The organism is Mesorhizobium sp. WSM4898, from assembly GCF_029625845.1.
Classification (GTDB): domain Bacteria; phylum Pseudomonadota; class Alphaproteobacteria; order Rhizobiales; family Rhizobiaceae; genus Mesorhizobium.
In genome coordinates this window covers 169,761-605,094 of the sequence record NZ_JARTVQ010000003.1, presented here as the reverse complement: position 1 = coordinate 605,094, position 435,334 = coordinate 169,761, and the positions used below count along the sequence as shown (strand labels likewise).

At 63.2% G+C, this 435,334-nt stretch carries 433 protein-coding genes, 4 tRNA genes and 9 pseudogenes (1 of these 446 running past the window's edge); 235 read left to right on the top strand and 211 right to left on the bottom strand.

Annotation, left to right across the window (positions count from 1 at the left end; all coding sequences use genetic code 11):
* The 16 genes and pseudogenes from P9228_RS17705 to P9228_RS17630 form a co-directional block, all read left to right on the top strand.
* Positions 1 to 79, top strand: a pseudogene (locus P9228_RS17705) (elongation factor Tu); the annotation flags it as partial.
* A gap of 111 nt (positions 80 to 190) precedes the next feature.
* The gene (locus P9228_RS17700; protein WP_278054585.1) at positions 191 to 1,984 is read left to right on the top strand and encodes a hypothetical protein; all 1,794 of its coding nucleotides are present in this window, start codon (positions 191 to 193) and stop codon (positions 1,982 to 1,984) included.
* Between the two features lie 253 nt (positions 1,985 to 2,237).
* Positions 2,238 to 3,782, top strand: coding sequence for a hypothetical protein (locus P9228_RS17695; RefSeq protein ID WP_278054951.1), 1,545 nt, complete (start codon positions 2,238 to 2,240; stop codon positions 3,780 to 3,782).
* A 98-nt stretch (positions 3,783 to 3,880) separates the two neighbouring features.
* The gene (locus P9228_RS17690) at positions 3,881 to 4,366 is read left to right on the top strand and encodes a group II truncated hemoglobin (protein WP_067321502.1); all 486 of its coding nucleotides are present in this window, start codon (positions 3,881 to 3,883) and stop codon (positions 4,364 to 4,366) included.
* Between the two features lie 210 nt (positions 4,367 to 4,576).
* On the top strand, positions 4,577 to 4,966 hold the full coding sequence (locus tag P9228_RS17685; protein ID WP_245475479.1) for a metal-dependent hydrolase: 390 nt from the start codon (positions 4,577 to 4,579) through the stop codon (positions 4,964 to 4,966).
* Between the two features lie 36 nt (positions 4,967 to 5,002).
* Positions 5,003 to 5,078: transfer RNA gene (locus P9228_RS17680), tRNA-Trp, on the top strand.
* Positions 5,079 to 5,435: 357 nt separating this feature from the next.
* Complete coding sequence (secE, locus tag P9228_RS17675) at positions 5,436 to 5,639, top strand: preprotein translocase subunit SecE (protein WP_066989573.1); 204 nt, start codon at positions 5,436 to 5,438, stop codon at positions 5,637 to 5,639.
* A 27-nt stretch (positions 5,640 to 5,666) separates the two neighbouring features.
* Entirely contained in the window at positions 5,667 to 6,191 is a 525-nt protein-coding gene (gene nusG, locus P9228_RS17670; RefSeq protein WP_066989575.1) for a transcription termination/antitermination protein NusG, read from the top strand.
* Between the two features lie 159 nt (positions 6,192 to 6,350).
* Positions 6,351 to 6,779 carry a 50S ribosomal protein L11 gene (gene rplK / locus P9228_RS17665; RefSeq protein ID WP_059189557.1) on the top strand — a complete coding sequence of 143 codons (429 nt, stop codon included), beginning with the start codon at positions 6,351 to 6,353 and terminating at the stop codon, positions 6,777 to 6,779.
* 4 nt (positions 6,780 to 6,783) lie between these two features.
* The gene (rplA, locus tag P9228_RS17660) at positions 6,784 to 7,482 is read left to right on the top strand and encodes a 50S ribosomal protein L1 (protein WP_066989577.1); all 699 of its coding nucleotides are present in this window, start codon (positions 6,784 to 6,786) and stop codon (positions 7,480 to 7,482) included.
* Between the two features lie 420 nt (positions 7,483 to 7,902).
* The gene (rplJ, locus tag P9228_RS17655) at positions 7,903 to 8,421 is read left to right on the top strand and encodes a 50S ribosomal protein L10 (RefSeq protein ID WP_278054579.1); all 519 of its coding nucleotides are present in this window, start codon (positions 7,903 to 7,905) and stop codon (positions 8,419 to 8,421) included.
* Between the two features lie 54 nt (positions 8,422 to 8,475).
* Positions 8,476 to 8,856, top strand: coding sequence for a 50S ribosomal protein L7/L12 (gene rplL / locus P9228_RS17650; RefSeq protein ID WP_066989581.1), 381 nt, complete (start codon positions 8,476 to 8,478; stop codon positions 8,854 to 8,856).
* A gap of 265 nt (positions 8,857 to 9,121) precedes the next feature.
* Entirely contained in the window at positions 9,122 to 13,258 is a 4,137-nt protein-coding gene (gene rpoB / locus P9228_RS17645) for a DNA-directed RNA polymerase subunit beta (protein ID WP_278054576.1), read from the top strand.
* Positions 13,259 to 13,404: 146 nt separating this feature from the next.
* Positions 13,405 to 17,601: a DNA-directed RNA polymerase subunit beta' gene (gene rpoC, locus P9228_RS17640; protein WP_066989905.1), complete on the top strand. Its 4,197-nt coding sequence runs from the start codon at positions 13,405 to 13,407 to the stop codon at positions 17,599 to 17,601.
* A gap of 76 nt (positions 17,602 to 17,677) precedes the next feature.
* Positions 17,678 to 18,343 carry an O-methyltransferase gene (locus P9228_RS17635; RefSeq protein ID WP_278054575.1) on the top strand — a complete coding sequence of 222 codons (666 nt, stop codon included), beginning with the start codon at positions 17,678 to 17,680 and terminating at the stop codon, positions 18,341 to 18,343.
* Positions 18,344 to 18,418: 75 nt separating this feature from the next.
* Positions 18,419 to 19,501: a WG repeat-containing protein gene (locus P9228_RS17630; protein WP_278054573.1), complete on the top strand. Its 1,083-nt coding sequence runs from the start codon at positions 18,419 to 18,421 to the stop codon at positions 19,499 to 19,501.
* 18 nt (positions 19,502 to 19,519) lie between these two features.
* On the opposite strand, the gene P9228_RS17625 is transcribed toward P9228_RS17630, so the two are convergent.
* From P9228_RS17625 to P9228_RS17615, 3 genes are all read right to left on the bottom strand, one after another.
* Positions 19,520 to 20,449: a Gfo/Idh/MocA family oxidoreductase gene (locus P9228_RS17625; RefSeq protein ID WP_278054571.1), complete on the bottom strand. Its 930-nt coding sequence runs from the start codon at positions 20,447 to 20,449 to the stop codon at positions 19,520 to 19,522.
* 98 nt (positions 20,450 to 20,547) lie between these two features.
* Complete coding sequence (locus tag P9228_RS17620) at positions 20,548 to 20,829, bottom strand: transcriptional regulator (protein ID WP_066989908.1); 282 nt, start codon at positions 20,827 to 20,829, stop codon at positions 20,548 to 20,550.
* An 86-nt stretch (positions 20,830 to 20,915) separates the two neighbouring features.
* Entirely contained in the window at positions 20,916 to 21,155 is a 240-nt protein-coding gene (locus tag P9228_RS17615) for a hypothetical protein (RefSeq protein WP_164747370.1), read from the bottom strand.
* Positions 21,156 to 21,293: 138 nt separating this feature from the next.
* Here P9228_RS17615 and rpsL point away from each other — a divergent pair, with 138 nt between their 5' ends.
* The 38 genes from rpsL (at position 21,294) to P9228_RS17425 (ending at position 49,405) form a co-directional block, all read left to right on the top strand.
* Entirely contained in the window at positions 21,294 to 21,665 is a 372-nt protein-coding gene (rpsL, locus tag P9228_RS17610; RefSeq protein WP_006202128.1) for a 30S ribosomal protein S12, read from the top strand.
* 62 nt (positions 21,666 to 21,727) lie between these two features.
* Entirely contained in the window at positions 21,728 to 22,198 is a 471-nt protein-coding gene (gene rpsG / locus P9228_RS17605; RefSeq protein WP_041003106.1) for a 30S ribosomal protein S7, read from the top strand.
* Between the two features lie 29 nt (positions 22,199 to 22,227).
* Complete coding sequence (gene fusA, locus P9228_RS17600; RefSeq protein ID WP_278054568.1) at positions 22,228 to 24,318, top strand: elongation factor G; 2,091 nt, start codon at positions 22,228 to 22,230, stop codon at positions 24,316 to 24,318.
* Positions 24,319 to 24,419: 101 nt separating this feature from the next.
* On the top strand, positions 24,420 to 25,595 hold the full coding sequence (gene tuf, locus P9228_RS17595) for an elongation factor Tu (protein WP_066989565.1): 1,176 nt from the start codon (positions 24,420 to 24,422) through the stop codon (positions 25,593 to 25,595).
* Between the two features lie 66 nt (positions 25,596 to 25,661).
* On the top strand, positions 25,662 to 25,970 hold the full coding sequence (gene rpsJ / locus P9228_RS17590; RefSeq protein ID WP_006205468.1) for a 30S ribosomal protein S10: 309 nt from the start codon (positions 25,662 to 25,664) through the stop codon (positions 25,968 to 25,970).
* Between the two features lie 94 nt (positions 25,971 to 26,064).
* Complete coding sequence (gene rplC, locus P9228_RS17585) at positions 26,065 to 26,781, top strand: 50S ribosomal protein L3 (protein ID WP_067321479.1); 717 nt, start codon at positions 26,065 to 26,067, stop codon at positions 26,779 to 26,781.
* Positions 26,781 to 27,401, top strand: a complete 621-nt coding sequence (gene rplD / locus P9228_RS17580; protein WP_278054566.1) for a 50S ribosomal protein L4 — start codon at positions 26,781 to 26,783, stop codon at positions 27,399 to 27,401. The genes rplC and rplD overlap by 1 nt, the downstream gene beginning before the upstream one ends.
* Positions 27,398 to 27,691, top strand: coding sequence for a 50S ribosomal protein L23 (locus P9228_RS17575; protein WP_278054565.1), 294 nt, complete (start codon positions 27,398 to 27,400; stop codon positions 27,689 to 27,691). Before rplD ends, P9228_RS17575 begins: the two co-directional genes overlap by 4 nt.
* 22 nt (positions 27,692 to 27,713) lie before the next feature.
* The gene (rplB, locus tag P9228_RS17570; protein WP_040970375.1) at positions 27,714 to 28,547 is read left to right on the top strand and encodes a 50S ribosomal protein L2; all 834 of its coding nucleotides are present in this window, start codon (positions 27,714 to 27,716) and stop codon (positions 28,545 to 28,547) included.
* A gap of 16 nt (positions 28,548 to 28,563) precedes the next feature.
* Positions 28,564 to 28,842 carry a 30S ribosomal protein S19 gene (rpsS, locus tag P9228_RS17565; RefSeq protein ID WP_006205463.1) on the top strand — a complete coding sequence of 93 codons (279 nt, stop codon included), beginning with the start codon at positions 28,564 to 28,566 and terminating at the stop codon, positions 28,840 to 28,842.
* Between the two features lie 2 nt (positions 28,843 to 28,844).
* Entirely contained in the window at positions 28,845 to 29,234 is a 390-nt protein-coding gene (gene rplV, locus P9228_RS17560; RefSeq protein ID WP_066989594.1) for a 50S ribosomal protein L22, read from the top strand.
* The gene (rpsC, locus tag P9228_RS17555) at positions 29,234 to 29,956 is read left to right on the top strand and encodes a 30S ribosomal protein S3 (RefSeq protein ID WP_066989596.1); all 723 of its coding nucleotides are present in this window, start codon (positions 29,234 to 29,236) and stop codon (positions 29,954 to 29,956) included. Before rplV ends, rpsC begins: the two co-directional genes overlap by 1 nt.
* A gap of 27 nt (positions 29,957 to 29,983) precedes the next feature.
* Positions 29,984 to 30,397, top strand: a complete 414-nt coding sequence (rplP, locus tag P9228_RS17550) for a 50S ribosomal protein L16 (RefSeq protein ID WP_027170364.1) — start codon at positions 29,984 to 29,986, stop codon at positions 30,395 to 30,397.
* Between the two features lie 12 nt (positions 30,398 to 30,409).
* On the top strand, positions 30,410 to 30,610 hold the full coding sequence (gene rpmC / locus P9228_RS17545; RefSeq protein WP_278054556.1) for a 50S ribosomal protein L29: 201 nt from the start codon (positions 30,410 to 30,412) through the stop codon (positions 30,608 to 30,610).
* Positions 30,611 to 30,621: 11 nt separating this feature from the next.
* Positions 30,622 to 30,861, top strand: a complete 240-nt coding sequence (gene rpsQ / locus P9228_RS17540) for a 30S ribosomal protein S17 (RefSeq protein ID WP_040970380.1) — start codon at positions 30,622 to 30,624, stop codon at positions 30,859 to 30,861.
* A gap of 81 nt (positions 30,862 to 30,942) precedes the next feature.
* Positions 30,943 to 31,311: a 50S ribosomal protein L14 gene (gene rplN, locus P9228_RS17535; RefSeq protein WP_006205457.1), complete on the top strand. Its 369-nt coding sequence runs from the start codon at positions 30,943 to 30,945 to the stop codon at positions 31,309 to 31,311.
* Positions 31,312 to 31,323: 12 nt separating this feature from the next.
* Positions 31,324 to 31,638: a 50S ribosomal protein L24 gene (gene rplX / locus P9228_RS17530; RefSeq protein WP_059188493.1), complete on the top strand. Its 315-nt coding sequence runs from the start codon at positions 31,324 to 31,326 to the stop codon at positions 31,636 to 31,638.
* Positions 31,631 to 32,209, top strand: coding sequence for a 50S ribosomal protein L5 (rplE, locus tag P9228_RS17525; RefSeq protein WP_095777622.1), 579 nt, complete (start codon positions 31,631 to 31,633; stop codon positions 32,207 to 32,209). Before rplX ends, rplE begins: the two co-directional genes overlap by 8 nt.
* Positions 32,210 to 32,235: 26 nt before the next feature.
* Positions 32,236 to 32,541 carry a 30S ribosomal protein S14 gene (gene rpsN, locus P9228_RS17520; RefSeq protein ID WP_059188495.1) on the top strand — a complete coding sequence of 102 codons (306 nt, stop codon included), beginning with the start codon at positions 32,236 to 32,238 and terminating at the stop codon, positions 32,539 to 32,541.
* A gap of 12 nt (positions 32,542 to 32,553) precedes the next feature.
* Positions 32,554 to 32,952 (top strand): 30S ribosomal protein S8, encoded by a 399-nt coding sequence (gene rpsH / locus P9228_RS17515; RefSeq protein WP_278054553.1) that lies wholly within the window; start codon positions 32,554 to 32,556, stop codon positions 32,950 to 32,952.
* Between the two features lie 113 nt (positions 32,953 to 33,065).
* A complete protein-coding gene (gene rplF, locus P9228_RS17510; RefSeq protein WP_067321468.1) occupies positions 33,066 to 33,599 on the top strand; it encodes a 50S ribosomal protein L6 in 534 nt (177 codons plus the stop codon).
* 88 nt (positions 33,600 to 33,687) lie between these two features.
* Positions 33,688 to 34,050, top strand: a complete 363-nt coding sequence (rplR, locus tag P9228_RS17505; protein WP_066989604.1) for a 50S ribosomal protein L18 — start codon at positions 33,688 to 33,690, stop codon at positions 34,048 to 34,050.
* Positions 34,051 to 34,178: 128 nt separating this feature from the next.
* Entirely contained in the window at positions 34,179 to 34,748 is a 570-nt protein-coding gene (rpsE, locus tag P9228_RS17500) for a 30S ribosomal protein S5 (protein WP_027046810.1), read from the top strand.
* A 25-nt stretch (positions 34,749 to 34,773) separates the two neighbouring features.
* Positions 34,774 to 34,971 carry a 50S ribosomal protein L30 gene (gene rpmD / locus P9228_RS17495; RefSeq protein ID WP_278054552.1) on the top strand — a complete coding sequence of 66 codons (198 nt, stop codon included), beginning with the start codon at positions 34,774 to 34,776 and terminating at the stop codon, positions 34,969 to 34,971.
* Between the two features lie 23 nt (positions 34,972 to 34,994).
* On the top strand, positions 34,995 to 35,468 hold the full coding sequence (gene rplO / locus P9228_RS17490) for a 50S ribosomal protein L15 (RefSeq protein ID WP_067321465.1): 474 nt from the start codon (positions 34,995 to 34,997) through the stop codon (positions 35,466 to 35,468).
* Between the two features lie 283 nt (positions 35,469 to 35,751).
* Positions 35,752 to 37,092, top strand: a complete 1,341-nt coding sequence (gene secY / locus P9228_RS17485; protein WP_066989608.1) for a preprotein translocase subunit SecY — start codon at positions 35,752 to 35,754, stop codon at positions 37,090 to 37,092.
* The gene (locus tag P9228_RS17480; RefSeq protein WP_278054551.1) at positions 37,089 to 37,679 is read left to right on the top strand and encodes an adenylate kinase; all 591 of its coding nucleotides are present in this window, start codon (positions 37,089 to 37,091) and stop codon (positions 37,677 to 37,679) included. The genes secY and P9228_RS17480 overlap by 4 nt, the downstream gene beginning before the upstream one ends.
* A 224-nt stretch (positions 37,680 to 37,903) precedes the next feature.
* Positions 37,904 to 38,272, top strand: coding sequence for a 30S ribosomal protein S13 (gene rpsM / locus P9228_RS17475; RefSeq protein ID WP_278054550.1), 369 nt, complete (start codon positions 37,904 to 37,906; stop codon positions 38,270 to 38,272).
* A gap of 127 nt (positions 38,273 to 38,399) precedes the next feature.
* The gene (gene rpsK / locus P9228_RS17470; protein ID WP_006205444.1) at positions 38,400 to 38,789 is read left to right on the top strand and encodes a 30S ribosomal protein S11; all 390 of its coding nucleotides are present in this window, start codon (positions 38,400 to 38,402) and stop codon (positions 38,787 to 38,789) included.
* A 99-nt stretch (positions 38,790 to 38,888) separates the two neighbouring features.
* Positions 38,889 to 39,899, top strand: a complete 1,011-nt coding sequence (locus P9228_RS17465) for a DNA-directed RNA polymerase subunit alpha (protein WP_059188661.1) — start codon at positions 38,889 to 38,891, stop codon at positions 39,897 to 39,899.
* Positions 39,900 to 40,003: 104 nt separating this feature from the next.
* Positions 40,004 to 40,435: a 50S ribosomal protein L17 gene (gene rplQ, locus P9228_RS17460; RefSeq protein ID WP_066989613.1), complete on the top strand. Its 432-nt coding sequence runs from the start codon at positions 40,004 to 40,006 to the stop codon at positions 40,433 to 40,435.
* Positions 40,436 to 40,625: 190 nt separating this feature from the next.
* The gene (locus P9228_RS17455) at positions 40,626 to 42,119 is read left to right on the top strand and encodes a DegQ family serine endoprotease (protein ID WP_095825450.1); all 1,494 of its coding nucleotides are present in this window, start codon (positions 40,626 to 40,628) and stop codon (positions 42,117 to 42,119) included.
* Between the two features lie 44 nt (positions 42,120 to 42,163).
* Positions 42,164 to 43,471, top strand: a complete 1,308-nt coding sequence (locus P9228_RS17450; protein ID WP_278054549.1) for a replication-associated recombination protein A — start codon at positions 42,164 to 42,166, stop codon at positions 43,469 to 43,471.
* Between the two features lie 206 nt (positions 43,472 to 43,677).
* Positions 43,678 to 44,508 carry an aspartyl/asparaginyl beta-hydroxylase domain-containing protein gene (locus tag P9228_RS17445; RefSeq protein WP_067321452.1) on the top strand — a complete coding sequence of 277 codons (831 nt, stop codon included), beginning with the start codon at positions 43,678 to 43,680 and terminating at the stop codon, positions 44,506 to 44,508.
* A 122-nt stretch (positions 44,509 to 44,630) separates the two neighbouring features.
* Positions 44,631 to 45,617 (top strand): RluA family pseudouridine synthase, encoded by a 987-nt coding sequence (locus P9228_RS17440; protein ID WP_278054548.1) that lies wholly within the window; start codon positions 44,631 to 44,633, stop codon positions 45,615 to 45,617.
* A 41-nt stretch (positions 45,618 to 45,658) separates the two neighbouring features.
* Positions 45,659 to 46,534 carry a DMT family transporter gene (locus P9228_RS17435; RefSeq protein ID WP_067321630.1) on the top strand — a complete coding sequence of 292 codons (876 nt, stop codon included), beginning with the start codon at positions 45,659 to 45,661 and terminating at the stop codon, positions 46,532 to 46,534.
* Between the two features lie 10 nt (positions 46,535 to 46,544).
* A complete protein-coding gene (locus P9228_RS17430) occupies positions 46,545 to 47,336 on the top strand; it encodes an ATP12 family chaperone protein (protein WP_278054547.1) in 792 nt (263 codons plus the stop codon).
* Between the two features lie 179 nt (positions 47,337 to 47,515).
* A complete protein-coding gene (locus P9228_RS17425; protein WP_067321442.1) occupies positions 47,516 to 49,405 on the top strand; it encodes an MFS transporter in 1,890 nt (629 codons plus the stop codon).
* A gap of 77 nt (positions 49,406 to 49,482) precedes the next feature.
* Here P9228_RS17425 and P9228_RS17420 read toward each other — a convergent pair whose 3' ends face one another.
* Entirely contained in the window at positions 49,483 to 49,677 is a 195-nt protein-coding gene (locus tag P9228_RS17420) for a DUF2735 domain-containing protein (RefSeq protein WP_067321438.1), read from the bottom strand.
* A 308-nt stretch (positions 49,678 to 49,985) separates the two neighbouring features.
* Between P9228_RS17420 and P9228_RS17415 the strand changes: the two genes are divergently transcribed.
* Positions 49,986 to 51,026: a glutamine synthetase beta-grasp domain-containing protein gene (locus P9228_RS17415; protein ID WP_066989630.1), complete on the top strand. Its 1,041-nt coding sequence runs from the start codon at positions 49,986 to 49,988 to the stop codon at positions 51,024 to 51,026.
* Between the two features lie 240 nt (positions 51,027 to 51,266).
* On the opposite strand, the gene glnA is transcribed toward P9228_RS17415, so the two are convergent.
* Both glnA and P9228_RS17405 read right to left on the bottom strand, forming a co-directional pair.
* Positions 51,267 to 52,676, bottom strand: a complete 1,410-nt coding sequence (glnA, locus tag P9228_RS17410) for a type I glutamate--ammonia ligase (protein WP_278054546.1) — start codon at positions 52,674 to 52,676, stop codon at positions 51,267 to 51,269.
* A gap of 60 nt (positions 52,677 to 52,736) precedes the next feature.
* On the bottom strand, positions 52,737 to 53,075 hold the full coding sequence (locus P9228_RS17405; protein WP_006205430.1) for a P-II family nitrogen regulator: 339 nt from the start codon (positions 53,073 to 53,075) through the stop codon (positions 52,737 to 52,739).
* Between the two features lie 346 nt (positions 53,076 to 53,421).
* Here P9228_RS17405 and P9228_RS17400 point away from each other — a divergent pair, with 346 nt between their 5' ends.
* Together P9228_RS17400 and P9228_RS17395 are read left to right on the top strand one after the other, a co-directional pair.
* Complete coding sequence (locus tag P9228_RS17400) at positions 53,422 to 54,948, top strand: NAD(P)H-hydrate dehydratase (protein WP_278054532.1); 1,527 nt, start codon at positions 53,422 to 53,424, stop codon at positions 54,946 to 54,948.
* Positions 54,945 to 56,948: a hypothetical protein gene (locus P9228_RS17395; protein ID WP_278054531.1), complete on the top strand. Its 2,004-nt coding sequence runs from the start codon at positions 54,945 to 54,947 to the stop codon at positions 56,946 to 56,948. Before P9228_RS17400 ends, P9228_RS17395 begins: the two co-directional genes overlap by 4 nt.
* 4 nt (positions 56,949 to 56,952) lie before the next feature.
* Here the strand turns inward: P9228_RS17395 and waaF are convergent, their stop codons facing one another.
* The 3 genes from waaF to P9228_RS17380 form a co-directional block, all read right to left on the bottom strand.
* Positions 56,953 to 58,020, bottom strand: coding sequence for a lipopolysaccharide heptosyltransferase II (waaF, locus tag P9228_RS17390; RefSeq protein ID WP_245459033.1), 1,068 nt, complete (start codon positions 58,018 to 58,020; stop codon positions 56,953 to 56,955).
* Between the two features lie 12 nt (positions 58,021 to 58,032).
* Entirely contained in the window at positions 58,033 to 58,809 is a 777-nt protein-coding gene (locus P9228_RS17385; RefSeq protein WP_245322435.1) for a glycosyltransferase, read from the bottom strand.
* Positions 58,810 to 59,219: 410 nt separating this feature from the next.
* Complete coding sequence (locus P9228_RS17380) at positions 59,220 to 60,752, bottom strand: acyl-CoA carboxylase subunit beta (protein ID WP_127403587.1); 1,533 nt, start codon at positions 60,750 to 60,752, stop codon at positions 59,220 to 59,222.
* 398 nt (positions 60,753 to 61,150) lie between these two features.
* Between P9228_RS17380 and P9228_RS17375 the strand changes: the two genes are divergently transcribed.
* Complete coding sequence (locus P9228_RS17375) at positions 61,151 to 62,599, top strand: DEAD/DEAH box helicase (protein WP_127403586.1); 1,449 nt, start codon at positions 61,151 to 61,153, stop codon at positions 62,597 to 62,599.
* Positions 62,600 to 62,664: 65 nt separating this feature from the next.
* Here the strand turns inward: P9228_RS17375 and P9228_RS17370 are convergent, their stop codons facing one another.
* Entirely contained in the window at positions 62,665 to 63,654 is a 990-nt protein-coding gene (locus tag P9228_RS17370) for an alpha/beta fold hydrolase (protein ID WP_067321419.1), read from the bottom strand.
* A gap of 163 nt (positions 63,655 to 63,817) precedes the next feature.
* Positions 63,818 to 64,663 carry an SDR family oxidoreductase gene (locus P9228_RS17365; RefSeq protein ID WP_066989643.1) on the bottom strand — a complete coding sequence of 282 codons (846 nt, stop codon included), beginning with the start codon at positions 64,661 to 64,663 and terminating at the stop codon, positions 63,818 to 63,820.
* Between the two features lie 193 nt (positions 64,664 to 64,856).
* On the opposite strand from P9228_RS17365, the gene P9228_RS17360 reads away from it, so the two are divergent.
* The 5 genes from P9228_RS17360 to P9228_RS17340 all read left to right on the top strand — a co-directional run bounded on the left by P9228_RS17360 (position 64,857) and on the right by P9228_RS17340 (position 68,935).
* Positions 64,857 to 65,891 carry a cysteine synthase A gene (locus P9228_RS17360; RefSeq protein WP_278054526.1) on the top strand — a complete coding sequence of 345 codons (1,035 nt, stop codon included), beginning with the start codon at positions 64,857 to 64,859 and terminating at the stop codon, positions 65,889 to 65,891.
* Positions 65,891 to 66,634: an alanyl-tRNA editing protein gene (locus tag P9228_RS17355; protein WP_095825444.1), complete on the top strand. Its 744-nt coding sequence runs from the start codon at positions 65,891 to 65,893 to the stop codon at positions 66,632 to 66,634. Before P9228_RS17360 ends, P9228_RS17355 begins: the two co-directional genes overlap by 1 nt.
* Positions 66,635 to 66,680: 46 nt before the next feature.
* A complete protein-coding gene (sseA, locus tag P9228_RS17350) occupies positions 66,681 to 67,532 on the top strand; it encodes a 3-mercaptopyruvate sulfurtransferase (protein WP_095825443.1) in 852 nt (283 codons plus the stop codon).
* A gap of 5 nt (positions 67,533 to 67,537) precedes the next feature.
* Complete coding sequence (locus P9228_RS17345; protein ID WP_095825466.1) at positions 67,538 to 68,101, top strand: GNAT family N-acetyltransferase; 564 nt, start codon at positions 67,538 to 67,540, stop codon at positions 68,099 to 68,101.
* A gap of 366 nt (positions 68,102 to 68,467) precedes the next feature.
* On the top strand, positions 68,468 to 68,935 hold the full coding sequence (locus tag P9228_RS17340) for a DUF1203 domain-containing protein (RefSeq protein WP_095825442.1): 468 nt from the start codon (positions 68,468 to 68,470) through the stop codon (positions 68,933 to 68,935).
* A gap of 509 nt (positions 68,936 to 69,444) precedes the next feature.
* Here P9228_RS17340 and ald read toward each other — a convergent pair.
* On the bottom strand, positions 69,445 to 70,560 hold the full coding sequence (ald, locus tag P9228_RS17335) for an alanine dehydrogenase (protein WP_067321621.1): 1,116 nt from the start codon (positions 70,558 to 70,560) through the stop codon (positions 69,445 to 69,447).
* A gap of 213 nt (positions 70,561 to 70,773) precedes the next feature.
* On the opposite strand from ald, the gene P9228_RS17330 reads away from it, so the two are divergent.
* Positions 70,774 to 71,247, top strand: coding sequence for an Lrp/AsnC family transcriptional regulator (locus P9228_RS17330; RefSeq protein WP_059188527.1), 474 nt, complete (start codon positions 70,774 to 70,776; stop codon positions 71,245 to 71,247).
* A gap of 106 nt (positions 71,248 to 71,353) precedes the next feature.
* Here the strand turns inward: P9228_RS17330 and P9228_RS17325 are convergent, their stop codons facing one another.
* Positions 71,354 to 72,013 carry a 5-formyltetrahydrofolate cyclo-ligase gene (locus P9228_RS17325; protein WP_095800688.1) on the bottom strand — a complete coding sequence of 220 codons (660 nt, stop codon included), beginning with the start codon at positions 72,011 to 72,013 and terminating at the stop codon, positions 71,354 to 71,356.
* A 175-nt stretch (positions 72,014 to 72,188) separates the two neighbouring features.
* Between P9228_RS17325 and P9228_RS17320 the strand changes: the two genes are divergently transcribed.
* Both P9228_RS17320 and P9228_RS17315 read left to right on the top strand, forming a co-directional pair.
* The gene (locus tag P9228_RS17320; protein WP_278054522.1) at positions 72,189 to 73,454 is read left to right on the top strand and encodes an NAD(P)/FAD-dependent oxidoreductase; all 1,266 of its coding nucleotides are present in this window, start codon (positions 72,189 to 72,191) and stop codon (positions 73,452 to 73,454) included.
* 129 nt (positions 73,455 to 73,583) lie between these two features.
* A complete protein-coding gene (locus tag P9228_RS17315; RefSeq protein WP_278054521.1) occupies positions 73,584 to 75,554 on the top strand; it encodes a bifunctional 2',3'-cyclic-nucleotide 2'-phosphodiesterase/3'-nucleotidase in 1,971 nt (656 codons plus the stop codon).
* Positions 75,555 to 75,583: 29 nt separating this feature from the next.
* On the opposite strand, the gene P9228_RS17310 is transcribed toward P9228_RS17315, so the two are convergent.
* Positions 75,584 to 75,880 carry a hypothetical protein gene (locus tag P9228_RS17310; RefSeq protein WP_095827660.1) on the bottom strand — a complete coding sequence of 99 codons (297 nt, stop codon included), beginning with the start codon at positions 75,878 to 75,880 and terminating at the stop codon, positions 75,584 to 75,586.
* A gap of 259 nt (positions 75,881 to 76,139) precedes the next feature.
* Between P9228_RS17310 and P9228_RS17305 the strand changes: the two genes are divergently transcribed.
* From P9228_RS17305 to P9228_RS17230, 16 genes are all read left to right on the top strand, one after another.
* Complete coding sequence (locus P9228_RS17305) at positions 76,140 to 76,274, top strand: hypothetical protein (protein WP_259979787.1); 135 nt, start codon at positions 76,140 to 76,142, stop codon at positions 76,272 to 76,274.
* Positions 76,275 to 76,379: 105 nt separating this feature from the next.
* Entirely contained in the window at positions 76,380 to 76,670 is a 291-nt protein-coding gene (locus P9228_RS17300; protein ID WP_278054517.1) for a Dabb family protein, read from the top strand.
* 70 nt (positions 76,671 to 76,740) lie between these two features.
* A complete protein-coding gene (locus tag P9228_RS17295; protein WP_278054516.1) occupies positions 76,741 to 77,616 on the top strand; it encodes a VOC family protein in 876 nt (291 codons plus the stop codon).
* Positions 77,613 to 78,455: a 3-deoxy-8-phosphooctulonate synthase gene (gene kdsA / locus P9228_RS17290; RefSeq protein WP_278054514.1), complete on the top strand. Its 843-nt coding sequence runs from the start codon at positions 77,613 to 77,615 to the stop codon at positions 78,453 to 78,455. The genes P9228_RS17295 and kdsA overlap by 4 nt, the downstream gene beginning before the upstream one ends.
* A gap of 79 nt (positions 78,456 to 78,534) precedes the next feature.
* A complete protein-coding gene (locus tag P9228_RS17285) occupies positions 78,535 to 78,900 on the top strand; it encodes a PRC-barrel domain-containing protein (protein WP_066989666.1) in 366 nt (121 codons plus the stop codon).
* Between the two features lie 391 nt (positions 78,901 to 79,291).
* Positions 79,292 to 80,566: a phosphopyruvate hydratase gene (eno, locus tag P9228_RS17280; RefSeq protein ID WP_278054511.1), complete on the top strand. Its 1,275-nt coding sequence runs from the start codon at positions 79,292 to 79,294 to the stop codon at positions 80,564 to 80,566.
* Between the two features lie 166 nt (positions 80,567 to 80,732).
* On the top strand, positions 80,733 to 81,056 hold the full coding sequence (locus P9228_RS17275) for a septum formation initiator family protein (RefSeq protein WP_066989670.1): 324 nt from the start codon (positions 80,733 to 80,735) through the stop codon (positions 81,054 to 81,056).
* Positions 81,057 to 81,234: 178 nt separating this feature from the next.
* Positions 81,235 to 82,281, top strand: coding sequence for a pyruvate dehydrogenase (acetyl-transferring) E1 component subunit alpha (gene pdhA, locus P9228_RS17270; protein ID WP_067321386.1), 1,047 nt, complete (start codon positions 81,235 to 81,237; stop codon positions 82,279 to 82,281).
* 13 nt (positions 82,282 to 82,294) lie between these two features.
* Positions 82,295 to 83,686, top strand: coding sequence for a pyruvate dehydrogenase complex E1 component subunit beta (locus P9228_RS17265; RefSeq protein ID WP_127248193.1), 1,392 nt, complete (start codon positions 82,295 to 82,297; stop codon positions 83,684 to 83,686).
* A gap of 18 nt (positions 83,687 to 83,704) precedes the next feature.
* On the top strand, positions 83,705 to 85,069 hold the full coding sequence (locus P9228_RS17260) for a pyruvate dehydrogenase complex dihydrolipoamide acetyltransferase (RefSeq protein ID WP_278054508.1): 1,365 nt from the start codon (positions 83,705 to 83,707) through the stop codon (positions 85,067 to 85,069).
* 16 nt (positions 85,070 to 85,085) lie between these two features.
* Entirely contained in the window at positions 85,086 to 85,511 is a 426-nt protein-coding gene (locus tag P9228_RS17255) for a hypothetical protein (protein ID WP_278054507.1), read from the top strand.
* A complete protein-coding gene (locus tag P9228_RS17250) occupies positions 85,508 to 86,146 on the top strand; it encodes an SGNH/GDSL hydrolase family protein (RefSeq protein ID WP_278054505.1) in 639 nt (212 codons plus the stop codon). Before P9228_RS17255 ends, P9228_RS17250 begins: the two co-directional genes overlap by 4 nt.
* A 26-nt stretch (positions 86,147 to 86,172) precedes the next feature.
* A complete protein-coding gene (gene lpdA / locus P9228_RS17245) occupies positions 86,173 to 87,618 on the top strand; it encodes a dihydrolipoyl dehydrogenase (protein ID WP_278054504.1) in 1,446 nt (481 codons plus the stop codon).
* Between the two features lie 102 nt (positions 87,619 to 87,720).
* A complete protein-coding gene (locus P9228_RS17240; RefSeq protein ID WP_067321367.1) occupies positions 87,721 to 87,978 on the top strand; it encodes a GlsB/YeaQ/YmgE family stress response membrane protein in 258 nt (85 codons plus the stop codon).
* Between the two features lie 130 nt (positions 87,979 to 88,108).
* Complete coding sequence (gene lipA, locus P9228_RS17235; RefSeq protein WP_066989925.1) at positions 88,109 to 89,074, top strand: lipoyl synthase; 966 nt, start codon at positions 88,109 to 88,111, stop codon at positions 89,072 to 89,074.
* A gap of 7 nt (positions 89,075 to 89,081) precedes the next feature.
* A complete protein-coding gene (locus tag P9228_RS17230) occupies positions 89,082 to 89,558 on the top strand; it encodes a type II toxin-antitoxin system RatA family toxin (protein ID WP_278054503.1) in 477 nt (158 codons plus the stop codon).
* On the opposite strand, the gene P9228_RS17225 is transcribed toward P9228_RS17230, so the two are convergent.
* Both P9228_RS17225 and P9228_RS17220 read right to left on the bottom strand, forming a co-directional pair.
* A complete protein-coding gene (locus tag P9228_RS17225) occupies positions 89,555 to 90,037 on the bottom strand; it encodes a CinA family protein (protein ID WP_278054501.1) in 483 nt (160 codons plus the stop codon). The two genes, P9228_RS17230 and P9228_RS17225, sit on opposite strands and share 4 nt — an antisense overlap.
* Positions 90,034 to 91,251, bottom strand: a complete 1,218-nt coding sequence (locus P9228_RS17220) for a bifunctional 2-C-methyl-D-erythritol 4-phosphate cytidylyltransferase/2-C-methyl-D-erythritol 2,4-cyclodiphosphate synthase (RefSeq protein WP_278054499.1) — start codon at positions 91,249 to 91,251, stop codon at positions 90,034 to 90,036. Before P9228_RS17220 ends, P9228_RS17225 begins: the two co-directional genes overlap by 4 nt.
* Before the next feature lie 139 nt (positions 91,252 to 91,390).
* Here P9228_RS17220 and dusB point away from each other — a divergent pair, with 139 nt between their 5' ends.
* The 8 genes from dusB (at position 91,391) to hflX (ending at position 101,575) form a co-directional block, all read left to right on the top strand.
* Entirely contained in the window at positions 91,391 to 92,419 is a 1,029-nt protein-coding gene (gene dusB / locus P9228_RS17215; RefSeq protein ID WP_278054497.1) for a tRNA dihydrouridine synthase DusB, read from the top strand.
* Positions 92,416 to 93,558, top strand: coding sequence for a nitrogen regulation protein NR(II) (locus P9228_RS17210; RefSeq protein WP_066989706.1), 1,143 nt, complete (start codon positions 92,416 to 92,418; stop codon positions 93,556 to 93,558). Before dusB ends, P9228_RS17210 begins: the two co-directional genes overlap by 4 nt.
* A complete protein-coding gene (gene ntrC, locus P9228_RS17205) occupies positions 93,555 to 95,015 on the top strand; it encodes a nitrogen regulation protein NR(I) (protein ID WP_278054496.1) in 1,461 nt (486 codons plus the stop codon). Before P9228_RS17210 ends, ntrC begins: the two co-directional genes overlap by 4 nt.
* 119 nt (positions 95,016 to 95,134) lie before the next feature.
* Positions 95,135 to 97,426 carry a PAS domain-containing sensor histidine kinase gene (locus tag P9228_RS17200; RefSeq protein ID WP_095825427.1) on the top strand — a complete coding sequence of 764 codons (2,292 nt, stop codon included), beginning with the start codon at positions 95,135 to 95,137 and terminating at the stop codon, positions 97,424 to 97,426.
* The gene (locus P9228_RS17195) at positions 97,416 to 98,777 is read left to right on the top strand and encodes a sigma-54 dependent transcriptional regulator (protein WP_066989715.1); all 1,362 of its coding nucleotides are present in this window, start codon (positions 97,416 to 97,418) and stop codon (positions 98,775 to 98,777) included. The genes P9228_RS17200 and P9228_RS17195 overlap by 11 nt, the downstream gene beginning before the upstream one ends.
* 156 nt (positions 98,778 to 98,933) lie before the next feature.
* On the top strand, positions 98,934 to 99,797 hold the full coding sequence (locus P9228_RS17190) for a D-amino-acid transaminase (RefSeq protein ID WP_067321352.1): 864 nt from the start codon (positions 98,934 to 98,936) through the stop codon (positions 99,795 to 99,797).
* 143 nt (positions 99,798 to 99,940) lie between these two features.
* Entirely contained in the window at positions 99,941 to 100,186 is a 246-nt protein-coding gene (gene hfq, locus P9228_RS17185) for an RNA chaperone Hfq (RefSeq protein ID WP_066989720.1), read from the top strand.
* Entirely contained in the window at positions 100,187 to 101,575 is a 1,389-nt protein-coding gene (gene hflX, locus P9228_RS17180; RefSeq protein WP_278054494.1) for a GTPase HflX, read from the top strand.
* 8 nt (positions 101,576 to 101,583) lie between these two features.
* On the opposite strand, the gene mazG is transcribed toward hflX, so the two are convergent.
* Together mazG and P9228_RS17170 are read right to left on the bottom strand one after the other, a co-directional pair.
* Positions 101,584 to 102,408 carry a nucleoside triphosphate pyrophosphohydrolase gene (gene mazG, locus P9228_RS17175; protein WP_095780474.1) on the bottom strand — a complete coding sequence of 275 codons (825 nt, stop codon included), beginning with the start codon at positions 102,406 to 102,408 and terminating at the stop codon, positions 101,584 to 101,586.
* Between the two features lie 82 nt (positions 102,409 to 102,490).
* On the bottom strand, positions 102,491 to 103,675 hold the full coding sequence (locus P9228_RS17170) for an amino acid aminotransferase (protein ID WP_278054491.1): 1,185 nt from the start codon (positions 103,673 to 103,675) through the stop codon (positions 102,491 to 102,493).
* 187 nt (positions 103,676 to 103,862) lie between these two features.
* On the opposite strand from P9228_RS17170, the gene P9228_RS17165 reads away from it, so the two are divergent.
* The 6 genes from P9228_RS17165 (at position 103,863) to P9228_RS17140 (ending at position 107,934) form a co-directional block, all read left to right on the top strand.
* Positions 103,863 to 104,384, top strand: coding sequence for a sigma-70 family RNA polymerase sigma factor (locus P9228_RS17165; protein ID WP_278054489.1), 522 nt, complete (start codon positions 103,863 to 103,865; stop codon positions 104,382 to 104,384).
* On the top strand, positions 104,381 to 105,154 hold the full coding sequence (locus P9228_RS17160; RefSeq protein ID WP_278054488.1) for an anti-sigma factor: 774 nt from the start codon (positions 104,381 to 104,383) through the stop codon (positions 105,152 to 105,154). The genes P9228_RS17165 and P9228_RS17160 overlap by 4 nt, the downstream gene beginning before the upstream one ends.
* A gap of 37 nt (positions 105,155 to 105,191) precedes the next feature.
* Positions 105,192 to 105,908: a Bax inhibitor-1/YccA family protein gene (locus P9228_RS17155; protein ID WP_066989741.1), complete on the top strand. Its 717-nt coding sequence runs from the start codon at positions 105,192 to 105,194 to the stop codon at positions 105,906 to 105,908.
* Positions 105,909 to 106,115: 207 nt separating this feature from the next.
* The gene (locus P9228_RS17150) at positions 106,116 to 106,991 is read left to right on the top strand and encodes an aldose 1-epimerase family protein (protein ID WP_278054485.1); all 876 of its coding nucleotides are present in this window, start codon (positions 106,116 to 106,118) and stop codon (positions 106,989 to 106,991) included.
* Positions 106,992 to 106,994: 3 nt separating this feature from the next.
* The gene (locus P9228_RS17145; RefSeq protein ID WP_127240453.1) at positions 106,995 to 107,405 is read left to right on the top strand and encodes a hypothetical protein; all 411 of its coding nucleotides are present in this window, start codon (positions 106,995 to 106,997) and stop codon (positions 107,403 to 107,405) included.
* Between the two features lie 136 nt (positions 107,406 to 107,541).
* The gene (locus P9228_RS17140; RefSeq protein WP_095825420.1) at positions 107,542 to 107,934 is read left to right on the top strand and encodes a GFA family protein; all 393 of its coding nucleotides are present in this window, start codon (positions 107,542 to 107,544) and stop codon (positions 107,932 to 107,934) included.
* Between the two features lie 23 nt (positions 107,935 to 107,957).
* Here P9228_RS17140 and P9228_RS17135 read toward each other — a convergent pair whose 3' ends face one another.
* The gene (locus tag P9228_RS17135; protein WP_278054482.1) at positions 107,958 to 109,475 is read right to left on the bottom strand and encodes a winged helix-turn-helix domain-containing protein; all 1,518 of its coding nucleotides are present in this window, start codon (positions 109,473 to 109,475) and stop codon (positions 107,958 to 107,960) included.
* A gap of 202 nt (positions 109,476 to 109,677) precedes the next feature.
* On the opposite strand from P9228_RS17135, the gene P9228_RS17130 reads away from it, so the two are divergent.
* The gene (locus P9228_RS17130; RefSeq protein WP_067321326.1) at positions 109,678 to 109,914 is read left to right on the top strand and encodes a hypothetical protein; all 237 of its coding nucleotides are present in this window, start codon (positions 109,678 to 109,680) and stop codon (positions 109,912 to 109,914) included.
* Positions 109,915 to 110,041: 127 nt separating this feature from the next.
* Here the strand turns inward: P9228_RS17130 and P9228_RS17125 are convergent, their stop codons facing one another.
* The 11 genes from P9228_RS17125 to P9228_RS17075 form a co-directional block, all read right to left on the bottom strand.
* On the bottom strand, positions 110,042 to 110,953 hold the full coding sequence (locus tag P9228_RS17125; RefSeq protein WP_127240454.1) for an agmatinase: 912 nt from the start codon (positions 110,951 to 110,953) through the stop codon (positions 110,042 to 110,044).
* A 137-nt stretch (positions 110,954 to 111,090) separates the two neighbouring features.
* The gene (locus tag P9228_RS17120; protein WP_278054479.1) at positions 111,091 to 111,699 is read right to left on the bottom strand and encodes a chloramphenicol phosphotransferase; all 609 of its coding nucleotides are present in this window, start codon (positions 111,697 to 111,699) and stop codon (positions 111,091 to 111,093) included.
* Positions 111,700 to 111,765: 66 nt separating this feature from the next.
* Positions 111,766 to 112,587 carry an MBL fold metallo-hydrolase gene (locus P9228_RS17115; RefSeq protein ID WP_127325303.1) on the bottom strand — a complete coding sequence of 274 codons (822 nt, stop codon included), beginning with the start codon at positions 112,585 to 112,587 and terminating at the stop codon, positions 111,766 to 111,768.
* 1 nt (position 112,588) lies between these two features.
* Positions 112,589 to 113,383 carry a TatD family hydrolase gene (locus P9228_RS17110; protein ID WP_127325304.1) on the bottom strand — a complete coding sequence of 265 codons (795 nt, stop codon included), beginning with the start codon at positions 113,381 to 113,383 and terminating at the stop codon, positions 112,589 to 112,591.
* On the bottom strand, positions 113,383 to 114,930 hold the full coding sequence (metG, locus tag P9228_RS17105) for a methionine--tRNA ligase (RefSeq protein WP_127325305.1): 1,548 nt from the start codon (positions 114,928 to 114,930) through the stop codon (positions 113,383 to 113,385). The genes P9228_RS17110 and metG overlap by 1 nt, the downstream gene beginning before the upstream one ends.
* Before the next feature lie 134 nt (positions 114,931 to 115,064).
* Positions 115,065 to 116,120, bottom strand: coding sequence for a DNA polymerase III subunit delta' (locus tag P9228_RS17100; RefSeq protein ID WP_278054475.1), 1,056 nt, complete (start codon positions 116,118 to 116,120; stop codon positions 115,065 to 115,067).
* Positions 116,117 to 116,791: a dTMP kinase gene (gene tmk / locus P9228_RS17095; RefSeq protein WP_127248207.1), complete on the bottom strand. Its 675-nt coding sequence runs from the start codon at positions 116,789 to 116,791 to the stop codon at positions 116,117 to 116,119. The genes P9228_RS17100 and tmk overlap by 4 nt, the downstream gene beginning before the upstream one ends.
* A 72-nt stretch (positions 116,792 to 116,863) precedes the next feature.
* The gene (locus P9228_RS17090; protein ID WP_278054472.1) at positions 116,864 to 118,042 is read right to left on the bottom strand and encodes a D-alanyl-D-alanine carboxypeptidase family protein; all 1,179 of its coding nucleotides are present in this window, start codon (positions 118,040 to 118,042) and stop codon (positions 116,864 to 116,866) included.
* 83 nt (positions 118,043 to 118,125) lie between these two features.
* Positions 118,126 to 119,394, bottom strand: coding sequence for a septal ring lytic transglycosylase RlpA family protein (locus P9228_RS17085; RefSeq protein WP_067321299.1), 1,269 nt, complete (start codon positions 119,392 to 119,394; stop codon positions 118,126 to 118,128).
* 1,313 nt (positions 119,395 to 120,707) lie between these two features.
* Positions 120,708 to 121,487 carry a hypothetical protein gene (locus tag P9228_RS17080; RefSeq protein ID WP_278054469.1) on the bottom strand — a complete coding sequence of 260 codons (780 nt, stop codon included), beginning with the start codon at positions 121,485 to 121,487 and terminating at the stop codon, positions 120,708 to 120,710.
* Between the two features lie 112 nt (positions 121,488 to 121,599).
* The gene (locus tag P9228_RS17075; RefSeq protein WP_278054467.1) at positions 121,600 to 122,334 is read right to left on the bottom strand and encodes a hypothetical protein; all 735 of its coding nucleotides are present in this window, start codon (positions 122,332 to 122,334) and stop codon (positions 121,600 to 121,602) included.
* Between the two features lie 80 nt (positions 122,335 to 122,414).
* Here P9228_RS17075 and P9228_RS17070 point away from each other — a divergent pair, with 80 nt between their 5' ends.
* Positions 122,415 to 122,666: a helix-turn-helix transcriptional regulator gene (locus P9228_RS17070; RefSeq protein WP_278054948.1), complete on the top strand. Its 252-nt coding sequence runs from the start codon at positions 122,415 to 122,417 to the stop codon at positions 122,664 to 122,666.
* 24 nt (positions 122,667 to 122,690) lie between these two features.
* Here P9228_RS17070 and P9228_RS17065 read toward each other — a convergent pair whose 3' ends face one another.
* Entirely contained in the window at positions 122,691 to 123,134 is a 444-nt protein-coding gene (locus P9228_RS17065) for a thermonuclease family protein (RefSeq protein WP_278054466.1), read from the bottom strand.
* A 189-nt stretch (positions 123,135 to 123,323) separates the two neighbouring features.
* Between P9228_RS17065 and P9228_RS17060 the strand changes: the two genes are divergently transcribed.
* Genes P9228_RS17060 through P9228_RS17050 form a run of 3 tightly spaced genes read left to right on the top strand, consistent with a single transcriptional unit; the run spans position 123,324 to position 124,133 of the window.
* Positions 123,324 to 123,620 (top strand): hypothetical protein, encoded by a 297-nt coding sequence (locus P9228_RS17060; protein WP_278054465.1) that lies wholly within the window; start codon positions 123,324 to 123,326, stop codon positions 123,618 to 123,620.
* Between the two features lie 5 nt (positions 123,621 to 123,625).
* On the top strand, positions 123,626 to 123,925 hold the full coding sequence (locus P9228_RS17055) for an FxLYD domain-containing protein (RefSeq protein ID WP_278054464.1): 300 nt from the start codon (positions 123,626 to 123,628) through the stop codon (positions 123,923 to 123,925).
* A gap of 1 nt (position 123,926) precedes the next feature.
* Positions 123,927 to 124,133: a hypothetical protein gene (locus P9228_RS17050; protein WP_278054462.1), complete on the top strand. Its 207-nt coding sequence runs from the start codon at positions 123,927 to 123,929 to the stop codon at positions 124,131 to 124,133.
* A 210-nt stretch (positions 124,134 to 124,343) separates the two neighbouring features.
* On the opposite strand, the gene P9228_RS17045 is transcribed toward P9228_RS17050, so the two are convergent.
* Positions 124,344 to 124,763, bottom strand: coding sequence for a hypothetical protein (locus P9228_RS17045; RefSeq protein WP_278054461.1), 420 nt, complete (start codon positions 124,761 to 124,763; stop codon positions 124,344 to 124,346).
* Positions 124,764 to 125,013: 250 nt separating this feature from the next.
* Between P9228_RS17045 and P9228_RS17040 the strand changes: the two genes are divergently transcribed.
* On the top strand, positions 125,014 to 125,313 hold the full coding sequence (locus P9228_RS17040) for a helix-turn-helix transcriptional regulator (protein WP_278054459.1): 300 nt from the start codon (positions 125,014 to 125,016) through the stop codon (positions 125,311 to 125,313).
* 660 nt (positions 125,314 to 125,973) lie between these two features.
* Positions 125,974 to 126,132, top strand: coding sequence for a hypothetical protein (locus tag P9228_RS17035; RefSeq protein ID WP_278054458.1), 159 nt, complete (start codon positions 125,974 to 125,976; stop codon positions 126,130 to 126,132).
* Between the two features lie 27 nt (positions 126,133 to 126,159).
* On the opposite strand, the gene P9228_RS17030 is transcribed toward P9228_RS17035, so the two are convergent.
* From P9228_RS17030 to P9228_RS16990, 9 genes are all read right to left on the bottom strand, one after another.
* Positions 126,160 to 127,704 (bottom strand): Ig domain-containing protein, encoded by a 1,545-nt coding sequence (locus P9228_RS17030; protein WP_278054457.1) that lies wholly within the window; start codon positions 127,702 to 127,704, stop codon positions 126,160 to 126,162.
* A gap of 13 nt (positions 127,705 to 127,717) precedes the next feature.
* A complete protein-coding gene (locus P9228_RS17025) occupies positions 127,718 to 128,368 on the bottom strand; it encodes a hypothetical protein (protein ID WP_278054456.1) in 651 nt (216 codons plus the stop codon).
* Between the two features lie 53 nt (positions 128,369 to 128,421).
* A complete protein-coding gene (locus tag P9228_RS17020; protein WP_278054455.1) occupies positions 128,422 to 128,676 on the bottom strand; it encodes a hypothetical protein in 255 nt (84 codons plus the stop codon).
* Between the two features lie 71 nt (positions 128,677 to 128,747).
* Entirely contained in the window at positions 128,748 to 129,056 is a 309-nt protein-coding gene (locus tag P9228_RS17015) for a hypothetical protein (protein ID WP_278054454.1), read from the bottom strand.
* The gene (locus P9228_RS17010) at positions 129,053 to 131,299 is read right to left on the bottom strand and encodes a hypothetical protein (protein WP_278054453.1); all 2,247 of its coding nucleotides are present in this window, start codon (positions 131,297 to 131,299) and stop codon (positions 129,053 to 129,055) included. Before P9228_RS17010 ends, P9228_RS17015 begins: the two co-directional genes overlap by 4 nt.
* Positions 131,300 to 131,302: 3 nt before the next feature.
* A complete protein-coding gene (locus P9228_RS17005; protein WP_278054452.1) occupies positions 131,303 to 131,719 on the bottom strand; it encodes a hypothetical protein in 417 nt (138 codons plus the stop codon).
* 20 nt (positions 131,720 to 131,739) lie between these two features.
* Positions 131,740 to 132,357 (bottom strand): hypothetical protein, encoded by a 618-nt coding sequence (locus P9228_RS17000; protein ID WP_278054451.1) that lies wholly within the window; start codon positions 132,355 to 132,357, stop codon positions 131,740 to 131,742.
* Positions 132,358 to 132,780: 423 nt separating this feature from the next.
* Entirely contained in the window at positions 132,781 to 133,938 is a 1,158-nt protein-coding gene (locus P9228_RS16995; RefSeq protein ID WP_278054450.1) for a hypothetical protein, read from the bottom strand.
* 98 nt (positions 133,939 to 134,036) lie between these two features.
* The gene (locus tag P9228_RS16990) at positions 134,037 to 134,360 is read right to left on the bottom strand and encodes a hypothetical protein (protein ID WP_278054449.1); all 324 of its coding nucleotides are present in this window, start codon (positions 134,358 to 134,360) and stop codon (positions 134,037 to 134,039) included.
* A 53-nt stretch (positions 134,361 to 134,413) separates the two neighbouring features.
* Between P9228_RS16990 and P9228_RS16985 the strand changes: the two genes are divergently transcribed.
* Positions 134,414 to 134,611, top strand: coding sequence for a hypothetical protein (locus tag P9228_RS16985; protein ID WP_278054447.1), 198 nt, complete (start codon positions 134,414 to 134,416; stop codon positions 134,609 to 134,611).
* 92 nt (positions 134,612 to 134,703) lie between these two features.
* Here the strand turns inward: P9228_RS16985 and P9228_RS16980 are convergent, their stop codons facing one another.
* The 5 genes from P9228_RS16980 to P9228_RS16960 all read right to left on the bottom strand — a co-directional run bounded on the left by P9228_RS16980 (position 134,704) and on the right by P9228_RS16960 (position 137,340).
* Positions 134,704 to 135,690, bottom strand: coding sequence for an AAA family ATPase (locus tag P9228_RS16980; protein ID WP_278054446.1), 987 nt, complete (start codon positions 135,688 to 135,690; stop codon positions 134,704 to 134,706).
* Positions 135,683 to 136,618: a toprim domain-containing protein gene (locus P9228_RS16975; protein ID WP_278054444.1), complete on the bottom strand. Its 936-nt coding sequence runs from the start codon at positions 136,616 to 136,618 to the stop codon at positions 135,683 to 135,685. The genes P9228_RS16980 and P9228_RS16975 overlap by 8 nt, the downstream gene beginning before the upstream one ends.
* Positions 136,619 to 136,792: 174 nt before the next feature.
* A complete protein-coding gene (locus tag P9228_RS16970; protein ID WP_278054442.1) occupies positions 136,793 to 136,975 on the bottom strand; it encodes a hypothetical protein in 183 nt (60 codons plus the stop codon).
* Positions 136,975 to 137,154, bottom strand: a complete 180-nt coding sequence (locus P9228_RS16965; RefSeq protein WP_278054440.1) for a hypothetical protein — start codon at positions 137,152 to 137,154, stop codon at positions 136,975 to 136,977. The genes P9228_RS16970 and P9228_RS16965 overlap by 1 nt, the downstream gene beginning before the upstream one ends.
* Entirely contained in the window at positions 137,155 to 137,340 is a 186-nt protein-coding gene (locus P9228_RS16960; RefSeq protein ID WP_278054438.1) for a helix-turn-helix domain-containing protein, read from the bottom strand. It abuts the gene before it with no gap.
* 117 nt (positions 137,341 to 137,457) lie between these two features.
* Between P9228_RS16960 and P9228_RS16955 the strand changes: the two genes are divergently transcribed.
* The 7 genes from P9228_RS16955 to rimO all read left to right on the top strand — a co-directional run bounded on the left by P9228_RS16955 (position 137,458) and on the right by rimO (position 144,408).
* On the top strand, positions 137,458 to 138,069 hold the full coding sequence (locus P9228_RS16955) for a hypothetical protein (protein ID WP_278054436.1): 612 nt from the start codon (positions 137,458 to 137,460) through the stop codon (positions 138,067 to 138,069).
* A gap of 98 nt (positions 138,070 to 138,167) precedes the next feature.
* Positions 138,168 to 139,223: a site-specific integrase gene (locus tag P9228_RS16950; RefSeq protein WP_278054434.1), complete on the top strand. Its 1,056-nt coding sequence runs from the start codon at positions 138,168 to 138,170 to the stop codon at positions 139,221 to 139,223.
* 97 nt (positions 139,224 to 139,320) lie between these two features.
* A tRNA-Ser gene (locus P9228_RS16945) sits at positions 139,321 to 139,410 on the top strand.
* Positions 139,411 to 139,569: 159 nt separating this feature from the next.
* On the top strand, positions 139,570 to 139,968 hold the full coding sequence (locus P9228_RS16940) for a hypothetical protein (RefSeq protein ID WP_278054432.1): 399 nt from the start codon (positions 139,570 to 139,572) through the stop codon (positions 139,966 to 139,968).
* A gap of 1,643 nt (positions 139,969 to 141,611) precedes the next feature.
* The gene (locus P9228_RS16935) at positions 141,612 to 142,019 is read left to right on the top strand and encodes a DUF930 domain-containing protein (protein ID WP_066989790.1); all 408 of its coding nucleotides are present in this window, start codon (positions 141,612 to 141,614) and stop codon (positions 142,017 to 142,019) included.
* Positions 142,020 to 142,295: 276 nt separating this feature from the next.
* Positions 142,296 to 142,955 (top strand): TerC family protein, encoded by a 660-nt coding sequence (locus P9228_RS16930; protein WP_067320072.1) that lies wholly within the window; start codon positions 142,296 to 142,298, stop codon positions 142,953 to 142,955.
* 139 nt (positions 142,956 to 143,094) lie between these two features.
* Positions 143,095 to 144,408, top strand: a complete 1,314-nt coding sequence (gene rimO / locus P9228_RS16925; protein WP_278054429.1) for a 30S ribosomal protein S12 methylthiotransferase RimO — start codon at positions 143,095 to 143,097, stop codon at positions 144,406 to 144,408.
* A gap of 70 nt (positions 144,409 to 144,478) precedes the next feature.
* Here the strand turns inward: rimO and P9228_RS16920 are convergent, their stop codons facing one another.
* The 8 genes from P9228_RS16920 to P9228_RS16885 all read right to left on the bottom strand — a co-directional run bounded on the left by P9228_RS16920 (position 144,479) and on the right by P9228_RS16885 (position 152,766).
* Complete coding sequence (locus P9228_RS16920; protein WP_278054427.1) at positions 144,479 to 145,546, bottom strand: BMP family ABC transporter substrate-binding protein; 1,068 nt, start codon at positions 145,544 to 145,546, stop codon at positions 144,479 to 144,481.
* Between the two features lie 51 nt (positions 145,547 to 145,597).
* Entirely contained in the window at positions 145,598 to 146,518 is a 921-nt protein-coding gene (locus tag P9228_RS16915; RefSeq protein WP_278054425.1) for an ABC transporter permease, read from the bottom strand.
* Positions 146,518 to 147,630 (bottom strand): ABC transporter permease, encoded by a 1,113-nt coding sequence (locus P9228_RS16910; protein ID WP_278054946.1) that lies wholly within the window; start codon positions 147,628 to 147,630, stop codon positions 146,518 to 146,520. Before P9228_RS16910 ends, P9228_RS16915 begins: the two co-directional genes overlap by 1 nt.
* A complete protein-coding gene (locus tag P9228_RS16905; protein ID WP_278054423.1) occupies positions 147,627 to 149,204 on the bottom strand; it encodes an ABC transporter ATP-binding protein in 1,578 nt (525 codons plus the stop codon). The genes P9228_RS16910 and P9228_RS16905 overlap by 4 nt, the downstream gene beginning before the upstream one ends.
* 214 nt (positions 149,205 to 149,418) lie before the next feature.
* Positions 149,419 to 150,396 carry a quinone oxidoreductase gene (locus tag P9228_RS16900; protein WP_278054421.1) on the bottom strand — a complete coding sequence of 326 codons (978 nt, stop codon included), beginning with the start codon at positions 150,394 to 150,396 and terminating at the stop codon, positions 149,419 to 149,421.
* A gap of 41 nt (positions 150,397 to 150,437) precedes the next feature.
* Positions 150,438 to 151,256 (bottom strand): phosphatidylcholine synthase, encoded by an 819-nt coding sequence (gene pcsA / locus P9228_RS16895; protein WP_066989933.1) that lies wholly within the window; start codon positions 151,254 to 151,256, stop codon positions 150,438 to 150,440.
* Complete coding sequence (locus P9228_RS16890; protein ID WP_278054419.1) at positions 151,253 to 151,867, bottom strand: DUF1326 domain-containing protein; 615 nt, start codon at positions 151,865 to 151,867, stop codon at positions 151,253 to 151,255. The genes pcsA and P9228_RS16890 overlap by 4 nt, the downstream gene beginning before the upstream one ends.
* Before the next feature lie 11 nt (positions 151,868 to 151,878).
* Positions 151,879 to 152,766, bottom strand: coding sequence for a DUF2182 domain-containing protein (locus P9228_RS16885; protein ID WP_278054418.1), 888 nt, complete (start codon positions 152,764 to 152,766; stop codon positions 151,879 to 151,881).
* Between the two features lie 98 nt (positions 152,767 to 152,864).
* Here P9228_RS16885 and P9228_RS16880 point away from each other — a divergent pair, with 98 nt between their 5' ends.
* Positions 152,865 to 154,076 (top strand): UbiH/UbiF family hydroxylase, encoded by a 1,212-nt coding sequence (locus P9228_RS16880; protein WP_278054417.1) that lies wholly within the window; start codon positions 152,865 to 152,867, stop codon positions 154,074 to 154,076.
* Positions 154,077 to 154,301: 225 nt separating this feature from the next.
* Positions 154,302 to 154,625, top strand: coding sequence for a heat shock protein HspQ (gene hspQ / locus P9228_RS16875; protein ID WP_066989816.1), 324 nt, complete (start codon positions 154,302 to 154,304; stop codon positions 154,623 to 154,625).
* 78 nt (positions 154,626 to 154,703) lie between these two features.
* Here hspQ and P9228_RS16870 read toward each other — a convergent pair whose 3' ends face one another.
* Positions 154,704 to 155,333, bottom strand: a complete 630-nt coding sequence (locus P9228_RS16870; protein WP_095777677.1) for an invasion associated locus B family protein — start codon at positions 155,331 to 155,333, stop codon at positions 154,704 to 154,706.
* Between the two features lie 287 nt (positions 155,334 to 155,620).
* Between P9228_RS16870 and P9228_RS16865 the strand changes: the two genes are divergently transcribed.
* The 4 genes from P9228_RS16865 to mgtE all read left to right on the top strand — a co-directional run bounded on the left by P9228_RS16865 (position 155,621) and on the right by mgtE (position 162,289).
* A complete protein-coding gene (locus tag P9228_RS16865; protein ID WP_278054415.1) occupies positions 155,621 to 157,441 on the top strand; it encodes an extracellular solute-binding protein in 1,821 nt (606 codons plus the stop codon).
* 41 nt (positions 157,442 to 157,482) lie between these two features.
* Positions 157,483 to 158,163: a DsbA family protein gene (locus tag P9228_RS16860; RefSeq protein WP_278054413.1), complete on the top strand. Its 681-nt coding sequence runs from the start codon at positions 157,483 to 157,485 to the stop codon at positions 158,161 to 158,163.
* 495 nt (positions 158,164 to 158,658) lie between these two features.
* Positions 158,659 to 160,548: an ABC transporter ATP-binding protein/permease gene (locus P9228_RS16855; RefSeq protein ID WP_164746761.1), complete on the top strand. Its 1,890-nt coding sequence runs from the start codon at positions 158,659 to 158,661 to the stop codon at positions 160,546 to 160,548.
* 376 nt (positions 160,549 to 160,924) lie between these two features.
* Positions 160,925 to 162,289, top strand: a complete 1,365-nt coding sequence (mgtE, locus tag P9228_RS16850) for a magnesium transporter (protein ID WP_095800726.1) — start codon at positions 160,925 to 160,927, stop codon at positions 162,287 to 162,289.
* 52 nt (positions 162,290 to 162,341) lie between these two features.
* Here the strand turns inward: mgtE and gor are convergent, their stop codons facing one another.
* The 3 genes from gor to rpiA form a co-directional block, all read right to left on the bottom strand.
* Positions 162,342 to 163,730 carry a glutathione-disulfide reductase gene (gene gor / locus P9228_RS16845; protein ID WP_067320039.1) on the bottom strand — a complete coding sequence of 463 codons (1,389 nt, stop codon included), beginning with the start codon at positions 163,728 to 163,730 and terminating at the stop codon, positions 162,342 to 162,344.
* A gap of 115 nt (positions 163,731 to 163,845) precedes the next feature.
* Positions 163,846 to 164,481, bottom strand: coding sequence for a DUF2059 domain-containing protein (locus P9228_RS16840; protein ID WP_095777683.1), 636 nt, complete (start codon positions 164,479 to 164,481; stop codon positions 163,846 to 163,848).
* Positions 164,468 to 165,199, bottom strand: coding sequence for a ribose-5-phosphate isomerase RpiA (gene rpiA, locus P9228_RS16835; protein ID WP_095777684.1), 732 nt, complete (start codon positions 165,197 to 165,199; stop codon positions 164,468 to 164,470). Before rpiA ends, P9228_RS16840 begins: the two co-directional genes overlap by 14 nt.
* A gap of 153 nt (positions 165,200 to 165,352) precedes the next feature.
* On the opposite strand from rpiA, the gene P9228_RS16830 reads away from it, so the two are divergent.
* Both P9228_RS16830 and P9228_RS16825 read left to right on the top strand, forming a co-directional pair.
* Positions 165,353 to 166,033: a phosphoglycolate phosphatase gene (locus P9228_RS16830; RefSeq protein ID WP_095800727.1), complete on the top strand. Its 681-nt coding sequence runs from the start codon at positions 165,353 to 165,355 to the stop codon at positions 166,031 to 166,033.
* Between the two features lie 126 nt (positions 166,034 to 166,159).
* Positions 166,160 to 166,234, top strand: a tRNA-Val gene (locus tag P9228_RS16825).
* A gap of 84 nt (positions 166,235 to 166,318) precedes the next feature.
* Here P9228_RS16825 and P9228_RS16820 read toward each other — a convergent pair.
* Positions 166,319 to 166,489 carry a hypothetical protein gene (locus P9228_RS16820; RefSeq protein WP_164746760.1) on the bottom strand — a complete coding sequence of 57 codons (171 nt, stop codon included), beginning with the start codon at positions 166,487 to 166,489 and terminating at the stop codon, positions 166,319 to 166,321.
* Positions 166,490 to 167,133: 644 nt separating this feature from the next.
* Here P9228_RS16820 and P9228_RS16815 point away from each other — a divergent pair.
* Positions 167,134 to 167,820, top strand: coding sequence for a Crp/Fnr family transcriptional regulator (locus tag P9228_RS16815; protein ID WP_067320180.1), 687 nt, complete (start codon positions 167,134 to 167,136; stop codon positions 167,818 to 167,820).
* Between the two features lie 16 nt (positions 167,821 to 167,836).
* Here the strand turns inward: P9228_RS16815 and P9228_RS16810 are convergent, their stop codons facing one another.
* Positions 167,837 to 172,111 (bottom strand): cytochrome P450, encoded by a 4,275-nt coding sequence (locus tag P9228_RS16810; RefSeq protein ID WP_278054409.1) that lies wholly within the window; start codon positions 172,109 to 172,111, stop codon positions 167,837 to 167,839.
* A 119-nt stretch (positions 172,112 to 172,230) separates the two neighbouring features.
* Positions 172,231 to 174,015, bottom strand: coding sequence for an adenylate/guanylate cyclase domain-containing protein (locus P9228_RS16805; protein ID WP_067320029.1), 1,785 nt, complete (start codon positions 174,013 to 174,015; stop codon positions 172,231 to 172,233).
* A gap of 409 nt (positions 174,016 to 174,424) precedes the next feature.
* On the opposite strand from P9228_RS16805, the gene P9228_RS16800 reads away from it, so the two are divergent.
* Positions 174,425 to 174,682 carry a PepSY domain-containing protein gene (locus tag P9228_RS16800; RefSeq protein ID WP_066989847.1) on the top strand — a complete coding sequence of 86 codons (258 nt, stop codon included), beginning with the start codon at positions 174,425 to 174,427 and terminating at the stop codon, positions 174,680 to 174,682.
* A gap of 113 nt (positions 174,683 to 174,795) precedes the next feature.
* The gene (locus P9228_RS16795) at positions 174,796 to 175,266 is read left to right on the top strand and encodes a hypothetical protein (RefSeq protein WP_127248248.1); all 471 of its coding nucleotides are present in this window, start codon (positions 174,796 to 174,798) and stop codon (positions 175,264 to 175,266) included.
* Here the strand turns inward: P9228_RS16795 and P9228_RS16790 are convergent.
* Complete coding sequence (locus P9228_RS16790) at positions 175,258 to 177,132, bottom strand: murein L,D-transpeptidase (protein WP_278054407.1); 1,875 nt, start codon at positions 177,130 to 177,132, stop codon at positions 175,258 to 175,260. The two genes, P9228_RS16795 and P9228_RS16790, sit on opposite strands and share 9 nt — an antisense overlap.
* A gap of 344 nt (positions 177,133 to 177,476) precedes the next feature.
* Here P9228_RS16790 and P9228_RS16785 point away from each other — a divergent pair, with 344 nt between their 5' ends.
* Entirely contained in the window at positions 177,477 to 177,878 is a 402-nt protein-coding gene (locus P9228_RS16785; protein ID WP_066989852.1) for a rhodanese-like domain-containing protein, read from the top strand.
* A gap of 53 nt (positions 177,879 to 177,931) precedes the next feature.
* Here the strand turns inward: P9228_RS16785 and P9228_RS16780 are convergent, their stop codons facing one another.
* Positions 177,932 to 178,840 carry an alpha/beta hydrolase gene (locus P9228_RS16780; protein ID WP_278054404.1) on the bottom strand — a complete coding sequence of 303 codons (909 nt, stop codon included), beginning with the start codon at positions 178,838 to 178,840 and terminating at the stop codon, positions 177,932 to 177,934.
* Between the two features lie 47 nt (positions 178,841 to 178,887).
* On the opposite strand from P9228_RS16780, the gene P9228_RS16775 reads away from it, so the two are divergent.
* The gene (locus P9228_RS16775; protein WP_067320018.1) at positions 178,888 to 179,340 is read left to right on the top strand and encodes a MarR family transcriptional regulator; all 453 of its coding nucleotides are present in this window, start codon (positions 178,888 to 178,890) and stop codon (positions 179,338 to 179,340) included.
* Positions 179,341 to 179,359: 19 nt separating this feature from the next.
* Here the strand turns inward: P9228_RS16775 and P9228_RS16770 are convergent, their stop codons facing one another.
* On the bottom strand, positions 179,360 to 179,971 hold the full coding sequence (locus tag P9228_RS16770) for a pyridoxamine 5'-phosphate oxidase family protein (RefSeq protein ID WP_278054402.1): 612 nt from the start codon (positions 179,969 to 179,971) through the stop codon (positions 179,360 to 179,362).
* An 84-nt stretch (positions 179,972 to 180,055) separates the two neighbouring features.
* The gene (locus tag P9228_RS16765) at positions 180,056 to 180,409 is read right to left on the bottom strand and encodes a DUF971 domain-containing protein (RefSeq protein ID WP_066989863.1); all 354 of its coding nucleotides are present in this window, start codon (positions 180,407 to 180,409) and stop codon (positions 180,056 to 180,058) included.
* A gap of 193 nt (positions 180,410 to 180,602) precedes the next feature.
* Between P9228_RS16765 and moaA the strand changes: the two genes are divergently transcribed.
* From moaA to P9228_RS16705, 12 genes and pseudogenes are all read left to right on the top strand, one after another.
* Positions 180,603 to 181,598, top strand: a complete 996-nt coding sequence (gene moaA, locus P9228_RS16760; protein ID WP_278054399.1) for a GTP 3',8-cyclase MoaA — start codon at positions 180,603 to 180,605, stop codon at positions 181,596 to 181,598.
* A 53-nt stretch (positions 181,599 to 181,651) separates the two neighbouring features.
* Positions 181,652 to 182,137, top strand: coding sequence for a hypothetical protein (locus P9228_RS16755; protein WP_278054397.1), 486 nt, complete (start codon positions 181,652 to 181,654; stop codon positions 182,135 to 182,137).
* A gap of 113 nt (positions 182,138 to 182,250) precedes the next feature.
* Positions 182,251 to 182,607, top strand: coding sequence for a hypothetical protein (locus P9228_RS16750; protein WP_067320009.1), 357 nt, complete (start codon positions 182,251 to 182,253; stop codon positions 182,605 to 182,607).
* 122 nt (positions 182,608 to 182,729) lie between these two features.
* A pseudogene (locus P9228_RS16745) lies at positions 182,730 to 183,539 on the top strand (DMT family transporter); the annotation flags it as partial.
* Positions 183,525 to 184,058 carry a molybdenum cofactor guanylyltransferase MobA gene (gene mobA / locus P9228_RS16740; RefSeq protein WP_278054944.1) on the top strand — a complete coding sequence of 178 codons (534 nt, stop codon included), beginning with the start codon at positions 183,525 to 183,527 and terminating at the stop codon, positions 184,056 to 184,058. The pseudogene P9228_RS16745 and the gene mobA, both read left to right, overlap by 15 nt.
* Positions 184,055 to 184,570, top strand: coding sequence for a molybdopterin-guanine dinucleotide biosynthesis protein B (gene mobB / locus P9228_RS16735; RefSeq protein ID WP_095780505.1), 516 nt, complete (start codon positions 184,055 to 184,057; stop codon positions 184,568 to 184,570). Before mobA ends, mobB begins: the two co-directional genes overlap by 4 nt.
* Positions 184,571 to 184,723: 153 nt before the next feature.
* Positions 184,724 to 185,509 carry an ABC transporter substrate-binding protein gene (locus P9228_RS16730; RefSeq protein WP_066992755.1) on the top strand — a complete coding sequence of 262 codons (786 nt, stop codon included), beginning with the start codon at positions 184,724 to 184,726 and terminating at the stop codon, positions 185,507 to 185,509.
* A gap of 79 nt (positions 185,510 to 185,588) precedes the next feature.
* Positions 185,589 to 186,305 carry an ABC transporter permease gene (locus tag P9228_RS16725; RefSeq protein ID WP_066992752.1) on the top strand — a complete coding sequence of 239 codons (717 nt, stop codon included), beginning with the start codon at positions 185,589 to 185,591 and terminating at the stop codon, positions 186,303 to 186,305.
* Positions 186,302 to 187,126 (top strand): ABC transporter permease, encoded by an 825-nt coding sequence (locus P9228_RS16720; RefSeq protein ID WP_066992749.1) that lies wholly within the window; start codon positions 186,302 to 186,304, stop codon positions 187,124 to 187,126. Before P9228_RS16725 ends, P9228_RS16720 begins: the two co-directional genes overlap by 4 nt.
* A gap of 117 nt (positions 187,127 to 187,243) precedes the next feature.
* Entirely contained in the window at positions 187,244 to 188,113 is an 870-nt protein-coding gene (locus P9228_RS16715) for an NAD(P)-dependent oxidoreductase (RefSeq protein ID WP_278054393.1), read from the top strand.
* A 6-nt stretch (positions 188,114 to 188,119) separates the two neighbouring features.
* A complete protein-coding gene (locus tag P9228_RS16710; protein ID WP_127847382.1) occupies positions 188,120 to 188,824 on the top strand; it encodes a DNA alkylation repair protein in 705 nt (234 codons plus the stop codon).
* 67 nt (positions 188,825 to 188,891) lie between these two features.
* Positions 188,892 to 189,464, top strand: a complete 573-nt coding sequence (locus P9228_RS16705; RefSeq protein ID WP_066992741.1) for a DUF3299 domain-containing protein — start codon at positions 188,892 to 188,894, stop codon at positions 189,462 to 189,464.
* A gap of 42 nt (positions 189,465 to 189,506) precedes the next feature.
* Here the strand turns inward: P9228_RS16705 and P9228_RS16700 are convergent, their stop codons facing one another.
* From P9228_RS16700 to P9228_RS16685, 4 genes and pseudogenes are all read right to left on the bottom strand, one after another.
* Positions 189,507 to 189,998: an Lrp/AsnC family transcriptional regulator gene (locus P9228_RS16700; RefSeq protein ID WP_066992738.1), complete on the bottom strand. Its 492-nt coding sequence runs from the start codon at positions 189,996 to 189,998 to the stop codon at positions 189,507 to 189,509.
* A 108-nt stretch (positions 189,999 to 190,106) separates the two neighbouring features.
* A pseudogene (locus P9228_RS16695) lies at positions 190,107 to 190,812 on the bottom strand (uracil-DNA glycosylase family protein).
* The gene (locus P9228_RS16690) at positions 190,752 to 191,363 is read right to left on the bottom strand and encodes a glutathione S-transferase (protein WP_095780510.1); all 612 of its coding nucleotides are present in this window, start codon (positions 191,361 to 191,363) and stop codon (positions 190,752 to 190,754) included. The pseudogene P9228_RS16695 and the gene P9228_RS16690 overlap by 61 nt, the downstream one beginning before the upstream one ends.
* 117 nt (positions 191,364 to 191,480) lie before the next feature.
* Entirely contained in the window at positions 191,481 to 192,104 is a 624-nt protein-coding gene (locus P9228_RS16685; RefSeq protein WP_278054388.1) for a thermonuclease family protein, read from the bottom strand.
* 75 nt (positions 192,105 to 192,179) lie between these two features.
* Between P9228_RS16685 and P9228_RS16680 the strand changes: the two genes are divergently transcribed.
* Complete coding sequence (locus P9228_RS16680; protein WP_278054387.1) at positions 192,180 to 193,700, top strand: HAMP domain-containing sensor histidine kinase; 1,521 nt, start codon at positions 192,180 to 192,182, stop codon at positions 193,698 to 193,700.
* Here P9228_RS16680 and P9228_RS16675 read toward each other — a convergent pair.
* Positions 193,697 to 194,710 (bottom strand): nicotinate-nucleotide--dimethylbenzimidazole phosphoribosyltransferase, encoded by a 1,014-nt coding sequence (locus P9228_RS16675; protein WP_278054385.1) that lies wholly within the window; start codon positions 194,708 to 194,710, stop codon positions 193,697 to 193,699. The two genes, P9228_RS16680 and P9228_RS16675, sit on opposite strands and share 4 nt — an antisense overlap.
* 161 nt (positions 194,711 to 194,871) lie before the next feature.
* On the opposite strand from P9228_RS16675, the gene P9228_RS16670 reads away from it, so the two are divergent.
* Positions 194,872 to 195,102 (top strand): DUF1289 domain-containing protein, encoded by a 231-nt coding sequence (locus P9228_RS16670; RefSeq protein ID WP_066992723.1) that lies wholly within the window; start codon positions 194,872 to 194,874, stop codon positions 195,100 to 195,102.
* A 28-nt stretch (positions 195,103 to 195,130) separates the two neighbouring features.
* Positions 195,131 to 195,835 (top strand): TIGR02281 family clan AA aspartic protease, encoded by a 705-nt coding sequence (locus P9228_RS16665; RefSeq protein WP_127324421.1) that lies wholly within the window; start codon positions 195,131 to 195,133, stop codon positions 195,833 to 195,835.
* 72 nt (positions 195,836 to 195,907) lie between these two features.
* On the opposite strand, the gene dusA is transcribed toward P9228_RS16665, so the two are convergent.
* Positions 195,908 to 196,906, bottom strand: a complete 999-nt coding sequence (dusA, locus tag P9228_RS16660) for a tRNA dihydrouridine(20/20a) synthase DusA (protein ID WP_278054383.1) — start codon at positions 196,904 to 196,906, stop codon at positions 195,908 to 195,910.
* A 429-nt stretch (positions 196,907 to 197,335) separates the two neighbouring features.
* Between dusA and P9228_RS16655 the strand changes: the two genes are divergently transcribed.
* The 3 genes from P9228_RS16655 to P9228_RS16645 are packed head-to-tail and all read left to right on the top strand — an operon-like array spanning position 197,336 to position 199,485.
* Positions 197,336 to 198,397: a glycosyltransferase family 2 protein gene (locus P9228_RS16655; RefSeq protein WP_066992717.1), complete on the top strand. Its 1,062-nt coding sequence runs from the start codon at positions 197,336 to 197,338 to the stop codon at positions 198,395 to 198,397.
* The gene (locus P9228_RS16650) at positions 198,372 to 199,064 is read left to right on the top strand and encodes a class I SAM-dependent methyltransferase (RefSeq protein ID WP_278054382.1); all 693 of its coding nucleotides are present in this window, start codon (positions 198,372 to 198,374) and stop codon (positions 199,062 to 199,064) included. Before P9228_RS16655 ends, P9228_RS16650 begins: the two co-directional genes overlap by 26 nt.
* Positions 199,042 to 199,485 carry a GtrA family protein gene (locus P9228_RS16645; RefSeq protein WP_127241036.1) on the top strand — a complete coding sequence of 148 codons (444 nt, stop codon included), beginning with the start codon at positions 199,042 to 199,044 and terminating at the stop codon, positions 199,483 to 199,485. Before P9228_RS16650 ends, P9228_RS16645 begins: the two co-directional genes overlap by 23 nt.
* A 3-nt stretch (positions 199,486 to 199,488) precedes the next feature.
* Here P9228_RS16645 and P9228_RS16640 read toward each other — a convergent pair whose 3' ends face one another.
* The gene (locus P9228_RS16640; protein WP_245322431.1) at positions 199,489 to 200,112 is read right to left on the bottom strand and encodes a hypothetical protein; all 624 of its coding nucleotides are present in this window, start codon (positions 200,110 to 200,112) and stop codon (positions 199,489 to 199,491) included.
* Positions 200,099 to 201,262 carry a hypothetical protein gene (locus tag P9228_RS16635; protein WP_278054379.1) on the bottom strand — a complete coding sequence of 388 codons (1,164 nt, stop codon included), beginning with the start codon at positions 201,260 to 201,262 and terminating at the stop codon, positions 200,099 to 200,101. Before P9228_RS16635 ends, P9228_RS16640 begins: the two co-directional genes overlap by 14 nt.
* Positions 201,263 to 202,317: 1,055 nt before the next feature.
* Between P9228_RS16635 and P9228_RS16630 the strand changes: the two genes are divergently transcribed.
* The 3 genes from P9228_RS16630 (at position 202,318) to P9228_RS16620 (ending at position 209,246) form a co-directional block, all read left to right on the top strand.
* Entirely contained in the window at positions 202,318 to 205,911 is a 3,594-nt protein-coding gene (locus P9228_RS16630; protein ID WP_278054378.1) for a DUF5801 repeats-in-toxin domain-containing protein, read from the top strand.
* 74 nt (positions 205,912 to 205,985) lie between these two features.
* Positions 205,986 to 207,731, top strand: a complete 1,746-nt coding sequence (locus tag P9228_RS16625; protein ID WP_245322438.1) for a type I secretion system permease/ATPase — start codon at positions 205,986 to 205,988, stop codon at positions 207,729 to 207,731.
* Positions 207,732 to 207,878: 147 nt separating this feature from the next.
* Positions 207,879 to 209,246, top strand: coding sequence for an HlyD family type I secretion periplasmic adaptor subunit (locus P9228_RS16620; protein WP_278054377.1), 1,368 nt, complete (start codon positions 207,879 to 207,881; stop codon positions 209,244 to 209,246).
* 89 nt (positions 209,247 to 209,335) lie between these two features.
* Here the strand turns inward: P9228_RS16620 and P9228_RS16615 are convergent, their stop codons facing one another.
* Positions 209,336 to 209,638 carry a DUF982 domain-containing protein gene (locus P9228_RS16615; RefSeq protein WP_278054376.1) on the bottom strand — a complete coding sequence of 101 codons (303 nt, stop codon included), beginning with the start codon at positions 209,636 to 209,638 and terminating at the stop codon, positions 209,336 to 209,338.
* 295 nt (positions 209,639 to 209,933) lie between these two features.
* Here P9228_RS16615 and P9228_RS16610 point away from each other — a divergent pair, with 295 nt between their 5' ends.
* On the top strand, positions 209,934 to 211,391 hold the full coding sequence (locus tag P9228_RS16610) for an NCS1 family nucleobase:cation symporter-1 (RefSeq protein ID WP_067319942.1): 1,458 nt from the start codon (positions 209,934 to 209,936) through the stop codon (positions 211,389 to 211,391).
* Between the two features lie 419 nt (positions 211,392 to 211,810).
* On the opposite strand, the gene P9228_RS16605 is transcribed toward P9228_RS16610, so the two are convergent.
* Entirely contained in the window at positions 211,811 to 212,092 is a 282-nt protein-coding gene (locus P9228_RS16605) for a hypothetical protein (protein WP_127217328.1), read from the bottom strand.
* 246 nt (positions 212,093 to 212,338) lie between these two features.
* Here P9228_RS16605 and P9228_RS16600 point away from each other — a divergent pair, with 246 nt between their 5' ends.
* A complete protein-coding gene (locus P9228_RS16600; RefSeq protein WP_095825380.1) occupies positions 212,339 to 213,592 on the top strand; it encodes a serine hydrolase domain-containing protein in 1,254 nt (417 codons plus the stop codon).
* Between the two features lie 573 nt (positions 213,593 to 214,165).
* Here the strand turns inward: P9228_RS16600 and P9228_RS16595 are convergent.
* From P9228_RS16595 to tpiA, 5 genes are all read right to left on the bottom strand, one after another.
* Complete coding sequence (locus P9228_RS16595; RefSeq protein ID WP_067319938.1) at positions 214,166 to 214,705, bottom strand: DUF1697 domain-containing protein; 540 nt, start codon at positions 214,703 to 214,705, stop codon at positions 214,166 to 214,168.
* A 17-nt stretch (positions 214,706 to 214,722) separates the two neighbouring features.
* Positions 214,723 to 216,360 (bottom strand): CTP synthase, encoded by a 1,638-nt coding sequence (locus tag P9228_RS16590; protein WP_082953678.1) that lies wholly within the window; start codon positions 216,358 to 216,360, stop codon positions 214,723 to 214,725.
* Between the two features lie 249 nt (positions 216,361 to 216,609).
* Positions 216,610 to 217,734 carry a L,D-transpeptidase gene (locus P9228_RS16585; protein ID WP_278054375.1) on the bottom strand — a complete coding sequence of 375 codons (1,125 nt, stop codon included), beginning with the start codon at positions 217,732 to 217,734 and terminating at the stop codon, positions 216,610 to 216,612.
* A 213-nt stretch (positions 217,735 to 217,947) separates the two neighbouring features.
* Positions 217,948 to 218,472, bottom strand: a complete 525-nt coding sequence (gene secG / locus P9228_RS16580) for a preprotein translocase subunit SecG (protein ID WP_095825378.1) — start codon at positions 218,470 to 218,472, stop codon at positions 217,948 to 217,950.
* Between the two features lie 161 nt (positions 218,473 to 218,633).
* Complete coding sequence (gene tpiA, locus P9228_RS16575; RefSeq protein ID WP_278054374.1) at positions 218,634 to 219,401, bottom strand: triose-phosphate isomerase; 768 nt, start codon at positions 219,399 to 219,401, stop codon at positions 218,634 to 218,636.
* A gap of 144 nt (positions 219,402 to 219,545) precedes the next feature.
* Here tpiA and P9228_RS16570 point away from each other — a divergent pair, with 144 nt between their 5' ends.
* The 6 genes from P9228_RS16570 to lexA all read left to right on the top strand — a co-directional run bounded on the left by P9228_RS16570 (position 219,546) and on the right by lexA (position 225,802).
* Positions 219,546 to 221,438, top strand: coding sequence for a peptidyl-prolyl cis-trans isomerase (locus P9228_RS16570; protein ID WP_278054373.1), 1,893 nt, complete (start codon positions 219,546 to 219,548; stop codon positions 221,436 to 221,438).
* Entirely contained in the window at positions 221,435 to 222,445 is a 1,011-nt protein-coding gene (trpD, locus tag P9228_RS16565) for an anthranilate phosphoribosyltransferase (protein ID WP_278054372.1), read from the top strand. Before P9228_RS16570 ends, trpD begins: the two co-directional genes overlap by 4 nt.
* 1 nt (position 222,446) lies before the next feature.
* Positions 222,447 to 223,262: an indole-3-glycerol phosphate synthase TrpC gene (gene trpC, locus P9228_RS16560; protein ID WP_278054942.1), complete on the top strand. Its 816-nt coding sequence runs from the start codon at positions 222,447 to 222,449 to the stop codon at positions 223,260 to 223,262.
* A gap of 2 nt (positions 223,263 to 223,264) precedes the next feature.
* On the top strand, positions 223,265 to 223,744 hold the full coding sequence (gene moaC / locus P9228_RS16555) for a cyclic pyranopterin monophosphate synthase MoaC (protein ID WP_278054371.1): 480 nt from the start codon (positions 223,265 to 223,267) through the stop codon (positions 223,742 to 223,744).
* 1 nt (position 223,745) lies between these two features.
* Entirely contained in the window at positions 223,746 to 224,951 is a 1,206-nt protein-coding gene (gene glp, locus P9228_RS16550; protein WP_278054369.1) for a gephyrin-like molybdotransferase Glp, read from the top strand.
* A 116-nt stretch (positions 224,952 to 225,067) separates the two neighbouring features.
* A complete protein-coding gene (gene lexA, locus P9228_RS16545) occupies positions 225,068 to 225,802 on the top strand; it encodes a transcriptional repressor LexA (RefSeq protein WP_066992799.1) in 735 nt (244 codons plus the stop codon).
* On the opposite strand, the gene P9228_RS16540 is transcribed toward lexA, so the two are convergent.
* Complete coding sequence (locus P9228_RS16540) at positions 225,786 to 228,242, bottom strand: ComEC/Rec2 family competence protein (RefSeq protein ID WP_278054367.1); 2,457 nt, start codon at positions 228,240 to 228,242, stop codon at positions 225,786 to 225,788. The genes lexA and P9228_RS16540 overlap by 17 nt on opposite strands.
* Before the next feature lie 102 nt (positions 228,243 to 228,344).
* Here P9228_RS16540 and gltX (P9228_RS16535) point away from each other — a divergent pair, with 102 nt between their 5' ends.
* Positions 228,345 to 229,769, top strand: a complete 1,425-nt coding sequence (gltX, locus tag P9228_RS16535) for a glutamate--tRNA ligase (RefSeq protein WP_278054365.1) — start codon at positions 228,345 to 228,347, stop codon at positions 229,767 to 229,769.
* Positions 229,770 to 229,950: 181 nt separating this feature from the next.
* Entirely contained in the window at positions 229,951 to 231,279 is a 1,329-nt protein-coding gene (gene gltA, locus P9228_RS16530) for a citrate synthase (protein ID WP_067319906.1), read from the top strand.
* An 87-nt stretch (positions 231,280 to 231,366) separates the two neighbouring features.
* Here the strand turns inward: gltA and lpxB are convergent, their stop codons facing one another.
* From lpxB to P9228_RS16465, 13 genes and pseudogenes are all read right to left on the bottom strand, one after another.
* Positions 231,367 to 232,548, bottom strand: coding sequence for a lipid-A-disaccharide synthase (gene lpxB / locus P9228_RS16525; RefSeq protein WP_278054362.1), 1,182 nt, complete (start codon positions 232,546 to 232,548; stop codon positions 231,367 to 231,369).
* A complete protein-coding gene (gene lpxI, locus P9228_RS16520) occupies positions 232,538 to 233,440 on the bottom strand; it encodes a UDP-2,3-diacylglucosamine diphosphatase LpxI (RefSeq protein ID WP_278054941.1) in 903 nt (300 codons plus the stop codon). Before lpxI ends, lpxB begins: the two co-directional genes overlap by 11 nt.
* Entirely contained in the window at positions 233,427 to 234,263 is an 837-nt protein-coding gene (gene lpxA, locus P9228_RS16515) for an acyl-ACP--UDP-N-acetylglucosamine O-acyltransferase (RefSeq protein ID WP_095800874.1), read from the bottom strand. Before lpxA ends, lpxI begins: the two co-directional genes overlap by 14 nt.
* Before the next feature lie 15 nt (positions 234,264 to 234,278).
* On the bottom strand, positions 234,279 to 234,740 hold the full coding sequence (gene fabZ, locus P9228_RS16510) for a 3-hydroxyacyl-ACP dehydratase FabZ (protein ID WP_095800760.1): 462 nt from the start codon (positions 234,738 to 234,740) through the stop codon (positions 234,279 to 234,281).
* Positions 234,733 to 235,788: a UDP-3-O-(3-hydroxymyristoyl)glucosamine N-acyltransferase gene (gene lpxD / locus P9228_RS16505; protein ID WP_278054360.1), complete on the bottom strand. Its 1,056-nt coding sequence runs from the start codon at positions 235,786 to 235,788 to the stop codon at positions 234,733 to 234,735. The genes fabZ and lpxD overlap by 8 nt, the downstream gene beginning before the upstream one ends.
* 78 nt (positions 235,789 to 235,866) lie before the next feature.
* On the bottom strand, positions 235,867 to 238,239 hold the full coding sequence (bamA, locus tag P9228_RS16500) for an outer membrane protein assembly factor BamA (protein ID WP_278054359.1): 2,373 nt from the start codon (positions 238,237 to 238,239) through the stop codon (positions 235,867 to 235,869).
* Between the two features lie 218 nt (positions 238,240 to 238,457).
* Positions 238,458 to 239,600, bottom strand: a complete 1,143-nt coding sequence (gene rseP / locus P9228_RS16495; RefSeq protein WP_278054357.1) for an RIP metalloprotease RseP — start codon at positions 239,598 to 239,600, stop codon at positions 238,458 to 238,460.
* A gap of 103 nt (positions 239,601 to 239,703) precedes the next feature.
* On the bottom strand, positions 239,704 to 240,519 hold the full coding sequence (locus P9228_RS16490; RefSeq protein ID WP_095800762.1) for a phosphatidate cytidylyltransferase: 816 nt from the start codon (positions 240,517 to 240,519) through the stop codon (positions 239,704 to 239,706).
* 10 nt (positions 240,520 to 240,529) lie between these two features.
* Positions 240,530 to 241,261: pseudogene (locus tag P9228_RS16485) on the bottom strand (isoprenyl transferase); the annotation flags it as partial.
* A gap of 20 nt (positions 241,262 to 241,281) precedes the next feature.
* Positions 241,282 to 241,836, bottom strand: coding sequence for a ribosome recycling factor (gene frr, locus P9228_RS16480; RefSeq protein ID WP_278054356.1), 555 nt, complete (start codon positions 241,834 to 241,836; stop codon positions 241,282 to 241,284).
* 88 nt (positions 241,837 to 241,924) lie between these two features.
* The gene (pyrH, locus tag P9228_RS16475; protein WP_067319888.1) at positions 241,925 to 242,647 is read right to left on the bottom strand and encodes a UMP kinase; all 723 of its coding nucleotides are present in this window, start codon (positions 242,645 to 242,647) and stop codon (positions 241,925 to 241,927) included.
* Between the two features lie 150 nt (positions 242,648 to 242,797).
* Positions 242,798 to 243,907, bottom strand: a complete 1,110-nt coding sequence (locus P9228_RS16470) for an aldo/keto reductase (protein ID WP_278054355.1) — start codon at positions 243,905 to 243,907, stop codon at positions 242,798 to 242,800.
* Between the two features lie 29 nt (positions 243,908 to 243,936).
* Positions 243,937 to 244,464: a nuclear transport factor 2 family protein gene (locus P9228_RS16465; RefSeq protein ID WP_067319881.1), complete on the bottom strand. Its 528-nt coding sequence runs from the start codon at positions 244,462 to 244,464 to the stop codon at positions 243,937 to 243,939.
* Between the two features lie 115 nt (positions 244,465 to 244,579).
* Here P9228_RS16465 and P9228_RS16460 point away from each other — a divergent pair, with 115 nt between their 5' ends.
* On the top strand, positions 244,580 to 245,506 hold the full coding sequence (locus P9228_RS16460; protein WP_278054353.1) for a LysR family transcriptional regulator: 927 nt from the start codon (positions 244,580 to 244,582) through the stop codon (positions 245,504 to 245,506).
* A 27-nt stretch (positions 245,507 to 245,533) separates the two neighbouring features.
* Here the strand turns inward: P9228_RS16460 and tsf are convergent, their stop codons facing one another.
* The 5 genes from tsf to P9228_RS16435 all read right to left on the bottom strand — a co-directional run bounded on the left by tsf (position 245,534) and on the right by P9228_RS16435 (position 250,177).
* Positions 245,534 to 246,454 carry a translation elongation factor Ts gene (tsf, locus tag P9228_RS16455; RefSeq protein WP_278054350.1) on the bottom strand — a complete coding sequence of 307 codons (921 nt, stop codon included), beginning with the start codon at positions 246,452 to 246,454 and terminating at the stop codon, positions 245,534 to 245,536.
* A 119-nt stretch (positions 246,455 to 246,573) separates the two neighbouring features.
* On the bottom strand, positions 246,574 to 247,353 hold the full coding sequence (gene rpsB, locus P9228_RS16450; RefSeq protein ID WP_059188654.1) for a 30S ribosomal protein S2: 780 nt from the start codon (positions 247,351 to 247,353) through the stop codon (positions 246,574 to 246,576).
* 259 nt (positions 247,354 to 247,612) lie between these two features.
* Positions 247,613 to 247,891 carry a DUF4031 domain-containing protein gene (locus P9228_RS16445; RefSeq protein WP_067319872.1) on the bottom strand — a complete coding sequence of 93 codons (279 nt, stop codon included), beginning with the start codon at positions 247,889 to 247,891 and terminating at the stop codon, positions 247,613 to 247,615.
* 64 nt (positions 247,892 to 247,955) lie between these two features.
* Entirely contained in the window at positions 247,956 to 249,251 is a 1,296-nt protein-coding gene (locus P9228_RS16440; protein WP_127247944.1) for a hypothetical protein, read from the bottom strand.
* 95 nt (positions 249,252 to 249,346) lie between these two features.
* A complete protein-coding gene (locus P9228_RS16435; RefSeq protein WP_095800769.1) occupies positions 249,347 to 250,177 on the bottom strand; it encodes a cell envelope integrity EipB family protein in 831 nt (276 codons plus the stop codon).
* A 138-nt stretch (positions 250,178 to 250,315) separates the two neighbouring features.
* Between P9228_RS16435 and P9228_RS16430 the strand changes: the two genes are divergently transcribed.
* The 3 genes from P9228_RS16430 to P9228_RS16420 all read left to right on the top strand — a co-directional run bounded on the left by P9228_RS16430 (position 250,316) and on the right by P9228_RS16420 (position 252,880).
* Positions 250,316 to 250,780: a RidA family protein gene (locus P9228_RS16430; protein WP_066992618.1), complete on the top strand. Its 465-nt coding sequence runs from the start codon at positions 250,316 to 250,318 to the stop codon at positions 250,778 to 250,780.
* Between the two features lie 12 nt (positions 250,781 to 250,792).
* On the top strand, positions 250,793 to 251,521 hold the full coding sequence (locus P9228_RS16425) for a glycerophosphodiester phosphodiesterase (protein WP_278054346.1): 729 nt from the start codon (positions 250,793 to 250,795) through the stop codon (positions 251,519 to 251,521).
* Positions 251,522 to 251,665: 144 nt separating this feature from the next.
* The gene (locus tag P9228_RS16420; protein WP_278054345.1) at positions 251,666 to 252,880 is read left to right on the top strand and encodes a GNAT family N-acetyltransferase; all 1,215 of its coding nucleotides are present in this window, start codon (positions 251,666 to 251,668) and stop codon (positions 252,878 to 252,880) included.
* 21 nt (positions 252,881 to 252,901) lie between these two features.
* On the opposite strand, the gene P9228_RS16415 is transcribed toward P9228_RS16420, so the two are convergent.
* The gene (locus P9228_RS16415) at positions 252,902 to 253,066 is read right to left on the bottom strand and encodes a cytochrome oxidase subunit III (protein WP_095800772.1); all 165 of its coding nucleotides are present in this window, start codon (positions 253,064 to 253,066) and stop codon (positions 252,902 to 252,904) included.
* A 157-nt stretch (positions 253,067 to 253,223) separates the two neighbouring features.
* Here P9228_RS16415 and P9228_RS16410 point away from each other — a divergent pair, with 157 nt between their 5' ends.
* Together P9228_RS16410 and P9228_RS16405 are read left to right on the top strand one after the other, a co-directional pair.
* A complete protein-coding gene (locus P9228_RS16410) occupies positions 253,224 to 253,652 on the top strand; it encodes an HIT family protein (protein ID WP_066992609.1) in 429 nt (142 codons plus the stop codon).
* A gap of 373 nt (positions 253,653 to 254,025) precedes the next feature.
* Positions 254,026 to 254,958 carry a phosphatase PAP2 family protein gene (locus P9228_RS16405; RefSeq protein WP_278054344.1) on the top strand — a complete coding sequence of 311 codons (933 nt, stop codon included), beginning with the start codon at positions 254,026 to 254,028 and terminating at the stop codon, positions 254,956 to 254,958.
* A gap of 237 nt (positions 254,959 to 255,195) precedes the next feature.
* Here P9228_RS16405 and clpA read toward each other — a convergent pair whose 3' ends face one another.
* Both clpA and clpS read right to left on the bottom strand, forming a co-directional pair.
* The gene (gene clpA, locus P9228_RS16400) at positions 255,196 to 257,661 is read right to left on the bottom strand and encodes an ATP-dependent Clp protease ATP-binding subunit ClpA (protein WP_066992605.1); all 2,466 of its coding nucleotides are present in this window, start codon (positions 257,659 to 257,661) and stop codon (positions 255,196 to 255,198) included.
* A gap of 6 nt (positions 257,662 to 257,667) precedes the next feature.
* Positions 257,668 to 257,994: an ATP-dependent Clp protease adapter ClpS gene (clpS, locus tag P9228_RS16395; RefSeq protein WP_041000825.1), complete on the bottom strand. Its 327-nt coding sequence runs from the start codon at positions 257,992 to 257,994 to the stop codon at positions 257,668 to 257,670.
* Between the two features lie 89 nt (positions 257,995 to 258,083).
* On the opposite strand from clpS, the gene P9228_RS16390 reads away from it, so the two are divergent.
* Complete coding sequence (locus tag P9228_RS16390; RefSeq protein WP_156751000.1) at positions 258,084 to 258,260, top strand: hypothetical protein; 177 nt, start codon at positions 258,084 to 258,086, stop codon at positions 258,258 to 258,260.
* 10 nt (positions 258,261 to 258,270) lie between these two features.
* Here P9228_RS16390 and P9228_RS16385 read toward each other — a convergent pair whose 3' ends face one another.
* Positions 258,271 to 258,600, bottom strand: coding sequence for a phasin family protein (locus tag P9228_RS16385; RefSeq protein ID WP_066992785.1), 330 nt, complete (start codon positions 258,598 to 258,600; stop codon positions 258,271 to 258,273).
* Between the two features lie 288 nt (positions 258,601 to 258,888).
* On the opposite strand from P9228_RS16385, the gene P9228_RS16380 reads away from it, so the two are divergent.
* Positions 258,889 to 260,343: a D-alanyl-D-alanine carboxypeptidase gene (locus P9228_RS16380; protein WP_278054343.1), complete on the top strand. Its 1,455-nt coding sequence runs from the start codon at positions 258,889 to 258,891 to the stop codon at positions 260,341 to 260,343.
* A gap of 41 nt (positions 260,344 to 260,384) precedes the next feature.
* On the opposite strand, the gene P9228_RS16375 is transcribed toward P9228_RS16380, so the two are convergent.
* The 3 genes from P9228_RS16375 to P9228_RS16365 form a co-directional block, all read right to left on the bottom strand.
* On the bottom strand, positions 260,385 to 261,083 hold the full coding sequence (locus P9228_RS16375; protein WP_278054342.1) for a molecular chaperone DnaJ: 699 nt from the start codon (positions 261,081 to 261,083) through the stop codon (positions 260,385 to 260,387).
* A 123-nt stretch (positions 261,084 to 261,206) separates the two neighbouring features.
* A complete protein-coding gene (locus P9228_RS16370) occupies positions 261,207 to 261,644 on the bottom strand; it encodes a DUF1489 family protein (RefSeq protein ID WP_127247950.1) in 438 nt (145 codons plus the stop codon).
* Positions 261,645 to 261,783: 139 nt separating this feature from the next.
* Positions 261,784 to 263,187 (bottom strand): L-serine ammonia-lyase, encoded by a 1,404-nt coding sequence (locus P9228_RS16365; RefSeq protein WP_127247951.1) that lies wholly within the window; start codon positions 263,185 to 263,187, stop codon positions 261,784 to 261,786.
* Positions 263,188 to 263,354: 167 nt separating this feature from the next.
* Here P9228_RS16365 and P9228_RS16360 point away from each other — a divergent pair, with 167 nt between their 5' ends.
* A complete protein-coding gene (locus tag P9228_RS16360) occupies positions 263,355 to 264,074 on the top strand; it encodes a DUF599 domain-containing protein (protein ID WP_095825359.1) in 720 nt (239 codons plus the stop codon).
* Here P9228_RS16360 and P9228_RS16355 read toward each other — a convergent pair.
* The 5 genes from P9228_RS16355 to P9228_RS16335 all read right to left on the bottom strand — a co-directional run bounded on the left by P9228_RS16355 (position 264,047) and on the right by P9228_RS16335 (position 268,090).
* Positions 264,047 to 264,844, bottom strand: coding sequence for a YdcF family protein (locus tag P9228_RS16355; protein ID WP_095825358.1), 798 nt, complete (start codon positions 264,842 to 264,844; stop codon positions 264,047 to 264,049). The two genes, P9228_RS16360 and P9228_RS16355, sit on opposite strands and share 28 nt — an antisense overlap.
* Before the next feature lie 82 nt (positions 264,845 to 264,926).
* Positions 264,927 to 266,492: an amidase family protein gene (locus tag P9228_RS16350; protein ID WP_278054339.1), complete on the bottom strand. Its 1,566-nt coding sequence runs from the start codon at positions 266,490 to 266,492 to the stop codon at positions 264,927 to 264,929.
* Positions 266,492 to 266,950: a GNAT family N-acetyltransferase gene (locus tag P9228_RS16345; protein ID WP_095800779.1), complete on the bottom strand. Its 459-nt coding sequence runs from the start codon at positions 266,948 to 266,950 to the stop codon at positions 266,492 to 266,494. The genes P9228_RS16350 and P9228_RS16345 overlap by 1 nt, the downstream gene beginning before the upstream one ends.
* Positions 266,951 to 266,957: 7 nt before the next feature.
* Positions 266,958 to 267,245, bottom strand: a complete 288-nt coding sequence (gene gatC / locus P9228_RS16340) for an Asp-tRNA(Asn)/Glu-tRNA(Gln) amidotransferase subunit GatC (RefSeq protein ID WP_066992584.1) — start codon at positions 267,243 to 267,245, stop codon at positions 266,958 to 266,960.
* Between the two features lie 137 nt (positions 267,246 to 267,382).
* Entirely contained in the window at positions 267,383 to 268,090 is a 708-nt protein-coding gene (locus P9228_RS16335; RefSeq protein WP_278054336.1) for a metal-dependent hydrolase, read from the bottom strand.
* Between the two features lie 107 nt (positions 268,091 to 268,197).
* Between P9228_RS16335 and ruvX the strand changes: the two genes are divergently transcribed.
* Positions 268,198 to 268,680, top strand: a complete 483-nt coding sequence (ruvX, locus tag P9228_RS16330) for a Holliday junction resolvase RuvX (protein WP_278054334.1) — start codon at positions 268,198 to 268,200, stop codon at positions 268,678 to 268,680.
* Here ruvX and P9228_RS16325 read toward each other — a convergent pair.
* The 3 genes from P9228_RS16325 to P9228_RS16315 form a co-directional block, all read right to left on the bottom strand.
* A complete protein-coding gene (locus P9228_RS16325; RefSeq protein WP_066992578.1) occupies positions 268,622 to 268,963 on the bottom strand; it encodes a DUF6105 family protein in 342 nt (113 codons plus the stop codon). The genes ruvX and P9228_RS16325 overlap by 59 nt on opposite strands.
* Complete coding sequence (locus P9228_RS16320) at positions 268,963 to 269,523, bottom strand: hypothetical protein (protein WP_127240657.1); 561 nt, start codon at positions 269,521 to 269,523, stop codon at positions 268,963 to 268,965. Before P9228_RS16320 ends, P9228_RS16325 begins: the two co-directional genes overlap by 1 nt.
* A gap of 152 nt (positions 269,524 to 269,675) precedes the next feature.
* Positions 269,676 to 271,304, bottom strand: a complete 1,629-nt coding sequence (locus P9228_RS16315) for a DNA alkylation response protein (protein WP_127240658.1) — start codon at positions 271,302 to 271,304, stop codon at positions 269,676 to 269,678.
* A 182-nt stretch (positions 271,305 to 271,486) separates the two neighbouring features.
* Here P9228_RS16315 and P9228_RS16310 point away from each other — a divergent pair, with 182 nt between their 5' ends.
* Genes P9228_RS16310 through dprA form a run of 4 tightly spaced genes read left to right on the top strand, consistent with a single transcriptional unit; the run spans position 271,487 to position 275,496 of the window.
* Positions 271,487 to 272,452 (top strand): aspartate carbamoyltransferase catalytic subunit, encoded by a 966-nt coding sequence (locus P9228_RS16310; RefSeq protein WP_095777744.1) that lies wholly within the window; start codon positions 271,487 to 271,489, stop codon positions 272,450 to 272,452.
* Complete coding sequence (locus tag P9228_RS16305; protein ID WP_067319817.1) at positions 272,449 to 273,735, top strand: dihydroorotase; 1,287 nt, start codon at positions 272,449 to 272,451, stop codon at positions 273,733 to 273,735. The genes P9228_RS16310 and P9228_RS16305 overlap by 4 nt, the downstream gene beginning before the upstream one ends.
* A gap of 55 nt (positions 273,736 to 273,790) precedes the next feature.
* On the top strand, positions 273,791 to 274,372 hold the full coding sequence (gene plsY, locus P9228_RS16300; RefSeq protein WP_067319814.1) for a glycerol-3-phosphate 1-O-acyltransferase PlsY: 582 nt from the start codon (positions 273,791 to 273,793) through the stop codon (positions 274,370 to 274,372).
* The gene (dprA, locus tag P9228_RS16295) at positions 274,369 to 275,496 is read left to right on the top strand and encodes a DNA-processing protein DprA (RefSeq protein ID WP_095825355.1); all 1,128 of its coding nucleotides are present in this window, start codon (positions 274,369 to 274,371) and stop codon (positions 275,494 to 275,496) included. Before plsY ends, dprA begins: the two co-directional genes overlap by 4 nt.
* A 33-nt stretch (positions 275,497 to 275,529) precedes the next feature.
* On the opposite strand, the gene P9228_RS16290 is transcribed toward dprA, so the two are convergent.
* The 4 genes from P9228_RS16290 to P9228_RS16275 form a co-directional block, all read right to left on the bottom strand.
* Positions 275,530 to 276,675, bottom strand: a complete 1,146-nt coding sequence (locus P9228_RS16290) for a hypothetical protein (protein ID WP_095800784.1) — start codon at positions 276,673 to 276,675, stop codon at positions 275,530 to 275,532.
* A gap of 100 nt (positions 276,676 to 276,775) precedes the next feature.
* Positions 276,776 to 276,961: a hypothetical protein gene (locus P9228_RS16285; RefSeq protein WP_066992556.1), complete on the bottom strand. Its 186-nt coding sequence runs from the start codon at positions 276,959 to 276,961 to the stop codon at positions 276,776 to 276,778.
* A gap of 183 nt (positions 276,962 to 277,144) precedes the next feature.
* On the bottom strand, positions 277,145 to 277,684 hold the full coding sequence (locus P9228_RS16280; protein WP_067319800.1) for a J domain-containing protein: 540 nt from the start codon (positions 277,682 to 277,684) through the stop codon (positions 277,145 to 277,147).
* Between the two features lie 471 nt (positions 277,685 to 278,155).
* Positions 278,156 to 278,231: transfer RNA gene (locus P9228_RS16275), tRNA-Lys, on the bottom strand.
* A 284-nt stretch (positions 278,232 to 278,515) separates the two neighbouring features.
* Here P9228_RS16275 and P9228_RS16270 point away from each other — a divergent pair.
* Positions 278,516 to 278,971, top strand: coding sequence for a BA14K family protein (locus P9228_RS16270; RefSeq protein WP_095777749.1), 456 nt, complete (start codon positions 278,516 to 278,518; stop codon positions 278,969 to 278,971).
* 67 nt (positions 278,972 to 279,038) lie between these two features.
* On the opposite strand, the gene P9228_RS16265 is transcribed toward P9228_RS16270, so the two are convergent.
* The 16 genes from P9228_RS16265 to P9228_RS16190 form a co-directional block, all read right to left on the bottom strand.
* On the bottom strand, positions 279,039 to 279,518 hold the full coding sequence (locus P9228_RS16265; protein ID WP_067319793.1) for a DUF6882 domain-containing protein: 480 nt from the start codon (positions 279,516 to 279,518) through the stop codon (positions 279,039 to 279,041).
* 32 nt (positions 279,519 to 279,550) lie between these two features.
* Positions 279,551 to 281,044 carry a glycerol kinase GlpK gene (gene glpK, locus P9228_RS16260; protein WP_278054325.1) on the bottom strand — a complete coding sequence of 498 codons (1,494 nt, stop codon included), beginning with the start codon at positions 281,042 to 281,044 and terminating at the stop codon, positions 279,551 to 279,553.
* A gap of 90 nt (positions 281,045 to 281,134) precedes the next feature.
* A complete protein-coding gene (locus P9228_RS16255; protein ID WP_127247986.1) occupies positions 281,135 to 282,865 on the bottom strand; it encodes an ABC transporter substrate-binding protein in 1,731 nt (576 codons plus the stop codon).
* 77 nt (positions 282,866 to 282,942) lie between these two features.
* A complete protein-coding gene (locus P9228_RS16250) occupies positions 282,943 to 283,230 on the bottom strand; it encodes a DUF2160 domain-containing protein (protein ID WP_067319787.1) in 288 nt (95 codons plus the stop codon).
* A gap of 3 nt (positions 283,231 to 283,233) precedes the next feature.
* A complete protein-coding gene (locus P9228_RS16245) occupies positions 283,234 to 284,142 on the bottom strand; it encodes a carbohydrate ABC transporter permease (RefSeq protein ID WP_066992537.1) in 909 nt (302 codons plus the stop codon).
* Position 284,143: 1 nt separating this feature from the next.
* The gene (locus tag P9228_RS16240; protein ID WP_066992534.1) at positions 284,144 to 285,010 is read right to left on the bottom strand and encodes a sugar ABC transporter permease; all 867 of its coding nucleotides are present in this window, start codon (positions 285,008 to 285,010) and stop codon (positions 284,144 to 284,146) included.
* Positions 285,011 to 286,078, bottom strand: coding sequence for an ABC transporter ATP-binding protein (locus tag P9228_RS16235; RefSeq protein ID WP_067319784.1), 1,068 nt, complete (start codon positions 286,076 to 286,078; stop codon positions 285,011 to 285,013).
* 10 nt (positions 286,079 to 286,088) lie between these two features.
* Positions 286,089 to 287,168, bottom strand: coding sequence for an ABC transporter ATP-binding protein (locus P9228_RS16230; RefSeq protein WP_278054323.1), 1,080 nt, complete (start codon positions 287,166 to 287,168; stop codon positions 286,089 to 286,091).
* A 39-nt stretch (positions 287,169 to 287,207) separates the two neighbouring features.
* Positions 287,208 to 288,734 (bottom strand): glycerol-3-phosphate dehydrogenase, encoded by a 1,527-nt coding sequence (glpD, locus tag P9228_RS16225; protein ID WP_278054321.1) that lies wholly within the window; start codon positions 288,732 to 288,734, stop codon positions 287,208 to 287,210.
* 126 nt (positions 288,735 to 288,860) lie between these two features.
* Positions 288,861 to 289,628, bottom strand: a complete 768-nt coding sequence (locus tag P9228_RS16220) for a DeoR/GlpR family DNA-binding transcription regulator (protein WP_066992523.1) — start codon at positions 289,626 to 289,628, stop codon at positions 288,861 to 288,863.
* A 111-nt stretch (positions 289,629 to 289,739) separates the two neighbouring features.
* The gene (locus P9228_RS16215; RefSeq protein WP_278054320.1) at positions 289,740 to 291,167 is read right to left on the bottom strand and encodes a pyridoxal-dependent decarboxylase; all 1,428 of its coding nucleotides are present in this window, start codon (positions 291,165 to 291,167) and stop codon (positions 289,740 to 289,742) included.
* Between the two features lie 92 nt (positions 291,168 to 291,259).
* Complete coding sequence (locus P9228_RS16210) at positions 291,260 to 291,991, bottom strand: peptidase (RefSeq protein WP_095800788.1); 732 nt, start codon at positions 291,989 to 291,991, stop codon at positions 291,260 to 291,262.
* Positions 291,992 to 292,021: 30 nt separating this feature from the next.
* Positions 292,022 to 292,816, bottom strand: a complete 795-nt coding sequence (locus tag P9228_RS16205) for a transglutaminase family protein (RefSeq protein WP_278054317.1) — start codon at positions 292,814 to 292,816, stop codon at positions 292,022 to 292,024.
* 20 nt (positions 292,817 to 292,836) lie between these two features.
* Complete coding sequence (locus P9228_RS16200) at positions 292,837 to 293,778, bottom strand: alpha-E domain-containing protein (RefSeq protein ID WP_066992511.1); 942 nt, start codon at positions 293,776 to 293,778, stop codon at positions 292,837 to 292,839.
* A gap of 232 nt (positions 293,779 to 294,010) precedes the next feature.
* Positions 294,011 to 295,423, bottom strand: a complete 1,413-nt coding sequence (locus P9228_RS16195; RefSeq protein ID WP_066992507.1) for a circularly permuted type 2 ATP-grasp protein — start codon at positions 295,421 to 295,423, stop codon at positions 294,011 to 294,013.
* A 168-nt stretch (positions 295,424 to 295,591) separates the two neighbouring features.
* Positions 295,592 to 295,828 (bottom strand): Lrp/AsnC ligand binding domain-containing protein, encoded by a 237-nt coding sequence (locus P9228_RS16190; protein WP_066992504.1) that lies wholly within the window; start codon positions 295,826 to 295,828, stop codon positions 295,592 to 295,594.
* A 278-nt stretch (positions 295,829 to 296,106) separates the two neighbouring features.
* On the opposite strand from P9228_RS16190, the gene P9228_RS16185 reads away from it, so the two are divergent.
* Positions 296,107 to 296,526 (top strand): DUF4864 domain-containing protein, encoded by a 420-nt coding sequence (locus tag P9228_RS16185; RefSeq protein WP_066992501.1) that lies wholly within the window; start codon positions 296,107 to 296,109, stop codon positions 296,524 to 296,526.
* Between the two features lie 6 nt (positions 296,527 to 296,532).
* On the opposite strand, the gene tgt is transcribed toward P9228_RS16185, so the two are convergent.
* The 7 genes from tgt to coaD form a co-directional block, all read right to left on the bottom strand.
* Entirely contained in the window at positions 296,533 to 297,663 is a 1,131-nt protein-coding gene (gene tgt, locus P9228_RS16180) for a tRNA guanosine(34) transglycosylase Tgt (RefSeq protein WP_278054313.1), read from the bottom strand.
* Positions 297,656 to 297,925: a hypothetical protein gene (locus P9228_RS16175; protein ID WP_095780556.1), complete on the bottom strand. Its 270-nt coding sequence runs from the start codon at positions 297,923 to 297,925 to the stop codon at positions 297,656 to 297,658. The genes tgt and P9228_RS16175 overlap by 8 nt, the downstream gene beginning before the upstream one ends.
* Positions 297,915 to 299,003, bottom strand: a complete 1,089-nt coding sequence (gene queA, locus P9228_RS16170) for a tRNA preQ1(34) S-adenosylmethionine ribosyltransferase-isomerase QueA (RefSeq protein WP_095825318.1) — start codon at positions 299,001 to 299,003, stop codon at positions 297,915 to 297,917. Before queA ends, P9228_RS16175 begins: the two co-directional genes overlap by 11 nt.
* Positions 299,003 to 299,452 carry a DMT family transporter gene (locus P9228_RS16165; protein WP_095780558.1) on the bottom strand — a complete coding sequence of 150 codons (450 nt, stop codon included), beginning with the start codon at positions 299,450 to 299,452 and terminating at the stop codon, positions 299,003 to 299,005. The genes queA and P9228_RS16165 overlap by 1 nt, the downstream gene beginning before the upstream one ends.
* 11 nt (positions 299,453 to 299,463) lie before the next feature.
* The gene (locus P9228_RS16160; protein WP_066992487.1) at positions 299,464 to 299,976 is read right to left on the bottom strand and encodes a peptidylprolyl isomerase; all 513 of its coding nucleotides are present in this window, start codon (positions 299,974 to 299,976) and stop codon (positions 299,464 to 299,466) included.
* A gap of 29 nt (positions 299,977 to 300,005) precedes the next feature.
* Positions 300,006 to 300,503 (bottom strand): peptidylprolyl isomerase, encoded by a 498-nt coding sequence (locus tag P9228_RS16155; RefSeq protein ID WP_245322426.1) that lies wholly within the window; start codon positions 300,501 to 300,503, stop codon positions 300,006 to 300,008.
* A 167-nt stretch (positions 300,504 to 300,670) separates the two neighbouring features.
* Entirely contained in the window at positions 300,671 to 301,171 is a 501-nt protein-coding gene (gene coaD / locus P9228_RS16150; protein WP_095780560.1) for a pantetheine-phosphate adenylyltransferase, read from the bottom strand.
* A 193-nt stretch (positions 301,172 to 301,364) separates the two neighbouring features.
* Here coaD and P9228_RS16145 point away from each other — a divergent pair, with 193 nt between their 5' ends.
* Positions 301,365 to 301,517, top strand: coding sequence for a hypothetical protein (locus tag P9228_RS16145; protein WP_082953674.1), 153 nt, complete (start codon positions 301,365 to 301,367; stop codon positions 301,515 to 301,517).
* Between the two features lie 48 nt (positions 301,518 to 301,565).
* Here the strand turns inward: P9228_RS16145 and gyrA are convergent, their stop codons facing one another.
* Complete coding sequence (gyrA, locus tag P9228_RS16140; protein WP_067319763.1) at positions 301,566 to 304,361, bottom strand: DNA gyrase subunit A; 2,796 nt, start codon at positions 304,359 to 304,361, stop codon at positions 301,566 to 301,568.
* Between the two features lie 187 nt (positions 304,362 to 304,548).
* Complete coding sequence (locus tag P9228_RS16135; RefSeq protein ID WP_278054310.1) at positions 304,549 to 305,379, bottom strand: AraC family transcriptional regulator; 831 nt, start codon at positions 305,377 to 305,379, stop codon at positions 304,549 to 304,551.
* An 84-nt stretch (positions 305,380 to 305,463) separates the two neighbouring features.
* Between P9228_RS16135 and P9228_RS16130 the strand changes: the two genes are divergently transcribed.
* The 3 genes and pseudogenes from P9228_RS16130 (at position 305,464) to P9228_RS16120 (ending at position 307,121) form a co-directional block, all read left to right on the top strand.
* Complete coding sequence (locus P9228_RS16130; RefSeq protein WP_278054309.1) at positions 305,464 to 305,994, top strand: hypothetical protein; 531 nt, start codon at positions 305,464 to 305,466, stop codon at positions 305,992 to 305,994.
* Positions 305,995 to 306,026: 32 nt separating this feature from the next.
* Positions 306,027 to 306,400 (top strand): annotated as a pseudogene (locus P9228_RS16125) (VOC family protein).
* 91 nt (positions 306,401 to 306,491) lie between these two features.
* The gene (locus tag P9228_RS16120) at positions 306,492 to 307,121 is read left to right on the top strand and encodes a MarC family protein (RefSeq protein ID WP_066992466.1); all 630 of its coding nucleotides are present in this window, start codon (positions 306,492 to 306,494) and stop codon (positions 307,119 to 307,121) included.
* 17 nt (positions 307,122 to 307,138) lie between these two features.
* On the opposite strand, the gene P9228_RS16115 is transcribed toward P9228_RS16120, so the two are convergent.
* The 3 genes from P9228_RS16115 to P9228_RS16105 form a co-directional block, all read right to left on the bottom strand.
* Positions 307,139 to 307,564 carry an OsmC family protein gene (locus tag P9228_RS16115; protein WP_095777762.1) on the bottom strand — a complete coding sequence of 142 codons (426 nt, stop codon included), beginning with the start codon at positions 307,562 to 307,564 and terminating at the stop codon, positions 307,139 to 307,141.
* A gap of 104 nt (positions 307,565 to 307,668) precedes the next feature.
* On the bottom strand, positions 307,669 to 308,067 hold the full coding sequence (locus P9228_RS16110; RefSeq protein ID WP_278054306.1) for a DUF2306 domain-containing protein: 399 nt from the start codon (positions 308,065 to 308,067) through the stop codon (positions 307,669 to 307,671).
* A gap of 34 nt (positions 308,068 to 308,101) precedes the next feature.
* Positions 308,102 to 308,620, bottom strand: coding sequence for a single-stranded DNA-binding protein (locus P9228_RS16105; RefSeq protein WP_067319755.1), 519 nt, complete (start codon positions 308,618 to 308,620; stop codon positions 308,102 to 308,104).
* A 144-nt stretch (positions 308,621 to 308,764) separates the two neighbouring features.
* Here P9228_RS16105 and P9228_RS16100 point away from each other — a divergent pair, with 144 nt between their 5' ends.
* The 10 genes and pseudogenes from P9228_RS16100 to P9228_RS16055 form a co-directional block, all read left to right on the top strand.
* A complete protein-coding gene (locus P9228_RS16100) occupies positions 308,765 to 309,193 on the top strand; it encodes a cupin domain-containing protein (RefSeq protein WP_347404303.1) in 429 nt (142 codons plus the stop codon).
* Between the two features lie 44 nt (positions 309,194 to 309,237).
* The gene (locus P9228_RS16095) at positions 309,238 to 309,552 is read left to right on the top strand and encodes a metalloregulator ArsR/SmtB family transcription factor (protein ID WP_127242267.1); all 315 of its coding nucleotides are present in this window, start codon (positions 309,238 to 309,240) and stop codon (positions 309,550 to 309,552) included.
* Positions 309,549 to 310,040: an SRPBCC domain-containing protein gene (locus tag P9228_RS16090; protein WP_278054304.1), complete on the top strand. Its 492-nt coding sequence runs from the start codon at positions 309,549 to 309,551 to the stop codon at positions 310,038 to 310,040. Before P9228_RS16095 ends, P9228_RS16090 begins: the two co-directional genes overlap by 4 nt.
* A 23-nt stretch (positions 310,041 to 310,063) precedes the next feature.
* Entirely contained in the window at positions 310,064 to 310,669 is a 606-nt protein-coding gene (locus P9228_RS16085; protein ID WP_066992448.1) for an ATP-dependent Clp protease proteolytic subunit, read from the top strand.
* Positions 310,670 to 310,750: 81 nt separating this feature from the next.
* A complete protein-coding gene (locus P9228_RS16080; RefSeq protein WP_245466679.1) occupies positions 310,751 to 311,017 on the top strand; it encodes a hypothetical protein in 267 nt (88 codons plus the stop codon).
* 750 nt (positions 311,018 to 311,767) lie between these two features.
* On the top strand, positions 311,768 to 314,689 hold the full coding sequence (uvrA, locus tag P9228_RS16075; protein ID WP_278054302.1) for an excinuclease ABC subunit UvrA: 2,922 nt from the start codon (positions 311,768 to 311,770) through the stop codon (positions 314,687 to 314,689).
* A gap of 35 nt (positions 314,690 to 314,724) precedes the next feature.
* Positions 314,725 to 315,189 (top strand): GNAT family N-acetyltransferase, encoded by a 465-nt coding sequence (locus P9228_RS16070; RefSeq protein ID WP_095825316.1) that lies wholly within the window; start codon positions 314,725 to 314,727, stop codon positions 315,187 to 315,189.
* Between the two features lie 30 nt (positions 315,190 to 315,219).
* Positions 315,220 to 316,023: a DUF72 domain-containing protein gene (locus P9228_RS16065; RefSeq protein WP_095825315.1), complete on the top strand. Its 804-nt coding sequence runs from the start codon at positions 315,220 to 315,222 to the stop codon at positions 316,021 to 316,023.
* Between the two features lie 207 nt (positions 316,024 to 316,230).
* On the top strand, positions 316,231 to 316,485 hold the full coding sequence (locus P9228_RS16060) for a hypothetical protein (protein ID WP_066992433.1): 255 nt from the start codon (positions 316,231 to 316,233) through the stop codon (positions 316,483 to 316,485).
* An 87-nt stretch (positions 316,486 to 316,572) separates the two neighbouring features.
* A pseudogene (locus P9228_RS16055) lies at positions 316,573 to 316,758 on the top strand (GGDEF domain-containing protein); the annotation flags it as partial.
* A 150-nt stretch (positions 316,759 to 316,908) separates the two neighbouring features.
* On the opposite strand, the gene P9228_RS16050 reads toward P9228_RS16055, so the two are convergent.
* Positions 316,909 to 317,085: a hypothetical protein gene (locus P9228_RS16050; RefSeq protein ID WP_082953673.1), complete on the bottom strand. Its 177-nt coding sequence runs from the start codon at positions 317,083 to 317,085 to the stop codon at positions 316,909 to 316,911.
* A gap of 354 nt (positions 317,086 to 317,439) precedes the next feature.
* Positions 317,440 to 317,773: pseudogene (locus tag P9228_RS30990) on the bottom strand (ATP-binding cassette domain-containing protein); the annotation flags it as partial.
* Between the two features lie 264 nt (positions 317,774 to 318,037).
* Between P9228_RS30990 and P9228_RS16040 the strand changes: the two are divergent.
* Positions 318,038 to 318,430 carry a hypothetical protein gene (locus tag P9228_RS16040; RefSeq protein ID WP_095800800.1) on the top strand — a complete coding sequence of 131 codons (393 nt, stop codon included), beginning with the start codon at positions 318,038 to 318,040 and terminating at the stop codon, positions 318,428 to 318,430.
* Between the two features lie 96 nt (positions 318,431 to 318,526).
* On the opposite strand, the gene P9228_RS16035 is transcribed toward P9228_RS16040, so the two are convergent.
* Entirely contained in the window at positions 318,527 to 319,234 is a 708-nt protein-coding gene (locus tag P9228_RS16035; RefSeq protein ID WP_095800801.1) for a purine-nucleoside phosphorylase, read from the bottom strand.
* A gap of 176 nt (positions 319,235 to 319,410) precedes the next feature.
* Positions 319,411 to 321,987 (bottom strand): PAS domain-containing sensor histidine kinase, encoded by a 2,577-nt coding sequence (locus tag P9228_RS16030; RefSeq protein WP_278054086.1) that lies wholly within the window; start codon positions 321,985 to 321,987, stop codon positions 319,411 to 319,413.
* Between the two features lie 208 nt (positions 321,988 to 322,195).
* Here P9228_RS16030 and P9228_RS16025 point away from each other — a divergent pair, with 208 nt between their 5' ends.
* On the top strand, positions 322,196 to 322,906 hold the full coding sequence (locus P9228_RS16025) for a flagellar biosynthetic protein FliO (protein ID WP_067319739.1): 711 nt from the start codon (positions 322,196 to 322,198) through the stop codon (positions 322,904 to 322,906).
* Between the two features lie 84 nt (positions 322,907 to 322,990).
* On the opposite strand, the gene dksA is transcribed toward P9228_RS16025, so the two are convergent.
* Positions 322,991 to 323,407, bottom strand: a complete 417-nt coding sequence (gene dksA, locus P9228_RS16020; protein WP_040972254.1) for an RNA polymerase-binding protein DksA — start codon at positions 323,405 to 323,407, stop codon at positions 322,991 to 322,993.
* 255 nt (positions 323,408 to 323,662) lie between these two features.
* Between dksA and P9228_RS16015 the strand changes: the two genes are divergently transcribed.
* The 4 genes from P9228_RS16015 to P9228_RS16000 all read left to right on the top strand — a co-directional run bounded on the left by P9228_RS16015 (position 323,663) and on the right by P9228_RS16000 (position 327,423).
* Entirely contained in the window at positions 323,663 to 324,166 is a 504-nt protein-coding gene (locus tag P9228_RS16015) for a histidine phosphatase family protein (protein ID WP_127241220.1), read from the top strand.
* 63 nt (positions 324,167 to 324,229) lie between these two features.
* On the top strand, positions 324,230 to 325,693 hold the full coding sequence (locus tag P9228_RS16010; protein WP_278054297.1) for a YcjX family protein: 1,464 nt from the start codon (positions 324,230 to 324,232) through the stop codon (positions 325,691 to 325,693).
* A complete protein-coding gene (locus P9228_RS16005) occupies positions 325,690 to 326,769 on the top strand; it encodes a TIGR01620 family protein (RefSeq protein ID WP_095825310.1) in 1,080 nt (359 codons plus the stop codon). The genes P9228_RS16010 and P9228_RS16005 overlap by 4 nt, the downstream gene beginning before the upstream one ends.
* 126 nt (positions 326,770 to 326,895) lie before the next feature.
* On the top strand, positions 326,896 to 327,423 hold the full coding sequence (locus P9228_RS16000) for a hypothetical protein (protein ID WP_278054939.1): 528 nt from the start codon (positions 326,896 to 326,898) through the stop codon (positions 327,421 to 327,423).
* A 68-nt stretch (positions 327,424 to 327,491) separates the two neighbouring features.
* Here P9228_RS16000 and P9228_RS15995 read toward each other — a convergent pair whose 3' ends face one another.
* Positions 327,492 to 327,758 carry a hypothetical protein gene (locus P9228_RS15995; RefSeq protein ID WP_278054295.1) on the bottom strand — a complete coding sequence of 89 codons (267 nt, stop codon included), beginning with the start codon at positions 327,756 to 327,758 and terminating at the stop codon, positions 327,492 to 327,494.
* Between the two features lie 273 nt (positions 327,759 to 328,031).
* On the opposite strand from P9228_RS15995, the gene P9228_RS15990 reads away from it, so the two are divergent.
* Positions 328,032 to 329,867: a monovalent cation:proton antiporter-2 (CPA2) family protein gene (locus tag P9228_RS15990; RefSeq protein WP_067319730.1), complete on the top strand. Its 1,836-nt coding sequence runs from the start codon at positions 328,032 to 328,034 to the stop codon at positions 329,865 to 329,867.
* Positions 329,868 to 329,877: 10 nt separating this feature from the next.
* A complete protein-coding gene (locus P9228_RS15985; protein ID WP_127216236.1) occupies positions 329,878 to 330,426 on the top strand; it encodes a DUF924 family protein in 549 nt (182 codons plus the stop codon).
* Between the two features lie 64 nt (positions 330,427 to 330,490).
* Here the strand turns inward: P9228_RS15985 and folK are convergent, their stop codons facing one another.
* From folK to folP, 3 genes are read right to left on the bottom strand one after another with little or no spacing between them, the layout of a single operon-like run.
* On the bottom strand, positions 330,491 to 331,003 hold the full coding sequence (gene folK / locus P9228_RS15980) for a 2-amino-4-hydroxy-6-hydroxymethyldihydropteridine diphosphokinase (RefSeq protein ID WP_127216235.1): 513 nt from the start codon (positions 331,001 to 331,003) through the stop codon (positions 330,491 to 330,493).
* The gene (gene folB, locus P9228_RS15975; protein WP_066992392.1) at positions 330,987 to 331,346 is read right to left on the bottom strand and encodes a dihydroneopterin aldolase; all 360 of its coding nucleotides are present in this window, start codon (positions 331,344 to 331,346) and stop codon (positions 330,987 to 330,989) included. The genes folK and folB overlap by 17 nt, the downstream gene beginning before the upstream one ends.
* 2 nt (positions 331,347 to 331,348) lie before the next feature.
* Positions 331,349 to 332,200 (bottom strand): dihydropteroate synthase, encoded by an 852-nt coding sequence (gene folP / locus P9228_RS15970; RefSeq protein WP_278054292.1) that lies wholly within the window; start codon positions 332,198 to 332,200, stop codon positions 331,349 to 331,351.
* Between the two features lie 84 nt (positions 332,201 to 332,284).
* Between folP and P9228_RS15965 the strand changes: the two genes are divergently transcribed.
* Both P9228_RS15965 and P9228_RS15960 read left to right on the top strand, forming a co-directional pair.
* On the top strand, positions 332,285 to 332,905 hold the full coding sequence (locus P9228_RS15965) for a DUF922 domain-containing protein (protein WP_278054290.1): 621 nt from the start codon (positions 332,285 to 332,287) through the stop codon (positions 332,903 to 332,905).
* Between the two features lie 220 nt (positions 332,906 to 333,125).
* Complete coding sequence (locus tag P9228_RS15960) at positions 333,126 to 334,613, top strand: MDR family MFS transporter (RefSeq protein ID WP_278054289.1); 1,488 nt, start codon at positions 333,126 to 333,128, stop codon at positions 334,611 to 334,613.
* Between the two features lie 5 nt (positions 334,614 to 334,618).
* Here P9228_RS15960 and P9228_RS15955 read toward each other — a convergent pair whose 3' ends face one another.
* The 3 genes from P9228_RS15955 to P9228_RS15945 form a co-directional block, all read right to left on the bottom strand.
* Complete coding sequence (locus P9228_RS15955) at positions 334,619 to 335,650, bottom strand: NAD(P)/FAD-dependent oxidoreductase (protein ID WP_278054288.1); 1,032 nt, start codon at positions 335,648 to 335,650, stop codon at positions 334,619 to 334,621.
* A 93-nt stretch (positions 335,651 to 335,743) separates the two neighbouring features.
* Positions 335,744 to 336,064 (bottom strand): 2Fe-2S iron-sulfur cluster-binding protein, encoded by a 321-nt coding sequence (locus P9228_RS15950; RefSeq protein WP_066992377.1) that lies wholly within the window; start codon positions 336,062 to 336,064, stop codon positions 335,744 to 335,746.
* Between the two features lie 107 nt (positions 336,065 to 336,171).
* Positions 336,172 to 336,540, bottom strand: coding sequence for an Hpt domain-containing protein (locus P9228_RS15945; protein WP_066992375.1), 369 nt, complete (start codon positions 336,538 to 336,540; stop codon positions 336,172 to 336,174).
* Positions 336,541 to 336,830: 290 nt separating this feature from the next.
* Here P9228_RS15945 and P9228_RS15940 point away from each other — a divergent pair, with 290 nt between their 5' ends.
* Together P9228_RS15940 and P9228_RS15935 are read left to right on the top strand one after the other, a co-directional pair.
* Positions 336,831 to 343,034, top strand: a complete 6,204-nt coding sequence (locus P9228_RS15940; protein ID WP_278054285.1) for a kinesin — start codon at positions 336,831 to 336,833, stop codon at positions 343,032 to 343,034.
* Positions 343,035 to 343,140: 106 nt separating this feature from the next.
* Positions 343,141 to 343,741: pseudogene (locus P9228_RS15935) on the top strand (3'-5' exonuclease).
* A gap of 33 nt (positions 343,742 to 343,774) precedes the next feature.
* Here P9228_RS15935 and P9228_RS15930 read toward each other — a convergent pair.
* The 4 genes from P9228_RS15930 to P9228_RS15915 form a co-directional block, all read right to left on the bottom strand.
* Positions 343,775 to 344,365, bottom strand: coding sequence for an ABC-type transport auxiliary lipoprotein family protein (locus P9228_RS15930; protein WP_095800812.1), 591 nt, complete (start codon positions 344,363 to 344,365; stop codon positions 343,775 to 343,777).
* An 88-nt stretch (positions 344,366 to 344,453) separates the two neighbouring features.
* The gene (locus tag P9228_RS15925) at positions 344,454 to 345,827 is read right to left on the bottom strand and encodes an MlaD family protein (protein WP_278054281.1); all 1,374 of its coding nucleotides are present in this window, start codon (positions 345,825 to 345,827) and stop codon (positions 344,454 to 344,456) included.
* 14 nt (positions 345,828 to 345,841) lie between these two features.
* Positions 345,842 to 346,660, bottom strand: coding sequence for an ABC transporter ATP-binding protein (locus P9228_RS15920; protein WP_067328403.1), 819 nt, complete (start codon positions 346,658 to 346,660; stop codon positions 345,842 to 345,844).
* 1 nt (position 346,661) lies between these two features.
* Positions 346,662 to 347,849: an ABC transporter permease gene (locus P9228_RS15915; RefSeq protein ID WP_278054279.1), complete on the bottom strand. Its 1,188-nt coding sequence runs from the start codon at positions 347,847 to 347,849 to the stop codon at positions 346,662 to 346,664.
* Between the two features lie 76 nt (positions 347,850 to 347,925).
* On the opposite strand from P9228_RS15915, the gene dgcA reads away from it, so the two are divergent.
* Complete coding sequence (dgcA, locus tag P9228_RS15910; RefSeq protein WP_278054277.1) at positions 347,926 to 348,909, top strand: N-acetyl-D-Glu racemase DgcA; 984 nt, start codon at positions 347,926 to 347,928, stop codon at positions 348,907 to 348,909.
* On the opposite strand, the gene P9228_RS15905 is transcribed toward dgcA, so the two are convergent.
* Together P9228_RS15905 and P9228_RS15900 are read right to left on the bottom strand one after the other, a co-directional pair.
* The gene (locus tag P9228_RS15905; RefSeq protein ID WP_095825302.1) at positions 348,880 to 350,094 is read right to left on the bottom strand and encodes an MFS transporter; all 1,215 of its coding nucleotides are present in this window, start codon (positions 350,092 to 350,094) and stop codon (positions 348,880 to 348,882) included. The two genes, dgcA and P9228_RS15905, sit on opposite strands and share 30 nt — an antisense overlap.
* A 142-nt stretch (positions 350,095 to 350,236) precedes the next feature.
* Positions 350,237 to 351,064: a UDP-2,3-diacylglucosamine diphosphatase gene (locus P9228_RS15900; RefSeq protein WP_127217192.1), complete on the bottom strand. Its 828-nt coding sequence runs from the start codon at positions 351,062 to 351,064 to the stop codon at positions 350,237 to 350,239.
* Between the two features lie 117 nt (positions 351,065 to 351,181).
* On the opposite strand from P9228_RS15900, the gene P9228_RS15895 reads away from it, so the two are divergent.
* The 3 genes from P9228_RS15895 (at position 351,182) to P9228_RS15885 (ending at position 355,774) form a co-directional block, all read left to right on the top strand.
* Positions 351,182 to 351,961 carry an SDR family oxidoreductase gene (locus P9228_RS15895; RefSeq protein ID WP_127243305.1) on the top strand — a complete coding sequence of 260 codons (780 nt, stop codon included), beginning with the start codon at positions 351,182 to 351,184 and terminating at the stop codon, positions 351,959 to 351,961.
* A gap of 161 nt (positions 351,962 to 352,122) precedes the next feature.
* Complete coding sequence (locus tag P9228_RS15890) at positions 352,123 to 354,444, top strand: NADP-dependent malic enzyme (protein ID WP_067328387.1); 2,322 nt, start codon at positions 352,123 to 352,125, stop codon at positions 354,442 to 354,444.
* A 121-nt stretch (positions 354,445 to 354,565) separates the two neighbouring features.
* Entirely contained in the window at positions 354,566 to 355,774 is a 1,209-nt protein-coding gene (locus P9228_RS15885; protein ID WP_278054275.1) for a DUF2865 domain-containing protein, read from the top strand.
* Here the strand turns inward: P9228_RS15885 and gltX (P9228_RS15880) are convergent.
* Positions 355,692 to 357,065 carry a glutamate--tRNA ligase gene (gene gltX, locus P9228_RS15880; protein ID WP_278054274.1) on the bottom strand — a complete coding sequence of 458 codons (1,374 nt, stop codon included), beginning with the start codon at positions 357,063 to 357,065 and terminating at the stop codon, positions 355,692 to 355,694. The genes P9228_RS15885 and gltX (P9228_RS15880) overlap by 83 nt on opposite strands.
* 715 nt (positions 357,066 to 357,780) lie before the next feature.
* Here gltX (P9228_RS15880) and P9228_RS15875 point away from each other — a divergent pair.
* Both P9228_RS15875 and P9228_RS15870 read left to right on the top strand, forming a co-directional pair.
* The gene (locus P9228_RS15875) at positions 357,781 to 361,572 is read left to right on the top strand and encodes a vitamin B12-dependent ribonucleotide reductase (RefSeq protein WP_278054273.1); all 3,792 of its coding nucleotides are present in this window, start codon (positions 357,781 to 357,783) and stop codon (positions 361,570 to 361,572) included.
* A 158-nt stretch (positions 361,573 to 361,730) separates the two neighbouring features.
* Positions 361,731 to 362,102: a VOC family protein gene (locus tag P9228_RS15870; RefSeq protein WP_278054272.1), complete on the top strand. Its 372-nt coding sequence runs from the start codon at positions 361,731 to 361,733 to the stop codon at positions 362,100 to 362,102.
* A gap of 231 nt (positions 362,103 to 362,333) precedes the next feature.
* Here the strand turns inward: P9228_RS15870 and P9228_RS15865 are convergent, their stop codons facing one another.
* The 4 genes from P9228_RS15865 to P9228_RS15850 all read right to left on the bottom strand — a co-directional run bounded on the left by P9228_RS15865 (position 362,334) and on the right by P9228_RS15850 (position 366,039).
* Positions 362,334 to 362,816 carry a DUF2314 domain-containing protein gene (locus P9228_RS15865; protein WP_278054271.1) on the bottom strand — a complete coding sequence of 161 codons (483 nt, stop codon included), beginning with the start codon at positions 362,814 to 362,816 and terminating at the stop codon, positions 362,334 to 362,336.
* A 138-nt stretch (positions 362,817 to 362,954) separates the two neighbouring features.
* Positions 362,955 to 364,115, bottom strand: a complete 1,161-nt coding sequence (locus P9228_RS15860) for a GH25 family lysozyme (protein WP_278054269.1) — start codon at positions 364,113 to 364,115, stop codon at positions 362,955 to 362,957.
* Between the two features lie 212 nt (positions 364,116 to 364,327).
* Positions 364,328 to 365,113, bottom strand: a complete 786-nt coding sequence (locus tag P9228_RS15855) for a phosphodiester glycosidase family protein (protein ID WP_095800824.1) — start codon at positions 365,111 to 365,113, stop codon at positions 364,328 to 364,330.
* 53 nt (positions 365,114 to 365,166) lie between these two features.
* On the bottom strand, positions 365,167 to 366,039 hold the full coding sequence (locus tag P9228_RS15850) for an undecaprenyl-diphosphate phosphatase (RefSeq protein ID WP_278054266.1): 873 nt from the start codon (positions 366,037 to 366,039) through the stop codon (positions 365,167 to 365,169).
* Between the two features lie 187 nt (positions 366,040 to 366,226).
* On the opposite strand from P9228_RS15850, the gene P9228_RS15845 reads away from it, so the two are divergent.
* Positions 366,227 to 367,138 carry a hypothetical protein gene (locus P9228_RS15845; RefSeq protein ID WP_278054265.1) on the top strand — a complete coding sequence of 304 codons (912 nt, stop codon included), beginning with the start codon at positions 366,227 to 366,229 and terminating at the stop codon, positions 367,136 to 367,138.
* A 40-nt stretch (positions 367,139 to 367,178) separates the two neighbouring features.
* Here P9228_RS15845 and P9228_RS15840 read toward each other — a convergent pair whose 3' ends face one another.
* From P9228_RS15840 to P9228_RS15830, 3 genes are all read right to left on the bottom strand, one after another.
* Entirely contained in the window at positions 367,179 to 367,391 is a 213-nt protein-coding gene (locus P9228_RS15840; RefSeq protein ID WP_067328366.1) for a hypothetical protein, read from the bottom strand.
* 153 nt (positions 367,392 to 367,544) lie between these two features.
* The gene (locus P9228_RS15835) at positions 367,545 to 367,940 is read right to left on the bottom strand and encodes a GFA family protein (protein ID WP_278054938.1); all 396 of its coding nucleotides are present in this window, start codon (positions 367,938 to 367,940) and stop codon (positions 367,545 to 367,547) included.
* Between the two features lie 129 nt (positions 367,941 to 368,069).
* On the bottom strand, positions 368,070 to 368,318 hold the full coding sequence (locus tag P9228_RS15830) for a ParB N-terminal domain-containing protein (protein WP_066995224.1): 249 nt from the start codon (positions 368,316 to 368,318) through the stop codon (positions 368,070 to 368,072).
* Between the two features lie 144 nt (positions 368,319 to 368,462).
* On the opposite strand from P9228_RS15830, the gene P9228_RS15825 reads away from it, so the two are divergent.
* The 4 genes from P9228_RS15825 to P9228_RS15810 all read left to right on the top strand — a co-directional run bounded on the left by P9228_RS15825 (position 368,463) and on the right by P9228_RS15810 (position 373,234).
* Positions 368,463 to 370,103 carry a N,N-dimethylformamidase beta subunit family domain-containing protein gene (locus tag P9228_RS15825; protein ID WP_278054263.1) on the top strand — a complete coding sequence of 547 codons (1,641 nt, stop codon included), beginning with the start codon at positions 368,463 to 368,465 and terminating at the stop codon, positions 370,101 to 370,103.
* Position 370,104: 1 nt separating this feature from the next.
* A complete protein-coding gene (locus P9228_RS15820; RefSeq protein ID WP_278054261.1) occupies positions 370,105 to 371,487 on the top strand; it encodes an aspartate aminotransferase family protein in 1,383 nt (460 codons plus the stop codon).
* A gap of 224 nt (positions 371,488 to 371,711) precedes the next feature.
* Entirely contained in the window at positions 371,712 to 372,209 is a 498-nt protein-coding gene (locus P9228_RS15815; protein ID WP_278054259.1) for a GNAT family N-acetyltransferase, read from the top strand.
* Complete coding sequence (locus tag P9228_RS15810; RefSeq protein ID WP_278054257.1) at positions 372,206 to 373,234, top strand: histone deacetylase family protein; 1,029 nt, start codon at positions 372,206 to 372,208, stop codon at positions 373,232 to 373,234. Before P9228_RS15815 ends, P9228_RS15810 begins: the two co-directional genes overlap by 4 nt.
* 1 nt (position 373,235) lies before the next feature.
* Here P9228_RS15810 and P9228_RS15805 read toward each other — a convergent pair whose 3' ends face one another.
* The 3 genes from P9228_RS15805 to P9228_RS15795 all read right to left on the bottom strand — a co-directional run bounded on the left by P9228_RS15805 (position 373,236) and on the right by P9228_RS15795 (position 376,184).
* Positions 373,236 to 374,504 (bottom strand): cysteine desulfurase-like protein, encoded by a 1,269-nt coding sequence (locus tag P9228_RS15805; protein WP_278054255.1) that lies wholly within the window; start codon positions 374,502 to 374,504, stop codon positions 373,236 to 373,238.
* 36 nt (positions 374,505 to 374,540) lie between these two features.
* Entirely contained in the window at positions 374,541 to 375,608 is a 1,068-nt protein-coding gene (locus P9228_RS15800) for an aldo/keto reductase (RefSeq protein WP_067328473.1), read from the bottom strand.
* 117 nt (positions 375,609 to 375,725) lie between these two features.
* On the bottom strand, positions 375,726 to 376,184 hold the full coding sequence (locus P9228_RS15795) for a hypothetical protein (RefSeq protein WP_278054254.1): 459 nt from the start codon (positions 376,182 to 376,184) through the stop codon (positions 375,726 to 375,728).
* Between the two features lie 383 nt (positions 376,185 to 376,567).
* On the opposite strand from P9228_RS15795, the gene P9228_RS15790 reads away from it, so the two are divergent.
* Entirely contained in the window at positions 376,568 to 376,732 is a 165-nt protein-coding gene (locus P9228_RS15790) for a DUF1127 domain-containing protein (RefSeq protein ID WP_082954041.1), read from the top strand.
* Positions 376,733 to 376,783: 51 nt separating this feature from the next.
* On the opposite strand, the gene P9228_RS15785 is transcribed toward P9228_RS15790, so the two are convergent.
* Entirely contained in the window at positions 376,784 to 377,287 is a 504-nt protein-coding gene (locus tag P9228_RS15785) for a DUF1993 family protein (RefSeq protein WP_067328353.1), read from the bottom strand.
* A gap of 145 nt (positions 377,288 to 377,432) precedes the next feature.
* On the opposite strand from P9228_RS15785, the gene P9228_RS15780 reads away from it, so the two are divergent.
* A complete protein-coding gene (locus P9228_RS15780) occupies positions 377,433 to 378,482 on the top strand; it encodes a DUF1176 domain-containing protein (protein ID WP_278054251.1) in 1,050 nt (349 codons plus the stop codon).
* Here P9228_RS15780 and P9228_RS15775 read toward each other — a convergent pair whose 3' ends face one another.
* The 6 genes and pseudogenes from P9228_RS15775 to P9228_RS15750 form a co-directional block, all read right to left on the bottom strand.
* Complete coding sequence (locus P9228_RS15775; RefSeq protein ID WP_127248025.1) at positions 378,483 to 379,373, bottom strand: alpha/beta fold hydrolase; 891 nt, start codon at positions 379,371 to 379,373, stop codon at positions 378,483 to 378,485.
* Positions 379,374 to 379,405: 32 nt separating this feature from the next.
* Entirely contained in the window at positions 379,406 to 381,025 is a 1,620-nt protein-coding gene (locus P9228_RS15770; protein ID WP_278054249.1) for a molybdopterin-binding/glycosyltransferase family 2 protein, read from the bottom strand.
* Entirely contained in the window at positions 381,022 to 381,726 is a 705-nt protein-coding gene (locus P9228_RS15765; protein ID WP_127216062.1) for an XdhC family protein, read from the bottom strand. Before P9228_RS15765 ends, P9228_RS15770 begins: the two co-directional genes overlap by 4 nt.
* A 6-nt stretch (positions 381,727 to 381,732) precedes the next feature.
* Positions 381,733 to 382,071, bottom strand: a complete 339-nt coding sequence (locus P9228_RS15760) for an XdhC family protein (RefSeq protein WP_278054247.1) — start codon at positions 382,069 to 382,071, stop codon at positions 381,733 to 381,735.
* Positions 382,072 to 382,140: 69 nt separating this feature from the next.
* Positions 382,141 to 382,329 (bottom strand): annotated as a pseudogene (locus tag P9228_RS15755) (VWA domain-containing protein); the annotation flags it as partial.
* A gap of 3 nt (positions 382,330 to 382,332) precedes the next feature.
* On the bottom strand, positions 382,333 to 382,827 hold the full coding sequence (locus tag P9228_RS15750) for a flavin reductase (RefSeq protein WP_067328468.1): 495 nt from the start codon (positions 382,825 to 382,827) through the stop codon (positions 382,333 to 382,335).
* 179 nt (positions 382,828 to 383,006) lie between these two features.
* On the opposite strand from P9228_RS15750, the gene P9228_RS15745 reads away from it, so the two are divergent.
* Positions 383,007 to 384,071 (top strand): branched-chain amino acid ABC transporter substrate-binding protein, encoded by a 1,065-nt coding sequence (locus P9228_RS15745; protein ID WP_278054245.1) that lies wholly within the window; start codon positions 383,007 to 383,009, stop codon positions 384,069 to 384,071.
* Positions 384,071 to 385,087: a P1 family peptidase gene (locus tag P9228_RS15740; RefSeq protein ID WP_278054244.1), complete on the top strand. Its 1,017-nt coding sequence runs from the start codon at positions 384,071 to 384,073 to the stop codon at positions 385,085 to 385,087. Before P9228_RS15745 ends, P9228_RS15740 begins: the two co-directional genes overlap by 1 nt.
* 15 nt (positions 385,088 to 385,102) lie before the next feature.
* Here the strand turns inward: P9228_RS15740 and P9228_RS15735 are convergent, their stop codons facing one another.
* Positions 385,103 to 385,360, bottom strand: coding sequence for a DUF2171 domain-containing protein (locus P9228_RS15735; protein WP_278054242.1), 258 nt, complete (start codon positions 385,358 to 385,360; stop codon positions 385,103 to 385,105).
* A 66-nt stretch (positions 385,361 to 385,426) separates the two neighbouring features.
* On the opposite strand from P9228_RS15735, the gene P9228_RS15730 reads away from it, so the two are divergent.
* The gene (locus tag P9228_RS15730) at positions 385,427 to 386,077 is read left to right on the top strand and encodes a hypothetical protein (RefSeq protein WP_347404294.1); all 651 of its coding nucleotides are present in this window, start codon (positions 385,427 to 385,429) and stop codon (positions 386,075 to 386,077) included.
* Positions 386,078 to 386,130: 53 nt separating this feature from the next.
* A complete protein-coding gene (gene purB / locus P9228_RS15725) occupies positions 386,131 to 387,438 on the top strand; it encodes an adenylosuccinate lyase (RefSeq protein WP_278054240.1) in 1,308 nt (435 codons plus the stop codon).
* Between the two features lie 36 nt (positions 387,439 to 387,474).
* Here purB and P9228_RS15720 read toward each other — a convergent pair whose 3' ends face one another.
* Positions 387,475 to 388,287 carry a VOC family protein gene (locus P9228_RS15720; RefSeq protein ID WP_095780610.1) on the bottom strand — a complete coding sequence of 271 codons (813 nt, stop codon included), beginning with the start codon at positions 388,285 to 388,287 and terminating at the stop codon, positions 387,475 to 387,477.
* 198 nt (positions 388,288 to 388,485) lie between these two features.
* Here P9228_RS15720 and P9228_RS15715 point away from each other — a divergent pair, with 198 nt between their 5' ends.
* Complete coding sequence (locus P9228_RS15715; RefSeq protein WP_067328331.1) at positions 388,486 to 389,043, top strand: alpha/beta hydrolase; 558 nt, start codon at positions 388,486 to 388,488, stop codon at positions 389,041 to 389,043.
* A gap of 12 nt (positions 389,044 to 389,055) precedes the next feature.
* On the opposite strand, the gene P9228_RS15710 is transcribed toward P9228_RS15715, so the two are convergent.
* Together P9228_RS15710 and P9228_RS15705 are read right to left on the bottom strand one after the other, a co-directional pair.
* Positions 389,056 to 389,829, bottom strand: coding sequence for an HpcH/HpaI aldolase/citrate lyase family protein (locus P9228_RS15710; protein WP_095779612.1), 774 nt, complete (start codon positions 389,827 to 389,829; stop codon positions 389,056 to 389,058).
* Between the two features lie 101 nt (positions 389,830 to 389,930).
* Entirely contained in the window at positions 389,931 to 390,251 is a 321-nt protein-coding gene (locus P9228_RS15705) for a DUF1476 domain-containing protein (RefSeq protein ID WP_066995175.1), read from the bottom strand.
* Positions 390,252 to 390,526: 275 nt separating this feature from the next.
* On the opposite strand from P9228_RS15705, the gene purC reads away from it, so the two are divergent.
* The 4 genes from purC (at position 390,527) to P9228_RS15685 (ending at position 392,873) form a co-directional block, all read left to right on the top strand.
* Positions 390,527 to 391,321 (top strand): phosphoribosylaminoimidazolesuccinocarboxamide synthase, encoded by a 795-nt coding sequence (purC, locus tag P9228_RS15700; RefSeq protein WP_040969563.1) that lies wholly within the window; start codon positions 390,527 to 390,529, stop codon positions 391,319 to 391,321.
* Positions 391,322 to 391,388: 67 nt separating this feature from the next.
* Positions 391,389 to 391,628, top strand: coding sequence for a phosphoribosylformylglycinamidine synthase subunit PurS (gene purS, locus P9228_RS15695; protein ID WP_066995172.1), 240 nt, complete (start codon positions 391,389 to 391,391; stop codon positions 391,626 to 391,628).
* 110 nt (positions 391,629 to 391,738) lie between these two features.
* Complete coding sequence (gene purQ, locus P9228_RS15690; protein ID WP_067328327.1) at positions 391,739 to 392,407, top strand: phosphoribosylformylglycinamidine synthase subunit PurQ; 669 nt, start codon at positions 391,739 to 391,741, stop codon at positions 392,405 to 392,407.
* A gap of 55 nt (positions 392,408 to 392,462) precedes the next feature.
* Positions 392,463 to 392,873 (top strand): hypothetical protein, encoded by a 411-nt coding sequence (locus tag P9228_RS15685; protein ID WP_278054238.1) that lies wholly within the window; start codon positions 392,463 to 392,465, stop codon positions 392,871 to 392,873.
* Between the two features lie 157 nt (positions 392,874 to 393,030).
* Here the strand turns inward: P9228_RS15685 and P9228_RS15680 are convergent, their stop codons facing one another.
* A complete protein-coding gene (locus P9228_RS15680; protein WP_095827990.1) occupies positions 393,031 to 393,273 on the bottom strand; it encodes a DUF1127 domain-containing protein in 243 nt (80 codons plus the stop codon).
* A gap of 94 nt (positions 393,274 to 393,367) precedes the next feature.
* Here P9228_RS15680 and P9228_RS15675 point away from each other — a divergent pair, with 94 nt between their 5' ends.
* The 4 genes from P9228_RS15675 to P9228_RS15660 all read left to right on the top strand — a co-directional run bounded on the left by P9228_RS15675 (position 393,368) and on the right by P9228_RS15660 (position 398,024).
* Positions 393,368 to 394,777, top strand: coding sequence for a PLP-dependent aminotransferase family protein (locus P9228_RS15675; protein ID WP_278054237.1), 1,410 nt, complete (start codon positions 393,368 to 393,370; stop codon positions 394,775 to 394,777).
* Between the two features lie 153 nt (positions 394,778 to 394,930).
* Positions 394,931 to 397,162, top strand: coding sequence for a phosphoribosylformylglycinamidine synthase subunit PurL (purL, locus tag P9228_RS15670; RefSeq protein ID WP_095800845.1), 2,232 nt, complete (start codon positions 394,931 to 394,933; stop codon positions 397,160 to 397,162).
* Positions 397,159 to 397,683 (top strand): hypothetical protein, encoded by a 525-nt coding sequence (locus P9228_RS15665; protein WP_067328318.1) that lies wholly within the window; start codon positions 397,159 to 397,161, stop codon positions 397,681 to 397,683. Before purL ends, P9228_RS15665 begins: the two co-directional genes overlap by 4 nt.
* 107 nt (positions 397,684 to 397,790) lie before the next feature.
* The gene (locus tag P9228_RS15660) at positions 397,791 to 398,024 is read left to right on the top strand and encodes a BolA family transcriptional regulator (RefSeq protein ID WP_023674714.1); all 234 of its coding nucleotides are present in this window, start codon (positions 397,791 to 397,793) and stop codon (positions 398,022 to 398,024) included.
* A gap of 19 nt (positions 398,025 to 398,043) precedes the next feature.
* Here the strand turns inward: P9228_RS15660 and P9228_RS15655 are convergent, their stop codons facing one another.
* Together P9228_RS15655 and P9228_RS15650 are read right to left on the bottom strand one after the other, a co-directional pair.
* Entirely contained in the window at positions 398,044 to 399,243 is a 1,200-nt protein-coding gene (locus P9228_RS15655) for a ZIP family metal transporter (RefSeq protein ID WP_278054236.1), read from the bottom strand.
* Entirely contained in the window at positions 399,240 to 400,361 is a 1,122-nt protein-coding gene (locus P9228_RS15650) for a multicopper oxidase domain-containing protein (RefSeq protein ID WP_127241474.1), read from the bottom strand. Before P9228_RS15650 ends, P9228_RS15655 begins: the two co-directional genes overlap by 4 nt.
* 292 nt (positions 400,362 to 400,653) lie before the next feature.
* On the opposite strand from P9228_RS15650, the gene grxD reads away from it, so the two are divergent.
* Together grxD and P9228_RS15640 are read left to right on the top strand one after the other, a co-directional pair.
* Positions 400,654 to 400,989 (top strand): Grx4 family monothiol glutaredoxin, encoded by a 336-nt coding sequence (gene grxD, locus P9228_RS15645; RefSeq protein WP_066995148.1) that lies wholly within the window; start codon positions 400,654 to 400,656, stop codon positions 400,987 to 400,989.
* Positions 400,990 to 401,181: 192 nt separating this feature from the next.
* Positions 401,182 to 402,381 (top strand): multidrug effflux MFS transporter, encoded by a 1,200-nt coding sequence (locus P9228_RS15640; RefSeq protein WP_278054936.1) that lies wholly within the window; start codon positions 401,182 to 401,184, stop codon positions 402,379 to 402,381.
* A 23-nt stretch (positions 402,382 to 402,404) separates the two neighbouring features.
* Here P9228_RS15640 and P9228_RS15635 read toward each other — a convergent pair whose 3' ends face one another.
* From P9228_RS15635 to P9228_RS15600, 8 genes are all read right to left on the bottom strand, one after another.
* Positions 402,405 to 402,815 carry a hypothetical protein gene (locus tag P9228_RS15635; RefSeq protein ID WP_278054234.1) on the bottom strand — a complete coding sequence of 137 codons (411 nt, stop codon included), beginning with the start codon at positions 402,813 to 402,815 and terminating at the stop codon, positions 402,405 to 402,407.
* Between the two features lie 78 nt (positions 402,816 to 402,893).
* On the bottom strand, positions 402,894 to 403,721 hold the full coding sequence (locus P9228_RS15630) for an inositol monophosphatase family protein (protein WP_127248038.1): 828 nt from the start codon (positions 403,719 to 403,721) through the stop codon (positions 402,894 to 402,896).
* Complete coding sequence (gene ttcA, locus P9228_RS15625; protein ID WP_278054231.1) at positions 403,718 to 404,605, bottom strand: tRNA 2-thiocytidine(32) synthetase TtcA; 888 nt, start codon at positions 404,603 to 404,605, stop codon at positions 403,718 to 403,720. The genes P9228_RS15630 and ttcA overlap by 4 nt, the downstream gene beginning before the upstream one ends.
* 187 nt (positions 404,606 to 404,792) lie before the next feature.
* Positions 404,793 to 405,410, bottom strand: a complete 618-nt coding sequence (gene rpsD, locus P9228_RS15620) for a 30S ribosomal protein S4 (RefSeq protein WP_066995136.1) — start codon at positions 405,408 to 405,410, stop codon at positions 404,793 to 404,795.
* 408 nt (positions 405,411 to 405,818) lie between these two features.
* Positions 405,819 to 406,001 carry a DUF3008 family protein gene (locus P9228_RS15615; RefSeq protein WP_066995133.1) on the bottom strand — a complete coding sequence of 61 codons (183 nt, stop codon included), beginning with the start codon at positions 405,999 to 406,001 and terminating at the stop codon, positions 405,819 to 405,821.
* 59 nt (positions 406,002 to 406,060) lie between these two features.
* Positions 406,061 to 406,861 carry a glutamate racemase gene (gene murI, locus P9228_RS15610; RefSeq protein WP_067328310.1) on the bottom strand — a complete coding sequence of 267 codons (801 nt, stop codon included), beginning with the start codon at positions 406,859 to 406,861 and terminating at the stop codon, positions 406,061 to 406,063.
* 106 nt (positions 406,862 to 406,967) lie between these two features.
* A complete protein-coding gene (locus tag P9228_RS15605) occupies positions 406,968 to 407,582 on the bottom strand; it encodes a DUF805 domain-containing protein (RefSeq protein WP_278054229.1) in 615 nt (204 codons plus the stop codon).
* Between the two features lie 78 nt (positions 407,583 to 407,660).
* On the bottom strand, positions 407,661 to 408,500 hold the full coding sequence (locus tag P9228_RS15600) for an RNA methyltransferase (RefSeq protein WP_067328305.1): 840 nt from the start codon (positions 408,498 to 408,500) through the stop codon (positions 407,661 to 407,663).
* A gap of 203 nt (positions 408,501 to 408,703) precedes the next feature.
* Here P9228_RS15600 and P9228_RS15595 point away from each other — a divergent pair, with 203 nt between their 5' ends.
* The 4 genes from P9228_RS15595 to P9228_RS15580 are packed head-to-tail and all read left to right on the top strand — an operon-like array spanning position 408,704 to position 411,450.
* Positions 408,704 to 409,915 (top strand): NADP-dependent isocitrate dehydrogenase, encoded by a 1,212-nt coding sequence (locus P9228_RS15595; RefSeq protein WP_278054226.1) that lies wholly within the window; start codon positions 408,704 to 408,706, stop codon positions 409,913 to 409,915.
* Positions 409,916 to 409,918: 3 nt separating this feature from the next.
* Positions 409,919 to 410,656, top strand: a complete 738-nt coding sequence (locus P9228_RS15590; RefSeq protein WP_067328299.1) for a hypothetical protein — start codon at positions 409,919 to 409,921, stop codon at positions 410,654 to 410,656.
* Position 410,657: 1 nt separating this feature from the next.
* Positions 410,658 to 410,876 (top strand): hypothetical protein, encoded by a 219-nt coding sequence (locus P9228_RS15585; protein WP_278054224.1) that lies wholly within the window; start codon positions 410,658 to 410,660, stop codon positions 410,874 to 410,876.
* Positions 410,869 to 411,450: a demethoxyubiquinone hydroxylase family protein gene (locus tag P9228_RS15580; protein WP_278054222.1), complete on the top strand. Its 582-nt coding sequence runs from the start codon at positions 410,869 to 410,871 to the stop codon at positions 411,448 to 411,450. The genes P9228_RS15585 and P9228_RS15580 overlap by 8 nt, the downstream gene beginning before the upstream one ends.
* Before the next feature lie 10 nt (positions 411,451 to 411,460).
* Here P9228_RS15580 and alaS read toward each other — a convergent pair whose 3' ends face one another.
* Together alaS and recA are read right to left on the bottom strand one after the other, a co-directional pair.
* Positions 411,461 to 414,130, bottom strand: coding sequence for an alanine--tRNA ligase (gene alaS, locus P9228_RS15575; protein WP_278054220.1), 2,670 nt, complete (start codon positions 414,128 to 414,130; stop codon positions 411,461 to 411,463).
* Positions 414,131 to 414,398: 268 nt separating this feature from the next.
* Positions 414,399 to 415,499 (bottom strand): recombinase RecA, encoded by a 1,101-nt coding sequence (gene recA, locus P9228_RS15570; RefSeq protein WP_067328293.1) that lies wholly within the window; start codon positions 415,497 to 415,499, stop codon positions 414,399 to 414,401.
* A gap of 280 nt (positions 415,500 to 415,779) precedes the next feature.
* On the opposite strand from recA, the gene P9228_RS15565 reads away from it, so the two are divergent.
* Both P9228_RS15565 and P9228_RS15560 read left to right on the top strand, forming a co-directional pair.
* Positions 415,780 to 416,718, top strand: coding sequence for a carbohydrate kinase family protein (locus P9228_RS15565; RefSeq protein ID WP_278053990.1), 939 nt, complete (start codon positions 415,780 to 415,782; stop codon positions 416,716 to 416,718).
* 49 nt (positions 416,719 to 416,767) lie between these two features.
* Entirely contained in the window at positions 416,768 to 417,685 is a 918-nt protein-coding gene (locus P9228_RS15560) for a pseudouridine-5'-phosphate glycosidase (protein ID WP_127240416.1), read from the top strand.
* A gap of 3 nt (positions 417,686 to 417,688) precedes the next feature.
* On the opposite strand, the gene P9228_RS15555 is transcribed toward P9228_RS15560, so the two are convergent.
* Positions 417,689 to 418,012 (bottom strand): TfoX/Sxy family protein, encoded by a 324-nt coding sequence (locus tag P9228_RS15555; protein ID WP_066995104.1) that lies wholly within the window; start codon positions 418,010 to 418,012, stop codon positions 417,689 to 417,691.
* An 89-nt stretch (positions 418,013 to 418,101) separates the two neighbouring features.
* Here P9228_RS15555 and P9228_RS15550 point away from each other — a divergent pair, with 89 nt between their 5' ends.
* Positions 418,102 to 418,599, top strand: coding sequence for a GFA family protein (locus tag P9228_RS15550; RefSeq protein ID WP_278054219.1), 498 nt, complete (start codon positions 418,102 to 418,104; stop codon positions 418,597 to 418,599).
* An 8-nt stretch (positions 418,600 to 418,607) separates the two neighbouring features.
* Here P9228_RS15550 and P9228_RS15545 read toward each other — a convergent pair whose 3' ends face one another.
* From P9228_RS15545 to P9228_RS15510, 8 genes are all read right to left on the bottom strand, one after another.
* On the bottom strand, positions 418,608 to 419,126 hold the full coding sequence (locus P9228_RS15545) for a DUF2199 domain-containing protein (protein ID WP_127240413.1): 519 nt from the start codon (positions 419,124 to 419,126) through the stop codon (positions 418,608 to 418,610).
* Positions 419,127 to 419,513: a Fe-S cluster assembly scaffold SufA gene (gene sufA, locus P9228_RS15540; RefSeq protein ID WP_127403312.1), complete on the bottom strand. Its 387-nt coding sequence runs from the start codon at positions 419,511 to 419,513 to the stop codon at positions 419,127 to 419,129. It abuts the gene before it with no gap.
* 108 nt (positions 419,514 to 419,621) lie between these two features.
* A complete protein-coding gene (locus P9228_RS15535) occupies positions 419,622 to 420,014 on the bottom strand; it encodes an SUF system Fe-S cluster assembly protein (protein ID WP_095779637.1) in 393 nt (130 codons plus the stop codon).
* 5 nt (positions 420,015 to 420,019) lie between these two features.
* Entirely contained in the window at positions 420,020 to 421,261 is a 1,242-nt protein-coding gene (locus P9228_RS15530) for a cysteine desulfurase (protein WP_278054216.1), read from the bottom strand.
* A gap of 102 nt (positions 421,262 to 421,363) precedes the next feature.
* Positions 421,364 to 422,644 carry a Fe-S cluster assembly protein SufD gene (sufD, locus tag P9228_RS15525; RefSeq protein WP_278054215.1) on the bottom strand — a complete coding sequence of 427 codons (1,281 nt, stop codon included), beginning with the start codon at positions 422,642 to 422,644 and terminating at the stop codon, positions 421,364 to 421,366.
* A 25-nt stretch (positions 422,645 to 422,669) separates the two neighbouring features.
* A complete protein-coding gene (gene sufC, locus P9228_RS15520) occupies positions 422,670 to 423,425 on the bottom strand; it encodes a Fe-S cluster assembly ATPase SufC (RefSeq protein WP_278054214.1) in 756 nt (251 codons plus the stop codon).
* Positions 423,426 to 423,451: 26 nt separating this feature from the next.
* Positions 423,452 to 424,969, bottom strand: coding sequence for a Fe-S cluster assembly protein SufB (sufB, locus tag P9228_RS15515; protein WP_278053981.1), 1,518 nt, complete (start codon positions 424,967 to 424,969; stop codon positions 423,452 to 423,454).
* 238 nt (positions 424,970 to 425,207) lie between these two features.
* Positions 425,208 to 426,368, bottom strand: a complete 1,161-nt coding sequence (locus tag P9228_RS15510; RefSeq protein ID WP_127248400.1) for a cysteine desulfurase family protein — start codon at positions 426,366 to 426,368, stop codon at positions 425,208 to 425,210.
* 247 nt (positions 426,369 to 426,615) lie between these two features.
* On the opposite strand from P9228_RS15510, the gene P9228_RS15505 reads away from it, so the two are divergent.
* On the top strand, positions 426,616 to 427,290 hold the full coding sequence (locus P9228_RS15505; RefSeq protein ID WP_066995082.1) for an alpha/beta hydrolase: 675 nt from the start codon (positions 426,616 to 426,618) through the stop codon (positions 427,288 to 427,290).
* 29 nt (positions 427,291 to 427,319) lie between these two features.
* Here the strand turns inward: P9228_RS15505 and P9228_RS15500 are convergent, their stop codons facing one another.
* Both P9228_RS15500 and P9228_RS15495 read right to left on the bottom strand, forming a co-directional pair.
* On the bottom strand, positions 427,320 to 428,201 hold the full coding sequence (locus P9228_RS15500) for a phosphatase PAP2 family protein (RefSeq protein WP_206520502.1): 882 nt from the start codon (positions 428,199 to 428,201) through the stop codon (positions 427,320 to 427,322).
* Positions 428,202 to 428,207: 6 nt separating this feature from the next.
* A complete protein-coding gene (locus P9228_RS15495; protein WP_278054211.1) occupies positions 428,208 to 429,851 on the bottom strand; it encodes a glycosyltransferase family 39 protein in 1,644 nt (547 codons plus the stop codon).
* 338 nt (positions 429,852 to 430,189) lie between these two features.
* Between P9228_RS15495 and tyrS the strand changes: the two genes are divergently transcribed.
* Positions 430,190 to 431,443 carry a tyrosine--tRNA ligase gene (tyrS, locus tag P9228_RS15490; RefSeq protein WP_278054210.1) on the top strand — a complete coding sequence of 418 codons (1,254 nt, stop codon included), beginning with the start codon at positions 430,190 to 430,192 and terminating at the stop codon, positions 431,441 to 431,443.
* A 9-nt stretch (positions 431,444 to 431,452) separates the two neighbouring features.
* Here tyrS and P9228_RS15485 read toward each other — a convergent pair whose 3' ends face one another.
* Positions 431,453 to 434,863 carry a DUF3971 domain-containing protein gene (locus P9228_RS15485; RefSeq protein WP_278054208.1) on the bottom strand — a complete coding sequence of 1,137 codons (3,411 nt, stop codon included), beginning with the start codon at positions 434,861 to 434,863 and terminating at the stop codon, positions 431,453 to 431,455.
* A gap of 97 nt (positions 434,864 to 434,960) precedes the next feature.
* Between P9228_RS15485 and P9228_RS15480 the strand changes: the two genes are divergently transcribed.
* Positions 434,961 to 435,334 carry the 5' portion of a peroxiredoxin gene (locus tag P9228_RS15480; RefSeq protein ID WP_095779635.1) on the top strand. The gene runs 94 nt beyond the window's last position, so only the first 374 of its 468 coding nucleotides appear in the window; it begins with the start codon at positions 434,961 to 434,963; its stop codon lies off the right edge, out of view.

Genomic DNA, 435,334 nt, shown 5'->3' with positions numbered 1-435,334 from the left:
GGAAGAGAAGCTGCGCTTCGCCATCCGTGAAGGCGGCCGCACCGTCGGTGCCGGCATCGTCGTCACCATCAAAGAATGATCGATCCGGCACTTGCCGGCTCGACAAGGAAAGGGCGGTCTTCGGGCCGCCCTTTTTCGTTTACTTGCACAGTGCAGCATAAATGCAGCACGGTTGCTTCGAAGCTATTGCATGCACCACTGCCGCAATTATTATCGATTGCGGCAGGGGGCGTTGCCAATCATGATTTCGGGGCATCATTTAAACTGCACATCAAGATGGTTTCGCATACTGGTTCGCCGGGCACCGGTGCTTGCTATTGTGGTGGTGGCCTTTGCAGCAAAGGCCGATGACGTCCTCATACGGGCATGGCCCGATACGTTCATTTTGAACGGCCCGTCTTCCGACGGCTTTTCGGACATGCGGTTCATCTTTGCGCGTAGCAGTGCAGTCGGCTGTAAGACCAATTGTCCGGAATGGATTTCAGCGGAAGGCGCCATCACTGCCGACACGCCGGCTCTGCTCAAGCGAGTGCTGAAAAAGCTCGGCATCCGCAAACTGCCGATCATTGTCAATTCCCCTGGCGGCGATGCCGACGCCGCACTTCAACTTGGTCGCATCATACGGAAGAACGGGCTCGACATCGCGATCGGCAAGACCGAGTTTTCCGATTGTTGGCCGGGAACGGAGGGCTGCGGGGCCAGCTTCGGCAAGGGCGTTGCCTATTTCGGCGTGGCGTCTGATGGCGGCGCCATGTGCAACTCTGCATGTCCCCTGATGTTCGCAGGTGGCGTTCGCCGCGTAGCCGGTGGCTGGGCCTATCTGGGTGTTCATCAGATCACCACCACTTGGTTCCCCTCCACAAGGCATTTTCGAACCACCTATAAAACCATTCGGGGCAAAAGATATCAGGTCACAACGGAGACCGTCACCGAAGGCCGAAGCTACAAGACCTATAAGATGAGCAAGGGGTTCGCGCGGAAAATCTCGGCCTATTTGGCAGAGATGGGCGTGGGGCAGGGTGTCCTCGACAAAATGAAAGCCACGCCGGCGAGCGACATTCAGCGGATCACCCTCCACGACATGCTAACGATGAAACTGGCCACCAGCACAGACACCGTGGAGCTGTTCACCGGAGTGATCCTGTGCATGGGTGACAAACCGGCTCCGAATTGCCGGGAAATAGCGGAGGATGCCCGGCCGGCCGCTGTAACGACGGCAAAGCCGGCACCTTCTCGACAGGCGGAAGCTCCATCTTCCAAGCCAGCCAAAGCCCCGACTGCCGTGCCGTTTCGAGGAGCGGCAGGAAATGCGGCGCCGGAGATGCGCTTCGTGGTCGTTCGCGGCAGCGATCCGCTCTGCGATCCCGACTGCCCGGAATGGATTTCGGCGGAAGGCGCGATCACCCCTCGAACCCCGCAAAAACTTCGCCAGTTGCTCGCCGCGCTCGACAACCCGCGGCTCCCCGTTGTGATCAGCTCACGAGGCGGCGACTTGTTCGGCGCCTTGGCCGCAGGGCGGCTTATCCACGAACGCAAGCTAGACGTCGTCGTCGCCCGCACCAATATCCTGGGTTGCAACCCGCCCGGGGCAGGCTGTCTGGACGACAATGGCGCCTATGTCGGGCTGATCAGCCAATTCGGAGTGGAGTGCGATTCAGCCTGCGCACTCATGCTCGCCGGCGGCGCTAGGCGGCTGGTCGACCCCAAGGCGCGGCTCAGCGTGTCCTCGATGGGACAGAAGCGGATTGTCGAAGCCTATTTGGACGAGATGGCGATCAGCCCAGGCCTGTTCGCAGCGATAGATCAGAGTTCAGTCGAGCGTCAGCTTGAACCCGATATAATGCTCAAGGTCGGGCTGGTGACCGGGCCGGACACATCGGACACGCTGACTGGCCCCGCCATTTGCAGGTCCTCGCCAAAGCCGGACAATTGCCGGCTCCCGCCCTCTGCCAACGCCCAGGCAAAGACGCCGCCAGAACTTTAGCGTAGTCGCGACGAAGGTCGAGGCAGCAGCCGTCAGGCTGGCATTGCTCGCACCCTCTTCAATTCTATTTGCAAGCATCGTCGCCGTAACTAGTATGGGTTGGACCGAGGGCTTGGCAGGCGTGATTTCCGCGTTCCTTTCAAAGGGTATTTCGTGGCCGCTAGGGCTGGTTCGGCTCGGGCTGGCCATCGCTATTGGGCTTACCGCGTTTGCCGCCGCAGCGAAGGAAACGCCGCCGGATTACGGCCCTGCCATGCGCTTCGTCGTGGTGCGCAGCAGCGCGCCAGGCTGCGAGCCGAACTGCCCGGAATGGATTTCTGCCGAAGGCAGCATCGAGGCCGGCACGCCGGCGCGGTTCAAGCGCCTCTTGAAGACGCTCGGCGGCCGGCAACTGCCGATCGTCGTCAATTCTCCTGGAGGCAATGTCGACGCCGCGCTCCAACTCGGCCGTACGATCCGTAAGAACAAGCTCGACATCGCCGTGGGCACTACGGGGTTTTCCGGCTGCTCGCCCGAAATGAAGAACTGCCGGGACAATGACAGTAAGAACACGCCGTATTCCGGCATCGCCTACGACAGCGGCGCCATGTGCAATTCCGCATGTCCCCTGATGTTTGCCGGCGGCGTCCGCCGTGTGGTCGGCGAGTGGGCTTTTCTCGGGGTTCATCAGATCACCACGACATATCACAGGGAAAAGCTGCTCTACCGCACCACCTACAGAATTGTGAACGGCAAGAAGAAGGTCCTCAGCACCAAGGTCGTCAGCCGCAAGAATGCCGGCAGCTACAAGACCTACGAGATGAGCAAGGCGGTCGAGAAACGGCTGTCCGGTTATCTGAAAGAAATGGGTATTGGGCAGGGCGTGCTGGACGTGATGAAGGCGACGCCGGCAAGCGACATAAGGCAGATCGAGCCCGACGATATGCTGGAGATGAAGCTCGTCACCAGCCTCGATTCTCTCGACCTGATGACCGAAGCAGCCATATGCCGGCGCGATCCGGTGCCAACGAGCTGCCGCGAGATACCGGCCAATGGCAAGGCCAAGCCGGCCGAGGTGGCGGCGGTCGCGGCCAAACCGGCCTACAGCCAGCCGGCGGAGGCAGCATCACCGCCAAAGCCGCAGCAGGAAATGCGTTTCGTCCTCGTTCGCGGCAGCAATCCGCTCTGCAACCCCGACTGTCCGGAATGGATTTCGGCGGAGGGAACGATCGTTGCCGGCACGCCCGACAGGCTGCGCGAGCTGCTGGACAAGGTCGGCGGGCGCAGGATGCCCATCGTCCTCAACTCACAGGGCGGCGATGTCCAGGGCGCGCTCGCCGCCGGCCGGCTGATCCGCGAGCGCAGATTGGATGTTGCGGTCGCCCGGACGGATTTTCTCGATTGCGATCCCGGCACGGCAGGGTGCGTCTCCAAGGACAACCTTCATAATGGTCTCACTGTTGAAGCCGGCGCCGAATGCGATGCAGCCTGCGTGCTGATGATCGCCGGCGGCACCAGGCGCTTGGTAGGCACCGATACGCGTTTCCTGGTGCATTCCATGGGCATGGAAGACAAGGTCCGGTCGTATCTTGAGGAGATGGCGATCGGCTCGGGCTTGTTCGTCGCGATGCAGTCGGCCCAATCCGCCAAGCACAGGGAGCTCAGCCAGGACGAATTGGCGGGGTTCGGGCTCACCACCAGCCGCCAGTCGGTAGACGCTCTGACGGGCGCCACTATCTGCAAATCTTCGCCAAAACCCGATAACTGCCGGGTTCTGCCGTCCGCCAACGCCGAAGCGGAATCGCCGGCCAAGCTTTAGCAGCATTCGGCGCCATGCCAGCACTGGCCATGGAGGCGGGTTGAGCCGGCTCCGAGCTTCCCGCTATCCTTCTAGGCTCAAACGTAGGAGGACCGGAGATGAGCGAGGGCGTCCCGACTTTGTTCGAATGGGCCGGCGGCAGCGAGGCGCTCAACCGGCTGACGCAGATCTTTTACAACAGAGTGACCTTGGACCCGATCGTCGGTCCGGTGTTCAGGCACATGTCGCCGGACCATCCGGCGCATGTCGCCGCCTTCATCGGCGAGGTTTTCGGCGGGCCGAAGACCTACAGCGAACGGCATGGTGGCCACCGCGAGATGGTCAGGCATCATCTCGGCAAGCATCTGACCGAGGAGCAGCGCCGGCGCTGGATCAACCTTCTGGCGGACGCGGCGGACGAAGCCGGCCTGCCGGACGATCCCGAGTTCCGTTCCGCCTTGATGGGCTATGTCGAGTGGGGGTCGCGGCTGGCCAAGATTAATTCCAATCTCGGCGAGACTTGCGACCCTGAGACCGAGCCAATGCCAAGCTGGGGCTGGGGCGTGCCGGGCGGGCCTTACAAGCCGCCGGCCGGGAAATCGTAGCCGAAGATGCTGGGTTTCTGCAAAATTCCGAAAAGATGACGCCGCAAAGACACCGCAGGGTCGTTGCATCAATGTGAGACGACCTTGCATGCTGATTGCCCATCTCCCATCGGGCTATATTCTGGGAAGGCTCGCGCGAAGACGGCGACGGGAGGCATCCGATGTGGTGGCTGCCGCAATGCTCGGCAGCGTGTCATCCCGGACATCGACATGCTCTATTTTTACCTGATCGATGGCGGTCGCACGCACCATCATGCCTACATCACGCATTGGCCGTTGTTCTGGGCCACGATCGGGACGGTGAGCGTGTCGGTCGGTCGGTTGTTGGGGTCGCGGCGTCTGCCGTCGATCGCCATCTTCTTAGCCGGAGCCATGGTGCATATGGCGCTCGACACGGTGGCATCGCCGATCATGTGGTTGGCGCCGTTCAGTCATCGCCCGTTTGAGCTCGTGGCGGTTCCGGCCAGCCATGGGAACTGGGTCCTGAACTTCGTTCTGCATTGGACTTTCGCGCTTGAACTCGTGATCTGCGCATGGGCCCTGGGGCTTGGATGGCTGCGATCGGCGCTTCCGGCCGACGCGTCTCAAAAGGGCTCTTGAGTTCTCATCGGCTTTGTGAAATAGCAGCGCCCGTATACGGGCATAGCTCAGTTGGTAGAGCGGCGGTCTCCAAAACCGCAGGTCGTAGGTTCGAGCCCTGCTGCCCGTGCCACCTCCCATGGCAGACTGAAGGTGGGTGCGCTCCGCCGTTGAAAACCGGGGGCGGCTTGCCATATAGCGAAAACTGGGGCATAAGGCCCCGCATAGCCGGGACGGAACGACTGGATGGTTCCGAGGCGGCGCTAAAACATAAAGCGGAACACTTGCCACTTGCGTGGACCAAGAATCGGTTTTATGTAGACTGAACAGACACGCGACGCGTGGAGCTGGGAAGCCGGCTTTACGCGTCTGATTTGCGTGGGCGAAATGGTGGTGCTGATTCGGCGCCGGCACGAAGTCCAGGCGGCACGTCCCGGCCAGCGGGATCATCCAGGAGACCCGGCCAACGGGTCTTGAAGACAGGCGGCAGATGGCTTCGAAAACCACAAACCCTTTCACCTTTCTCCAGCAGGTTCGCGCGGAGACGGCCAAGGTGACATGGCCCTCGCGCCGCGAGACTATGATCTCGACGGTAATGGTCCTGGTTTTTGCGCTCATCGCCATGATCTTCTTCTTCACCGCCGACATAGCCATGGGCTATGCGATCGAGTGGATTCTGGGCCTCGGACATTAAGTTCGGCGATTACGGAGAGGTCGTGAAATGACGCGGTGGTACATCGTCCACGCTTATTCGAACTTCGAGAAGAAGGTCGCCGAGGACATCGAGAACAAGGCCAAGCAGAAGGGCCTGTCGGGCGAGATCGAGCAGATCGTGGTGCCGACGGAGAAGGTCGTCGAGATACGCCGCGGCCGCAAGGTCGATGCGGAACGCAAGTTCTTCCCCGGTTATGTGCTCTTGAAGGCCAACCTGACGGACGCCGTATTCTCGCTGGTCAAGAACACCCCGAAGGTCACCGGCTTCCTCGGTGACTCCAAGCCCGTGCCGATCACTGAAGCCGAGGCGCAACGCATCCTGAACCAGGTTCAGGAAGGCGTCGAGCGTCCGAAGCCGTCGGTCACCTTCGAGATCGGCGAGGCGATCCGCGTCTCGGACGGTCCGTTCGCGTCGTTCAACGGCTTCGTCCAGGAAGTGGACGAGGAGCGGGCGCGCCTCAAGGTGGAAGTTTCGATCTTCGGGCGCGCGGTGCCCGTCGATCTCGAATTCGGACAGGTCGAAAAGGGCTGATCCGAAGGTCCCCGTCCGAGAGGCGAAGGGATCGGCGGCGCGAAGGAATGGCGCTGCCATGAGCGGGTGGGAGGCGAATGCGGCTTAGCCGGCCGCTGGAACCGCACCACCAGACTGCAACCGCCGGTTATCCCGGCATGAGAAAAGGCAGGAATAGAGATGGCTAAGAAAGTTGCAGGCCAGCTCAAGCTCCAGGTTGCCGCGGGCTCGGCCACGCCGTCGCCCCCGATCGGCCCGGCGCTTGGTCAGCGCGGCATCAACATCATGGAGTTCTGCAAGGCGTTCAACGCGCAGACCCAGGAACTGGAAAAGGGCTCGCCCATCCCGGTCGTCATCACCTACTACCAGGACAAGTCGTTCACCTTCGTCATGAAGACGCCGCCGGTGAGCTACTTCCTGAAGAAGGCCGCCAACCTGAAGTCTGGTTCGAAAGAGCCGGGCAAGGTCAAGGCCGGCACGATCTCGCGCGACAAGGTGCGCCAGATCGCCGAGCAGAAGATGAAGGACCTCAACGCAAACGACGTCGAAGCGGCCATGCGCATGGTCGAGGGCTCCGCCCGCTCGATGGGCCTGGAAGTGGTGGGCTAAGATCATGGCAAAGATTGCAAAGCGTGTTGCCAAGAGCCGTGAAGGCATCGACCCGAACAAGGCCTATGCGCTCTCTGAGGCGCTGCAGCTGCTGAAGGACCGGTCCACGGTGAAGTTCGACGAGACGGTCGAGGTCGCGATGAATCTCGGCGTCGATCCGCGCCATGCCGACCAGATGGTCCGCGGCGTTGTCAACCTGCCGAACGGCACTGGCCGGTCGGTGCGCGTCGCCGTGTTCGCGCGCGGCGACAAGGCCGAAGAAGCCAAGGCCGCCGGCGCCGATATCGTTGGTGCCGAGGACCTCGTCGATATCGTCCAGAAGGGCACGATCGATTTCGATCGCTGCATCGCTACTCCGGACATGATGCCGCTGGTCGGCCGTCTGGGTAAGGTGCTCGGCCCGCGCGGCATGATGCCGAACCCGAAGGTCGGCACCGTGACCCCCGATGTCGCGGCCGCCGTCAAGGCCTCGAAGGGCGGCGCCGTCGAGTTCCGCGTCGAGAAGGCCGGCATCGTCCAGGCCGGCGTCGGCAAGGTCTCGTTCGACGTCAAGGCGCTGGAAGAGAATGTGCGGGCCTTCGCCGATGCGGTGAACAAGGCCAAGCCCGCCGGCGCCAAGGGCAACTACGTCAAGAAGGTGTCGGTCACCTCGACGATGGGTCCCGGCCTCAAGCTCGACATCGCGACGCTCGCCGCGTCGTAAGCGTCGTCTGGCCGGCTTCAGGCCGGTCGCTAGAGCATGATCCCGAAAAGTGGATTTCGGAAAAGATCATGCTCCAACAAAGAAGAATTCCGGACCGCCGATCCGTCGGCGGCCCGGTACCCCGGAAGCCGAAAGGTTTCCGGATATCCTGTCCGAGATTGCAGGCGGCCCAAAAGCCTTAATTCACTTGGGCCTGCATGAGACGGGTGAAGACCCGACAAAGGAGCGACAAGCTCCAATGAAAGGTTCGAACCGTGTTTGCCTTTTGTCAGCACATCGCCGGCTTGCCGTCGGTGGGCGAAAAGGGGGCAGGATCCTCGAGCGCCGTTCGGGAGATCCACGATTAGGATGGCCCGGCCGGCAAAAGGCAACCCGACTTCTGACCTCGAGAATGAGGCAGGGGTCAACTGGAGATAGGCAGTGGACAGAGCGGAAAAGCGCGAACTCGTCACGGGCCTGAACGAAGCGTTCTCGAGCGCGGGTTCAGTCGTCGTGGCCCACTACGCCGGTATCACCGTGGCGCAAATGAACGACCTCCGGTCGAAGATGCGCGCCGCCGGCGGCACCGTCAAAGTCGCGAAGAACCGTCTCGCCAAGATCGCTCTTCAGGGCACGGACTCCGCATCGATCGTCGATCTGTTCAAGGGACAGACGCTATTCGCTTATTCGGAGGATCCGGTTGCGGCGCCGAAGGTCACGTCCGATTTCGCCAAGGGGAATGACAAGCTGATCATTCTCGGCGGCGCGATGGGCTCGACCTCGCTCAACGCCGATGGTGTCAAGGCGCTCGCCACGATGCCGTCGCTCGACGAGCTGCGCGCCAAGCTGGTTGGCATGATCGCCACGCCGGCTACCCGGATCGCCCAGATCGTCAATGCGCCCGCGGCTTCGGTCGCGCGCGTCATCGGCGCTTACGCCCGGAAGGACGAGGCGGCATGAGGCCGTTCCTCGCTGTCAACAACACACGTTCGAACCAACCAAAGGAATATCAAAATGGCTGATCTCGCGAAGATCGTAGACGACCTTTCGAAGCTGACCGTCCTCGAGGCGGCCGAGCTGTCGAAGCTCCTGGAAGAGAAGTGGGGCGTTTCGGCTGCTGCTCCGGTGGCGGTTGCCGCTGCTGGCGGTGGCGCTGCCGCTGCTGCTGCTCCGGCTGAAGAGAAGACGGAATTCGACGTCGTTCTCGCCGACGCCGGCGCCCAGAAGATCAACGTCATTAAGGAAGTCCGCGCCATCACCGGCCTTGGCCTCAAGGAAGCCAAGGACCTGGTCGAGGCCGCTCCGAAGCCGGTCAAGGAAGGCGTTTCCAAGGCCGATGCCGACAAGTTCAAGGCTCAGCTGGAAGCAGCTGGCGCCAAGGTCGAGCTGAAGTAAGCCTTATGGTTGAGGGCGGACGGCCTCGCGCCGGCCGCCCCCTCCCTTGATGAAAGGGAGGCTTCGTTGCGCGAGACGTTTGAAAACCTCTTTCCTGAGGGCCGGAAGCGGCCTTCAGGAAACGGGTTTTCTCCCGTTTTTACCGGCAGCCGCCAAGCAATTGGAACGGCGGCCGGAAAACAGACAGGGGCGGCCGGCGAGCGGCCCGTTGGTGCAAGGCGAACCGCGGCGAGGTTCGCCCCGAGTTTTGAGCTAAGGAGCGACGATGGCCCAGACCCAGACTTTCAATGGCCGCAGACGCGTACGCAAGTTCTTCGGGAAGATCCCGGAAGTTGCGGAGATGCCGAACCTGATCGAGGTTCAGAAGGCATCCTATGACCAGTTCCTGATGGTGGACGAGCCCAAGGGCGGGCGTCCGGACGAGGGGCTGCAGGCTGTTTTCAAGTCGGTCTTCCCGATCTCCGATTTTTCCGGCTCCTCGATGCTGGAATTCGTGAAGTATGAGTTCGAAGGACCGAAATTCGACGTCGACGAATGCCGTCAGCGCGACCTGACCTATGCTGCGCCGCTGAAGGTGACGCTGCGCCTCATCGTGTTCGATATCGACGAGGATACCGGCGCGAAGTCGATCAAGGATATCAAGGAGCAGGACGTATATATGGGCGATATGCCGCTCATGACGTCGAACGGCACCTTCATCGTCAACGGCACCGAGCGCGTCATCGTCTCGCAGATGCACCGTTCGCCGGGCGTCTTCTTCGACCACGACAAGGGCAAGTCGCACTCCTCGGGCAAGCTTCTGTTTGCCGCGCGCGTCATCCCTTATCGCGGCTCGTGGCTCGACATCGAGTTCGACTCCAAGGACGTCGTCCACGCCCGCATCGACCGCCGCCGCAAGATCCCGGTGACGTCGCTGCTGATGGCGCTCGGCATGGACGGCGAAGAGATCCTGTCGACCTTCTACAACAAGATCACCTACAAGCGCGCCGGCGACCACTGGCGCATCCCGTTCAACGTCGAGCGTTTCCGCGGCCTCAAGGCTGTCGGCGACCTGGTCGACGCCGACACGGGCGAGATCGTCGTCGAGGCCGGCAAGAAGATCACCGCCCGCCAGGCCCGCCAGCTCGGCGAAAAGGGTCTCAAGGCGATCAAGGCGACCGACGAGGACCTGCTCGGCAACTACCTGGCCGAGGACATCGTCAACTACGCCACCGGCGAGATCTTCCTCGAGGCCGGCGACGAGATCGACGAGAAGACGCTGAAGGTGCTGCTCGGCACCGGCGAGGACGAGATCCAGATCCTCGACATCGACCACGTCAATGTCGGCGCCTACATCCGCAACACGCTCGCCGTCGACAAGAACGAGAGCCGCCAGGACGCGCTGTTCGACATCTACCGCGTCATGCGTCCGGGCGAGCCGCCGACGCTCGAGACCGCCGAAGCCATGTTCAACTCGCTGTTCTTCGACAGCGAGCGCTATGACCTGTCGGCTGTCGGCCGCGTCAAGATGAACATGCGCCTCGAGCTCAAGGCCGAGGACACCGTGCGCGTGCTGCGCAAGGAAGACATCCTGGCCGTGGTCAAGACGCTGGTCGAGCTGCGCGACGGCAAGGGCGAGATCGACGACATCGACAATCTCGGCAACCGCCGCGTCCGCTCGGTCGGCGAGCTGATGGAGAACCAGTACCGCGTCGGCCTGCTGCGCATGGAGCGCGCGATCAAGGAGCGTATGTCCTCGATCGAGATCGACACGGTCATGCCGCAGGACCTGATCAACGCCAAGCCGGCGGCCGCCGCCGTGCGCGAGTTCTTCGGCTCCTCGCAGCTGTCGCAGTTCATGGACCAGACCAACCCGCTGTCGGAGATCACCCACAAGCGTCGCCTGTCGGCGCTTGGACCGGGCGGTCTGACCCGCGAGCGCGCCGGCTTCGAGGTGCGCGACGTGCATCCGACGCATTACGGCCGCATCTGCCCGATCGAGACGCCGGAAGGCCCGAATATCGGTCTGATCAACTCGCTCGCCACCTTCGCGCGCGTCAACAAGTACGGCTTCATCGAGAGCCCGTACCGCAAGATCGTCAACGGCAAGCTGACCAATGAAGTCGTCTATCTGTCGGCGATGGAGGAGGCCAAGCACCACGTCGCGCAGGCCAACGCCGAGCTCGACAAGAACGGCAGCTTCGTCGACGAGTTCGTCATCTGCCGCAACGCCGGCGAGGTGATGATGGCGCCGCGCGAGAACGTCGACCTGATGGACGTGTCGCCGAAGCAGATGGTGTCGGTGGCCGCGGCCCTCATCCCGTTCCTCGAGAACGACGACGCCAACCGCGCGCTGATGGGCTCGAACATGCAGCGTCAGGCCGTGCCGCTGGTGCGCGCCGAGGCGCCGTTCGTCGGCACCGGCATGGAGCCAGTCGTCGCCCGTGACTCAGGCGCCGCCATCGGCGCCCGCCGCGGCGGCGTGGTCGACCAGGTGGACGCCACCCGTATCGTTATCCGCGCCACCGAAGATCTCGACCCGGGCAAGTCCGGCGTCGACATCTACCGGCTGATGAAGTTCCAGCGTTCGAACCAGAACACCTGCATCAACCAGCGTCCGCTGGTGCGTGTCGGCGACCGGGTGAACAAGGGCGACATCATCGCCGACGGTCCCTCGACCGAGCTCGGCGATCTGGCGCTCGGCCGCAACGTGCTGGTCGCGTTCATGCCGTGGAACGGCTACAACTACGAGGACTCGATCCTGCTCTCCGAGCGCATCGTGGCCGACGACGTCTTCACCTCGATCCACATCGAGGAGTTCGAGGTCATGGCCCGCGACACCAAGCTCGGACCGGAGGAGATCACGCGCGACATTCCGAACGTCTCGGAGGAAGCGCTGAAGAACCTCGACGAGGCCGGCATCGTCTATATCGGCGCGGAAGTGCAGCCGGGCGACATCCTGGTCGGCAAGATCACGCCGAAGGGCGAAAGCCCGATGACGCCGGAAGAGAAGCTCCTGCGCGCCATCTTCGGCGAAAAGGCCTCGGACGTTCGCGACACCTCAATGCGCATGCCTCCGGGTACCTTCGGCACGGTCGTCGAAGTGCGCGTCTTCAACCGCCACGGCGTGGAGAAGGACGAGCGCGCCATGGCGATCGAGCGCGAGGAGATCGAGCGTCTAGCCAAGGACCGCGACGATGAGCAGGCGATCCTCGACCGCAACGTCTATTCGCGCCTGTCGGACATGCTGGTCGGCAAGCAAGCGATTGCCGGGCCGAAGGGCTTCAAGAAGGGCTCGAAGCTGTCGAAGGACACGCTCGACGAGTATCCGCGCTCGCAGTGGTGGCAGTTCGCCGTGGAGAACGAAAAGCTGCAGAGCGAGCTGGAAGCCCTGCGCGGCCAGTACGACGACTCCAAGAAGGCGCTCGAGCAGCGCTTCATGGACAAGGTCGAGAAGGTGCAGCGCGGCGACGAGATGCCTCCGGGCGTCATGAAGATGGTCAAGGTCTTCGTGGCGGTGAAGCGCAAGATGCAGCCGGGCGACAAGATGGCCGGCCGTCACGGCAACAAGGGCGTGGTGTCGCGCATCGTTCCGGTCGAGGACATGCCTTTCCTCGAGGACGGCACGCATGCCGATATCGTGCTCAACCCGCTGGGTGTGCCGAGCCGCATGAATGTCGGCCAGATCCTGGAAACGCATCTGGGCTGGGCCTGCGCCGGCATGGGCAGGAAGATCGGCGAGCTGATCGACGCCTACAAGGCTGGCGGCGACATCAAGCCGCTGCGCAAGACGCTGGAAAGCTTCATGCCTTCCAACGACCGCAACGAGCCGGTCCGCGACTATGACGACGAGAGCATCATTCGCCTGAGCGAACAGATGCGCCGCGGCGTCTCCATCGCGACTCCGGTGTTCGACGGCGCGCACGAAGCCGACATCAACACCATGCTGCAGCAGGCGGGCCTGCACACCAGCGGTCAGTCGCAGCTTTATGACGGCCGCACCGGCGAGCCGTTCGATCGCAAGGTGACGATGGGCTACATCTATATGCTCAAGCTTCACCACCTGGTGGACGACAAGATCCACGCGCGCTCGATCGGCCCGTACTCGCTCGTCACCCAGCAGCCGCTGGGCGGCAAGGCGCAGTTCGGCGGCCAGCGCTTCGGCGAAATGGAGGTCTGGGCGCTGGAAGCCTACGGCGCCGCTTATACGCTGCAGGAGATGCTGACGGTGAAGTCGGATGACGTTGCCGGACGCACCAAGGTCTACGAGGCAATCGTGCGCGGCGACGATACGTTCGAAGCCGGCATTCCCGAGAGCTTCAACGTTCTCGTCAAGGAGATGCGCTCCCTCGGCCTCAATGTCGAACTGGAGAACACCAAGTTCGAAGACGCTGCCGTGCGGCTGCCCGATGCTGCCGAATAACGGCGCGGCCGAATAAGGGTAATGGCGCGCCGCGAAACGACGCGGCGCGCCCAACAAATTCTCGGCCGGTCAGGCCGGTCAGTCTGCGGGCATTCGGCCCGCGCTCGATGCAAGGGGTTTTCGAGGACCCCGAAAAGGAGAACGGCATGAACCAAGAGGTCATGAATCTCTTCAACCCCCAGGCGCCTGCGCAGGTGTTCGATTCCATCCGGATCTCGCTCGCCAGCCCTGAGAAGATTCTGTCCTGGTCGTTCGGTGAGATCAAAAAGCCGGAGACCATCAACTACCGCACCTTCAAGCCGGAGCGTGACGGTCTGTTCTGCGCGCGCATTTTTGGTCCGATCAAGGACTACGAGTGCCTGTGCGGCAAGTACAAGCGCATGAAGTACAAGGGCGTCATCTGCGAGAAGTGCGGCGTCGAAGTCACGCTGTCGCGCGTCCGCCGCGAGCGCATGGGCCATATCGAGCTCGCCGCCCCCGTCGCCCATATCTGGTTCCTGAAGTCGCTGCCTTCGCGCATCGGCACGCTGCTCGACATGACGCTGAAGGATATCGAGCGCGTCCTCTACTTCGAGAACTACATCGTCACCGAGCCTGGCCTCACCGCGCTGAAGGAGCACCAACTGCTCAGCGAGGAAGAGTACATGCTGGCCGTCGACGAGTATGGCGAAGACTCTTTCACCGCCATGATCGGCGCCGAGGCCATCCATGACCTGTTGGCCGGCATGGATCTGGAGAAGATCGCCGGCGACCTGCGCTCGGAGCTGGCTTCGACCTCGTCCGAGCTCAAGCAGAAGAAGCTTCTGAAGCGGCTCAAGGTCGTCGAGAACTTCATGGAATCCGGCAACCGTCCGGAATGGATGATCATGAAGGTCGTTCCGGTGATCCCGCCGGACCTGCGCCCGCTGGTCCCGCTGGACGGCGGCCGCTTCGCCACGTCCGACCTCAACGACCTCTATCGCCGCGTCATCAACCGCAACAATCGCTTGAAGCGGCTGATCGAGCTGCGCGCGCCCGGCATCATCGTGCGCAATGAAAAGCGCATGCTGCAGGAGGCCGTCGACGCGCTGTTCGACAACGGCCGCCGCGGGCGCGTCATCACCGGCGCCAACAAGCGTCCGCTGAAGTCGCTATCCGACATGCTCAAGGGCAAGCAGGGCCGGTTCCGCCAGAACCTGCTCGGCAAGCGTGTCGACTATTCCGGCCGCTCGGTCATCGTGACCGGTCCGGAACTCAAGCTGCATCAGTGCGGCCTGCCGAAGAAGATGGCGCTGGAGCTGTTCAAGCCTTTCATCTACGCCCGCCTCGACGCCAAGGGTTTCTCCTCGACCGTCAAGCAGGCGAAGAAGCTGGTCGAGAAGGAGCGTCCGGAGGTCTGGGATATCCTCGACGAGGTTATCCGCGAGCATCCGGTGCTCTTGAACCGCGCGCCGACGCTGCACCGCCTCGGCATCCAGGCGTTCGAGCCGATCCTGATCGAAGGCAAGGCGATCCAGCTGCATCCGCTGGTCTGCACGGCCTTCAATGCCGACTTCGACGGCGACCAGATGGCGGTCCATGTGCCGCTGTCCCTGGAAGCGCAGCTCGAAGCGCGCGTGCTGATGATGTCGACCAACAACATCCTGCACCCGGCCTCCGGCGCGCCGATCATCGTGCCGTCGCAGGACATGGTTCTCGGTCTCTACTATCTGTCGATCGTCAACCAGAACGAGCCGGGCGAAGGCATGGTGTTCGCCGACATGGGCGAGCTCCAGCATGCGCTGGAGACCAAGGCGGTGACCCTGCACGCCAAGATCAAGGGCCGCTTCCGCACCGTCGATGCCGAAGGCAAGACGGTGTCGAAGATCTATGAAACCACGCCCGGCCGCATGATCATCGGCGAGCTTCTGCCGAAGAACGTCAACGTACCGTACGACATCGCCAACCAGGAGATGACCAAGAAGAACATCTCCAAGATGATCGACACCGTCTACCGCCACTGCGGGCAGAAGGAGACGGTCATCTTCTGCGACCGCATCATGGCTCTCGGCTTTGCGCATGCCTGCCGCGCCGGCATTTCGTTCGGCAAGGACGACATGGTGATTCCGGACACCAAGCTGAAGCTGGTCTCCGATACCGAGGCTTTGGCCAAGGAGTACGAGCAGCAGTACAATGACGGCCTGATCACGCAGGGCGAGAAGTACAACAAGGTGGTCGACGCCTGGGCCAAGTGCTCGGAGAAGGTCGCCGACGAGATGATGGCCCGCATCAAGGCGGTCGAGTTCGAGGAAAACGGCCGTCAGAAGCCGATGAACTCGATCTATATGATGTCGCATTCGGGTGCGCGCGGCTCGCCCACCCAGATGCGCCAGCTCGCCGGCATGCGCGGCCTGATGGCCAAGCCTTCGGGCGAGATCATCGAGACGCCGATCATCTCGAACTTCAAGGAAGGCCTCACCGTGCTCGAGTACTTCAACTCGACCCACGGCGCCCGCAAGGGTCTGGCCGACACCGCCTTGAAGACGGCGAACTCGGGGTACCTGACCCGCCGTCTGGTCGACGTGGCGCAGGACTGCATCGTCAATTCGCTGGATTGCGGCACCGACAAGGGCCTCACCATGCAGCCGATCGTCGATGCCGGCCAGATCGTCGCCTCGGTCGGTCAGCGCGTGCTCGGCCGCACGGCGCTCGACGACATCAACCACCCGGTCTCCGGCGAAGTCCTGGTCAAGGCCGGCAAGCTGATGGACGAGCGTGACGTGGAGCAGATCGAGAAGGCCGGCGTCCAGTCGGTCCGCATCCGCTCGGCGCTGACCTGCGAGGTCAGGACCGGCGTCTGCGCGGTCTGCTACGGTCGCGATCTTGCCCGCGGCACGCCCGTCAACCAGGGCGAGGCCGTCGGCGTCATCGCGGCGCAGTCGATCGGCGAGCCGGGCACCCAGCTCACCATGCGCACCTTCCACATGGGCGGCACCGCGCAGGTGGTGGATTCTTCGTTCCTTGAAGCCTCCTATGAGGGCAAGGTCGAGATCCGCAACCGCAACGTGGTGCGCAACTCCGAAGGCCAGCAGATGGTGATGGGCCGCAACATGGCGGTTCTGATCCTCGACGAGGCCGGCAAGGAACGCGCCACGCACCGCGTCGCCTACGGCTCGCGCATCTTCGTGGATGACGGCGACAAGGTGAAGCGCGGGCAGCGCATCGCCGAGTGGGATCCTTACACCCGCCCGATCCTCACCGAAATCGAGGGCAAGGTGGCGTTCGAGGATCTGGTCGACGGCATCTCCGTTCAGGAGACGGCCGACGAGTCGACCGGCATCACCAAGCGTGAGGTCATCGACTGGCGTTCGACGCCGCGCGGCAGCGACCTGAAGCCGGCGATTGTCGTGCAGGACGCCAAGGGCAAGGTGGGCAAGCTGTCGAAGGGCGGCGATGCTCGCTTCCTGCTCTCGGTCGAGGCCATTCTCTCGGTCGAGCCGGGCGCGCATGTCCGTCCGGGCGACGTGCTTGCGCGTATCCCGATGGAAAGCGCCAAGACCAAGGACATCACCGGCGGTCTGCCGCGGGTGGCCGAACTGTTCGAGGCTCGCCGTCCGAAGGATCACGCCATCATCGCCGAGATCGATGGCACGGTCCGCTTCGGCCGCGACTACAAGAACAAGCGCCGCATCATCATCGAGCCGCACGACTCGACGCTGGAGCCGGTCGAGTACCTGATCCCGAAGGGCAAGCCGTTCCATCTGCAGGACGGCGACGTCATCGAGAAGGGCGACTACATCCTCGACGGCAACCCGGCGCCGCACGACATCCTGGCGATCAAGGGCGTGGAGGCGCTTGCGTCCTACCTCGTCAACGAGATCCAGGAGGTCTACCGCCTGCAGGGCGTGTCGATCAACGACAAGCACATCGAGGTGATCGTTCGCCAGATGCTGCAGAAGGTCGAGATCACCACGCAGGGCGACTCGACCTACATTCCGGGCGACCACGTCGACGTGATCGAGCTGGAAGAGGTCAACGAGCGGCTGATCGAGGACGGCAAGAAGCCGGCCGAAGGCCAGCCGGTGCTGCTCGGCATCACCAAGGCCTCGCTGCAGACGCCGTCCTTCATCTCGGCCGCCTCCTTCCAGGAGACGACCAGGGTGCTGACGGAAGCCGCGGTCGCCGGTAAGACCGACATGCTGCAGGGTCTGAAGGAGAACGTCATCGTCGGCCGCCTGATCCCGGCCGGCACGGGCGGCACGATGAGCCAAATAAGGCGCATCGCCACCTCGCGCGACGAGCTCATCATCGACGAGCGCCGCAAGGCTTCGGGTGTCGAGGTCGCCGAGCCGATGCTGACCAACATGGTCAACGCCGCGCAGTAAGCGTGGATGCAATGAGAGAAAGAAAAGGGGCCCGCGTGGCCCCTTTTTTCATTCGGGTTATGAACGAGGAAAAACCATGAGCGCCAGGACCTGGACGGCTGTCGACAACTACATCGTCTCCTCTCTTTTCGATGCGGATCCCACGCTTGACGCGGTGCTTGCGGCCAACCGCGAGCAGGGCCTGCCGGCGATCGACGTCTCGGCCGCGCAGGGCAAATTGCTTTCGCTTCTGGTGCGGATTCGCGGCGCAAGGAAGGTGCTCGAGATCGGCACGCTCGGTGGTTACTCGACCATCTGGATGGCAAGGGGCCTGCCTGCCGATGGCAGAGTAGTGACGCTGGAGCTTGAGCCGCACCATGCCAAGGTCGCGCGTTCGAACTTCGAGCGGGCAGGGGTTTCCGACAAGGTGGATCTGCGGCTCGGGCCAGCTCTTCAATCGCTTGCAGCCTTGGTCAGCGAAAATGCCGGTCCGTTCGACCTGATCTTCATCGACGCCGACAAGCCGAACAACCCGAATTATCTCAGCTGGGCCATGCGGCTGTCGCGCTCCGGAACGGTGATAGTCTGCGACAACGTCATCCGCGACGGCGCCGTGCTGAAGGACGACGGCCGCGACGAAAACGTCGTCGGCGCCCGCGCGGCGCTCTCATTCATCGGGCAGGAGCAGCGGCTGGACGGCACCGCCATCCAGACCGTCGGCGCCAAGGGCTATGACGGCTTTGCGATAGCGATCGTCGATTGAGCATGTGGGCGGCCAGCGCATTGCAATTTGATACGAGAAACCGCTAAGCTTTTTTTGGTCCGACTGGAATTGGTCATGGTCACTTTCCAAAGCCATCAAGAGTTGTGGCCATTGCGCTCTGAGTCAAATGGCAAGACCGGATACATCGATCGCAATGGCGATTGGGCCATCAAGCCAACATTTGATAAGGCTACCTGTTTCCACAGCTGCAGAGCCGGCGCACTTCTGGGCGATCGCTGGGGAGTTCTGAACAAGCAAGGCGATTGGTTGGCTGCTCCGAGGGCAACAAACGCGCTGAACACGTACGGGGAAGGCCCGGTGCGTGCGCAGGTGGCTGGAAAATGGGGCCTTATCGACGATGCGGGAAACTGGATCATCAAGCCGCAGTTCTCGTCCATGTCATGGTTTTCGTCAGGCCTCTGCAGCGTCATTCTTGAGGGAAGGTACGGCTGCGTAAATTTTGCCGGGAATTGGGTCATTCCGCCCGTCTACGGGATGATCGGCGCGTTCTATGGCGGCGAGGCAATCGCAAAACTCTCAAACGGCCTCTTTGGCTGCCTCGACGCCAGCGGTAGCTGGAATGTTCCGCCGGCCTTCAGAAGCCTTTCAGTACGTGATCCTGTGAGCGGGCTTGCCGCTGCCGGCGTCATGACTGATACCCGGGGATATCTTGAGGGCTATATCGACCAAGATGCGAAATGGGCTATCGAGCCAAAGTTTCATCGCGCGGGGCGCTTCTCCGACGGATTTGCGTGTGCACAACGGGGCGACCCCGGCGATGACATCATTCTCGAACACGAACGATGGGGTTTTATTGACAGTACGGGCGCGTGGATCATAGAGCCGGGTTTCCAAGGCGCGCTCCAGTGCTCCGCAGGCGTGGCTCCCGTCGAGTACCACGATCGATTTGGCTTCCTGGATATGCAAGGCGTGTGGGTGTTTGAGCCGGTTCTCGACGTCGCCTGGCCGCTATTCAATGGTCTTGCCCAGGCCAAGCTCAATGGGAAGTATGGTTTCCTCGATCGTTCGATGAACTGGATCATCAAACCAATTTACGACAAGGCTGAAGACTTCGGAAACCTGATTCGTGTCGAACTCGGCGGCCATGAAATGTACATCGATCGACTTGGCAGCAACCTGAATGGCTCCGCAGCCTGACGCCCGATCGTTACTGGTTCAATCGAAGAAAGGCTCGACCACATTGCGCTTGCCGAGCATGAAGGCGTCGGCGACGTGCTGGAGCGGGGCCAGGTCGACGTCGCAGATGCCGGCGCGGACAATCTCGGCGAAACGCTTGTAGAGCATCGGATATTCGGCTTCCGGCTCGTCATGGATGATCTTGCCGTCGACGGCGAGCTTTGCGCCGCCGCCCGAAAGCACCACCTTCCCCTTGTCGGTCTCGGCCAGGATGTCCCAGCTCTGCGGACCGCTCTGCAGCCAATCGAGCTCCATCGTCACCGGGAGCCCGTTCGAGGTGCGGAAGGTGACATGCGCCGCGACCGGCGAGGCGCGATTCTCGGGGAAGTCGAGCACGGCCGAGGTGATGAACATCGGCGGCAGGATGTGGGTGGCGATCGATAGCGCGTTGATGCCGGGATCGAACACGCCGAAACCGCCCGGCGCCCAGATCCATTCCTGGTTCGGGTGCCAGCGGCGCACGTCTTCCTTCCAGTTGATCGCCGCCGAGTCGATTCTGGCCGAAGCCAGGAAGGCGCGCGCGGCCTCGACCGCCGGCGCGTAGCGCGAATGCCAGCTGGCGAAAAGCGAAACGCCTTTCTTCGCGGCAATCGCCTTCAGGTGCTCGACCTCGCTGACGGTGGCGCCCGGCGGCTTCTCCATGAAGACGTGCTTTCCGGCCTCGAGCGCGGTGCGCGCGGCGTCATAGCGGAACTGCGGCGGCATGCAGAGCGAGACGGCTTCCAGGCCCGGCTCGGCCTCGAGCATCGCCTCGATCGTCGGATAGTTCGGGATGCCGTCCACCTTGCCATGGCGGCTGGCGGCGGCCGCAAGCCGATAACTGCTGTCCTTGGCCAGTGCCGGAAGATGCTGGTCGCGGACGATCTTTCCCACGCCGACGATACCGATCCTGATGGGGTTGCTGGTCATTGGGACTCCGAGGGATGGAAGAAGTAGGTGTTCTTAGGCAGGACAACGGTGCCCGGCAAGCCTGGAACGTAACGGATCGCGAGATTGCGATTTCGGGATCAGCTCGGCTCGTCGAAGGTAACGATCGAGACTTCGCCCTCCAGTGCGCCCTGATAGGCGGACAGATGCGGCTCTTCGTCGGGGGTGCCTTCCATGTCGCCGATCTGGTCGAGCTCGGCTTCGGCGAATCCTTCGGCGGCGAGCGATTCGAGCGCGCGGCGCACGGCAGAATCATCGTCGGGCGCGACCAGCATCACATGCACGCCTTCCGGCTTGCCGCCCTTTCGCCGCCACACCCGGCCGGTGATGATGGTGACCGGGCGCTCCTCGTTGTCGTTCACGGGCTGATTCCTCCGGAAGCGTGGAGTTTTGCCATTCATACCGCCTTACTTGCACGAAGCCGGCCGAGATGACAGGCGAAAGCCGGTCACTTTCTTTCCTTGCTCTTGAAAAAAGACGCAAGAAAATTACATGCTTTTTCCGCATGGCTGCCAAGCTCCGGATCGGGCGCAATATTTGCCGTTCCGGGGTTGACGGATAGGGGGCTTGCGAGTAGAAGCCGCCACGTCAGAACCGATGTGAGACTTGCTTTTCCGAGGCGACGCGCCTTGGAGTTTGCCTCAAACAGGGTTCGTTTTACGAGCGAAAAGACATCTCCGGCGCGCATGAAGCGGCTTCCGCTTCCTCTGTAATTTGTTCGGGCAGGACCGCGAGGCGCGGTGTGTTGCCCGAATTCGCGTATGGAAATGACGCTTTGAGCGGCCCTGACAGGGCAAGACACGGAATTGAGAGACAAGAGGGTTTAATGCCTACCGTCAACCAGCTGATCCGCAAGCCGCGCCTGGCGCCGGTGAAGCGCAACAAGGTCCCGGCCATGCAGCAGAACCCGCAGAAGCGGGGCGTCTGCACGCGCGTCTACACGACGACGCCGAAGAAGCCGAACTCGGCGCTGCGCAAGGTGGCCAAGATCCGTCTGACCAATGGTTTCGAAGTGATCGGCTACATCCCGGGCGAAGGCCATAACCTTCAGGAGCACTCGGTGGTCATGATCCGTGGCGGCCGCGTCAAGGATCTGCCGGGCGTCCGCTATCACATCATCCGCGGCGTGCTCGACACGCAGGGTGTGAAGAACCGCAAGCAGCGCCGTTCGAAATACGGTGCCAAGCGTCCGAAGTAAGGGTTTCCGGCTTCGGCGCTTTTTTTGACTGCGCCGTGCCACGAGATTGAGAGACAAGAGCCATGTCCCGTCGTCACAGTGCAGAAAAGCGTGAGATCAATCCGGACCCCAAGTTCGGCGATCTGGTCGTCACCAAGTTCATGAACGCCGTCATGTATGACGGCAAGAAGTCGGTTGCCGAGACCATCGTCTACGGCGCGCTGGACCAGGTCCAGGCCAAGACCAAGCAGGAGCCGGTCGCTGTCTTCCACCAGGCGCTCGACAATGTCGCGCCGCATGTGGAAGTGCGTTCGCGTCGCGTCGGCGGCGCCACCTACCAGGTTCCGGTGGACGTGCGCCCCGAGCGCCGCCAGGCGCTGGCCATCCGCTGGCTGATTGCCGCCGCACGCAACCGCAACGAGACCACGATGGTCGACCGCCTCTCGGGCGAGCTGATGGACGCGGCCAACAACCGCGGCACGGCCGTCAAGAAGCGTGAAGACACCCACAAGATGGCGGAAGCCAACCGCGCCTTCGCGCACTACCGCTGGTAAAGCGCGAACGAGACTGAGAGGCACCTCCCATGGCCCGCGAATACAAAATCGAAGACTACCGCAATTTCGGTATCATGGCGCATATCGACGCCGGCAAGACGACGACGACCGAGCGCGTCCTGTACTACACGGGCAAGTCGCACAAGATCGGCGAAGTCCATGACGGCGCTGCCACCATGGACTGGATGGAGCAGGAGCAGGAACGCGGCATCACCATCACCTCTGCCGCGACCACGACCTTCTGGAAGGGTCGTGACGGCAAGATGCGCCGCTTCAACATCATCGACACTCCCGGACACGTCGACTTCACCATCGAGGTCGAGCGTTCGCTGCGCGTGCTCGACGGCGCCATCGCGCTGCTCGATGCCAACGCCGGCGTCGAGCCGCAGACCGAGACCGTGTGGCGCCAGGCCGACAAGTACCACGTGCCGCGCATGATCTTCTGCAACAAGATGGACAAGATCGGCGCCGATTTCTACCGCTCGGTGGAAATGATCGGCTCGCGCCTCGGCGCGCAGGCCGTCGTCATGCAACTGCCGATCGGCGCCGAGACCGAGTTCAAGGGCGTCGTCGACCTCGTCGAAATGAACGCGCTTGTCTGGCGCGACGAGACGCTGGGCGCTGCCTGGGACGTCGTCGAGATCCCGGCCGACCTCAAGGACAAGGCCGCTCAGTATCGCGAGAAGATGATCGAGGCCGCCGTCGAGATGGACGAGACCGCGCTCGAGAATTACCTCGAAGGCAACATGCCGTCGAACGACGAGATCCGCGCGCTGATCCGCAAGGGCACCATCGCGGTCAAGTTCTTCCCGATGTTCTGCGGCTCGGCCTTCAAGAACAAGGGCGTGCAGCCGCTGCTGGACGCCGTTGTCGAATACCTGCCGTCGCCGATCGACGTGCCGGCCATCAAGGGTGTCGACGCCAAGACCGACGCCGAGATCGAGCGTCATGCCGACGACAACGAGCCGCTGTCGATGCTGGCGTTCAAGATCATGAACGACCCGTTCGTCGGCTCGCTGACCTTCGCTCGTATTTATTCGGGCAAGCTCACCAAGGGCACCTCGCTCGACAACACCGTGAAGGGCAAGAAGGAGCGCATCGGCCGCATGCTGCAGATGCATGCGAATTCGCGTGCCGATATCGAGGAAGCCTATGCCGGCGACATCGTCGCGCTGGCCGGCCTCAAGGACACGACGACCGGCGACACGCTCTGCGATCCGCTGCATCCGGTCATCCTCGAGCGCATGGAATTCCCCGATCCGGTCATCCAGATCGCCATCGAGCCGAAGACCAAGAACGACCAGGAAAAGATGGGCCTCGCGCTGCATCGCTTGGCTGCCGAGGATCCGTCCTTCCGCGTCAAGACCGACGAGGAAAGCGGCCAAACCATCATCGCCGGCATGGGCGAGCTGCATCTCGACATTATCGTCGACCGCATGCGCCGCGAATTCAAGGTGGAAGCCAATGTCGGCGCTCCGCAGGTGGCCTATCGCGAGACGATCACCCGCACCCACGAGCAGGACTACACGCACAAGAAGCAGACGGGCGGCACCGGCCAGTTCGCTCGCGTCAAGATCCTGTTCGAGCCGAACACTGAGAGCGAAGAGTTCCTGTTCGAGTCCAAGATCGTCGGCGGCGCGGTGCCGAAGGAATACATCCCCGGCGTCGAGAAGGGTATCCAGAGCGTCATGGGTTCCGGCCCGTTTGCCGGCTTCCCGATGATCGGCGTCAAGGCAACGCTGATCGACGGCGCCTTCCACGACGTCGACTCCTCGGTGCTGGCGTTCGAAATCGCCTCCCGCGCCTGCTTCAAGGAAGCCGCACCTCGGCTTGGTGTGCAACTCCTGGAGCCGATCATGAAGGTCGAGGTCGTGACGCCGGAAGACTATGTCGGCGGCGTTATCGGCGACCTCAACGGCCGTCGCGGCCAGATCCAGGGCCAGGAAGCGCGCGGCGTGGCCGTCGTCATTAACGCGATGGTGCCTTTGGCCAACATGTTCAAGTACGTCGACAATCTGCGTTCGATGTCGCAGGGCCGCGCCCAGTACACGATGCAGTTCGACCATTACGAACCGGTCCCTACGGCGGTGGCCCAGGAAGTCCAGAAAAAGTACGCGTGAGAATGCCTGTGCCACCGGAACCGCGGCTCTTACGCGTTTCCGGTTCGGCTGGAGCGAATATCAATTTCCCCGAGCGGGATGAGTAAAGACGGAGAAATACAGTGGCAAAAGGTAAATTCGAGCGCACCAAGCCGCATGTGAACATTGGCACGATCGGCCACGTCGATCATGGCAAGACGTCGCTGACGGCGGCGATCACGAAGTATTTTGGCGAATACAAGCGCTATGACCAGATCGACGCGGCGCCGGAAGAGAAGGCGCGCGGCATCACCATCTCGACGGCGCATGTCGAGTACGAGACGGCCAACCGTCACTACGCCCATGTCGACTGCCCCGGCCATGCCGACTATGTGAAGAACATGATCACCGGCGCCGCGCAGATGGACGGCGCGATCCTGGTGGTTTCGGCCGCCGACGGCCCGATGCCGCAGACCCGCGAGCACATCCTTTTGGCCCGCCAGGTCGGCGTGCCCTCGATCGTGGTGTTCCTGAACAAGGTCGACCAGGTCGACGACGCCGAGCTGCTCGAGCTGGTCGAGCTCGAGGTTCGCGAGCTGTTGACCAAGAACGAGTTCCCCGGCGACGACATTCCGATCGTCAAGGGTTCGGCGCTGGCAGCACTTGAGGATTCGAACAAGACCATCGGCGAGGACGCCATCCGCGAGCTGATGGCGCAGGTCGACGCCTATATCCCGACGCCGGTCCGTCCGCTGGACAAGCCGTTCCTGATGCCGATCGAGGACGTGTTCTCGATCTCGGGCCGCGGCACGGTCGTGACCGGCCGCGTCGAGCGCGGCGTGGTCAAGGTCGGCGAGGAATTGGAGATCGTCGGCATCCGTCCGACGGCCAAGACCACCTGCACGGGCGTGGAGATGTTCCGCAAGCTGCTCGACCAGGGCCAGGCCGGCGACAACATCGGCGCGCTGTTGCGCGGCATCGACCGCGAGGGTGTCGAGCGCGGCCAGGTTCTGGCCAAGCCGGGTTCGGTGAAGCCGCACAAGAAGTTCGTGGCCGAAGCCTACATCCTGACCAAGGACGAGGGCGGCCGTCACACGCCGTTCTTCACCAACTACCGGCCGCAGTTCTACTTCCGCACCACCGACGTGACCGGCATCGTGACGCTGCCGGCCGGCACCGAGATGGTGATGCCCGGCGACAACATCACCGTCGATGTCGAGCTGATCGTGCCGATCGCGATGGAAGAGAAGCTGCGCTTCGCCATCCGTGAAGGCGGCCGCACCGTCGGTGCCGGCATCGTCGTCACCATCAAAGAATAATTGGACGAAACGGATCTGTCGCGGGCGCGGGGCTGCCCGCGCCGCGCCAGAACAAGGAATTGACGCATGAACGGACAGAATATCCGCATCCGCCTTAAGGCGTTTGACCACCGGGTGCTCGACGCCTCGACGCGCGAAATCGTGTCGACCGCCAAGCGCACCGGCGCCAACGTCCGCGGCCCCATTCCGCTGCCGACGCGGATCGAAAAGTTCACGGTCAACCGGTCGCCTCACGTCGACAAGAAGAGCCGCGAGCAGTTCGAGATGCGCACCCACAAGCGGCTGCTCGACATCGTCGACCCGACCCCGCAGACGGTTGATGCTCTGATGAAGCTCGATCTGGCCGCCGGTGTCGACGTCGAGATCAAGCTCTAAGGAACAAGAGGGCGGGGCGACCCGGAACTCTGAAGGAAGCAAGAGGCGTGGAGGGGCGTCAGCCCCGACAGGGAACTCTAAAGGAATTGAACCGATGCGTTCAGGTGTGATTGCAAAGAAGGTGGGAATGACCCGCATCTATAACGATGCCGGGGAACACGTTCCCGTCACCGTTCTCCAGATGGAGAACTGCCAGGTCGTGGCGCAGCGCACGCAGGAGAAGAACGGCTACACCGCCGTCCAGCTCGGCGTTGGCCTTGCCAAGGTGAAGAACACGTCGAAGGCGATGCGCGGCCATTTCGCTGCCGCCTCCGTCGAGCCAAAGGCGAAGCTCGCCGAGTTCCGCGTCTCCGCCGACAACATGATCGACGTCGGCGCCGAGCTCACCGTCGAGCACTTCGTCGCCGGCCAGAAGGTCGACGTGACGGGCACCTCGACCGGCAAGGGTTTCCAGGGCGTGATCAAGCGGCACAACATGGGTGGCGGCCGCGCCACGCACGGTAACTCGGTCTCGCACCGCACGCACGGCTCGACCGGTCAGCGCCAGGACCCCGGTAAGGTGTTCAAAGGCAAGAAGATGGCCGGCCACATGGGCGACGTCCGCGTCACCACCCAGAATGTCGAGGTCGTCTCGACCGATGCCGACCGCGGCCTGATCCTGATCCGCGGCGCCGTCCCGGGAGTGAAGGGCGCCTGGATCCTGGTCCGTGACGCGGCCAAGGTTGCACTGCCGGCCAACGCGCCGAAGCCAGCTGCGATCCGTGCCGCTGCCGCCAAGAACGATGCCCCGGCCAATGAGGGAGCGGAATAATGGACCTCAAGATCACAACCCTCGGCGGCAAGGACGCTGGCAAGGTAAAGCTCTCCGAGGAGATCTTCGGCCTTGACCCGCGTGAGGACATCCTGCAGCGCGTCGTGCGCTGGCAGCTGGCCAAGAAGCAGCAGGGCACGCACAAGGCCAAGGGCCGCGCCGAGATCGCGCGCACCGGCGCCAAGATGTACAAGCAGAAGGGTACGGGCCGCGCCCGTCACCATTCGGCTCGGGCTCCGCAGTTCCGCGGCGGTGGCAAGGCGCACGGCCCGGTCGTGCGCAGCCATGAGCACGAGCTTCCGAAGAAGGTGCGCGCGCTGGGCTTGAAGCACGCTCTCTCGGCCAAGGCCAAGAGCGCTTCGCTGATCATCGTCGACGAGCTGAAGCTCGCCGAAGCCAAGACCAAGGCGCTGGTAGCGAGCCTCGAGACGCTCGGGCTCACCAATGCCCTGGTGATCGGCGGCGCCGAGCTTGACCAGAACTTCAAGCTGGCGGCGACCAACATCCCCAACATCGACGTGCTGCCGATCCAGGGCATCAACGTCTACGACATTCTGCGCCGCGGCACGCTGGTCCTTTCGAGGGCCGCCGTCGAGGCTCTCGAGGAGCGCTTCAAATGACCGACTTCCGTCACTACGACGTGATCGTCTCGCCGGCGATCACCGAAAAGTCGACCATGGCTTCCGAGCAGAACCAGGTCGTCTTCAATGTCGCCAAGAAGGCGTCGAAGCCGGAAATCAAGGCCGCCGTGGAAGCTCTCTTCGGGGTCAAGGTTACGGCCGTGAACACGCTCGTCCGTAAGGGCAAGATCAAGCGCTTCCGCGGCACGGTTGGCCGCCAGGGCGACGTCAAGAAGGCGGTTGTGACGCTGGCCGACGGCCAGTCGATCGACGTCGCGACGGGTCTCTGAGCAAGGCCGCGAGGACAGGACAATGGCACTCAAGAAATTCAACCCGGTAACGCCGAGCACCCGTCAGCTGGTCATCGTCGACCGCTCGGGCCTCTACAAGGGCAAGCCCGTCAAGGGCCTGACCGAAGGCCTGACCAAGTCGGGCGGCCGCAATAATTACGGCCGCATCACGGCCCGCTTCATCGGCGGCGGTCACAAGCGTTCGTACCGCATCATCGACTTCAAGCGTAAGAAGTACGACGTCGTCGGCACGGTCGAGCGCATCGAATACGATCCGAACCGCACCGCCTTCATCGCGCTGATCAAGTATGACGACGGCGAGCTGTCCTACATCCTGGCGCCGCAGCGTCTGGCTGCCGGCGACAAGATCGTGGCCGGCGAAGCGGTCGACGTGAAGCCGGGCAACGCGATGCCGCTGGCCTCGATGCCGGTCGGCACGATCGTCCACAATATTGAGCTGAAGCCGGGCAAGGGCGGCCAAGTCGCCCGCTCGGCGGGCGGTTACGCCCAGCTCGTCGGCCGCGACCAGGGCATGGCGATCCTGCGCCTCAACTCGGGCGAGCAGCGCGTCGTGCACGGCTCGTGCATGGCCACCGTCGGCGCCGTGTCGAACCCCGATCACGGCAACATCAACGACGGCAAGGCCGGCCGCACGGTGTGGCGTGGCAAGCGCCCGCACAATCGCGGCGTGGCCATGAACCCGGTCGATCATCCGCACGGTGGTGGCGAAGGCCGCACCTCGGGTGGCCGTCACCCGGTTTCGCCCTGGGGCAAGCCGACCAAGGGCAAGAAGACGCGGTCCAACAAGGCGACCGACAAGTTCATCGTGCGCTCGCGCCATCAGCGCAAGAGCTAAGAAGAGGTAACGCCAAGTGACTCGTTCGATTTGGAAAGGCCCCTTCATCGACGGCTACCTTCTCAAGAAGGTGGACAAGGTTCGTGAAGGCGGTCGCAATGAGGTGATCAAGATGTGGAGCCGTCGCTCCACCATCCTGCCGCAGTTCGTCGGCTTCACCTTCGGTGTCTACAACGGCCAGAAGCACGTTCCCGTCTCGGTGAACGAGGACATGGTCGGCCACAAGTTCGGTGAATTCGCTCCGACCCGGACCTATTACGGTCATGGCGCGGATAAGAAGGCGAAGAGGAAATAATCATGGGCAAGGCCAAAGCTCCGCGCAGGCTTGCTGACAACGAGGCGCGCGCCGTTCTGCGCACCATCCGTATCAGCCCGCAGAAGCTGAACCTGGTTGCCGCGCTGATCCGCGGCAAGAAGGTCGCGACAGCGCTTTCCGACCTCGAATTCTCGGCCAAGCGGATTTCCGGCACGGTCAAGAAGACGCTGGAGTCGGCGATCGCCAACGCGGAAAACAACCACGACCTTGATGTCGACGCACTGATCGTATCGGAAGCCTATGTCGGCAAGTCGATCGTCATGAAGCGTTTCCACGCGCGTGGCCGTGGTCGCGCCAGCCGTATCGAAAAGCCGTTCTCGCACCTCACGATCGTCGTTCGTGAAGTCGAGGAAAAAGGGGAGGCCGCATAATGGGCCAGAAAGTCAATCCGATCGGGCTGCGTCTCGGCATCAACCGCACCTGGGATTCGCGCTGGTTTGCGAACACCGGCGAATACGGTCAGCTGCTGCATGAAGACATCAAGATCCGTAAGTATCTTGAGAAGGAACTCAAGCAGGCCGCGATCTCCAAGGTCGTGATCGAGCGTCCGCACAAGAAGTGCCGCGTCACCATCCATGCCGCGCGTCCGGGCCTGATCATCGGCAAGAAGGGCGCCGACATCGAGAAGCTCCGCAGGAAGCTGATGGAGATGACGAAGTCCGAGACGCACCTCAACATCGTTGAAGTGCGCAAGCCCGAAATCGACGCCACGCTGATCGCCCAGTCGATCGCCCAGCAACTCGAGCGCCGCATCGCGTTCCGTCGCGCCATGAAGCGCGCCGTTCAGTCGGCCATGCGTCTCGGCGCCGAAGGCATCCGCATCAACTGCTCCGGCCGTCTCGGCGGCGCCGAAATCGCGCGCATGGAGTGGTACCGAGAAGGCCGCGTGCCGCTCCACACGCTGCGCGCCGATGTCGACTACGGCACGGCCGAGGCGAACACGGCGTACGGCATCTGCGGCGTCAAGGTGTGGGTGTTCAAGGGCGAGATCCTCGAGCACGACCCGATGGCGTCGGAGCGTCGCGCCACGGAAGGCGATCACGGCGGTCAGACCGGCGAGCGTGAGCGCGGTCGCCGTCGCGAGAACGCCTGAGAAATTTGAGAATTTGGAGTTAGAACGATGCTGCAGCCAAAGCGCACAAAGTTCCGCAAGCAGTTCAAGGGCCGTATCCACGGTACCGCCAAGGGCGGCACCAATCTGGATTTCGGCGGTTTCGGGCTGAAGGCGCTTGAGCCGAACCGCGTCACCGCGCGCGAGATCGAGGCGGCCCGCCGCGCGATCACCCGCGAGATGAAGCGCGCCGGCCGCGTCTGGATCCGGGTGTTCCCGGATCTGCCGGTCACCTCGAAGCCGACCGAAGTGCGCATGGGTAAGGGCAAGGGCGCCGTCGACTACTGGGCGGCGCGCGTCAAGCCTGGCCGCATCATGTTCGAGATCGACGGCGTCAGCGAAGAAACTGCGCGTGAGGCGCTGCGTCTCGGCGCCGCCAAGCTCTCGGTCAAGACGCGCTTCGTGCAGCGCATCGCAGAATAAGGACAGGCGATCATGAAAGCCGAAGATATCCGGACCAAGACCCAGGATCAGCTGGCCGACGACCTGGCCGCCCTCAAGAAGGAGCAGTTCAATCTGCGCTTCCAGAAGGCCACCGGCCAGCTCGAGAAGACCGCACGCGTGAAGCAGGTCCGCAGGGACATCGCGCGCATCAAGACCATCGCCGCGCAAAAAGCCGCGGCCAAGAAGGCTTAAGGACGAGAACCATGCCAAAGCGCATCCTGCAGGGCACCGTCGTCAGCGACAAGAACGAGAAGACGGTCGTCGTCAAGGTCGAGCGGCGCTTCACGCATCCCGTGATGAAGAAGACCGTGCGCCTGACCAAGAAGTACAAGGCGCATGACGAGAACAACGCCCACAAGGTCGGCGACCAGGTGTTCATCCAGGAATCGAAGCCGATCTCCAAGGACAAGCGCTGGGTCGTCATCACCGCGGATCAGGCTTGATCCGGGCGAACGAAACGAATTTTGGACAGACCGGGGAGGGGTGAAAGCCCGTCCCGTTAGAAAAGAAGAAGGCGGCCAGTCATGATTCAGATGCAAACAAACCTCGACGTCGCGGACAATTCCGGCGCCCGTCGTGTCATGTGCATCAAGGTGCTGGGCGGTTCGAAGCGGAAGTATGCCTCCGTCGGCGACATCATCGTGGTGTCGATCAAGGAAGCCATCCCGCGCGGCCGCGTTAAGAAGGGCGATGTGATGAAGGCGGTCGTGGTTCGCACGGCCAAGGACATCCGCCGTCCGGACGGCAGCGTGATCCGTTTCGACAAGAACGCGGCCGTTCTCGTCGACAACAAGAAAGAGCCGATCGGCACACGTATCTTCGGGCCGGTTCCGCGCGAGCTTCGCGCCAAGAACCACATGAAGATCATCTCGCTCGCGCCTGAAGTGCTGTAAGGAGCCGGACCCATGCAAAAGATCAGAAAAGGCGACAAGGTCGTCGTGCTTGCCGGCAAGGACAAGGGCCGTTCGGGCGAAGTCCTATCGGTGCAGCCGAAGGAAGACACCGCGCTGGTCCGCGGCGTGAACCTCATTCGCCGTCACCAGAAGCAGACCCAGTCCCAAGAGGGCGGGATCATCACCAAGGAAGCGCCGATCCACCTGTCGAACATCGCGCTGGCCGACCCCAAGGACGGCAAGCCGACCCGCGTCGGCTTCGCCATCCAGAAGGACGGCAAGAAGGTGCGCGTCGCCAAGCGTTCGGGAGAAGTCATCAATGGCTAAGGCTGAAACCAAGCAGGCAGCTGCCAAGAACGAGCCGCGCCTCAAGAAGGTCTATCAGGAGACCATCCGCAAGGCGCTGCAGGAGCAGTTCGGCTACGACAACGAGATGCAGGTTCCGCGCATCGACAAGATCGTGCTGAACATGGGTGTCGGCGAAGCGACCGGCGATTCCAAGAAGCCCTCGGTCGCGGCCGAGGACCTCGCGCTGATCGCCGGCCAGAAGGCTGTCGTCACCCGCGCCCGCAACTCGATCGCGGGCTTCAAGGTGCGCGAGAACATGCCGATCGGCGCCAAGGTCACGCTGCGCAAGGAACGCATGTACGAGTTCCTCGACCGCCTCGTGAACATCGCGCTGCCGCGCGTTCGCGACTTCCGCGGACTGAACCCGAAGAGCTTTGACGGCCGTGGCAACTACGCCATGGGCATCAAGGAGCACATCGTGTTCCCGGAGATCAACTACGACAAGGTTGATCAGGTCTGGGGCATGGACGTCATCGTTTGTACGACGGCGAAGACGGATGACGAGGCCAGAGCGCTGCTCAAGGCCTTCAACTTCCCCTTCCGCCAGTAACGGCAGCGAAAAAGGAAAAATCTGAAATGGCAAAGACCAGCTCAGTCGAGAAGAACAACCGGCGCCGCAAGCTTGCCGGTCAGTACGCCGCCAAGCGCAAGGCGCTCAAGGACATCGTCATGGACCAGTCCAAGCCGATGGAAGAGCGTTTCCGCGCCCAGTTGAAGCTTTCGGCGCTGCCGCGCAACTCGGCCAAGATCCGCATCCGCAACCGCTGCGAAGTGACGGGGCGTCCGCGCGCCTACTATCGCAAGCTCAAGCTTTCGCGTATCGCGCTTCGCGATCTGGGCAACAACGGCCAGATCCCGGGCCTGGTCAAGTCGAGCTGGTAAGGAGACACTGAGATGTCATTGAGCGATCCTCTCGGCGATATGCTGACCCGCATCCGCAACGCCTATGGCCGCAAGAAGTCGAGCGTCTCGACCCCGGCCTCGCGTCTGCGCGCCCGCGTCCTCGAAGTGCTGAAGTCGGAAGGCTATATCCGCGACTACAGCCAGACTGACTTCGAGAACGGCAAGTCGGAAATCGAGATCGAGCTGAAGTATTTCAACGGCGCTCCGGTCGTGCGCGAAATCGAGCGCGTCTCGAAGCCCGGCCGCCGCGTCTATGTCTCGGCCAAGTCGATCCCGCATGTCGCCAACGGCCTCGGCATCGCCATCCTTTCGACGCCGAAGGGCGTCATGGCCGATCACGAAGCGCGCGAGCAGAATGTCGGCGGCGAGATCCTCTGCCAGATTTTCTAAGGGTGAATGGTCAATGGTGAATAGTGAATGGTGAGACTGCACGGGACTTTTGACCGCGCCGTTCGCCATTTCACCATTCACCATTCACAGCAGTAAAGGAAGAGGAGACAACAATGTCTCGTATCGGAAAGAAACCCGTTTCGCTGCCGCAGGGCGTCTCCGCGACCGTCAACGGCCAGACCGTGACGGCCAAGGGCCCCAAGGGCGAGCTGAAGTTCGTGGTCAACGACGAAGTGCTGGTCAAGATGGAAGGCGCCGAGATTTCGGTCGAGCCGCGCGACCAGACCAAGACCGCCCGCGCCAAGTGGGGCATGTCGCGCACGCAGATCGTCAACATCCTGCAGGGCGTCAAGGACGGCTTCGAGAAGAAGCTCGAGATCACCGGCGTCGGCTATCGCGCCGCCATGCAGGGCAAGAACCTGCAGCTGGCGCTCGGCTTCAGCCACGACGTGGTCTATGAGACGCCGCAGGGCATCACGATCTCCGTGCCGAAGCCGACCGAAATCACGGTCTCCGGCATCGACAAGCAGCAGGTCGGCCAGGTCGCGGCCGAGATCCGCGAGTATCGCGGTCCCGAACCCTACAAGGGCAAGGGCGTGCGCTATGCCGACGAGCGGATTGTCCGCAAGGAAGGCAAGAAGAAGTAAGACTTTTGATCGCCGCGGGGCGCGACCGCGGGAGGCTTGGCCTACCGCACACGGTTGCCCCCGTTTTCTGAAGGCAAGGAACAGAATCATGGCTAGCCCTAAAGAAACCACCCAGCGCCGCGCGCAGCGCGTGCGCCGCCAGCTCAAGAAGGTCGCCGGCGAGCGGCCGCGGCTTTCGGTGCATCGCACCTCGAAGCACATCTACGTCCAGGTCATCGACGACGCCAAGGGCCACACGCTGGCCGCCGCCTCGACCCTGGAGAAGGAGCTGAAGGGCTCGCTCAAGACCGGCGCCGACAGCGCCGCTGCTGCCGCGGTCGGCAAGCTGATCGCCGAGCGCGCGTCGAAGGCCGGCGTCAAGGAAGTCGTCTTCGATCGTGGCCCGTACATCTATCACGGCCGCGTCAAGGCGCTGGCCGAGGCTGCCCGCGAAGGCGGTCTGAGCTTCTAATGCATGATCCCGAAAAGTTGCAGACTTTTCGGACAGGATCATGCAAAGGAGAAATTCACCGCCGGTGGGCCGCTAGAGGCGCCGGCAAACAGCAACCCGTGCTTCCGGAAAAGAACAAGGACTAGGATATGGCACAGGAACGTAGGGAAGGCGGCCGCGGCCGCGAGCGTGAACGCGAAGAGCGGGACGACGGCATGGTGGACAAGCTTGTCCACATCAACCGCGTCGCCAAGGTGGTGAAGGGCGGCCGTCGCTTCGGCTTTGCCGCACTTGTCGTCGTCGGCGACCAGAAGGGCCGCGTCGGCTTCGGCCACGGCAAGGCGCGCGAAGTGCCGGAGGCGATCCGCAAGGCGACCGAATCGGCCAAGCGCGACATGATCTTCGTGCCGCTGCGTTCGGGCCGCACGCTGCATCACGACGTCGAGGGCCGCTGGGGCGCCGGACGCGTTCTGCTGCGCGCCGCCAAGCAGGGTACCGGCATCATCGCTGGCGGCCCGATGCGCGCCGTCTTCGAGACACTCGGCATGCACGACGTGGTCGCCAAGTCGATGGGTTCGTCGAACCCATACAACATGGTTCGCGCCACCTTCGACGCGCTGAAGAGCCAGATGCATCCGAAGGATGTGGCCGCTGCGCGCGGCATCAAGTACTCGACCCTTCAGGCCCGCCGCGGCACCGCCGTCGCGGCCGAAGAATAGTCGACGCTGACCAGGGATTTCGACCATGGCCAAGAAAGCTACCAAGACCATCACCGTCGAGCAGATCGGTTCGCCGATCCGCCGGCCGAAGGAGCAGCGCGCGACGCTGGTCGGCCTCGGCCTCAACAAGATGCACAAGCGGCGTACGCTGGAAGACACCCCTTCGGTGCGCGGCATGATCGCCGCCATCCAGCACCTCGTCCGCGTTGTGGACGAGGCCTGAACGGAAGCGCAGGAGACAGAAACATGAAACTCAACGATCTGCGTGACAAGGACGGCGCCACGCACTCCAGGAAGCGCCTCGGTCGCGGCATCGGCTCCGGCTCTGGCAAGACCGCCGGTCGCGGCGTTAAGGGCCAGAAGGCACGCTCGGGCGTTGCCATCAACGGCTTCGAGGGCGGCCAGATGCCGCTTTACCGGCGCCTGCCGAAGCGCGGCTTCAACAACCTGTTCGCCAAGAGCTTCACCGTCGTGTCGCTTGCTCGCATCCAGGCTGCCGTCGATGCCAAGAAGCTCGACGCGAAGGAGACCGTGACGGCTGAGACCCTGATCACTGCCGGCGTCATCCGCCGCGCCAAGGACGGCGTGCGCGTGCTCTCCGACGGCGAGCTCAAGGCCAAGCTCAGCTTCGACGTCGCCGGCGCCTCCAAAGCTGCGATCGAGAAGATCGAGAAGGCCGGCGGTTCGGTGAAGCTGCCGGAAGCGGCCGCCGCCGAGTAACGGCGATTTGAAGCGCGGCCGGCGGGTATGATTTCATTTTTGCCGCCCGTCCGCGCTTTGACCTGATCAATTAGGCGGCCGCGTCAACGCGGCCGCTTGCATGTTGACGGTCCGGAGCTTATCTCGTGAGCTTCGGTGACACGCGCCGCCTGAGCTGCGGGCATCGAGCGCGACATAGAAATCAATGAAGTAGAGCATAATCAATGAAGTAGAGGATGATGTCTTCCGTTCCGAAAACCGCTTCACACTTTTCGGCATCATGCTCTAGCGGAGAAAATCAGGCATGGCTTCGGCTGCTGAACAACTAGCCTCCAATCTGAATTTTGCGGCCTTCGCCAAGGCCGAGGATCTGAAGAAGCGCATCTGGTTCACCGTCGGCGCGCTGCTCGTCTACCGCCTCGGCACCTACATCCCGCTTCCCGGGATCAATCCCGACGCTTTCGCGCAGGCCTTCTCCTCGCAGAGCAAGGGCGTGCTCGGCATGTTCAACATGTTTGCCGGCGGCGCCGTGCAGCGCATGGCGATCTTCGCGCTCGGCATCATGCCCTACATCTCCGCTTCCATCATCATGCAGCTGATGACCTCGGTCATCCCGTCGCTGGAAGCGCTGAAGAAGGAAGGCGAGCAGGGCCGCAAGATCATCAACCAGTACACGCGCTACGGCACCGTGCTGCTGGCCTTGGTGCAGGCCTACGGCATTTCGGTCGGGCTGGAGGGCGGCAACGGTATCGTCACCGATCCCGGCATGTTCTTCCGCATCTCGACCGTCGTCACGCTTGTCGGCGGGACCATGTTCCTGATGTGGCTCGGCGAGCAGATCACCGCGCGCGGCATCGGCAACGGCATTTCGCTGATCATCTTCTCGGGCATCGTCGCCGGTCTGCCGCACGCCATTTCAGGCACGCTGGAACTCGGCCGCACCGGTGCGCTGTCCACTAGCCTGATTCTCGCGATCATCGTGCTCGCCGTCGTCGTCATCGGCGTCATCGTCTTCTTCGAGCGCGCCCAGCGCCGCCTGCTCATCCAGTATCCGAAGCGGCAGGTCGGCAACCGCATGTTCCAAGGCGACACCTCGCATCTGCCGCTGAAGCTCAACACCTCGGGCGTCATCCCGCCGATCTTCGCCTCCTCGCTGCTGCTTCTCCCGGCAACGGTTGCCGGCTTCTCGCAGACCACCAACCTGCCTGCCTGGGCGAGCACGGTTCTTGCGGCGCTGGGCCACGGCCAGCCGCTCTATATGGCGTTCTATGCGGCGATGATCATTTTCTTCGCCTTCTTCTACACGGCGATCGTCTTCAACCCGAAGGACACGGCCGACCAGCTCAAGAAGCATTCCGGCTTCATCCCGGGCTATCGTCCGGGCGAGCGCACCGCCGAATATATCGACTATGTTCTGACGCGTATCACCGTCATCGGCGCCATCTACCTGGTGCTGGTGTGTCTGCTGCCTGAGTTCCTGATTTCAGCGACTGGCGTACCTTTCTATCTCGGTGGCACATCGCTTCTGATCGTGGTCAGTGTCACGCTCGACACGGTGGCGCAGATTCAGGGTCACCTGATCGCGCACCAGTATGAGGGCCTGATCAAGAAGTCGAAGTTGCGCGGGGGTAAGAGGAGCAGATGAGGCTGATATTGCTTGGGCCGCCAGGAGCGGGCAAGGGGACGCAAGCACAGAGACTGGTAGAAAAACACGGCATACCCCAGCTTTCGACGGGAGACATGCTGCGTGCCGCCGTCCAGGCCGGAACCGAAGTCGGCAGGCGGGCCAAGGCGGTGATGGATGCCGGCGAGCTGGTGTCGGACGCGATCGTCAATGCGATCGTCGCCGAGCGGATCGACCAGCCCGACTGCGCCAGGGGCTTCATCCTCGACGGTTATCCGCGCACGCTGGTGCAGGCCGATGCCGTCGAAGCCATGCTCGCCGAGCGCAACATCGCGCTCAACAGCGTCATCGAGCTCGTCGTCGACGACAAGGCGCTGGTCGGGCGCATCGTCAAGCGGGCCGAGGATGCCAAGGCGGCCGGCCAGCCGGTGCGCAAGGACGACAATCCGGCGGTGTTCGAGGAGCGCCTGCGCGAATATTACAAGAAGACGGCGCCGCTGACCGGCTACTACTATGCCAAAGGCAGGCTGAAGAGCGTTGACGGCATGGCCGGCATCGACGCGGTGACCGCGGAGATCGAGCGGGTGCTCACGGCGGCGGTGAGCTAGGCCGCTCCGGCAAGCAAAGATTGCGCTTGACTGGAAGAAGCCATTGGGGTATGGCGGCCCGTCTTCCTATCAGGCATGGACTTTGCTTGCCCGCAAAGGGCAGGGCATCCGTTTTGAACCAGGAAACTCCCGCAAGGGCCGGCCTCCACCGGACGCGGGGCAACTTAGATAGCGCCGGGCCTGCCTTTTTGAAGGATGGCCGGCCCAAATGGAGATGAAAGAACATGGCTCGTATAGCCGGCGTCAACATTCCGACCAACAAGCGCGTCGTCATTGCGCTTCAGTACATTCACGGCATCGGCAAGAGGTTTGCCCAGGAGATCGTCGACAAGGTCGGCATCCCGGCGGACCGCCGCGTCAACCAGCTGACCGACGCGGAAGTGCTGCAGATCCGCGAGACGATCGACCGCGACTACCAGGTCGAAGGCGACCTGCGCCGCGAGGTTTCGATGAACATCAAGCGGCTGATGGACCTCGGCTGCTACCGCGGCCTGCGTCACCGCCGCTCGCTGCCGGTCCGCGGCCAGCGCACGCATACCAATGCGCGCACCCGCAAGGGCCCGGCCAAGGCGATCGCCGGCAAGAAGAAGTAATTGGTGAATGGTTGGTGGTGAATGGTGAATGGCGCTTTGACCATTCACCATTTCACTATTCACCATTCACTGCAAAGGTGGAGCCGCTGGCGTTACGGCGGTGTAGAGATCAACTGAAAGGACTACCATGGCCAAGGAAGCCGCTCGTGTTCGCCGTCGCGAACGCAAGAACATCTCGTCGGGCGTTGCCCACGTCAATTCGACCTTCAACAACACGATGATCACCATCACCGACGCGCAGGGCAATTCGATCGCCTGGTCGTCCGCCGGCGCCCAGGGCTTCAAGGGTTCGCGCAAGTCGACCCCGTTCGCCGCCCAGATGGCCGCCGAGGACGTCGCCAAGAAGGCCCAGGAACACGGCATGCGCATGCTCGAGGTCGAGGTCTGCGGACCCGGCTCCGGCCGTGAATCGGCGCTGCGCGCCCTGCAGGCGGCCGGCTTCACCATCACCTCGATTCGCGATGTGACGCCGATCCCGCACAATGGCTGCCGTCCGCGCAAGAAGCGCCGCGTCTAATATTTTTGAACGCCGCGTGAGCGCCAAGGCGCTCCTCCGCGGCAATTCCAGGCTGCCCGCCACGATTGGATGGTGGCGGGTCAAAGGAAGGAAGACACCATGATCCAGAAAAACTGGCAGGAACTGATCAAGCCGAACAAGATCGAGTTCTCGTCGAAGAAGAAGACGCTGACCACGCTCGTGGCCGAGCCGCTCGAGCGCGGCTTCGGCCTCACGCTCGGCAACGCGCTGCGGCGCGTGCTTCTGTCTTCGCTGCGCGGCGCGGCCGTCACCGCCGTGCAGATCGACGGCGTGCTGCATGAGTTCTCGTCCATCGCCGGCGTGCGCGAGGACGTGACCGACATCGTGCTCAACATCAAGGAAATCGCCATCCGCATGGAAGGCGATGGTCCCAAGCGCATGGTCGTGCGCAAGCAGGGCCCGGGCGCCGTGCTTGCCGGTGACATCCAGACCGTCGGCGACGTCGAGATCCTCAACCCCGACCACGTGATCTGCACGCTGGACGAGGGCGCGGAGATCCGCATGGAATTCACCGTCGACACCGGCAAGGGTTATGTGCCGGCTGAGCGCAACCGCGCCGAGGACGCGCCGATCGGCTTGATCCCGGTCGACAGCCTCTACTCGCCGGTCAAGAAGGTCTCCTACAAGGTCGAGAACACCCGCGAAGGCCAGGTTCTCGACTATGACAAGCTGACCATGACCATCGAGACCGACGGTTCGATCTCGGGCGAGGACGCCGTGGCTTTCGCGGCCCGCATCCTGCAGGACCAGCTCAGCCTGTTCGTCAACTTCGACGAGCCGCAGAAGGAAGTCGCCACCGAGGCCGTCACCGAGCTGGCCTTCAACCCGGCGCTGCTCAAGAAGGTCGACGAGCTCGAGCTTTCGGTGCGTTCGGCCAACTGCCTGAAGAACGACAACATCGTCTATATCGGCGACCTGATCCAGAAGACCGAAGCCGAGATGCTGCGCACTCCGAATTTCGGCCGGAAGTCGCTGAACGAGATCAAGGAAGTGCTGGCGGCGATGGGTCTGCACCTCGGCATGGAAGTGCCGGACTGGCCGCCGGAAAACATCGAAGACCTCGCCAAGCGTTACGAGGATCAGTATTGAGCATGAATTCCAAGGATCGGCGGCGCGAGCCGCTCGATCCGACGGTCATGCGGAAAACCATCAGAGGCCGTGGCCTCTTGAACAACTAAAGAAGGAAAAGAGCTATGCGCCACGGTTTCAAAGGCCGTCGCTTCGCCCGCAGCGTAAGCCACCGCAAGTCGATGTTCGCCAACCTCGCCGTGTCGCTGATCGAGCACGAGCAGATCGTCACCACCCTGCCGAAGGCGAAGGACCTGCGTCCGATCGTCGAGAAGCTGGTGACGCTCGGCAAACGCGGCGACCTGCACGCCCGCCGCCAGGTGATCGCGCAGATCGGCAATGAAGGCGTCGTCAAGCGCCTGTTCGAAACCATCGCACCGCGCTACGCCAGCCGCAACGGCGGCTACCTGCGCATCATGAAGGCGGGCTTCCGCCACGGCGACAATGCCGCCATGGCGGTCATCGAGTTCGTCGACCGCGACACCTCGGCCAAGGGCGCCGCCGACCGCGCGCGTCTCGAGGCCGAAGGCGGCGAAGAGGAAGCCGCGGCCGCATAAGGCCAGGTTTTCAGCGAATGAATTCAAGGGGCCTTCGGGGCCCCTTTTTCGTTCTGAAACCAGCGAGCAGGGCGAGCGGATTTTCGTTCTCGTTCTCACTCTTTTGCGCGACAAGCATCGTATTTCCGTGCATTAGCCTTTCATTCTGCACAATCGTCGGGACAATGGCGCCTGATCTGGAGGATTCGGAATGCACCTCAAACGGCTGTTTCTTATTGCGGTTTGCACGCTTGCCGCTTTCGCCGCGGCTCCTAGCGTCAGACAGGCATTCGCAGAAGATGCCGCCAAGCCGGCCGACCCTGGCCTTTCCGACGTGCTGACCGATCTCTTGCATGGCGTCGAGGGCGAGAACTCCACTTCCGGGCCCGACAAGCGCGTGCCGTTCGGCCGCGAGGAGGTGCAGCTTTCGTTTGCGCCGCTAGTCAAGCAGACGGCGCCGGCCGTGGTCAACGTCTATGCCTCGCAGACCGCAAAGGTGACCTCGCCGTTCGAGGGCGATCCCTTCTTCGAGGAGTTCTTCGGCCGCGCGCAGCCGCGCGCGCAGTCTTCGCTCGGTTCCGGCGTGCTGGTCGATCCGAGCGGCGTGATCGTCACCAACTACCATGTCATCAAGGATGCCGACGAGGTGAAGGTCGCGACGGCCGACGGGCGCGAGTTCACATCCAAGGTGATGCTGAAGGACGAGACACTGGATCTTGCCGTGCTCAAAATCTCCGCCGACAAGCCGTTCCCGGTGATCGCCATCGGCGATTCCGACGCGCTCGAGGTCGGCGACCTGGTGCTCGCCATCGGCAATCCCTTCGGCGTCGGCCAGACGACCACCAGCGGCATCGTTTCGGCGCTTGCCCGCAGCCATATCGGCGTTTCCGACTCCGGCTATTTCATCCAGACCGATGCCGCCATCAATCCCGGCAATTCCGGCGGCGCGCTGATCAACATGGGCGGCCAGCTGGTCGGCATCAACACGGCTATCTATAGCCGCAGCGGCGGCTCGATCGGTATCGGTTTCGCCATTCCGTCGAACATGGTCAGGGCTTTCGCCGACGCCGCCAAGGCCGGCCTGGATTTCTTCGAGCGGCCCTATATCGGCGCCGAGTTTGAAGCCGTGACACCCCAGATCGCGGAATCGCTTGGCATGGAAAAGCCGACCGGCGCGCTGGTCTCGTCGGTCGATGGGGCCGGACCGGCCGGCAAGGCGGGGCTCAAGCCCGGCGACGTCGTGCTGTCGCTCAACAACACCCCGGTCGAAAGCATCGAGGCGCTGGATTACCGCATGGCGACGCTGTCGATCGGCACCAAGGCGACCTTCGCCGTGCTGAGCAAGGGCCAGCAGGCAACGCTTGAGATTGCGCTGGAGCGCGCGCCCGAAGGCGCGAAGCCGAGCGAGGTCACGCTGCATGGCCGCAGCCCCTTCGCCGGGGCCAAGGTGGCAGAGCTTTCGCCGCGCCTTGCCCAGCGTCTCGGGCTGCGCACCGACATGAAGGGGGTCACCGTGGTCGACATCAACCGCGATTCACCGGCCGCCGATTTCGGCTTCCAACCGGGCGACATCGTGCGCGAAGTGAACGGCACGAGCATCGATAAGGCGGCGACGCTGGCACAGATTGCGCAGCAGGACACGCGGTGGTGGCGGTTTACCGTCGAGCGCGGTGGGCAGATACTGCGCCAAGTGTTGCGTTACTGAGCAGGCTCTGGAAAAGGGGCCGCGTTCCAACCAAATAAAAGCGCATGGCCGATCTGTTCAGCGTCGATGAACCGGAGAAGGCGCCGCCCGGCCGGCCGCTGGCTGACCGGTTGCGCCCGAAGACCCTTGGCGAGGTTGTCGGCCAGGAGCACTTGACCGGCCCGGATGGCGCGCTGACGCGGCTGATCAAGTGCGGCACGCTCGGCTCGATGATTTTCTGGGGCCCGCCCGGCACCGGCAAGACGACGGTGGCGCGGTTGCTCGCCGGCGAAACCCACCTTGCCTTCGAGCAGATATCGGCGGTGTTTTCCGGCGTCGCCGACCTGAAGAAAGTATTCGAGGCAGCAAAACTGCGCCGGACCAATGGCCGCCAGACGCTGCTCTTCGTCGACGAGATCCATCGCTTTAATCGTGCCCAGCAGGACGGTTTCTTGCCGGTCATGGAAGACGGCACGGTGGTGCTGGTCGGCGCCACGACGGAGAACCCGTCCTTCGAGCTGAACGCGGCGCTTCTGTCCCGCGCGCGGGTGCTCGTCTTCCGCTCGCTGGACGAGGAGAGCATCGCCAAGCTGCTGGAGCGGGCCGAGGCGACCGAGGGCAGGGCGCTGCCGCTCGACGACGAGGCGCGGGCCATGCTCATCCGCATGAGCGATGGCGACGGTCGTGCCTCGCTGACGCTCGCCGAGGAAGTCTGGCGCGCCGCCAGGCCGGGCGAGGTGTTTGGGCCCGAAGGCCTGCAGCGCGTCATCCAGCGTCGCGCGCCGATCTACGACAAGGGCCAGGACGGCCATTACAACCTGATCTCGGCGCTGCATAAATCGGTGCGCGGCTCGGATCCGGACGCTGCGCTGTATTACCTCGCCCGCATGTTCGATGCCGGTGAGGATCCGCTCTATCTCGGCCGCCGGCTGGTGCGCATGGCGGTGGAAGATATCGGGCTTGCCGATCCGCAGGCCCTGGTCGTCGCCAATGCCGCAAAGGACGCCTACGATTATCTCGGCTCGCCCGAGGGCGAACTCGCCTTCGCCGAGGCCACCGTCTATCTCGCCACCGCGCCCAAGTCGAATGCCGTCTACACCGCCTTCAAGGCGGCGACACAAGCGGCCAAGGAATTCGGCTCGCTGCTGCCGCCCAAGCACATCCTCAACGCGCCGACCAAGCTGATGAAGGAAGAGGATTACGGCGCCGGCTACCGCTACGACCACGACGAGCCGGATGCCTTTTCCGGCCAGGACTATTTCCCGGAAAAGATGGGCCGCCGCACTTTCTACGATCCGCCCGAGCGCGGCTTCGAGCGCGAGGTCAAGAAGCGGTTGGAATACTGGGCAAAGCTGCGCAAAGAGCGGGAATAGCCGCTTCCGCGACTCGGCGGGCTCGGGTGCTTCGCGGCGAAGCTTCGTCGGCATGACAGCAAAGTCGAGATGCTGGCGCGATCGTGAGCGGGCAAACCTGTTCCAGATTGTGCCGCGTCATGAAAAATCCTATGAAGGCGCACGGCTGGCGGGGGTCGCCGTGATTTGGCTCATGCGAACAGGATCGCGCTCCCAAGCGAAAGACTATGACAAAGCAAACCCGTAAGACTCTTCGTCAGGCTGCTATCGCAGTCCCGCTTCTCGCGCTTGGCTTTTATTTTATCCCGATCCTGACCACGATCTGGATCGTCTGCGGTCTGATCGACGTGATGCGCAATGCAAACAAGGATCTGTCGTTGTTCCGCGGCTATTTCCTGGGCAACGGCATCTTCACCTGGCTGCTGTCGCCATTCAACCTTTTGGTCGACCTGCTTTGCTATCGGAACCCGGGCGTATGGAAGCTGGAGCAGTTCCCTGCAGACTATCAGCGCGAGGTCAACGAGGTTCTCGACGTCTTCAAGGCTCGCAAGGACGAGATCATCGCCGATATCGACGCCAATTTCGGCACCGGTCGGCGCGGCATGTATGTCTATCAGTGGTATGGCAAGCACAAGATCGACAACGTCGCGGAATTCAACAAGGACTTCAAATACATCAAGACCATCGCCGTCTCAGTCTTCAGAGGCAAGGAATCGACTTCCTGGCATTTCGGGCCGCTGCGGCTCAGCCTGCGCATCCTCTACAACCTGTTGCCGGTCAAGGCTGAGATTTTCGTCGAGTGCAACGGCGCCAGGAACTACTGGCACGACAACCCGCTTTACATTTTCGACGACACGCTGCTGCACCGTTCAGTGAACGAATATGACGGACGCCGCTACTGCGTGTTCATGGATATCATCCGTCCATCGCCATTCCCCGGCCTGATCGCCAACCTTCTCGCCATCGTCTCGGTCAGCGTCGAGCGCGTCAATTCCATGTTCTACAAGAACTGGAAGATGATCGGCTCGTCCAAGGCCAAGAAGGCGGCCGCAAACTGAGGCGTCCGCGCCCGCGGCTGCGCAACACTCTTTGGCGCGATCTTTGTCCGTTGTTGGGTCTTTGGCTCGCAACCTCTCTGCCTTAGTGCTATGGCGCCGCTTTCAACCGGAAAAGCGTAACCATGGCAGGTGTCGAACAAATCACGGTGGAGGCCGGCGAAGCGGGCATGCGGCTCGACCGCTGGTTCAAGGTCCATTATCCGGGCCTTGGCTTCGGTCACCTGCAAAAGCTCTTGCGCTCGGGCCAGGTCCGCGTTGATGGCGGCCGCGTCAAGGCCGACACGCGCGTCGAGCCCGGGCAGACCGTGCGCATTCCGCCGCTCGAAGTCGACAAGAAGGGCGACGCCGCGCTCACCGGCCATTCGATCCGCAACCAGGGCGATGCCGATGTGCTGGCCAAGATGCTGCTGCACGAGGGCCCGAAAGTCTTCGTCTTCAACAAGCCGGCCGGGCTTGCCGTGCAGGGCGGCTCCGGCGTCACGCGCAATGTCGACGACATGCTCGAGGCCTGGCGCAACCAGAAGGGCGAGAAGCCGCGCCTCGTCCATCGCCTCGACCGCGACACTTCCGGCGTGCTGGTCGTTGCCCGCACCCGCCTTGCCGCGATGAAGCTGTCGGAAGCGTTCCGGGCGCGCGAGACGAAGAAAACCTATTGGGCCTTGGTCAAGGGCGTGCCGCCGAAGCGCGAGGACAAGATCTCGACCTGGCTTGTCAAGGAGGCGACGCCGGACGGCGACCGCGTGCGCATCGCCAAGCATGGCGAGAAGGGCGCCGACCATGCCGTTTCCTATTACCGCGTCGTCGAGCAGGCGGCGCAGTCGCTGTCCTGGCTGGAAATGGAACCTTATACCGGCCGCACCCACCAGCTTCGCGTCCATGCCGCCCATATCGGCTGCCCGATCATCGGCGATCCCAAATATTTCGAGGCCGACACGAATTGGGAGTTTCCCGGCGGCATCCAGAACCGCCTTCATCTTCACGCGCGCCGCATCGTTATCCCGCATCCAGACCAGGGCGTCATCGATGTTACCGCGCCGATGCCGCCGCATATGCGCCAAAGCTGGAACCTGCTCGGCTTCGATGAGCAGAGCGCGGAGGACGACAATTGAGCGGTGCTGCCGATACATTCGGCCGACGCGACGCGGTCGACATGACCGCGGCCGCCATGATGGTCGGGCTGACATTGTCCTGGGGCCTGAACTACGTCGCCGCCAAGGTCTCCTATGCCGGCTACGATCCGGTCTTCGTATCGATCGCGCGCTCGATCATCGGCGGGCTGTGCGTTCTCGGCTGGTGCCGGTTGCGCGGCATCAAGCTGTTTGAAGCGGATGGGACGCTCAGCGCCGGTATTGTCGTCGGCGTGCTCTTCGGCGTCGAGTTCCTGTTTCTCTATATCGGGCTGGAATACACGACCGTCGCTCGCAACACGCTCCTGGTCAACACCATGCCGTTCTGGGTCCTGATCGGCGGCCATTTTTTACTCGGCGAGCGCATCAACGCGCGCAAGCTTGGGGGCCTCGTGCTTGCCTTCTGCGGCCTTCTGGCCGTGTTCTCAGACGGCATCTTCGCCGGCAATGACGCGACGCTGACGGGCGATCTCCTCAGTCTTGGCTCGGGCATCCTGTGGGCGTTGACCAGCATCGTCATCAAGCGATCGAAGCTGGTCGAAACCAGCGCCGAGAAGCTTCTGCTCTATCAACTCGCGGGCGCCGCCGTCGTCGGTGCCCTTGTGATGCCGTTCGCCGGCCCGCCGATCCGCGAAATCGCTGCATTGCCGACACTGGCATTGATGTTCCAGTCTTTCTATATCGTCGCTTTCACCTATGTTTTGTGGTTCTGGCTGCTCACGCGCTATCCGGCGGCAGGCCTGTCCAGCTTCGCCTTCCTGTCGCCGGTGTTCGGTGTTCTGTGCGGCGCCGTGCTTTTGGGCGAGCCGCTGACGATCAGGATCTTCCTGGCACTGGGCCTGATCGCGGCCGGGCTGATCATCGTCAATCGGCCGTCGCGCAAGCAGGTCCCAGCGTAAGGAGTTCGAGATGCGCGACATCCTCAACGACCTCGAAGCGGGAAAGCAGCTTTCAGATCCCGATCCGGTGCGCCGCGCCCAGATCCAGATGAAGACGCCGCTGCCGAAGCGCTTCTACAAGGCGGTTTCGGTAGTGCCGGTCGAAGGCGGTTTTGCCGTCCATCTGGACGGCAGGCCGGTCCGCACGCCGGGAAAGGCGCTGCTGGTGTTGCCGACTGAAGGAGCCGCGACGCTGGTTGCTGACGAATTTTCCGCCCAGCGCGAGATCATCGACCCTGTGACCATGCCGGTGATGCGCCTTGCCAACACTGCACTCGACGGTGTGGCCAGCGACCCGCAAGCGGTGCTGGAGGATGTCCTGCGCTTCGCTTCGTCGGACCTGCTTTGCTACCGAGCCGATGGCCCGCAGGGGCTGGTAGACCGTCAGAACAGGCTCTGGGATCCGGTTCTCGATTGGGCAAGAAGCAACCTCGGCGTGCGCTTCAACCTCGCCGAAGGTGTCATCCATGTCGAGCAGCCGCGCGAGACGATCGCCGTCCTTGGCGCTCATCTTGCCCAGCGCGCCGAGCCGCTGCGTCTGGCCGCGATCCACGTCATGACCTCGCTGACCGGCTCAGCGCTGCTGGCGCTTGCCGTCGACTTCGGCGAGCTCGACGGCGAGGAGGCCTGGGCCGCCGGCCATGTCGACGAAGACTGGCAGATCGAGCACTGGGGCCAGGATGCCGAAGCCGTCGCGCGCCGCTCCGCCCGCAAGCGCGACATGATGGCGGCAGTCAGCCTGCTTGAGTCGCTCAAAGCCTGAGCGCCGCTTCGCATTGCATCTAATACCAAAGTCATAATCCCATCGTCGCGGTGCCTTTCCGGGGCGCTTTCTGCCATTTTTTCCTTCGTTGGCCGCGTTTTTGAGTCCGCGTTCGGAGGAATTGCGGACGGTGGCGCGCAGCCATCGAGGACAGACGGGATCCACGGGAGGATATATCAATGGCAATGGCATCGACCGCCGGCGGAAAAAGCCGCGGCATGACGCGGGAGGAAAAGAAGGTCATCTTCGCCTCCTCGCTCGGTACCGTTTTCGAATGGTACGATTTCTATCTTTACGGTTCGCTGGCCGCCTTCATCGGCGCGACCTTCTTCAGCCCGACCATCCCCGAGGCGACGCGCAACATCTTCGCGCTGCTGGCTTTCGCCGCCGGCTTCCTCGTCCGTCCCTTCGGCGCGCTTGTGTTCGGCCGCATCGGCGACCTCGTCGGCCGCAAATACACCTTCCTCGTCACCATGACGATCATGGGCCTGTCGACCTTCCTGGTCGGCCTGCTGCCCGGCTATGCCAGCTGGGGCATCGCGGCGCCGGTGATACTGATCGGGCTGCGCATGCTGCAGGGGCTGGCGCTTGGCGGCGAATATGGCGGTGCCGCAACCTATGTCGCAGAGCACGCGCCGGACGATCGCCGCGGCTTCTACACCTCCTGGATCCAGACGACGGCAACGCTCGGCCTATTCCTGTCGCTGATCGTCATCCTCATCGTCCAGGGTTCGCTCAGCAAGGAAACCTACGCTGCCTGGGGCTGGCGCATTCCCTTCATCGTCTCCTTCCTGCTGCTTGCCATTTCGATCTGGATCCGGCTGTCGCTTTCGGAGTCGCCGACCTTCCAGCGCATGAAGGAGGAGGGCAAGGGCTCCAAGGCGCCGCTGTCAGAAGCCTTCGGCCAGTGGAAGAATGCCAAGATCGCGCTTCTGGCGCTGCTCGGCCTCACCGCAGGCCAGGCCGTGATCTGGTACAACGGCCAGTTCTACGCGCTGTTCTTCCTGCAGAACGTGCTGAAGGTCGACGCGTGGTCGGTCAACGTTATGATCGCGATCGCGCTTGCCGTCGGCTCGATCTTCTTCGTCGTGTTCGGCTGGCTGTCCGACAAGATCGGCCGCAAGCCGATCATCATGGCCGGCCTTGCTTTGGGAATCGTCTGCACCTTCCCGCTGTTCAAGGCGCTGACCTGGGCCGCCAATCCGGCGCTGGCCACCGCACAGCAGAACACGCGCGCAACGGTGACCGCGGCCCCCGGCGACTGCAGGTTCCAGTTCAATCCGGTCGGCACGGCGAAGTTCACGACATCCTGCGATATCGCGACCTCGTTCCTGACCAAGAACTCGGTGCCTTACGACGTCGTTTCGACCGCGGCACCCGGCACGGCCGCCACGGTCAAGATCGGCAACGAGACGGTGCAGTCCTATGACGCCGTCGCCGCCGGCGATCAGGCCAAGGCCAAGGAGGCCGCCTTCCAAAAGGCCGTCAACATGTCCCTGCAGGATGGCGGCTATCCGCTGAAGCGGGCCGCGGCCAAGGTGCCGGACCAGAAGCTCGACGCCTTCGTCGCAGCCAATCCGGAACTGAAGCTCGATGCCGCGGCGATCCGCGGCGGCGAGAAAACGACCGTTCCGACCGACAAGGCGGTGGCCGACAAGCTGCTGACCAAGGAGGAAGCGGCCGGCGCCCCCGAGGTCACCGTCTACAACATCCCGGGCGGTGGTGCCTTTGCCATGGTCGCCGATCCGGAGGCGGTGAATTGGCCGGTGACGATCGGCATCCTGTTCATCCTGGTCGTGTTCGTGACCATGGTCTACGGGCCGATCGCCGCAATCCTGGTCGAGATGTTCCCGACCCGCATCCGCTATACCGGCATGTCGCTGCCTTACCATATCGGCAATGGCTGGTTCGGCGGCCTGCTGCCGGCAACGGTGTTCGCACTCAGCGCCTACAAGGGCGACATCTATTACGGCCTCTGGTACCCGGTGGTGATCGCCGCGATGTCGCTTATCATCGGCATGATCTTCGTCAGGGATACGCTTGGCACCGATCTGGACGCCAAGCAGTAGCCGATCCTCGGCAAATGAAGAGCCCGGCGCGAGCGATCGCGCCGGGCTTTTTCTCGTCTCGAGCTGGAAAGAATTGGTCAGCTCTTGCGCTGCTTGTGTTCTTCCTCGATTGCCGCCTGATGGTACCAGCCGTCGAAATCTGCGTGCGTATTGCGCAACGAGGCAAGCTCTGCCGCGAATTTCGCCTTTGCGCCTAAATTTGAGGCAGACGCCCGGCCTGCAAGCGGGAACATCAGGATCTTTGCCGAAGGACGGGACGTGGTGACATCCATTGGCGGCCTCGTACCTCTTCAGGAGCAAGTCGATTCAAATCTGTTCCCAAGATAGGTTCTGCGATTCATTTAGGCAATATGCTCACAAAAAGATCAGTCGCTGCACAATATTTATGCAGAAAGCGCGCCTGAACGATCGCCGCGCATTGCTGCGCAGGCTCAGCAAAATCAACGCTTTGCGATGACCATTTTGCCGCACCCTGGACGAGGAGAGTGGCATACGAATTGCATTTTAGCGCACGGCAGGCCGGCTCGGTCCGGCCATGCGTTGATGCCGCCCCGGCGTCCAAGCAACGAGAGGCACTGGAATGACCAAATACAAACTCGAGTATATTTGGCTCGACGGCTACACCCCGACCCCCAATCTGCGCGGCAAGACCCAGATCAAGGAGTTTGCCGAGTTCCCGACGCTCGAGCAGCTGCCACTGTGGGGCTTCGACGGCTCTTCCACGAACCAGGCCGAAGGCCGCAGCTCCGACTGCGTGCTGAAGCCGGTCGCGCTCTATCCGGATCCGGCGCGCACCAACGGCGTTCTCGTCATGTGCGAAGTCATGATGCCCGATGGCGTCACCCCGCATGCTTCGAACAGCCGCGCGACCATCCTGGACGACGAGGACGCCTGGTTCGGCTTTGAGCAGGAATATTTCTTCTACAAGGATGGCCGCCCGCTCGGCTTCCCCGAGAGCGGCTATCCGGCGCCGCAGGGACCTTATTACACCGGCGTCGGCTACAAGAATGTCGGCGATGTCGCGCGCCAGATCGTCGAGGAGCATCTCGACCTCTGTCTCGCAGCCGGCATCAATCATGAAGGCATCAACGCCGAAGTGGCCAAGGGCCAGTGGGAGTTCCAGATCTTCGGCAAGGGCTCCAAGAAGGCCGCCGACCAGATCTGGATGGCGCGCTACCTGCTGCTGCGCCTTACCGAAAAGTACGGCATCGACATCGAGTTCCACTGCAAGCCGCTTGGCGATACCGACTGGAACGGCTCGGGCATGCACTGCAACTTCTCGACCAAGTACATGCGCGAAGTCGGCGGCAAGGCCTATTTCGAGGCGCTGATGGCCCAGTTCGAAAAGAACCTGATGGATCACATCGCCGTCTATGGTCCGGACAACGACAAGCGCCTGACTGGCAAGCATGAGACTGCGCCGTGGAACAAGTTCTCCTATGGCGTTGCCGACCGCGGCGCCTCGATCCGCGTGCCGCACTCCTTCATCAAGAACGACTACAAGGGCTATCTGGAAGACCGCCGCCCGAACTCCCAGGGCGACCCCTACCAGATCGCCTCGCAGGTCCTGAAGACGATCTCGGAGGTCGCGACCGACGCAAAGGTCTCGGCTGCGGCGTGATGCTTCTACGGCGTGGGCGGCAGTCCGCGCCAGGCCAGCGAACATCAAAAAAGCCCCGGCGAAATGCCGGGGCTTTTTTACGCCTGGCTTGCTTGGCGGCGATGAGATCCGCGCTCTCGCGACAGTGCTGGCCTGCTGTTCTGACGAGGCCCGTCCTGCGGCCTTTCCGCCCTCTGGCGAGCTGTTCACGAAAAAACCCCGGCTTTCGCCGGGGTTGTTTTCTGTCGGGAATGCAGTCGCTTACACCGAATAGTACATGTCGTACTCGACCGGGTGCGGGGTCATTTCGAAGCGCATCACCTCGGCCATCTTGAGCTCGATATAAGAGTCGATCTGGTCGTCGTCGAACACGCCGCCTGCCTTCAGGAAGCCGCGGTCCTTGTCGAGGTTCTGCAACGCTTCGCGCAGGGAGCCGCAGACCGTCGGGATCTTCTTCAATTCCTTCGGCGGCAGGTCGTAGAGATCCTTATCCATCGGCTGTCCGGGATGAATCTTGTTCTTGATGCCGTCGAGACCCGCCATCAGCATGGCGGCAAAGCCGAGATAGGGGTTCGCGCCCGGATCGGGGAAGCGGACCTCGACGCGCTTCGACTTCGGCGAGGAGCCGAACGGAATGCGGCAGGAGGCCGAACGGTTGCGCGCCGAATAGGCGAGCAGCACCGGCGCTTCGTAACCCGGCACCAGACGCTTATAGGAGTTGGTGAGCGGGTTGGTGAAGGCGTTGATCGCCTTGGCGTGCCTGATGATGCCGCCGATGTAGAAGAGGCAGGTTTCCGACAAGCCGGCGTATTCGTTGCCGGCGAAGGTCGGCTTGCCGCCCTTCCAGATCGACTGGTGCACGTGCATGCCCGAGCCGTTGTCGCCGAACACCGGCTTCGGCATGAAAGTGGCCGTCTTGCCATAGGCATTGGCGACCTGGTGCACGACATACTTATAGATCAGCATCTTGTCGGCGTTGCGCACCAGCGTGTCGAACTTGATGCCGAGTTCGTGCTGGGCGGCCGCGACCTCGTGGTGATGCTTTTCGACGCGCACGCCCATTTCAGCGAGCACCGTCAGCATCTCGGAACGCATGTCCTGGCAGGAGTCGATCGGCGGCACAGGGAAGTAGCCGCCCTTGATGCGCGGCCGATGGCCGAGATTGCCGGTCTCATAGTCGGTGTCGTCGTTGGACGGCAGCTCGGTCGAGTCCAGGCGGAACCCGGTGTTATAGGGATCGGCCTTGTACTTGACGTCATCGAACACGAAGAACTCGGCTTCCGGGCCGACATAGATGGTGTCGCCGATGCCTTCCGACTTCATGTAGGCTTCGGCTTTCTTGGCGGTGCCGCGCGGGTCGCGATTGTAGGCCTCGCCCGAGATCGGATCGAGGATGTCGCACAGGATCACCATGGTCGACTGGGCGAAGAACGGATCCATGTGGACCGTATCCGTGTCCGGCATCAGCACCATGTCGGACTCGTTGATCGCCTTCCAGCCCGCGATCGAGGAGCCGTCGAACATGACGCCGTCGGCGAACGTGTCCTCCTCGACCTCGACGACGTCCATCGTCACATGCTGCAGCTTGCCCCTCGGATCGGTGAAGCGCAGGTCGACGAATTTTACATCGTTGTCCTTGATCTGCTTCATGATGTCTTTGGCTGTCGTCATGTCATGTATCCCTGTGTGCTGACGTTTTTTGATGATGACGGTTCAGGAAGACGGGTGGAGTCAGACCGCGTCCATGCCGGTCTCGCCGGTGCGGATGCGGACGACTTCCTCGATGTTGGAAACGAAGATCTTGCCGTCGCCGATGCGGCCGGTCTGCGCCGCCTTGCGTATGGCTTCGATGGCGCCTTCGACGGCGTCGTCGCCGAGCACGACCTCGATCTTCACCTTGGGCAGGAAGTCGACGACATACTCGGCGCCCCGATAAAGCTCGGTATGGCCCTTCTGCCGACCGAAACCCTTGGCCTCGGTGACGGTGATGCCTTGCAGCCCGGCCTCCTGAAGCGCTTCCTTCACTTCGTCCAGCTTGAATGGCTTGATGATCGCTTCGATCTTTTTCATGTAGAAAGTGGCCTCCACTGCCAAAGAGACGGGTTGCGCGCCCCGCTTGCGCCTTCATCAAGCACGAAGCGTGCCAATTACCAGAGGTTGAGGGCGGTATCGGGCGATTTCCATGCCTTGCCGCACCCGAATGCAAATCCGCGTCATCCGCTGCATCGGATGCGTCATCGACGCCCAAAGCCTATACATCGCTCCTCCATCCGTCTGCGCAAAACTTGAGCAGATAGCGCAATTTGCAGGCAGATTCCCCTCCGGGCGCCCACCGCTCTGGGATGCATACGCCCGCCGCTGTTTGCTTCGAGCCGCAAATCGGACAATGCTTGATCGGATGGAGATCGGCAATCCCATGCGCAATGAACTTCTTTCCCCGTCCGAAATGGCCGAAGCCGACCGGCTGGCGATCGCACAAGGTCCGCTCGACGGCTACGGATTGATGCGCCGGGCCGGCGAGGCCGTGGCGGCCGTGCTCATGGCGCGCTATCCGGCGGCGGCACGGGTGCACGTGCTTTGCGGACCCGGCAACAACGGCGGCGACGGCTATGTCGTGGCGAGCCTGCTCCGGAAGAGCGGTGTCGACGTTGCGTTGTGGCAATCGGGCGAACCGCGCGCGGGCAGCGATGCCGCGCTGGCTGCAGCCGATTGCCCGTTGGAGCCACGACCGCTATCTGCCTTCGCGGCCGAACCGGGATCGCTGGTGGTCGACGCGCTGTACGGAGCGGGGCTCTCGAAAGCACTGTCGGGCGATGCCGGCCGGGCCGTCCAGGTCGTTGCGGATCTCGGCTTGCCGGTCGTCGCCGTGGACCTGCCCTCGGGCGTTTCCGGCGAAAGCGGCGCCATCCTCGGCAGCGCATTTCGGGCGGTCGTTACCGTGACGTTCGCGCGAAAGAAGCCGGGGCATCTGCTGCTGCCGGGGCGGGAAATGAGCGGCGAGATCGTGCTCGCCGATATCGGCATCGGTGACGACATCATCGCTCGAGTCGCGCCGCGCAGTTTCGAGAATGCGCCGGCGCCCTGGCTGCCTGTCTTTCCGGTTCCGGCCGTCGATGCGCACAAATACAAGCGCGGTCATGTCAGTGTCTTTTCGGGCGGTCCTGCGGCCACCGGTGCCGCGCGCCTGTCGGCGCTCGCAGCCGCAAGAAGCGGGGCAGGGGCGGTGACGGTGCTGTCGCCGGCGAATGCCATGCAGGTCAATGCCGCGCATCTGACATCGATCATGCTGCGCAAGGTCGACGCAGTTGCCGATCTCGGTGCGTTCCTTGCCGACCGCCGCCCCTCGTCCTTTGTGCTCGGCCCGGGGTTTGGCATCGGCGAAAAGGCGCGCGATTTTGTCCTGGCGCTGCTCGGCGCCGGGCACGCGCAGGAGACCTGCGTTGAAGGGCTGGTGCTCGACGCCGACGGCATCACCTCGTTTCGCGACGTGGCTGAGACGCTTTTCCAGGCTGCCCGAAAGTCCGGCGCCCCGGCGCTGGTGATGACGCCGCATGAAGGCGAGTTCGGCAGGCTGTTGCCCAAGGTCGCGGGCGACAAGGCTCTTTCCAAACTCGGCAAGGCCCGCGCGGCGGCGGCGCGAGCCAACGCCGTCATCGTCTACAAAGGCGCCGACACGGTGATCGCAGCACCAGACGGCCGCGCCGCGATCAACGGCAATGGCGCGCCGTGGCTTGCCACCGCGGGTTCGGGCGACGTGCTGGCGGGCATCATCGCCGGGCTCCTGGCACAAGGCATGCCGGCGTTCGAAGCGGCCTGCGCGGCTGTCTGGATACACGCCGAAGCCGGCAGCCGGTTCGGACCCGGCCTGATCGCCGAGGATTTGCCTTTGGCGATGGTGCCTGTGCTGCACGCGTTGGTCGAGAATGGGATGGCTGCCCGATGATGAGGCTGGCGATCCTTGTCGCGGTCGCTGCCATCGCTGTTCTTGGCGTGCGGGCGGCTGATGCTGCCGGTCGTCCGGTCACGGTCGTGGACGATCCGCAGGTGCTCGCCAAGCTCGACGCCGATGGCTTCGGATTCGCCGGTATTTTTGGCATCAGCGGCAAGGATGATCTGAAAACGCTCTATGACGCGGCGCCGGCCTACCACGCCATCGTCGACACCGTAGCGGCCGATGTCGCAGCACTGCGCGCCGACCTGAAAGCAGGCGGCCGGCCGCTCTATGAGGTGACCGACGGCAATGTCGGCCGCATCATCGACATGCGCTGGCTGAAGACCGACGCTGCGCGTTTCCGGCTGGTCGGCGTCGTCAACCGGCTCGACCGGCGTGACTTCGCAAAGCTCGGTGGGGAAGCGGGCTGCGGCGAGGTGCGCTTCATCTACCGCCTTGCCTATAGTTTCAGGAAGAACGGCAAGGTGTTGGCCTCGAGGCTGCCGTTCAATTTCAGTGCCATCTACCGCGCAGCTCCCGACGCCGACGGCGGCTGTACCGGCGTCGCCGGGCGCTGGACGCCGCAGATCGACGAAGCGGCGGATGCCGGGTGGCTGTCCGGCGGACCGCTGGATAAAGCGAGCCTCTCCTTCAAGCAGCTCGAACTCAACGCTCAGGTGGTGCGCTTTCCATCCGGCCAGGAGACCGAATTTGGCGGTCAGGCCGCCTATCTCATGCGCATCTTCGGTATCGACGGCACCACAATCAGCCAGAAACCGCTCGAAAATACGCCGGACACCATCCGCCTTGCGCAAGACGCGCGGTTGAAGGCGAGGCTTACGGACTATGTCCGCGCCAATGCCGGTGCAATCGATCTCGGCGTTTACGAAATCCCGGATGAATTCCTAGCGAAGAAGGTCATCTCCTGGTCGACCTTCGGCAGTGCCAGGCAGGCCAATCATCCATTCACGCCACTGTTCGAACCGGAGGCGCTTGCCGGGGTCGACTATTCGAAACTGACATTAGCGCGCACGGCTGAAGCCCTGATCGAGCGGCTCGACAACGGCGCCTGCCATGGCTGCCATCAGGCGGGCTCGACCGCAGGATTCCATTTCATCGGCCTCGACGATAGCACGACTTCGCCGCTCAACCGCATCGAAGTCGGCATCTCGCCGCATCTCCATGCCGAGATTCCGCGCCGCGAGGCGTGGCTGCAGGCGACTGTGGAAGGCAGAGAAGCGAACGGGTTTCGCCCGTTGTCCTTCGCACCACCCGCCGCGTGGAAAGACACCGGCGAGATCGCCTATACGCCGGCCGAGACGACCATGCCGTGCCTGGTGCCGGAAGACGCCGCCCGCTTCGGCAGCAGCTGGCAATGCGGAGCCGGCACGGTCTGCACACCGATCGCGACCGCTACAGGGGTTAGGACGAAACTGGCGCAATGCCTGCTGCCGAAGGAGAGCCGGAACATCTTTTCCGGCCATCCCTGCTTGACCGGAACGATTGCCAGCGACACCGCGCAGCCCTTCAACGACCGTTACAACGTCACCGGCCAGTTCGCGGCGTTCGCGCCCGCCATTTCACGCACCGCCTATACCTGCCGGCCGCCCAAGATCGGTGTGCCAGGCGGCTTCGCCTATCGCGGCTGCGACGCGAAGGATCTGGCCTTCTCCGCTTTCAAGGCTGGCAAGCCGATGCCGAGCGAAATCTGCGGCCTGGTCGGCGGCAAGAAGTTCGATATTTGCGTGGCGACCAACAATTTCGACCAATGCCTCGGCGGCGCAGTTAATCGCGGTAACCGTCCGGCTTGCTCGGCCGATCGTTTCTGCCGCGAGGATTATATGTGCCAGTCGCTGCCGTCCGACACGCCGGGTGCTGGCAGGGTCAAGGGCATCGGCTTCTGCTCGCCGACCTATTTCCTGTTCCAGATGCGCATCGACAATCATGCGACGCCGTGGACGAACACCGCCCGCGCGAGCATGAGCGCGGGCTTTGGCGCCACCGAGGAGTAAGCGGTCATACCGGTTGGGGTGCGTATTTTCCGACGCTTGCCGCCAGCGCTTCGAGCACACGCTGCTCACTGATACCGCGCGTGTTCAGGACCCAGCTCGGTATCGAGATCGGAGGCTCGATGAAGGTTACCTGCTCGTTCAAGGGTCCATGCACGTAGGATCGGTTCGAGCCGAAGATGAGCACGCTTGGAATGCCCAAGGCGCCGGCTGCATGGGACACACCGCCATCGACACCGAGAAAGACGGTGGAGGCCGCGATCTGGTGCATGGCCTCTGCAATGTCGGGCGTCGAGGTGAAGTCGATCGCCTCAGGCAACAAGGCGCGAATCTGGGCGGCAGCCTGGCGTTCGCGCGGACCGCCGACAAGCCAGACGGACCAACCCCGTTCGATATGCTTTCGTGCGACCGAGACGAAGCGCTCGGGCGGCCATGAGCGCATGTTCTCGAAATCGGAAGTATAGAGGGAAAGCACCGGCCTTGCCGGATCGATGCCGTTGCGCCGGCGCCACTTGGCAACGTCTTCGGACGAAATCGCCAGCCGCGGGGCCGGCAGCTGTTTTTCCTCGGCGGGCTGCTTGCCGAGGAGCGCGATCGCACAGACCTGTTCGACGAGCCTTGTCTTGCGCGGGCCGAAGGCCACGAAGGTTTTCAGCCATCCCGCCGGCAGCCGGTTGACGATGCCGAACTGGAGCTCGCGCGGATATCCAATGCGCTCGGGAATGCCCGCCAGCCACGGCACCAGGGCCGCCTTGGTGCTGCTGGTGAGCAGATAGGCTGCCTGATAATTCTCCTGGCGGAGTTCGCGCGCCAGCCGCACCCGCTCCTTGAGACCGGGGTTCCAATGCCTCTCGACGGTCCAGGCCTTCCGGACATGCGGCATCAAGCGCGCCAGGGGCGCGGCGAGCGGCGAGGTGATGACGTCTATCGGCTGTCCGGGAAACGTCGCTGCTATGATTTGAATTGCCGAATGGCAGCGGATGAAGTCGCCGATTGCCGGCAAGCAGAACACGAGAATGGGGCGCAACGCGCGATACCTTTTCGATCCGACGCAGTCGCCGCGAACGGCGAGCATGCCGGTTCCTTGTCACGGAAGCGCTTCGCCATCAAGGATGCGGGCATAGAGTTCCAGATAGGCCTTCGCGGTTTTCGCGATCGGAAATCTGTCCGCGGCAGATTCACGGCATTTGCGCATGCACAGGTCGGCGACCTCGGCAAGACCTTCAGCAAACTCCTCGTCGCTCTCGAAGAACCGGCCCGTATCCGTGTCCACCGTCTCCGGCAGGGCGCCGCGCGCTGTGGTCAAAACGGGCGTGCCGCACAGCATCGCCTCGACCGGCGCATTGCCGAAAGGCTCTTCCCAGGCGATCGGATTGAGGAAGGCCTTCGATGCGCCCAGCAGGCGCAGCTTGTCGTCGCCGTCGACGACGCCGTTGAAGCGATAGCGGCGGGAAAGACTCTTGAAAAAGACGCCCTCGCGGCGGGTCCGACTTCGGCCGAGCAATTTCCACCGCGAGCCGCCGGCGATATCGAGGGGAAAGTCGAATTTCCTGGCGAGCTCGACTGCCCGGTTCAAGCCCTTTCCGGCGCGTGCGATGGCCGCCATGAAGAGGAGGCGATCGCTCTTCGATTCGGCCAGCCGATAGTCATCCACCGGAAAGCCGTTGTAGACGAAGGTCTTGCGGCCGTGCAGCTGGGCGTGCCGTGCGCTGATGAAGCTCCAGTTCGGTTGCGGCCGCGGATAATCCGGTAAATGGCCCCGCTCGGTGTTGAGGGTCGGGAAGTCAACCTCGACCTTCCACGCATGAAGGTGGACGATTTGGGTGTCCTTGGGGATCGCCGCGCGGCACTCGGCATCGCTCACAGCATGCCGGACTTCGCACAGTGGATGTGACGATCCAGGGCCCGCCACGAGGACGACACGGTGGCCCTGCCTGACCAGTTCAGTGGCCAGCCAGTCGACCTGACGTTCTATCCCGCCGTAGCCTTTGCACGGAACGACGCCCTTTGTTGCAAGGGTTATTAGCATTCATTACCGCCATCACATTGATGTGATTTCAATGTGATTAGAGGTTGCCAGTTGTCAACCTCCGACGACGGATTGCGTAAGCCAGAGTTCCAGCCGCCGGCCGGCTTTCGAGGTTCCACCGATTGAGATGGTCGGCGACTCCCCGTCGCGAGGCCAAGCGGAAGGAGAGGGGCTAAGCAACGAGAATAACGGCGGACCTGCCGAAATGCTTGCCAGCTACAAGGACCAGTCGCGACACCACCGCCTCACAGCGGAATGTTGTCGTGCTTCTTCCAGGGGTTCTGCATATCCTTGTTGCGCAGCATGCGCAGCGCCCGCGCGATCCGGCGGCGCGTCGAATGCGGCATGATCACCTCGTCGATATAGCCGCGTTCGGCCGCTACGAAGGGCGACAGGAACCGATCCTCGTATGCTTTGGTGTGGGCGGCGATCTTCTCCGCGTTGCCGATGTCCTTGCGGTAGATGATCTCGACCGCGCCCCTTGCGCCCATCACCGCGATCTGCGCCGTCGGCCAGGCATAGTTCATGTCGCCGCGCAGGTGCTTCGACGCCATCACGTCATAGGCGCCGCCATAGGCCTTACGGGTGATCACGGTGATCTTCGGCACGGTGGCTTCGGCATAGGCGAACAGCAGTTTTGCGCCATGCTTGATCAGCCCGCCATATTCCTGCGCGGTGCCTGGCAGAAAGCCTGGAACGTCGACCAAGGTAACGATCGGGATCGAGAAGCAGTCGCAGAAGCGCACGAAGCGCGCCGCCTTGCGGCTGGCGTCGGAGTCGAGCACGCCGGCCAGAACCATCGGCTGGTTGGCGACGAAGCCGACGGTTCGCCCCTCCACACGGCCGAAGCCGGTAACGATGTTCCTGGCGAAGCTCGCCTGGATCTCGAAGAAGTCGCCTTCGTCGGCAACCTTCAGGATCAGTTCCTTGATGTCGTAGGGCTTGTTGGCGTTGTCCGGAATCAGCCGGTCGAGCGACATGTCATGGTCCGTCACCGACTGGTAGCATTTGATCTCGGGAATCTCTGCGGTATTGGACGCCGGCAACAGGTCAATCAGCCGGCGCATCTGCAGCAGCGCCTCGACGTCGTTGTCATAGGCGCCGTCGGCGATGGAGGATCGGGTCGTGTGTACCGTGGCGCCGCCGAGGCTTTCGGCCGTCACCGTCTCATTGGTCACCGTCTTCACCACGTCCGGCCCGGTGACGAACATGTAGGAGGTGTCGCGCACCATGAAGATGAAGTCGGTCATGGCCGGCGAATAGACATCGCCGCCGGCGCACGGGCCCATGATTAGCGAAATCTGCGGGATGACGCCGGAGGCGAGCACGTTGCGCTGAAAAATCTCGGCATAGCCGCCGAGCGCGGCCACGCCTTCCTGGATGCGTGCGCCGCCCGCGTCGTAGAGGCCGATGATCGGCGCGCGATTGCGCAGCGCCATCTCCTGCACCTTGACCACCTTCTCGGCATGCGCCTCAGACAGCGAGCCGCCGAAGACGGTGAAATCCTTGGCAAAAAGGTAGACTGGACGGCCGTTGACGGTGCCCCAGCCTGTGACGACGCCGTCGCCCGCGATCTTGGTTTTCTCCATGCCGAAGTCGGTTGAGCGGTGCTCGACATACATGTCGAACTCCTCGAACGAACCCTCGTCGAGGAAGACGTCGATGCGCTCGCGGGCGGTGAGCTTGCCCTTCTTGTGCTGGGCCTCGATCCGTTGCTTGCCGCCGCCCATCCGGGCGATCTCGCGGCGGCGCTCGAGTTCCTTCAGCACGTCCTTCATCGCTGCCCCCACAATAGAAAGGTGGTTTGTGGTAATCGTGAGGGCAGCGCAGCGCAAGCGTCGCTTTTCGATCGGCGTTTTGTTGCGCTGCAACATCCACCCTTGCATTTTGCGGCGGACTCGGCCATATGCGGTCGCATAGGCGCTTGGGCCGAACTTCGGCTTTCTCCACCAATTGAGACTGGTTGCGTCTGTTTTCCCTCTTTCCGGTGGGCCCTCCCGTCGATCGGCAAGCTGGCGAAAGAGCCCCGGGGCATGACGCCTGCGGGCACGACAGCGCAGCCGCGCGGACGCTCCCCGTCCGCCGCCTTGTCGTTTCCTGACAATTTTTCGACGGCAGGTTGCGCTCCTGCCGCCATGATGTTTGCGGCCACAGGGCCGCGTGAAAGAAGACTATTTTGACCAATGAAAATCAGGCGGACCAGAACGGTTTCGCTACTCTTGGAATCACCGGCGCGCTGCTCAAGGCCGCCAATGCCGCGGGCTTCACGGATCCGAAGCCGATCCAGGTGCAGGCGATCCCGCCGCAGCTCGAAGGCCGCGACATATTCGGCATTGCTCAGACCGGTTCGGGCAAGACGGCGGCTTTCGCGCTGCCGATCCTGTCGAAGATCATCGGGCTCGGCACGAAGCGCCGGCCAAAGACGGCGCGCGCGCTGATCCTGGCGCCGACACGCGAGCTAGCGGTACAGATCGAGGACACCATCAAGCTGCTCGCCAAGGGCGCGCACATCTCGACCGCGCTCGTGCTCGGCGGCGTCTCCCGCTACAGCCAGGTGAAGAAGATCGCACCCGGCGTCGATATCCTGATCGCCACGCCCGGCCGGCTGACCGACCTGGTGCGGGAAGGCGACCTCATCCTTGCCGATACCAAATGGCTGGTGCTCGATGAGGGCGACCGCATGCTCGACATGGGCTTCATCAACGACGTCAAGCGCATCGCCAAGGCGACCGCGCCGAACCGCCAGACCGCGCTGTTCTCGGCCACCATGCCGAACGAGATCGCGGAACTCGCCAAGGGCTTGCTGAAGGACGCCGTCCGCATCGAAGTCTCCCCGCAGAGCACGACGGCGGCCGAGATCGTGCAAAGCGTGGTGCTTGCCCGCACCAAGCAGAAGCGCCAAGTGCTGTCCAAGATGCTGGCCGACGAGGCGATGCGCTCGGTCATCGTGTTCTCGCGCACCAAGCATGGCGCCGACCGCGTCACCAAGGACCTTGCCCGCGACGGCTTCGACGCCGCAGTGATCCACGGCAACAAGTCGCAGAACGCGCGTCAGAAGGCGCTCAACGATTTCCGCGTCGGCTCGGTGCGTATTTTGGTGGCGACCGATATCGCCGCGCGCGGCATCGACGTCCCAGGCATCAGCCATGTCGTGAATTTCGACTTGCCGGACGAAGCGGAGAGCTATGTCCACCGTATCGGCCGTACCGGCCGCAACGGCAGGGACGGCATCGCGATCACGCTTTGCGATCCATCGGAGAACGGCAAGCTGCGGCAGGTCGAGCGCATCATCCGCATGAAGCTCCCGGTCATTGCCGATCATCTCGGCAGTCCCGACCCGCAGCGCGATCCGAAGGAAAGGACCGAGCGTCATTTCGAGCCGGCCAATGACCGCGAGCACCATGGCGGCCGTCGTGATGGCAGCCGTCCCGGCAGCGGCAACAACGGCAAGAAGCGCTTCGGCGGCAAGCCCGGTGGCGAGCGCCAATTCGCGCCCAAGCCGCAAGGCGAACGTCCTGCGGGCGCCAAGCCGAATGGCGAGCACAAGCCTGACGGCTTCAAGCGCTTCAAGGGCAACAACAAGCGCCGCTTCGGCGGCAAGCGGCCGGCGAACCGGGCCGCTTAAAGTCCCACCGAGGTTTGATTGAAATCGCATAACGGCCGGAAGCAACGCTCCGGCCGTTTCTCGTCTCACGGACTTGATTGCTGCTGCATCAGCGCCTTCACCCACACCACGATCCGCTCTGTCAGAAAGCCCGTGGTCTGCGGCGATATTGCATCGCCTGCAATGACGTGGTTGTCCGGATCGCCCGTATCGTCGACCGGCACCAGTTCGTGCGGACCGCCCCAGCGGCCGGCGACCTCGCGCGTGCGGTCCGGCCGGACCACCTTGTCGGCATCCGAGAAGATGAACAGGGCAGGGATGGTCGCCTTCTCGACCGGCGCGCGATAGGCGAGCTCGGTGAGCGCAGCCATCGGCAAGGCCGCCGCGATCGGATATTTGGTGGTCCAGAATTTTTCGTGCAGCGCATTGCGCGCCGGAAAACTGCGCTCCCTGCCGCCGACGAGTTCGGCAATCTCTCTGCCCCAAGGCAGTGTAAGGACCTCGGCGCCCGACGCCTTGACGCCGAAATTAGGCGAGATGAATGCGATTGCCGCGACGCCGTCGGAAGCACCAGGCTGGGCTGCAGCCCATGTCGCCAGTGAGGCGCCAGTCGAGGTGGCGATAACGATCACCTTCTCGCCGATCGCGCGCCCGATCGCCAGTGCCTCCTCATAGTCGTTGATCCAGGCATTCACGCTGCCTTCGGCCATGGCCGCGCCGTCCTGCCCGTGGCCGGTCAGGCGGGTGTAGAAGAGATTGGCCTCGATCTCCCCGGCGACGTCGTCCGGCAGCGGCCGGATCTCGCCCTTGGATGCCGAAAACCCGTGGATGTAGACGATCGCAAGCTTGGTCTTGGCGTGAACCAACGGATTCGCCCAGATGATCTCCTTGTCCAACCCGTCACGGATATTGGGTACGGCCGCTTCTTCGCGCGCCAGATAGGCCTGCGGATCGTCGCCGATCGCCGAAGGATCGAAACGGATCGTCGTATCGACCGCCACGCGTGGGCCGAGGTAAAAGCCTGAGAGGAGGATAACGACGAGACCCAGTACCGCAAGCAAGATCCGTCGCCCCATGACCGACTCCAAGCAACAATTCTCAACCTATGGCGGTGCTCACCGAGAGGCAATCTCTCCCGGATCAGCGGATGTCGTGCAAAAGCCTGCGAGGGTTTTGCGAAACGACTTGCATAGAAAGGCATAAAGCGCGTTGCCTGAATGCGTTTCAGCGCGAGGCGCTTTACGCCGCTTTGTCCGTTGGACTTTTTTCGCCCGGCGTCTTGCGGTCGAAATACAACGGCCGTCCCCGCCAGCTGGTGGTCAGCCCGATCACCAGTCGGCCTACGGGTCGCGGCAGCAGGCCCAGCAGCTTCAGCGGCCAGCTTATGTGATAGGGGAAGGTGACTTCGAAGCCTCCCCTCCGGATGCCGCGCGCCATGCGGCGCGATGCCCGGTGAACAGGCATCAGGCCCGGCATCGGCAGCATGTTCTTCTCGGTCAGCGGCGTGTCGACGAAGCCCGGATTCATCACCTGGATGCGGATGTTCATCTTGTCGAAGTCGTATTTCAGCGATTCCGCCAGGATGTTGATTGCCGCCTTGGTGCCGCCATAGGCGGCGGTGGTCGGCCAGCCGGAATAGGCCGTGACCGACCCGACCAGGACGACATGCCCGCGTCCTCGCGTGCGCATATAGTCGACCGCAGGCACCAGTCCGTTGACGATGCCGAAATAATTGACGGCGAAGGAACGATGAAAATCGCGCACCACGAGATGCTCACCGGGGGTGGCGATGTAGTTGCCGGCGTTGAAGACGGCGAGCACGATCGGCCCCATGTCTTTCTCGATCGCCGCGACAGTGCGTGCCATCCCTTCTTCGTCGGTCACATCGCAGGGAAAGGATTTCACGTGGCCGGCCATCTGCGCGGTCTCAACCAGCAGCGTATCGGCTGGATCGCTGGCCAGCGCCGTCACCGCGACGGCATAGCCTTGCCTCGCCAGGTCCTTGGCCAGCGCCCGGCCGAGGCCGCTGCTGCCGCCCGTGATCCAGGCGACACCGTCTTTCGGGTTGGCCCGGTAGAGTGTCATTGAAAGTCCTGCGAATTATCTGGGCTAGTGCTCTAGCGGCGAAGAAATGGGATGAAAAGAGCGCTTTGGATGACATCGTTGAAATGCTCGGGAGCATTGCAGCGTCCCGAATGCGACTGGACCAGGCAAAATCTTGCCTTGAAACCGCGGCTTCCGGTTTTTAGGGTCTCGCCGCACGCATAAAGGAATCCCCATGCCCCGTAATGTGATCGAAGCGATCGGCAACACCCCCCTGATCCGGCTCAACAAGGCTTCGGACGCAACCGGCTGCGAGATCCTGGGCAAGGCCGAATTCATGAATCCGGGACAATCGGTCAAGGACCGTGCAGGCCTCTTCATCATCAGGGACGCCGAACAGCGCGGATTGCTGAGGCCCGGTGGTGTCATCGTCGAAGGGACCGCCGGCAACACCGGCATTGGCCTCACGCTGGTCGCCAAGGCGCTCGGCTACCGGACAGTCATTGTCATCCCCGACACGCAAAGCCAGGAGAAGAAGGACACGATCAAGATCCTGGGAGCCGAGTTGATCGAAGTGCCGGCCGTGCCCTACAAGAACCCGAACAACTATGTGAAGCTTTCGGGGCGGCTCGCCGAGCAGATGGCACGGTCGGAGCCGAACGGCGCGATCTGGGCGAACCAGTTCGACAATGTCGCGAACCGCGACGGCCACATCCGCACGACTGCCGAGGAGATCTGGACCCAAACCGGCGGCAAGGTCGACGGCTTCGTGTCCGCCGTCGGCTCCGGCGGCACGCTCGCCGGCGTTGCGCTCGGGCTCAAGGCCAAGAGCAGGCAAGTCAAGATCGCACTTGCCGATCCGTTGGGTGCTGCGCTCTACAGCTTCTATACCAGCGGTGAGCTTAAAGCTGACGGCAGCTCGATCACCGAAGGCATAGGCCAGGGTCGCATCACCGCCAATCTCGACGGCTTCACGCCGGACTTCTCCTACCAGATACCGGACGAGGAGGCATTGCCGATCATCTTCGATCTGATCCAGGAAGAGGGACTGTGCGTCGGCGGCTCGACGGGCATCAACATCGCCGGCGCCATTCGGTTGGCGCGCGAGCTTGGCCCCGGCCATACCATCGTGACGATCCTCGCCGACTACGGCACGCGCTACCAGTCGAAGCTGTTCAATCCCGAGTTCCTGCGAAGCAAGAACCTGCCGGTCCCTGGCTGGATGGACGAAAAAGCCAACATCCCGGTGCCGTTCGAAAAGGTGGCCTGATGGCGCAGAGAACCGAAGCGCTGTTTCGCGACGACGCCTATCTGAGCACGGCGGAGGCGCAAGTCGTCGCCATCAATGACCGCGGCGGCATCCTTCTCGACCGCACGATCTTCTATGCCACGTCGGGCGGACAGCCAGGCGATACGGGCATGTTGGAGCGCGCCGACGGCAGCCGCATCGCGATCGCCGCCGCCATCACCGGCGAAACCAAGGACGAGATCATCCATGTGCCGGCCCCTGAACAGGCCCTGCCGGCCGTCGGTGAAAAGCTGAAGCTCGCCATCGACTGGCGGCGGCGGCATCTTCTGATGCGTATGCACTCCGCGTGTCATCTGCTCACCGTCGTCTGCCCGTTTCCGATCACCGGGGCAGCAGTCGCCGAGGACGACAGCCGCGTCGATTTCGACATTCCCGATGCCGGCTTCAGCAAGGAGGACGTGACAGCGAGGTTGATGGAGCTTGTGCGGGCCAACCATCCCGTCTTCACGCGGCTGATCACCGACGAGGAACTTTCGGCCAATCCCGGGCTTGTCAAATCGAAGAACGTGCGGCCGCCCGTCGGCACCGGCAGGATTCGCCTGGTCTGCATCGGCGAGAATGCCTCAATCGACAGTCAGCCTTGCGGCGGCACCCATGTGAAGAGCACCGGCGAAATCGGCGAGATCCATATCGGCAAGATCGAAAAGAAGGGCCGCGAGAACCGGCGCTTCCGCATCCGCTTCGGGCCGATGCCGGCGAATTGACGAGCAACACCTACCAAAGTCGCCAGGAGCGGGCAGGAGAGGAAAAATGGCCGAAGACAGCCCATTCATCGTCGACGCGGATTGGCTCGAGAAGCGGTTGGGAACGCCAGGACTGACCATCATTGACGCGTCCTGGTACCTGCCGGCGCAGAAACGCGACGCCCGCGCCGAGTATGACGACGCCCATATCCCCGGTGCTCGCTTCCTCGATCAGGACGCCGTTTCGGACCCGGATTCCAAGCTGCCGCACACATTGGCGTCGCCCCACTATTTCGCGCAATATGTCGGCTCGATGGGTGTTTCGGCCGACGACACGATCGTCATCTATGACGGTCCAGGCTATTTCTCGGCGCCGCGCGCCTGGTGGATGTTCCGCGTCATGGGCGTCTTCCAGGTCTATATCCTGAATGGCGGCTTCGACCGCTGGAAGGCGGAAGGGCGGCCGGTAACGGCGGAGCAGACCCGGATCGCACCTTGCGTCTTTTATGCCGATTTCGATGCAAGCCGGATTGTCAGCCTCGACGAAATGCGCCGGATCGTTGGAAGCGGAGAAAGCCAGATCGCCGATGCGCGCTCACCCGGGCGTTTCGCCGGCACCGATCCCGAACCGCGTCCCGGCGTCCGTTCCGGCCATATGCCGGGCGCTCGCAATGTTCCGGTTGCCGCGCTTGCCGAGAATGGCGAACTGCTACCCAAGGACCGCTTGCGCATGGTCATTGAGGAGGCCGGCATCGATCTTACAAAGCCGGTCGTCACCTCGTGCGGATCTGGCATCACCGCGGCGGCGATCACGTTGGCGCTGGAGACGCTTGGCCATACCGACAACAGGCTGTACGACGGCTCATGGACCGAATGGGGTGGGCTGAGCGACACTCCCGTGGTGACGGGCAAGGAATGACGGCGATGGAAAACGCTGGACCGAAGGATATCGATGTCACGGTCACATTCCTCGAAATGCACGCACCGCCGGCTTCATCTCCCCCGCTGCCCTACAACCGGCAGATCGCCTTGCTGAGGACCAAGGACATTCCGCTGCATTTCTACCGCTACCTGATGGATCGCGTCGGGCGCAAATGGCACTGGGTCAACGTGCTTAGACTGAGCGACGAGGAACTGGCCGCCGGCCTGCATCGTGAGGACCGCGACATCAGCGTGCTCTACCTCGACGGCTCTCCCGCCGGCTTCTTCGACCTCAAGCCGCATCTGCCCGAGGAAGTGGAACTCGCCTATTTCGGTATGATGGAACATGCTCACGGCCAGGGTATCGGCCGCTGGTTCCTGGGAGCGGCCATCTCGGCTGCATGGTCGTATGGGCCGAAGCGCATCACCGTGCAGACCTGCACGCTCGACCACCCGGCGGCGCTGCCGCTTTACCAGAAGCTTGGCTTTACGCCGGTTGCGCAGAAGAAAGAGGTCGTGCATCCGCTGACCTTCGCCGAGCGCTCCGCAAGCGTCATGCGGCCGTAGCTAAGGGGAAGCGCGGCGCAGTCGGCTGCCTCGATGCCGCTTACGCAACCGGCGGCGGCTGGCCCTCGGCAGCCACGTGTCGATGCAAGCCCAGCGGGGCGCCTTGGTCGTCCGGATCGTCGCTGCGGGCCGTATCATGCTCGGATCATCGCCCGACCTCAGCCGGCCGCGCGCCGCACCCTTCTTCTGCGATCATCATGGCGCGGAGCGCGGTCCATGGCGAGTCCGATAAGTCTAGTATCGTGATTTCGGGTTCGTAATTCGATACTGCGCTTCGAGCGACGCACGAAGCGCTTGGCAGGAATCGGGTGGGAGACGCTGTCGGCTCGTCATAGTTTCCGGCCAAGGACACCGGAGAATTTTGCCATGAGCATCCAGTTCAAAGCCCTGCCGACCGAAGCCGTGCGCGCCTTACAGCGGGGAGGGCCCGACGCTTACGGCCACACGCCAGAGCGAAGGATTTCGGACGGCGATGGCGTGCCGTGCCGGCATTGCATGAAGAACGTCGCAACCGGCGATAGCTATCTCATCCTCGCCTACCGGCCGTTCCCGGAGCTTCAGCCTTACGCGGAGACCGGACCGATCTTCCTGCATGCGGACGAATGCCAACGCGCCGCGGAGGCGGATGCACTGCCTGAGATGCTCCAAAGCAGCGACTACATAGTGCGCGGTTATGGCAAGGACGACCGCATCGTCTACGGCAGCGGCGCCGTCGTTCCGACCGGCGATATCGCGGCCCGCGCCGAGACTTTGTTCGAGCGCGACGACATAGCCTACATTCACGTCCGTTCGGCACGGAACAATTGCTACCAGTGCCGCATCGAACGAGCTTGATCGCCGGCAAAAAAATGCCCGCCGGTGGTCTGGCGGGCCGTTGGAAGTCTGTGACAGAAGCCTTCGGCCCGAGCCGCCGGCGGGGCCGGTTTTCACCGGAACCGAGGGCGACCGTAGCCATCAGGTAGCGAAATCTCTCTAGGCAGGTTTCTCGGGTCCCGAATGTGAAGCATTTCACACAAGAGGCACCGGATTCGCTCGCATGGCTGAGCGGCGGCCCGCATGCCCCCGCAAACTGTCGTACTCCCGTCGCATAACCGCGCTAGAAGGGCGGTCGTTGATCGATGGCCGACCGCGGATGGACCGGCGGCACATCGCAACATCGAGGAAGCGGGGCGCTGGCTCCGCTTTTTTGTTGCCCGGACTCTTCCCGCAAAGGACCGGTTGGAAACACGATAAAAAACGCCCGCCGGAAGAACCGGCGGGCGACAGAAGGAAGCTTTTATCGAGGGCAATTCCAGGAAAGGTCTGTAGCAGCGGTACCGTCCGGAATTACGTGACAAATAGTTTCAAGCGGCCAGCACCGCCTTCGGTTCGACCATCTCGTAACCCAGCGCTTCGGCGACGGCACGATTGGTGATCTTGCCCTTGTGGACATTGAGGCCGTTGCGCAGGTGATGGTCGTCGACCAGCGCCTTCAGGCCCTTGTCGGCGAGCTGCAGGCCGTGATGCAGGGTGGCGTTGTTCAGCGCGTGTGCCGAGGTAACCGGAACCGCGCCCGGCATGTTGGCGACGCAGTAGTGGATCACGCCGTCGACCTCATAGGTCGGGTCGGCATGGGTCGTGGCGTGCGAGGTCTCGAAGCAGCCGCCCTGGTCGATGGCGACGTCGACGAGCACCGAGCCCTTCTTCATGCCGGAGAGCATTTCTCGGGTGACCAGCTTGGGTGCGGCAGCGCCCGGGATCAGCACGGCGCCGACGACGATGTCAGCCGAGAAGCACTCGTCTTCGAGCGCCTCGACGGTCGAGTAGCGGGTATGGACACGGCCGCCAAAAATGTCGTCGAGCTGGCGCAGGCGCGGGATCGAGCGGTCGATGATGGTGACGTCGGCGCCGAGGCCGGCAGCCATCTTCGCAGCATGCAGGCCGACGACGCCGCCGCCGAGCACGGTGACCTTGCCGGGCAGCACGCCGGGAACGCCGCCGAGCAGCACGCCGCGGCCGCCATTGGCTTTCTGCAGCGCGGTCGCGCCGGCCTGGATCGACAGGCGGCCGGCGACTTCCGACATCGGTGCGAGCAGGGGAAGACCGCCACGGTCGTCGGTGACCGTCTCATAGGCGATCGCCGTGACGCCCGAAGCGAGCAGGCCCTTGGTCTGCTCCGGATCCGGGGCGAGGTGGAGGTAGGTGTAAAGGATCTGGCCGTCGCGCAGCTGCACCCATTCGTTGGGCTGCGGCTCCTTGACCTTGACGATCATGTCCGACTTGGCGAACACGTCGGCGGCCGTCTTGGCGATCGTGGCGCCGGCGGCGCGATAGGCGTTATCGTCGGCGCCTATTCCGGCGCCGGCGCCAGCCTCGACAAGCACTTCGTGGCCGTGCGCGACATATTCGCGGACAGAGCCGGGCGTCAGACCGACACGGTATTCATGGTTCTTGATTTCCTTGGGGCAGCCGACGCGCATCTTCTTCTCCTGTCCGGCCCTTGAAAGGGCGCTCTCCCTGACATTTCCGGGCATGCCGCCAATCCCAAACCGCCGCGCAGTTTTAGGGCGACATGCATGAGGCGCAGTGAAGCATGAATCGTTCCGCATGTGTTTGCGAATGCACTTGCGGCAGCGTCCGGTCTTCGATAATCGTTGCGCAAAAAGCCGGAATATTCGCAGGAATCTCGAAAAATGCCGCTCGACAGGATCGATATCGCCATTCTGGAGACTTTACAGAAGGATGGCCGGATCCCCAATGCAGCGCTTGCCGAAAAGGTTGGGCTGTCGCAGTCGGCCTGCTCCAGGCGCCTGGACAATCTGGAGAAATCCGGAACCATCCGCGGCTATCACGCGCGACTGTCGAATGCAGCGCTCGGCCATCAGATGACGGCGATCGTGCATATATCGCTGTCGGGGCAGTTCGAGAAGACGCTGTCCGATTTCGAAGCGGCGATCAAACGCTGCCCGAACGTGCTTTCCTGCCATCTGATGTCGGGCGAATACGACTATATCCTGCGTATAGCGGCCAAGGACCTTGCCGACTATGAGCGCATCCACAAGGAATGGCTGTCGGCGATGCCGCATGTGACGAAGATCAACTCGTCCTTCGCCCTGCGCGAGATCGTCGACAGGACGGCGGTGGGGTTGAGGCCCGAAATGGCTTAGCTGAAGTCAGAGCGTTGCATCGTTTCACGGGAACCCCGAACCGCTCATTTCTTTGCTTTGCGCAATTACGGACGGAAAACCGCTACACACTTTTCCTGGAACTGCATTAGGCTCCGGCCGCCTCGGTGACCACCTTGGTCATCGGGATGTCGTGCGGTTGCGGATAGATGGTGGGAATGCGCTGCAATTCGTAGCCGACGCCGATCACCAGCGGCCTGAACGGCATGGCGGCGAGCGTACGATCGTAGAAACCGCCGCCATAGCCCAGCCGGTAGTTGCTGGGATCGATGCCGACTACCGGCGAGATCACGATATCGGGCAGGACAGGATCACCCTCGGCCGGGATCGGGATGTTCCAGACGCCCTTCTCCAGCCGGTCGCCCGGCGCGTAGGCGCGGAACACCAAAGGCTGGCCCTTCTCGATGACGACGGGCAGCGCGGTGCGGCCGCCGCGCGCATTGATCGACGCCATAAAGCCGCGCAGGTCCGGCTCGCCGCGGAACGGCCAGTAGAGGCTGACCATAAGGCCGGCAACCTTGCCGACCAGCATATCGAGGCCCTCGGCAATCCGCTGTGACATTGCCGCGCGTGCATCGGCGGAAACCGCAAGCCGCGCGCCGATCAGCCGCTCACGCTCCGCCTTGCGCCAGCGCCGGACATCGGTCCAGTCGGACAGCGGCATCTGATAGGCCGGGTCGAGCTCATGCATGAAACAAGGCGGCGAAGCGTATTGCGCCGGGCCGTCGTCATCGCGATTGTCAGACATGCTCCACTCCTATCGTTCTGCTCCACGCTATACCCGGCGTTCCGGGGGCGACATGCGCGTACACGACACCGGGCGACGACTCCCGGGCACTGACATGGCCAGCGGTGGCGTTGTTGCGGTGCACAAAAATGCTTACATCTAGGCAATCGGGTTGCTTTGGGCGAGGTGGCTGAAAATGGACGAAGCCAAGCATCATGTCGTGATCGTCGGCGCCGGGTTCGGCGGTCTCGAACTTACCCGCGCGCTGGCCGGCGCACCGGTGCGCATCACCATGATCGACAAGCGCAATCACCACTTGTTCCAGCCGCTGCTCTACCAGGTGGCGACCACCGCGCTGGCGACTTCCGAGATCGCCTGGCCGATCCGTCATCTGTTACGCAGGCGCAAGGACGTGACGACGCTTCTGGGTACGGTCATCGGTGTTGACCGCGCAGGCAAACGCGTGCTGCTCGATGACGGGAGCGCAGTCGGCTACGACACGCTAGTGCTCGCCACCGGCGCGCGCCACGCCTATTTCGGCCATGACGAATGGGAGCCATTCGCGCCCGGGCTGAAGACGCTGGAAGATGCCACCACCATCCGGCGCCGCATCCTGCTCGCCTTCGAGCAAGCCGAGCGCGAGACCGATCCCGCCAGGCGCCAGGCATTGCTGACGCTGGTCATCGTTGGCGGCGGACCGACCGGCGTGGAGCTTGCCGGCACCATTGCAGAGCTTGCGCAGGACACGCTGCGCGGCGAATTCCGCAATATCGACACGCGGCAGGCGCGCGTTGTGCTGATCGAAGCCGGTGACCGTGTGCTCGCCAATTTCGCACCGGAGCTCTCGGCCTATGCTCAAAAAGCGCTGGAGCGGCTTGGCGTGACGGTCGAGCTTGGCCGTGCCGTCACGCAGTTGGATGCCGAGGGCGTCGTCTTTGGCGATACCTACCTGCCGGCAAAGACGATTTTATGGGCAGCCGGCGTCGCCGCTTCGCCTGCGGCGGAATGGCTGGGAGCGCCCGCCGACCGGGCGGGCAGGGTGCTGGTCGAGCCCGATCTCACCGTGCCGGGCAGCCCGGAGATATTTGTTATCGGCGATACGGCGCATCTGCTGCGACCGGACGGCAAGCCGGTACCGGGCGTGGCGCCGTCCGCCAAGCAGGAGGGCAGGCATGTTGCTGCAACGATCAAAGCGAGGCTCGATGGCGACGCAACGCCACGCCCTTTCCGCTACAAGCATGCTGGCGACCTGGCGACGATCGGCAAACGCGCGGCTGCCATCGATTTCGGCTGGATCAAGCTCACCGGCTGGCTCGCATGGTGGCTCTGGGGGATAGCGCACATTTATTTCCTGATCGATTTCCGCAATCGGCTCGCAGTGTCGCTCAGCTGGCTATGGATATATTTTACCGGACAGCGCAGCGCGCGCCTGATCACTCAGGGTGACGACGACAAGAGCTGATTGCTTTTCATCGACGCGTCACCTTGTCGTGATCAACAGACATCCAACAGACATGGACTCGAAATGCCTTCGGCGGCATGTTCCGATTGAGGGGCAGGGCATGTCGCGTTGTCTAAGAGGAGGAAAACAATGTCACTTTTGCCCGTCTCTCGCCGCGAATTCCTGGCCGGAGCCGCCGCCAGCGGAGCGCTGATCATGCTGCATCCGTTCTCCGTCCGGGCCGCAGCCAATCAGGCGCATCTGAGGATCATGGAGACGACCGACATCCATGTGAATTTGCTGCCTTATGATTATTACGCCGACAAAGCGAACGACACGATGGGCCTGTCGCGCACGGCCTCGCTGATCGACGGGGTGCGCAAGCAAGCCACCAATGCGATGCTGATCGACAACGGCGACCTGTTGCAGGGCAATCCGATGGGCGACTACATCGCCTATGAAAAGGGCATGAAGGACGGCGACCTGCATCCGATCATGAAGGGCATGAACCTGCTCGGCTATGAATGCTCGACCCTCGGCAACCACGAATTCAACTACGGCCTGTCCTTCATGGACAAGGTGTTGGCCGGCGCCAATTTCCCCTTCGTATGCGCCAACCTGATCCGGGGCACCACGCTCGCCACGAACCCGCGCGACGACAAGCTCTACCTCAAGCCCTATGTTATCCTCGACAAGAAGATCAAGGACGGCTCCGGCGCCGAACAGCCGATCAAGATCGGGGTCATCGGGTTCGTACCGCCGCAGATCATGGTCTGGGACCTGAAAAACCTGGAAGGCAACGTCCAGACCCGCGACATTGTCCAGGCGGCCAAGGCCTGGGTACCGCAAATCCGTGAGGAGGGCGCCGACATCGTCATTGCGCTTTCGCATTCCGGCATCGATATCAAGCAGGGCGACATGATGGAGAACGCCTCCTTCTTCGTCGCCGGCGTCGAAGGCATCGACGCGGTCTTCACCGGGCACCAGCATCTCGTCTTCCCCGGCAAGAAGGATTTCCAGGCGCTGGAAGGCGTCGACACCGAACAAGGCACTCTGCAGGGCAAGCCGGCGGTGATGGGCGGCTTCTGGGGCTCGCATATGGGCCTGATCGACCTGCTTCTTGAGCGCGATGGCTCGAAATGGCGCGTCGTCTCGGCCACCTCCGAGGCGCGGCCGATCTATGAGCGGGTCGACAGCAAGAACAAGGCTACGGTCGGCGACGACAAACGCATCATCGCGGCGCTCGAGCAGGATCACGAGGCGACGCTCGCCTATGTCCGCCGCCCCGTCGGCAAGACGTCCGCGCCGCTCTATTCCTATTTCGCTTTGGTCGCCGACGATCCCTCGGTGCAGATCGTCAATCAGGCGCAGAGCTGGTATCTCAAGGATATTCTGAAGAGCACAGAGTGGAAGGACGTGCCGCTCCTCTCTGCGGCGGCACCGTTCAAAGCAGGCGGCCGCAACGGCGCCGACTACTATACCGACGTTCCTGTCGGCGATATCGCCATCAAGAACGTCGCCGATCTCTATCTTTATCCGAACACCGTGCGCGCGGTCGAAATCACCGGCTCGCAAGTCAAGGAATGGCTGGAGATGTCGGCCGGCATCTTCAACAGGATCGAGCCCGGGAAGGCGGATCAGCCGCTGAACACCGATTTCCCCTCCTACAATTTCGACGTCATCGATGGCATCACCTACAAGATCGACCTGTCGCAGCCGCCGAAATACGATACCAAGGGCGCCGTCGCCAATGCCGGCTCCAGCCGCATCGTCGATCTTAAATTCGCCGGCAAGCCGCTCGATCCGGCAGCGAAATTCGTGGTTGCCACCAACAACTACCGCGCTGGCGGCGGCGGCAATTTCCCCGATATCAATGCTTCAAAGATCATCTACGAGGCGCCGGACACCAACCGCGACGTGATCGTGCGCTACGTCATCAGCGAGGGCACGATCAATCCGTCGGCGGACGACAACTGGTCGTTCGCGCCGCTGCCTGGAACCAGCGTTGTCTTCGAGACCGGACCCAGGGCCAAGGATTTCATCGGTCAGGTGAAGTCGCTGAAGATCGAGCCGGCGGGCGAGGGTGAGGCGGGGTTTGCCAAATACCGCATTGCCCTTTGATGTTGCGCGGCCGGGCGGGCCTGATTTGGCTAAGGCGAAGGGGTGGTCGCGGGCGTGGTGAGCGGCCCGGGGAAGGCCGGCTGGATCGACGTGCCGAGCGGATCGCTGGGCACGGTCAGCGGCGCCATTCCTCTCGGGTGGCGAATCTCCTGGATGGTCGATGTCGGCGTGTTGTTGACAAGGTCGCTGGCCCCCGGTGTCAGCGTCGGGGCAGTCAGCGCGCCCAGCGGGTCATTGGTGACCGTGGGCAAGGATACTTTTGCGTCAGCCGCACTTGCCGAGATCACGGCAAGCAGCAGCACGGCGACGGTTACGGTGCGGTTCAAGGAAGCCTCCTGTTGCGAACGACGCTCGGCGCTCGCCCGAGGATGCAGTGACGGCGCCGGACAGCCGGAAAAATGGCGGATGTCCGATCGCGGTTGCATCACGTTCGCATGAGACATTTGTGCTCGCACCGCAGCTCTCCAGGTAGGCCTGGCTGGGTCCCATGACGCCGGAAAGGTGCGTCGATTACAAAGCGGTGAATTGGAACGATTGCCGTGAAGGCGCTCTGGTTCGGTTTGAGGACATACGCTAGCTTTAGCCATGCGTTATGTGATCGTTATCGTCGCCATCACGTTCTTCCTGATCTGGGACGGCCTCTACAACCAGGGCCAATATCTCGACGCGACCGTCAGGGAGATGTCGCGCATCGTGCGTTACGTCACCGGCGCTGCCTGAGGCTCCGACGCTGCCGCTCAAACAGCGGGCGCGACATCGTTGCCGGTTGACGCGACGGCCTTGCTCCCACAAAACGCGTTCATCCGTCGATCAAGGAGGCTGGGTTTGATCCGGCACATCGTTTTCTTCAGCGTGCGGCGCAAGGAGGATGTGGAGGCCGTCCGGTCAGGTCTTCAGGAACTGGGCAAGATTCCACATTCGAAACACTTCGAGGTGACGCTCAATACCAAGGTCGATCTGTTCTCAAACGCGATCGACGTGGTCGTCTATGCCGAATTCGAGGACGAGGGAGCGCTCGCAGCATACAGGGCGCATCCGATCTATGCGGAGACGACCGGCAGGGTTAAACCGTTGCGCGAGCTGCGTTATTCGGCCGACGTCGTGGCCGCCGCCTGAGCCGCGCCGTCCGCTCGCCTTGAACGCCAGGCCTTGAACCGATTTCCGCAATGGGGCACACCGCGCCGGCATGACGAAAACTCCGCCCCATCCGCTCGACCATCTCGTTCTGCCCACGCAGAGCCTCGACATTGCAAGGCAGCGCCTCTCGTCGCTCGGCTTCGTCGTCGCACCGACCGGCGTCCATCCTTTCGGGACCGTGAACGCTTGTGTCTTCTTCGCCGACGGCACCTATCTGGAACCGCTGGCCGTCGGCGATGACAAAACGGCCGATCGGGCGATGGGCGAAGGCAACGTCTTCGTCGCGCGCGACCGCCTTTACCGCAGTAGGTTTGGCGACGAAGGCTTCTCCGCGGTCGTCTTCGGGACCGCCGATGCAGATGCCGACCACGCGCGCTATGTCGAAGCAGGGCTGTCCGCAGGCAATATGTTGAGCTTTTCGCGCGCCTTCACCGACACAACGGGCAAAAGCGACACGGCATCGTTCAAACTGGCATTCGCGGCCGATCGAAAAGCAGCGGACGCATTCCTGTTCGCCTGCCAACGCATCAACGCGCCGCAGATCGACCGCACCGCACTGCAGGCACATGCCAATGGCGTGACCGGCATCGTTGAGATCGTGGCGGTGAGCGACGAGCCTTCGAGCCAGAGGGGACTGATATCGATCGCTGCCGGCCAGGACGCGAGCGACGGCGACAGGACTGACCTGCCAAACGCGACCCTGGCCGTTCTGACGCCCGACGCTTTTGCCGCACGGTTCGGTGCTTCGGCAGGGCAGCCTTCGGACCTGCGATTTGCGGCCGTCATCTTTGCGGTTCGCAGCGTCGCCGCAGCCACCCAGCTACTTGCGGCAAACGCCATAGAGCACAACATGAGCGGCGACGACGTCGTCGTGCCGCCGGCACCCGGTCAGGGCGCGGCCTTCATCTTTCGGGAGATCCCATGAGCGAGCCCCTTGCGCCCAATGCCGCGGTAAGCGTCGGCATGGTCGTTTTCGCCAACAATGCGCCCTTGTCGCTGATCGCAGGCCCCTGTCAACTCGAGTCGCGCCAGCATGCCTTCGACATGGCCGGGGCGCTGAAGGAACTGACCACCAGGCTCGGTATCGGGCTCGTTTACAAGACGAGCTACGACAAGGCCAATCGCACCTCGCTTGGCGGCGCGCGCGGCGCCGGGCTCGAGGCGGCGATGCCGATCTTCGACGATCTGCGCAAGGAGTTCGGACTGCCGGTGCTGACCGACGTCCACACCGAGGAGCAATGCGCATCGGTCGCGCCGCATGTGGATGTGCTGCAGATACCGGCCTTTCTCAGCCGGCAGACGGATCTGCTGATTGCGGCGGCGCGCACCGGCAAGGTGGTGAACGTCAAGAAGGGTCAGTTCCTGGCGCCATGGGACATGAAGAATGTCGTCGCCAAGGTCACCGGTTCCGGCAATGCCAACGTGCTAGTCACCGAGCGCGGCGCCTCCTTCGGCTACAACACACTGGTTTCGGACATGCGAGCGCTGCCGATCATGGCCGAGATCGGCGCGCCGGTCATCTTCGACGCCACCCATTCCGTGCAGCAGCCGGGCGGGCAGGGCGGCTCGACCGGCGGCGAGCGACGCTTCGTCGAGACCCTCGCGCGCGCCGCCGTGGCGATCGGCGTTGCCGGCGTGTTCATCGAAACCCACCAGGATCCGGACAACGCCCCCTCGGACGGCCCCAACATGGTGCCCTTGAAGAATCTTCCCGCATTGCTGGAAAGGCTGATGGCGTTCGATCGGATCGCCAAGAGGCCGTAGCAGGGCAGCCGAAAATCTGGAACCTTCGCCCGCTCCCCTCATTGTCCACAACGGACAATCAAATGAGAGGAGCACAACAATGACCACTCCGTCTGGCCACACCGAAGCCATCGCCGCCTCGCGCGTCATCGGCACCTCGGTCTACAACACCGCCGGCGACAGCATCGGCAGCATTGAGGACGTGATGCTCGACAAGATGTCGAACGGGATCATGTTCGCGGTTATCGGCTTCGGCGGCTTCCTCGGCATGGGCGAGAAGTATCACGCCATTCCGTGGGCAAGCCTCGACTATGATGAAAACATGGGCGGCTACGTCGTGCCTTTCACGAAGGAACAGCTCAAGGCGGCACCGGCCTACTCGATCGAGGAATTGACCGGCGCCGATGGTGAAGCGGCCCGCGACGCATCCTTCGAATACTACCACGTGAAGCCTTACTGGCACTGATCGGCCTGAGCGGCTGCTTCCAGAATCGAGAAGGCCCCCGGGTCCGGGGGCCTTCGAGCGTTGAGGAACCTATTCAGCGGTCCGAAGGGTGGATAGCTCCGTGGAGTTCTGCTGAGGCTTCTGGGTGTCGCAGGACGTCAGGAACGCAGCCGCGATCAGGAACAAACTCACGATACCGCTCAACTGGGACATGGCGAAACTCCTCGTGTTTCGCCCCGCGCAAATACGACCATAAATCAGAAGGGCGAGTCGTGCGCATGACTAATGATGACAAAGATTTGCGCTTCGTGAATCTTGTCGCCGGCAATTATTGCGGACCGCCCAATTGCCTTTTGCCGGGCTTTGGCTAAGAGGGGCGCGACGCTTCAATCGATCAATCGGGGACATCGCAATGACCGCCATCATCGACATTGTCGGGCGTGAAATCCTGGACAGCCGTGGAAATCCGACCGTCGAGGTCGACGTGGTGCTGGAAGACGGCTCGATGGGCCGCGCCGCCGTTCCGTCGGGCGCCTCGACCGGCGCGCATGAGGCGGTCGAGCTGCGCGACGGCGGGCCGCGCTATCTCGGCAAGGGAGTCCAGGGCGCCGTCGAGGCCGTGAACGGCGAGTTATTCGAGGCGATCGGCGGCATGGAAGCCGAGAACCAGATCCATATCGACCAGACGATGATCGAGCTCGACGGCACTCCGAACAAGAGCCGGCTCGGCGCCAACGCCGTCCTCGGCGTGTCGCTGGCGGTGGCCAAGGCCGCCGCCGAGGCCGCCGGGCTGACACTCTACCGCTATGTCGGCGGCGCCAAGGCGCACATCCTGCCGGTGCCGATGATGAACATCATCAATGGCGGCGCTCATGCCGACAACCCGATCGACTTTCAGGAATTCATGATCCTGCCGGTCGGCGCGCCGACGCTGCGCGACGGCGTGCGTTGGGGCTCTGAAATCTTCCATACGCTGAGGAAGAAGCTGAAGGATGCCGGCCACAACACCAATGTCGGCGACGAGGGCGGTTTCGCCCCCAACCTGAAGAGCGCGCCGTCGGCCCTCGATTTCATCATGGAATCGATCGAGAAGGCCGGCTTCAAGCCGGGCGAGGACGTGGCGCTCGGCCTCGATTGCGCGGCGACCGAGTTCTTCAAGGACGGCAACTACGTCTATGAGGGCGAGAAGAAGACCCGCGATCCGAAGGCGCAGGCCAAATACCTCGCCAAGCTCGCTTCCGATTATCCGATCGTCACCATCGAGGACGGCCTTGCCGAGGACGATTGGGAGGGCTGGAAATACCTGACCGATCTGATCGGCAAGAAGACCCAATTGGTCGGCGACGACCTGTTCGTCACCAACACGGCGCGACTGCGCGACGGTATCCGCATGGGCGTCGCCAACTCGATCCTGGTCAAGGTCAACCAGATCGGCTCGCTCACCGAAACGCTCGACGCGGTCGAGACCGCGCACAAGGCCGGCTACACCGCCGTCATGTCGCACCGCTCGGGCGAGACCGAGGATTCGACCATTGCCGACCTCGCCGTCGCCACCAACTGCGGGCAGATCAAGACCGGCTCGCTGTCGCGCTCAGACCGCATGGCCAAGTACAACCAGCTCATCCGGATCGAGGAAGAGCTCGGCCGGCAGGCGCGCTACGCCGGCAAGTCGGTGGTCAAGGGCTGATCCGGACGAACTGTCTTGTTGTTGAAAGAGGCGGAGAGGCGGGTTTCCCCGCCTCTTTTTGTTTCGGCAAGTCTCAGTCCAGCCAACCGTAACCGTCCATTAAGCACAATCGGGCGAAAAAAGACTCGAACAGCCGCTTGCGCTCGCGGCCGAAAGGGGTCGGGTCATGTGGACACGTCAGCACAAGCAGAGAAACACCGGCAAGCTGATCGTTCCGTCGCTCTGCGTGCTGTTTCTCGCCTATTTCGGCTTCCATGCCTATCACGGTGAGTTCGGCATCTACTCCAAATATCGGCTGCAGGCCCAGGCGGCCGAACTCCAGACTCAGCTCGACGCGGTCAAGGCGCGCCGGATCGACTTCGAACGTCGTGTCCAGCTCATGCATGAAGGCACGCTGGAAAAGGACATGCTTGACGAGCAGGCCCGAAAGGCGCTCAATCTGTCCCATCCGGACGAAATCACCATCATGCTGCCGGCTTCGGCAAAATAACCGAATTTCGGTTAATAAAACTTATTTGCAATGATTCCAATCGCTTAGGATGCATGTCAGCCATGCATTTTTCAGCATGGCGCATTGCATTCTTGCGTGTTAGCCTCGCTCAAATCGGTGGGGAGACGGGTCGCTCTCCCTTGAATGTCCGCGAAGAGACGCCAACAGGGAGTGATGTATGGCCACCGCCGCCAGAAAAGCGCCTGCCAAGTCCAAATCCAGATCCGACGGCAAATCGTCGGCCCTTTCCACCCCCAAGCCAGCCGACTTCACCAAAGAAGAAGAGCTCTCCGCCTACCGGCACATGCTGCTCATTCGCCGCTTCGAGGAGAAGGCGGGCCAGCTTTACGGCATGGGCTTTATCGGCGGCTTCTGCCACCTCTATATCGGCCAGGAGGCCGTCGTTACCGGCATGAAGATGGCGCTGATCGAGGGCGACCAGATGATCACCGCCTATCGCGACCATGGCCACATGCTGGCGATGGATCTGTCGCCGCGCGGCGTCATGGCCGAGCTCACCGGGCGCCGTGGCGGCCTGTCGAAAGGCAAGGGCGGCTCCATGCACATGTTCTCCAAGGAGAAGCATTTCTATGGCGGCCACGGCATCGTCGGCGCGCAGGTGTCGCTGGGCACAGGCCTGGCCTTCGCCAACCGCTACCGCGACAACAAGAATGTCTCGCTGACCTATTTCGGCGACGGCGCCGCCAACCAGGGCCAGGTCTATGAAAGCTTCAACATGGCCTCGCTGTGGAAGCTGCCGGTAATCTACATCATCGAGAACAATCGCTACGCCATGGGCACATCGGTGTCGCGCTCATCCGCCGAGACCGACTTCTCCAACCGCGGCGCTTCCTTCAAGATTCCCGGCATGCAGGTCGACGGCATGGACGTTCGCGCGGTCAAGGCAGCCGGCGACGTCGCCGCCGAATGGTGCCGCGCCGGCAACGGCCCGCTGATCCTCGAGATGCAGACCTATCGCTATCGCGGGCATTCGATGTCCGACCCGGCGAAGTATCGCTCCAAGGAAGAAGTGCAGAAGATGCGCTCGGAGCACGACCCGATCGAACAGGTCAAGGCGCGCCTGATCGATAAGAGGTGGGCGAGCGAAGACGATCTCAAGGCCATCGACAAGGAGGTCCGCGACATCGTCGCCGACGCCGCCGAATTTGCCCAGCACGACGCCGAGCCGGATCCGTCCGAGCTCTGGACCGACATCGTACTCTAAGGAGGGCAAGGACATGCCGATCGAAATTCTCATGCCCGCTCTCTCGCCGACGATGGAAGAGGGCAATCTTTCCAAGTGGTTGAAGAACGAAGGCGACAAGGTCGTCGCCGGCGACGTCATTGCCGAGATCGAGACCGACAAGGCGACGATGGAGGTCGAAGCCGTCGATGAAGGCACGCTCGCCAAGATCGTGGTTCCGGCCGGCACCGAAGGCGTCAAGGTCAACGCGCTGATCGCCGTGCTTGCGGTCGATGGCGAAGACGTCGACAAGGCCGGCGAAGGCATCGGCGAAGAAGAGCCCAAGGCTGAAGCGGCCGCGCCGGCACCGGCGCCCGCCGCGGCCAAAAGCGAAGCGGCTGCGCCAGTCGCCGCCGCGCCGAAGGCGGAAGTCGCGGCCGATCCGGACATCCCTGCCGGCACCGAAATGGTCTCGACCACGGTGCGCGAGGCGCTGCGTGACGCGATGGCCGAGGAAATGCGCCGCGACGGCGATGTCTTCGTCATGGGCGAGGAAGTTGCCGAATACCAAGGCGCCTACAAGATCACGCAAGGCCTGCTGCAGGAGTTCGGTCCGCGCCGCGTTGTCGATACCCCGATCACCGAGCATGGCTTTGCCGGCGTCGGCGTGGGCGCGGCGATGGCGGGCCTGAAGCCGATCGTCGAGTTCATGACCTTCAACTTCGCCATGCAGGCGATCGACCAGATCATCAACTCGGCCGCCAAGACGCTCTATATGTCCGGTGGCCAGATGGGCGCCCCGATCGTCTTCCGCGGCCCGAACGGCGCCGCGGCCCGTGTCGCCGCCCAGCACTCGCAGTGCTACGCCGCCTGGTACAGCCATATCCCCGGCCTGAAAGTGGTGATGCCCTACACGGCAGCCGACGCCAAGGGCCTGCTCAAGGCTGCGATCCGCGATCCGAACCCGGTCATCTTCCTCGAGAACGAAATTCTCTACGGCCAATCCTTCGACGTGCCGAAGCTCGACGATTTCGTGCTGCCGATCGGCAAGGCGCGCATCCACAAGCAGGGCAAGGACGTCACCATCGTCTCCTTTGGCATCGGCATGACCTATGCGGTCAAGGCCGAGGCCGAACTGCGCGGCATGGGCATTGATGCCGAAATCATCGATTTGAGAACCGTCCGTCCGCTCGACTTCGATACGATCATCGCTTCGGTCAAGAAGACCAACCGGCTGGTCGTGGTGGAGGAAGGCTTCCCGCAGAGCTCGGTCGGCGACCACATCGCCAGCCAAGTCTCGCAGCGCGTCTTCGACTTCCTCGATGCGCCGGTCATCACGATCGCCGGCAAGGATGTGCCGATGCCTTACGCGGCGAACCTCGAAAAGCTGGCGTTGCCCAATGTCGGCGAGGTCGTCGAGGCGGTCAAAGCCGTCACCTATCGCTGAGCCGGTCGGGAGGACAACATGCCAATCAACATCACCATGCCGGCTCTCTCGCCCACGATGGAAGAGGGCAATCTCGCCAAGTGGCTGGTCAAGGAAGGTGATCATGTTGCGCCCGGTGACGTGATCGCGGAGATCGAGACCGACAAGGCGACGATGGAAGTCGAAGCGGTCGATGAGGGCACAGTCGCTAAGCTGGTCGTCCCGGCAGGCACCGAAGGCGTCAAGGTCAATGCGGTGATCGCCATTCTGGCAGGCGAAGGCGAGGACGCCGGTGCTGCCGCAAAGAGCGATGGCGGTGCGGCGCCCAAGGCGGAGGCTCCGAAAGCGGACCCTGCGAAGGCCGAGGCGCCCAAGGAAGCGCCGAAGCCGGCGGCCGCGCCGGCGAAGGCCGAGCCTGCACCGGTCGCCAACGGCCACGCCGGCGGCGAGCGCGTGTTCGCCTCCCCGCTTGCCCGCCGCATCGCCAAGGATGCCGGTGTCGACGTGAAGGGGCTTAGTGGCTCCGGTCCGCATGGCCGCGTGGTGAAGGCCGATGTCGAGGCGGCGATCGCTTCCGGCGGCGCCAAGGCTGCGCCTGCCGCCAAGGCTCCTGCCGGTGCGCCCGCAGGCGCTCCTGCCCCCGCGCCGAAGCCGATGTCAGACGATCAGGTGCTGAAGCTGTTCGCGGAAGGCTCTTACGAACTCGTTCCGCACGACAATATGCGCAAGACCATTGCGCGCCGGCTGGTCGAGGCCAAGAGCACCATTCCGCATTTCTATCTGACGCTCGACTGCGAGCTCGATGCGCTGCTCGCGCTGCGCACGCAGCTCAACGCCGCGGCCCCAATGCGGAAAACCGAGAAGGGCGAGGTCCCGGCCTACAAGCTCTCGGTCAACGACATGGTGATCAAGGCGATGGCGATGGCGCTGATGGCGGTGCCGGACGCCAACGCCTCCTGGACCGAAAACGCCATGGTCAAGCACAAGCACGCCGATGTCGGCGTCGCCGTGTCGATACCCGGCGGCCTGATCACGCCGATCATCCGCCATGCCGACGAAAAGACGCTGTCCGTCATCTCCAACGAGATGAAGGATCTGGCAAGCCGCGCACGCGGCCGCAAACTGAAGCCCGAAGAGTACCAGGGCGGCACCACGGCCGTGTCCAATCTCGGCATGTTCGGCGTCAAGGATTTTGCCGCCGTTATCAACCCGCCGCACGCCACGATCCTTGCGGTCGGCGCCGGCGAGGAGCGCGCCATCGTGAAGAAAGGCGAGATCAAGATCGCGACCATAATGTCGGTGACGCTGTCGACCGATCACCGCGCCGTCGACGGCGCGCTCGGTGCGGAGCTGCTCGGCGCCTTCAAGCGCATGATCGAAAACCCGATGGGCATGCTGGTGTAAGGAAGGGAAAAAGGCGGTGCGGAATTTCTTCACCAGCCTTTTCGCCTTCATTCTTTCCGGTCTGGCCGGCGTACTTGTCGTTCAAGAGCTGGCGGTCATCACCGGCGCGACAGAGGAATGCATTCTGGTCTTCGCGGCCACGGTGATGATCGTCGTTGTGGTCACGGTCGCCTTCTTCCTCGTTCAATTCCGAGGCAAGCCGGTGCGGGCGCTCGATGGGATGCTGTGGCTGCTGCTTGCGCTTTTCTGTCTCGGGCTGCTGGCGCTGGTGGGCTGGACGTTTTCGGTGCCGGCCGAGAGCCGGGCGACCGCAAATGACCTTTCGATCGTTGCCGGGCTGATCCTGCCGGGCGCAGCGGCGATCATCGTGCAATGGCTGTTCGTGCGCCGGCAACTCAAGCGCTCGTCGGCAGGGTTCGGCAGGGGTGGGGCAAGCGCATGAAGACTATTCTCTGTTACGGCGACTCGCTGACCTGGGGCTACGACGCTGCCAACCTCGGGCGCCATGCGCTGGAGGACCGCTGGCCGAGCGTTCTCAAGACGGCGCTGGGCGACGGCATCGATGTCATCGCCGAAGGGCTGAACGGCCGCACCACCGCCTTTGACGATCACCTCGCCGGTGCCGACCGCAACGGCGCGAGAACGCTGCCGACGATCCTTACGACGCACGCGCCGTTCGACCTGATCATCATCATGCTGGGCGCAAACGACATGAAGCCGTGGATCCACGGCAATCCCGTAGCCGCAAAGCAGGGTATGCAGCGCCTGATCGATATCGTGCGCGGTCACGACTATCCGTTCGACTGGCCGGCTCCGCAGATCCTCATTGTCGCGCCGCCCGCGGTGACGCGCACCGAGAATGCCGAATTCAAGGAAATGTTCGCCGGCGGCGATGACGCCTCGAAGCGGCTGGCGCCGCAATATTCCTCGCTTGCCGACGAGGCCGGCTGCGGCTTCTTCGACGCCGGCACCGTGGCGACGACCACGCCGCTCGACGGTGTCCATCTCGATGCGGAAAACACGCGGCGGATCGGCCAAGCGCTGGCGCCCCTCGTGCGTGTGATGCTTTCATTCTAACCCCGAGAAAAATCAGGGAGAAACCCGTGGCTGAGAACTACGACGTCATCATCATCGGCTCAGGCCCCGGCGGCTATGTCACCGCGGTGCGTTCCGCCCAGCTCGGTTTCAAGACGGCGATCGTTGAGCGCGAGCATCTCGGCGGCATCTGCCTCAACTGGGGTTGCATCCCGACCAAGGCGCTGCTGCGCTCGGCGGAGATCATGCATTATTCGGACCATCTCAAGGATTACGGCCTGAAGCTCGACGGCAAGGTCGGCCCCGACACCGCCGCCGTCGTCGACCGCTCGCGCAAGGTTTCGCTCAGGCTGAATGGCGGCGTCGCCTTCCTGATGAAGAAGAACAAGGTCGACGTCATTTGGGGTGAGGCGAAACTCTCAAAGCCTGGTGAGGTCGTCGTCTCCAAGACCGCCAAGAAGCCGATGGAGCCGCAGCCGCCGGTGCCGAAAGGCGTCAAGGGCGAGGGAACCTATACCGCCAAGCACATTATCCTGGCGACCGGCGCCAGGCCGCGTGCGCTGCCCGGCATCGAGCCGGACGGCAAGCTGATCTGGACCTATTTCGAGGCGATGGTGCCTCAGGAGATGCCGAAATCGCTGCTGGTGATGGGCTCGGGCGCCATCGGCATAGAGTTCGCTTCCTTCTACCGCACCATGGGCGCCGAGGTGACGGTGGTAGAGCTGCTGCCGGCGGTGATGCCAGTCGAGGATGCCGAGGTCTCGAAATTCGCGCAGAAACAGTTCGAGAAACAGGGCATGAAGATCATCCTGGAAGCCAAGGTGACCAAGGTCGAGAAATCAGCCAATTCGATCACCGCGCATGTCGAGATGAAGGACGGCAAGGTCGAGAAGATCACCGCCGACCGCATGATCTCGGCCGTCGGCGTGCAGGGCAACATCGAGAACCTCGGCCTCGAGGCGCTGGGCGTCAAAACAGATCGCGGCTGCGTCGTCGTCGACGGTTACGGCAAGACCAATGTGCCGGGCATCTATGCCATCGGCGATGTCGCCGGTCCGCCCATGCTCGCCCACAAGGCCGAGCATGAAGGCGTGGTCTGCATCGAAAAGATCGCCAATGTCCCGGGCGTTCACGCCACCGACAAGCAGAAAATCCCCGGCTGCACCTATTGCAACCCGCAGGTCGCCTCGGTCGGCCTGACCGAAGCCAAGGCCAAGGCCGAAGGCAAGGATATCCGCGTCGGCCGCTTCCAGTTCGGCGCCAACGGCAAAGCCATCGCGCTCGGCGAGGACCAGGGCTTCATCAAGACCATCTTCGACAAGAAGACCGGGCAGCTGCTGGGCGCGCATATGATCGGCGCCGAGGTGACCGAGCTCATCCAGGGTTTCGTCGTGGCGATGAACCTGGAGACCACAGAGGAAGAGCTGATGCACACGATCTTCCCGCATCCGACCCTGTCGGAGATGATGAAGGAAAGCGTGCTCGACGCCTATGGCCGCGCTTTGAACGCATGATAGACTGCTCGCGCGAGACTCAGACGCGGCAGCCGGAGGATTCTGAGGGCAAAGCAGTTCGTATCCGGATGCATTTTCACCTGATCAAGGAGGAATTGGCATATGGACGTGAATGGCGTGGGCTGGATAGCAGCCATCATCATCGGAGGCTTGGCCGGATGGCTCGCCGAAATGGTCATGAAGAGCAACACCGGCATCTTCATGAACATCATTTTGGGTATCGTCGGCGCGATCGTTCTGAATGCGATCTTACAGGCTCTCAACATCCAGTCCTTCGGCGCCGGCTGGTTCGCCTATCTCATCACCGGTTTCATCGGCGCCTGCCTGCTGATCTTTGTCGGCCGGCTGGTACGGCGCTGAGCCCCAGCGAAGTCCGTTATGCGAAAATGGCCGTGGCGGCATGCGCCGGCGTGGCCTTTTTCTTTATTCCGAAAAGTCCTAGATGACGCAGACAGGCGGCCGCGACGCGGGCGGCCGCGAAGGGTTCGAAATGGTCACTGTTCTCGACACGATCGCCAATGCGCCGCGCCCGCGGCATCCCGAAAAGGCGCACAGGCCGGACCAGGAAGTGCTGCGCAAGCCGGACTGGATCCGCGTCAAGGCGCCGGTTTCGAAGGGTTACGCCGAGACACGCGAGATCGTGAAGTCGCACAAGCTGGTAACGGTGTGCGAGGAGGCCGGATGTCCGAACATCGGTGAATGCTGGGACAAGAAGCACGCCACCTTCATGATCATGGGCGAGATCTGCACGCGCGCCTGCGCCTTCTGCAATGTCGCCACCGGCATCCCGACCGCCCTCGACGCGGACGAGCCGGCGCGTGTCGCCCATGCGGTCAAGCAGATGGGCCTCAGCCACGTCGTCATCACATCGGTCGACCGCGACGACCTCGACGACGGCGGCGCGCAGCATTTCGCCGACGTCATCCACGCCATCCGCGCCGCCGCGCCTTCAACGACGATCGAGATCCTGACGCCCGACTTCCTGCGCAAGGACGGCGCGCTTGAGATCGTCGTTGCCGCCAAGCCCGACGTCTTCAACCACAATCTGGAAACTGTGCCGTCGAACTACCTGACGGTGCGGCCCGGCGCCCGCTACTTCCACTCGATCCGGCTGCTGCAGCGCGTGAAAGAACTCGATCCGTCGATCTTCACCAAGTCCGGCATCATGGTTGGCCTAGGCGAGGAGCGGAACGAAGTGCTGCAGCTCATGGATGACCTGCGTTCGGCAAATGTCGACTTCATGACCATCGGCCAATACCTGCAGCCTTCGAAGAAGCACCATCCGGTGATCCGCTTCATCACGCCGGACGAGTTCAAGTCCTTTGAGACGATCGGCAAGACGAAGGGCTTCCTGCTGGTCGCTTCGAGCCCGCTGACGCGCTCCTCGCATCATGCCGGCGAGGATTTCGCCAGGCTGCGCGCGGCGCGCGAGGCGCAGCTCAAGAAAGCCAGCTGACGCTTTCATGCCGAAATTCGAAGCCACCCGCCGCGTCGCCTACACGCCGGAACAGATGTTTGCGCTGGTGGCGGATATCGAGACCTATCCGCAATTCCTGCCGCTCTGCGAGGCGCTGACGGTGCGCTCGCGCAAGGAGCGCGACCGCCGCACCATCCTCGTCGCCGACATGAGCATCGGCTACAAGGCGATCCGCGAGACCTTTACGACCCAGGTGCTGCTCAAGCCCGATGAGAACGCCATCGACGTCAAATACATCGACGGCCCGTTCAAATATCTCAGCAACATCTGGCGCTTCGATCCTGCCGATGGCGGCTGCGAAGTGCATTTCTTCATCGACTACGAATTCAAGAGCCGCATTCTCGGCGCGCTGATGGGCACGATGTTCGATCGCGCCTTCCGCATGTTTTCCGAAGCATTCGAGAAGCGAGCGAACGTGATCTACGGCGCGGCGCAAGGCACGCCTGATCCGCGGATAGCCTAGTCCAGCGCTCGCAGGCCAAGCTGCAGCGCGTGCCGGACCGTCTCGTGGCGGATAAATTCCCGCCCCTTATGACCAAACAGCTGGCGCTCGACGACGACCGGCTGGCCGGCAAATGCTATCCCGAACCAGACGAGACCCACCGGCTTTTCCGACGAGCCGCCGCTCGGGCCGGCAATTCCGGTGACGGCAAGGGAGAGGCTCGCGCGCGAATGCGTCAGCGCGCCCGCCGCCATCTCCCTGACCGTCTCACCAGAGACCGCGCCATGCGCCTCAAGCGTCGCCGCGGAGACGCCGAGCATCTCCATCTTGGCTTCGTTGGAGTAGGTGATGAAACCGCGATCGACCACCGCGGAAGAGCCGGCAATGTCGGTCAGTGCTGCAATGATCAGACCGCCGGTGCAGCTCTCGGCCGTAGCCAGCATGATGCCGCGCTGCTGACAAGCCTGGAGCAGGGCGTTGGCTAATTCCGCGTTGCTCATGCCGGCACGTCTCCCGGATAGACGACGCTGGCGGTCGCGATCGCCGCAATGCCTTCGCCGCGCCCGACAAAGCCGAGCTTCTCGTTGGTCGTCGCTTTGATGGAAACGCGTTCCGGCGCAATGCCGAGCATCGCCGCCAGCGTCGCCGTCATCGCCTCGCGATGCGGCCCCACCCGCGGCGCCTCGCAGATCAGCGTGATATCGGCATTGGCGATGCGCCCGCCGCGCTCGCGCACCAGCGTCGCCGCATGCTCGACGAAGATTGTCGAGGCAACGCCCTTCCATTGCGGGTCCGACGGCGGGAAATGCGTGCCGATGTCGCCGGCGCCGCAGGTGGCGAGCAACGCATCGGTGAGCGCATGAAGCCCGACATCGGCGTCCGAATGGCCGGAGAGTTTCCGGTCATAGGGGATAGTGACCCCGCACAGAGTGACATGGTCGCCCGCTTCGAACGCGTGCACATCGTAGCCATTGCCGGTGCGGATGTCCGGAAAGCGCGGCAGCGCATTTGAGAGCCGCTGGTCGGCCATCGCGATATCCCTTGCCCAGGTGAGCTTGATGTTGTCCGGCGAGCCCTGGACGATCTTGACCGGAATATGCGCCCATTCGGCGATCGCCGCGTCGTCGGTGAACTCGCTTTTGCCGAGATGATGCGCCTTCTCGTGCGCCGCCAGCAACGGCCAGAACGGGAAGCCTTGCGGTGTCTGCGCCGCGTGCAGGCCGGCCCTCGACACCGTCTCGTCGATCATGCCCTCGGCCGATTCCCGCTTGAGCGTGTCGGCGACGGGCAGCGCCGGCAGGGCGCCCTGGCGCTCGCCGATGGCCTCGATGGTTCGGTCGATGAGCCCATGATCGACAAACGGGCGCACCGCATCATGCACCAGCACCTTTGCCGGCGCCTGCTCCCTCAGCGCCAAAAGTCCCAGCCGGACGGAAGCCTGGCGGGACGGACCGCCCATGACGATGAGCGTGTGCGTAGCATTAGCTCCCGCCGCGCGCTCGAACAGCTCGCGGTCGTCGGCGTGGATCGCCACCACCACTGGCCCGACGGCTGGATGGGTCAGGAATCTTTCCAGCGTATGCGCAATGACGGCGCGTCCGCCGATGCGCTGATACTGCTTCGGCCCGTCGGCCTGTCCGGCACGGGCGCCGCGGCCGGCGGCGACAATGACCACGCCGACCTTGCCGTCCGGTTTTTCACTTGTGTCAGTCATGGCGAGAGGCTTAGTCGCGGCTCGCAGGGAAGGCCAGCATTTTCCAAAATGCGCCTTAATGTGACGTCATTGCGCGTTGCACAATGGCTTGCATCTGGCTACACAATGTGCAGCAATCGAACATGCTTGGTTTTTGTGCATGCCTGAATTGACCACATTGGCTTCGCCGCTCGACGTCGGCGGCGTAAGGATACGCAACCGCATGTTCCTAGCGCCGATGTCCGGCATCACCGACGAGCCGTTCCGTCGGCGTGCGCATGCGCATGGTGCCGGGCTGGTCGTGTCGGAAATGGTGGCGAGCGGCGAACTGGCCAAGGGCAGGGCCGGCTGCGATCTGCGCATCCGCCATTCCGGGCTGCCCGTCCATATGGTGCAGCTTGCTGGCCGCGAGGCAGCGCACATGGCCGAGGGCGCGCGAATCGCGGCGGGCGAGGGCGCCGACATCATCGACATCAACATGGGCTGCCCGGCAAAGAAGGTGACGGGCGGCTATGCCGGCTCCGCGCTGATGCGCGATCTCGATCACGCGCTCTCGCTGATCGAGGCGGTGGTCGGTGCGGTCTCGGTGCCGGTGACGGTCAAGATGCGGCTCGGCTGGGACGAAAGCGCGCTCAACGCGCCGACATTGGCGCGCCGCGCCGAGCTGGCCGGCGTGCGCATGGTGACCGTCCACGGCCGCACGCGCTGCCAGTTCTATCAGGGTAAGGCCGATTGGCGTGCCATTGCGCGCGTCAAGGAAGCGGTCTCGATCCCGGTGGTGGCCAATGGCGATGTCGGCTCGCCGGAAGCGGCTGCGACGATCCTATATCAATCAGGCGCCGACGCGGTGATGATCGGCCGTGCCCATTACGGCGCGCCGTGGACCGCCGGCAGCATCGCGGCAGCCGCCGCTGGCATGTCTGCAACCGATATTCCCGAAACGCCCAAGAGGCTTGCTGACTACGTGGTTGCGCATTACGAGGACATGCTCTCGCTCTACGGCGTCGAAAGCGGGCTCCGCCAGGCGCGCAAGCATCTCGGCTGGTATCTGGACAGGCACGCGACTCGTGCTTCGGCGGAACGGCGCAAGCACATCCTCACTTCCTTCGAGCCGGCTGAAGTGATCGCCGGGCTGCGCCAAGCCTTTACCGAAAGCGCGGCATCGCCAGAATTGCGGAGCGCGGCATGAATACGAACCTCCCACAGCCGGCCGACACCGCGGATGCCGCCAATATCGTGCTGAACACCATTCGCCGCCCGGTGATCATGGTCGATGCCGACGGCTTCATCACCTTCGCCAACGCGGATGCAGAGGATTTCTTCCGCTCCAGCGCGACCATGCTGGCGCGCAACACGTTGTCCAAGCTGGTCCCGTTCGGCAGTCCGCTGCTCACCTTGGTCGACCAGGTGCGCGAGCGCCGCGCGCCGGTCAACGAATACCGCGTCGACGTCTCTTCGCCGCGCCTCGGCATCGAGAAGATGGTCGACCTCTACGTCGCCCCGGTGCCGGAGTTTCCCGGCTCGGTCGTGGTGATGTTCCAGGAACGGTCGATGGCCGACAAGATCGACCGGCAGATGACACATCGGGGTGCCGCCCGTTCTGTCACCGGCCTGGCGGCCATGCTGGCGCATGAGATAAAGAACCCGCTCTCCGGCATCCGCGGCGCGGCGCAACTGCTCGAGCTCTCGGCCTCCGACGAGGACCGTGCCCTCACCCGGTTGATAACCGACGAGACCGACCGCATCGTGTCGCTGGTCGACCGCATGGAAGTGTTTTCCGACGAGCGGCCGATCGAGCGCTTTCCCGTCAACATCCATGTCGTTCTGGATCATGTGAAAGCGATCGCCAAGAACGGCTTTGCAAAAAAAATCAAGATCTTGGAGGAATATGATCCATCGCTTCCTCCAGTCTATGCGAACCGTGACCAGCTGATCCAGGTGTTCCTCAACCTGGTCAAGAACGCCGCGGAGGCGATCGGCGCCGACCCGCAGGGCGAGATCGTGCTGTCGACGGCTTTCCGGCCCGGCATCCGCGTTTCCGTGCCGGGAACGCAAGACCGCGTCTCGCTGCCGCTGGAATTCTGCGTGCACGACAACGGCCCCGGTGTTTCCGAGGACATCCTGCCGATCCTCTTCGATCCGTTCATCACCACCAAACCGAACGGCTCGGGCCTCGGGCTGGCACTGGTCGCCAAGATTGTCGGCGAGCACGGCGGCATCATCGAATGCGATTCGACGCAGCGTGGAACCACTTTCCGCGTCTTGATGCCGGCCTGGAAGGACACTTTGCCCAACGCCGGCGACGAAGCTGAAGGAGACCGCAAATGACCGTTCGCGGCAATATCCTCGTCGCCGACGACGATGCGGCGATCCGAACCGTGCTCAACCAGGCGCTGTCGCGCGTCGGCCATGAAGTGCGCGTGACTTCGAACGCCTCGACGCTGTGGCGCTGGGTGGCTGCCGGCGAGGGCGACCTCGTCATCACCGATGTGGTGATGCCGGACGAGAACGCCTTCGACATGCTGCCGCGCATCAAGAAGACGCGACCCGAGCTGCCGGTCATCGTCATGAGCGCGCAGAACACTTTCATGACTGCCATCCGCGCCTCCGAGACCGGCGCCTACGAGTATCTGCCGAAGCCCTTCGATCTGACCGAGCTGCTCAACATCGTCAACCGCGCGCTTGCCGAGCCGAAGCGGCCGAAGCTGGATTCCCGCGCCGACGATCAGCCGGAGACGATGCCGCTGGTCGGCCGCTCGGCCGCCATGCAGGACATCTACCGCATGCTGGCCCGCATGATGCAGACCGACCTGACGGTGATGATCAGCGGCGAATCCGGCACCGGCAAGGAGCTGGTAGCGCGCGCGCTGCACGAATACGGCCGCCGCCGCGGCGGGCCTTTCGTGGCCATCAACATGGCCGCGATCCCGCGCGACCTGATCGAATCGGAACTGTTCGGCCATGAGAAGGGCGCCTTCACCGGCGCGCAGAACCGCTCCACCGGCCGCTTCGAGCAGGCCGAAGGCGGCACGCTGTTCCTCGACGAGATCGGCGACATGCCGATGGAGGCGCAGACGCGCCTGCTGCGCGTGCTACAGCAGGGCGAATACACGACCGTCGGCGGCCGCACGCCGATCAAGACCGACGTGCGCATCGTCGCCGCCACCAACAAGGATTTGCGGACCTTGATCAACCAGGGCCTGTTCCGCGAGGACCTGTTCTACCGCCTGAACGTCGTGCCGCTGCGACTTCCGGCGTTGCGAGAGCGTTCTGAAGACGTGCCTGACCTTGTCCGGCATTTCTTCAAGCAGGGCGCCAGCGAAGGCCTGCAGACCAAGCGCATTTCCGCCGGTGGCATCGAGCTGATGAAGCGCTATCCCTGGCCCGGCAATGTGCGCGAGCTGGAAAATCTGGTGCGCAGGCTCGCCGCGCTCTATTCGCAGGATGAGATTTCGGCCGAGATCATCGAGGCCGAACTGAAGACCGGCGAGCGATCTGTCGTGCCGGACGGCGGCGCGCTGATCCCCGACGACCTGTCGATCGGCCAGGCGGTCGAGCATTTCCTGCAGCGCTATTTCGCGTCCTTCGCCGGCGACCTGCCGCCCTCCGGGCTCTACCAACGCATCCTCGCCGAGGTCGAATATCCGCTGGTGCTGGCTTCGATGACCGCGACGCGCGGCAACCAGATCAAGGCGGCCGAGCTTCTGGGCCTCAACCGCAACACGCTGCGCAAGAAGATCCGCGAGCTTGGCGTCAACGTCTACAAGGCCGCCAGGCAGCCCTGACTTTGCCTTCACTTTTGGGGATTAAGTCGGGGAAAGATTTCCGTCCCGGCCACACTTGTTGCATAATCGCCACAATGCGTTGCATACATCCGACGCAATGACCGACTCTAGACGGCGATATGGCTGCTGAGGCTCCGACACTGAACCAACCGCTTTTCAGCCGGGCCGGCGTTCGCGACGGCCGCCGGCTGCTGGCGTTGCCCGGCGTGGTCGCGATCGTCGGCGCCATGATCACCGCAGCGATCTCGTTTGCAATCCTTGTCGGTGCGACCCCGATCGCGCCGAATGCAAACGCCACCTGGGCGTTGATCGCGCTCAACGCCGTCTTCGTCCTCTTCCTGATCGCTCTGATCAGCCGCGAGATCCGCCGCATCGTCATGGCCCGCAGGCACGGCCGTGCAGCATCGCGGCTGCATGTGCGCATCGTCGCCATGTTCGCGCTGGTCGCCGCGATCCCGGCGATCATGGTCGCGATCATCGCCTCGATCACGCTCGATATCGGCCTCGACCGCTGGTTCGAGATCCGCACCAAAACGATCGTCAATTCGTCGCTGTCGATCGCCGATGCCTATGTCCAGGAAAATGCCCGCAACCTGCAGGGCACGACCCTGTCGATGGCCTACGACCTCGATGCCTCGCGCACGCTCTACGGGCTCGACCGCACCGGCTTCCTCGACCTCATGAACAAGGAGGCCGTCGGCCGCGGACTGGCGCATGCGGCGCTGATCAAGCCTGACGGCTCCTTCGTCATGAGCGCCAAAACCGACGCCGACTTCGCCATGCCGGAGCCGCCCCCTGGCGCGGTCAACACGGCCGCCGACGGCAAGCCGGTGCTGATCGAGCCGCGCACCCGCAACATCATGGGCGCCATTGTCAAGTTGCGCGAGATCGAAGGTCTTTATCTCTACACGATCCGGCTCGTCGACCCGGACGTTATCAAGGCGCGGCAGATCGTTCGGTCGAACACCGACGAGTATCGCGGACTGGAAGAGAACCGTCGCACTTCGCAAGTCGCGTTCGCGCTGCCCTATCTGTCGCTGACCCTGATCGTCATCCTGTCGGCGATCTGGACCGGCATCGCCGTGGCGGATCGAATTGTCCGGCCGATCCGCCAGCTGATCGGCGCGGCCGACGAGGTGGCGACGGGCAATCTCGACGTCGCCGTCCCCGTGCGTCAATCGGACGGCGACGTCGCTTCGCTCGGCGAGACCTTCAACAACATGATCCTCGAGCTCAAATCGCAGCGCAACGAGCTGCTGTCGGCCAAAGACCTGATCGACGAGCGGCGGCGGTTCTCGGAGGCGGTGCTGGCCGGCGTGACCGCAGGGGTCATCGGCGTCGATCCCTACGGCGTCATTACCATCGCCAATCGCTCGGCCGAAACGATGCTGGCGATCTCGGCGAGTGCCGCGCTCGGACAGAACCTCTCCGCCATCCTGCCGCATGTCGGTCGCGTCTTCGAGATCGGGCGCCAATCCGGCAAGCCGGTCTATCGCGAGCAGGTGACTTTCTTCCGCGCCGGCATGGAACGGACTTTCAATGTCCAGGTCACCGTCGAGGCCGGAGACGACGGCTCGGAGGAAAAATCCTATGTCGTCACCATCGACGACATCACCGATCTCGTGCAGGCGCAGCGGTCCTCGGCCTGGGCCGATGTGGCGCGGCGCATTGCCCATGAGATCAAGAATCCACTGACGCCCATCCAGCTCTCGGCCGAGCGCATCAGGCGCCGTTACGGCAAGGTCATCACCGAGGACCGTGAAGTCTTCGATCAGTGCACCGACACCATCATCCGTCAGGTCGAGGACATCGGCCGCATGGTCGACGAATTCTCGGCCTTCGCCCGCATGCCGAAGCCGGAGATGAAGGTGATAGACCTGCGCGAGTCGCTGCGCGAAGCTTCGTTCCTGGTGGAAGTCAGCCGCTCCGACATTGCTTTCCAGCGTGATTTCGGCAACGAGCCGCTCAAGGGAACGTTCGACAGCCGCCTGATGGCGCAGGCCTTCGGCAACGTCATCAAAAACGCCGCGGAGGCCATCGACGGACTTGATGCGCAAGATCGTTCCGACGGCACAATCCGGATTCAAGCCGGGCGCCAAGATGGCGCCATAAGAATCGATGTTATCGACAACGGCAAAGGGCTGCCGCGCGAGAATCGGCAGAGACTGCTCGAGCCCTACATGACGACGCGCGAAAAAGGCACCGGCCTTGGCCTCGCTATCGTCAAGAAGATCGTGGAGGACCATGGCGGCCGGCTCGAATTGCACGACGCGCCGCCCGATTTCCACGGCGGCCGGGGCGCGATGATCTCGATCGTCCTGCCGCCGGCGGCGGTCGTCCCCGCGCCGCCACCCGGCGAAGGCCGCGACGAACACGAACGAGAAACTGAAAAGGTCGGTAATGGCGTCTGACATTCTCATCGTCGATGACGAGGAAGACATCCGCGAACTGGTCGCCGGTATCCTGAGCGACGAAGGTCACGAAACCCGCACGGCACACGATGCCGACAGCGCGCTGGCGGCGATTGCCGATCGCGCGCCACGGCTGATTTTCCTCGATATCTGGCTGCAGGGCTCGCGCCTCGACGGTCTGGCGCTGCTCGACGAGATCAAGACCATGCATCCGAACATGCCGGTGGTGATGATCTCCGGCCACGGCAACATCGAAACGGCGGTGTCGGCCATCCGGCGCGGCGCCTATGATTTCATCGAGAAGCCGTTCAAGGCCGACCGTCTCATCCTGATCGCCGAGCGCGCCCTGGAAACTTCGAAGTTGCGTCGCGAGGTCTCCGACCTCAAGCTGCGCAGCGGCGAGACCTTCGACCTGATCGGCATGTCGTCAGCGATGAGCCAACTGCGGCAGACCATCGAGCGTGTCGCGCCCACCAACAGCCGCATCATGATCATCGGTCCGTCGGGTTCCGGCAAGGAACTGACGGCGCGCGCCATCCACGCGCTGTCGGCGCGCAAGAACGGGCCGTTCGTGACGCTGAGCGCCGCCACCATCACGCCGGAACGCATGGAGATCGAGCTGTTCGGCACCGAATCGAACGGCACCGAACGCAAGGTCGGCGCGCTGGAGGAGGCGCATCGCGGCATCCTCTACATCGACGAGGTCGCCGACATGCCGCGCGAGACGCAGAACAAGATTCTGCGCGTGCTGGTCGAGCAGCAGTTCGAGCGGGTAGGGGGCACAAAGCGGGTCAAGGTCGACGTCCGCATCATCTCCTCCACAGCGCAAAACCTGGAGGCCATGATTGCCGATGGCCGCTTCCGCGAGGACCTCTATCATCGCTTGGCGGTGGTCCCCGTCACTGTGCCGGGTCTCGCCGAACGGCGAGAGGATATTCCGTATCTCGTCGACAATTTCATGAAGCAGATCGCGCGGCAGGCCGGTATCAAGCCGCGCCGCATCGGTGACGACGCGCTGGCCGTGCTGCAGGCGCACAACTGGCCGGGGAACGTGCGCCAGCTGCGCAACAATGTCGAGCGGCTGATGATCCTGGCGCGAGGCGGAGACGTCGACGCCCCGATCACCGCTGACCTTCTGCCCTCCGAGATCGGCGACGTCATGCCGCGCACACCCAACCAGTCGGACCAGCACATCATGGCGCTGCCGCTGCGCGAGGCGCGCGAGCAATTCGAGAAGGACTATCTGATCGCACAGATCAACCGCTTCGGCGGCAACATCTCGAAGACGGCCGAGTTCATCGGCATGGAGCGATCAGCCTTGCACCGCAAGCTGAAGTCGCTGGGCGTGTAAAGGCAATCCAGGAAAAGTGTGCAGCGCCGGTTGGGGTCGGCGGCTTCGCCGTACCATTCCGTCCGGAATTGCCCAAAGCCGGCTGGCCCACGCGATTGTTCATTACGGCAGCGGCGGAATCGCTTAAGAGAGCCGGACATTTCCCTGAGGTAGCCCATGCCGCGCATTGCCTATGTGAACGGGCGCTACGTCGCCCATGCCGAAGCCCGGGTCCATATCGAGGATCGCGGCTATCAGTTCGCTGACGGCGTCTATGAGGTCTGCGAGGTGGCGCGCGGCTTTATCGTCGACATGCCGCGCCATCTGGCCCGGCTTAAGCGCTCGCTCAAGGAATTGTCGATCGCATGGCCCGTCTCGGAAGGCGTCCTGCCGATGCTGCTGCGCGAGGTGGTGCGCCGCAACAACGTCGTCAACGGCCTCGTCTATCTCCAGGTCACGCGCGGCGTCGCCAGCCGTGAATTCGTCTTTCCGGCAGCCGGCACCCGTCCGTCCTTGGTTATAACCGCCCGGAAGGCCGACCCCTCTGCTGCCGCCAAGCGGGTTGAGACCGGCATCAAGGTCATCACCGTCCCGGAGAATCGCTGGGACCGCGTCGACATCAAGAGCACCGGCCTGCTTGCCAATGTGCTCGCCAAGCAGAAGGCAAAGGAAGCCGGCGCCCAGGAGGCCTGGTTCGTCGACTCCGACGGCACGGTCAAGGAGGGCGGCTCGTCCAATGCCTGGATCGTCACCCGCGACGGCGTTCTGGTGACGCGGCCGGCCGAACACGGCATCCTGCGCGGCATCACCCGCACGACACTGTTCGACGTCGCCGAAAAGCTCGGTCTGACGATCGAGGAGCGTGGGTTTTCGATCGCCGAAGCCAAGGCAGCGCGGGAGGCTTTCATCAGTTCCGCGACCACGATCGCCATGCCGGTAGTCGAAATCGACGGCGCGCCGATCGCAAACGGCCACCCCGGCTCCATGACACTTTCGTTGCGGCAGGCATTTTTTGACATTGCGGAAAAAAGTCCAGCCTGATAACCGCAAAGGTGGAATGAACCTCAACTATCTCGTTCTGCTTGTCGTTTAGGCGGCAAGAGGGGGTTTGCGCGCTTGACAGGCGCCGCGTAATTTGGCGCATTGGCCTGCAGACCGAAGGGGATCGGCGAAAGACAAAAACAATGGCGGAACGATCGCAAAACCTTCAGGACCTGTTCCTGAATTCAGTTCGCAAGAGCAAAAATCCACTTACCATCTTTCTCATCAACGGTGTGAAGCTGACCGGCGTGGTCACTTCGTTCGACAATTTCTGTGTGTTGTTGCGGCGCGACGGGCATTCCCAGCTCGTCTACAAGCACGCCATTTCCACGATCATGCCGAGCCAGCCGGTTCAGATGTTTGATGGCGAGGAAGGCCAGGGCGCCTGATTGGCACGTGAGCAGGACGCGGACCGCAGAGTTCGCGGGAAACAAGGACATCAACTTGGGCCGGAAGCCAAGGATCCGACCCGGGCCATTGTCATTGTGCCGGTGCTTGCGCGCCAGCCGCGGGGCGATGACGATTCGAGCCGCCCGCGCCTGAGCCGCTCGGCGGATGCCCGCCACGACGAGGCGGTCGGGCTTGCCAGCGCCATCGACCTGGACCCGGTCCACACCGCGGTGGTGACGGTCACCGATCCCCGCCCGGCAACGCTGCTCGGCAGCGGCAAGGTGGCGGAATTCGCCGACATCGTGAAGGAACGCAAGGCGGAATTGGTCATCGTCGACCATCCGCTCACGCCGGTACAGCAGCGCAATCTCGAGAAGGAACTGAACGCCAAGGTGCTCGACCGCACCGGGCTTATCCTTGAGATCTTCGGCGAGCGCGCCAGGACCAAGGAAGGCACCCTGCAGGTCGAGCTGGCGCATCTCAACTATCAGAAGGGTCGGCTGGTGCGCAGTTGGACCCACCTCGAACGGCAGCGCGGCGGCGCGGGTTTCCTGGGCGGTCCCGGCGAAACGCAGATCGAATCCGACCGGCGGATCCTGCAGGACAAGATCACCAAGCTCAAACATGAGCTGGAAACGGTTCGCCGCACCCGCGACCTGCACCGCGCAAAACGCAAGAAGGTGCCATTTCCGGTAGTTGCGATCGTCGGCTACACCAATGCCGGAAAGTCGACGCTGTTCAACCGGCTGACCGGGGCAGGGGTGCTGGCGGAGGACATGCTGTTCGCCACGCTCGATCCGACGCTGCGCCGCGTGCGCCTGCCGCACGGCACGCCGATCATCCTGTCGGACACGGTCGGCTTCATCTCGGACTTGCCGACTCATCTGGTCGCGGCCTTCCGGGCGACGCTGGAAGAGGTCGTCGAGGCCGATCTCGTGCTGCATCTGCGCGATATCTCTGATCCGGACACTGCAGCGCAGGCCGAGGATGTCGAGCGCATCCTTGGCGATCTCGGCGTCGATGCCGCGGACACCAGCCGCGTGATCGAGGTGTGGAACAAGATCGACCTGCTCGACGAAGGCAATCGCGAGCGCCTGCTTGCCGAGAGCGCCGGTGGCAAGGCGCCGCCGATCGCGATATCGGCAGCGACCGGCGAGGGGATCGATGCGCTCAAGGCGCTCATCGAGGCCAGAGTGTCGGGCGAGTTGGAAACGATGACGGTGACGTTGAGCCCCGCTGAGCTCGGCCAGGTCGACTGGCTCTATCGCAATGGCGATGTCGTCTCGCGGAGCGACAATGAGGACGGCAGCGTCACCATCTCACTGACGGCCACGCACAGCGCCCGCCAGGAGATCGAGACCCGGCTGAACCGCAGGAACCACGGCTAGGCCGCTGCTTATCTTGCGTTTTTGGCCTGCTGCCAGAGGGTTTCCATCTCGTCCAAAGTCGCCTGTTCCAACGACCTCCCGGAAGCCTCCAACTCCCGCTCGACATAATGGAAGCGCGAGCGGAACTTCTCGTTGGTGCCGCTCAGTGCGGCTTCGGCATCAAGTCTCAAATGGCGGCCGAGATTGACGACGGCAAACAGCATGTCGCCGAACTCATCCTTGATGGGTGCCGCGTCGCCCGTGACCAGCGCCTCGCGCAGCTCGCCGATCTCTTCCTCTATCTTGTCGAGGATGGGTGCTGCCTCGCTCCAGTCGAAGCCGACGCGCGCAGCCTTCTCCTGCAGCTTCAACGCGCGGGTCAGCGCAGGGAGCGCAACCGGCACGCTATCGAGATAGCCCTTGCCGTGATCTTCCGGGTCGAGGCCGCGCGCGATGCGGGCGTTGCGCTTGTCGGCCTTCTCCACCGCCTTGATCTTCTCCCACATGCCCTTGGCCATGCCGGCGCTGCGCGCCTTCTCGTCGCCGAAAACATGCGGGTGACGGCGGATCATCTTGGTGGTGATCGCCTCGACAACGTCGCCGAACGCGAACTCGCCAATCTCCTGCGCCATCTGCGCGTGGTAGACGACCTGCAGCAGAAGGTCGCCCAGTTCCTCTCGCAGATCGTCGAAGTCGCCGCGCGCGATCGCATCCGCCACTTCATAGGCTTCCTCGATCGTGTAGGGGGCGATGGTGGAAAAGTTCTGCTCGATGTCCCAGGGGCAGCCGGTCTTCGGCGCTCTCAGTGCCGCCATGATCTCGATCAGACGGGAGATGTCTTTGGAGGGTTTCATACAACAAACCCTAGCGCGCGCCGCGCCGGGCGACCAATCCCGCCGGCTGGCAAAAGCCGATTGTCCACAGTTGCGCCGGCGCTCAGTCGAGCACCGAAACGATCGCCTTGGCGAGCTCGTCCATGCCGTCCTCAGGCAGACCTGCCACATTGATGCGGCTGTCACCCACCATATAGACGGCGTGCTCGGTGCGCAGCCGCTCAACCTGCGTTTCGGTGAGCCCCAGGCGGGAGAACATGCCGCGATGGCTGGCGACGAAATCGAAGCGATCGGAGTTGGATTGCCGACGCAACGCCTCGGCGAAGGCGACACGCAGCCTGAGCATGCGCAGCCGCATCTCCTCGAGTTCCGTCTCCCAGACCTTCTTCAGATCGGCGTCTTCCAGCACCATGCGTACGGCCGCAGCGCCATGGTCCGGCGGCATCGAATAGAGCGCTCGCGCCGCTGCCAGCATCTGGCTCATCGCCACGTCGGCCTGTGCGCCGTCCTTGGCCATGATCATGGCGGCACCGACGCGGTCGCGATAGACGGCGAAATTTTTCGAGCAGCTCGAGGCGACGACCATCTCGGGCACCTTGCCGGCGAGCAGCCGCAGGCCGGCGGCATCGGCGTCGAGCCCTTCGCCAAAGCCCTGATAGGCGATGTCGACGAAAGGCAGCAGGCCGCGCTCAAGCAGAACGTCGGCAACGTTCGCCCATTGCGCAGCATCCAGGTTGGCACCGGTCGGGTTATGGCAGCAGCCATGCAGCAGCACGATATCCGCGCTATTGGCGGTCTTGAGCACCGCCAGCATGTCGTCGAAACGGACAGCGCCGGAAACAGCGTCGAAATAAGGATAGTCGCGCACCTGCAGGCCGGCGGCGCGCATCACCGGCAGGTGGTTCGGCCAGGTCGGATCGGAGAGCCACACCGTCGCGCCTGGGCGCGTGCGCTGCAGAAGCTCGGCCACCAGCCTGAGCGCGCCCGATCCGCCCGGCGCCTGCGCTGCGCGGATGCGCGAATGATCGGCCTTCTCGCCGAAGGCAAGCTTGATCATGGCGGCGTTGAAGCCGGTGTCGCCGGCGAGGCCGAGATAGGTCTTGGTGTCCTGGCCCGCGAGCAGCCGCTTCTCGGCCTCGCGCACGGCCGGCATCACCGGCGTCCTGCCGTCACGATCCTTGTAGACGCCGACACCGAGGTCGACTTTGCCGGGGCGCGTGTCGGCGCGGTAAAGGCCGATCAACGCGAGGATCTTGTCGGCGGGCGCGGACTGCAGGGTGTCGAACATCGATAGGGCTCCAGTGGCGGCGGAGTGATACGCAAATCGGCCGCGCTTCGCCAGCGGTTTCCTCCGTTTGCCCGCTCGGTCCTGGCTCTCCCGAGGCCGGCGCAACTCCTCGCGGGAATCGCAGACAGAAACGGCAGCCAGGGATTAAAATCCCCACATGCTCCGTAAACAGGGCATGAAACGGTCGATGGCACGCTTCGATATCGTCGGGCAGTTGGGCTCGCTGCGGCGCTACGCACGCTCGCTGACGCGCGACAGCGCCGATGCCGAGGATCTGGTCCACGACGCGCTGGTGCGCGCCTATGAGCGGCGCGGCACCTTTCGTTCGGGCGGCAACCTGCGCGCCTGGCTGCTGGCGATCCTGCACAACATCTTCATCGACCGCATGCGCTCGCGGCGGTCCGAGGCAGCGCGCATCGAGCAGGCAGGCCGTCTCGCCGAGCAAAACATGCCGGCGTCCCAGGACCATTCGGTGCGCCTTTCGCAGGTGCGCGAAGCCTTCCTGTCGCTGCCGGAAGAGCAGCGCGCCGCGCTGCATCTCGTCGCCATCGAAGAGTTGAGCTACGCGGAGGCCGCCGACGTCAGTGGCGTCCCGCTCGGAACCCTGATGTCGCGCATCGGCCGCGCTCGTGCGGCGCTGCGCGAGATGGAGGGGGGCGCTCCGGCGCGCGGCAAAAATCACCTGAAGATCGTGGGAGGTGAATCATGACCGCTATCGTCGATCCGGTGACCGATGCCGATCTCGACGCCTATGTCGACGATCAGCTCGACGTCGCCCGCCGCATCAAGGTCGAGGCGTTCCTGTCCGCTCGTCCCGAAGTGGCTGCGCGTGTGATGTCGGATCTCAGAACGCGCGACGAGTTGCGCGTGGCGCTGGCCGGGCCAGGCGCAATGGCGCGCCCGGCGACGACCGACGCGGCGCGTCGGCTGGAAAGGGTGCTTGTCAGGGACCGTGCCTTTTCCGTGCTGCGGCGCGCCGCGGCCGCCGCCGTGCTGGTGGCGGCGGGGTGGCTTGCGAACGGCGTCTTCGGGCCGATCGCTGTCAGCAAGGTGGTCGCCTCGACGCAGCCGCCCGCCTATGTCGAGGAAGCGGTGAGCGCGCACCGGACGACGCTGGTGCGTGAGACGATGCCGTCCCAGGCCGAAGCGCCAAATTACAATGCCGACGAGATCCGCGCCGCGACCGCGATCGTCATGCCGTCATTGCCCGACGACTGGCGGATCCGCGATGTTCAGATCTATCCGTCGCGGTTCGGGCCGAGCGTCGAGATGGCACTCGAAACGAAGGACCTCGGGCTGGTGTCGCTGTTTGCGATCAGGCCAGGCACGTTCGACGTCGTGAAGCCCACCGTCGCGCCCTTGGGCGATATCTCGTCCGCCTATTTCCAGATCGGCGAGGTCGCTTACGCCGTCGTCGGACAAGGCGATGCCGGCGATCTCGACCGGGCCGCCGAACAGCTCGCCCGCACTCTCTATTGAAGCAGCCAATCGAACCGACCAACCAAGGAGAAACGAAATGAACAGCCCTAATCTTGGATACCGAATGGGCACCGGCGTCCGGGCCGGTGCCGTCTATGACGAGGGCCTGCGCCGGCACATGCTGCGCGTCTACAACTATATGGGCCTCGGGCTCGTCGTCACTGGCCTCGTCGCCCTTGTTGTGGCCTCGACGCCGGCGCTCTACGTCCCGATCTTCTCCACGCCGCTGAAATGGGTGGTGATGCTGGCGCCGCTCGCCTTCGTCATGTTCTTCTCCTTCAAGATGCAGACGATGTCGGCGGCGAGCGCGCAGGCGATGTTCTGGGCCTTCTGCGCGGTCATGGGCCTGTCGCTGGCTTCCGTGTTCCTGGTGTTCACCGGCACCAGCATCGCGCGCACCTTCTTCATCGCCGCCACCATGTTCGGCGCCACCAGCCTCTACGGCTACACGACCAGGCGCGACCTGACGCAGTTCTCGTCCTTCCTGATCATGGGCCTGATCGGCGTGGTGATCGCGAGCCTCGTCAACCTGTTCCTCGGCTCGACCGCGCTGCAGTTCGCCATCTCCGTGATCGGCATTGCGGTCTTCATCGGCCTGACCGCCTGGGACACGCAGACGATCAAGGAGCAGTATGCCGAGAATTTCGACGCGGAATCGCAACAGAAGCTCGCCGTCTTCGGCGCCTTCTCGCTGTATCTGAACTTCATCAACATCTTCCAGCTTTTGCTGAATTTCACCGGCGAGCGCGAATAGTCCGGACCGTAGCAGGCAACAGCTTCGTACCGTGGCCGACGGGTAAACCGCTGGCCACGGTTTGTCTTTTGGCATCGTGTCTGGCGTGGCAACGCTGTCGGTCGTTTGCGGCGGCTGCTTGAGGGGATGCCGCACTGCCTGCTGCCCTTGAGTTCAGGCGAGGCCTTTTGCTAGCCTGCCGGCCCGACCAGCCAGTCGCGAGGACGCATGGAACAGCTGACGCTTGACGGTGACGGCATCTCGGCGACCATCGTCGGGCAGGGGGCGGAGCTGGTCTCCTTGCGCGATGCCGAAGGCACGCAACTTCTGTGGCAGGCGGGGCCTGAATGGCGGCGTCATTCGCCGGTGCTGTTTCCGATAGTCGGCCGGCTGAAAGGCGACCAGTTGCGCCATCGCGGCAAAGCCTATCCAATGACACAGCATGGCTTCGCCCGCGACAGGCGCTTTGCCTGGGCGGAGCAGGGACCTTCCTCTTGCACGCTGGTCCTGACCGATGACACCGAGACCCGCACCCGCTACCCATTCGCCTTTCGGCTGGCCATAAGCTACAGCCTCGGCCCCAGCCAGCTTGGCGTGACCTTCGAGGTCGCCAACACAGGCGACGAGGTGCTGCCGGCCTCGGTCGGTGCCCACCCGGCCTTCAACTGGCCTTTGCTGCCGGAATTGCCCAAGGAAGCCTACCGGCTGACCTTTGCCGACGATGAACCCGCTCCGATACGGCGCCTGAAGGACGGGCTCATGCTGGCGACGCCGCAGCCAACGCCCGTCGAGGGCAAGACGCTTGCCCTCTCCGAGCGGCTGTTCGATGACGACGCCGTCATTCTGGACCGGCCCGCCAGCACCAGCGTGCGCTATGCCGCCGGGCGGGGGCCGGCGATCGAAATGTCGTGGCAGGGATTCAACGAATTGGGCATCTGGTCCAAGCCCGGCGGCGCGCCGTTCCTCTGCATCGAGCCCTGGCATGGCGTTGCAAGCCCGGTCGATTTCGACGGCGAATTCGCCGACAAGCCGGGCGTGATGCTGATCCCGCCAGGCGCCAAGCGCAAGTTGACCTACCGGATCACCATCAGCCGGGATGCGTGAGGCATGGCGTTCGCGATCAAGGCCGAGGTCAAGGATCCGCTGGCCGAGACATTCTCATTCGCGGCGCAGAAAACCATGTATGGCGGCAAGCATATCGCCGAAGGCGACACGATCTTTGTGTTCGCCAGCGAAAACGAAGCCGGACAGGGGCTGGTCGCACGGGGCGTTGTCACGTCATCCGAGGCCATTCCCAAAAGATCCGACCGCGAACGGCAGACGCCGCGCGTCAGTGTTGCCATCCGCCGCACCGCATTGGCAACGCGGCGATTGGGTCGGGACGAGCTCAAGCGGTTCAAGGACTGGAGCGATGGCAGGCCTGAGACCGAGCTCAACTTCAAATTCTATCGCCAGGCGACGAACAAGATCGTCAGCCTCTCGCATGGGACGGCGGCTTTTCTCGATGGGTTTTTCTAAGACGGCAAGCCACGGATCAAATCGATCTCTATGGAATCCGGCTTTTGAGAGCCACGCAAGCGAGACGTCTCAGCCTTGGACGCCTGGGCGAGTTCGCTGCTAACGTTCCACCGCACGGCTTTGAAGGAGACGCAACATGGACCGATTCACCGGCGGCTGCCTGTGTCGCAATGTCCGACTTGTGGCGTCGGGCCGCCCATACAGGGTCTGCATCTGCCATTGTCTCGATTGCCGCAAACATCATGGCGCGCTCTTTTATGCTTCGGCGGTATTCCCTCAGGACGCGGTTACGATCGACGGTGAGACGCGCGACTATGCCGGGCGGTTTTTCTGTCCGCGCTGCGGTTCGTCCGTTTTCGCACGCACCGCGGACGAGATCGAAGTGCATCTCGGGACCCTGGACGCCCCAGACCAGCTAGCCCCGACCTACGAAAGCTGGATCATCCGTCGCGAGTCGTGGCTGCCGCCGTTTCCAGTCAGCAAGCGATACGAGCGCGATCGCGAGGCGACGAGCCGCTTCGAAGAATAGGTCGCGCCATTCCTTTCTGGCCGTCAGTCCGGAAGCCCGGCCTTGCGGAACCCGTCAACGAAATGCTCGAGCATCGCGTCGTCGCGGAACGGCTCGGTCCAGACCCAGTGGCTGGTCGTGAAATGCGGGTTGGCGATAAGGAACATCTCGACCTCCGCGCGCGCCTCTTCGAACCGGCCGAGCTGCGCAAGGCTTGCCGCCAGGAAACGGCGTGAGCTGGTCCGATAGGTCTCGTCCCGGCGCAGCGTCTCGATGGCGGCTTCATAGTCGCGGGCCGCATATTGCGCGGCGCCGAGCGTGAGATAGTACCAACTCGGCGGAAACGGGTTCAGCCGGAACGCCTTGCGAATGTGCTCAAGGCCTTCCTCGATCCGCCCGGCAAGGACCTCGATATCGGACAATGTCGCCCAGGCGTCGGCCTCGTTCGGATCGAGCTCGAACGCTCTGGCGAATTCGGCATCCGCCTCGCCGAAGCGATGCTCATAGGCAAGCAGGTTGGCAAGCACCCAGCGGCAGCCGGCGTCGTTGGGGTCGATCGTCACGGCTTTGCGGGCCAGCTCCAAGGCAATGCTCCGGTTGGGGTGGACGGGCTCGCCCCAATGCACCCATCCCATCCAATGGTTCATGGCGAGCCAGCGATAGGCCTCGGCATATTCCGGATCGAGCGAGACCGCGCGCGTCAGCATCAGATGCGCCTCCCGCGCCGTCTGAGGCGAGTCGTCGATCAGTTTTCGCGCCCGCACGCACAAATCGTAGGCCTCGAGATTCTTGGGCCGATTGCGCGGCGGCTGCGTGCGCAGCCGGCCGAGCAGCGCCTCCACGATCTTGGCCGTTACCTCGTCCTGGACGGCAAAAATATCTTCCAGACTGCGATCGAAGCGTTCCGCCCACAGATGTTCACCGCTCACCGCGTCAACAAGCTGCGCGTTGATGCGCACACGCCCCGCGGCGCGCCTTGCGCTCCCCTCAAGCAGGTAACGCACGCCAAGGTCCTCGGCGATCGCGCGCACATCCATCGACTTTCCCTTGTAGACGAAGACCGAGTTGCGCGCGATGACGAACAGTCCCGCGTTCCTGGACAGGTCAGTGATCAGGTCTTCGGTCAACCCGTCCGCGAAGGATTCCTGCTCGGGATCATTGCCGAAATTGACGAAGGGCAGCACGGCTATCGAAGGCTTGCCGGGCAGTGGCAAAGGTTTTCGTTTCGTCTCGCCAAGCTGTTCGATGACCCCCGTGAAGCGATAGCCGACGCGCGGCACCGTAGCGATCCATTCACCGCCGTCGGCGGCGGGGCCGAGCAGCTTTCTGAGCTGCGCGATCTGGACGGTGAGGTTGCCTTCCTCGACGGCCGTGCCCGGCCATGCCGCGTCCATCAGCTCGGCCTTGGCCAGGATTTCGCCGGGACGTTCCACGAGCGCGGCAAGCAGCTTCAGCCCCCGATAGCCGGCGGCCACGGGGACATCGTTCCGAAGCAACGTTCCCGCAGCTGAATCAAGCACGTACGGGCCGAAGGCAAAGCGCGATCCCTGCATGCGGCGCATCTATAGAGCAATTCCAGGAAAAGTGTGAGACGGGTAGAGCAGTTCGTCATGTCCGATGAACCGCTCAGGCCGATTTGGAAGTTTTGAGAACTATTTGGATGCGCTTAATTACGGCGCAGCCCGCATCCTGCAGAATCCAACCTCATTCAGGTGGAAGGCCCCAACTCGAAAAGCATGGGGCCGCAAACCATAGGAGGTTGCCATGAACGACACGTTTGCATCGATCCCGCAGCTGGCAACGCTGGTCGGGCAGGCATCGCGCCGGCGCTACAGCCTGCAGACCCTGCGAGGCATGATCGCAGCCCGGCGCGAGCAGATACGGTTTCGCTGGGATCTGAAGCGGATATCAGAGGCCAACCCGCATCTGATCGACGATATCGGACTGACGAAAGAGCAGGCCGAGGAAGAGATCGCCAAGCTGCCCTTCTGGCAAAGATAAACGCGGATGTGGCGTCAACGCTGATGCCGGCAGCGCAGTCCCACCGGGTAGGGAGGTCCTGCATGAGCTCGAAGCGACATCGGTCGGCCATAACGGGGAATCTCGTCGGGGCTTCAGGCCATCTGAGTTAAACCTGCCGGACGACAGTGCCGATGACATTGACGAGAAGCCGGGCTGCAGTCAGCGCCGACAGGCCGTCAAGGTCGGCAGGCGGATAGAATTCGACCAGATCAAATCCTGCGATCCTGGCCCGCTTGCCGAGGCCGGCGATCAGGTCGATCGCCTGGGTGTAGGTGAGGCCGCCTGGCGTGCGCGCCGCCACGCCCGGCATGATGCTGGGATCGAGGCCGTCGCAGTCGAAGGTCACGACGACCCGCGCGCCGTCCGGAATGTGGCTGAGAGCTGCGTCGACGCCCTGGGCATGAAGCTCGCGGGCAGTCACAAAGCGGCTGCCATAGCGTCGCGCCGCTTCGATTTCAGCCAGGCGTGCGCTGCCGACGCTGCGCAGGCCGACTTGCACGAGGCCGGCGATATGCGGCATCTCGCTCGCCCGGCGCATCGGGCTCGAATAGCCGTAGCGTTCGCCATCGACCTCGTCGCGCCAGTCGATATGCGCGTCGATCTGCAGGATCCAGACCGGCCCGTGACCGGCAAAGCCGGCGAGAAAGGGAATTACCACGGAATCGTCACCGCCGAGCAGGATCGGCACGGCCGACGCGGCCAGGACCTCGCGCGTCTTCGCTTCGATCCGCGCCCGGTTTCCCTCATTGTCGTGCATGACCGTCGAGATGTTGCCGGCATCGACGCAGCAGACCGGCTTGCCGTCGAACAATGGACCGCCGAGATCTAAATCCCAATGCTCGACCAGCGGCGCATCGTCCTGGCTCGCAGCGCGGATGGCGTTGGCGGCCAGAGCATGGCCGCTGCTGTCCTTTCGCGGATAGGTGCTGCCATGACCGGCACCGTAGATCACCATGCGAGGCACGCGGCCTCCGGCGAGGCAATCGGGAAAGCCAAGAAAGGAAGATGAAGAGGTCATTGTTCAATAGTCCGAATGTGAGCGCTCGCAGCGAGGGCACGTCGATAAGATCGCTTTATCGCCTCTACATGATCCATATCAGAAAGTCGCATAAGATAGATTATGGAACTTACGTATGTAGCACGAAGCTGGTTTTGCTACGCCTCTGAAGCGCGCACGGAAAGCCCAGGAGAACCGTCAACGCGGTCCTTGATGTGTTCGTGAATCCTTGTAGCCGCCTCCGCCGCGCTGATCGCTGTTACGTCGATCGTCAGGCTGTTCGGGTGCTTCGGGTCAAGGACAGCGACTGTCCGGCTGCGGTGGCGCGCCGCTTCCGGATCGATAGACTTGAGACGGTCACGTCGAGTTGGCGACATCACGCGACGAACCAGTTCGGCCTCTTCGCAAAGCAAGCGCACAGGCACGAAGTGAGCGCCTCGTCGATCCGGCGCATCTTTCATCTGCTGGTAGGACGCCAGGCTTCTCGCGTCTCCTTGGATGCCGGAGTTCGTGAAGATGAAGTTGGCGGCGGGAGGACAAAGTGTTGCGACGGTGTCCAAGACAGCCTGACGGACCTTGGCGGTCTGCTCCCAGACGGCATCAGGCAACGTGCGGCGACCGTCATCGGCAAGCAGTGCCAATATAGGATTGTTGATCCAGTGATTGTCGATGACCTGGCCGGAAAGTGCCGTTACGAGTTCCCGTGCGATCGTCAGCTTGCCGACGCCAGGGAAACCGAGCAGCAGAACAAACACATTCTGAACCATCGACCAGTTTCCGAAGCACCAAAGAGAATCGGATTGACGACTAAGCGCCAAAGTGAACAGGCGTCTTTATCGCACTGATTCACAAGGAATTTCGATCGTCATGCCGTCATAGGCCGGCACCACGTGGTCCGGCGTCTCGGCCATCACGGCGGCATAGTCCAGCGGCACATGCATATGCGTCAGCACCGCGTTTTTCGGCGAGAGCTTCTCGATCCAGTCCAGTGCCTCGGCAAGCGACAGATGGCTCGGATGGCTGTTGTACTGCAGCGCGTCGATAACCAGCACGTCAAGGTCTTCAAGGCGTCCCGCGGTGGCAGCTGGAAAGTCGCTGATATCGGGGCAATAGGCGATCCCGCCAATGCGGAAACCGAGCGAAATGATGTCGCCATGGATCTGCGGCAGCGGCTCAAGGGTGAGGGGACCCCCCTCGCCTTCGATCACCACCGGCCTGGCATGGTCTATGAGATGCGGCCTTACGATCGGTGGATAGGAACTGCCCGGGGGCGTCTCGAAGCAGTAGCCGAACGCCTGGCGCAGCCGCAGCATGGTCGGCTGGTCGGCATGGATATCGATACGACGGCGTTGCTCGAGCACGAAGCCGCGCAGATCATCGATGCCGTGAATGTGGTCGGCATGCGGATGGGTATAAACCACCGCGTTGATGTGCTTGACCGAAGCAAGCAGCATCTGGGCACGGAAATCCGGTCCGGTGTCGATGACGACGGTGGTGCGGCCGCCATTCCCTGCGATCCGCTCGACAAGAGCAGCCGTGCGCATGCGGCGGTTCTTCGGATTGGCCGGATCGCAATTGCCCCAGTCGCCGGTGATGCGCGGCGTACCGGGCGACGAGCCGCAGCCGAGAATGGTGAGGCGCAGCTGGTCGCCCATGTCAGGCCGCCGTCACGTCCGGTCGCGGCATCTTGGCAAACAGCCGGAAGACATTCTCGGTGGTGATGTCGGCGATCTCCGCCTCGCTGACGCCGATGGTCTCGGCCAGCACCTTCGCCGTATTCGCGACATAGGCGGGCTCATTGCGTTTTCCCCGATGCGGGATTGGCGCAAGATAAGGCGCGTCGGTCTCGACCAGCAGCCGTTCGCGCGGCACATCTGCGGCAATCGCGCGCAACTCGGTCGAGTTCTTGAAGGTCAGGATGCCTGAGAAGGAGACATAGCCGCCCAGCGCCACGCCGACTTCCGCCAGCCGACGCCCGGACGAAAAACAATGCAGGATGAAGGGGAAAGCGCCCTTCCCTGTCTCCTCCTCGAGAATCGCCGCCATGTCGCCGTCGGCGTCGCGCGAATGGATGACCAGCGGCAGGCCGGTCCGGCGCGCGGCGGCGATGTGAGTGCGGAAGCCTTGCGCCTGTGCCTCGCGCGGCGCACGGTCGTAGAAATAGTCCAGGCCGGCTTCGCCGATCGCCACCACCTTGGGATGGTCGGAAAGCCGTACCAGCTCCTCTGCGGTCACATCGAGCTCTTCCGCCGCATTGTGCGGATGAGTACCAACTGAGCAATAGACCTCTCTAAAAGCTTCAGCGATTTGAAGGAGTTGCTGAAAACGCTTCACGCGCGTTGAGATCGTCACCATGCGGCCGATCCCGGCTGCGAGAGCGCGGGCGACGATAGCCGCCCGCTCCTCGGCAAAATCCGGAAAATCGAGATGGCAGTGACTGTCGACAAGCATCAGGCTTTGGTGTCCTGCTCGACGTAGCGGGGAAACACGCCCTCAGGCACCGGCAGCGCCGTGCCGGGCACCAGCGCATGGTCTGCGTGGACATGCGCGAAATTGCGCTTATCCGCCGGCACAGCCAGCAGGTCGAGCAGCCTCGCCGCCGATCCGGGAATGAAGGGCAGGCAAAGCAAGGTCACGCGCCGGACAAGCTCGGCCGTCGTCCACAGCACCGTCTCCATGCGCTCCGGATCGGACTTGCGCAGCGCCCAGGGCTCCTGCGACGCGAAGTAGCGGTCGGCGTCGGCCACCACGCCGAAGATCGCCGCCAGCGCCAGATGGATGCCCTGCTCCGCCATCGCTCTGCGCGCCACCGCAAGCGCCTCCACCGCCTGGTCGAGGATCGCCGCGTCGGCTTCGGTGAGCTCGCCGCGCTTCGGCACCGTGCCGCCGCAGTTCTTGGCGATCATCGACAGCGAGCGCTGCGCCAGATTGCCGAGGCCGTTGGCGAGATCGGCATTGGTGCGGTTGACGATCGCTTCGTGACTGTAGCTGCCGTCCTGCCCGAACGGCACCTCGCGCAGGAAGAAATAGCGTACCTGGTCGAGCCCGTAATGCTCGATCATCGCGAACGGATCGACGACATTGCCGACCGATTTGGACATCTTCTCGCCGCGGTTGAACAGGAAGCCGTGGGCGAACACGCGCTTCGGCAATTCTATGCCGGCCGACATCAGGAAGGCCGGCCAGTAGACCGCGTGGAAGCGCACGATGTCCTTGCCGATGATATGCGTCGCCGGCCAGTAGTGCCATTGCTCGGATTTGGTGTCGGGATAGCCAGCGGCCGTGATGTAGTTGGTCAATGCGTCGACCCAGACATACATCACATGCTTGTCGTTGCCCGGTACAGGCACGCCCCATTTGAAAGTGGTGCGCGAGATCGACAGGTCCTTCAAGCCGGACTTGACGAAGCTGATCACTTCGTTACGGCGCTCCGCTGGACCGATGAAGTCTGGCCGGCTCTCATAAAGTGCCAGCAATTTGTCCTGATAGGCGGATAGCCGGAAGAAATAGCTTTCCTCCTCGTTCCATTCAACCGGCGAGCCAAGCGGCTCGCGGCGCACGCCGTCGTCGCCGAACGTGGTTTCGCTTTCGTCGAAATAGGCTTCCTGGCGGACCGAATACCAGCCGCTGTAGCGATCAAGATAAATGTCGCCATTGGCGGCCATCGCCTTCCAGATCGCTTGGCAGGATGCGTAGTGACGTTGTTCGGTCGTGCGGATGAATTCGTCGTTTGAGCCTCCGACTGTCTCGGTCATCGAGCGGAAGATTGCCGAATTGCGGTCGGCGAGCGTTATCGGCGCGATGCCTTCCTTCTCGGCTGTCTGCTGCATCTTGAGGCCATGCTCGTCGGTGCCCGTGAGGAAGAACACTTCCTTGCCGTCGAGACGCTGGAAGCGGGCCAGCGCGTCGCTGGCGATGACCGTATAGGCGTGGCCGATATGTGGCTTGCCATTCGGATAAAAAATCGGCGTGGTCAGGTAGGATTTTTCGCGTGACATGAATGAACCGTCATGAAGGTCTGAATCTGAGTTGTGGCGGTGGATAAACTATCGGCATGGCGATTGCCATCCCGATGCATGCCGCCCAAAAGTGGTGCCCGGTTTTGGGGCAGCGGCATGCACTAAGAAAACCGTCACATTCGCATCACAGAATTCAGGCGGTCGCTCATGGTCAGGGCGTGCTGCTTCTTGTCGAGATTGTAGGTCTCTGCATCAGATATCGTGTTCACGGCCTCGTGCCAAGCGTCGGACAGCGTTTTGGCCCTGGCGAGGTCGCCGGCTAAGGCCGCTTCGCTGGCAGCGGCCGACAGCAGATCGAGCGCGCGGCGGTTGAAGATATCGAATTGGATCGCCTGGTCGCGGCCGGCAACGGCTTCGGCAAGCCGATGGGCAGCGGCAATGTCCGGCTTTTGCGCCGCCACCAGCGCGTCGAGCGCGCCGGCGATTTCCAGCCCGCCATACTGGGTAAGCAGGATCGCATTGCGCGCGCTGCCCCCTGCCCGCTCGGCCAAAGCCGCGCGCGCCGACGGGTCGACCGGCGGCGGCGGCTCGATGCCTTCCAGCACAGCCATCAATTCGTCCGGCGCAAGCGGCGTCAGCCGCACCATCTGACACCGCGACCGGATCGTCGGCAAGAGGCTGCCCGGCGCATGGACGATGAGGATGAACAGGGTGCGCGCCGGAGGCTCTTCAAGATTCTTGAGCAAGGCATTGGCGGCATTGGTGTTCATGTCGTCGGCCGGATCGACGATGACGACGCGGTAGCTGCCGTCATGCGAGGTCATCGACAGGAAGCGGCTGACCTTGCGTATCTCGTCGACGGTTAGCACCGTCTTGAAGCTTTTGGTCTTGTCGTTGGCCGGACGGGTGAGATGCAGCACCGAAGGATGCGCGCCGGTAGCGATCTGGCGAAACAGCGACGAGGCCGGATCTGGAACGGCCAGCGCTTCGGGCGCAGCCGCAAAATTGGGATGTCTGAGAAGGTGGTGCGCCAGGTGGAAGGCGAGCGTGGCCTTGCCGATGCCGTGCGGCCCGGCGAGGATTAGCGCATGCGGCAGCTTGCCGGCGCGGTAAGCGGTGGCAAGCATGCCCGCCGTCTGCACGTGGCCGATCAGTCGCGACGTTTCCGACGGCTCGGGAACGCCGTCAAGCGTGTCGTGCTGTTCGGGGGCGATGCGTTCGAAGATCATGCCGGCGCCGTCTGCTTCCTTTGCACCGGCATCCGCTTTTCCAGCACCGCGAACACGGCCGCGGTGACGACGTTTTCCACCGTTTCGGGATCGGCCGACGCATCGATCACAATGCAGCGGTCCGGCTCCGCCTCGGCGATCGCCAGGAAAGCCTCCCGCCGGCGCTGGTGGATGGCCAAAGTCTCCTTCTCGAAGCGATCGGCGCTGTCGCCGGCGCCGCGCCGTGCCGCCGCGCGCTTCAGACCTTCGGCCGGATCGATGTCGAAGATCAGCGTCATGTCGGGGACCATGCCGTTGATGGCGACCGCCTCCAGCGCTTCCATGAAATCCGGATCGAGCCCGCCGGTGACGCCCTGATAGACGCGCGAGGAATCGATGAAACGGTCGCAAAGCACGATCGTGCCGCGCTCGACCGCCGGCCGGATCACTTGCTCGACATGGTCGGAGCGTGCGGCGGCGAAGAGGATCGCCTCCATCTTCGGGCCGAAGGGCTCGGCGGCCCCGGACAGAAGCACATGTCTCACCGCCTCGGCGCCCGGCGAGCCGCCTGGCTCGCGTGTCACCAGAACCTCGTATTTCTTGGCGCGCATGCGCCGTGCCAGCCGCTCGATCTGCGTCGACTTGCCGGCTCCTTCGCCGCCTTCGAAGGTGATGAAAAATCCGCTCGCCAATCGTGAATGCCTTCGCCCGTGCTGGCCGCTGTCATAGCTCCCGTCCGGCAAAAGGTCCACGAGCCTGCCCGATCACAAATGTTTCTGACGCAGCCAGCCGACAGCCAGTTCCTTGGCGGCGTCAAGCGCACGCCGCGGCAACGTCCCGACCTTCACCGCCTCGGCGGCGAAAAGCGGCGTTCGCTGGCTGAGCGTGTCGCCTATCCAAACGCGCAGCTCCCCGACCGGTTGCCCCTCCTCCACCGGCGCCGCCACCGGACCGTCATAGACAATTCTGGCGGTCAGCTTGTCGCGGTTGGTTATCGGCAGAAAGATGTCCACCGGGCCCTTGGCTTTCAAGGCCACGCCGGATTTGGCGCCGCCGAAGACTTCGGCTTCGCCGACGACCTCATCCTTGGCGAAGATCTCCGTCTTCTGGAAGGAGCGCGACCCCCAGTCTAGCAGCTTGCGCGCCTCCTCGGAGCGTTCCCGGTCGCTCGCCAGACCGCTCAGCGCCGCGATCACCCGAATGCCGTTGTGGCTGACCGTGCCGACAATGCCGAAGCCGGCGGACTCGCTCGCCCCGGCCACGAAGCCGTCGGCATCGATCCCCATGGCCAAAAGCGGATTGCGGTTCCGCTGGGAGATCTTGTTCCAGGTGAAGTCGGGCTGGCCGTAATAGTGGAAGAACTCGGGATAGTCGCGCCAGATGTGCAGCGCCAGCATCGTGAGTTCCCGTACTGTCGTCTGCTGGCCATCTGCCGGCAACCCGGTCGAATTGACGAAGGTCGATTTCGGGAGACCAAGCTCGCGGGCACGCTCCGTCATCTGCGCGGCGAAATTCGCCTCCGAGCCCGCCATGCCTTCGGCAAGCACAATGCAGCCGTCATTGGCGGCCTGCACGGTCACGCCCTGGATCAGATCCTCGACACGGACCGCCGATTTGAGCTTGGCAAACATCGTCGAGGTGCCCGACGGCGCGCCGCCGGTGCGCCAGGCGTTTTCGCTGACCACGAAAGTATCGTCGAGCGTGATCCGCTTCGATTTGATGGCGTTGAAGACCACCTCCATAGTCATCAGCTTGGCCATCGAAGCCGGCGGGATCGGCTTGTCGGCATCCTTGGCGAAAAGCACCGTGCCGGTATCGGCGTCGATCATGAAGGCCTGGGCCGCCTTGGTCTCGAAAAGCTGCGCGCCGGCCGGGGATGCCCAAAGCAGTATCAGCGCCAGGCCTAGTAATCCGGCGAAAGGCTGAAAGATGCGGAACTGCATGAAATATCGACCCACTTAGCCGTGCTGGCGTCGACAAGCTATCAGGGTTCTTTCCGCTGGATCAACGGCGGGGGCGAAATTGATCAGTTTCGCACAACCAATGCGTCCGGCGCGCCGTGCGACCAGGCCGCCTGCAGCAGGTCGTCGATGCTGCCATGGCCATCCGGATAGACGTTGACCGCGTACCAGTCGTTGCCGTCGAGCTCGGTGCGCTGGATTTCAGTCCTGCCAAACGGCTCGAGCGCCGCCGCCACGCGGCTTGCCTGCGCCGCATTGTCAAAAGAGCCGGCGGCCACATAATCGGAGGCCGGCGCCTGTTCCTGGCCGTTCGACTTCTTCCACGACTGGAGGATGTCGGCCGGCGACATACCGCTGCCGTCGAGGGCGGCAAAGACGTCGGCGTGATTGACGCGCTCATCCGCGTAGGACAGCGACGCCATGGCAAAAGGCGAGTTCGGCGGCAGCCTGAACTGCGGCCGCTCCGGCACGATCGGCCCGAAATCCGGCAGCACGACATCGCTGGCGCCCTGCGCTTGCCCCGACATCGCCGGTTGCGCGGCGGGCTGCTCCGACAGACCGGGCTGCGTGCCAAAAGCCTGCCCAGAACTGGTCAGCTGGCCGGGGAACGGCACGGCCGCTGGAGGTGCATCGCTCATCGACAGGCTGGGCGACGGGCCGTTCATGGCCACCATCACGCCCGTCGGCAAGCCGTCGGACGGATCGGGCCGGCTGCTGCCGGGACGGTAGGAAGCCATCAGATACTGGTCATCATTGCCGTCGAGAGGCGCCCGACCGACATATTCGACCTTCACCCTTGCCGTGCCGACCTTGCCATAGTCAAGCATTTGCGCGGCACGTTCCGAGACGTCGATGATGCGGCCCTCATGGTATGGGCCGCGGTCGTTGACGCGCACGATGATCGAACTGCCGGTCTCGAGATTGGTGACGCGGGCATAGCTCGGCAGCGGCATTGTCGGGTGCGCCGCCGTCAGTTGCATCGTGTCATAGACTTCGCCGTTGGCGGTCAGCCGGCCGTGGAAGGCATCGCCATACCAGGAAGCCAGGCCCACCTTGGCGTACTTCTTATCTTCCTTGGGATAGTACCACTTGCCGCGCACCTGGTACGGCTTGCCGAGCTGGTCGCGGCCGCCGCCGCGCCGCATGAAGGCAACGCGCGGGCTCGCCTTCACGCCATATTCGGACTCGGCGAAATACTCCTTGGAGCGCGGCCGCTTGTCGACCATGCCTTTCGGTTGCGGCGTCGACGTACAGCCGGCAAGCAGCACCGCCGAGAGGGCGCACAGCACGAAGGCAGGAGCGCGACGAAGACGCGGGCGCGCCGAAGTCTGCATGTTTTCGATTGTCCCCTACAGTCTCGCCGCCATCAATCGGAGCCAAGCGCCCCCGAATGCAGCAACACCTTGATCCCCAATCTCTTTGTGCACAGGAAATGTTTATTACGACGTTAATCGATTATGGCCGGAACCGGGCGAGATTATGGCGGGGAAAAAACTGCCGGCGAGGATGAGCCTTGCGTGGATGAGCGCCGGATGGAGGGGCAGCTTTTTGGAGGGGGACTTCCATTTCCAACCGGCGCTCACAGCGCTGGAATTGCCCGCGCCAACCAGGAGTTTAACATGGGCGTCCGCAAGGCCTGCCTAGATCGAACGGATGAACTCGGTTCATCCATATGAGCAGTGGTTTCACGGATCAGTTGGGAGACGCTTTCGCGCCTAGCCGGAGGCGTTGCCGTCGGACTGGACAAGAAGACGCCCACCACGTTTTCCGTAGCGGGCGCTAGTTCGGGAGGAAGTGAGAGACGCTTGCGGTCTGGGTCGTCCCCTTGCCCGCTAAGGACGGTACGCCTCGTTTGGCTGGATAATAAGCGCGCTAAGGTTGAGCCGCCGCATATTCTGGTTGCGTGACATTTTCGCCACAGACATAAAAGTGCCCGGCCAACCGGGCAGCTGGGCAATGCATCGTCTGTCCCGACCGCAGGAAGGTACGTCGCGGTGGTTGACGCAGCCCTGACCGCCGCACTACAGCAATGAAGCGCGAAGGTTGGAAATGCCTCGGCGCCAATTTGGCGCCGACCATTGAAAATTGACCGATAGCGACGATCGTAGGTGGTTGAAAGACCATGATGGAGGGATGGCCGAGCGGTTTAAGGCACCGGTCTTGAAAAGTGTCGGAAGCCATCCCCGGCCGTCTTTGATGGTCCCGAATAGCCCGGATTTCCGGGCTTTTTCTTTGCCGGACAAGGCGGCCTGTTATCGCTCGTCCCGCCCCTTCCCTGCCCGTCCGGTGCCAATTGCGGTGCCAAGTCTTTGCTGCAACTATCGCAAGTCCATGAGACCATGGACGCGACCGGGAGGGGTGAAAATTGCGAGTTGCTTTGGTAGGCTTGGTTGCCATCGCCGGATGCTCAGATAGCGGCCATCCTCGATACGAAGTCTCGAACGGGTCGATTGCCGTCTACATGAATCCCGGCCAATCTCAGCCGACAACGGTCTTACTCGATCGACAGACCGGGAAGAGCTGGTACCTGACCCGAACCGCGGCCGGTGAAATTGTCTGGTTTTCGATTGAAGAGCCGTTGGGCAAAAAATGAAAAGGCCCGGAGCCGAAGCGCCGGGCCACAAACGTTGGTCAACGTTGGTAAACGTTAGAACCTCTTCGCCGCCCAATAATGCGCGCGGAGGTCCATCGCGTCGGGATCGAGCAGCGGGACCGGCAACGCGAGCGACGGATTGACCTTTGAATGAGTGAGTCCGATGTCTGCTGCAGAAACCTTCTTCTGCTCTGGAAGAAGGTTTTGATCGGCGCGGGTCGCGATCTCTCCCCTCTCCTGCGCAGCGTTCTTCAGCATCTTCTCGGCTATGGCGCGGCCAGAGCTATCACCATCAAAGGGTCCGTCAGTCTCGTCGCCATTCGGCTCCCGCTCGTCGTGCTCCCGCTCGTCGTCATGCTCGCCCCAGTCCAGCGCGTCCTCGCCCTTGCGCCAGCCAGTGCCGTGCCCGACAAAGCCGAGATCGGGCTCCAAGTCCCCTTCGGTGCCATAGCAGCCCAGGGTGCCCGTCTGCGAGCCTTCCTCCGTCCAGCCGAGCGAGTGCTCGTCGTCGCTATCGTCTGCCTGCGGCTCGTCATTGATATCGCCGCCGTGCTCGTCTTCAGCCTCTCGGTCGTCGTAGGCGCTGCCACGTCCATCCATGCAGATGCTGCTGCTGGCTTGCGGCCCGCGATCGGTCCAGCCAAGCCAAGGCTCGGCGTCGGCGCCGTCCTCCAAGTCTTCGCTGTCCGCCTCCATGAGGTCGAGCGCGGTGATGAGCGCCATGGACTGGTCCAGGAGTTCGTTTACGCGCCGCTGGACGGCCATCCGCCATTCGCGAGGATCTAGGCCATCCGGGATGCCGAAGGGCTGCAGGCTTGTGATGACGGCGTTCATGGCGCCACCTGTTCGAGCAGATGGAGTATCTGAACGAACGCGCGCCGCTTCTCTGGCGAGAGCCGGCGGAAAAGCCACAGGATTTCGATCTCCTCGGCGTTGGTGATCTTGCTCATGCCGCACCGCCTTCCACCATCCGGCGGATGTCGGCCGAGATCGACGCCAACGCTTCATTCTTCGGGAAGTCGTCCAAGCCGAGCCGATCAGACGTTCGAAGCTTGACCGCGATTCCCGCCAACGTGCTGGCTGGCGTCGCCAAGATGCGCTGGCCGATCTCCCACTCATCTGCCGCGCATGCGTCGTCCTCCTCTTCCTTGGCACTAAGGCCGAGCCTTTGCGCATGGGCAAAGCGACGCTTGGAGTAGCTATCCCATGCTGCTTGAACACGGTCCCTTTCGTCTTGCCACGCGTCAAGCCATTCCCTCACTCGCACCGGGCATAGAGCGCGCCCTTCCTCCACACTGAGATGACGGGCTTTATCCAGCCAAGCGGCTTTCATTTCCCTGATATCGTCGGGCTGAGATGCGCATTTCCAGTCGCTCGGATTGATAGGCCGAGGCCCCGCCGCTTCCTCGGCCATTTCCTCGATCTGCGCCAGATCCCGCCCGATCTGGTCCGATCGCGCCTGAAGGGCATCCATTTCCGCGTCGAGCCTGAAGAGTTCGGCGTCCGGATGGACGTCAGCCGCGTTCGATATGGCCGGCGCCGCTACAGCGCCCGCTATGGTCGGAATGGAGGCGATCGCGCCGACAAGCATGGCACGTCGGGAAAATCGCCCGGTGATGATCTGCATTCCCTCGGCAGCGGGCATAGCTTCGCCGGCTGCCGGAACGATTGTGTTCGGCATTGTGTTCTCCGTTGAGATTAGCGTATCAACGTGATACCAATGGCTCAGTGCAAGCCAATAGTCAATACTTTGGGATAATTGTGATACTAATGGACAAACTGACTGGCCGACAAATTGCTGCTGCCCGCGCTCTCGTAGGCATCACCCAGGCCGACTTGGCTGCGAAGGCGAATATTTCCGTCCCCACGCTCAAGCGCATGGAAGCCAGCCAAGGTGAAGCCGCCGGGATGGCGAACAACCTTGGCGCTGTGCGGTCGGCATTGGAATCCGTCGGAGTCGAGTTCATCCCCGAGAATGGCGGCGGCGCTGGTGTGAGGCTGAGGAAGATGTGAGTGAGCGCACTGCGGCGATAGCAGCTATGGGCGTCCGCCCCGTCTATATTCGCCGGGATCGATAAAGCTCCCGGCCCACAAGTTACGTTTGGCAATGCGGGCTTCGCGCTCTTCGGCAAGGTATCGAGTGTCGGCTACCGCCAATCCGTGTTTCACCAGGTCGCGCCCGAGATCAATGGTCCCCACGAAGCAGACGCCGACATCGTTGTCATAGCGGTCCTTGCCTTCGATGATGCAGAATACATCACCCGAGGCTATGAGATGGCGAATGTGGTCACGCGCATACCTGCCGCAGGGCCAGATCTTGTCAGCGGCATCAAAACACGGCTGCGAAAGTTCGGGGGCATCGATACCGAGCAACTGAACTCGGTTCTTGTCATGCCACAGCGTGTCGCCGTCATGAGCAAACCAGTGCTCTGCTGCGGACACGGGGCCACAGGTGAGCACCAGGGCGAGGGCGAGGGTCAATCTATACACGGCCGAGCAATGTATAGAAAAGTGGTTCGTTTTGATAGCTTGGTGCAAAAGCCATACCAGTGCGCGTTCCCCGCCGCCGCTGTCCCTACACCGCTCGGCCGCTCCCTTCGGGGAGCCCGCTTGCGCGAGTCTGCGAGTTGCGCGATGCTGTATTGGGGAAACAAGGGGAGGGCTTTTACTATGCCGCATATTGAGCGAGTCGAGGTCAGGAAGCGCGGCTTCTTTGGGACGCTGTTCTGGTGGGTGTTCTTGGCCTTCAATGGCCTCATGGGGCTGTGGATGTTCGCCGGGATCAAAGGGGCAAGCGAACAATATCAGGCAACGACCGATGCGGCCTCTCACGTCGGGACGGCGATCGGGGGCACCATTGCCGTCGGCGTGCTGCTCTGGATTTGGGTATTCGGCGACATTATTCTAGGGTTGCTGGTGCTTTTGTCTCGCGGCAAGAAGGTCACGATCGAGCGCACGGTCGGCTGATCGCCATGCTGAGCGCTATTGTTCTTATAGCGTCCGGATTGAGCGTGACCGTCGATTCACTGACGATCGACCGCCGGCAGGTGGCCAAAGCCATCGTGCGCGTCGCAAACGCAGGATCGGAAGCCTACCGGTCAGTCTATGTCGATTGTGCCTTCATGGATGGCACCGGGAAGGCGGTGCAAACTGGTGGCGCCCTGATATCCAATCTGGCTCCGGGCGAAACGGCTTTCGGGAGCGCTGATGTCGACGCGTCAGGACGAGACATTGACAGTGCAGCCTGCCGGATCGGCTTGACGCAGCCCTGAAATGGCCCCGCTCTACATCGCCGCAATCGGCCTTGTGATGGTCGCCAGCGCGGTCTGGCGCAGCCGGCAGCGCGATATAATCGGAATGGCCGCAAGCATTCTGATGGCCGCACTGTGCGCGTATGCGCTGATGCATTCACAGGGCCGGTCGGAGCCGGCGCAGACGCCAATCACCTTGCACGGACTGCGTAGCCAGATCGTCCAGTGATTTTCCGGCTTCGTCTTTATGGATGTAGCCGACATATCAGCAAGGGCGTATATAGCGTCAGCCGGCGCCGTGTTCTCGTCGGAGCCCCCGCCGGTTAGGCCCGGTGGACGCTACACACACAGTCCCAGAGCTACCGGGCCGCTCCGTTGTCATGGACATGTCAAACGCCGCCTTTGGTCTGGCAAGCGCTATTTCCGCGCCGCGTCTGACTTATGCGACCTTCAGGTTAATGACGCGCATCACCGCGACCACTGTTCCATTGTTCGTAGCAGCCTCTTTCGTACTGCCCTTGCCGCAGCTCCAAACGTCGCCTTCCTTGGCCGTGAACTTCATATCGCCGGCGGTCACTTCCAGTTCGCCTTCAGTGACCGTACAGACCATGTCGTCGGCCATCACATCCCCCAGCGGGCTGGTTCCTTTCGGCTGATAAATCACGTCTTCCATGACGATTTTCTTATACCCCTTGATATGGGAGTCTCGTGTCCCCCGCTCGACTAGCCGTACGCCAGGAAAAATCTCTTTGCCCTCAGTCGGGCCATAGGTCTTGGCCGACACCGGAGTGAACTTTGCGGCCAATAGCGGGGCGGCCAACGAGGTGGCACCAAGGGCGAGAGCATTACGTCGATTCATCTTCATAACATCCTCTCTGAGTTGGTCCGCCCTGGGTTGGGCGAACCTGATATTTTACGCGCCCGACAAGCCAAATAGTCAATGATCAGCGGCGGCGCTGGTGTGAGGCTGAGGAAATGAACGAGACCTTTTTCTGGTCGGGATTTCGCGTTCGGGGGGGGGCGCGGGGTGTGCGCGCGGGCTCACGAATATTTGAGGATCCCTGACGAAGCCGACGGCATATTTTAGGGACGTTGAATGTTCAACGCCTATGCACAGACGAGCCCTACTGTCGGGGGAACAATCAAAAGCCGCACGAGCTCTGTTGAGCTGGTCGCGAGTGCGGCTCGCTGCCAGAGCGCATATTAGCGAACCAACGATCATCGAATTTGAGAACGGGTCGAAGAACCCGAATCCCCGCCATGTTGCCGCTATCCGCCACGCCCTGGAGAATGCGGGAATTGTATTTAGCCCCGAAGGGCCAATGCTACCTGGCTCCGAATGTCCAAATGATGATCGCCAGACGGACAATAGGATGTGGCGGCGGCGGCAGACGAAACGTGTGCCCTAAGAGGCGAGTTCGGTCTTTTGGCTGAATTTCCATTTATTAGCAGACGCGCATAAACTGGCTCGCCGGCACTTACCCCTGTCGGCCAAGGCCCGGTGGCCGCCCCTAAGCCACCCAAACGGCCACCGGGCCACCTTACCGCCGGAAAGGCAAGAGCCCGCCGCCTTGAGGGATGGCGAACGGGCTCCGGGGTCTGTGCAACCCAGCGACGCGGGTCTCTGACGCGCCGCGAGCCCCAACTTGCCGATTTGTGGAATGTTCCCTTGCGCCGATAATGCGACCGAAGTCGGAGGATCTGACGCTTTGGTCCCTTTGCTGAAACATAAGGCCCGTTCCTTAGTTTGATCGATGCCGGCGAGCATGAGTCCCTTCCTTGCCGGTAGCGAGAGAGTGCCCGCCATTCCCTGCCAGGAGTGACGGGCATTTCAGGTTCCGCTGATAGACATGAAAGAGCCCGCCGGGGATTGGGGGACGCGAGCGGGCTCTTCTCCGGGGGCCTTGGAGTACCCCGACCGGCGGGAGGAGGGGGAGTTTGCCCGCCGTGCCCCCAAACTTCGTCAAATGCGAGGTGTTCCGCGATGCCGGAAATTTTTCAGACCTTGGCGCGATGACGCCATATCGAGGGGATTCACATCCGACGCGTTCCGATCTAGAATCCTGGGCATGGAACACGCTTTCGATGACATCGCTGCCGCCCTCAGAGCCTCGCCAGCGCGTCTGCGGGACCGCTACGGCGCGATTGTGCTGCGGCTCGCTGAGAGCCTCGCCACCGGCGTTGCAATCGGCATCGGCTTCGCGATCGTCCACGCTTTCGCTGGCTGAAGCCGCAACGGGCCAAGAATATCCCCGCTAAACTGCCGGAAAAGAGACCGCGACCAGCGCGGCGCCAGTGGTGCCTGACGTGTCGGCCGTGACAGAAAGCGTGGTCGAAGTGCTGTCCATCAGCGCGGCGGTGGAACTGCGCTCGTTGGCAGCTCCGGCGGGATCGAAATCAGTCATCTCGGTCAGCCCTGTCCATGTTACATTGACTGTCCTGACGTTGGCGCACAGCGCAGCCAGCACGATGCCATTGGCATCGGTGTTGAGCGATACGTTGAAGCTGTCATTACTCCCGCTGGAGTCGACCAGGCTATCGCTATCGAAGATGCTGGCATCGACCCCATAGAGCGCGAACACTGCGAACTCGACAAAGATGTTGCTGGCCGAAACGGTGACATCGACACTGCCGCTGGTGCCAGATGGATCAGCGAAATAGATGGCGGCGGAACGGTCATTGGTGGTCTTCTGGCCGCTCGCGGCATCGCCGCCTATGGTCATGGCGTCCACGCTGTGCGATGCCCCGGCGCCCGTGGCGATGATGGCGATGGCGCTTCGGGCGGTGGCTGGGCCGAAATTCACGCCAGTCAGCGTGAAGGTCGCTGCGCCCATGTGGTTTTTCTGATCCACCAGCCGGATCAGCGTGTTCCGGACCGTAATGGTGAAGGACGGCAGGTCGTCGGTGTTGCCGTCGGCATCGGTGGCGCGCACCACGATGCCCGCGGAAACGCCGGTGCCGCTGGGCGTGCCCGATATCTCGCCTGTCGATGCATTGATGCTCAAGCCAGCCGGCAGTGCGCCGAAGGCGATCGAGAAGCTGTAAGGCAGGGTACCGCCCGTCGCGCTCATCTGGGCGCTATAGGCAAGGCCAACCATTGAATCCGGCACCGGCGTGCCGGCGGCCAGTAGTGGTGTCGCCTGCGGTGGATAGAGGGTAATCGAGCGGACCAGGGTATTGTCTAGAACATATGATTCATCGCCGTCATGACCGATCAGGATCGTGTCCACCGGCGAGAAGGGATCATAGCTGACCGTTTGGGTGACGAAGGCGCCACCATCGACGGAGACAGCATATTCGCGGCTGCCGTCCCCACTGTCGCGGTTGAGGGTGGCCGTGACAATGTGGGAGCCGGTCGAGGAAAGATTGCCGCCGGTAAAGAATATGTCCGAGAAATCCTCGACGTAGGCGGTCATGGAACCGGCGCCGAAGTCTACGTCGTTCGAGGCGAGATCCTGCGAGGCGGCGTCGAGCCACATCAGATATGGACCGTCCGGGACGTTCTGATGGTTGAGTTCGATGACGACAGTGCAGCCTGCGGCGAGGCCCGCGACGAGGTCGGAAAACAGCGCTCCGATCGCCTTCGGGCGGTTGCTGTTTTCATAGGCGATCAGCATGCCGCCGTCGAAGATTTGGCCGGCATCGAACCCGCCACCCAGGATGCTTGCAACATTCCGCGACTGCCCTCCGGCGTAATAATGGCCGTTGACGAAATCGAGGAATACGGTCGCAGCCTCGGGCACCCATTCGGGCCGGTAGGGCGCGATCCGCGGGCGTTGTGACAGTGTTCCGAGCATCATCGCCAGAGTTCCCTTAGGTTGCCGGCTGCTTTTTCAGCAGCACGGAAAGCGTGCCGGTGTTGAATTCGAGCTGATCGGTAACCTTGATGCCGATCGGCAAATAGGTCCGGTCTTTGTAGGTCGCCGAGAGGCCCGCCATATCGAGCGAGAAGGTGGATTGTTGTGCCAGGGTCGGGTTGAAGGTCGCCCAGAGCGGAACATCGCCCGCGAAAGGTGCCGGTAGCGGCTCGCTGATGATTTCTTGGGCTACAACTTCGCCATGCGCGATCTTGGTTGCAACAAAACTCCTGGCGCCTGGCCATTTTACATCAGGCGGAGAGCCGCTCGGCGCGATCCACCTGATGAAGGGAGAATAGAGGCCATTCACTGGAACATTGATGCCTTGAACCTTCCATGCATCCCACGTCGAGGCAGCCGGAGCGTCGGGCATGCCGGTAAGCGATACCTCCGATGACGGAACGTTTTCGAACCCACTGCCTTTGGAGACCTTCACGCTTGGCTGCGATGGATTGTATTCTGGCATCGCCTCGGTGACGAAGGCTTCCGTAAACGGATCGACAAAGGGCGACCCAGGCCCGATGCCACGCTCTCCCTGCGGTGTCGAGGTCATCTTCATGCCGAACGAGACCATCAGGAACGTGCCTGTCCAATGGACTTCGGTCACCCAGGTGAACGGGTCGAGCGGGACCGGATTGTCGATCGAGCCGTAGCCAGTCATCAGATTTGACCAATCTGATTGATCACGTCACGAAACATCGCTTCCGAGCGCTCATGGAATTCGCGAGCCGCCTCAAGGCCAAGCAGCAGCGTTTTCAATTGGCCGCGACGCTCGACGTCGGCAACGATCTGTTTCCGCTCCTCCGCCGTCGCTGCGACCCACGCTTCCGCCTGGGCAGTCAGATGGCCGAGCTTGTCCACCTCGGTGACCAGAGCGGCGCGGAGTTTGGCGAGGTCTTCCAGATCCTGCTTCATGTCTCGACTCTCCTAATGCAGCAGCAGCGCGCCGACGACGGCGAGCGAGGCGATGAAGGCGAGGACGGGCATTAGGCTTTGCCCTCTTTGATCTCGATGGCGGCCAGCTGGCGCTTTCCCATCTCCTCGATCGTGCCCATTATCTCGGTGAGGAACTGCTGCGCCATGGTGTCGGGCAGCGCAAACCGATGAATCGAGCCGTCGGGTCGATGGAACTGGAAAGCGAGGTACTTCCCGTCCATCGACGTGCCGATCCAGTAGCTATCGAACTCGACAGCTTCGAAGCTGCCGAACTGGGCCTTGAATTTGAGCCGGTTCTGCTCTGTCCGGCCCTCATGTTCCGGCGGCGGGCGCCACCATGCCTCTGGTTTCTCGGTCATCTACGTCCAGGCCTCCTTCCAGCGCTTGTGAGACTTTCGCCAATGGCGAACCGGTAGAGTTTATCAACAGCCGAATCCTCGGCAATCATTTGCGCCACCTCGTTGCGGGTCGGCCCATATTGAAGATCGACGCGGACAAGCTTGCTGATGCTGCCGCCAAAGGGCGAGGCAGGCGCCAGATTGTCCAGCACAGGCCCGCCAGCGGCGAAGCGAGGCATAGACAGCGAGCGGTTCATGTTGTCGACAATGCCGCCGATGCTGAACCCTTTCAGTCGGTCCAGAGAGGGCAGGAAGCCGTTATTTAGGGCATGGAAGAAATCGGCCCCGAGCGCCTTCACGACCTTCGCCCTGATGACGAACTCGCCGACGGAAAGCCGTGCCAGGATCGAGTCGCTGGTCGAGGTGCCTGGGCCGTGGGCGAGGTAACCGCCGCGGGCGAAACCCTGGGTCGATCCGCCGCTATCGCCGCCGCCAAGGCCGACGAGTTGCTTGGCGAGATCAATCGCCTTTTGAACTTTAGAGACAATGCTATCGACCAGCGACGAGATTCGATTGAGGACGCTGCTGGCGATGCTTACCAAGCTGTTAAAGACGTTGGTAACGCGCGCTGGCAAGGAGCCGAACCAGCCGGCTATCCGGTCGACGATCTGCTGAGCGATCGCGCCGAGCCGTTCGATCAAGCCGTTCCATGCGTTGGTGATCGCGTCGACAATGCCGTTGAAGGTATCGACGGCAGACTGCCGGCCCGTTTCGAACGCGCCGACGATCGCCTCCCATAGGCCCGTGACGCCGTCGGTGACGGTCTGCCAGGCGCTTGCGGCGCCATCGGTGATGAACTCCCAGGCTGCGGCCGCTCCCGCTTGGATGTCCTCCCAGAAGATGCCTATGGCCACGCCGGCAGCCACGGCCGCGGCAGCGATCGCCAGTGGAATGCCCAAGACAAGACCGGCCAGGAAGCCGATGCCTGCCAACACAGCGGCAATCGTGCTGCCGAGCAGGCTGAAGGCGCCCACAAGGGACAAGACTGCGGCGCCTATCGCAAGCTCGCCTGCGGTGATGTCGGTGCCGAATATCTTGTTGATCTGCTCGGCGACGAACTGTGCGCCTTCCCGCAGAGCCTTCAGGGCTGGCAGGACGAGGCCATTGAAGACGCCCGACACGTCCGAGCCGAATTGGACGATTGCGGCTGACCATTCTTTCACCCAAGGGTTCTTGATGTTCTCGGTGTTACCGCTGAGAAGGTGCAGAAGATCGCCGACGACGCTTAGGACGTTCCGGTTGATTGTGTCGGCGAATTCGATCAGCGCCTGGCGGTTCTCGTTGATGATCTCGGCGAAACCGTTGGCCAGCGCAGTGATGCCTGGAGCGAACAGAAGGCCGAGCTGCAGGCGCGTGCCAGCAATCGCCTTCTTCACGCTGTCCAGGCTGTCGCCGAGCGCGTCGCCAATTGCCGCCTGATCCTTTGTCAGGACAATGCCGAGTTGTTCCGCTTGCTTGCCGAGATCGAGGATGCCGGCCTTAGCCTGGTTCAGGAACGGAAGCAGTTCGGCGCCGGCTTTGCCGAAGAGCTCGATTGCCAGAGCCGATTTGAGCGCGGAGTCGGGCATCTTGGCGAAGGCGTCGGCGACGTCGAGCAGGATTGCCTCGTTTGACCGAAGGTTGCCGTTCGCGTCTCTGATTTTGACACCGAGCCGATCAAACACCGTGCCGGCCTGTTTAGTGGCGTCGGCTGCCTTCTGTGCCGCTCCGCCGAAGCGGGTGACCTGGACCCCGGTCGCGTCGAGCACGCCTCCGGCCTTGGTCGTGCCCTTGGCCGCCTCGGCTATGGCTTTGTTGAGCTTCGACATGCCGCCGATGAACTGCTCGGTGCTGACATTGGCCATGTTGGCTGCGAATTCGAGCTTGCCATACGCCTCGACCTGAAGGCCGGTCTTTTCCGCATTCTTCCCGGCATTGTCGGCAGCTTCACCGGATGATTTCGCCAAACCGAATACAGCCGCCCCGGCTGCGGTAGCGCCTGCCGCAAGGCCGGTGCCGAGCAGCGCGAAGTTCTTGGCGACGTTTGCGAGGTCCGACCGGACCTTAGAAAGGCTGGCGCTGAACTTCTGGAAATCCGCCTTGTTGGCCGCGGCCTGTATGGCCTTGAAAGCTGCCTCGCCCTGCTTTCCGAGCGCAAGGAGCTGATCCTTGATGGTGTCGCCGCCTTCAAGCGCAATGCGTTGCGTGATGGTGTTCTTTGCCATGGGCTAGAGTCCCAATCTCGCGTTGGTCTTTGCGATGGCCTTGTCCCAATAACTGCGCGGCTTGGCCTGCGGCATGGTATCGACCAGCTCGCTGATCGCGGCCGCTTCGGCTTGTAGCTGCTGGACGGTCGGTGACTTATTCCCGGTGGAGCAGGAGCCGATGAATCGCGGCGATGTGCCGGTCTTCCTGTCCTTGGCGTGCAAGTCCAACGTCGCTCGCAGGGACTCGTCCGGATAGCGGTTGCGCAGTGCGATGACGCTTTCCTTGTGCTGATCCGAAAGGCTCAGGAAACAGCCACGATTGGAGGTAGCGGCAAAGAACGCGATTGCGTCGGCCTCGTCGCGGAAGCTGATCGCGTCGATGTCCTTGGCATCGAGTGCTCGGTGCCAGTGGTCGGCGAATATGCTGGGAATGGTCATGTTCAAGTTTCCTCAATTTTTCAGGGTGGAAACGCCGCGAAGGTCGCGTCCGACACCTGTTCGTAGAATTCTGCCCCGTCGGGGAGGCCGTGATCTTCGTCGGTCCAAATGCCCGAGCCGACGATCTCCTCCTCGCCCCACTTCGAAAGGAATTGCTGGGCATCCTCGTCAGCGAAGGATGGCCAGTTTTCCGGCTCAAGAAATCGGCGGTAATCGGATCTTGCGTCGTCGTGCAGCGCCACGGCCAAGAATTGCGTCAGTTCCGACAGGACGAGTAGTGCGCGTACCTGGTCGATCTCGGCGGCGCCTAGAACCGTCATGCCGCGGCGCATCAACGCCAGCCATGCCCGGTTCATGAAGTTCAGGACTGCCCGGCTCTCTGGGGCGTAGCCGGTCTGGTTTTTCCGCTGCCACAAGCCCTCTCGACGGATCGCTCGATCGGCCCGCCCACCATGGCAGCGCGCGATGTTGCCGTTTTCCCGTCTGGCTTTGTCGGCGGCGTCACGGTCGATCAGGCGCCGGCCATCTGCTAGTTCCACGACTGGGATGGTGCCTTTCTTCACGCCTCGGGAGATCGTTGAGGGGTTGAGGCCAACGCAGGCGGCATATTCAGCGATGGACATCAACGATGCGGACATGCGGCTGCCTCCTTTACTTCGAACATGCGCGGGAATGGCGAGCGCCCATTGGGTTGGAGGTCGTGCGCGTGGTCATGCGCAAGATTTGAAAGTCTGTGCCTAGAGTTGAAAAGGGCTGCGCCGACCCGCATTAGGCGAGCGGTTTTCCAAGGACCCAATCTCTGGCTGGAAATGCCGGTGCAGCCGAGACGGGCTCTGTACCGCCCCGGCTGCGACGCATAGCTGCCACCAGCAGCCGCGCCTTTCGTCGATGAATAAAGGGGCTCGACGTCAGGAAAGGAAGACCAAGGGCAAGCCAACGGAGTTGTGAAGGAGCGGGCCCGACTCCCGCTGTCCAGGCTGAGCCGGGCCCTATGCCTATGCCGGACTGACAGGAACGGCGAGGCAATTGGTGTTGGATGCTTCACGACCACGTTCGCAGCCTCACAGACCATGAGGCCAGCGACCGTCACGCGTTGATGGGGAGAAGCCATGATGGGAAGGCGAGACACCCTCTGCACCTTTCGGAAGTCTGAGGGACGGATGCGAAGGTTCGGCATCGACTCGAGTGTGACCGGCCACCGTCGCCGGATGGGCTTCCTCTTGCTGAGCGACAGCCGATATCCTACCTCGCGACGAGTTACGCGCGGCCTGCCTGTATGTCTCGCCTCCGCTGCTCTGTTCAGCTTCGAGGTCGTCAGCTTCGGCGGCCTTTGGATCTGCGTACTCCGTCATTACGTCGGCCGCGTTGATCGCAGGCGCTGGGCGGGCCTCGGCGAGGCGTGCAAGGGTGGCAAGCACTGTGCGGGCATCCGTATAGGCTGGTCCGTCCCAGAAAGCGGGATCACCGACCTTGAGACCTGGCAGCGCAACTGCCGTTAGGCGCGAGGGCAGTACGTTGGTGCTTCGAGGGATATAGCTTCTGCGAATGAGGCGACGCCGAGTGACGCTGATCATGCCACCCGCACTGCCGGACGAGATGACTCCCTGGTCCGAGCCGCGATATTTTGCGTTCAGCTCGTCCTGCATCTCCTGCGGAAGAACTGAGTTGTCGCGCGCGGCCGAATAGCACCATACGTCGACTGGCTCTTCGCTGATTGTTTTCTCTGGCTCGCCGAGCTTGGCGCGCACCTCCACTTCAGGATCCTGCAGAGGTGCCGCACCGTCGGGAAGGTTGCGATTAACTTCCTCAACAGCTAGCGAGGCCTCGGCCAGCACCTTTAGCAGAGAGGCGAAGCGTTTCCCGATCTCGGGATATGCCTTCCGCAATTCCTTGGCTGCAGCGTCGGCCTGAGCCTTGGCGGCATCGTATCGGGCAAACTTGACTTGCTCCGCCTCTGCATTGCGGGCCTGTTCGATCCGGCGCTCAAGTTCGGACCTGGCGGCATAGGCTCGTTCTATCTCGCGGTTTGCCACCTCGATCTTGCGCTCGACCGCTTCGACATCTTTGTCGGTGCCATCCAACAACGCCCGGCGCCGATCGTCCTCCAGCTTCTCGGCATCGGCTTCAAGGCCGGGGATATCGATCTGGGCAAGTGCGCGCTCCAGATCGGCAACGCTCTTTGCCTGGCCGCGAATGGTCTTGAGAATGTTTTGGATCACGGCGCTCTCGCCTTATTGGGTTTCGATGCCGCGAAGATGAGCTTCGAAACGTCCATCCCCAACTGGCCGAAACGTCCAAAACGTTCAAAACGTGCATGCTACTCGAAGCCCAGCGTTGCCCTCATGCCAGGGACCGAAACGTACCAGCGGCCGACGACCTTCCACGACAATCGGTCGTCATCCCGGCATAACCTTCGCACCTTCGATTTCGAGATGTTGAATCGGCTCGCCGCTTCTCCTGCCTCGATCCAATCCCTGCCGATCAGATTAGGGCGTCGATCAGGCTCCGGGAATCGTCCCGACGGTTCCTCTTGTTGAACGATGGTGACCGGGTCGCGCCCGATGTACCGACGGAGGTCCGCCAGCGCGGCTTCTGCCGCGGCGACATAGGCTTCGAGTTGTGGGTCAGGGCTGGAGGTCATCGGATGCCTCCCGCCGCAGCCGGAACAAACGTCAGATGGGGACGTTGGCTGACATGATGATTTTCGAACCCTTGGACATGCGCGGCCGAAAGCGCGCCGATCTGCATCGAGCCGCGCGCCTTGCTCTGCTGCGCGGCCGGATCCTGAAGCGCATTGGCAAGGTCGACAACGCGGCGGGCAGTGTCGAACAGGCGACGGCTCCTTTCGCTGAAGCCGCTCGTCAGACTGCCACCGGCTTGTCGGAATGTTAGGGGCAATGTTAGGGCTTGCCCCTGACGACTTCCTGCCATTCCCTGCCAAAATGGGGAATTAAAGAAAACCCCCCCTAACATCCCTAACAACCCTAACATTTAGCAGGCTCCGTTAGCAATGTTAGCGATGTTAGGGGCCTTCCTACTGTGGGCACCCGATATAGGCCGCGTTCCAGCTTTTCGAGCTCTCCGGCACTAGCCATTTGCGTCAGAAGATACCGAACATTGTTGGCCTTCATGTTGGTGGCATCGGCGATCTCTTTTGGGCCGGCCTCACCAAGCCGCTCGACAGCCTCCAGGATACGGTTCCGCTCTTTGCTGCGCCGAACATCGTCGGCATCGCCGAGCAGCGTCCAGCGCCCGCTATTGTCCAGTTTCACCGCGCTCTCGAAGTCGTCCAAGTCGCGTCCGCGTCCCGTCAGCACGGTGCCTTGGCCGTCCCTGGTCAGCACCATGACGCTGTCGACGCCACCGGTGAGGCCGGTCGTGCCGGAAACCATGTCCAACGGGTCGTCGGCCTCGGCTTTGCGGGTGTGGTGCACGATGATGATTGCCACGCCCATTTCGGCCGCGAGGCTCAGGAACGGCGCCACTGCCTGGTAGTCAGATTCGTATGGATTATCGGTGCGTTTGCCTGGAGGGCGCACCTTGGCGAGGGTATCGATGACGACCAGGCGGGGATTTGGCGAAGCCTGCGCCCATGCCCGGATTTCGTCGATCAGACCGTCGTCAAGTCGCTTCATTGTGGTGCGTAGCGTCAACCGGTCTGGCCAAGCCTGGCGATCGGGGATGACCTGGCGCATGCGGCGCTGAAGTCGGCGCTGATTGTCTTCGAGGGCGGCATATAGAACGTCGCCCTGTTCGCATTTGATCGAGCCGAGGGCATAGCCGCCGATCGCGACGGAGATGCACCAATCGAGCACAAGCCACGACTTGCCGAGCTTGGGCTTGCCTGCGAACAGTGTCGCGCCCTCCGCCAGATAGCCTGGGATGACGTAGCGTAGCGGCTCGAACTCCATGTGCTGGAGATCTGCTGCCGTGAAGGTGTGATGATCGATGAGGGGGATAACGTCAGCCATGGCGCCGCACCCTCGAAATCAGTTCATCGTTGAGATCAGAGCCGGTTTCGGGCTGGACGACGGCGACGCGCCGCCACGCTTTCTGCCAACGCTGGCCGCAGATCCTCACCGCCTGTTCGCTTGCCTTTCCAGCTTCGCCCAGGATCAAGAGACGTTTGACGCCGCTGATCACCGGAAAGAAGGAAATCGCGCCGACAGAGCCGAGCGCCCATGCCGGGCTATAGCCAAGCTGGCGTGCCGCCATGGCGGTTTCGATGCCTTCGCCGATTGCAAGGTCTGTTCCGACCGGATCGAGCTTGACCGCTGCACGGTGCACAGCGCCAAGCATACGGCGCCCGAGCTTGTTGCCATCGGGCCGCAAGGGGATTCGGTGAATGGCTGTGACCTGATCGTCATCGATGGAGCGGAACGCCGCGATGAGAGCCGGGAGCAAGACAGTCTTGCCGCTGTTTTCGTCCCGCCAAGGGCAGCGAGGATGAAAGCGCAGCACTTTGCCGGCGAGGTCGTCGCCGAGTTCAAGGCAGCGCCCGCGCAGATAGGTTTCAACCAAGGTTCCGCGTGGGTCGAGGCTTTCATCCCAGAGATCCCGCGCGCGACGAATACGGATCAAATCGTCTTCGGTTCGGCGGAGATCGTTCGTTTCGTGGTCGACCGAGGCAGCATCGAACGCGCGCAGATGTTCTGCCGGAACACGTCGGTCCTGGCCGTCCCCCGGTTCCCATTTCGGGAAACCCAGACGCTCGCGGATATAATCCTTACAGGTCTGCCAATCATCGCCGGCAAAGCTATGGACAGTGAAGGCCGAGCCATCGAACGTGACACTTAGAGACCGGTCGTTTCGGCTATGGCCGGGACCGGGGCATACAACCCTGTTGCGGCCAGCAACATCACCGCCGAGCGCGTGGGCAAGAGTGCGGATGTCGGTCATTCGGCACCGCCTTCCTGCCGCAGCCGGCGATGTTCAGCAAGATGATGCCGCCGACAGCGGGCCAACGGGTTTCTTGCCGGCGCTTGCGGAGAGTTGTCAGAGAGGCTAGATTTACTGGGTGAAACGTTATCCTTGCCGCCGTTCCCGATTGCCGTCGGGGCGGCGGTTTTTCTTTCAGGAGCTGCGCCGCGCATGTGCCGCCTCCATCACTTTCCTGACGATCTCTAGGGCGAGACTGCGATCGATGTTGAAGCGCTCGGCGATCACCAGGTCGGCGGCGCGAGCGTCGGCGGCGTAGGACAAGAACCATTTGGCCTTGGCCACGAGTTCAGGATTGATGTGTCGGACCTTCTGCATCAGCGCGCCCTCGCCAGTCGGAGCGCATTTGCAAGGCGGATGGCCTCGATCGCCTGAAGGGCTGTCAGGCCGAACCTGGAGCGAAGATCAGGCACGGTGGCGCGGCCGGTCTTGCCGGCGCTGGCGAGCCATTCGGCGGCGTGCTGGACTTGGATATCGGGTTCGAGATCGGTCTGCATTTAGGCCGCCTCCACCTTCGCCAGCATGCGCTCGAACGCCACTTTCGGCACCTTGAGCAGCTTGCCTATGCGGATCGTCGGGATCTCTCCCCGAGCCGCGGCTTCATAGGCGGCATTCCTACCTAAGCCGAGCTTCGCGCCGGCTTCCGGGACAGTCATGACCAGGACTTCATGGGTGGTGCTCATTGGTTTGATCTCCATTGGTTGGTGAACATCCAATTAAGTAACCCGATGTCCTTGCAGATGCCATGGCGTTGTGATACATCACGTTGCGTTTGTTAAGACAAATAAGGAGCATTCACCATGGCGAAGGCAACTCGGGCACCAGGCGGAGGCCGGAAACCAAAAGGAGAGTTTGCGGGAAAATCGGCGGCTTTCTCGACGCGCATCACACAGGAGCTTCGGGCTGCTCTCGATAAGGAGTCGGAGGCCACAGGAAAGTCGATCTCTCAGATCGTCGAGCGTAGGCTTCGCGAGAGCTATGACAAACCGAAGATCCAGCGTGAACTGGCTGACAAGCGCATAAAGGCAATGGCGCTGATGACCGCCCGTCTCGCAACTTCCGTTGAGTCGGCCACCGGCAAAAAATGGAATGAGGATCGATTCACCTGCGAGGCCCTGATGAGCGCGCTCGCCACGGCGCTGTCGCGCATCATGCCAGCGGGCGAAATTGCCGTTCCCGACCTCGTTCGCGAGAGAATGCAGAGCCTTGAAGCTCGGTTGAAAAAACCGGGTGCGCTCGAATTGATGCTCAGCCCGGAGGGCTTGGGCGCCAGCTACGGAAACACCTTGTTCGAAATGCTCCTAGCCTGGAGGGCCGCACCGCCACTCGCCGACGAGGCCGACGACATCTACCATCTGGTGCCGTTCATCCGTCAGGCTCTTAAGGTCGAAGTCGAGGGGATGGAATCATGAGAGGCAATGTCACTCGCCGCGGCAAATCCTCATGGCGTCTCAAGTTCGACCTTGGCACCGATCCGGCCACCGGCAAGCGCCAGACGCAATTCGTCACAGTGCGCGGCACGAAGAAGGAGGCTGAGGCCGAACTAAGCCGGCGCCTCAACCAGGTCGAGGAAGGCAGCTACGTCGAGAAAACCGCAGCGACAGTAGACGAATATTGCCAACACTGGCTCAAGACGATCGCGCCCGCGAAGGCGTCGGCCAAGACCTTGGAGCGCTATCGGGAGATCGTCGACCAGCATATCAAGCCTCGCATCGGCGCCACCGCCCTGCAGAAGCTCGACGGGCCGAAGATCGACACGCTTTATGGAACGTTACGCACCGCCGGCAGGCGCGACGGCAAAGGCGGCCTGTCCCCTCAGACAGTGCTGCATATCCACCGCCTGCTGTCTCAAATCCTCGCCTCGGCCGTTAAGGCCCGGAAGCTTCGCTCGTCGCCAATGGAAGCCGTCCAGACCACGCCAAAGGTCCGCAAGGAGGAAATCCAGGTTCTGGACGATAAGGAGCTTGCCGGCCTTCTGAAGCACCTGAAAGGCCGATCAATCTATATGCCCGTCCTGATGGCAGCCGCCACCGGCATGAGACGCGGCGAGGTTCTGGCGCTCCGCTGGAAGGACATCGACCTCAATAGGGCTACTCTGCAGGTTGTGCAGGTCGTCGAGGAGACAAAGGCCGGGATCGCGATCAAGGAACCAAAGACCGACCGCAGCCGCCGTACGATCGCCCTCCCCGCCAAGCTGGTCGCCGAACTGCGCCGGCATCGGAAGGAATTGGCAGAGCATCGGCTAAAGCTCGGAATGGGCAAAGATGAGCAGGATCTGGCGTTCCCGACTTGGGATGGCCGGATCAGGACGCCCCGCCCCTTCTCCAAGGAGTTCGCCCGCGAAGCCGAGAACGCTGGCGTGCCCCACGTCACATTCCATGGTTTGAGGCACACGCACATCACACATTTGTTACGAAGCGGCGTTCCGGTGCACGTCGTCTCGGCCCGCGCCGGCCACGCCAACCCGTCGGTCACCCTGAATATTTATGCGCATCTTCTGCCAGGACAGCAGGAAGGTGCCGCAGCAGTGGTTGACGCGGCACTCACCGCCGCACTACAGGAATGAAGCGCGAACCGGTCGGGAACGCCTTCGGTGCCAATTGGGTGCCAAGTCTACTCAAAAAGACCATCGCGCGTATCCTAAGTGATTGAAAAATCACGATGGAGGGATGGCCGAGCGGTTTAAGGCACCGGTCTTGAAAACCGGCGTGGGCGCAAGCTCACCGTGGGTTCGAATCCCACTCCCTCCGCCACATTCCCAACCCCGTCGGCATATCATCTCCTGCGCGGCGACCGTTTCGCTGTGGACGGCCATCTGCGCCAATCCCTGCTTTGCGTTATTGGTCCGGCGAGCCTTGGGTGCGTCCCGTGCCCCATCCGATTGTCCTGCAAGATCCTGCCGAAGGAACGAGATGCCTGTTTTCGCGTTGTGCGCCATGTCTCTCGAAGACCACATCAGCATGGCGCAGCGTCATGTTCGACATGGCGAGCGGCACATCGCGCGCCAGCACGAGCGGATTGCCCGCTTGAGAACCAACAGGCTGCCGACAGTGGATGCGTTGAGGTTCCTGAGCCTGTTGGAAGAGGTTCACGCTTTGCAGCGGGAGCACCTGTCCCGACTGCTGTCGAAATCGGCCGGATCCAAAGTAGTCTCGGAGCTTTCGGCGCAGACGCAGGTGGCAAAGGGCGGGAGAGACGCGATTTCCATTCCGGACCCCATCGTCCGGCTCGCGCTGGAGCTCGAACAAGAGCTTAACAGCGTCAAATTGAAGTGGCTGACCGCCAAGCCTCCGAGGGGCAAGCTTCACTAGCTGGCTCCGGCAGGTTGGCGGCTCTGCCGCGTCCTTTCGTGCGCTGAGGCCCCTTTAGGCTACTACGCCATCAACTTCTTGATATGTACCGGCCACATCAGCACAAGCGTATGTTTATCGGCAGCCGGTGCTGTGTCTCGCCCCCGAGCCCACCGGTCAGGCCCGGCGTTTGCTGGCCTACCCCGCCAGCCTGCCGGGCCGCCGGCGTCAGGCACATGGCGTCAAGGTTTCTTGTCCAGTGGAGAACACCGATCTCAGGAGCGCACCAGACTCATGACCTCACGGTCGGCGGCTTGCGCCCCTCAGCCGCACGTTGCCGGGCGGGCGGCGGACACACCGCTGGAGGACAGCCGACACAAAGCGGCGGCACGCCGGCAAAATTCTATTAGCTTTAACTAATTGTAGACCCGCGCTGTCCTATTCTGGGACAGCGCGGGTAGCGCCCACTCCCGCGCCGGCGGCTCCGGCAGGCCCAGCACCCCCCGCCCTCTGTCGGGGCCGCCACCTGACTTTGCTTTATACCAGCGATGGTTGAATCAACCGTTACCACACGTGCCTACCAACGAGCTTTCGTGATCGTTAAATTTTGATGGATCGGAGGATTCCCATCTCACCAGAACTGATCTAGTCTTGCAGGTCGAAGAAATCGCGGGTGGCAACCTATGGAAGCGATGTTCGATGACCTTGCGGCTGCTGTCAGGCAGCCCCGAACAGATATTTATACGGCTGTGCGCGCGTTCGCCCTGGACTTCGCCAGCAAGCTCTTTTTAGGGGTCGCCGTGGGGGTTGGCATCGGTATCGGACTAGCTATCGCTCGCTAAGTCACCAGGAAAGTGCCGGCGGCTGCGCAAAGTCCGCGTAGCTCGCCCTGCTATCCGCTTGCTGTAGCATACCGCGATCGGTGTAGGGTTACCCACTATATTAGCAATAGCCTCCAATCTGACACGAACTTACCATTGGACGTTTTCGGGCGCCGTGGGGAGTTCCAATGCGCATGATTCTTGCTCTGGCCGCACTCACGGCCTGTTTCTCCGTATGGGATCATCTTGCAAACCACGGAACCTATAGCGCTACCCTGCAGCGAAACATTTTTGGTAAAGTGCTTTCCGGCTAACGGCCTTCCCACCGGGGCCGGTTTCCATCGTCAGGCAGGTCGACACAGTTTTTATGTTCGCTTGCTCAGTTAAATGCTCTGCGCCCTTTTGCGTTAATCCAAGCAGCAGTCGGCCCGACAATTCCGCCGGAAGGTCGAAAAATACATCATAGACCATCCATTGGTCACACGGATCCGATAAGCAGGTAAACCTCATCACTGACGGTTCTTCGTTTTAGTATTCCAACGCAAATCTGTTCGGCGGCTGAGCCTGCGAAACCGGGCAGGATTGTGCTCCAGCACTTTGAAAGCACAATACTGCCGCCCGACGAGGAGAAAAAGAGGCTCTACAGTCCCTGCTCTATACGACCCAAGTCTGACAGGTTCTTGACAGTTCTTCGGCAGCGGAGATCGTTTCATCGCGGACCCCGGAACAATGGCAATAGCCCAGTCGCCGAAGCCCGAGATTGGCTTGTGCCGCATGGCTGGCCTGGCCGAGCCGGCATCCATGTCACAAGCGCGTGCGTTTGGTTGATTTCTCAGACAGAATATGCTGCTTGTCGCGCCCATGAAAAAGCTCTGCCTGATGGTTCTGGCGCCTCTGGCGCTGGCCTGGCCGGCCAAGGCGATGGACAACGCACTTCGTGCCGGCCTGCTGAAACTCGATCCGCAGACTCGTCTCGAACAGCGTTGCGACGCCGAGGTGCTCGACCGGATCAGCCACGACGATCGCAAATTCAAGGCCGACCGTGTGGTGGCCTATGCCTTCGCCACGCCCCAGATGAGCGCCGACGCGATCAGGAGCCCCGGCGCCGCCTTTCGCAGCAAGGGTCAATGGTTCCGGCTGAAGTTCAAGTGCCAGACTGCGCCCGACCACATGCAGGTGCTGCAGTTGCTCTACAAGATCGGTGACGAGATCCCGGAAACCGACTGGGCAAAATACAATCTTTACGATTGACCGACTGCCGCGGTCGGTTGCGCGCAAATCGGCCTTTCGAGTGCAAACTCATTTGAACCCAATGGAACCAGACGAGCGGCAACCGCTTGTTTCGTGAGTTCTCTTGACGTGCAGGAACCATGCACGTAGAGCAATTCCAGGAAAGGCGCGCAGCCGTTTTTCCCGCCGGAATTGCGTGAAAACAAAGACTTAGAACGCGATCGCATCAATCGGTGAATCGCTCCGGCGTTAGAACACTCGAAGATCGACATTTCGCAAACAGGAAGGCTCCAGACGATGGATATTTTCAGCGCCGCAAGCCTGACTGCCCTTGTCCAGGTCATCGCGATCGACCTGGTGCTTGCGGGCGACAATGCCATCGTCATTGGACTGGCGGCCGCCGGCCTGCCGACGGAGCAGCGCAAAAAGGCCATTCTGATCGGCGTGGTGGCAGCGACGGTGCTGCGCATCCTGTTCGCGGCGGTTACCGTCAAGCTGCTTGCAATCGTCGGACTGTTGCTCGCCGGCGGCATCCTGCTGTTATGGGTATGCTGGAAGATGTATCGCGAGCTGCGCACCTCCCATGCCGACGAGCACGAGGCGACGGAGGCGCTCGCCAATTCCGATCTCGACAGCGACAAGGCGGTTGCCGGCAAGGCGCCGCGCAAGACGCTTGGCCAGGCGGCGCTGCAGATCGTCGTCGCAGACGTGTCGATGTCGCTGGACAACGTGCTGGCCGTCGCCGGCGCCGCACGTGATCATTTCTGGGTGCTGATCGTCGGCCTCGTGCTGTCGATCGGCTTGATGGGCCTTGCCGCCAGCTTCATTGCGCGGCTGCTGCACCGTTACCGTTGGATTGCCTATATCGGCCTGCTGATCATCCTCTATGTCGCGCTAGACATGGTCTACAGGGGCACGATGGAAATCTGGCCGCATGTCAACAACGCGGTGAGCTGACTGCCGCCACCTGACGCGGGCTTTGGCCGGCCACTGATCTGGCCTCGCATTCCGTTTTGCCGCAACAAGGACCAGCCCATACCAATGCCGCAATTAGTGTGGTATGGCGCCGCCGATCCCGAAAAACCTGGAAAAGCTTATGTCTGCCCCTCGTGTCAGTTTCGTCAGCCTTGGATGCCCGAAGGCGCTCGTCGATTCCGAGCGCATCATCACGCGGCTCCGCGCTGAAGGCTACGAGATCGCCCGCAAGCATGATGGCGCCGACCTCGTTGTCGTCAACACATGCGGCTTTCTCGACTCCGCGCGCGACGAGTCGCTCGACGCCATCGGCTCCGCCCTTTCCGAAAACGGTCGCGTCATCGTCACCGGCTGCCTCGGCGCCGAGCCGGAAGTCATTCGCGAGAAGCATCCCAATGTGCTGGCGATCACCGGCCCGCAGGCCTATGAGAGCGTGATGGCGGCGGTGCATGAGGCGGCTCCCCCCAGCCATGATCCCTACATCGATCTTCTGCCGCCCCACGGCGTGAAGCTGACGCCGCGGCATTACGCCTATCTGAAGATTTCCGAAGGCTGCAACAATCGCTGCACCTTCTGCATCATCCCGGCGCTGCGCGGCGATCTCGTCTCGCGGCCGGCGGCCGACGTGTTGCGCGAGGCCGAAAAGCTCGCCAAGGCCGGCGTCAAGGAGATCCTCGTCATCTCGCAGGACACCAGCGCCTATGGCATCGACATCAAATACCAGACGAGCATGTTCGGCGACCGCGAGGTGCGAGCGAAGTTCCTCGACCTTGCAGAGGAGCTCGGCAAGCTCGGCATCTGGGTTCGCATGCACTATGTGTACCCCTACCCGCATGTTGCCGACGTCATTCCGCTGATGGCCGAGGGAAAGATCCTTCCCTATCTGGACATCCCCTTCCAGCACGCCTCGCCGCAGGTGCTGAAGAACATGCGCCGTCCCGCTCATGGCGAAAAGACGCTGGAGCGGATCCGCGGTTGGCGCGAGGTCTGCCCGGATCTCGCCATCCGCTCAACCTTCATCGTCGGTTTCCCCGGCGAGACGGAAGACGACTTCCAGATGCTGCTCGACTGGTTGGACGAGGCGAAGATCGATCGTGCCGGCTGCTTCAAATATGAGCCGGTCAAGGGCGCGCGCTCCAACGACCTCGGCCTGGAACAAGTGCCGCAGGAGATCAAGGAAGCCCGCTGGCACCGCTTCATGCAGCGCCAGCAGAAGATCTCGGCGACGCAGCTGGCCAGGAAGGTCGGCAAGCGGCTGCCGGTGCTGATCGACGAGGCGCATGGCACCTCGGCCAAGGGCCGCACCAAATATGACGCCCCCGAGATCGACGGCTCCGTGCATATCCAGTCGCGTCGGCCGCTGCGCGCCGGTGAGATCGTCACGGTCAAGGTCGAGCGCGCCGACGCCTACGATCTCTACGGCTCGGCCGTTTGACAAGCGGGATTGGCTGAAAATGAAAGGGCGCCGGTGGGGCGCCCTTTTTGTTTTGATGCCAGGCTGCTGTTTACTGCGGCAGCTTGTCGTCGATGCCCTTGACGTAGAAATTCATGCCGAGCAGCGTGGCGTCGTCGGCGACCTCGCCGTCCTTCAGCCAAGGCGAGCCGTCCTGCTTCGCCACCGGGCCGGTGAAGGGGTTCCAGCCATCGGCGATCTTCTTGGTGGTCGCCTCCGCCATTGCCTTCACGTCGTCAGGCATGTTGGTGAAGGGCGCGAGCTTGACGGCGCCATCCTTGATGCCAAGCCACACATTGTCCGGCTTCCAGGTGCCGTCGAGGGCAGCCTGCACGCGGCTGATGTAATACGGGCCCCACTCGTCGGTGAGCGAGGTCAGCTGCGCGTTCGGCGCGAATTTGATCATGTCCGACGACTGGCCGAACCCATGCAGCTTCCGCTCCTCGGCGACCTGCAGGGGGGCGGTCGAGTCGGTGTGCTGGACGATGATGTCGGCGCCTTGGTCGAACAGCGCCTTGGCGGCGTCGGCTTCCTTGCCCGGATCGAACCAGGTATTGACCCACACGATCTTCACCTTGAAGTCCGGATTGATCGACTGGGCGCCGAGCATGAAGGAGTTGATGCCCATCACCACTTCCGGGATCGGGAAGGAGACGATGTAGCCGGCAAGACCCTTCTTCGATTCCTTGGCCGCGATCTGGCCGAGCACATAGCGGCCTTCATAGAAGCGCGCGTTGTAAATGCCGAGATTGTTGCCCGTCTTGTAGCCGGTGGCGTGCTCGAACATCACCTTCGGGAACTTCTTGGCGACCTTAACCTCGGCGTCCATGAAGCCGAACGATGTGCCGAAGATGATCTTGCATTTCTCGCGCGCCAGGCGCTCAAAGGCGCGGTCGGCGTCCGGGCCTTCCGAGACGTTCTCGAGATATGCGGTCTCGACCTTGTCGCCGAGCGCTTTCTCCACCTCGAGGCGACCCTGGTCGTGCTGATAGGAATAGCCGAAGTCGCCGATCGGCCCCGTGTAAACCCAGCATGCCTTCAGCTTGTCGGCCGCCTCGGCGGTTGCCGCCAGCGACAGGGCCGCGGCCGTGGTCATCAGCGCAATAAGCAGTTTCTTCATCGTGTTACCTCTCTGAGTTAAGCCTTGGAGCTTCCCGTCTTTTTGTTGTCGTCAACGATCCGGAACAAATGGCTGCCCCAACGAAGCCGGCGTGTTCATCATCGTCAGCCGCTTGTTCCGCGAGATTAGAACGAGAACCACGATGGTTGCCAGATAGGGCAGCGAAGAAAGAAACTGGGACGGTACAGGAATGCCGAAAGCCTGTGCATGAAGCTGGCCGATCCACACCGCGCCGAAGATGTAAGCGCCGGCCAGCACCCGCCACGGACGCCAGGACGCAAAGACCACCAGCGCCAGCGCGATCCAGCCGCGTCCCGCGCTCATGTTCTCGACCCATTGCGGCGTGTAGACGAGCGACAGGTGGCCGCCGGCAAGCCCGGCGCAAGCGCCGCCGAAGATCACGGCGAGGTAACGGTAGCGGATGACCTTGATGCCGAGCGCATGGGCCGACGCGTGGCTGTCGCCGATCGAGCGCAGCGTGAGGCCAGTGCGCGTCCTGAACAGAAACCACATCACGGCGGCGGTGAGCCCGATCGAGACGTAGAACAACGGGTCCTGGCCGAAGATCAGCTTGCCGACGACCGGTATCGAGGTCAGGCCGGGGATGTCGAGGTTCGGCAGCCTGACGCCAGGCTGGCCGACGAAGCTGGTGCCAATCATGCCGGAGAGGCCAAGCCCGAGCAGCGTAAGCGACAGGCCGGTCGCCACCTGGTTGGTCGCCAGGGAAAGCGTCATAACGGCGAAGAGCAGCGAAAACAGCGCGCCGACGACGATTGCGGCAAGCAGCCCGATCCAGGGAGATCCGGTAAGATAGCCCGCGCCGAAGCCGCCGACGGCGCCCATGATCATCATGCCCTCGACGCCGAGATTGAGCACGCCGGAGCGTTCCACCACCAGCTCGCCGATCGCCGCAATCAAGAGCGGCGTCGCCGCGGTCGCGATGGTCAAAAGGATGTTGACGGTGATGTCCATCAGCGTGCCTCCTCCAGCTTGGGCGCGGCCTCGAGTTGTGGCGCGGCAAAGCCGATCAGACGAATGCGATAATGAATGAGCGTGTCGCAGCCGAGCACGAAGAACAAAAGCATGCCCTGGAACACGCGCGCCACCTTGTCGGAGATGCCGAGCGCGCTCTGCACCGCCTCTCCGCCGAGATAGGTCAGCGCCAGCACCAGGCCTGCCGCGACGATGCCGAGCGGATTGAGCCGCCCGAGGAAGGCGACGATGATGGCGGTGAAGCCATAGCCGGGCGAGATCACCGGCTGTAGCTGGCCGATGGCGCCCGAGACTTCCGAGATACCGGCAAGGCCAGCCAATGCGCCGGACAGCAGGAAAGTAAAGAAGACCATCTTGCTGAAGCCGAAGCCGGCGAAGCGCCCTGCCCTCGGGCTCGAGCCCAGCACGCGGACCTCGAAACCTTTCAGCATGCGGCTCATCATCAGCCAGACCGTGACAGCGGCGACCAGCGCGAAGACGAAGCCCCAATTGGCGCGGCCGGCATCCGGCATCAATTCCGGCAGGACGGCCGAGTCGCCGAACTGGATGGTCTGCGGGAAGCCGTGGCCCTGCGGGTCGCGCCACGGTCCGCGCACCAGCCAGTCGAGGAAGAGCTGCGCCACATAGACCAGCATCAGGCTGGTCAGGATCTCGTTGGTGCTGAAGCGGGTTTTCAGCAGCGCCGGGATGGCCGCATAGAGGGCGCCGCCGACCATGCCCAGCAAGAGCATCAGCGGCAGCACCAGCGGACCTTCGAATTCGGGGAACAGCACCGGGATGATCGAGCCGAAGATGCCGCCCAGAATGAATTGGCCTTCGGCGCCGATGTTCCAGATGTTGGCCTTGTAGCAAACCGACAAGCCGACGGCGATCAGGATCAGCGGCGCCGCCTTGATGGCCAGTTCATGCAGCTGCCAGACCTCGCTGATCGGCTGAACAAAGTAGACATTGAAGGCATTGAGCGGATTGACGCCGAGCAACGCGAACATGATGGCGCCGGCAATCATCGTCATCGCGAAGGCGATGAAGGGCGAGAGCACCGAAAACAGCGCCGAGCGCTGCGGGCGTTTGACCAGTTCGAGGCGCATCAGGCCGTCTCCATGCTGTGTTCGGCGTGGCCTGGCTCGGCGCCGCCCATCAACAGGCCAATCCTCTCGAAGGTGGCTTCGGCGATCGGCAGCGGCGCGGACAATTCGCCGTTGTGCATGACCGCGATCGCGTCCGACAGCTCGAACAATTCGTCGAGGTCCTGGCTGATGACCAGAACCGCCGAGCCGCTGCGGGCAAGCTCGATCAGCGCCTGGCGGATATGGGCGGCGGCACCGGCGTCGACGCCCCAGGTCGGCTGGTTGACGACCATCACGCTCGGCTTGCGGTCGAGCTCGCGGCCGACGATGAACTTCTGCAGATTGCCGCCGGACAGCGCCGCGGCCTCCGGATCGGGAGCGCTCTTGCGCACGTCCATCGCGGCAATGATGCGCTGGGCGGCACTGTAGACGGAAGCGTTCCTGACCATGCCGCCGGAGCCGACGAAGGACTTGCCGTCGGTGGCATGGCGCGACAGCAAAAGGTTCTCCGAAAGCTTCATCCGCGGCGCCGCGCCGTGACCGAGCCGTTCCTCCGGCACGAAGGCGGCGCCCATCAGCCGCCGGCCGGTGATCGACACGCCGCCCGCATCCTTGCCGCGGATGCGCACGGAACCGGGATCCTGCTGCAGCACCTCGCCGGAGACGGATTCGAAAAACTCGCCCTGGCCGTTGCCGGCGACACCGGCGATGCCGATCACCTCGCCGGCGCGCACCGAAAGATTGATGTTCTTGAGCGGAATGGCGAACGGCGTCGCCGGCTTGCGGGTAAGCCCGCGGATCTCCAGCAACGCCGGCGCGGTCTCGATGCCCTCGGCCGGCGCGCGCACCACTGCCTTGACCTCATTGCCGACCATCATGCGGGCGAGCGACGCGGCCGTCTCCTGGCGCGGGTTGCAGTGGCCGACCACCTTGCCGTGGCGCAGCACCGTGGCGCGATCGCAGATGCGTTTGACCTCTTCCAGCCGGTGCGAGATGTAAAGGATCGACTTGCCTTCGGCGCGAAGCCGCTCCAGCGTTTCGAACAGCTTGTCGGCTTCCTGAGGCGTCAGCACCGAAGTCGGCTCGTCGAGGATGATGAGTTGGGGCGTCTGCAAGAGGCAACGGATGATCTCGATGCGCTGGCGCTCGCCGACGGAAAGATCGCCGACCAGCGATTCCGGATCGAGCGGCAGGCCGTAGCTGTAGGAGAGCGCCCGCGCCTTCGCGGCAATCGCGCTGATCGGCGAGCCGTCGTTCAGCGAAAGCGCGATGTTCTCGGCAGCCGTCAGCGCTTCGAACAGCGAGAAATGCTGGAAGACCATGCCGATGCCGAGCTTCTTGGCGAGGCCGGGGCTGGTGATCCTGACGGCCTGGCTGTTCCAGAAAATTTCGCCCGAATTCGGTTCCAGCGAGCCGAACAGCATCTTCACCAGCGTCGACTTGCCGGCGCCGTTCTCGCCGAGCAGGGCGTGGATCTCGCCCTTCGCGATGTTGAGGTCGATATGGTTGCACGCCGTCAGCGTGCCGAAAATCTTCGTAAGGCCACGAACCTCCAGCAGGTTCGCCCTGTCATGATTTGCACTCACAGTGCCTCCCATCCAGTTACCCGGATATGTTCTGTGTTCCCGCTGGTATCGTATGCGCGGCCGGCTTCGGTCGGAAAGCGGCACGCAACTTGAAAGAGCTTCAAGAATTCCAGCGGAAACTCAAGGGGTAAGATAGGCCTGTTCAGGGCAAGAGGGAAACCAGTAAGCTTTTCGGGGAACCATTGCCTCGAGGCGCGGCAAGGCGCTGAAAAACAAGGCAGCCGGCTTAGGGGATGAGGATGGTGGTGCCCGTCGTCTTGCGGCCCTCGAGATCGGACTGCGCTTGTGCCGCGTCCTTCAGCGCGTAGCGCTGGTTGATCTTGATCTCGACGGCGCCGCTCAGCACTACCTCGAACAGCGCTTGCGCCGAGGCCACAAGGTCCTCGCGTTTGGCGTTGTAGACGAAGATTGTCGGGCGGGTCGCATAGAGCGAGCCTTTCTGCGCCAGAAGCGACATCGGGAAAGGCGGGATCGGCCCGGACGACTGGCCGAAGCTGACAAACATGCCAAGCGGCCTCAGGCAGTCGAGCGAAGCGGGAAAAGTGTCGTTGCCGACGGAATCATAGACGACGTCGCACTTTTTGCCGCCGGTGATGGCGGCGACGCCGGCGACGAAATCCTGCTCCTTGTAATTGATGACATGGTCGAAGCCATGTGCCTTGGCGAGCTCGACCTTGTCGACGGAGCTCGCCGTGCCGATCATCGTCGCGCCGAGATGCTTTGCCCATTGGCCCAGGATCAGGCCGACACCGCCGGCCGCGGCATGGTAGAGGATCGTGTCGCCCGCCTTCACCTTAAAGGTGCGGCGCAGCAGATATTCGGCCGTCATGCCTTTCAGCATCATGGCCGCCGCCTGCTCGTCGCTGATGCCGTTCGGCACCTTTACCACGCGGTCGGCGGCGATCACGCGTTCTTCCGAATAGCCGCCGACATTGACTGCATAGGCGATGCGATCGCCGGGCTGCAGCCAGTCGACGCCGGCGCCAACGGCCAGCACCACGCCCGCCGCCTCGCCGCCCGGGACCAGCGGAAAGCCGCCGGGCGGCGGGTAGAGGCCCGAGCGATGGTAGATGTCGATGAAGTTGAGCCCGATCGCGGTATGCCTGATCAGAATCTGCCCGGCGCCTGGCTGGCCGGGATCTGCTTCCTCATAGGTCAGGACCTCGGGGCCGCCATGGGCGTGAATGCGGATCGCTTTGGACATTGCTCAACTTTCTCGGAAAAGGACGGAAGGTGGATATCGAGTCAGGATTTCCTGGCGCCAAGATTGGGGAACATCTGCATGATGCCCCCGATGCAGGCGAGATAGAGCCCGGTAACCGTAATGCCGGCCTTGGTGAAGATGCTGACCTGCTCGCTCAGAACCCCGATCTTGTCATAGAACGAGGCAAGTGCGGCCTGTGCCAATGCAAGCGCGCCGAAGGCGCACCATAACAGCGTCATGCCGAGATTGATCGGCCTGAGCCGCACCACCCGTACCGGATGGATGAAGTTGATCGGCAGGAAGGTGAGAATACCGGCGACCACGACCACGGCGAAGGAAACCCACTGCCCCGGCTCGATGACAAAGAGCGTGAACACCACCATGTTCCAGACGACCGGGAACCCCTTGAAGAAGTTCTCCTTCGTCTTCATGCCGGTGTCGGCGTAGTAGATCGCGCTGGAGACGACGATGATCGCCGCCGACAGGAACGACAGGTTCTCGCCCATCAAGCCTCGCTGGTAGAGCGCGAAGGCCGGAATAAGCACGTAGGTCACGTAGTCGATGATGTTGTCGAGGAGCTCGCCCGACCATGTCGGCAGGATCTCCTTGACTTCGAGCTTCCTGGCGATCGGGCCGTCGATGCCGTCGACGAAGAGCGCCAGCCCGAGCCACCAGAACATTGCCGTCCAACGTCCCTCGCTCGCCGCCACCAGCGACAGGAAGGCGAGGAACGAGCCGGACGCAGTCAGCAGGTGCACGGAAAAAGCCCGCGCCTGCGGCCACGTCACTTTCTTCTTCGGCCGCGGAATCCGCTCCGCGATTTTCTTGGCCGCATTCCGGGCCGCTGTGTTCTTGCTCAAGGGCCTCGCCAATCCAGCTTGCATATCTCGGCCGAACGGCCGGCGAAATTCCAATTGCGACCGAAGGCGCGCATCTTGCTCTTGTCCGACTTCGCCACGATGATTTCCGGTGCGATCCAGTATTCGGAATTGGTAATGACGGTGTCTTTGTCGCGGTCCTTGCCGGGTATCGGCGTCACCGCGCCGTCGATAATCCGCGGTATCAGGAAAACGCGCGTCCTATCACGCGTCTCATAGGTGATCGGCACCTGTTCCACGCCAAGGAAGTTTCCAACAAGAATCGACAGTAGCGAAGTGGTCCCGCCCGCCTTGCCGGTGAAGATTTTTGTCAGGGCCTTCACGGCATAGATGGAGGCGCGCTTGTCGATGAACAGGCCGGCGCTCCAGTTGCCGCGGCTCATATAGCCCGGGATTTCCACGACCAGACCAAGATTAAGGCCGGAAAGATCGACCTCGCCGAAATGGCCGGCGTCGATGCGGAACCCGGCCCACGTCTGGCAATAGCCTTCGGTCGGCGGATGGCTGCCGAGCGACAGAACGCAGGGGCAGAAAACCGTGCAATTGCAGGAGAGTACCAGCTCTCCCTTCATCGCCCAGCTCTGATCGGCCATCGAAATCTCCCTCACGCGGAAACTAATAGCAGGGCGGCGGCCCACACAAGCAGTATCGCACCGGAAACCTGGCTGGCCACCCTGCCCGCGGTCTGTTTTTCGATCAGAGCGAACAGGCCGATCAGCGCCATCCAGAAGATGTTCATCGCGCCCACGGCGAACATGACCAGCATCAGCGCCCAGCAACAGCCGAGACACCAGACGCCCTGCTCCACCCCCATGCGAAAGACACGCCCCGGCTTCGCGCTCCAGTTGGCGAACAGGATCGAGAACGGGTTGCGGCACCTCTTGAGGCACGCCTGCTTCAAGCCGCTGAACTGATAGAGGCCGGCAATCGCCAAGGCGGCGGCCCCGGCAACCCCGACGACAGGATCGAGCACCTGTCCCGCGGCGACAAAGCCATAGATTATGAGCGTCAGCGCGGCGAACGCCACTGAGGCGGCAAGCCAAGTCGCGAGAAATCCCATCACCAGAACCAGCGGATGGGCGACGGGCTCTCCCTTGATCCGAGCGGTATCGGCAATCTCGCAATAGGTGCGGATCATCGGCGCCGCCGAGGGCAGCATCGTCGCCACCGCCATTACGAACCACATCAGGACGAGCGCCGACGCCGCCAACGAGCCTGAAAGCGGCGCCGGCGCAAGGCACAAAGCGAAGAACCGGTCGAGGAAATCCGGCAGCGGCAATGGCGGCAGGTTCTTCAGCAGCGCATCGCCCGGAGCGCCGCCGGCAACGCGGCTTTCGGCGCCGCGAATAGCCATGGCAGCGAGGATCCACCAGGCAAGCACGACGCCCGCACCGATAGTGAGCATCACGGCAAGGCGGGGGCTGCGCGCCAGTCCCGCCGTGGCGCGGCCGGCGCGGTCGAGATGGCGGAAATCGTGCTCCTGGGCGCTCATGCCAATCGAATGGGCCGAATCGCCGCGTTGATCAAGCCCGCCGATCTGCCCTATACCGCATGCAGGCCGACGGGCCGCCATCAACATGGAAGCCTGGCGTGGAGCAGAGTGACAAAGTTCGCATATTGATCGCCGGCAGCGGCCCGGCCGGCCTGATCGCGACACTCGGCTTTGCCGAGGCAGGCTTTGCCGTAACGTTGGCTGGCCCCGAGGCCGCCGGCGGCGATGGCCGCACCACCGCCCTTATGAACCCTGCTCTCAAGGTGCTCGACCGGCTGGGTGTGCAGGACGAACTCAGACCGCAGGCGGCGCCGCTGAAAATGATGCGCATCGTCGACGCAACGCGCCGGCTGATCCGCAGCCCGACCGTCACCTTCCGCGCCAGCGAAATCGGCGAGGAGCAGTTCGGGCTCAACCTGCCGAACAAAATCCTGATCCCGGTGCTTGCCAAGAAGGTCGCCGCAAATCCCGGCATTGAGTGGCGAAAGTCGATGGTCGATGCCTGGCGGCTCGACGCCGACCACGCACATGCGAGCCTCGCCGATGGCAGTGAGGTCTCGGCATCGCTGGCGGTTGCCGCCGACGGGCGCCTGTCGCCGGCGCGCGAGGCCGCCGGCATCAGGGCCTCCGCCCGACCCTATCCTCAGTCGGCGCTCGTTCTCAATTTCAGCCATCGCAGCGAGCATGGCTTCATCTCAACTGAATTCCATACCGAGACCGGGCCGTTCACGCAGGTGCCGCTGCCGGGCAAGCGCTCCAGTCTCGTCTGGGTGGTGAAGCCGGAAACGGCACAGGAACTGGCCGCGCTCGACGATGCCATGCTGTCTGTTCGGGTCGAAGAGCAAATGCAGTCCATGCTCGGCCGGGTCTCGGTCGAGCCCGGCCGCCAAGTCTACCCGCTTTCGGCGGCCTCGCCTGGTCGGTTCGCGCAAAACCGTGTGGCGCTTGTCGGCGAGGCTGCTCATGTCTTCCCGCCGATCGGGGCACAAGGCCTCAATCTCGGCATCAGGGATATCGACGATCTAATTGGAATCGCCAGCGAAAATCGCGACGATCCCGGGTCGAGGCTGAGCCTTGCCGCCTACGACACGCGGCGCCGTCCGGACATCCTGGCGCGCAGCAGTGCGGTGAACTTGCTCAACATGTCACTGCTGTCCGACATGCTCCCGGCGCAGCTTGCGCGCAGCGCCGGCCTCAACGTGCTGGGCAGCTTCGCGCCGCTGCGCGCCTTCTTCATGCGCGAAGGCCTGCGGCCGGGAAGCGGTTTTCGGGCGCTCGCCGGCGGCTTCAGGAAACAGGCCGCGCGCTGAGGCACATTTGCAAACTACCGCTTTCGGCCGAGCATTGCGCCTGCCGATAGGTAGCTTGGTGGCCAGGGCGTCGGTAAAGCATTGCATTGGAGCAACGTCTGCGCCAAATCGTACCAAGCCGAAAGTCGGGGTCGATTTTTGAGCGCGTGACGTGTAGATTCAAGACCTTAGGCGCCCTGTGCGCGCAAGCCGCTGCGGCGCCTCGGGACCGAAGTGGTGAGTGCGATGAAGACGGCCAAATTCGCGATCGGACAAGTTGTTCGCCACCGGCTGTTTCCGTTCCGTGGCGTGATCTTCGACGTCGATCCGCAATTCGCCAACACCGAAGAATGGTATGAAGCGATCCCGGCGGACATGCGTCCAAGCAAGGACCAGCCTTTCTATCACCTTCTCGCCGAGAACTCCGAGACAGAGTACATCGCTTATGTATCCGAGCAGAACCTGCTCGAGGACCGGTCGGGCGAGCCGGTGCGGCACCCGCAGATCGGCGAGATGTTCGACAAGCTGCCCGACGGGCGCTACGAGCCGAAAGGTCACTCGAAACACTGAGGGCTGAACAAGCGACAATAAAAAAGCGGGGCGCCTGCCCCGCTCGCTTTTTAGCATGCTGGAGAAACGCTCCAACAATCAGTTGGCGGTCTTCGCCTTGTCCTGCTCTTCCTTAAGCTTCTTGGCGAAGTCCTGGTTGTTCTTGGCGACGAAGTCCTGCAGCTTCTTTTGGCGGTCCTCGATGTCCGACTGCTGCAGCGGCGGGCCGTCATAGGCGCCGCTGAAGCCCGTCAGCGCAACCTTGATCGGGTTCGGCTGGTTCTGGAAATTGACCGAGGTGAGCGTGATCTGCTGGCCCTTCTTGAAGGACGCGACAAGCTGGTCGGTCAGCGGCACTTCGGCCACGCAGCGATCCGGGAAGCAGATCACATAGTCGAGCTTCTGCGCCTTGCCGGAATCGATCTGCAGGCCGATGCCCGGAGGAACGAGACGGCCGGTCGGCACCGTCACCTGGAACACCTTACGGTTCACTTTGCCCTTGAGCTCGATCAGGCTGACGCCGGTGACGAGCTGGCCATTGCCGGCTGTGACGATGTTCTGCACGTTGCAGATATCGACGTCTTCCTGCTTGGTGCAGGCCTTGAACCAGCCCTGCGGAATCTGCGGCGGCTGCTGCGCGGAAGCGGTGAAAAGCCCGGCGCCCAGAACGCCGACCACGCCTGCGGCCAGCACCGAAAGGCGATACGCGTTGCTCGTCATATGGTGCACTTTCCTCTCAAAATGATCCCGGGGACCGGCTTCTTCCTGCCGTGTGGTCCCCGCTACCTGTTGCCCAAATGAGGCAACAGCATGACTTCGGAGCGCGTGTTACACTGCCAGCGGCGCCGAATCCAGCCCGGTTTCCGCGTTTTCTTGCCGCGTTCTCCTGCCCTGGACGAGCCTCATCGGCGATGCGTCGACTGAACCCAAGCGACCGGCGCGCGCCGATTCAATCGGGGAGCGAAATGCTCTAGGGTGCATGTCGAATCACCAAGCTGCCCGGCAAGGAGACGGTCATGGACCGCGTTCTCGTTCGGCTGATCGCCGCGACCTCGTTTCTGGCCCTCTCGCTGCTTCCGGCTTTGTCGGAACCGAAGCACGGCATCGCCATGCAGGGCGAGCCGGCGCTGCCTGCGGACTATACACATTTCGACTACGTCAATCCCGACGCGCCGAAGGGCGGCAGCGTCACCTATTGCGTCGTCGGCAGTTTCGACAATCTCAACCCCTTCATCCTGAAGAGCCTGCGCACCACCGCGCGCGGCATGATCGACACGGTCTACGGCAACCTGGTCTTCGAGCCGTTGATGCAGCGCAACTACAACGAGCCCTTCAGCCTCTACGGCCTGCTCGCCGACAGCGCCGACATGGACCCGGATCGCAAGAGCATCGAGTTCCACCTCGATCCCAATGCCAAATGGTCGGACGGCCAGCCGGTGACGCCGGAGGACGTGCTGTTCACCTACGATGTGTTCAAAGACAAGGGCCGCCCGCCTTACAGCGATCGCATGAGCATGATCGCCAGGCTGGAGAAGACCGGCGACCACAGCGTGAAGTTCACCTTCAACGAAAAGGCCAATCGCGAATTTCCGCTGATCGTCGCGCTGACTCCGATCATCCCCAAGCACGCCTTCGACAAGGAGACCTTCGACAAGACCTCGCTGAAGCCGCTGATCGGCAGCGGCCCCTATACCGTGGACAAGGTGCAGCCTGGACAGCGCATCGTGTTCAAGCGCAATCCCAATTATTGGGGCAAGGACATCCCATCTAAGCGCGGCTTCGACAATTTCGACCAGATCACCATCGAGTATTTCCTCAACGCCAACGCCAAGACGGAAGCGTTCAAGAAAGGCATCTGCGCCCTCGACGACGAGACCGATCCGGTCAAGCGCGACCGCGATATCGACTTCCCGGCCTTTCGCAAGGGTGATGTGAAGCAGGAATATTTCAACACCGGTATTCCGCCCGTGGTGACGGGCTTCCTGTTCAACACCAGGCTGCCGAAGTTTTCCAATCCGGTCGTGCGGCGCGCCCTCGGCATGCTCTACGACTTCGAATGGGCCAACAAAAACCTGTTTGCCGGCAAGTTCAATCGCACCATGAGCTTCTGGCAGAACTCCGAGCTGTCCGCGCTCGGCCATCCCGCCGACGACCGGGAGAAGGCGCTGCTTGCTCCCTACCCCGGCCGCGTCCCTGCCGAGGTGATGGACGGCACCTGGCGGCCGCCGGTCACCGACGGCTCCGGCCAGGACCGCAAGGTGCTGCGAGCGGCTTTCGAGCTCCTGAAAAGCGCTGGCTATCACGTAGAGGACGGCCGGATGGTCGACCCTGAAGGCAATCCCTTCGGCTTCGAGATCATGACGTCATCGCAGGACGAGGAGCGGCTTGCGGCTCTCTATCAGCGCACGCTGGAGAAGATCGGCATCGATGTAACCATCCGCGGCCTCGACGGCGATCAAATCCAGTCGCGCAAGCAGCGCTTCGACTTCGAGGTGCTGATCGGCACAAGCGGTTTCAACAATTCGCTCTCGCCCGGCAGCGAGCAGGTGGGGCGCTGGGGATCCGTCGCCGCCAAGCAGGAGGGTTCATTCAACCTGGCCGGCGTCGCCGATCCCGCGGTCGACGCGGCGATCAACGCGATGCTGAATGCCCGCACGAAGGAAGACTATGTCGCTGCGGTGCGCGTTCTCGATCGGCTGCTGATATCGGGCAACTACATGGTGCCCATGCAATACAACACGCAGCAGTGGCTGGCTTACTGGAGCTACCTGGAACATCCGCAAAAGACGCCCATATTCGGCTATCAGCTGCCGACATGGTGGCGAAAGCCCAACTGACGCGATCCCCCGCCTGACACCGACCAAGCAAGGAGACGAGCATGAGCGCGGAGAACTCGATCACAATCGATGTGGTGTCGGATGTCGTCTGTCCCTGGTGCTTCATCGGCCAGAAGCGGCTGGACAGGGCGATCGCCGCTGCCGCCGATATCGACGTGCACGTGCGCTGGCGGCCGTTCCAGCTCGATCCGACCATTCCGCAAGGCGGCATGGGTCGCCGCGAATACATGCTGGGCAAATTCGGCAGCGAGGAACGCATCCATCAGATCCATGCGCGCATTGAGCCGCTCGGCGAGGCGGAAGGCATCCATTTCGCCTTCGGCGCCATCAAGGTCGCTCCCAACACGCTGGACGCCCACCGCGTTATCCGTTGGGCGGGGCCTGCCGGCGAGGACGTGCAGAACCGGCTGGTGCGACGCCTCTTCCAGCTGAATTTCGAGGAAGGCGCCAATCTCGGCGACCATGCCGTCCTAACCGAAGCCGCCCGCGAAGCCGGCATGGACGGCTCCGTGGTCCAGACGCTGCTGCCGACGGATGCCGATGTCGAGGCGGTGCGCAACGAAATCGCCACCGCCTCGCGCATGGGCATCACCGGCGTGCCCTGTTTCCTGCTCGAAGCCAAATATGCCGTTATGGGCGCGCAGGACGCCGACACGCTGGCCGATGCTATCCGCCAGGTCGCTGCGGCCAAGGCGCGCGGTGAGCTCGAAACGGCGGGCTAGACCAAGTTCGCATCACCCCTCCGCCCAGCCGACGCGGAAGCCCGTGATGACTGCTGAGAGAGATTCCCGCGGTCTACGGCGGTTGATTCGAGGTAACCCCAGGTCTCCTGAAGGGACTTTTCGAGCCCTTCAACCATGGACCGGCCGCGCATCGGGCTGAATATTCCTTCACAAAACCGTGTTTTTGGCTTCCCCTGGGGAAAGTCCTTTCCAGCCGAAACTCTGTTCCCAACCGGCTGAACCAAAACACGAATTCCGCTCCGATAGATATCAGCCGGCAAAGCTTTTCTGTTGCCTTCATGCCACGGCCGGTAACCCTGTTCCCATTCGGAGGAAGAAAATTAATGGAAAATGATCAATTGGTGTTACCATGTGTAACAAAACAGGAAAGGTTCGGGCGGGATCGTGATTCGGGTCGGTAGACCGCGACGTACAGTACCGGAGCAAACATCCAGCGAGGCGGCAAGGCCCTCGCCCCTGACGCCGGTATCGTCGATGCGCACATTCTGGGGGCTGATGCGAGCCTACTGGTTCTCCGACCGGTGGAAGGAAGCCTGGACCCTCACCCTCGTCATCGCGCTGCTGACAGCGCTCTCCAGCAAGGCTGGCGTGTGGTTTGCCATGGCATCGGGCGAGCTGGTGAATTCGATCGCCTTCTTCCACGACGCCGCCAATATCAATCCGCTCCAGACGCTTCTTACCAATGCCGGCATATTGGTGCTGTTGGTCGTGCTCAAGGACGCCGGCTTCACCGGAGTGCGAAATCTCGTTTCCGCAACCTTGCATCGCAAATGGCGGGGCTGGCTGAACAGCCAATTCAACCGGGCGCTGCTCGACGGCAACCATACCCATTTCCATGCCCAGCATGGCTCGGTTGCCGGCGGTATCGTCGCTCCCGACAACATCGACCAGCGCATCCAGGAATCGATCAAGGACATGACGGGCGGCGCCATCGGCCTCGCCATGGGCGTGCTGGGCGTGGCGACCTCGCTTTACTTCGTCGGCGAGAATTTGATCGGGGCCTCGGTGGAGGTCAAAGGGCTGGAGTTCCTCGGCAGCTACGGCAGTGCCGTGCTGGCCTTTCTGGCGGTCGCGACCTACGTGCCGCTCAACACCTGGATTGCGGTGAAGCTCGGCGGCCTGCTCGAACGTCTCAACATCCGCATGCAACAGGCCGAAGGCAGTTATCGCAGCGAATTGACGACCTTCCTGCGCCGCAGCTTCCACGTCGCCGCCTCACACGGCGAGGATGTGCAGAAGACGATGCACGACAAGCTCTATGTCGACATCGACAAGACCTGGGGGCGGCTGAACGTCGTCAACACCAGCTACATGTCGTTCGAGCTGATCTACAATTTCATCGGCGCCCGCATCGTTTCCTACGGACCCGGTCTCGTGCCGTTCATTCACAACGGCTTCGATCTCAAGGGCTACATAACCGGCTCTGAAATGGTCGCGCAGCTGATCAGCCAGTGTTCGTGGTTCATCCATGTCATGCCCGCGATCGCCACGCTTAGGGCCAACAGCCAGCGTGTGACCGAGCTCGCCAGCGCCATCGAGAACGTCCAGCAGCCGCAGGAGTTCTATCGCCAGACCGGCCGCTCGGACTTCAGCTATGCCACGCAAAATCCCGTCTTCGGCCTGACCATCCAGAAGCTGGAGCTGGCGCATCAGGGCGAGGACGCAACGCCCTTCCTGAGCGCCGCCAACCTGCGCTTCCGCCGCGCCGAGTGGACATTCCTCAAGGGTGAGTCCGGCTGCGGCAAGACCTCGCTGATCAAGGCAATCAATGGTCTGTGGCCCTATGGCCGCGGCACCATCGTGTTCCCGGAAGGGGTAACGAGCTTCTATGCCGCCCAGGAGGTCAAGCTGCAGCAGGTCTCGCTGAAGCAGCTCGTCTGTCTGCCGGGTTCGGAAAACGATCACACCGACGTGCTGGTAGCGGCCGCCCTGCACAAGGCCGGCCTCGGCGAATTCATTGGGCACCTGGCCGATGAGAGCCGCGAAGGCAAGCTCTGGGATCAGGTTCTGTCAGGCGGGCAGAAGCAGAAGCTGGTGGTAGCCCGCATCATCCTGCAGCAGCCGGGACTGCTCTTCCTCGACGAAGCGACCGGCGCTCTCGACCCCGAAGGCAAGATCGCCTTCCACGAAGCGATCAAGGTCAATTGCCCGGATGTAACCGTGATCAGCGTGATGCACGAGGCCGTTCCGCCGCGGTCGCTTTCCGGAGAGGAATTCTATCATAGCGTCGTGGCGATCTCCGATGGCGTCGCGACCAAGAAGCCGCTCGCTCCCGCTCTGCCGCGCGAGCTCACGACGATCCTCGCGCAGCCCCGGCCGGCCGAGGACAAATGGTTGCGCTTCCGGCGGCTCAAGCAGAAATAGCAATCAGTCCAGCCCTGGTCCGTCGCCTCGGCAGCGGCCACTGTCGATCACAGTCTCGCGATCCGGCAATGCTTCGCTCATTTTCAGCGCTCGTCGCGATTGACTCGGCAAAACGCGCTCCTATGTTGCGCCCGCTCGCAGATTTGAAACCTACAGCGCCACGCGCCCTTCGGACGCGTAAGGGACGCTGTAGAATCTTAGAATTGCGCATGATCCTTTCGAAAATCGGAGCCGATTTTTCGGGGAGTCATGCGCTACCCCGCGAGCAGAAAGGTCAAACCCGCCATGCCTGGCGACAGTCACAGTCGAACGCAACCGCCGTCCGCCTTGACGTGACCTGACGGCTCACGTCCTGCCGGACGGCAAGGAGTGAGCCATGAATGAATTCGCATCCGTATTGGACGACGAAGCGGTCGCCGTCGCCCGTGTTCTTGCCAACGACCACGTCGCGGACGTCGTCGAAGCCCTCAACCGCGAACCTCGCGAGACGGCCATCGAGCTGCTCTGCGCGGTGCCGTTCGAGCGGTTGGTCGAAATCTTCGACCAGCCGGAGCTCGAAAGCGCGCCGGAACTCGCCGCAGCCCTGCCGCGCGCGAAAGCAGGCAAGCTGCTCACCGCCATGTCGGTCGACCGCGCAGCCGACATCCTGCGCGAGCTCGATGAGCCTGCGCGCTCGGAACTGCTTGGCGCGCTTGCCCCACCGCTGCGCGCGACGCTGCTTTCGATTCTCGGTTATCCCGAGGGCAGCGCCGCCTCGATCATGACGACCGAGTTCGTCAGCGTGCCTTCGGACTGGACCGTCGGCCGCACGCTCGACTATATCCGCAAAGTCGAGCGCACGCGCGAGACCGTCTATGCGATCTACATCACCGACAAGGCCACGCAGCTCCTGCTGCGGGCGACGGGCTTGCGCCGGCTGATCACCGGCGAGCCTCAGGACTCGATCCTGTCGGTGGCGCCGGATCGCATGCCGGTCACGGTCACGCCGCTGACCGATCGCGAAACGCTGGCGCAGACGATCTCCAAATACGATCTGCTCGCCCTGCCGGTCGTGGATCACGGCAAGATCCTCGGCATCGTCACCGTTGACGACATCATCGACACCATGGTCGAGGAAACGACCGAAGACGCTCATCGTTTCGGCGGCATGGAGGCGCTGGACGAGCCCTATATGAAGATGGGCTTTCTCGCCATGATCCAGAAGCGGGCCGGCTGGCTCTGCGCGCTGTTCCTCAGCGAGATGCTCACGGCGAACGCCATGCAGAGCTACGAGGGCGAGTTGGAGAAGGCGATCGTGCTCACCCTCTTCATCCCGCTCATTATGAGCTCGGGCGGCAATTCCGGCTCGCAGGCGACCTCGCTCGTCATCCGCGCGCTGGCGCTGCGCGAGATCGGCCTTCGCGACTGGTGGCGTGTCGCCTTGCGCGAGCTGCCGACCGGTTTGGTGCTCGGCTCGATCCTCGGCATAGTCGGCATCTGCCGCATCGCGCTCTGGCAGTATTTCGGCTTCTACGACTATGGCCCGCATTGGATGCTGATCGCGGCAACGGTGGGCGCGGCGCTGGTCGGCATCGTGACCTTCGGCTCGCTGTCGGGATCGATGCTGCCTTTCGCGCTGAAGCGCATCGGCTTCGATCCGGCAAGCGCCTCGGCACCGTTCGTCGCCACGCTGGTCGATGTCACCGGGCTGGTGATCTATTTCTCAGTGGCTCTGGTGATCCTGCGCGGCACGCTCCTCTAGCCAAGAAGCTTCGCGCCGCCGGCATGGCCGGCGGCGCCTTCCCGGCTTGGCTTCAAACGCGCTCGCCGTTCTTCACGCGATAGGTCGGCTTGTACATGGTGACCAGCTCCTCCGCCGCTGTCGGGTGAACGGCCATGGTGCGGTCGAAATCGTCCTTGCTCAGCCCCGCTTTCAGCGGAATGCCGAGCAGCTGCGCCATCTCGCCGGCGTCAGGTCCCAGGATATGGGCGCCGAGCACTTTCCGCGACGCGCCGTCGACCACCAGCTTCATCAGCATCTTTTCGTCGCGGCCCGACAGCGTGTGCCGCATGGGACGGAAAGACGCGCGATAGATCTCGATGTCCGGGAAGCGCTTGACCGCCTCGTCCTCGGACAAGCCGACGGTGCCGATCTCGGGCTGCGAAAACACGGCCGTCGGAATGGTATCATGGTCTGGCGCTGTCGGATTGCCTTTGAAGGCTGTCTCGATGAAACACATCGCTTCGTGGATGGCGACCGGCGTCAGTTGCACGCGGTGGGTGACGTCGCCGATCGCCCAGATATTGTCGATGCTGGTGCGGGAAAATTCATCGACGATGATCGCGCCGGTCTTGCCGAGCTCAACGCCGACGCCTTCGAGGCCCATATTCTCCGTGTTCGGGATGCGGCCGATCGCCAGCATGACCTGGTCGACGGTCAGCGTCTGACCACTGGAGAGCAGCACGTCCAGTCTGCCTTCAGCGGTCTTGCGCACCCATTCCGAGATCGAACGGCAGAGGATCCTGATCCCCTTCTTCTCCATTGTCTCGTGCAGCGAGCGGCGAAGGTCCATATCGAAGCGCGAAAGAATTTCTTGGCCACGGTAGACCAGCGTGGTGTCGACGCCCAGTCCATGAAAGATGTTGGCGAATTCGACGGCGATATAGCCGCCGCCCTCGATCATGATCGCCTTCGGCAATTCCTTGAGATCGAAGGCTTCGTTGGAGAAGATGCAATATTCGTGGCCGGAAAGCGCCGGGTGCGGAGCCGGACGGCCGCCCGTGGCGATCAGGATCTGGTCGGCGCTGACGGTGCGGTCTTCGGCAGTGAGATAGACGGAATGTGGATCGACCAGCACGGCGCGCGAGTGGAAGGCCTCGCCGCCCGCACCTTCGACATTCCTCTTGTAGATCGCCTCCAGCCTGGCGATCTCCTTGTCCTTGTTGGCGACCAGCGTCGGCCAGTCGAAGCTTGCCTCGGGCACCATCCAGCCATAGCCGGCGGCATCGGCGAAATGTTCGGGGAATTGCGAGGCATAGACATAAAGTTTCTTCGGCACGCAGCCGCGGATGACGCAAGTACCGCCATAGCGATACTCCTCGGCAATGGCGACGCGCTTGCCGAGCGAGGCGGCCACACGGGCCGCCCTCACCCCGCCGGAGCCGCCGCCGATGACGAAGAGATCATAGTCGTAACCGGCCATCGAAAGGACTCCTGCGCAATGGAAGTGTGTCACAGGTAGGCGGACAGCAGGCAAAAGAAAAGCCCGGAAATCCGGGCTCTTCTGGTCAAGTCGGCCGTCGGCCGCTTGAAACGGATCAGTTCTGCGAATTGTCGGCAGGAGCCGAGTTGTCGGCAGGAGCCTGGTCGTCTGCAGGCGCCGAATTATCGGCAGGAGCGGAGCCGTCGGCAGGAGCGGCCGCATCCTTCGCAGGCTTGGCAGGAGCCGCGGCCTTTGCGGCGGCGGCGAGCGTTTCGCCGACCTGCTGGGCGAGGTCGCGGGCGACCCCGTTCTGCCAAATGTCTGCCGCCTTCACCAGGTCGCGCGTGACCGCCGGGCCGCTGTCGAGCAGCTTCTTGCCGGCTTCCGAGCTGTAGAAAGTGGCGATATCGTTGAGGTCCTTTTCGGAAAACACCTTGGCGTAGGCGAGCGCCGCCTCCTTCTCCAGGTCGGCGCGGCGCGCCGCCAAGCCCATGGCCTTTTCGGTGACCGTCTTGCCGATCAGTTCCTGCATGTCGGGGTTCTTCTGGATCAGCTGGTTCTCAAGCGCGGCCGCCGCCTGCGGCAGGATATTGTCGAACGGGTCGGTAGCGTGGATAGCCGCAACTGCGGCCCGTGCGGCCTTCAGATGCGATTCGCTGATATCCTGCGAAAACGCCGGCGAGGACAGCGCAAGCACCGCTGAGGCCGCCAGAATGGTCGAAAGGCGGCGAACCCGTTTATGCAACATCATGGTCGATAGAACTCCCTGGTTTTCGGGCGGCATGGACGGTTTGGATGCCGTCGCCGCCGGCGATGACGGCGGTTGACGCCAGCCCGATGAATAGACCGTGCTCGACAACGCCTGGAATGGCGAAGAGAGCATTCGAAAGCGCTCTTGTATCCGGAATGCGGCCAAAAGATGCATCGAGGATAAAGTGGCCGCCGTCTGTAACAAATGGCTGCCCCCCCGTCATCCTCAATGTCACCGGGCCGGCAAGGCCGAGGCTTGCCGCCGCCGCGCCGACCGCGATCTCGGTGGCGCGCAGGCCGAACTTGTTGACCTCGATCGGCAGCGGGAAACGGCCGAGCGTCTCGACCATCTTGGACCGGTCGGCAATCACGATCATGCGCTGCGACGCCGCCGCGACGATCTTTTCGCGCAGCAGCGCCCCGCCGCCGCCCTTGATCAACGTTAGCGCGGGATCGATCTCGTCGGCGCCGTCAATGGTGAGGTCGAGCTCCGGCGTTTCCTCGAGCGTCGACAGCGGCACGCCAAGCTCGCGGCAGAGTGCCGCGGTGCGCTCGGATGTGGGCACGCCGATGACGCTGAGGCCGGTCGCGACCTTTTCGGCGAGCAGCCGGACGAACTCGTCGGCGGTCGTGCCCGTGCCGATGCCGAGCCGCATGCCGCTGCTGACATGGGCGAGCGCCGCACGCGCGGCCTCGACCTTCAACTGCCTTGCGTCCATGCCGCTCCTGTCCCCGGTTTCCATGGTTTGGCGCGCCTCCTAGCATTTTTGCCTTTCCCGTCAAAGGCTCTGCCTGTGGACCGACGGAGGCGGCTTGCTTGACCACCGCGCAGCTTGTATCGGCTGCGGAACCTCAATCATTCAGGACTGGCCATGACCCGACCGATCATCGTGTTCGACCTCGACGGGACGCTCATCGACACCGCGCCGGATCTGCTCGACAGCCTCAACCACAGCCTGGCGGCCGCGGAGCTTGCCGCGGTCGACCAAGCCGGCTTCAAACGCTACGTCGGCCATGGCGGCCGCGTCATGATCGAACGCGCGCATGCGGCGCAAAACAAGGCGCTGATGGCGGAAGAGCACGACCGGCTGCTGAAGCTTTTCCTCGACCACTACACGATCAACATCCCTGGCAAGTCCTGCCCGTATCCCGGCGTCGTCGCAGCCCTCGATCGCTTCCAGGCCGCCGGTTATCTGATGGCGGTTTGCACCAACAAGTATGAAGCGAATTCGGCGACGCTGATCGGCGCGCTCGGTCTCGACAAATACTTTGCCGCGATCTGCGGCCAGGACACTTTTGCCTTCCGCAAACCCGACCCGCGCCATCTGACCGAAACCATCAAACTGGCTGGCGGCGATCCGCACAACGCCCTGATGGTCGGCGATTCGCAGACCGACATCGACACCGCCAAGGCGGCCGGTATTCCGGTGGTGGCGGTCGATTTCGGCTATACGGATCGTCATGTGCGCGAGTTCGAACCGACGCTGGTGATCTCGCATTTCGACACGCTGACGCCGGAATTGGCCCAGCGTCTGATCGCTGCGGCGCGCTGAGCGCCTGCCCAGATCGAGCCGGCAGGAACCTGAAATCGATCCGCAGGATAACGACGGCACATTGCCTTGACTTCGCGCACCCGCCTCCCTTATATCGCGGCTCGCTTCAGCCTTCGGGCAACGAGCGGGCGATTAGCTCAGCGGGAGAGCACACCCTTCACACGGGTGGGGTCGCAGGTTCAATCCCTGCATCGCCCACCATCCAACTTCCTGACGTTGGATGATCCGGCCGCGATGAACCTCTTCAATTTCGTGAAGCGGGACAGCTCGCGTCCGGGAGGACGCTTAGATCAGGCCTCGGCGCACATTCAAATGCGTTACTCCCGTCACCAGAATGGCGCCAGTCATGAAGTAGAGCGTGGCTATGATGTTGCCCTGATGGAAATGCAGCCCGGCAAACAGCAGGGCCATAACCACGGCAAGAAATGCGATTACACGCGAGAAGTTATCGGGCATGGGGCAGCGAACCTATGCAAATAGGATGATGGCCGCCCTCAATCAGCCGCGCGCTCCATAGATCGGTTTTCGATTTTCCGCAATTGCCTTTTGAAGCACTGCCGCAATATGGTGCCTGCTGCGGCGGGTGCCGACAACCGGGCCGCTGCCCTTGTCGCCGACATTTCGTTCGAAGGCGCTGAGTTCGTCGGTCGGGGTCGTCGGACTGGTCCATGCAGGGCGGCGGCAAGCCGCTGCTGGACAGGCGACGCTTCTGTGATCGCCTTCACATACGCCGCGGAGGCGTCGCGCACAGATATCGCACCGGGTGGCACTGATGCATGGGCTCCAACGGCCTCCGGGCCTGAAAGCTCGGCAGGGAGTTTCGATCACCTAGCCATTTTCAGATTTGCTGTTCGCGCGCGTCGGTCACCTCCCGCCACGCGCGCGAACGGCGTTTCGTGGTTCGGTTCGCGTCCGCCAGCGCGCTCCGGTTTCCCGCTGCAAGGGACAGTTGCCGGCCAATTTGAGTGCCGGCAGCGCACGACTGGCGCCCGATCTACAAAGGCCGTCGTGTGTTGCCGCAATCGCACGAAAGGAGACAGGCCTTGATCGAGCATGCACTTGTCATACAATTTCCGCTCAACGAGAGGCGGAACCGCATCATGTCCACAGCCAGCGCAGACGACAGGAGCACCCTGCCGCGTCTGGCGCGGATCGATCCGCGCCAGTTCGATCTGCTGTTCGGCGGCTGCAAGGTCGAACGTTATGCCGCCGGTCAGCACCTGTTCGTCCAGGAGGACGCATCCGACCGCATCTACGGCGTGATGAGCGGCACGGTCGAGATTTCGCTCTATTCACCGGGCGGGCAGAAGCTGGTGGCCAATATCGAGCTGTCGCGCAGCCTGATCGGCGAGATCGGCGCGCTCGACGGACGCCCGCGCACGGCAACCGCCATTTGCCTCACCGCATGCGAGCTGGTTTCTCTCAGTCGCACGCAACTCTTTGATCGCATTGAAAAAAATCCACCGCTAGCGCGCGCCATGATCGAGCTGCTGTGCACGCGGCTGCGCTGGGTCAGCGGCGAGCTTGGCGACCAGGCCTTCTTCGGCATCGAGGCCCGGCTGGCGAAACGGCTGGTGTTCCTCAGCGGCGTCATGGCCGACCCCGCCGGCTGGATCCCGATTTCGCAATCGGAACTCGGCGAATTCCTCGGCGCGACGCGCGAGTCGGTCAACAAGACGCTCAACGACTGGCGCAACCGGCACATGATCGACATCAAACGCGGCGGGCTGCGCATCACAAATGCCGCCGCGCTGAACCACATCGCCGCTTCGCAGGACGACGACTGAACGATTCTGACCCGAATCAGAGCCGCGAAATCAGGTAGCGCAGCGCGGACCGGCTCGGCATGAAGAAGTAGCCGCCGCCTTTCGTGGTGACGAATTGCGGCATGTCCCTGAGCACCGTCACCTTTTCCCAGGACGGAATCGAGAATCGGCCGCCGCCGTCGCGCGCGCCGATCGTCGGATCCTTTTCGCCGACAAGGCCTTGGAACGAGCTCGACGAGACCCAGGTCTGCTGAATGAACTCGTATTGGCGTTCGATGTCGGCGTTGAGGCACATGAAGAGAAGCCCCTTCTCGACCTTCCCGCTGCGGTCCTTCTTCTCATAGGTGCGGCCGACGCGCAGGATGCGGTGGCGCTTGCCGATCCTGATCTGCGTCTCGCGATCCTCGCCAAGCGAGTCGCGCGGATTGGAACGGCGTATGTGCGAGCCGAGCGGACAGCGATGCCCCTGCGGGTCCTCGGCGCCGAGCGCGAAGTCGTTGTCGACGCCACGACCCGGGCGGCCATCGGGGTTGCGCACCAGCGAACTGCCGTCCTGCCAGCGGCCGAGCATCTTGGCCGCGACCCAGCGCGGCGTGATGGCGTTGTCGCCGGTCTCGCGCGCAGCCCGCGCGGCGGCATGCTTGCAATAGTCATCGAATAACTCGACATGCTGCTCGAACTGGCGCACGACCAGGAACGAGCCGTTGCGGCCGAAATCGCGCGGCGGCGGGGGCTGACCGGGGATCTGCCGGTTGCGCCGCACCTGAGACAGGATGCCGGTCCGATCCTGTGCTGCCCGGACGGAGGGCGAGGCTGGATAGAACCCATGCTCGTCGCGATAGCCGAACAGGAACTCGCCCGGCGCGACCAGGTGCATCGGCGCGGCACCCTTGCTGGCGCGCGACGTACCCCTGACGATCGGCTGCGAGACGCCGTCGGCAAAGCCGAAATGCTCGTAGGCGCGGGCGCGCTCCGGCTTGCCGTCGTTGCCGGCATGTTGCGTTGTCCCACCGTCCTTCTTTGGCTCGCGGTTCACGACAAGCGGCAATTCGGCAACGATCTTCATCCCCGCGCCTGTCGTCTTTCGCTTCGCGGCCGCAACCTCCCCCTTCAGTACCGCCGGCTCCGCGGCGTAGCAGATGACGACTGCGTCGACCGGCGCCGTGGCCGAACCCCACTGCCATTTGTCAGGCGCATCGGGGCCGGTGTCGTCGAGGATGCGGCTGCGCTCTGGATTGCCCATGCCGTGGCGAAAGGCAGCTGGGAATGTGTCCAGCGGATCGTCGTCGACGCCGCCCTTCAGCCCAAGACGGCGCAAACCGTCGGGACCGAAGGCCACCGTCATGGCGCGTCCGGCCGGCACGCCGTCGCCGAAACTGGTCTTGTCGATGACGAAGTCCAGCCACGCTCTGCGTTGCATGGCCGGCAGTTCTTCCGGCACGCGGATCGCCAGCATATGCGCGTGGCCAAGCGCGCCGAACGGGCCGAAGAAAATGGATTGGATCTCGCCGGCTTCCAGTTCTTCCACGGGCGAAGGCGCCGGTTCACGGCCGACGGTTGCAGCCGGCCTTGCCTGCGGCCGCTGCAGCGAGCCGAACAGGCTCACCCAGTTGCGGGCCTCGCTGCCGGTGGCGGAAGCAATGCCGCGCCGGATCTTCGAGTTGATACGGATGCGCGCGGTGTTGAGATGCGGATAGGCAGAGTACCAGAACAGCGTCGGCACCTGCTGACGCCGCGCCCAGCGCTTGAAGCGGTCCCCGTCGCGCGCGCCGTCGAGGAAGAGCCAACGCGTGCGCGGGTAGCCTTCCGTGTTGCTCCATACGCCGGTCAGGCCCTCTGAGGCCTTGGCGATGAAGTCCTCGAGATAGCTTTCCCAGCTGCCGCCATAGTTGGAGAAGAACATCAGCTTGTCGGTGCCCGGCAGCAGCACCCAGCGGGCGAAGTGAATGGTGTTTATGGTGGCGAGGAACCCCGGCTTGAACACCTTCTGCGCCGATATCGAGATCAGGTAGAAGGAAAGCCTCAGCGCCAGCCGCCGCAAGGTGCCGGCCTTCATCGTCGATATCGCGGTGAGATGGTTTTGCGCGCAGTGGTCCTCATTGGCGAGTATCCTGTCCAGCGCGCCGAGATCGATCGGCGTGTTCTGCGGCCGGTCCTTGTCCTCGAGGCGCCGCAGGCTGAGGAAGCACAAGCCGATGAACAGCAGGGCTATCGCGAGCAGCCCCAGCACCGCCAGCAGAAGCGCGGTGCCGGCAATTGCGACGTTGGTGAAGGTGACACCGTGCGGATTGCCGAACACGAGCACATAGGTCATGCGCCAGCAGGCAAGGATGACGATCGCGACGGTGGCGAGCACGGCCGGCGCAAGCAGTGTCGTCGTCAAGGCCCGCCACCAGCGGCCCGGGGGCCGCTCCAGCAGGCTCTCAGCCGGCTCGAAGGCCCAGCCGAATTGCCCTAGCGACTGGGCATGCCGGCGCGCCTCGGTGAGCACAGCAAGGGCGTTGCCTGTACCCGCGCGCGGCTTTTCGACGATCTCGCGCACGCTGTCGGCGAGCTCTGCCTCGGCAAGGATGCGGCGCACCGAATGGCCAGGCGTTCCGGAAAAAACCAGCCCTGCCGTGCTGCCGAAGGACGGCGAGATCTCGATGTGATGCTTCTTCAGGAAGTCCTGCAGCGAAGCGTCGTCGGGCAGACCGCACACGGCCCTTAAGATCGGCCGCAGCCGGTGGCCTATGGCCTGCGTGATGGCACCGATGACATCGTCGGTGCTGCCGTCGCCGGAGATTTCGAGGACAACCGCGCCCGTCTCGAGGTCCGATTTCTCGTCCCTGCCGGTGGCGGCGACAGCCAGACTGGCGAAATGGACCGTGCCGACATTGTCGAGCGCATCGCCCACCTCGTCTATCGCCGGGTTGCCAAGTGCGCCGACCTTGTCGCGCACGGCATCCAGCGGCACCGCACGCCTGATCGGGCAAACCACGGTTACCATCGACTGGTCGACCGTGCGGCAAAGCGGCGAGCGCTCGAAATCGACCTTGAGGCTGGCCGGATAGGCGCCGACATTGACCATCTTGCCGGCTCTGCCATGCGCGCGGCGGAGCTTGGGCTTGCTGAACAGGGCGCGAACGCATTCGCCGATCTGAATGCGGGCGATCTCGGCCCCGATGCACAGATGAATGCCGTGGCCGAACACCATGTAATCGCGATAAGGCCGCGAGGTGTCGAATTCGTTTGGCCTTTGCACGATTTCCGGATCGAACATGGCGGAAAGCGTCGCCGGCATGACGACCGTTCCGGCCTTCACAAGGCGCTCTCGCCGCGTGCCTTGGCCGATGACCGCGTCACGGGCGGTGTAGCGCCACGGACCGACCCAGATCGGCTTGAAGCGCATGGCTTCCAGGATCGCCCGATCGAGTTTGCCGGTACCGCCCGCTGCAATGGCTGCGTCGACAGCCTGCCTTGCATCTGACCGCGACAGGATGACGTCCAGGCAATTGCCGCCGGCAAGCACATTGGTCGGAACGAAGCCGGCAATCATGCCGAGCATGATCGAATGGATGTCGGGCTGCGATAGGCGCCCTTGATCCATGAGCGCGACGAGGCGCGCCAGCGGCCGTTCGTCCTTCCCTCCCCTGTCCCTGATCGCGGCAATCGAGCGGTCGATGACCTTGATCAGACGATCGCCGCCGACGATCGCGAGCTGACGTGTCGTTGGGCTCGCTGTCGGATCGGAAAAGAACAGCGCGCTGAGCGCGATCGACCAGTCGGCGAATTCGGTTTCATCGTCGATCTCGAGGCCGAAATAGTCGCGACAGATGCGTACCGGAACGATCTTCATCAGCCCGCCGATGGCGTCGAAGCCGGGGCTGGCCCGGGTCATGATGTCGCGCGAATGACGCTCGGCGATCGGCCTGACGGCGGCTTCGACTTCCGCCGGCGGAAAGGCGCTCAGCACGGCCGATTTCATTTGCCGGTAGGCGGCCCCGTCCTGCATGCCGAGGATGAAGTTCGATCCCCTGGCCAGTTCCGCCATTTCCGGTCCGTACGGCGTCTCGAACTCGTCGCCGCGCTCCAAAATGTCGCGCACATCGACGCCTTTGGTGACAAGCAGGAAATTGCCGAAGGCCAGGTTCGGCCAGAAGCGGCGCAGCAGCGCCAGCAGCCAGCGCGGGTCGTTGAAAAGGAAGCCGGCGATACGGGACGCAAGCCCCTTGGCGCGGAGCCGGTCGATATCGAAGGGCGGCATTTCGGCGACAGGGCGCTGGCTCTTCTGGGCAGCGCGGACAGCAGCGAAATACTTCAACTTGATCATGCGCGTTCGAGCCCCCCGGCTGTCCACGTCACTGCGATGCCGGCTATTGTCTGGCCTAGGTTTGGTTCGGTCCGGCGTATGTGATTTTTTTCACAATCATCGGTGTTCGGTTCCAGCAATCATGCGATGGACTTGGCCTGGCCGAAATTCGCGATCAGGAAGTTGTTCTTCGCAGGATCGACGAACGGTATCCAGCGAATCCGCTGCTCAGAAAAATCGGGATGCCTGGTTGCCAGAATGGCGCGTTCGCGTTCGGCCTCCTCAAGACGGCCGCTCCGCATCAAGGCGCCGATTTTGAGGAACCTGGCGTAGAAATAGCCCGGCGAAAGGTTGAGCGAGCGATCGGCAACCGCAATTGCGGCCGGCCAGTCCTCGACCAAACAGTATGCGGCAGCCAGCTCGCCCAGATTGTGAAAGCGGTAGAGGTCGAACGGGCTCAGCCGCTCGGTATCCAGGAAGAACGGGATCGCGCCGGCGGCATCGCCAAGCAGCAGCCGCGCGCTGCCCATTGCCGAGCGGGCGAAGGCAAAGCTCGGATTGATGTGGATCGCCTCGGCCAGATGCTCCGCCGCCGATGCCGGCTGGCCGCGCATGATGTCGGCCGCCCCGAGATAGGCGTGCGGCCGCGCGTCGAGGCTGTCCATCAAGAGCGACTTGCGCGCAAATTCTTCGACCTTGGCCAGGTCGTCGCTGTCGCCGAAGCGCAGCCATGCCCGCCAGAAATACCACCATGCCAGCTCGTTCAGCACGGCGCTGGAATTCGGATCTTCTTGGTAAGCCTTCTCGAAGAATTCGAGCGCGATCTCGGTGTCTTTGCGCGTGCGCCTGTTCATGTGCCAGCGGCCTCGCCGCACCAGCTGCCAGGTCTCGAGGCTTTCCCACGGCACCTGGAAGGTGCGCACCTGCTCGGCTCGGTCGACCTCCTTGTCGAGGATCGAAACGATCTCGCTGCCGATCTGGTCGCGCAGCCTGAAGATGTCGATGAGGTCGCGGTCGAAGCGCTGCGACCAGACCAGGCGCCCGTTCGACGTGTCGGTCAGCGAGGCGTTGAGGCGTATCTGCCCGCTGTGGCGCGCCAGCGTGCCGCCGACGATGTAGCGCGCGCCAAGCGCATTGCCGATGAGCCTGGTTCCGAGCTGGTCGTCGCGAAACTGGAAGCTGGAGCCCTTCGCGATCACCGAGAGCCAGCGGGTGTTGGACAGGCCGTAGATGATGTCTTCCGCAATGCCGTCGGCCATGTAGCCGACGTCAGGCTCGCCTCCATTGCTGCCGTGAAACGGCAGCACCGCGATTGCCGGCGGGCCCTTCGATGCGAGTCTGTCATGGACGGGAGCGGTAGGGATGGCGGCCAGGGGCGCAGCAATCGCCGCGCCGTTGCCGCCGCGTCCGGCGATCAGCACACGTACAGGCAGGGCGATGTTCTTGAGCATGAACTCGCCAAGGTCGGTGAAAACCGCGGCCGTCTTGTCCTTCACGTGGTGCCAGGTCGTCTCTGAGATGGCTAGACCGTCATGTGGAGCGAATTCCTGCAGGCGCGCGGCAATGTTGACGTCGTCGCCATAGAGGCGGCCCTCGCGGACGATGACGTCTCCGGTGTTGATCCCGGCCCGGAACGGCATGCGCATCTCATCCGCGGCCGAGGCATTGAGCGCCATGATCCGGTCCTGGAAATCGAACGCCGCGCGCAAGGCTTCGATTGGATTGCCGAATTCGGCCATGATGCTGTCGCCGGCAACGCCAAACGTGCGGCCGCCAAAGGCGCCGCAACTGTCGGTGATGATATCGCGCCTTTCCTCGAAGGCCGCGACGGCGCGCTCGTCGTCGATGCCCATCAGCCGCGAAAAACCAACGGCGTCGATAGAAATGATTGTCGCAAGCTGACGGGTATAGTTCCGTTCAGCCATGGTTGAGCCCCCGGTCCCTGTTTTCGGTTCAGAACAGGCGACTTCCGCTCCAAAAAAACTTCGCCGTTTGCCGATGGAAGATCCCCGGCAGGCTCGGCGCGCCGTTGCCACCCTGTTGGTCCGGGACTCTAACAGGGTCTGGCCAAAAGCTCTACCACGAACAGCTAATGGAAGGCGGTTTCGGCGCAAGCCATGGTTAGTCGTTCGTTACCTGAAGTCCGATGTTGCAGAAGCCTCCTTACTTGTTGGATTCACGCCGTTTTACTTATTTAAGCTTTCGCGAATAGAAGTCGCGCCGGCCGTGACGGACCAACTGTGGAGCAAGGCGTTGCGGTCCGTTGGCGGAACCAACGGGCCCGGATTCGAGTTGTCAGCGCGTTCATGCCACCACGAGAGATTGAGGGCAGTCATGCGCGGTGTTCTTTTGGCAAGCGGTATCGCGTTTTTCCTTGTCGGCGGGTCGGCTTTCGCGGCCGAAGCGCAAGCGCTGCCGCCGCAAAATGCCAAGAAGCTCTCGGAAATCCTGACCAAGGTCGAGAAGCGGAGCGACTTCCAATATATCAAGGAGGTCGGCTGGAGCAGCGACGGCTATACCGTTACCTATTACACGACCGACAAGGCCAAGGTCGAAATCACCTACGATCCGGTCACCGGCGAACCGAAGTAACGCCTGATACGGCCGCCCGCAGCTGGGCCGGCGCCTCCCTATCCGAGACTTGCGTCGATGCACGTTTGATGGCTGACTGCGCGCCATGATTGCGGGCACGGGGGTGCATGGGAATGGTTGGCTACGTTCTAAAGCGCATCCTGATGGTGCTCGCCGGCTATCTGATCGCGGTGCTCGTCGGATTGGTCGCGTTGGTCGCGATCTATGCAGCGCTGAGCTCGCTGCCCAACGCCCCAAGCTATTTCGAGCTGATGCAGTTCACGCCCGTCGCCGTGCTGGTCGTGCCGCCGCTTGGCATGTTCGTCTATTTCCTGACGATCGTGGCGACCGGCATGCAGACTCTGATCTTTGCGCTTATTGCCGAGGTCTTCTCGTTGCGGAGCTTCTGGCTGCATATGCTGTTCGGCGGCGTGGTTGCGGCCGCCGGTTTCATGCTGCTCTCGCCGGGCGCGCCGCACGATCCGGAACGCTGGGCCGACCTTGGCATCATCGTCGCGGCCGGGCTGGTGGCCGGTTTCGTTTATTGGCTCATTGCCGGACGTGATGCCGGTTTCAGGCGGCCGCTCATCGAGCGCTTAGGTTGACGGTGCGCGCACCGCTTCGGTCGCATCCAGCGCCTGCATCAGCTTCGAATCGCGATCGTAGACGTCGTCGAAATATTCGACCTTGCCGGACATGTCCGGCCAAGCGGTGAAATAGGCGACATAGACCGGGATGACGCGCGTGACATTCTCGGTCGAATGACCATGCTTCAGCTTCTCGGCGATGTCGTCGACCGACGTGCCGAGCACAGCGGCCGCCATGCCGCGCGGATCCTGCAGGCGTATGCAGCCATGGCTCAGCGCGCGCATGTCGCGCCCGAAGAACGACTTCTGCGGCGTGTCGTGCATGTAGATGGCGTGCTTGTTGGGGAAGAGGATCTTCAACTCGCCAAGCGCATTGGCCTCGCTCGGCTGCTGGCGCACGCTGAACGGGATTTTGGCACCGTAGGCGCCCCAGTCCACCGCCGCAGAGGGAACTCGCCTGCCGCTGGAATCCGTCACCTCATAGCCGGCGCGGTCCAGATAGCCCGGATCGCTGCGCAGCCTCGGCAGCATCTCGTTGACGATGATCGACTGCGGCACGCCCCAATAGGGGTGGAAGTCGACCTGCTTGATCTGGTTGTAGAAAAATGCGGTCTGGTTGGTGACCTTGCCGATGACCACGCGGGTCTTCAGCTTCTCCTCGCCGTTGTCGATGTAGCTTGCGGTGAAGGCCGGCTGGTTGATGAAGACGCGCGGGCTGCCAAGATCGGAGGGGAGCCAGCGCAGCTCTTCAAGCGCCGCCATGACCTTCTCGACCTTGTCGGCCTTGGACGTTCCGGCGAGCGAGGCGACGGTACGCGGGCCGATGACGCCGTCGCCCTTCATGCCGGCCCGCTTCTGCACCGCCTTGATCACTGGCACCAGTTCAGGATCGTAAACCTCGCTCTTGCCGAGCCGGGCGAGGGTCTCGCCAAAGTCACCGCCCATCTCGTCATCGAGGTTGCGCGCGATCAAAGTCAAAAGCTTGGGCAGTTCCGGGCTGCTTTCACCGGGCTTCAGGAGCAGCTTCGGATCGACGACGATCTCGTTCTCCTCGCTTGCCTGGAGCGACTCCAACTCGACGCGCAGCGCCTGATATTCAGGGTTCTGCGGGTGCCGCGATTCGAGATAGGTGCGCACCTCTCGCGTGTGCGCCAGCGTCTTCAGCACGCCTTCGAGATCGAGCGGCTTGCCCGGAAAATCGTAATAGCCGGTCATGCGGTTCGGATCGACTCGGCCGCTCTGGGCGTCATGGGCGTAGCGCAGCACGCGCGCCGATAGCGCCATCTCGAAGCGAACCAGTTCCTTGGTCCGCGCTTCGGGCAAGGCGGCATTCGTGGCCGCCGCAGGAACATCGACGGAATAATCGGCAGGCGTCAGGCCATAGCTCGCCGCTCCGCCAAGCACCCGCACGGCATCCTGCGCCCTGCTGTTGGGTGCATCCCCTGTCACCCAGATGAAATCCGGATTGGCCGAATAGTAGGCGATGAGCGCCTTGGCAATATCGGGCTCGGCAAAGAGTTCATAATCGCTCAGGCCCGCCAGCGCGTCGCGGAACGCGCTTCCGGTTACGGAGGGCACAAAGGCAGCATCTTGCGCGGTCGCGGGCGGCGGAGCGGGCAGCAGCGACTTGAAGTCGACGCGCACAAGCTTGTCGGCCCTGTAGGTGTTGTAGGTCGGGCTGCTGATCCTGACGCTACCGCCTGTGCCAGGCTGCACCTTGCGCGGCTTCGGCGGCGGCGGAAATTCTCCTTGGGAATTGTGCCGGATGCCGCCGCCGAACAGCATGTCGAACAGCCCCTGCGCGCTCGCCGGCTGCTGGCCGAAGGCAAGCGCCGTCGCGATCGCGATCGGCATGACGGCAATTTTGTTCCCGAGGATTTTCATGCTTCACCCGCACCGGTTGAAACCGGTTTCCCGTTCCGCGCCGCTAGACGGTCCCGCCCTCCGCATGGCGGATGTAATGCGCGACTGTACCGATTCATACTGATTCCGTTAAGCTTCCATAAATTTTCGCGACCGTGTTGCAGAACAGTTTCACATCCGTGTGAGACACAATGCGGCAGGGCGGCTCCCGGTTTCAGACGCCTCGGTAACAATCAGGCGTTGGCGCTGTGCGGCCTTGGCGACCATGGCCGACCTTCCCTCCTGACAAACATCGGCCCGTGACAAACAGCAGTCTTTGTGATCGAAATTCCGGCGGGCGCGAGCCATGGCCTGGAGGATGCGCAGTGAAGAAGGGATATCGCGAACTTCTCGACGAAGCGAATGCCGAGATCGAGGTGGTTTCGCCTGAGGAAGCTGCCGGGCTGCTGGAGGATGACGGCACCATCTTCGTCGACCTACGTGACCCCCGCGAGGTCGAGCGCGACGGCAAGATTCCCGGCGCCAAGCATGTGACGCGCGGTATGCTCGAATTCTGGATCGACCCCGAAAGCCCTTACCACAAGCCGTTCTTCGCCTCCGGCAAGACCTTCGTCTTCTTCTGCGCCGGCGGCTGGCGGTCGGCGCTGGCGACCAAGACGGCGCAGGACATGGGTCTCGCCCCGGTCAAACACATCCTTGGCGGCTACACAGCCTGGAAGGCTGCCGGCCTGCCGGTCGAGCCAGGGCAGAAGAAGAAGGCCGACTGAGCCATTCGCAACTACGGACGGAAGACGCCAGCAGGCGTCTCCCGCAGTCATTTTCAATGCAGCGCCGGTTGCCGTTCCTCGGCGACGAAGCCCACGGCGCGCGCGGCGACATCCTTGTCGGCAAGGATGCGGCGGTGGCCAAGCCCTTCGGCCCAATGCAAGCTCACATGATCGCCGGCTCCCGCATATCGTTTTGCGTGATCGGCATGGACTTCGCGGTCGTCCGGCGCATGGATGATCAGCGTCGGCACCGGAGCCTCAGCGAGCTGGCGGTCGCCCGTGAAATCGCTGAGCGGCCGTCCCGACAAATGCTTCACCCGATCCGCCATGGCGACCCGGGAGCGCGGCCCGACATTGAGCCGGTGGCTGAAATCGTCGAAGATCGCCGGCAGCGAGCTCGGCGCCGCGATTAGAACCAGTTTCTCGGCCGCAAGCGGCGGCATGCCTTTCACCGAAGCGGCAACCGCATTGGCGGCGACGGCGCCGCCGAAGGAATGGCCGACGGCAGCGGCAAACGGGCCGAACCATTCGCCTGCGACTCGCACGGCGTCGACCGCGGTCACCATATTGAGATGTCGCCCGAGCGAATGGCCGTGGCCCGGCAGGTCAAGCGAGACCACCTTGTAGCCGGCGTCGCGAAACCCATCGATCAGAGTTCGCATATATTCGGTGCGCGAGCGCCAGCCATGGATGACAAGCACGGTGCCGCGGGAGCCCCTGCCCGGCCCCGGCCGGAACTCATGCACCGCAACGCAATCCGCCTTCGTCTTCAGCCGGTGATGGCGCGCCTCGGCCATGAAACCCGCAGCGCGCTCGACTGCGCGGCGCTCGCCATCGCTCAAGGCCTTGACGTTTGCCGTGCGGCAGAACAATTCGAACGCGGCGCGGCCACTGAGACGCGGCGCGACATGCTCGGCCGCGCCGAAGACGCCTCGGATGACCTTCAATCCAAATGATGCCATAGTGTCGGTCCAACCATTCGTTCAAGCATGAACATAATAGTTCAAACATGAACATTAAGCAAGAGCTGCCCTGGGACAATCCGCGCTTCCGCAACTGGGTTGCGGTGGCGCGCGCCTGCCATGTGCTGGAGCGCACGCTGGCGGTGAAGCTGGCGCCGCTCGACCTCAAACCGGCGCAGCTCGACGTGCTGATGAACCTCTACCGTCATCCCGGGATGTCGCAGCACGACCTTGCTCGCAAGCTCTTGGTCGGCCGCTCCAACATCACGATGCTATTGCCGCAACTGGAAGCCCGCGGCCTGCTGCGTCGAGAGGGTGACGAAAAGGACAAACGCGTGCTGCGGTTGAACCTCACCGAAGCCGGCGAGGCCCTGCTGATGCGGGCGCTGAAAGTACATATGGCGCTCATCGAGAAGGCGATGAGCCAGTCGACGCCGGAGCAGTGCGACATGATCGGCGAGCAGATGCGCAAGATCGCCGATGTCCTGAAGGAGGCCTGACCGGGCGCTCTCGAGGCCGCTACCACATGGTCTGCTTTGCCCGCTCCGGCCATTCCTTGTCATATGCGGCGCCATTGATATTTCTGCGGCTGGTGATCTCGAGGATCTGGCCGGGCGTCGGCAGCGACTTCGGGTCGACATGCTTTGCCGGGTTCCAGAGCTCCGAGCGCACGATGGCGCGTGCGCACTGGAAATAGACCGCGTCGACGGCGACAACGGTGACCGACCCAGCCGGCTTGCCATCGACCATGAAGGACGCGCAAAGCTCGGCATCGGCTGTGATATGGGCGCGGCCGTTGACGCGCAGCGTCGTGCCGGAGCCCGGCACAAGGAAGAGCAGCCCGACGCGCGGATCGCGAATGATGTTCTTTAGCGAATCGGCGCGGTTGTTGCCGCGCCTGTCGGGCATCATCAGCGTTTTTTCGTCCAGGAGGCGCACGAAGCCGGCGAGATCGCCGCGCGGCGAGCAGTCCAGCCCCTCCGGCCCGCAGGTCGCCAGCGCCACGAAAGGCGAGGCTTCAATGAAGGCTGCATATTCGGGGATCACATGGTCAAGCTCCTTGACGACCGAGGCCTCGCCAGGCAGGCCGTAGAGGGCTTCGAGCTGTTCGACCGATGTGATGAGCGACATCTTTTCAGCCTCCTGACCTTTTGCCGGCGCTACTCTATGTCCATGACGCTTTGACGACACCCAGTCAAACGTCTTGGCGCCAGGCTAGCGGTCGCGGCTGAGCCCCTTCTCGGCCAGCTCGGCGAGGTAGGCGTTCCAGCGCTCGTCCTTTTCATGCCCGAGCGTGTGAAGATAGTTCCAGGTGAAGATGCCGGTGTCGTGGAAATCGTCGAAGGTGATGCGCACCGCGTAATTGCCGACCGGCTCGATCTTAAGAATCGCGACATTGCGCTTGCCGGGCACAGTCACGCGCTGATCCGGCGAATGGCCCTGCACCTCGGCAGAAGGCGAGGCCACGCGCAAGAACTCCGCCGGCAGTTCGAACGGCTGATGCCCGGCAAAGGTGACGGTGAGCAGCTTGCGGTCCTTCGAGACCCTGAGTTCCTTCGGCGCCGTCATGTTTCTTCCTATATGCGTTGCGCCCTTCCCTACGCCGGTTCGCGCAGTGCGAAAAGGTGATAGAAGGCAGCCGACAGAGAATGTCGGTCGGGGAATGTTACCAAAGATCGAGAGCTTCTATCTTGAATGCGCGGTTGGATCGTATCACATAGCCGTATATAACGACGCTGCTCAGGCCACGGAAGCGCTTGCAATGGACATGACCGACCCTTTCGGTCGCACGATCAGCTATCTGCGCGTGTCGGTTACCGACCGCTGCGATTTCCGTTGCACCTATTGCATGGCCGAGGACATGACCTTTTTGCCCAAGAAGGATCTGCTCTCGCTCGAGGAGCTCGACCGGCTCTGCAGCGTCTTCATCGAAAAGGGCGTCAGGAAACTCAGGCTCACCGGCGGCGAGCCGCTGGTGCGCAAGAACATCATGCATCTGGTTCGCCAGCTGTCGCGGCATCTTGAGAGCGGCGCTCTGGAAGAGCTGACGCTCACCACCAACGGCTCGCAGCTGTCGCGCTTTGCCGCCGAGCTCGCCGACTGCGGCGTGAAGCGCATCAACGTCTCGCTTGACACGCTCGACGCCGAAAAATTCCGCCAGATCACCCGCTGGGGCAATCTCGGCAAGGTCATGGAAGGCATCGACGCCGCGCAAGCGGCGGGCCTGAAGGTCAAGCTCAATGCCGTGGCGCTGCGCGACTTCAACGACGCTGAAATACCGGAGATGCTGCGCTGGGCGCATGGTCGCGGCATGGATCTGACGGTCATCGAGACCATGCCGATGGGCGAGATCGACGCCGACCGCACGGACCAGTATCTGCCGCTGTCGCTGCTGCGCGCCTCGCTTGAGCGCCAGTTCACGCTGACCGACATTCCTTATAAGACCGGCGGTCCTGCCCGCTATGTCCAGGTCGCCGAGACCGGCGGTCGGCTCGGTTTCATCACCCCGATGACGCATAATTTCTGCGAAAGCTGCAACCGCGTCCGGCTGACTTGCACCGGCACGCTCTATATGTGCCTCGGCCAGGAGGACGCCGCCGACCTGAGAGCGCCGCTGCGCGCCTCCGAAGGCAATGAGCTGGTCGGCGAGGCCATAGACGAGGCGATCGGGCGCAAGCCGAAGGGCCATGATTTCGTCATCGACCGCCGCACCAGCCGACCCTCGGTATCGCGCCATATGAGCGTCACCGGCGGCTGATTTTTTCTCCGATTTGGTGCAGGATCACCCTCGGTCACGGACCTTGGGGCATCATGAAGTGTGTTCATCTCGTCCAGGGCGCGCCTTTGGTGATCGCCTTCTCGTTGCTGACGACAGCGGCAATCGCAAAGCCGTTCACCTACGTCAATGCGCGCTTCGGCACGTCCTGCACCTTTCCCGACGAGATTTTCAGCGACCGCTTGCCCGAGCCAGAAAACGGCGATGGGCAGCAATGGAGCGCGCCCGACGGCGCCAGCCTGACCTGCTCGGGCATTTATAACATCGACAACGACACTCCGAAGGGCTTCGTCGCCGACGAAAAGGCAAACACCGGGCCGGGCTACAAGATCACTTACAGCAAGTCCGGGAAGAATTGGGCGGTGGTTTCTGGCGTCAAGGGCGACAAGGTCTTCTACGAACGGCGCCTGTTCGGAAAGGATGGTGTCATCCGCACCGTCTGGATCGAGTATCCTTCCTCGCTTAAGGCGAAATACGATCCGCTGACCGGGGCGATCGCCGCCAGCCTGCGCGGCCCTTGAGCTGCGCTCGGCGCACTGGAAATAAACCATCCGCGCCGACTTCCACCCGATTTACCGCCGACTTGTTCCGGCCTAGCCTCATGAAGCGATTTTCGCATTCAGGGGGAATTCTCATGCGCAAATTCTTGGCTTCGCTTGCAATGCTCGGGATTGCCTTGGTGCCTGCGGCCGCTCAGTCGATCGGTGGCACCTACACTGTCGCCGGCACCAATTTCGACGGATCGAAATATGGCGGCGAGGCAACCATCACACTGACCAGCGACACAACCTGCACGATCCATTGGGAAACCGGCGGCTCGTCCTCCGACGGCATTTGCATGCGCAACGATGATGCCTTTTCCGCCGGCTATGTGATGGGCAAGGAAATCGGCCTCGTCGTCTACAAGGTGGAGAAGGACGGCTCGTTGCACGGGCTGTGGACCATCGCCGGCCAGAACGGCAACGGCACCGAGACGCTGACACCGAAATAATCGCTCCGGGATTGCAGCCGATATTGAGGGCCGCAGGAACCTCCTGTGGCCCATTTCTTTGACGTTGCTGTCTTGCCGCTGGCTGTTAGACGCTTGCGAGAGAACATAACCCGGAAGCGCCCTTGCCTCTTTCGCCAAATCTTCGCGGCGCACTGTTCATGGTCGTGGCCATGATCGGCTTCACCTTGAACGACGCGATCACCAAATTCTCATCCGAATCGATGAACATGGCGCAGGTAATGCTGGTGCGTGGCGCCTTCGCCTCGCTCTTCGTCGGTCTGCTCGCCTGGCGGCGCGGCGCGCTTGCTGATCCGCGCGCCATGCTGCAGCCGATGGTCGCGTTGCGCGTCGCCGGCGAAGCCGGCGCGACCGTGTCGTTCCTGATCGCCCTTGCCCATTTGCCGATCGCCAACGTCTCCGCCGTTCTGCAGGCGCTGCCGCTGGCGGTGACGATGGGCGCCGCACTGTTCTTCGGCGAGGGCGTCGGCTGGCGCCGCTGGCTCGCCATTGCCGTCGGCTTTGCCGGCGTACTGATCATCGTGCGGCCGGGCTTCGAGGGTTTCAGCGCCTATTCGTTGCTGGCGCTGGCGAGCGTCGCCTGCTGCGCTGTGCGCGATCTCGCCACCAAGCGCATCCCGCAAGCGATCCCGACCATGCTGGTATCGACCGCGACTGCGCTGGCCATGACGATCCTGGGTGCGCTGCTGCTCCCGTCGATGGGCGGCTGGACGCCAATGACCGCCGAGGCGACGGCGCTGCTGGCGCTGGCCGCCGTGCTCGTGCTCATCGGCTATCAGTTCATCATCATGGCGATGCGCTCGGGCGACATCTCCTTCATCGCGCCCTTCCGCTATACGGCGCTGCTGTGGTCGATAGTGCTCGGCCTCGCCATCTTCGGCGATATCCCCGACCTGCCGATGATCGTCGGCGCCGCGCGTCTCACACTGCAGGTGGCCACGCTGGTGCTCAACGCCAACGGCGATCCGGCACGGTTTGCCGGCACCAACCTTCCGGTGCTTGCCGATACGATAGAGGACCATGCCGGCCCGCTCGCCGGCATCCTCACCGGCCTTGAATGGGCGGCAGCGGACACGGGCTACCGGTCGCTGGTCAGCGCGGCCGGCGACACGCCGTTCTTCCCTGGCGATCTCGTCGAGCGATTGGCCGTTGCCGCTCGGGCACGGCCGGGCGCGATCGCGGTCGCCAGTTCCGACGGCAGGTGGCACCCGACCTTCGCACTCTGGCCGCTCGGCCTGCGCGATGCGCTGCGCCATTTCCTGGTTGAGGAGGACAATCGACGGGTCTCGGCCTTCATGGAGCGGCATGGTTTTGTCGAGGTGGAGTTTCCGATGCTCGAAGCCGGAGGCGAGCGGATCGACCCGTTCTTCAACATCAACACGCCCGACGATCTTGCGGAGGCCGAGCGTCTGTTGCAAAGCCTTGAGCCATGAGACGCGTGTTCGGCATCACCGGCTGGAAGAACTCCGGCAAGACGACGCTGACCGAAAAGCTGGTCGCCGAACTGGTTCGGCGCGGCTGGACGGTCTCGACGGTCAAGCATGCCCATCATGACTTCGACATCGACAAGCCCGGCACAGACAGTTTCCGCCACCGCCAGGCCGGCGCGATGGAGGTCGCGATCGTCTCCGGCCGGCGCTGGGCATTGATGCACGAACTGCGCAACGAGGACGAGCCAACGCTGGACGACATCCTGGCGCGGCTGGCGCCCTCGGACATCGTGCTGGTCGAAGGCTACAAGCGCGAAGCACACCAAAAGATCGAAGCGAGACGGCTGGAGGCCAAGGACCGGACGCCGCTTTCGATCAACGACCCGAACATCGTGGCTGTCGCCGCCGACTTTCCGGTCGAAGGCGAAAAGCTGCCCGTCTTCAACCTCGACGACACGAAATCGATAGCCGATTTTATCGAGCGCGCGACCGGTCTCGTCAGTCCAGCCAAGTAACGCAGCGGCACACGGCGATTGCCGTTTGCTGTTGTTTTTGCAGTTGCTTTTTTCTTGCAAAGAGTGGGAGTATCCCGCGCAGCGGGCGGTCAAAAAGGCTCCGCCCACAAGAGCCGCACGGGACAGCGGCCATGACAATATGAGAGGATTATCATGCGTATTGCACTGCGTATCGCGCTTGCCGCTTCGGCCGCGCTGCTGACACTTGGCGTCGCCCAGGCTCAGGAAAAGACCCTGAGGATCGGCACCGAAGGCGCGTACCCGCCCTTCAACAACCTGACCTCGGACGGCCAGCTGGTCGGCTTCGACATCGACATCGCCAAGGCCCTCTGCGACGAAATGAAGGTGAAGTGCACCTTCGTCGCGCAGGATTGGGACGGCATCATCCCGGCGCTCCAGGCCGGCAAGTTCGACGCCATCGTCGCTTCCATGTCGATCACGCCAGAGCGCCAGGAAAAGGTCGACTTCACCCACAAATATTACAACACTCCGTCGGCGATCGCCGTGCCGAAGGACTCGCCGCTCAAGGGCGTGACCAAGGAAGACCTCGCCGGCAAGACGATCGGCGTCGCCACCACGACGACCCACTTCAACTATGCCTCGAAGACCTACACCGACAGCACGATCAAGGGCTATCCGAGCAGCCCCGAGGAACAGGCCGACCTTGCCAATGGCCGTCTCGACGCCATCGAGGACGACATAGTCGTGCTGCAGCAGTGGCTGGATTCGCCCGACGGCGCCTGCTGCAAGATCCTCGGCCAACCCTCGCCGCAGCCGGTCGAGATCTTCGGACCGGGCGCCGGCATTGCCGTGCGCAAGGGCGAAACCGACCTGGTCAACAAGCTGAATTCCGCGATCGACGCTATCCGCAAGAACGGAAAGTACAAGGAAATCAACGACAAGTACTTCAAGTTCGACGTCTACGGCGCCGAGTCCTGATCATTTGCGCCCAGGGCGGTGAGGATCACCTCGCCGCCCTGCCTCCATTCCGGGATCGCCACGGAGACACGCCCCGCCAATGCCAGCCCAAAGCATTTGGACACTTCTCAGTTGGGGACCGGATGGCTGGAGTGACGACATTGCGTCTGGTGTGCTGGTCACGGTCGCGCTGGCGCTTGCGACATTGCCGATAGGCCTGGCGATCGGGTTCTTCGTCGCCTTCGCCAAGCAGCACGAAGAGCCCGCGCTCCGGCTCGCAGCCAACATCTACACCACTGTTTTTCGCGGCCTGCCCGAGCTGGTGACGCTGTTCCTGTTCTTCTTCGGCATGCCGCTGCTGCTGCAATATGTCGTCCGCCTGTTCGAGCCCGAGGCGACAATCGACGTGAACAGCTTCATTGCCGGCATGATCGTGCTGGCGCTGATCTTCTCCTCCTACGCCAGCGAAGTCTTTCTCTCCGCCTTTCGCGCCATTCCCAAGGGCCAGTATGAGGGCGGCTACGCCATTGGCCTTTCGAAATGGCAGACGATGCGCCTGGTGATCCTGCCGCAACTGCTGCGCATCGCCTTCCCCGGTCTGGAGAATTGCTGGCTCAGCCTGCTCAAGGACACCTCGCTGGTGTCGGTCGTCAACCTAGCGGAAACCTTGCGCAATGCCGGTGTCGCGGCGCGCGTCACCAAGCATTCCTTCCTCTTCTACAGTGTCGCGGCGCTGGTCTTCCTTGTGCTGGCCATCCTGTCCTCGGTCGCCACCGGCTATATCCAGCGCTCGCTCGGGCGGAGGGAGGCTCGATGAGCGTCAGCCAGGCTATTGCGGTTGACAGGCCACCGCCCCGGGCTCGCGGCTGGCCGCGCGTGCGCATCATAGGCTACGCGCTGGTCGGCCTCTGGAGCCTTTTCGGCATCGGCATCGTGGCCTATCTGGTCCACGCCTGGAACGCCGATTTCTTCGCCAGATACGCGCCGGCCTATCTGCAGGGGCTCGCAACCACCCTGTCGCTGGTCTCCGTTTCGATGGTGGCGGGCGCTATTCTCTCGTTGCCGGTTGCCTACGGCCGGATGTCCAAGAACCGCATCCTTTCCGGATTGGCTTATTGCTACGTCTACTTCTTCCGCGGCACCCCGCTGCTCGTGCAGACCTACCTCGTCTATTACGGCATCGGCTCGTTCCGCCCCGAGCTGCAAACCGTCGGACTATGGTGGTTCTTCCGCGAGGCGTTCTACTGCGGCGTCTTTGCCTTTTCGCTCAACACCGCCGCCTACCAGGCCGAGATCCTGCGCGGCGCCATCGAAAGCGTTCCGCGGGGCCAGTGGGAAGGCGCGGCGTCGCTTGGCCTGCACAAGCTGCAGACGCTGCGCAAGGTGATCATGCCGCAGGCGATCATCGTGGCGCTGCGGCCTTACGGCAACGAGCTCATCCTGATGATCAAGGCTTCCGCGATCGTCGCCATCATCACCGTCTACGACCTGATGGGCAACGCGAAGCTCGCCTACGCAAAATCTTTCGACATCCAGGCCTATATCTGGGTGGCGATCGTCTACCTGGTGCTGGTCGAGATCCTGCGTCACGGCGTCGAATGGATCGAACGCCGGATCACCATTCACCTCAAACGATAGAGCGTCGTCAGCGGACGGGCCTGCACCAGTCGATGCGGCTTTGCGCGCCTTGACGAATTTTTCGCATAGCCTAGACCTTCCGCCACTGAAACCTCTGTTTTGTTGGAAGGCAGGCTTATGGCATCGGTTGCATTTCTCGGTCTTGGCGTCATGGGCTATCCGATGGCCGGGCACCTCAGGAACAAGGGCGGCCACGACATCACCGTCTATAACCGCACGACCGCCAAGGCCGAACAATGGGTCGCCCAGCATGGCGGCAGACTGGCGCTGACACCGGCCGAGGCGGCCGAAGGCAAGGATTTCGTCTTCTCCTGCGTCGGCAATGACGACGACCTGCGCTCGGTGACGACCGGCGCCAGCGGCGCCTTTGCCGCGATGAAGGCGGATTCGGTCTTCATCGACAACACGACAGCCTCGGCCGAAGTCGCGCGCGAATTGGCCGAAGCCGCCGACAAGGCCGGCTTTTCCTTCCTCGATGCGCCGGTGTCGGGCGGCCAGGCGGGCGCCGAGAATGGCGTGCTGACCGTCATGGTCGGCGGCGAGCAGGCCGCCTTCGACAAGGCCAGACCGGTCATCGATGCCTATGCCCGCATGGTCGGGCTGATGGGACCCGCGGGCGCCGGGCAGCTCACCAAGATGATCAACCAGATTGCCATTGCCGGCCTCGTCCAAGGGCTGGCCGAAGGCATCCATTTCGGCAAGAAGGCCGGGCTCGACATTGAGAAGGTCATCGAGGTGATCTCCAAGGGCGCTGCCGGCTCCTGGCAGATGGAGAACCGCCACAAGACGATGAACGCCGGAAAATATGATTTCGGCTTCGCCGTCGACTGGATGCGCAAGGATCTCGGCATCTGCCTCGCCGAGGCCAACCGCAACGGCGCCAAGCTGCCGGTGACCGCGCTGGTCGACCAGTTCTACAAGGACGTGCAGGACATGGGCGGCAGGCGCTGGGACACATCCTCGCTGCTCGCCCGCCTGGAAAAATAGACGGCGATGGTCCTGCCCGATCCGAGCTGGAGCGCCGACGAGATCGTCGCCCATCTGCGTTCGATCGGCAGCGAGAAAAACCGCGCCGGCATGGCGCGATTCGGCATCAACACGAGAACCGCGCTGGGCGTCGGCAATTCCGATCTGCGGCCGCTGGCGCGCAAGCTGAAGAAGAACCAGGAACGGTCGCTGCTCTTGTGGGACACCGACATTCGCGAAGCGCGATTGATGGCCGCTTTCACCGGCGAGCCGAAGAAGCTCGACATCGGTCAATGCCGGCGCTGGGCCGCCGATTTCGACAGTTGGGAGATTGTCGATACCGTTGCCGACCTGTTCGCCCAAACACCGTTCTGGCGTGAGCTGGTCGAGGAATTCGCCAAGGACGAGCGCGAGTTTGTCCGCCGCACCGCCTTTGCCATGCTGGCCTGGGCGGCGGTGCATCTGAAGAAGGAGCCGGACGCGAGCTTCCTCGCTGCTCTGCCGCTGATCGAGAGGCATGCGGGCGATCCGCGCAACTTCGTGCGCAAGGCGGTGAACTGGGCACTGCGGCAGATCGGCAAGCGGTCGAGGGCGCTGCACGCCCCTGCCCTTGCGCTGGCCGAGAAACTGGCGGCGTCGTCCGACAAGACGGCACGCTGGATCGGCAAGGACGCGGTGAAGGAGCTTTCCGATGTCAAACAGCTCGAACGGCTCGCGACCACACGACTGTGATCTCAGCGAAGTAAGCTCACGACGCTTTTACTCGCTTCCGAAATGGGACTGGCGGAGGATGACCACCATGAGCAGGCGTTTCAGATCAAGCGCGACGCTGGCGATCGTGCTTATGCTCGCCACCGCGAGAGCCGACGCCGCGGCCGACGTCGCGCATATCTTCTGGAAAGACTTGCGCCCGGCGACGCAGGCGGTCGCCGAGGACGCCAACCTGCCGATGATCGCGGCAAAACTGCCCGATCACGGTGAGACACTGTCGCTCAATCTGCAGGACAAGACCGTTCAATTGTCCGGCTACGCCTTGCCGGTCGATCGCGAGGGCGACCTCGTCTACCAGTTCCTGCTGGTGCCTTGGACCGGCGCCTGCAGCCACATGCCGACGCCGCCGCCGAACCAGATCGTGCTGGTAACGCCGGCGCATCCTTACAGGATGGCGGAGGCATACCAGCCGGTCTCCGTCACCGGCGTGCTGAAGCCCGGCATGGAGAAGAGCCAACTCTTCATCCTGGACGGCGTCTTGATCGTGCAGTCCGGCTATACCGTGCGCAAGGCCGAGGTGGCTGATGTCGACAGCGTGCCGGACGCCGTCACGCTCCCGGTCAACTCGCCGTGGAATTTCCTCAACAAAAAGAAGAACTAGGTCTCGCAACTTCGCGCATAGCGGGAAGCGCGAGCGCCGTGCTCAGGCCGCGTTGGCCCCCGACTCCTTGTCCAGGATCATGTAGTCGAGCGGGATCTCGGTCGTGTACTTGATCTGCTCCATGGCAAACGAGGACGACACGTCGCGGATCTCGATCTTGGCGATCAGCCGCTTGTAGAAGGCGTCGTAGGCGGCAATGTCGGGCACCACGACGCGCAAGAGGTAATCGACGTCGCCGCTCATGCGGTAGAACTCGACCACCTCCGGAAATTCCTGGATGACCTCGGAGAAGCGCCGCAGCCATTCATGGCTGTGCGAATTGGTGCGGATCGAAACGAAGACGGTGACGCGCACATTGACCTTCTCATGGTCGAGAATGGCCACGCGCCGCTTGATGACGCCCTCTTCCTCGAGCTTCTGGATGCGCCGCCAGCACGGCGTGGTCGACAGGCCGACTTTCTTGGCGACATCGGCGACCGCAAGCGTCGCGTCCTCCTGCAGGAGGCGAAGAATTTTTCTGTCTAGGCGGTCCATGGGAAGGCTCCAGCGGAATAGTTTGGCTATAATCCTTTTTATCAGGCCCTTTCACAAGAAAGAAATTCTGCCAATGCCGGCAAAAGCGAGTGATTTCTTGCAAGATGCCTAATTGAGGCGATAGCGGATTTCCGAGCGCAGGAATGGCAGCAAATCCATTTCAAACCACGGATTCTTCTTCAGCCAGCCGGTGTTTCGCCATGACGGATGCGGCAGCGGCAGCACTTTCGGCCCGGCTGCAGCATCCCAGACAGCGCGCCAGTTTCTGACCGTTTCCGTCAGCGACGGCCCACGCGCCGTGCCCATGTGCCAGGACTGCGCATAACCGCCGATCGTCAGCACCAGATCGATCTGCGGCATCAGCGCCATCAGATCGGCGCGCCAGGCGGTGGCGCATTCGCGCCGCGGCGGCAGGTCGGCGCCCTTGGTGTCCTGGCCCGGAAAGCAGAAACCCATCGGCACGATGGCGAATTTTTCCGTGTCGTAGAACTCGTCGGGGGTGACGCCGAGCCAGTTCCTCAAGCGATCCCCGGAAGCGTCGGTGAACGGCATGCCCGAGATGTGGACTTTCGTGCCCGGCGCCTGGCCGGCAAGCAGGATGCGGGCCTTCGACGAAGGCACAAGCACCGGGCGCGGCTGATGCGGCAGGGGCCGGCCGCGCGGCTGCTCGACACAGATGCGGCAAGCCCGCACCTTGGCGGCAAGGCTCTCCAGCGCTTCGCTCATGTCCGGCGGGTTCTCCAAAAACAAGCCTCAAGCAGCAGCGCTTGGCCGGCTGGAGAGCGCTGCGTGCCAGCGCAGCACATTCCCGCATTCCTCAGGCACCTTGATGCGTGCCGGCTTCATGAAATCGATGGCGATCAGCCCGGTGATGTCGGCGACCGAATAGGTGTCGCCGGCGGCAAATTCCCTATCCGCCAACTCCCGGTCGAGGAGATGCAGGAACTCGATGGCCTTCGGCTTGTTGGCCTCGCCCCATTCCGGGATCTGCGGCACCTCCCATTCCTTCATTGCCGGATGGATGTGCCGGAACGCGGCGGCCACGCAGCTCATCAGGTTTAGCTCCAGACGCCTTTGCCACATCTCCACCATGGCCTTGCCGAGCGCGCCTGTTCCGAACAGGGCGGGCTCGGGATGCAACTCCTCGAAATAACGGCAAATGGCGATGGATTCGGTGATGATGGTCCCGTCGTCGAGTTCGAGCACGGGCAGCCGCCGCAGCGCATTGCGCGACGCCACCGGCTCCTTGCGATGCTCCAGCGCGCCCATGTCCACGGGCACCAAAGGGACGGCTAGCCCCTTTTCAGCCAGGAAAACCCGAACCCGCCTGGGGTTGGGCGCCCGGCCGCCATCGAACAGCTTCATTCCAGTCTCCGATCTTCATGCCAATCTTAGGGCGCGCTGCAATGCATGTCGCCCAAAACTGCATAGCGGTTTGGCAAGACCACATGTTGGCAAACAGAGCATCCCCCGAAGCGGGCATCACCAGAAACGAACAAGCTCACGCAACGCATCGCCGAGCGAAGCCAGTGCGCCGTGCTTCCTTTCGACGGGTTGATTGTGATGGCTGTCGCGCCAGTCCTGCGGCTGATCGAAGGAGCCAGCCCAGATGCCCACCTTGGCAGCCCGCGCGACGGCCTCCTCGGTTTCGAAGTCGCCGAAGGCGACGGCCCATCCGGACTGTACCTGCGCGCGGTTGAGGTCCGTGTCGCCCGCCTTGCAGTCGCCGAGCAACCGGCCGTAGCGGTCGCGCTGCCAGCCGCTGCAGGAGACCGGCCTGTCGGCGATCAGCCGCACCAGCGACTGCCGCGCAAGCCTGCCGCAGGCATAATCGGCCCCGTCCTTGCGGCACGTCTGTGTGTATTCCGGCGCGTCGATGCCGCGCATGCGGATGCGCTCGGCGCCAAGCGTGATCGAATCACCGTCCTTGACGATGGCCGTGCCTTGCTCCTGTCGCATCTCGAACCGGTCGAGCCGCGCCGCCACCAGGATGGACAGGCCAAGCAGGACCACGGCCAGCCCGTAATCCAGAAGCCTGCGCAAAAGGCTTCGCGGAGGCCGCGGAACATAGCGCCGGCGCGGTCTTCGCGACCAGGAACGGCTCATATGGCAAACAGTCTCTTAATCATTCGAACGTAGCTTAACGAACTGAAAATCGCTGCGCGCAGAAATTGAACTTGCATGCCTTTGCTACGCTCGGACACAGCGGACAAATTCATTGTGGACCGCAGGAAACCGCATCGCAACAGCGATGTGGCTCGCGCGGTGCGCAGGACGCGTGACCGTCTTTCGCAGCAGGCCGGCAGCCTCGATTTCGACCGCGAACTGCTCAAGCTGCATGCACGCGCCATGGTGGTCAGTGCGGCGGCGATTCCTCTGCTTGTGCTTGTAGTAGCGGCCATCGGCCGCTTCGCGGGCCTGGGCAACCAGGTCGCCGTCTGGGCTCTCTTCATGCTGCTTTGCTACGCTATCGTCACTTTCATGGCGCGGCGCGTCGAGCGCGCGGAAGCGGCCGAACTCGACCCTGTGCAGACGCGCCGCGATTTCCTGATCGGCCATTCGCTTTGCGGCCTCGGCTGGGCCTGGTTCGCCTGGCTGGGCTGCTCCACATGCCAGGTCGACCAGTTCCATGTCGTCAAGGCCATGGTGCTCCTGGTCGCCATGGCGACGACTGCTGTGATGGCATCGTCCCTCGGCGGCGCGCTATTGGCGACCTTCGCCGTTCCCGTCGCGGTCTATGTCTATGCCGTCCTGCGCCTGTGGATGCCGATCGAAGGGATCATGGCGGCGCTTCTGGTCGCTGCCCTGCCCTTCTTCGGCTACGTCGCGCGCCATCTCAACCAGTCATCCTGGATGCTGCTCTCCTTCCGCTCCGAGAAGGACGCGCTGATCGCCGAGGTGGAGACTGCCAAATCCATGTCCGACGAGGCCAGGCGGCGCGCCGAGGACGCCAATCTGGCGAAGTCGCGCTTCCTCGCCTCGATGAGCCATGAGCTCCGGACGCCGCTCAACGCCATCCTCGGTTTCTCCGAAGTGATGGCCAATGAAGTGCTCGGGCCGATGAACAACCCGACCTATCGCGATTATGCGCATGATGTGCACGAATCCGGCCAGCATCTGCTCGATCTGATCAATGAGATCCTCGACCTGTCGCGCATCGAGGCCGGCCGCTACCAGCTCAACGAGGAGCCGGTGGCGCTGGTGACGATCGTTGAGGATTGCTGCCATATGATGGAACTGAGAGCCCGCAACAAGGACATCCGCGTCATCCAGGAGTTCGAGACCGCGCTGCCGCGCCTGTTCGGCGACGAGCGTGCCATCCGGCAGATCGCGCTCAATCTGCTGTCCAACGCCATCAAGTTCACGCCGTCGGGCGGCGAAGTGCGTGTGCGCGTCGGCTGGACGGCGGGCGGCGGTCAGTACATCTCGGTCAAGGACAACGGCCCCGGCATACCGGAAGAGGAAATCCCAGTGGTGCTTTCCGCCTTCGGCCAGGGCTCGATCGCCATCAAGAGCGCCGAACAGGGAACGGGCCTCGGATTGCCGATCGTGCAGGGTCTGCTCGACATGCATGGCGGCGAGTTCGAGTTGCACTCCAAGCTGCGCGAAGGCACCGAGGCCATCGCCATCTTCCCGCTGAGCCGAGTGATGGAGGAATTGCCCGCGCTGCCGACCAAGGCTGTCGCCGCCCGGCGGCGTTAGCTCCGGGGCGCCGGTTGGACCCGAACCGCCGCCGCCATACCGGAGCTCGTGAGCGCCGCGGCCTTGACGAGACCGGCGGCAAGTCCAGCCCCAACTCCTTCGCCGTGACTGACAGCAAAATCGAGCATTGGCTCGAGCCCAAGCCGTTCGGCGACTTTGGCTTGGCCCGGCTCCGGCGACAGGCTGGCGAGCAGGCAGTGGTCGATCGCGGAAGGATAGGCTTTGTGCAGAACCGCGGCAGCAGCCGTCGCGACGAACCCGTCGAGCAGCACAGGAATCTTCTGCATGCGGGCTGCGAGAATGGCGCCGCAGATTGCCGCGAACTCGCGCCCGCCGACGCGGCGCAAGGCTTCGAGCGGATCGCCGAGACCGGCGCCGTGGAAAGCAAGCGCCCGGTCGACCGCTTCGGCCTTGCGCGCCATCATCGCCGTGTCCGCCCCCGATCCAGGTCCAACCCAGTCGGACCCCTTGCCGCCGAAGAGGGCAGCGCTGAGCGCGGCCGCGATGGTTGAATTGCCGACGCCCAGATCGCCAAGGCAAAGAAGATCGGCGCCGCCCGCGACCGCTTCCATGCCGAAGGCCATGGTGGCGGCGCAGCCGCGCTCATCGAGGGCCGCTTCTTCCGTGATGTCCCCGGTCGGAATATCCAGCGCCAGGTCGAAGACCTTCAGGCCGAGATCGTTGGCGATGCAGATCTGATTGATCGCTGCACCTCCGGCGGCGCAGAGTTCGACGGCATTGGCGGTCGCCGAAACCGGCCGCGGCGAAATGCCATGCCGAACGGCACCGTGGTTGCCGGCAAAGATCGCCACAAGCGGACGATTGACGGCCGGCGGCGCACGCCCGCTCCAAGCGGCGAGCCATGCCGCGACATCTTCAATCCGGCCAAGCGAAGCTTTCGGCTTGTCGGCCTTGGCAAACAGGGTGCGAACGCGGGTTTCGGCGGCGGCGTCCGCCGGCGGCAGCGTTGCCAGCAGAGTGCGGAAATCGTCGAAAGGCTTTGCGGTCATATCGAATGCGGTCTCTTTGCAGGAACAGCCAGCGGCATAGCCGCCTTCACCGCCTGGCACAACCGCCCGGCAATGCCGCGAAGCGCCGGTCGACGGCGCATCGCGAAGGGCTTGCATTGGCGTTGCGGTTGCACCATGTGGAGTGAAGGCAAGAGAACAGCATGACCGCCATCGAGTCTCCCTGCATACTCGTCTGTTCCATCGACATGAAAACCGGCTTCTGTTTCGGTTGCGGCCGCACGCGCGATGAGATCGCCGGGTGGATCGCGATGACGCCGGAAGTTCGGCGTGCAGTCATGGCCGAGTTGCCGGCGCGGCTGGAGACGGTCGAACGCCGGCCCCGCCGCGAGACGCGGCGCGCCCGCATGGCGCGCGAGCGCGGCGTGCTGTGAAAGAGCTGGCTGTAAGGAAGGGCTGGCCATGAATCGTCTGTTCTGGGTCGTCATGCTGGTGATCGGCGCCGGCTTGATCCTGCTGATGATGAATGATTCCGCCGGCCGCACCTTCGGCATCAAGAACAACGATTTCAGCAGGCTGATCTGGGTTGGAGTCCTGGTGGCGGTAATCGGCGCCAGCCTTATTCGCTCTGGCCGGCCGCTCGGTGACATGGCGCGCAACTTCGGCGTCTGGGCGGCAATCGTGCTGGCGCTGATCGCCGGCTACCAGTACCGCTACGAGCTGCAGGATGTTGTCAGCCGCGTCACCGCCGGCCTTGTTCCGGGAAGCCCCTTGGCGCTTGGCGTCGATAGTGGCCGTGCCACCGTGACGCTCGACAAGGCCGGCAATGGCCATTTCGAGGCGCGAATCCTCGTCAACGGCAGGCCGGTGCGCACGGTGGTCGACACCGGCGCGACCAGCACGGTGCTGACGGCGGAGGACGCCCAGGCGGCCGGCTTCAACCCAGCGGCGCTCAGCTACACCGTGGACGTCTCGACTGCCAACGGCATGGCGCGTGCGGCAACGGTCAGGACCGACGAGATGGCGATCGGCGGCATCGTGCGCAAGGATATGCCGGTGATGGTCGCGGCGCCCGGCATGCTCGAGCAAAGCCTGCTCGGCATGAACTTCATCGGCTCGCTGTCGGGCTTCGAGGTGCGCGGTGACCGGATGATCCTGCGCGACTAGATTTCCCGATTGCGTCCAAAACAAACAGATGGAGCGGTTCGCCGGTGAAACGCTCTAGCCGCCCGATCCGCCTCAAGCGGCTTCGGTTTCCGCCGCCACGAAATCTATTGCCGCGAACGCCGTCTTCAGCACCTCTGGCCCGGCGCCGGGTCTGCTGGCGTCGGTGGACAAAATCTGCCGGTAGCGGCGCGCGCCCGGGAGACCGTGGAACAGCCCGACCATATGGCGCGTGACATGGCCGAGCCGTCCGCCCTTCTCGATGTGGCGCGCGGCGTAAGCGGCCATGGCGTCCATCAGGGCCGCATAGTCGAAAGCGACCGGCGCCTCGCCGTAAAATGTGGCATCGATCCCGGTGAGGATGCCGGGCGTATGATAGGCCGAGCGGCCGAGCATGGCGCCGTCGACATAAGCGAGGTGCGCCTCTGCCTGGTCAAGGGATTGAATGCCGCCGTTGATGCCGATGAATTGGTTGGCCATCCTGGCCTTGAGCCGATAGACGCGCGGATAGTCGAGCGGCGGGATCTCGCGGTTTTCCTTGGGACTAAGCCCCTCCAGCCACGCCTTGCGGGCGTGCACCCAGAGCGCATCGGTGCCGGCCGTCAGCACGCCGTCTGCGAGCGTGTCGAGAGCGGGTTCGGGGTCCTGGTCATCGACGCCGATGCGGCATTTGACCGTGACGGGGATTGTCACCGCCGCCTTCATCGCCGCGATGCATTCGGCGACCAGCACCGGCGTCTTCATCAGGCAGGCGCCGAAAGTGCCCGACTGGACGCGGTCGGACGGACAGCCGACATTAAGATTGATTTCGTCGTAGCCGAACGCCTCGCCGATCACCGCCGCTTCGGCAAGCTTTCGCGGATCCGAACCGCCAAGCTGAAGCGCAACCGGATGCTCGGCACCGTCGAAGCCGAGCAGGCGCTCGCGTGCGCCATGGATGACGGCGTCCGCCACCACCATTTCCGTGTAGAGCAACGTGCGACGCGTCAGCTGACGGTGAAAGAACCGGCAATGTCGGTCCGTCCAGTCCATCATTGGTGCTATGGCTATTCTGAAATCTTGATACTTCGACATTTTTTTGTTGTTTCAAAAATGTTGGGCCACGTCGTGTGTGGTCTTTTCCCCCACGGGACGGGCCGTTTTTCCGGTTTCCGATGCGTCCGTGCACACGGGGCGCAGACGAATTGGACACCTTCCCTAAACTAAAATCCGGCTCTTGGAGAGCCCAGGTTCGTCACGGGGCATCTCACGAAAGATTTTTGCGCCGCAGGAACGCCGAGATCGGCGCACGATGCAGCGCCGCTCTTTCGCGATCCGGTGGGCGCTCCATCCGCCGGGCCTGAAAAAGATGGCCATCAAAATCCTCGATCCAAGGACTTCTGTCGGTACCCGGTTAGATTTCAACCGAACGTTGCGCGCCTTTTTTGGCGAGGAGCAGCGCCATTTCTTCCGCAATTAGCGCCTGCTTATGGAACTTTCTGGCCGGTGTTCCATTGCAATCGCATGCAAGAATCTGTCCAGCGGATCCGGACGCGAGCACCGTCCCTACGCTACTCATTAGTGCTGCCGATATACAATGAGGAGGAGGTGTTGCCCCGGCTGGTCGAGCGGATCAGCGCACTGACCGCAAAACTGGACGGAGACACCGAAGTCATCTTCGTCGACGACGGAAGCAGCGATCGAAGCGTGAGCTATTTGCGCGGCATGGTCGCCGCCGAACCGAGCTTCCGCCTGATCGAGCTCTCCCGCAACTTCGGCCACCAGATCGCCATCAGCGCCGGCATGGAAGCGGCCTCCGGCGAGGCCGTCATCGTCATGGACGCTGACCTGCAGGATCCGCCCGAGGTCGTTCTCGACCTGGTGGCGAAGTGGAAGGACGGCTTCGAAGTCGTCTACGCAAGGCGCGTCAGCCGCAAGGGCGAAACCTGGTTCAAGCGCTTTACCGCCAGCCTGTTCTATCGGCTACTGGAGAGGATGACACCGGTCGAGATCCCGCGCGATGTCGGCGACTTCCGCCTCGTCGGCCGGAAGGCGCTGGACACGTTCAAGCGCATGCCGGAGCACGACCGCTTCGTCAGGGGCATGTTCGGCTGGATGGGTTTCAAGCAGGCGGCGGTGCCGTTCGAGCGCCCGGCGCGGACGCTTGGCGAAACCAAATACCCGTTCTGGAAGATGATGCGGCTTGCCATCCATGGCATCATCGGCTTTTCGGAGCGGCCTCTGCAACTGGTGCTGTTGACCGGGTTGGCCATCTCCGCTCTCGCCCTGGCGTTCGGCGCTTACGCCATCGCGGCCTGGATCCTCGAAACCGGCGTGATTGCCGGCTGGACATCCACGGTGGTGATCGTGTCGCTGCTAATCGGCATCAATCTTTTCATGACCGGCGTGATGGGCCTTTACGTCGGCAGCATCCATGCCGAGGTCAAACGGCGCCCGCTCTACGTTATCGAAAGGCTGAGTGGCTTCGACCGGCCGATGCGCGTCGCCTCCCGCGACAAGCGCGCTTCGTTTCGCAAGTCCAGGAACGGGGTCACGGCGGATGTCCGAACTCTTCGACAGCTATAGGTCCAGCTACAGTGAGGCAGTCGAGGGCTCGATCCGGTTCTCCGGGCTGCGCCATGATTTCTTCCTGCGTGCCAAGGCCGAGCTTCTGCGACGACTGGTCCTCGAGCAGGACCTCCGGCGGGGCGGCGCAGGCGTGCGCGCGCTCGATGTCGGTTGCGGCGTGGGCTCGCTTCATCCGCATCTCGCCGATGTCTTCGATCGACTCGACGGCTGCGACGTGTCGAAGGAATCACTCGCGCGTGCCAGCGCTGAGAACCCGCACGTCGCGTACAGCGTGTGCAACACCTCACGCCTGCCTTACGCGGATGGCATGTTCGACCTGGCCTTCGCCAGTTGCGTCGTCCACCACGTGCCGCCTGCGTCGTGGCTGGATTTCTTCCGCGAGATGCGGCGCGTCGTTCGGCGAGGCGGACTTGGCTGCATCATCGAGCACAATCCCTACAACCCGCTGACCCGTATGGCGGTGTTGAGATGTCCGTTCGACAAGGACGCCGTCCTGCTTCGCGCTGGCAAGGCGGCATCGCTGCTTGAGCAGGCGGGCTTCCGCGACGTGCACTGCGAGCATTTTCTGCTCCTGCCGTCGGCCAAGCCGCTTGCCCGGAAACTGGAAGGCGCGCTCGCTTGGCTGCCGCTCGGAGCGCAGTATGCCTGTGTCGCCCGCGCCTGAGAATCGTCGCGTCGCCGGCACGAAGCTCCTAGGGCGCTTCGCTTCGGTCGGCCTTGTCGCCACAATCCTCTATGCCGTCCTGACTACAATCTTTGCCCGATCGAACTGGCTCGGGCTCGCGCCCGTCGAAGCCTCGCTCGCCGCTTACGCGGCCGCCGCCCTGTTTTCCTACCTGGCGCACAAATCCTTCACCTTCATGTCGGCCGGCTCGCACCGGTCGCAGGCGCCGCGTTTCGTGTTGCTGACCATTGCTGGCCTCGCTATGGCTTACGCGGCACCGTACCTGCTGACGGTGACATTCGGCCTGCCGCTTGCCGTTCCCGTTCTCCTCACTTCCTTGGCCATCCCAGCGCTTAACCTTCTTGTGCTCGATCGCTGGGTCTTTGCAGAGCGCCGCCTGCGCGATGACGGGCCCTCCTGAGGATCAAAGCGTGTCCAACCGAAAAGATCTCAGCTTGATGGCGCGGTTGTAAATGTTGCTCGCATCGGCGCTTTGCGGAATGCCGTCGGGATACTCGATGGCCATGTCCAGTGTCGCCTTGCCAGCCAGCACGGCGTGCGGAATGACGAAGGACACAGTTGTCGCCACATCGCCCGACAGCGTCCCCCGATACACCTCGGTCCCATTGGCCGACACGACGATCCTCTGCCAGGTCTGCGGCGGGCGAATAACGGCGGCCATTTCCAGCGTTGCCCGAAGCCCGTCGCGAAGCGGCGGCAGGGTAAGGCGCAGGCGAGAGCTCTCGCCCAGCGAATGGGTGCCGTCCGCTACTGGCCCCGACCAGCCGCAGACCATCATGGTGGTTGCTTCCCGGGCGCCGTCGGAGCGGAACGATACGGTCCGGCCTGGCGTGTAGCGCCCCACGGCGTCCCGGTTGAGGCATGTGGTGGTCTTGTCGATGTAATAGGCGCGGTAATCGTCGCTGACATTCGGGCTGAGGGCAAGCGCCAGGATGGCGATCTCGGCTGCCGCAAGTGCGCCCGCCAGCGCGTAGCCGGCACCCAGGATTACCGGCCTGGTCGATTCCGTCAGCTCAGACCAGCGCAAGATAGCCTCCAAGCCAGGCCACGGTCATGAAGTAGCAGGTGAAGAGGAAGACAATCAGCGCAGCGACCAATGTCGCCTTCGAGCCCGACAACAGCACCGCCGTCAGCATCGTCAGCGGCGCGAGGCCGACGACATAGCGGACCATCGAAGCCAGATTCGAGGTCAAAGGCAGGATGATGGCCATGGCACAGAACAGGGCCGCGCCAATTTGCCTGCGCGCCGCGAGCACCGCCGCCAGCGCCAGTCCCACGATTGCCGTCGACGCGCTCCATTGCGGCGCACTGGGCCACCAACCGGCCCCGGGGTGATAGGACAGCCCCGCCCAGAGGAACAGCAGCGGGTTGCCGGCCACGCGCCCGAACGCGCGCTGGACATGCACGAAGGCAAAGCCGTCCCCGACCGTGACGTAAAGGTAGAGCATGTAGGCGAACAGGCCGGCGGGCGAGATGAGTATGGCGATGATGAGATCCGGCCGGCCGAGCAGCCAGCGTGGGAAGCCGATGGCCGACCCGCCCTTGGCGCGATGCTCCTCAAACATGCGAATGACGATCGCGAACACGGCCAGCACGCCGACGACCCGCGTTGCCGAGAGCAGCGCGCAAGACAACCCCGCGGCGAGATGGTTCGAGCGTTTGAGCGCCAGGAAGAGGCAGGACGTCAAAAGCACGAAGAGCGGCTCGGTGAGGAAGGTGGCAAAATAAAACGAGAACGGGCCGCTCAGCAGGAAGGCGCAATAAAGCACATAGGCCCGCATGTTCCTGTCCATGAGCGACCATGCCACCAGGCACGAGACATAGCCGCACGCCAGCGATGCCGCCGTCGCAATCGCGATCGTGGAGAGGGGCAGAATCGTGCGGACCGCCGCCACCAGCATCGGATAAAGCGGAAAGAACCCCCAGCGCCCGACATTGCTGCGGCCAGGAATGGGAAAGCGCTCATAGCCCTGTTCGGAAATGCCGACATACCAGGAGCAATCCCATTTGCAGAAGGCGCGGGCATAGGCCGCTAGGCTCGGATCCGGCGACACCGATGCGAATGCGGCGTAGCGGATGACAAGACCGCTCAACAAAAACAGCAGCGGCACTGCCGCCACCGCGATCACCGTGAGGCGAATGCCGCTCTTCGCATGCGCCACATCTTCAACTGCCAAATCCGCCTCCAACCGTCCGGATGGCATCCGCGTCGGGGCCGGCGTCCCTGGCCAACACGCCTCGCCGTTCGACACTGCATACCTAAAGGGGCGGTGGGATTTTTAGTTCCGCTGCACGATATTCCGGCCGTCATGCATCCGGTGGACAATCTGCCGGTAGCGGCGCGCCGGCGATAGGCCATGGAAACAGTCCGAACATGTATATGGCGTGTGGCACAACCAGCGCCCACCATTCACGATCCGAACGCGCTGCGTAGCGGCCATCGCGTCCAGCACTGCCGCGTACTTAGCCGACGCCGAGGTTTGACTTCCGTCGCAACCGAACGCGTTGTGATCACCGTCGCTGCGACAAGCTTTCGCGGCTCCGAGCTTTATTGCTGCGCAACGGGATGCTCGGAATCCTCGAATCCAAGCAGGCCCGCCTCGCCCTGGATGACGCCGTCGCGACCACACTCGGTGTAGAGCGGCGCGCGGCGCGTCAGCTGACGGTGAAAGGACCGCGCGACCGCCCCCCGTCGCAAGCATTGGTTGCAAAGCCATTTTCAGATGTTTCCGCTCTACCTTCATCCAGATTCGGTAGATGCTGGCGACAACATTCTTCAAATAGTTGAAAAGAGCAGGGACAAAGGTCCCACACTCGGTTGGACCATTTTTGCTTCACAATTTTTCCAAAAAAGCAACAGTACGAGTTTAAGTTTCCACAAATAAGAGTAAACTTTTCGTGCTCATGTTCTGAGCGGGAGGCGTTACAGGCAGTCAATAGCCTGTTGAAGAGGGGCGGGTTGAGTATGCCCTTATCATCGATCCTTGGTGCCCGCTGTTGGTGGGTTACCGATGCGCATAGGACGCATCCGCCCAGAATTGCCTGACGGGGCAAGGAGCGGGGAAGCGGCGGTCCCCTCAACACCCTCTACCCCGGGTTAAGCCGATAACTCCAGTTTCGTTCAACGATGACGCGCGGCACCGGCTCCGCTGGTGGATGCGCGCCTATGCGGCCGGCTGCCAGCGTTGGGGCTGATTTCGCGCCTGTCGCATTGAAACCAGGGAGAGCTTCAATGGCACTCGACATCACTGCTCAAGACATCATCATCGACGAGACCACGGGTCTTCAGGGTGACGACATTAATCCCATCGGCAACAATGACCCCACTTTGGCCTATCTCCTAAGTCGCGACAGTTCGGGCGGACTGACCTCACCGGAGGTCGCCTTCCAATCCAACTTCGTGGTAGCCACGGCGAACGCAGGGGAAACCATCACCTCGGTCGTTCTTACCCAGAATTCCTCAGGAACGCCGTTTTCCACCACCGTTGGCGTCAACAGCGGCATTAGAACGGTGGATGGCAACTATGTTTGGCTGTTCCAGGACCCGACGCATTCAAACGTCGTGATCGGCGTCATCGGCACTTCCAGTGCGGCCACTATGCCCGCCGCGACCGGGGATCTCGCCTTCTCGTTTGGACTGGTCAGCACCAGCCCAACAAACGCAGATTTGTACCTAGTCCAGTATGTGCCGTTGCTCCATCCGGACGCGAACGACCCGAACGACCAGATCGATCTGCTCAACAAGGTGTACGCATCGGTCACCGGCACCACCGTGCTCAATTTCAGCCAGCTCGGCGACGCCCCTCCCGGACACAACAATTGGTATATCCTCGACGCCGACACGGCGAGCACACAGAAAATTCTGGTCACGGCTCACGACGGCACTACGCAGGCTGAAGTCAATGTCAGCACGCAAGGTCTGGGTGTCTCTTCTCAGGACGTGCGCTTCGGCCGTGAACTTCAGATCGACCTGATCAGTGGCGGCACCCAAAGTGCAGGCAAGAACTTTACCAACTCGCCGCTGGCTCCCAACTACACAGGCCACATCGAGAACGTCTCCGGCGCCGGTTTCTCGATTTCGCAGTCCACGCCTACTAACACAGTAGCTGACATCGAGGTCCACGCCTACAACAACGACGACAACGCAAAAGGCGCCGCGTTGCCGGGTGACGACAACGATACCGAGATCAATATCACCGGAGTAACGTTCAAGTTGAATGGCGTCGCCACGACGGCCTCTGCCCTTGGCATCACAGTTGATCTCAACGGCACCGGAATGATCCTCCACAACGTCGGCGAAGGCGTTACGGTTGATTTTACTACGGCGGGCGGCTCGGGCGGAACTTTTGACCGATTCACCATCAAGAATATCGACGGTGAGAAAGATTATTTCGACGTCAAAGAGGTGCATTTCGCTGGGAACGTTGCTAATGCCCACAACGAACAAGTCGGCTCCTTCATCAACTTCAACGACGACGGTCCAAGTATTTCAACGACAGGCACCGAACCGACACTGACTGTCGACGAGACGGTTCTTGGCACCAACGACACCAAGAGCTTCGCGGCGAACTTCAGCTCGGCCTTCGGTGCTGACGGGGCCGGCACGGTGACCTACGCACTCGGCTTTACTGCCGGTTCGACCGGACTTGTCGACACCGCGACCGGGCAAGCGGTCGTCCTCTCGCTGAATGGCGGCGTCATCCAAGGTCGAACCGCCACGAGCAACGACCTCGTGTTCACGGTCTCTGTCGATGCCTCGGGCAACGTCACCCTCGATCAGATCCGCGCGGTGGTCCATCCTACCAGCGACCCGGACGAGAGCACGACTCTGGCCGCCGACAATTTGATCAAACTGACCGCGACGGTTACCGACAAGGACGGCGACCACGCACCGGCCACCCTCGACATCGGCCAGAACCTCAACTTCAAGGACGACGGCCCGAGCATCTCGACGACCGGCACCGAGCCTACGCTCACTGTCGACGACACGGTTCTTACGACTAACGACACGAAGAGCTTTGCGGCGAACTTCAGCACGGCCTTCGGTGCCGACGGCGCAGGCACGGTCACCTACGCACTCGGCTTTACTGCTGGTTCGACCGGCCTTACCGACACCTTAACCGGTCAGGCCGTCGTCCTCTCGCTCAATGGCACTGTGATCGAAGGTCGCACCGCCACGAGCAATGACCTTGTCTTCACGGTCTCTGTTAGCGGCACCGGCAGCGTCACCCTGGATCAACTCCGGGCAGTGGTCCATCCGACCAGCGACCCGGACGAAAGCAAGACACTGGACGCGGATAACCTAGTTACGCTCACCGCGACCATCACCGACAAGGACGGTGATCATACATCGACCACACTCAACATCGGCCAAAACCTCACCTTCAAGGACGACGGCCCGACGATCACGGTGCCGTTCGACGGTGACGCATCCGGGGGTGGAAGCAATGGTACTCACGAGACCTTGGGCAACGCAGTCGGTCAAACGGCATCTGGTGCTTTTGGCTACGACATCGGTTCGGACGGCCGCCCGGCTTCCTATTACGACGCCACGCACTCGGACTTCGTCGACCAGGATGGCGTGCTTCGCGGCATCCAGCTCAGCCTTGATGGCAATCTCACCGGTCTTGTCCCTGGCACGCCGACCCCATTCATCAGCTCGTTCGCGACGCTACAGTCGGAAAGCGCCACCGAAGCTTCGTTCAATTGGCAAATCTCCTACGATAGCGACCCGAACACGGCCGGCAATCAGATGGCCACGGCGGGCGGTACCCTTGTCTTCAACAAGGACAGTGACACCTACACCATCACCTTGATCGACGCGGTGGAGGGCTTCACCAGGGACATCCTGCACACCAGTGAGCTTCTCTCCAAGCAGCCCACGAGCAATACCGGTCACCCGTTGATCGTGGTGGAGAAGCTCTTCGAGGCGGACAGCACACCCGAAACGACCGATCGGGACTTCTTCGTGCAGTTCACGGCGAACTCGGCAACTTCGAGCATCCCCTTAGGTCTCGGCGATGACGACGGCGCGCCGGTTGCTGGTGACAAGGTGTGGAACCCCGGCCAGTTCGTCACCAACAACAACGAAGACTGGGTTTCTGCAACCCAGACCACGAACGGGGTCGCTGGCGACACTATCCAGAAGGGCGAGGCACTGACGCTTCGGTTCTTCGACACCTCACCGGGTATCTCGACCGACAACGGTGCCAATCACGTCCCGACCCAGACGGCTAACGACATGGCCATCAAGTTTGACGGTATCGGCAACGAGGACCTGATGGTCATCGTTAATCTCGTGTCTACTGCCAACCCGGCGCTTACGACGACAAAGGCGATCTACATCTCGAACGCCGACATCTACAAGACGGGTCAGGTACCTTCCGCATACGCCGCCGACTTCCAGCTTGATAACAACGACGGCCTAGTGATCATAGAGCGAAACGACTACAACGGTGCCGGTGAGAACTGGGTGCTCCAAGGCGTCCAGATCATGCAGTCCGGCAACGGTCTGGTCGGGGCCGGTAGTGCGCCGGCCGGTACCAACGCCGCTCTCGGCGGTGCTACCGCGATCGACCTGAATAGCGCGGTCGGCGCGAATGGTGGCAGCCTTTCCGCCCCGTTGGTGATTTGGGACAACGACGTGGCCAAGGTGAACGGTGTGGATACAGCCGTCGCCGACAACGACGTCATCAAAATCGTGGACATCGGCTTCACCACGACGCAGACCACGACGCCGGACGCGCACCTCGACTTCGGCGTCCAAATCGCGGACGCGGACGGCGATATGACCACCGTCCAGCACATACTCGTCGACATCGCCTGACACAGAAGCAGCGGGGGCGGCCAAGTGCTGCCCCCGTTGGAACTCGGCAGTAAGGCATCGAAGGGGGTTCCGTGATGCAGCCAAGGCCGCAATTCCAGGAAGTGATGCGTCTGGCGCGCCGCCAGGCGCCGGCCCTTTTCCTCTTCAGCTTGCTAACCAATCTTCTTCTGCTTGCCAGCACCATCTACATGCTGCAGATCTATGACAGGGTGCTGTCGAGCGGCTCGATCGACACGCTGCTGTGGCTCACCCTTGCCGTCATCGGCGCCATTGCCGTCTATGGCCTCTTGGAACATGCCCGCCGGATGATGCTGGGGCATATCAGCCAATGGCTGGACGACCAGCTCAGCGTCCCGGTGATCGAACGCGCCATGGCGGCGCGCCTGGCCGGCAGCAACGTCGAAGCCGGCCTGAAGGACGTTAGCGATCTTCGCAGCTTCATTGCCGGCGACGGCATTCTGACCTTTCTCGACGCGCCATGGACGCCGGTATTCATGGCGTTCATGTGGTTTCTGCATCCGGCATTGGGGGTGCTCGGCCTTGCCGGCGCGGTGCTTCTGTTCTGCTGCGCTCTAGCCAACGATTTCCTCACTCGCCGCAAAAACCAGGAAGCAGCCGCAGGGTTGCGCCGCAGCCAGGCCGCCGTCGGTCAATTTGTCGATGGCGCCGAAACATTGCGCTCGCTCGGCATGTCCGAGCCGGCGCTGTTGCGCTGGGAGCAAAACCAGCAAGCTCTCACAGCTCTGCAGTCCCGCATTTTCCAGCGCACCACCGTCATCGGCAGCCTGTCGCGCTCCCTGCGCCTCGCCCTCCAGGTGGCCGTGCTGGGGCTCGGCGCCTATTTCGTCCTGCACCGCGAACTCACGGGCGGGTCGATGATTGCGGCTTCCATCCTGCTCAGCCGCGCGCTGGCGCCGATCGAACGCTCCATCGGCGCCTGGCGCAGCCTGGTCAACGCTCGGGCCGCGCGCCAGAACCTGATCAAGCTCTTTGCCGCCACCGGGTCGTCGCAGAACGTCGGCGTCACCTTGCCGCGCCCGCAAGGCCGGCTGAAGTTAGAGAACCTGCACTATTACGCGCCGGGAACCCCGCAGGCCCTGCTGAACGCGATAAGCTTCGGTGTCGAGCCCGGCCAGACCTGCGGCGTGATCGGCTCGTCCGGCTCCGGCAAGACCACGCTCTGCCGTCTCATCGTCGGCACGATGCGACCCTCGCTGGGCCATGTCAGGCTGGATGGTGCGGAGGTCTGGAATTGGCCGTCGAACGAGCTCGGCCAGCATATCGGCTACCTGCCGCAACAGGTCCAATTGTTCCCGGGAACAATCGCCGAGAACATCGCGCGCCTGCGCGACGTCGACAGCGAAGCCGTCATCGCCGCGGCCCAGCTCGCCGGCATTCACGAGATGATCTTGCGGCTGCCGAACGGCTATCGGACCGAGGTCGGACCGCACGGCGTTCGGATCTCGCGCGGTCAGCGGCAGCGCATCGCGCTGGCTCGGGCACTGTTCGGCGACCCGCCGCTGATCGTACTCGATGAGCCGAACACCGGCCTCGACGGCGAAGGAGAGGCGGCGCTGTTCAACGTGCTTCAGCAGTTGAAGGAGCGCGGCCGCACGGTCGTTATCGTCAGCCATCAGACCAGTCTTCTGCGCACGGCTGACAACATCGTCCTCCTCCGCGACGGATCGGTCATGATGCTCGGCACGCGCGACGAGGTGCTCGGCGCGCTGGCAGGCCAGCCCAGGCGCATTCCGATGCCGGGGGCCATGCGGGACAAGATTGCCGCCTTCGCGCCGGCAAACCTGAAAGCGGTGGAGTGAGCCATGGACTTCTCGACGCTTCTGAACGGGCTGGCGGACAGCCTGCGTGAGCTGACCGGCACGCTGAGCATCTTGGCCGGGGATCTGACCGCCGCGGCCTCGATTTGGTATGACGGATTGGGTTGGCCGACGCGTATCGCTCTGACTGTGGCCGCCGGCGCGCTCGTCCTGCTCCTGATTTCCCGATTCTTCCGGCGGCGGTCACATGCATTCCAGGCAATCAGTGGCGACCTCAATCAACGGACCCGGCCGGCGCGTATGCTGGGCTATGTTTCATCGATTGTCTTCGTCGGCGGCGTCGCCGTGTGGTCCAGCGTCGCGCTTCTGGCAAGTGCCGTCGTCGCCGATGGCGTCGTCAGCCCCGAAGGCTATCGCAAGACGGTCCAGCACCTTGAAGGCGGCATTATCGGCGCGATTCATGTCAAGGAGGGCGATAAGGTCGGCGTCGGAGAGGTCCTCATCAGCTTGAAGACTACGGAGGCGCAGGGCCGCTACGACGAGTTGCAGGGGCGCTATATCCGCCTGCTGGCAACCGAGGCGCGCCTTGTCGCGGAGCTTGCCGGCCAGAATCGGGTCGCCTTCCCCAAGGAGCTGACCTCGATCGACAGCGAGCTGGGGCGAAACGTGGTCGCCGAAGAGCAGGCGCTGCTCGACAGCCGCCTCGCGACCCGCGACGGGCGCACGCAGATCCTCAACAAGCGCATCGCGCAGATTGAGGAGCAAAGTGCGGGATCAAGAGACGTGATCGCCGCAGAGACCGAGCAACTCAGGCTGATCGACCAGGAGATCGCTTCCGCCCAAGAGCTTTACAAAAAGGGGCTGGAGCGCTTGCCGCGGATATTGGCGCTGCTGCGCTCCCAGGCCGATATCCGCGCCAACCAAGCGTCAAACCGGGCTCAAGTGGCCCGCAACGATCAGGAGATCGGCGAAACCCAGTTCCAACTCCTCAACCTGCGCCAGCAGGACAGTGAGAGCGCCAACGAGGATCTCGCCAAGGTGCGCACCGACCTGGCCGAATTGCGCAGCCAATTGCCCTCGCGCCAGGATGTGCTGGCCAGGACCGACATCGTCGCGCCGATTGCGGGAACGGTGATGAATTTTCGCGTAACGACCGAATCCGGCGTGATCGCCAGCGGCCAGCCGCTTCTCGATATCGTGCCCAACGAGCCCAATCTGGTCATCGATTCACGCATCAAGACCACGGATATCGATGTGGTGCATCCAGACATGCCCGCCCGCGTGGTGTTGACGGCCTATCCGAGCAGGCATCTGCCGCAGATCCACGGTCTGCTCACCTCGGTGTCGGCCGATCGGCTGACGGATGAGAAGACCGGCGAGCCCTATTTCCTCGCCAAGGTCAAGGTCGACGCGGCCGATCTCGAAGAACTGCACGACGTCCGTCTATCGCCCGGCATGCCGGCGGAAGTGATGATTCTGACCGGGGAGCACACTTTGCTCGACTACATGCTGGCCCCGGTGGAAGCCTCCCTCACACGCTCTTTCAGGGAGAATTGAAACGAAGCAACTCGTGCCAGTAAGCACACAACACCACCGAGACGTCGGCCTCAGGCCGACGTCTCATGCTGCCGAAGGATTCGAACGTGCTAGCGCCTTAGAGCGTAGACATTGTCCATCGAAACGCCACCCAGAGGCAGCGCCATCTCGTCGTCGAGAATCCGAGTGATGCGGGCAAAGCCGACAAAAGCCTTTCTCGCCTCCTCAGCCGACATCTTGCCAGCCGTAGCTGCCGAGCAGCAATTCACGGCGCATTGATAAACGGGGCCGCGCCTCCCCGTTGGCCACTTCCGCAGGAACACCATCGCTTCGGAGACGCTGTCGACTTCCTCCAAGGGGTATCCCTGCCCACGCGCGATCCGCACTGGGGTAAAGAAATGCAAGCGATCCATCACTATCCTCCCGGTCGACCGCAAAGCGGCCGAACCCGCATAAACGCATGTCCAGGGATTTGGTTCCACACAATTTTGGTTGCTGGTCGAAAAAGTTCGGAACCGGACAGGGCGCGATTGGCAAGCCGACTCAAGTAAAGGCGATTCCTGTTTTGGCGCGACGAGAAGCGCGATTCTCATTGAATGACTTTAAGGCCAAAGCCGGCAAATGGATTGCTTGTAGGTTCCCCAGCGTCAGGCTTACCCTCACCAGTTAACGCGGGGACGCCGCGTTTTGCAAAAGGGGACAGTTGCAATGACTATACAAGGCGCTTCGCCGGACCTCTACAACGAGGATCTGGCTCCGGCAACAGTCAGGAACTGGGGGCCGTTTTCAATCTTCAACGTCTGGACTTCCGACGTCCACAGCCTCTGGGGCTATTATCTCGCCGCGAGCCTTTTTCTGTTCTGCGGCGGCTTCGTCAACTTCATCATCGCCATCGGCATCGGCTCGCTGATCATCTACTTCCTGATGAACCTTGTCGGCTATGCCGGCGTGAAGACTGGCGTTCCCTACCCCGTGCTTGCGCGCGCCTCCTTCGGCATCTGGGGTGCCAACATTCCGGCGCTGGTGCGCGCCGTCGTCGCCTGCTTCTGGTATGGCGCCCAGACGGCCGCCGCGTCGGGCGCAATCGTCGCGCTGCTGACGCGGCTGCAGTGGTTCGACGAATTCAACCGGACCTCGCATCTGCTCGGCCATTCCACCCTGGAGGTGATCTGCTTCGTCGTCATATGGGCGCTGCAGCTTTTGATCATCCAGAAGGGTATGGAAACGGTGCGGCGCTTCCAGGACTGGGCCGGACCCGCCGTTTGGGTGATGATGCTGATCCTGGCGATCTATCTCTGCGTCAAGTCGGGCACCTTCGCCTTCACCAGCGATATTCCGATGGACGTGCTGCTCGACAAGACCAAGGATGCCGGCGTGCCAGGCGAGCCGGGTTCGTGGACCGCGCTGTTCGCGGTGGCGGCAATCTGGGTAACCTACTTTTCGGCGCTCTACCTCAACTTCTGCGACTTCGCCCGCTACGCGCCCAACAACGCGGCGCTGCGCAAGGGCAACATCTGGGGCCTGCCGGTCAACCTGATCCTGTTCTCGCTGGTCGCCGGCGTCACCACGATCGCCGCCTACGACGTCTATCACGAGGTGCTGCTCCACCCCGACCAGATCTCGGCCAAATTCGACAGCTGGTTCCTGGCGGCGCTTGCCGCGCTGACCTTCGCGGTGGCGACCCTGGGCATCAACGTCGTGGCGAACTTCGTCTCGCCGGCCTTCGACTTCTCCAACGTCTTCCCGCGTCAGATCGACTTCAAGAAGGGCGGCTATATCGCGGCGCTGATCGCGCTGGTGCTCTATCCGTTTGCGCCGTGGGAAGGCAGCGCTGCCTCCTTCGTCAACATCATCGGCGCGACGATGGGGCCGATCTTCGGCGTGATGATGGTCGACTATTATCTGATCCGTAAGGGCGAGGTCGACGTCAACGCGCTCTACCGCGAAGATGGCGAGTTTCGCTTCCAGGGCGGCTGGCACGTCAACGCCTTCATCGCCGCCGGCATCGGCGCGATCTTCTCCTCGATCCTGCCCAACTTCACCAACTGGCTGCCGTCCTGGTGGGGCGTCTATGGCTGGTTCTTCGGGGTCGCGATCGCGGGCGCCGTCTACTATGTGCTGCGCACAATGGCGCTCGGCGCCGGCGCACGCATGGCCAAGGCTTAACACAGTCGGGGCGGCGAAAGCCGCCCCATTTGCTTCGTCTCACTTGCCTACCATCTCGGGCCAGCCAATGCGGGGTCCTTGCGCTCGAAAAAGTTGCGTCAGGGCAGTTCGACCTCGGGCTCAATGATGTAATGGTAGGATCCATTTCTTCAGGAGAGACAGCGACCACGTCCTTGCCTGTTGAGTCTACATAGCTGTCCGTAACAGCAAAGCCCGCCAGAAGCTGGTCGTCCGTGAAAGGATATCAGGAACCGAATTCGTGGGAGTAAGACGCGATAGCCAACCTTGCCAAATCCGCGTTGTCATATAGACCGACCTCGTAGTCCCCAGTGCGGGCCAAACAGTCCATCAACATCGGAAGAGTAAAACACTTTGTCCTCGAGCACGCATTGAAGGAGCGCGACCCTGCGATCAGGAACTTAGCTTTTGGTCAGTTGAAACACCGGATCCTGCGATCCGCCCGCTGCCCGCCGAACACCGGCAAAGGCGACGAGAAACGGCAGGGTTGAGCTTGCGAGCACGTGCCTTCGTGTCACCGGAACGGTGGAAGTCTCCGATACTTTCGGAAGATTCCCGCTTTTCGCTTCGGACCAATATTTTCGAAGTCGAACATCGCCATTCTCCAAGCCGCGGAGCACCATTTTGCTGGCACTAACGCCGGCCAGGCGAGTTCTGCCAAAGCGCTCCACGCCCAGCGACAAACCTTGGCTCCGGACCTTATCTTATCGTATCTTTGCCTCGGAACGGAGCTTACGCGGAGGGCGCAGGTTGGAGAGGCGAGTTCCCGTCCGGGTTGAAAATGTTCGTTTATACGAACTTGCGCTCGCAAATCAACGCCGGCGGTGTGCACTCCCCAAGAGCTCCAAAACGCCCTGCGCTCGACTTTTCGATCCTTGACTGCTCACCATGATGTTCGTTCGACCTTTTTCTAAATGTGGAGAATGGCAATGGAAGAGAATGGGTTTCGTCTGATCGTCCGCTGCATCGGTTCCGTCGCCCTGTTTGCTTTTTCCTCCCAATATGCATTCGCAGCCGATAGCGCGCGATGCGTTGCGAACATCGAAAAAGTGATTGCCGATGGGTCGGTTCCGGCCAAGGCAACGCCGCTGCCCTCGAAGCTCAGCGCGAAGCTTGACGCTGCGGTTCGATCCGCGCTGCCCAAGACGGCGGCACCGGGTGTCATCGTCGGCGTGGTGACACCTTCCGGAATATGGAAGGCGGCGTATGGCAAGGCCGACCCTTCCGCCGGCACACCCATGGCTGTGGGGATGCACACGCGCATCGGTTCAGTTACCAAGACATTCACCGGCACAGCGATCATGCAGCTGGCCGAAGCTGGGAAGCTGTCGCTTGACGACAAGATCCAGAAATACGTACCCGGCATCCCCAATGGCGATCGGATCACGCTCCGCCAGCTCGCCGATATGACCAGCGGCATTGCGAGCTATACCCAAAGTGCAAAATTCCAAGATGTCTTGTTCTCCAAGCCTCAAACGATCTTCACGCCCAAGGAGCTGGTGGCCATCGGCGTGGCTGAATCGCCTCTCTTCGAGCCCGGAGCCTCGTTCAACTATTCGAACACCAACACTATCCTGCTCGGCATGGTCATGGAGCAGGTTACTGGAAAGACCGTCGGCGAGGTTTTCAAGGAGCAGATCTTTGATCCGCTGAAGCTCAAGAACACGTCCTGGCCGGGTGACTCGGTGGATATGCCGGTGCCCTATGCTCAGGGCTTTACCCTGCAGGGGGATTTTGCCAAGCCGGATGCACCAAGCAACGCGACGAACTGGAACCCATCCTGGGGATGGACTGCAGGGGAACTGATTTCCAATATCGACGATTTGCTGGTTTATGCTCGGGCACTGGGCACCGGGAACGGCTTGCTGGGGGCAGCTGCGCAGAAGGAGCGGCTGACCTTCCCGGGCGCGGCCGGCTACGGGATCGGCGTCGGTTGCATCGGCGGCTGGGTGGGCCATACGGGCGAACTGCCAGGCTACAACACGACCTTGTTTTACAAGGCAGGTGCGGACATAGCCGCCGTGGTCCAGACCAACAGCGACATTGCTTCCGGCGATTGCAAGGCGGAGCCGACGCTGACCGACGATCCACGCGACACGGTCTGCTCTTCGCCTGCAACGCGTGTATTTGTTGCGGTTTCAGAGGCTCTTGGCCAGCCGTATACGCCGCCCAACCCCCACTGAATGCCCGATAAGAGCCGAGACGGCTCGACAACTTTGCAGCGGCTCACCCGTTGTGAGCCGCTCCGTCTCCTCGTTTGAAGCACGGCGGAACTCTGTGTCGGGCTTTCCCGGCATCGCTCTAATATGAACCGATGAGTTGCAACAGGAATCGCGTGCCGGTATGGCCAGCTCTTGGCTGTCTTGGAACGGTATTGCGATTATCGCCCCCGCATTGAGGTGCTGTCCGAAAGAAGCTTGCCATCCCTACCCCGGCCGAGCCCAGTTCTTCTTCGGTGTAATCCACGCCCGTGTCGTGCTAGGCACTTGTAAGCGTGGCTGAGATTTACTTACAAACTCACGATGCCCCCTGACATGTAGACTTGAGCAAACCTTATCAAATCTCCCGTTTTGCGCCAGCTTCTCGAAACGAGAATCATCTCCAGATTGCGTGCAGGTGTTTCTCAGCGGCCTTTCATCGGAACGGTCGCCTGCCTCAGATTTCGGTGAACGATCGAGGAATCGGATTCGCCCTGCTCCGGCGCGGAGGGTTGAGACTTGAGTAGTCGGGGCGGCGAAAGCCACCCTTATTTCAACCTATTTGGCGACCATCTCGGACAGTCTGCGCACCGTGTTCCAGTTGCGCGATGTGCCGATCCCCATGCGCTTGTGGTTTGCTGCGGCGAGCAGCCGCGAGCTTGGCCGCTCGCGCGAAAAGACGACCCAAATATCGCCGTCGACCGTCAGCACCTTCTCGTCCGCGGCGGCATAGGCTGTAAGAGCCGCTGCGGCTTCTTCCGGCGCCGGCCGGCGCATCACCCGCACCGCGACCTGATCGCCGGCTTTTGCCGATTCGTCCGGGAACGGATTGGCGGCAGCAAGCTTCAGCCAGTCTTCTGCGCCGCGCACGATGATATCGACATGGCGGCCGAAAGTCTCTTCGAAGGCCTTTTCCAGCCGCCGTTCGAGACCGGAAACGCTGGCCGTCCGCGCCTCGAAGACCAGATTACCCGTGGCGACCAGCGTGCGGACGTTTTTCAGCCCGATGGCTTCGGCCATCGCCTTGAGCTCGGACATGACAACGCGCCGCCCCTCGCCCAGGATGATGCTGTAGAGCAGCGCGACGTAAGTTCGCATGGTCGCCGGCCGATCGTTCAGACCAGCCGCGACTGCTCCACCGCCGCTTCGATGAAGCTTGCAAACAGCGGGTGCGGCTCGAGCGGGCGGCTCTTCAGTTCAGGGTGGTACTGCACGCCGATGAACCAGGGATGGTCGGGATATTCCACCGTCTCCGGCAGCACCCCGTCTGGCGACATGCCGGCAAAGACCAGGCCACAATCCTCAAGCCGCTGCTTGTAGTCGATGTTCACCTCGTAGCGGTGCCGGTGGCGCTCGGAGATCTGCGTGTCGCCGTAGATCTCGGCGATCTTCGACCCCTTGGCGAGGTCGGCTTGATAAGCGCCGAGGCGCATGGTGCCGCCGAGATCGCCGGTAGCCCTGCGCTTCTCCAGCATGTTGCCCTTCAGCCATTCCGTCATCAGGCCGACGACCGGCTCCTCGGTCGGGCCGAATTCGGTGGAAGAGGCATGCTCGACGCCGGCGAGCGACCGCGCAGCCTCGATGCAGGCCATCTGCATGCCGAAGCAGATGCCGAAGTAAGGCACCTTGCGCTCGCGCGCGAACTTCGCGGCCAGGATCTTGCCCTCGGAGCCGCGCTCGCCGAAACCGCCGGGAACGAGAATGCCGTGCACCTTCTCCAACCACGGCGTCGGGTCTTCCTTCTCGAAGATCTCGCTCTCGATCCAGTCAAGCTTGACCTTGACGCGGTTGGCAAGCCCGCCATGCGACAGCGCCTCGATCAGCGATTTGTAGGCGTCCTTGAGGCCGGTGTATTTGCCGACGACGGCAATCGTCACCTCGCCTTCCGGATTGTGGATGCGGCTGGAGAGCGCCTGCCACGGCTCCATCCGCGGCTTCGGCGCCGGATCGATGCCGAAGGCTGCAAGCACCTCGGAATCCAGCCCTTCCTTGTGATACGCCATCGGCACGTCGTAGATGTGCGGCACGTCGAGCGCCTGGATGACGGCGCTCTCGCGCACATTGCAGAACAGCGAAAGCTTGCGGCGCTCTTCCTTGGGGATCGGCCGGTCGGCGCGCACCAGAAGGATGTCGGGCGCGATGCCGATGCCGCGCAATTCCTTGACAGAATGCTGCGTCGGCTTGGTCTTCAATTCGCCGGCGGTAGGGATGTACGGCATCAGGGTGAGATGCACATAGACCGCGTTGTTGCGCGGCAGGTCGTTGCCGAGCTGGCGAATCGCCTCTAGGAACGGCATCGCCTCGATGTCGCCGACAGTGCCGCCGATCTCGCACAGCACAAAGTCGTAATCGTCATTGCCTTCAAGGACGAAATGCTTGATCTCGTCGGTGACGTGCGGGATCACCTGCACGGTCGCGCCGAGATAGTCGCCACGCCGCTCGCGCTCGATGATGTTCTTGTAGATGCGGCCGGTGGTGATGTTGTCCTGCTGGTTGGCCGAGCGGCCGGTAAAACGCTCATAGTGGCCGAGATCGAGATCGGTCTCAGCGCCGTCGTCGGTCACGAACACTTCGCCATGCTGATACGGCGACATCGTTCCGGGGTCGACATTGAGGTAGGGATCGAGCTTCTTGATCCGCGCCCGATAGCCACGCGCCTGCAGAAGAGCCCCAAGAGCTGCTGCAGCGATGCCTTTTCCGAGTGAGGAAACCACGCCGCCTGTGATGAATACATATCGCGCCATGGGAGTCATCGCTTAACGCGGCCTGATTGATTCCGCCAGAGAAAAAACCGCCGCGAAGGCTTTTTCCCAGATGGCGCTGTGTCCGGATGGGCATTTCTCTGAAGCATGCCGCCCAAAACTGTGCAGTGGTTTTGGGAGAATGGCAGGCATCAGAACAGAAACTCGAAAGCGCGGCACCAGCGTCTTTTAACGCGACGCGCTTTGATCAAAGAAAAAGGGCCGGTGGTGCCGGCCCTTTCGGCAGTTTGCTTCAACGCGTTAGATAATAACGACCTTGGTGCCGATCTTGACGCGGCTGTAGAGATCCATGACGTGCTCGTTGATCATGCGGAAGCAGCCGTTGGAAGCGCTGGTTCCGATCGACTGCGGTGCAATGGTGCCGTGGATGCGCAGATGCGTGTCCTTCTTGCCGTCATAGAGGTAGATGGCGCGCGCGCCGAGCGGGTTTTCGCCGCCACCGGGCATGCCGTCCTTGTACTGGCCATAGTGCTTCGGCTCGCGCTTCTGCATGTCGAGCGTCGGGATCCAGCGTGGCCATTCCTGCTTGTCGCCGACGGCCACCGTCCCCTTGAACTGCAGGCCTTCACGGCCGACTGCGATGGCGTAGCGGCGCGCGGTGGAAAACGATTCGACGAGGTAGAGGCGGCGAGCAGTCGTGTCGATGACGATCGTCCCGGGCTCATAGCCGGTGAAGGCGACGTCCTGCGGCACGAACTCCGGCTTCACCTTGAACGGCCTCTTGGCATCCTTCTTGGCGAGCGCCGAATCAAGCGCGCGGGTCTCCGGCAGATAGTTGATCGAGGTCACCGAGGAACCGCCGAACAGGCCGGCGAACAGGCCGCCGCTGCTCGCCCGCTTCTGGCCGGGTTGTTCGCTTCGCAACTCACCGTTGTTGCCGGTGGCCGTGATGTTCATCGCCTCGGCCGGGATCGGCTCCTCGGCCTGGAGCGAGGCGATCGGCGCCACGGGCGTGAGCGGTTCGATGATCTTGACGGTCTTCTTCCCGGGCATCGCATCAGCCACTTCGGCCGGCGCGGCCGAACCCTTCTTGGAGAGCCATTCCTGACGCGCCGCATCTGCCTTGGCCTTGGCCGCCTCACGCATCGCCAGCTTGCGGGCTTCGAGCGCCTTTTGCTTGGCCGCTTCCTTGTCGGCAGCGATCTTGGCCTCGAGCTTTTCGATCTGCGCGAGGTCGTCCGGAGTCGGGTTTTTCTTCTTCTTGAGAAGCCTCAGCTGCGATGCGTCGCTCTTGGCGGCGACGGGAATTGCGTCGGTCTTCTCTACCGACGGCGAAGCGGCCAGATTTGCCGGTGAGGCAAAGGCCGCGGAGCCCATGCCGAATACGGCACAGAATCCCAAAAGGATGAAGCTGCGAAGCTGCATGGCGAAGATCCGATTTTCTATGCTAGTTGCCCAACGGCGTCGCCCGGCGCCCCCCAAGGACGCCGAAAAGTGCCGCGCGCAATCTATAATCGATTAGCCAGCGCGCCCTCAAGCTGAGCGACGCGTTACATTTGGTTGAATCTTCGTGATCGAGCGGCATTTGCCGCGACTGTGTTCAAAGAACAACAGATCGCGGCAGCAATGCTTGTCCGGCTACTGGTTCGGAACCTGCGGGGTGACCGGCAAGGTAACGCCGTTCGCGGCCGGCGGCGTGGTCGGATTCGCGGGCGCCGGTGTTGCGGGAGCAGTGGCCGGGGCCGTGGTGGTGCCGCCATTCGACAGCGGCGTCGTGGTTGTCGTTCCGCCCGACGGGGCGGCCGGCGCGGTGCCGCCAGCCGGCGCCGCCGGCTGCGAGCTGCCCACCGGACCGGTGGCGCCCGGCAATTGGTTGAGCACACCCTTGCCGGCATTGCCCGAGGTCGAAGCCGGTGCCCTGTCGAGGATGTCGATCGGCTTCTCGCCGTAGCGGGCAAGGATGGAGAGCGCGAGCGAGGTCACGAAGAAAGCCGCGGCCAGGATCGCAGTCGCGCGGGTAAGCGCGTTGGCTGCGCCCCGCGCCGTCATGAAACCGGAACCGCCACCAATGCCGAGACCGCCGCCTTCGGAGCGCTGCAGCAGCACCACGCCGACAAGGGCGAGCACGACCATAAGATGAACGACGATCAGTACCGTTTCCATAATTTATCCTGGCGAGGCCTTGCGCGGCCGCGCATACGACCGGTGATTTGGAGGCGGCTCCTTACAATGCTTTGGCGGCATTTCCAAGCCCGTGGCCGGGAATATGGGGAGCAATGCGGCCATTGCAACGATTTGGGCCGCGCCCCTGCCGCCGTCTGCGGCTATGACATGTGCATATAGGCTTCGGCAATGGCGAGGAAGTAGGCCGCCTTCAGGCTTGCGCCGCCGACCAGCGCGCCATCGACATTCTCGACGCCGAGCAGCTCCACAGCATTGGACGGCTTGACCGAACCGCCATAGAGAATGCGCATTCTGGCCGCGGCATCGCCGAGCAGCGCCGTCAGCTTGCCACGGATATGGGCATGCGCCTCGGCGACGTCGGCCGCGGTCGGCGTCAGGCCGGTGCCGATGGCCCAGACGGGCTCGTAAGCGATGATGGTGTTGGCGGCGGTGGCGCTCGCCGGCACGGAACCGTCGAGCTGCCGCGACAGGACATCGAGCGTCGCGCCGGCTTCACGCTCGGCGCGCGTCTCGCCGATGCAGATGATGGCCACCAGCCCTGCCCGCCAGGCGGCCGAAGCCTTGGCATTGACGATCGCATCGTCGTCGCCGCATTGCTCGCGCCGCTCGGAGTGGCCGACGATGACATGGCTTGCGCCGGCATCCTTCAGCATCTCGGCCGAAATCTCACCCGTATAGGCGCCGCTCTCCTTGGGGTGGCAATCCTCGCCGCCGGCGCGAACCGGTGTCCGCGAAAGGATCTCTGCGGCCTGGTGAAGCAAGGTGGCCGGAACGCAGACCAGGGCTTCCGTCTCCGCATCGAGGCCGCTCATGAAGCCGTTGCCGATCATCCTCAACTCGTTGAGCGAGGCGCTGGTGCCGTTCATTTTCCAGTTGCCGGCAACGAGCGGACGGATTCCAGGGGTCATGGCGTCGAGTTCTCCAGGCAACATAAGGCAGCGCCCTCACTACCAAAATCGGGCCACAAAGCAATCGACAGTGGGCCGGAAGGACGCTATTGCGCTTGTTTCAGAGTCGGCGCATGCGAAAATGCGCAAAGATCGGAAGTGGGCATGCTTGGTATTTTGAGAAGCGCGGCGGGCACCTGGGTCGCGAAAGCTTTGCTGTCCTTGCTGGTGGTGAGCTTTGCCGTCTGGGGTATTTCCGGGCGCCTGTCGGGAAGCTTGGCTGGCCATCATTCGGTGATTACCGCCGGCGGCACCACGGTTTCGATCAACGAATACCGCCTCGCCTACGATCGCCAGATCAACCTGCTGTCGCAGCAATATGGCCAGCGCATCACGCATGAACAGGCTAAGCTGCTCGGCCTCGACAACCAGGTCCTGGCGCAGCTCGTCTCCGGCGCCGTTCTCGACGAGCTGGCTCGCAAGCTCGGGCTTGGCCTTTCCAAGGACCGGCTGGCCGAGCTGACGCGCGAGGATCCGGCCTTCAAGGGTCCAGGCGGCCAGTTCGACCGCAGGACCTTCGAATATCTGCTGAGCCAGATCGGCATGCGACCCGAGGACTATCTGAAGAACCGCTCGCAGGTGGCGGTCCGCCAGCAGATCGTCGAGGCGATTTCCGACGGCCTCAAGGCGCCGCAGACCTTCCTGAAGGCGGTCGCACTCTATCGCGGAGAGGACCGCACGATCGACTATCTCGTCCTGCCGAAGACACTCGTCCAGCCGATCGAGGCGCCGTCCGACAGCGCGCTGAAAACCTATTTCGAAGCCAACAAGAAGAACTACGCCGCGCCGGAATACCGCAAATTCTCCTATATCCGGCTTGAGCCGCAGGACATCATGGACCCGACGGCGGTCACCGATCAGCAGGTCGCTGACGACTACAACAAGAACAAGGCGCGCTATACGACGCCCGAAATGCGCACCATCGAACAGCTGGTGTTCAAGACGCCGGACGCGGCCAAGGCGGCATTTGACTCCCTGAAGGCCGGCGCCACCTTCGACAAGATCGTCACCGCAGAGGGCAAGACGCAGGCCGACACCGTGCTCGGCACGCTGGCAAAGGACAAGATCGCCGACAAGGCGGTGGCCGACGCAGCCTTCTCGCTCAACGTCAACGAGGTCAGCCCGGTGGTTCAGGGCGCCTTCGGCCCGGTGCTCTTGCGCGTCACCGAGATCAAGCCGCAGGTGGTGAAGCCGCTTTCGGAAGTGTCCGACCAGATCCGCAAGGATCTTGCGCTCGGCGAGGCAAGCCGCGTCCTGCTCGACGTCCACGACAGCTACGAGGACACCCGCGCTTCCGGTGCCTCGCTTGCCCAGGCGGCCGACAAGCTAAAGCTCAAGGTCGTCACCATCGACGCCATCGACCGCACCGGCCAGCGGCCGGACGGCACGATCGTCAACGACCTGCCGCAATCGGCGGACCTCATCAAGGCCGTCTTCGAGGCCGAGCCGAACACCGAGAATGAAGGCCTGACCACTGCCGCCAACGGCTTCGTTTTCTATGAAGTCCAGTCGATCACGCCGGCGCGCGACCGAACGCTGGACGAGGTTCGCCAGAAGGTGGTGGCCGACTGGACCGCGGCCGAGACCGACAAGCGGCTCACCGCCAAGGCCGGGGAGTTGGAAAAGCGCCTCAAGGCCGGTGCGACGCTCGACGTGATCGCGGGCGAGCTTAAGCTCGAGAAGCAGACCAAGCGCGGCCTGAAGCGCGAAGCCGACGATGCCGATTTCGGCAACGAGGGCGCGGCGGCCATGTTCGGCGTCGGCGAAGGCAGCACGGGCCTGATCCCCTCGCCCACCGGCGACGGCCAGATCCTGTTCAAGGTTGCCGAAGTCTTCGAACCTGCCGGTGCCGATGGCAGCTCTGTCCCGGAAGACGCGCAGAAATCTTTCAGCGCCGGCATATCCGACGACCTGCTCGATCAGCTGGTGGCGCAGCTGCAGTCGCAATATGACGTTCGTATCGATCCGGCCGCCGTTTCCCAAGCACAGACACGATGAGCGCGCTTAAGACATATATCGCCAAGGTCGCGACCGGCACCGCGCTCTCCTTTGAGGAAGCGCGCGAGGCCTTCGACATCATCATGTCGGGCGACGCGACGCCGGGGCAGATCGGTGGCTTCCTGATGGCGTTGCGCGTGCGCGGCGAAGCCGTGAGCGAGATCTCCGGCGCGGTCGCCACGATGCGCGCCAAGATGCTCCGCGTCGAAGCCCCGCGCGGCGCCATCGACATCGTCGGCACCGGCGGCGACAATTCGCACTCGGTGAACATTTCGACCGGATCGGCATTCGTCATCGCCGCCGCGGGTGTTCCGGTGGCCAAGCACGGCAATCGCGGCCTGTCCTCGCTGACCGGCGCGGCGGATGTGCTGATGGCCCTCGGCGTCAAGGTCGACATCGCACCGGAGACGATCGGCCGCTGCATCCAGGAGGCCGGCGTCGGCTTCATGTTCGCGCCAGCGCATCATCCGGCGATGAAGCATGTCGGTCCTGTCCGGGGCGAGCTCGGCACGCGCACCATCTTCAATCTGCTCGGGCCGCTGTCGAATCCAGCCGGCGTCGGCCGGCAGATGGTTGGCGTCTTCCTGCCCGAATGGATCATGCCGGTGGCTGAGACGCTGAAGGCGCTGGGTACCGATCATGCCTGGATCGTGCACGGCGACGGTTATGACGAGATCACCACCACGGGCGAGACGCAGGTCGCAGAGCTCGCCGGCGGCGAGATCCGCACCTTTACCCTCACTCCGGAAGCGGTCGGACTGAAGCGGCATAACAAAGAGGATCTGCGCGGCGGCGAAGCGGCCTACAATGCCAAGGCATTGCGCGATATGCTGGGCGGCGCTGCCGGCGCTTATCGCGACACCGTGCTGATGAATGCCGGCGCCGGGCTGGTGGTGGCCGGCAAGGCGACGACGCTCGGCGATGGCACCGAGGCAGCAGCGCAGGCCATCGACAGCGGCCGGGCGCTCGCGGTGCTCGACAAGCTCATCGAGATTTCGAACGGTTAGAATTTTGTCCGATATCCTGCGCAAGATAGAAGCCTACAAGCGCGATGAGATCGCCGCCGCAAAGCTCAGCGCGCCGCTTGCCGAGGTCAAGGCGAAGGCCAAGGATGCGGAACCCCCGCGCAGCTTCCTTGCGGCGCTTGAGGCCAAGCGGAAGGCCGGCGGCTTCGCGCTGATTGCGGAGATCAAGAAGGCCAGCCCTTCCAGGGGCTTGATCCGCGCCGACTTCGACCCGCCGGCGCTCGCGAGGGCCTATCAACAAGGCGGTGCTGCCTGTCTTTCGGTGCTGACCGACGCACCGTCCTTCCAGGGCGCGCCCGGCTTTCTGACCGCAGCGCGCGCCGCCGTTAGCCTGCCCGCCCTGCGCAAGGATTTCCTCTTCGACCCGTATCAGGTTCATGAAGCCCGCGCCTGGGGCGCGGACGCGATCCTCATCATCATGGCGAGCGTCGACGACGCCTTGGCCAGTGAATTGGAAGCCACGGCCTTCGATCTCGGCATGGACGCGCTGGTCGAGGTGCATGACGAACAGGAGATGGAACGCGCGCTTCGCCTCTCGTCGCGGCTGATCGGCATCAACAACCGCGATTTGAGAACCTTCGAAACCAGCCTCGACGTTTCCGAGCGGCTTGCCGCCATGGTCCCGGACGACCGGCTGCTGGTCAGCGAGAGCGGCATCTTCACCCATCAGGACTGCCGGCGGCTGGAAAAGAACAAGATCGGCACCTTCCTCGTTGGCGAAAGCCTGATGCGGCAGGCCGACGTGGCCGCCGCGACCGCCCTTCTGCTGACGGGCAAGGCGCCGGCCGAGGCCGTTTGAGGATGCCCGCGCTTACGCATCTCGGCGCCAAGGGCGAAGCCAACATGGTCGATGTCGGCGGCAAGGCCGAGACGACGCGCACGGCCATCGCCGAAGGGTATGTCACCATGCAGCCGGAAACGCTGGAGATGATCCTGGCCGGCGACGCCAAGAAAGGCGACGTGCTGGGCACGGCGCGCATCGCCGGCATCATGGCGGCCAAGAAGACGCATGAGCTCATCCCGCTTTGCCATCCCCTCCTTCTCACCAAGGTTGCCGTCGAGATCGAGCCCGATCGCGCGCTTCCCGGCCTGAGGGTCACCGCGCTTGCCAGGGTTACCGGCAAGACCGGGGTCGAAATGGAGGCGCTGACCGCGGCGTCGGTTGCCTGCCTCACCATCTACGACATGGCCAAGGCAGCGGACCGCGCCATGGCGATTTCCGGCATCAGGCTGGTCGAGAAAGCCGGCGGCAAGTCGGGCGACTACAAGGTAGGTCCTTAGCATGGCTTTGCTTCCGGTCGCCGAGGCGCTCCAACGCCTGTTGGACGGCGCGACCGCGCTGCCAGGCGAAAGCGTGCCGCTGGCCGACGCGTCCGGCCGGGTGCTGGCCGACCCCGTGGTGGCTCTGCGCACCCAGCCGCCCTTCAATGCGTCGGCGATGGACGGCTATGCCGTGCGGGCCGCCGACGTAGCCTCGGCGCCGGCGCGGCTCTCCGTGATCGGCATGGCGCCCGCCGGGCGTGGCTTCACCGGCTCTGTCGGCAAGGGCGAGGCCGTGCGCATCTTCACCGGCGCGCCGCTCCCCGAAGGCGCCGATACCATCGTTATCCAGGAGAATGTCCGCGATCTCGGCGGCGGCGGCATCGAAGTGACCGAGCCGACCGTGGAGGGACGAAACGTCCGTCGCCGCGGCCTCGACTTCTGCGAGGGCGACCTGCTCCTCGAAAAAGGCCGCCAGCTCGATCCGGCGGCGCTTTCGCTGGCGGCATCGGCCAACCATCCGAGTCTCAACGTGGTGCGGCAGCCGCTGCTCGCCATCATCGCCACCGGCGATGAATTGCTGCCGCCGGGCAGCGCGCTCGGCCCCGACCAGATCATCTCGTCGAATGCCTGTGGCGTCACAGCTACGGCCCAGTCGGTCGGCGCGCGCGCGCTCGACCTCGGCATTGCCGCCGACCGCAAGGACGCGATCGCGGCCCTGGTCAAGAAGGCGGTCAAGGCCGGCGCCGACGTCATCGTCACGCTTGGCGGCGCCTCCGTCGGCGACCACGACTTGATCCATGACGTGCTGACCGGCGAAGGCATGCAGCTCGACTTCTGGAAGATCGCCATGCGTCCCGGCAAGCCGCTGATGTTTGGCCGGCTCGGCGACATTCGCTGCATCGGCCTGCCCGGCAATCCGGTCGCAAGCCTGGTCTGCTCGCAGCTGTTCCTGAAGCCGCTTCTGGCGCGGCTGGGCGGCCGGTCCTGCCGTCAGGAAATCCGCACGGCCCGGTTAGGCGTCGCAATGCACGCCAACGATCTCAGGCAGGACTATGTGCGCGCCGTGGTCCGCGAAGATGCGGGGGGGTTGATCGCAACACCGTTCGGCATCCAGGATTCCTCGATGTTGAGGATGCTCGCCGATGCCAATGGCCTGATCGTGCGCCAACCCTTCGCACCGGCGGCTGAAGCCGGCGAGGAATGCAGCGTTCTGATGTTACGCTGAACAAAACGTCAACACATTCACTAAACTTTAAACGGTTGCGGAACACAACTGGAACAGATAGTGTTTGTTCTGGGTTTGTTTTTCTGATTCTGGTTTCAGAACCCATGGGGGCCGCCATGCTGACGCGCAAACAACATGAACTGCTGATGTTCATCCATGAACGGCTCAAGGAAAGCGGCATTCCGCCGTCTTTCGATGAGATGAAGGAAGCGCTCGACCTTGCCTCGAAATCGGGCATCCACCGCCTGATCACGGCGCTGGAGGAGCGCGGTTTCATTCGCCGGCTTCCGAACCGGGCGCGTGCCCTTGAAGTGCTGCGCCTACCTGACTCGATCGCGCCCGGCCTCAATGCGGCGAAGAAGTTCTCGCCGAGCGTCATCCAGGGCGGCCAAGGCAATCTCGGCCGCCAGATCAAACCCGCGGCGCCCGCCCGCACGCCGACGCCCAGCAATGACGACGACGCCGTTTCAGCCGTCTCCATCCCGGTGATGGGTCGCATTGCCGCCGGCGTGCCGATCGACGCCATCCAGCACCAGACGCATTCGATCACAGTGCCGCCGGACATGATCGCGGGCGGCGAGCACTACGCGCTCGAGGTCAAAGGCGATTCGATGATCGAGGCCGGCATCTTCGACGGCGACACGGTCATCATCCGCAACGCCAGCACTGCGAGCCCCGGGGAGATCGTCGTGGCGCTGGTCGATGACGAGGAGGCGACGCTGAAGCGCTTCCGCCGCAAGGGCGCCTCCATCGCGCTCGAGGCTGCCAATCCGGCCTATGAGACGCGCATCTTCGGTCCCGATCGCGTGAAGGTTCAGGGCAAGCTCGTCGGGCTCATCCGCCGCTACTGAGGGGCTGCGGCTTGGCTTCCGGCTTCTCGGGCTTCTTGTAAGGCGCCAACCCCCTCGCCTCACGCGAGTATCGCCGCTGTTCGTGCCAAGGGCGGTACGGTTTTTCGACGGCGTATTGAATGGTTGCTCGCGCCGTCGCCGATTGCGGATCGAAGAAGACAGCGCCGCTGCCGTCGCGCGCGAGCTGCCGCTTGGTGACGACGAGAATACGTGGATCGCGGCAGGGATTGTAGGCCGTGGCGTCGTTGATGACGATGAGGTCTGCGAAGTCGCAGGCAGGCCGGGCTGCTTCGCGGTTCTCGGCGAGCGCGACGATCGCGCCCGATGGATGCCGGCCAATGCAGAGGTCGCCCGTGCAGTAAAAGGGCGATCCAGGCGGCAGGTCGACGGGATCGGCCAAGTCCAGTGTGCCCTTGGCGAATGTCTCCGGCGGCACGATCGTTTCGGCCTTGAGCGCGCGTTTCCAGTTATCGGTGGTGAACTCGTTCGAGCGGGCACGATTGATGGCGAGTTCGCCGCCGCCGATCGGCATCGCCACCAGATGCGCGTCCTCCGAGATCAGCAGGTCCGGCGTGCGCACCTGCGGGATGATCATGACGGCCGCGGCAGCGAAAGGAATTGCGGCCAGCCTGAGCCACGTAGTCGCCATCGTGGCGATGACGAGCGCGATCGTCGCCAGCAGCACCGAATGGATCGAGATCAGGCCCACGGCATCGACCGGCGACCACTCCGAAATCCACGCCGAGATCGCGATCATCGCCGCTAGGCCCTTGCCCATCAAATAGAGGAAGGGCCCGTCGAAGCCGAACGGCATCATGACCGCGCTGGCGACGGCGAGAAACATCACGATCGTGACGATCGGCATGATCGCGAGATTGGCCAGCAGGCTGAGCGGCGAGACGCGCTGGAAATGCCAGATGGCAAACAGCGCCGTGGCACTTCCGGCAATGATCGACGTCATTGCGGCGCCACCTGCTCCGACTGCCAGTTTGTGCGACATGAACCGCAGGAACGAACGCTTTTCCGGCGGCGCTCTCACCTTGCCGGCGCGGTAGTCGGACCAGCCGGCATAGGCGCCGACAAGGGCGGCGGTTGCCGCGAACGACATCTGAAAGCTCGGGCCAACCACTTCATGCGGCGACACCAGGATGACGGCGATGGCCGAGATCGCCAAGTTGCGCATCGTCAGCGCGGCGCGGTCGAAAAGCACGGCGATCAGCATGACGGCCAGCATGATGAAGCTTCGCTCGGCGGCGACCACCACGCCGGAGATGACGAGATAGGCGGCGATCGACATAAGCGCGATTGCCGCGGCATATTTCTTCACCGGCCGGCGTGACGAAAAATCCGGGAACAGCGCAAAGGCGCCGCGCAGCAGAAGCATGACCGTGCCGGCGACCAGCGCCATGTGCAGGCCCGAAATCGAGATGATGTGATAGATGCCGGTCCGCCGCATCGCCTCGTTGATGTCCTCCGGAATGCCGGCGCGCACGCCGACGATCAGTGCGGCGGCAATTTCGCCTTCGGGTCCGCCGACGGTGCTTCTGATGTGGTCGGCAATGTTTTCGCGCGTGTTCTCGATGGCCGAGGCGATGCTCGTCTGAGCGATCGGGTCGGTTGGCGGAATGAGTTTCGGGTCGCCGAGGAAAAATCCGCTGCCGCCGATGCCGGAAAAATAGCTGTCGAAGGAAAAATCATAGCTTTCGGGACGGACCGGCCCGGTCGGCGGCAGGAGCCGCGCGTAACCCGTCACCAGCGATCCGGCCTTCATGCCGGCCGGGATCCTGCGTGCCGAGAGCCTGACGCGATCCGGTGCGTAGCGCAGCTTTGGATGCGCGGTCGAGAGGAGATCGATGGTCAGCCTGACGCGGCCATTGGCCATTTCCTCGGCGATGACGACGCGGCCTGTCAGCCGCGTCTGGATTTCGGAGCCGAGCATCGGTGTAGCGGCGCGCCAGGTCTCGACCTTCGCGGCGACGAAGCCCAGCGCGCAAAACAGCGCCGCCATAAAGACCAGGTGTGTCTTCAGCCAGGGACGCGAAACCGCCGCGCATAGAGCCATCAGCGCCACCGCCGCCAGCGGTCTGTAAAGATCCGGCTCGGCGCTCAAGGAATAATAGAGTATCACGCCGGCGGCCAGGAACACCGGCACCAGGAGGAAGCCGATGCCGCGGTCGAGCTCGGTGGAGGCTGCCTCGGCCACACCCCGGCGAATCGCGGAAAACGAGGCACGGCGGAACCGCCTGCGGATCAAGTCGATCGCTGCCGGCGGAGGCGGCTTCACGACGGCGTCGCCGTCCGAAATCTCGGTGGCCGGACGCGGCACGGGAACCCAAACCGGTACTGCCTCAGCAGGCACGGTGTCGGCAAACAGCAGGCGCTCGCTCACGCCAGCCGTCGTCTTCTCGCCATCCTCCGCACCCCGGCCACGTCCAGCCATCGGGTCTGCCCCTTGCGCCCCAGACCTCCTATGCTACATGAACGCCCACCGCGCGAAAGTCCGCGCAATCATGCCCGCTTCAGAGCTTCTTCCGAGAGTTCCATGTCCGACAAGGTCGTCACCCGCTTTGCCCCCTCGCCCACCGGCTATCTGCACATCGGCGGGGCGCGCACGGCGCTGTTCAACTGGCTCTACGCCAGGCACACGGGCGGCACGATGCTGCTGCGCATCGAGGACACTGACCGCGAGCGCTCCACCGAAGCGGCGACAGCCGCTATCCTGGACGGGCTGACCTGGCTCGGCCTCTCATGGGACGGCGAGGCCGTGTCGCAGTTCGAGCGAGCGCCGCGCCACCGTGAGGTGGCAGAGGAGCTCGTACGGCTGGGCAAGGCCTATTACAGCTATGAGACGCCTGCCGAGCTGGAGGCGATGCGCGAGGCGGCGCGGGCCAACGGGCTGCCGCCGCGCTACAATGGCCAGTGGCGCGACCGCGACCCCTCCGAGGCGCCTCCCGGCGTCAAGGGCGCCATCCGCATCAAGGCGCCGACCGAAGGAGAGACCGTCGTGCACGACCGCGTACAGGGCGAGGTGCGATTCCCGAACAAGGACCTCGACGACTTCATCATCCTGCGCTCGGACGGCAACCCGACCTACATGCATGCCGTCGTCGTCGACGATCACGATATGGGCGTCACCCACATCATCCGCGGCGACGATCACCTGACCAACGCCGCGCGCCAGACCGTAATCTACAACGCCATGGGCTGGACCGTGCCGTCGATGTCGCACATCCCGCTGATCCATGGTGCCGACGGCGCCAAGCTGTCGAAGCGCCACGGCGCGCTCGGCGTCGAGGCTTATCGCGCCATGGGCTATCTGCCGGAGGCCCTGCTCAACTATCTGGCCAGGCTCGGCTGGAGCCACGGCGACGACGAGGTGATGTCGATCAAGGATATGATCTCCTGGTTCGACATCGCCGACGTCAACAAGGGCGCCGCCCGGTTCGACTTCGCCAAGCTCGAGGCGCTGAACGGCGTCCATATGCGCAAGATGGACGACAAGGCGCTATTTGATATTCTCGTAGCCACCCTGCCCTATCTCGAGGGTGGCCCGGCGCTTGCGGCCAAGCTCGACGACAGGCGCCAGGCACAGCTGCTTGCTGCCATGCCGGGCCTCAAGGAGCGGGCAAAGACGTTGGTCGAGCTCGTCGATGGAGCCGGCTTCCTGTTCGCCGAGCGGCCCTTGCAGCTCGACGAAAGGGCTGCGGGGTTGCTTGGCAGCGACGCCCGCGCCATTTTGCGCGGTACCCATGCCGCGCTCGCCGCGATCTCCAGCGAATGGAGCGCCGCAACCGCGGAAGCCGCTATTCGCGACTTTGCGCAGGCCGGCGGCCATAAGCTCGGCGCCGTGGCCCAACCGCTGAGAGCCGCGCTCACCGGCCGCAGCACCTCGCCCGGCGTGTTCGATGTACTCGCCGTGCTCGGCCGTGAGGAGAGCCTGGCGCGGGTTGCGGATCAAATCGATTAGGAGCGAACTGGCCCAAGAAGATTGGCATTGAAAGGTGTGTTTCGCAGTGCAACATTAGGCCTTGGCCCAATCTGGCACGCACCTCCTAAAATGCGGTGGCAAGTTCGCGCATTCCGGTGATTTCGACGTGTCGTTTGCAGGAATTGCCTTGCCGGCATGAGAAAACATAAAGGAGTTTGCAATGAGCGAAGCTGCGACAAAACTGGAATCGGGCGGCAAGGCGCGTGAGTCGACCGCAAGGCTCGAGTTCGCCGGCAAGACGCATGAATTCAAGGTGCGAAGCGGCTCGACCGGGCCCGACGTGATCGACATCGGCGCGCTGTACAGCACCACCGGGGCCTTCACCTACGATCCCGGTTTCACCTCGACGGCAAGCTGCGAGTCGGCGATCACCTTCATCGACGGCGACGCCGGCATCCTGCTGCATCGCGGCTACCCGATCGACCAGCTCGCCGAGCACGGCGACTTCCTCGAGGTCTGCTATCTACTGCTCTACGGCGAATTGCCGACCAAGGCGCAGAAGGACGACTTCGACTATCGCGTTACGCGCCACACCATGGTGCATGAGCAGATGTCGCGCTTCTTCACCGGCTTCCGCCGCGACGCCCATCCGATGGCCGTCATGTGCGGCGTGGTCGGCGCGCTGTCGGCCTTCTACCACGACTCTACCGACATCTCGGACCCATACCAGCGCATGGTCGCCTCCATGCGGCTGATCGCCAAGATGCCGACGATCGCGGCGATGGCCTATAAATACCACATCGGCCAGCCCTTCATTTACCCGAAGAACGAGCTGAATTTCGCCGCCAACTTCCTGCACATGTGCTTTGCCGTGCCGTGTGAGGAGTACAAGATCAATCCGGTGCTGGCGCGCGCCATGGAGCGCATCTTCATCCTGCACGCCGATCACGAGCAGAACGCGTCGACTTCGACGGTTCGTCTCGCCGGCTCTTCGGGCGCCAATCCGTTCGCCTGCATCGCGGCCGGCATTGCTTGCCTCTGGGGCCCCGCGCATGGCGGCGCCAACGAGGCGGCCCTCAACATGCTGGGCGAGATCGGCCATGTCGATCACATCCCGGAATTCATCGCCCGCGCCAAGGACAAGAACGACCCGTTCCGCCTGATGGGCTTCGGCCATCGCGTCTACAAGAACTACGATCCGCGCGCCAAGATCATGCAGAAGACGGCGCATGAGGTGCTGGGCGAGCTCGGCATCAAGGATGATCCGCTGCTCGACATCGCGATGGAGCTGGAGAAGATCGCGCTGACCGACGAGTATTTCATCGAGAAGAAGCTCTATCCGAACGTCGACTTCTATTCGGGCATCACGCTGAAGGCGCTGGGCTTCCCCACCACCATGTTCACCGTGCTGTTCGCGGTCGCCCGCACCGTCGGCTGGATCGCGCAGTGGAAGGAAATGATCGAAGACCCGCACCAGAAGATCGGCCGCCCGCGCCAGCTCTACACCGGCGCTACGGAGCGCGATTACGTGCCGATTGCGAAGCGGTGATTGAGCGAATAGCGAAATAGCGAGTAGCGAATAGGGAAAGAACTGGCGGCACTGAGTGGCGCCAGCGTACTCGCTATTCGCTATTCGCTACTCCCTATTCGCTTTCTTGATGCACCCCAGCACCACCTCGGCAGCAATCTCGCCCGACGGTCTGTCGGTCGCCATGCGCCTGGCGATTTCCGCGAAACCTGCCCGCTGCCACGCGCGCATGCCGGTGTCGGCAAACAGGGCTTCCAGCTGACGCGCCAGGTTCTCCGGCCTGACATACTGATCGTAGAACTCCGGCACCAGCGCGCGATCGGCGATCAAATTGGGCAGCAGCGCCGACCAGGTCGTCACCAGATGCTGCAGCAGCTGCCTCGCGATCGGATCGAGCTTGTAGCTGGAGACCATTGGAACACCGCAAAGCGCAAGCTCGAGCGAAACTGTTCCGGAGGCGATCAGAGCCGCATCGGCCTTGCCGAAAGCCAACCATTTGCGCTCCGGATCGGTGACGATCTCTGGCTTCTCGTCCCACCGCGTGACGGACGCCTTTACCAGGTCGGCGACATGCGGCACCGTCGGCAGCATCAGCCGCAAGCGGTGACCGCGCTGATGCAAGACCGAGATCGCCTTGCCGAACGGCTCGATCAGCCGGCGCACCTCGCCGCGGCGCGAGCCGGGCAGCACGAGCAGCGTCTTCACGCGATCCTCCGACAGGTCCCGCGGCAAGCTCTGCGCCTTGGCGGCGCCAAGCACGCCGGGATCCTGGGTCAGCCGGTGGCCGACATAGGTGCCGGGCGGCCCACCAAGTCGGGTGAGCGCCTTCACTTCGAAGGGCAGGATGCAGAGGATGTGATCGACATAGGGCTTCATCGCCGCCGCCCTGCCCGGCCGCCATGCCCACACGCTCGGGCAGACATAATGGACGATCGGGATGGCGGGCGCGGCGGCGCGGACCCTTTTGGCGACCCGCAGCGAAAAATCAGGGCTGTCGATGGTGATCAGGCAATCCGGCCGCTCCGCCGCGATGGTGCCGGCTGTTCGGCTGATCCGGCGCATCAGCCGCGGCAGGTCGCGCAAGACGGCGCTGAAGCCCATCAGCGCGATCTCGCTGCCGTCGAAGAGCGGTGTCAGCCCCAGTTCCTGCAGATGCCGGCCGCCGATGCCGACGAGCCGGATCTTACGGCCGGTGGTCTTCTCGAGCGCACGCACGATGTCGGCGCCGAGCAAGTCCCCCGATTCCTCGCCCGCGACGATGGCGATCTTGAGCGGCCTCTCAGTGGCCATCGGTCGGCTCCGTCGCGGGAAATCCGACGATGAACAAGCCAAGCGCATTGGCCCGCGCGAGAGTCGCCGGGCCTTCGAGAATGAGCGAGCGGCCGGCTTCGACGGCGATGCCGGCAAGGCCGGCCGCGTGTGCGGCCTCGACCGTCTGCGGGCCTATCGAGGGCAAGTCGGCGCGCAGCTCCTGCCCTGGCTTGGCGCATTTGACCAGGACGCCGCGCGTCTTGCCGGCGAGCCTGCCGTGCCCGCGCAATTCGCGCGTCCTCTCGAGCAGGCCCTTAGTGCCTTCGATGCCTTCCAACGCGATAACCCGCCCTCCGACCGCAATCGCTGCCTGGCCGACGTCAAGCTCGCCGATTACCTTGGCCGCCGCGCGGCCCGCCTCGATATCGCGCCAGTCCGATTGCTTTGGTCCTGCCTTGGTCAGCGTGCCCTCGCCGGCAGCGAGATCTGGAACGATCTCATGCGCTCCGACCACCGTGATACCGCGCCTTTCCAGCCCGCGCGTCAGAACCTTCAGAAGCCCGTCGTCGCCGCGGGCCAGCGCCATCGCCACGGAGGGGATTATCGTCAGCAGACTGAGCGTTGGACGTACCTTCGCAAGCCGCGGCCTGCGCTTGATCTCGCCGGCAAGAACCAGGTGGCTAATGCCTTCGCGCTTCAGCAAGGGAAGCAGGAAGCCGATGTCTTCGAGCGCAAGCGTCGCCTGCTCGTAGGCGGCAAAGTCCGCTTCGCGATCCACCTCGCCCTCGGCCAGGATGATGAAAGGCGAATGTCCCTGTCTGACCAGACCTTCCGCCACTTCGACCGGCAGGCTGCCGCCACCGGCGATGATGCCGACCCTGGAGCCCGGCGCGAGTACAAGCGCTGACCCGGCGGGCTCAGCCCTCGTCATCGCCATCGTCATCGCCGCCACCGCCCTTAAGCGGCGGGACGGCATAATGCCGCTTGCCGCGACTGGTGATGAAGTCGATCATCTTCATGGCCGTCGGCGACGAGGCGAATTCCGCCTTGGCGATCTCGACATTCTCCCCGACCGTGCGGGAGTGGTCGAAAATCGCCCTGTAAGCCCTGCGCAGCATGTAGATTTCGGCGCGCGGCAGGCCGGAGCGCTTCAGGCCGATGACGTTGAGCCCGCGCAGCTTGGCGCGATTGCCGACCGCGATCGCAAAGGGAATGACATCGCCGACGACCGCCGAGCAGCCGCCGATAAAGGCGTTGTCGCCGACGCGGACAAACTGATGCACGGCGGTCAGGCCGCCGATATAGACATTGTCGCCGATCTCGCAGTGCCCGCCTAGCGTTGCTCCGTTGGCGAAGGTGGCATTCTTGCCGACGACGCAGTCATGGGCAATGTGGGCATAGGCCAGAAAATTGCCATTATCGCCGACCGTCGTCTCGCCGCGGCTGGAATCGGTGCCGACATGCATGGTGACGCCTTCGCGGATGGTGCAATTTTCGCCGATGACCAGCGTCGTGCGCCCGCCCTTGTGCTTGGTGTTTTGCGGCGGCGCCCCGAGCGTCGACATTGGATAGACCTTGGTCGAGCCGCCGACGGTGGTCGCGCCCATCACCGAGACATGGCTGACCAGCTCGACGCGATCGCCGATGACAGCATCGGCGCCGACATGGCAGAAGGGTCCGATACGCACACCTTCGCCGAGCTGGGCACCTTCTTCGACGACCGAGGAAGGGTGGATTGATGTCTGAACTTTCATGAGCATTAGAAACCGTCAGCCGGTGACCATCATAGCCGAAACTTCGGCTTCGGCGGCCTTTGCGCCATCCACCATCGCCTCGCAGGCAAATTTCAGCAGGTTGCCGCGCTTCTTGATCTTCTTGACGTGGATCCTGAGCTGATCGCCTGGGACGACCGGCTTGCGGAACTTCGCGTTGTCGATGGTCATGAAATAAACCAGCGACGGCTTTTCCGCATTGAGGCTGCGAATGCAGATCGCGCCGGCGGTCTGGGCCATCGCCTCGATGATGAGCACGCCCGGCATCACCGGCTGCTGCGGGAAATGGCCCTGAAAATGCGGTTCGTTGATGGTCACGTTCTTGATGCCGACCGCGGAGTCGTCGCCGTCGATTTCGACGATGCGGTCGATCAGCAGAAACGGATAACGGTGCGGCAGGAGCTTCATCAGCCCCATTATGTCGACCGCCTCAAGTGTCATCGCAACCGTGTCAGCCATTTCCGTCGCCCTGCTTGCGCGTCCTGGCCAGCCTGCGCAGCATCGCGATCTCACGCATGGCTTCCGCCATTGGCTGCGCCGGATAGCCTCCCCAGACCTCGCCCGCCGGCACGTTGCTCATGAATCCACTTCTCGCAGCAAGCTTGGCCCCGGGACCGATGGTCAAATGATCGGCGAGGCCGACGCCGCCACCCATGGTGACGTTGTCGCCGACGACGACGGAACCGGAAATACCCGAAAGCCCGGCTATAATGCAATTGCGGCCGATACGAACATTGTGGGCGATCTGCACCAGATTGTCGATCTTGGTACCTTGTCCGATGATCGTGTCGGACATCGCACCGCGATCGAGGGTCGAGTTGGAGCCGATCTCGACGTCGTCCTGGATGATGACGCGGCCGATCTGCGGCACGCGCTCAGGTCCCTTGGCGCCGGCCACGAAGCCGAACCCGTCCTGACCGATCCTTGCACCGCCATGAATGATGACGCGGTTGCCGATCAGCGCATATTGGATGCTGGCGCCCGGACCGACATAGCCATCACGACCTATCTTGCATGAGCGGCCAATGACGGCATGGGGCGCAATGACCGTGCCGCTCCCGATGGCAGCGCCGGGACCGATCACGGCACCTGCCTCCACGATCGCACCGGCTTCGACATGCGCGGACGGGTCGATATGCGCTTGCGGCGAAATGCCGGTTTCGCCGGTCATCGGCCCGGGCGTGGCGGCCTGCGGAAAGAGCAGCCGCCCCACCATGGCGAAGGCCTGCTGCGGGCGCGGATGCGCCAGCACCGCAATCCCCTGCGGCGCCCTGTTGGCGAAGTCGGCAGGACAGAGAACGGCAGCCGCCTTGAGCGAATGCATCAAGGCGAAATTGCGCTTGCCGTCGACAAAGACGAGCGCACCGTCGCCACCCTCATTGGCGGGCGCCAGCGCGTCGATGGCGATGTCGGCCTGCGAGGAATCAATAAGATTGGCGCCGGTCAGATTCGCGACCTCGCCAGCCGTATACCGGCGTGAAGGCGCGAAGAACACCGGATCGGTCATTCCACAAACATTATCCAGCTAGGTCGGATCAGTCGATTCCGGGCCATCACACGACCCGGAAACATCGTAACCCGCGGATTAGAAACGGGTCGCTATGCCGAAGTTGAATTCCTGCACGTCGTCGGTCGGTTCCTTTTTCACCGGGATCGCATAGTCGATTCGGATCGGACCGAACGGTGACGCCCACATCAGCCCGACACCGACCGAAGCGCGCAGCTTCATATCGGTCGAGGACTGGGTGACGCCTGCAGTATGAATTGCGCTGCCATAGAGCGTTGCAGCATCGGCAAACACCGCGCCCCGCAAGCCAAAGCTTTCCGGAATAGCCGGCAACGGGAACTGGGCTTCGGCCGAGGCATTGAAATAGGTCGTGCCACCGAGATGGTCACCCGTATTGGTATCTACAGGGCCGATGCCGCCATATTCGAAGCCACGGATCATACGATCAGTGCTTTGGAACTGGTCGAAGATGCGCAGACCATCGTTGCCATACCCGGCGATATGGCCAGCGCCACCGGAGATCAGACCGACCAGATCGAGCTGCTCGGACAGCGTTTGGTAGACGCTTGCGCGCCCGGTCAACTTCACCCACTTGGCGTCACCACCGAGACCGGCAACCTCGGTCGTACCAGTGACGTAGAGCCCTTCATGCGGGTTCTTCATGTCGTCGATGGTGTTGTAGACTAGCCCGAGGCTGACCGACGACTTAATCCATGGGCTTTGCTCTACGCCTTCCAAGATAGCCGGCGAAATGGTGCACGGGCTGCCAGGAATATAGGTCCCGTTGGTCAAGCAACTGTCGTCGACCTTATATTTCTCTTGCGAGATATTGTACGCCAGCTGCGTCGAAATACTGTCGGTGATCGGCAGCCCGAAGCGGATGGTCGCGCCCGTGGTATCACTGTCGTAGTGATTGTTATATTCCCTGGTCGACTTGTAGATGTCGAAGCCCGCCGCGATGCGCCGGCCGAGGAAATACGGCTCGGTGAAGGAGATCGCATAGTCGCGCGAGTTCTTGCCGCCGCCGGCCGACAGCTTGATGTACTGGCCGCGGCCGAGGAAGTTGCGCTCGGTGATCGAGCCTTCGACGGACGGACCCGGCGTGTCGCCGCCGGTCGAATAGCCGGCGCCGACCGAGAACTCACCGGTCGACTTCTCGACCACATCGACCACCAGGACGACTTGGTCCGGAGCGGACCCGGGGACGGTCGAGATGTCGACTTTTTGAAAATAATCCAGAGCTTCCAGGCGCTTCTTCGCGCGCTGGATAAGCACCTGGTTGAAGGCGTCGCCTTCGCTGACATCGAATTCGCGCCGGATGACGTAGTCGCGCGTGCGGTCGTTGCCGCGGATTTCGATACGCTCGATATAAGCCTTGGTGCCCTGGTCGATGGTGTAGACGACCGAGATCGTATGATTCTCGAAATTGCGGTCGCCGCGCGGCGTCACCTGGGCAAACGCATAGCCTGAGCCGGCGACCTTTTCGGTGAGCGCAACAATCGTGTCCTCGACGTCCTTGGCGTTGTAGACATCGCCCTTGTGCGTCTGGACCACCGATTCCAGCGACTTTGAGTCGACCTCGGGAATCGTGCTCTCGACGCTGATGTCGCCGAAGTTGTAGCGCTCGCCCTCCTGCACGGTGATCGTGACCGTGTATTTGTTGGTGGCTTCATCCAACTCGCCGACGGCCGAAACGACCTGGAAGTCGGCGTAGCCGTGATTGTAGTAGAAGCGGCGCAGCAACTCCTGGTCGGCGCGCAGCTTGTCCTCGTCATAGACGTCGTCGCGCAGCACGAATGAAAGCCAGGACGAACGCTTGGTGTTGATGACGTCCGACAGGCGACGGCTGGAAAAAGCGCTGTTGCCGACGAAATTGACCGCCGCGATCTGCGTGCGCGCGCCTTCGTTAATGTTGAAGACCACGTTCACGCGATTGTCGCCGAGGTCCATGATCTGAGTGGTCACGGCGGCGTCGTCGCGGCCGATACGCCGATAGGCAGCCTTGACCGCCTCGACGTCGGCGTCGAGCGCCTGCTGCGAGAAGGTCGCGCGCGGCTTCAGCTGGACAGCGGCCTGGAGCGCGTTGTCCTTGAGCTTCTTGTTGCCCTGGAACAGGACCTGGTTGACGACCTTGTATTCGGAAACCTTGACGACCAGGGTCGAGCCGACCTGATTGATCTGGACGTCCGAGAACAGCCCGGTGCCGAACAGCGCCTTCACGGCGCTATCGATATCGGCACTTGAAAACGCCTTGCCGGGCTTGATCGCGATGTAATTGCGGATGGTTTCGGCATCGACACGCTGGTTGCCGCTGACCTCGACCCTGCTGACCACTGCTGCTTCGGCTACCGATGTGGCAACGAACTGCACTGCGAGCGCGCCTGGCAAAACCAGGGCGGCGGACAAAGCCGCCGCGGACGCGGCGCTCAGAAACTTGGATGCTGCCTTCATCGGGCTTTTGTACCTTTTTCTCGTAGTCCCCACGGCGAGAAAACCGGACGTGCGGTATTTTCCCTTACCGTATTAACCGGATTTCCCCTACACGCAAGGCTCCCGGTTAATTTGTATTTACTTAACCCTGTTGCGTGGCTTTCGTGTCACGCATATCCCCACGCATGGTAAACGGCGTCTCAATATGGATGGGGCCGAAGCCAAATTCCTTCATGATTTCAGCACCCAAACAGATCATTCCAAAAAACGAAGCCCATAAATCCGAGCACCAGAAGGAGACCGGTCCGGTAGGCCATCTCCATCATCCGCTCCGACACGGGCCGCCTTATGACGGCCTCCACGCCGTAGAACAAGAGGTGGCCGCCGTCGAGAGGGGGAATCGGTAGCAGATTGAGAATCCCTATCCCGACTGACAGGAATGCAACAAGCTGCACCAGCCATTCGAAACCGAGTTTGGCCGCCTGACCCGACATTTTCGCGATCTTGATCGGGCCGCCGAGTTGGCATTTGTCCTCGCGCCCGACGACGAAACGTTGCAGAAATTGCCCGGTGCGCTCGATCACATGCCCGGTTTCCTCGACAGCCGCCGCCAGCGCGCCCGCGGGCGTGTAGGAGACCAGTCGCGGCTGCCCGAGCTCCGCATTGTTGGCCACGCCGATGATCGCGACCTTGACCTTGTTGCCCAGCGCATCCTGCTGCTCCATCGGTTCCGGCGTCGCGGTGACGGTGATTTCCTTGCCGTCGCGCAACATGGTGAAGGTGATGGCGTCGCCGGCGCGGCCCGAAACCAGGCGTTGAACGTCGGCGAAGGTCTCCACCTTGTTGCCGTCGACTCTGACGAATCGATCGCCGGGCTGAATGCCCGCCCGCGCCGCCGGGCTGCCGGCGCTGACGTCGGCCACCATCGGCTCCATCACCGGGCGGCCATAGAGCGAAAACAGCACCGCGAACACGGCGATCGTCAGCAGGAAATTGAACAGCGGCCCGGCGACGACGGTCGCCGCGCGTTTCCAGATCGGCTGGGTGTGGAAGGCGACCTCGCGCTCGGCCTCGCTCAGCGATTCGAGGTCCTCGGTGCTCGGCTGGCTCGATGTCGCGTTCATGTCGCCGACGAATTTCACGTAGCCGCCAAGCGGAATGGCGCAAAGCTTCCAGCGGGTTCCGTGGCGGTCGTTGAAACCGAAGAGCTCCGGGCCGAAGCCGATGGCAAAAGCCTTGACGCCGATGCCGCACCAGCGGCCGATGAGGTAGTGGCCCATCTCATGCACGAACACCACGACGGTGAGCACGAACAGGAACGGCACAAGGGTGCCGAGGACAAAGCCTTGCGTGCTGAAGAGCGCGTGAAGAATCTCGTTCAAGTCATGCCCTCAAAATTCGCCCAGCGCGACAGTCCGCCGCGACTGTGGCATCAATCCGGGCGAATCCGTGGCACGCGTCGTTTTCGCCCATTGGCGACGCCAGTCAGTTCGGAAACAGCCCCATTGCCGGATGGTCGGCGCCCGCCGCAATCCAACCGATGACGTACAGGGCGAACGCAGCCGCGACAAGCCCGTCCACCCTGTCCATGACGCCGCCATGGCCGGGAATGAGATTGCTCGAATCCTTGCAGCCGTGCCGGCGCTTGACCCAGGATTCGAACAGATCGCCGATCTGCGAGACGATCGAGAGCGCCAAGGCGACGAGGCCAAGCATAGTGAGATTGCCGGCCCCGGCCGCGATTGCCAGCACCAATCCGGCAGCGATGCCGCCGACAGCGCCGCCAAGCGCGCCGCTCTGCGTCTTGCCGGGCGAGATTGATGGGGCAAGCTTCGGGCCGCCGACCCTGCGGCCGACGAAATAGGCCGCTATGTCGGTCGCCCAGACGACCGCGAACAGGAAGAGGATGGCGATCAATCCTGAGTGGCTGTCCCCGCGCAGATAGGCGAGCGACAAGCCGGACAACGACGCGTATGCCAGCCCCGAGGCCTCCCACTGCGCTGCTCCCCGCAGTCGCGCGGCGACAGCGACGACAGCAGTGACGGATGCGACCAGAAGCAGCAGCCACAGTGCCGGCAGACCGGCGATCAGCGCACCAATGAAGACGAGAATCAGCACTTCCGGCAGAAAGCCGAGCGTCGCACCGTTCTCAGCGCGCGACATGCGCGTCCATTCGTAGAAGATCAACGCCGCGATCGCCGCACAGAACAGGCGGAACGGCAGCCCGCCGAGCCAGGTGAGCGCAAGTGTGGCGGCTGCCATCACGATGGCCGAGATGACACGCTGCTGGAGATTGCTCATCGATGCCGCGCTACAAGGCGACGTCGCGGGCGGCGAGCCCGCCGAAACGGCGTTCGCGGCCGGCAAAGTCGCGCAGGGCGTCGGCCAGGTGCTCCCGGCTGAAGTCCGGCCAGTAGCAAGGCAGGAAGACGAGCTCGCTATAGGCGGCCTGCCACAAGAGGAAGTTCGACAGCCTGAGCTCGCCGCTGGTGCGGATCACGAGGTCTGGATCGGGAATGCCCTCAGTGTCGAGCGAGCCGGCAAAGCTCTCCATCGTGATGGCATCGCTTGTCATTTCGCCGCGAGCCACGGCATCGGCGAGCTTGCGCGCGGCGCGCACGATCTCGTCGCGCCCGCCATAGTTGAAGGCGATGACCAGCGTCAGCGCCTCATTGCCCGCGGTCAGCGATTCGGCCTCCTGCAGCAGGCCTCTGATGTCCGGCGTCAGCCCTTCCCTGTCGCCGATCACCCTCACCCGCACGCCGTTTTGGTGCAGCTCGGCGAGATCCCGGCGGATGAAGAGCTTCAGGAGGCCCATCAGGTCGCTGACCTCGGACTTCGGCCGCGACCAGTTTTCAGAGGAGAAGGCGTAGACCGTCAGATAGGAGATGCCGAGCTCTGGCGCGGCGCGCACCGTCTTGCGCAAGGCTTCGACGCCGGCGCGGTGGCCGGCGAGCCTCGGCATGCCGCGCGCCTTTGCCCAGCGTCCGTTTCCGTCCATGATGATCGCGACATGCGCGGGGGTTGTCATGGTCTCGCTTTCGAGCCGGTGAGAAACCGACCCTAAACCTGCATGATTTCAGCTTCCTTATCGGCAAGCAGGTGATCGATGGTGCTGATCATCTCATCGGTCAGCTTCTGAACCTGGTCGGAGCGCTTGCGCTGATCGTCTTCGCTGATCGTGCCGTCCTTTTCCGCCTTTTTGAGGAAATCCATGCCGTCGCGACGGACATGGCGAACCGCGACGCGGGCGTTCTCGGCATAGCCGTGCGAGATCTTGACCAGTTCCTTGCGGCGCTGCTCGTTGAGTTCGGGCAAAGGAATCCTCAGATTGGTGCCGTCGACGATCGGATTGAAGCCAAGATTGGCCTCGCGGATAGCGCGGTCGACGGCGCTCACCATCGATTTGTCCCAGACCGATACCGAAATCATCCGCGGCTCCGGAACCGTGACGTTGGCCACCTGGTTGATAGGCATCGTCGTGCCATAAGCATGGACCTGCACGGCGTCGAGCAGGTTGCTGGAAGCGCGGCCGGTGCGCAGCGAAGCGAGATCGTGCTTGAAGGCCGCGATCGCCCCGTCCATGCGCCGCTTGAGATCGTCGTACTCGCCACTCATGATCATCTCCTCGACCCGTTCGCCGGGTTCAATGCTTGTCTTCTAGTCTCGACCGGACCGGCGATCATTCAGCCGTCTTCGGCCCCAGTCAATTGTCCGCGACGATCGTGCAACGGCCGCCGCCTCTTAGAATTTCGCCGAAACCACCTTTTTCGTGGATCGAATAGACGATTATCGGAATGTTGTTTTCACGCGCAAGTGCAATCGCGGCCGTATCCATGATCGTAAGCCCGCGTTTGATGACTTCGGCATGACTTATGCGGTCGAAGCGCACCGCATCCGGATCCTTCTTCGGGTCGGCCGAATAGACGCCGTCGACCTGCGTGCCCTTGAACAGCGCGTCGGCGCCGATCTCGGCGGCGCGCAGCGCTGCGGCCGAATCGGTGGTGAAGAACGGATTGCCGGTGCCGCCGGCAAAGATCACCACCTTGCCTTGATTCATATAGGCGGTCGCCTGGCGCTGTGAAAAACTTTCGCAGAGTTCCGGCATGGCAATGGCCGAAAGCACCACGGCGTCGACGCCGATTTTGTTCAGCGAGGTGCGCAGCGCCAGCGAGTTGATGACGGTGGCGAGCATGCCCATGTGATCGCCGGTGACGCGGTCGCCGCCCTTGGAGGCGACGGCCACGCCGCGGAAGATGTTGCCGCCGCCGATCACGACTCCGACTTCGACGCCAAGCGCCCGCGCCTCGGCAATGTCGGCTGCGATACGGTCGACGACCGAGACGTCGATGCCGAAATGCTGTTCCCCCATCAAGGCTTCGCCCGAAGCTTTCAGCAAGACACGTCGATAGAGGGGCTTCACCGTCATCTGGTTCCTCGAAAAATCTCGGCGCGGGCAAATCTGGAGGCGAAGGCGCCTCGCTTCGCCTGGCGGCGCTGGCACGATGGTTCGACCCGATACACGAAGGGCGCGGCGATGTCACGCCGCGCCCTCGCGCAAAATTCCAGGCTTTTCCGATCAGTTGCTGCTGATCCCGACCAGTTCGCCTTCGATCAGGACCGGCAGCGAATAGCCGGACGGCTTGTCGCCCGTCACGACGCCGCCGGCCACCCTGACCTGAATCTCGGGTCCAAAAAAGGAATGCGGGAACGGCGCGGGCGCAAGGCTCACCGAATCGAGCCGCTTGCGGAGTTCGGCAGGGATTGAAAAGTCCAGCGCCCGGAGATTGTCCTGCAACTGGGCAAGTTTCGTCGCGCCGAGGATGACGGTGGCCACACCCGGCTGCGCCGCAACCCAGTTCAGCGCCACCTGCGCCATGCTTCGGTCGAGTTCGGAAGCCACCTTCTCGAGTTCCGTAACGATCGCCCAATTGCGTTCGCTGAATTTCTGGAAACCCGGATGCGTGGTGTTGCGGAACCCGTCGAGCCGGCCGGCATTGCCGGCTTGCGCCGGGCGGTATTTGCCGCTTAGCAGGCCGCTGGCCAGCGGGCTCCACGCCATGATGCCGGCGCCGTGACGCGAGGCGAAAGGCGCGAATTCATGTTCGATCGAGCGCTCGACGAGCGAATATTCGAGCTGCAGGGCCGAGACCGGCTCATAGCCGCGCAGTTCGGCGATCGCCTGCGCCCGCCCGGCATACCAGGCCGGCACGTCAGAAAGACCGATATGGCGTACTTTGCCGGCACGCACCAAATCGTCCAGCGTGCGCAACACCTCCTCGGCCGGCGTGAGCCTGTCCCAGACATGCATGAGGTAAAGATCGATATAGTCGGTTCCGAGCCGCTTCAGCGAAGCGTCCACCGCGCGCATGATGTTCTTTCGGCCATTGCCGCCGGCATTCGGATTGCCGGGTTCCTTGTTCATCGTGAATTTGGTGGCGATCACCGCCTTGTCGCGCAAGCCGCGCTCGGCGACGAATTCGCCGAGCCAGGTCTCTGCCGTCCCGCCGGTGTAGAGGTCGGCCGTGTCGAAGAAATTGCCGCCAGCCTCGACATAGGCGTCGAACATGGCGCGGGAGGTTTCCCTGTCAGCACCCCAGCCCCATTCGGTGCCGAAGGTCATGGTGCCCAGCGCCAGCCGGCTGACGCGCAGGCCGCTATTGCCGAGCGTGTAATAGTTCATGCTCATGACGTGTTCCGATCGTGTTTGGTATGGGCTTATTGGCCAGGCGTCGCTTTCACCCAGGGATTGCCGCGCTCATGCGTCATGCGGAACGTGAAGCCGTCCACCTTCCAGCCTTGACCCGATCGGCTCAGGCGATGCTCATAGGTGCCCCAGACCTCCCAGAGCGGATCGCCATTGCCTTCCATCCTGTTCCAGGCATAGCCGTTGGAACGGACGGTCGCCGTATCGGCCTCTATTTCGACCTGGTGGTTGGTCCGCAGGTGCAGGCTCGTCTTGCTGCCTTTGAGATTGGCAGCCCAGGCGCCGATCAGATCGTCGGAGGCGACCCTGGCCGCGGGCTGTCCGGAAAGGCTGCTGAAGTCTGCGGTAACCCGGTCGGCGAAGAAGCTGCGGGCGAGTTTCCAATCCTGCGCATCGACGGCGCGGTCAATGGCATCCGCGATGCGGATGACGGCGCGCTCGTCGGCGAGCGTTTGCCAGCCCATTGGTTCGGCTCCGCCGGCATCGACGGGCGCCAGTGCCAGTCCTGCCGCGAAGGTCACATGTCTCAAAGCATTCATGTTTTTTCTCCTTGCGCATCGGCCCCACCGCCCGTGTGTTGGCGCCAATGTGGACCAGCTTGGCGGCATCGATAAGATTGCATTGTTCGCAAGGACTATGCGATATTATTCATGAATGGATCGAGATCTGCTGACGCATCTGCCGGTGATCGTCGCCGTGGCTCGGCGCGGCGGCTTCGCGCTTGCCGCGGCCGAGCTCGGCATGAGTCCGTCGGCGGTCAGTCATGCGGTGCGGCTGGTGGAAGAGCGCATCGGCCAGCCGCTGTTTGCGCGCACCACGCGCAGCGTTTCGCTGACCGAAGCCGGCAAGGCGCTGGTGGAGACCGCGGCCCCTGCCCTGCAGGACATCTCCGAGCGCATCGACCGCATCCGCGGCGTCAAGGGCAGGCCCTCCGGCCTGCTCAGGATCAATGCGTCCAATATCGCGATCCCCCTGGCGGTCACGCCGGTGATCGCGGCCATGGCCGAACGCTATCCGGAGGTGACGGTCGAGGTCTTCGCCGACCAGGCCCTGATCGATATCGTCGGCGAGGGTTTCGATGCCGGCATCAGGCTGGGCGAGATGATCGCACAGGATATGATCACCGTGCGGCTTACGCCTCCCGTCAAGGCAGTGGTTGTCGCCTCGCCCGGCTATATCGGAAAGCACGGCCGGCCGCGCGACGTAGCCGACCTGGCGAGGCACAATTGCATCGGCTACCGGCTTGTCCGCTCCGGCGGGCTCTATCGTTGGGATCTGAACGAAAACGGCAAGGATGTCGTGGTCGAGACGCGCGGCACGGCCATCGTCACAGATTCGCTTGCGGCGATCGATCTTGCGCTTGCTGGCGTCGGGCTCGCCTACGTATTCGAGCCGCTGGTGCGCGCCGATCTCGCCGCGGGTCGTCTGGTTCAGATCCTGCCGAAGACGGCGATCGAGGAGCCGGGCCTGTTCCTCTATTTCCCGCGCAGGGCATCGATGGCGCCGAAGCTCAGAGCCTTTATCGATACCGCTCAAGAGATCGGCCGGGCATCCATGCGGACACCCGGCCGAGTTGCCTGAGCTCTGTAGCCTTACTTTTGCTTCGGACTATTTCTTGACCGCGGCCGCGACTTCCGCCGCGAAATCGGTCGCTTCCTTCTCGATGCCCTCGCCCAGCGCGTAACGCAGATAGGCGGTGATCTTCGCCGGAGCGCCGATCTCCTTCTCGGCATCCTTCAGCGCCTTCTCGACGGTGATGTCGGGATTGAGCACGAAGGCCTGCTTCAGGAGCACGACCTCTTCATAGAACTTACGCAGCCGGCCCTCGACCATCTTCTCGATGATCGCTTCCGGCTTGCCGGACTGGCGGGCCTGGTCGGAGAAGATCGCCTTCTCGCGCTCGATCAGGGCCGGGTCGACTTCCTCGGCAGTCAGCGCAACCGGGTTGGTCGCGGCGACATGCATGGCGACCTGGCGGCCGAAGGCGTTCGCCGCATGCTCATTGCCGGTGGTCTCGATCGCGACCAGCACGCCGAGCTTGCCGAGGCCATCCGCGACGGCATTGTGGACATAGGTCGCCACCGCGCCACGCGGGACAGTGAGCTTGGCCGAGCGGCGGAAGCCCATGTTCTCGCCGATGGTGCCGACCGCGTCCTTGATGGTGTCGGTGACTGACTTGTCGGAGCCCGGATACTTGGCCGCGGCAACTGCTTCGGTCGTGCCATAGGCGAGCGCCACCTTGGCGACGTTGGCGACGATTTCCTGGAAGGCGGAGTTGCGCGCGACGAAGTCGGTCTCGGAGTTCACCTCGACGACCGCGGCTTCGCGAACACCGGAATCGACGCCGATCAGGCCTTCCGCCGCGGTGCGGCCGGCCTTCTTGTCGGCCTTGGAGATGCCCTTCTTGCGCAGCCAGTCGACGGCCGCTTCCATGTCGCCGTTGGTTTCGTTCAACGCCGCCTTGCAGTCCATCATGCCCGCGCCGGTCAAGTCGCGGAGTTCTTTGACCTGTGCAGCCGAAATGCTCATTGTCGCCTCTTTGTTTCAAATGCGCCGACGCACCATCGAATCCCGATGATGCGCCCGGCAAAAGCGCTTTAACGCGCCAACTTATTGGAAAGATGAAGGCCGAAGCCGGCCTTCGTTTTTCAAGCTTCCGGAGCTTCAGTGGCCGGAGTGTCGAGCGCCGGCTCGACCGGAGCCTCGGCCGACGCGCCGATGTCCATGCCGAGCGCGCCCTGCTGCCGGGCGATGCCGTCGATGGCAGCCTTGGCGATCAGATCGCAATAAAGCTGGATGGCGCGGGCCGCGTCGTCATTGCCGGGGATCGGGAAGTCGATCTTGTCCGGGTCGCAGTTGGAATCGATGATGGCAACGACCGGGATGCCGAGGCGCTTGGCCTCGAGGATGGCGATCGCCTCCTTGTTGGTGTCGATGACGAACATCAGGTCCGGCGTCGAACCCATGTCCTTGATGCCGCCCAGCGCCTTGTTGAGCTTCTCGCGCTCACGGTCGAGGTTGAGGCGCTCCTTCTTGGTGAGGCCCTGGGCCTCGCCGGCCAGCGTCTCGTCGAGCTTGCGCAGGCGTTGGATCGAATTCGAGATCGTCTTCCAGTTGGTCAGCATGCCGCCCAGCCAACGCGAGTTGACATAATACTGGGCCGAACGCTGCGCGGCGTCGGCGACGATGTCCGAAGCCTGGCGCTTGGTGCCGACGAACAGCACACGGCCGCCCTTGGCGACGGTGTCGGAAACCTGCTTCAGGGCCTGGTGCAGCAGCGGCACCGTCTGCGACAGGTCGATGATGTGGATGTTGTTGCGGGCGCCATAGATGTAGGGCGCCATCTTCGGGTTCCAGCGGTGGGTCTGGTGGCCGAAGTGAACACCAGCTTCCAGAAGCTGGCGCATGCTGAAATCAGGCAGAGCCATTCCTTAGTTCCTTTCCGGTTGGCCTCCACGGACACAGGCATTTCGGACTTATGTCCTGATGCCACCGGAGGTTTCAGCCGGATTTCTCCCGGGCAGACACCAAAGTCCGTGTGTGGAATGAGCGGGCATATAGAGGGGAAGTCTCGTAAACGCAAGCGAGCTACCGGAAAACGCCCTCACCTGCGGCGATCCGCGCACTTATGCATGTCGCCCAGAAGTGTTCGGCGGTTCTGGGACAACGACATGCATCAAAACTCCGTCAGCGTCGGGTCTTGCCGTTCGGCACTCTGACGCGGCGGAAGACGGCGACAATCTCCTCGCGACTGCATTCGACCGCGCCAAGCCGCACGGCGCGGTCGCGCTCAAAGCCGGTGATATCGTAATGCGGCGCCGAAGTCTTCGGCGGCCCCTGATAGGACGAGCGCTTGAGGCCGAGCTCGGCGGCAAAGCGGTGGAGCTCGTCGGTGTCGTCGGCGAGCAGATGGCACCAGCGATGGCCGGCCCATTTCCAGATCGCCGCATCGACATAGACAGCCATCGAGCTTGCCGCACTCCAACCGACATCGGCGGCCCGCTCACAATCACCCCGGGCCGACGCGAAGTCAGCGATGATAGAAGGGATTCGGATAGGAAATGAAGCCGCCGGCGGCTTCAAGTTCGGTCACGATTCTCGACACCGCTTCCTGCATCCTTGAGCGCAGCACCGCGAGCGCCTCTTCGACCGAACCATCATATGCATGAAGCGCCAACGGCTCGGGCACGCGGATGTGAGCGCAGCGCGGCCCGGCGGGCTGCGGAATGAAGCGGTTGATCGAATCGCGCAAAGCGCCTTTGCAATAGTCGTTGCGGATGCGCTTCAGATGCTCGGCGATCTCCTCCTGGGTTATCGTCTGATTGGCGAAGGCCCAGGAGCCGACGCGCTGGACGCGCTGGATCGCTTCCGCCAGTTTTCGCACGCGTTTCTGCTCATCCGCATCAGCCTTGCCCTCGCGCAGCCAGCGGCGTGAACGCCGCAGCAACTCGGCCAAATCGAGGTCGGGTTCGGCCGCAACGGCATCGGCGAGCCGCAGGCCAAGCTCGGCCAGCACCCTTTGCTGGCGGCTGGCAAAGGAAGCGCCCGCCTCTGCGGTCAGGCCACAGGCCTGCTCGTCGAGGGACAGCAGGCCTGAATAGATGCTGTAGACGCGCTCCGGCAGGGAGCCGGCTGCAACACTTTCCATTTTCAGCTTTTTCTCGACATAGGCGCATTCCCTGGCGAGCGGCCGCTCGACATTGCCGATGAAGGCGAGCTTCCAGACAACAGGAGCCACCCAGACCTTGAAATCCTTGTTGGTTTCGCGCCCGCGCTTCAGCGCCGCCAGCCCCATCTCCACCGCGCCGGGAAGCAGCGGCGCGACATAGTTGCCGTGCCAGCCGACGCTGCCTTCCGGATGAAGCAGCACACCATGGCCTTTCAGCGCCCAATCGACCGAATGCGCTTTGGCGGCTTCGCTGTTGCCGGGAATCTGCGCGATCAGATTGTTGGCCAGCCAGAATCTCTGCATCAGCCGACCGAGCCCGTTCACCACCCCATGTGTTGCCCATGAGGCGGCAAGCGGGCTGACGCGCGAGACGATCTCCTTGTCGATCATCCAGTCGGTGAAGAATTCCGGATGGTTGGGCGTGATGAACGTCGCTTGGCCTTCGCCGCAGCAGGCCTGCAGCTTCTGCTGGTCGGCGACGGGAAAGTCGATGTGACGGATATTGGCGACGCCGCGCAGGCCGGCGAGCCGATTGAACGGCAACAGGTCGCGGAAGCCGGGAACCCCTCGCAGCATGACGATGCGGTTGACGATCGTCATCACCTTGATCAGCGCCGGATTGGGTCGCGGCGCCACGAACACGTCGATCCTGCCCAAGCTTTTCCCCCGAAATGCCTAAGGGATGCTGGAACGGGATTGCGGCGTCTTCAAGTCAGGCTCGGCGACGGATCGCCGTAGTGGTTAACCCGCCGCTATTTCGAGGCCGGACAGGGCTTGGCCTGATCGAAGAGCGACAGGTTCACCAATTTGCCGGTCATCGAGAAGTCGCCATAGTCCATAACGAGGTCGCGCGTGATGCCGTTCTCATGCAGTTTGAAGCTGATCCGGTACTCCGGCACCTCTTCGCCGCTTTTGTCGGTGTCGTCGAAATAGGCGATGTCGACCGGCCAGTATTTGTCGGTGGCTAGCTTTGCGAGCGCCGGCGCTTCCGGGTCCGCCTTGTCGGCGTCGGCTCTCTTGCCGACGACGACGGTGGTCGTCATTACCTTATTGGCATCCTCGGAGCCGTCGAACAGATTGGTCTGATAGAAGTTCTCTCCCTTCTCGGCCTTGCCGATCAGCTCCACGAGGTGCTGGGTGGGGAACTGCGTGGCGGCGAGCTCGAGCGTGTTCTTCTCGGGCTTGTCGATGTTGACTTTGAGGCCCTTCGGCTCCCTGGTCGCCATACCCTTGACTTCCTTGTCGAGGTTCTGGTCGACGAAGGACTTCGTCACGAAGGAGAAGGTCTTGCCTTCTGCGTCCTCAAACGTCGTCGTCTGCTGGTCGGTCAGCCTGGTGTTCTCGCTGGTGACGATCTGCGTGACGAAACGGAACTTCACCGTATAGCCCTCGCAGGGAGAGCCGTTGAACTCATAGACCATGCGGCCGGAGATGCCCGTGATGCCGGAGCGGTCGGACGCCTTGTTGAGGGTGAGATCATAGACGGCGCGGTGCGCCTGCAGCGCGGGCACGGCAAGGGCCGGAGCCATCGGGATGGCCGCCGACACGAGAGCGGTGGAAAGGAAAAGGCGCGTCAAGCGCATGCAGTGCTCCGATCGTCGCGGCCGATGGCAGGCCGCAGGGAAAGATGGTCCAGCTTAAAAAAAGTCGTGGCGGAAGCGAGGCAAAAATAGCAATTTCGGCCCCGCCAACGCGGCGCCTTCCAGCAATAGGGAAAACCAATGAGCGAAACAATCGAAAAGCGGCTAAGCGATCTCGGCGTTGCCATTCCGGCCGCAGCAGCGCCGGCCGCCAACTACGTGCCCTACTGCCGGACCGGCAACACCCTCTTCACCGCCGGGCAGCTGCCGCTGAAGGACGGCAAGCTGCAGGCAAGCGGGCTGCTTGGCCGCGACATCGATACCGCCGCCGGCAAGGAGGGCGCAAAATTCTGCGCCATCAACATCCTGGCGCAGGCCAAGGCAGCACTTGGCGATCTCGAAAAAATCCGCCGGCTGGTCAAGATCACGGTCTTCGTCGCCTCGGCGCCGGACTTCGTCGAGCAGCATCTGGTCGCCAACGGCGCCTCCGACTTCCTCGTCGCGGTCCTCGGCGAACGTGGCAAGCACGCTCGCTCCGCCGTCGGCACTGCGTCGCTCCCGCTCAATGCCGCGGTCGAGATCGAAGCGATCTTCGAAGTCGAGTAAAACGAGCCTGACATGACCGACCTTTCCTGGTTGATTGCCCGCCCCGTCGCGCATCGCGGCTTCCATGACATGAACAAGACACGCTGGGAGAACACGCTGTCGGCCTTCGCCGCGGCAGCCGACCGCGGTTACGCGATCGAATGCGACGTGCATGTCTCGTCCGACGGCGTTCCCGTCATCATCCACGACTGCGACCTGAAACGCCTGACAGGCGAGAATGGCTTCGTCTGGCAACGCACCGCGGCCGAGCTCACCGCGCTCAAGGTGGGCGGCACGAAAGATCATGTGGCGACGTTGCAGGAGGCGCTCGACCTGATCGACGGACGCGTGCCGCTGGTGGTCGAGCTGAAAGGTGTTCCCGGCCACGACAAAGGATTGGTCGCGAGCGTCGGCAGGCTGCTCAAGCGCTACACTGGCAAGGTGGCGATCATGTCGTTTGACCATTGGCTGATCCGCGACTTCGCCAAGGAGGCGCCGGGCATTCCCGGCGGGCTCACCGCCTACGGCAAGGACGACCAGCTGATCGAGGCGCATTTTGCCATGCTGGCGCACAACCTCGCCTTCACCTCTTACGCCGCCGGCGATCTGCCGAACCCGTTCGTCAGCTTCGTGCGCGAAAAGCTCAAGATGCCGGTCATCACCTGGACCGTGCACGACCAGCCGGCGGTCGACCTCACCTTCAAATATGCCGACCAGATGACCTTCGAGGGCTTTGAGCCGGACCTGGTCAAGGTCGCCTAGAGCTGGATGATTTCAGGTCGAACGACCTGGATCAGATCCGAGCATGATGCCGTCCGAAAACCGCTTCGCACTTTCGGCATTATGCTGTGAGGCAGTGCCTGAAACGTGACTTGTAGCTGCCCTGAGGACGCTTAAATAAGCCGGATGGATCAGGGTGACGACGACGATGGACCGACAGCGAATGCGGACTATTCGGTCCGCGTCGCGGCGACCATCGGCGCATTCACCTGCGATGAATGGAACGGCTTCGCCGCAACCACGCGCGGCGACAAAGCAAACGGCTACAACCCCCTCGTTTCATTCGGTTTTCTGAGCGCGCTTGAGGATTCTGGCTGTGCCGTGCGGCGCACCGGCTGGCAGGGTCATCACCTCAGGCTCGAGACGGCGCAAGGCAAGCTGCTGGGCGCCGTGCCTTGCTATCTCAAATCGCACAGTCAGGGCGAATATGTCTTCGACCACGGCTGGTCGGACGCGTTCGAGCGCGCAGGTGGACGCTATTATCCCAAGCTGCAATGCTCGGTGCCTTTCACGCCGGTCACCGGGCCTCGCCTGCTCGTAAGCAGGGGCGAGGACGAAGGCGCGGTGAGGGCCGGCCTCGCGGCCGGCCTGAAATTGGTGACCGACAAGCTCGGCGTGTCTTCCACGCATGTCACCTTCGCCGCCGAGCCCGACATTGCGACGCTCGAAGCAGCGGGTTTCCTGCACCGAACCGACCAGCAGTTCCATTTCTTCAACGAAGGCTTTTCGAGCTATGATGACTTCCTCGCCACGCTCGCTTCACGCAAGCGTAAGGCGATGAAAAAGGAGCGTCGCGAGGCGCTGGCCGACGGCATCAGCATCGATTGGCTGACCGGCACGGACATCACCGAACGCGCCTGGGACGATTTCTTCGCTTTCTACATGGATACCGGCGGCAGGAAATGGGGCCGCCCTTATCTCAACCGCCAGTTCTTCTCGCTGATCGGCGAGCGCATGGCCGAGGACATTCTCCTGGTCATGGCCAAGCGCAACGGCCGCTACATTGCGGGCGCCATCAACTTCATCGGGTCCGACGCGCTTTACGGCCGCAACTGGGGCTGCATCGAGGATCACCCCTTCCTGCATTTCGAGGTCTGCTACCATCAGGCGATCGACTTCGCGATCGAGCGCAAGTTGAAGGTGGTGGAGGCCGGCGCGCAAGGCGAGCACAAGTTGGCGCGCGGCTACCAGCCGGTGACCATGCATTCGGCGCACTACATCGCCCATCCCGGCCTGCGCAACGCGGTTGCCGACTACCTTCGCCGCGAGCGTCGCGAGGTGGAGCGGATGGGGGAGTATCTCGAAGAGCACACCCCGTTCCGCAAGGATCTCAAGGAATAGCTCGGGCCTTGCCATCCACAGTCATTGCGGCTTTCGGGCCGCGATCGGAACGGGGAACGAAAAGCAGGCAACCAGGAAGAAAATGCCGCCGCCAAGCGCCAGCAGATCGCCTGCGCGCCACGCGGCGGCGATGAAGAACAGCGCCGACACAATGAACAACAGCCATCCGGCGACGATCCACTTCACAGTCGCTCCATCCTGACATTGACGTATCAGACGACAACACCTGCGATCATGCAACAGCGATGGCCGACCGCGCTGCCGACAGATCGGCTCAATCGTCTTGCCGCTCGGAAGCGGCTTCGCTACACCGGACGACGACACCTAATCCGGAGTGCCCGCCATGGCCGAAGCCTACGATCCCGGCAACATCTTTGCGAAAATCCTGCGCGGCGAAATCCCCTCGCACCGCATCTATGAGGACGATGCGGTCGTAGCCTTCATGGATGTGATGCCGCAAGGAGTCGGCCACACGCTGGTGGTGCCGAAGGCGCCGTCGCGCAATATCCTCGACGCCGATCCGGCAACATTCGGTCCGCTGTTTGCCGTGGTGCAGAAGGTGGCGGTTGCCGTGAAAAAGGCCTTCAATGCCGACGGCGTCACCTTGATGCAATTCAACGAGCCGGCCTCCGGGCAGACCGTCTACCATCTCCATGTCCACGTCATTCCGCGCTTCGACGGCGTGCCGCTGAAGCCCCATTCCGGGCAGATGGAAAAGCCGGAAGTGCTGGCCGAGAACGCCGGCAAAATCCGCGCGGCACTAGGGAACTAAAGCGCGCGGTCCCGTCGCCGTTGAAGGCCGACTGACAGCCTCGCACTGACGATCCTATATCGGTTTGCCGCGACAACCCCGGCGCGTTTTCCCCGGCCGGCCGCGTGCGGCGCCCGGATGCGACCGTTTGCACTCGAATCGTTTGGTTAGGAAATATCGAACCATCTCGCTGTAGAACGCTGGGGCGTGGCGAGCTATTGGGTTTCAAACCATGGACAATTCGGTTGCGGCGTCGACCCCCCTTGCGAGGATGGCTGGCGGACGGGCTTTTCTGATCGCCCTGGCACACGCCTTTCGACGACACAGATTGCTTCACGCCTTGGCCGTCGGCGCTCTGCTTCTGGCAATAGCGATCGGCATGCGCACCGGAAACATGCCGGATTTCGGCATATTGAAGGAATACATTGAGTACCTTTTGATCGCTTTCTGGATCTGCGGTTGCGTCTTTGCACTTGGGATTTTTCTCCACCTTGCGCTGGTCAAACGGGATCCCGAACCGCTCGGCACCTTCCTGAAATCGCTGGGCAGCTTTTTCGGCGACGCCCAACGCACGGCCAACAGCCTCAACGGCCTGACCGCCAGCATCGCCTTCGTATCCGCCGTCGGCGTTCTGAAAGGAGCCATCGCAATCCTTTCCCCTTTTGCATGGGACAAGGCGCTGGCCCACGCCGATCGGATCCTGCATTTCGGTAGAGCGCCGGACGAATGGCTGTGGTTTATCGTCCAGTCGCCCTTTGCATTGAGGATGCTCAATCTCGCCTACAATTTCTGGTTCATCGTGCTCATCGCCACGGTTTTCACCGCCTGCATCACGCGCAAAGATACGAAGCTGCGTCATCAGTTCCTGATGAGCTTCATGCTGATATGGACGCTTGGCGGCTTCTTCCTGGCGATGGGGCTGTCGTCGGCGGGGCCGTGCTTTTACGAGCGACTGGGACTCGGCGGTGACTTCCGTCCCCTCATGCAGGCACTCGCCGCCGCCGATCGCGTTTATCCGATCTGGGCGCTTAGCACGCAGGACATGCTATGGAGCGGCTATACCGGCGCGACCGTCGGCAGCATCGGCATATCCGCTTTCCCGTCCATGCACGTGGCGATGGCGGTGCTTTTCTCCTTGTACGCAACGCAGCGCTCCCGGCCGGCCGGTGTCCTGATGTGGGCATTCGCTGCTGTGATAATGGTCGGCTCAGTCGCGCTTGGCTGGCACTATGCCATCGACGGCTACGCGGGTGCCCTCTTGTCGATCATGATCTGGAAGGCGTGCGGATATTTCCTGACACGCTTCGCGCCGGACGGCGTTGCTTGACTCTGCAGCCAGCAAACATTTCACGGGCGGCAATGCTCGACTTCCGGAGGGCCGCGCGCCATTCCGTATGGGTAATCTGGCCAGCCGTCACGTGCCGGTTCCTCCCAAGTCAAAAAGCCCCGTTGCCGGGGCTTTTTGACTTCAATGCATGTCGCCCAAAGGCGGGCGGCCGTTTTGGTAACAAGCACCTAGCGCGCGCCGCCTGAATCCGTTTCAGCGGGACGCGCTTCAGGTCGATCAGCCCTTGCGGGGCAGCTGCGGCACCAGGCTTCGCTTGCCGCCGTCCTTGCCCTTCGGCTCCGGCTTCTGCGCCACGGCCTTCTTGGCGGCAGGCTTCTTCGCCGCCGCCTTCCTCGGCTTCGGCGCGTCCTCCGGCTCTTCCTTCTTCGGCTTCACCGGAGCTTCATCGGCCAACGATTCGAGCTTCAGGCCGGTCTCGCCGGTTTCCTTCTTCTCGACGGTGACGCGCACCGTGCCACCCTTCTTCAGCTTGCCGAACAGCACCTCGTCGGCCAGCGGCTTCTTGATGTGCTCCTGAATGACGCGGCCGAGCGGACGCGCGCCCATGCGCTCGTCATAGCCCTTGTCGGCCAGCCAGGCGATCGCGTCCGGCGACAGGTCGAAGGTGACGCCCCGCTCGGAAAGTTGGGCCTCGAGCTGCATGACGAATTTCTGCACCACCTGATGGATCACCGGGATCGGCAGCGAGCCGAACGGAATGATCGCGTCGAGACGGTTGCGGAATTCGGGCGTGAACAGCCGGTTGATAGCCTCGACGTCGTCGCCCTCGCGCTTGGTCGAGCCGAAGCCGATCGCCGCGCGCTGAGCGTCCGATGCGCCCGCATTGGTCGTCATGATCAGGATGACGTTGCGGAAGTCGATCTGCTTGCCGTTGTGGTCGGTCAGCTTGCCGTGATCCATCACCTGCAACAGGATGTTGAACAGATCCGGATGCGCCTTCTCCACCTCGTCGAGCAACAGCACGCAATGGGGATGCTGGTCGACACCGTCGGTCAACAGTCCACCCTGGTCGAAGCCGACATAGCCGGGAGGTGCGCCGATCAGCCGCGAGACGGTGTGGCGTTCCATATATTCCGACATGTCGAAGCGGATCAGCTCGACGCCGAGCGAGGCCGCGAGTTGCTTGGCCACTTCCGTCTTGCCGACGCCGGTCGGCCCCGAGAACAGGTAGGAGCCGATCGGCTTCTCCGGCTCGCGCAGGCCCGCCCGCGCCAGCTTGATCGCCGACGTCAGCGCTGTGATTGCGGTATCCTGACCGTAGACGACGCGCTTCAGCTCGACATCGAGACCCTGCAGCACCTTCTCGTCGTCCGCCGAAACCGTCTTCGGTGGGATGCGCGCCATGGTGGCGATCGTCGCCTCGATTTCCTTGATGCCGATTGTCTTCTTGCGCTTGGCCTCAGGCACCAGCATCTGCGAGGCGCCGGTCTCGTCGATCACGTCGATCGCCTTGTCCGGCAGCTTGCGGTCGCTGATGTAGCGGGCCGACAACTCCACCGAAGCCTTGATCGCTTCGCTCGTGTAGCGGACCTTGTGGAACTCCTCGAAATAGGGCTTCAGGCCCTTCATGATCTCGATGGCGTCCTCGATGGTCGGCTCGTTGACGTCGATCTTCTGGAAGCGCCGCACCAGCGCGCGGTCCTTCTCGAAGAACTGGCGGAACTCCTTGTACGTTGTCGAGCCGATGCAGCGGATCGCGCCGGACGACAGCGCCGGCTTCAACAGGTTCGAGGCATCCATGGCGCCGCCGGACGTGGCCCCTGCCCCGATCACGGTGTGGATCTCGTCGATGAACAGCACCGCGCCCGGATAGTCCTCGAGCTCCTTGACGACCTGCTTCAGCCGCTCCTCGAAGTCGCCGCGATAGCGCGTGCCGGCCAACAGCGTGCCCATGTCGAGCGCGAAGATGGTGGCGTCCTGCAGCACCTCGGGCACGTCGCCTTCGACGATGCGCTTGGCAAGGCCCTCGGCGATCGCCGTCTTGCCGACGCCTGGGTCGCCGACATAGAGCGGGTTGTTCTTGGAGCGGCGGCACAGCACCTGGATGGTGCGATTGATCTCGCTCTCGCGACCGATCAGCGGATCGATCTTGCCGGCCTTGGCCTTGTTGTTGAGGTTGATGCAGTAAGCCGTCAGCGCGTCCTGCGGCTTCTTCTTGCCGCCGTCTTCCTGCGGCTCGGCGCCGTTCTGGCCGCCCTGCTCATCGTCGGCGCCGCGCGGCGTGCGCGACTCCGAAGCGCCGGGGCGCTTGGCGATGCCGTGCGAGATGTAGTTGACCGCGTCGTAGCGGGTCATCTGCTGTTCCTGCAGGAAATAGGCCGCATGGCTTTCGCGCTCGGCAAAGATTGCGACGAGCACATTGGCCCCGGACACCTCCTCGCGGCCGGACGACTGCACATGGATGACGGCGCGCTGGATGACGCGCTGGAACCCGGCGGTCGGTTTCGAATCCTCGTCGTAACCGGTGACGAGATTGTCGAGCTCGGTGTCGATATAGGTCAGAACGGTGTGCTTGAGCTCGTCGAGATCGACATTGCAGGCGCGCATCACCGCGGCCGCCTCGGTGTCGTCGATGAGCGCCAGCAGCAGGTGTTCGAGCGTTGCATATTCATGATGCCGCTCGTTAGCGAACGTCAGCGCCTGATGTAGCGCCTTTTCCAGGCCTTGGGAGAAAGCCGGCATGTTACCTCACTTCTTCTCCATCACGCATTGCAGCGGATGCTGATTCTGTCGGGCGAAATCCATGACCTGAGACACTTTGGTCTCGGCCACCTCGAATGTGTAGACCCCGCACTCGCCCACTCCATGATTATGAACATGCAGCATGATGCGTGTGGCGGCCTCGCGGTCCTTCTGGAAAAAACGCTCCAGGACGTGGACCACGAACTCCATGGGAGTGTAGTCGTCGTTAAGGATGAGGACCCTGTAGAGGCTGGGCTTTTTTGTCTTGGTTTTGGTGCGCGTGATGACCGCCGTGCCGCGACCGGGATCGTTGCGGTCGCCGTCACCTTGCATTCGCACCACGCCTGCCGTGGCAGTCAAACCGATCGTCACGTAGTCCTGCCTTTTCGAATCCTCATGCGAGTTCAACATGTAGGTCTTCGATGGCCGATTTTAAGCCCTTCTGTTTAGCTGACAATATGGCTAGGTACGCAAACTTCAGCGAATTTCTCAATCGTGAATGCGGCAAGGCGCGGGTGGTTGCGGCGGCGCATGAAAAAACCCGGCCGCGCTTCCGCGACCGGGTTGTTTTTGCGGGCCGGCTAGCCTGCCCGATGTGATCGGACGAAATTACTTCGCCTTGGCGACGACCGATTCGAACGGCTTGTAGGCTTCCTTGGCGAGCTCGGCATAGAGATTGCCGATCTTGCTGGCCTCGGCCACGAAGCTCTCGTAGCTCTGCTTGGCGTAGTCGGTCTGGATCTCGATGGCCTTCTCGATCGACTTGGCCGAGAACAGCTTCTCGAAGGCGGCGCTGCCGGCCTCGAAGCTCTTCTTGGTGTATTCGCCGGCTTCGGTCGCGATCGCCTGCGCGCCCTTGGTGAGCGAGGCAAAGCTCTTCAGCCCGGTGTCGGCAAACTCCTTGCCGTATTTCGCGAAGTCCTCATAGGTCTGGGTCATTTCATGCCTTCCCTTGGTTGAAACGCCCATTCAGCCCCGGGCGCCCTTGTGCAATGCACCGGAATATATTGTGCGCTGCACAAAAGTCAAGATTGCCTTGAGCCGCAAGGGCTCCGCGCGACAGCGACCGCTAAAGTTCGAATAAACAGAGGCTCAAATCGCCAGAAAATGGTGAACGCGGCGGTTACCATAAACGGATTGGTAACGCTGACCGCGATAGCTTGGCCGGAAGTGAGGCAGGCACCCCTCTGCCGCCTCCGGGGCAACGAAAATTCAGGGTAAGTAACGGTGCGTCAGGCGTTGTCGGGCTTCGTCTCCAAATCTTCATTCTCCTTCAAGGCGATCATGATTGCCGCGCTCGCGGTGACGATTGTCGCCGCCGATGTCGCCTCCGCGATGGCGGCAAAGTCTGCCGCGATTGTCGTCGACGCCAAGACCGGCGGGGTGCTTTATTCGGCCGACGCCAACGGCCGGCGCTATCCGGCTTCGCTCACCAAGATGATGACGCTCTACCTCACCTTCGAGGCCTTGGCGAAGGGCAGGATCGGCAAGAACACGCCGGTGCCGTTCTCGGCCCATGCCGCGTCCGAGCCGCCGACCAAGCTCGGCGTGCGCGCCGGCGGGTCGGTGCCGGTCGAGACCGCGATCCTGTCGATGGTAACGAAGTCGGCGAACGACTCGGCGACCGCGCTGGGCGAGTTGCTCGGCGGCAGCGAAGACAATTTTGCCCGCATGATGACGGCCAAGGCACGCCAGCTTGGCATGAACGGCACTGTCTTCCGCAACGCCAATGGCCTGCCCGACCCGGGCCAGTTCACCACGGCGCACGACATGGCGATGCTCGGCATCGCGCTCCGCGAGCACTTCCCGCAATATTACGGCTATTTCTCGCAGCGCTCGTTCCTCTATGGCCGCCAGCGCATCAACGGCCATAATCGCCTGCTCGGCCGCATCAAGGGTGTCGACGGCATCAAAACCGGCTACACGCGCGCTTCCGGCTACAACTTGGTCTCCTCAGTCGCCGATGGCGATCGCCGCCTCGTCGCAGTGGTGATGGGCGGCGCTTCCGGCCGCAGCCGCGACAACCAGATGGCTTCACTGATCAACACCTATCTGCCGCGCGCCTCGACCCGCGGCGGCGGCAACCTGATCGCCAAGTCGGGCGGCGGCAATCCGATCAAGGCTCTGGCCAAGGTCCTCCTGCCCAAGCATGACGCGCCGACTCCGGACGAAAAACCGGCTGTCGACGACACCGAAGTCGCGTCAGCCGATGACAGCGCGTCGGTCGCTGAGGAAACCAAGCCGGTGATCCAGGTCAGGAAGGTGAAGACGGTTGCGGTGGCCGCCATGGCTCCGGCAGCCGCACCCCAAGAAACCACCTCAGAGACCGAAACCGCATCACAGCCCGAAGCCACGTCCCAGACGGTTGCCGCTTACGCCGAGCCGGCCGCAGCCGCCGCCCCGGCCATCGATCCGGTCAAGACGGCCTCGCTGCCGTCGGGATGGGTGGTGCAGGTCGCGTCCTCGCCGACGCAATCGGGGGCTCAGGCGCTTCTCGACAAGACGACCAAGCAGGCGCCGAAGGTGCTGGCCGACGCATCGGGCTTCACGGTCGCGTTCGACAAGGGCGGCGTCACCTACTACCGCGCCCGCTTCGGCGGTTTCGGCTCGAAGGACGCAGCCTGGAAAGCTTGCGACGCCCTGAAGCGAAAGAAGATCGAGTGCTACGCCGTCCAGCAATAGGCGGCTTTTGAACCTCCCGGGAAGTTCCGCGTCGAAGGAGACTAGTCGTGATTGGAGAGCAAGACGTCCTTGGCTTCATTGATCCGCGCCGCCAGGACAGACGTGCCGCCGACATCGGCGTTCAGGCGCTGCATCAGGCGGCGGTGCGCCTTGCGGATATCCGCCGCGGCAGCCCCCGCTTCAAGACCAAGGATCTTGTAGGCCTCCTCCTTAGTCATGGCGCCCGCACCTGGCGCAACACCCAGCCCTTCGCCACTGTCCGGCTGCGCGTCCTTGCGCCAGACGGGAAAACGGCCGTCAAGATACGTCTCTAGCAGCTGGCGGCTCTCCGGGTCCGGCCGCAGCTCGACATGGAGTTGCTGCAGCTCCTCGATCCCCATGGCGCTCAGCATTCTCCCCTCGTAATGGCCGGCGAGAACAAGGCCTTCGAGCTTGCCGCTGTCGTGGTCGAGCTCCATTTCGAGAGCCGCGGTGCGCACGGTTGAGCGTTTGGCCGCGACAAGTTTCGGTGGCGGTCGCCTCGCCCGCATCCAGGCATACCAGCCTGCAGCCGCAATCATCAGCAGGCCGCCAAAGCTGCTGCGGCCGACCACGAGCATCGTCGCGCCGATCAGGCCCAACAGCGCGGGCCCAAGCGTTCTGAGACTGTCCGCCATCCTCGCTGCGTCGGCACGCACAAAGATTGTCGCGGCGCCGAAAAGCACCAGGAGCACGGCTGCCAATGCGATGATCACGCCCATCAGTTTGCACCGCCATCCAAATGATTGTGCATCGAAATCAAGATGTGGCGCAGGGGCGGTGCTTGCAAGCCCCACACCGGGCCGCTCGAAGGGCCAGCAAGCGGAAGATGAGGACTTGCAGTCTTACAGCAGGCCGAGATCCGCAAGCTCCAGGCGCAGTTTCGGCGGCATCTCGGCCAATGCGGCCCTGCCCTTGCCGAGATCGGCCGGCGCATCGGAGGGCTTAAGATAACGCCAGCCCTGGAAGGCGCGGCGCGGCTGCCAGTCGGTGCGCACCACTTCGGGATCAAGCACGAGATGGCAGCGGCCGATGCCTTCGCCGTCGACGAAAGGCCGGATCTCCGTGATCAGCTGCCGGCATTGGACGTTGCCCTTGATCACCCAGTAGAGCGAGCCGCCATCGGTGATCTCCCCACCGCGCGTCGGCACCATGCGCGTGGTGTGCCAGTGCTCGGCCGGCTCGCCGGCGCGGCACCGCTCGTCGAGACGGAAGGCGATCCACTCTTCCAGGTCCTCGACGCTGTCGCAGCCGACGCAGAGTTTGACGAGATTGAGAGACATGCCCGCAATCTAGCGACAGCGCCGGAGGCATTCAACGCCAAGCGGGATTATGCACAGGCCGACTGCTGCCAGCTCATGAGGCCAGCGTGGCCGTTTCGATCGCTTCGGCAACCCAAACCCGCCGGTGGAAAGGGCAGGGTCAGCACTCGACCACGTTGACAGCCAGTCCGCCGAGGCTGGTTTCCTTATATTTCTCGTTCATGTCGAGACCGGTCTGGCGCATGGTCTCGATCGCAGCATCCAGCGGCACGAAATGCGTCCCGTCGCCCTTGATCGCGAGCGAGGCGGCTGTCACCGCCTTGACCGCGCCCAGCGCATTGCGCTCGATGCAGGGCACCTGCACCAGGCCGCCGACCGGATCGCAGGTCATGCCGAGGTGGTGCTCGAGTGCGATTTCCGCGGCGTTCTCGACCTGCTCCGGAGTGCCCCCCATGACGGCGCAAAGCCCGGCCGCCGCCATTGCCGAAGCGGATCCCACTTCGCCCTGGCAGCCGACCTCGGCGCCCGAGATCGAAGCGTTTGACTTGATGATGCCGCCGACGGCGGCGGCCGTCAGCAAGAAGTCGCGGATGCTCGGCTGGTCAGCTTCGGGATGGAAATGCAGCCAGTAGCGCAGCACTGCCGGCAGCGTGCCGGCGGCACCGTTGGTCGGCGCAGTCACCACGCGCCCGCCGGCGGCGTTCTCCTCGTTCACCGCCATGGCATAGATCGACAGCCAGTCATTGGCGAGCAAGGGGTTGGGCCGGTTCTGCTGCCACTGTTCCTGCAGCTTGTCATGCAATTGGCGTGCGCGGCGCCGCACCTTCAGTCCGCCCGGCATGATGCCGTCCTGCGACAGCCCGCGGTCGATGCAGCCTTTCATGGCGCTCCAGATCGCGTCGAGGCCGGCGTCCAACTCCTCGCGCGACATATGCGTTTCCTCGTTGGACCGCTTCATCTCGGCGATCGAAAGCCCGCTCCTGGCCGCCATCGCCAGCATCTCGACGGCGTTCTTGAACGGATAAGGCACCTTCTTGCCTTCCGTCGTCACCGAGCCCTTGGCCTTCATGCGCTGCAACTCTTCCTCGGAGACGACGAAGCCGCCGCCGATTGAATAATAGATGCGCTTGAGCAGCAGCCGGTCGGACGCATCGTAGGCATAGAAGGCCATGCCGTTGGCGTGGCCGGTCAGCGGCGTCTTGCGGTCGAGCACCAGATCCTTGGCCGGGTCGAAGCGGTAGGCCGGATGCCCAGGCGGTGAAATCCGTTTCTCCGTTCCGATGCGGGCAACGATGCTATCCGCCTCATCCGGATCGACCGTCTGCGGCGTCTCGCCGGCCAAGCCGAGGATGACGGCGCGGTCCGAGCCATGGCCGATGCCGGTATAAGCGAGCGAGCCGTGCAGGCTGGCGCCGATCCGATCGACCTTAACGCCGGCCGGGCGCGGCCAGTCGTCGGCGAGGATTTCGTCAAGGAAACGCCGCGCAGCCGTCATCGGTCCCATCGTATGCGAGCTCGATGGACCGATGCCGATCTTGAACAGGTCGAAAACCGAAAGGAACACGCGCCGCTGTCTCCTGGAGGCCGCTCAAAACTTACATATAGGAATTCTCGCGATGTTTCCGCTGTTTTGCATGTCGCGGCGCGGCGTCAGCCGACCTTGTTTGCTCCGGCAGCGACATGTACCGCTTGCTTCCGCCGTCGAAGCGCCGGCCTGTGGTAAAAGAACGTATGGGCGATTCCCTTCATCTTTCGGCGACAGACCTGGCCGCTCTGGCCTTTTTCCTGGTCGTCTGGGTGCTGCATACGCTGGCCTCCGACGGCAAGCTCGTTAGCCGCGTGTCGCTGACCACGGCCATGAACGCTCAGCGCGAAGCCTGGATGCGCAACATGGCCGAGCGCGAGGTGCGCATAGTCGACACCGCCATCATGTCCGGGCTGCAGCAAGGCACCGCCTTCTTTGCCTCGAGCTCGCTGATCGCGCTCGGCGGCTGCTTTGCCCTTCTCGGCGCTTCCGACCGGGTTCTGACCATAATGACTGACTTGCCGTTGGCCTCCGCATCCTCCCGCGAAGCCTTCCAGACCAAAATGTTCGGCCTGGTGCTGATCCTCGCCTTCGCTTTCTTCAAATTCGGCTGGGCCTACCGGCTGTTCAACTACTGCTCGATCCTGATCGGTGCCGTGCCGGTCCCGCATGGCGAGGCCTCGCGCAATCCGGTCAGCGGGACGGCGGTGTGGCGGGCCACCCGCATGAACGTGCTAGCCGGCAAGCATTTCAATTCCGGCCTGCGCGCCGTCTTCTTCTCGATCGGCTATCTCGGCTCGTTCGTCGGCCCGACGGTGTTCGTGCTGTCGACGCTGGTGCTGCTTGCCGTGCTTGTGCGCCGTCAGTTCTTCTCGGCCGCGCGCCAGGCAGTGCTTGGTCAGCCGCCCGGCGCCGGGAAAGGTTGATCGATGCGGCCCGACAGCCAATAGGCGGAGAGCCCGATCCATTCGCGGATCGCCATGGTGGTCGCCTGCAGCGAATCGGCCGGATTGTCGCGGAACAGACCGATGCCTTCCTTGCCTGAGGTCCGGTAATCGACCGGCCAAGGGACGGTTGGAAAACCGGCCTTGTCGAACAGCGCCTTGGCGCGCGGCATATGGAAGGCAGACGTCACCAGCAGCCATGTCTCGCCCGGTTTCGGCTCGACCAGCCTGCGGGTGAAGACTGCATTTTCGTACGTGTTGCGGGACTTGTTCTCAAGAATCAGGCGATCGGGCGCGACCCCCAGCGCGCCAAGCAGGCGCGGCGCGGTGTCGGCATCGCCCTCGCCGTCCAGGAAAAGCTCGCCATTGCCGCCGGAGACGACCACTTTCGCTTGCGGAAAACGCCTGGCGAGGATCGCGGTCTCGACCATGCGATCGCCGCCGCTGTTCAGCTCATAGCCGCCGCGCGCCAGATTGATCGCGCCCTCGAAACCGCCGCCGAGCACGACGATGCCGTCGACCTTGGCCGGCAGCGGCGGCTTGGGAAAGCGTTCCTCCAGCGGATTGAGCATCATTGCGCCAAGCGAGGTCCAGGCCGAAAGCGCGAGGATCAGGAAGGCGAGCACGCTGCCGGTGCCGGCCAGCCGAGGGCGGCGGAAGAGCGCCGCCAGCAGACCGGCGAGCAGCAGGAAGATCGCCAGATTGAGCGGCTGGACGAGAAACCAGAGGATCTTGGAAAGATAATAGAACATCCCTCACCCCATTACGGCGCCGCGCGTCCGTTTGGACGCGCAAAGGACGCCACAACGCTAATGGACTAGATGAGGGACAACGCTACCACCACTTGTCCGGCTGGAACCTGCCCGCGGCCTGTTCGATGACGTGGGCGGTCTGGAACAGCGTTTCCTCGTCGAACGGCCTGCCGATGAGCTGCAGGCCGAGCGGCAGGCCTTTGCGGTCAAGGCCGGCGGGCACCGATATCCCCGGCAACCCGGCCATGTTCACCGTCACGGTGAAGATGTCGTTGAGATACATTTTCACCGGATCGGCGTTCATGTCCTCGTCGGCGACGCCGAAGGCAGCCGACGGTGTGGCCGGGGTCAGGATGACGTCGACACCGGCAGCAAAGACGGTCTCGAAATCGCGCTTGATCAGCGTGCGCACTTTCTGCGCCTGCAGGTAGTAGGCGTCGTAGTAACCCGCGGAAAGCACATAGGTGCCGATCATGATGCGGCGCTTGACCTCGCGGCCGAAGCCGGCGGCGCGGGTCTTCTCATACATGTCGACGATGTCCTTGCCGGGCACGCGCAACCCGTAGCGCACGCCGTCATAGCGGGCGAGGTTGGACGAGGCCTCGGCCGGCGCCACGATGTAGTAGGCCGGCAGCGCGTATTTGGTGTGCGGCAGCGAGATATCGACGATCTCCGCGCCGGCATCCTTCAGCCAGGCAATGCCTTTCTGCCAGAGCGCCTCGATATCCTCGGGCATGCCGTCGACGCGGTACTCCTTCGGAATGCCGACCTTCATGCCCTTGATCGGCTTGCCGATCACCGCCTCGTAGTCCGGCACCGGCCGGTCGACCGACGTCGTGTCCTTCGGGTCCGAGGAGGCCATCGACTTCAATAGGATCGCGGCGTCGCGCACATCGCGCGCGATCGGACCGGCCTGGTCGAGCGAGGACGCGAAAGCGACCACGCCCCAGCGCGAGCAGCGGCCATAGGTCGGCTTGATGCCGACGGTGCCGGTGAAGGCTGCCGGCTGGCGGATCGAGCCGCCGGTATCGGTCGCGGTGGCGCCGGCGCAGAGGAAGGCGGCGACCGCGGAAGCCGATCCGCCGGAGGAGCCGCCCGGCACCAGCTGGGCGTTATCCAACGTCCGCGCGGTCTTCGCGCCGCCGGCCGAGACAAACCCGCCGTCGCCCTGATGCGTCGTCGGCGTCACCACCGTGTCGAGGCGCGAGCGCCGCCAAGGATTGATGACCGGGCCGTAATAGGAGGTCTCGTTGGAGGAGCCCATGGCGAACTCGTCCATGTTGAGCTTGCCGAGCATAACGGCGCCGTCGGCCCACAGATTGGATGTGACGGTCGATTCGTAGCGCGGTTGGAAACCGTCGAGCACATGGCTGCAGGCCTGGGTGTGGACGCCTTCGGTGGCGAACAGATCCTTGATGCCGAGCGGAATTCCTTCGAGCGCCCCGCCCTCGCCCTTGCCGAGCTTCGCGTCGGAAGCCTTGGCCATCTCGCGCGCCTTGTCGCCGGTCACCGTGACATAGGCATTAAGCACCGGATTGGCGCGCTCGATCGCCGAGAGATAGGCTTCGGTGATCTCGGCAGCCGAAATCTCCTTGCCGCGCAGCTTGGCGCGGGCCTCGGAAATGGTGAGATGTGTGAGGTCGCTCATCAGGCAAGGCTCTTTTCGTAAAACACCGACCATTCCGAGTCGGGATAATCCAGCACCGGGCCGCAACGCGAAAACCCGGCGCGTTCGTAGACGGCCCAGGCGGCAGGGTGGCGATCGCCGGTCTCCAGAACCAGGCGCTTCAGGCCTTCCTGCCGCGCCAGACCCTCGATCCGCGCAACGATTTGGGCACCGATCTTCTGGCCGCGATGCGTGGGCCGCGTGTACATGCGCTTGACCTCGCCGACCGCGTCGGCATGACGCTTCAGCGCGCCGCAGCCAACCGCAAGGCCAGCGTCGCGGGCGACGAACACGGTCGTGTCGTGGCCAGCCATCTGCTCGACGGTGAGGTGATAGCAATGTTCCGGCGGCGTCAGTTCGAGCAGCGCGGTGTTGAGTTCTGCGACCAGCGCGCGCACGTCGTCCTGCAAGGGCGTCTCGACGCCGATTTCGACGGCCATCCTGCCCTTACTCCACAACCTTGGGAACGAGGAAGAAATTCTCTTCCGTGGCCGGCGCGTTGGCGACGATGTCGACCGCCTTGTTGCCGTCGGTGATCATATCCTGCCGCTTCTTCATCTCCATCGGCGTGACCGACGTCATCGGTTCGACGCCGGAGACGTCCACCTCGTTCAACTGCTCGACGAAGCCAAGGATGGCGTTCAGCTCGCCTGTCATGCGCTCGGCATCCTGCTCGCTCACCGCAATACGGGCAAGGTGCGCGACGCGCTTCACGGTCTGAAGATCAACGGACATGTCTATTTGCCTCGGGAAAACCAGTGCGGGCTATAGCGGCGCCGCGCTTGCGGCGCAACATAGATCATGCCGCCGACCGGGATGCGGTGCTTCGGGCGCCGCTCTAGGTAGTGTACCCTACTACATAGGGCGAACGCCTAGATCGTGATCGCCTTGCCGATCTCGGGCAGCGCCACCTTGACGCCGGATCCCTCCATGCCGGCGACGAATTTGTCGGCGGTCTGATCGATCATCGGGAAGGTGCCGAAATGGCAGGGAACGACCGTATCGAAGCGGAAAAAGCGGCGGCAGGCTAGGGCAGCCACCGCGCCGCCCATGGTGAAGCGATCGCCGACCGGCACGATGCCGATCTTCGGTTCATGCAATTCGTTGATCAGCCCCATATCGGAAAAAATGTCGGTGTCGCCCATGTGGTAGAGCGTCTTGTCCTGCGGGAAATGCAGCACGAGCCCCCCCGGATTGCCGAGATAGGTGTTGGTGCCGTCTTGTCCGCCGAACGAAGAGGAGTGCAAAGCCTGGACGAAAGTGGTGGTGAAGGGACCGCAATCGACGGTACCGCCGATATTGCCGGGATTTATCTTCTTATCGCTGACGCCCTGGCCGACGAGATACATGCAGATCTCGAAATTGGCGACAAGCATGGCGCCGCTCTTCTTCAGCACCTCGGCGGCGCCGCTGATATGATCGCTGTGGCCATGGGTCAGAAGAACATGCGTCACCCCTTCGGCTGGATTTTCCCAGCCGCCCGTCCATGACGGATTGCCGACCAGATACGGGTCGATGAGGATCTTGGCGTCGTTGGTCTCGATGCGGAATGCCGAATGTCCATACCAGGTCAGTTTCATGAAGGGATTCCTCGATTTTCTCGTTGCCAAAGGATAGAACGCCGAAAGCAAATTGAAAGTCCCGCGGCCGATCAAAAAGCCGCGCGGCGACTAACCAGGACGAGCGGTTGGGCATCATAAGCATCGAGGAATTGCCGGCAGTTCTCGCGGGCGGCCGCACGCTCGCCGGGCTTGATCTGGGCGACAAGACGATCGGCGTGGCGGTGTCGGACCGAAGCCTGTCCTTCGCCCATCCGCGCCCGGTCATCCTGCGCAAGAAGTTTTCGCTCGATGCCGCCCAGTTGCTGGCTCAGCTCGAGAAGGACAATGTCGGCGCGATCGTGCTCGGCCTTCCCGTCAACATGGACGGATCGGAAGGTCCGCGCGCCCAGAAGTCCCGCGCCTTCGCGCGCAACATGGCCGCCTTGTCCGACCTGCCCTTCGTGCTGTGGGACGAGCGGCTGTCGACGGTCGCGGCGGAACGGACGCTGATCGAGATGGATTTCTCGCGCAAGAAGCGCGCCGGCAAGATCGATTCGGCGGCGGCGGCCTTTATTCTGCAGGGAGCGTTGGACCGACTCCAGTCGCTCGGCCAAGCTGATCAGGGCTGACAGGGCCTTCCCGGCGCCGCCTGATCCATTCGGCGATTTGGCGCCGGCGGCGGAATGCCACCAGCCCGAGCAGCAGGAAACTGTCGAACACACAGGCCCGCGCCACCATACCGGGGATGATTCCCGGATCGACGCCGAGCATCTGGCCGTAAAGCTGGAAGACCAGGTCGTGCAATTGGCGGCTGAGCATCACGTAGCCGAAATTGATGTCGTTGAGAGACAGGAAGAACCAGCCCCAGAACAGGACCAGCGGAGCCGCCCAGAATGCGAACAAGGCGCGCATCAGCGGCGACCTCCGGGTCTGGTTTCCGGCCGGCTGGAGATGCGGGACAGGAGCGAGCTGTGCGCGACGCCCGCTGCCATGCGATGGGAAACCAGGGGGGCTTCGCCTTCATGCAAGGTCATCGCGGCGAGAGCCGAGCGTCGCTCGGCGAGCACCGCGACATAAGAGGCGAGCAGCGCCGTCATCTGGATGGCGACGACCATGAACAGCCCGTTGATGCCTTGCGCGGCGCCGCCGACGAGAATCACCGAAAGCAGGAAGGAGGCGCAGATGAAGGCTATCCGCACCACCGTATCGCCCGCATCCGGCCTTGTCGCGATGTTGAGCAGCGTCTCGACGAAGGCCCAGCAGAACAGCAGCGCGACGATCAGCAGAGCGACCGCGAGCGGCGCCACGACGAGAGCATGATCGAGATCCGGGAAACGGCTGCTTTGCAGCGAGACGCCAAGCACGCCGAGCGCCGACGCGATGCCGCGATTGCCATCCATGCAGATGTAGGCCAGCAGGGCGAAGACAACCGCCCAATGCAAGGCCAGAAATGATGTCAAAACGTGCCGCATGCGCTTCCTGCCTGGGAGCACGGGATCGTCATGGTTAACATTTCCCTACTCCGGTGGACAGAGTGGGCTCCGCGAAGCCTCCCCGCAACGGAAACCATTCGTTAAGGTTAACGGCAATCCACAGGCCGGCGATCGAACGCCTTTCAGGCCGCTCAATTCAGCGGCGGGTAAAGCGTGTCGATGATCATGCGCGCGTCATGGCGCGAATCGAGCATGCCGTAGGTGGTGCGCCATTGGCCGCCGAGTCTTGTTTCGACGAAGGCGTCGGCGATCCGCCCTGCCCCCAGCCGGCGCAGCTCCGCCGCCGCCGCCGAAAGCGCCAGCTGTTCGGTCAGCAGGCGAGCAGAGCCCTGGTCGGTCGAAGCCACCTGCATGGCCGCATTGAGCACGCTGATGGTGCCCCGCCCGCCGGCGCCGAGGTCGCGGTCGATGCCGGCCAGCACCTCCTCGAACAGGCCTGGCGCGCGGCCAAGCACACGCAGCACGTCGAGCGCCATGACGTTGCCGGAGCCTTCCCAGATCGCGTTGACCGGAGCCTCACGGTAATAGCGAGCAAGCGGCGCTTCCTCCACATAGCCGTTGCCGCCGAGGCACTCCATCGCCTCGTAAAGCAAGGCCGGTGCGATCTTGCATACCCAGTATTTGACCACCGGCGTCATGGCGCGTGCAAAGGCCGCCTCGCCGCGATCGCTCGCCGCCTCGTCGAAGGAACGCGCCAGCCGGAACGACAGCGCCGTCGCGGCGGCAACGTCGAGCGCCATGTCGGCAAGGACCCGCTGCATCAGCGGTTGATCGACCAGACTGGTGCCGAACACCTGGCGATGGCGCACGTGGTGGACGGCTTCGGCCAGCCCGGCGCGCATGAGCGCTGACGAAGCGACGGCGCAGTCGAGCCTGGTCAGCGTGACCATGTCCATGATCGTCTTGATCCCGGCGCCCGGCTCGCCGACCATCTCGCCGATGGCATTGGCGAACTCGACCTCCGACGAGGCGTTGGAGCGGTTGCCGAGCTTGTCCTTCAGGCGCTGGAAACGGAAGCCATTGCCCGAGCCGTCGCCCAGAATGCGCGGAACCAGGAAGCATGAAAGCCCTTCCGGCACCTGGCCGAGCACGAGAAAGGCGTCGGACATCGGCGCCGACATGAACCATTTATGCCCGGTCAGCCGATAGAAGCCGTTTCCCGCGCGCTCGGCCTTTGTGACATTGGCGCGCACGTCGGTGCCGCCCTGTTTCTCGGTCATACCCATGCCGAGGGTAAGCCCGGTCTTTTGCACCGGCGGCTTCTGGCTCTGGTCGTATTTGCGCGTTGTCACGCGCGGCGCCCATTCGCGGAACAGCTTTGGGCTCGCCATCAGCGCCGCCAGCGAAGCGCTGGTCATGGTGATGGGGCAAAGATGTCCGGTCTCGAGCTCCGCGGTCAGGTAGAAGCGCGCCGCCCTCACCTGATGCCGGCGGCCGATCTCGGCATCGCCGTTTTCCCAAACCGAGGAATGCAGGCCGCCGGCAACCGAGCGTCGCATGAGCGCGTGATAAGCGGGATGAAACTCGACCAGATCGACGCGTCGGCCCTGGCGGTCATGCGTCCTGAGCTTCGGTGTGTCGGTGTTGGCGAGCCGGGCAAGTTCCTGTGCTTCCTGCGTCATGACGAACCTGCCGAGCCCGTCCAGATCCTTGCGGACGGAATCGGAAAAACGCTCGGCAAGCTGGATGAGCAACGGATCGCCCCGCCATGCGTTGCCGCCCGTCAGTGGCGGCGGCTGGTTGATCACCTCGTCGGTCACGCCCAATCCTTCAGTTGGCAGAGAGGTCCTTACCATCTCAAGGCCGCGGTCGCGAATCCGAAGCCATCGGGCCTTATAGCCAAGCAATGCAAGGCGCGCGACGAAAATACCGGGGAGAACGCGCGCAATCCAAAGCTGGCGCTTGCGGCTGGCCGGACCGCACCCTATAGCAGCGCCTTGAGATGACCGACGCTTCGTCCCTGCCGCTGTTCCCTCACCGCCATCTTCTAGGCATCCGCGATCTTTCCCCCGCTGATATCGAGCTGTTGCTCGATCGCGCCGACCGGGCCGTCTCGATCTCGCGGCAATCTGAAAAGAAGACCTCGACGCTGCGCGGCCGGACACAAATCAACCTCTTCTACGAGGCCTCGACCCGCACGCAATCGTCCTTCGAGCTCGCCGGAAAACGGCTCGGGGCCGACGTCATGAACATGTCGGTGGCGAGCTCTTCGGTGAAGAAGGGCGAGACCCTGATCGACACCGCCATGACGCTCAACGCCATGCGTCCGGATATCCTGATCATCCGCCATCAGTCGGCGGGCGCGGCAGCGCTTCTGGCGCAAAAGGTCGGCTGCTCGGTGGTCAACGCCGGCGACGGCGCGCATGAGCACCCGACGCAGGCGCTGCTCGACGCGCTGACCATACGCCGCGCCAAGGGACCGCTGTCGAAGCTGATCGTGGCGATCTGCGGCGACATTCTGCATTCGCGCGTCGCCCGCTCCAACATCATGCTCTTGAACGCGCTCGGCGCGCAGGTGCGGGTGGTCGCACCCTCCACGCTGCTGCCCGCGGGCATCGACAGGATGGGCGTGATCGTGTCGCGCTCGATGGCGGAAGGACTGAAGGACGCCGACGTCGTGATGATGCTGCGCCTGCAGCGCGAGCGCATGGAAGGCGCCTTCGTGCCGTCGATCCGCGAATATTTCCGCTATTTCGGCCTCGACGCCGAGAAGCTGAAAGCGGCCAAGGAGGATGCGCTGGTCATGCATCCCGGGCCGATGAACCGCGGCGTCGAGATCGCCTCGGAGATCGCCGACGGGCCGCAGAGCGTCATCCAGGAACAGGTCGAGATGGGCGTAGCCGTGCGCATGGCGGTTATGCAAGCGCTGTTAGACCCGCGCCGCAACCAGGAGGGACGCGGCGCATGAGCGTGACGGTCTTCGACAAGGCCCGCATCGTCGACCCCTCGCGCGGTGTCGACGAGATCGGCGCCGTCATCGTCGACGGCCGCCGCATCGTCGCTGCCGGCAAGGCGGCGCTGAACCAGGGCGCCCCTGAAGGCGCTGTCGTCATCGACTGCGCCGGCAAGACGATTATTCCGGGTCTCATCGATGCCCGCGTCTTCATCGGCGAACCCGGCGGTGAGCACCGCGAGACCATCGCCTCGGCAAGCGTCGCTGCGGCAGCCGGCGGCGTCACCTCCATCGTCATGATGCCTGACACCAATCCGGTGATCGACAATGTGGCGCTGGTCGAATTCGTGCTGCGCACGGCAAGGGACACCGCAAGCGTCAACATCTTCCCAGCGGCGGCAATCACCAAGGGTCTCGACGGCCGCGAGATGACCGAGTTCGGCCTGCTGCGCGAAGCCGGCGCCGTGGCCTTCACCGATGGTCGACACACGATCGCCAACGCCTTGGTCATGCGCCGCGCGCTGACTTATGCCCGCGATTTCGGTAGCGTGATCGCGCATGAAACCCAGGATGCCGACCTTGCCTCGGCCGGCGTGATGAACGAGGGCCTTTATGCGAGCTGGCTCGGCCTTTCCGGCATCCCGCGCGAGGCCGAGCTCATCCCGCTGGAGCGGGACCTGGCGCTGGCGCGGCTGACCGGCGGCGCCTATCACGCCGCCAAGATCTCGACTGCGATGGCGGTTGGCGCTGTGAGCCGGGCAAAGGCCGACGGCGCCAATGTCACGGCAGGCGTCGCCATCCACAATCTGTCGCTCAATGAGAACGATGTCGGCGAATACCGCACCTTTTTCCGGCTCACCCCGCCCTTGCGCGCCGAGGACGACCGGATGGCGATGGTCGAGGCGATCAAGGACGGCACGATCGATCTCATCGTCTCCTCGCACGACCCGCAGGATGTCGATACCAAGCGACTGCCTTTCGCGGATGCCGCCGCCGGGGCGATCGGGCTCGAGACGCTGCTTGGTGCAGCACTTCGGCTCTACCACAATGGCGATGTGCCGCTGCTCCGGCTGGTTGAGACCCTGTCCACCGCGCCGGCAAGACTGTTCGGCCTGCCCGGCGGCACGCTGAAGCCGGGTGCCGCGGCCGATCTTGCGCTGGTCGATCTTGACGAGCCCTGGATCGTCAGCGAGAGCGGCCTGCACTCGCGGTCGAAGAACACCTGTTTCGAAGGCGCGCGCCTTCAGGGCAAAGTCTTGCAAACCATGGTAGCGGGCCGCACAGTGTTTTCGGCCTGAACATCAATCGACCAAAGCCGGAAGCAGCTGGATCGGCTGAAATAGGTGGGGGACAATGGGTTACGGGCTCGCACTGATCTTCGGATACCTGCTCGGCTCGATCCCGTTCGGGCTTTTGATTACCCGCGCGGCCGGTCTCGGCGATGTCCGCCAGATCGGTTCAGGCAACATCGGCGCGACCAATGTGCTGCGCACCGGCAACAAGGGGCTCGCCGCTGCGACGCTGCTGCTCGATGCGCTGAAGGGCACCGCGGCAGTGCTGATCGCCGGACATTTCTCGCCGGACTTCGGACTGCTCGCCGGCTTCGGCGCTTTCCTCGGCCATCTCTTTCCGGTCTGGCTAGGATTCAAGGGCGGCAAGGGCGTCGCCACCTACCTCGGCGTGCTGCTCGGGCTTGCCTGGCAGGGCATGGTTGTCTTCGCCGTTGTCTGGCTCGCCATGGCCTTCCTGTTCCGCTACTCCTCGCTCGCGGCGCTCGCGGCGACGGTGGTCGTGCCGATCGCGCTTTACTTCATCAGCACGCCTCAGATCGCCGGCCTGTTCGCGCTGATGAGCCTGATCGTCTTCGTCAAGCACCGCGCCAACATCTCGCGGCTGCTCGCCGGCACCGAGGGCAAGATCGGGGCGAAGGGGTGAGTGCTCCGGTCACCGGCCCGCGCCTTAGCGAGCGGCAACGGCTTGCCTGGCTTCGCCTGATCCGCACGCCGAACGTCGGCCCTGCCTCTTTTCGCGAACTGATCAATCGCTTCGGCTCGGCCGAAGCCGCGCTCGAAATGCTGCCCGAGCTGATGATCTCGGGCGGCGCCAACCGCATCGCTCGCATTCCCTCCGCCGGCGAAGCCGAGGCGGAGTTGGAAGCGGCCCGGCGCGCCGGCGCCCGGTTCGTCGGCATCGGCGAAGCAGACTATCCCGCTTTGCTGAAGACCCTGGACAACCCGCCGCCGCTGTTGGCGGTGAAGGGTGAAGGCGCGGTGTTCCGTCTCCCTGCGGTGGCGATCGTCGGCGCCCGCAACGCCTCGCTCGCCGGCATCAAGATGGCGAGAATGCTGGCGAGCGACCTCGGTCGCGAGGGCTACGCCATCGTCTCCGGCCTCGCACGCGGCATCGACACCGCGGCGCATCAGGGGAGCCTTTCGACCGGCACGGTCGGAGTGCTGGCCGGCGGCCTCGATGTGCCCTACCCGCCGGAAAATGCCGGTCTGTGCGACGACATCGCCGAGCGCGGCGGCGCCATCGTTTCGGAAATGCCCTTCGGCTGGCAGCCGCGAGCGCAGGATTTCCCGCGCCGCAACCGCCTCGTCGCCGGCATTGCGCTCGGGCTCGTCGTGGTCGAAGCCGCACAGCGCTCGGGTTCGCTGATCAGCGCCAGGCTGGCCGGCGAGATGGGCCGACTGGTCTTCGCGGTTCCGGGCTCGCCGCTCGACCCGCGTGCCGCCGGCAGCAATGCGCTGCTCAAGGACGGCGCCACGCTCGTCACCGAAGCGGCCGACATTCTGGGCGCGCTGGCACCGCTGGCTGGCACTCGCCCGCCAAGGACCATGCCGCTCGCCGAGGCGCCCGACTTGTCGGCAATGCCGCCGCCCGGCGACGACGAACGCGCCGACGTGCTGGAAGCGCTCGGCCCGACGCCGATCGCGGTCGACGAGATCATCCGCCACACAGGCTTGAGCGCCGCGCAGATCGCCATGGTGCTGTTGGAGCTCGACCTCGCCGGACGCCTCGAGCGCCATGCCGGCGGGAACGTGTCGCTGGTGGCGTGAACCCGGCTGCTGCTCCGACCTGCGGCTTCAGCGTTAGCGGAACAAATATTTGGACACTTCAGGATTGCCTCGGCGCCACATCACGTTGTCCAGAAAATAGTGGTGCACGTTGATGAAGATCAGCACGATGAAGAAGAACAGCGAGGACCCGAGGACTTGCTTGTCGTAGGGGATCAAGGCAGTCATCGCCATCGGCATAAGCCAGAAGCCGAGATATCCGAGCGCACCACCCCCGACGATGAATCCCAGAACCCTAAGCCTGTAGAGAGGTCCGAGAAAGGACAGTACCTTCGGTTGCGGATTTTGTGCGGCATCCGCGACGTCGCGCTCGACGTTCGTCTGGTAGCGCCAGACCACGGCCAGATACTGCAGCGAGTGGAGCGCCGGCACCACTAGCAGCCAGAGCGGGTTTATCCTCGCAATCAGGATCCACAGATAGAGCGACGCGACATAGGCTACGATGCCGTTATACGGCAGCGCATGACCATTTCTGTGCCAGCGGTTGATCAGCATCAGAACCGTGGCCGCCGTCGAGGCGACGGCCGCCAGCAGGGCAATGTTGGTTATCCAGGAAGGGACCGCGAATGTGTAATATTCCAGGCCGTAATATTTCCCCTGGGTCACCGCCGTGTTCGTCTGGAGCCATGCCAGGATCCACACGACATAGCTGTTGACCAGCAGCACCTTCTTGTCACGATCGTCGAAGAATTTACGCTTCAGCACGGCGTCGACCATCAGCATGCCGTAGCCTTGCTTGACGTAGTGCCAACCGACGAAGAAGAACATGGCGTTGGCTGCGTATCCCAGCAGCCGAGTGTCCGCCCTTGCCGCGCCATATGCAAAGAACGCGGCCATGATCAGGGGGACGACGATGCCCGCGAAAATATAGCGAAGCTGCAGGCTCTTCTCGTATCCGTTGCCCCTCACCTTGCGCCCGAAATTGCGATAGAAAATCTGGTACGAGTGGGCGAAGTGGGGGTAGTTGACCAGATATGCCACGACGACCATGGTTGCAGCGACGAGGCCTTCATATTCGAGCGGCACCAGGAACAGGATGGGCAGGATCAGAAACGCGCTGCCGCCGAGCATGAGGAAATCGGCGACCGGGCCAAACAGATATTTGCCAGGCAGCGTCGCCGCTTTAGCGGCTGAAGCATCCACCGAAAGGTCAAGTGCCATGGTCGAGCTCTCCTTCGGGAAGGATCGAGCTTAGCCGCCACCCCGCCTGGCGACAAGGTTGGGGTGCCGCTCCAGCCTTTGCCGACGTCTCGATCCCCAGTTAGATGGAAAACTGAACGCGTTTCGGCGACTGCAGCTCGCGCCCCATCTTTGCCGCCTGAAAGATCGTCAGCAAGACCAGGATCGGCTCACCGTCTGTCGGATTGACGGTCAGGGCCACGCGGCCGAGTTCGTCACTCATGGCGCAAGTCCAGTCTTTGACGGCAATCACCTTCTTCTCGGGCAATTTATCCTCCCCTTGGGCCGCCATCCTGACGCTACCTGCCAGGTTGCACGGAACCAGGCATGGCGCGGCCGGCCCACACCGGATCGATCCTACTCGCCGGGCAACCATGGCCCCGGCGAATTCGAACACAAGCATTCGCGAATGTAAAAGCAACCGATCAGCCGGCAGTATTAGAGGGCATCGTCAAGTTGCATGATCCAGCAGCCTGGTTGCGACGGTTTCACGGCGATGCTCTGAATTGGCGCGATCGATGCCGTCTACGGTGATCGCGAACATCCCGTTTTCGATCCTTGCTATCCAGCTCTTTGCCTTCAGATACCAAAGATGAAATTCCAGATGTTCTCGCGGGCAGCCCGACAAGCGTTCGAGCTCTTCATCGCCGATGCCAGGATTGTTGACGTCCTGTCGACGTTTTACATAGAGAAGCGACAGCAGCTTGGCCTGGATGACAACGTCCCGTTCAAGCCCTTTGGCATCGCTGGCTTCTTCGGCGAGCTCGCGGCGAACGCTCAGATGGTCTCTATACTGGACATCGTATTGGGCGCGTTTGACTGGATCCTTGAGCGTATTATGGGCTTCTACGATTTCGCTGAAGCGTGACTCATTGCCGGTATCCCGATTGTCGGGATGGTAGCGCATGGCAAAGTAACGAAATATCCGCTCGATCGTTTCCGAATTCGCGTTCGGGCTGATCTCGAGCAGCTCATAGTAGTCAACGAACATAGTGGTGATTCCACAGAATCGATATTGCGACACCACTCCCCAACGGCAGCATCGCGCAACCGTCCTGCCCGCGCAAGCCGCATACCGAGCATGAGGGACTCGCCGCAAGCGATCTTGCGGAACCTGGCAGTCAGAATTCACGGAAGGCTGTTGAGCCTAGGCGGAAGGCAGCAGCGGCGCCGACAGGGTCGCTTTGGGAAGAACTCGCCGGGCGAGGCCCCCAACAACGGCCTTCAAGCCCGACGAGCTGCCGGGGATCAAACCGGCCATGTCTGCGGTGCAAAGCCGATGCCAAGCATTCCCGTCCTGAAACGAGACAGGAAGACCAAATGCCACCTGGTCGGGTCGTTTCGGCTGCCGGGCTTTCTCGGTGCCAATCACGAATCTGGCAGCCACAGGTAAAGCGGGGCGTGAGAAGCGGTCTGCCGTCTCGAAGTCGAAACCTTATCTCGTTGAAATGGGTTGGAAATTTGGTGAGCGCGATGGGATTCGAACCCATGACCTACTGATTAAAAGTCAGTTGCTCTACCGGCTGAGCTACGCGCTCCCGCGGGCTCAAAACACCGCCCTCGAAATTGCGCGGAACATAGGGAGAGTGCCGCGACCGGTCAACCGGAAAAACACCAGCTTCCAAGGCGGATTTTGAACGGATTCCAAAGGAGCGGTTAAGATGCCCGGGAGAAGCTTTCGGTGCCTCCGCCAATCACCCGGACCCGGGCTGCTTCAGAAAGCCCTCCGATAACAACAGGTTGATGGGGAAGCGGGAACCATTGCAACCCAGACCCGTTTCGCAACACAGGGACGATTACCAAACCCTTGAGGAGTACATCGATGAAAAGGATCGCATCAGGCCTGATGGCAGCCGCCCTCTCGGCGTCGTTCATCGCGGCGGAGGTGGTGCCGGTCAACGCTCAGCCAGCTTATGTGCCACAATCCCAGGGCCTCTGGTCGGATGTCCAGACCGTGCAGTATCGGGATTGGAGACGACACCGCAGCTTCAACCGCGATTTCTCGCGTCGCGACGGCGTCGTCTACTGGAATGGCCATCGCGGCTACCGTGAATATCGCCGCGGCTATCGCCGGCATGGCGATTATTGGTTCCCGCTCGCTGCCTTCGCCACCGGCGCGCTGATTACCGGCGCCATCATCAACAGCCAGAACCGCGTCTATCGTGGCGGCGATGCGCATGTGCAGTGGTGCTATGACCGTTATCGGTCTTATCGCGCCTCGGACAACACTTTCCAGCCCTACAACGGCCCGCGTCAGCAGTGCGTTTCGCCCTACTGACAGCCTCCAGTCAGTATCCAGGGTCGTTGACCGAGCCCGTGCAGCAAGGCACGGGCTCTCTGTTCGTTCAGCTGGCCCAGTTGACGCTTTTCAATATCAGGTACAGGCCCCCGCCTTCCCCTCGGGGTGAGCGATAGGCTCCGAGCGCGTTGCAAATCCGAACCATGGCACCGGTCAGTCCCCAACCAAGCGCTTCGAGGTCATCGGCCACGTCGAGCACATAAGCCTGCGCCAGTTCGTCTATGCCCTTCTCCTCGCCGAATGACCGAACCAGTTTGGCGTCGCTGAGAAGATCGCCCGGCAAATTTGAATTTGCCCAAGCCCATAGCCAGTTGTCCGCCTTGGCGCTTGTAGAGCCGGCAATCTGTATGTGAGCGACCACCTTGACGACACCATCTGCCGAAAAAAGCAGTTTTCCGGTGGTTAAGTCATAGTCGTAGCGCTGCCAGCTGCCGAGGCGGAATTCATCCTCCAAACGATGGTTCTTGGCGTTCAGTTGGTCGAAAGCCTCGTCACGCCATGCGGGGTACCAGTCCGGATGCTTCATGCCCCCTCGCCTTGCCGTGTCTCCCGCGCCCCTCATTGCACACTCAGCGTCCTGCGCACTGCGTCGCGCCAGCCACTCAGCTTGGCGGAACGGGTGGCGGCGTCCATATCCGGCTTGAAGCGCTTATCGAGAGCCCAGGTCTTGGCAAACTCCTTCGCCTTCGGCCACACGCCGGCTTTGGATCCGGCAAGCCAGGCGGCACCCAGCGCGGTCGTTTCCAGGATGGTCGGCCGATCGACCGGCGCGTCGAGGATGTCGGCCAACCTCTGCATGGTCCAATCCGATGCGACCATGCCGCCGTCGACCCGCAGCACGGTCTTGGCGGAAGCGCCCTTCCAATCCTTGCGCATGGCGTCGAGCAGGTCGCGCGTCTGGAAGGCGACGGATTCGAGCGCCGCGCGCGCGAACTCGGCCGGGCCTGAATTGCGCGTCAGGCCGAAGATCGCGCCGCGGGCATCCGCGTCCCAGTGCGGCGCGCCCAGGCCGACAAAGGCCGGCACCAGATAGACTTGTTGCGCCGGATCGGCGGTCGCCGCCAGCGCGCCGCTCTGCTCGGCCTTGCCGATCACCTTGATGCCGTCGCGCAGCCATTGCACGGCGGCACCCGCAATGAAGATCGAGCCCTCCAGCGCATAGGTGGTCTTGCCGTTCAACCGATAGGCGATGGTGGTCAAGAGCCGGTTCTTCGAGCGCACCAGATCGGCGCCGGTGTTCAGCAGCGCGAAGCAGCCGGTGCCGTAGGTGGACTTCATCATGCCCGGCTTGAAACAGGCCTGGCCGATGGTCGCTGCGTGCTGGTCGCCGGCGACCCCGAGAATCCTCATCTCGGCGCCGAAAAGGCTCTTTTCTGTGACACCGAAATCATCGGCGCAGTCCTTCACCTGCGGCAGGACCGCGGCCGGTATGTTCAGGATGGACAGCAGCTCGTCGTCCCAGACATTCTTCTCGATGTTGTAGACCAGCGTGCGCGAGGCGTTGGTGGCATCGGTGGCGTGTACCTTGCCGCCGGTCAGGCGCCAGATGAGAAAACTGTCGATCGTGCCGGCGAGCAATTCGCCTTTCTCGGCGCGCTTTCTCGCGCCCTTCACCTTGTCCAGCATCCAGGCGATCTTGGTGCCGGAGAAATAGGGATCGAGCAGCAACCCGGTCTTTTTCGTGAACGTCTTCTCCAGCCCTTGCTTCTTGAGCTTCTGGCAAAGCGGCGCGGTTCGTCTGTCCTGCCACACAATCGCGTTGTGGATCGGTTTTCCCGTCGCCTTGTCCCAGATGACCACCGTCTCGCGCTGGTTGGTGATGCCGATCGCGGCCATATCCGATGCTGCGCAACCGGCAGCCTTCAGCGCCGCCTTCACTGTCGCGAGCACGCTTGCCCAAATGTCTTCCGGATCATGCTCGACCCAGCCGGAAGCCGGATAATGCTGCGTGAATTCCTGCTGGCCCGTGCCGGCGACTTTCATTTCGCTGTCGAAGACGATCGCCCTGGTCGAGGTCGTTCCCTGGTCGATGGCCAGCACAAAACCGCTCATTCCGTCCCTCCACTTCTCATGCAACAGGGGAGACGGCCAAGCCGCCTCCCCTGCATTTCCTACACAGGCTCGCGGGCCTGCGTCATGCAGTTACTGCTGCTGCCAGCTCTTCACCAGCTCGTCGTAGTTGATGGTGATCGGCTTTTCCTTTTCGTTCTCGATCTTCAACTGCGGCGCAAGGTTGCCCTTCGAGACCGCGTCCTTGTTCCAGTATTCGAGATCATGCTCTTCGGCCATCTTCGGGCCGATATCGCCCTGGACGCCCGACTTTTCGATGCGGCTCATGACCTTTTCCTGCTCGGCGCAAAGCGAGTCCATCGCTTCCTGCGCGGTTTTGGCGCCCGACGACGCATCGCCGATCGCCTGCCACCAGAGCTGAGCGAGCTTCGGATAGTCAGGCACGTTGGTGCCGGTCGGCGACCACTGGACGCGGGCCGGCGAGCGGTAGAACTCGATCAGGCCGCCGAGCTTCGGAGCGCGCTCGGTGAAGCTCTTGTCGTGGATCGTGCTCTCGCGGATGAAGGTCAAGCCGACATGGCTCTTCTTCACGTCGACGGTCTTCGAGGTGACGAACTGGGCGTAAAGCCAGGCGGCCTTGGCGCGGTCGGTCGGCGTCGACTTCATCAACGTCCAGGAACCCACGTCCTGGTAGCCGAGCTTCATGCCGTCCTTCCAGTAGACACCATGCGGCGACGGCGCCATGCGCCACTTCGGCGTGCCGTCGTCGTTCAGCACCGCCTTGGCGCTGGCGTCGACCATCGAGGCGGTGAAAGCGGTGTACCAGAAGATCTGCTGGGCCACCCCACCCTGCGCCGGAACCGGGCCGGATTCGGAGAAGGTCATGCCCTGCGCTTCGGCCGGAGCGTAGGCCTTCAGCCAGTCGAGGTATTTCTGGATCGAGTAGACGGCAGCCGGACCATTCGTGTCGCCGCCGCGCGCGGTGCAGGAGCCCACGGGCCGCGAATTCTCGTCGACCTTGATGCCCCATTCGTCGACCGGCAGGCCGTTCGGAATGCCCTTGTCGCCGTTGCCGGCCATGGACAGCCAGGCGTCGGTGAACCGCCAGCCGAGCGACGGGTCCTTCTTGCCGTAGTCCATGTGGCCGTAGACCTTCTTGCCATCGATTTCGCGGCCGGTGAAGAACGCGGCGATGTCCTCATAGGCCGACCAGTTGACGGGAACGCCGAGGTCGTAGCCGTACTTGGCCTTGAAGTCGGCCTTGTTCTTCTCGTCGTTGAACCAGTCGTAGCGGAACCAGTAGAGGTTCGCGAACTGCTGGTCCGGCAGTTGATAGAGCTTCTTGTCGGGCGCCGTCGTGAACGAGGTGCCGATGAAGTCCTCCAGGTCGAGATTCGGATTGGTGACGTCCTTGCCGTCGCCTTCCATCCAGTCGGTCAGGTTGCGCACCTGCTGGTAGCGCCAGTGCGTGCCGATCAGGTCGGAGTCGTTGACCCAGCCGTCATAGAGGTTCTGACCGGTCTGCATCTGGGTCTGGATCTTCTCGACGACGTCACCTTCCTGGATCGTGTCGTGGGTGACCTTGATGCCAGTGATGGCCGAGAAGGCCGGCGCCAGCACCTGCGATTCATAGGAATGGGTGGCGATGGTTTCCGACACGACCTTGATGTCCATGCCGGCAAACGGCTTGGCTGCGTCGATGAACCACTGCATTTCCTTTTCCTGATCGGCGCGCGAAAGCGTCGACAGATCACCTATCTCCTTGTCGAGAAAGGCTTTTGCCTCGTCCATACCGGCATAGGCGTTACCTACGCCCAGCAATAGTGCAATGGCTGTCGTTGATGTAAAAATTTGCCGTCGCATGTGTTTCCTCCAGTCTTAGGTTGCAAGTGCGATCTGGAGCGGCCGCAGGCACGCGGCCGCTCCAACTATTTCCCCCTCTATACGTATCGGAATACGCCGATCGCGTAGACCACGGAGAGAGCGAGAGCCCACCACAGGTTGGGTCCAACGAGACCCAGCCAAGCGAGATGGATAAAGGCGCTGCCGAGCAGCGACAGGAAGAGGCGGTCGCCGCGCGTCGTTTCGAAGCGCAGGATACCGACGCGCGGATTGCCGCCCGGCGAGGCATATTCCCAGGCCGCCATGCCGACCAACAGCAGCAATACGGTTCCGAAGAAAGCCGCCGTCGGCAACGTCCACGCCATCCAGGAGAAGTCGAGGTTCATCGATCACACCCTCCCCAGGGCAAAGCCCTTGGCGATATAGTTGCGCACAAACCAGATCACCAGCGCGCCGGGGATCAGCGTCAGCACGCCGGCTGCGGCGAGCAGCCCCCAGTCCATGCCGGCGGCCGAGACGGTGCGGGTCATGGTGGCCGCGATCGGCTTGGCGTCGGTCGTCGTCAGCGTGCGGGCGATCAAAAGCTCCACCCAAGAGAACATGAAGCAGAAGAAGCAGGCGACACCGATGCCGCTCGCGATCAGCGGCATGAATATCTTTACGAAGAAGCGCGGGAAGGAATAGCCGTCGATATAGGCGGTCTCGTCGATCTCCTTCGGCACCCCGGACATGAAGCCTTCCAGGATCCACACCGCCAGCGGCACGTTGAACAGACAGTGCGCCAGCGCCACCGCGATATGCGTGTCGATCAGGCCGAAGGCCGAATAGAGCTGGAAGAACGGCAGGGCGAACACCGCCGGCGGCGCCATGCGGTTCGTCAACAGCCAGAAGAACAGGTGCTTGTCGCCGAGGAAGCGGTAGCGCGAGAAGGCGTACGCCGCGGGCAGCGCCACGGCCACCGAGATCACCATGTTCATCACCACATAGGTGATCGAATTGATGTAGCCCGAATACCAGGACGCATCGGTGAAGATGGTGCGGTAGTTTGCCAGCGTCGGATTGTGCGGGAACAACGTCAGCGACGAGACGATCTCCGCATTGGTCTTGAAGCTCATGTTGATGAGCCAGTAGATCGGCAGCAGCAGCACGACGATGTAGAGTGTCGGCACAATCCACCACCAGCGCGATTCCTCGCCCCGGCGCCGCATCAGCTTCGCCACCTCGTCCTGCGAAAGGGTGCTGCCTACCTCGGTGACCGCCGCTTCGCTTACGCGTGTCGTCTCGTTTGCGCTCGCCATCTCAGCGCTCCGCGTCGTAGTTGGTCATCACGGTGTAGAACACCCACGACAACAACAGGATGATCAGGAAATAGACCAGCGACATGGCCGCCGCCGGACCGAGATCGAACTGACCGAGCGCCATCTTGACGAGGTCGATCGACAGGAACGTGGTCGAATTGCCGGGACCGCCGCCGGTGACGACGAAGGGCTCGGTATAGATCATGAAGGAGTCCATGAAGCGCAGCAGCACCGCGATCAGCAGCACGCGCTGCATCTTCGGCAACTGGATGTAGCGGAACACCGCCCAGCGCGAGGCACCGTCGATCTTGGCCGCCTGGTAGAAGGCGTCCGGGATCGAAACCAGGCCGGCATAGCAGAGCAGCACGACCAGGCTCGTCCAGTGCCACACGTCCATGATGATGACGGTGACCCACGCGTCGATCGGATCCTGGACATAGTTGTAGTCGATGCCGAATGCGTTGACGTAGTAGCCGAGCAGGCCAATGTCGTTGCGGCCGAACACCTGCCAGATCGTGCCGACAACGTTCCATGGGATGAGCAGCGGCAGCGCCATCAGCACCAGGCAGACCGGCACGCCCCATCCCTTCTTCGGCATGTTGAGCGCGATGAAGATGCCGAGCGGCACCTCGATCGCCAGGATGATGAAGGAGAAGATCAGGTTGCGCGCCATCGCTTCCCAGAAGCGGTCGGACGCCAGCAACTCCTCGAACCACTCGGTGCCGGCCCAGAAGAAGACATTGTTGCCGAACGTGTCCTGCACCGAATAGTTGACGACGGTCATCAGCGGAATGACGGCCGAGAAGGCCACCAGCACCAACACCGGCAGGACGAGGAACCAGGCTTTGTTGTTCCAGGTCTTTTCCATCTACGCCCCCATCTCGACGCGCCATGAATCGGCATAGATGTTGATGCCGGCCGGATCGAAGCGGACCCTGGGTTCGGTCGGCACCTCATCGTCCTCGCCGATGACGGCGGCGATCTCTTTGCCCTCGAGATTGGCGCGAACCACCTTGTGGCGGCCAACATCCTCGACCTTGCTGACGGAAACCGCCATGCCTTCGCGGCCGAGCCGGACATATTCGGGACGGATGCCGAGCTCGACGGGACCGGCTTCGGCCTTGGGTGCGCCCGGCAGTTCGATGCGCTGCGAGCCGAGCAACGCCGTCCTGCCTTCGAGCGCAACCGGAAGCACATTCATGCCCGGCGAACCGATGAAATAGCCGACGAAGGTGTGGCGCGGCCGCTCGAACAGCTCGGCCGGCGTGCCGATCTGCACGATCTCGCCGTCATACATGACCACGACGCGGTCGGCGAAAGTCAGCGCTTCGGTCTGGTCGTGCGTGACATAGACCATGGTGTAACCAAACCGGCGATGCAGCTGCTTCAGCTGCGAACGCAGCACCCATTTCATATGCGGATCGATGACGGTGAGCGGCTCGTCGAACAGGATGGCGTTGACGTCCGAGCGCACTAGTCCTCGACCGAGCGAGATCTTCTGCTTCTGGTCGGCGGTCAGCCGGCGCGCCTTCCGGTTCGCCATCGAGGCGAGATCGATCATGTCGAGCGTCTCGCGCACCTTGCGGTCGACATCGGCCTCCGGCACGCGGCGGTTGCGCAGCGGAAAGGCCAGATTGTCGTAGACGGTCATGGTGTCGTAGATGACCGGGAATTGGAACACCTGGGCGATATTGCGCTCCTGCGTCGACAGATTGGTCACGTTCCGGCCGTTGAACAGGAGCTGGCCGTGCGAGGGATGGAGCAGCCCCGAGATGATGTTGAGCAAGGTGGTCTTGCCGCAGCCGGACGGCCCGAGCAGCGCATAGGCGCCGCCGTCCTCGAAGGTGTGATGCACTTCCTTCAGCGCGAAATCCGAATCCTTCTTTGGATTGGTTAGGTAGGAGTGGCGGATGTGGTTGACGTCGATGCGTGCCATCGCTTCCTCCTCAGGCCGCCAGCTTCGACGCAGTCACCGCGCGGCCGTTCTGGTCGAAGACCATGATGTGGCGCGGGTCGATGAACACCTCGACCTCGTCGTCGGTCTCGAAATCGAGGATGCCGTGCGCGAGCATCACCCAGCGCGCGTCGGCGAAGTCGAGATGGACGAAGCTTTCCGAGCCGGTGATCTCGGTGATGGTGACCTTGGCCCGCACCGGCACGGCGCCGGCGTTGGGACGCTCCAGCGACAAATGGTGCGGCTGGAAGCCGATCGTGTAGCTGGCATCCGGAATGCCGAGCAGTTCCGGCGGCACCGGCAGCTTCACGCCGCCTTCGAGAAGGAAGTCCGATCCATTCTTGGCGAGAACAATGGTGTTGAGCGGAGGGTCGGCGAAGGTACGCGCCGTCACCAGGTCGACCGGCTTGCGGAACACCTCGACGGTTGGGCCGAACTGCGTGACGCGGCCTTCCGAAAGCGTTGCGGTGTTGCCGCCGAGCAAAAGCGCCTCGTGCGGCTCGGTCGTGGCATAGACGAAGATGGTGCCCGCCGCGGCGAAAATCTTCGGCAGTTCGGCGCGCAATTCCTCGCGCAGCTTGTAGTCGAGATTGGCGAGCGGCTCGTCGAGCAGCACCAGGCTGGCGTTCTTGACGATGGCGCGGGCAAGCGCCGTGCGCTGCTGCTGGCCGCCCGAGAGGTTGAGCGGCGTGCGGTCGAGATAGGGCGTGAGCTTGAGAAGTGCCGCAGCGTTGCGCACCTCCTTGTCGATCCTGGCCTGTTCGACGCCGGCAACCCGAAGCGGCGAGGCGATGTTCTCGTACACCGTCATCGCCGGGTAGTTGATGAATTGCTGGTAGACCATGGCAACGTTGCGCTTCTGCACCGGCTGTCCGGTGACGTCCTTGCCGTCGAACCAGACGGAGCCCGAAGTTGGCGCATCGAGCCCGGCCATCAGCCGCATCAGGCTGGTCTTGCCGGAAAGCGTCGGCCCGAGCAGGACATTCAGCGAGCCGTGCTGAAGCGTCAGCGACACGTCGCGAATATGCTCCTGCGCGCCGACCGCCTTCGTCACGTTCCTCAGTTCCAGCATCACGCCTCCTCCCAGGCCTTGCGCATCAGCGCTCGATCCTCATTCCGCCGCGGCGACATGGCGGCTGCTCAACCCGCGCATGAATTCTTCCAATGCCGCCGTCTGCTCGCGGCTGAAATGCAGGCCGCGTTTGGTCCTGCGCCACAGCACGTCCTCGGCGGTGATCGCCCACTCGTTCTCGACCAGGTAGCGCACCTCGGCTTCGTAGAGGTCGGCACCGAAATTGCGGCCGAGATCGGCATTCGACTTGGCGAGACCAAGCAGCTTCTCCGCGCGCGTGCCGTAAAGCCGGGTCAACCTGCGTGCCAGCCGTTGGTCGAGGAACGGAAAGGCGTTCTTGAGCCTCGATACCTGCTCGTCGAACCCGGTCGCCGGAAAATCGCCGCCGGGCAGCGGCGCGTTGGCGGTCCATGGCTTGCCGCGCTTGCCGAGAAAGCCTTCGATCTTCTCCAGCATCGATTCCGCCAGCCGGCGGAACGTGGTGATCTTGCCGCCGAAGGCGTTGAGCAAGGGGGCAGCACCCTCCCCGCCATCGGCCTTCAGCACATAGTCGCGCGTCGCCTCCTGCGCCTTCGAGGCGCCGTCGTCATAAAGCGGGCGCACCGCCGAATAGGTCCAGACGATGTCCGAACGCTTGACCGGCTGGGCGAAATATTCGCTCGCGGCGGCGCAAAGATAGTCGATCTCGGTATCGCTGATCTTCGCCTCATGCGGATCGCCGGGAAAGTCGCGGTCGGTGGTGCCGATCAGCGTGAACTCTTCTTCGTAAGGAATGGCGAAGATGATGCGTCCGTCCTTGTTCTGAAAGAAATAGGCGCGCGGATCGTCGAACTTCTTGCCGATGACGATGTGGCTGCCCTGCACCAGCCGAACATTGTGCACATCGTTCTGGCCGACGGTTTTTGCCAATACCTGATCGACCCACGGCCCGGCGGCGTTGACGAGAAGACGCGCGCGCACTTCCTCGATCTCGCCGGTCAGCACGTTCTGGATCTTGATCGTCCACAGTCCGCTCTCGCGGCGCGCGCTGACCACCTTGGTGCGAGTGCGGATGACGGCGCCGCGGTCGGCCGCGTCGCGGGCATTGAGCGCCACGAGGCGGGCATCGTTGACCCAGCCGTCCGAATATTCGAACGCCTTGCGGAACAGCGGCTTCAGCGGCTTGCCGGCCGGATCGGTGGCCATGTCCAGCGTCTTGGTCGCCGGCAGCAGCTTGCGCCCGCCGATATGGTCGTAAAGGAAAAGGCCGAGCCGGATCAGCCAGGCCGGACGCAGGCCCTTGGCGTAGGGCAGCACGAAGCGCATCGGCCAGATGATATGCGGCGCGTTCTTCCACAGAACCTCGCGCTCCATCAGCGCTTCGCGCACCAGCCGGAATTCGTAGAACTCGAGATAGCGCAACCCACCATGGATCAGTTTGGTCGAGCCGGAGGAAGTCCCGCTGGCGAGATCGTTCATCTCGGCGAGGTATACGGAAAATCCGCGGCCAACGGCGTCGCGGGCGATGCCGCAGCCATTGATGCCGCCGCCTATGACAAAAATGTCATGGATCGGAGATGCGTCCACAGGGTTCCTCCACGATTTCGCATTGCACCATTTTTGTGTTTCGCGAAACCGTGGCGGGATTATTTCGAACTCGATCCGAATGTCAAACGAAATATCACAGGTGCGTGAGATGTCCGTGAAGAGACGTTATCCGAGCGCTGTCTCGATCAAACGAACCTCCGTTTCCTCGCAAATCCGGCGCACCGAAGGGATGTCGCAACGGTCGGTGATGAAGGTGTTCACCTGCGACAGGTGACCAATGCGAACGGGCGCCGTGCGCTCGAATTTTGTCCGGTCGGAGACGAGAATCACATGACGCGCATTGGCGATGATGGCCTGCGCCACTTTCACTTCGCGAAAGTCGAAGTCGAGCAGCGCGCCGTCATGGTCGATGGCCGAGGCGCCGATGACGGCGTAGTCGACTTTGAATTGGCGAATGAAATCCACCGCGGCCTCACCCACGACGCCGCCGTCTGAGCCGCGCACAACGCCGCCGGCGATCACCACCTCGATCGAAGGATAGATCCGCATCCTATTGGCAACGTTGATGTTATTGGTGATGACCATAAGCCCGTTATGGTCGAGAAGCGCCTTTGAGACAGCTTCCGTCGTAGTGCCTATATTGATGAACAGCGAGGCGTTATCGGGAATGAGCCTGGCCGCTGCACGGCCGATCGCTTCCTTCTCATCGGCAGCGATTTTGCGCCGCGCCTCGTATTCCATGTTCTCGATGCCGGACGGAAACAGCGCCCCGCCATGGATGCGCGTCAGCAGCCGCTGGTCACAGAGGTCGTTGAGGTCCTTGCGGATGGTCTGCGGCGTCACGCTGAAATGTGTCGCCAGGTCGTCGACCAGCACCCGGCCGTTGTCCTTCGCCATCTGGATGATCTCGGCGTGGCGTGGCGAAAGGAACATCCGCTATCCTTCATTTTCGTTTTTTCCGTCTATATCGGAAAACGAAAGTGATGGAAAGGGACAAGCCGGCTAACGAAATTCACCTTCTCGCAAAGACAAACCGGTCCGCAATCAGTTTGCCGCCTCAAGGGTAAGCCGGCGCGCAATCTCTGTGACGACATCGAAGGCCGCATCAATATCGCCGGCCGTGGTCTCGAACTGTCCCGCCTGAAAGCGGATCGCCACCCGGCCATCGACGCGCGTCTGCGTTAGATAGATGCGTCCGTCCGTGTTGATGGCATCGACGAGACGCAAATTGTGCTCGTCTGGATCGGCACCCTGAGGGGCGCGATGGCGGAACGAGAACAGCGACAGCATGGGCTCGGTGACGAGCTCGAAATCCGCTTCCCCGGCCAGCCGTGCGGCAAGTCCCTCGCTCCAGGCTACATGGTTTCGGATCATCTTGCGCAATCCTTCCAGTCCGTGGGCGCGCAGCAGGAACCAGAGTTTCAGCGCACGGAATCGGCGGCCAAGCGACACCGACCATTCCGAATAGTTGATGATGCCGTCATGACCTCTGGTCTTGAGATAGTCCGGCTTGATGGCCAGCGTGCGCACAAGGTCTTCCGGTTGGCTGACGAACTGGATCGAGCAGTCGAATTGCGCGCCGAGCCATTTGTGCGGATTGAAGACGATGGAATCGGCGCTCTCGACACCGGCCCAGAAATGCCGGTACTCCGGGCAGATCATCGCCGACCCGGCCCAGGCCGCATCGACGTGCAGGTAAAGGCCGTGCCGCTTCGCCACGGCCGCTACGGCAGCGATGTCGTCGGTGCCGCCGGTGCTGGTGCCGCCGACGCAGGCGACAATGCCCGCCGGCAGCAGGCCGGCCTCGCGATCGGCGATAATTGCCGCCTCGAGCGCCGCCGTATCCATCGCGCGAAAACGACCGGTTACCGGGATACGGATGAGATTCTCCTCGCCGATGCCGGCGACCCAGATCGCTCGGTCGATCGAGGTGTGAACCTGGTTGGAGCAATAGACACGCAGCTTCGCCTGGCCGGCGAGACCTTGTCTGTTTCCCTGCCAGTCAAGCGCCCGCTCGCGCATGGTGAGCACCGCGGCAAGCGTCGCCGACGAAGCCGAATCCTGAATGACACCGGAGAATCCTTCGGGCAGGCCCAGCGCCTGGCGCATCCAGTCGACGATACGCGTCTCGAGCTCTGTCGCCGCCGGCGAGGTCTGCCACAGCATGCACTGCGCGGCCATCGCCGAGACGAGATACTCGGCCACCACCGAGACCGGCGCCGCGTTGGCCGGGAAATAGGCGAAGAAGCGCGGATGCTGCCAATGCGTCATCCCGGGCACGATCTTCGTTTCGAAATCGGCGAAGATTTTTTCCATCGGCTCGGCCGTCTCGGGCGGCGACTCTTCGATGCTCCTGAATATGTCGCCGGGCGCGATCGCCGGCCGCACCGGACGATCGCGCAGGCTGGACCGGTAGTCCACGCCCCAATCCGCGGCTCGCCTCGACCAATCGCGGAATTCTTTCTTGTCCATGTATCCTCTCAGCAGCCGCCGGACCTTGATCGGCCCGCCACTTCGACCTTTAATTAACATGTTAAATATAATGCGCCTCGTAGGCGAACGCCCTAGCCGGGAAAATCGGGCAGGCTGGCGAAGGCCGCCCTTAGCGCGTTGGACCAGCCATCCGATATGGTTCGGTAATATTGGTCGTCATGACCGATCCGCTTCTTCAGGCCGACCTTGAAAGCATCCAGTTCCAGGAAGAGCAGGTCGAGCGGCAGGCCGACCGACAGGTTCGACTTCAGCGTCGAGTCGAAGGAGACCAACAGCAGCTTCACCGTCTCGGCCAGGCTCATCGTACGGTCATAGGCACGGATGATGATCGGCTTGCCGTATTTGGTCTCGCCGATCTGGAAGAATGGCGTGTCGTCGGTCGACTCGATGAAATTGCCCTCGGGATAGATCATGAACAGCCGGGGTTGGCTGCCCTTGATTTGGCCGCCGAGGATGAAGGAGGCGTTGAAATAGGAATCCGCCTGATCGCCGGCGGGCGAAGAGTGTGCGATCACCTCTTTCACCGTCTCGCCGACCAGCCGCACCGTCTGGTACATTGACGGGGTCTCGAGCAGCTTCTCGTGACGGTCGCCGGCCGCCTTGTTGCGCTCGTCCAGCAGGCTGACCACGGCTTGCGTCGTGGCAAGATTGCCTGCAGACATCAGCACGATGACGCGCTCGCCAGGCTCTTCCCAGACATGCATTTTCCTGAAGGTCGAAATCGAATCCATGCCGGCATTGGTGCGCGTGTCCGACATGAACACGAGTCCACGATCGATCTTGAGGCCGACGCAATAGGTCATGGTCGCTCTTCTGGTGAATCTTGGCAGAGACTACTGCTCTACCGTGACGGTGACGGCAAGCTTCTCTTCCGCTTGCCCCAGCAGTATTCCCGACACAGGCGAGGCATCGCGATAGTCCCGACCCGTCGCCACTCTTACATAGCGTTCGTCGGGAGAGATACCGTTGGCGGGATCAAAGGCAACCCACCCCAGGCTCGGCACATGCGCTTCGGCCCAAGCATGGCTTGCCGCCTGCTCGACCGAGGCATCCATCATCAGATAGCCGCTGATATAGCGCGCGGGGAAGCCCATCACGCGCGCCACGGCGGTGAAGATGTGGCTGTGATCCTGGCAGACACCGGCCTTGAGCGTCAGCGCTTCTTCCGCCGGCGTCACGGCGCTGGTCGTCCCGGGCTTATAGGCGACGCGCTCCCGGATCGCGCTCATCAGCTTGTGCAGCCTGTCGATATCCGTCCCCTCGCCGACCGACGCGGCCAGGTCGCGAATGCCGTCGCCGACGGTCGTAAGCGGCGTTTGCTGGCTGAACAGCCAGAGCGGCGCGAAACCATGATGCGCACCGGACACACCGGCGGTGTCGCGCGTCGTCACCTCGCCCGCCGCCTCGACTATGATGGTGTGCTGGCCGCCCTCGGCGCTCACCAGCCGCGTGTCATTGCCGAAATGGTCCGTGAAGCGAACCTCCTCTCGCGCGCCGTCGATCTTGATCACCCAGGACGCAACCGTCTGAGTCGATCCGCTGACCGGCATCAGGCGCAGTCGCTGCAACAGGTACTGCACCGGTGCATCGTAGCGGTACTCGGTCCGGTGTGTGATCTTGAGCCGCATGGCGCCTGTCTCTCCAGCGCTCAGTAGAACCGGTAGTCCAGGGCGATCTCATCCCCCAGCCTAGTGTTGTCACGAATGAATTCCGCCAGGAACTCATGCAGGCCGTGGTCGAAAATATCCTTGATCGACCCCTTCTTCAGCATCGTCTGAATTTTCTCGGCGGTGGCGTGGCAGGCATGGCGCTCGCCATAGTCGTCGGCGAGGAATCTCAAATGCTCGCCGAGGAAGCGATAGCAGAAGGTCAGCGAGCGCGGCATACGGACATTGAGGATCAGATAGTCGGCGATGTTGGTCGGCTTGTAGTCCGCGTCATACACCCACCGGTAGGAGCGGTGCGCCGACACCGAGCGCAAGATCGATTCCCATTGATAATTGTCGAGTGTCGAGCCCACCCAGGAGATCGACGGCAAGAGCACATAATATTTCACGTCGAGGATGCGGGCCGTGTTGTCGGCGCGCTCCACATAGGTGCCGAGCTGCGAGAAGTCGAAGATCTCGTTGCGCAGCATCGTGCCGTAGAACGAGCCGCGGATCAGCGCCGTTTCGCGCTTGATCGCGTCGAGCACCGTCGGCAAATCGCGCTCGTCGATCGGCCGTGCCAGCATCCGCTTCAGCGACATCCAGGCCTCGTTGATGCTCTCCCAGGTCTCGCGCGTCAGCGCTGTGCGCACCATGCGCGCATTGTTGCGCGCCGTCTCGATCGAGGCCATCGTGCTCGACGGATTCGAAGTATCGCGCAGCAGGAAATCCGAGACGTTGGCGACGGTGTAGTCCTGGTATTTCTGCGAGAAGGCCAGGTCGGAACCGGCGCTGAGCAGCACGGAGTTCCATTCCTCCGACGCGTTCTGCGTGCGCGTCAGCGCCATGCGCAGGCCGGCATCGACCAGGCGCGCCATGTTTTCGGCCCGCTCTATGTAGCGGTTCATCCAGTAGAGACCGTTGGCGGTGCGGCCGAGAAGCATGTCAGCTTGCTCCGGTGTCGAGCGAATAGCGAATAGTGAGTAGCGAGTAGCGAAAAAAAGATTTCATGATCTCTGTTGAAGGCTCCTGATCATCGATCGCAGCATTTTTCCGATTTCGTCAGTTTGGCCACCTTCCAAACAATTAGGTCTCTATAAGAATTGATTGCGTCGGATCCCCCTCTTTCCCTATTCGCTATTCGCTATTCGCTATTTGCTACTCTCTATTCGCCCTTTAATCATCCAACACCCACGTGTCCTTCGTCCCACCGCCTTGCGAGGAGTTGACCACAAGCGACCCCTCCTTGAGCGCGACGCGAGTCAGGCCGCCCGGGACGATCTGGATACGATCCGAAACCAGCACATAAGGCCTGAGATCGACATGGCGCGGCGACAGCCCCTTCTCGGTCAGGATCGGGCATGTCGACAGCGCGAGCGTCGGCTGGGCGATGTAGTTGCCGGGTTTGGCCTGCAGCTTCTTGGCGAACGCCTCGCATTCCTTCTTGGTCGCCGCGGGGCCGACCAGCATGCCGTAGCCGCCGGAGCCGTGCACTTCCTTGATGACAAGCTCGCCGATGTGCTCCAGCACATATTTCAGGCTGTCGGGTTCCGAGCAGCGCCAGGTCGGGATGTTGCCGAGGATCGCCTTGCGGCCTGTGTAGAACTCGACGATCTCGGGCATGTAGGAATAGATCGCCTTGTCGTCGGCGATGCCGGTGCCCGGCGCGTTAGCGATGGTGATGTTGCCGGCCCGATAGACATCCATGATGCCCGGCACGCCGAGCGCGGAATCCGGCCGGAAGGTCAGCGGATCGAGGAAGGCGTCGTCCACGCGCCGGTAAAGCACGTCGATCTGCTTGTAGCCCTCGGTGGTGCGCATCGTGACATGGCCGTCGACCACGCGCAGATCCTGTCCTTCGACCAGTTGCACGCCCATCTGGTCGGCGAGGAAGGCGTGCTCGAAATAGGCGGAGTTGTAGCTGCCCGGCGTCAGCACCGCGATGGTCGGCGCGCCCTTTGCGCTCTGCGGCCGCACCGCCGCCAGCGACTGGCGCAGCAGTTGCGGATAGTTCTCCACCGGCCGCACCTTGATCTGCTGGAACAGCTCCGGGAAGAGCTGCATCATCGTCTCGCGGTTCTCCAGCATGTAGGAGACGCCCGACGGCGTGCGGGCATTGTCCTCGAGCACGTAGAATTCATTCTCGCTGATGCGCACGATGTCGACGCCGATGATGTGGGTGTAGACGCCGGCCGGCGGTCTCACACCGATCATCTCCGGCAGGAACGCTTCATTCTTCGCCACCAGCTCCTTGGGAACGCGCCCGGCGCGCAGGATTTCCTGGCGGTGGTAGATATCGTCGAGAAAGGCGTTGAGCGCCTGCACGCGCTGCTCGATGCCCTGCGTCAGCCGGCGCCATTCCTGGCCGGAAATGATGCGCGGGACGATGTCGAAGGGGATCAGCCGTTCGGAAGCTTCCTGCTCGCCATAGACGGCGAAGGTGATGCCGGTCTTGCGGAAGACGCGTTCGGCGTCCTCCATTTTCTGGGTGAGCCTAGCCGGGTCCTGTTCCTTCAGCCAGCGATCATAAGCCTGGTATGGTCTTCTCAATCCGGAGACTTCCGGAAGCATTTCGTCGAACGCTGCCAATCGCGTACTCCCCTCTGAAGCCATTTCACTGGCCCGGCTGGAGAAAATCAAGCGCAATCGATGATTTGGGCGGCGCTGGCGGCCGTCCTATGCAAATTGCCTACGATTAGGGCAGCGGGAGCGACGCCGGGTCAGTTCATGCCCGGTGAGCGGGCATCAAACGGCAAATCAGAACGCCCGGAAAGTGACGATGGTGAAGGTGTCCTTGATTCCAGGCAGGATCTGCACCCGTTCATTGATGAAGTGGCCGATGTCTTCCTCGTCGTCGACATAGAATTTTGCGAGCAGGTCGTAATTGCCGGCGGTCGAATAGATTTCGGAGGCGATCTCGGCATCGGCGAGCGCGCTGGCGACCTCATAGGCTTTGCCCAGATCGCACTTTATCTGCACGAAAAATGCCTTCATTTCCCGGTCCTGCCAGTCTTCGCGAATGAGCGGCCCTTGTGGCAGACTGGCGACGGGCTTTCAAGCATCAGGCTGCACGCGCCTTGGCGGCCGCTTGCCGCAATTCCGCGATCGGCATGCCACACCGGCCCGGGGACGCCACCAAGGACAGTTCGGGAACACCTCAGGTCAGGTCCTAGCGGAGGCATCCATGCAGGCAAGAAATCTGCGAAACGGTGAAACCACGGCACGCCGGCCAGCGTATGATAGTTGTTCCACGCGAATTCTGGAGACAGGCCATGCGCCGCGTATTGTTCGCACTCGCTCTCGTTCCGATGGTTCTTGCATCCATGGCCTTCGCCGGTGACGCCGAGATCAAAGCGGCGCAAACAGTCATCGACAGCCAGCTCAAGGCCTTTCTCGCCGATGACGGCGCCACCGCCTACAGCTTCGCCGCGCCAAATGTGAAGCGGATCTTCCCGACCGTCGACACCTTCATGAACATGGTGACCAACGGCTATGCGCCGGTGCGCAGGCCGCAGAACTATTCCTTCGGCAAGGTGGAGCAGACCGGGCCGGCCTCGATCGTCCAGCAGGTGCTGATCGTCGGGCCCGACGGCAAGGACTATGAGGCGGTGTACACGCTCGAACAGCAGCCCGACGGCAGCTTTAAGATCACCGGCTGCAGCCTGCGCGCCGCGACTTCGGTGAGCACATAAAAGCGCTCATAGCGCCGGCAGATCGGCCCTCGCCCAGCATTCCGAAATCTCGGCAGCGCGCGTCTCGAAGGCTTTTGCCTCGATCGCGGCGCGGATGTCCTGCATCAGTTTCTGGTAGTAGGACAGGTTGTTCCAGGTGAGCAGCATTGCGCCGAGCGACTCCTGCGAGCGAACGAGATGATGGAGATAGGCGCGCGAATAGTCGCGCGCGGCCGGGCAGTCGCTTTCCTCGTCCAGCGGACGCGGATCGTCGGCATGGCGGGCGTTGCGCAGGTTGATCTTGCCGCGGCGCGTATAGGCCAGACCATGGCGGCCGGCGCGCGTCGGCATCACGCAGTCGAACATGTCGATGCCGCGTGCCACGGATTTCAAGATGTCGTCCGGGGTACCCACACCCATCAGGTAGCGCGGCCTGTCGGCCGGCAGTTCCGGGCAGGTTATGTCCAGCATCTCCAGCATCACCGCCTGCGGCTCGCCGACCGCCAGCCCACCGACGGCATAGCCTTTGAGGTCCATCGCCGCCAGCGCCTGCGCCGAACGCACGCGCATCACAGCACTGTCGCCGCCCTGCACGATGCCGAACATCGCCTTGCCCGGCTGATCGCCGAACGCCGCCTTGCAGCGTTCGGCCCAGCGCAGCGACAGTTCCATGGCGCGCTCGATTTCCTTCGGCTTGGCGGGAAGCGCCGTACACTCGTCGAGCTGCATCTGGATATCGGAATTGAGCAGCCCCTGGATTTCGATCGACCGCTCCGGCGACATCTCGTAGCGCGCACCGTCGATATGCGAGCGGAAGGTGACGCCCGTTTCGCTAAGCTTCCTCAGCTTCGACAGCGACATTACCTGGAAGCCGCCGCTATCGGTCAGGATCGGGTGCGGCCAGCGCGCGAATTCATGCAGGCCGCCGAGCTTCGCCACGCGCTCGGCGCCTGGCCTGAGCATCAAATGATAGGTGTTGCCGAGGATGATGTCGGCGCCGACGCCGCGCACCTGATCCATATACATGGCCTTGACGGTGCCGCCGGTGCCGACCGGCATGAAGGCCGGCGTGCGGATCTCGCCGCGCGGCATGCTGATGAGGCCGCGCCGCGCATTACCGTCGGTGGCGAGCAGCTTGAAAGAGAAAGTCTCAGCCATCGAATTCCTTGTCGTGCACCGGGGCGCCGGGTGCCTGCTCGTCGAGCGACTGCCGGTAGCGGATGCAGCCGCGCATGAATTTCGGCCACGGCGGCACGGCGATCGCCGGCTCGGTCTTCTCCGGCAGCAGGTCCCAGAGGTCGGGATGATGCCAGCAGAGATCATGGCCGGTCGCATCGCGATGCGCGCGGATACCGGCGCGCAGCTTTGTCACTTCCGCGATGAGCGCCTCGCGGTCCATTCTCTCTAGATCATCGTCCATCGCTCGTCTCCGCTCGATAAAGCAGGCTGGAGTCCCCGTAGGAGTAGAACCTGTAGCGGCTCTCGATGGCATGCGCATAGGCCGAACGCATCGCGTCCAGTCCGCTGAAGGCCGAGACCAGCATGAACAGCGTCGAGCGCGGCAGATGGAAATTGGTCATCAACATGTCAGCTGTCTTGAAGCGGTAGCCGGGGGTGATGAAGATATCGGTCGGCCCGGACCAGGCCTCGATCCTGCCATCCTCAAGCGCAGCACTTTCCAGAAGGCGCAGCGAGGTCGTGCCGACGGCGACAAGCCGCCCTCCCCGCGCCCTTGCAGCGTTGAGCGCGTCTGCCGTTTCTTGGCTCACCAAGCCCGTTTCCGCGTGCATCTTATGGTCGGCGGTGTCGTCGGTCTTAACCGGCAAAAAAGTGCCGGCGCCGACATGCAGCGTGACGAAGCGCCGCTCGATGCCCTTGGCTTCCAGCGCTGCAAACAGCTCCGGCGTGAAATGCAGGCCGGCGGTGGGGGCCGCGACCGCGCCCTCTTCCCTGGCATAGATGGTCTGGTAGTCGCTGCGGTCGCGCTCGTCGTCATCTCGCCTCGAGGCGATGTATGGCGGCAATGGGATGTGGCCTACGGCGTGCATTGCCTCGTCGAGAAAGACGCCCGAGAGGTCGAAGCCGAGCAACACCTCGCCCGCCTCGCCTTTCTCGATCACCGTCGCGTCGAGCTGGCCGAGAAAGCAGGAATTCTGGTCGTGGCCGAAATGAATGCGGTCGCCGACGGCGATGCGCTTGCCGGGCCGCATGAAGGCCCGCCAGCGGTCCGGCGCAAGCCGCATATGCAGCGTGGCCTCGACCTGCGCCATCGCTTCGCCGCGCTTGCGGATGCCTTTCAGCTGGGCCGGAATGACCTTGGTATCGTTGAATACCAGCACGTCGCCTTCTCTCAGCAGCGACGGCAGATCGCTGACGGTGCGGTCGCGCAGCGTTTCGCCCGGTTTGACCACCAATAGCTTGGCGCTGTCGCGCGGCTCCGCCGGGCGCAGCGCAATGCACTCCTCCGGCAGGTCGAAGTCGAAAAGATCGACGCGCATTAGTAGAGCCGGATGAGCAGCGCTCCTACGAGCAGCAGCACGGCGCCGGCCACGCGGCCAAGCGAGACCTCGCGCACGGCAACACCAAGGAAGCCGGCACGGTCGACCAGCATGCCGGCGATCAGTTGGCCGGCGACCAGGAAGGCCATCAGCGCCGCCGCGCCGATGCGCGGCGTGAGAATGGTGGAGAGCGTGACGTAGAATCCGCCGAGCATGCCGCCGGCGACGAACAGCCAGGGTGCCGGCGCCTTCCAGTCGAGCGAGAGGCCCTGCAGCTTCACCACGGCGACCGCGATGATACCGAGAACGACGGCGCCCGACAGGAACGAGAAAGCGGCGGCCGCGACCGGAAGGCCGAGGCCGCGCGCCAGTTGCGAGTTGATCGGCGCCTGGATGGCGATGAAGGCGCCGGACAGGATGCCGAGCAGGGACCAGACTGCGCCCATCATCGTTCTATGCCTTACTTGACGTCGGCCGCGACCTTCAGCGACACGATCTTGTCGGGATCCTGCACCGGCTCGCCGCGCTTGATCTTGTCGACATTCTCCATGCCTTCGATAACCTGGCCCCAGACCGTGTACTGGCGATTGAGGAAGGAGGCATCGTCGAAGCAGATGAAGAACTGCGAGTTCGCCGAGTTCGGGTTCTGCGCCCGCGCCATCGAGCAGGTGCCGCGGCCGTGATTGGCGTTGGAGAATTCGGCCTTGAGGTCCGGCTTGTCGGAGCCGCCCATGCCGGCGCGCGACGGAGCGAAGGTCGGCTTCGAGGAGTTGCCGAACTTGACGTCGCCGGTCTGCGCCATGAAGCCGTCGATGACACGGTGGAACACCACGCCGTCATAGGCGCCCTCGCGAGCCAGTTCCTTGATACGCGCGACGTGACCGGGCGCAAGGTCCGGATACATTTCGATGACGACCTCGCCCTTGGTCGTTTCCATGATGAGCGCGTTCTCGCGGTCCTTGATCTCAGCCATGTCAGAAAATCCTTTTGAAAATCGAGTAGTTACTTGTTGTCGGCAGCGATGCGAACTTTGATCATGCGGTCCGGGTCCTTGACCGTGCCGTTGTCCGCCTCATCGCCCTTCTTGATCTTGTCCACCAGATCCATGCCGCTCTCCACCTTGCCGACAATGGTGTACTGCCCGTCGAGGTTCGGCGCGGGCGCGAACATGATGAAGAACTGGGAATTGGCCGAGTTCGGGTCCTGTGAGCGGGCCATGCCGACCACGCCACGGGTGAATTGCTCGGTCTGCGAGAACTCGGCAGGCAGATCGGGAAGGTCGGATCCGCCCGTGCCGACAGCCTCGGGATTAAAACCCTTCTTCATGTTGCCGAACTTGACGTCGCCGGTCTGGGCCATGAAGCCGTCGATGACGCGGTGGAAGGCGACATTGTCATAGGCGCCCTCGCGCACCAGCTTCTTGATCTGCGCCACATGCTTCGGCGCGAGATCGGGACGCAGCGCGACGGTCACGTCACCCTCCTTCAGCGTGATGATCATGGTGTTTTCCTTGTCGGCTGCCGAGGCCGGCAAGGACGCCGCCAAAACGCCGGCAAGCACGACAAGTAACGAAGCGAGCTTTTTCAGCTGCATGAGGTTCTCCGAAAGTCTTTGTTTGGGTGCATGTCGTTGCCCCAAAACCGGGATCCACTTTTGGGCGACATGCACTATTTCGCGAATTTGGCAGTGAGGGCGCCTGCGACGGCCGCCGGCACGAACGGGCGGATGTCGCCGCCCATCGACGCAATCTGGCGGACAAGTGTGGCGGTAATGGTGCGCACTGACGGGCTGGCCGGCAGGAAAACCGTCTGCAGCTCCGGCGCCATGGTCTCGTTCATGCCCGCCATCTGCATCTCATAGTCGAGATCGGTGCCGTCGCGCAGGCCGCGGATGATGATCGAGGCGCCATGCTTCCTGGCGGCGTCGATGACCAGCCCATCGAAGGAGACGACCTTGATGCGGTCGCTGTCGCGGCCGAATTCCGCCTTGGTCGCGGCCTCGATCAGCTTCACGCGTTCCTCGAAGGAAAACAGCGGCGTCTTGCCGGGATGAATGCCGATTGCAGCGTAGACGGTGTCGGCCACGGCAAGCGAAGCCTTCAACACGTCGAGGTGACCATTGGTCAGCGGGTCGAAGGAGCCGGCGTAAAGGGCGGTGCGTTCGGTCATGGCAGGCTTCTAGCGAGCCTCTCCGACAAAGGCAAATCCCATTGCTACGCCCGGTCGTGAACCTTTTCACGGACGTCAACGACAGACGAATGCGACAATCACGAACGCTTCACACAGCATTCACCAGCTTGCCGCTTCAGGAGATGAAACCAAAGCACCATCTTTATCGTTGTGATCGCAGGAGAACACGCAAATGCTGATCTACATGCTTGCCACTGCAATGACCATCGTGATGCTGATCGCCACCGCATTCGGGTTGCACCAGGAAGCGGCGCGGGTGCGCATCAAGACCAACACCAAGCGGCTCGATGGCTTCGTAGGCCGCAACCTGTACCACCGCCGCTGACTTCCAGCCATGATCGCACCGGCCAAGGGCCGGTGGCGCGCAGTAAGGCTATTCGGGATTTCCCTCGCCCGAATCTTCTGCGGTGTCGGCTTCACCCGAAGGCGCTTCCTCGGCTTCCTCGTCCGACTGCGGCTCCGAAATCCGCTCGACCGACACCACCTTCTCACCTTCGGCGGTGTTGAAGATGGTCACGCCCTTGGTGGCGCGGCTGGCGAAGCGGATGCCATCGACCGGGACCCGGATGACGGTGCCGCCATCCGATACCAGCATGATCTGATCGTCGTTGCCGACCGGGAAGGTCGCGACCAGCCGGCCGATCTCGGCCACTTTCGAGACATCCGTGGCGCGGATGCCCTTGCCGCCGCGACCCGTCAGGCGGAAATCATAGGACGAGGAACGCTTGCCGTAGCCGTATTCGGTCACCGTCAGCACAAGCTGCTCGTGCATCTTGAGGAATTCGTAGCGCTCGTCGGAAAGCTCGGCTTCCTCGCCGATCTCCTCATTGGTCAGCGCGATCTCTTCCTCCTCGGCTGCACCGCCGGCGGCAAGCCGACGCTCGGATGCCGCACGCTTGAGATAGGCCGCGCGCTCAGCCGGTGAAGCATCTACATGTTCGATCACCGACATCGAGATCACGCGGTCGGTTTCGGCCATGGCGATGCCGCGCACGCCGACGGAATTGCGGCTCTGGAAGACGCGCACATCGGAGACCGAGAAGCGGATGCACTGGCCGGAATTCGCCGTCAGCAGCACGTCGTCATTGTCCGTGCAGGTCTCGACGCCGAGGATTTCGTCGCCTTCTTCCTCCAGCTTCATGGCGATCTTGCCGTTGCGGTTGACCTGGACGAAGTCGGACAGCTTGTTGCGTCGCACGGTGCCGCGCGTGGTTGCGAACATCACGTCGAGCTCGCCCCAGCTCGTCTCGTCCTCCGGCAGCGGCATGATGGTGGTGATGCGCTCGCCCTGCTCGAGCGGCAGCATGTTGATCAGCGCCTTGCCGCGCGACTGTGGGTTGCCGACCGGCAGGCGCCAGACCTTTTCCTTGTAGACGATGCCGCGCGAGGAGAAGAACAGCACCGGCGTATGCGTGTTGGCGACGAATAGCCGGGTGACGAAATCTTCTTCCTTGGTCGACATGCCGGAGCGGCCCTTGCCGCCGCGACGCTGCGCCCGGTAGAGCGACAGCGGCACGCGCTTGATGTAGCCGGAATGGCTGACCGTGACGACCATGTCCTCGCGCTGGATCAGGTCTTCGTCTTCCATGTCCGCCCCGCCCTCGGCGAGTTCCGTGCGGCGCGGCGTGCCGAACTCGTCGCGGACGGCGATCAGCTCGTCCTTGACGATCTGCTGGATGCGCGCGCGAGAAGACAAGATGTCAAGGTAATCAAGGATTTCAGCGCCGATCTTGTTCAACTCGTCGGCGATCTCGTCGCGGCCGAGCGCGGTCAGGCGCTGCAGGCGCAAGTCGAGGATGGCGCGGGCCTGCTCTTCGGATAGATTGTAGGTGCCGTCCTCGTTGATGCGGTGGCGCGGATCATCGATCAGCTGGATCAGCGGAGCGACGTCGTGCGATGGCCAGCGCCGTTCCATCAACTGCTCGCGCGCGGTCTGCGGATCTGGCGCGGTGCGGATCAGCTTGATCACCTCATCGATGTTGGCGACGGCGATAGCGAGACCGACCAGCACATGGGCGCGCTCGCGCGCCTTGCGCAGAAGATATTTCGTGCGCCGGCTGATAACCTCCTCGCGGAAGCCGACAAAGGCCTTCAGCATGTCGATCAGCGTCAGCACTTCCGGCTTGCCGCCGTTCAGCGCGACCATATTGGCGCCGAACGAGGTCTGCAGCGGCGTGAAGCGGTAAAGCTGATTCAAAATGACGTCGGCGACCGCCTCGCGCTTGAGCTCGACGACGACACGGTAGCCCTGGCGGTCGCTCTCGTCGCGGATGTCGGAGATGCCCTCGATGCGCTTCTCGCGCACGAGTTCGGCCATCTTCTCGATCATCGCCGCCTTGTTCACCTGATAGGGAATCTCGGTGATGATGATCGATTCACGGTCGTTGCCGCGCGCCTCGATGTTGACGCGGCCGCGCATGACGATCGAGCCGCGGCCCGTCGAATAGGCATTGTAGATGCCGGAGCGGCCAAGCACGATGCCGCCGGTCGGGAAATCCGGACCGGGCACGATCTCCATCAGCGCAGGCAGGTCGATCGCCGGATTGTCGATGATGGCGATGGCGCCGTTGCAGACTTCGGCCAGATTGTGCGGCGGGATGTTGGTGGCCATGCCGACGGCGATGCCGCCCGAGCCGTTGACGAGCAGGTTCGGGAAGCGGGCCGGCAGCACCTTGGGCTCGGTGGCGGAGGCGTCGTAGGTGTCCTGGAAATCGACGGTTTCCTTGTCGATGTCCTCCAGCAGCTCATGCGCAACCTTGGTCAGCCGGGACTCGGTGTAGCGCATCGCCGCCGGCGGGTCGCCGTCGATCGAGCCGAAATTGCCCTGACCGTCGATCAGCGGCACGCGCAGCGACCAATCCTGGGCCATGCGCACCAGCGCGTCATAGATCGAGGCGTCGCCATGCGGATGGTATTTACCCATCACGTCGGCGACCGGGCGCGCCGACTTCACATATTTGCGGTTCCAGTGATAGCCGCTCTCATGCGAGGCATAGAGGATGCGGCGGTGCACCGGCTTCAGGCCGTCGCGCACGTCGGGCAGCGCCCGACTGACGATCACACTCATGGCGTAATCGAGATAGGAGCGCTGCATCTCCTCGATGATCGAAATCGGCTCGATGCCGGTGGGGCCGCCCTCCGGCCCGCGCGGTGTCTTCTGGTCGGTCAAATCAGGTCACAATCCAGTCGGGAATCACTCGCCGCTTATATAGGAAGCCGGGCTGAAACTCCAATGGCTACGGCACTTTTCCAAAGACAATTTCGGCGGCAATTTCAAATGGATACCGCTGATTGCGACGATATGGCCAAAGCCACACTTTGAGCTCGCAGGCCAAGTCGATCTCGAACGGCCTTGGCTAATGCCCGCGTCTGCCCGCCCGTTTGCAGCGGTAGGCGCCGGGCGCTTCTCCCATCTCGCGCCGGAACCTCCGGTTGAAGGTCGAAAGGTCGTTGAAGCCGGCATCGAACGCAATCGTCGAGATCGCTTCGTTCGACGCGCACAGCCGCACCGCGGCCCGATGCAGCCTGGTCCTCAGCAGGAACTGATAGGGCGTCATGCCGGCGACATGACGGAACGTGCGCAGGAAATGATACGGGCTGGTCGCCGTGCCGTCGGCGAGTTCGGTCAGCGATAGCCGGCGATCGGCGTTGAGCTCGATCAAACGCACCGCCTCGGCTACGCGTTTCTGGTCGCGGGCGCTGGGTGTCCGGGCAACCTCGGACGAATTGGCCGCAGCCCCGACCACCGCGCAGGCAATGCGCAGACCGAGTTCCTCGAACGCCTCGCCGTCGCCCGTTTGCTGCGCCGCCTCCGCTAGCAACGGCGCCAGCCCCGGCAAGGGCGGCAGGCGTGGGTCGGCAAAGCCGAGCCGGCTTGCGCCCGGCACATCGGCGACGACGCGCTCCATATAGGCCGGCGAAAAATGGAAGGAGAGGCAGCGGTCGCCGGCGCCGTGCTCGTGGCCGCACTCGTAGCAGGCGCCCGGATTGCCGAGCAGGATGGCGCCTGGAGCAAGCATTGCGGTGCCTTGGCGCGTCCGGTAGCGGAACGTGCCTCTGGTCACGGCGGCGAGGCAGAAACCGCGATGCTGTTCTTCAAACGGGCGGTCGCCGGCGCGAGCCGTGCAGATCACGTCGGATACCTGCCAGCCATGCCCTGAGGCCAGGTTTTTCTCAGTCGTCGCCATCGCGAAAAAATAGCAATTTTTCCCAAGCCCAGAACCCCGCCATGCCCCTATTGCTCGCCTCTCCTGACAAACGAGGCAGCAACCATGACCGATCCCTTTGCCGAAGCCCTGCACAGCGACGCTCCCAATCCGGATCTCGCCGAGAAGCTCAAACTCTACGGCCGCTTCATCGGCGCCTGGACCTTCGACGCCACGCGCACGCTGGAGGACGGCACCAGGCTCACTGGGCGCGGCGAGGTGCATTTCGGCTGGGTTCTGGAGGGCAAGGCGGTCCAGGACGTCTGGATCCTGCCCGCGCGGAATGCCGGGGTGCAAGCCTCTCTCGGGCCATGGACCTTCTACGGCTCGACGCTGCGCGTCTACGACCCCGGCGCGGACGCCTGGCATATCTTCTGGAGCGATCCGCGCAACCAGTATTACAGCCGCCAGCTCGGCCGCGCCGAAGGCGACACGATCGTTCAGATCGGCGCCGACGGCACCGGCTCCTCGGTGCGCTGGAGCTTTTCGCACATCACCGAGAACGCCTTCCGCTGGCTTGGCGAGCGTTCGCATGACGGCGGCAAAACCTGGCGCACCGAGGTCGAGTTCCTGGCGCGGCGCTCGACTCCAGCCTGACCGATTAACCACCTGTATTTATGGAGAAAACGATGCTTGACCATATCTCGATCGGCGTCCGCGACAGCGGCGCCTCGAAGCGCTTCTACGACGCCGCTTTGGAGCCCCTCGGCTACTCGTGCCTCAGCCAGTCACCCGGCTCGCTCGGCTACGGCGCCAGGACCGTAAAACTCTGGGTCAATGAGGCCGGCCGGTCCCGGCCGACGCGGACTCCGGCCTGCACTTCTGCTTTGCCGCACCGACACGCGCCGGCGTCGACGCTTTCCATGCGGCCTCCTTGCTTGCGGGTGGCAAGGACAATGGCCGGCCCGGCCCGCGCGCCGCCTATGGCGACAACTACTACGCCGCCTTCGTAATCGACCCTGACGGCTACCGGCTCGAGGCTTATTGCAACAAAGCTGAATAGCCGGCTGAAATCCTCCCGTGCTGTTCCCACCGCTCCCGCTTTGCTCTACGAATGCAGGGCTTGGGCTTCGCCAGGCGGGAGGGGACCAGCGATGCCGAGCTTCGACACCCTGTTCAACGCCTTCGTCACCATCCTGGTGACCATCGATCCACCCGGGCTGGCACCGCTCTTCCTCGCCGTCACGCGTGGCATGAACCGGGACGAGCGCCAGCAGGTCTCGGTGCGAGCTTCGGTGATCGGCTTTCTGGTGATGGCGTTGTTCGCCGTCGCCGGCGCGTCGATCCTGTCGGTGTTCGGCATCACGCTGCCGGCCTTCCGCGTCGCCGGCGGCTTCCTGCTTTTCTTCATCGCCTTCGAAATGGTGTTCGAGCGCCGTCAGGACCGCAAGGAGAAGATCGGCGACGTCGCCATCACCAAGGACATGATCCACAACATCGCCGCCTTTCCGCTGGCGATCCCGCTGATCGCCGGTCCCGGCGCGATATCGGCGACAGTGCTGCTGTCAGGACACTTCGAGGGCTTTGCCGCGCAAGCGGCGCTGGTCGGCATCATCGCGATCTGTCTTGTGCTCACCTTTCTGGTGTTCGTGCTGGCAGAGCGCATCGACCGCATCCTCGGCCAGACCGGCCGCTCGATCCTGACGAGGCTGCTCGGCGTCATCCTGGCGGCGCTTGCGGTGCAGTTCGTCGCCGACGGCGTAAGGGCGCTGATGGCTGCCTGAGCAGCATCCCTACTGCCTTATTTCACTGCTGTATCGACCACCTCGAAATCATGCGTGACGGCCGCCGTCTTGGCCATCATGGCGGTGGCCGAGCAGTATTTCTCGATCGACAGATCGATCGCCCTTTTCACCTTGTCGCGCGACAGCGCGCGACCCTTGACGATGAAATGCATGTGGATGCGGGTGAAGACGCGCGGTTCCGTCTCGGCACGATCCGCGTCCAGCTCGACCACGCAGTCCTCGACCGCCTCGCGACCTTTTTCGAGGATATGGACCACGTCGTAGGCCGAGCAGCCGCCGGTGCCGATCAGCACCAGCTCCATTGGGCTCGGCCCTGGCGTCCGGCCTTCCGGCCCATGCGCCGTGCCCAGCACGACTTTGTGACCGCTGCCGGACTCGCCGACAAAGGTGCGTTCCTCAACCCATTTGACGCGTGCTTTCACGATGATCTTCCTTAGACGCTGCTTTGCAAGCGGACTATCGCCGCAACTATCAACTATAGGCAATTCCGGACGGAAAACCGCGACGCACTTTCGCTCGAAATTGTTTATTGGCCGAATACGACCGTGTGCATGATGCGGCCGGGCAGCAACGTGAAGATGCCGGCGCCGATCAGCGCAAATAGGTAGAGGTTGATCATGGCGCTGCGATGCGCGGCCACTTTATGGGTGTGCGCATACCAGACCGCCAGCGGGGCGGTGACAACCACCAGGATCGACAGGATGTGGATCGGGCTGAACGGCCCGATCAGGCGTATCTGCTGGATCCAGAAGCTCGAGACGGCGACGACCAGCATCAGCGCTGCCCAGGCATAGCCCAAGACGCGGTGGCGTGTCGTGCCTTTCGGCAATGCCAGTTGCGCCCCGCCTATCGCCAGCGCGGCGAAGGCGGCGAACGCGTGCCATGGAATGGGAGGAGGCGCTGTCAGCAACGGTCCGAGCGACATCGCGCCTTCCCCTCAAACGACGATTGCGAGACCTTCAGAACGGAATCTCGTCATCCAGCTCGCGCGACGAACCACCGCCACCGCCCCTGGAACCGCCACCGCCGCCACGGCTGAAGCCTTCGTTCGGACCCGACTGGCCGAAATCGGAACCCCGGCTGTTGCCGCCGCCGGCATAACTGCCGACCTGGCCGCCGCCTTCGCCGCGCGCGTCGAGCATCTGCAGCTCGCCACGGAATTTCTGCAGTACGACCTCAGTCGTGTAGCGATCGTTGCCGGTCTGGTCCTGCCATTTGCGCGTCTGCAGCTGGCCCTCGACATAGACCTTCATGCCCTTCTTCAAATACTGCTCCGCCACCTTGGCGAGCTGGTCGTTGAAGATGACGACATTGTGCCACTCCGTCTTTTCCTTGCGCTCCCCGGAATTCTTGTCGCGCCAGCTTTCCGACGTGGCGATGCGGATGTTGACGACCGGGTCGCCCGAATTCAGGCGGCGGATTTCAGGGTCCGCCCCGAGATTGCCGACCAGAATGACCTTGTTGACGCTACCCGCCATCGTACTTCTCCGCGCTCATCCGAAACAAATTTTAAGTCGCTCACCTTACAGCCTGCGGTTCGCCCATGCCCGCGAAGGCTGGCTTTTCCCACAAGGTTTTTGTTCTCTCTTCGTTCTAGTCTTGACCGCTGTTTCTGTCAAGGAATGTCAGCAACAGGTAGTATTCCTGGGCAGGAAAAAGGGGATATCGGAATGAACGTTGTTTCGCATGAGGATCAGCCGCGCGAAACGTGGCGCGCCGGAGTCGAAACCCGCATGCATGTTGCCGCCGCCAATGGCGCGGCGGGCCTTTGCATATTCGAGCAGTGGGTCGGACCGGGTAGCGGCGCACCAACGCATGCGCACAAAGTCGAGGAAGTACTGACGGTGATTGCCGGCGAAGCCGAAATGTGGGTCGACGACCGCCGGGCCGTGCTTGCCGCCGGGCAGTCCCTGATCATTCCCGCGCACCGCAAGCATGGCTTTCGAAACGTAGCTTCCGGCACGCTTCACATCCATGCCGTGCTCGCATCGCCAATCTTCGAGGCAAGCTTCGACGGAGCCGCGGAGCCGGTGAGACGCTGGACGGCCTAAAACGGCGCTTGCCAAACCAATAAGTATCGACTTATGCTTTGTGCATGATCGAAGCAGAGATTTTCCGGGCCCTGGCCGATCCGACACGCCGGGCCGTCTACGAGCGGCTCGCGGCCGGCGAATTGACGGTGTCCGAGCTGCGCGCCGGCGTGAGCGTGTCGCAGCCGGCCGTCTCGCAGCATCTTGCCGTGCTGCGCGGCGCCGGACTGGTGATCGAGCGGCGCGCGGGCCGCAACGCCTATTACCGCGCCGAACCTCAAGGGCTCGATCCCTTGCTCGGCTGGATCGAACGCTACCGCGCCTTCTGGCCGGAGCGCATCGAGCGTTTGAAGCGGGTTCTGAAGGAAATGGACCAATGACGATTACCAAACACCCGGCAGCGGCCAACGCGCCGCTCAGCTTCAAATGCGAGCTTCCCGATCCGCCGGAAAAAGTCTGGCGGGCGCTCACCGAGCCGGAACTGCTCGCCGCTTGGCTGATGCCCAACGACATCAAGCCGGCGATCGGCGAGCGCTTTGCCTTTGCCGGACCAAACGCGCCGATCGAGTGCGAAGTGCTCGAGGCCGAGCCCGGCAAGCTGCTGCGCTATTCCTGGCGTGAGCGACCGGGCGTGGACGCTGCCGACCGGCTACCGGCATTCGACGGCCCCATCTTCGACAGCATTGTCACCTTCACGCTCGCGCGCACGGTTTCCGGCGGCACGCATCTCAGCATCGTCCATGATGGTTTCGCGACGGTCGCGCAACCTGTCGTCGCCGTTTCCGGCGCCGGCTGCGGGATTTCGCTCCACGCGCGCAAGAGCCCAGCTGCCGCCAACGCGCCAAGCATGATGCTGCGCGCGGCTTGACCAAAGAACCGAGGAGATCTGCGATGAGCGCCTTTGCCAATCTCGTGCCGATGGTGATCGAGCAGTCGAGCCGCGGCGAACGCGCCTTCGACATTTTCTCGCGGCTGCTGCGCGAACGCATCGTTTTCATCAACGGTGAGATCAATGACGGCGTGTCGGCGCTGGTCTGCGCGCAGCTCCTGTCGCTGGAATCGGACCATCCCGACAAGGAGATATCGATCTACATCAACTCGCCGGGCGGCGTGGTGACCAGCGGCTTCGCCATCTACGACACCATGCAGTACATCTCCTGCCCGGTGTCGACGGTGTGCATGGGCTTTGCCGCCTCGATGGGCTCATTCCTGTTGATGGCGGGCTCGCCCGGTCGGCGCATCGCGCTGCCCAACACCAGGATCGTGCTGCATCAGCCGCTGGGCGGCTTCCAGGGCCAGGCCTCCGACATCCAGCGCCACGCCGAGGACATCCTGCGCACCAAGCGCCACATGACGGAGCTGTACGCCAAGCATTGCGGCCGGACCTATGACGAGGTCGAGCGCACGCTCGACCGCGACTATTTCATGACCGCCGAGGAAGCTAAGGCCTGGGGCCTCGTCGACCATGTCTACGACACGCGCAAGAAGGCGGCCTGACCGCGCGGCAAATTGATTGCGGCGCATCTGGCCTCGCCTTCGGCGCGCCTCTATAGTTCGCGCATGATCCGAGCGCGTTCCTTGACGAATCTGGGTTTTGCCGTTGTCGCAGTCGCCGGCGTGCTTGCGGTCGGCACCGCCGCTTTTGCCGACGACAATTCGACACAAAAACTGCCCGGCGTGAGCAGCGACTACCGTATCGCCAAGCCCGCGCCGCAGCCCGAGCCTGACGACTCACTGCCAGCCGGCAGCAACGGCACGTTCAAGATCGGCGACACCGATGTCAGGATTTCGGGCAGCATAACCATCGACATGGCAACGGGCGCCATCAGGCCTCCCAACCACTGAAGCTTACCCCGCATTGCGGACGCCGGCGACGGACCTTCGACTCGCAAAATGCAAGCCCCGCCACTGCTTCCGCAGGTGGACGGGGCTTTCATGGATCTGAAACCCAATTTTAGCCGGGAGTGGACTGCCGGCGTTCGGTTTCGGATGCAACGCGGCTTTCAGCCGACGATCCGACTATGGTCTCTGATTGTAGGAATCGGCAGGTCACGTTTTTCGGGAGGCGCTCACGCCTACCCTGGCTCTATGCCCGCCGCGGCTCCATCGCTTCGTGGAGCCTCAAGGGACTGTCCGGTGGCGTCATGCTCCGCTCCTGGTCCGTTGTGGCAATGTCGTCCGAAGCGCAAATCGCTGAAGCCTGCGGCGTCTCGCAGGCCACCTCTGGGTGACGAGGCCATCGACAGACGGCCGGCTTCGTTGACGCCTTTGAGACTGCCCCCATGGGTCCGAGACGTCAACCGTTGAAGAGCCGGTTACAGGAAAATGTGATCGATCGGAGGTTACGTCCAGGTAAATCGAATGCCTTCGACCGATCGGTCGCGACGGTTTTTGCAGCCGCTGTTTCCACAGCGCTTTGTCAGGAGGGTGTTCGGCCTTTGTTCTTTCCGCTTGCCCGCTCGCGCGAAAGGCGGTTAAACGCGTTGGTCGAGATTGTGGCGTCTCTCGACGCGGCGACGAGATTACCTACATAGGGGATGGCCGGGACAAACCCGCCAATCCAGCAAATTCCAGACCTGAAGGCGGCGACCGGCGATGGCCGACCAAAAATATCTTTCCATTCGCGGCGCGCGCGAACACAATCTCAAGAACGTCGATCTCGACCTGCCGCGCGACAGCCTGATCGTCATGACCGGCCTGTCGGGATCCGGCAAGTCGTCGCTCGCCTTCGACACCATCTATGCCGAGGGTCAGCGCCGCTATGTCGAAAGCCTTTCGGCCTATGCCCGCCAGTTCCTGGAGATGATGCAGAAGCCGGACGTTGACCAGATCGACGGCTTGTCTCCCGCCATCTCGATCGAGCAGAAGACGACCTCGCGCAACCCGCGCTCGACAGTCGGCACCGTCACCGAAATCTACGACTATATGCGCCTGCTCTTCGCCCGCGTCGGCATTCCCTATTCGCCGGCCACCGGCCTGCCGATCGAAAGCCAGACGGTCAGCCAGATGGTTGACCGCGTGCTGGCGCTGGACGAGGGCACGCGTCTCTACCTACTGGCGCCGATCGTGCGCGGCCGCAAGGGCGAATACCGCAAGGAACTTCTGGAGCTGCAGAAGAAAGGGTTCCAGCGCGTCAAGGTCGACGGCGTCTTCTACGAGATCGCCGAGGTGCCGGCGCTGGACAAGAAATACAAGCACGACATCGACGTGGTCGTCGACCGCATCGTCGTTCGCGGCGATCTGGCGACGCGGCTTGCGGATTCGATGGAGACGGCGCTGAAGCTCGCCGACGGGCTTGCGGTGGCCGAGTTCGCCGACAAGCCGCTCGACGCCAGCCGGACGGGCGAGGACTCGGTCAACAAGTCGAAGAACGAGACGCATGAGCGCATCATGTTCTCGGAAAAATTCGCCTGCCCGGTGTCCGGCTTCACCATTCCCGAGATCGAGCCCAGGCTGTTCTCCTTCAACAATCCGTTCGGCGCCTGCCCGACCTGCGACGGCCTCGGCAGCCAGCGCGCCATCGACGCCAACCTCATTGTGCCGGACGAGAATGTCTCGCTGCGCGACGGCGCCATCAGCCCGTGGGCGAAATCGACCTCGCCCTATTACGCGCAGACGCTTGAGGCCTTGGGCAAGGCCTATGGCTTCAAGCTCGGCGACAAGTTCAAGGATCTGAGCGCCGAGGCGCAGCAGGCCGTGCTGCACGGCACGGGCGAGCGCGAGATCACCTTCCAGTATGACGACGGCCTGCGGTCCTACAAAACGACCAAGACCTTCGAGGGCGTCATCCCCAACCTCGACCGGCGCTGGAAAGAAACGGAATCGGCCTGGATGCGCGAGGAGATCGAGCGCTTCATGTCGGCCACCCCCTGCCCCGCCTGCAACGGCTACCGGCTGAAGCCGGAAGCGCTCTCAGTCAAGATCGCCGGCAGGCACATCGGCGAGGTCACGGAGCTGTCGATCCGCAAGGCCGACCGGTGGTTCACCGATCTGCCGGCGCAGCTCAACGAAAAGCAGAATGAGATCGCCGTCCGGGTGCTGAAGGAAATCCGCGAGCGCCTGCGTTTCTTGAACGATGTCGGCCTCGACTATCTGACGTTGTCGCGCAATTCCGGCACGCTGTCGGGCGGCGAGAGCCAGCGCATTCGTTTGGCCTCGCAGATCGGCTCAGGCTTGACGGGCGTGCTCTACGTCCTGGACGAGCCGTCTATCGGTCTGCACCAGCGCGACAATGCCCGCCTGCTCGATACGCTGAAGCACCTGCGCGACATCGGCAACACGGTGATCGTCGTCGAGCATGACGAGGACGCCATCCTGCATGCCGACTATGTCGTCGATATCGGCCCGGCCGCCGGCATCCATGGCGGTGAGATCATCGCGCAAGGCACGCCGCAGCAGATCATGGCGACGCCCGCCTCGATCACCGGCAAGTATTTGTCGGGCGAGCTCGAGGTCGCGACGCCGGCGGTGCGCCGCGAGGCGAAAAAGAACCGGCGTATCAAGGTCGTCGGCGCGCGCGGCAACAATCTGAAAAACGTCACGGCGGAGATCCCGCTCGGCACTTTCACCTGCGTCACCGGCGTCTCCGGCGGCGGCAAGTCGACCTTCCTGATCGAGACGCTGTTCAAGGCGGCCTCACGCCGCATCATGGGCTCGCGCGAGCATCCGGCCGAGCATGATCGCATCGAGGGCCTGGAGTTCCTCGACAAGGTCATCGATATCGACCAGTCGCCGATTGGCCGCACGCCGCGCTCCAACCCCGCCACTTATACCGGCGCCTTCACGCCGATCCGCGATTGGTTCGCCGGTCTGCCGGAGGCTAAGGCGCGCGGCTATCAGCCGGGCCGTTTCTCCTTCAACGTCAAGGGCGGCCGCTGCGAGGCGTGCCAGGGCGACGGCGTCATCAAGATCGAGATGCACTTCCTGCCCGACGTCTACGTCACCTGCGACGTCTGCCATGGCAAGCGCTACAACCGCGAGACGCTGGACGTGCTGTTCAAGGGCAAGTCGATCGCCGACGTGCTCGACATGACGGTCGAGGAAGGCGTCGAGTTCTTCTCGGCGGTGCCCGGCGTGCGCGACAAGCTGGAGACGCTGAAGCAGGTCGGGCTCGGCTACATCCACATCGGCCAGCAGGCGACGACGCTCTCCGGCGGCGAGGCGCAGCGCATCAAGCTGGCCAAGGAACTGTCGCGCAAGGCGACCGGTAAGACGCTCTACATCCTGGATGAGCCGACCACCGGCCTGCATTTCCACGACGTCGCCAAGCTTCTGGAAGTGCTGCATGAGCTGGTCGACCAGGGCAACACGGTGGTGGTGATCGAGCACAACCTCGAAGTCATCAAGACCGCCGACTGGGTGCTCGACCTCGGCCCCGAGGGCGGCGACGGCGGTGGCGAGCTGGTAGCCTCCGGCACGCCGGAAGCGATCGTGCGCGAAAAGCGCAGCTACACCGGCCAGTTCCTGAAGGAGCTTCTGGAGCGGCGCCCCGGGGGCAAGCGCGAAGCGGCCGAGTGAGCAAGTGGGTCGGCAAGCGTTTGGAACAGTCTCAAATGAAGATCAGGCAAGCGCTTGCAGGTGATCTCCAAGCTGTCGTCGCGATAACCACGGACGCCTACGCCCCCTATACCGCCCTGTTCGGCGCGCCGCCGATCCCGGTGACCGAGGACTATGCACCCCGCATTGCGCGCGGCGAGGTCTGGCTGCTGGAGGATGGTTCCGATCTGGCCGGGCTGCTTGTCCTCGAGCGGCACGACCATCATGCCATGATCTTCAGCGTTGCCGTTTCGCCGGCCTTCCAGGGCAGGAAGCTCGGCATCAGGCTGCTCGACTTCGCCGACGAGCAGGCGCGGTCATGGAGCGTGCCGGAGGTGCGGCTCTACACCAATTCGCGCATGGAGCGGAACATCGCGCTCTATTCGGCTTACGGCTATCGGGAGACGGGTCGCCGCGCCAACCCATACCGGCCAGGATGGATATTGGTCGACATGGCCAAGCCGGTCGACAAAGCAGCCTGAGCCGTACTCAAAACTCGGAGGAGGAAGACGATGATCCAAGGAAAGATCCGCTCCGGCATGGGCGGCTGGACCTTCGAGCCCTGGGACACCTCCTTCTATCCGGACAAGCTCGCCAAGGCCAAGCAGTTGCACTTTGCCAGCCGCCAGGTGCCGAGCATCGAGGTCAACGGCACCTATTATTCCAGCTTCAAGGAGCCGACCTTCGTCAAGTGGGCGAACGACACGCCGGAGGGCTTCGTCTTTTCGCTCAAGGGCAACCGCTTCGTCACCAACCGCCGCGTGCTTGGCGAGGCCGGGGAATCGATAATGCGCTTCCTCGGCTCGGGCATTGTCGCGCTCGGCGACAAGCTGGGACCGATCCTGTGGCAGTTCGCGCCGACGAAGAAATTCGATGCCGACGATCTCGAGGCCTTCCTGAAGCTGCTGCCCGAGAAACAGGACGGCGTGCCGCTGCGCCATGCGCTCGAAGTGCGGCATGACACCTTCATCGTGCCGGAATTTCCGGCTCTGGCGCGCAAATACAATGCCGCCATCGTCTATGCCGACCACGCCAAATATCCGGCGATCGCCGACGTCACCGGCGATTTTGTCTATGCCCGCCTGCAAACCGGCAGCGACGACAATCCCGATTGCTACACGCCGAAAGGGCTCGACGAATGGGCGGGCCGCGTCAAGACCTGGGCGGAAGGCGGGCAGCCGGCCGACCTGCCGCGCGCCGATCCCAAGACCGACGCGCCGGTTAAGCCGCGCGACGTGTTCGCCTATTTCATAAGCGAGGGCAAGGTGCGTGCGCCCTTCGGTGCCATGGCGCTGATGAAGCGGGTGGCGGCCTAAACTGGCGCGGCTCTTTGTTGGAACGCCGGAAGTTTGCCCGGCGCGGCACGCCGTCGGCAGTTGGCTTGTCGGAACCTGCCGGCCATGTTGACCGTTCTGTCCCAGCCGATCGCGAGGTCGGCGGAGGGTTATCTCGCCGAAAGATCGGTACGGCGACCTCGCGAAACGCTCGCCACATCCCGCAGCGTCGGAAAGGAGCGAGGGAAGATGGCCGTCATCCTCGGTGCGTTGCTTACCATCGCAGGCGTCGTCTACATGGCAGGCGCCACTTTGAGGCGCGGACGCCTGAGTGACCCGGCATCTACAGCGCCGGACCGTCCGGCGCCGAACCTGGCAACACCAGGCCCCACACTGGAGCCGCGGCGACGCGGACTCCGTTTCCTCGGCCTGTCTCAGAATTGGCCAGGTCTGGTGATGATGGCAGTCGGCATCATACTGCTGTTGTCGGTGTTCGTCCTCTGACCTTACGGAATGTCGGAGTCTTCACCGCTGTGAAGGGCGTCGCAGAAGAGTTGTCAGGAATCTTCGCCCGAACGATGTGGCCGCCGCATGGGCGGCGAGGAGTTCGCGCTGGTGCTGAAGCGCACCTTGCCGGAGATGGTCGAGGCGGCGGCCGAACGGATCAGAACCGCGTTCGCGGTCCGAACCTTCGAAACCGACACGGGTCGGATGAGATGCACGGTGAGTGCCGGCTTCACCTTCGGCAGCGGGAAACGCATGAGCTTCGACAAGGTGCTCAGCGCGGTCGACACGGCGCTTTTCGCGACCAAGCGCGACGGCCGCAACCGCGTGCTCGACACCCGCCGCTGCGCTTGGAACCTCAGGGCAATCTCAGGAAAAGTGCGGTTTCCGTCCGGAACGGTTAAAGTCTTGCGGCTCAGGCCGTCAATGGTGCCCGATTACTTCGTTATAGGCGTCGAGGTCGACGTAAAAAACCTTGGTTATTTCGCCGAGCAGATCATCCTCGTCGTAGCCCTGCGACATCAGGATGTTGATCGCCGTCATGATATCGACGCGCTCGGTCAGCCGCCGCTTCTGATAGTCCTCGACAAAACGTTCCATCGCCTTCCCCTGGCAAGCTTTTGTTGGACGCATCGACCGACAATCACTGCGGGGAAAGCTAGGCGAGCTTGCTTGCGCGGACCTTGCGGGCGGAGCCCGCGCCATCCCCCTTCATCTCGACTGATACGGAAAGAGCCCGACTCACCAAGGCCATGCAAAGACTAGCATGCGCTATTGGCCACACCAGAGCCGTCGAACACTTCGTCATCCTTCCGCGTAACGACGCGAACCGGAGCGAAGACCCAAGGATCCATTCCGTTACTTGGAAGCGTCATTAATGGTGCATAATCCGCAATGATCTAGGCGTCCGCACGAGGAATCTATTCTGCATCGCGAGACCGGCGACGGCGTGCGCAGCTTCGGCCGCATCACCAGCGCCCGCCCGAGTGGCGAGCTGCCGCTGGTCACCGCACAAGTCGCCGCCCGTGCCGCGAAGGCATCTGCCTCAGCACCGCAAACACCTCGAAGACATGCGAAGGAATGTTGCGGTCGCCGCGCCGAAGCGGCGCGAAGCCGGCCTTCAGATTTTCGCGCACCGTGAGCAGCGGAGAAATCTCCCTGCCCTGCGGCACGATGCGATGCCCGACCGGGCGCGGTCATACGCCGCGCTCCGGTCGAGCGCCTTCCCCTCGAAGGCAACCCTTCCGCTCGTCAACCGGTGATGGCCGACGATCGATCTCATCAAACTTGGTTGCAAGCGACGTGCCAAACGGGACGCATGCGCGGGTCAGGAAAAATAGTCATTAAATACAAAGACTTACTGCCTGCCAATCGAATAAAACGACGCCGATCAAGCACCTTGGGTTTGAGAAAACGTTGCGCAGCTCTGCCTAGATTTTGCCCAAATTATAAAATTGCCCAATGCTTAATCTCGTCTCTGTACCGGCACTCGCCGGCCAGTTGCGGGGCAGCGGCAAAATGGGGCAAGGTCGCCGCCGAAATGAGCGACCGCATGGCCTTCCCGATTCGCATTCTTCTGAGCTTGCTGCTTCTTGCGTCGGCCGTGGGCAAGACCCGCGCGGACTTCGCCGAAGGCAAGCTTCCGGACGGCGTCTATCATTGCGAGGTCTATCTGCTCGGCCTCTTCATCAATCTCGGCGACATCACCATCAAGGGCAATGTCTATAGCGGTCCAGTGACCTTCGGCACGTCGGGAACCTACAACTACCAGATGGACGCCAATGGCGAGATCAGCTGGCTCGGCCCGCTCGGCGGCTATACGAGCGGCGGCAACTCGATCTCGCTGACGCAGGCGACGCTCGACGATCCAGGCGCTCCCTCCTTCGACATCATCATGAAGCAGCAGGACGGCGCCTTTACCGCCTCCACCTGCACCAAACATTGATCGAACAAGGAACTTCGCTTCGATGCTGCGCACAACCTGCCGCTTTATCTGCGGGTCGCCGGCCGACAGCCGAGGGGCAGTTGAAGCGGAAACCGCCTAAGCAGTGACCGCGACTTCCAGTGCCAGGCGGGTCATGTCGGTGAACAGCGCCTGGCGTTCGGAATAGTCGGTCTGCTCGTCGGCGGCGACGTGGTCGACCACGGTCAGCAGCGATAGGGCGCGCGCGCCGAACTGCGCCGAGATGCGGTAGAGCGCGCTGGTTTCCATGTCGACCGCCAGCGCGCCGAGCGCCCTGGGCTCGTCGAAGCGGGCGCGGCCATCGGGATGATGGAAGATGTCGCTGCAGACGGTCAGGCCGGCGCTGCAGGCAATGCCGAGATCGGCGGCCCGCTGCAGCGCCAGCGCATGGAGCGCCTCATCGGGGCCGGCCGGCTGGTAAAGTCCGAACACCTGCCCGCTGATCGGGCCCTCGGCGCGCACGGCGCTTGAAACGACCAAGCCCCGCAGCGGAACGTCATCCGACAATGCGCCGCATGTTCCTGTGCGGATCAGCGTCTTCACGCCATGATAGTCCAGCAACTCATGGGCATAGATCAGGAAAGAAGAGACGCCGATGCCGGTTGCCTGGATGCTGACCGGCTTACCGCGGAAACGGCCGGTGAAGCCGAGGGCGCCCCGACGGAGATTGATGCAGCGCGGCGCCTCCAGAAAAGTTTGCGCCATCCACTGCGCGCGCTCGGGGTCGCCCGGCAGCAGCACCGTTTCGGCATAATCTCCCCTGCCCGCCTCGATGTGCGGCGTCACGCGCTATCACCCCCATGACAGGACCCATCCGATCGCCATCATGGCAGGCTCGCTGCAATGTGCAAGCGATAGCTGTTTAAGACATGTCGCCTAAAAGGGCGCAGCGCTTTGGGGAGAATGACCTGCGTCAAACAAAGAACTAAAGCGCGTCGCCGGATCTGCTTCAGCGATGCGCTTTAAGATTCCAGCACGTCTTTGACGATCGTCGCCAGTTGCTTGAGCGAGAAGGGTTTGGGCAGGAAGCCGAAATGCGCATCGGCCGGCAGGTTTTTGGCAAAGGCGTCCTCGGCATAGCCGGAAACGAAGACGAATTTTATGTCCGGCTGGCGCTTGCGCAGCTCGCCGAGCAGCGTCGGCCCGTCCATTTCCGGCATCACCACATCGGACACCACGATGTCGACCTTGCCGCCGAGCGCCTCGAAGACCTCCAGCGCCTCGACGCCGGAGGAAGCCTCGTGCACGGTATAGCCGCGCGAGGTCAGCGCCCTCACGCCGCCCATGCGAACGGCGTCCTCGTCCTCGACCAGAAGCACGGTCGCCGAACCTGAGAGGTCCTTCAGCGTGTCGGCCGGCTTGGCTGGAGCTGCCGCCGCAGTGTCGGCAGGCTCGCTCGCCTTCTTCACCTCCGTCACGTGGCGCGGCAGGAAGATGCGGAACACCGTGCCTTTGCCAACCTCGGAATCGCAGTAGATGAAGCCGCCGGTCTGCTTGATGATGCCATAGACCATCGAGAGGCCAAGGCCCGTTCCCTTGCCGACCTCCTTTGTGGTGAAGAACGGCTCGAATATCTTCTTCAGCACCTCCGGCGCGATGCCGCTGCCCGTGTCCTCGACCTCGACCAGCACATAATCGGCCGGGATAAGCTCGCGATACGGGAAGGATTTGCACTCCTCGGCCATGACGTTGCGGGTGCGCACGGTAAGATCGCCGCCGGTGGGCATCGCATCGCGCGCGTTGACGGCGAGATTGACTACCACCTGCTCGAATTGGCCGATGTCGACCTTGACCGGCCACAGATCGCGCCCGTGATCGATCTTCAGCCTGATATCGTTGCCCACCAGGCGGGCAAGCAGCATGCGCAGATCGGCAAGCACATCGGTCAGGTTGAGAACTTCCGGCCGCAGGGTCTGCTTGCGCGAGAAGGCCAGCAACTGCCTAACAAGCGACGCCGCCCGGTTGGCGTTCTGCTTGATGTTCATGATGTCGGGGAAGGACGGGTCCGACGGCCGGTGGTTGGTGAGCAGGAGGTCCGACGCCATGATGATGGCGGTGAGCACGTTGTTGAAGTCGTGCGCGATGCCGCCGGCAAGCTGGCCGACCGCCTGCATCTTCTGGCTCTGCGCCATCTGGCCCTCGAGCGCCTTCTGCTCGGTAGTCTCGACGGCGTAGACGATGGCCGATTCCTCCGCACCCTCGCTACCGGCGCCGTCGGCGACGGCATTCACGTAGAAGCGGATGTGGCGCTCCTCATGCCCAGGCAGCAACGAGTCGATCGGCTCGATATTGGCCTGCCGCTGCCGCGCCTTCTCGAAGGCGGCGGCGAAGGCCGGCCGGTCGCGTTCATGCACCACGCTCTCAAAACGCACACGCCGGTCGACAGCGTCCCGGTCGACGACGGACGAAAACAGCGACAGGAACGGCGCATTGGTGCGCAGGATGCGCCCGCCGGCATCGACGCCGGCTATCGCCATCGGCGTCGAGTTGAAGAAACGCGTGAAGCGCACCTCCGAGGCGCGCAGGTCGGCGGACGCGTCCTCACCCTGGGTGCGGTTGAGCACGATGGTGCGCGTCGGCCCGTTCACTCCTTCGCGGCTCGCCGAAACGCGGTGCATGAAGCGGACGGGCAGTGCCTGGCCGCTCATTGTCGTCAGATCAAGGTCGATGACGGCGTTGCGCGTGGCGCCGGGATCAGCCTTGACCGAGCGGACGAGCGCCATGCCGTCGCCGGCAACGATCTCCGGCAGCGTGACCGCGCCCGGGGTGAAGCTGGCAAGGTCGATGCCCAGCCATTCGGCAAGCGTCGCATTGATATAGGTGACGCGGCCTTCCTGGTCGGCCGAGAAGAAGCCTGCGGGCGCGTGGTCGAGATGGTCTATCGCCTTTTGCAGGTCGAGGAAGAAACGCTCCTGTTCCGCCCGCTCCTGCGAAATGTCTGCGATCTGCCAGGCAAGCAGCGGCAGCCGCTGGCCCGGCACGTTGAAGGCGCGCGCGCGGACGCGGTACCAGCGCGCGCCCGGCTCGGCCCCAGGCTTGATCGACTGCGCCAGGCGGAATTCACCGTCGCCCGCCTGGCCGTCGCGCAGGCCGGACGCCAGCCGGTAGATGGTCATCGAGGCCTCGGGGACGTCCGAAAGCAGCCCCTCGACCGTCTTGAGGTCCGCCGCCGAAGCGGCCCCCGTCATCTCGGCATAGGCCCGGTTGGCGTAGATTACGCGACCCTTGGTGTCGGTGACCAGGAGGCCTTGCGACATTGAATCGACGAACGCTTTGGACAGCTCGTCGCCGGTTGAACGCGGGGCGATCTGCACGAAGCCGATCGCCGTCGCGAACAGAAAGCCGACGCCGATCATGGCGAGCACGCCAAGCATGCCGAGCAGGAACGGATCGCCGAGGCGCTCGCGGAACAACCCGAAAACGACCGCCGCGCCGGTCAAAACGACGATGAAGATAATGAGCCTGGCGATGGCGCCCGGACGCGTGTTTTGGTCGACGATCGGTACCGGATAGAAATCGCCGCGCGTTTCCTTGGCCATGTGCCCCCTGCTCGTGATTCCGATGCCCCGACACCCGCGAAAGGCCGGTTGAATCACATTCTCCTGTAGCGGAAAAGGCCCGGACGGCAAATGTCCGATAAAATCAGCGATTCATGTTTCAAACTGTTCACGATGGGTGATGTCGCCTTGCGGAGGCTAGTCCCTAAGGTCTAGTGTCGCGTCACTTCAAAGGCGATTGGGTGCACCGATGCTGCAGTGGCTGGATAGCGTAGCGGGGCCGGGTTACGTCGCTGCAATTCTATGGACGTTCGCGGCCCTTGTTCTGCTGGTCGTGGTCCTGCTCGTCATCAAGGTAGTCCGCAACCTGACTTTCGGCACCTTCGTTGCCGGAGGCCGGAATCGCAAGACACGGCTCGCCGTCATGGACGCCACCGCTGTCGACAGCCACCGCCGGCTGGTGCTGGTGCGGCGCGACGATATCGAACACCTCATCCTGATCGGCGGCCCGACTGATGTCGTGGTCGAACGCGACATAAGGCTGGCAGCACCTCGCCGTCCGGCGCTGACCGGAGACAGCGGCCAGCAGCAGGCCGCCGCGCCGCGCCCGCGGGCGCCTCAGCCCGCACCCGCCCCGGCCAGGCAGCCGACCGCACCGGCGCCGGCTCCCGTGAGCGAGCCCGTGTCGCGCCCGCGCGCGGCGCCCCCTCCGGCAAAGCCGCCGGTACCGCCTCCCCCGGCCGCGAAAGTCATGCCGCTCCCTGCGTATGGGACGAATGGCACTGGCCGGCAGGCCCCGCCGCAGCCCTCCAACGACTCGATCGACGACACACTGATGCACGAGCTCGAGGCATCGTTGGAGGAGTCCCATTCCAAACCGGCAAGCAAGCCGGCGGCGAAGCCCTCGCTCGATGACGAGATGACCAAGCTTCTCGGCGAGCTGGCCAGCCACAAACGCTGACCCCCAAAGGATTGCCGCTCAAAAAAGAAAAGGGCCGGAAAGATCCGGCCATTTTCGCAAAACCTGCGTCTGTCCCAACCCGCGTCAGTCGTCGCGGTAGACCTTCTCGCGGCGTTCGTGGCGCTCCTGCGCCTCGATCGACAGCGTCGCGATCGGGCGGGCGTCGAGCCGCTTCAGCGCGATCGGCTCGCCGGTTTCCTCGCAATAGCCATAGGTGCCTTCGTCGATCCGCTGCAGCGCGGAGTCGATTTTCGAGATCAGCTTGCGCTGGCGATCGCGGGCGCGCAGTTCGATGGCTCGGTCGGTTTCGGAAGAGGCGCGGTCGGCTAGGTCGGGATGGTTGGCGTTTTCTTGCTGGAGGATTTCGAGTGTTTCACGCGCTTCGCGAAGGATGTCATTCTTCCATGTGATAAGCTTCTGGCGGAAGTATGATTTCTGCCGTTCGTTCATGAACGGCTCGTCTTCGGAGGGTACGTAATCGGCGGTAACGATGTCGTTCATTCGACTCACCCAACAACCCCAAATTTGGCGCCTATATATTCGCGGACAAGGGGCTGCACAAGCGGAAACAATAACAGTTTCACGCATTTGTTAGTCTTCGCAGCAGCAGGCATTCGCGGCGGCCATTTCTCAACGGTCGGGATCGAAATCATCAGCGATTCGGCGCGGTTGCGCGTCCTATGCCATTGTGCACGACACCGTTCTGGTGACTAATCGCCAAAACGCTCAGCGTATTCAACATAAAGGGGGAGCCGGTTGAGCAGACTTTATCTGTTGAGGCATGCCAAAGCCGGATGGGCGCTGCCCGGTGTTCGTGACTTCGATCGTCCGCTCGACGAATCGGGCATGGCCGACGCTGAGGCGATGGGTGACGCCATGCGGGCCCGCGACTACGTGCCGGATGTCACTCTCTGCTCCAACGCCAAGCGAGCACGGCAGACCCTGGAAGGCCTTGCGGGCCGCACCGACACCGGCCGGGTGCTGTTCTTCGACACACTCTACAGCGAGAATGCCGCCGGTTATCTCGAAATCATTCGTAAGAACAGCGGGGCCGGCTCATTGCTGGTGATCGGCCACAATCCGATGACCGAGGACCTAGCCATGGCGGTGTCGGGCGACGGCGATGAGACCGCGCGAGGCATGCTCAACCACGGCTTTCCCACTTCCGGACTTGCCGTCGTGCGTTTTCCCGGCAATCTCGGTGAAGCAGGCCAAGGCCGTGGTTATCTCGAGGCCTTTCTCAGTCCCGCCGATCTCTGACACCATTTCAAACGCCTTGCCCAAGGCCTATATCGGGCCCTGACGGGCGACCCAGAGGCAGATTTGGCATCATCGCTGACCACTTTCACCGACGAGGCGAGGATTGCGCTCGACACGTTGTCGGGCCGGGCCGCCGGGCTCTTCTCCCCATCCCTGCGACTGGGCGTCACCGGCCTCTCCCGCGCCGGCAAGACGGTGTTCATTTCCGCTCTCGTCCATAACCTTATCCATGGCGGGCGGCTGCCGCTGTTCGAAGCGCAAAAATCGGGCCGCATCGCCCGCGCCTTGCTCGAGGAGCAGCCGGACGACGCCGTCCCGCGCTTCCAGTACGAGGACCATGTCGCGGCCCTGGTCGACGACCGTGTCTGGCCGGATTCGACGCGCGCCATTTCAGAGCTGAGGCTGACCATCGAATACGAGTCGGCCTCCGGCTGGAACCGGCTGTTTTCGGCCGGAAAGCTGTCGATCGACATCGTCGATTATCCCGGCGAATGGCTGCTTGACCTGCCGCTGCTCGGTAAATCTTTCGCCGATTTTTCGCGCGAGGCGGTGGAGCTGGCCGCCCTGCCGGTCCGCTCCGACCTGTCACAGGCGTGGCAGGAGCTGGCCTCCTCGGTCGATCCGGACGCCGACGCGGACGAGATGACGGCGCGCCGTCTCGCCGAAAGCTTCGCCGCCTATCTCACGGCCTGCAAGCTCGACGAACGTGCGCTGTCGACGCTGCCGCCGGGTCGTTTCCTGATGCCGGGCGATCTCGAAGGCTCGCCGGCGCTGACCTTCGCGCCGCTGATGAAATTGTCGGAACGGCGCCGCCCCGGATCGCTGCAGGCGATGATGGAGCGCCGCTACGAAGCCTACAAGACCCATGTCGTAAAACCGTTCTTTCGCGAGCATATCACCCGTCTCGACCGCCAGATCGTGCTGATAGACGCCATGCAGGCGCTCAACGCCGGCCCGGCCGCCATGGCCGACCTCGAACGGGCCGTCACCGAAATCCTCTCCTGCTTCCGACCCGGGCGGGGCAATTTCGTCACCGACCTGTTTTCGAGGCGCATCGACCGCATCCTGGTGGCGGCGACCAAAGCCGACCAGTTGCACCACGAAAGCCATGACCGGCTGCAGGCGATCGTGCGCCGCCTGGCCGACCGGGCGGTGGCGCGGGCCAATCTCAGCGGCGCCGATGTCGATGTGGTCGCCATGGCGGCGGTGCGCTCGACCCGCGAGGGCACCGTGAAGCAAGGCCGCGAGACATTGCCGGTGATCATCGGCACGCCCTTGAAAGGCGAGAAGATCAACGGCGAGACATTCGACGGCAAAGCCGAAACAGCCATATTTCCCGGTGACTTGCCGGAAAAGGTCGATCCCGTGTTCGACGTTTCCGGGCAGCAGGCGGAAAACAATGCGATCCGTTTCGTGCGCTTTCGTCCGCCGAAGCTCGAGCGGACGGCCGAAGGCGTCACGCTGTCTTTGCCGCATATTCGCCTCGACCGCGCGCTTCAGTTCCTGATCGGAGATCGTTTGCCATGAATCCGCCCCGCAAACCGGCGGCCTTCCGCATCGAGCCCGAGCCCGCGCCAAGGCACGAGGCGCCGCAGAAGCGTGGCGCCGAACAGCCCGTGCGCAGGCCACGCGCCGCCAGGGCCGATGTCGCCGTGGTCATTCCCTCGGAGATCGACGTTTTCGACCAGCCGGATATCGAGCAGGCCCCGCCGCCACCGGCGACCGCTCCAAGGAGGCGCTCGCTGCTGGCACGCCTGTTTTTCGGAGCTTTCGGCGTGCTTGTCTCGCTCGCGGTGGGCCTGTGGACGGATCAGCTCATCCGTGATCTTTTCGCGCGCGCCGAATGGCTGGGCTGGCTGGCGGCCGGCATGGCGGCCATCGCGCTTTTGTCGCTGCTGATCGTCCTGATCCGCGAGTTCCTCGCCATCGCACGCCTCGCTGAGGTCGAGAAACTACAGCGACGGGCCGTGGATGCGGTGGCGCGCGACGACCCCAAGGCCGCGCGCGCTCTGGTCGACGAGCTTTCCGCCTTCGTCGCGGCAAAACCGGAGACCGCGGCCGGCCGCCGCTCGCTCGCCGAATTGCGAGGCGAGATCATCGATGGCGCCAATCTGGTGCGGCTCGCCGAGACCGAGATTCTGTCGCCGCTCGATGCCCGCGCCAAGATGATGATCCTGGAGGCCGCGAAGCGCGTCTCGCTAGTGACGGCGGTCAGCCCGCGCGCGTTGGTCGACGTCGCCTATGTCGTGTTCGAAGCCGGCAGGTTGATCCGGCGCCTGTCGGAACTTTATGGCGGCCGTCCCGGCACGCTGGGCTTCTTCCGCCTGGCGCGCGGTGTGCTTGCCCATCTCGCGGTGACCGGCTCGATCGCCGTCGGCGACAGTTTCGTGCAGCAGATCGTCGGCCACGGCCTTGCCGCGAAGCTCTCGGCAAAGCTTGGTGAAGGCGTCGTCAACGGCATGATGACGGCGCGCATCGGCATCGCGGCGATGGAAACGACGCGCCCGCTGCCGTTCATTGCGGTAAAGCGACCGGGGCTAGGCGATTTCCTCTCGGCATTGACCTCGTTCGCGACGCGAAAGGATGGCCGAAGCGAGCAGTAAGGTAAATGCAGAAACGGTCGCCAGTGACGAAGCATTAACCAATCTTCTTCATGGTCACTCTGGTTCCAACAGCAGACTCGTTCGTGCCGGGTGTTGTCAATGAGAAGCGTAATCTTGTCCTGCGTCATGACCGCAACGGTTGCGGCCGCCGTACCGCTCGGCCTCGTCGAAAGGGCCTTTGGAGCAGAGGCTGACAAGCAGTTTTTCCGCTCGGTCGAAGGCAAATGGGTCGGGCCTGGCGAAATCATCGCCGGCAAATACAAGGGCACGAAATTCACCTGCAATTTCAACGGTTCCAGGCCGGACGGCAAGGTCGGCATGACGCTAGACGGCGACTGCCGGGTCGGCGTCTTCACCCAGAAGATGTCGGCGACGGTCGAACGCCGGGGCCGGGATGGTTACAAAGGCACTTTCATGGGCGGCTCGACCGGCAACGGCATGGACATTGTCGGCGGCAATGTCGTCGATCCCCAAAAGGTCGTCTTCACCATTAACCGCAATCAGTTGAACGGCGTCATGCAGGCGCGCGTTCCCGACGACAATTCGATGACCGTGACGGTCGCCGTGCGCGTCGACAAGCAGCTGGTGCCGGTCATCGGCATGAGCCTAAAGCGGGTCGACACGGTCGAAGTCGGCTCGATCGCGAAGAACTGAGCAAAGGCGATCGAGGAAGACAAAAGGCGGCAGCCAATGGCCACCGCCTTCTTTCGTTTTGACTTGGCTCAACCCTTGATGGCGGCAGTCACTTCGTCATATGCCTTGCAGGCTTCGTCCAGCGTCGTGGCATTCTGATATTTCGTCGTCACGGCCTGCGCCTTGGCCGTCAGATCAGCCGCCTTGCTCGGATCCTTGGTGATTGCTTCCTGAAGCGCGGCAGCCATGTCCTGCGCCTTCTTGGCGGCGATCTCCTGTGTGCACTCCGGTCCCTTCGAACAGGCCGAAACGGCCAGCGCCGCAACGCCAACGGCAACGAGCAAAAACTTCTTCATGTCAGTCATCTCCTCAAAACAAGGCAGCGGCCCATCGCCGCTGCCCTCCAATGGCTGAAGCTCCATAGCCAAAGCCTACCGGCCTTAACCTTTGATTGTGGCGGCGCGCAACGACCGGGCTCCGTAAACTTGTGTACGAAGCTGCAGCGGGAGTTTGCCTGACGGCACACGCTCGTTTTCGGGCCGACACCCCTGCTCTTCCTGCCAGGCCCCCTGCCCTTGCCTCGCACTCCCGCTGCATGCAAGGAGTGCTGAAACGAAAGGACGGTAGTCATGGCGGCTGAAGCATCGGGCAGCGATCTCGTACAGGTAGTGGCGCTGCTCGCTGCCGGCGTGATCGCCGTGCCGATCTTCAAGCGCATCGGGCTGGGCTCCATCCTCGGCTATCTCGCTGCCGGTGTGGTCATCGGGCCGTTCGGCCTCCGCATTTTTTCCGAATCGGAAGCCATCCTTCACGTCGCCGAGCTTGGCGTCGTCATGTTCCTGTTCATCATCGGCCTGGAAATGCAGCCGTCGCGACTCTGGGGCCTGCGCCGGGAAATCTTTGGTCTCGGCGCGCTGCAGGTCGGCGTCTGCGCCGTTCTGTTGACGCTTGTCGGCCTGGCCGGAGGCTTTCCGATCGCGCAATCCTTCGTCGCCGGCGCCGGCTTCGTGCTGACCTCGACCGCGATCGTCATGCAACTGCTCGAGGAGCGCGGCGAGATCGCCGCGCCCAAAGGGCAGCGCATCGTCTCGATCCTTCTGCTCGAAGACCTGATGATCGTGCCGCTTCTGGCGCTGGTGGCGTTCCTGGCGCCGGGGGGCGCGGAGACCAGCCTGTCTGAGCGCTTGACCGAAGTGGGGATCGGGATCGCGGCGATCGTCGGCCTCGTCGTGGCCGGTCGCTATCTGCTCAACCCGCTCTTCCGCATCCTGGCCGATGCCCGCGCCCGCGAAGTGATGACGGCCGCCGCCCTGCTGGTGGTGCTTGGGTCGGCGCTAGCCATGCAGCTTTCCGGTTTGTCGATGGCGATGGGTGCGTTCCTCGCCGGCGTGCTGCTCTCCGAATCGACCTTCCGCCACCAGCTCGAAGCCGATATCGAGCCGTTTCGCGGCATCCTGCTCGGCCTGTTCTTTCTTGCCGTCGGCATGTCGCTCGACCTTGGCGTCGTCGCCCAGAACTGGCGCCTAGTCGCCATTTATGTCGTCGCCTATATGGTCATGAAGGGGCTCGGCATCTATCTGGTCGCGCGTATGCTCAAGAGCGGCCATCGCGAGGCGCTCGAGCGGGCCGTCGTCATGGCGCAGGGCGGCGAATTCGCCTTTGTGCTCTATTCCTCGGCCGCCGTCGTCGGCATCATCGACGGCCAGGCCAATTCCACGCTGACCGCAATCGTCATCATCTCCATGGTGCTGACGCCCGTGGCTATCTTGGCACTGCGCTACCTCACCCCGCGCGACGAGCAATCGCTGGAAGGCGTCGACATCGCCGACGGGCTAACCGGCAGCGTGCTGATCATCGGCTTCGGCCGCTTCGGCCAGATCGCCAGCCAGCCGCTGCTTTTGCGCGGCCTCGACGTCTCGATCATCGACAATGAGGTCGAGATGATCCAGGCGGCGGCCGATTTCGGCTTCAAGGTCTATTACGGCGACGGCACGCGGCTCGACATCCTGCGTGCGGCGGGCGCTGGCCGCGCGCGCGCCGTGCTGATCTGCGTCGACAAACCGGACGTGGCCGTGCGCATCGCGCAATTGATCAAGGCGGAATTCCCGCTGGTTACTATCTTGGCGCGCGCCTTCGACCGCGGCACCGCGCTGCAACTCATCCGCGCCGGCGTCGACTATCAGTTGCGCGAGACCTTTGAATCGGCGCTGGTCTTCGGCGGCTCGGCCCTGGAAGCGCTGGGCGTCGATCCGGAGGAGGTAGCCGAGGTGATCGAGGACGTTCGCCGCCGCGACACAGCTCGCATCGAGACACAGCTCGCCGAAGGTATCCGCGCCGGCCAGCGCTTTCTCAAAGGCAATATCGGCACGCCGATCCCGACCCCGCTCGCGCAGCCGCGCCGCGCCGGCCGGGCGCTGAACGAAGAGACGGCCGGCGTGCTGAACAAGGCAGAGACGAAGAGCTGAGGAGCAACGCATGGCAGAACTCGACCCTCGGGCGCTTGCCGTCACCAAATTCTGGCGCGATGCCGGCGAGGACGCCTGGTTCGAAAAGAACGACGCGTTCGACTCGGGTTTCCGCGACTGCTTCCTCGAGCTGCACCACGCCGCCGCCCGGCGCGAATGCGACGCCTGGAGCGAGCATGCCGAAGGATCGCTGGCGTTGATGATCCTGCTCGACCAGTTTCCGCGCAACTGCTTCCGCGGCACCGGACATATGTACGCGACCGATCCGCTGGCCAGGCATTTCGCCGACCTGGCGATCGCCGCCGGTCAGGATCTCGAGCTCGAAGAAGCGCTTCGTGTCTTCCTCTATCTCCCCTTCGAGCATTCGGAGTCGCTCGCGGATCAGGAACGCTCGCTCGAACTCACAGCGGCCAGGGCGCCGGATTATCTCAAATACGCCAAGGAGCACCTGGAGATCATCCAGCGCTTCGGGCGCTTTCCGCACCGCAACAAAATGCTCGGCCGCGAGACGACGCCCGAGGAAAAGACGTTTCTCGAGGGCGGCGGTTTCTCCGGCTGATAGCCGGACCAATTCCAGAAGTGTAGCGGTTTTCCGCCCAGAAAATTGCTTGAAAACAAACGGCTCAGCCGAGCCACCACTCGCGGCCGGACGGCAGCCGCTCGATCCCCGAAATATCGACGGCGCCGAGCCGCTCCGACACGCTTTTGTTGCCGACCACAAGATCGGGCGCGATCTCGGCCAGCGGCGCCAGCACGAAGGCCCGCTCCAGCATGCGCGGGTGGGGAACCTCAAGACCCGTCTCGTGGATCACCCGGTCACCGAACACCAGAATGTCGATGTCGATCAGGCGCGGCCCCCAACGTTCCTCGCGCACCCGCTTCAGGCGCCTCTCGACATCCAGGCAGAGATCGAGCAGGTCGCGTGGCGAGCGCGCGGTTTCGATGCCGGCCGAGGCATTAAGAAAATCCGGCTGGTCGAGCTTGCCCCACGGCGGCGTCCGGTACAGCGAGGAAACAGCGGTGACGCGCGTCTTGTCGTCGCCGTCCAGCATGCGCAGCGCCGCGGCCATGGATTTCGCCGGATCGCCGAGATTCCCGCCGAGGCTAAGGTAGACGGCGCTATTGGGGCCAGACAACTGTCACCTCGACATGATCGAGCACGCCCGGAACCGGGGCGTTCGGCTTGCGCACCGTAATTTCCGCTTTCCTGATCTGCGGAAAGCGCGCCGCCAGCGCCTTCGCCACTTCCAGCGCCAGCGCCTCGATCAGGAAACGCCGGTGCCCGGTGACGATCTTCTCGATGACCGCGAAGGCGATGCCGTAATTGACGGTATCCTCGATCGAATCGTCCTCCAGCGGCCGGCTGGGCTCGACGGTGAGTTCGGCGTCGACATAAAAACGCTGGCCGAGCGTCTCCTCCTCGTCCAGCACGCCGTGCCGGGCAAAGAAGGCGCAGTTCTTCATGCGGATGACATACATCGTCAGCGTCCGGGAGAAAGTTTTTCTCGCGTCAGCATAGCATCGGCCATCGCCAGCGCATCCACGTTGATTGCGACATCGTGGACGCGAAAAAGATCGGCTCCCTTGAGCCGCAGAATGACGCTCGTGGCCGCGGTGCCGACAGCACGCTCAGCAGGCTCGCGACCCGTGACGCCGCCGATAAAACGCTTTCGCGACGTCCCCGCCATCAGCGGAAAGCCGAGCGCCTGAAGCTCGGAGAACCGCGCCATCAGATCGAGATTTTCCTCCGTCGTTTCCTTGGCAAAGCCGAAACCGGCGTCGAGCACGATCTGGTTCTCGGCAACATTGCTGGCGCGCGCGATCTCCAGCGATTTGCTGAGGAACAGAAGCTGGTCCTCGATCACGTCCGACAGCTTCTGGCGCTCACGGCCGGTGTGCATGATGATCAGGCCGGCGCCGGTCTCGGCCGCGACTCTCGCGATGCCGGGCTCGCGCTGCAGTCCCCAGACATCGTTGACGATATGCGCCCCCGCAGCGACGGCCCGCCGCGCGGTGTCCTCGCGATAGGTGTCGACCGAAATCAGCGCCTCGCCCGATGCCGCGAGCGCCTCGATGACCGGCAGCACCCGCGTCTGCTCTTCTTCGGCGCTGATCGGGGCAAAACCGGGCCGCGTCGATTCCCCGCCGATGTCGATGATGGCCGCGCCCTCTTCCGCCATGCGGCGCGCCTGGGCTATCGCCTTCTCCGGCGCGATGAACAATCCCCCGTCGGAAAAACTATCCGGCGTGACGTTGAGGATGCCGACCACGACCGACTTGGGGCCGAGGTCGAGATGGCGTCCATGCGCGAGCTGCCACCGCCTTGTCGTCATTGTCCATCAACCATGCGTGATCCGCGCGAAATCAATTTCGTTGCGCCGGCAACGGCCGTAAAGCAAGGTGCGTGAAGAGGCAACATGATGAACCGTTCCCTGCTCTGCGCCCTGATGCTCACGCTGGCCGCCACGCCGGCCGCCGCGGCGAATCTGGTGAAGACCTACAGCTATTTCAGCGTCGGCGGCCGCACGCTGGACGACATCGAAAAACAGCTGACGAAAAACGGACCGGAAGTGAAGAGCACCGGCTCCCGGCATCCGGGCGCAACGCAGATGGCCTTCACCACCCGCGTCAGCTACGCGCAGACCGCGAATTCCTGCCGGATCGCGAACGCGCAGGTGACCGTGAAGGTCAAGGTGATCCTCCCGGAATGGCGGCGCCCGCGCAAGGCGGATCCGGAGGTCAGGCTGTTCTGGGATACGCTGTCGGCCGACATCAAGCGCCACGAAGAGCGCCATGTCGAGATCGCCAAGAACCACGCGCGCGAACTCGAGGACGCGCTGAAGGCGACTTATCCGCAAAGGACCTGCGAAGCCGCGAAGGCCCAGGCCGCCCAGATCTCGGCCGCCATCCTCGCCAAGCACGATCGCGCCCAGGTGCAGTTCGACCGCGTCGAAAGCGTCAATTTCGAGAGCCGAATGATCCGGCTCCTGCGCTACCGGATGCAGCGCACCCAAAGCGGGCGGTTGCCACCGGCTTGACCATTTGACCGGTGGTGCCGGCGAAAGCCAATACTGCCGAAACAATGGTGCCAGATTCCAAAAAACTTTCGAGCACCGGTCGAAAACGGCCTATATCGACCGACATATATCGGGTTCGCCGTCCGGCGGACTTTGGAAACCGAGATACGAATGACGGGCGCAGGACGCCCCGCACCGGCTGCTTCTTGCCGACGGCGCACCGACCTTGAAAGAGTGACGCATGGACCAGACCGTCGACAATCGCACGACGATGAGGACAATGGCCTCGCCGTCGATCAGCGAGAGCGAGAAAAACGCCATCATCGGCGGCGTGCTCTTGTCGATGCTTCTGGCGGCGCTTGACCAGACCATTGTGTCGCCTGCCTTGCCGACCATCGCGCGCGCGCTCGGCCATGCCGAATACCTGCCCTGGATCGTGACCGCCTATCTGCTGACGGCCACCGCGATGGCGCCGCTCTACGGCAAGATTTCCGACGTCTACGGTCGCCGGCCGGTCATCTACGCCGCCATCCTGATCTTTCTTTTGGGATCGCTGGTCAGCGCCCTGGCCCCCAACATGCTGGTGCTGGTCATCGGCCGGGCGATCCAGGGGGCCGGCGGCGGCGGCCTTTTCGCGCTGACGCAAACCGTCATCGGCGATCTGGTGCCGCCACGCGAGCGGGCCCGCTACGCCGCATGGATCTCCGGCACCTGGGCGGTGGCCAGCGTCGCCGGCCCGCTGCTTGGCGGTGTCTTCGCAGAGCATCTCCACTGGTCGTTGATCTTCTGGATCAACCTGCCGATCGGCGTCCTGGCGATGGCCATCATCAACAATCCGCTGAAGAAGTTGCCGATCGCGGCAAAACATCACCGCATCGACGGGCTGGGCGCAGTGCTCTTGGTGATCGCCACGGCGCTGCTGCTTCTGGCGCTCAACTGGGGTGGCAGCACCTATCCGTGGTTCTCGCCGGAAATCCTTGGGCTGGTGGCCTGCTCAGCCGCGTTCTGGGCGTTGTTCGCGCTGCGGCTGCTGAGGGCCAGTGAGCCTTTGATCTCGCTCGAGGTGCTGAGCAACCGGATCGTGCTCGCCGGCACGTTGTTGATGTTCCTGCTGCAGGCGGCAAATATCGGGGCGTCGGTTTACCTGCCGGTCTATCTGCAATCGGTCGTCGGGCTCTCGGTCAGTGAATCCGGCATCGCCATGCTGGGTCTCCTGCTCGGCACCGTTGCCGGTGCCACTTTCAGCGGCCGCATGATCCCGCGCTTCGTCCACTACAAGCGCATTGCCATGGTCGGCGTCAGTTTGGCGATCGCGTGCATCGGGGTGCTGAGTGCCATTGCGACACACGCGTCGCTGCTCGAAGTCGAAATCCTGACGACCCTCATTGGCCTCGGCAGTGGCACGACCTTCCCGGTCAGCACCGTCTCGGTACAGAATGCGGTCGATCGCGCCCATCTCGGTGTCGCGACTGGCGTCCTGACCTTCCTGCGCACACTGGGCGGCGCGCTTGGCGTCGCCCTGCTCGGCGCCGTCGCGCTCGGCTACGGCCTGCCGCTCGCCGCCGAGGGCTCGCAGACGCATATCGAGCTGACATCGGCAATGCCGTTCGTGATGATCTTCCTCACCGCCGGCATCACTCTTGTTCTTGCATTGATCGCGCTGGCGCTGATGCCGGAAAAGCCGCTGCGCGGCAAGGACGAGCACGCAGCGCCCGTGCTCGCCGAATGATCACGTCAATCGTGGACGCCGAGCTTCTTTTGCAGGCTGGTCGACGAGGTCGTGTACTGGAAGACGATGCGCTCGCCCGGGCTGACGATGCGTTTTGCGGCCTGCGCCATCAGGGCGACCTCATGGAAACCTGAGAGGATCAGCTTCAGCTTGCCCGGATACCAGTTGATGTCGCCGATGGCGAAGACGCCGGGAACCGACGTCTGGAATTTCTCGGTGTCGACCGGGATGAGGTTCTCATGCAGGTTCAGCCCCCATTCGGCGATCGGCCCGAGTTTCATGGTGAGGCCGAAGAACGGCAGCATGCGCGTACATGGCACCTCGATGTCGCCATCCGGGCCACCCTTGATGGTGGCGGACGAGAGCTGGCCGTCGGCGCCTGCGAGCCCGCTCACCTGACCGACCAGGAATTCCAGCTCTTTCATCTCCTGCATGGCGTACATCTTGTTGACGCTGTCGGGCGCAGCCCGGAATTCCGGACGCCGGTGGACAAGTGTCACGCTTTTGGCGATCGGCTGCAGGTTGAGCGTCCAGTCGAGCGCCGAATCGCCGCCTCCGACGATGACGAGATCGTGGCCGCGGAAATCTTCCATGCGCCGGACCGAATAGAACACGCTCTTGCCTTCGTAGCTCTCGATGCCCGGGATGGGCGGTCGCTTGGGCTGGAATGAGCCGCCGCCGGCGGCGATCACCACCACCTTGGCTTCGAACACCTCAGCCTCGTCCGTGGTGACGCGGAAGCTGCCGTCCTCGAGCTTTTCGAGGCTTGAGACCATCCGGTTGAAAGTGAAGTCCGGCTTGAAGGGATGGATCTGTTCGAGCAGCTTGTCGACCAGACCCTGCGCAGTGATCATCGGCCAGCCGGGAATGTCGTAGATCGGCTTTTCCGGATAGAGTTCGGCGCATTGCCCGCCGGGACGGTCGAGGATGTCGATGAGATGGCACTTCATGTCGAAGAGCCCGAGTTCGAACACGGCGAATAGGCCGACCGGCCCTGCCCCGACAATGAGTACGTCCGTCTTGATCGTGTCCGTCATCAGCTCCGCCCCATTTTGGGAATGCTGGCGACAGTGCATGAGCATTGGCCCGCTGCCAAGCAGCCACGGCAAAATTGGAAATGGAGACTTGGTTCAGCCCTGCCGTTCGGGAACGCGCACGACCAGCCCGTCGAGCGCGTCGCGCACCTTGATCTGGCAGGACAGGCGCGAGTTGGGCCGGACGTCGTAGGCGAAGTCCAGCATGTCCTCCTCCATCGCTTCCGGCTCGCCGACCTCACCCGTCCAGGCCTCGTCGACATAGACATGACAGGTCGCGCAGGCGCAGGCGCCGCCGCATTCGGCCTCGATGCCGGGCACCGCGTTGCGGATCGCGTTTTCCATGACGGTCGAGCCGTTCTCGGCCTCCACGTCGAATTGAGTACCGTCATTGGCGATGTAAGTCAGCTTGGCCATTTGTCACCTGAGGAGTCGCAGCCGAGATAATCACTCTGCCGGACAAGTCAACTGCGGCGCGAAAGCGCCACCGCATGACGTTTTTTCTGGATGTGCTCCCTGGAGGACTACCGGCTGATGGCGGCGATGAAGTCCCGCACTTCATCGATCAGCACGCCCAGTTTCCTCAGGATGCGACCATCCTCAGGCTGCTTTTCAATGGCTGCAGCGCATTCGGCGACGGCAAAGGCGCCGATGCCGCGGGCCGAGCCTTTCAGGCCGTGTGCAAGGAGCACCCGTTCCTTGGCATCGGCATCGACGATCTTGTCGCGCACCGAAAGCGCCTGCTGCACGAACAGCGCCAGCACCTCCTGTTCGAGCGCGCGATCATCCATCGTCTGCCGCGCAAGGTGGGCCATATCCACAGGTCGCGAACCTGCCGTCCCCGACACGTCCCCGCCGGGCATGGAAAACGCAATACCAATCTCGCCACGCATACGCACTGCTACTCCAAGAAAGGGCGGCCGGCGGCCCGAAAATAGGCGGATTCCCGTCGCCAACGGGTTAACGATTGCCAGGGAAAAATGTTGTCACGGAGGCAGCCAAATCACGCTCTCGTTAACCTTATATTTAAAGTTTTACGTATCGCCGGGAATGCATGTTTTCTTTACCCGTGTGTGTCATTACGATACGAACGTCCATTTTCAGCCTCCTGTCTGGGACCAGACAAGCCAGAATCAGGCCAAAATCATAAGTCCCGCGGCAGCTAGTACAGGGTAGCGAAGGCATGGCTAAGAAACCGACGACGACCAAATCTCTCGAGAGCGACGTGGCCGCGGAACTGGAAAAGGCGCTTGACCTTGACCTGAACGGCGACGAAGGCGGGCTCGACATGGCGGCGTCGATGGAAGATCTCGAGGCCCAGATTTCGGCGGCCGCGGATGAACTGGCGCGCGAAGGCCGCAGCCATAGAATCGAGCCGGCAAATGAGCCTCAGGCCGCGAAGGCGGCGCCCCAGCCGAAGCCGGCGGAACTGCGCCCGCTCGAATCGCGCGCCTCGCAACCGAACGGTTTTACGCCGGCTCCTGCCGGTTTCACGCCGGCCAATGACGATCGCCAAAAGGATTACCGGACGCTTCTGCATGGCCTCAACCGGCGCGCTTCGAGCACCGTTTACTGGGTGATCGCGTTCATTTCACTCGCCTGGATCGCGGGCGCCGGCGGCCTCGCCAACCTGCTGTTCGGGCCGAGCATCTGGCAGATCCGCACTCTCGACCAGTTCTTCGCCCGCCCCGAGCTGATCGGCCTGGCGGTCGCGGCGATCATCCCAGTCATCCTGTTCTGGGCCTTCGCCGCCATGATCCGGCGCGCGCAGGAAATGCGCATCGCCGCGCAATCCATGACCGAAGTGGCCTTCCGCCTCGCCGAGCCGGAAAACCTTGCCCAAGACCGCGTCATGATGATCGGTCAGGCCGTTCGCCGCGAGGTCGCCGCCATGGGTGAAGGCATCGAACGCACTTTGGCCCGCGCCGTCGAGCTCGAAACCCTCGTCCACAGCGAAGTCAACCAGATCGAGCGCTCCTATTCCGAGAACGAAGCGCGTATCCGCTCGCTGGTCGACGGGCTGGGCAGCGAGCGCGAAGCTGTCGTTAGCCATGCCGAGCGCGTGCGCGCTTCGATCCACGGCGCGCACGAGACGCTGCGCGACGAGATCGGTGCCGCCAGCGATATCATCCGCGATTCGATCCTCAATGCCTCGACCAAGCTGTCGATGACCATCAACAATTCGGGCGACACGCTGATCGATCGCATCAACGAGAGCTCGCTGTCGATCTTCGATTCGGTGGAAACCCGGCTCGACACGATCACTGACCGCCTGTCGACCTCGGGCGAGGCCTTCGCCAGCCTGCTCGACACCCGCATCGCCAAGCTGACCGACACCACGGACGGCCTTACCCGTTCGCTGACCGATCTTCTTGACGATCGCACCAACGGCATGGTTTCGCTGCTCGGCGGCGCCGCCCGCACACTGAACTCCGAGTTCGAAGCAAGCCTCAGCGGCATCGAGCGGACGCTGGCCGAGCGCGGCCAGGCGCTGATCAGCGAGTTCCAGACCCGCGCCGAAGCACTCGACACCGGCACCCAGAAGCTCAATGCCGCGCTCGAAGCGCGTGCCCGCCAGATCAACGAAACTCTGGTCGAACGTGCGCGCGAGATCGCCAACACCTTCGCCGAGAGCAAGGACCAGCTGTCGTCGATGATCGATCAGGGCAAGACCCAGATCGGTGCCGACATGGCCGACATCATCTCGTCGACCTCTTCCATGCTCGAAGCCCGCGCCACGGATTTCGCCGGACGCATGGAGGCGGCCCGCCATGTCGTGTCGCGCGCCTTCGACTCCGACATCCAGCGCCTCGCCGATGCTCGCGCCGGCATTGACGAAGCCATCGAAGACCACAGCCGGAAGCTCTCCGACAGCAGCAACCGTATGGCCGCCGCCATGCAGGAGGACCTCGCGAAATTCGCCGAGAGTCGCGCCGGCATCGATGAGGCCGTGGCCAGTCAGGTCCAAAAACTGGCCGAGGGCCGCAGCCTTATCTCTCGCGCGCTGGAAGAGGACCTGCGCAAGGTCAACGAGTCCCACGCGGCCATCGACGCCTCGCTCGGCGCCCATCTCGAGCAGCTCCAAGAGAGTCGCAACCGCCTCTCCCAGGCGCTGAACGAAGACTCCGGCAAACTCGTGCAAGCCCGCACCATAATTGACGAAATGGTCGCTGGACATGTCGGCAAGCTGGCCGAGGGCCGCAACATTCTGGCGCGCGCGCTGGAGGCCGATCTCGGCAAACTGGCGGACAGCCGCGCCTCGATCGACGGCCTGGTCGCCGGCCAGGTCGAGAAGATCGCCGAGGGCCGCGCCGTGCTCGCCAAGGCGCTGGAGACCGACATCGCCGGGATAAGGGACCTGATCGAGATCCATTCGGCCAAGCTCGCGGAGGACAGGGGTGAACTCAGCCGCGCGCTGGAGAGCGACCTGAGCGGAATCCGAAGCCTGATCGACAGCCACGCCGGCAGGCTTGTCGAGGACCGCAGCCTGCTGTCCCAGACGCTCGAATCCGATCTCGCCAAGTTGGCCGAGAGCCGCGCCTCGATCGACGGCCTGGTCGCCGGCCAGGTCGAGAAGCTCGCCGAAGGCCGCGATATCTTGAAGCGCGCCCTGGAAGCCGACATCAACACCATCAGGGGTGCCATTGCGGGACACTCCGAGAAGGTGCAGGAGGAACGCGCTCAGCTGTCGCAGGCCCTGGAGGCCGACCTGCAGACCGTCGGCGGCGCAATCTCCGATCACCAGAACAGGCTCGTCCAGGACCGCGCCGTGCTGTCGAAGTCGCTCGAGGACGATCTGGCCAAGCTGGCCGAGAGCCGTTCCAGCATCGATGGCTTGGTGGCCGGCCAGGTCGAGAAGCTTGCCGAGGGCCGCGATATCCTCAAACGCGCGCTGGAAGCGGACCTCAACACCATCCAGAGCGCCATCGTCGATCATTCGCAGAAGATCGCCGACCATCGCGCCGAGCTGTCGCGCGTCCTGGATGCCGATATGGCCAATGCCAGCGGCCTCATGCAGACCCACGCCGACAGGCTGGTCCAGGACCGCTCGACCCTGTCCAAGGCCTTGGAGGACGATCTCGCCAAGCTGGCCGAAAGCCGGTCCTCGATCGATGGTCTGGTCGCTGGCCAGGTGGAGAAGCTGGCCGAAGGCCGCGATATCCTCAAGCGTGCGCTCGAAGCGGACCTCGCCAAGCTCGCCGAAAGCCGCGCCTCGATCGACGGCCTCGTTGCCGCCCAGGTGGACAAGCTCGCGGAAGGCCGCGATGTCCTCACGCGCGCCCTCGAGGCCGACCTGGCCAAGCTCGCCGAGAGCCGCGCCGGCATCGACGGGCTGGTCTCCGGCCAGGTGGAAAAGCTCGCCGAAGGTCGCGACATCCTCAAGCGAGCGCTTGAATCCGATCTGCAGAAGCTGGCGGAAAGCCGCTCGGAGATCGACGGCGTCATCGCCGGTCACATCGGCAAGCTGTCCGAAGGCCGCGACATGCTGGCCCGCGCGCTGGAAGATGACCTCGTCAAGCTCGCCGAAGCGCGCAAGGACGTCGACCGTTCGGTGTCCGGCCATATCGACCAGATCGCGGCCAAGAGCAGCGACATCTCGGCGGCGATCGCTGCCGATGTCGAGAAGATCGAGCAGGCCTTCAGCCGCCAGACCGGCGTCATCGAAGAACGCGCCGGCACCATGGAGCGTGCGCTTTCGGCCGGCGTCGACAATGTCCGCGGCGTCCTCGAAAAGACCGCAGTCTTCGTTGCCGGCGCGCTGCGCGACAAGGTGATGGAAATCACCAGCACGCTGCACGAGCAGGCGGGCGCTGCCTTCAGCGACGCCGATCGCAAGATCGCCGAACGCGCCGAACAGACTTCGGCTGCGCTGCTCGCCAGGGCCGAAGAGATTGCCAACGCCTTCGAGCAGGCCGACCGCCGCCTGCACGAGCGCGCGCAGGACACCTCGAGTATGCTGATGGCCCGCGCCGATGACGCGTCCAACGCGCTCATGGCCCGTGCCGAGGAAACCGCCGACAAGCTCGCCGCCCGCGCCGGCGAGATCGCCGGCACCTTCGACGCCGCCGACCAGAAACTGGTCGCCCGCGCGGTCGAAACGGCGCAGTCGCTCGCAGCCCGCGCCGGCGACATCCTGCGCAACTTCGAGGGCGCGGACGAGCGCCTCAGCATGCGCATCACCGAATCGGCCGAAGCGCTGGCCGCCCGCGCTTCGGATCTCGGCCGCATCTTCGACGCCGCCGACCAGCATCTGATCTCGCGCATTGCCGAAGGTTCGGAGGCGCTGTCGTCGCGGGCGTCTGAAATTGCCCGCATCTTCGACGACGCCGACAACCGTTTGGTGTCGCGCATCGCCAGCAGCACCTCGACCATCGGCGAACATGCCGACACCATTGTCGGCGCATTCGCCGCCACCGAGCAGCGCGTCGCCGACCGTGCCCGCCAGACCGGCCAGGAACTCGCCGTCCACGCCCGCGAGATCGAGCAGGCACTTGCCGGTGCCGACGAACGCCTGGCCTCGAGCGCCGCTACGGCGGCGGCCCGTGTCGAGGAGCAGGTGGCGAGCGTCGAGAACCGGCTCGCCTACGGCGCCGAAACGATGGGTCAGAAGCTCAACGAGCAGGTCTCCAGCGCCGAGGCGCAGCTCATCTCGCGCGCCAACGTCATTGCCGAAACCTTCACCGCGGTCGGCCAGCATATCGGCCAGAGCACCAACGAGGCGGCAAAGACCATCGGCGCCAACACCCGCGAGCTCAACACCATGCTTGCGGCGCGCTCCGCCGAAATGTCGAAGATTCTCGACGAGACGGCGCGTCCCCTGGTCGAGCGCTTCGCCCAGGGCGGCTCCGAGCTGCAAAAGAGGATGGAAGAGGTCACCGAACAGGCGACCGAGAAGCTGCGCAGCGAAAACGCGGCCCTCGTCAATGCGCTCGCCAACCGTACCGCGGAGACGCTCTCGGCGGTCGAGGGCGCCCGCTCGACGCTGGCCGACAGCGTTGCCGACCTTATCGGCCGCATGACCACCTCCAGCGCGCAGCTCAGTCAGCTGATCGACCAGGCGGCCGTCAATCTCGGCCAGGTCGAGGAGCGCCTGAGCGGCAGCACGCAGAGCTTCGCGGCGACCACCGAGAAGGCGGCCCAGACCTTTGCCAGCTCGGCGCGCCTCGTTGATTCCAACACGACGCGGCTCACCGATCTGTCGTCGGCGACGTTGCGCGAGGTCGCCTCGATCGCGACCAAGTTCGACGAGCACAGCCGCCTGCTGTCGAGCGCCTCGGACCTGCTGAGCTCCGCGCAGAGCAATCTCGAGCACACGCTGGAGCGGCAGTCGTCGCTGGAAGACCTCGCCGTCGGTCTGGTCAAGAAGTCGGAAGACCTCGAGAAAGTCATGCGCTCCTTCGAGACTCTTGTGGGCCAGACGATGCAGAATGCCGAGGGCCGGACGATGGAATCGGCGGAGAAGATTCGCACCGCCATCGCCGAGGTCGTCGATTCGGCGACGCGCCGCTTCGCCGACGCGACCGAGGAGATGCGGCGCACCGCAGGTTCCATCAAGAGCGAGCTGGACCTCACCCGCGCCGAGCTCAAGAAGGGCGTCATCGAGATGCCGGAGGAGGCCAAGGAATCGACCTCGGCCATCCGCCGCGCCGTCGCCGAGCAGATTAACGCGCTCAAGGAACTGTCGGATATCGTTGCGAAATCCGGCCGCAGCGGCAGCAGCGAGACCGGTGAGCCGCGCGCCCTGCGCCCCGCGCCGCAGTCGCCCGCCCGCCCCGCCGAGCAGCCGCTGCGCCGCCCGCCGGCGCCGCAGCAGCCTCAGCCGGAGCGCCCGGCGCCGCAGGCACCGCTCGGCGAGACGACGCTGCGCGGCACCCTCGATCTCGAGCGCCCGGCGGAAGCGCCGCGCCGCGATCCGAACGGCCGCACGCAGCAGGGCGGCTGGGTGCGCGATCTCCTGACCAACGCCTCGCGCGAGGAAGAGCTGAAGCCGGCGACGCCCGCGGAAGCACCGCGCGCGACCCCTGCCCAGCGTTCGCCGCTGCATGTCATGGAATCGCTCAACTCTCTATCCGTCGACATCGCCCGCGCTATCGACCATGACGCCTCGATCGAGTTGTGGAACCGCTACCGCCGCGGCGAGCGCGACGTGTTCACGCGCCGGCTCTACACGCTGAAGGGCCAGCAGACCTTCGACGAGATCCGCCGCAAGTATCAGGCCGAGGCCGAGTTCCGCGCCGCCGTCGACCGCTACTGCGACGATTTCGAGAAGCTGCTCAAGGACGTATCGCGCAACGACCGCGACAACATCATGGCGCAAACCTACCTCACGTCGGACACCGGCAAGGTCTACACGATGCTGGCCCACGCCAGCGGCCGCCTGCACTGAACGGGGCACATGTCAGACACTGAAGCGGGGGCATTGCTCCGCTTCTTCATTTTAGAATCCACTTCCAGTTGACGCAGGTCCCATCTTCGATTTGGCGGGGAAGGCCTTGAAGACAGCGATAATCTTCGACTGCGAATTTCTTTGCCCGCAGATTTTGGTGCGCGGCTCATGATCCCGATCCGGTCATAGCCCAGGTCGGCGCAGTAAAGCTCGGACTTGAGGGGGAGTTTCCCCTATTAGGCACGCACTGCGCCTATGTGCAACCGATTGACCGATTCGGCCGGGGATACGCGCTCGATCCGTTTTTCACCCAGCTCACCGGCATCACTGAAGAAACCCTGGAGACCGAGGGAGTCGAATTGGCAGAAGCTCTTGCCGACATCGACCGGTTCTCCGACGGTGCGCGCTTTTGGTCCTGGGGCAAGGACGAGCTGAACATGGTCGCGATCAGTTGTTATGTCGCCGGCATTCCCGTTTCCATACCAGCCAACCGGTTCGACAATGCAGTCAAGCTGCTGCTAGCGGCAGGGATGCCGATCGAAGATTTGGCGAGGACACCCAGCAACAAGCTGGCGGACTATTATGGCGTCGACCACGCTCCGTTGCGGGCACACGACGCGCTCGACGATGCGCTATCGCTGACCTACACCCTGCAACATCTGTTGAAATCCGAAAAATTGCAGGCAGACGTCTTCGAGTGTTTGTAGCCTGCGTGGCACCGCACCGGCACGCGCATTCGTTCAGATCACCGAATCGGTCCAGCGGACGATGTCCTTCGCCGCTTGGCCGAACGCGTTGTCCAGGGCACCGACATAAGCGGCATTTCCGCCGCCCGAGACCGGTGCGCTGGCCGTGAAGTCCTTCGAGGCGCGCACCTCGCCATTGCGATCGTTGAGGATGCGCACGAACAGCTCGACATCGGCATGTTCGCCGCCATTGACCCGGACTTCGAAGGACCGCACCTCGACGATGATCTGGTAGTCGATCGCCAAACCCTCGCCCGGCTTGCCGACACCGGCAAAGCTGCCGGAGCGCTGAAAAGTCTCGGCGAGCCTTGCCTGCACGATCAGCGGCAGGCGGTCCGCCCATTGCGCGCCCTTGAGGAACTGGATCGACTGGTCGGACGGCCTGATCACGATGTTCTGGCTGTCCAGCGCCTTCAGCGCCGAGGGTTGGGCGATCAGGATCTGGCGGCGGCTGTGGCCCCGCATGTCGAGCGAAGGCGCGGAAAGCTCGAACGTGTCGAGCGGCGCCGGCCTGCCCCCCAGTACCGCGCAGCCTGCAAGCGTGAACACGAGCGTCGCGGCAGCAACGGACTTCAACCCTCTCACTGACTTCACGCGCGATCCCCACTGTCCCCGGATCTGACGATCAACTTACAGCTGCAATCCATGTTCTTGGCGTTCGCAGCAGCGGAAGTCAACGCCGTGCCCTGCCGTCAAACTGACGGACCTCCCCCTCGCCGCCCGTCAGTATGCGCTGCGGGTTTCGGCTGAGATCTGTCACCGCTTCCTCGATTCGGCTGATCGAGCGCCGGCTGGCCTGGACCAGCGCCTCGACATCCTGCAGCCCCTGGCCGGAGAAGCGCGACAGATTGTCGACGATGGTGCCCAGCCGAGAGTTCAGCGTATCGGCAACCTGCTTGAAGGATTTCAGCGTCGCCCGAGCATCGGCCATCACGCCATCGGCTTCACCGGACCCGAGAAGCTTGTCGACCTTCTCGAGAATTCCGTCGACGCGCACGGACGCGTCGTTGAGGCGCTGCGCAAGCTGGCGGGCATTCTTGATCGTATCGTTGATGTCGTCGGAGCGGTTGGCGATCTTGTCGGTGACCTTGGCGATGTCGGCGGCCGCCTTGTTGGCGCTGTCGCTTGCCTTCTGGATGTTGGCGAGCGCCGTACGGACATCCGCCGGATCTATCCCATCGAGAACGCCGTTGACCTTGGCGAGCGTCCCTTGCGTCTGCTTGGCGAAGTCGTTGACCGACCCCACCGCGGCATCGACGTTCTTCAGCACGCCGTCCAACTGCCCGCTGGTTTCCTTGAGGTTCGCGGTGACCGTGTCGACATTGGCGACGATGCTCTTGATCCGGTCCTTGTCGACCGAATTGAGCAGGCCCTCGGCCGCCTTCAGCGTGCTGTCGAGTCGGCCCGACACATTTTGCAATTGCTCCGAAAGCGAGCTCACGGCGGACAGGAATTTATCGATGCCGTCCGAATTCTTGGCCAGCGCGTTGGAGAAGGTCTCGACGTTCTTGACTGTCTGCGTCAGCGGTCCGCGAACATCCTTGGTGAAGCCTTCCAGCTCGGAAAGCACCTTGTCGGCACGGGTGAAGATGTTCTGCGCCGTCTGCAGCAGGTTGGTCACGGCCGACGGATTGGCGACGATCTCCGGAACCCTGCCTTCTTTCTCGGCCTGGTCGAGCAGCTTCACTTCCTTGGGATCGGCGCCTTTCAGCTCGATATTGGCCTGGCCGGTGAGGCCGGCGAGCCCGATATCGGCCTGCGTCGACTTGGTGATCGGCGTCATGCGGTCGATCTCGGTATCGGCGATGGCGACCGTCGGGTTGTCGACATCGATATAGACCCGTTTGACGTCGCCCACCTTGACGCCGTTGAACAGCACGAAGCTGCCGCGGCCAAGGCCCGAAGCCGAGCCCGGGATGCGCACGCGCAACAGCGTCGTCTCGCCGCGCTCGCCGATCGCGGCCGTCCAGTAGACGAAGGCGAAGGCCGCGAGGATCGCGGCCAGCGTGAAAATGCCGACAATGACGTAGTTGGCTCTGGTTTCCATTACCTCACTTATGGCTATGCGCGAGCCGCAAGATCAAGTTGCCGGGCGCGTTTTCCGCGGAAATAGGATTTTACCCACGGCTCCTCGCTTTTCAGCATGTCGTCGATCGTGCCTTCGACCAGCACCCTCTTCTTGCCGAGCACCGCCACGTGGTCGCAGGCGGTGAACAGCGTGTCGAGGTCGTGCGTGACCATGTAGACCGTCAAATCCATCGTATCGCGCAACTTGACGACCAATTCGTCGAATTCGGCCGCGCTGATCGGATCGAGGCCCGAGGTCGGCTCGTCGAGGAAGACGATGTCCGGATCGAGCGCCAGCGCGCGAGCCAACGCCGCGCGCTTGATCATGCCGCCCGACAGCTCGGAGGGGAATTTCTGCGCTGCATCCGGCGGCAGCCCGACCAACTCGACCTTGAGCATGGCGAGCTCGTCCATCAGCTTCTTCGGCAGGTCGAGATACTCGCGCATCGGCACCTGCACGTTCTCCAGCACCGTCAGCGCCGAAAACAGCGCGCCGTGCTGGAACAGGACGCCAAGCCGCATGTCGATGCGCAGGCGCTCGATCTCGCTTGCCTTGTCAACGTCGACGCCGAACAGCCTGATGGTTCCCGATTGCTTCGGCATAAGCCCGAGGATGGTGCGCAGCAACACCGACTTGCCGGCGCCCGAGGCGCCGACGAACCCCAGGATCTCGCCGCGCTCGATGTCGAGCGAAAGCTTGTCGAGGATCAGCTTGTCTTCGATGGCAACCGTGACGTCACGGACCGAAAGCACGATCTCGCTCTCGTCCGCGTTCTGCGCCGTGTTGACCCCGTTGCCGCTTGCAACCGCCATCTCAAAACCCGATCGATGCGTAGAACATGGCGAAAAGCCCGTCGAGGATGATGACGACGAAGATCGACTTCACCACCGACGCGGTCACGTGCTGGCCGAGCGATTCGGCGCTGCCGCCGACCTTCATGCCCTCGACCGAAGCGATGGTGCCGATGATCATGGCCATGAACGGCGCCTTGATCAGCCCGGCAAAAATGGTGCTGAGGTCGATGGCGACCCGCAGCCGATCGATGAATGCCGCCGGTGGAATGTCGGAATAGAGCCAGGCGGCGATGATGCCGCCGCCGAGCGCGGCGAAATTCGCGATGATCGTCAAGCACGGCAGCGCAATCACCAAGGCGACGAGCCGCGGAAACACCAGCACGCCGATCGGGTTCAACCCGATCACCTTCAGCGCGTCGACCTCCTCGCGCATCTTCATCGAGCCGATCTCGGCGGTGATGGCGCTGCCCGAGCGGCCGGCCAGCATGATCGCGGTCATCAGCACGCCAAGTTCGCGCAGGATCAGCACGCCGACGAGGTCGACGACGAAAATGTCGGCACCGAAATAGCTGAGCTGATAAGCGCCTTGCTGGGCGACGATGGCGCCGACGATGGCCGACATCAGCACCACCACGGGAATGGCGCCGACGCCCATGCGGTCGATCTGGTTGAAGATTGCTGCCGGATTGACGGCATGGCCGCGGCCGAGCTTCATCTGCGCGCCGCGGATGGTGGCGCCGAGGATGTTCATCGAGGCCAGAAAATCGTCGCGCATCTCGTAGACGCGGCGGCCGACCAGCTCCAGCGCGCGCAGGATGATGTTGGGCGGTCCGGCCGGCCCCGATTCGGGTTCGCGACGCACCGCGTCGCCCACCGCGCCGAGCAGGATTGAGGCGATCTCGCTCTGCCCCTGCACATGCACTTCGACGCCTTTCTTCTCGAAAGCGCTCGCCAGCCGATCGATCAGCCAGGCGCCGGCCGTGTCCATCTTCTCGATCTGGGAAAGGTCGAGCATCAGCTTCTTGGCGCTGTTGCGGTTTTCGATCTTGCGCATCTCCGCATCGACCGATGCCACGGTCCGCGTCGTCCAGACACCCGAGAAAGCGCAGCCGATTACGTCGCCTTCCTCGCCGACGATAATGCGCGGCTGGTGATTGACATCACCGGCGGGCGTGCGGCTTGCGTCGCGTTTGCGGATGGTCAACATGGCGTCCTGTTTAGCGTGACGGGACTGGCGTGTCGATTTGCCGGGAGACCGGGTCGCACAGCCGGAGAAGAAAAATATGGCGCGTGTCATTTCGGTCGAGGCGGAGCGATTCCCCATCGCGGGCACCTTCACCATATCGCGCGGATCGAAAACCGAGGCCGAAGTCATCACCGTGACGATCGCCGACAACGGACATGTCGGGCGCGGCGAATGCGTGCCCTACAGGCGCTACGGCGAGACGATGGAAGGCGTGCGCGCCGCAATCGAGGCGATGCGCGGCCAGATCATCGACGGCATCGGCCGCACCGCCTTGCTCGCGGCCATGCCGGCCGGAGCGGCCCGCAATGCCATCGACTGCGCCTTGTGGGATCTCGAAGCCAAGCTGGGCGCCAGGCCGGTGGCGGACGCGATCGGGGTCGTTTCGCCTAAGGCGCTCGAAACCGCCTACACGCTGTCGCTCGCCGAACCTGGGGCGATGGCGGCGCAGGCCCGCGCCGCTGCCTCGCGGCCGCTGCTCAAGGTCAAGATCGGCGGCGACAACGACGCGGCAAGGATTCGCGCCGTGACGCAAGCCGCCCCGCAAAGCCGCATCATACTCGATGCCAACGAGGGCTGGACCGATAACAACATCGTCGAGAATCTCGCATTCGCAGCCGAGCACGGCATAGTGCTGATCGAGCAGCCGCTGCCGGCCGGCCGTGATGGCATCTTGCGCGAAATCGCGCATCCCGTGCCGATCTGCGCCGACGAAAGCGTGCACGAGGCGAAGAACCTCGAAGCGCTGGTCGGCCTTTATGACGTCGTCAACATCAAGCTCGACAAAACTGGTGGAATGACCGAAGCGCTGATCCTTCGCGACCGTGCCCGCGAGTTGGGTTTCGGCATCATGGTCGGCTGCATGGTCGGCACGTCGCTCGCCATGGCGCCGGCAGTGCTCTTGGCTCAAGGCGCCGATTTCGTCGACCTCGACGGGCCGCTGCTCTTGGCGCACGACCGCGAACCGGGTCTCGTCTACCAGGGCTCGCTGGTCTCACCGCCTCAGCCGGCGCTGTGGGGCTGACCGCGCGGCAAGCCCGATCAGCGCGAGGCCGATGATCGCGATCGGGATCATCGCCAGGAACCCGTCGACGCCAAGATGATCGTAGAGCGGGCCGGAGACCAGCGTGACCGCGGCCATGAAGAAGCCGTTGAAGAAATAGGCGATGCCTTGCGCGGCGCCCGTGCGCTCTTCGGAAACCGTTTCGCCGATCATCTTCTGCAGGCCGATCAGCACCATCGCCACCGAAACCGCATGCAGCGTCTGGACGCCGAAGAAGCCGACGACGCCGAGGCCCAGCGGCCAGACCAGCGGAAAGGCGACCCATCGCAGGATCGAGCCGATGCCGGCGATCACCATCACCCTGACGACGGAAACGGAGGCGAAAATGCGGTTGAAGAACAAGAACATGCAGACCTCGGCAACCACGCCCCAGGCCCACAGCAGGCCGACGACGGAATCGCTGATGCCGATCGACTTCCAGTAGATCGACACGAAGCCGTAAAGAAAGGCGTGGCTGGCGGTGATGATGCCGACACCCAGCGTGAAATAGAGGAAATAGGCGTTGAAGAGGCTTGGCGCCGAATGCTGAATGTCGGTCGCCGATAATGGCGACGCCTTGCGAGGCTTGCCCATCCGCGGCGCCCACAAACCCGCGACAAGCGCTGCGGCAAGGGCCACAAAGATGATCGCCGGAACAGTTTGCGGGCCGGTGGCCGCCAGGATGAAGCCGCCGACTATATTGGCGCAGAAATAGGAGATCGAACCCCATTTGCGCATGGCGGTGTAGTTGGAGCCGAAGCGGCGGACGCCCGACAGAGCCAGCGAATCGGCCATCGGCGAATGCGGCGTCCAAGGGATCGAAAGCAACAGCGAGATGGCCAGCACGCCCGCATAGGTGGCCGGCAGGAAATAGCCGGCCGAAATGATCATCGTCGCCGCGACCAGCGCGATATAGACATTGGCGCGGTCCTTCGCCCGGTCGGCAAACGCGGTGAGCATCGGCGTCGTCACGACGCGCAGGAACATCGGCGCGGCCAGGATGACTGCGATCTGTTCGGCGTGGAAGCCTTTCGCCTCCAGCCAGAGCGGAAAATAGGGCAGATGCGTCCCCTGCGACACGAACAATGTCGCGAAGATCAGGCTCATGCGCAGTTCGAAATGGGCTGGCTTGACGAGTTGCTCAGGCGAAAGCGGCGGCAGCGGCATGAATCGATCCAATTACGCTGCATTCCACGACCCGCAACGCGTTTCGATCCCTATCACGCGGCAAGGCGCGGCGGAACCGCCTGGACCAGTCGATCTGGCCAAAGCTGTTGAAAGACAAGGAACCTCGGAGCCGGAAAGGCGCTCAGGCAGCCTTGACCGCCCTGCCCTTGAGATCGATGAGATCGAGCACCGGCGCGTCCTTGCCGGCCGCAACTTCGGGCAGCACATGCGCCCAGGTCAGGATCTCCATGCGGCCGTCGAAATGCTCGACCACCGCGGTGCAGCTTTCCACCCAGTCCCCGGTGTTGATGTATTGCACGTCGCCATAGCTTTCGATCGCGGCGTGATGGATGTGGCCGCAGATCACGCCGTCGACATGCGAGCGCCGCGCTTCCTCGGAGAGCACCGTCTGGAACGATCCGATGAAGTTCACCGCCTTCTTCACCTTGACCTTCGCCCAGGAAGAGAACGACCAGTAAGGCAGGCCGAGCAGGTGGCGCAGTCTCGTCACGAGGCGATTGACCAGCATTGCCGTGTCATAGGCGTAGTCGCCGAGGTAAGCGAGCCAGCGCCGATTGTGCACCACAGTGTCGAACTGGTCGCCATGGATGACGAGAAGCCGCCTGCCGTCGGCGGTCTCATGAATGGCGCGGTCGGCAACGACGATGCCGCCGAAATGCACGCCCTGGAACTGGCGGGCGAATTCGTCGTGGTTGCCGGCGATGTAGGTGATCGAGGCGCCCTTGCGCGCCTTGCGCAGCAACTTCTGCACCACGTCGTTATGGCTCTGCGGCCAATGCCAGCTGCGCCGCAGGCGCCAGCCGTCAACGATGTCGCCGACCAGGTAGATGGTATCGGCGTCATGGTGGCGCAGGAAATCGATCAGGAAATCGGCCTTGGCCGCCTTCGAGCCGAGATGCACGTCGGAAATGAACATGGTGCGAAAAGTGCGGGGCTCTGGACCGGACATCGCGATTTCCACCTTTCTTTGGCGTGCTATGCCTCGATTCATGCAACAACCGTATGACGGTTGCGGTTGGTCCAGCCCAGGCGCTAGCTTGCCGCCCTCGAAAAAGGAGAAATCACCATGGATCTCGGCATTCGCGGCAAGAAGGCCATCGTCTGCGCCTCGAGCAAGGGACTGGGGCGCGGCTGCGCGATTGCGCTGGCCGAAGCCGGCGTCGACCTTGTCATCAACGGCCGCAACGCCGAGCTGTTGGCGAAGACGGCGCAGGAAATCCGCGAAAAATTCGGTGTCGAGGTGATCGAGATCGCCGGCGACGTCTCGAAGCCGGAAGTGCAGAAGGCATTGCTTGCCGCCTGCCCCGCCCCCGACATCCTGGTCAACAACAATGGCGGCCCGCCGCTTCGCGATTTCCGCGAGCTCGACCGCGCGAAAATCCTCGAAGGCGTGACGCAGAACATGGTGACGCCGATCGAGCTGATCCAGGCGGTCATCGACGGTATGGCCAAACGCGGCTTCGGCCGCATCGTCAACATCACATCGCTGTCGGTCTATGTGCCGATCCCGGGCCTCGACCTGTCGTCGGGCGCCCGCGCCGGCCTGACCTCGTTCCTTGCCGGCGTGGCCCGCACGGTCATCGACCGAAACGTCACCATCAACAGCCTGTTGCCCGGCAAGCTCGACACCGACCGGTTGCGTGGCCCGCATGAAGCCGGCACGCCGGAAGACCCGGCAGCGGCCGCCGCGCGCAAGGCCCGCATCAGCGCCGACGTACCGGCAAAGCGCCTCGGCACGCCGGAAGAGTTCGGCCAGATCTGCGCCTTCCTGTGCTCGGTTCATGCCGGCTATCTCACTGGACAGAACATCCCGGTCGACGGCGGCCTCTACGTCAGTGCGTTCTGACGAGCTTCGTCAATCCGCCGCAAGTTTCCGAGCCAACAGGCTGAAATGGATTGATTATCTTCGCCTCGGCATCGTGAATGCCAGGGCCGACATTTGGCGTCGCGAAGAATCGCCGCTGCATGCTAAAAGGCTCGAAAGCAAGAAGCGCAGGAGGGCCGCGAATGGACGGCGAGAGCAAGAAAACGGCCCGATCGGACCTCGATGAGGCCGCGCTCTTCTTTCACAAGCACCCCACCCCGGGAAAGCTCGAGATCCAGGCGACCAAGCCGCTGGGCAACCAGCGGGATCTCGCGCTTGCCTATTCGCCGGGCGTTGCCGCTCCTTGTCTCGAGATCCGGGACGATCCGGCGGCCGCCGCCGACTACACGGCGCGCGCCAACCTCGTCGGCGTTGTCTCCAACGGCTCGGCGGTGCTTGGGCTGGGCAATATCGGCCCGCTCGCCTCCAAGCCGGTGATGGAAGGCAAGGCGGTGCTGTTCAAGAAATTCGCCGGCATCGACGTCTTCGACATCGAGATCGATGCTCCCGAGATCGAGCGCATGGTCGAGACGGTGGCCGCGCTCGAGCCGACCTTCGGCGGCATCAATCTCGAGGACATCAAGGCGCCTGAATGCTTCGAGGTCGAGGAACGGCTGAAGGCCCGCATGGGCATTCCGGTTTTCCATGACGACCAGCATGGCACGGCAATCATCGTCGCCGCCGCGGTGCTCAACGGGCTGGAATTCGCCGGCAAATCGATCTCCGACATCAAGATCGTCACGTCCGGCGCGGGCGCTGCAGCGCTCGCCTGCCTCAACCTTTTGGTCTCGCTCGGGGCCAAGGTCGAAAACATCTGGGTCACCGATCGTTTCGGCGTCGCCTACAAAGGCCGGGTCGAGGAGATGGACCGCTGGAAAGACCCTTATGTGAAGGACACCCAGGCGCGCACGCTGACCGATGTCATCCCCGGCGCCGACGTCTTTCTCGGCCTCTCCGCCGCAGGCGTGCTGAAGCCAGAACTCCTGCAGCACATGGCGCCGAAGCCGCTGATCCTGGCGCTCGCCAACCCGACGCCGGAGATCATGCCTGAGGTGGCGCGCGCGGCACGGCCCGACGCCATGATCTGCACCGGGCGCTCCGATTTTCCCAATCAAGTCAATAACGTGCTCTGCTTTCCTTACATTTTCCGCGGCGCGCTGGATTGCGGGGCGAGCGCCATCAACGAGGAGATGAAGATGGCCGCGGTCAGAGCGATCGCGGCGCTGGCCCGCGAGGAGCCATCGGACGTCGCCGCCCGCGCCTATTCCGGCGAGACGCCGGTCTTCGGCCCGGACTTCCTGATCCCCTCGCCCTTCGATCCGCGGCTCATCCTGCGCATCGCGCCGGCGGTGGCGAGAGCCGCCTGCGACACCGGCGTGGCGACGCGGCCGATCTCCGATTTCGCGGCCTATGTCGACAAGCTCAACCGCTTCGTCTTCCGCTCTGGCCTGGTGATGAAACCGGTGTTCTCCTCGGCCAAGGCCGCCAGCGCCAAGCGCGTCATCTACGCCGACGGCGAGGACGAGCGCGTGCTGCGGGCGGCACAGGTGGTCCTGGAGGAAGGCATCGCCGAGCCGATCCTGATCGGCCGCCCGCATGTCGTGGAAGTCAGGCTGAAGCGTTACGGCCTGCGCATCCGGCCGGGGGTCGATTTCGGCCTGATCAACCCGGAGGACGATCCGCGCTACCGGCACTATGTCGATCTGCTGATCGAACTCGCGGGTCGCCGCGGTATAACGACGGAAGCCGCCCGCACCATGGTGCGCACCAACAACACGGTGATCGCCGCGCTTGCGTTGAAGCGCGGCGATGCGGATGCGATGATTTGCGGGCTCGAAGGCCGCTTCGAGCGACATCTGCGCAATGTCACGCTGATCATCGGGCCGCGTCCCGGCATCAAGGACCGCGATCTCTCGACGCTGTCGATGCTGATCTCGCAGCGAGGCATCATCTTCCTCACCGACACCCATGTCTCCGTCGATCCGACGGCGGAGGAGATCGCCGAGATGACGGTGCTGGCGGCGGAAGAAATCCAGCGCTTCGGCATCGAGCCGAAGGCAGCATTGCTGTCGCATTCGGATTTCGGCTCGCGCGATTCGCCCGGCGCGCTCAAGATGCGCGAGGCCGCCGCCATCCTCGCCCGCATCGCGCCGGAGCTGCAGTGCGATGGCGAGATGCATGCCGACTCGGCTCTTTCCGAACATCTGCGCCAGCGCGTCTACCCGCATTCGCGGCTGAAAGGGGAAGCCAATCTGCTGGTGTTCCCGAACCTCGATTCGGCCAACATCACGCTGACGGCGCTGCGTGCCATGATGGACGCGCTGCATGTCGGGCCGATCCTGCTCGGCACCGACAAGCCCGCGCACATCCTGACGCCTTCTGTGACCTCGCGCGGCGTTGTCAACATGACGGCACTGGCAGTCGTCGAGGCCGCGCACAAGGCGCAGGCGCTCGCCCCGATCTGAGTTGAGGGTGAGCTCTGGGTTGATGCGAGCTCGCGCCAGCGGAATTGTGTTGAGTTGGAAGCTAGGGAACAGTTAACCACGAACGCGGTAGCCTTCCACCGGCAATCGGGATTCCAGGCGAATGAAGGGGTTGAAGCTGACGCACCTTGCTGCGCTGCTTGCAGCGTTGGCGGCGTCGGCTGTCGCTGTGACCGAGCCGCAGGCCGCTTCTCGCACCTGCCGCCAGCTCGAAGCGGAGCTTGCAGCCACGCGCGGCGGTGGCGGCGGTCCGGGACTGATCCGCAAATATGACGACGCGATCGCCCGCCAGCGCGAGCAGCTGGCCAAGGCGCGCGGCCGCGCCGGTGATGCCAATTGCGGCTTCGCGCTGTTTTCGCGCATTGCCGGCCAATGCGCGGCGATCAATGCCTCGATAGAGCGCATGAACACCAATCTCGACATCTTGCAGGCCAAGCGCCAGCGGCTGGCCGGCGGCGGCACGCGGCGCGACCGCAGCCGCATTCTTGCGGCGCTCGACGCCAATGGCTGCCGCGATGATGAAGTCGAGCCGCCTCGCGCCCCGATCCAGGAGGCCGCCCGCAACAATGGTGGCGGCAATCTGTTCGAGCAGCTCTTCGGCCGTGGCGACGAGGAGATCGCTACGCTCCACACGCCTGAAGCGCTTCCGCCAGACGATCCCGGCGCGCGCAACATCCGCCGGGTGATCAACCAACCCGACGGCATGGACCTGCCGAGAATGAACGGCGAGTTCCGCACCGTCTGCGTGCGCACCTGCGACGGCTATTTCTTCCCGATGTCGAACGCCGCCTCTCTTGGCGATTTCGAGCGCGATCAGAAGAATTGCGAATCGAGCTGCCCCGGCACCGAGATGCAGGTCTTCTACACGCGCGGCATGGACGATGACGCCGGCAACATGACGTCCTCGGCGACCGGCCGTCCCTACAGCGAGCTGCCGACGGCCTATCTCTACAAGCAGGCAAACTACTCGCGGCCGCCGCAATGCGGCTGCAACGCCCAGGCCGAAAACTTCTCGATCATAGGCGGCAATCCGCCCAATCCGGAACAGCCGCAGCCGGACAGCGGGGCGACGACCCTCGTGCCGGCGCCGGCGGCCAAGCTCGATGCTGGCGCCGATCCCGAAACGCTCGCCAACGCTGCAGGCGGGCTCGACCGCGCGGCTATCAAGCAGCTGACCGCCAAGGTGCCGGCGTCACCGGTTTCGGCCCTGCCGCCGGAACAGCGCAAGGTCAGGGTCGTCGGGCCAGCGTTCCTTCCCGACCCATCAGCGGCAATAGATCTGCAAGCTCCGGCCCGGAAGACCGCCCGGTAAGGGCGAGCCGCAGCGGCATGAACAGCGGCTTGCCCTTGCGGCCCGTCGCTTCCCTGATCTTGCCGGTCCAATCCTTCCAGACCGTGCCGTTCCAAGGCTCTTCCGGCAACAAGTCGAACGCCTGGTGGAGGAAGTCACGGTCCTCGCCGGAAAATTCTGCCGGCTCCTGCGGCCCGTCGCTCAGGATGCGCCACCAGGCGACCGCGTCGGACAAACGGTCGATATTGCCGCGCACGGCGAGCCAGAAGGGCTCGGCCCTGTCGCCGGAAATGCCAAGCACAATCAGCCGGTCGCGCGCCTCCTCGAACGGCATTTGGTGCATCAGCGTGCGATTGAGCACAAAAAGCTCGTCGGGATCGAACTTGGCGGCAGACTTGGATGTCGCGGCCGGGTCGAAATGGCTGGCGAGCTCGTTGAGATCGTGCGCTGCAGCGACATTCTCCGATGTGCCGACGAGCACGGCAAGCGAGGCGACAGCCATCGGCTCGATGCCCTCCTCGCGCAGGCTTTCTATCGACAGCGCGCCCGTGCGCTTCGACAGCCCCTCACCCGACACGGTGGTCAAGAGATTGTGGTGCCCGAACACCGGCGGCTCAGCGCCCAGCGCCTGGAACAAGGCGATCTGCACGCCGGTGTTGGTGACGTGGTCGTCGCCGCGTATGACATGGGTGACGCCCATCTCGATGTCGTCGACCACCGAAGGCAGTGTGTAGAGATAAGTGCCGTCCTCACGCACCAGGACCGGGTCCGACAGTGAGGCGAGATCGACGGTCTCCTCGCCGCGCACAAGGTCGTTCCAGTGCACCTCGGTCCGTTCCGGCTGCAGCGGGTCGCCGGTGAAGTTCGGCAAAAGAAAGCGCCAGTGCGGCCGGCGCCCGTCGGATTCGTATTCGGCCACCTGCTCCGGCGTCAGCGTCAATGCCTCGCGGCCATAGACCGGCGGCAGGCCGCGCGTGCGGCGCACCTTGCGGCGCAGGTCGAGCTCCTCCGGCGTTTCGTAGCAGGCATAAAGCACGCGCGCCGCCTTCAGCCGCTCAACCGCGGCGTCATAGACTTCAAAGCGACGCGACTGGTATTCGGTAACGTCGGGAAAAATGCCGAGCCAATGCAGGTCATAGAGAATTGCATCGGCGAATTCCTGCGTCGAACGGGCAACGTCTGTATCGTCGAAGCGCTGGATGTAGCGGCCCCTGTTGTTCATGGCGAAAAGCCAGTTGAACAGCGCGGTGCGGGCATTGCCGATGTGGATGCGGCCGGTCGGCGACGGAGCGAAACGAACGGTAACTGTCATGAGCGGGGCGTAGCGAATGCTTCCAGGCTTGACAAGACACGCCCCCGCGCAGGGCAACAGATAGTCCAAGCCAGCTAAAATGAAAAGCCGCCCGTCGGGCCCGGCCCCGGGCGACCCGACGAACCGTCACCGTCAAATAAAGGCTTTTCGATGCGCCTTTCTGTCCCCGTTATCCACATATGTGAGACACAACATATTGGGGTCACAAAACCTACAAAAACGAATCCTTGACGGGTCAGAACGAGTCGCTTTTTATAGGCCATGCGCTCCTGTTGCGGGCGTGACCGGAGAGTTCAGAGGCCGGTCTTTTTTCCCGGATTTTGTGCGTTTTGCCCACATTTCCGCCCGTTCACGAGGCCGGCGGAAGCGTTGGGAATGATGGGGCTTGGGTGGGCGAAAGGGAGAATTGTCGGGCTGGAAAAAATGATCTGTTAACACTATATTTAGTGTTTGCAGGCAGGCTCGACCCTAGATAGTGTGAACCTCCCTCTTCCGAGGGAATCGACAAAAGTTTCAGTTTTGAGGGACCCGTGGGTCGGCCTGCAGCCTGGGTGAGCGCCTGGAAGGGCGTTTGGTTGTCTGCACGGTGTTGCCCGCGACGAGGAGAATGCCGGCGTCGCCTGCGATGCCGGCAAACGGCGGACCGTGCTTTTCGCCTGGCGGGGCAGCAATCCCTGGGGAAAAGCGCTATATGTAGACAAAAGGGACCGGACCAATGCGCATCGAGCGTCGCTTCACCAAGCCAGACCAAGCAGGTCAAGAAGGGGTAGCTTACGCGGAGATCGAATTCCGCAAGGCTCTGTCGGAGATCAAGAATCCCGACGGCTCGGTGGTGTTCCGCCTCGACAACATCGATGTGCCGGCGCAGTTCAGCCAGGTCGCGGCCGACATCCTGGCCCAAAAATATTTCCGCAAGGCCGGCGTCCCGGCGCGCCTGAAGAAGGTCGAGGAGAACGACGTCCCCTCCTTCCTGTGGCGTTCGGTTGCCGACGAGGCCGAACTCGCCAAGCTCCCCGAGGCCGAGCGCTATGGTTCGGAAACCGATGCTCGCCAGGTCTTCGACCGGCTGTCCGGCACCTGGACCTATTGGGGCTGGAAGGGCGGCTACTTCAAGTCCGAAGAAGATGCCCGCGCTTTCCGCGACGAGCTTGCCTATATGCTGGCCACTCAGCGCGTGGCGCCGAACTCGCCGCAATGGTTCAACACCGGCCTGCACTGGGCCTATGGCATCGACGGGCCGAGCCAGGGTCACTTCTATGTCGACCCCTTCACCGGCAGGCTGACCAAGTCGAAGTCGGCTTACGAGCATCCGCAGCCGCATGCCTGCTTCATCCAGAGCGTTCAGGACGACCTCGTCAACGAGGGCGGCATCATGGACCTGTGGGTGCGTGAGGCGCGCCTGTTCAAATACGGCTCCGGCACCGGCTCGAACTTCTCGATGCTGCGCGGCGAAGGCGAGAAGCTGTCCGGCGGCGGCCGCTCGTCCGGCCTGATGAGCTTCCTCAAGATCGGCGATCGCGCGGCGGGCGCCATCAAGTCGGGCGGCACGACGCGCCGCGCCGCCAAGATGGTCATCGTCGACGCCGACCATCCCGACATCGAGGACTTCATCGACTGGAAGGTCAATGAGGAGCAGAAGGTCGCCTCGCTGGTGACCGGCTCGAAGATCGTCAAGAAGCACCTCGAAGCGATCATGAAGGCCTGCGTCAATTGCGAAGGCAATGGCGACGACTGCTTCGACCCGGCCCTCAACACCGCGCTGAAGCGCGAGATCAAGGCGGCCAAGAAGGACGCCGTGCCGGAGAACTACATCTATCGCGTCATCCAGTTCGCCCGCCAGGGCTACACCTCGATGTCGTTCAAGACCTACGACACCGACTGGGACTCTGACGCCTATCTCACCGTTTCCGGCCAGAACTCCAACAACTCGGTGTCGCTGAGGGACAATTTCCTGCGCGCCGTCGAGGCCGACGGCGACTGGCAGCTCACCGCCCGCAAGGACGGCAAGGTGCTGAAGACGCTTAAGGCGCGGGATCTCTGGGAAAAGATCGGTTATGCCGCGTGGGCGTCCGCCGATCCCGGCCTGCATTTCAACACGACCATGAACGACTGGCACACCTGCGCCTCCGCCGGTGCGATCCGGGCCTCCAACCCGTGCTCGGAATACATGTTCCTCGACGACACGGCCTGCAACCTCGCCTCGATCAACCTCCTGCCCTACCGCAAGGAAGACGGCACGATCGACATCGCCGCTTACGAGCACACCGTTCGGCTGTGGACCGTCGTGCTCGAGATCTCGGTGATGATGGCGCAGTTCCCGTCGAAGGAGATCGCCAAGCTCTCCTACGACTACCGCACGCTCGGCCTCGGCTACGCCAACATCGGCGGCCTGTTGATGACGTCCGGCATTCCCTACGACTCCGACGAGGGCCGCGCGATCTGCGCCGCGCTCACGGCCATCATGACCGGCATCGCCTATGCGACCTCGGCCGAAATGGCTTCCGAGCTCGGCGCCTTCCCGGACTATGACCGCAACGCCCAGAACATGCTGCGCGTCATGCGCAACCACCGCCGCGCCGCCTATGGCGACAAGGACGGCTACGAGAAGCTCGCCGTCAATCCGGTGCCGCTGGTCGCCTCCGACCTGAAGCAGCAGGCGCTGGCCGAGCATGCCCGCGCCGCCTGGGATCGCGCCATCGAGCTCGGCGAGGAGCATGGCTATCGCAACGCGCAGGCGACCGTGATCGCGCCGACCGGCACGATCGGCCTGGTCATGGACTGCGACACCACCGGCATCGAGCCCGACTTCGCGCTGGTGAAGTTCAAGAAGCTCGCCGGCGGCGGCTACTTCAAGATCATCAACCGCGCGGTGCCGGAAGCGCTGCGCACGCTCGGCTATTCCGAAAGCCAGATTGCCGAGATCGAGGCCTATGCCGTCGGCCATGGCAACCTCAACCAGGCGCCCGGCATCAACCCGTCTTCGCTGAAGGCCAAGGGCTTCACCGATGATAAGATCGCGGCGCTGAATGCGGCGCTGAAGTCGGCCTTCGACATCAAGTTCGTGTTCAACCAGTGGACGCTCGGCGCCGATTGGGTGAAAGAGACGCTCGGCTTCACCGACGAGCAGCTTTCCGACTTTTCCTTCGAGATGCTGCCGGCGCTGGGCTTCTCCAAGAAGGACATCGACGCGGCCAACATCCATGTCTGCGGTGCAATGACGCTCGAAGGGGCGCCGTTCCTCAAGGCCGAGCACCTGCCGGTGTTCGACTGCGCCAGCCCCTGCGGCAAGATCGGCAAGCGCTCGCTGTCGATCCAGAGCCACATCCTGATGATGGCCGCGGCGCAGCCCTTCATCTCGGGCGCCATCTCCAAGACCATCAACATGCCGAACGAGGCGACGGTCGAGGACGCCAAGAACGCCTACATGCTGTCCTGGAAGCTGGCGCTGAAGGCCAACGCGCTCTATCGCGACGGCTCGAAGCTGTCGCAGCCGCTCAATGCCTCGCTGCTCGCCGACGGCGAGGAGGACGAGGACGAGGCGGTCGAGCAGCTGATTGCGGCGCCCGCCGCGCAGCGCGCCGTGCAGGTGACGGAAAAGATCGTCGAGCGCGTCATCGAGCGTCTCTACCGCGACCGCGAGAAGCTGCCGAACCGCCGCAAGGGCTACACGCAGAAGGCGGTCGTCGGCGGCCACAAGGTGTATCTCAGGACCGGCGAGTTCGACGACGGCCGCCTCGGCGAGATCTTCATCGACATGCACAAGGAAGGTGCTGCCTTCCGCGCCATGATGAACAACTTCGCCATCGCCATCTCGCTCGGCCTGCAATATGGCGTGCCGCTCGACGAATATGTCGAGGCCTTCACCTTCACCAAGTTCGAGCCGGCCGGCATGGTGCAGGGCAACGACGCGATCAAGAACGCGACGTCGATCCTCGACTACGTGTTCCGCGAGCTTGCCGTCTCCTATCTCGGCCGCCACGACCTCGCGCATGTCGATCAGTCGGACTTCGACAAGACGGCGCTCGGCCGCGGCATCACCGAAGGCAAGGCGACGCCGTTCTCCAAGGGCCTCTATCGCGGTGCCTCGCCGGTGAAGCTGGTGTCGGCTGCCGGTTCAGACCCCAAGGGTTTTGGCGGCTCAGCCCCGACGACGGCCCCTGCCCGCGCAGCGCCCACCGCCTTCGCCGGCTCCAACGTGCTGGCGTTGAAGCCTGCAAGCGACGAGGCCCTTGCCTACAAGCGCGACTATGAGGAGCGCGCCAGGGAACTGGCCGAGGAGATGGTGGAAGAGGAAGCCGAGGCCGCCGGCGGCGCCGAGGCGCTCTTCACCGACGCCGCCGCCAACGAGGCCGCCGAGGCCAAGAAGCTAGCCGCCACCCGTCGCCAGCAGTCCTTGCTCCAGGGTTACACCGGCAACGAATGTTCGGAGTGCCACAACTTCACCATGGTGCGGAACGGCACCTGCGAGAAGTGCGACACCTGTGGTTCGACGAGCGGGTGCAGCTGAGGCCCGATGCCGCCAAGGCTGACAGTCGGCGAAGTTATTCGCAAGCTGGAGGCCGATGGCTGATCTGGTTGCAACCAAAGGCAGCCATCGCCAATATAGATCAAAGCCGGCCGCGTCACCGTGGCCGGCCGCACTGGCCTGATTGTCCAAGAGCTTCCATGATCGACCACATCACCATCGAAGTGTGCGACCTCGAACAGAGCAAGCTCTTCTACGAAAAGGCCTTCGCGCCCTTGGGCTATCGCCTCTCCTTCGGTAAGGAAGGCGTGTTCTGGGCCTTCGATGTCGGCAATGGCTGCCTGTTCGAGATCCAGAGCACGGGCGAGACGCCGCCGCTCACCCATCTGCATGTCGCCTTCAGGGTGAAGAGCAAGGTGGAGGTCGATACGTTCTACCGCGCGGCGCTTGAGGCGGGTGCTGCGGACCACGGCGCGCCCGGGCCGCGTCCGCATTATGCCGAGAACTACTACGCCTGCTTCGGGCTTGATCCCGACGGTTACAACATCGAGGCGATGATCAACGAGGCGTGACGGGCGATGCCCTTCGGCTTCGTCATTCTAGGGCGGAGCAAGGAGCGAAGCGACGCAGCGCAGACCCTAGAATCCATGCCGTTACATCAAGGCGCTGCGGCGTTTCAGAATTCTGCACGCTGCGCCCTACGGCAATGGTCACGGCATGGGTCCTCGGGTCAAGCCCGAGGACGACGAAAGCGCGATGGACGGCCTCTCCCAAGCTCTTGTGGGGAGAAGGGAGCGCCGCCTTCAATCCTTGAACGTGATCCAGTATTTCGCGGCCTGTTCCTTCGGCATGTCGGCCAGCGCCCGGCGTACCGTGTAGCCACCATAGACGTCGCTGCCGTTGCGGATCATCCAGTCTTCGACATCGGCCTCGGCAACCGTCATGCGGTCGCCCATCTTGTACTGGTTGCCGTTGACGGGCTTGTCGGCCAGCAATCCGACGAAGCGGCCGTCGCTGAAAGCCACAAGCTGCATCCAGATATGCTCGGTGGCGCCGTTCTGGGTCAGCGGGAACTTGACCGTATAGGTGCCAGGCGTGCGGGCGGCCATCAACTCATGGAAGCGGGGTAGCGTCGAGTGGCCCTTGGCCTTAGCGCCCTGCATCGCCTCGTCGGTGGTTGAATAGGCGACCACATTGGCGTTGGGCGTATTGCTGCGCAGGTGCGAATTGAAAAATCCGTAGCCGACGGCGGCCACCACAGCGGCAGTGACAATCAGTTTGCGCATAGACCCCTCCAAGACGCGATCACGAACACGTTACCGGAAGGCCGTTGCCGCGCCGCTAAGGGAGACGGTGAGTCGATGGTTAGAGAAATCCTGAAATTACCGTCGATCGCCGCCCCGCGCCGGGTGAAGCATACGGCCTCAATTCGCGTCGGCTACCACCTCGCCGCCGCCCAGCCACCTGCGCCACTGCCGCTCGTCGCCGTGGAAGACATTGAGGTCGATGCGGCCGCTCACGCCATGCGACAGGCCGGAGCCCGAATATTGCCAGAACAGCCAGTTGCGGCCCGGATAGACCTTTGACGGATGGGCGGCCACCGCGCGCAGCCAGAACGGATAGTCGAGAAATGCACCACGCAGATTGTCGCGATAAAAATCCGGCGACGTGTAGATGATGGGCCGCTGGCCGTAGTGGCGCTCCAGCTTGTCCATGAACACCTGCATCTTCTCCAGCACCTTCTGGCGCGAAGGCCGGCGCTTGCAGGAGGACTCGCCGTTCCACTCGACATCGATGACCGGCGGCAGCGCGCCCTGGACTCGCGGCACGTTGCGGATGAACCAGTCGGCCTGCTCGCCGGCGGTGCGGCACCAGTAGAAGAAATGATAGGCGCCGCGCTTCAGCCCGGCGGCATCGGCGCCGCGCCAGTTTTTCATGAACATCGGATCGAGATGGTCGCCGCCGTCGGTCGCCTTGATGTAGGCGAAGTTGGCGCCCTGGGCGCGCAGCTTTTGCCAGTTGATATTGCCCTGCCAGCGCGACACGTCGACGCCATGGACGGCAAGGTGCCTGGGCGAGGCGCGGCCGAAATTGATCGGCTTGGCATCGCGAAAGGCATAGCGGGTAACAGGGCCAGCCAGCATCGCGGGCGCTGCGCGGGACAGCCGCTTCGGCGGCGAGACGAGTGCTGCGGCCTCGACCGGAGGCTCGACCGTATCCGGCAGGTCCGGCGCCGGGAATGCCACCGTCTCTTCCTCGGCCAAGCCAAAGGGACGCGAATTCTCGACGTCAAGACGCGAGTTCTCGCCCCCTGGACGCGCGTTGTCCTCGTCAACACGAGCATTCTGGTCGCCAGGCAGCGACGCCGGCGGCCTGATGCGCGCGGCGCCCGCTATGGAAACGGTCTCCACTGTCATCGCAGCGTCGGCGGTCTTCACTGCCTTCGTTACCGGCGCGCTCGGCCGCACGACCGAACTGGTCGTCTCGTTCGACGGCATCTGCAAGGCATCAACGCCCGAGGTAGACGAGCAGCCGGCAAGGCAAAGCCCTGCAAGCACGAAACTGACGACGCCAAAAATCCGCATCTTGACCTGTACGCAAAACAAAACAGACCGAGGGCCGAAACAGCGCCGCCGGAAGCCCCATTCCTAATGAGAAATTACCAACAAAGTTTGAATCAAAATTTACCTTTGGTTCGGCGGGGCGATTCGCCAGGCAAGCCGACAATAAAAGCTCCGCCTTTGTTTCCACGCAATTTCCGAACGGCAAACCCGCTTCTCGGTTTTCCTCGAATTGCTCAGCGCCTGAACACGCCGATCATCGGCCCGAGATTCCAGAAATCGTCGTTGCGGCCAATAGCCGGCGCATAGAGGCTGGAGATCGACCCGTCGAGGAAGAGCGCGTTGGGACAGTCGAGCTCGTCGCGGAACAGGCGCGCGAATTCGTGGAAAGTCACCACGTCGTTCGAGATGGCGAAGACGACGACGCCGTCGCCACGCACGCCGACGCCATCGCGGATTTTTCGCGAAGGGCTGTCGGCCTGGAATTTCGGATGCAGCTTTCCGTCGATCACCAGCATCGGCCCGGACTGGGTGGCATAGTCCACCTTCGGGGAACGCTTCAGATAATCCTTCGTCGCGCGAACGCCGGCCTTGCCGTCGCTAAGATAGAAGACGCCGTTGGGCTGCATCGAGAAATTGCCGGAGCCGGCCCCGGTCTTCGCCGACGCGATCTGCTGCCCGCGCTCGACATAGAGACCGACAGGCGCGAGATTGGGATGGTACATGCCGGCATTGATGCCGAAGAGCATGGTGCGTCCGGCCGCCTGCTGCGCGCTTCGAAGATTGTGCAGCGACTGGTAGAGCTTGCCGTCGGGATCCTTCCAGAACAGCTCGATCGAGTAATGCTTCGGGTCCGTCTCGCAGACGAGATAGGTCGCGGTCTCGAAGGTGTGATTGCGGCACGGCGGCAGCGCTGCGACCCATTGGCTGAGCCCCAGGCCCGCACCGACTACTGCCGGCACCGCCGATTTCACCAGCGCTGCCAGCAACGGCAGCGATTGCAGCAGCGTTGCAATGTCCATAGCGCACCCGAAGCAAGGTTCAGGTGCCGGTATAGCGGATTCGGTGAAAGCCTCTAGCTCAGCCAGCCGACGGCGACGCCGATCAGCAGCACGACGCCGAGCAGGCCGCGATAGATGACGAAGGGCCAGGCGGAAAAGCGCTCGAGCACGCGCATCAGTCCCCATATGGCGAAGAAGGCGGAAATCGAAGCGACGACGAGGCCGACCGCCAGGACCGACCAGCCATAAGCGCCGAGGTGAATCTTGTGCAGTTCCCAAAGCTCCTTCAGGCCTGCCAACGCGATGGCCGGCAGGCCGAGCAGGAAGGAAAGCCGCGCCGCCTCCGGGCGGGCATAGCCAAGACCCAGCGCCGCCGTCAGCGTCGATCCCGAGCGCGACACGCCGGGAATGAGCGCGCCGACCTGGGCCACGCCGACGAGCAAGGCGTCGAGCACGGACACCTTGTCCAGGGTCAGCCTGTGGCGGGCATAGATTTCCGACAGCGCAAGCAGCACGGCCATGGCGATGCAGGCCCAGCCGATCACGGCCAGCCCGCGCAACGGCGAGTTGCAGGCATTGAGCACGCTGGATAGCGCGAGGCCGGCGATGACGATCGGAACGGTGGCAAGCACGATGCCGATCGCCAGGCGGAAATAGCGGTTGGCATAGTCGCGGCGCGTGAGCGCCGCCAGCGACCCCACCGCGACTTCCCTGACGTCGCTCCAGAAATAGCTGATCACCGCGGCAAGGGCCGCGAGTTGCATAGCCGCAGAAAAGGCCGAGCCCGGGTCCTGCCAGCCAAGCATGGCGGGCACGACGCGCATATGCGCCGTCGAAGAGATCGGCAGCAGTTCGGTGATGCCTTGCACGATGCCGAGAAACGCCACCTTGGCGTAGCCCAGGCTGACAAAGCCGGTGTCCAATCCCTGGGTGCAGACGTCCGTCATCCCTGTCCTTTCCCCGGCGAAAAATGAATTGTTATGCGCAAAGCCCCTCAAGGGCAGGCTTAGCCTCATGGTACGGCGAAGCCAATTCACGGATTTGTAAGGTGCCGCTTATCCTGCTTGACAACAGGCGCTTCCATATTATCATGCGCTAATCTTACACTGTAAGGCAGATCGGAGGAGGACTAGCATGTCGACTGCCGCCCTCTCGGAACTGCAGCCGGTCGTCCCGCCGGTGTCGCACCATCCGGAAATCGGGATCGAGGAGGTCTCGCGTGATTTGAGCCGCGCCATCGAGCGCGCAGAGGTCAATGCCTGGCTCGATCTCTACGATGCCGCGCCCACGGAATTCGCCGCGCGGCACGGCTTGTCGCTCGCCCGCGACGGCGACCTCGTCTGGACCACCTGCACGACGATCCCGTTCATCCATTTCAACTGCGTGAAGAACATCGGCGTCGACGGCCCGGCCACGGAAGATCAGCTCGATTCGCTGCTGGCGCATTACCGCGCTGCCGGCATCTTGCGGCCGTGGTTCTGCACAAGCCCGCACACCGACCCTTCCCGGCTGCGCTGCTGGCTGGAAGCGCGCGGGCTCCAGCATCAGAGCGGCTGGGAACGAATTTTTCGCGACGCAACGCCGCTGCCTGCCGAGCCGCTGTTCCCGGCAGACGATCTGTCGGTCGAAGAGGTTACGTCCAAGACCGCTCCCGAATGGGCCTCCTTCATCGATGCGAAGTACAGGCTGCCCACCTCGCCCTGGCTCATGGCCCTGGTCGGCCGCGAGGGTTGGCGTCACTACATGCTGAAACGCGATGGCGCCGTGGCTGCCGTGCGTTCAATGTTCATCTCGGATGGCGCCGCCTGGAGCGGGATCGACGCCCCGGTGCCTGGCATCATGGCGCCGAGCTTCGACCTCGACGCCATGCTTGGCGAAAGGCTGGTCCGCGACGGCATAGCCGCCGGCGCAAGACTGTTCGTCGCCGACATCGAGGCGCCGCGCCCCGAACGCGACGGTCCGGCCTACCGCAACTACGCCCGGCTCGGCTTCAAAATTGCCTATCTCCGCAGCCATTACAGCTATTTGCCGGCGCATTCGAGCTGATCGGAAAGACCTAAAGCGCGTCAGTTCGGCGCGACGCGCTTTAGCGGTACAGCCATTGCTTCAGGCAGCTTCTGGCCACGATATGCGCCGGCGGCAGCACCGGCTGGTCGAAGCGGGAATCGTCGGCAGCCCTGTCGCGAGCCTTTTCCAAGAGCAGGCGAAGCTCGGCCGGGCGCACGCGGTCTCGCTCCATCACGAGTTGGATCATCGGGTCGTTCAAAAGCTCGTCCAGGGGGTTGCTGCTCTCGCTCATCCGTCGCCTCCTCGATGCCTTCCCGCGTGGCGCTTAGATAGGCAGCCAATGATGGCCCGCCAATGACGCTTTGCCGGCTATCTCGTGAATCGAAGATGAAATTTTTGTGCAGGCATTCTTCCTTCTCCCATTGTTGTGGGAGAACGGAAAACTCTATGCCGGCGATGCCCCCTCATATTGCGGCAGGCCGTCATCCAGCCTCACCCAAGGCTGCTTCGAAGCGGTCCAGAAATGCATGTCGGGCTTGAACGCGGACGGATCGTCGAGCGAGCCGGATGTGACGCCGAGAATGCCCCTGGAGTCACGTCGCGAAAAGATCGTCGTGCCGCAAGCCGGGCAGAAGCCACGCTTGAGGTCCGGCGAGGAATTGACCGTCGCCACCGGCCCCTCGATCGTGATATCATCGATGCGAAACAGGAGCCGCGCATTGAAGGCGGCGCCGATCGCCTTCTGGCACAGCCGGCAATGGCAGACGCGCTCGTTGATTGGTTCGGCCTCGGCGCGATAGCGCACTGCGCCGCACAGGCATCCGCCCTGGTATTTCGCCATTTCCAAGTACCCGATTGACAGGAAGGCCGGCACGGTAGCGGCGAACATCGGAGCGTCAATTAAAAAGCATTGATAGGACGCGATCGCTCACGGTGATGCCGGGCTGACACGGCAGCAGATAGGATGGCGTCAGTGGCGCCGCGCCTGGACGAGGTAGGCGTCGATCTCGGTTTCGCCGAGCCATTTGGCGGCTTCCAGCCGGTGCAGCCCTTCGACCAGGACATGACGCTTGCCGTCGTGGCGCACCTGGATCGGCATCTTCATGCCGTTCTCGAGGATATCCTCGGCAAGATGGCGCACCGTCTCCGGATGCAGCGTCTTGCGCCTCGCCATCGGCACATAGATGTCGTCGACCTTGACCCTTTGCACGCGCAGCATCTTGGCTCCCGGCGTTCAAACATCGCCTGAAGATCAAATAAGCCGTTTGCCGGATAAGGCCAAGCGCCTGCTGGCCCGATCGTTTCCATTTGACGCTTGGCCGCCCTACGGTCTCAATGGCGACCTCTTGGTTTCGGTTTTTCCATGACGCAACGGCCCGCCGACTTTCCCGATTTCGGACTGACGCCCGAGCAGCGCCGGGAGGCGGTGCGCGGGCATTATTACGAGTGGCCCGGCATGGATGGCTCGAGCGGCGAGATCTGGTGCTACAGCGACCGCTTTTCCTATCGTCCGGGCGAGACGGTGACGCTTTTCGTCAGCTCGACGGCCCCGCAATTCAGGATTGTCATCGTCCGCGACGGCGGCGATGAAACCAAGGTCTTCGATGGGTCGGGACTGTCGGCGCGCTGGCAGGAAACGCCCGAGCAATGTTCGGTCGACGGCTGCGGCTGGGAAGCCTCGTTCGAATTCCGCATCGGCGATGACTGGCCGTCGGGAGCTTACCGTGTCAGGCTTTCGGCTGAAGGGCCGGACGGCACGCCGATCGAGAGCCACCACCTCTTCATCGTCGCGCCCCTGCCCGGCCGCAAGCCTGGTCGCCTGCTGCAGATCGCCGCGACCGGCACCTGGCTCGCCTATAACACCTGGGGCGGCTCCAACCACTATCAGGGCATCACCGGCCCGAACCGCGACCGATATGCCACGATGGTCTCCACGCAGCGCCCTTGGTGCCGCGGCTTCGTCGTGCTGCCCAAGGATGCACCGCGCGTGCCCCTGGAAGTCGCCGTGCCGCCGAAGACCGTGCCGCGTTATCCGCATATGGAATGGGCCTTTGCCACGGGACATTCGAAGAAATACGCGTCTTCCGGCTGGGCAAGCTACGACAGCCATTTCTTCCGCTTTGCCGAACGCGCCGGATATCAGGTCGACCTCGCCAGCCAGCACGAGCTGCACTTCTCGCCGGAAATCCTCGACGGCTATGATTGCGTCGTCTTCGTCGGCCACGACGAATACTGGACCTGGGAGATGCGCGACGCGGTGGACGCTTATGTCGAGCGCGGTGGCCGCGCGGCGCGCTTCGCCGGCAATTTCATGTGGCAGACCAGGCTGGAGGACGAGGGCCGACGCCAGGTTTGCTACAAATACCGGGCGCGGGCCGAAGACCCGGCCTATCGCGGCGGCGACATCACCCGCGCCACCAATTCCTGGGAAGCACCGGAGATCGGCCGTCCGGGCAGCGCAACCTTCGGCCTCAACGCGACGCGTGGCGTCTATGCCGGCTGGGGCGGCTGCGCGCCGCGCGGCGTGCGCGGCTTCCCGGTCTACCGCCCCGAGCACTGGGCCTTCGCCGGCACCGGCATCTATTATGGTGACCTGCTTGGCGCCGACAGCCATGTCTATGGCTATGAGGTCGACGGGCTCGATTTCGAAATACGCGGCGGCCTGCCGCACCCGACTGAAGAGAGCGGCGCGCCGGACGGCTTGCAGGTGCTGGCCGTCGGCCTGGCGAGTCAGGTCGAGGAAAGCGCCGACATTCCGATCGAAGACCAGTTCCTCACCGACGAGGACGGCCGCTTCACCGCCGAGACTTTGTTCGGCGAGGCCAGCGACGCCAATCTCGACAAGGTCAAGCGCGGCAACGGCATGATCGTCAATTTCCCGCGCGGCAAGGGCGAAGTCTTCCACGCCGGAAGCTGCGAATGGGTCGCCGGTCTGCTAAGGCAGGACGCGATGGTCGAACGCGTCACCAAGAATGTTCTCGACCGCTATCTCGGAAAGTCCTGATATGCCGACACCGGAAGTGCAGCCCTCGCCTGAAGCCGAAGCGCGGCCGCCGTCGCATTTGTTCTATCTCTCCAGCCTGCGCCGGCCACTCGTCGACCGCGCCGAGGGCATCTATTTCTGGACCAAGGACGGCCGTCGCTTCATCGACGGTTCAAGCGGACCGATGGTCGCCAATATCGGCCACTCCAACCGCAACGTGCTCGACGCCATGAAGCGGCAGATGGACAAGACCACCTTCGCCTATCGGCTTCATTTCGAGAACGAACCGGCGGAAGAACTGGCGCGGGCACTGTCTCACAAGCTGCCCGAAGGCATGGACCGCATCTTCTTCGTCTCGGGCGGCTCGGAAGCGACCGAATCCTGCATCAAACTCGCCCGGCAATGGGCGGTCGCCACCGGGCAGCCGAAGCGCTGGAAGGTGATCACCCGCTTCCCGTCCTATCACGGTGGCACGCTGGGTTCGCTCGCCATCACCGGCGACGACGCGCTTGCCGAGACTTTTACGCCGTTGATGCGGGTGATGCCGACGGTGCCGGCGCCGGCTGCCTGGCGCGATCGCGACAACCTCTCGATGGAGCAGCGCGGCATCCGTTATGCCGACATGCTCGAAGACAAGATACAGGCCGAGGGCCCGGAAAGCGTGCTCGCCTTCATCATGGAGCCCGTCGGCGGCGCGGCAACGGCAGCCCTTGTCGCGCCCGACAGCTACTATGCGCGCATCCGCGAGATATGCGACCGCTACGGCATCCTGCTCATCCATGACGAGGTGATGAGCGGTGCCGGCCGCACCGGTAAATTTTTGGGCGGCGACCATTGGAACTGCAAGCCGGACATCGTCGCGCTGTCAAAAGGGCTGGGCTCCGGCTATGCGCCGCTCGGCGCGCTGGCGGCTCCCATGCGGCTCGTCGAGCCGCTGCTCGCCTCGGGCGGCTTCCAGCACGGCCACACCTACGCCGGCAATCCGCTTGCCTGTGCGGCCGGCCTTGCGGTGCTGAGCGAAATGGACCGGCTCGATCTCATCGCCAACGCCGCGACCATGGGCGATGTGCTGATCGCAGAGTTGAAGGCGTTGCAGAAGCGTTTCCCTTTCATCGCCGACGTGCGCGGCAAGGGCTTGCTGCTCGGCGCCGAGATGGTCGCCGATCCGGAGGCGCTGACGCCGATCGCGCCGGCGAAAAAGGCAACGCAGCGCCTGCTCGACCACGCCTATGCGCGCGGCCTGATCATCTATGGCCGCAAGGTCAAGGGGGGCGTCGACGGCGACAATTTCATGGTGGCGCCGCCGATGATCATCACGCGCGAGCAGATCGGCGAGATGATCGCAATCATCGGCGACTCGCTCGAGGCGCTGGCGGAAGAACTCGACCTGCCGGTGGCAGGCTGAGGGTGAAATGGCGCTTTGAGACGTCCTGAGATGTTCGCGATCCTTCGCACCCGCCTCTGGCCTGCCGGCCATCTCCCCCGCAAGGGGAGAGATCCGATGTCCCTGTCGCTTTCGCCAATCGCCGACGTTGCAGGAACCGCGCCGTCGGTGCACCTGCTGATCTCCCCCGTTGCGGGGGAGATGTCCGGCGGGACAGAGGGGGGTGCCCGGGCGCCATACTTGTCGTGAGCACAATTATCCTCCGCCCCGGCCAAATCGAGGATGCCGAAACCATCCATGCCGCCTTGCTGCGCCTCGGTACCCACATCGGCGCGCATCAAGAGATCACCTCGACACCGGATGACCTCCGCCGCTACGGCTTCGGCGCAAAGCCCGCCTTTTCGACCTTGATCGCCGAGGTCGACGGCGAGTTTGCCGGGCTCTGCCTGCACTTTCCGATCTTTTCGACCTGGATGGGCCGGCCCGGGGTCTTTGTGCAGGACCTCTATGTCGAGGACCGCTTTCGCGGCCGCCGCATCGGTGAGAAGCTGTTGCGGCGCGTGGCCAAGGAGTGTCGCGCTGCAGGCGGCGTCTATCTCAGGCTCTCCGTCGACACCGATAACGAAACCGCGAAGACCTTCTATGAAAAGCTCGGCATCGGCTGGTCGAGCTACGAGCAGGTGCACAAGATTGTCGGCGAGGCCTTTTTTGCCTTTGCCGACGCGCCGGAGGACGAACGATGAAAGCCTTCTATGCCGAGGAACAGAAGCGCCATGACCCGAAGGCCTTCCTTTCCAGCGGCGCGCCGCAACCCAATCCGGAAAAGCCGGAACGGGTCGAGAGATTGCTAGCCGGCGCAAGATCGGCCGGTGTGACGATCGAACGGCCCAACGACCATGGCCTTGGGCCGATCGCCGCCGTGCATACGCCCGAATATCTCGACTTTCTCGAGCACATCTTCGCGCGCTGGCAACGCATCGATGGCGCCTCGGCGGAGGTCATCCCGAACATCCATCCAATCGGCCGCGGCGGCTCCTATCCGGCCTCGGCGGTCGGCCAGGCCGGCTATCATATGGCCGACACAGCCTGCCCGATCTCGGCAGAGACCTGGAACAGTGCGCTCTGGAGCGCCTGGAGCGCGGTGGAAGCCGCCGAAGCCGTGATGGCCGGCGCGACGGCGGCTTACGCGCTCTGCCGCCCGCCTGGCCATCACGCCTTTGCCGACGTGGCGGGCGGCTTCTGCTTCATCAACAATTCGGCGGTCGCCGCGCAGGTGCTGAGAAAGGACGCGCGACGTGTCGCCATACTCGATGTCGACCTGCATCACGGCAACGGCACCCAGGGAATCTTTTACGCCCGACCGGATGTTTTGACCGTCTCGCTGCATGCCGATCCGGTCCGCTTCTATCCCTTCTTCTGGGGCCATGCCAACGAGCGCGGCGAAGGGGCGGGCCTCGGCTACAACCTCAACCTGCCACTGCCGCGCAAATCCGGCGACGCGGCCTTTCTGGAAGGGTTGGAAACAGCCTTCCGGCGCATCCGCGCCTTCGCGCCGGAAGCGCTGGTTGTCGCGCTCGGGCTCGACGCATTCGAAGGCGATCCGTTCGGAGGCCTTTCGGTGACGACGCCCGGCTTCGCGCGCATCGGCGGGGCGATCGCCGGCCTTGGCCTGCCGACGGTCATCGTCCAGGAGGGCGGCTACCTCTGCGATGCGCTCGGCGACAACCTCACCGCTTTCCTGACCGGCGTTGGCGGGAAGAAAGGATAGTTCAGGCGCGCTCCTGCCTCAGCATTGCAATGACGCGATGTATGCTTTCCAGCGTCTCGTCGATCTCTGCGGCTGTGTTGTAATGCGCGATGCCGATGCGCACGACGCCCTGCTCCGGCGGAATGCCGAGTTGGTGGACGATCTCCCATGCATAGTTGTGGCCGGACCACAGGAAGATGTTCTCGGCATTCATCTGTCGCACGATCGTTTCCGGCGCGATGCCCTCTACCGTAAAGGAAATTGTCGGCACGCGATCGCCGAAACGTTCCGGGTCGGTGATGCCGCGGATGGTCAATCCCTCGATGTTCGACAGGCCCTCGATCAACTGCCGGGCGAGCGTATTCTCGTAAGCGATCGACACTTCGAAGGCTCTCGCTATCCGCTGCCGCCGCGAACCGCCCTCGCCGGCTGCGGCGCCGAGATCGGCGAAGTAGTCGACCGCTGCGGTCAACCCAGCCATCAGCTCGATCTGCGGCGTGCCGAGCTCGAACCTTTCCGGCAGGTGGTTGGACGAGCAGCGGCATTTGTAGGGTTTCAGCGCATCGATGACGTCGCGACGGCCCCACAATATACCCATATGCGGCCCGAAGAATTTATAGGCCGAGCAGACCAGGAAATCGCAGCCCAGCGCCTGAAGGTCGATCAGCCCGTGCGGCGCGAATTGCACCGCGTCGACATAGACCAGCGCCCCGGCCTGCTTGGCGATTGCAGTCAGTTCGCTCACGCGGTTGATCGAGCCGGTGAGGTTCGAGGCATAGTTCAGCGCCACAAGCCGGGTCTTTTGCGAAAGCAGCGCCTTCAGCCCCGCTTCCTCGACCTGCCAGCTCTTCTCGTCGAAGGGCAGGAAACGCACGACGAGGCCGAGATCCTCTGCAAGCTGCAGCCAGGGCGAGACATTGCCCTCGTGGTCCATGCGGGTGAGGATGATCTCGTCTCCCGGCTTCATCGTCCGGCCGAGGGTGCGCGACATGTGGTAGGTCAGCGTCGTCATGTTGGCGCCGATGATGATTTCCTCGACGCTCGCCGCACCGAGAAAATCGACCATCGCCGCATGCGCATCATCGACCACCTGCTGCGCCGCGAGCGTCGTTTCGAAGAAGCCGCCGAGGTTGGCGTTTGTCGTTAGCAGGCAGCGCGAGACCGCATCCGCCACCGCCTGCGGCACCTGGGTTCCGGCGGGATTGTCGAGATAGATGCGACGGCGGCCCTTGTCGGTCAGCGAAAGTGCTGGAAACCGTCCGCGCACGAGCTCGATCGGAAAATCTGCCATCGCCTCCATCGCTCCGTCCTTCTCAATGATTTCCAGTCACGGGCAAGGGTTGCCGACGCGCTGGTGGATGGCGTCGACCGCCTTCTGCATCTCCTCCGTCCAGCGGACCTCGACCGAAGACAGCGCCATGTCGAGCTGGGCGACGCTGGTGGCGCCGACGATATTCGCGGTCACAAAAGGCCGGCTCGTCACGTACGCGTTGGCGAAGAGCGCCGGCTCCATGCCGAAGGAGCGCGCCAGCTCACTGTATTGGAGCAGCACTTCCGCCGCATTCGGCGTCTCGTAGCGCTGGCCGCGATTGAAGAGCTGCGTGCGAGAGCCTTGCGGCCGCGCGCCGTGATCATATTTGCCGGTGAGGTAGCCCTGCGCCAGCGGAGAATAAGGTAGAAACGCGATCTCTTCGCGTTGGCAGACTTCGGCCAGGTTCACCTCGAAGGTGCGGTTGACGAGATTGTAGGCGTTCTGCAGCGAGGCGACGCGCGGGCCGACGCCCTTGTCGGACTCGGCCAGGAAACGCATGACGCCCCACGAGCTTTCGTTCGACAGGCCTAAATGGCGGATTTTTCCCGCCTTCACCAGTTCCTCGAAGACAGCTAGCGTCTCGGCGATCGGCGTCTCGTCCGCCGGCGCTCCGACAGCATCGGCCCGCCGCGCTACCGCCCCGACCCGCGTCGGGTTCGAACCCCAGGGAATGTCCCGGTCCGGCCAATGAATCTGGTAGAGATCGATGTAATCGGTGCGGAGCTTGGCGAGCGACTTCTCGACCGCATCGAAAATGTCGGCGCGCACAAGCTTCGATGGCCGGCCGCCGCGAAACCAGGCGTTGGCCGTGCGGCCGACCACTTTCGAGGCGATGATGACCTTGTCGCGGTTGCCCCTGGTCTTCATCCAACTGCCGATGATCCTCTCGGTCCACCCTTGCGTCTCGGCTTTGGGCGGGATCGGGTAAAGCTCGGCGGTGTCGATGAAATTCACGCCGCGCGAGAAGGCCAGATCCATCTGGGCATGGCCTTCGGCCTCTGTGTTCTGCTGGCCCCAGGTCATCGAACCGAGGCAGATTTGCGAAACAAGGAGGTCTGTCCGACCGAGGCGGCGTTTTTGCATGAAATGTCTCCGGCGGGAGGTGGCGCGCGGCTGCGCGGGGAGGAATTCAAGCATAAGGCATAGGCCGGATTTTCTCCAAGCCGGTCCTGGCGACTTTTGCGTGAATTCGGAAACCGGTTAGCGTCGTGCCGCGGCCAGCGCGCGCCGCTTGGCCTCGTCAATCAGCATGTTGGCCACTTGCATGCGGATCATGGCGCGCTGACGCAGATGCGGGGCGACACGGTCCGGATGGTTGGCGAAGGCGAAGTTGCGTCGAATGCGCCCGAAATCGGTATCCTTCGCAGGGCGATCGAGGCCGAGCTCGCCGGCAATCGATTCAGCGTCGATCGGCGCCAGCTCTTCCTCAGGGCGATGCTCTTCCTCAGCGAGAGCCAGCTTGGCCTGGTCGAGAAGCGCGGCGAACTCGGCGGCAAGGTCGGCGCCCGCTTCGCGGTACTCGGCGGCGACGCTTTCGCCGGCGACCTTGATGCGGCCGGAGTGAAGCTCGTCCGCCACCGACAGATAGTCGAATGGAATCGAGGGCCGGGCGCCCCCGTCTTCGCCCTTCTCGGAAGCGATGATGAGGTCGTCGAGCAACGAAGCGAAATCCAGCTTGTTCCCGGTCCCGATCTCAGCCTCCTCCTGTCGCAACGGCGTTCATTGTTGCCGTCGACCATAGATCGCTGTCGTTAAAAATGAATGCCGACGACATTAACGATTGTGTTGCAGCCGCAGACGCCGGCCGGAAAGATCAAAGCCGCGCTGCATTTGATACCGACCGGCAGGTCGCCAGAGTGGCGAGGAAAAGCCCACCCGCCAGGACCGTGCCGTACGGTCGAGTTTCCGCAAAAGTTTCAGAAGAGAAGCGATTTTGGCGGAAAAAATTCACCAGGCATGGCTGCCATGCGCTTGCTGCACTGCACAATTGTAACAAATCACCTATATTCTCGGCGTGTGGAGGACAAACAAGGGGCTGGAATATGGGGTTCTTCACCGAAATGTTCGCGCGGCCGCGGCCGCAGGAACAACAGCGTTACCGATCGGCGCTCGCGCTGCTGAACGCGATGAGCAACGCCGACCGCGCCGATATCGGCATCAAGCCGGCCGACTTTCCGCGTATCGCCCGCGAGATGTCGATACGCTGATTCAACGATGAAAAAGAGGGTTCTCGGCCGCGCCGGGAAACCTCTCCGTGTTCAGCGTCCCAGGAAAATCGACTTGCCCAGCGGCACGCCATTGTGCCGCAGGATGTCGTATGCCGTGGTGATGTGGAAGTAGAAGTTCGGCATGGCTGCGTCGAGCAGATATTGCAGTCCGGCCATCGAGACCTCGCGTCCGGCAAGCCTCAATTCGATCGTCCGCTCCTCCGACCCGTCCAGATCGGCGGCCGAGAATGTCGCCAGATGATCGAGCGTCTTGGCGATTCGGGCGTGCAGCTCTGCGAAACTGGACTCGTTGTCCTCGTATTTCGGCACTTCGCGGCCGGCGAGCCGCGACGGCGCGCCCTTGGCATGATCGGTGGCGATCTGCACCTGCCGGGTCAGCGCGAACATGTCGGGCGCCAGCCTCGCGCTCAGAAACACCTGCGGGTCAATCTTGCGATCGGCGGCGTTCTGTTCGGCCAGTGACAGCACGCTGGCCAGCGCCTTCAGCCGGGCCGAAAAGACGGCCACGGAAATATCGTACATGGATATGGTCACGTGAGTTATCTCCCCAGGCGGCGTCAGCGCCGCGGGCCGTGAGCTAGCGCTTCCCGGCTCGATTCTTCAAGCAGCCCGTGCGCCCCCGTCACCGCCTCGCCGCAATCGCGGTGGTAGTATTTTCGTTATCGAGCGGAGATTCCCGATGAGACCTGCCCTTATCGCAGCGACTGCCTTGTTCTCCCTTGCGGCCATCGGCCGGTCGGCGCTTGCAGCCGAAGCTCCTTATATCGACGACCGGTCCAGTGCCGAGGCCGTTGTCCGCTCGCTCTACAGCGCGATCAACCGGCATGAATTCGCCCGCGCCTGGGGTTATTTCGGCGACACCAAGCCGGCAAAAGATTTCGACGCCTTCGTTAAAGGCTACGACAGCACCGACACGGTCGAGGTCAAGACCGGCGCGGTATCGGACGAAGGTGCTGCCGGCAGCATCTACCACAGCGTCCCTGTCGCCATCCAGGCCACCGACAAGAAGGGCGAAGCCAAGATCTTTGCCGGCTGCTACACGCTTCGCCAGGTCAACGCGCAGATCCAGGAACCGCCGTTCCAGCCGATCTTTATCGACAAGGGCGCCCTGAAGCCGTCGACTTCGGATTTCCAGGATGCCGTGCCGACAAGCTGCGGCGACGGCCCGCCGCCGCCCAAGAAGGACGAGGCGCTGGAACAGGCCAGGAAGTCGTTCCTCGCCGCCTATGGCGAGCAGTGCGACAAGGAGAACCCGGAAGGCAAGCCGGCCGGCGAGCCGGACGCCTACTCGATCCATTACAAGGACAAGGACGCCGGAGCCGGCGAGCCGGAGCGCGAGACGCGGCTCTTCCGCTTCTTCTGCTCGATGGCCGCCTACAATGAAAGCGCGGTCTATTACATCTATGACGATGTGTCCGGCGTCCGGCAGTTGCAGTTCGCCGCGCCGGAACTCGACATCCGTTACGAGAACAACAACAGCGAAGGCAAGGTCGAGGGCATCCACATCATCGGCTTCCAGACCGACGACCAACTGGTCAATTCCGAATATGACGACAAGACCAAGACGATCACCTCGATGAACAAATGGCGCGGCGTCGGCGACGCTTCATCGACCGGCACCTATCTGTTCCGCCACGGCAATTTCTCGCTGGTGCAGTATGATGTCGATGCGTCCTACGACGGCGAGATCAATCCCGAGACCGTCCTGGACTACAACACGCCGCCTTGATCAGGGCGCTTTCGTCAGCATCCAGTTCAGTGTGCCGCGCCAATCGACCATGCGGATCGGCGTCCCATGCGTGCCGGTCTCGAACCGCACGAAGCGGGCCGGATAGGTCTTCGATTTGGCGAGAATCGAGCGGAAGAAGGCTTCCTGCTTCTCAACCTGGAAAACCACGTCACGGCTGCCCTGGCCGAAGAACACCGGCACGCGGCGCTTGAACGCCGGGCTGGTCAAGAAGCTTTCGTCCCAGAGCGAGCCGAGCAGCAGGAGCCCACTGACGCGGGCGCCAATATCCTTGCGGTCGGCCAGCTTCCAGCAGAGAATGCCGCCCATCGAGCCGCAGGCGACGAAGATTTTCGCGCCGGGCGATGTCTCTGCATAGTGGTCGATCAAAGCCGCGACTTGGGCGGCGCCCTTGTCGCCGAAATCGGGAAAGTCCGGCGAAAGATAAAGACCGCCATTTTCGGCCATCAGATTCTTCAGGCGGTTGAAATTGCCGCCAAAGGTGAAGTCGTCGACGCCCTGCTTGCGGCTGCCGCCCTGCCCGTGCAGGTAAAGGACGATGATGGCGGCACCTTGCGTCTTGCCGACTGCGACATGCCGGACATCGCCGACATCGGTCTTCAGCATCAAGTCCTGCTGCATCTTGCGCACGCCGGGGTCGATATATTGGGCATGCACACGCCTTTCAGGCACCTCGTCGCGCTGATTGATGTCGCGCATCTCGCGATAGTCGAGCACCGTATAGGCACCGTTGTCGCCGCTCGACAGCGTCGCCGGGTAGGCGAAAAGCTCGTCCTTGAAGGGTTTCAGCGACAACGTCTGGCCCTCGGCGGCAGAGAGCGAAAAAGCTGTTGCGGCGAGCAAAGTGAGGAAAGTTCGGCAGCGCAAAGACATTCCGAAGCCATGCGAAATTCGGCTTCGGTTTGTCAATCCTGCAGCACGCCGCCCGCGCCTTCCAGCGCCTCGCGCGTATCGACGTCGATCGAAGCGCCCTGCCCGATTTCGACATCGATGACGTCGAGCCCTTCGGCCTCGACCAGATGGCGCGCGCCTGTATCGCCTTCGAGCTGCGCGACGGCGGCAAAGAGCGACCGCGGCAGCAGCACCGGGTTGCCGCGTTTACCGTGATGCGCCGCGCGCACCACGGCGCGGCCCCCGGATCGGCGGAACGCATCGATCAGGCTATCGAGATCCTTAGACGAGATACCAGGCATGTCGCCGAGCACGATCATGGCGCCGGCCGCGTCGGGCGCGACCCGCGCGATGCCCGCCTTAAGCGACGAGGCCAACCCGTCGGCGAAGTCCGGATTGTGGGCAAGCGTGATATCGAGACCTGAGAGCGCCGAGCGCACCCGCTCGCGCTGATGGCCGGTGACGACGATGGCGTTGGCCGCTTTCGATCCCAGCGCCCGCTCGGCGGTGCGCCGCACCAGCGGCTTGCCGTCGAACAGCGCCAGCAGTTTGTTCGGCCCGCCCATGCGGCTGGAGCGCCCGGCGGCGAGAAGCACGATGTCGACCCTCGGCTCCGCTTTTGCCGACTGCGACGGCAGCGGCTCGCGCGGCTGCGGCCTGCACGGGATTTCCATCAACAGGCCTCCGACGCCCATGCCGGCAATGTCGCCCGCCGTCACGTCAAGCCCGGCGATCAGCCGGTCCAGCACCCAGTCGAAACCGTTTTCCTTCGGGCTGCGGGCACAGCCGGGCGCGCCGATGACGCGCTTGCCGTCGAGCGTACCGAGCACCAGCAGATTGCCGGGATCGACCGGCATGCCGGCTCGAATGACTTTGCCGCCCGCCTTCTCGATCGCGGCAGGGATGACATCGGCGAAATCGGCCAGCGCCGAGGCGCCGAAGATCACCACCATGTCGTTGTCGCGCGCCAGCGCGCTTGCTGCTTCCGCAACAAGCGTCACGTCATGCGGCGTGCGCCGCTCCGCCTTCAGCCGGCCGCCGAAGCGCGCCAGCCGCGCCTCGGTGACCCGCAGCGTCTTGTCGAGCACGCTCGGCTTCAAGCCGGGCAGCGTCGTCTGGATGACGCCGACATTGACCGGGCGATAGGCGTTGACGGCGCAGATTTCGCCGCCGGCGCAAATCCTGGCCACCGCATCGACTAGGCTCGCAGCGACGGCAAACGGAATGATCTTCACCGTCGCCACCATCTGGCCCGCCTCGACAGGCGCGTGCTGCGCCAGGGTAGCGATGGTGATCGCCGGGTCGATGGCATTGATGGCGTCGATCATCTTGGCGTCGACGGTGAAGACGCCTGCGGCTTCGGCATGCAAGTTCACGCGTCCCGTTGCAGCGGGCTTCGTCTCCACGTTGCGATGGGACATGCTCAACGCGATCTTTTCGGCTGCGGCATCCTCGCCGAGGTCATCGGGAGCCAGAACGGCCACGACGACTTCGCTGATGCCGGCGGCCTTCAGCGCAGCAACGTCCTCGCCGTTCAGCCGATGCGCCTTGCGGAATCGCCGCTCGCCGGCAGTGGTCGCATGCGCCAGCACCGCGCCTTCGGCCTCATCGATCGCGATCGGGCCGAACTTCACGCCACCGCGCCTTTGCTTTCCAGGCCGCGCGAGCGGAAGGCGTGGATGGTTTGTGCCAGCACCGCGACGGCGATCTCGGCCGGGCTCGCGGCGCCGATGTCCAGCCCGATCGGCGCATGGATGCGGGCGATCTGGTCGGCGCTGGCGCCGAGCGCCAGCAGACGCTCGACCCGCTTGGCGTGAGTCTTCCTGCTGCCAAGCGCCCCGACATAGAAGCACCTGGCGTCGAGCGCCGCCTTCAGCGCGAAATCGTCGATCTTGGGATCGTGAGTGACGGCGGCAAGCGCGGTGTAGCTGTCGAGCGGCTGGCGCTTCAGCACATCTTCCGGCCATTCGGCATGCAGCGCCACATCGTGGAAGCGCTCTGGCGTGGCGAAGGCGGTGCGCGGATCGATGATCTCGACCGGATAGCCGGCGATTCTGGCCATCGGCGCCAGCGCCTGGCTGATATGCACCGCTCCGACCACCACCAGGCGCGGGCGCGGCAGATGCGCATTGAGAAAGAAAGTCCGCCCTTCCGCTTCCACCGATCGAGAGATGCCGGTGCGGAACGCACTGGCGATCGCCGCGCCGAGCTCGCCCGCGACGCGGTCGCCTTCACGCACGATGCGGTCGCGGCCGTCACCGAGGTCGGTGACCAGCACCGCGGCGCGCCTGGCGCGGCGCTCTTCGTTCAATGTTTTCAGAACATACGGATCCATCCGCAGTCAACCCAGCCGCTCGACATAGACCTTGATGCGGCCGCCGCAGGACAGCCCCACCTGCCAGGCGGTTTCGTCGGCAACGCCGAACTCCAGCATCCTCGGCTTGCCCGAGCCGATGACGTCGATCGCTTCGGCCACCACCGCGCCCTCGACACAGCCGCCCGACACCGAGCCGTGGAAATTGCCTTCGGCGTCGATGACCAGATGGCTGCCGATCGGGCGGGGGGCCGAACCCCAGGTTTCGACCACGGTCGCGATGGCGACATCCTTGCCGTCCCTCATCCAGCCTTCCGCGATGATCAGGGGATCGCGGGCCTCGTCGAGATAAATGCTCTGGTCCATCGTCGCTTCTCGCAAAGTCTGTTTTCCCGGGGAACGTCCCAGAGGAATATATCGGTGCGAAACATATGGCTACGCGGCCCGCCTGTCGCCAGTTCGCAGCCAGCGCGGGTCAACCGCTGCGGCCGGCCGCTGGTCGAGCGAGGCGCAAGGATCGGCCAGCGCGTCGAGATTGTGCACGGCGCGGAACTCGTCGACACGCGGCAGCATCGCCTTCACGCCACGGGGGCGCGCCTCAAACCCATCAAAGCGCAAGAGCGGTTTTCACAGAACGTGGTAGTCGCGGTTGTGGTAGATCAGCGGCCGCAAATTATCGCCGATGCGCAGGCCTGTCACCTTGCCAAAAAGCACACGGTGGGTGGCCAAATCCTTGGTATCGATGATCTGACAATCGAAGACGGCGAGCGCGCCTTTCAGCGTCGGCGCGCCGGTCGAGATCACGTCCCATTCGCCGAGCGCGAAGCGCTCCTCGGACGGCAGGCCGGTGATGCCGGAAAAGCCGACCGACAGCGCCTCCTGGTCCGAGGCGAGCGTGTTCAGCGCGAAATTGCCGTTCCGGATGAAGGCCTCGTTCTTGGGATTTTCGCGGTTGAGGCAGACAAGCACGGCGGGCGGCGTATCCGAGACCGAGCAGGCGGCAATCACCGTTGCGCCTCGTCTCCCGGCCGGGCCGTCCGTGGTCACCACATGCACATGGCCGGCAAAATGCGCCATCGCATCGCGATAGGCTTGCGGCCCGATGTCATTAATCTTCAGCACCCGATGATCCACCTGCCAAAACGGAAGCTCGTTATATATGGCTGCATATTGTATGACACAAGCGAAGTGCTTGAGCGCAATCCTGAATTCGCGTGTTGCACCGGGATTAGGCAGCCTTTAGGTCTTTGCTGGAATAGTGCCGGAACAATACTCCCGGCACGGAGGACCTCTTCGCCCGAATGCGCCTTCTCACGACGACTTTAGCCGCGCTGCTTTGGCTGGCCGCGAGCGTCCATGCCGAGACGCTGGTTGGCGTCGCCGCACCGCTGTCGGGGCCGTCGGCGATCCTCGGCAAGCAGATTGAGTCGGGGACCGGGCTGGCGGCGGAGGCCGAAGGCGTCGCCGTCCAAACCGTTGACGACGCCTGCACTGCCGATGGCGGTGCAGCGGCTGCCAGGCAGTTCGTGGATGCCAAGGTCAACATCGTTGTCGGTTTTCTGTGCACCGAAGCGATCGAGGCGGCGCTGCCGATCCTGAAGGATGCCAACATTCCGGTCATCGCGATCGGCGTGCGCACCGAGAGCCTGACCGACCGCCGCGCCAAGACGGGCTGGCCGGTCTACCGGCTTGGCCCGCGCGGCGACGACGAACGCAATGCGGTGGCCACGATCCTCACTCGGCTCTGGCAGAACGAATTGTTCGCCGTTATCGATGACGGCACCATCTATGGCCGAGAGATCGCGGAGACTTTCCGCGCGGCCGCCGAGCAGGCGGCGCTGAAACCGGTCTTCGTCGACACGTTCCGGCCGCAGCTCGACAACCAGATTGGGCTGATCGGCCGCCTGAAGAAAGCGGGGGCTACGAAAGTGTTTGCCGGCGGCGACGGCGACGACATCGCCATCATGGGGCGCGACGCTGCCTCGCTCAATGCTGGCATCACCTTCGCCGGCGGCGAGACGCTGCGCACGCCACCCGGCGATGTGCCCTATGCGGCCGGCACACTGATGATCGCGCTGCCGGAGTGGGCAGAAGTCGCGGACCCCAAGGTCGTGCAGGCCTTTGGCGAAAGGAAGATCGTGACCGACGGCTACACGCTGCCGGCTTATGCCGCGGTGGAGATCGCCAAGGCGGCAGCGGTCGACGCAGAAAGCTCCGGCAAGCCGCTCGCCAAGACGCTGACCGACCATGATTTCGCGACCGCTATCGGCACCGTCCGCTTCGACGAAAAGGGCGATCTCAGCCAAAACCCATTCCGCGCCTTCCGCTTCGACGGCACCCATTTCGTGCCGCTGGAGGAAAACTGATGTTCCGCACCGGTCCACGCAACCTGATCACCGACGTCGCCGGACTCACCGTCGGCAATGCTGCTGACGCCACGCTGAAGTCCGGCGTCACGGTAGTGCTTTGCGAGGAGCCGGCGGTGGCCGGAGTCCAGGTGCTGGGTGGCGCACCAGGCACACGTGAGACCGACCTGCTCGAGCCGCAAAACTCGATCGCGACCATTCACGCAGTCGTGCTGTCCGGCGGCTCGGCCTTCGGCCTCGATGCCGCTTCCGGCGTCCAGGCGGCGCTGCGGGAGAAAAACATCGGCGTCGATGTGGGTGGTTTTCGCGTGCCGATCGTGCCGGCCGCGATCCTCTTCGACCTGCGCAATGGCGGCGACAAGGATTGGGGCCGCTATCCGCCCTATCGCGAGCTTGGCTACGAGGCGGCTCAGGCGACAACGACCGATTTCCCGCTCGGTACGGTCGGCGCCGGTACCGGCGCGCTGACTTCCGGTCTGAAGGGCGGGCTGGGTTCGGCCTCGACGATGCTCGACAGCGGCGTCACCATCGGCGCGCTCGCCGCCGTCAACCCGACCGGTTCGGTGACGGTCGGACGCAGCCGCCATTTCTGGGCCGCTCCCTTCGAGATCGGCGATGAATTCGGCGGCTTGGGTTATCCCGACCCGATACCGGAAGACGCCAGGAAGATACTCTTGAAGTACCGCGACAGGCGCGCAGGGGAACAGCCAGAGGGCGCCAGCACGACGATTGCCGTCATTGCCACCGATGCCGTGCTTTCCAAGTCGGCCGCCAAACGGCTGGCGATTTCGGCGCATGACGGATTTGCCCGCGCCATCTGGCCGACGCACACACCGGCCGACGGCGATCTCGTCTTTGCGCTCGCGACCGGCAGGAGCGGCATCGAACTCAGCGCCGATGCAGCGATCGATCTCTATGCCGCAGCGGGGTCTACGATGGCCCGCGCCATCAGCCGCGGCGTCCACGCGGCGACGCCGGCCGACGGCGATCTCTTTCCGGTCTGGTCGTCCCGCTAGAGTTCTGGACGCCGGTCAGGTCGGGTCGGACTTCTCTTCCTCGAACGTCACCGCGACTTCCGAATTCGCCGAGAGCCAGACCTTCTTTCCTTCGATCTCCGCGACCAGAGCCAGCGGAACATAATGGTGGTGGCCTTTGTGCGAGCCCATGCCGCTGTCGGCCTTGGTCAGCTTGATGCGCTGCCCCTCGACCTTGTCGACGGTGCCGACATGGACGCCATCGGCGCCGACTACTTCCATATGCTCGCGTATCTTGCTGAGATCGGTGGTCATGCTGGTCCCTCCGGTGGGTGGCCGCGCGTCCCTGTCGGCCGCCCACAATAACAAACGGCCGCCGGATTGGATGCATCGAGCGGCATGTCTTGTTCACCATGGCGTGATAGCCATGATGCCAATGAGACAGGGAGCATTGCCAACACCACGCAAGGCGAACCGCTTTTCGCCGCGAAACGTGGCCCAGTGACCGTAACGTCGCTGCAGCCGGCCTCCTTGCGTCTGCGCCTGGCAAACCGCCTGCGCGACGCTCTGCCATCGGCAAGCACGGCAATTGTCGGCGCCCTGCTGTGGGGGCTTGCGATGGCGGCGAGCACTTTCCTCAATCTGTATTATTGGGAGACGCCGGACAGCGCCCGCTTCGTCGTGCTGCTTTATGCGCTCGGCGGCGCGCTTGCTTTTTCGGTCGGGCTGACGTTCGCCGCACTGGTATCGCGCGGCCGCCACTGGGAAACCGCGCTCGCCGCAGCTTTCGTATGCCTGCTTGGCGCGACGCTCGCTTTCACCGGCGGGCTGTTTGCCCTGCAATACCGTTCTTACTACGCCGAGTGGCACGCGCCGGCCTTCACGCGGACCTGGGCGTCTGAGTTCGTGTTCACGGTCCTCGCCGCGCTCTACCAGTTCGTCGTCCTGGGCGTCGGCTCTATTTTCCGTTCGGCTTTGCCGTACTTGCCGCCGCCAGCATCTGGTTTGCACGCCGGCGGCGTTGAGCATTGAGCCGGCCTCTGTTAGGACGCGGCCAAAGCTTCTCCCAGCAGGACTAAGAAACCATGATCCCTCGCTATTCCCGGCCGGAAATGGTCGCCATCTGGTCGCCCGAAACCCGGTTCCGCATCTGGTTCGAGATCGAGGCTTATGCCTGCGATGCGCTGGCCGAGCTCGGCGTCATCCCGAAGGAAGCCGCCAAGACCATCTGGGAAAAGGGCGGCGCGGCCAAATTCGACGTCGATAAGATTGACGAGATCGAGCGCGTCACCAAGCACGACGTGATTGCATTCCTGACCCATCTCGCCGAATTCGTCGGACCGGACGCTCGCTTCATTCACCAGGGCATGACCTCGTCGGACGTTCTCGACACGTGTCTTGCGGTGCAATTGACACGCGCCAGCGACATTCTGCTTGCCGACATTGACGCGCTGCTTGTGGCCCTGAAGCGCCGCGCCTTCGAGCACAAGGATACCATCACCATCGGCCGCAGCCACGGCATCCATGCCGAGCCGACCACCTTCGGCGTCAAGCTCGCGCTGGCCTATGCCGAATTCTCGCGTTGCCGCGAGCGGTTGCTGCACGCGCGCGAAGACATCGCCACCTGCGCCATCTCGGGCGCGGTCGGCACATTCGCCAACATCGATCCCTACGTCGAAGAGCATGTGGCGAAGAAACTCGGCCTGAAGCCGGAACCGGTCTCGACTCAGGTCATCCCGCGAGACCGCCATGCGATGTTCTTCGCTACGCTCGGCGTGATCGCCTCGTCGGTCGAGCGCCTGGCCGTCGAGATCCGGCATCTGCAGCGCACCGAGGTGCTGGAAGCGGAAGAATATTTCTCGCAGGGACAAAAGGGCTCGTCGGCGATGCCGCACAAGCGCAACCCGGTGTTGACCGAGAATCTCACCGGCCTTGCCCGCATGGTCCGCTCCTACGCCATGCCGGCCATGGAGGATGTGGCGCTGTGGCACGAGCGCGATATCTCGCACTCCTCGGTGGAGCGCATGATCGGACCGGACGCGACGGTGACGCTCGACTTCGCCTTGGCACGCCTGACCGGTGTCGTCGATAAGCTGCTCGTTTACCCCGAGAACATGGAGAAGAACCTCAACAAGTTCCGCGGCCTGGTGCATTCGCAGCGCGTGCTGCTGGCGTTGACCCAGGCTGGCGTGTCACGCGAGGATGCCTATCGCCTGGTGCAGCGCAATGCCATGAAGGTATGGGAGCAAGGTGCTGATTTCCTTGAGGAACTGCTTGCCGACAAGGACGTGACAGCGGCACTGCCCGAGGCCGAGATCCGCGAGAAGTTCGACCTCGGCTATCACACCAAGCATGTCGACACGATCTTCAAGCGGGTGTTTGGACAGGCCTGAGTCCGGGGGAAGGCCCGCTAGCGTGGCGCAGCCTAATCAGGCCTTGCCAGGCACCGTCCTGATCACCGTGCCCCAGGGATCTTCACGCGTCGTCTCGGCCTTCACGTTGTCCGAGCGCATTTCGACCCAGGCGAGGCCCGAGCGGGAGGGATCGCGGCGGCCGGCGCCGGCGCTGCGCCAGGAATTGGCACCGATATGGTGGTGGTAGTGGCCGGAGGACAGGAACACCGCCTGACCGCCATATTTGGCGACCGTGTCGAAGCCGAATTCGTCATGCCACCACGCTTCGGCGTCTTCCGGACGCCCGACGCGCAGGTGGACATGGCCGACAATGGTGTTTTCCGGCGCTCCCTGCCAGCCGGCGTCACCGACGGGCACGCTGGCGACGACCGCGGGGAGATTCAGCCGCTCGGTCGACATTGCGATCTTGTCGCCGTTCCATTTCCAATCCTGCGGACGGCGATCGGCGTAGATCTCGATGCCGTTGCCTTCAGGGTCGGTGAGGTAGAGCGCCTCGCTGACCAGATGGTCCGAGGCGCCTTCGATGCCGATCCGGTTGGCGGCGGCATGGCTGATCCACCGGCCGAGATCGGCGCGCGACGGCAGCAGGAACGCAGTATGGAACAGGCCGGCGCTGCGCGGGTCGTCAGGCTTGGCCGAGGCATCCTGCTCCAGCACCAGCAGCGGGCGGCCCGCGGCGCCGAGGGTGATCGCGCCATCGGCGCGGCTCAACTCCTGCAGGCCGACGACGGCACGATAATAGGCGGCAAGGTTTTCGGCATCGCGCGCCTTCAACCCGACACGCGCGACGCTGACCGGGGTGGTCGCGGCAAAAGGCAGTTCGCTCATCACACTCTCCGTTCGGGCGCCGATCTCACGATGGGCAGTCGCTCCGACGTTTATTATTCATTCCTGTTCCCTCTCCAGATCGTTCATCACCATCGTTCACACAAGGTTGAAAGAATCGAACACGTTGTTCACCCTTGTGATGCCACTGCATTCCACCGGCCGGTTGCATCAGACAGGGGCGCTCGCTACATCGGCGCCATGAAAGTCAAGGACGCCGATATCCTCATCATACCCGGCTACACCAACTCCGGTCCCGAGCATTGGCAGACCCGCTGGCAGTCGAAATTGTCGACGGCACGCAGGGTCGAACAGGCCGAGTGGACGAAACCCGTGCGCGAGGACTGGACGGCAAGTGTAGCGAAAGCTGTCAACGAGGCCGAGCGGCCGGTGGTCATCGTCGCGCATTCGCTGGGTGTGGCGGCGGCGGTGCAGGCGATCCCGCAATTCCAGAAGCCGGTCGCGGGCGCCTTCTTCGTGGCGCCCCCTGATGTCGCCAATCCGGAGATCAGGCCGAGGCACCTGATGACCTTCGGGCCCTATTCGCGCGATCCCCTGCCCTTTCCGTCGATCGTGATCGCCAGCCGCAACGACCCGTTCTGCGCCTTTGAGGTTGCCGAGGACATCGCCGCCGCCTGGGGTTCGCTGTTCATCGACGCCGGCGACGCCGGCCATCTCAACCAGGACGCGGGCTTCGGCCCCTGGCCGGAGGGATCGATGACTTTCGCCAAGTTCCTGACGGAATTGAAGGAGCCTTGAAACGCCGGCGCCTCAGGCGCCGATCGAATCCCGCATGCTCTTCAGCAGCGTCCTGGCTCCGAGCGAGATCAGCGTGTGGTCAGAACCCATGGCGAGCAGCCGATAGCCCATCGACACGACGCGGCCGGCCACGGCCGGCTCGATGACATAGATCGCGGCGTGCTTGCCTGCCTTGCGCGTCCGCTCGGCGATCGAGGCGACCGTCTCCATCATGCTTTCCAGCGTCGAATTGACGGTGGTGCCGTTCGACCAGGCGATCGAGAAATCCGACGGCCCGACGAAGATGCCATCGATGCCGGGCGTCTCGAGGATGCCGTCCAGCGCCTCGAACGCCGCACGCGTCTCGACCATGGCAAAGGCCATGGTGCGCTGGTTCGAGTCGCGCAGCCACTCGGCATGGTCGCCCTTCCCATGGCGCGGGAAGGCATAGGTCGGGCCCCAAGAACGCTCGCCCATCGGCGGATACTTCATCGCTGCGGCGAACTGCCTGGCGTCGTCTACGGAATTGACCATCGGCGCGATCACCGCCTCGGCGCCGAAATCGAGCGCCCGGCTCGCCATGTCGAAGCGCCCGACCGGGATGCGCACCAGCGCCGGCTTGTTGGCCGCAAGCACCGGCACCAGGCCGCGTAGAACGCTGTCCTCGTGGTGGCCGCCATGCTGCATGTCGAGGGTAACGGCATCAAAGCCCTGCTTGGCGATGATCTCTACCGTCAGCGCGTCCGGCACGCCGGACCAGGCGGTGAACAGCGTTTCGTCGGCGGCCAGGCGGGACTTGAGCGACATCGGAACTTCCTTGGTAACGATCCGCAGTCTCAGCCGGAAACGGCGGCAAGGCAAAGAAAACCGCCCCGCGGGGCCCGGGGGGGGATTGGTTCCAACGATTTTTACGTGTTCTTGACCTGCTCGATCGCCTGCGCCATCAGCTCGTCCATGGTGCGGCGGATCTGATGGTCCGACTGGTTGACGCCCGCGGCGTCGAAGTCCTCGCGGATTTTGCGGAAGACGTCATGGTCGCCGGCCTCCTCGATGTCGGAGACGACTACCGCTTTGGCATAGGCCTCGGCATCGGCTCCGCTCTTGCCCAGCTTTTCGGCGGCCCACAGGCCGAGCGCTCTGTTGCGGCGCGCCGAGGCCTTGAAGCGGAGCTCCTCGTCGAAGACGAATTTGCGCTCGAAGCCCTCTTCGCGGTCTTTCATGCTGCTCATGCGTCCCTCCGATCAAATCGATTCGCTTGGCTATGAATATGTGTGCTTACCCAGCACAAACCAAAAGGTCGCGGGCCGGTCAATATGCAACGTCCCATGCTGCGCTGCGGCATTTCGGTTCCGAAAGCGGTTGATCGGCTGGATTTGCCGATTGAGCAAACATTACGATTGCTATAGACACCGGCATTGAACGCACCCGTCGCCACAACTAATTTAGGCAGACGGACAGGAACTGGTCGCTTGCCGCCTGCCCGCCAATCCAGAGAAAAAATCAGATGAAAAATCGCCGCCGCATTTACGAAGGCAAGGCCAAGATCCTCTATGAAGGACCTGAGCCCGGGACGCTGATCCAGTTCTTCAAGGATGACGCCACCGCCTTCAACAAAAAGAAACATGAGGTGGTCGACGGCAAGGGCGTGCTCAACAACCGCATCTCCGAGCACATTTTCAATCACCTCAATCGTATGGGCATCCCGACCCATTTCATCCGCCGGCTGAACATGCGCGAGCAGCTGATCAAGGAAGTCGAGATCATCCCGCTCGAGGTGGTGGTGCGCAACGTGGCCGCCGGCTCGCTCGCAAAGCGCCTGGGCATCGAGGAAGGCACGGTTCTGCCGCGCTCGATCATCGAATTCTACTACAAGGCCGATGCGCTGGACGACCCGATGGTGTCGGAAGAGCACATCACCGCCTTCGGCTGGGCCAGCCCGCAGGAGATCGATGACATCATGGCGCTTGCTATCCGCGTCAATGACTTCCTCTCCGGCCTGTTCCTGGGCGTCGGCATCCAGCTTGTCGACTTCAAGATCGAGTGCGGCCGCCTGTTCGAGGGCGACATGATGCGCATCGTTGTCGCCGACGAGATCTCGCCGGATTCCTGCCGGCTGTGGGACGTCGCCACTCAGGACAAGCTCGACAAGGACCGCTTTCGCCGCGACATGGGCGGCCTGGTCGAGGCCTACCAGGAAGTGGCCCGCCGCCTCGGCATCATGAACGAGAACGAGCCGCCGCGCCCGACAGGCCCGGTGCTCGTTGCCTCTTCCGAGCCCTCGAAGAGCACGAAGCACTGACAGCCAGCGCGGGCCTGCCGGAAACGGCGCGCCCGCCCTCCGCACTACCGATCACTCAGGAGTATCGATGAAAGCCCGCGTCACCGTCACCCTCAAGAACGGAGTTCTCGACCCGCAGGGCAAGGCGATCGAGCACGCGCTCTCAGGGCTGGGCTTCGACGGCGTCGGCCAGGTGCGGCAGGGCAAGGTCTTCGACATCGAGCTCACCGGAACCGACAAAGCCAAGGCCGAAGCCGACCTCAAGGCCATGTGCGACAAGCTTCTGGCGAACACGGTGATTGAGAATTATAGTGTGGCTATTACCTGAGGTTGCAGCGCAGAGGTTATGCCTGAAGCCACCAGCGATTTGATGTACAGGCTCCTGAAGCGCGTGTATCACCAGCGAACTCGCCGAAAACCAGAGGCCCTACGACCCAAATGAAATCAGCCGTCGTACTCCTCCCCGGTCTCAACCGTGACCGCGACATGATCGCGGCTCTGACCAAGATTTCCGGTCAGGCGCCGGCGACCGTCTGGCAGACCGATACCGAAATCCCGGATGTCGACCTGATCGCCATTCCCGGCGGCTTTTCCTTCGGCGACTATCTGCGCTGCGGGGCGATCGCCGCGCGCATGCCGGTGATGCGGGCAGTGGCCGAAAAGGCGGCCAAGGGTGTCATGGTCATCGGCGTCTGCAACGGCTTCCAGATCCTGGTCGAGGCGGGGCTGCTCCCCGGCGCCCTGATGCGCAACGCCTCGCTGAAATTCGTCTGCCGACACGTGAAGCTCGAGATCGCTAACGCGAACACGATGTTCACCCGCGGCTATCAGCCCGGCCAGATCATTCGCTCACCGGTCGCGCATCACGACGGCAACTATTTCGCCGACGCCGAAACGCTGGCCCGCCTCGAAGGCGAAGGCCAGGTGGTGTTCCGCTATGCCGAAGGCACCAATCCCAACGGCTCGATCAACGACATCGCCGGCATAGTCAGCGAGAAGGGCAATGTGCTCGGTCTGATGCCGCACCCAGAGAACCTGATCGAGGCGGCACACGGCGGCAGCGACGGCCGGGCGCTGTTCGAAGGCGCGCTTGGCATCGCCGCTTGATCCTTTCAGACGATTCCTTCAGACCATTCTTTCAGACGAACGGGGCGGCCTGACCATGAGACTGACGATTACTCGCCTTGCTCTCCTGGCCGCCGCCGGATTTGCGCTCGCCTCTTGCCAGTCCGGCTCGAAGACCACGCCGCCCCCCTCTGGCAAGAGCGCTTCCCTGCTTGCCATGGAGCAGGTCGCCATCGCCGCTCACAAGTGCTGGATCGCCAGCAAGGACCCGGCCTTCAAGCCCTATCAGATGGCCAACGAGCTCAACTCCTACAGCGGCACGCCGCGCTTCCTGCTGGTGCCCGCCAAGCACTATGGCGGCAAGCCGCTGCTGGTCGTGCAAGCACAAGGCAATTCCCGCAAAGTGGACGTGTTCGGGCCGTTGATGGCCGAACCGCTGGGCGCGCGCATAGGCTCCGACATCGCGCGCTGGCAGGCCGGCAATTCATCCTGCGCCGCTGCCGCGTGACTCGGCCGTAGCCCACTTCCTGCAAATGCAGGATTGACGGTCGGCTTTTCGCGCTCGTCAATCAACATACCATCGAAGCTCTGTTCGCGGTCGATGTATGCCCAAACCGCGCAGCGATTTGACATGCATCGCAACAATCAAGGGCGTCGCGACGCGCTTAGTCCCAGAACGGCCTGATACCTTCGCGATGGGCGTCGCAGCGCGAAATGCCGATGTCCTTGAGCTGCTCGTCGGTCATCTCCAAGAGCGCAAGGCGTCCGCGACGGCGTTCCAGCATGCGGTCGATTTGCCTGGCGATGGCACGAAGCACGAATACGACCCGGTCAACGAACCCGCGGCGCCCCGACGGGCGGCCGTGCAACTCGGCGCTGTCATAACGGAATGTATCAATTGTATTCATCTTGCGATCAACCAATTCTATCAATTGTACTCTAGCTACCCGCGTTCTCATATCGATTGACTCGTCTCGCGATGCAATATAAAAAATTGTCACCATGACAAATTGGCTCCCAGACCTCGCTTCCGGTTCCGGCCCTCTCTATCAGCGCCTTGCTGACAGCATTGAGTCAGATATCGACAAGGGCGTCATCGATGCGGGTGCAAAACTGCCGCCGCAGCGCGACCTCGCCTACGACATTGGCACTACGGTCGGCACGGTCGGCCGGGCCTATCAGTTGCTGCGCGAGCGCGGGCTGGTGAGTGGGGAGGTCGGGCGCGGCACCTATGTGCTCGCGCAACGCGCGGAAAGCCCCAAGCCCGAGCTGCAGCCCGCCGCGCTCGGAACGCGGCTCATCGATGCGCCCAGCGGCAAGCTGCGCTTCGACAGCACCGCCGCCCCCGATGTCGGACAAGGCGCATTGATTGCCGAACTGCTGGCGCGGACGGCGGAGGAGCACCCCCACGACATTTCAAGCTATACCAGGGATTTCCCGGATCGCTGGTTCGAGGCCGGCGGCCTTTGGCTCAAGCGCAATTCCTTTCACCCCTCGCCCGATTCGATCGTGCCGACGCTTGGCACCCATGCGGCGGTGATGGCGGCGATCGCGGCGCTCACCACGCCTGGCGACACGATCGTCTTCGAGCATCTCACCTATTCGCAGATCTCGCGCAGCGCAGGTCTGATCGGGCGCCGTACCGCGCTGGTCTCGGCGGACGATGAAGGTCTCGATCCCGACGATTTCGAACGCGTCTGCGCGCAGAAACACCCGAAGATGATGTTCGCGATGCCGACGGCGAAGAACCCGACGCAGGTTACGCTGTCGGCGGAGCGGCGCCAGGCGATCGCGCGTATAGCGCGCGAGTACAATGTCGTCCTGATCGAGGATGATCTTTATGGCGAATTGACCGACGATCCGACGCCACTGCTCGCCGAATACGCCCCTGAGCGCACGATCGTAGCCGGCGGCCTGTCGAAGTCGGTCGCGGCCGGCGTGCGCGGCGGCTGGCTGTCCTGCCCGCCCGCCTACCGCCACCGCATCCGCGTGGCGCACAAGATGATGACCGGCGGGCTGCCCTTTCTGCTGGCGGAGGTCGGAACAAGGCTGGTGATGTCCGGCCAGGCCAGCGATATCCGCAAGCGCTGCATTGCCGAGATCCAAGCTCGTCTCCATGTCGTGCGCGAGACGCTGGCTGGCTTTGACTTCAAGGCGCGGGACAATGTGCCCTTCGTCTGGCTCACCTTGCCGGATCCTTGGCTCTCAGGCACCTTCAAGAATGCCTGCCTGGCGCAGGGCTTGCTCATCGACGACGAGGACGAGTTCAAGGCCGGTCGTTCGGAGCAAGTCTTCCACGGCGTCCGCTTCGGTGTTTCGCAACCCCGGCAAAGTAAGGACGTCGCCGGTGGCGTCGCGGTCATCCGCCGCCTGCTCGACGAGGGCCGCGCCGGCTACGACAGTTTTTCCTGACCAGTCCTTTCCCAAGCGCCTCGCGCTACCGGCCGGTGCCGGCGCAGCGATTTTGCGGCGTTTTCGTCGTGCTTTGGGGGTGTATCGCTCGAAAGCTTGCGATAAGAGGAGACTCAGAAAAGCCCCCTCTCCCACGGATACCAATCGCCGCTCATGACCATATCCAATTCCGTGCCGATCACCCCCGAGCTCGTCGCCGCGCATGGGCTGAAGCCCGACGAATACCAGCGCATCCTCGATCTGGTTGGCCGCGAGCCGAGCTTCACCGAGCTCGGCATCTTCTCGGCGATGTGGAACGAGCACTGCTCCTACAAGTCTTCCAAGAAATGGCTGCGCACGCTGCCCACCAGCGGCCCGCGGGTTATCCAGGGGCCGGGCGAGAATGCCGGCGTAGTCGACATTGGCGACGGCGACTGCGTCGTCTTCAAGATGGAGAGCCACAACCACCCCTCCTATATCGAGCCCTATCAGGGAGCCGCGACCGGCGTCGGCGGCATCCTGCGCGATGTCTTCACCATGGGCGCGCGACCGGTTGCGGCGATGAACGCATTGCGCTTCGGCGCGCCTGACCATCCCAAGACCCGGCACCTGGTTGCTGGAGTCGTTTCCGGTGTCGGCGGCTACGGCAATTCGTTCGGCGTGCCGACCGTCGGCGGCGAGGTCAATTTCGACGCCCGCTACAACGGCAACATCTTGGTCAACGCCTTCGCGGCCGGCCTCGCCAAAACCAACGCCATCTTTCTGTCGCAGGCCAAGGGCGTCGGCCTGCCGGTCGTCTATCTCGGCGCCAAGACCGGGCGCGACGGCGTCGGCGGCGCCACCATGGCCTCGGCCGAGTTCGACGACAAGATCGAGGAGAAGCGGCCGACCGTACAGGTTGGCGACCCCTTCACCGAAAAGTGCCTGCTGGAGGCCTGCCTCGAGCTGATGGCGTCGGGCGCGGTCATCGCCATCCAGGACATGGGCGCCGCCGGCCTGACCTGCTCGGCGGTCGAGATGGGCGCCAAGGGCGATCTCGGCATCGAGCTCGACCTCGACAAGGTGCCGGTGCGCGAGGAGCGCATGAGCGCCTACGAGATGATGCTGTCGGAAAGCCAGGAGCGCATGTTGATGGTGCTGCGCCCCGAGAAAGAGGAGGAAGCCGAGGCGATCTTCCGCAAATGGGGCCTCGACTTCGCCATCGTCGGCAAGACCACCGACGACCTGCGCTTCCGCGTGCTGCACCATGGCGACGAGGTCGCCAACCTGCCGATCAAGGAACTGGGCGACCAGGCGCCGGAATATGATCGCCCCTGGGTCGAAACGAAGAAGCCGGCGTCGCTTGCAGCGAACGACGCGCCCAAGGCCGACGTCGCTGACGCGTTGCTCACGATGCTGGGCGGACCGGACCTCTCTTCGCGCCGCTGGGTGTGGGAGCAGTATGACACGCTGATCCAGGGCAATTCGCTGCAGCTCCCAGGCGGCGATGCCGGCGTGGTGCGCGTCGAAGGCCATCCAACCAAGGCGCTCGCCTTCTCTTCCGACGTCACGCCGCGCTATTGCGAGGCCGACCCGTATGAGGGCGGCAAGCAGGCCGTCGCCGAATGCTGGCGCAACCTGACGGCAACGGGCGCCCTGCCGCTTGCCGCCACCGACAATCTTAATTTCGGCAATCCGGAGCGGCCGGAGATCATGGGCCAGTTTGTCGGAGCGGTTAAGGGTATCGGCGACGCCTGTCGCGCGCTCGGCTTCCCGATCGTCTCCGGCAATGTCTCGCTCTACAACGAAACCAATGGCCGCGGCATCCTGCCGACGCCGACCATCGGCGGCGTCGGGCTGATCGCAGATTGGTCGAAGATGGCCCGCGTCGGCTTTGCCGCCGAGGGCCAGATGATCGTGCTGGTCGGCGCGCCGCCGACATGGGGCAGCCATCTCGGCCAATCGGTCTATATGCGCGACATCCACGGCCGCGCCGACGGTTCGCCGCCGCCCGTCGACCTCGAACATGAAAAGCGCGTCGGCGACCATGTGCGCGCGCTGATCGCTTCCGGCATCGTGACTGCCGCGCACGATGTCTCCGACGGCGGCCTTGCCGTGGCGCTGGCCGAAATGGCGATGGCATCCGGCATCGGCGCCACCATTCCCGGTCTCACCGGGACCGATCCGATCCCGGTCTGGTTCGGCGAGGACCAAGGACGTTATCTCCTGACCTTGTCGATCGACCCGCAAAGCGGCGAATGGGACAGGATCCGCGCGGAGCAGGGCAAGCTCGGCATCTTCGCGCCGTGGATCGGCACGACCGGTGGCGACATGCTGAAGCTCGGCGAGGCGCGTGCCGTTCCGGTCAGCGAATTGACCGCCGCCCATGAGGGCTGGTTCCCGCGCTTCATGGATCAGGCCATTTGACCAGGCTGGCGGTCCGGGCGCTGCTTGCAGCGGTTTTCTGGCCGTCGCTGTTCTTTTTCTGGTTCCTCGGCCCGTTCGTCTTTCTGCTGCTGTCGACGACCTCGAGCGAGGTCTGTCCAAGGCTCGAAACGCGAGCCGAGTTCCTTGCTGCGGCGAACGGCGCAATCCCGTTGCTGGCCGCTCAGGACCTCGTCTACGCCATTCCTGTTTTGTGCCTGGTGCTGTGGCAGCGCCTTTTGCCGGAGCCGGCTCGGGCAAGGCATATCGTCACTTGCGTCAAGCTCTTCGCCATTGCAACCGCCATCGGAGCGCTTTGGGCGTATGGTTCTTCGCTTATGTGCGATGGCTACGGCCGGCCGTTTTTCTCCCCGGTCTGGCAGTGGACGAGCTACTTGCCGATGGTCGGTATCGCGATAAACGTGCCGCTCTACGTGCTGACCTTCAGCCTCGGTCGCGCCTACTCGACGCGCGAGGATGTGTCCGCCGGCGACGCGGCTCAGCCGGATCGGAATGTCCCGTGAAGCCTCGGTCACGGATGGAACCGCTTCAATCCGGACCGGAAAGGCTCTACGCTTATCCCCGACTCTCATCGCACGGGCTGCGCCCGCTCGAAAACAGGATTTCTGCCATGGCAATGGATGCGCACGACATCGAACGACTGATCAAGGAAGGCATTCCGGACGCCAAGGTGACAATTCGCGATCTGGCTGGTGACGGCGACCACTACGCTGCCGAAGTGGTGGCCGAGAGCTTCCGCGGCAAAAGCCGCGTCCAGCAGCACCAGATGGTCTATGACGCGCTGAAAGGCAATATGGGCGGCGTGCTGCATGCGCTCGCCCTGCAGACCAGCGTTCCGGACTGAGTGTTGACGCCGCGGTTGTTCAGATCTTTACCAGCATCGCCGTGAGGTACATGAAGCCGACCCCGGCTGTAAGCCCGGCCATCGCAGCCGGTGCGAGCAAGGCGCGCGAGCCATCGGGGCGCTGGCGAAGCTGCAGCGAAACCATCTCGACGATCACTTGCAGGATCGCTCCGGCGCCGATCGCCAGCGCCAGCGCCGACCATTGTGGCGCATAGGCGAGGCTGCCGATCCATAGGCCGACGACGGCTGGACCTCCCGCGAGCAGCGTCAACATGGCGAAGGTCCTGAGCGGCGGTTGCTGCTTCAGGATCGGGGCGGCGATGGCGATGCCTTCGGTGATGTTGTGCAAGGTGAAGCCAAGCACCAGGAACGTGCCGAGCCCGGCTGCGCCCGAGACGAAGGCGGCGCCGATCGCCAGCCCTTCGCCGAGATTGTGCAGGCCGATGCCGAGTGCGATGAAGGTGGCAAGCGCCAGCCCGGTCGGTGTCCCGCTGCGCCGGCCTGCCGCCATGAGCAGAAGGAAACTGGCGGTGGCTGCGAGTACGATCATGGTCGACCCCTGGAACAGGGCGGCTGCTTCGCCGGCCAGTTCGAACGCGTCCTCGAGCGTGTCGACGAAAAGGAAGGCGAGCAGACCGACGGTCATCGACAGGAGAAAATCCATGCCGTTCCGCCCGACCCCGCGTAGTGCCGGATAGAACATCAGGCCGATCGCCACGGGCAGGATGCCGACAAAGCCGCCCAGCACCGCTTGCGCGGCAAAGCTAGGTGAACTGCGCGTCGGTGTGGGTACGGCGACGGCGATATCGTGCCCGAATGTTGTCCCGGTACTGGTTACGACATTGATCGCATGCGCCTCCCCCAGCACCCAGGGGTATGGCAGGCTGATCCATGCCGTTGCGCCGCGCGGGATCGGCCCCGGCGGATCCTGCGTGAACTGCCAGTAAGCGTCGTCGACCTGGACCTGTGCGATCGTCATCGGTTCCGACCCACCGGCCCGCACGAGGATTCGAATGCCGTCGTTTCCGATAATTGTCCGCTCGAAGGTCAGGTTCTCGACCGGCGGCGCGCCGTTGCGAAAGCTGGCCAACGGGTCGGAAGAGACCATCCACGCAACCGCGAGCCCGAGTACGGCGAGCGGCAGTACTATCCAGAGCAGAGAGAGCCAGCGCGGCCGACCGGCCTGTGTATCCCGGGAGGTGCTACTGACATCGGTCACGACAAGGCCTCCACGACGTCGAACATGCCCGACCAGCCGAGTTCGGTAAACTCCGACTGGTGGGGATGGAACATGTAGAGGCCTGGCTCGTGCTCCCTGAAATGGAACTCGAGGATACCGCGCTCGGCCTGGCACTGGGTGATCAGATCGACGGTCCTGAGTGTCGGCGTCAGCGTCGTGCCCTGATTGTAGTAGTCGAAGAAATTGGCATGCAGATGGAAGGAGTTGATCGGGTCGAACTCGACCACGTTCACGAGATAGATCCGGACAGGCTTGTCCTTCAGCACCCGTATCGGCTTCTTCGCGTAGGCATGGGCGACGGTGTTGACGGCATAGACCTCGTTCTCGTTGTCGAAATTGGTGTCGAAGGCGTTCATCACCATTACGAATTCCTGCCAGCCGGCATTCTCCGGCGTGCCGAGCAGGCGCGAGCGGGCGACCGCCTCGTGCTCCGGATGCCTGGCGGGATCGGGATCGATGATGAAGGCGCCGTACATACCTTTCTGGATGTGCCGCTTCAGCGGCAGCGCATGGCAATGATAGAGGTGGCAGCCGAACGGCCTGGCATCGAACTCGTAGACGAACTCCTCGCCCGGCCCGATCAGACCGGCGCCGGGAACGCCGTCCATCCGGGCTGCGTGAATGCCGTGGAAATGCATGGAATGCGGATGCGAGCCGTTGTTGCGGAAGACGATCTTCAAGCGATCGCCTTCGGTCGCCCGCAGCGACGGCCCCGGCACGCGGCCATTATAGGTCCAGGCGGGGAACAGGATGCCGGGCGCGATCTCGATCTCCTTGTCCTCGGCCGTGACCTCGAAGCTGCGCAGTGTCCGCCCGTCCGACAGCGTCGACACCGTCCCGGTCTCCCAGTCGCTCAGCAGCTTCACTGGATCGAATCCGTTGCGGCTATCATCGACCTCGCCGACGGTGATCATCGCCCCATGCGCGGACAGGTGCGCCGGCTGCGGTTCGGCCGCCCCTGGCGTTCCGTGACCGGCGTGGTCGGTCTGCCCGCGCGCCGCGGTCGCCATCACCGCCGTGCCGCCGGCCGCCAGGCCACCGGCCAGAAGCAGCCTTCGATCGAGCTTTTGTTCCAGCAGCGATTTCGTTTCGCGCATATCCGCGTTCCTCCAAGGCACTGGCAAGGATAGCGCATGCTTCAAGATTTAGCTATAGCTATAATTCTGGCGCGTGCGCACCTGGGAAACCGTCAGCGGCACCGAGACAAGAGAACCGGCCTGCCGGCCCGCTTGTGGGAAGAGTTCCGGCTGGCGGATTTGGCCCAATGGCGGACCAAAGCTTTGCGCCATTTCGGGTGCGTCGCGGCTAACGTCTTGTTTCAGCCAACCTATGGGTTTATTTGATGGACATGCTTCGAGCCTGACTCCCACAGGCGTGAAAGGATTCCCCATGAGCGGCATCAACGACTACATCGACAGCGAAGTGAAGAGCAACGACGTCGTGCTCTTCATGAAGGGCACCCCCGGCTTCCCGCAGTGCGGGTTCTCCGGCCAGGTGGTGCAGATCCTCGACTATGTCGGGGTCGACTACAAAGGCGTGAACGTGCTGACCTCGGCCGAGCTGCGCCAGGGCATCAAGGACTATTCCAACTGGCCGACCATTCCGCAGCTCTACGTCAAGGGCGAGTTCGTCGGCGGTTGCGACATCGTGCGCGAGATGTTCCAGGCCGGCGAGCTGCAGGATTTCCTGGTCGAAAAAGGCGTCAGCGTCAAAGGCGCCGCCTGATTTGAGCTCGCGCTGGCCGGCCCAGCCGGCTGCGCCGTGACATCCGGGGCCGCCCCACCTCGGCACTTTGGCTTTCGAACTCGAGAACGAGACGAATTGATGCGCCGGTCGACCGGCGCGTGTTCGTTTGATTGATCGGATTTTGCCGTGGACAATCAGGCACTAGCGCAGCAGTCGGCAAAAAGCTTGCCCATTCCGCGCTGGGAATTCATTGCGCTCTGCGCGGCGCTGATGGCGCTCAATTCGCTCGCCATCGACATCATGCTGCCGGCACTGCAGCAGATCGGCGCCTCGCTCGGCGTCGAGAATGAAAACCACCGCCAGTATGTGATCACAGCCTACATCCTTGGCTTCGGCACCGGTCAGCTCTTCTTCGGTCCGGTTTCCGATCGTTTCGGCCGCCGTGCGCCGCTGGTCGCCGGCCTGATCATCTACGTGGCGGCGGTAGCGGCCGCTGCTGTTGCACCGACCTTTGCCACCCTTCTCGCCTGCCGTGTCGTGCAAGGCATCGGCGCGGCGGCCACCCGCGTCATCGCCGTCTCCATCGTGCGCGACACCTTCGAGGGCCGCCGCATGGCCGAGGTCATGTCGCTGATCTTCATGGTGTTCATGGCGATACCGGTCGTTGCGCCCGGCATCGGCCAGTTGATCATGCTCTTCGCCACTTGGCACTGGATCTTCGTCACCATGGCCGTCGGCGCGCTCATCGTGTCGGCATGGTCGCTGTTGCGCTTGCCGGAGACGCTGCATCCGGAATACCGGCGGCCCTTAACCGTCAACGCCGTCGTCGGCGGCTTCCGCATCGTGCTCACCAACCGCATCGCGCTTTGCTATGCCTTTGCCAGCACCTTCATCTTCGGCGCCATGTTCGGCTTCATCAATTCCGCGCAGCAGATCTATCTCGAAGTCTTCCATGTCGGCGAGCTGTTTCCGCTGATCTTCGCCGGCGTCGCGGGCGTGCTCGCCTTCTCGAACTTCCTCAACGCGCGGCTCGTCGGCAAGGTCGGCATGCGGCGCCTGTCGCAGAGCGCGCTGCTGCTCTTCCTCGCCATCAGCCTGGTCTGGCTCGTCGTCTCGCTCGAGATCGAGATGCCGCTCTGGCTGTTCATCGCCTTCTTTGCCGGCGCGATGGTTCCATTTGGCTGTCTCGGCGCGAATTTCAACGCGCTCGCGATGGAGCCGCTCGGCGAGCTTGCCGGCACGGCGTCCTCCATCCTCGGCTTCATGCAGACCTTTCTCGGCGGCCTGCTCGGAACGCTGATAGGCCAGGCCTATAACGGCACGGTCACGCCATTGGCCGCCGGCTTCTGCAGCGTTTCCCTCGCCGCCCTGCTGATGATCCTGATCGCCGAGCGCGGAAGGCTGTTCCAGCCCCACAATCCGCCGGTGTGAGACCCTCGCCTACGGCCACCCGCTCAGGATTTTCGTTCAAGCGCAACCGTGAAGCGGGGCGAAAGTATGCGCCCTGCGATCGCCTCGCCCATGCTCTCGGTAAAGGGTAACGGCAGGGCCTTATCGAGAGCCTCGAGGACTGAGGCAACGAAGGCTCTGTTCAATGCATCGTTCGATCCGAGTGCGGAGAAGGTCGCGCGCGGCTTGCCAATGAGCGTTCCGTCTCGGCGGAGCGAGAACCGCAGGGTCAAGGACAGGCCGGCAGTTCCGTGAGGCGGCCGCCAGCAGGCGTAAATGGCAGCCGACATTTCCGCTATGGAGTTAACGGGATCGCGACTGCCGCAGGCGCGCTCCCGTGCCGCTGCTTCGTCAGCACCCGTGATCGTCACGGTGATGGCGAGAGCCAGAGCGACCATCGCGGACTGGGTGCCCATTCACATCTCCGGATTTGCGTGAGGTCATAGGTCGACATCTTCCAGCCGACCGGCTGGCCCTCGCTGGCGCAATCGATCCTATTCCGCCCAGAGCTCGCGCCGCAGTTCGTTCCAGCTATCCTTGTCTGGCGCAACCAACAACCCGCCGTCGACATGCGACGGCAGATAGGCATCGCCGTCGATCCGCGCCGCATAACCACCGGCCTCCTGATGGATCAAGACGCCGGCCAGATGGTCCCATGGCATCAGCTTGTTGTAGACGACGAAATGCGCATGGCCGCTCGCCAGCAGCCGGTATTCGTGCGCGGCGCAACGATAGCCGAACTGCGACAGCGCCTTTGTGTGGTTGCGAGCGAGCCGCGAGCGCTCCGGTTCCTTCAGATACTGCCACGAGATCGCGCCGGTCATCTCGGAGATCGGCACCGGCTCGGCGACCCGCACCCTCTCCAGCGCGCCATGTGCGTGGCGGATATGGCTGCCCGCCCCCTTGGCGCCGATCAGCCAGTCGTTGCCGACCGGATCGTGGATGATGCCGGCAACCGTCTCGCCGTTGACCACGACGCCCAGCATGACGCCGAACAGCGGCACACCGGAGGCGAAGTTGAAGGTGCCGTCAACCGGATCGATGACGAAGGCGAGTTCGGCATCGCCGAGCCCTTTGAGCAAGGCCGGATTGTCGGAACAGGCCTCCTCGCCGAGGATCATCGCTGAAGGGTAACGCTCGCGCAGCCTGGCAGTGATCAGCCTTTCGGCGTTGACGTCCGCCTCCGTCACCAGATCGGCGGCCGAAGTCTTCTGGCGAACATCGCCCTCGCCCAATCGGCGGAAGCGCGGCATGATTTCGGCCTTGGCTGCGTCAGCTAGAAGCTCGGCCAGCCAGTCGATCGCTTGCATGTCAAACGTCATCGGAAATGTCTTTTCCCATGGTAAGGCGCATCGAGCGCGGCGAAGTCGAACAGTTTTCGGTCGAGCAGATGCGAGGGTCGCACATTGGTCATCGCGCGGATCATCGTGTCCTTGCGGCCAGGCATACGCTTCTCGATATCGTCGAGCATCGCCTTCATGGCGTTGCGCTGCAGCCCTTCCTGGCTGCCGCAGAGATCGCACGGGATGATTGGGAACTTCAGTGCATTGGCGAATTTCTCGAGATCCGCCTCGGCGCAATAGGCGAGCGGGCGCAGAACCATGACGTCGCCCTCGTCATTGAGAAGCTTCGGCGGCATGGCGGCGAGACGCCCGCCATGGAAGAGGTTCATGAAAAAGGTTTCGAGGATGTCCTCCCGGTGGTGGCCGAGCACAAGCGCGGTGCAACCCTCCTCGCGGGCGATGCGATAGAGGTGGCCGCGCCTCAGCCGCGAGCAGAGCGAGCAATAGGTGCTGCCCTCGGGCAGCTTGTCGGTGACCACCGAATAGGTGTCCTGGTACTCGATGCGATGCGCAATGCCGTTGGCGCCGAGGTAGTCCGGCAGGATGTGCTTCGGGAAATTCGGCTGACCTTGGTCGAGATTGCAGGCAAGCAGCTCGACCGGCAGCAGCCCGCGCCATTTGAGATCGAGCAGCAAGGCAAGCAGGCCATAAGAATCCTTGCCGCCGGAGAGCGCCACCAGCCAGCGCTCGCCGGGTTTCACCATGGCGAAGTCTTCGATCGCTTGGCGCGTGAGCCGCAGCAGCCGCTTGCGCAGCTTGTTGAACTCGACCGAGGATGGCACGTCGCGGAACAACGGATGGAATCCGCCGTCCGGCTCGTCGGCGATCGGCTCAAGCGATTTGACGTTTGGCAGCATATTCATGGCGCAGGTGCCCGCGGTTCTGTTGCCGCTTCGCTTAGAGCATTTTGCAGCCAAGTGGAATCACTAGCCGTCGCGGAATTGCGGCTAAAAAAATGACCAGGGTGGAATTGCCGCCCTGGCCGACGCGACAAACAAAGAAAAGGCCGCCTCGAGGGCGGCCTTGGATGGGTGTCGCCGATTGGTCGGATCAGCGCGAATAGAATTCGACGACCAGGTTCGGTTCCATCTGGACGGCGAACGGAACATCCGCCAGGCCGGGAACGCGGTTGTAGGTCGCGGTCATCTTGTTGTGGTCGGCCTCGATATAGTCCGGCACGTCACGCTCGGCCAAGCCTACCGATTCCAGCACGATGACGAGCTGCTTCGACTTCTCGCGCACCTCGATGACGTCGCCCGGCTTGCAGCGGTACGAACCGATATTGGTGCGCTTGCCGTTGACGTTGACGTGGCCGTGGTTGACGAACTGGCGGGCCGCGAAGATGGTCGGCACGAACTTGGCGCGATAGACGATCGCGTCGAGACGCGACTCGAGCAGGCCGATCAGGTTCTCGGAGGTGTCGCCCTTGCGGCGGTTGGCCTCCTCATAGACCTTACGGAACTGCTTTTCCGAAACATCGCCATAGTGGCCCTTGAGCTTCTGCTTGGCGCGCAACTGCAGGCCGAAGTCGGAAAGCTTGCCCTTGCGGCGCTGGCCATGCTGGCCGGGACCGTATTCGCGCTTGTTGACCGGGGACTTCGGACGGCCCCAGATATTTTCGCCGAGACGGCGGTCGATCTTGTATTTCGCGGATTCGCGCTTGCTCATCGCATTCCCTTTCAAAACGATATACCCGGAACCCCTTGGCTCCGGGTGAAGGAAACGCGCCCTCCTCTGGCCTCCGTTTTCGAGGCCTGACAGGGTTTCCCACGCAACGCGACGGAAAACCCACGGGACACGTCAGTTCAACAAGACCGCCGACAGAGTGGCTTCCGGTGAGGTCTTGCCCATGCAAAAGAAACCACCGGACGTCGCCGCCCGGTGTTGGTGGCCCTGTTAAACAGAGATTTAACCGGTGTCAAGCTCGTGTCGGCGACGCACCCTCAACCATTCTGCCGTCATGACGCCGGAGCCGGCGATGGCAGGCATTGGCATGGCCGCAAGCAGATCCGCCACGTCGTGGCATGCCGCGGGTTTCTATCCAGGCACCAACTTGAGAGCCAGGCAGCCACAAAGTCAGGACTTCTTGCTAGGCAGTCCCTTGCGTTTGGTCTCGGCGAACTCCTCGAGTTGCTTCTCGCTCATGGACTCGTACATCTCGCGCGAAGCACCCTTAAGCTCGGTTTTCTTGGTCTCGCCGCGCTTGGCCGAAAGGGCTGCGCCGGCTGCCTTCTGTTGGGCTTGCGATTTGGCTGGCATGCGATTTCTCCCTGTGCGGTAGTGGGAAGAGAAACGCTGCGGCGCTATCGCAGTTCCAGCTAGCGCGAGGTCAGCCCAAAGCCCTGGATGAGCCTGCGCGTGGCGAAATCCACCTTACCAGAGGTGAAGAGGGCGATATCGGGCTCGGTCTCGCCCGACGGTTCGCCGATAGGCTGCAGCAGCGACATGGCGCGCCGGGCAATGGCTTCCGCCGGATCGATCCAGTCGACCGGCCAGGGAGCGGTCTTGCGCATGCGGTTGGCCAGGAACGGATAATGCGTGCAGGCGAGCACGACGATGTCGGTGCGCTGCCCGTCGTGCTCGATGAAGCAGGGCGCGATCTCGGCGCGCACGGCTTCCTCGTCGACAAAACCTTCGCGCATATAGATCTCGGCCAATGCGGCAAGCCTGTCGCTGCCGACGAGCCGGACATGGCATTTCTGCGCCCATTTGCTGATCAGGTCACGCGTGTACTGGCGCTTCACCGTGCCCGGGGTCGCCAGCACCGAAACCAGGCCGGACCGCGTGCGCTCGGCCGCCGGCTTGATCGCGGGCACCGTTCCGACAAAAAGATGACCGGGAAATTTTTCCCGCAGCGCATCGATCACCAGGGTCGAGGCGGTGTTGCAGGCGATCACTGAGATCGCCGGCTGCAGACGGTCGAGCAATTTGCCGAACAGGGCGAGTATGTGCTCCTTGAGCGCCGGCTCTTCCCATGCGCCGTAAGGAAAAGCCGCGTCGTCGGCGACATAGACGAAGCGCCGATCCGGCATCAGGACGCGCGCCTCGCGCAGCACCGTCAGTCCGCCGACACCGGAATCGAACATCAGGATCGGACGCTGGTTTGATCGATCGTTCATTGTCATCCGACTACAGGAAGAAGCTGACCCGAGATTTGGCCAACCGCGCTTCTATCCTGAACGATCATGGTCTTGAAGTGGCAGATGCCAGCAGCTTTTGCGCAACTCAGAGCCCCCGCTTGCCGAAGCCGGCGGGTCGCGCCCGGCCAAACGGCTGCGGCGCCGGCGCCGGCGCCGGACGCGCGGGTTGCGCAGCAGTCCGTGGCGCAGCTGGAGCGACGCTCGCTGTCGCCCTCGCGGGGCGCGCCTCCGCCGGCAACGAGCCTTCAAAGTCGAAAGCCTCGGTCAGCTCATCGATGTTGCTGCCGGCCACAGGCTTTGCCCACAGGATCGTGCACCAGAGGCCGAATATGGCAAGGCCGAGCAGGTTCAGGCCACCGGGCGCGCTCTCAGGATTGCCGAAATCGATGACCAGAAGCGTTCCGGCCTGCAGCAATCCATAGATGCCGGAAAAGGCGATATAGGACCAGAGGATCCAGCCTGAACCATCGGCATCGCGGCTGCGGCGCCATGCGATGTTGCAGCGCAGCGCGACGAAGACGAGCGACACAACAAGCGCGGCGCCGGCCAGGCTTTGCCGCGACGGACCCGGCATCGAATTGATCAATCCCGCGAAGCCGGTCGTTGCGGCAATGCAGAGCACGATCGCTACCGCTTCCGCTATGAACAGACATAGCGAATAGAAGAAGAAACGCAGGCGACCAATATTGGACGTAAACATCTGCTGCCCCATCGTTCCAAGAACGATGAACCAAACCGCATAATATTCGGTTACCTTGAAGGTTCGGAGCTTACGGATTTAACTTTCTTTGTCCGTTGTTCGCTTGCGCGTAGCCGGCGCCCGCCTCGGATCATCCCCCGGTGAGCCGTCGCCGCGCGGCATTGCCGGCGAAAACCTGTCGAGCGACGAGATGATGCCGCGCAGCACCTTCAACTCGGGCTCAGCGAATCCCGCCCGCGTCAGCACGGCGCGCAGATTGTCGACCATCTTAGGCCTCTTCTCTTCCGGGCGGAAATAGCCGCGCGCCTCGAGAGCGCCTTCGAGATAGGTGAACAGGCTGTGCAGCTGTTCCTTGGTCGCCGGAACGAGCTCCGGTCCGGCGAAGTTGGTCGCGGTCTCTTCGGCAAGGCCGGATTTCATCCATTCATAGGACATCAAAAGCACGGCCTGTGCGATGTTGAGCGAGGAGAAGCCGGGATCGACGGGAAAGGTGACGATCTCGTCAGCCAGACCAACCTCTTCATTGTAGAGGCCAAAACGTTCACGGCCGAACAGAATTCCGGTGCGCAGCCCTGCCTGCTCGCGGGCCCGGAGCGCCCTGCCCGCATCCACCGGACCGCGCACCGGCTTGAAGCCGTCACGCTCGCGGGCGGTGGTGGCGAAGACGAAGTTGAGGTCGGCCACTGCCGAGGCAAGGTCGTCGAACACCGTTGTCGCATCGATGACGTGGTCGGCGCGGCTGGCGGCGGCACGCGCCTTCTCGCTCGGCCAGCCGTCGCGCGGATTGACCAGGCGCAGCTCAGAAAGGCCGAAATTCGCCATGGCGCGCGCGACCATGCCGATATTCTCGCCGAGTTGCGGCTCGACAAGGATGATCGCCGGTCCGGCGGTCTTGGCGGTGTCGTTTGCGGCTGGCATGGCTCTCCGTACATGAGGTTTGCGGCGTTTCGGCGTCCCCTGCCACATCCGGGCCTGAAAATGAAGCATTCACAAGCGCGACACCGGTCTGCGATCGGCTGATCGCGGTTTGCGCGCTCAAAAAGGCTTTGATATACGCTGCCCAACCTCGGCCGAAGCCACGGGCAAGGCCGTTCAGATCCCCAGCAACGAGGCATTTTTCCATGGCGAAGATCAAGGTGGCGAACCCGGTCGTCGAGCTCGACGGCGACGAGATGACCCGCATCATCTGGCAGTTCATCAAGGACAAGCTGATCCACCCCTATCTCGACATCAAGCTGGACTATTTCGATCTAGGGATCGAGAACCGGGACGCCACCAATGACCAGGTGACCGTCGACTCGGCCAACGCCATCAAGAAATACGGCGTCGGCGTGAAATGCGCGACGATCACGCCCGACGAGCAGCGCGTCGAGGAATTCAAGCTGAAGAAAATGTGGAGGTCGCCCAACGGCACCATCCGCAACATCCTCGGCGGCACCATCTTTCGCGAGCCGATCATCATGAAGAACGTGCCGCGCCTGGTGCCCGGCTGGACCAAGCCGATCGTCGTCGGCCGTCACGCCTTCGGCGACCAATACCGCGCCACCGACTTCCGCTTCCCGGGCAAGGGGAAGCTGACAATCAAATTCGTCGGCGAGGACGGCCAGATGATCGAGCATGACGTCTTCGATGCGCCGGGCGCCGGCGTCGCCATGGCCATGTACAATCTCGACGAGTCGATCCGCGAATTCGCTCGCGCCTCGCTGAACTATGGCCTGCTGCGCAACTTCCCGGTCTATCTCTCGACCAAGAATACCATTCTCAAAGCCTATGACGGGCGCTTCAAGGACATCTTCCAGGAGGTCTACGAGAAGGAATTCGAGGCCGAGTTCAAGGCGAGAAAACTCTGGTACGAGCACCGCCTGATCGACGACATGGTCGCCTCCAGCCTGAAATGGTCGGGCGGCTATGTCTGGGCCTGCAAGAATTATGACGGCGACGTGCAATCCGACACCGTGGCGCAGGGCTTCGGCTCGCTCGGCCTGATGACCTCGGTGCTGATGACGCCGGACGGCAAGACCGTGGAAGCGGAAGCCGCCCACGGCACCGTCACCCGCCACTACCGCCAGCATCAGAAGGGCGAGGAAACCTCGACCAACTCGATCGCCTCGATCTTCGCCTGGACGCGTGGCTTGGCCCACCGCGCCAAGCTCGACGGCAATGCCGAGCTCAAGCGCTTTGCCGAGACGCTGGAAAAGGTCTGCATCCAGACCGTCGAGGGCGGCTTCATGACCAAGGACCTGTCGCTGCTGATCGGCCCCGACCAGCCCTGGCTGTCGACCACCGGCTTTCTCGACAAGATCGACGAGAACCTGCAGAAGGCGATGGGGTAAGAAGTGCCGAGCCTTGTTGCCAGCGAAAGGGTCCGCCTTTGCGCTGGCAACAATGCCGACCTCTGCCAGGCTATTTTCAAGGTGCACGGGCTAAGCGGCCGGAGGAGCCGCTCCGTCTGGTCCAGCGATGAGCAAGCACCTCCTTACTACCCCAATGCCGCCACTTTGGATGCCGATGCCATACCGATCCAACTTGCAGAAATAGCCAGACTGACATCTGTTCTTGCCACCAGCTTTTCGGTCAAGGATTGCTTCTGCCGTCTGGATCTCCGACCGCTCGGGTTCAGCCAACTCTTCGAAGCAAGCTGGATCTGGATGGACCTAAGGCGTCCAACGACGACCCCCTCCGGTTGGGAACGTGTTGGGGACGCAGCCAGCTTGGAGATGTGGGAACTTGCCTGGACGGATGGCGCAGGTTCCTCCAGCGGCCGTGTCTTTCCGACCGCAGTTCTGGCCGACCCTGCCATCGCCATCCTTGGCCGACGGACGGCCGACGGCTTCACCGCCGGCTGCATAGCCAATAGATCCGAGCTCGTGATCGGGTTGTCAAATGTCTTTGCCACGGATGGCAATTCGACCTATCGAGATGCTGTGCAAGCCGCAGCCAATACGTTTGCTGAAAGTCGCGCGCTGGTCGGGTATGAACGCGGCGGCGGGCTGGATGACGCACTGGACTGCGGCTTTCAGACCACCGGCACGCTGCGCGTCTGGATACGGGACAGCCAAGCCAAAGAGGAATGAAGTGGCAAAGCCTCTTCTCTACGGCGCCCACTACAGCGTCTATGTCCGCATCCGCGTCGACTACGAGCTCGTCCCTCTCGACATCTTCACGGCCGAAAGGGCGTCAATTATCGGCTATTTCCTCAAGGTCGCCGAAGGGCGAAAGCTGCTTGCCCGCTTTCCAGACTTGCAGGACCGGTGGGATCGCATCGTCAGGCGGGCAAGCTTCTCCAATGCATGAGCTTTCCGGTCGCGAAGCGCTGACCACAGCCAGGATAGCCCGGGTCAACCACGCAGGCGAGTTTGGAGCGATCAGGATCTATTCAGCGCAAATCTTTGTCGCCCGGCACTTTTGGCGCGATTGCGTGCCGTCTTTGTCGGAGATGCTTGGACACGAGCGCCAGCATTGCGCCTTCTTCCGTGCCGCCATGCCAATGCGAAACTCGCGTCCATGTCGCGTCATGCAGTTCTGGAGCTGGGGCGGCTGGCTGTTGGGCTTTCTCACCGCCATGCTCGGCCCACAAGGCATATGGGCATGCACCGCCGCTGTCGAAGCGACCGTGCACCGCCATCTTGACGACCAGCTCTACTATCTAGCCGGGCGCGATCCCGGACTGCACGCCATCATCCTGTCGATCCGCGAGGAAGAGCTGGCCCATCTGCGTCACGCCGAGGAGCATCTGCTGGCACCAGGCCCGCTGCTTCTCCTCCTGCGCGCGGCGATCGCCGTCGCCACGGATTGCCTCATCTGGCTGTCCACCTGGGGCGACTCTGTCAGAATGGCGCGCGCCCTGAAAGCGGCAAAGCCTTCCTGACACAGGAACACTAAGCGGCTTCGAGCGCCGCCTTTACCGCCGCGATGGCGTCGTCCGCCTTGGAGGCGTCGGGGCCGCCGGCTTGCGCCATATCGGGACGCCCGCCGCCGCCCTGCCCGCCAAGCGCGGCGGACGCAACACGGACGAGATCGACAGCGCTGAAGCGGCCGGTCAGGTCGTCGGTGACGCCGACCACCACGCTCGCCTTGTTGTCCTCGCCGGCACCGATAAAGACGACCACGCCGGAGCCCAGCGTCTTCTTGCCGGCATCCGCAAGCGGCTTCAGGTCCTTCGGCGCGACACCGCTGACCGCTTTGCCGAGGAAGCCGACACCCGCAACCGTCTCGTTGGTGGCCGGAGCATCGGCAACGGCAGCGCCGCCGCCAAGGGCCAGTTTCTTGCGCGCCTCGGCGAGCTCTTTCTCGAGTTTCTTGCGCTCCTCGAGCAAAGTCTCGACACGCGCAGGAACGTCGGCCGGCGAGATCCTCAAGGTCGCCGCGGCTGCCTTCAGGCGCTTGTCCTGCTCGTCGAGATGCCTGCGCGCCGCCTCGCCGGTCAGCGCCTCGATGCGGCGCACGCCGGCGGCGACCGCGCTGTCCGACAGGATGCGCACAAGGCCGATATCGCCGGTCGACCTGACATGCGTGCCGCCGCAGAGCTCGACCGAATAGGGACGGTTGGCCTTGGCGCCGTGCAGGCCGGTGCCCATCGAAACGACGCGCACCTCGTCGCCGTATTTCTCGCCGAACAGCGCCATCGCGCCCTCGGCAATAGCATCGTCCACCGACATCAGCCGCGTCGTCACCGGACTGTTCTGCACGACGATCTCGTTGGCCATGCGCTCGACATCCTCGAGCTCCTCGGCCGAGATCGGCTTGTTGTGCGAGATGTCGAAGCGGAGGCGATCAGGCGCGACCAGCGAACCCTTCTGAGCGACATGGGTGCCCAGCACCTCACGCAGCGCCTCGTGGATGAGATGCGTCGCGGAGTGATTGGCGCGCAGCTTCGAACGGCGCGCGTGATCGACCTTTAGCTCCACGGCAGCGCCGGTCTTGATCGTACCGCGCGTCACCTTGCCCAAATGCACGAAAAGCCCGTCGGCCTTCTTTTGCGTGTCGGTGACCTCGATCGAGAAGCCGTCGCCGGAAATCATGCCGGTATCGCCCATCTGGCCACCGGATTCGCCATAGAATGGCGTCTGGTTGACGACGACGGCAACCGCGTCGCCCTGCCCGGCGCTGTCGACAATCTTGCCATCCTTGACCAGGGCCTGGATCAGGCCTTCCGCCTCTTCCGTCTCGTAACCGAGGAAATCGGTGGCGCCGGTCTGCTCGCGCACCGGGAACCAGACCGTCTCGGTCGCCGCTTCGCCCGACCCCGCCCAGTGCGCGCGCGCTTCCGCCTTCTGCCGCTCCATCGCAGCGGTGAAGCCGGCAAGATCGACCGAGATGTCGCGTTGGCGCAGCGCATCCTGCGTCAGGTCGAGCGGGAAGCCATAGGTGTCGTAGAGCTTGAAGGCCGTCTCGCCATCCAGCATGTCGCCGGCGTGCAGCTGTTCCGTCGCCTCCGAAAGCAGGCCGAGACCGCGGACCAGCGTCTTGCGGAAGCGCGTCTCCTCGAGCTTCAGCGTCTCGGTGATCAGCGCTTCGCCACGCACCAGTTCCGGATAGGCCTGGCCCATCTCGCGTACCAGCGCCGGCACCAGCTTCCACATCAGCGGCTCCTTGGCACCGAGCAGTTGCGCATGGCGCATGGCACGACGCATGATGCGACGCAGCACATAGCCGCGGCCTTCATTGGAGGGCAGCACGCCGTCGGCCACCAGGAAGGATGACGAGCGCAAATGATCCGCGATCACGCGGAACGATGCTGCATTCTCCTGGTTGTGACCGTGCCCGAGCGCCGAGCATGCCGCATCGATCAAATGCCGGAACAGGTCGGTCTCAAAGACGCTCTCCACTCCCTGAAGGATCGAAGCCATGCGCTCCAGGCCCATGCCGGTGTCGATCGACGGGCGCGGCAGGTCGATGCGCTCGTCTTTCGTCACCTGCTCATATTGCATGAACACCAGGTTCCAGAATTCGAGGAACCGGTCGCCGTCCTCCTCCGGGCTGCCGGGCGGACCGCCCCAGATATGCTCGCCGCGATCGATGAATATCTCCGAGCACGGACCACAGGGACCGGTGTCGCCCATCGCCCAGAAATTGTCAGAGGTCGGAATGCGGATGATGCGATCGTCCGAGAAGCCGGCGATCTTCTTCCAATAGCCGGCCGCCTCGTCGTCTGTGTGATAGACGGTGACCAGAAGCTTGTCCTTCGGCAGGCCGAATTCCTTGGTGATCAGGTTCCAGGCAAGCTCGATCGCGCGCTCCTTGAAATAATCGCCGAACGAGAAATTGCCGAGCATCTCGAAAAAGGTGAGATGGCGCGCGGTGTAGCCGACATTGTCGAGATCGTTGTGCTTGCCGCCGGCGCGCACGCTCTTCTGCGCGGTCGCGGCGCGCGAATAGGACCGCTTCTCCAGGCCGGTGAACACGTTCTTGAATTGCACCATGCCGGCGTTGGTGAACATCAGCGTCGGATCGTTGCGCGGCACCAGCGGGCTGGAGGCAACGATCTCATGACCCTCCTTGCGGAAGTAGTCGAGGAATGTCGACCGGATCTCGTTCACGCCACTCATGGATACTGCCTTTTCGCGAAAACCGCCGGCCAGGCCGGCGGCAAATGGGCTTTCGTGTGTCAGAAGATAGATTGGCCTTTTAGCCGTAGCTCTTGACCCTGTCCAGAAACACGGAACCAAGGCCAATCCTCCGGCTGGGCGGCCTGTGCCCTCGCCCCCAAACGTAAACCGCCGGCACGAAGGCCGGCGGTTCGAACGCAGTACTAGGGAACTCGATTACATCAGCCTTAGATAATGGATCCGGATTATGGCCGAACTCCGGCAGTGCCTACATCGCGCCAGCCTCGTCCTCGAAGCTGTCGTCACCACCGCCTTCGGAGCCGCCGTTCTCGAGGAATTTTTCGGCGATCAGCCCGGCATTCTGCCTCAGCGCCAGCTCGATCTCGCGCGCCGTGTCCGGATTGTCGCGCAGGAAAAGCTTGGCGTTCTCACGGCCCTGACCGAGACGCTGCGAATTGTAGGAGAACCAGGCGCCCGACTTCTCGACCACGCCGGCCTTGACCCCGAGATCGACGAGCTCGCCGGTCTTCGACACGCCCTCGCCATACATGATGTCGAACTCGACCACCTTGAAGGGCGGAGCCAGCTTGTTCTTCACCACCTTGACGCGGGTCTGGTTGCCGACCACTTCGTCGCGATCCTTGACCGAGCCGATGCGGCGGATGTCGAGGCGCACCGAGGCGTAGAATTTCAGCGCGTTGCCGCCGGTCGTGGTTTCCGGCGAGCCGAACATGACGCCGATCTTCATACGGATCTGGTTGATGAAGATGACCATGGTGTTGGAGCGCGAGATTGACGCGGTCAGCTTGCGCAGCGCCTGGCTCATCAAGCGGGCCTGCAGGCCGGGCAGCGCGTCGCCCATCTCGCCCTCGATTTCGGCGCGCGGCGTCAGCGCCGCCACCGAATCGACCACCAGAACGTCGATTGCGCCGGAGCGCACCAGCGTGTCGCAGATCTCCAGCGCCTGCTCACCCGTGTCGGGCTGCGAGATCAGGAGGTTTTCGAGGTCCACGCCGAGCTTGCGGGCATAGACCGGATCGAGCGCGTGCTCGGCATCGACGAAGGCGCAGATACCGCCCTTCTTCTGGGCTTCCGCAACCGTGTGCAGCGCCAGCGTCGTCTTGCCCGAGCTTTCCGGCCCGTAGATTTCGATGATGCGGCCGCGCGGCAGCCCGCCAACGCCGAGCGCGATGTCCAGCCCGAGCGATCCCGTCGGCACGGTTTCGATCTCGACCACCTGCTCATTGGCGCCGAGCCGCATGATCGAGCCCTTGCCGAAAGCGCGCTCGATTTGCGACAGCGCCGCATCCAGAGCCTTTGATTTGTCCACTGCCTTATCCTCTACAAGCCGCAAACTATTCTGAGCCATGATACATCACCCCTTGGTCGTCAATGAAGGCCGGACAATCCGTGATCCCTGCCAGTTTGTACCTTTTTTGTTCTCATCTGGCAAGAGGCAGCAAATGACTGGAAAACAAATAATATCTGGATTTGTTCTATTTTTGTCTCACTAGAGATGGCGTGAACCAGTGCTGCTGATCCAAGCGAGATCTCGTTATCCGGGCGGCCCGAATCGCGACCCGATTGCGGGGCGATGCGCGGAAACCTAGTGTGCGCACGCAAACAATCAACGAGGTCACCTCCGCGGCATGCCGACATCCCCAAACATCCTGGCGCTGGGCGGCGCCCATATCGACCGGCGCGGCCAGGTCTCGGGCCCTTACGTGCCCGCCGCATCCAATCCCGGCATCATGCGCGAGGATGTCGGCGGCGGCGTCTTCAACGCGCTGCGCAGCATTGTGAAGCGCGGCGTCTCGGCCTCGCTGCTTTCGGTGCGCGGCGGCGATGCGGCGGGTGAGACCGTCGCATCGGCGATCGACGAGGCCGGCATCGCCGACCTTTCGGCGGTGTTCCTCGACCGCACGACGCCGAGCTACACTGCGCTGATCGACAGCGAGGGGGAGTTGATCGTCGGCTTTGCCGATATGGGCCTTTACGACCTCGCCTTCCCCAAGCAGATCCGCCGCGCCAAGGCGCGCGAGGCAATCGCCGAGGCAGACGCGATCCTCTGCGACGCGAACCTGCCGACGGCGGCCCTCGAGCGTCTGGTTGCGCAAGCCGGCGACAGGCCGATTTTCGCCATCGCCATCTCGCCGGCCAAGGTGGTGCGGCTGGCGCCGCTGCTCGGCAATCTTTCGCTGCTGTTCATGAACCGCCGAGAGGCGGCGGCGCTGGCTGGTGCGGATATTTCCGGCCGCGATCTTGTCGGGGAACTCAGGCGGCTGAGCTTGACGGCAGGCGTGATCACGGCCGGCAGTGCTCCGGTGCTCGGCTTCGACCAATCGGGCGTCTTCGCCATCGACCCGCCCTCCCCGCGACGAGTTGCCGACGTAACCGGCGCCGGCGACGCCCTGACCGGAGCAACGGTTGCCGCGCTGCTGCGCGGGCTGCCTTTGCGGAGGGCACTGCGCGAAGGTGTTGCCGCGGCGATGCTCGCCATCGAGAGCGCCGAGGCGGTACCGTCTTTCACCGCCGGCAGTTTTGGCCAGGCGCTTGCCCTTGTGCCCGAGGCACGGGTGGTGGCATAGGGCCACAAACTATCTTGCCGGAGTGTTTTCTCCGGAGTGGAGAACGGACATGACGCCCGAAACCGCCCGCCCCTTCATCGACATTCATCCGCCAGTGGCGGAGGCGCTTGCCGCCGGGCGGCCTGTGGTGGCGCTGGAAAGCACCATCATTACCCACGGTATGCCATACCCCGACAATGGCGCGATGGCCGCCAAGGTCGAGCAGATCATCGCCGAGAGCGGCGCCGTGCCGGCGACGATCGCCGTGGTCGATGGACGCATCAAGATTGGCCTTTCCGATGGCGAGCGCGAATCGCTTGCCATGACCGGCGACGCCATGAAGCTGTCGCGTGCCGATATCGGCTTTGCCGTCGCCCAAAAGCGCACCGGCGGCACCACCGTGGCCGCCACCATGATCGCCGCGCACATGGCCGGCATAAAGGTCTTCGCCACCGGCGGCATCGGCGGCGTCCACAAGGGCGCCGAAAAGAGTTTTGACATCTCGGCCGACCTCGACGAGCTGGCGCGCACGCCGGTCGTCGTCGTCTCGGCCGGCGCCAAGGCGATCCTCGACATCGAAAAGACGCTGGAAGTGCTGGAGACGCGCGGCGTGCCAGTCATCGGCCATGGCTGCGAGACCATGCCGGCCTTCTGGTCCAGGCAATCGCCCTTCCGCGCGCCGCTGACGTTGCATGCGCCTGAAGATATCGCGCATTTCTATCATATCCGGCAGGCGCTCGGCCTCGGCGGCGGCATACTGGTCGCCAATCCGGTGCCGCAGAACGACGAGATCCCGGCAGCCGAGATGGACGGCTACATCCAGGCCGCGCAAAAGGCGGCCGAAGCGCAGAACATCACCGGCAAAGCCGTGACGCCGTTCCTCCTGTCGTGGATTTTGGAGCTCACCGGCGGCCGCAGCCTCAAGACCAACATCGCGCTGGTCGAAAACAATGCGCGGCTGGCGGCGGAGATCGCGAAGGCGCTGTAAGCCTTATCTGCCCGCGCGCCGCCCCGCTTCATAAGCGCGCCGCGCCCAGACCGCCATTTCGTCGGGATCGTCGAAGGCGCTGTCGGGAACGCTCCAATAGGGCATCGCCACCTCCTTGCCGTGCCGCGAGCCGGTATAGGTCCATTGGCTACAGCCGGCGGCCTCGAATTCGGGGATCGTCTCCTCGTCGGCCTTCAGCATCAGTTCGCCGCGCACGACCACCGCGACGATGACGCCGTCGCAATAGATTCCCTTGCCGCCGAACAGTTTTCGGATGCTGATCGGCCCCAGGCTCTCGAACAATTCTTCGAGGCGGTCATTGTCCATGCCGCAATCATCTCATCCGGCATGGGCCTTGTCATCGCAGCAACCAACAGCATGCTGACAGGTTGAGACATGAAATGGAGGTTCGCGCCATGCCTGTCCTGCTCAAAGGCTCCTGCCGCTGCGGCGCCGTCCGCTTCGAGGTGGAAAGTCATACGCCCGTGCCGTTCATGCTCTGCTACTGCTCGATCTGCCGCAAGCAGCAGGGCGGCGGCGGTTTTGCCATCAATCTCGGCGCCGACAACCAAACGCTCAAGGTCACCGGCAAGCCCAATCTCGGCGTCTACCGCGCTGAGATCGAGGACGACGAGCATCCGCACTGCGAGGTCTCGACCGGCGAGCGCAATTTCTGCAAGACATGCGGCGCCGCGCTCTGGGTCTACGACCCGACTTGGCCGGACCTCGTCCACCCCTTCGCCTCGGCGATCGACAGCGACCTGCCGAAGCCGCCGGAAAAGGTGCATCTGATGCTGAAATACAAGGCGAGCTGGGTCGAACCGGCGATCGGCAAGAACGACAAGGTGTTCGAGCTCTATCCCGAAGAATCGATCGCCGACTGGCACAAGCGCACCAGCTCGTGGGTGGACTAAGCCTGAATCTAAGAGCGATGGGTTAGCGCAACCCAGCGCTCGATCTGCCTCACATCCACCCCTTCGCGCTGCGCGGCGACCAAGGGGTGGTCTGCATCATGCAGAAAAACCCTGGGACGCAGATTGCCGGGCTGAAACACAACATTGGCATGCAGGTGCATCGAGCTCGGATACTCAGGAATGTCGTGCATCAAATACCCGAAGCAGAGCTCGTCCTCATATTGGCCGCTATCATACCCGGCTCGATACACATTCCAGCTTCTTTCCGAGACGGACATCCAAACACCGAAACAGAACTCTTCGGCCAACTGAGGTACCGGCAAGGGCAGCAGGCAACGAATGAAGCGGTCTGTTTGCCCCGTGGCGTAACTCACCACGCAAAAATCGTCGTTCTTGCGGAAAGTCGACCGAGCTACCTCGTCAAGCGCGTCTGGATTCACCGGTGCGCCAAAGGCTATATCGGTGGGAAGTCCGGTGAACTCCTGGTCACAGCAGGCACATCGCCAGCGATATGCCTCGGCGCTCACCTAAGCAGCGCTTGAAGCGCGCACCTCCGCCAGCGCCTTGAGATCGGCCGGCTTCAGCTCGACGGATTCGCCGCAGCCGCAGGCCGAGCTCTGGTTCGGGTTCCTGAAGGTGAAGCCGGTTCGCAGCGTCGTCTGCTCGAAATCCATCTCGGTTCCGAGCAGGAAAAGCGCCGCTTCCGGCGCGACATAGACGTGCGCGCCGTCGCGCTCGATATGATCGTCCTTGGGGTTCGGCTCGGTGACCAGATCGACCGTGTATTCCATCCCGGCGCAGCCGCCCTTCTTGATGCCAAGACGGATCCCATGCGCGTTGTCGCGCGTAGCGACGATCTCACGCACGCGGTCCGCGGCCTTGTCGGTCATCGTGATGACGGCGAAGCGTCCCATGTCATTCTCCACGTTCGCGCGGGTTCAAGGCCCGCGGAATGAGTCTGCCTTTAAGATGGTGAAGTTTCACCTTTGCTGCAAGCCAGCCAACCTTAGTGGGGTCGCTGGCTAGTACCATCCAACCGCGACCTGCGCCTCTTCCGACATCCGGTCGGGTGTCCACGGCGGGTCGAACACCATGTTGACCTCGACGCCCGAAACTCCCTCCACGGCGCCGACGGCGTTCTCGACCCAGCCCGGCATTTCGCCGGCCACCGGGCAGCCCGGCGCGGTCAGCGTCATGTCGATCTTGACCGTCCGGTCGTCCTCGATGTCGATCCTGTAGACGAGGCCGAGCTCGTAGATGTCGGCCGGGATTTCCGGATCGTAGACAGTCTTCAGCGCCGAGACGATATCGTCGGTCAGCCTCGCTAGCTCATCGGCGGGGATCGCCGAGGCTGAGACGAGGCCGTTACCGGCCGTTTCCGGCGCGGTCTCTGCGGTGGTGGTCACATCGTCCATCATCGTCATCCGAAGAACTTTCGCGCCTTTTCCAGCGCATCGGCCAAAGCGTCGACTTCGGCCTTGGTGTTATACATGCCGAACGATGCCCTGCATGTGGAGGTCACGCCGAAGCGTTTCAACAGCGGCTGGGCGCAATGCGTGCCGGCGCGGACCGCGACGCCTTGCCTGTCGATAAGCATCGACACGTCATGAGCGTGGATGCCCTGCAATTCGAACGAGATGATGGCGCCCTTGCCGGGCGCGTCGCCGAAGATGCGCAGCGAATTGATGGCGCGCAGCCGCTCGTGGGCGTAATTCTTGAGGTCCGCCTCATGCGCCGCGATGCGCTCGCGGCCGACCTTTTCCATATATTCGAGCGCGGCGCCCAGCCCGATCGCCTGCACGATCGGCGGCGTGCCGGCCTCGAAACGGTGCGGCGGCTCGTTGTAGGTGACGATGTCTTCCGTCACCTCCTCGATCATTTCGCCGCCGCCCATGAAGGGCCGCATCTCTTCCAGCATGTGCTTCTTGCCGTAGAGCACGCCGATGCCGGACGGACCGTAGACCTTGTGGCCGGTGAAGACGAAGAAGTCGCAATCCAGCTCCTGCACGTCGATCGGCATATGCACGGCGCTCTGGCTGCCGTCGACGAGCACGGGAATTCCACGCGAATGCGCGATGCGCACGATCTCCTTGATCGGCGTCACCGTGCCCAGCGCGTTCGACATATGGGTGATGGCGACGAGTTTTGTGCTGTTCGTCAGCCGCTTCTCGAATTCCTCGATATGGAAGGCGCCGAGATCGTCGACCGGCACCCAGACCAGCTTCGCACCCTGCCGCTCGCGGATGAAATGCCACGGCACGATGTTGGAGTGGTGTTCCATGATCGAGAGCACGATCTCGTCGCCCTCGCCGATCCTCGGCATGCCGTAGCCATAGGCGACCGTGTTGATCGCCGAGGTGGTGTTGGAGGTGAAGACGATGTTGTCGGTGCTCGGCGCATTGAGGAAGCGGCGTACCGTCTCGCGTGCTTTCTCATAAGCATCGGTCGCGGCATTCGACAGAAAATGCAGGCCGCGATGGACATTGGCGTAGTCCTGGGAATAGGCGTGCTGGATCGTGTCGAGCACCACCTGCGGCTTCTGCGCCGAGGCGCCGTTGTCGAGATAGACCAGCGGCTTACCGTAGACCTGCCGCGACAGGATCGGGAAGTCGCGGCGGATCGCCTCGACGTCGTAGGGAGCGGTTTCGATCTTCTGGTCCATCACAAGGTCTTTCGAGGCTTCGCCTCACTCCGTCCAGCACCCTCATCCGTCTTGGCGCTCCGCGCCAATTCACCTTCTCCCAAGTAGGAGAAGGGGAAAGCGCTATCCGTGCGTCGAAAACCAGGCTTCGAGCCGCGCTTCGAGCGCGTCGACGAGCGCCTCGTCGTCCAGTTCCTCGATCACTTCCGCCACGAAAGCCTTCACCAGAAGGCCGCGCGCCGCTTTTTCGTCGATGCCGCGCGCCATCAGATAGAACAGATGGTTGTGGTCAATCTCGGTGACTGTCGCGCCGTGACCGCAGACGACGTCGTCGGCAAAGATTTCCAGTTCCGGCTTGGTCGAGAACTCACCCTCGTCCGACAGCAGCAGCGTGTTGCACGCCATCTTGGCGTTGGTCTTCTGCGCGTATTGGTGGACGTTGATGCGACCCTGGAAGACACCCCGCGCCTTGCCGGTCACAACGTTGCGGATCACTTCGGTCGAGGCGGTGTGCGGCACGGCATGATCGAGCACCATGGTGGTGTCGGTATGCGTGTCGCCGGCCAGAAGGTTGATGCCGCGCAGCTTGAAATCGGCGCCTTCGCCAGTCGTCCTGACCACGACTTCCTGGCGCACCAGCTTGCCGCCGGCGTTCATCACGAACAGCGTCAGCTTGGCGTCCTTGCCGATATGCGCCTTGAACTGGGCAAGGTGCGTTGCCGTGTCCGGCTGCTCCTGCACGATCAGCCAGGTCACCTCGGCGCCGTCGCCGACCACGAGCTGGCTGACCGAGCTGACAAGCGCCTCGCCGTCTTCGCTTGCCTCGCCCGTCTGGCGCTCGACGATGATTGCCTTGGCGCCGGCTCCGACACGTGCCAGGAGCCGCACATGCGTCTGACCGCCGGCCTGGAGGTTCTGCAGCTCGATCGGCTTTTCCAGCTCGGTGCCGTCGGCGATGTCGACGAAATAGCCGTCGGCGACGAAGGCCGTGTTCAGCGCGCCGATTGCGTCATCGGCGCCATAGCGATCGAGCCCCGGCGCGATACTGCCGTCGGTGAGCTTCTCCGACAGGCGCTCCACCGTGACGCCTTCGATCTCGGGAGCCTTGGCGCTCGAAACGCCGTTCAGCACCGGCAGAACGGCCGAACCGTCGAGGACCGGATCGAGCGCCTTTGCGATGTCCCCGGCCTCGAAGGCCGGCACCGAGGTCAGCAGCCGGCGCAGGTCCGTATAGTGCCAGGATTCGACGCGGCGCGTCGGCAGGCCGTGCTTGATCGCCTCGATCGCGTCGTCGCGCTTGACCATCACTGCGCCGTCGCCGGGCAGCAGCGATAGCCGCTCGCCGAAGGCGTCGATCAGCGCCGTTTCGGCCAATGTCCGCTGGGGCTGTGCGTGCATGTTCATTGCTCTTGCCTCACTTGGCCCCATCTCACGCGGCTTGCCCGATCACGCCGGCATAGCCGTTGGTTTCAAGATCGAGCGCAAGCGACTTGTCGCCAGACTTGATGACCTGGCCCTTGTAGAGCACGTGCACGCTGTCCGGCACGATGTGCTCGAGCAGGCGCTGGTAGTGGGTGATGACGACGATCGCGCGTTCGGGCGAGCGCAGCGCGTTGACGCCATCGGCGACGATCTTGAGGGCGTCGATGTCGAGGCCTGAATCGGTCTCGTCGAGCACGCAGAGATTCGGCTCGAGCAGTTTCATCTGCAGGATTTCGGCCCGCTTCTTCTCGCCGCCGGAGAAGCCGACATTGAGCGGCCGCTTCAGCATGTTCATGTCCATGTTGAGCGAAGCGGCGGCGTCCTTCACGCGCTTCAGGAATTCCGGAACCTTCAGGGGCTCCTCGCCGCGCGCCTTGCGCTGCTCGTTCATCGCGACTTTCAGGAATTCCATGGTCGCCACGCCCGGTATCTCCATCGGATACTGGAAGGCGAGGAAGATGCCGGCGGTGGCACGTTCGGCCGGATCCATTTCGAGGATCGACTGGCCGTTGTAGAGGATGTCGCCTTCGGTGACCTCGTAGTCCTCGCGGCCGGCGAGAATGTAGGACAGCGTCGACTTGCCCGAACCGTTCGGGCCCATGATGGCGGCGACCTCGCCGGCTTTGACCGTCAGGTTCAGGCCACGGATGATCTCCGTGCCGTCCTCGACGATGCGGGCATGCAAATTCTTGATCTCAAGCATATTTTTTTCCTGAATATCTTCTGCGGTCAGCCGACCGAACCCTCGAGGCTGATGCCGATCAGCTTCTGCGCCTCTACGGCGAACTCCATCGGCAGCTGTTGGATGACGTCCTTGACAAAGCCGTTGACGATCAGCGCGATCGCCTCTTCCTCGGGAATCCCGCGCTGCATCACGTAGAACTTCTGGTCCTCGGATATCTTCGACGTCGTCGCCTCGTGCTCGAACTTCGCCGTCGCGTTCTTGGCTTCCATGTAGGGCACGGTGTGCGCGCCGCACTGGTCGCCGATCAGCAGCGAATCGCAGTTGGTGAAGTTGCGGGCGTTGGTCGCCTTGCGGTGCGCCGAGACCTGGCCGCGATAGGTGTTCTGCGAGAATCCGGCGGCAATACCCTTGGAGATGATGCGGCTCGACGTGTTCTTGCCGAGATGGATCATCTTGGTGCCGCTATCGACCTGCTGATAGCCGTTCGACACCGCGATCGAATAGAACTCGCCGCTGGAATCGTCGCCGCGAAGGATGCAGCTCGGATATTTCCAGGTGATCGCCGAGCCGGTCTCGACCTGCGTCCACGAGATCTTCGAACGGGCGCCGCGGCAGTCGCCGCGCTTGGTGACGAAATTATAGATGCCGCCCTTGCCCTCGGCGTCGCCCGGATACCAGTTCTGCACCGTCGAGTATTTGATCTCGGCATCGTCGAGCGCGATCAGTTCGACCACCGCGGCATGCAGCTGGTTCTCGTCGCGCTGCGGCGCCGTGCAGCCTTCGAGATAGGAGACATAGGCCCCCTCTTCGGCGATGATCAGCGTGCGCTCGAACTGGCCGGTATTCTTCTCGTTGATGCGGAAATAGGTCGACAGCTCCATCGGGCAGCGCACGCCCTTCGGCACGAAGACGAAGGAGCCGTCGGTGAACACGGCCGAGTTCAGCGTGGCGTAGAAATTGTCGGAAGTGGGCACGACCGAGCCCAGGTATTTCTGCACCAGCTCAGGGTGCTCGCGGATCGCTTCCGAGATCGAGCAGAAGATAACGCCGGCCTGAGCCAGCTCCTTCTTGAAGGTGGTGACGACCGACACGGAATCGAACACGGCGTCGACTGCGACGCGGCCGGACTTGTAGACGTTGTCGTTGGCCTCCTCCAGCTCCGAAGCGTCGGTCTTCTGCACGCCGGCGAGGATCTCCTGCTCCTTCAAAGGAATGCCAAGCTTCTCGTAGACCTTGAGCAATTCGGGATCGACCTCGTCCAGCGACTTCGGTCCCGGCGTGCTCTTCGGTGCCGCGTAATAGTGGATGTCCTGGAAGTCGATCTTCGGATAGTGGACGCGCGCCCAGGTCGGCTCTTCCAGCGTCAGCCAGCGCCTATAGGCGCCCAGACGCCATTCCAGCATCCAGTCCGGCTCGCCCTTCTTCTCGGAGATCAAGCGAATGATGTCTTCGCTCAGGCCCTTGGGGGCCTTATCCATCTCGATCTCTGTCTGGAATCCGTATTTATACTGGTCGACGTCGATCTTTCGGACTCGATCGATCGTCTCCTGCACAGCAGGCATAAGCGTTCTCCATCCACGCCGGGGTCAAGGCCCGGCAGTTTTCAAACTATGGCACCGCAGAAACGCGCCCCAGGAAGGACTCGGCTGCGGAGTAAGCTCCATATAGTGCGTTCTGGCCGGAAATTCACCCGTCCAGACGAAACGCACGGCTCTACCAGGCCGGATGGCCTGAATTCGTTTTTCGAGCACCGGATTTCAAGAGCCGCCGGGGGATCTCTTGTCCGATGCCTTGCCGCCGTCAGGCAGCCTTTTCTTTTCCAGCCCGACGCGCGGCTATGCCCGCCAGAGCCGCCCGGAACGCCTCGATTTCCTCGGCGCCGGTGGCGCGGCCAATCGAGACGCGCAATGCGCCAAGGCTCTCGCCGTGGCCCATCGCCTTCAGCACATGGCTTGGCCCGACTTTCCCCGACGAGCAGGCGGAACCGGCCGACAGCGCAACACCGGCGAGATCGAAGGCGATCTGCGCCGTCTCGGCCTTGACGCCGGGAATAGCGAAGAATGTCGTATTGGCAAGCCTTGGCGCTGCCGCTCCAAAGATTTCCGTATCAGGGACGAGCTCCCGGACGATGGCTTCGACCTTGTCGCGACGGCGCGCGACCGCTTCCATGTCTTCCAGGCCGGCGAGTGCTGCCCGCGCCGCGGCACCAAAACCGGCAATGCCGGGAAGATTCTCCGTGCCGGCGCGATGGCCCTTTTCCTGGCCGCCGCCTTTGATCAGCGGCTTCGGCATCATCAGATCGGCCCGGGCGACGATGGCGCCGACGCCCTTCGGGCCGCCGATCTTGTGCGAGGAAAGGATCAAATAATCGGCATAACCGGCTGACATGTCGATCGGAATCCGTCCTGCCGCCTGCACGGCATCGACGACCAGCACGCCGCCCGCTTCCTTGACGATCTCGGCGATGCGTCCGATCGGCTGGATCACCCCCGTCTCGTTGTTGGCGGCATGGATCGCCACCAGCGGCAGGCCGGCAGCCTTGTCATGCGCGGAGAGCGCCGTAGTCAGCGCCTCGAGATCGGCAATGCCGTCTCGATCGACGCCGATCCTCGTCACCTGCGGCGCCGAGAACCGCCCGCCATTCAGAATGCAGGGATGATCGGCGGCCGAGACATAGAGGTGGCTGATGCGGACAGAGCCGCGCCCCATCTGCCAGTCGGGAGCAAGCAGCGTCGATGCGGCTTCCGTCGCGCCGGAGGTGAACACGACGTGCTCGGGCCTGGCATTGACCAGCCCTGCCACGTCACGCCTGGCATCCTCGATCAGCCGCCGCGCCGCGCGGCCCTCGCTGTGAACCGACGACGGATTGGCGGCATCGAGCGCCGCGACCGCCGCCGACCGCGCCTCTGCCATGAGAGGTGCGCTGGCGTTGTAGTCGAGATAGGCGCGAGTTGCGGCCATTTTCCTTCAGTCGATCCTGTCAGCAGCCATTCCGCGAGGACAGCGCGTTATTTCCTTGAAATTGCAAGGCGAGCCGTCCTATTTACCCGGCTTGCGGCGCGGGCGGCCGAGAAAATGCGTTCTCGGCACCCAGTTTTGAACAATTCTAAACTAGCTTCTAGGAAGACGCTTGCCCGGCGTCAAGGCCACAGAATGGGCCAAAGGAAGAGTCCGGGCTCGCGCCTTCGTATGCCACGTGGAGTATTTCATGCCTGAGGTCATTTTCGCCGGTCCGGCTGGTCGCCTGGAGGGCCGTTACCAGCCTTCCAAGGAAAAGAGCGCGCCGATCGCCATTGTGCTGCATCCGCACCCGCAATTCGGCGGCACGATGAACAACAAGATCGTCTACGACCTCTTCTACATGTTCCAGAAGCGCGATTTCACCACGCTTCGCTTCAATTTCCGCGGCATCGGCCGCAGCCAGGGCGAGTTCGACCACGGTACCGGCGAATTGTCGGACGCGGCCGCTGCGCTCGACTGGGTGCAGTCGCTGCATCCGGATTCCAAGAGCTGCTGGGTCGCGGGCTATTCCTTCGGCTCATGGATCGGCATGCAGCTGCTCATGCGCCGGCCCGAGATCGAGGGCTTCATCTCGGTCGCCCCGCAGCCCAACACCTACGATTTTTCGTTCCTGGCACCCTGCCCGTCGTCCGGCCTCATCATCCATGGCGATGCCGATAAGGTGGCGCCGCCCAAGGACGTGCAGACGCTTGTCGACAAGCTGCACACGCAAAAGGGCATAACCATCACCCAGAAGACTATCTCCGGCGCCAACCATTTCTTCGCCAACCACGCCGAACTGCTGATCGACGAATGCGCCGATTACCTCGACCGGCGTCTGGCCGGCGAGCTCGCCGATCCACGGCCGAAGCGGCTGAGGTAGATTTCGGGCTAACCTGAGACCAAATAGCTCTACGGGCGGTCAGCCGACAATTGCTCGCGGCTCCGCCTCGCCAACGATGTTTTACCCTTGGATCCACTGGAAGACAGCAGCCGGAACGTGCGCTTGGGCACGGGTCTGGTCGACGACGGCCGCCGGAAGATGAAACCGAGCCGCGCGAAGACCAACCCTGCGGCGATCGCAAAGGCTAGGCCGAGCCCAAAGCCGGCCACTGTGTCGCTCGGATAATGCGCGCCGACGAAGACGCGCGTCGAAGCGATCAAGGCCGTGAGCGCAAGCGCAATGTGCCAGCGCCTTGGAAACAGCAGCAAGAGGACGCCGAACACCGCCCCCATCGTCGTGGCATGGCCGGACGGAAAGCCGGCGAAGCGCGCATCCATGGCGAAGGGATGCAGCGACAGCACCCCGTAATCGTTGAAATAGAGCGGCCGGGCCCGGCCGATGCCGTATTTCAGTAAGTTGACGGCCAACCCGGAAAGACCAACCGCGCAAAGCACCAGGAAAGCGAAGCAGGTCCAATTGTAGACGAGCAGACGCGACGACCTGGAAAGCCGTCGCCAGTCCGTCAGGTTGGCTGCGACGAGGCAGAGAGCGGCGGGGATGAGATACCAGCCGCCCAGGCCGAAATCCGTTAAGAAGTCGGTGAAACGGACGAAGCCTGGCGTCCACCCGCCGCGCATCCTGCCGGCTGCGCTGTCCAGGGTGAGGCCAATGGCTATGGCCAGCAGAAGCCATGCAGAGACCCAGACGAGCCAGGGAATCTCGGGATAGCGCGCGGGACGCACTGCAAAACGCCGCTGCACGATGCGCGTCGTGACGAGGAAGTTGCCGAGCGAACGGCGGTAAAAAGAAACGGCGGACATCGCTCTATAGGGAACTTCGAGCTCCGACATTATTCCTCACTGGGCCACTCGATAAAGGCCGAGCGCCAGCTTGTCTCCTGACGAATAGTTGAGCCCGTCGATCTCGGTCAGTCGCTTCGCCGACTTGCCCTGCCCGGCAAGCAGCTCGTTGAGCTTTTGCTCCTCCTTGACCGGCGCCAGTCCCAGCGCACAGGTCGGATCGGCCAGCAGGTGCTTTGCCACGCCATCGACGTCGGTCAGCACGGTCTTGGTCCCGACCAGGAACACCAGGCTCGGCTCGTGATAGGGGGACGAGGCGAGCACCGTGGTGTCGCAAGGACGGTTGGCATCGACGGCTGCCTTGATGGCCGGGCTCAGCCAGATCGGCTTCAGCGACGGCGCAATCACGCCGAACAGCAGGCTGAACGTTACGCCCGCGCCGATCGCGATCGCCGCGATGCGTTCGAGCGGCACCTGCAATTGGCGCGGGAAAGCCAGATAGCCGGTCACGAGCGCGGCGATTGCCGCCGGAATGCTCCACCAGGAAAAGGCTTTTGCGAGATAGAGCGGCGCGCCTATGCATACTGCGGCTAGCCCGATCGACACGACGACGACGCCGAAGGCGGTCGACCACCACAGCCAGTTCTGCCAGCGCTTGAGCGGCGCATTGGCCTTGTCTTCCTGCAAGGTGAGCAGCCAGCCGATCAGCAGCGCCATGCCGGGATAGGCCGGCAGCACATAATGCGGCAGCTTGGTCGGGATCGCCTCGAACACCAGCCAGAAGGGGATATACCAGGCGAGACAGAAGCGCAGGCGGGGGTCGTCCCAGAAGCGGTTGATGGCCTGCAGCCCGGCGCCGACCGCGATCAGGCCGAAAGGCCACATGAACAGCGAATAGGTGAGCATATAGAAGCCCGGCGGCAGGCCATGCGATTCCTCGCCTTGCGCCACCTTGTTCAGCATGTCCTTGCCGACCGCCTCCTGGAAGAAGGCGCCGCCGCTCTTCCAGCTGATGAGGATGATCCAGGGCAGCACGATGACGAGCACGATTGCGACGCCGCGCACCAGCTTCAGCTTTAAAAGCCAGCGCCAGTCGCGTTCGAAGGCGAACAGCGCGCCGGCCGTCAGCAGCGACAACAGCGGAGCGACCGGACCCTTGATCAGAATTCCCAGTCCCTGCGCGATCCAGAAGATCCATGGGAGGTGGCCGGCAATCGGCTCCTTGCGGCGGGCGGCCAGATAGACCTGCGCCAACGCGCCTTGCGCGGCCACGCAGCAGGCGAGCAACATGGCGTCGGTCTTGGCGTCGCGGCCTTCGAAGGCGGTGGCGAAGATGGCGGCTATCATCAGGCCGGCGGCAAGGCCGGCATTGGCGCCGAAGAGTTTTGTGCCCGTCCAGCCGATGCCCACGACGGCGAGCGCAATGCCGAGCATCGAAACCAGCCGATAGACCCAGATCGGCGCTTCGGCCCCCTCACCGCTCAATACGACGGCCGCCGATTGCAGCCAATAGATGCCGATCGGTTTCTTGTAGCGCGTCACATCCTGCAGGCGGATGTCGATGTAGTCGCCGGTCTCGACCATCTGCTTGGTCGACTGGACGAAGCGGGATTCGTCGCGGTCGATCGGCGGCAGGCTTGCCAGCCCGCTGACGGTCATCAGGATGCTGAACAGAAAGAGGAGGAGATAGTTCCTGTTCATCGCGGGAGCTTGTCCGATCTGATCTGCGGGATAGCCCCGTCGCGGCGCGTCGGGGCGTGCTGCCCTTGCGCGGGCGCCTCATTACGCCAGCAAAAGAGGCGAAGCAAGGATGCGGCGATAGCAGGCAAAGCCCCAAGCCACTTTTGCTGATCGCCCATTTGCCCGTTGAAGCGCGATCCCACGCAAACCGGAAACCACTTTTGCTGATCACCTGTTTGCCTCTTGAAGCGCGATCCTACGCAAAACCGGAAACCACTTTTGCTGATCGCGCTTGGATGCTAAACGCGCCCCTTCACGTCAAGCTCGGCCAAATGCCGTGCGATCTCCGGGAAGAAAAGATGTCCGCCTTCAAGTCCGATTTCCTGCGCATCATGAGCGAGCGCGGCTTCATCCACCAGATTTCGGATGAAACCGGCCTCGACCAGCTTTTCGCCAAGGAAACGGTGAGCGCTTATATCGGCTTCGATGCGACGGCGAAGAGCCTGCATGCCGGATCGCTGATCCAGATCATGATGCTTCACTGGCTGCAGCAGGCCGGCCACCGGCCGATCGCGCTGATGGGCGGCGGCACCTCGATGATCGGCGATCCTTCTTTCAAGGACGAGGCGCGCAAGCTGCTGACGCCTGGGGACATTGAGAGCAATCTCGTCGGCATCCGCCGCAATTTCGCGCCTTATCTCAAATTCGGCAGCGGCGCGGGCGACGCGGTGATGGTTAACAATGCCGATTGGCTGATGGAGATCAACTACGTCAGTTTCCTGCGCGATGTCGGCCGGCATTTCTCCGTAAACCGCATGCTGGCCTTCGATTCCGTGAAGCTCAGGCTCGACCGCGAGCAGTCGCTGTCGTTCCTCGAATTCAACTACATGATCCTGCAGGCTTACGACTTCGTCGAGCTCTACAAGCGCGTCGGCTGCCGGCTGCAGATGGGCGGCTCCGACCAGTGGGGCAACATCGTCAACGGCATCGATCTCGGTCATCGCATGGAAGGCGTGCAGCTGTTTGCGATGACGACGCCGCTGCTCACCACCTCGTCGGGCGCCAAGATGGGCAAGTCGGCCTCCGGCGCTGTCTGGCTCGACGGCGATATGCTGTCGCCTTACGAGTTCTGGCAGTACTGGCGCAACACCGAGGATGCCGATGTCGGGCGCTTCCTGAAGCTCTACACGACGCTGCCGCTGGATGAGGTCGCGCGCCTCGAAAAGCTCGGCGGCTCGGAGATCAACGAGGCGAAGAAGATTCTCGCCACCGAGATCACCGCCATGCTGCATGGCCGCGAGGCGGCCGAAACGGCTGCAGAGACCGCGCGCAAGACTTTCGAGGAAGGCGCGCTCGCCGACACGCTGCCCAGCATCGACGTCGCCAAGGCTGATCTCGAGGCCGGCATCGGAATCCTGTCGCTGTTCGTCACCGCCGGACTCGCCGGCTCCAATGGCGAAGCGCGCCGGCACGTCCAGGGCGGCGCCGTGCGCCTCAACGACCAGGCGGTCACGGATGACCGGCGCGTAGTGACGCTCCAGGACCTGGGCGCGGAAGGTGTAGTGAAGCTCTCGTTCGGCAGGAAGAAGCACGTTCTGGTGCGGCCGATCTAGTCGGCCTCATCACCGATATTCGAAGATTGAGCGAAAAATTCCCGGCGCCACCACCGACAGCGGATTGATGTTGAGCGTCGGCTTGTTGGCGTTGCCGCGCAGCCGGTAGGTGACGCCGATCAGGCCGCGGTCGCGGCCGTTGCCGAGCAGCGGGCCGAACAGCGGCAGTTCGCCGAAGATGCGATTCAGCCCATAGACCGGCATGAAGGTGCCGGTCATGTCCATATTGTTGTCCTGGTCGTAGAGCGTGCCCTGGAAGGTGGTGCCGATGCGCGGACCGCGCAACAGACCGTTTGCCAGTCTGAGATAGCCGGAGCCTTTGTCGATCTCGGCATAGCCGCGCTCGAACTGCACCCTTGAGGTGTCGATGTTGGCCTTGACCGCCTGGTTGAGGCTGCGCGTATCGCCGGCCGGCCTGGTCGACACGATCGACGCAAGCTTCGGCTCGTTGACGACATAGAAATTGCTGGCGTCGACCTGGCCCTTCATTGGCCCGTCGGCGTCGCCCGCCAGCGACAGCGTGATAGCCCCGCCCTCCATATGCTCGTAAATGTTGAGGAAGCGCAGGATAGCGCCGGCATCGGCCGATTTCATCCTGAGGGACCGGCCGCCGTCGCCGGTGGTGTTTCGGACGGCAATGGCGGCACCCGAACTCGCCGTCGCGCTGACATCGAGACCATTCACCCGGGAGCCGGCAGCGCTGTAATTCAGCTTGAGGTTCGACAGCACCTCGTCGTGAAAGCCGGTCAGCGACTTCACGTCGGCGCTGACCGAGATCGCGTCGGCGCCGGCGCCTTTTGTGGCTGTATCGACGTCTGAGGTGAACTGTTTGATCAGCGAGCGGGCGTCGAGAGAGTCGCCGCTGACGTTGACCGCATAGCTTTTGCCCGACCGTTTGACCGAGACCGCGACGTCGTCTCCTCTGTTGAGCGCGACCTTGCTGAACCGGGCCGAGGACAGCGCCCCGTTGACCAGTGTCACATCGCCGTCGATCGAAAAGCTCTTCCCATCGAGATCGAAGTCGGACAGCGTGGTCGTGCTGCCGGACTTTGCCATCGTGAAGGTGACCTTGGCCGGAATGCCGGCACCCTTGCTCCATCCTGCCCAGGGGATGTCGAGCCTTGCGTTGGTCAGGTCGGCCGACACGTTCTGGACGCCCTCGCCGCTCTTGTCGATCGCCACCTTGATGGTTCCGGAAAGCAGCGGCGACAGGCCGGGCATTGCTGCAGCGCGCGTCTTGTCGTCGATCACCAGCGCGACCTTACGGCTGCGCGGCGGGCCGCTGTCCTCGAGCGGCTCGACCAGGTCGAGCTCGGCTGGAATGCCGTTCAGCTTCGCCTTCGCCGATATCACCGCACGGTCGGGGCTCACGGTGATCGACCCGTCGGCCTCGGTCACCATCTGGTCCTCGAACGGCTTGGCTAAGGAAAGATCCTGGTAGTCCAGCGCCACCAGCCAGTCGAGCCTCGAGGTATCGACGCCGGAAGTCAGCGGAATGTCGGCCCGCACATGCCCGGTGACGGTGCCGCTCAAATCCTCAGGCGCAAGCCCGACATGGCGCATGGCGTTGATCGGCTCAAAGGAGGCGAGTTCGGCGATCGCCGTGGCTTCGCCAGCGACATCGATGTCGAGAGAGCCGATCACGGGCGAAACATTCGCCTGCTTGATCGTCAGTGTGCCCCCGCTTGCCGCCACGGTGCGGCCGCTCGGCATAAAAACGCTGCCCGAGGACAGCGTGATATCGACATCGTTGCCGTGGAAGGCAACGACACCGACCGCATCGCGGATCGGCGGAATGCGCCCCGCGGTATCGAAGCGCGAGCCCTCGACCTGGAAGCGGCCGAACACCTCGTCGCCGGAAAGCGGAACGCCGTTGCCGAGCCGCCCAGGAACGACCTGGAACTGCAGGTTGGCGTCGACCACACGGCCGCCGAACAGGTTGTCTAGCACCCAAAGCCGCGCGTTGCGGGCGGAGAACCAGGGCCACAATTGCTTCACATGCGAAACCGGCATGTCGTGTACATTGAGCGACAGCGACACACCCGGCGGGCCATTGTCGATGAAGGCGAGCGACGCCGTGCCCAGCACGTCGCTCGAACCCCCGGAGCGGACGCCGATCTGCTCGGCGACGAGCTTGCGGCTCTTGGTCTGGTAGACGCCGGCGACCCGGGCAAGAAACTGAAGCGCCGGCTCCGGCGATTCCGAAGGCGCGAGCGTCGAGCCGTCGCTGACAAGGTCATAGCGGTAGGACGGCTCCTCGCCCGCGGCTGCCGGTTTCGGCCCGACCGAGCCTGAGAAATCGAATGTCGAGCGGCCGGTCCTGATCAGCAATTTGTCGACCGAGACCTTGTTTGATCCCGCGACCAATGTGGCCCTGGCATCGACGTCGGCCGGCAGCAGCCCGCGCGAGCCGAGATCGAGCACCGAGCCGCCGAGCGACAGCGACGCCGTCAGCCGCGACGGCGTGTCGCCGGACGCCTCGACGCCCGAAAGCTTCAGCGCAACAGAACCAAGCTTGCCGCCCTGGGCGGCGAAGTTCCCGCCGCTGGAGCTTCCCTGAGCGGGCGTTACGCCGACGTCCGCTATCGCGACGGCGGCGTCCAGCGATGCGATCCGCCTGGCGCTCGGATCGCGCGCCGCGGAGGCGCTCAGGCTTACATGTCGGCCGTCGACATCGGCTTTTGAAGACAGTTCCATGCTGCCTGTGCCCGTCTGCCCAACCGTGGCCTCGGCGACGGTCAGACGCCTGACCGATCCGCCCGGCGGCAATTCGAACTCGACGTTGCGGAGGTCGATCTGGCGCATCGATTCCGCGCTCACCGCATCCAGCGCCGCGTTGACGCCGCCAAACACCGCCGCCGATACTTTCTCCGGATCGACCAGGCCATCCTCGTTGCGCATAGCCGCAGTCCAATCACCGCTCCCGGACGGCATGGCGGCGACCATGATGCGAGCATCGGAGAACCGGGCGCTGGTGAGCTTGACCTCGCCGGATAGCAGCGGCAGCAGGCGCATGCCGAAGCGGACGCGCCCGACATCGGCCATCGGCTTGCCGTCGGCCGTCTTCAAGCTGACGTCGCTGACCTGCAGAGCGACGAAGCTCGACCCATCGAGCGTCAACCGCGCCGGCCCAACGGTGACGTTGAGATCGACGCCAGCGAGCTTCTCGATGGCCGTCTCGGCTTCGGCGCGAAGTCGTTCCGTGCCGATGCCTGACGTGCCAAGCACATAGACGCCAATTGCCGCCAGAAGCACCAGCGCGCAGAGTCCGGCGAACACCCGGCCGAGGATGCGGAAGCGCCGGCGCACCGAAGCACGGCCGAGCGGCGGCACGCTGCACGCGGACGGAAAGGCCGCCAGGTCGGTGATCTCGTCACGCCTGAACCTGATCTTCTCGTGCTGCGGTTGCTCCTGATCCAAGCAATATTCCGTTGTAAACGTACTCGTCGTGGACGAATCCCCGCCTCACGTTATATCGATGCTCGATCCGCGCGTAACCGCAAACAAGGGCATCGACATGGCTGAACTCGACGTGGGCGACGTTGCGCCGCAATTCGATCTTCCGCGCGACGGCGGCGGCTCCCTCAGCCTCGCCGCGATCCGGGGAAAACCTGTCGTACTCTACTTTTATCCGCAGGACGACACCACAAGCTGCACCAACGAAGCGATCGGCTTCTCGCAGCTGAAGCCGGAATTCGAGAAGGCCGGCGCCGTGGTCATCGGGCTGTCCCCCGATAGCGTCAAGAAACACGACAAATTCAAGGCGAAATACGATCTCACCCTCGATCTCGTCGCAGACGAGGAGCGCAAGGCGATCGAGGCCTATCATCTGTGGGTCGAGAAGACGATGTACGGCCGCAAGTACATGGGTGTCGAGCGCGCCACCTTCCT

Coding starts and splice junctions, on each gene's coding strand:
- P9228_RS17055 (WP_278054464.1), top strand. CDS start 123,626: ATGCTGAGCGCTATTGTTCTTATAGCGTCCGGATTGAGCGTGACCGTC.
- rplE (WP_095777622.1), top strand. CDS start 31,631: ATGGCTAAGGCTGAAACCAAGCAGGCAGCTGCCAAGAACGAGCCGCGC.
- P9228_RS15920 (WP_067328403.1), bottom strand. CDS start 346,660: ATGGCGGTTGCAAGCGGCAACGGGGTCAACACGGCGCAGAACGCGGAC.
- P9228_RS16655 (WP_066992717.1), top strand. CDS start 197,336: ATGCAAGAATCTGTCCAGCGGATCCGGACGCGAGCACCGTCCCTACGC.
- P9228_RS16040 (WP_095800800.1), top strand. CDS start 318,038: ATGGCCTTCCCGATTCGCATTCTTCTGAGCTTGCTGCTTCTTGCGTCG.
- purB (WP_278054240.1), top strand. CDS start 386,131: ATGATCCCTCGCTATTCCCGGCCGGAAATGGTCGCCATCTGGTCGCCC.
- P9228_RS17080 (WP_278054469.1), bottom strand. CDS start 121,487: ATGAACGCCGTCATCACAAGCCTGCAGCCCTTCGGCATCCCGGATGGC.
- glnA (WP_278054546.1), bottom strand. CDS start 52,676: ATGACGACAGCCAAAGACATCATGAAGCAGATCAAGGACAACGATGTA.
- P9228_RS17000 (WP_278054451.1), bottom strand. CDS start 132,357: ATGTCCGCATCGTTGATGTCCATCGCTGAATATGCCGCCTGCGTTGGC.
- P9228_RS17625 (WP_278054571.1), bottom strand. CDS start 20,449: ATGACCAGCAACCCCATCAGGATCGGTATCGTCGGCGTGGGAAAGATC.
- P9228_RS16900 (WP_278054421.1), bottom strand. CDS start 150,396: ATGTCCAAAGCGATCCGCATTCACGCCCATGGCGGCCCCGAGGTCCTG.
- P9228_RS17120 (WP_278054479.1), bottom strand. CDS start 111,699: ATGGTTCAGAATGTGTTTGTTCTGCTGCTCGGTTTCCCTGGCGTCGGC.
- P9228_RS15510 (WP_127248400.1), bottom strand. CDS start 426,368: ATGGCCGCAACTCGCGCCTATCTCGACTACAACGCCAGCGCACCTCTC.
- P9228_RS17130 (WP_067321326.1), top strand. CDS start 109,678: ATGAACGACACGTTTGCATCGATCCCGCAGCTGGCAACGCTGGTCGGG.
- P9228_RS16815 (WP_067320180.1), top strand. CDS start 167,134: ATGTCCACAGCCAGCGCAGACGACAGGAGCACCCTGCCGCGTCTGGCG.
- P9228_RS17060 (WP_278054465.1), top strand. CDS start 123,324: ATGCCGCATATTGAGCGAGTCGAGGTCAGGAAGCGCGGCTTCTTTGGG.
- rplN (WP_006205457.1), top strand. CDS start 30,943: ATGATTCAGATGCAAACAAACCTCGACGTCGCGGACAATTCCGGCGCC.
- metG (WP_127325305.1), bottom strand. CDS start 114,930: ATGTCACGCGAAAAATCCTACCTGACCACGCCGATTTTTTATCCGAAT.
- gltX (WP_278054365.1), top strand. CDS start 228,345: ATGTCCGACAAGGTCGTCACCCGCTTTGCCCCCTCGCCCACCGGCTAT.
- P9228_RS16965 (WP_278054440.1), bottom strand. CDS start 137,154: ATGCAGACCGATCTCGAACCCGATATCCAAGTCCAGCACGCCGCCGAA.
- rplC (WP_067321479.1), top strand. CDS start 26,065: ATGCGTTCAGGTGTGATTGCAAAGAAGGTGGGAATGACCCGCATCTAT.
- P9228_RS15760 (WP_278054247.1), bottom strand. CDS start 382,071: ATGGACCAGAGCATTTATCTCGACGAGGCCCGCGATCCCCTGATCATC.
- P9228_RS17045 (WP_278054461.1), bottom strand. CDS start 124,763: ATGAATCGACGTAATGCTCTCGCCCTTGGTGCCACCTCGTTGGCCGCC.
- P9228_RS15780 (WP_278054251.1), top strand. CDS start 377,433: ATGAGACCTGCCCTTATCGCAGCGACTGCCTTGTTCTCCCTTGCGGCC.
- P9228_RS16110 (WP_278054306.1), bottom strand. CDS start 308,067: ATGTCGCTCGGACCGTTGCTGACAGCGCCTCCTCCCATTCCATGGCAC.
- P9228_RS16445 (WP_067319872.1), bottom strand. CDS start 247,891: ATGGCTGTCTATGTCGATGCGGCGATCTGGAAATGGGCCGGCCATCGC.
- P9228_RS17020 (WP_278054455.1), bottom strand. CDS start 128,676: ATGAAGCAGGATCTGGAAGACCTCGCCAAACTCCGCGCCGCTCTGGTC.
- rpsJ (WP_006205468.1), top strand. CDS start 25,662: ATGAACGGACAGAATATCCGCATCCGCCTTAAGGCGTTTGACCACCGG.
- P9228_RS15615 (WP_066995133.1), bottom strand. CDS start 406,001: ATGCCAGCCAAATCGCAAGCCCAACAGAAGGCAGCCGGCGCAGCCCTT.
- P9228_RS17240 (WP_067321367.1), top strand. CDS start 87,721: ATGGACGTGAATGGCGTGGGCTGGATAGCAGCCATCATCATCGGAGGC.
- P9228_RS16265 (WP_067319793.1), bottom strand. CDS start 279,518: ATGAAGCATCCGGACTGGTACCCCGCATGGCGTGACGAGGCTTTCGAC.
- P9228_RS15650 (WP_127241474.1), bottom strand. CDS start 400,361: ATGCGCGAAACGAAATCGCTGCTGGAACAAAAGCTCGATCGAAGGCTG.
- P9228_RS15500 (WP_206520502.1), bottom strand. CDS start 428,201: ATGTCGGAGCTCGAAGTTCCCTATAGAGCGATGTCCGCCGTTTCTTTT.
- P9228_RS16615 (WP_278054376.1), bottom strand. CDS start 209,638: ATGGATCGCTTGCATTTCTTTACCCCAGTGCGGATCGCGCGTGGGCAG.
- P9228_RS16800 (WP_066989847.1), top strand. CDS start 174,425: ATGCGCGGTGTTCTTTTGGCAAGCGGTATCGCGTTTTTCCTTGTCGGC.
- P9228_RS15505 (WP_066995082.1), top strand. CDS start 426,616: ATGCCTGAGGTCATTTTCGCCGGTCCGGCTGGTCGCCTGGAGGGCCGT.
- P9228_RS15580 (WP_278054222.1), top strand. CDS start 410,869: ATGCATGAGCTTTCCGGTCGCGAAGCGCTGACCACAGCCAGGATAGCC.
- P9228_RS16955 (WP_278054436.1), top strand. CDS start 137,458: ATGGCGAAGGCAACTCGGGCACCAGGCGGAGGCCGGAAACCAAAAGGA.
- P9228_RS15875 (WP_278054273.1), top strand. CDS start 357,781: ATGCGCATCGAGCGTCGCTTCACCAAGCCAGACCAAGCAGGTCAAGAA.
- rpoC (WP_066989905.1), top strand. CDS start 13,405: ATGAACCAAGAGGTCATGAATCTCTTCAACCCCCAGGCGCCTGCGCAG.
- P9228_RS16190 (WP_066992504.1), bottom strand. CDS start 295,828: ATGAAGGCATTTTTCGTGCAGATAAAGTGCGATCTGGGCAAAGCCTAT.
- P9228_RS17190 (WP_067321352.1), top strand. CDS start 98,934: ATGCCGCGCATTGCCTATGTGAACGGGCGCTACGTCGCCCATGCCGAA.
- P9228_RS16120 (WP_066992466.1), top strand. CDS start 306,492: ATGCCGAGCTTCGACACCCTGTTCAACGCCTTCGTCACCATCCTGGTG.
- P9228_RS16715 (WP_278054393.1), top strand. CDS start 187,244: ATGGCATCGGTTGCATTTCTCGGTCTTGGCGTCATGGGCTATCCGATG.
- P9228_RS15775 (WP_127248025.1), bottom strand. CDS start 379,373: ATGTCTTTGCGCTGCCGAACTTTCCTCACTTTGCTCGCCGCAACAGCT.
- P9228_RS16710 (WP_127847382.1), top strand. CDS start 188,120: ATGGTCCTGCCCGATCCGAGCTGGAGCGCCGACGAGATCGTCGCCCAT.
- P9228_RS17450 (WP_278054549.1), top strand. CDS start 42,164: ATGGCCGATCTGTTCAGCGTCGATGAACCGGAGAAGGCGCCGCCCGGC.
- P9228_RS15810 (WP_278054257.1), top strand. CDS start 372,206: ATGAAAGCCTTCTATGCCGAGGAACAGAAGCGCCATGACCCGAAGGCC.
- sseA (WP_095825443.1), top strand. CDS start 66,681: ATGGCCGAAGACAGCCCATTCATCGTCGACGCGGATTGGCTCGAGAAG.
- P9228_RS16385 (WP_066992785.1), bottom strand. CDS start 258,600: ATGACCCAGACCTATGAGGACTTCGCGAAATACGGCAAGGAGTTTGCC.
- P9228_RS16705 (WP_066992741.1), top strand. CDS start 188,892: ATGAGCAGGCGTTTCAGATCAAGCGCGACGCTGGCGATCGTGCTTATG.
- murI (WP_067328310.1), bottom strand. CDS start 406,861: ATGAACGATCGATCAAACCAGCGTCCGATCCTGATGTTCGATTCCGGT.
- P9228_RS16420 (WP_278054345.1), top strand. CDS start 251,666: ATGGATCAGGGTGACGACGACGATGGACCGACAGCGAATGCGGACTAT.
- P9228_RS15965 (WP_278054290.1), top strand. CDS start 332,285: ATGATGAACCGTTCCCTGCTCTGCGCCCTGATGCTCACGCTGGCCGCC.
- P9228_RS16325 (WP_066992578.1), bottom strand. CDS start 268,963: ATGCGCGCCTTGTTCGCATTCTGGGCGGCTCCGCTGGTCCTGTTCTGG.
- P9228_RS17285 (WP_066989666.1), top strand. CDS start 78,535: ATGACCACTCCGTCTGGCCACACCGAAGCCATCGCCGCCTCGCGCGTC.
- coaD (WP_095780560.1), bottom strand. CDS start 301,171: ATGACCGAACGCACCGCCCTTTACGCCGGCTCCTTCGACCCGCTGACC.
- P9228_RS16720 (WP_066992749.1), top strand. CDS start 186,302: ATGAGCGTCAGCCAGGCTATTGCGGTTGACAGGCCACCGCCCCGGGCT.
- P9228_RS15940 (WP_278054285.1), top strand. CDS start 336,831: ATGGCTAAGAAACCGACGACGACCAAATCTCTCGAGAGCGACGTGGCC.
- P9228_RS15630 (WP_127248038.1), bottom strand. CDS start 403,721: ATGACGTTTGACATGCAAGCGATCGACTGGCTGGCCGAGCTTCTAGCT.
- rpmD (WP_278054552.1), top strand. CDS start 34,774: ATGGCCAAGAAAGCTACCAAGACCATCACCGTCGAGCAGATCGGTTCG.
- P9228_RS17265 (WP_127248193.1), top strand. CDS start 82,295: ATGCCGATCGAAATTCTCATGCCCGCTCTCTCGCCGACGATGGAAGAG.
- rplX (WP_059188493.1), top strand. CDS start 31,324: ATGCAAAAGATCAGAAAAGGCGACAAGGTCGTCGTGCTTGCCGGCAAG.
- P9228_RS17010 (WP_278054453.1), bottom strand. CDS start 131,299: ATGGCAAAGAACACCATCACGCAACGCATTGCGCTTGAAGGCGGCGAC.
- P9228_RS17575 (WP_278054565.1), top strand. CDS start 27,398: ATGACCGACTTCCGTCACTACGACGTGATCGTCTCGCCGGCGATCACC.
- rplO (WP_067321465.1), top strand. CDS start 34,995: ATGAAACTCAACGATCTGCGTGACAAGGACGGCGCCACGCACTCCAGG.
- P9228_RS17220 (WP_278054499.1), bottom strand. CDS start 91,251: ATGACTGACACAAGTGAAAAACCGGACGGCAAGGTCGGCGTGGTCATT.
- lpxI (WP_278054941.1), bottom strand. CDS start 233,440: ATGACGAGGGCTGAGCCCGCCGGGTCAGCGCTTGTACTCGCGCCGGGC.
- P9228_RS16070 (WP_095825316.1), top strand. CDS start 314,725: ATGAAGATCAGGCAAGCGCTTGCAGGTGATCTCCAAGCTGTCGTCGCG.
- P9228_RS16905 (WP_278054423.1), bottom strand. CDS start 149,204: ATGGGAGGCACTGTGAGTGCAAATCATGACAGGGCGAACCTGCTGGAG.
- P9228_RS16990 (WP_278054449.1), bottom strand. CDS start 134,360: ATGACCTCCAGCCCTGACCCACAACTCGAAGCCTATGTCGCCGCGGCA.
- P9228_RS17040 (WP_278054459.1), top strand. CDS start 125,014: ATGCACAGACGAGCCCTACTGTCGGGGGAACAATCAAAAGCCGCACGA.
- P9228_RS15600 (WP_067328305.1), bottom strand. CDS start 408,500: ATGCCAGCCGCAAACGACACCGCCAAGACCGCCGGACCGGCGATCATC.
- P9228_RS16375 (WP_278054342.1), bottom strand. CDS start 261,083: ATGGGCGTGATCATCGCATTGGCAGCCGTGCTCCTGGTGCTTTTCGGC.
- P9228_RS16175 (WP_095780556.1), bottom strand. CDS start 297,925: ATGGACGATGATCTAGAGAGAATGGACCGCGAGGCGCTCATCGCGGAA.
- P9228_RS17305 (WP_259979787.1), top strand. CDS start 76,140: ATGCGTTATGTGATCGTTATCGTCGCCATCACGTTCTTCCTGATCTGG.
- rpsB (WP_059188654.1), bottom strand. CDS start 247,353: ATGGCTCTGCCTGATTTCAGCATGCGCCAGCTTCTGGAAGCTGGTGTT.
- P9228_RS15800 (WP_067328473.1), bottom strand. CDS start 375,608: ATGCAAAAACGCCGCCTCGGTCGGACAGACCTCCTTGTTTCGCAAATC.
- P9228_RS16940 (WP_278054432.1), top strand. CDS start 139,570: ATGCCTGTTTTCGCGTTGTGCGCCATGTCTCTCGAAGACCACATCAGC.
- P9228_RS16680 (WP_278054387.1), top strand. CDS start 192,180: ATGCCTTTGCTACGCTCGGACACAGCGGACAAATTCATTGTGGACCGC.
- P9228_RS16860 (WP_278054413.1), top strand. CDS start 157,483: ATGAGCGCGGAGAACTCGATCACAATCGATGTGGTGTCGGATGTCGTC.
- glpK (WP_278054325.1), bottom strand. CDS start 281,044: ATGAGCGGTTTTGTGCTGGCCATCGACCAGGGAACGACCTCGACCAGG.
- P9228_RS16540 (WP_278054367.1), bottom strand. CDS start 228,242: ATGGCTGGACGTGGCCGGGGTGCGGAGGATGGCGAGAAGACGACGGCT.
- P9228_RS16345 (WP_095800779.1), bottom strand. CDS start 266,950: ATGGCCGTCGAAATCGGCGTCGAGACGCCCTTGCAGGACGACGTGCGC.
- P9228_RS16625 (WP_245322438.1), top strand. CDS start 205,986: ATGCAGCCAAGGCCGCAATTCCAGGAAGTGATGCGTCTGGCGCGCCGC.
- P9228_RS17050 (WP_278054462.1), top strand. CDS start 123,927: ATGGCCCCGCTCTACATCGCCGCAATCGGCCTTGTGATGGTCGCCAGC.
- P9228_RS16975 (WP_278054444.1), bottom strand. CDS start 136,618: ATGACCGACATCCGCACTCTTGCCCACGCGCTCGGCGGTGATGTTGCT.
- P9228_RS16290 (WP_095800784.1), bottom strand. CDS start 276,675: ATGGCACTTGACCTTTCGGTGGATGCTTCAGCCGCTAAAGCGGCGACG.
- P9228_RS17090 (WP_278054472.1), bottom strand. CDS start 118,042: ATGCAGTTCCGCATCTTTCAGCCTTTCGCCGGATTACTAGGCCTGGCG.
- P9228_RS16765 (WP_066989863.1), bottom strand. CDS start 180,409: ATGACGGCGCCGAAGGAACTCAGGGTCTCGAAGGACCGCAAGCTGCTC.
- P9228_RS15985 (WP_127216236.1), top strand. CDS start 329,878: ATGGCAGAACTCGACCCTCGGGCGCTTGCCGTCACCAAATTCTGGCGC.
- P9228_RS15855 (WP_095800824.1), bottom strand. CDS start 365,113: ATGGACATTGCAACGCTGCTGCAATCGCTGCCGTTGCTGGCAGCGCTG.
- P9228_RS16645 (WP_127241036.1), top strand. CDS start 199,042: ATGCCTGTGTCGCCCGCGCCTGAGAATCGTCGCGTCGCCGGCACGAAG.
- queA (WP_095825318.1), bottom strand. CDS start 299,003: ATGCGCGTCGATCTTTTCGACTTCGACCTGCCGGAGGAGTGCATTGCG.
- folB (WP_066992392.1), bottom strand. CDS start 331,346: ATGTATGTCATCCGCATGAAGAACTGCGCCTTCTTTGCCCGGCACGGC.
- P9228_RS17145 (WP_127240453.1), top strand. CDS start 106,995: ATGGCGTTCGCGATCAAGGCCGAGGTCAAGGATCCGCTGGCCGAGACA.
- P9228_RS17170 (WP_278054491.1), bottom strand. CDS start 103,675: ATGTTCGACACCCTGCAGTCCGCGCCCGCCGACAAGATCCTCGCGTTG.
- rimO (WP_278054429.1), top strand. CDS start 143,095: ATGTCTGCCCCTCGTGTCAGTTTCGTCAGCCTTGGATGCCCGAAGGCG.
- secE (WP_066989573.1), top strand. CDS start 5,436: ATGGCTTCGAAAACCACAAACCCTTTCACCTTTCTCCAGCAGGTTCGC.
- P9228_RS17635 (WP_278054575.1), top strand. CDS start 17,678: ATGAGCGCCAGGACCTGGACGGCTGTCGACAACTACATCGTCTCCTCT.
- recA (WP_067328293.1), bottom strand. CDS start 415,499: ATGGCTCAGAATAGTTTGCGGCTTGTAGAGGATAAGGCAGTGGACAAA.
- P9228_RS15550 (WP_278054219.1), top strand. CDS start 418,102: ATGCCTGTCCTGCTCAAAGGCTCCTGCCGCTGCGGCGCCGTCCGCTTC.
- P9228_RS16675 (WP_278054385.1), bottom strand. CDS start 194,710: ATGACCGCAAAGCCTTTCGACGATTTCCGCACTCTGCTGGCAACGCTG.
- P9228_RS15840 (WP_067328366.1), bottom strand. CDS start 367,391: ATGAGCGAGAGCAGCAACCCCCTGGACGAGCTTTTGAACGACCCGATG.
- rplL (WP_066989581.1), top strand. CDS start 8,476: ATGGCTGATCTCGCGAAGATCGTAGACGACCTTTCGAAGCTGACCGTC.
- P9228_RS16690 (WP_095780510.1), bottom strand. CDS start 191,363: ATGAAGCTGTTCGATGGCGGCCGGGCGCCCAACCCCAGGCGGGTTCGG.
- P9228_RS16160 (WP_066992487.1), bottom strand. CDS start 299,976: ATGGCTGAGATCAAGGACCGCGAGAACGCGCTCATCATGGAAACGACC.
- rplV (WP_066989594.1), top strand. CDS start 28,845: ATGGGCAAGGCCAAAGCTCCGCGCAGGCTTGCTGACAACGAGGCGCGC.
- P9228_RS16435 (WP_095800769.1), bottom strand. CDS start 250,177: ATGCGCTTGACGCGCCTTTTCCTTTCCACCGCTCTCGTGTCGGCGGCC.
- P9228_RS15825 (WP_278054263.1), top strand. CDS start 368,463: ATGACGCAACGGCCCGCCGACTTTCCCGATTTCGGACTGACGCCCGAG.
- P9228_RS15925 (WP_278054281.1), bottom strand. CDS start 345,827: ATGGAAACCAGAGCCAACTACGTCATTGTCGGCATTTTCACGCTGGCC.
- P9228_RS17365 (WP_066989643.1), bottom strand. CDS start 64,663: ATGACACTCTACCGGGCCAACCCGAAAGACGGTGTCGCCTGGATCACG.
- P9228_RS17455 (WP_095825450.1), top strand. CDS start 40,626: ATGCACCTCAAACGGCTGTTTCTTATTGCGGTTTGCACGCTTGCCGCT.
- P9228_RS17110 (WP_127325304.1), bottom strand. CDS start 113,383: ATGCTTGTCGACAGTCACTGCCATCTCGATTTTCCGGATTTTGCCGAG.
- P9228_RS16220 (WP_066992523.1), bottom strand. CDS start 289,628: ATGTTCCTTTCGCCACGCCACGCCGAGATCATCCAGATGGCGAAGGAC.
- P9228_RS16205 (WP_278054317.1), bottom strand. CDS start 292,816: ATGCGGCTCAAGATCACACACCGGACCGAGTACCGCTACGATGCACCG.
- P9228_RS15715 (WP_067328331.1), top strand. CDS start 388,486: ATGAAAGTCAAGGACGCCGATATCCTCATCATACCCGGCTACACCAAC.
- P9228_RS16410 (WP_066992609.1), top strand. CDS start 253,224: ATGGCCGAAGCCTACGATCCCGGCAACATCTTTGCGAAAATCCTGCGC.
- P9228_RS16670 (WP_066992723.1), top strand. CDS start 194,872: ATGACCGCCATCGAGTCTCCCTGCATACTCGTCTGTTCCATCGACATG.
- waaF (WP_245459033.1), bottom strand. CDS start 58,020: ATGCTCGCCGTTCGCGGCGACTGCGTCGGATCGAAAAGGTATCGCGCG.
- P9228_RS16915 (WP_278054425.1), bottom strand. CDS start 146,518: ATGGACATCACCGTCAACATCCTTTTGACCATCGCGACCGCGGCGACG.
- kdsA (WP_278054514.1), top strand. CDS start 77,613: ATGAGCGAGCCCCTTGCGCCCAATGCCGCGGTAAGCGTCGGCATGGTC.
- P9228_RS17395 (WP_278054531.1), top strand. CDS start 54,945: ATGATGAGGCTGGCGATCCTTGTCGCGGTCGCTGCCATCGCTGTTCTT.
- rpiA (WP_095777684.1), bottom strand. CDS start 165,199: ATGGACGCAAGGCAGTTGAAGGTCGAGGCCGCGCGTGCGGCGCTCGCC.
- P9228_RS17345 (WP_095825466.1), top strand. CDS start 67,538: ATGGAAAACGCTGGACCGAAGGATATCGATGTCACGGTCACATTCCTC.
- gor (WP_067320039.1), bottom strand. CDS start 163,730: ATGGCCGGTTACGACTATGATCTCTTCGTCATCGGCGGCGGCTCCGGC.
- P9228_RS17400 (WP_278054532.1), top strand. CDS start 53,422: ATGCGCAATGAACTTCTTTCCCCGTCCGAAATGGCCGAAGCCGACCGG.
- P9228_RS16405 (WP_278054344.1), top strand. CDS start 254,026: ATGCCGGATTTCGGCATATTGAAGGAATACATTGAGTACCTTTTGATC.
- P9228_RS16795 (WP_127248248.1), top strand. CDS start 174,796: ATGGTTGGCTACGTTCTAAAGCGCATCCTGATGGTGCTCGCCGGCTAT.
- P9228_RS16320 (WP_127240657.1), bottom strand. CDS start 269,523: ATGCGGCACGTTTTGACATCATTTCTGGCCTTGCATTGGGCGGTTGTC.
- P9228_RS17340 (WP_095825442.1), top strand. CDS start 68,468: ATGAGCATCCAGTTCAAAGCCCTGCCGACCGAAGCCGTGCGCGCCTTA.
- P9228_RS17630 (WP_278054573.1), top strand. CDS start 18,419: ATGGTCACTTTCCAAAGCCATCAAGAGTTGTGGCCATTGCGCTCTGAG.
- lpxD (WP_278054360.1), bottom strand. CDS start 235,788: ATGACCGATCCGGTGTTCTTCGCGCCTTCACGCCGGTATACGGCTGGC.
- P9228_RS16865 (WP_278054415.1), top strand. CDS start 155,621: ATGGACCGCGTTCTCGTTCGGCTGATCGCCGCGACCTCGTTTCTGGCC.
- P9228_RS17325 (WP_095800688.1), bottom strand. CDS start 72,013: ATGTCTGACAATCGCGATGACGACGGCCCGGCGCAATACGCTTCGCCG.
- P9228_RS16685 (WP_278054388.1), bottom strand. CDS start 192,104: ATGAGCCGTTCCTGGTCGCGAAGACCGCGCCGGCGCTATGTTCCGCGG.
- P9228_RS16065 (WP_095825315.1), top strand. CDS start 315,220: ATGATCCAAGGAAAGATCCGCTCCGGCATGGGCGGCTGGACCTTCGAG.
- P9228_RS17615 (WP_164747370.1), bottom strand. CDS start 21,155: ATGCGCGCCGGAGATGTCTTTTCGCTCGTAAAACGAACCCTGTTTGAG.
- purC (WP_040969563.1), top strand. CDS start 390,527: ATGAAAAATCGCCGCCGCATTTACGAAGGCAAGGCCAAGATCCTCTAT.
- P9228_RS16650 (WP_278054382.1), top strand. CDS start 198,372: ATGTCCGAACTCTTCGACAGCTATAGGTCCAGCTACAGTGAGGCAGTC.
- P9228_RS15790 (WP_082954041.1), top strand. CDS start 376,568: ATGGGGTTCTTCACCGAAATGTTCGCGCGGCCGCGGCCGCAGGAACAA.
- P9228_RS16310 (WP_095777744.1), top strand. CDS start 271,487: ATGACCGACGCTTCGTCCCTGCCGCTGTTCCCTCACCGCCATCTTCTA.
- P9228_RS16920 (WP_278054427.1), bottom strand. CDS start 145,546: ATGAAGAAACTGCTTATTGCGCTGATGACCACGGCCGCGGCCCTGTCG.
- P9228_RS16935 (WP_066989790.1), top strand. CDS start 141,612: ATGCTGCTTGTCGCGCCCATGAAAAAGCTCTGCCTGATGGTTCTGGCG.
- P9228_RS17465 (WP_059188661.1), top strand. CDS start 38,889: ATGATCCAGAAAAACTGGCAGGAACTGATCAAGCCGAACAAGATCGAG.
- P9228_RS15740 (WP_278054244.1), top strand. CDS start 384,071: ATGTTCCGCACCGGTCCACGCAACCTGATCACCGACGTCGCCGGACTC.
- P9228_RS16885 (WP_278054418.1), bottom strand. CDS start 152,766: ATGAGCGCCCAGGAGCACGATTTCCGCCATCTCGACCGCGCCGGCCGC.
- ttcA (WP_278054231.1), bottom strand. CDS start 404,605: ATGAATATGCTGCCAAACGTCAAATCGCTTGAGCCGATCGCCGACGAG.
- P9228_RS17430 (WP_278054547.1), top strand. CDS start 46,545: ATGCGCGACATCCTCAACGACCTCGAAGCGGGAAAGCAGCTTTCAGAT.
- P9228_RS16770 (WP_278054402.1), bottom strand. CDS start 179,971: ATGTCGCTCATCACATCGGTCGAACAGCTCGAAGCCCTCTACGGCCTG.
- P9228_RS17315 (WP_278054521.1), top strand. CDS start 73,584: ATGTCACTTTTGCCCGTCTCTCGCCGCGAATTCCTGGCCGGAGCCGCC.
- clpS (WP_041000825.1), bottom strand. CDS start 257,994: ATGCAAGGTGACGGCGACCGCAACGATCCCGGTCGCGGCACGGCGGTC.
- lpxA (WP_095800874.1), bottom strand. CDS start 234,263: ATGAAAGTTCAGACATCAATCCACCCTTCCTCGGTCGTCGAAGAAGGT.
- P9228_RS16090 (WP_278054304.1), top strand. CDS start 309,549: ATGACGATTACCAAACACCCGGCAGCGGCCAACGCGCCGCTCAGCTTC.
- P9228_RS16700 (WP_066992738.1), bottom strand. CDS start 189,998: ATGGACCGCCTAGACAGAAAAATTCTTCGCCTCCTGCAGGAGGACGCG.
- P9228_RS16215 (WP_278054320.1), bottom strand. CDS start 291,167: ATGGACAAGAAAGAATTCCGCGATTGGTCGAGGCGAGCCGCGGATTGG.
- P9228_RS16780 (WP_278054404.1), bottom strand. CDS start 178,840: ATGGCATCATTTGGATTGAAGGTCATCCGAGGCGTCTTCGGCGCGGCC.
- secG (WP_095825378.1), bottom strand. CDS start 218,472: ATGGAAACGGTACTGATCGTCGTTCATCTTATGGTCGTGCTCGCCCTT.
- P9228_RS15745 (WP_278054245.1), top strand. CDS start 383,007: ATGCGCCTTCTCACGACGACTTTAGCCGCGCTGCTTTGGCTGGCCGCG.
- P9228_RS15885 (WP_278054275.1), top strand. CDS start 354,566: ATGAAGGGGTTGAAGCTGACGCACCTTGCTGCGCTGCTTGCAGCGTTG.
- P9228_RS16245 (WP_066992537.1), bottom strand. CDS start 284,142: ATGGCGAGCGCAAACGAGACGACACGCGTAAGCGAAGCGGCGGTCACC.
- P9228_RS15705 (WP_066995175.1), bottom strand. CDS start 390,251: ATGAGCAGCATGAAAGACCGCGAAGAGGGCTTCGAGCGCAAATTCGTC.
- P9228_RS16750 (WP_067320009.1), top strand. CDS start 182,251: ATGCGCAAATTCTTGGCTTCGCTTGCAATGCTCGGGATTGCCTTGGTG.
- sufC (WP_278054214.1), bottom strand. CDS start 423,425: ATGCTTGAGATCAAGAATTTGCATGCCCGCATCGTCGAGGACGGCACG.
- P9228_RS15710 (WP_095779612.1), bottom strand. CDS start 389,829: ATGTCGCTCAAGTCCCGCCTGGCCGCCGACGAAACGCTGTTCACCGCC.
- P9228_RS17030 (WP_278054457.1), bottom strand. CDS start 127,704: ATGATGCTCGGAACACTGTCACAACGCCCGCGGATCGCGCCCTACCGG.
- folP (WP_278054292.1), bottom strand. CDS start 332,200: ATGACGACAAGGCGGTGGCAGCTCGCGCATGGACGCCATCTCGACCTC.
- P9228_RS16725 (WP_066992752.1), top strand. CDS start 185,589: ATGCCAGCCCAAAGCATTTGGACACTTCTCAGTTGGGGACCGGATGGC.
- P9228_RS15860 (WP_278054269.1), bottom strand. CDS start 364,115: ATGCGGATTTTTGGCGTCGTCAGTTTCGTGCTTGCAGGGCTTTGCCTT.
- rpoB (WP_278054576.1), top strand. CDS start 9,122: ATGGCCCAGACCCAGACTTTCAATGGCCGCAGACGCGTACGCAAGTTC.
- P9228_RS17685 (WP_245475479.1), top strand. CDS start 4,577: ATGCTCTATTTTTACCTGATCGATGGCGGTCGCACGCACCATCATGCC.
- P9228_RS17440 (WP_278054548.1), top strand. CDS start 44,631: ATGGCAGGTGTCGAACAAATCACGGTGGAGGCCGGCGAAGCGGGCATG.
- P9228_RS16095 (WP_127242267.1), top strand. CDS start 309,238: ATGATCGAAGCAGAGATTTTCCGGGCCCTGGCCGATCCGACACGCCGG.
- rpmC (WP_278054556.1), top strand. CDS start 30,410: ATGAAAGCCGAAGATATCCGGACCAAGACCCAGGATCAGCTGGCCGAC.
- mgtE (WP_095800726.1), top strand. CDS start 160,925: ATGAATGAATTCGCATCCGTATTGGACGACGAAGCGGTCGCCGTCGCC.
- P9228_RS17225 (WP_278054501.1), bottom strand. CDS start 90,037: ATGAGCAACGCGGAATTAGCCAACGCCCTGCTCCAGGCTTGTCAGCAG.
- P9228_RS15835 (WP_278054938.1), bottom strand. CDS start 367,940: ATGGCGAAATACCAGGGCGGATGCCTGTGCGGCGCAGTGCGCTATCGC.
- P9228_RS16370 (WP_127247950.1), bottom strand. CDS start 261,644: ATGTCTCTCAATCTCGTCAAACTCTGCGTCGGCTGCGACAGCGTCGAG.
- mazG (WP_095780474.1), bottom strand. CDS start 102,408: ATGAAACCCTCCAAAGACATCTCCCGTCTGATCGAGATCATGGCGGCA.
- P9228_RS17165 (WP_278054489.1), top strand. CDS start 103,863: ATGGCACGCTTCGATATCGTCGGGCAGTTGGGCTCGCTGCGGCGCTAC.
- P9228_RS16060 (WP_066992433.1), top strand. CDS start 316,231: ATGGCCGTCATCCTCGGTGCGTTGCTTACCATCGCAGGCGTCGTCTAC.
- sufA (WP_127403312.1), bottom strand. CDS start 419,513: ATGGGACGCTTCGCCGTCATCACGATGACCGACAAGGCCGCGGACCGC.
- secY (WP_066989608.1), top strand. CDS start 35,752: ATGGCTTCGGCTGCTGAACAACTAGCCTCCAATCTGAATTTTGCGGCC.
- P9228_RS15605 (WP_278054229.1), bottom strand. CDS start 407,582: ATGTTTACGTCCAATATTGGTCGCCTGCGTTTCTTCTTCTATTCGCTA.
- P9228_RS15495 (WP_278054211.1), bottom strand. CDS start 429,851: ATGAACAGGAACTATCTCCTCCTCTTTCTGTTCAGCATCCTGATGACC.
- P9228_RS15680 (WP_095827990.1), bottom strand. CDS start 393,273: ATGAATACAATTGATACATTCCGTTATGACAGCGCCGAGTTGCACGGC.
- P9228_RS15960 (WP_278054289.1), top strand. CDS start 333,126: ATGGACCAGACCGTCGACAATCGCACGACGATGAGGACAATGGCCTCG.
- rplD (WP_278054566.1), top strand. CDS start 26,781: ATGGACCTCAAGATCACAACCCTCGGCGGCAAGGACGCTGGCAAGGTA.
- P9228_RS17420 (WP_067321438.1), bottom strand. CDS start 49,677: ATGGATGTCACCACGTCCCGTCCTTCGGCAAAGATCCTGATGTTCCCG.
- P9228_RS16030 (WP_278054086.1), bottom strand. CDS start 321,987: ATGGCCAAGGAAACGCGCGGCGATTTCTATCCGGTACCGATCGTCGAC.
- eno (WP_278054511.1), top strand. CDS start 79,292: ATGACCGCCATCATCGACATTGTCGGGCGTGAAATCCTGGACAGCCGT.
- P9228_RS15865 (WP_278054271.1), bottom strand. CDS start 362,816: ATGCGCAAACTGATTGTCACTGCCGCTGTGGTGGCCGCCGTCGGCTAC.
- P9228_RS16590 (WP_082953678.1), bottom strand. CDS start 216,360: ATGACTCCCATGGCGCGATATGTATTCATCACAGGCGGCGTGGTTTCC.
- P9228_RS17445 (WP_067321452.1), top strand. CDS start 43,678: ATGACAAAGCAAACCCGTAAGACTCTTCGTCAGGCTGCTATCGCAGTC.
- sufD (WP_278054215.1), bottom strand. CDS start 422,644: ATGAACATGCACGCACAGCCCCAGCGGACATTGGCCGAAACGGCGCTG.
- purL (WP_095800845.1), top strand. CDS start 394,931: ATGACCATATCCAATTCCGTGCCGATCACCCCCGAGCTCGTCGCCGCG.
- rpsH (WP_278054553.1), top strand. CDS start 32,554: ATGTCATTGAGCGATCCTCTCGGCGATATGCTGACCCGCATCCGCAAC.
- P9228_RS15945 (WP_066992375.1), bottom strand. CDS start 336,540: ATGCGTGGCGAGATTGGTATTGCGTTTTCCATGCCCGGCGGGGACGTG.
- P9228_RS16830 (WP_095800727.1), top strand. CDS start 165,353: ATGACCCGACCGATCATCGTGTTCGACCTCGACGGGACGCTCATCGAC.
- P9228_RS17140 (WP_095825420.1), top strand. CDS start 107,542: ATGGACCGATTCACCGGCGGCTGCCTGTGTCGCAATGTCCGACTTGTG.
- rplP (WP_027170364.1), top strand. CDS start 29,984: ATGCTGCAGCCAAAGCGCACAAAGTTCCGCAAGCAGTTCAAGGGCCGT.
- frr (WP_278054356.1), bottom strand. CDS start 241,836: ATGAGTGGCGAGTACGACGATCTCAAGCGGCGCATGGACGGGGCGATC.
- P9228_RS16250 (WP_067319787.1), bottom strand. CDS start 283,230: ATGAACCTCGACTTCTCCTGGATGGCGTGGACGTTGCCGACGGCGGCT.
- rpsE (WP_027046810.1), top strand. CDS start 34,179: ATGGCACAGGAACGTAGGGAAGGCGGCCGCGGCCGCGAGCGTGAACGC.
- P9228_RS17115 (WP_127325303.1), bottom strand. CDS start 112,587: ATGGGCGACCAGCTGCGCCTCACCATTCTCGGCTGCGGCTCGTCGCCC.
- P9228_RS16390 (WP_156751000.1), top strand. CDS start 258,084: ATGGCCGATTTTAAGCCCTTCTGTTTAGCTGACAATATGGCTAGGTAC.
- P9228_RS16100 (WP_347404303.1), top strand. CDS start 308,765: ATGTCAGCAACAGGTAGTATTCCTGGGCAGGAAAAAGGGGATATCGGA.
- moaC (WP_278054371.1), top strand. CDS start 223,265: ATGCCCGCGCTTACGCATCTCGGCGCCAAGGGCGAAGCCAACATGGTC.
- P9228_RS16360 (WP_095825359.1), top strand. CDS start 263,355: ATGGGCGATTCCCTTCATCTTTCGGCGACAGACCTGGCCGCTCTGGCC.
- P9228_RS16050 (WP_082953673.1), bottom strand. CDS start 317,085: ATGGAACGTTTTGTCGAGGACTATCAGAAGCGGCGGCTGACCGAGCGC.
- rplQ (WP_066989613.1), top strand. CDS start 40,004: ATGCGCCACGGTTTCAAAGGCCGTCGCTTCGCCCGCAGCGTAAGCCAC.
- P9228_RS17425 (WP_067321442.1), top strand. CDS start 47,516: ATGGCAATGGCATCGACCGCCGGCGGAAAAAGCCGCGGCATGACGCGG.
- P9228_RS15565 (WP_278053990.1), top strand. CDS start 415,780: ATGCCGACATCCCCAAACATCCTGGCGCTGGGCGGCGCCCATATCGAC.
- P9228_RS16135 (WP_278054310.1), bottom strand. CDS start 305,379: ATGGCGACGACTGAGAAAAACCTGGCCTCAGGGCATGGCTGGCAGGTA.
- P9228_RS17210 (WP_066989706.1), top strand. CDS start 92,416: ATGAATACGAACCTCCCACAGCCGGCCGACACCGCGGATGCCGCCAAT.
- P9228_RS16985 (WP_278054447.1), top strand. CDS start 134,414: ATGATGATTTTCGAACCCTTGGACATGCGCGGCCGAAAGCGCGCCGAT.
- nusG (WP_066989575.1), top strand. CDS start 5,667: ATGACGCGGTGGTACATCGTCCACGCTTATTCGAACTTCGAGAAGAAG.
- P9228_RS15845 (WP_278054265.1), top strand. CDS start 366,227: ATGTCGACTGCCGCCCTCTCGGAACTGCAGCCGGTCGTCCCGCCGGTG.
- P9228_RS15870 (WP_278054272.1), top strand. CDS start 361,731: ATGATCGACCACATCACCATCGAAGTGTGCGACCTCGAACAGAGCAAG.
- P9228_RS16460 (WP_278054353.1), top strand. CDS start 244,580: ATGGATCGAGATCTGCTGACGCATCTGCCGGTGATCGTCGCCGTGGCT.
- alaS (WP_278054220.1), bottom strand. CDS start 414,130: ATGAGTGGCGTGAACGAGATCCGGTCGACATTCCTCGACTACTTCCGC.
- P9228_RS16210 (WP_095800788.1), bottom strand. CDS start 291,991: ATGACCTATTGCGTCGGCCTCAAGATCGATCGTGGACTCGTGTTCATG.
- P9228_RS17250 (WP_278054505.1), top strand. CDS start 85,508: ATGAAGACTATTCTCTGTTACGGCGACTCGCTGACCTGGGGCTACGAC.
- P9228_RS16465 (WP_067319881.1), bottom strand. CDS start 244,464: ATGAATGCTTTGAGACATGTGACCTTCGCGGCAGGACTGGCACTGGCG.
- P9228_RS17405 (WP_006205430.1), bottom strand. CDS start 53,075: ATGAAAAAGATCGAAGCGATCATCAAGCCATTCAAGCTGGACGAAGTG.
- fabZ (WP_095800760.1), bottom strand. CDS start 234,740: ATGGCTGACACGGTTGCGATGACACTTGAGGCGGTCGACATAATGGGG.
- P9228_RS17230 (WP_278054503.1), top strand. CDS start 89,082: ATGCCGAAATTCGAAGCCACCCGCCGCGTCGCCTACACGCCGGAACAG.
- P9228_RS15805 (WP_278054255.1), bottom strand. CDS start 374,504: ATGGCAGATTTTCCGATCGAGCTCGTGCGCGGACGGTTTCCAGCACTT.
- rplK (WP_059189557.1), top strand. CDS start 6,351: ATGGCTAAGAAAGTTGCAGGCCAGCTCAAGCTCCAGGTTGCCGCGGGC.
- P9228_RS17275 (WP_066989670.1), top strand. CDS start 80,733: ATGTGGACACGTCAGCACAAGCAGAGAAACACCGGCAAGCTGATCGTT.
- P9228_RS16970 (WP_278054442.1), bottom strand. CDS start 136,975: ATGCAGAAGGTCCGACACATCAATCCTGAACTCGTGGCCAAGGCCAAA.
- lpxB (WP_278054362.1), bottom strand. CDS start 232,548: ATGGCCACTGAGAGGCCGCTCAAGATCGCCATCGTCGCGGGCGAGGAA.
- moaA (WP_278054399.1), top strand. CDS start 180,603: ATGGACATGACCGACCCTTTCGGTCGCACGATCAGCTATCTGCGCGTG.
- ald (WP_067321621.1), bottom strand. CDS start 70,560: ATGCGCGTCGGCTGCCCCAAGGAAATCAAGAACCATGAATACCGTGTC.
- rplB (WP_040970375.1), top strand. CDS start 27,714: ATGGCACTCAAGAAATTCAACCCGGTAACGCCGAGCACCCGTCAGCTG.
- P9228_RS17415 (WP_066989630.1), top strand. CDS start 49,986: ATGACCAAATACAAACTCGAGTATATTTGGCTCGACGGCTACACCCCG.
- P9228_RS15530 (WP_278054216.1), bottom strand. CDS start 421,261: ATGGACCAGAAGATCGAAACCGCTCCCTACGACGTCGAGGCGATCCGC.
- P9228_RS16665 (WP_127324421.1), top strand. CDS start 195,131: ATGAATCGTCTGTTCTGGGTCGTCATGCTGGTGATCGGCGCCGGCTTG.
- P9228_RS17195 (WP_066989715.1), top strand. CDS start 97,416: ATGGCGTCTGACATTCTCATCGTCGATGACGAGGAAGACATCCGCGAA.
- P9228_RS16585 (WP_278054375.1), bottom strand. CDS start 217,734: ATGCAGCTTCGCAGCTTCATCCTTTTGGGATTCTGTGCCGTATTCGGC.
- P9228_RS17360 (WP_278054526.1), top strand. CDS start 64,857: ATGCCCCGTAATGTGATCGAAGCGATCGGCAACACCCCCCTGATCCGG.
- purQ (WP_067328327.1), top strand. CDS start 391,739: ATGAAATCAGCCGTCGTACTCCTCCCCGGTCTCAACCGTGACCGCGAC.
- P9228_RS15900 (WP_127217192.1), bottom strand. CDS start 351,064: ATGTCCGGTCCAGAGCCCCGCACTTTTCGCACCATGTTCATTTCCGAC.
- P9228_RS17355 (WP_095825444.1), top strand. CDS start 65,891: ATGGCGCAGAGAACCGAAGCGCTGTTTCGCGACGACGCCTATCTGAGC.
- P9228_RS16270 (WP_095777749.1), top strand. CDS start 278,516: ATGAAAAGGATCGCATCAGGCCTGATGGCAGCCGCCCTCTCGGCGTCG.
- P9228_RS15555 (WP_066995104.1), bottom strand. CDS start 418,012: ATGGACAATGACCGCCTCGAAGAATTGTTCGAGAGCCTGGGGCCGATC.
- P9228_RS16240 (WP_066992534.1), bottom strand. CDS start 285,010: ATGGAAAAGACCTGGAACAACAAAGCCTGGTTCCTCGTCCTGCCGGTG.
- ntrC (WP_278054496.1), top strand. CDS start 93,555: ATGACCGTTCGCGGCAATATCCTCGTCGCCGACGACGATGCGGCGATC.
- P9228_RS17260 (WP_278054508.1), top strand. CDS start 83,705: ATGCCAATCAACATCACCATGCCGGCTCTCTCGCCCACGATGGAAGAG.
- gltX (WP_278054274.1), bottom strand. CDS start 357,065: ATGACAGTTACCGTTCGTTTCGCTCCGTCGCCGACCGGCCGCATCCAC.
- P9228_RS16810 (WP_278054409.1), bottom strand. CDS start 172,111: ATGATCAAGTTGAAGTATTTCGCTGCTGTCCGCGCTGCCCAGAAGAGC.
- P9228_RS16425 (WP_278054346.1), top strand. CDS start 250,793: ATGACCGACCTTTCCTGGTTGATTGCCCGCCCCGTCGCGCATCGCGGC.
- P9228_RS17005 (WP_278054452.1), bottom strand. CDS start 131,719: ATGACCATTCCCAGCATATTCGCCGACCACTGGCACCGAGCACTCGAT.
- P9228_RS16005 (WP_095825310.1), top strand. CDS start 325,690: ATGAATCCGCCCCGCAAACCGGCGGCCTTCCGCATCGAGCCCGAGCCC.
- P9228_RS17320 (WP_278054522.1), top strand. CDS start 72,189: ATGGACGAAGCCAAGCATCATGTCGTGATCGTCGGCGCCGGGTTCGGC.
- P9228_RS17135 (WP_278054482.1), bottom strand. CDS start 109,475: ATGCGCCGCATGCAGGGATCGCGCTTTGCCTTCGGCCCGTACGTGCTT.
- P9228_RS16595 (WP_067319938.1), bottom strand. CDS start 214,705: ATGCGAACTTACGTCGCGCTGCTCTACAGCATCATCCTGGGCGAGGGG.
- P9228_RS15895 (WP_127243305.1), top strand. CDS start 351,182: ATGGATCTCGGCATTCGCGGCAAGAAGGCCATCGTCTGCGCCTCGAGC.
- P9228_RS16165 (WP_095780558.1), bottom strand. CDS start 299,452: ATGATGGGCGCAGTCTGGTCCCTGCTCGGCATCCTGTCCGGCGCCTTC.
- hfq (WP_066989720.1), top strand. CDS start 99,941: ATGGCGGAACGATCGCAAAACCTTCAGGACCTGTTCCTGAATTCAGTT.
- P9228_RS16930 (WP_067320072.1), top strand. CDS start 142,296: ATGGATATTTTCAGCGCCGCAAGCCTGACTGCCCTTGTCCAGGTCATC.
- P9228_RS16755 (WP_278054397.1), top strand. CDS start 181,652: ATGAAGTGTGTTCATCTCGTCCAGGGCGCGCCTTTGGTGATCGCCTTC.
- P9228_RS16000 (WP_278054939.1), top strand. CDS start 326,896: ATGACCGCAACGGTTGCGGCCGCCGTACCGCTCGGCCTCGTCGAAAGG.
- P9228_RS15820 (WP_278054261.1), top strand. CDS start 370,105: ATGCCGACACCGGAAGTGCAGCCCTCGCCTGAAGCCGAAGCGCGGCCG.
- P9228_RS16235 (WP_067319784.1), bottom strand. CDS start 286,078: ATGGCACGCATCGACGTCAACCACATCCGCCACTCCTACCTAACCAAT.
- P9228_RS17100 (WP_278054475.1), bottom strand. CDS start 116,120: ATGATCTTCGAACGCATCGCCCCCGAACAGCACGACACGCTTGACGGC.
- P9228_RS17480 (WP_278054551.1), top strand. CDS start 37,089: ATGAGGCTGATATTGCTTGGGCCGCCAGGAGCGGGCAAGGGGACGCAA.
- P9228_RS16730 (WP_066992755.1), top strand. CDS start 184,724: ATGCGTATTGCACTGCGTATCGCGCTTGCCGCTTCGGCCGCGCTGCTG.
- hspQ (WP_066989816.1), top strand. CDS start 154,302: ATGAAGACGGCCAAATTCGCGATCGGACAAGTTGTTCGCCACCGGCTG.
- tyrS (WP_278054210.1), top strand. CDS start 430,190: ATGTCCGCCTTCAAGTCCGATTTCCTGCGCATCATGAGCGAGCGCGGC.
- P9228_RS17015 (WP_278054454.1), bottom strand. CDS start 129,056: ATGACCGAGAAACCAGAGGCATGGTGGCGCCCGCCGCCGGAACATGAG.
- P9228_RS17690 (WP_067321502.1), top strand. CDS start 3,881: ATGAGCGAGGGCGTCCCGACTTTGTTCGAATGGGCCGGCGGCAGCGAG.
- P9228_RS15560 (WP_127240416.1), top strand. CDS start 416,768: ATGACGCCCGAAACCGCCCGCCCCTTCATCGACATTCATCCGCCAGTG.
- uvrA (WP_278054302.1), top strand. CDS start 311,768: ATGGCCGACCAAAAATATCTTTCCATTCGCGGCGCGCGCGAACACAAT.
- P9228_RS15720 (WP_095780610.1), bottom strand. CDS start 388,287: ATGAGCGAACTGCCTTTTGCCGCGACCACCCCGGTCAGCGTCGCGCGT.
- rplA (WP_066989577.1), top strand. CDS start 6,784: ATGGCAAAGATTGCAAAGCGTGTTGCCAAGAGCCGTGAAGGCATCGAC.
- P9228_RS15830 (WP_066995224.1), bottom strand. CDS start 368,318: ATGCTGCGCGTGCAAAGGGTCAAGGTCGACGACATCTATGTGCCGATG.
- P9228_RS16280 (WP_067319800.1), bottom strand. CDS start 277,684: ATGTTCGTTGACTACTATGAGCTGCTCGAGATCAGCCCGAACGCGAAT.
- P9228_RS17125 (WP_127240454.1), bottom strand. CDS start 110,953: ATGACCTCTTCATCTTCCTTTCTTGGCTTTCCCGATTGCCTCGCCGGA.
- P9228_RS17700 (WP_278054585.1), top strand. CDS start 191: ATGCACCACTGCCGCAATTATTATCGATTGCGGCAGGGGGCGTTGCCA.
- rpsL (WP_006202128.1), top strand. CDS start 21,294: ATGCCTACCGTCAACCAGCTGATCCGCAAGCCGCGCCTGGCGCCGGTG.
- P9228_RS16145 (WP_082953674.1), top strand. CDS start 301,365: ATGCTGATCTACATGCTTGCCACTGCAATGACCATCGTGATGCTGATC.
- sufB (WP_278053981.1), bottom strand. CDS start 424,969: ATGCCTGCTGTGCAGGAGACGATCGATCGAGTCCGAAAGATCGACGTC.
- rpsQ (WP_040970380.1), top strand. CDS start 30,622: ATGCCAAAGCGCATCCTGCAGGGCACCGTCGTCAGCGACAAGAACGAG.
- tgt (WP_278054313.1), bottom strand. CDS start 297,663: ATGGCTGAGACTTTCTCTTTCAAGCTGCTCGCCACCGACGGTAATGCG.
- pdhA (WP_067321386.1), top strand. CDS start 81,235: ATGGCCACCGCCGCCAGAAAAGCGCCTGCCAAGTCCAAATCCAGATCC.
- fusA (WP_278054568.1), top strand. CDS start 22,228: ATGGCCCGCGAATACAAAATCGAAGACTACCGCAATTTCGGTATCATG.
- P9228_RS16600 (WP_095825380.1), top strand. CDS start 212,339: ATGGAAGAGAATGGGTTTCGTCTGATCGTCCGCTGCATCGGTTCCGTC.
- lexA (WP_066992799.1), top strand. CDS start 225,068: ATGCTGACGCGCAAACAACATGAACTGCTGATGTTCATCCATGAACGG.
- plsY (WP_067319814.1), top strand. CDS start 273,791: ATGGGTTACGGGCTCGCACTGATCTTCGGATACCTGCTCGGCTCGATC.
- rplR (WP_066989604.1), top strand. CDS start 33,688: ATGGCTAGCCCTAAAGAAACCACCCAGCGCCGCGCGCAGCGCGTGCGC.
- P9228_RS15685 (WP_278054238.1), top strand. CDS start 392,463: ATGAGACTGACGATTACTCGCCTTGCTCTCCTGGCCGCCGCCGGATTT.
- P9228_RS15595 (WP_278054226.1), top strand. CDS start 408,704: ATGGCGAAGATCAAGGTGGCGAACCCGGTCGTCGAGCTCGACGGCGAC.
- P9228_RS16255 (WP_127247986.1), bottom strand. CDS start 282,865: ATGCGACGGCAAATTTTTACATCAACGACAGCCATTGCACTATTGCTG.
- P9228_RS16470 (WP_278054355.1), bottom strand. CDS start 243,907: ATGAGCATGAACTATTACACGCTCGGCAATAGCGGCCTGCGCGTCAGC.
- glp (WP_278054369.1), top strand. CDS start 223,746: ATGGCTTTGCTTCCGGTCGCCGAGGCGCTCCAACGCCTGTTGGACGGC.
- P9228_RS16185 (WP_066992501.1), top strand. CDS start 296,107: ATGCGCCGCGTATTGTTCGCACTCGCTCTCGTTCCGATGGTTCTTGCA.
- rplF (WP_067321468.1), top strand. CDS start 33,066: ATGTCTCGTATCGGAAAGAAACCCGTTTCGCTGCCGCAGGGCGTCTCC.
- P9228_RS15905 (WP_095825302.1), bottom strand. CDS start 350,094: ATGCCGCTGCCGCCGCTTTCGCCTGAGCAACTCGTCAAGCCAGCCCAT.
- P9228_RS16820 (WP_164746760.1), bottom strand. CDS start 166,489: ATGCCCGATAACTTCTCGCGTGTAATCGCATTTCTTGCCGTGGTTATG.
- P9228_RS16355 (WP_095825358.1), bottom strand. CDS start 264,844: ATGTTCTATTATCTTTCCAAGATCCTCTGGTTTCTCGTCCAGCCGCTC.
- P9228_RS15995 (WP_278054295.1), bottom strand. CDS start 327,758: ATGAAGAAGTTTTTGCTCGTTGCCGTTGGCGTTGCGGCGCTGGCCGTT.
- P9228_RS16980 (WP_278054446.1), bottom strand. CDS start 135,690: ATGGCTGACGTTATCCCCCTCATCGATCATCACACCTTCACGGCAGCA.
- P9228_RS16230 (WP_278054323.1), bottom strand. CDS start 287,168: ATGCTGGAACTGAGGAACGTGACGAAGGCGGTCGGCGCGCAGGAGCAT.
- P9228_RS16200 (WP_066992511.1), bottom strand. CDS start 293,778: ATGCTTCTCGGCCGCACCGCCAACGGTCTCTACTGGATGAACCGCTAC.
- P9228_RS16775 (WP_067320018.1), top strand. CDS start 178,888: ATGAACATTAAGCAAGAGCTGCCCTGGGACAATCCGCGCTTCCGCAAC.
- mobA (WP_278054944.1), top strand. CDS start 183,525: ATGATCGTCGGCGCCGCGCGTCTCACACTGCAGGTGGCCACGCTGGTG.
- P9228_RS16130 (WP_278054309.1), top strand. CDS start 305,464: ATGACCGATCCCTTTGCCGAAGCCCTGCACAGCGACGCTCCCAATCCG.
- P9228_RS15675 (WP_278054237.1), top strand. CDS start 393,368: ATGACAAATTGGCTCCCAGACCTCGCTTCCGGTTCCGGCCCTCTCTAT.
- P9228_RS15735 (WP_278054242.1), bottom strand. CDS start 385,360: ATGACCACCGATCTCAGCAAGATACGCGAGCATATGGAAGTAGTCGGC.
- P9228_RS17155 (WP_066989741.1), top strand. CDS start 105,192: ATGAACAGCCCTAATCTTGGATACCGAATGGGCACCGGCGTCCGGGCC.
- P9228_RS17085 (WP_067321299.1), bottom strand. CDS start 119,394: ATGCAGACTTCGGCGCGCCCGCGTCTTCGTCGCGCTCCTGCCTTCGTG.
- P9228_RS17160 (WP_278054488.1), top strand. CDS start 104,381: ATGACCGCTATCGTCGATCCGGTGACCGATGCCGATCTCGACGCCTAT.
- P9228_RS15660 (WP_023674714.1), top strand. CDS start 397,791: ATGGCAATGGATGCGCACGACATCGAACGACTGATCAAGGAAGGCATT.
- P9228_RS17435 (WP_067321630.1), top strand. CDS start 45,659: ATGACCGCGGCCGCCATGATGGTCGGGCTGACATTGTCCTGGGGCCTG.
- P9228_RS17695 (WP_278054951.1), top strand. CDS start 2,238: ATGCGCTTCGTCGTGGTGCGCAGCAGCGCGCCAGGCTGCGAGCCGAAC.
- P9228_RS16335 (WP_278054336.1), bottom strand. CDS start 268,090: ATGAAACTGACCTGGTATGGACATTCGGCATTCCGCATCGAGACCAAC.
- P9228_RS16840 (WP_095777683.1), bottom strand. CDS start 164,481: ATGATGTTGCATAAACGGGTTCGCCGCCTTTCGACCATTCTGGCGGCC.
- P9228_RS16430 (WP_066992618.1), top strand. CDS start 250,316: ATGAGCGAAACAATCGAAAAGCGGCTAAGCGATCTCGGCGTTGCCATT.
- purS (WP_066995172.1), top strand. CDS start 391,389: ATGAAAGCCCGCGTCACCGTCACCCTCAAGAACGGAGTTCTCGACCCG.
- P9228_RS16960 (WP_278054438.1), bottom strand. CDS start 137,340: ATGAGCACCACCCATGAAGTCCTGGTCATGACTGTCCCGGAAGCCGGC.
- dksA (WP_040972254.1), bottom strand. CDS start 323,407: ATGAACGACATCGTTACCGCCGATTACGTACCCTCCGAAGACGAGCCG.
- P9228_RS16350 (WP_278054339.1), bottom strand. CDS start 266,492: ATGAGCGACCTCACACATCTCACCATTTCCGAGGCCCGCGCCAAGCTG.
- dusA (WP_278054383.1), bottom strand. CDS start 196,906: ATGTCGAAGTATCAAGATTTCAGAATAGCCATAGCACCAATGATGGAC.
- P9228_RS16085 (WP_066992448.1), top strand. CDS start 310,064: ATGAGCGCCTTTGCCAATCTCGTGCCGATGGTGATCGAGCAGTCGAGC.
- mobB (WP_095780505.1), top strand. CDS start 184,055: ATGAGACGCGTGTTCGGCATCACCGGCTGGAAGAACTCCGGCAAGACG.
- P9228_RS16805 (WP_067320029.1), bottom strand. CDS start 174,015: ATGGCTGAACGGAACTATACCCGTCAGCTTGCGACAATCATTTCTATC.
- P9228_RS16570 (WP_278054373.1), top strand. CDS start 219,546: ATGCTTGGTATTTTGAGAAGCGCGGCGGGCACCTGGGTCGCGAAAGCT.
- P9228_RS15915 (WP_278054279.1), bottom strand. CDS start 347,849: ATGTTGACCATCCGCAAACGCGACGCAAGCCGCACGCCCGCCGGTGAT.
- P9228_RS16610 (WP_067319942.1), top strand. CDS start 209,934: ATGACTATACAAGGCGCTTCGCCGGACCTCTACAACGAGGATCTGGCT.
- tsf (WP_278054350.1), bottom strand. CDS start 246,454: ATGAGCATTTCGGCTGCACAGGTCAAAGAACTCCGCGACTTGACCGGC.
- P9228_RS16790 (WP_278054407.1), bottom strand. CDS start 177,132: ATGAAAATCCTCGGGAACAAAATTGCCGTCATGCCGATCGCGATCGCG.
- lipA (WP_066989925.1), top strand. CDS start 88,109: ATGGTCACTGTTCTCGACACGATCGCCAATGCGCCGCGCCCGCGGCAT.
- grxD (WP_066995148.1), top strand. CDS start 400,654: ATGAGCGGCATCAACGACTACATCGACAGCGAAGTGAAGAGCAACGAC.
- tpiA (WP_278054374.1), bottom strand. CDS start 219,401: ATGACCCCTGGAATCCGTCCGCTCGTTGCCGGCAACTGGAAAATGAAC.
- P9228_RS16155 (WP_245322426.1), bottom strand. CDS start 300,503: ATGATCATCACGCTGAAGGAGGGTGACGTGACCGTCGCGCTGCGTCCC.
- P9228_RS17295 (WP_278054516.1), top strand. CDS start 76,741: ATGACGAAAACTCCGCCCCATCCGCTCGACCATCTCGTTCTGCCCACG.
- gatC (WP_066992584.1), bottom strand. CDS start 267,245: ATGTCCGTTGATCTTCAGACCGTGAAGCGCGTCGCGCACCTTGCCCGT.
- P9228_RS16890 (WP_278054419.1), bottom strand. CDS start 151,867: ATGGCCGATCAGAGCTGGGCGATGAAGGGAGAGCTGGTACTCTCCTGC.
- P9228_RS17330 (WP_059188527.1), top strand. CDS start 70,774: ATGCCGCTCGACAGGATCGATATCGCCATTCTGGAGACTTTACAGAAG.
- P9228_RS16490 (WP_095800762.1), bottom strand. CDS start 240,519: ATGAGCAATCTCCAGCAGCGTGTCATCTCGGCCATCGTGATGGCAGCC.
- dgcA (WP_278054277.1), top strand. CDS start 347,926: ATGGCGCGTGTCATTTCGGTCGAGGCGGAGCGATTCCCCATCGCGGGC.
- P9228_RS17380 (WP_127403587.1), bottom strand. CDS start 60,752: ATGAAGGACGTGCTGAAGGAACTCGAGCGCCGCCGCGAGATCGCCCGG.
- P9228_RS16855 (WP_164746761.1), top strand. CDS start 158,659: ATGCGCACATTCTGGGGGCTGATGCGAGCCTACTGGTTCTCCGACCGG.
- rpsK (WP_006205444.1), top strand. CDS start 38,400: ATGGCCAAGGAAGCCGCTCGTGTTCGCCGTCGCGAACGCAAGAACATC.
- P9228_RS17370 (WP_067321419.1), bottom strand. CDS start 63,654: ATGGGGCGACGGATCTTGCTTGCGGTACTGGGTCTCGTCGTTATCCTC.
- dusB (WP_278054497.1), top strand. CDS start 91,391: ATGCCTGAATTGACCACATTGGCTTCGCCGCTCGACGTCGGCGGCGTA.
- P9228_RS17150 (WP_278054485.1), top strand. CDS start 106,116: ATGGAACAGCTGACGCTTGACGGTGACGGCATCTCGGCGACCATCGTC.
- P9228_RS15535 (WP_095779637.1), bottom strand. CDS start 420,014: ATGGACGATGTGACCACCACCGCAGAGACCGCGCCGGAAACGGCCGGT.
- P9228_RS15950 (WP_066992377.1), bottom strand. CDS start 336,064: ATGGCCAAGCTGACTTACATCGCCAATGACGGTACTCAATTCGACGTG.
- P9228_RS15765 (WP_127216062.1), bottom strand. CDS start 381,726: ATGGATCCGTATGTTCTGAAAACATTGAACGAAGAGCGCCGCGCCAGG.
- rpsG (WP_041003106.1), top strand. CDS start 21,728: ATGTCCCGTCGTCACAGTGCAGAAAAGCGTGAGATCAATCCGGACCCC.
- P9228_RS15850 (WP_278054266.1), bottom strand. CDS start 366,039: ATGACGGACGTCTGCACCCAGGGATTGGACACCGGCTTTGTCAGCCTG.
- gltA (WP_067319906.1), top strand. CDS start 229,951: ATGAGCGAAGCTGCGACAAAACTGGAATCGGGCGGCAAGGCGCGTGAG.
- P9228_RS16025 (WP_067319739.1), top strand. CDS start 322,196: ATGCTGCAGTGGCTGGATAGCGTAGCGGGGCCGGGTTACGTCGCTGCA.
- P9228_RS16630 (WP_278054378.1), top strand. CDS start 202,318: ATGGCACTCGACATCACTGCTCAAGACATCATCATCGACGAGACCACG.
- P9228_RS16305 (WP_067319817.1), top strand. CDS start 272,449: ATGAGCGTGACGGTCTTCGACAAGGCCCGCATCGTCGACCCCTCGCGC.
- clpA (WP_066992605.1), bottom strand. CDS start 257,661: ATGCCGGCTTTCTCCCAAGGCCTGGAAAAGGCGCTACATCAGGCGCTG.
- rpsN (WP_059188495.1), top strand. CDS start 32,236: ATGGCAAAGACCAGCTCAGTCGAGAAGAACAACCGGCGCCGCAAGCTT.
- pyrH (WP_067319888.1), bottom strand. CDS start 242,647: ATGACGGTGAAGCCCCTCTATCGACGTGTCTTGCTGAAAGCTTCGGGC.
- rpsC (WP_066989596.1), top strand. CDS start 29,234: ATGGGCCAGAAAGTCAATCCGATCGGGCTGCGTCTCGGCATCAACCGC.
- rpsM (WP_278054550.1), top strand. CDS start 37,904: ATGGCTCGTATAGCCGGCGTCAACATTCCGACCAACAAGCGCGTCGTC.
- P9228_RS17035 (WP_278054458.1), top strand. CDS start 125,974: ATGGAACACGCTTTCGATGACATCGCTGCCGCCCTCAGAGCCTCGCCA.
- P9228_RS15635 (WP_278054234.1), bottom strand. CDS start 402,815: ATGGGCACCCAGTCCGCGATGGTCGCTCTGGCTCTCGCCATCACCGTG.
- rpsD (WP_066995136.1), bottom strand. CDS start 405,410: ATGAGCAAGCGCGAATCCGCGAAATACAAGATCGACCGCCGTCTCGGC.
- bamA (WP_278054359.1), bottom strand. CDS start 238,239: ATGAAGGCAGCATCCAAGTTTCTGAGCGCCGCGTCCGCGGCGGCTTTG.
- P9228_RS15955 (WP_278054288.1), bottom strand. CDS start 335,650: ATGACGGACACGATCAAGACGGACGTACTCATTGTCGGGGCAGGGCCG.
- P9228_RS17075 (WP_278054467.1), bottom strand. CDS start 122,334: ATGCCGAACACAATCGTTCCGGCAGCCGGCGAAGCTATGCCCGCTGCC.
- trpD (WP_278054372.1), top strand. CDS start 221,435: ATGAGCGCGCTTAAGACATATATCGCCAAGGTCGCGACCGGCACCGCG.
- P9228_RS15890 (WP_067328387.1), top strand. CDS start 352,123: ATGGACGGCGAGAGCAAGAAAACGGCCCGATCGGACCTCGATGAGGCC.
- P9228_RS16105 (WP_067319755.1), bottom strand. CDS start 308,620: ATGGCGGGTAGCGTCAACAAGGTCATTCTGGTCGGCAATCTCGGGGCG.
- P9228_RS17200 (WP_095825427.1), top strand. CDS start 95,135: ATGGCTGCTGAGGCTCCGACACTGAACCAACCGCTTTTCAGCCGGGCC.
- P9228_RS15990 (WP_067319730.1), top strand. CDS start 328,032: ATGGCGGCTGAAGCATCGGGCAGCGATCTCGTACAGGTAGTGGCGCTG.